The organism is Rhizobium sp. SJZ105 (assembly GCF_007828365.1).
Classification (GTDB): domain Bacteria; phylum Pseudomonadota; class Alphaproteobacteria; order Rhizobiales; family Rhizobiaceae; genus Agrobacterium; species Agrobacterium tumefaciens.
The window spans coordinates 1-379,764 of the sequence record NZ_VIUP01000004.1 but is presented as its reverse complement, the minus strand read 5'-3'; the positions used below and the strand labels follow the sequence as shown (position 1 = coordinate 379,764).

The 379,764-nt window shown below is 58.6% G+C and carries 332 protein-coding genes, 2 pseudogenes and 4 riboswitches; of the genes and pseudogenes, 144 read left to right on the top strand and 190 right to left on the bottom strand.

From position 1 onward, the window contains the following. The 6 genes from FB593_RS27710 to FB593_RS16595 all read left to right on the top strand — a co-directional run. A partial coding sequence (locus FB593_RS27710; protein ID WP_210246038.1) for a hypothetical protein occupies positions 1–237 on the top strand: 237 nt, incomplete at its 5' end. Next, positions 221–1,171 carry a phosphoribosylaminoimidazolesuccinocarboxamide synthase gene (locus tag FB593_RS16615; RefSeq protein WP_065703452.1) on the top strand — a complete coding sequence of 317 codons (951 nt, stop codon included), beginning with the start codon at positions 221–223 and terminating at the stop codon, positions 1,169–1,171. The genes FB593_RS27710 and FB593_RS16615, both read left to right, overlap by 17 nt. Before the next feature lie 2 nt (positions 1,172–1,173). Then, complete coding sequence (locus tag FB593_RS16610; protein WP_013636828.1) at positions 1,174–1,833, top strand: TetR family transcriptional regulator; 660 nt, start codon at positions 1,174–1,176, stop codon at positions 1,831–1,833. A 198-nt stretch (positions 1,834–2,031) separates the two neighbouring features. Next, complete coding sequence (locus tag FB593_RS16605; RefSeq protein WP_113473866.1) at positions 2,032–3,234, top strand: efflux RND transporter periplasmic adaptor subunit; 1,203 nt, start codon at positions 2,032–2,034, stop codon at positions 3,232–3,234. Positions 3,235–3,287: 53 nt separating this feature from the next. Continuing rightward, a complete protein-coding gene (locus FB593_RS16600) occupies positions 3,288–6,377 on the top strand; it encodes an efflux RND transporter permease subunit (RefSeq protein WP_111796509.1) in 3,090 nt (1,029 codons plus the stop codon). Between the two features lie 149 nt (positions 6,378–6,526). Then, entirely contained in the window at positions 6,527–7,969 is a 1,443-nt protein-coding gene (locus FB593_RS16595; protein WP_019566102.1) for an efflux transporter outer membrane subunit, read from the top strand. A 113-nt stretch (positions 7,970–8,082) separates the two neighbouring features. Here FB593_RS16595 and efp read toward each other — a convergent pair whose 3' ends face one another. Next, positions 8,083–8,652 carry an elongation factor P gene (efp, locus tag FB593_RS16590; protein ID WP_065663025.1) on the bottom strand — a complete coding sequence of 190 codons (570 nt, stop codon included), beginning with the start codon at positions 8,650–8,652 and terminating at the stop codon, positions 8,083–8,085. A gap of 250 nt (positions 8,653–8,902) precedes the next feature. On the opposite strand from efp, the gene epmA reads away from it, so the two are divergent. The 3 genes from epmA (at position 8,903) to FB593_RS16575 (ending at position 11,595) form a co-directional block, all read left to right on the top strand. Beyond that, positions 8,903–9,967 (top strand): EF-P lysine aminoacylase EpmA, encoded by a 1,065-nt coding sequence (gene epmA, locus FB593_RS16585; protein ID WP_111799095.1) that lies wholly within the window; start codon positions 8,903–8,905, stop codon positions 9,965–9,967. Further along, on the top strand, positions 9,964–11,028 hold the full coding sequence (locus FB593_RS16580; protein WP_111799096.1) for a lysine-2,3-aminomutase-like protein: 1,065 nt from the start codon (positions 9,964–9,966) through the stop codon (positions 11,026–11,028). Before epmA ends, FB593_RS16580 begins: the two co-directional genes overlap by 4 nt. Before the next feature lie 378 nt (positions 11,029–11,406). Further along, positions 11,407–11,595 (top strand): hypothetical protein, encoded by a 189-nt coding sequence (locus FB593_RS16575; protein WP_003516843.1) that lies wholly within the window; start codon positions 11,407–11,409, stop codon positions 11,593–11,595. 309 nt (positions 11,596–11,904) lie between these two features. Here the strand turns inward: FB593_RS16575 and FB593_RS16570 are convergent, their stop codons facing one another. Beyond that, on the bottom strand, positions 11,905–12,141 hold the full coding sequence (locus FB593_RS16570) for an Lrp/AsnC ligand binding domain-containing protein (RefSeq protein WP_003516842.1): 237 nt from the start codon (positions 12,139–12,141) through the stop codon (positions 11,905–11,907). 116 nt (positions 12,142–12,257) lie between these two features. Beyond that, complete coding sequence (locus FB593_RS16565; protein ID WP_112290030.1) at positions 12,258–13,169, bottom strand: LysR family transcriptional regulator; 912 nt, start codon at positions 13,167–13,169, stop codon at positions 12,258–12,260. Positions 13,170–13,299: 130 nt separating this feature from the next. Between FB593_RS16565 and FB593_RS16560 the strand changes: the two genes are divergently transcribed. From FB593_RS16560 to modC, 4 genes are all read left to right on the top strand, one after another. Further along, positions 13,300–14,583, top strand: coding sequence for an NAD(P)/FAD-dependent oxidoreductase (locus tag FB593_RS16560; RefSeq protein ID WP_112290032.1), 1,284 nt, complete (start codon positions 13,300–13,302; stop codon positions 14,581–14,583). Between the two features lie 130 nt (positions 14,584–14,713). Further along, positions 14,714–15,505, top strand: a complete 792-nt coding sequence (modA, locus tag FB593_RS16555) for a molybdate ABC transporter substrate-binding protein (RefSeq protein ID WP_112290034.1) — start codon at positions 14,714–14,716, stop codon at positions 15,503–15,505. Positions 15,506–15,561: 56 nt separating this feature from the next. After that, positions 15,562–16,269 (top strand): molybdate ABC transporter permease subunit, encoded by a 708-nt coding sequence (gene modB, locus FB593_RS16550; protein WP_025594485.1) that lies wholly within the window; start codon positions 15,562–15,564, stop codon positions 16,267–16,269. After that, entirely contained in the window at positions 16,266–17,342 is a 1,077-nt protein-coding gene (gene modC / locus FB593_RS16545; protein WP_113473868.1) for a molybdenum ABC transporter ATP-binding protein, read from the top strand. Before modB ends, modC begins: the two co-directional genes overlap by 4 nt. On the opposite strand, the gene FB593_RS16540 is transcribed toward modC, so the two are convergent. From FB593_RS16540 to thiC, 6 genes are all read right to left on the bottom strand, one after another. Next, the gene (locus FB593_RS16540; RefSeq protein WP_112290039.1) at positions 17,311–17,709 is read right to left on the bottom strand and encodes a winged helix-turn-helix domain-containing protein; all 399 of its coding nucleotides are present in this window, start codon (positions 17,707–17,709) and stop codon (positions 17,311–17,313) included. The two genes, modC and FB593_RS16540, sit on opposite strands and share 32 nt — an antisense overlap. Positions 17,710–17,712: 3 nt before the next feature. After that, complete coding sequence (locus FB593_RS16535; RefSeq protein WP_112290042.1) at positions 17,713–18,717, bottom strand: P1 family peptidase; 1,005 nt, start codon at positions 18,715–18,717, stop codon at positions 17,713–17,715. A gap of 61 nt (positions 18,718–18,778) precedes the next feature. Further along, positions 18,779–19,552: a thiazole synthase gene (locus tag FB593_RS16530; RefSeq protein ID WP_145166754.1), complete on the bottom strand. Its 774-nt coding sequence runs from the start codon at positions 19,550–19,552 to the stop codon at positions 18,779–18,781. Between the two features lie 4 nt (positions 19,553–19,556). Then, a complete protein-coding gene (gene thiS / locus FB593_RS16525; protein ID WP_003516823.1) occupies positions 19,557–19,754 on the bottom strand; it encodes a sulfur carrier protein ThiS in 198 nt (65 codons plus the stop codon). Further along, on the bottom strand, positions 19,723–20,727 hold the full coding sequence (gene thiO / locus FB593_RS16520) for a glycine oxidase ThiO (protein WP_145166753.1): 1,005 nt from the start codon (positions 20,725–20,727) through the stop codon (positions 19,723–19,725). Before thiO ends, thiS begins: the two co-directional genes overlap by 32 nt. A 1-nt stretch (position 20,728) precedes the next feature. Next, on the bottom strand, positions 20,729–22,552 hold the full coding sequence (gene thiC, locus FB593_RS16515; RefSeq protein ID WP_112290218.1) for a phosphomethylpyrimidine synthase ThiC: 1,824 nt from the start codon (positions 22,550–22,552) through the stop codon (positions 20,729–20,731). 94 nt (positions 22,553–22,646) lie between these two features. Continuing rightward, positions 22,647–22,758, bottom strand: a riboswitch (TPP riboswitch). A 180-nt stretch (positions 22,759–22,938) separates the two neighbouring features. On the opposite strand from thiC, the gene FB593_RS16510 reads away from it, so the two are divergent. Genes FB593_RS16510 through FB593_RS16490 form a run of 5 tightly spaced genes read left to right on the top strand, consistent with a single transcriptional unit; the run spans position 22,939 to position 28,727 of the window. Then, on the top strand, positions 22,939–23,190 hold the full coding sequence (locus FB593_RS16510; RefSeq protein ID WP_003492279.1) for an acyl carrier protein: 252 nt from the start codon (positions 22,939–22,941) through the stop codon (positions 23,188–23,190). Further along, a complete protein-coding gene (locus FB593_RS16505) occupies positions 23,190–24,371 on the top strand; it encodes an acyl-CoA dehydrogenase family protein (RefSeq protein WP_112290047.1) in 1,182 nt (393 codons plus the stop codon). The genes FB593_RS16510 and FB593_RS16505 overlap by 1 nt, the downstream gene beginning before the upstream one ends. Before the next feature lie 4 nt (positions 24,372–24,375). Beyond that, positions 24,376–25,284, top strand: a complete 909-nt coding sequence (locus tag FB593_RS16500; RefSeq protein WP_013636844.1) for an amino acid--[acyl-carrier-protein] ligase — start codon at positions 24,376–24,378, stop codon at positions 25,282–25,284. Positions 25,285–25,290: 6 nt separating this feature from the next. Further along, positions 25,291–26,274 carry a DUF1839 family protein gene (locus FB593_RS16495; RefSeq protein ID WP_112290050.1) on the top strand — a complete coding sequence of 328 codons (984 nt, stop codon included), beginning with the start codon at positions 25,291–25,293 and terminating at the stop codon, positions 26,272–26,274. Then, positions 26,271–28,727, top strand: a complete 2,457-nt coding sequence (locus tag FB593_RS16490) for a glycoside hydrolase family 2 protein (RefSeq protein WP_112290052.1) — start codon at positions 26,271–26,273, stop codon at positions 28,725–28,727. Before FB593_RS16495 ends, FB593_RS16490 begins: the two co-directional genes overlap by 4 nt. On the opposite strand, the gene FB593_RS16485 is transcribed toward FB593_RS16490, so the two are convergent. Then, positions 28,698–30,515 (bottom strand): serine aminopeptidase domain-containing protein, encoded by a 1,818-nt coding sequence (locus tag FB593_RS16485; protein WP_113473871.1) that lies wholly within the window; start codon positions 30,513–30,515, stop codon positions 28,698–28,700. The two genes, FB593_RS16490 and FB593_RS16485, sit on opposite strands and share 30 nt — an antisense overlap. A gap of 346 nt (positions 30,516–30,861) precedes the next feature. Between FB593_RS16485 and FB593_RS16480 the strand changes: the two genes are divergently transcribed. The 4 genes from FB593_RS16480 (at position 30,862) to FB593_RS16465 (ending at position 37,031) form a co-directional block, all read left to right on the top strand. Next, a complete protein-coding gene (locus FB593_RS16480) occupies positions 30,862–33,579 on the top strand; it encodes an ABC transporter ATP-binding protein (RefSeq protein WP_003516808.1) in 2,718 nt (905 codons plus the stop codon). A 43-nt stretch (positions 33,580–33,622) separates the two neighbouring features. Further along, positions 33,623–34,078, top strand: a complete 456-nt coding sequence (locus tag FB593_RS16475) for a cyclic nucleotide-binding domain-containing protein (protein ID WP_003516807.1) — start codon at positions 33,623–33,625, stop codon at positions 34,076–34,078. A 188-nt stretch (positions 34,079–34,266) separates the two neighbouring features. Continuing rightward, entirely contained in the window at positions 34,267–35,127 is an 861-nt protein-coding gene (locus FB593_RS16470; RefSeq protein WP_065688652.1) for an MBL fold metallo-hydrolase, read from the top strand. Between the two features lie 209 nt (positions 35,128–35,336). Then, positions 35,337–37,031: an adenylate/guanylate cyclase domain-containing protein gene (locus tag FB593_RS16465; RefSeq protein WP_003516805.1), complete on the top strand. Its 1,695-nt coding sequence runs from the start codon at positions 35,337–35,339 to the stop codon at positions 37,029–37,031. A 37-nt stretch (positions 37,032–37,068) separates the two neighbouring features. Here the strand turns inward: FB593_RS16465 and FB593_RS16460 are convergent, their stop codons facing one another. Both FB593_RS16460 and FB593_RS16455 read right to left on the bottom strand, forming a co-directional pair. Further along, positions 37,069–37,551: a class I SAM-dependent methyltransferase gene (locus tag FB593_RS16460; RefSeq protein ID WP_025594502.1), complete on the bottom strand. Its 483-nt coding sequence runs from the start codon at positions 37,549–37,551 to the stop codon at positions 37,069–37,071. A gap of 79 nt (positions 37,552–37,630) precedes the next feature. Continuing rightward, positions 37,631–38,971: a nucleotide sugar dehydrogenase gene (locus FB593_RS16455; protein ID WP_186447932.1), complete on the bottom strand. Its 1,341-nt coding sequence runs from the start codon at positions 38,969–38,971 to the stop codon at positions 37,631–37,633. Between the two features lie 127 nt (positions 38,972–39,098). Here FB593_RS16455 and FB593_RS16450 point away from each other — a divergent pair. Beyond that, positions 39,099–40,195, top strand: a pseudogene (locus FB593_RS16450) (glycosyltransferase family 4 protein). Next, on the top strand, positions 40,192–40,935 hold the full coding sequence (locus FB593_RS16445; protein WP_145166752.1) for a polysaccharide deacetylase family protein: 744 nt from the start codon (positions 40,192–40,194) through the stop codon (positions 40,933–40,935). The pseudogene FB593_RS16450 and the gene FB593_RS16445 overlap by 4 nt, the downstream one beginning before the upstream one ends. Here the strand turns inward: FB593_RS16445 and FB593_RS16440 are convergent. Beyond that, positions 40,927–41,889 carry a glycosyltransferase family 32 protein gene (locus FB593_RS16440; protein ID WP_162696129.1) on the bottom strand — a complete coding sequence of 321 codons (963 nt, stop codon included), beginning with the start codon at positions 41,887–41,889 and terminating at the stop codon, positions 40,927–40,929. The two genes, FB593_RS16445 and FB593_RS16440, sit on opposite strands and share 9 nt — an antisense overlap. Before the next feature lie 213 nt (positions 41,890–42,102). Here FB593_RS16440 and FB593_RS16435 point away from each other — a divergent pair, with 213 nt between their 5' ends. The 7 genes from FB593_RS16435 (at position 42,103) to FB593_RS16405 (ending at position 51,785) form a co-directional block, all read left to right on the top strand. After that, positions 42,103–43,995, top strand: a complete 1,893-nt coding sequence (locus tag FB593_RS16435) for an ABC transporter ATP-binding protein (protein WP_025594512.1) — start codon at positions 42,103–42,105, stop codon at positions 43,993–43,995. Continuing rightward, on the top strand, positions 43,992–45,893 hold the full coding sequence (locus FB593_RS16430) for an ABC transporter substrate-binding protein (protein ID WP_019566081.1): 1,902 nt from the start codon (positions 43,992–43,994) through the stop codon (positions 45,891–45,893). Before FB593_RS16435 ends, FB593_RS16430 begins: the two co-directional genes overlap by 4 nt. 1 nt (position 45,894) lies before the next feature. Continuing rightward, positions 45,895–46,893, top strand: coding sequence for an ABC transporter permease (locus FB593_RS16425; RefSeq protein ID WP_003516797.1), 999 nt, complete (start codon positions 45,895–45,897; stop codon positions 46,891–46,893). Next, positions 46,890–48,065, top strand: coding sequence for an ABC transporter permease (locus FB593_RS16420; protein WP_003516796.1), 1,176 nt, complete (start codon positions 46,890–46,892; stop codon positions 48,063–48,065). The genes FB593_RS16425 and FB593_RS16420 overlap by 4 nt, the downstream gene beginning before the upstream one ends. Before the next feature lie 72 nt (positions 48,066–48,137). Continuing rightward, positions 48,138–49,346 carry a glycosyltransferase family protein gene (locus FB593_RS16415; protein ID WP_003516795.1) on the top strand — a complete coding sequence of 403 codons (1,209 nt, stop codon included), beginning with the start codon at positions 48,138–48,140 and terminating at the stop codon, positions 49,344–49,346. 43 nt (positions 49,347–49,389) lie between these two features. Beyond that, on the top strand, positions 49,390–50,637 hold the full coding sequence (locus FB593_RS16410) for a glycosyltransferase family 4 protein (protein ID WP_013636859.1): 1,248 nt from the start codon (positions 49,390–49,392) through the stop codon (positions 50,635–50,637). Further along, positions 50,634–51,785 (top strand): glycosyltransferase family protein, encoded by a 1,152-nt coding sequence (locus FB593_RS16405; RefSeq protein ID WP_111782602.1) that lies wholly within the window; start codon positions 50,634–50,636, stop codon positions 51,783–51,785. The genes FB593_RS16410 and FB593_RS16405 overlap by 4 nt, the downstream gene beginning before the upstream one ends. Here the strand turns inward: FB593_RS16405 and FB593_RS16400 are convergent. From FB593_RS16400 to FB593_RS16375, 6 genes are all read right to left on the bottom strand, one after another. Continuing rightward, complete coding sequence (locus FB593_RS16400) at positions 51,751–52,491, bottom strand: copper homeostasis protein CutC (RefSeq protein WP_111782601.1); 741 nt, start codon at positions 52,489–52,491, stop codon at positions 51,751–51,753. The two genes, FB593_RS16405 and FB593_RS16400, sit on opposite strands and share 35 nt — an antisense overlap. A 79-nt stretch (positions 52,492–52,570) precedes the next feature. Then, positions 52,571–53,776 (bottom strand): MFS transporter, encoded by a 1,206-nt coding sequence (locus tag FB593_RS16395; protein WP_113473873.1) that lies wholly within the window; start codon positions 53,774–53,776, stop codon positions 52,571–52,573. Positions 53,777–53,842: 66 nt separating this feature from the next. Then, positions 53,843–55,273, bottom strand: a complete 1,431-nt coding sequence (locus FB593_RS16390) for a M81 family metallopeptidase (RefSeq protein ID WP_065659916.1) — start codon at positions 55,271–55,273, stop codon at positions 53,843–53,845. Positions 55,274–55,285: 12 nt separating this feature from the next. Next, positions 55,286–57,205, bottom strand: coding sequence for a beta-N-acetylhexosaminidase (locus FB593_RS16385; RefSeq protein ID WP_145166751.1), 1,920 nt, complete (start codon positions 57,203–57,205; stop codon positions 55,286–55,288). Between the two features lie 42 nt (positions 57,206–57,247). After that, positions 57,248–58,030 (bottom strand): SDR family oxidoreductase, encoded by a 783-nt coding sequence (locus FB593_RS16380; RefSeq protein ID WP_003516784.1) that lies wholly within the window; start codon positions 58,028–58,030, stop codon positions 57,248–57,250. 115 nt (positions 58,031–58,145) lie between these two features. Continuing rightward, entirely contained in the window at positions 58,146–59,009 is an 864-nt protein-coding gene (locus tag FB593_RS16375; RefSeq protein WP_003516783.1) for a MurR/RpiR family transcriptional regulator, read from the bottom strand. Positions 59,010–59,252: 243 nt separating this feature from the next. On the opposite strand from FB593_RS16375, the gene FB593_RS16370 reads away from it, so the two are divergent. Continuing rightward, a complete protein-coding gene (locus FB593_RS16370) occupies positions 59,253–59,738 on the top strand; it encodes a hypothetical protein (RefSeq protein WP_013636865.1) in 486 nt (161 codons plus the stop codon). A gap of 146 nt (positions 59,739–59,884) precedes the next feature. Here the strand turns inward: FB593_RS16370 and FB593_RS16365 are convergent, their stop codons facing one another. The 5 genes from FB593_RS16365 to FB593_RS16345 form a co-directional block, all read right to left on the bottom strand. Then, a complete protein-coding gene (locus tag FB593_RS16365; RefSeq protein ID WP_145166750.1) occupies positions 59,885–60,997 on the bottom strand; it encodes an ABC transporter ATP-binding protein in 1,113 nt (370 codons plus the stop codon). A gap of 185 nt (positions 60,998–61,182) precedes the next feature. Continuing rightward, positions 61,183–62,415: an extracellular solute-binding protein gene (locus FB593_RS16360; protein ID WP_003516773.1), complete on the bottom strand. Its 1,233-nt coding sequence runs from the start codon at positions 62,413–62,415 to the stop codon at positions 61,183–61,185. 40 nt (positions 62,416–62,455) lie between these two features. Continuing rightward, positions 62,456–63,313, bottom strand: a complete 858-nt coding sequence (locus tag FB593_RS16355; RefSeq protein ID WP_003516772.1) for a carbohydrate ABC transporter permease — start codon at positions 63,311–63,313, stop codon at positions 62,456–62,458. Beyond that, complete coding sequence (locus FB593_RS16350) at positions 63,310–64,194, bottom strand: carbohydrate ABC transporter permease (protein ID WP_003516771.1); 885 nt, start codon at positions 64,192–64,194, stop codon at positions 63,310–63,312. The genes FB593_RS16355 and FB593_RS16350 overlap by 4 nt, the downstream gene beginning before the upstream one ends. A gap of 12 nt (positions 64,195–64,206) precedes the next feature. Continuing rightward, positions 64,207–65,388, bottom strand: coding sequence for a Gfo/Idh/MocA family protein (locus tag FB593_RS16345; protein WP_003516769.1), 1,182 nt, complete (start codon positions 65,386–65,388; stop codon positions 64,207–64,209). A gap of 439 nt (positions 65,389–65,827) precedes the next feature. Here FB593_RS16345 and FB593_RS16335 point away from each other — a divergent pair, with 439 nt between their 5' ends. Genes FB593_RS16335 through FB593_RS16320 form a run of 4 tightly spaced genes read left to right on the top strand, consistent with a single transcriptional unit; the run spans position 65,828 to position 69,725 of the window. Further along, a complete protein-coding gene (locus FB593_RS16335) occupies positions 65,828–66,583 on the top strand; it encodes a GntR family transcriptional regulator (RefSeq protein ID WP_013636867.1) in 756 nt (251 codons plus the stop codon). A 26-nt stretch (positions 66,584–66,609) separates the two neighbouring features. Continuing rightward, on the top strand, positions 66,610–67,632 hold the full coding sequence (locus FB593_RS16330) for an SIS domain-containing protein (RefSeq protein WP_003516766.1): 1,023 nt from the start codon (positions 66,610–66,612) through the stop codon (positions 67,630–67,632). Next, positions 67,629–68,795 carry an N-acetylglucosamine-6-phosphate deacetylase gene (nagA, locus tag FB593_RS16325; RefSeq protein WP_112290069.1) on the top strand — a complete coding sequence of 389 codons (1,167 nt, stop codon included), beginning with the start codon at positions 67,629–67,631 and terminating at the stop codon, positions 68,793–68,795. The genes FB593_RS16330 and nagA overlap by 4 nt, the downstream gene beginning before the upstream one ends. A 3-nt stretch (positions 68,796–68,798) precedes the next feature. Further along, positions 68,799–69,725, top strand: coding sequence for an ROK family protein (locus FB593_RS16320; RefSeq protein WP_019566071.1), 927 nt, complete (start codon positions 68,799–68,801; stop codon positions 69,723–69,725). Positions 69,726–69,731: 6 nt separating this feature from the next. Here FB593_RS16320 and FB593_RS16315 read toward each other — a convergent pair whose 3' ends face one another. Beyond that, positions 69,732–70,988, bottom strand: coding sequence for an FAD-dependent oxidoreductase (locus FB593_RS16315; protein WP_019566070.1), 1,257 nt, complete (start codon positions 70,986–70,988; stop codon positions 69,732–69,734). Between the two features lie 28 nt (positions 70,989–71,016). Further along, positions 71,017–71,718 carry a phosphatase PAP2 family protein gene (locus FB593_RS16310; protein WP_019566069.1) on the bottom strand — a complete coding sequence of 234 codons (702 nt, stop codon included), beginning with the start codon at positions 71,716–71,718 and terminating at the stop codon, positions 71,017–71,019. 163 nt (positions 71,719–71,881) lie between these two features. Here FB593_RS16310 and dxr point away from each other — a divergent pair, with 163 nt between their 5' ends. Beyond that, complete coding sequence (dxr, locus tag FB593_RS16305; protein WP_026330906.1) at positions 71,882–73,075, top strand: 1-deoxy-D-xylulose-5-phosphate reductoisomerase; 1,194 nt, start codon at positions 71,882–71,884, stop codon at positions 73,073–73,075. A gap of 35 nt (positions 73,076–73,110) precedes the next feature. Here dxr and hemA read toward each other — a convergent pair whose 3' ends face one another. Next, positions 73,111–74,328: a 5-aminolevulinate synthase gene (hemA, locus tag FB593_RS16300; protein ID WP_019566067.1), complete on the bottom strand. Its 1,218-nt coding sequence runs from the start codon at positions 74,326–74,328 to the stop codon at positions 73,111–73,113. 371 nt (positions 74,329–74,699) lie between these two features. On the opposite strand from hemA, the gene FB593_RS16295 reads away from it, so the two are divergent. The 5 genes from FB593_RS16295 to FB593_RS16275 all read left to right on the top strand — a co-directional run bounded on the left by FB593_RS16295 (position 74,700) and on the right by FB593_RS16275 (position 84,047). Next, complete coding sequence (locus tag FB593_RS16295; protein ID WP_003492347.1) at positions 74,700–74,951, top strand: YMGG-like glycine zipper-containing protein; 252 nt, start codon at positions 74,700–74,702, stop codon at positions 74,949–74,951. Between the two features lie 175 nt (positions 74,952–75,126). Next, entirely contained in the window at positions 75,127–77,052 is a 1,926-nt protein-coding gene (locus FB593_RS16290; protein WP_019566066.1) for an autotransporter assembly complex protein TamA, read from the top strand. Positions 77,053–77,097: 45 nt separating this feature from the next. Continuing rightward, a complete protein-coding gene (locus FB593_RS16285; RefSeq protein WP_145166749.1) occupies positions 77,098–81,258 on the top strand; it encodes a translocation/assembly module TamB domain-containing protein in 4,161 nt (1,386 codons plus the stop codon). A gap of 167 nt (positions 81,259–81,425) precedes the next feature. Further along, positions 81,426–81,902 (top strand): chemotaxis protein CheW, encoded by a 477-nt coding sequence (locus tag FB593_RS16280; RefSeq protein ID WP_003504949.1) that lies wholly within the window; start codon positions 81,426–81,428, stop codon positions 81,900–81,902. A gap of 372 nt (positions 81,903–82,274) precedes the next feature. Beyond that, positions 82,275–84,047, top strand: a complete 1,773-nt coding sequence (locus tag FB593_RS16275) for a methyl-accepting chemotaxis protein (RefSeq protein WP_038492338.1) — start codon at positions 82,275–82,277, stop codon at positions 84,045–84,047. Positions 84,048–84,090: 43 nt separating this feature from the next. Here the strand turns inward: FB593_RS16275 and fdhD are convergent, their stop codons facing one another. The 8 genes from fdhD to FB593_RS16235 form a co-directional block, all read right to left on the bottom strand. Next, on the bottom strand, positions 84,091–84,906 hold the full coding sequence (gene fdhD / locus FB593_RS16270; protein WP_080800154.1) for a formate dehydrogenase accessory sulfurtransferase FdhD: 816 nt from the start codon (positions 84,904–84,906) through the stop codon (positions 84,091–84,093). A 277-nt stretch (positions 84,907–85,183) separates the two neighbouring features. Continuing rightward, positions 85,184–85,594 carry a F0F1 ATP synthase subunit epsilon gene (locus FB593_RS16265; protein WP_003516751.1) on the bottom strand — a complete coding sequence of 137 codons (411 nt, stop codon included), beginning with the start codon at positions 85,592–85,594 and terminating at the stop codon, positions 85,184–85,186. Between the two features lie 129 nt (positions 85,595–85,723). Then, positions 85,724–87,178 (bottom strand): F0F1 ATP synthase subunit beta, encoded by a 1,455-nt coding sequence (atpD, locus tag FB593_RS16260; protein WP_003516750.1) that lies wholly within the window; start codon positions 87,176–87,178, stop codon positions 85,724–85,726. Between the two features lie 23 nt (positions 87,179–87,201). Then, entirely contained in the window at positions 87,202–88,080 is an 879-nt protein-coding gene (locus FB593_RS16255) for a F0F1 ATP synthase subunit gamma (RefSeq protein WP_003516748.1), read from the bottom strand. Between the two features lie 30 nt (positions 88,081–88,110). Next, entirely contained in the window at positions 88,111–89,640 is a 1,530-nt protein-coding gene (gene atpA / locus FB593_RS16250) for a F0F1 ATP synthase subunit alpha (protein WP_003516747.1), read from the bottom strand. Next, positions 89,640–90,206, bottom strand: a complete 567-nt coding sequence (locus FB593_RS16245) for a F0F1 ATP synthase subunit delta (RefSeq protein WP_173739219.1) — start codon at positions 90,204–90,206, stop codon at positions 89,640–89,642. Before FB593_RS16245 ends, atpA begins: the two co-directional genes overlap by 1 nt. A 261-nt stretch (positions 90,207–90,467) precedes the next feature. After that, positions 90,468–90,854 carry a phage infection protein gene (locus tag FB593_RS16240; protein WP_003516743.1) on the bottom strand — a complete coding sequence of 129 codons (387 nt, stop codon included), beginning with the start codon at positions 90,852–90,854 and terminating at the stop codon, positions 90,468–90,470. 77 nt (positions 90,855–90,931) lie between these two features. After that, positions 90,932–93,148, bottom strand: coding sequence for a primosomal protein N' (locus FB593_RS16235; RefSeq protein WP_003516742.1), 2,217 nt, complete (start codon positions 93,146–93,148; stop codon positions 90,932–90,934). A gap of 144 nt (positions 93,149–93,292) precedes the next feature. On the opposite strand from FB593_RS16235, the gene FB593_RS16230 reads away from it, so the two are divergent. Together FB593_RS16230 and FB593_RS16225 are read left to right on the top strand one after the other, a co-directional pair. Then, the gene (locus FB593_RS16230) at positions 93,293–94,240 is read left to right on the top strand and encodes a tyrosine recombinase XerC (protein WP_019566058.1); all 948 of its coding nucleotides are present in this window, start codon (positions 93,293–93,295) and stop codon (positions 94,238–94,240) included. A gap of 80 nt (positions 94,241–94,320) precedes the next feature. Continuing rightward, a complete protein-coding gene (locus tag FB593_RS16225; protein WP_019566057.1) occupies positions 94,321–95,415 on the top strand; it encodes a TraB/GumN family protein in 1,095 nt (364 codons plus the stop codon). Here FB593_RS16225 and FB593_RS16220 read toward each other — a convergent pair. The 16 genes from FB593_RS16220 to sdhC all read right to left on the bottom strand — a co-directional run bounded on the left by FB593_RS16220 (position 95,399) and on the right by sdhC (position 112,552). Continuing rightward, the gene (locus FB593_RS16220; protein ID WP_026330903.1) at positions 95,399–95,887 is read right to left on the bottom strand and encodes a DUF2867 domain-containing protein; all 489 of its coding nucleotides are present in this window, start codon (positions 95,885–95,887) and stop codon (positions 95,399–95,401) included. The two genes, FB593_RS16225 and FB593_RS16220, sit on opposite strands and share 17 nt — an antisense overlap. Before the next feature lie 166 nt (positions 95,888–96,053). Beyond that, entirely contained in the window at positions 96,054–96,554 is a 501-nt protein-coding gene (locus tag FB593_RS16215; protein ID WP_019566055.1) for a cytochrome b, read from the bottom strand. 112 nt (positions 96,555–96,666) lie between these two features. Continuing rightward, on the bottom strand, positions 96,667–98,073 hold the full coding sequence (gene lpdA / locus FB593_RS16210; RefSeq protein WP_019566054.1) for a dihydrolipoyl dehydrogenase: 1,407 nt from the start codon (positions 98,071–98,073) through the stop codon (positions 96,667–96,669). Positions 98,074–98,137: 64 nt separating this feature from the next. After that, positions 98,138–98,782, bottom strand: a complete 645-nt coding sequence (locus FB593_RS16205) for a LysE family translocator (RefSeq protein ID WP_019566053.1) — start codon at positions 98,780–98,782, stop codon at positions 98,138–98,140. Positions 98,783–98,796: 14 nt separating this feature from the next. Next, complete coding sequence (locus FB593_RS16200; protein ID WP_003516731.1) at positions 98,797–99,210, bottom strand: MAPEG family protein; 414 nt, start codon at positions 99,208–99,210, stop codon at positions 98,797–98,799. A 68-nt stretch (positions 99,211–99,278) separates the two neighbouring features. Further along, on the bottom strand, positions 99,279–100,511 hold the full coding sequence (gene odhB / locus FB593_RS16195; protein WP_019566052.1) for a 2-oxoglutarate dehydrogenase complex dihydrolipoyllysine-residue succinyltransferase: 1,233 nt from the start codon (positions 100,509–100,511) through the stop codon (positions 99,279–99,281). Positions 100,512–100,564: 53 nt separating this feature from the next. After that, positions 100,565–103,561 (bottom strand): 2-oxoglutarate dehydrogenase E1 component, encoded by a 2,997-nt coding sequence (locus FB593_RS16190; RefSeq protein WP_003516728.1) that lies wholly within the window; start codon positions 103,559–103,561, stop codon positions 100,565–100,567. Between the two features lie 176 nt (positions 103,562–103,737). Beyond that, positions 103,738–104,640, bottom strand: coding sequence for a succinate--CoA ligase subunit alpha (gene sucD / locus FB593_RS16185; RefSeq protein WP_025594552.1), 903 nt, complete (start codon positions 104,638–104,640; stop codon positions 103,738–103,740). A 17-nt stretch (positions 104,641–104,657) separates the two neighbouring features. Further along, positions 104,658–105,851 (bottom strand): ADP-forming succinate--CoA ligase subunit beta, encoded by a 1,194-nt coding sequence (gene sucC, locus FB593_RS16180; protein WP_003516725.1) that lies wholly within the window; start codon positions 105,849–105,851, stop codon positions 104,658–104,660. A gap of 131 nt (positions 105,852–105,982) precedes the next feature. After that, positions 105,983–106,945 carry a malate dehydrogenase gene (mdh, locus tag FB593_RS16175; RefSeq protein ID WP_003516723.1) on the bottom strand — a complete coding sequence of 321 codons (963 nt, stop codon included), beginning with the start codon at positions 106,943–106,945 and terminating at the stop codon, positions 105,983–105,985. Between the two features lie 176 nt (positions 106,946–107,121). Further along, entirely contained in the window at positions 107,122–108,285 is a 1,164-nt protein-coding gene (gene zapE, locus FB593_RS16170; RefSeq protein ID WP_145166748.1) for a cell division protein ZapE, read from the bottom strand. 87 nt (positions 108,286–108,372) lie between these two features. Further along, the gene (locus FB593_RS16165) at positions 108,373–108,915 is read right to left on the bottom strand and encodes a protease inhibitor Inh/omp19 family protein (protein ID WP_003516719.1); all 543 of its coding nucleotides are present in this window, start codon (positions 108,913–108,915) and stop codon (positions 108,373–108,375) included. 205 nt (positions 108,916–109,120) lie between these two features. Further along, complete coding sequence (locus tag FB593_RS16160; protein ID WP_003516718.1) at positions 109,121–109,900, bottom strand: succinate dehydrogenase iron-sulfur subunit; 780 nt, start codon at positions 109,898–109,900, stop codon at positions 109,121–109,123. 15 nt (positions 109,901–109,915) lie between these two features. Further along, the gene (gene sdhA / locus FB593_RS16155; RefSeq protein ID WP_013636888.1) at positions 109,916–111,757 is read right to left on the bottom strand and encodes a succinate dehydrogenase flavoprotein subunit; all 1,842 of its coding nucleotides are present in this window, start codon (positions 111,755–111,757) and stop codon (positions 109,916–109,918) included. Positions 111,758–111,764: 7 nt separating this feature from the next. Further along, complete coding sequence (gene sdhD / locus FB593_RS16150; RefSeq protein WP_003516716.1) at positions 111,765–112,145, bottom strand: succinate dehydrogenase, hydrophobic membrane anchor protein; 381 nt, start codon at positions 112,143–112,145, stop codon at positions 111,765–111,767. 14 nt (positions 112,146–112,159) lie between these two features. Beyond that, positions 112,160–112,552 carry a succinate dehydrogenase, cytochrome b556 subunit gene (sdhC, locus tag FB593_RS16145; RefSeq protein ID WP_013636889.1) on the bottom strand — a complete coding sequence of 131 codons (393 nt, stop codon included), beginning with the start codon at positions 112,550–112,552 and terminating at the stop codon, positions 112,160–112,162. A 306-nt stretch (positions 112,553–112,858) separates the two neighbouring features. On the opposite strand from sdhC, the gene FB593_RS16140 reads away from it, so the two are divergent. Next, entirely contained in the window at positions 112,859–113,227 is a 369-nt protein-coding gene (locus tag FB593_RS16140) for a hypothetical protein (protein ID WP_019566047.1), read from the top strand. A 5-nt stretch (positions 113,228–113,232) separates the two neighbouring features. Here FB593_RS16140 and FB593_RS16135 read toward each other — a convergent pair whose 3' ends face one another. The 5 genes from FB593_RS16135 to tsaD form a co-directional block, all read right to left on the bottom strand. Beyond that, positions 113,233–113,877, bottom strand: a complete 645-nt coding sequence (locus tag FB593_RS16135) for a class I SAM-dependent methyltransferase (protein ID WP_003516713.1) — start codon at positions 113,875–113,877, stop codon at positions 113,233–113,235. Positions 113,878–113,884: 7 nt separating this feature from the next. Beyond that, on the bottom strand, positions 113,885–114,328 hold the full coding sequence (locus FB593_RS16130) for an EVE domain-containing protein (RefSeq protein ID WP_003516712.1): 444 nt from the start codon (positions 114,326–114,328) through the stop codon (positions 113,885–113,887). A gap of 6 nt (positions 114,329–114,334) precedes the next feature. Further along, positions 114,335–114,628 carry a YciI-like protein gene (locus FB593_RS16125; protein WP_003516711.1) on the bottom strand — a complete coding sequence of 98 codons (294 nt, stop codon included), beginning with the start codon at positions 114,626–114,628 and terminating at the stop codon, positions 114,335–114,337. 86 nt (positions 114,629–114,714) lie between these two features. Then, positions 114,715–115,698: an NAD(P)H-dependent glycerol-3-phosphate dehydrogenase gene (locus FB593_RS16120; RefSeq protein ID WP_065688672.1), complete on the bottom strand. Its 984-nt coding sequence runs from the start codon at positions 115,696–115,698 to the stop codon at positions 114,715–114,717. Beyond that, positions 115,698–116,795, bottom strand: a complete 1,098-nt coding sequence (tsaD, locus tag FB593_RS16115; protein ID WP_065688673.1) for a tRNA (adenosine(37)-N6)-threonylcarbamoyltransferase complex transferase subunit TsaD — start codon at positions 116,793–116,795, stop codon at positions 115,698–115,700. Before tsaD ends, FB593_RS16120 begins: the two co-directional genes overlap by 1 nt. 73 nt (positions 116,796–116,868) lie before the next feature. On the opposite strand from tsaD, the gene hemC reads away from it, so the two are divergent. From hemC to FB593_RS16085, 6 genes are all read left to right on the top strand, one after another. Next, entirely contained in the window at positions 116,869–117,798 is a 930-nt protein-coding gene (gene hemC, locus FB593_RS16110) for a hydroxymethylbilane synthase (RefSeq protein WP_019566045.1), read from the top strand. Between the two features lie 4 nt (positions 117,799–117,802). Continuing rightward, on the top strand, positions 117,803–118,543 hold the full coding sequence (locus FB593_RS16105; RefSeq protein WP_111799122.1) for a uroporphyrinogen-III synthase: 741 nt from the start codon (positions 117,803–117,805) through the stop codon (positions 118,541–118,543). 73 nt (positions 118,544–118,616) lie between these two features. Beyond that, on the top strand, positions 118,617–120,059 hold the full coding sequence (locus FB593_RS16100) for a COG4223 family protein (protein WP_112751780.1): 1,443 nt from the start codon (positions 118,617–118,619) through the stop codon (positions 120,057–120,059). Between the two features lie 3 nt (positions 120,060–120,062). Then, positions 120,063–121,670, top strand: a complete 1,608-nt coding sequence (locus FB593_RS16095; protein ID WP_112751781.1) for a heme biosynthesis protein HemY — start codon at positions 120,063–120,065, stop codon at positions 121,668–121,670. Between the two features lie 10 nt (positions 121,671–121,680). Then, a complete protein-coding gene (locus FB593_RS16090; RefSeq protein ID WP_003516699.1) occupies positions 121,681–122,169 on the top strand; it encodes a TerB family tellurite resistance protein in 489 nt (162 codons plus the stop codon). Beyond that, entirely contained in the window at positions 122,159–122,890 is a 732-nt protein-coding gene (locus FB593_RS16085) for a glutamine amidotransferase (RefSeq protein ID WP_003516697.1), read from the top strand. Before FB593_RS16090 ends, FB593_RS16085 begins: the two co-directional genes overlap by 11 nt. Before the next feature lie 12 nt (positions 122,891–122,902). Here the strand turns inward: FB593_RS16085 and FB593_RS16080 are convergent, their stop codons facing one another. Further along, positions 122,903–124,135, bottom strand: a complete 1,233-nt coding sequence (locus FB593_RS16080; protein ID WP_145166747.1) for an MFS transporter — start codon at positions 124,133–124,135, stop codon at positions 122,903–122,905. Positions 124,136–124,272: 137 nt separating this feature from the next. On the opposite strand from FB593_RS16080, the gene FB593_RS16075 reads away from it, so the two are divergent. Both FB593_RS16075 and FB593_RS16070 read left to right on the top strand, forming a co-directional pair. Next, positions 124,273–124,563, top strand: a complete 291-nt coding sequence (locus FB593_RS16075) for a YggT family protein (RefSeq protein WP_003516688.1) — start codon at positions 124,273–124,275, stop codon at positions 124,561–124,563. Further along, positions 124,560–124,871: a DUF167 domain-containing protein gene (locus FB593_RS16070; RefSeq protein WP_003516687.1), complete on the top strand. Its 312-nt coding sequence runs from the start codon at positions 124,560–124,562 to the stop codon at positions 124,869–124,871. The genes FB593_RS16075 and FB593_RS16070 overlap by 4 nt, the downstream gene beginning before the upstream one ends. Before the next feature lie 15 nt (positions 124,872–124,886). On the opposite strand, the gene ppa is transcribed toward FB593_RS16070, so the two are convergent. From ppa to FB593_RS16050, 4 genes are all read right to left on the bottom strand, one after another. Further along, the gene (gene ppa, locus FB593_RS16065; RefSeq protein ID WP_003516686.1) at positions 124,887–125,420 is read right to left on the bottom strand and encodes an inorganic diphosphatase; all 534 of its coding nucleotides are present in this window, start codon (positions 125,418–125,420) and stop codon (positions 124,887–124,889) included. Positions 125,421–125,589: 169 nt separating this feature from the next. After that, on the bottom strand, positions 125,590–126,096 hold the full coding sequence (locus tag FB593_RS16060; RefSeq protein WP_003516685.1) for a GNAT family N-acetyltransferase: 507 nt from the start codon (positions 126,094–126,096) through the stop codon (positions 125,590–125,592). 215 nt (positions 126,097–126,311) lie between these two features. Beyond that, on the bottom strand, positions 126,312–128,132 hold the full coding sequence (gene typA / locus FB593_RS16055; protein ID WP_003516684.1) for a translational GTPase TypA: 1,821 nt from the start codon (positions 128,130–128,132) through the stop codon (positions 126,312–126,314). A gap of 149 nt (positions 128,133–128,281) precedes the next feature. Then, on the bottom strand, positions 128,282–130,342 hold the full coding sequence (locus tag FB593_RS16050) for a M3 family metallopeptidase (RefSeq protein WP_145166746.1): 2,061 nt from the start codon (positions 130,340–130,342) through the stop codon (positions 128,282–128,284). Between the two features lie 176 nt (positions 130,343–130,518). Here FB593_RS16050 and FB593_RS16045 point away from each other — a divergent pair, with 176 nt between their 5' ends. From FB593_RS16045 to FB593_RS16035, 3 genes are all read left to right on the top strand, one after another. Then, positions 130,519–130,944, top strand: a complete 426-nt coding sequence (locus tag FB593_RS16045; protein ID WP_145166745.1) for a hypothetical protein — start codon at positions 130,519–130,521, stop codon at positions 130,942–130,944. Between the two features lie 133 nt (positions 130,945–131,077). Next, positions 131,078–131,533, top strand: coding sequence for a MarR family winged helix-turn-helix transcriptional regulator (locus tag FB593_RS16040; protein WP_003516681.1), 456 nt, complete (start codon positions 131,078–131,080; stop codon positions 131,531–131,533). 20 nt (positions 131,534–131,553) lie between these two features. After that, positions 131,554–132,732: a multidrug effflux MFS transporter gene (locus tag FB593_RS16035; RefSeq protein WP_145166744.1), complete on the top strand. Its 1,179-nt coding sequence runs from the start codon at positions 131,554–131,556 to the stop codon at positions 132,730–132,732. Positions 132,733–132,786: 54 nt separating this feature from the next. Here the strand turns inward: FB593_RS16035 and FB593_RS16030 are convergent, their stop codons facing one another. Continuing rightward, on the bottom strand, positions 132,787–134,010 hold the full coding sequence (locus FB593_RS16030) for an argininosuccinate synthase (RefSeq protein ID WP_003516677.1): 1,224 nt from the start codon (positions 134,008–134,010) through the stop codon (positions 132,787–132,789). A gap of 339 nt (positions 134,011–134,349) precedes the next feature. On the opposite strand from FB593_RS16030, the gene FB593_RS16025 reads away from it, so the two are divergent. Together FB593_RS16025 and FB593_RS16020 are read left to right on the top strand one after the other, a co-directional pair. Further along, entirely contained in the window at positions 134,350–135,204 is an 855-nt protein-coding gene (locus FB593_RS16025) for an SDR family NAD(P)-dependent oxidoreductase (RefSeq protein WP_003516675.1), read from the top strand. A 151-nt stretch (positions 135,205–135,355) separates the two neighbouring features. After that, positions 135,356–136,003, top strand: a complete 648-nt coding sequence (locus tag FB593_RS16020) for a LysE family translocator (RefSeq protein ID WP_065662987.1) — start codon at positions 135,356–135,358, stop codon at positions 136,001–136,003. A 45-nt stretch (positions 136,004–136,048) separates the two neighbouring features. Here the strand turns inward: FB593_RS16020 and FB593_RS16015 are convergent, their stop codons facing one another. The 7 genes from FB593_RS16015 to FB593_RS15985 form a co-directional block, all read right to left on the bottom strand. Then, positions 136,049–136,843, bottom strand: coding sequence for an ABC transporter ATP-binding protein (locus FB593_RS16015; protein ID WP_019566037.1), 795 nt, complete (start codon positions 136,841–136,843; stop codon positions 136,049–136,051). Continuing rightward, on the bottom strand, positions 136,840–137,721 hold the full coding sequence (locus tag FB593_RS16010) for an ABC transporter permease (protein ID WP_003516669.1): 882 nt from the start codon (positions 137,719–137,721) through the stop codon (positions 136,840–136,842). Before FB593_RS16010 ends, FB593_RS16015 begins: the two co-directional genes overlap by 4 nt. Before the next feature lie 96 nt (positions 137,722–137,817). Then, positions 137,818–138,771, bottom strand: a complete 954-nt coding sequence (locus FB593_RS16005) for an ABC transporter substrate-binding protein (protein ID WP_003516666.1) — start codon at positions 138,769–138,771, stop codon at positions 137,818–137,820. A 108-nt stretch (positions 138,772–138,879) separates the two neighbouring features. Then, the gene (gene rlmN, locus FB593_RS16000) at positions 138,880–140,052 is read right to left on the bottom strand and encodes a 23S rRNA (adenine(2503)-C(2))-methyltransferase RlmN (protein ID WP_075807724.1); all 1,173 of its coding nucleotides are present in this window, start codon (positions 140,050–140,052) and stop codon (positions 138,880–138,882) included. Positions 140,053–140,318: 266 nt separating this feature from the next. Next, positions 140,319–140,822, bottom strand: a complete 504-nt coding sequence (locus FB593_RS15995; RefSeq protein ID WP_003516662.1) for an invasion associated locus B family protein — start codon at positions 140,820–140,822, stop codon at positions 140,319–140,321. 298 nt (positions 140,823–141,120) lie between these two features. After that, a complete protein-coding gene (locus tag FB593_RS15990; RefSeq protein ID WP_013636907.1) occupies positions 141,121–141,501 on the bottom strand; it encodes a YkvA family protein in 381 nt (126 codons plus the stop codon). A gap of 51 nt (positions 141,502–141,552) precedes the next feature. Further along, complete coding sequence (locus FB593_RS15985; protein WP_013636908.1) at positions 141,553–141,858, bottom strand: 4a-hydroxytetrahydrobiopterin dehydratase; 306 nt, start codon at positions 141,856–141,858, stop codon at positions 141,553–141,555. Positions 141,859–141,938: 80 nt separating this feature from the next. On the opposite strand from FB593_RS15985, the gene FB593_RS15980 reads away from it, so the two are divergent. Continuing rightward, positions 141,939–142,418 carry a low molecular weight protein-tyrosine-phosphatase gene (locus FB593_RS15980; RefSeq protein ID WP_145166743.1) on the top strand — a complete coding sequence of 160 codons (480 nt, stop codon included), beginning with the start codon at positions 141,939–141,941 and terminating at the stop codon, positions 142,416–142,418. Here FB593_RS15980 and thpR read toward each other — a convergent pair. Continuing rightward, a complete protein-coding gene (thpR, locus tag FB593_RS15975) occupies positions 142,352–142,945 on the bottom strand; it encodes an RNA 2',3'-cyclic phosphodiesterase (RefSeq protein ID WP_003516655.1) in 594 nt (197 codons plus the stop codon). The two genes, FB593_RS15980 and thpR, sit on opposite strands and share 67 nt — an antisense overlap. 68 nt (positions 142,946–143,013) lie before the next feature. After that, the gene (locus FB593_RS15970) at positions 143,014–143,664 is read right to left on the bottom strand and encodes an arylesterase (protein WP_145166742.1); all 651 of its coding nucleotides are present in this window, start codon (positions 143,662–143,664) and stop codon (positions 143,014–143,016) included. Positions 143,665–143,754: 90 nt separating this feature from the next. Between FB593_RS15970 and FB593_RS15965 the strand changes: the two genes are divergently transcribed. The 3 genes from FB593_RS15965 to FB593_RS15955 all read left to right on the top strand — a co-directional run bounded on the left by FB593_RS15965 (position 143,755) and on the right by FB593_RS15955 (position 147,979). Continuing rightward, positions 143,755–144,465 (top strand): ABC transporter ATP-binding protein, encoded by a 711-nt coding sequence (locus FB593_RS15965; protein WP_112496288.1) that lies wholly within the window; start codon positions 143,755–143,757, stop codon positions 144,463–144,465. Continuing rightward, positions 144,462–147,023 (top strand): ABC transporter permease, encoded by a 2,562-nt coding sequence (locus tag FB593_RS15960; protein WP_013636911.1) that lies wholly within the window; start codon positions 144,462–144,464, stop codon positions 147,021–147,023. Before FB593_RS15965 ends, FB593_RS15960 begins: the two co-directional genes overlap by 4 nt. A gap of 218 nt (positions 147,024–147,241) precedes the next feature. Further along, the gene (locus FB593_RS15955; protein ID WP_013636912.1) at positions 147,242–147,979 is read left to right on the top strand and encodes a Bax inhibitor-1 family protein; all 738 of its coding nucleotides are present in this window, start codon (positions 147,242–147,244) and stop codon (positions 147,977–147,979) included. Between the two features lie 135 nt (positions 147,980–148,114). Here FB593_RS15955 and FB593_RS15950 read toward each other — a convergent pair whose 3' ends face one another. The 3 genes from FB593_RS15950 to acnA all read right to left on the bottom strand — a co-directional run bounded on the left by FB593_RS15950 (position 148,115) and on the right by acnA (position 152,534). Continuing rightward, positions 148,115–148,507, bottom strand: coding sequence for a DUF2794 domain-containing protein (locus tag FB593_RS15950; protein WP_003516645.1), 393 nt, complete (start codon positions 148,505–148,507; stop codon positions 148,115–148,117). 397 nt (positions 148,508–148,904) lie between these two features. After that, positions 148,905–149,645, bottom strand: a complete 741-nt coding sequence (locus tag FB593_RS15945) for a DUF1223 domain-containing protein (protein WP_003516643.1) — start codon at positions 149,643–149,645, stop codon at positions 148,905–148,907. Positions 149,646–149,840: 195 nt separating this feature from the next. Further along, positions 149,841–152,534 carry an aconitate hydratase AcnA gene (acnA, locus tag FB593_RS15940; protein WP_003516634.1) on the bottom strand — a complete coding sequence of 898 codons (2,694 nt, stop codon included), beginning with the start codon at positions 152,532–152,534 and terminating at the stop codon, positions 149,841–149,843. Between the two features lie 272 nt (positions 152,535–152,806). Between acnA and ccmA the strand changes: the two genes are divergently transcribed. The 5 genes from ccmA (at position 152,807) to FB593_RS15915 (ending at position 155,767) form a co-directional block, all read left to right on the top strand. Further along, positions 152,807–153,448, top strand: coding sequence for a heme ABC exporter ATP-binding protein CcmA (gene ccmA, locus FB593_RS15935; protein WP_145166741.1), 642 nt, complete (start codon positions 152,807–152,809; stop codon positions 153,446–153,448). A gap of 43 nt (positions 153,449–153,491) precedes the next feature. Next, positions 153,492–154,151, top strand: coding sequence for a heme exporter protein CcmB (gene ccmB, locus FB593_RS15930; protein WP_003516632.1), 660 nt, complete (start codon positions 153,492–153,494; stop codon positions 154,149–154,151). Between the two features lie 74 nt (positions 154,152–154,225). Then, positions 154,226–154,987 carry a heme ABC transporter permease gene (locus FB593_RS15925; protein WP_019566029.1) on the top strand — a complete coding sequence of 254 codons (762 nt, stop codon included), beginning with the start codon at positions 154,226–154,228 and terminating at the stop codon, positions 154,985–154,987. A gap of 4 nt (positions 154,988–154,991) precedes the next feature. Further along, complete coding sequence (gene ccmD / locus FB593_RS15920; protein ID WP_003516630.1) at positions 154,992–155,165, top strand: heme exporter protein CcmD; 174 nt, start codon at positions 154,992–154,994, stop codon at positions 155,163–155,165. After that, positions 155,162–155,767 (top strand): DsbE family thiol:disulfide interchange protein, encoded by a 606-nt coding sequence (locus tag FB593_RS15915; RefSeq protein WP_013636917.1) that lies wholly within the window; start codon positions 155,162–155,164, stop codon positions 155,765–155,767. The genes ccmD and FB593_RS15915 overlap by 4 nt, the downstream gene beginning before the upstream one ends. An 18-nt stretch (positions 155,768–155,785) precedes the next feature. Here FB593_RS15915 and FB593_RS15910 read toward each other — a convergent pair whose 3' ends face one another. From FB593_RS15910 to FB593_RS15880, 7 genes are all read right to left on the bottom strand, one after another. Further along, the gene (locus FB593_RS15910; RefSeq protein ID WP_186447931.1) at positions 155,786–156,973 is read right to left on the bottom strand and encodes a GGDEF domain-containing protein; all 1,188 of its coding nucleotides are present in this window, start codon (positions 156,971–156,973) and stop codon (positions 155,786–155,788) included. A 121-nt stretch (positions 156,974–157,094) separates the two neighbouring features. Further along, positions 157,095–157,691 carry a DUF2585 domain-containing protein gene (locus tag FB593_RS15905; RefSeq protein ID WP_112290094.1) on the bottom strand — a complete coding sequence of 199 codons (597 nt, stop codon included), beginning with the start codon at positions 157,689–157,691 and terminating at the stop codon, positions 157,095–157,097. Then, positions 157,688–158,338 (bottom strand): septation protein A, encoded by a 651-nt coding sequence (locus tag FB593_RS15900; RefSeq protein WP_003516625.1) that lies wholly within the window; start codon positions 158,336–158,338, stop codon positions 157,688–157,690. The genes FB593_RS15905 and FB593_RS15900 overlap by 4 nt, the downstream gene beginning before the upstream one ends. Positions 158,339–158,340: 2 nt before the next feature. Continuing rightward, the gene (ftsY, locus tag FB593_RS15895; RefSeq protein WP_065705167.1) at positions 158,341–159,771 is read right to left on the bottom strand and encodes a signal recognition particle-docking protein FtsY; all 1,431 of its coding nucleotides are present in this window, start codon (positions 159,769–159,771) and stop codon (positions 158,341–158,343) included. 30 nt (positions 159,772–159,801) lie between these two features. Beyond that, the gene (gene mtaB / locus FB593_RS15890) at positions 159,802–161,076 is read right to left on the bottom strand and encodes a tRNA (N(6)-L-threonylcarbamoyladenosine(37)-C(2))-methylthiotransferase MtaB (protein WP_038492430.1); all 1,275 of its coding nucleotides are present in this window, start codon (positions 161,074–161,076) and stop codon (positions 159,802–159,804) included. Continuing rightward, positions 161,073–161,975 (bottom strand): diaminopimelate epimerase, encoded by a 903-nt coding sequence (gene dapF, locus FB593_RS15885; protein WP_112497315.1) that lies wholly within the window; start codon positions 161,973–161,975, stop codon positions 161,073–161,075. The genes mtaB and dapF overlap by 4 nt, the downstream gene beginning before the upstream one ends. A 121-nt stretch (positions 161,976–162,096) precedes the next feature. After that, complete coding sequence (locus FB593_RS15880; RefSeq protein WP_162705269.1) at positions 162,097–163,212, bottom strand: MBL fold metallo-hydrolase; 1,116 nt, start codon at positions 163,210–163,212, stop codon at positions 162,097–162,099. A 282-nt stretch (positions 163,213–163,494) separates the two neighbouring features. Between FB593_RS15880 and ffh the strand changes: the two genes are divergently transcribed. The 5 genes from ffh (at position 163,495) to trmD (ending at position 167,271) form a co-directional block, all read left to right on the top strand. Continuing rightward, positions 163,495–165,066, top strand: coding sequence for a signal recognition particle protein (gene ffh, locus FB593_RS15870; protein ID WP_003516616.1), 1,572 nt, complete (start codon positions 163,495–163,497; stop codon positions 165,064–165,066). Positions 165,067–165,077: 11 nt separating this feature from the next. Continuing rightward, positions 165,078–165,395 (top strand): chorismate mutase, encoded by a 318-nt coding sequence (locus tag FB593_RS15865; RefSeq protein ID WP_013636924.1) that lies wholly within the window; start codon positions 165,078–165,080, stop codon positions 165,393–165,395. A gap of 33 nt (positions 165,396–165,428) precedes the next feature. Beyond that, positions 165,429–165,806: a 30S ribosomal protein S16 gene (rpsP, locus tag FB593_RS15860; protein ID WP_003516612.1), complete on the top strand. Its 378-nt coding sequence runs from the start codon at positions 165,429–165,431 to the stop codon at positions 165,804–165,806. Positions 165,807–166,010: 204 nt separating this feature from the next. Further along, positions 166,011–166,577 carry a ribosome maturation factor RimM gene (gene rimM, locus FB593_RS15855; protein ID WP_003516610.1) on the top strand — a complete coding sequence of 189 codons (567 nt, stop codon included), beginning with the start codon at positions 166,011–166,013 and terminating at the stop codon, positions 166,575–166,577. A gap of 4 nt (positions 166,578–166,581) precedes the next feature. Then, on the top strand, positions 166,582–167,271 hold the full coding sequence (trmD, locus tag FB593_RS15850; protein WP_038492438.1) for a tRNA (guanosine(37)-N1)-methyltransferase TrmD: 690 nt from the start codon (positions 166,582–166,584) through the stop codon (positions 167,269–167,271). Here the strand turns inward: trmD and FB593_RS15845 are convergent. Further along, the gene (locus FB593_RS15845; RefSeq protein WP_003516607.1) at positions 167,268–168,014 is read right to left on the bottom strand and encodes a sulfite exporter TauE/SafE family protein; all 747 of its coding nucleotides are present in this window, start codon (positions 168,012–168,014) and stop codon (positions 167,268–167,270) included. The two genes, trmD and FB593_RS15845, sit on opposite strands and share 4 nt — an antisense overlap. 267 nt (positions 168,015–168,281) lie before the next feature. On the opposite strand from FB593_RS15845, the gene rplS reads away from it, so the two are divergent. The 4 genes from rplS to FB593_RS15825 all read left to right on the top strand — a co-directional run bounded on the left by rplS (position 168,282) and on the right by FB593_RS15825 (position 173,256). Beyond that, positions 168,282–168,821 (top strand): 50S ribosomal protein L19, encoded by a 540-nt coding sequence (rplS, locus tag FB593_RS15840; protein WP_003492508.1) that lies wholly within the window; start codon positions 168,282–168,284, stop codon positions 168,819–168,821. Between the two features lie 249 nt (positions 168,822–169,070). Further along, positions 169,071–170,807: a type I secretion system permease/ATPase gene (locus FB593_RS15835; RefSeq protein WP_145166740.1), complete on the top strand. Its 1,737-nt coding sequence runs from the start codon at positions 169,071–169,073 to the stop codon at positions 170,805–170,807. Continuing rightward, positions 170,800–172,113, top strand: coding sequence for an HlyD family type I secretion periplasmic adaptor subunit (locus FB593_RS15830; protein ID WP_112497313.1), 1,314 nt, complete (start codon positions 170,800–170,802; stop codon positions 172,111–172,113). The genes FB593_RS15835 and FB593_RS15830 overlap by 8 nt, the downstream gene beginning before the upstream one ends. A 180-nt stretch (positions 172,114–172,293) precedes the next feature. Then, a complete protein-coding gene (locus FB593_RS15825; RefSeq protein ID WP_003516601.1) occupies positions 172,294–173,256 on the top strand; it encodes a hypothetical protein in 963 nt (320 codons plus the stop codon). Positions 173,257–173,379: 123 nt separating this feature from the next. Here the strand turns inward: FB593_RS15825 and FB593_RS15820 are convergent, their stop codons facing one another. Then, entirely contained in the window at positions 173,380–174,657 is a 1,278-nt protein-coding gene (locus FB593_RS15820; RefSeq protein ID WP_003516599.1) for an MFS transporter, read from the bottom strand. A gap of 428 nt (positions 174,658–175,085) precedes the next feature. On the opposite strand from FB593_RS15820, the gene leuC reads away from it, so the two are divergent. Further along, the gene (leuC, locus tag FB593_RS15810; RefSeq protein ID WP_145166739.1) at positions 175,086–176,495 is read left to right on the top strand and encodes a 3-isopropylmalate dehydratase large subunit; all 1,410 of its coding nucleotides are present in this window, start codon (positions 175,086–175,088) and stop codon (positions 176,493–176,495) included. A gap of 61 nt (positions 176,496–176,556) precedes the next feature. Here leuC and FB593_RS15805 read toward each other — a convergent pair whose 3' ends face one another. The 7 genes from FB593_RS15805 to FB593_RS15770 form a co-directional block, all read right to left on the bottom strand. Beyond that, positions 176,557–178,017: a M48 family metalloprotease gene (locus tag FB593_RS15805; RefSeq protein ID WP_321186280.1), complete on the bottom strand. Its 1,461-nt coding sequence runs from the start codon at positions 178,015–178,017 to the stop codon at positions 176,557–176,559. 308 nt (positions 178,018–178,325) lie between these two features. Continuing rightward, the gene (locus tag FB593_RS15795; RefSeq protein ID WP_112290108.1) at positions 178,326–179,042 is read right to left on the bottom strand and encodes a thiamine ABC transporter ATP-binding protein; all 717 of its coding nucleotides are present in this window, start codon (positions 179,040–179,042) and stop codon (positions 178,326–178,328) included. Next, positions 179,039–180,664, bottom strand: a complete 1,626-nt coding sequence (gene thiP, locus FB593_RS15790; RefSeq protein WP_112290110.1) for a thiamine/thiamine pyrophosphate ABC transporter permease ThiP — start codon at positions 180,662–180,664, stop codon at positions 179,039–179,041. Before thiP ends, FB593_RS15795 begins: the two co-directional genes overlap by 4 nt. A gap of 19 nt (positions 180,665–180,683) precedes the next feature. Further along, positions 180,684–181,697 carry a thiamine ABC transporter substrate binding subunit gene (gene thiB / locus FB593_RS15785; protein ID WP_065659959.1) on the bottom strand — a complete coding sequence of 338 codons (1,014 nt, stop codon included), beginning with the start codon at positions 181,695–181,697 and terminating at the stop codon, positions 180,684–180,686. Between the two features lie 38 nt (positions 181,698–181,735). Further along, positions 181,736–181,846, bottom strand: a riboswitch (TPP riboswitch). Positions 181,847–181,891: 45 nt separating this feature from the next. Continuing rightward, positions 181,892–182,284, bottom strand: a complete 393-nt coding sequence (locus FB593_RS15780; protein WP_065659960.1) for a VOC family protein — start codon at positions 182,282–182,284, stop codon at positions 181,892–181,894. A gap of 91 nt (positions 182,285–182,375) precedes the next feature. Continuing rightward, a complete protein-coding gene (locus tag FB593_RS15775) occupies positions 182,376–184,202 on the bottom strand; it encodes an ABC-F family ATP-binding cassette domain-containing protein (protein WP_065659961.1) in 1,827 nt (608 codons plus the stop codon). A 4-nt stretch (positions 184,203–184,206) separates the two neighbouring features. After that, complete coding sequence (locus FB593_RS15770) at positions 184,207–184,860, bottom strand: thiamine diphosphokinase (RefSeq protein WP_025594605.1); 654 nt, start codon at positions 184,858–184,860, stop codon at positions 184,207–184,209. A gap of 90 nt (positions 184,861–184,950) precedes the next feature. After that, positions 184,951–185,027: riboswitch (SAM riboswitch) on the top strand. A gap of 82 nt (positions 185,028–185,109) precedes the next feature. Here FB593_RS15770 and metA point away from each other — a divergent pair. Together metA and FB593_RS15760 are read left to right on the top strand one after the other, a co-directional pair. Next, the gene (gene metA, locus FB593_RS15765; RefSeq protein ID WP_003516567.1) at positions 185,110–186,036 is read left to right on the top strand and encodes a homoserine O-acetyltransferase MetA; all 927 of its coding nucleotides are present in this window, start codon (positions 185,110–185,112) and stop codon (positions 186,034–186,036) included. A 74-nt stretch (positions 186,037–186,110) separates the two neighbouring features. Continuing rightward, positions 186,111–187,130: an aldose epimerase family protein gene (locus FB593_RS15760; protein ID WP_112290114.1), complete on the top strand. Its 1,020-nt coding sequence runs from the start codon at positions 186,111–186,113 to the stop codon at positions 187,128–187,130. Between the two features lie 15 nt (positions 187,131–187,145). Here the strand turns inward: FB593_RS15760 and mtgA are convergent, their stop codons facing one another. Then, positions 187,146–187,892 (bottom strand): monofunctional biosynthetic peptidoglycan transglycosylase, encoded by a 747-nt coding sequence (gene mtgA, locus FB593_RS15755; RefSeq protein WP_003516563.1) that lies wholly within the window; start codon positions 187,890–187,892, stop codon positions 187,146–187,148. A 135-nt stretch (positions 187,893–188,027) separates the two neighbouring features. Here mtgA and FB593_RS15750 point away from each other — a divergent pair, with 135 nt between their 5' ends. Further along, on the top strand, positions 188,028–188,942 hold the full coding sequence (locus FB593_RS15750) for a polyprenyl synthetase family protein (RefSeq protein WP_112497308.1): 915 nt from the start codon (positions 188,028–188,030) through the stop codon (positions 188,940–188,942). Between the two features lie 32 nt (positions 188,943–188,974). Here the strand turns inward: FB593_RS15750 and FB593_RS15745 are convergent, their stop codons facing one another. From FB593_RS15745 to FB593_RS15720, 6 genes are all read right to left on the bottom strand, one after another. Then, positions 188,975–189,637 carry an OmpA family protein gene (locus FB593_RS15745; protein ID WP_019566011.1) on the bottom strand — a complete coding sequence of 221 codons (663 nt, stop codon included), beginning with the start codon at positions 189,635–189,637 and terminating at the stop codon, positions 188,975–188,977. A gap of 66 nt (positions 189,638–189,703) precedes the next feature. Then, on the bottom strand, positions 189,704–190,954 hold the full coding sequence (gene ispG / locus FB593_RS15740; RefSeq protein ID WP_038492469.1) for a flavodoxin-dependent (E)-4-hydroxy-3-methylbut-2-enyl-diphosphate synthase: 1,251 nt from the start codon (positions 190,952–190,954) through the stop codon (positions 189,704–189,706). 120 nt (positions 190,955–191,074) lie between these two features. After that, entirely contained in the window at positions 191,075–192,265 is a 1,191-nt protein-coding gene (locus tag FB593_RS15735; RefSeq protein WP_003516553.1) for an MFS transporter, read from the bottom strand. A gap of 12 nt (positions 192,266–192,277) precedes the next feature. Next, on the bottom strand, positions 192,278–193,078 hold the full coding sequence (locus FB593_RS15730; protein WP_113473326.1) for a DeoR/GlpR family DNA-binding transcription regulator: 801 nt from the start codon (positions 193,076–193,078) through the stop codon (positions 192,278–192,280). Positions 193,079–193,222: 144 nt separating this feature from the next. Then, positions 193,223–196,684 carry a pyruvate carboxylase gene (gene pyc, locus FB593_RS15725; protein ID WP_038492474.1) on the bottom strand — a complete coding sequence of 1,154 codons (3,462 nt, stop codon included), beginning with the start codon at positions 196,682–196,684 and terminating at the stop codon, positions 193,223–193,225. A 106-nt stretch (positions 196,685–196,790) separates the two neighbouring features. Continuing rightward, on the bottom strand, positions 196,791–197,528 hold the full coding sequence (locus FB593_RS15720; RefSeq protein WP_003516548.1) for a LuxR family transcriptional regulator: 738 nt from the start codon (positions 197,526–197,528) through the stop codon (positions 196,791–196,793). 337 nt (positions 197,529–197,865) lie between these two features. On the opposite strand from FB593_RS15720, the gene FB593_RS15715 reads away from it, so the two are divergent. Then, positions 197,866–199,629 (top strand): glucan ABC transporter ATP-binding protein/ permease, encoded by a 1,764-nt coding sequence (locus tag FB593_RS15715; protein WP_013636948.1) that lies wholly within the window; start codon positions 197,866–197,868, stop codon positions 199,627–199,629. A gap of 462 nt (positions 199,630–200,091) precedes the next feature. On the opposite strand, the gene FB593_RS15710 is transcribed toward FB593_RS15715, so the two are convergent. Then, on the bottom strand, positions 200,092–208,587 hold the full coding sequence (locus FB593_RS15710) for a GH36-type glycosyl hydrolase domain-containing protein (RefSeq protein WP_145166737.1): 8,496 nt from the start codon (positions 208,585–208,587) through the stop codon (positions 200,092–200,094). Between the two features lie 567 nt (positions 208,588–209,154). Here FB593_RS15710 and FB593_RS15705 point away from each other — a divergent pair. Then, complete coding sequence (locus FB593_RS15705) at positions 209,155–210,333, top strand: M20 aminoacylase family protein (RefSeq protein WP_003516543.1); 1,179 nt, start codon at positions 209,155–209,157, stop codon at positions 210,331–210,333. A 76-nt stretch (positions 210,334–210,409) separates the two neighbouring features. Here FB593_RS15705 and FB593_RS27705 read toward each other — a convergent pair whose 3' ends face one another. Further along, complete coding sequence (locus tag FB593_RS27705) at positions 210,410–210,553, bottom strand: hypothetical protein (RefSeq protein WP_034502258.1); 144 nt, start codon at positions 210,551–210,553, stop codon at positions 210,410–210,412. 232 nt (positions 210,554–210,785) lie between these two features. On the opposite strand from FB593_RS27705, the gene FB593_RS15695 reads away from it, so the two are divergent. Beyond that, positions 210,786–211,889: an NAD(P)/FAD-dependent oxidoreductase gene (locus tag FB593_RS15695; protein ID WP_145166736.1), complete on the top strand. Its 1,104-nt coding sequence runs from the start codon at positions 210,786–210,788 to the stop codon at positions 211,887–211,889. Positions 211,890–211,901: 12 nt separating this feature from the next. On the opposite strand, the gene FB593_RS15690 is transcribed toward FB593_RS15695, so the two are convergent. The 4 genes from FB593_RS15690 to denD all read right to left on the bottom strand — a co-directional run bounded on the left by FB593_RS15690 (position 211,902) and on the right by denD (position 216,683). Continuing rightward, a complete protein-coding gene (locus FB593_RS15690) occupies positions 211,902–212,876 on the bottom strand; it encodes a threonine/serine dehydratase (protein WP_145166735.1) in 975 nt (324 codons plus the stop codon). 127 nt (positions 212,877–213,003) lie between these two features. Then, positions 213,004–214,788: an IlvD/Edd family dehydratase gene (locus tag FB593_RS15685; protein ID WP_003516539.1), complete on the bottom strand. Its 1,785-nt coding sequence runs from the start codon at positions 214,786–214,788 to the stop codon at positions 213,004–213,006. A 9-nt stretch (positions 214,789–214,797) separates the two neighbouring features. Continuing rightward, a complete protein-coding gene (locus FB593_RS15680; RefSeq protein WP_065662961.1) occupies positions 214,798–215,700 on the bottom strand; it encodes an NAD(P)-dependent oxidoreductase in 903 nt (300 codons plus the stop codon). After that, entirely contained in the window at positions 215,697–216,683 is a 987-nt protein-coding gene (gene denD, locus FB593_RS15675; RefSeq protein WP_003516536.1) for a D-erythronate dehydrogenase, read from the bottom strand. The genes FB593_RS15680 and denD overlap by 4 nt, the downstream gene beginning before the upstream one ends. Before the next feature lie 200 nt (positions 216,684–216,883). On the opposite strand from denD, the gene FB593_RS15670 reads away from it, so the two are divergent. From FB593_RS15670 to FB593_RS15645, 6 genes are all read left to right on the top strand, one after another. Further along, positions 216,884–218,329 (top strand): FAD-binding oxidoreductase, encoded by a 1,446-nt coding sequence (locus FB593_RS15670; RefSeq protein WP_112290133.1) that lies wholly within the window; start codon positions 216,884–216,886, stop codon positions 218,327–218,329. Between the two features lie 118 nt (positions 218,330–218,447). Then, the gene (locus FB593_RS15665; RefSeq protein ID WP_003516533.1) at positions 218,448–219,164 is read left to right on the top strand and encodes a FadR/GntR family transcriptional regulator; all 717 of its coding nucleotides are present in this window, start codon (positions 218,448–218,450) and stop codon (positions 219,162–219,164) included. A gap of 206 nt (positions 219,165–219,370) precedes the next feature. Further along, entirely contained in the window at positions 219,371–220,531 is a 1,161-nt protein-coding gene (locus tag FB593_RS15660; RefSeq protein ID WP_112290137.1) for a fumarylacetoacetate hydrolase family protein, read from the top strand. Positions 220,532–220,647: 116 nt separating this feature from the next. Further along, positions 220,648–221,178: a TRAP transporter small permease gene (locus FB593_RS15655; RefSeq protein WP_112290139.1), complete on the top strand. Its 531-nt coding sequence runs from the start codon at positions 220,648–220,650 to the stop codon at positions 221,176–221,178. Between the two features lie 4 nt (positions 221,179–221,182). Continuing rightward, positions 221,183–222,460, top strand: a complete 1,278-nt coding sequence (locus tag FB593_RS15650; protein WP_019566002.1) for a TRAP transporter large permease — start codon at positions 221,183–221,185, stop codon at positions 222,458–222,460. A 36-nt stretch (positions 222,461–222,496) separates the two neighbouring features. Then, positions 222,497–223,504, top strand: a complete 1,008-nt coding sequence (locus tag FB593_RS15645) for a TRAP transporter substrate-binding protein (protein ID WP_003516523.1) — start codon at positions 222,497–222,499, stop codon at positions 223,502–223,504. Positions 223,505–223,609: 105 nt separating this feature from the next. On the opposite strand, the gene acs is transcribed toward FB593_RS15645, so the two are convergent. Beyond that, positions 223,610–225,565, bottom strand: coding sequence for an acetate--CoA ligase (gene acs, locus FB593_RS15640; protein ID WP_003516521.1), 1,956 nt, complete (start codon positions 225,563–225,565; stop codon positions 223,610–223,612). Between the two features lie 232 nt (positions 225,566–225,797). Here acs and FB593_RS15635 point away from each other — a divergent pair, with 232 nt between their 5' ends. Then, complete coding sequence (locus tag FB593_RS15635; protein ID WP_003516519.1) at positions 225,798–226,502, top strand: DUF1013 domain-containing protein; 705 nt, start codon at positions 225,798–225,800, stop codon at positions 226,500–226,502. Positions 226,503–226,610: 108 nt separating this feature from the next. On the opposite strand, the gene FB593_RS15630 is transcribed toward FB593_RS15635, so the two are convergent. Then, complete coding sequence (locus FB593_RS15630) at positions 226,611–227,270, bottom strand: YggS family pyridoxal phosphate-dependent enzyme (protein WP_112751800.1); 660 nt, start codon at positions 227,268–227,270, stop codon at positions 226,611–226,613. Between the two features lie 193 nt (positions 227,271–227,463). Here FB593_RS15630 and leuS point away from each other — a divergent pair, with 193 nt between their 5' ends. From leuS to holA, 3 genes are read left to right on the top strand one after another with little or no spacing between them, the layout of a single operon-like run. After that, on the top strand, positions 227,464–230,094 hold the full coding sequence (leuS, locus tag FB593_RS15625; protein WP_003516514.1) for a leucine--tRNA ligase: 2,631 nt from the start codon (positions 227,464–227,466) through the stop codon (positions 230,092–230,094). A 46-nt stretch (positions 230,095–230,140) separates the two neighbouring features. After that, positions 230,141–230,632 (top strand): LPS assembly lipoprotein LptE, encoded by a 492-nt coding sequence (lptE, locus tag FB593_RS15620; RefSeq protein WP_003516512.1) that lies wholly within the window; start codon positions 230,141–230,143, stop codon positions 230,630–230,632. 11 nt (positions 230,633–230,643) lie between these two features. Beyond that, positions 230,644–231,681, top strand: a complete 1,038-nt coding sequence (holA, locus tag FB593_RS15615; RefSeq protein ID WP_111799147.1) for a DNA polymerase III subunit delta — start codon at positions 230,644–230,646, stop codon at positions 231,679–231,681. Between the two features lie 86 nt (positions 231,682–231,767). Here holA and fdxA read toward each other — a convergent pair whose 3' ends face one another. The 4 genes from fdxA to FB593_RS15590 form a co-directional block, all read right to left on the bottom strand. Then, positions 231,768–232,106: a ferredoxin FdxA gene (gene fdxA / locus FB593_RS15610; RefSeq protein ID WP_003516508.1), complete on the bottom strand. Its 339-nt coding sequence runs from the start codon at positions 232,104–232,106 to the stop codon at positions 231,768–231,770. Between the two features lie 158 nt (positions 232,107–232,264). Continuing rightward, a complete protein-coding gene (locus tag FB593_RS15605) occupies positions 232,265–232,681 on the bottom strand; it encodes an RNA-binding S4 domain-containing protein (RefSeq protein WP_003516506.1) in 417 nt (138 codons plus the stop codon). A 3-nt stretch (positions 232,682–232,684) separates the two neighbouring features. Further along, a complete protein-coding gene (locus tag FB593_RS15600) occupies positions 232,685–235,771 on the bottom strand; it encodes a helicase-related protein (RefSeq protein ID WP_065662956.1) in 3,087 nt (1,028 codons plus the stop codon). Positions 235,772–236,231: 460 nt separating this feature from the next. Next, a complete protein-coding gene (locus tag FB593_RS15590; RefSeq protein WP_414896261.1) occupies positions 236,232–237,584 on the bottom strand; it encodes a ubiquinone biosynthesis hydroxylase in 1,353 nt (450 codons plus the stop codon). On the opposite strand from FB593_RS15590, the gene tesB reads away from it, so the two are divergent. The 6 genes from tesB to FB593_RS15560 all read left to right on the top strand — a co-directional run bounded on the left by tesB (position 237,533) and on the right by FB593_RS15560 (position 245,048). Next, positions 237,533–238,417 (top strand): acyl-CoA thioesterase II, encoded by an 885-nt coding sequence (gene tesB / locus FB593_RS15585; RefSeq protein ID WP_112290141.1) that lies wholly within the window; start codon positions 237,533–237,535, stop codon positions 238,415–238,417. The two genes, FB593_RS15590 and tesB, sit on opposite strands and share 52 nt — an antisense overlap. 211 nt (positions 238,418–238,628) lie before the next feature. Then, on the top strand, positions 238,629–238,979 hold the full coding sequence (locus tag FB593_RS15580) for a P-II family nitrogen regulator (RefSeq protein WP_019565993.1): 351 nt from the start codon (positions 238,629–238,631) through the stop codon (positions 238,977–238,979). Positions 238,980–239,007: 28 nt separating this feature from the next. Further along, a complete protein-coding gene (locus FB593_RS15575; protein ID WP_003516494.1) occupies positions 239,008–240,357 on the top strand; it encodes an ammonium transporter in 1,350 nt (449 codons plus the stop codon). Between the two features lie 217 nt (positions 240,358–240,574). Beyond that, the gene (locus FB593_RS15570; protein WP_162696495.1) at positions 240,575–243,250 is read left to right on the top strand and encodes a DNA translocase FtsK; all 2,676 of its coding nucleotides are present in this window, start codon (positions 240,575–240,577) and stop codon (positions 243,248–243,250) included. 155 nt (positions 243,251–243,405) lie between these two features. Next, complete coding sequence (locus FB593_RS15565) at positions 243,406–244,080, top strand: outer membrane lipoprotein carrier protein LolA (protein ID WP_013636963.1); 675 nt, start codon at positions 243,406–243,408, stop codon at positions 244,078–244,080. A gap of 164 nt (positions 244,081–244,244) precedes the next feature. Continuing rightward, positions 244,245–245,048, top strand: a complete 804-nt coding sequence (locus FB593_RS15560; protein WP_013636964.1) for an exodeoxyribonuclease III — start codon at positions 244,245–244,247, stop codon at positions 245,046–245,048. A gap of 18 nt (positions 245,049–245,066) precedes the next feature. On the opposite strand, the gene FB593_RS15555 is transcribed toward FB593_RS15560, so the two are convergent. Then, positions 245,067–245,522, bottom strand: coding sequence for a cyclic nucleotide-binding domain-containing protein (locus FB593_RS15555; RefSeq protein ID WP_003516486.1), 456 nt, complete (start codon positions 245,520–245,522; stop codon positions 245,067–245,069). A gap of 117 nt (positions 245,523–245,639) precedes the next feature. After that, on the bottom strand, positions 245,640–246,323 hold the full coding sequence (locus tag FB593_RS15550; RefSeq protein ID WP_003492637.1) for a response regulator transcription factor: 684 nt from the start codon (positions 246,321–246,323) through the stop codon (positions 245,640–245,642). Positions 246,324–246,609: 286 nt separating this feature from the next. On the opposite strand from FB593_RS15550, the gene FB593_RS15545 reads away from it, so the two are divergent. After that, positions 246,610–247,113, top strand: a complete 504-nt coding sequence (locus FB593_RS15545) for a L,D-transpeptidase family protein (protein ID WP_041694570.1) — start codon at positions 246,610–246,612, stop codon at positions 247,111–247,113. Positions 247,114–247,175: 62 nt separating this feature from the next. Here the strand turns inward: FB593_RS15545 and FB593_RS15540 are convergent, their stop codons facing one another. Then, positions 247,176–247,745, bottom strand: a complete 570-nt coding sequence (locus FB593_RS15540) for a CarD family transcriptional regulator (protein ID WP_003492641.1) — start codon at positions 247,743–247,745, stop codon at positions 247,176–247,178. A gap of 541 nt (positions 247,746–248,286) precedes the next feature. On the opposite strand from FB593_RS15540, the gene FB593_RS15535 reads away from it, so the two are divergent. Beyond that, a complete protein-coding gene (locus FB593_RS15535; RefSeq protein ID WP_145166734.1) occupies positions 248,287–253,047 on the top strand; it encodes an NAD-glutamate dehydrogenase in 4,761 nt (1,586 codons plus the stop codon). 106 nt (positions 253,048–253,153) lie between these two features. Beyond that, positions 253,154–254,530, top strand: coding sequence for an MFS transporter (locus tag FB593_RS15530; protein WP_113473332.1), 1,377 nt, complete (start codon positions 253,154–253,156; stop codon positions 254,528–254,530). Between the two features lie 51 nt (positions 254,531–254,581). Here the strand turns inward: FB593_RS15530 and phaR are convergent, their stop codons facing one another. Then, positions 254,582–255,157: a polyhydroxyalkanoate synthesis repressor PhaR gene (phaR, locus tag FB593_RS15525; protein WP_003516476.1), complete on the bottom strand. Its 576-nt coding sequence runs from the start codon at positions 255,155–255,157 to the stop codon at positions 254,582–254,584. Between the two features lie 241 nt (positions 255,158–255,398). Between phaR and FB593_RS15520 the strand changes: the two genes are divergently transcribed. The 4 genes from FB593_RS15520 to bfr all read left to right on the top strand — a co-directional run bounded on the left by FB593_RS15520 (position 255,399) and on the right by bfr (position 258,455). Beyond that, the gene (locus tag FB593_RS15520; RefSeq protein ID WP_113473333.1) at positions 255,399–256,577 is read left to right on the top strand and encodes an acetyl-CoA C-acetyltransferase; all 1,179 of its coding nucleotides are present in this window, start codon (positions 255,399–255,401) and stop codon (positions 256,575–256,577) included. Positions 256,578–256,704: 127 nt separating this feature from the next. Next, positions 256,705–257,430, top strand: a complete 726-nt coding sequence (phbB, locus tag FB593_RS15515) for an acetoacetyl-CoA reductase (protein ID WP_003516474.1) — start codon at positions 256,705–256,707, stop codon at positions 257,428–257,430. A gap of 262 nt (positions 257,431–257,692) precedes the next feature. Next, the gene (locus FB593_RS15510) at positions 257,693–258,004 is read left to right on the top strand and encodes a bacterioferritin-associated ferredoxin (RefSeq protein WP_013636971.1); all 312 of its coding nucleotides are present in this window, start codon (positions 257,693–257,695) and stop codon (positions 258,002–258,004) included. Next, on the top strand, positions 257,970–258,455 hold the full coding sequence (bfr, locus tag FB593_RS15505) for a bacterioferritin (RefSeq protein ID WP_003516472.1): 486 nt from the start codon (positions 257,970–257,972) through the stop codon (positions 258,453–258,455). Before FB593_RS15510 ends, bfr begins: the two co-directional genes overlap by 35 nt. A gap of 48 nt (positions 258,456–258,503) precedes the next feature. On the opposite strand, the gene FB593_RS15500 is transcribed toward bfr, so the two are convergent. The 14 genes and pseudogenes from FB593_RS15500 to rplU all read right to left on the bottom strand — a co-directional run bounded on the left by FB593_RS15500 (position 258,504) and on the right by rplU (position 270,682). Continuing rightward, positions 258,504–259,016, bottom strand: coding sequence for an RNA pyrophosphohydrolase (locus FB593_RS15500; RefSeq protein WP_013636972.1), 513 nt, complete (start codon positions 259,014–259,016; stop codon positions 258,504–258,506). Between the two features lie 58 nt (positions 259,017–259,074). Next, the gene (locus tag FB593_RS15495) at positions 259,075–260,274 is read right to left on the bottom strand and encodes a divergent polysaccharide deacetylase family protein (RefSeq protein WP_025594653.1); all 1,200 of its coding nucleotides are present in this window, start codon (positions 260,272–260,274) and stop codon (positions 259,075–259,077) included. A 63-nt stretch (positions 260,275–260,337) separates the two neighbouring features. Then, positions 260,338–261,663, bottom strand: coding sequence for a S41 family peptidase (locus FB593_RS15490; RefSeq protein ID WP_003516467.1), 1,326 nt, complete (start codon positions 261,661–261,663; stop codon positions 260,338–260,340). After that, a complete protein-coding gene (locus FB593_RS15485) occupies positions 261,653–263,059 on the bottom strand; it encodes a murein hydrolase activator EnvC family protein (RefSeq protein WP_065660031.1) in 1,407 nt (468 codons plus the stop codon). The genes FB593_RS15490 and FB593_RS15485 overlap by 11 nt, the downstream gene beginning before the upstream one ends. A gap of 159 nt (positions 263,060–263,218) precedes the next feature. Next, positions 263,219–263,701, bottom strand: a complete 483-nt coding sequence (rlmH, locus tag FB593_RS15480) for a 23S rRNA (pseudouridine(1915)-N(3))-methyltransferase RlmH (protein ID WP_003516464.1) — start codon at positions 263,699–263,701, stop codon at positions 263,219–263,221. Positions 263,702–263,859: 158 nt separating this feature from the next. Beyond that, positions 263,860–264,304 (bottom strand): annotated as a pseudogene (rsfS, locus tag FB593_RS15475) (ribosome silencing factor). Positions 264,305–264,398: 94 nt separating this feature from the next. Next, positions 264,399–264,983 (bottom strand): nicotinate-nucleotide adenylyltransferase, encoded by a 585-nt coding sequence (locus FB593_RS15470; RefSeq protein WP_075807713.1) that lies wholly within the window; start codon positions 264,981–264,983, stop codon positions 264,399–264,401. A gap of 42 nt (positions 264,984–265,025) precedes the next feature. Beyond that, positions 265,026–266,312, bottom strand: coding sequence for a glutamate-5-semialdehyde dehydrogenase (locus tag FB593_RS15465; RefSeq protein ID WP_065662946.1), 1,287 nt, complete (start codon positions 266,310–266,312; stop codon positions 265,026–265,028). Beyond that, positions 266,305–267,474 (bottom strand): glutamate 5-kinase, encoded by a 1,170-nt coding sequence (proB, locus tag FB593_RS15460; protein ID WP_112751807.1) that lies wholly within the window; start codon positions 267,472–267,474, stop codon positions 266,305–266,307. Before proB ends, FB593_RS15465 begins: the two co-directional genes overlap by 8 nt. Beyond that, a complete protein-coding gene (gene obgE, locus FB593_RS15455; protein ID WP_003516456.1) occupies positions 267,471–268,538 on the bottom strand; it encodes a GTPase ObgE in 1,068 nt (355 codons plus the stop codon). The genes proB and obgE overlap by 4 nt, the downstream gene beginning before the upstream one ends. Positions 268,539–268,706: 168 nt before the next feature. Next, positions 268,707–269,297 (bottom strand): GNAT family N-acetyltransferase, encoded by a 591-nt coding sequence (locus tag FB593_RS15450; RefSeq protein WP_025594658.1) that lies wholly within the window; start codon positions 269,295–269,297, stop codon positions 268,707–268,709. Continuing rightward, on the bottom strand, positions 269,294–269,926 hold the full coding sequence (locus FB593_RS15445; protein WP_003516453.1) for a GNAT family N-acetyltransferase: 633 nt from the start codon (positions 269,924–269,926) through the stop codon (positions 269,294–269,296). The genes FB593_RS15450 and FB593_RS15445 overlap by 4 nt, the downstream gene beginning before the upstream one ends. 131 nt (positions 269,927–270,057) lie before the next feature. Next, positions 270,058–270,327, bottom strand: a complete 270-nt coding sequence (gene rpmA / locus FB593_RS15440; protein ID WP_003492686.1) for a 50S ribosomal protein L27 — start codon at positions 270,325–270,327, stop codon at positions 270,058–270,060. Between the two features lie 40 nt (positions 270,328–270,367). Next, positions 270,368–270,682, bottom strand: a complete 315-nt coding sequence (rplU, locus tag FB593_RS15435; protein ID WP_003516451.1) for a 50S ribosomal protein L21 — start codon at positions 270,680–270,682, stop codon at positions 270,368–270,370. Positions 270,683–271,009: 327 nt separating this feature from the next. On the opposite strand from rplU, the gene FB593_RS15430 reads away from it, so the two are divergent. Further along, complete coding sequence (locus FB593_RS15430) at positions 271,010–271,450, top strand: metallopeptidase family protein (protein ID WP_003516449.1); 441 nt, start codon at positions 271,010–271,012, stop codon at positions 271,448–271,450. Positions 271,451–271,471: 21 nt separating this feature from the next. On the opposite strand, the gene FB593_RS15425 is transcribed toward FB593_RS15430, so the two are convergent. Then, entirely contained in the window at positions 271,472–271,678 is a 207-nt protein-coding gene (locus FB593_RS15425; protein ID WP_003505258.1) for a DUF1737 domain-containing protein, read from the bottom strand. Continuing rightward, positions 271,675–272,586: an HpcH/HpaI aldolase/citrate lyase family protein gene (locus FB593_RS15420; RefSeq protein ID WP_186447929.1), complete on the bottom strand. Its 912-nt coding sequence runs from the start codon at positions 272,584–272,586 to the stop codon at positions 271,675–271,677. Before FB593_RS15420 ends, FB593_RS15425 begins: the two co-directional genes overlap by 4 nt. 109 nt (positions 272,587–272,695) lie before the next feature. Between FB593_RS15420 and FB593_RS15415 the strand changes: the two genes are divergently transcribed. The 3 genes from FB593_RS15415 (at position 272,696) to leuB (ending at position 275,035) form a co-directional block, all read left to right on the top strand. After that, a complete protein-coding gene (locus tag FB593_RS15415) occupies positions 272,696–272,926 on the top strand; it encodes a hypothetical protein (RefSeq protein WP_003516445.1) in 231 nt (76 codons plus the stop codon). Between the two features lie 165 nt (positions 272,927–273,091). Continuing rightward, complete coding sequence (leuD, locus tag FB593_RS15410; protein ID WP_025594665.1) at positions 273,092–273,697, top strand: 3-isopropylmalate dehydratase small subunit; 606 nt, start codon at positions 273,092–273,094, stop codon at positions 273,695–273,697. Positions 273,698–273,922: 225 nt separating this feature from the next. Then, the gene (gene leuB, locus FB593_RS15405) at positions 273,923–275,035 is read left to right on the top strand and encodes a 3-isopropylmalate dehydrogenase (RefSeq protein ID WP_003516442.1); all 1,113 of its coding nucleotides are present in this window, start codon (positions 273,923–273,925) and stop codon (positions 275,033–275,035) included. Here the strand turns inward: leuB and FB593_RS15400 are convergent. From FB593_RS15400 to cobA, 3 genes are all read right to left on the bottom strand, one after another. After that, entirely contained in the window at positions 275,016–276,266 is a 1,251-nt protein-coding gene (locus FB593_RS15400; protein WP_112290156.1) for a cytochrome-c peroxidase, read from the bottom strand. The two genes, leuB and FB593_RS15400, sit on opposite strands and share 20 nt — an antisense overlap. A gap of 123 nt (positions 276,267–276,389) precedes the next feature. Next, positions 276,390–277,706, bottom strand: coding sequence for a cobyrinate a,c-diamide synthase (locus tag FB593_RS15395; RefSeq protein ID WP_111795586.1), 1,317 nt, complete (start codon positions 277,704–277,706; stop codon positions 276,390–276,392). Next, positions 277,703–278,491 carry a uroporphyrinogen-III C-methyltransferase gene (gene cobA / locus FB593_RS15390; RefSeq protein WP_019565976.1) on the bottom strand — a complete coding sequence of 263 codons (789 nt, stop codon included), beginning with the start codon at positions 278,489–278,491 and terminating at the stop codon, positions 277,703–277,705. The genes FB593_RS15395 and cobA overlap by 4 nt, the downstream gene beginning before the upstream one ends. A gap of 59 nt (positions 278,492–278,550) precedes the next feature. Here cobA and FB593_RS15385 point away from each other — a divergent pair, with 59 nt between their 5' ends. Beyond that, the gene (locus tag FB593_RS15385; RefSeq protein WP_019565975.1) at positions 278,551–279,681 is read left to right on the top strand and encodes a cobalt-precorrin-5B (C(1))-methyltransferase; all 1,131 of its coding nucleotides are present in this window, start codon (positions 278,551–278,553) and stop codon (positions 279,679–279,681) included. On the opposite strand, the gene cobM is transcribed toward FB593_RS15385, so the two are convergent. From cobM to cbiE, 3 genes are read right to left on the bottom strand one after another with little or no spacing between them, the layout of a single operon-like run. Beyond that, the gene (cobM, locus tag FB593_RS15380) at positions 279,636–280,409 is read right to left on the bottom strand and encodes a precorrin-4 C(11)-methyltransferase (protein WP_038492561.1); all 774 of its coding nucleotides are present in this window, start codon (positions 280,407–280,409) and stop codon (positions 279,636–279,638) included. The two genes, FB593_RS15385 and cobM, sit on opposite strands and share 46 nt — an antisense overlap. Next, a complete protein-coding gene (locus tag FB593_RS15375) occupies positions 280,406–280,819 on the bottom strand; it encodes a cobalamin biosynthesis protein (protein WP_162633740.1) in 414 nt (137 codons plus the stop codon). Before FB593_RS15375 ends, cobM begins: the two co-directional genes overlap by 4 nt. After that, positions 280,813–282,090 (bottom strand): precorrin-6y C5,15-methyltransferase (decarboxylating) subunit CbiE, encoded by a 1,278-nt coding sequence (cbiE, locus tag FB593_RS15370; protein WP_111795584.1) that lies wholly within the window; start codon positions 282,088–282,090, stop codon positions 280,813–280,815. Before cbiE ends, FB593_RS15375 begins: the two co-directional genes overlap by 7 nt. Here cbiE and FB593_RS15365 point away from each other — a divergent pair. Further along, positions 282,089–282,871, top strand: coding sequence for a cobalt-precorrin-6A reductase (locus tag FB593_RS15365; RefSeq protein WP_111795583.1), 783 nt, complete (start codon positions 282,089–282,091; stop codon positions 282,869–282,871). The genes cbiE and FB593_RS15365 overlap by 2 nt on opposite strands. On the opposite strand, the gene FB593_RS15360 is transcribed toward FB593_RS15365, so the two are convergent. Genes FB593_RS15360 through FB593_RS15330 form a run of 7 tightly spaced genes read right to left on the bottom strand, consistent with a single transcriptional unit; the run spans position 282,838 to position 291,120 of the window. Then, positions 282,838–283,599, bottom strand: a complete 762-nt coding sequence (locus FB593_RS15360) for a precorrin-3B C(17)-methyltransferase (protein ID WP_097101011.1) — start codon at positions 283,597–283,599, stop codon at positions 282,838–282,840. The genes FB593_RS15365 and FB593_RS15360 overlap by 34 nt on opposite strands. Then, positions 283,596–284,363: a precorrin-2 C(20)-methyltransferase gene (locus FB593_RS15355; RefSeq protein ID WP_111795581.1), complete on the bottom strand. Its 768-nt coding sequence runs from the start codon at positions 284,361–284,363 to the stop codon at positions 283,596–283,598. Before FB593_RS15355 ends, FB593_RS15360 begins: the two co-directional genes overlap by 4 nt. Next, entirely contained in the window at positions 284,360–284,992 is a 633-nt protein-coding gene (locus FB593_RS15350; protein ID WP_003516424.1) for a precorrin-8X methylmutase, read from the bottom strand. The genes FB593_RS15355 and FB593_RS15350 overlap by 4 nt, the downstream gene beginning before the upstream one ends. Beyond that, positions 284,989–286,347 carry a precorrin-3B synthase gene (gene cobG, locus FB593_RS15345; RefSeq protein ID WP_112290161.1) on the bottom strand — a complete coding sequence of 453 codons (1,359 nt, stop codon included), beginning with the start codon at positions 286,345–286,347 and terminating at the stop codon, positions 284,989–284,991. The genes FB593_RS15350 and cobG overlap by 4 nt, the downstream gene beginning before the upstream one ends. Then, complete coding sequence (gene cobN / locus FB593_RS15340; protein ID WP_113473337.1) at positions 286,344–289,694, bottom strand: cobaltochelatase subunit CobN; 3,351 nt, start codon at positions 289,692–289,694, stop codon at positions 286,344–286,346. The genes cobG and cobN overlap by 4 nt, the downstream gene beginning before the upstream one ends. 5 nt (positions 289,695–289,699) lie before the next feature. Next, entirely contained in the window at positions 289,700–290,737 is a 1,038-nt protein-coding gene (cobW, locus tag FB593_RS15335; RefSeq protein WP_111799167.1) for a cobalamin biosynthesis protein CobW, read from the bottom strand. Next, a complete protein-coding gene (locus FB593_RS15330; protein WP_162760831.1) occupies positions 290,734–291,120 on the bottom strand; it encodes a DUF1636 family protein in 387 nt (128 codons plus the stop codon). The genes cobW and FB593_RS15330 overlap by 4 nt, the downstream gene beginning before the upstream one ends. A 154-nt stretch (positions 291,121–291,274) precedes the next feature. After that, positions 291,275–291,490: riboswitch (cobalamin riboswitch) on the bottom strand. 126 nt (positions 291,491–291,616) lie between these two features. On the opposite strand from FB593_RS15330, the gene cobO reads away from it, so the two are divergent. Beyond that, positions 291,617–292,234, top strand: a complete 618-nt coding sequence (gene cobO / locus FB593_RS15325; RefSeq protein ID WP_113473339.1) for a cob(I)yrinic acid a,c-diamide adenosyltransferase — start codon at positions 291,617–291,619, stop codon at positions 292,232–292,234. Between the two features lies 1 nt (position 292,235). After that, positions 292,236–293,693 (top strand): cobyric acid synthase, encoded by a 1,458-nt coding sequence (locus tag FB593_RS15320; RefSeq protein WP_113473340.1) that lies wholly within the window; start codon positions 292,236–292,238, stop codon positions 293,691–293,693. Here the strand turns inward: FB593_RS15320 and cbiB are convergent. Further along, positions 293,680–294,645 carry an adenosylcobinamide-phosphate synthase CbiB gene (gene cbiB / locus FB593_RS15315; RefSeq protein ID WP_111782527.1) on the bottom strand — a complete coding sequence of 322 codons (966 nt, stop codon included), beginning with the start codon at positions 294,643–294,645 and terminating at the stop codon, positions 293,680–293,682. The two genes, FB593_RS15320 and cbiB, sit on opposite strands and share 14 nt — an antisense overlap. Here cbiB and cobD point away from each other — a divergent pair. After that, complete coding sequence (cobD, locus tag FB593_RS15310) at positions 294,644–295,690, top strand: threonine-phosphate decarboxylase CobD (RefSeq protein ID WP_111782526.1); 1,047 nt, start codon at positions 294,644–294,646, stop codon at positions 295,688–295,690. The genes cbiB and cobD overlap by 2 nt on opposite strands. Here the strand turns inward: cobD and FB593_RS15305 are convergent. From FB593_RS15305 to FB593_RS15265, 9 genes are all read right to left on the bottom strand, one after another. Then, positions 295,672–296,949 carry an L-fuconate dehydratase gene (locus FB593_RS15305; protein WP_003516405.1) on the bottom strand — a complete coding sequence of 426 codons (1,278 nt, stop codon included), beginning with the start codon at positions 296,947–296,949 and terminating at the stop codon, positions 295,672–295,674. The two genes, cobD and FB593_RS15305, sit on opposite strands and share 19 nt — an antisense overlap. 36 nt (positions 296,950–296,985) lie before the next feature. Beyond that, complete coding sequence (locus FB593_RS15300) at positions 296,986–297,315, bottom strand: L-rhamnose mutarotase (RefSeq protein ID WP_145166733.1); 330 nt, start codon at positions 297,313–297,315, stop codon at positions 296,986–296,988. Between the two features lie 11 nt (positions 297,316–297,326). Further along, positions 297,327–298,460, bottom strand: coding sequence for a mannitol dehydrogenase family protein (locus tag FB593_RS15295; RefSeq protein ID WP_145166732.1), 1,134 nt, complete (start codon positions 298,458–298,460; stop codon positions 297,327–297,329). After that, positions 298,457–299,467, bottom strand: a complete 1,011-nt coding sequence (locus tag FB593_RS15290) for a zinc-binding alcohol dehydrogenase family protein (protein WP_019565963.1) — start codon at positions 299,465–299,467, stop codon at positions 298,457–298,459. Before FB593_RS15290 ends, FB593_RS15295 begins: the two co-directional genes overlap by 4 nt. 3 nt (positions 299,468–299,470) lie before the next feature. Next, positions 299,471–300,292 carry an amidohydrolase family protein gene (locus tag FB593_RS15285; protein WP_145166731.1) on the bottom strand — a complete coding sequence of 274 codons (822 nt, stop codon included), beginning with the start codon at positions 300,290–300,292 and terminating at the stop codon, positions 299,471–299,473. Between the two features lie 4 nt (positions 300,293–300,296). Continuing rightward, entirely contained in the window at positions 300,297–301,310 is a 1,014-nt protein-coding gene (locus FB593_RS15280) for an aldo/keto reductase (protein WP_038492598.1), read from the bottom strand. A gap of 121 nt (positions 301,311–301,431) precedes the next feature. Continuing rightward, positions 301,432–302,373 (bottom strand): ABC transporter substrate-binding protein, encoded by a 942-nt coding sequence (locus tag FB593_RS15275; RefSeq protein WP_003516397.1) that lies wholly within the window; start codon positions 302,371–302,373, stop codon positions 301,432–301,434. 74 nt (positions 302,374–302,447) lie between these two features. Next, positions 302,448–303,470, bottom strand: coding sequence for an ABC transporter permease (locus FB593_RS15270; RefSeq protein WP_003516396.1), 1,023 nt, complete (start codon positions 303,468–303,470; stop codon positions 302,448–302,450). A gap of 8 nt (positions 303,471–303,478) precedes the next feature. Further along, complete coding sequence (locus tag FB593_RS15265; protein ID WP_013637002.1) at positions 303,479–305,044, bottom strand: sugar ABC transporter ATP-binding protein; 1,566 nt, start codon at positions 305,042–305,044, stop codon at positions 303,479–303,481. A gap of 254 nt (positions 305,045–305,298) precedes the next feature. On the opposite strand from FB593_RS15265, the gene FB593_RS15260 reads away from it, so the two are divergent. Further along, the gene (locus FB593_RS15260) at positions 305,299–305,991 is read left to right on the top strand and encodes a FadR/GntR family transcriptional regulator (protein WP_013637003.1); all 693 of its coding nucleotides are present in this window, start codon (positions 305,299–305,301) and stop codon (positions 305,989–305,991) included. Between the two features lie 43 nt (positions 305,992–306,034). Further along, a complete protein-coding gene (locus FB593_RS15255) occupies positions 306,035–307,567 on the top strand; it encodes a UxaA family hydrolase (protein ID WP_112497285.1) in 1,533 nt (510 codons plus the stop codon). Positions 307,568–307,661: 94 nt separating this feature from the next. Here FB593_RS15255 and purH read toward each other — a convergent pair whose 3' ends face one another. The 4 genes from purH to htpX all read right to left on the bottom strand — a co-directional run bounded on the left by purH (position 307,662) and on the right by htpX (position 313,571). Beyond that, the gene (gene purH, locus FB593_RS15250) at positions 307,662–309,278 is read right to left on the bottom strand and encodes a bifunctional phosphoribosylaminoimidazolecarboxamide formyltransferase/IMP cyclohydrolase (RefSeq protein ID WP_013637005.1); all 1,617 of its coding nucleotides are present in this window, start codon (positions 309,276–309,278) and stop codon (positions 307,662–307,664) included. A gap of 153 nt (positions 309,279–309,431) precedes the next feature. Then, complete coding sequence (locus tag FB593_RS15245) at positions 309,432–311,072, bottom strand: heparinase II/III domain-containing protein (protein ID WP_080581008.1); 1,641 nt, start codon at positions 311,070–311,072, stop codon at positions 309,432–309,434. 151 nt (positions 311,073–311,223) lie between these two features. Next, the gene (locus FB593_RS15240) at positions 311,224–312,609 is read right to left on the bottom strand and encodes an RsmB/NOP family class I SAM-dependent RNA methyltransferase (RefSeq protein WP_113473342.1); all 1,386 of its coding nucleotides are present in this window, start codon (positions 312,607–312,609) and stop codon (positions 311,224–311,226) included. Then, a complete protein-coding gene (htpX, locus tag FB593_RS15235; protein ID WP_113473343.1) occupies positions 312,606–313,571 on the bottom strand; it encodes a zinc metalloprotease HtpX in 966 nt (321 codons plus the stop codon). The genes FB593_RS15240 and htpX overlap by 4 nt, the downstream gene beginning before the upstream one ends. A gap of 119 nt (positions 313,572–313,690) precedes the next feature. On the opposite strand from htpX, the gene FB593_RS15230 reads away from it, so the two are divergent. Further along, positions 313,691–313,891 (top strand): DUF1674 domain-containing protein, encoded by a 201-nt coding sequence (locus tag FB593_RS15230; protein ID WP_003516384.1) that lies wholly within the window; start codon positions 313,691–313,693, stop codon positions 313,889–313,891. Positions 313,892–313,953: 62 nt separating this feature from the next. Here the strand turns inward: FB593_RS15230 and FB593_RS15225 are convergent, their stop codons facing one another. The 8 genes from FB593_RS15225 to hemE form a co-directional block, all read right to left on the bottom strand. Further along, a complete protein-coding gene (locus tag FB593_RS15225) occupies positions 313,954–314,835 on the bottom strand; it encodes a ParB/RepB/Spo0J family partition protein (protein WP_013637009.1) in 882 nt (293 codons plus the stop codon). 31 nt (positions 314,836–314,866) lie between these two features. Continuing rightward, entirely contained in the window at positions 314,867–315,661 is a 795-nt protein-coding gene (locus FB593_RS15220) for a ParA family protein (RefSeq protein WP_111790443.1), read from the bottom strand. A 19-nt stretch (positions 315,662–315,680) separates the two neighbouring features. Beyond that, entirely contained in the window at positions 315,681–316,298 is a 618-nt protein-coding gene (gene rsmG, locus FB593_RS15215; protein ID WP_065662924.1) for a 16S rRNA (guanine(527)-N(7))-methyltransferase RsmG, read from the bottom strand. Between the two features lie 11 nt (positions 316,299–316,309). After that, positions 316,310–318,193, bottom strand: coding sequence for a tRNA uridine-5-carboxymethylaminomethyl(34) synthesis enzyme MnmG (gene mnmG / locus FB593_RS15210; protein WP_112391995.1), 1,884 nt, complete (start codon positions 318,191–318,193; stop codon positions 316,310–316,312). 62 nt (positions 318,194–318,255) lie between these two features. Continuing rightward, complete coding sequence (gene mnmE, locus FB593_RS15205; RefSeq protein WP_186447928.1) at positions 318,256–319,587, bottom strand: tRNA uridine-5-carboxymethylaminomethyl(34) synthesis GTPase MnmE; 1,332 nt, start codon at positions 319,585–319,587, stop codon at positions 318,256–318,258. A gap of 85 nt (positions 319,588–319,672) precedes the next feature. Continuing rightward, positions 319,673–320,938: a transcription termination factor Rho gene (rho, locus tag FB593_RS15200; protein WP_013637014.1), complete on the bottom strand. Its 1,266-nt coding sequence runs from the start codon at positions 320,936–320,938 to the stop codon at positions 319,673–319,675. A gap of 185 nt (positions 320,939–321,123) precedes the next feature. Beyond that, positions 321,124–321,669: a protoporphyrinogen oxidase HemJ gene (gene hemJ, locus FB593_RS15195; RefSeq protein WP_111803846.1), complete on the bottom strand. Its 546-nt coding sequence runs from the start codon at positions 321,667–321,669 to the stop codon at positions 321,124–321,126. After that, positions 321,666–322,700, bottom strand: a complete 1,035-nt coding sequence (gene hemE / locus FB593_RS15190; protein ID WP_111803845.1) for a uroporphyrinogen decarboxylase — start codon at positions 322,698–322,700, stop codon at positions 321,666–321,668. The genes hemJ and hemE overlap by 4 nt, the downstream gene beginning before the upstream one ends. Positions 322,701–323,107: 407 nt before the next feature. Between hemE and FB593_RS15185 the strand changes: the two genes are divergently transcribed. From FB593_RS15185 to dnaQ, 5 genes are read left to right on the top strand one after another with little or no spacing between them, the layout of a single operon-like run. After that, positions 323,108–323,929 carry a pyruvate, water dikinase regulatory protein gene (locus FB593_RS15185; protein ID WP_003516369.1) on the top strand — a complete coding sequence of 274 codons (822 nt, stop codon included), beginning with the start codon at positions 323,108–323,110 and terminating at the stop codon, positions 323,927–323,929. Between the two features lie 31 nt (positions 323,930–323,960). Then, the gene (locus tag FB593_RS15180; RefSeq protein ID WP_145166729.1) at positions 323,961–324,560 is read left to right on the top strand and encodes a Maf-like protein; all 600 of its coding nucleotides are present in this window, start codon (positions 323,961–323,963) and stop codon (positions 324,558–324,560) included. Then, entirely contained in the window at positions 324,553–325,413 is an 861-nt protein-coding gene (locus FB593_RS15175; RefSeq protein WP_111796794.1) for a shikimate dehydrogenase, read from the top strand. The genes FB593_RS15180 and FB593_RS15175 overlap by 8 nt, the downstream gene beginning before the upstream one ends. Beyond that, positions 325,413–326,021, top strand: a complete 609-nt coding sequence (coaE, locus tag FB593_RS15170; RefSeq protein ID WP_111796795.1) for a dephospho-CoA kinase — start codon at positions 325,413–325,415, stop codon at positions 326,019–326,021. The genes FB593_RS15175 and coaE overlap by 1 nt, the downstream gene beginning before the upstream one ends. Next, positions 326,014–326,715 carry a DNA polymerase III subunit epsilon gene (gene dnaQ / locus FB593_RS15165; protein ID WP_003516361.1) on the top strand — a complete coding sequence of 234 codons (702 nt, stop codon included), beginning with the start codon at positions 326,014–326,016 and terminating at the stop codon, positions 326,713–326,715. The genes coaE and dnaQ overlap by 8 nt, the downstream gene beginning before the upstream one ends. A 120-nt stretch (positions 326,716–326,835) precedes the next feature. Here dnaQ and secB read toward each other — a convergent pair whose 3' ends face one another. Both secB and FB593_RS15155 read right to left on the bottom strand, forming a co-directional pair. Further along, complete coding sequence (gene secB / locus FB593_RS15160; protein WP_003516359.1) at positions 326,836–327,318, bottom strand: protein-export chaperone SecB; 483 nt, start codon at positions 327,316–327,318, stop codon at positions 326,836–326,838. Positions 327,319–327,417: 99 nt separating this feature from the next. Continuing rightward, complete coding sequence (locus FB593_RS15155; protein ID WP_003516350.1) at positions 327,418–327,975, bottom strand: FxsA family protein; 558 nt, start codon at positions 327,973–327,975, stop codon at positions 327,418–327,420. Positions 327,976–328,116: 141 nt separating this feature from the next. On the opposite strand from FB593_RS15155, the gene FB593_RS15150 reads away from it, so the two are divergent. From FB593_RS15150 to gyrB, 5 genes are all read left to right on the top strand, one after another. Continuing rightward, complete coding sequence (locus tag FB593_RS15150; protein WP_003516349.1) at positions 328,117–328,815, top strand: Tim44/TimA family putative adaptor protein; 699 nt, start codon at positions 328,117–328,119, stop codon at positions 328,813–328,815. Next, the gene (locus FB593_RS15145) at positions 328,812–329,924 is read left to right on the top strand and encodes a murein transglycosylase A (protein WP_038489214.1); all 1,113 of its coding nucleotides are present in this window, start codon (positions 328,812–328,814) and stop codon (positions 329,922–329,924) included. Before FB593_RS15150 ends, FB593_RS15145 begins: the two co-directional genes overlap by 4 nt. Then, on the top strand, positions 329,921–330,490 hold the full coding sequence (locus FB593_RS15140; protein WP_013635178.1) for a Smr/MutS family protein: 570 nt from the start codon (positions 329,921–329,923) through the stop codon (positions 330,488–330,490). The genes FB593_RS15145 and FB593_RS15140 overlap by 4 nt, the downstream gene beginning before the upstream one ends. Then, positions 330,487–330,852 carry a helix-turn-helix domain-containing protein gene (locus FB593_RS15135; RefSeq protein WP_003516346.1) on the top strand — a complete coding sequence of 122 codons (366 nt, stop codon included), beginning with the start codon at positions 330,487–330,489 and terminating at the stop codon, positions 330,850–330,852. Before FB593_RS15140 ends, FB593_RS15135 begins: the two co-directional genes overlap by 4 nt. A 155-nt stretch (positions 330,853–331,007) precedes the next feature. Next, a complete protein-coding gene (gyrB, locus tag FB593_RS15130) occupies positions 331,008–333,443 on the top strand; it encodes a DNA topoisomerase (ATP-hydrolyzing) subunit B (protein ID WP_003516345.1) in 2,436 nt (811 codons plus the stop codon). A 103-nt stretch (positions 333,444–333,546) separates the two neighbouring features. Here the strand turns inward: gyrB and FB593_RS15125 are convergent, their stop codons facing one another. After that, positions 333,547–334,149 (bottom strand): nitroreductase family protein, encoded by a 603-nt coding sequence (locus FB593_RS15125; protein ID WP_145166728.1) that lies wholly within the window; start codon positions 334,147–334,149, stop codon positions 333,547–333,549. A 127-nt stretch (positions 334,150–334,276) separates the two neighbouring features. Here FB593_RS15125 and FB593_RS15120 point away from each other — a divergent pair, with 127 nt between their 5' ends. From FB593_RS15120 to FB593_RS15085, 8 genes are all read left to right on the top strand, one after another. Then, on the top strand, positions 334,277–335,119 hold the full coding sequence (locus FB593_RS15120; protein WP_145166727.1) for a fumarylacetoacetate hydrolase family protein: 843 nt from the start codon (positions 334,277–334,279) through the stop codon (positions 335,117–335,119). 125 nt (positions 335,120–335,244) lie between these two features. Next, positions 335,245–336,477 (top strand): polyhydroxyalkanoate depolymerase, encoded by a 1,233-nt coding sequence (locus FB593_RS15115; protein ID WP_145166726.1) that lies wholly within the window; start codon positions 335,245–335,247, stop codon positions 336,475–336,477. A 68-nt stretch (positions 336,478–336,545) separates the two neighbouring features. Beyond that, on the top strand, positions 336,546–337,313 hold the full coding sequence (locus tag FB593_RS15110; RefSeq protein WP_013635183.1) for a M48 family metallopeptidase: 768 nt from the start codon (positions 336,546–336,548) through the stop codon (positions 337,311–337,313). Between the two features lie 102 nt (positions 337,314–337,415). Beyond that, positions 337,416–338,078, top strand: coding sequence for a phosphoribosylanthranilate isomerase (locus FB593_RS15105; RefSeq protein ID WP_145166725.1), 663 nt, complete (start codon positions 337,416–337,418; stop codon positions 338,076–338,078). Between the two features lies 1 nt (position 338,079). After that, complete coding sequence (gene trpB / locus FB593_RS15100; protein WP_038489230.1) at positions 338,080–339,300, top strand: tryptophan synthase subunit beta; 1,221 nt, start codon at positions 338,080–338,082, stop codon at positions 339,298–339,300. A 4-nt stretch (positions 339,301–339,304) separates the two neighbouring features. Continuing rightward, positions 339,305–340,144, top strand: a complete 840-nt coding sequence (trpA, locus tag FB593_RS15095; protein WP_003516338.1) for a tryptophan synthase subunit alpha — start codon at positions 339,305–339,307, stop codon at positions 340,142–340,144. A 27-nt stretch (positions 340,145–340,171) separates the two neighbouring features. Next, complete coding sequence (gene accD / locus FB593_RS15090) at positions 340,172–341,065, top strand: acetyl-CoA carboxylase, carboxyltransferase subunit beta (protein WP_013635186.1); 894 nt, start codon at positions 340,172–340,174, stop codon at positions 341,063–341,065. 85 nt (positions 341,066–341,150) lie between these two features. Then, a complete protein-coding gene (locus FB593_RS15085) occupies positions 341,151–342,530 on the top strand; it encodes a bifunctional folylpolyglutamate synthase/dihydrofolate synthase (protein ID WP_174002930.1) in 1,380 nt (459 codons plus the stop codon). Positions 342,531–342,579: 49 nt separating this feature from the next. On the opposite strand, the gene trxA is transcribed toward FB593_RS15085, so the two are convergent. The 12 genes from trxA to chvI all read right to left on the bottom strand — a co-directional run bounded on the left by trxA (position 342,580) and on the right by chvI (position 360,131). After that, positions 342,580–342,900 carry a thioredoxin gene (trxA, locus tag FB593_RS15080; RefSeq protein ID WP_003516334.1) on the bottom strand — a complete coding sequence of 107 codons (321 nt, stop codon included), beginning with the start codon at positions 342,898–342,900 and terminating at the stop codon, positions 342,580–342,582. A gap of 77 nt (positions 342,901–342,977) precedes the next feature. Beyond that, complete coding sequence (addA, locus tag FB593_RS15075; protein ID WP_145166724.1) at positions 342,978–346,535, bottom strand: double-strand break repair helicase AddA; 3,558 nt, start codon at positions 346,533–346,535, stop codon at positions 342,978–342,980. Then, the gene (gene addB / locus FB593_RS15070) at positions 346,525–349,710 is read right to left on the bottom strand and encodes a double-strand break repair protein AddB (protein ID WP_112751827.1); all 3,186 of its coding nucleotides are present in this window, start codon (positions 349,708–349,710) and stop codon (positions 346,525–346,527) included. The genes addA and addB overlap by 11 nt, the downstream gene beginning before the upstream one ends. Beyond that, complete coding sequence (locus FB593_RS15065) at positions 349,707–350,444, bottom strand: nucleotidyltransferase family protein (protein ID WP_065660019.1); 738 nt, start codon at positions 350,442–350,444, stop codon at positions 349,707–349,709. The genes addB and FB593_RS15065 overlap by 4 nt, the downstream gene beginning before the upstream one ends. Before the next feature lie 23 nt (positions 350,445–350,467). Beyond that, entirely contained in the window at positions 350,468–351,973 is a 1,506-nt protein-coding gene (tsaE, locus tag FB593_RS15060) for a tRNA (adenosine(37)-N6)-threonylcarbamoyltransferase complex ATPase subunit type 1 TsaE (protein WP_112751829.1), read from the bottom strand. After that, entirely contained in the window at positions 351,970–354,552 is a 2,583-nt protein-coding gene (locus FB593_RS15055; RefSeq protein ID WP_019565934.1) for a sensor histidine kinase, read from the bottom strand. Before FB593_RS15055 ends, tsaE begins: the two co-directional genes overlap by 4 nt. A 208-nt stretch (positions 354,553–354,760) precedes the next feature. Beyond that, positions 354,761–356,161: an adenosylhomocysteinase gene (gene ahcY, locus FB593_RS15045; RefSeq protein WP_003516323.1), complete on the bottom strand. Its 1,401-nt coding sequence runs from the start codon at positions 356,159–356,161 to the stop codon at positions 354,761–354,763. Positions 356,162–356,290: 129 nt separating this feature from the next. After that, entirely contained in the window at positions 356,291–356,566 is a 276-nt protein-coding gene (locus FB593_RS15040) for an HPr family phosphocarrier protein (protein ID WP_003516321.1), read from the bottom strand. Between the two features lie 12 nt (positions 356,567–356,578). Next, positions 356,579–356,980 carry a PTS sugar transporter subunit IIA gene (locus tag FB593_RS15035; protein ID WP_003516318.1) on the bottom strand — a complete coding sequence of 134 codons (402 nt, stop codon included), beginning with the start codon at positions 356,978–356,980 and terminating at the stop codon, positions 356,579–356,581. Positions 356,981–357,105: 125 nt separating this feature from the next. Further along, positions 357,106–357,570 (bottom strand): HPr kinase/phosphorylase, encoded by a 465-nt coding sequence (locus FB593_RS15030; RefSeq protein ID WP_145166723.1) that lies wholly within the window; start codon positions 357,568–357,570, stop codon positions 357,106–357,108. After that, positions 357,560–359,350, bottom strand: a complete 1,791-nt coding sequence (gene chvG / locus FB593_RS15025) for a two-component system sensor histidine kinase ChvG (RefSeq protein WP_013635194.1) — start codon at positions 359,348–359,350, stop codon at positions 357,560–357,562. Before chvG ends, FB593_RS15030 begins: the two co-directional genes overlap by 11 nt. Before the next feature lie 52 nt (positions 359,351–359,402). Beyond that, positions 359,403–360,131 (bottom strand): two-component system response regulator ChvI, encoded by a 729-nt coding sequence (gene chvI, locus FB593_RS15020; protein WP_003516307.1) that lies wholly within the window; start codon positions 360,129–360,131, stop codon positions 359,403–359,405. A 339-nt stretch (positions 360,132–360,470) separates the two neighbouring features. Between chvI and FB593_RS15015 the strand changes: the two genes are divergently transcribed. From FB593_RS15015 to lysM, 3 genes are all read left to right on the top strand, one after another. Next, complete coding sequence (locus FB593_RS15015) at positions 360,471–362,081, top strand: phosphoenolpyruvate carboxykinase (protein ID WP_003516305.1); 1,611 nt, start codon at positions 360,471–360,473, stop codon at positions 362,079–362,081. Positions 362,082–362,193: 112 nt separating this feature from the next. Further along, positions 362,194–362,628 (top strand): alternative ribosome rescue aminoacyl-tRNA hydrolase ArfB, encoded by a 435-nt coding sequence (gene arfB / locus FB593_RS15010; protein ID WP_003516303.1) that lies wholly within the window; start codon positions 362,194–362,196, stop codon positions 362,626–362,628. An 86-nt stretch (positions 362,629–362,714) separates the two neighbouring features. Next, positions 362,715–363,164 (top strand): peptidoglycan-binding protein LysM, encoded by a 450-nt coding sequence (gene lysM, locus FB593_RS15005; protein ID WP_003516300.1) that lies wholly within the window; start codon positions 362,715–362,717, stop codon positions 363,162–363,164. 48 nt (positions 363,165–363,212) lie between these two features. Here the strand turns inward: lysM and coaA are convergent, their stop codons facing one another. From coaA to hisB, 7 genes are read right to left on the bottom strand one after another with little or no spacing between them, the layout of a single operon-like run. Continuing rightward, a complete protein-coding gene (gene coaA, locus FB593_RS15000; RefSeq protein WP_019565929.1) occupies positions 363,213–364,214 on the bottom strand; it encodes a type I pantothenate kinase in 1,002 nt (333 codons plus the stop codon). Continuing rightward, entirely contained in the window at positions 364,211–364,534 is a 324-nt protein-coding gene (locus FB593_RS14995; protein WP_003516295.1) for a phosphoribosyl-ATP diphosphatase, read from the bottom strand. Before FB593_RS14995 ends, coaA begins: the two co-directional genes overlap by 4 nt. Positions 364,535–364,550: 16 nt before the next feature. Beyond that, positions 364,551–365,327, bottom strand: a complete 777-nt coding sequence (hisF, locus tag FB593_RS14990; RefSeq protein WP_003516294.1) for an imidazole glycerol phosphate synthase subunit HisF — start codon at positions 365,325–365,327, stop codon at positions 364,551–364,553. Next, on the bottom strand, positions 365,324–366,067 hold the full coding sequence (gene hisA, locus FB593_RS14985; RefSeq protein ID WP_080799926.1) for a 1-(5-phosphoribosyl)-5-[(5-phosphoribosylamino)methylideneamino]imidazole-4-carboxamide isomerase: 744 nt from the start codon (positions 366,065–366,067) through the stop codon (positions 365,324–365,326). Before hisA ends, hisF begins: the two co-directional genes overlap by 4 nt. Before the next feature lies 1 nt (position 366,068). Further along, positions 366,069–366,719 (bottom strand): imidazole glycerol phosphate synthase subunit HisH, encoded by a 651-nt coding sequence (gene hisH, locus FB593_RS14980; protein ID WP_003516289.1) that lies wholly within the window; start codon positions 366,717–366,719, stop codon positions 366,069–366,071. Between the two features lies 1 nt (position 366,720). Further along, on the bottom strand, positions 366,721–367,215 hold the full coding sequence (locus FB593_RS14975; protein ID WP_145166722.1) for a DUF2628 domain-containing protein: 495 nt from the start codon (positions 367,213–367,215) through the stop codon (positions 366,721–366,723). A gap of 23 nt (positions 367,216–367,238) precedes the next feature. Next, on the bottom strand, positions 367,239–367,835 hold the full coding sequence (gene hisB, locus FB593_RS14970; protein WP_145166721.1) for an imidazoleglycerol-phosphate dehydratase HisB: 597 nt from the start codon (positions 367,833–367,835) through the stop codon (positions 367,239–367,241). Between the two features lie 203 nt (positions 367,836–368,038). Here hisB and hslV point away from each other — a divergent pair, with 203 nt between their 5' ends. The 4 genes from hslV to FB593_RS14950 all read left to right on the top strand — a co-directional run bounded on the left by hslV (position 368,039) and on the right by FB593_RS14950 (position 373,402). Beyond that, complete coding sequence (gene hslV, locus FB593_RS14965; RefSeq protein WP_003516283.1) at positions 368,039–368,563, top strand: ATP-dependent protease subunit HslV; 525 nt, start codon at positions 368,039–368,041, stop codon at positions 368,561–368,563. An 87-nt stretch (positions 368,564–368,650) separates the two neighbouring features. Further along, the gene (gene hslU, locus FB593_RS14960) at positions 368,651–369,958 is read left to right on the top strand and encodes an ATP-dependent protease ATPase subunit HslU (protein WP_145166720.1); all 1,308 of its coding nucleotides are present in this window, start codon (positions 368,651–368,653) and stop codon (positions 369,956–369,958) included. Positions 369,959–370,146: 188 nt separating this feature from the next. Continuing rightward, positions 370,147–371,112 (top strand): DUF1402 family protein, encoded by a 966-nt coding sequence (locus FB593_RS14955; RefSeq protein WP_003516272.1) that lies wholly within the window; start codon positions 370,147–370,149, stop codon positions 371,110–371,112. A gap of 121 nt (positions 371,113–371,233) precedes the next feature. Beyond that, positions 371,234–373,402 (top strand): malate synthase G, encoded by a 2,169-nt coding sequence (locus FB593_RS14950; protein WP_065705021.1) that lies wholly within the window; start codon positions 371,234–371,236, stop codon positions 373,400–373,402. Positions 373,403–373,554: 152 nt separating this feature from the next. Here the strand turns inward: FB593_RS14950 and FB593_RS14945 are convergent, their stop codons facing one another. Further along, the gene (locus FB593_RS14945) at positions 373,555–374,256 is read right to left on the bottom strand and encodes a L,D-transpeptidase (RefSeq protein WP_003516268.1); all 702 of its coding nucleotides are present in this window, start codon (positions 374,254–374,256) and stop codon (positions 373,555–373,557) included. A gap of 183 nt (positions 374,257–374,439) precedes the next feature. Here FB593_RS14945 and FB593_RS14940 point away from each other — a divergent pair, with 183 nt between their 5' ends. Then, positions 374,440–374,925, top strand: coding sequence for an MmcB family DNA repair protein (locus tag FB593_RS14940; RefSeq protein ID WP_013635204.1), 486 nt, complete (start codon positions 374,440–374,442; stop codon positions 374,923–374,925). A gap of 59 nt (positions 374,926–374,984) precedes the next feature. Here the strand turns inward: FB593_RS14940 and FB593_RS14935 are convergent, their stop codons facing one another. From FB593_RS14935 to hrpB, 3 genes are all read right to left on the bottom strand, one after another. Continuing rightward, positions 374,985–375,569, bottom strand: a complete 585-nt coding sequence (locus FB593_RS14935; RefSeq protein WP_003516258.1) for an ActR/PrrA/RegA family redox response regulator transcription factor — start codon at positions 375,567–375,569, stop codon at positions 374,985–374,987. Between the two features lie 67 nt (positions 375,570–375,636). Beyond that, the gene (locus tag FB593_RS14930; RefSeq protein ID WP_080581007.1) at positions 375,637–376,944 is read right to left on the bottom strand and encodes an ActS/PrrB/RegB family redox-sensitive histidine kinase; all 1,308 of its coding nucleotides are present in this window, start codon (positions 376,942–376,944) and stop codon (positions 375,637–375,639) included. Positions 376,945–376,973: 29 nt separating this feature from the next. Further along, positions 376,974–379,460, bottom strand: a complete 2,487-nt coding sequence (gene hrpB, locus FB593_RS14925) for an ATP-dependent helicase HrpB (RefSeq protein ID WP_113473353.1) — start codon at positions 379,458–379,460, stop codon at positions 376,974–376,976. Positions 379,461–379,764: the final 304 nt, after the last annotated feature.

Sequence of the window (379,764 nt, the reverse complement as noted above, 5' to 3'; positions counted from 1 at the left end):
CCTCAAACAAGTCAACACACCTATCGTCAAAAAACTGACATTTTTGCTAACCGTATGAAAATAAAAGATAGTTTCAAGGTGGACCGCAAGGGAGGGCAAGAGGAGCCTCCTGTATGTGCCGACTGGTTCTGTTTCGGGAAACATGCAATAGGAACGGATAAGAGTTTCAGCCAGACTGGGGCGTCCAACGCCCCTTATAGCCTTAAGAATTGGAGAGCCCGTGCGCATTCTCGATGAAGCCGTCATTCCCGAGCTGCCGAATTACTACCGTGGCAAGGTGCGTGAAAATTACGATCTGCCCGACGGCAACCGCATTATCATATCAACCGATCGCCTCAGCGCATTCGACCGCATCCTCACCTGTGTTCCTTATAAGGGGCAGGTATTGACCCAGACGGCACGCTACTGGTTCGAGCAGACGAAGGATATCTGCCCCAACCACGTGGTCAGCTATCCCGATCCTAATGTCGTCATCGGCAAGAGGCTTGAAATATTGCCGGTCGAAGTGGTGGTTCGCGGTTATCTGGCCGGCACCACCGGCACATCGATCCTGACCCTTTATAAGAAAGGCCAGAGACAGATGTACGGCATGAGCCTGCCGGACGGGATGAAGGACAACCAGATCTTGCCCGAGCCGGTGATCACGCCGACGAGCAAGGCCTTCGATGGTGGTCACGACGAGCCGTTGACGCCGGCCGAGATAGTGGAGAAGAAACTTCTGACGCAGGAGCAATGGGACACGCTTTCCCGTTACGCGCTCGCACTGTTCAAGCGCGGACAGGAGATTGCCGCAAAGCAGGGCCTCATCCTCGTCGATACGAAATACGAATTCGGCACGGATGAAAACGGCACGATCATTCTGGCCGACGAAATCCACACGCCTGACAGCAGCCGCTACTGGATGGCTGAAACCTATGAAGAGAGCTTCCGCAACGGCGCACGGCCGGCAAGCTTCGACAAGGATTTCGTGAGAGCCTGGGTTGCCGAACGCTGCGATCCCTATAAGGACGACGTTCCGGAAATTCCGCGGGAACTCGTATTGCAGACGTCAAGGGTATATATTGATGCATACGAACGCATCACCGGACAAAGCTTCGTTCCCGACGATAGCGGTGAGACGCCGCTGGCAAGAGTACGCCGGAACCTGGAGCAATTTTTCCCCGGAGTCTGACCTTGAGCAAAACGATCGAACAGGCGAGAAAGGGTGACAGGAAGAACGACGTTCCTGTCAAGCGCCGGCCTCGCCGTTCCGCCGAAGAGACGCGGCGGGACATTCTTGCCAAAGCCGAAGAACTTTTTCGCGAGCGTGGGTTCAATGCAGTGGCGATTGCCGATATCGCCGCAGCACTCGGCATGTCGCCCGCGAACGTCTTCAAGAACTTCAATTCGAAGAATGCGCTCGTCGATGCCATCGGGTTTGAGCAGATCGGTGCATTCGAGCGGGAAATCCACCCGCTCGATAAAAGTCATGCACCAGTTTCAAGGCTGCGCCATCTCGCCCGCACCCTGATGGAACAACACCATCAGAACCTCAACGACAATCCCTATATATTCGAAATGATCCTGATGACGGCCAAGCAGGACATGAAGTGCGGTGACTATTACAAATCCGTCATAGCAAACCTGGTGGCTGACATTATTCGCGATGGCGTAGATAAGGGAATTTACGCCCCCGCCGACATCCCGCCTCTGGCGGAAACCGTCCTCCACGCACTCGCGAGCGTCATCCATCCCGTCCTCATCGCACGGGAAGATATCGGCAATTTAGCAACACGTTGCGATCAACTGGTTGATTTAATCGAGGCAGGATTGCGCAATCCGCTTGCTAAGTGACGATTCTCAACTTACGTCACCTTCTCGCAATTGCTTGCGAAGCGTGAAAGCCTGCGCTTCTATGCGAATGGCGGTCCGAGCAGATTGAACGAAGAAGGTCCCCATAGGGCCTTTAGCCATCGTACCTGCACCCGGACCAGCATCCGCCGAGCGACACTGCGCTTATAGTTGAATGCGACCGATACGCAGGGAAGAACAATGAGCCGACGTATTTTACCCCTATTTGCTTCTCTGTGCATGACCGCAGTTCTCGCGGGATGCAGCGATGGCGGCGAAAGCAGCCAGACCGCCGGCCAGGGCGCCGCGCGTCCCCCGTCTCCGGTCAGCATCATTGTGATGAAGACGAGCGAATATCCCCTGACCACCGTTCTTCCCGGCCGCGCAAGCGCGTTCCAGACGGCGGAAATCCGCCCGCGCGTCACCGGCATCATCCGCGACATTCCCTTCAAGGAAGGCAGCGAGGTCAAGCAGGGTGACATTCTCTACCAGATTGAAGACAACACCTATCTGGCAGAAGTGGCACAGGCCAAGGCAAGCGTAGCGAAAGCCGAAGCAAGCGTTCCGAGCGCCCAGGCGAACCTTGCCCGCTACGAGCGGCTGGTCAACAGCGGCGCAACGCAGATAGAATATGAAAACGCCAAGGTGACGCTGCTTCAGGCCGAAGCCGACGTGGCCCAGACCAAGGCTGCGCTGGAAACGGCTGAGATCAATCTCGATCTCACCAAGGTCCGCGCGCCTTTCGACGGCATCACCAGCGCTACCGCTTTCAGCATCGGCAACGTGGTGACGGCAAACCAGACGACGGCTTTGACGACGCTGCGCCGCATCGATCCGATCTACATCGATCTGATGGAATCCAGCATCAATCTTCTGCGTCTGAAAAAGGCGATCTCGTCGGGCCAGCTCGGCGGCGATACCAAGGAAACCGGCATTCACCTGACGCTGGAAGACGGCACCGAATACAAGCATGACGGCAAGATCGACATGTCGGACATGGCGGTGAGCGAAACCACGGGCACCTTCTCCATCCGTGCTCTCTTCGATAACCCGGACGATCTTCTGCTTCCCGGCACCTATGTTCGCGCAACGCTGACCATCGGTAAGGAAACGGGTTTCCGCATCCCGCAGCGCGCAGCGAGCCGGAACGCCAATGGCGAACTGACCGCAAAATTTGTCACCGGGGAAAACAAGGTGGAAACGCGCACCTTCCCGTCCAGCCAGCAGTCGGGCAATGCCTGGCTGGTGACGGAAAACGTCAAGGATGGCGACAAGCTCATCGTTGACGGTTTCCAGTGGATTGCCGACGGCGCGACGGTCGCGCCCGTGGAAGTGACCATCGACGATCGCGGTATCGTCGTTCTGCCGCAGCAAGCTCCGCCTGCCGCCGCCCCCTCGAAATAAACATGAGCACGAAACCCTCGGTCGAAGCTCGTAAAAGGTAAGGCAGGACTGCCATGGCCCATTTCTTTATCAGGCGCCCCGTTTTTGCATGGGTTATCGCCATCGTCATCATGCTGGGCGGCGCTCTGGCAATTGTGACGCTCTCCATCTCGCAATATCCCGATATTGCCCCGACGACGGTCCGCGTCAGCGCAACCTATAATGGCGCTAGCGCGGAGACGGTCGAAAAATCGGTGACGACCATCATTGAGGACGGCATGACCGGCCTCGACGATCTCACCTATATGACCTCGTCTTCCTCGACCGGCAGCGCCGAAGTGACACTGACCTTCGGCAACAGCATCCTGCCTGACATCGCGCAGGTTCAGGTGCAGAACAAGCTGCAGCTCGTGCAGTCGCAATTGCCCGACACCGTGCAGCAGCGCGGTATTCAGGTCAGCCGCTCCACATCGAGCATTCTGATGGTGGGTGCGCTGATCTCGACGGACGGCAAGCGCAATTCGGCAGATCTCGGCGACGTGTTCTCCTCGCGCGTTGAAGACCAGATCAAGCGCCTTGAAGGCGTGGGCAGCATCAACGTCTTCGGTTCCGAATATGCGATGCGCATCTGGCTCGACCCGTTCAAGCTCAACAAATACCAGCTGACCACGGCTGACGTCACCGGCGCCATCGAAAGCCAGAACACCCAGGTTTCGGTCGGCTCCCTCGGTGCCGTTCCCGCCGTCCAGGGCCAGCAGCTCAATGTGACGGTGACGGCGCAGAGCCAGCTCACCACCGTCGCCGATTTCGAATCGGTCATCTTGAAGGTTGAGAAGGACGGCGCAACCGTTCGCCTGAGCGACGTGGCCCGCATCGAAATCGGCCAGGAAACCTATGGCGGTGATTCCCGCTCCAACGGCCGTCCTTCCGCCGGTTTCGCGGTCAACCTCGCCACGGGCGCCAACGCGCTCGATACTGCAGCACGTGTCAAGTCCGCACTTACCGCCGTTGAGGGTTCGCTGCCTGCAGGCGTCTCGATCGAATATCCCTACGACACGACACCCTTCGTGAAGCTGTCGATCGAGAAAGTGGTGCATACGCTGATCGAGGCGATCATTCTCGTCTTCGTCGTGCTGCTGGTCTTCCTGCAAAACCTGCGCGCCACCTTCATTCCGATGATCGCCGTGCCCGTCGTGCTCCTCGGCACGTTCGGCATCCTCGCAGTCACCGGATATTCTATCAATACGCTGACCATGTTCGCTATGGTTCTGGCGATCGGCCTTCTCGTGGATGACGCCATCGTCGTTGTTGAAAACGTCGAGCGCATCATGTCGGAAGAGGGCCTGTCGCCGGTCGAGGCGACGGAAAAATCGATGGGCGAGATAACTGGCGCCATCATCGGCATCGCGCTCGTCCTGACCGCCGTGTTTATTCCCATGGCCTTCTTTGGCGGATCGACTGGTATCATCTATCGCCAGTTCTCGATCACGATCGTTTCGGCCATGCTGCTTTCGGCGGTGGTCGCCATCGTTCTGACGCCGGCGCTGTGCGCCACAATGCTGAAGCCCATCGACCATACCAAAAAGCAGCGTGGACCGGGTGCCTGGTTCAACCGCGGCTTCGGCAAGACGACGGACGGCTATGTTTCGTCGATCGGCTATCTGCTGAAGCGGCCCCTGCGCGTGACGATTCTTTTCCTGATCGTCGTCGGCGGCTGCGCCTGGTTCTTCACCAAACTGCCAAGCTCCTTCCTCCCACAGGAAGATCAGGGCGTGCTGCTGACGATCATCCAGACACCGACCGGTTCGAACATCGAACGCACCAACGAGGTGGTAAAACAGGTCGAAAGCTACTTCCGTGAAAAAGAAGCAGCCAATGTCGAATCGGTTTTCGGCGTGCTTGGATTCAGCTTCAGCGGTTCGGGTCAGAACAACGCGATCGTCTTCACCAAGCTCAAGGACTTTTCCGAGCGAACCGCACCCGATCAACACGCCGCCGCCATTGTGCAGCGGGCAATGGGTACGTTCTTCGGCTTCCGCGATGCACAGGTATTCCCGCTTTTGCCGCCGGCAATTCAGGGGATGGGCACGTCGAGCGGTTTCTCCATGTATCTCGTGGATAGCGGCCGCAACGGCACCGACGCTCTGACCGCAACCTCCAAGGACCTGATTGCGCTTGCAACAAGCAATCCAAAGATCAGCTCTCTGCGAAGCGACAGCCAGGACAACGAAACGCAGATGAAGATCATTCTCGATCAGGAAAAGATGGGGGCCATGGGCGTCGATCTTTCCTCCGTGAACCTGATGCTGTCGACGATCTTTGCCGGCCGGGATGTCAACGACTTCACCCTGAACGGTGAGCTCAAGCCGGTCTATGTTCAGGGCGATGCACCCTATCGCATGCAGCCGGACGACCTGAAGTTCTGGTATGCCCGCAACACCAGCGGCGAAATGGTACCTTTCTCCTCCTTCAGCGAGGTGAAGTGGATCAACGCGCCGCCGTCACTGGCACGCTACAACGGTACGGGCGCGATTTCGCTTGAAGGCACCGCCGGCGCAGGCGTTGCTTCCGGCGAAGCCATGGACGAGATGGAACGTCTGACGGCAAGCATGCCTGGCGGTTACACCGTGGCATGGCAGGGCATCTCCTATCAGGAACGCCTTTCCGGCTCGCAGGCGCCCATGCTGTACGCGCTGTCGGTTCTCATCGTGTTCCTTTGCCTGGCTGCCCTTTATGAAAGCTGGTCGATCCCGTTCTCGGTCATTCTGGCTGTCCCGGTGGGTGTCCTCGGCGCTTTGACTGCGGCCCATTTCTTCGGCCAGACGAACGACGTCTACTTCAAGGTGGGCCTGCTGACGACCATCGGCCTTGCCGCGAAAAACGCGATCCTGATCGTTGAATTCGCCAAGGAGAGGCAGGAGCACGGGTTAAGTCTGGTGGAGGCGGCACTGGAGGCGGCGAAGCTGCGCCTGCGTCCGATCGTCATGACGTCGCTCGCCTTCATCCTCGGCGTCGTGCCTCTCGCGATCGCAACCGGAGCGGGTTCCGCTGCGCAAAATGCAATCGGTATAGGGGTGCTGGGTGGTATGCTTTCTGCAACACTGCTCGGAATTTTCTTCGTTCCGTCCTTTTTCGTCATCATTCGTCGCCTTTCAAGGCGTTAACAAAACAAAAATGGGCTGTGCCAACCGTTAATACGCTGCTAGAAATATGGCCGATTTGGCAAACGCACGTTTCTAGGGCATATCGACCGCGCAGCCCATTTGTCAGCAAGCCGCGCTTGGTAAGCCAACCAGAGAATTGGGAAAATTATATGCTGTCTATTCGCGCTACTATTCCCCTGACAATGCTACTGCTTTCGGGCTGCGTTGTCGGACCCGACCACAAGACGCCGGAAATTCAATTGCCGGGAAAGTTCGCGGAAGCCGGAAAAACCAGTAATGGCGACATCAGCAGCGTTGCATGGTGGACGGCCTTTAACGACAACCGCCTGAACGGTTACGTCTCCACTGGCCTTGCGCAGAACCTCACCGTGATGCAGGCAATCGAGCGCATCAATCAGGCGCAGGCCCAGGTGATCGTGGACGGCGCCGGCGGCCTGCCGAGCCTGACTGGCAGTGGCAGCCACACGACCAGCGAGACCAAGGGCAGCTACCGTGACGTTCCCGTCACCAACGTGTCCAACGGCAGCCTTAGCATTTCCTGGTTCCTCGACCTTTTCGGTCGCTATCGCCGGGCAACGGAAAGCGCCGATGCTTCGCTAGACGCCGCGTACTCCACCGTCGACGTTCAGCGCCTGACGCTGATTTCCTCAGTCGCCGCGGCCTATATCGACGTGCGCTATTATCAGGAGCGCCTGGCGATTGCCCGCCAGAACCTGAGTTCACGCCGCGAAACGCTTGATCTGACGAAGCTGCAGCTCGAAGCGGGTGCGGCCTCGCGTCTCGATGTCGTCCAGTCCGAAGGTCTGGTCAATTCAACGCTGTCGCAGATACCCGGCCTCGAAACCAGCTTCCGCAAGTCAGCCCACCGCATCGCGACCCTGCTCGGCATGCCGGCCTCGTCGCTCATCGCCGAGCTGCAGAAGGGCGCACGCCAGCCTGTTGCGCGCGCTGTTCCCCGCACCGGCATCCCGGCCGACCTGATCCGCAACCGTCCCGACATCCGCGTCGCGGAACGCAATCTCGCCGCTGCGGTCGCCACGATCGGTGTAACCGAGGCACAGCTTTATCCAAGCATCGAGCTTGGTGGCGCGATCACCCCGAGCTACAATTTCCTGAGTGGCGGCGGCAGGGGAACGGCCAATAGCTGGTCCTTCGGTCCGAGCCTAACTCTCCCGATCCTCGATGGTGGCAGACTGCGCGCCAATGTCGACATCGCGAACTCGCAAGCACGCGAGCAATATCTCGTCTGGAAGGCAACCGTTCTCAACGCGGTTGAAGAAGTCGAAAACGCCCTGGCCGCTATCAATCGCGACCAGCGTACCGTCGACGCGCTGAGAAAGACTGTCTCATCCTACCAGGAAGCGCTGCAGCTCTCGACAGCCAGCTATCGTGACGGTGCTTCGTCTCTGCTCGACGTTCTGGATGCCCAGCGGTCGGTCTCCGATGCGCAGGCAAACCTTGCAACGGCGATCCAGACGACCGCGCAGGATTATGTCTCGCTCAACGTGGCTCTCGGTGGCGGTTATGCCGTTGGCCAGCCTGCCCCGAAGAAGTCCGCCGGCCCAACCGTGGCCGCTGCAAAGGGCATGTAAGAAACGCCTCAAGGCAAATGAAAAGCCCGCGTCGAGACGCGGGCTTTTTTTGTATTCCAGATACAAAAAAAGCACCGGTCGCCCGGTGCTTTTTGTTTAACCTGCCGTCAGGCTCAGCTCTTGGCGCGCTCGACGTAGGAATTGTCTTCCGTCGCGATGACCACGCGGATACCGGCGTCGATGTGCGGCGGCACCATGGTGCGGATGCCGTTGGAAAGAATTGCCGGCTTGTAGGAAGAGGAAGCCGTCTGGCCCTTCACAACCGGTTCCGTTTCGACGATTTCCAGCGTGACGTGGCGCGGCAGTTCGACAGCCAGCGGATTGCCTTCGTGAATGGAAAGAACGCAGGTCATGCCTTCCTGCAGATAGGCCTTCTGGTCGCCCATCGTCTCGACATCGACAACGACCTGGTCGTAGTTTGCCGGGTTCATGAAGTGAAAGCCTTCGCCGTCTTCATAAAGGAACTGGAAGTTCAGGTCTTCGACGAAAGCACGCTCCACCTGTTCGGTCGTGCGCCAGCGCTCGGAAACCTTCACGCCGTCAACGATGCGGCGCATGTCAACCTGCGTGACCGGCGTGCCCTTGCCCGGGTGAAAGTTCTGCGCGGTGAGAACAACGTAGAGCTTGCCGTCCACGTCGAGAACATTGCCCTTGCGGACGGATGAGGCGATAACCTTGACCATATGACTTCCTTGTAACTCGATGAAATGCGTCGTAAAGGACTGCGCGATAGCACCGGCCCGGCAGACGTTTTGTCTTTTTTCTGGGGCGCAACTACCTTAAATCCGCGCGAATTGCCAGCCTTCTACAGCAATTCGCGGAAGAGTGCCTAGCGGTTTTCCGCCCGGAATTGCTTTAAATGATGCGATCAGGCGTTTTGCGGGCCGTTTATCCGTAACAAGGCCAGCAGGTAAGACGGAAAAGAAAAAAGAGATGGGCTCAAGCAACGAGACAATGTCGCCCTGGTGGACGCCCGACGTCCATGCCGACCGCCGCGCCTTTCTGCTTGGACGCAACGCGATCCAGTCGGAATTTCGCAGCTATTTCGCGCGTGCGGACTTTCTAGAGGTCGACACCGCCACATTGCAGATTTCTCCTGGCAACGAGGCACATCTGCATGCCTTCGCTACCCAGGGACTGACGCCGGCCGGCGACGCCGCTCCGCTCTATCTCCACACCTCGCCCGAATTCGCCTGCAAGAAATTGCTCGCGGCCGGTGAAGAACGCATTTTCTGTTTCGCCCATGTTTATCGAAACCGGGAAAGAGGCCCCCTGCACCACCCAGAATTCACGATGCTGGAATGGTATAGGGTAGGAGAAACCTACGAGATCCTGATGAAGGACAGCGCCAATCTTCTGGCGCTGGCGGCAGAAACCGCCAAAACAAACAATTTCACCTATCGTGGCCGCAGCGTCGATCCGTTCCTCGAACCGGAACGTCTGAGCGTCGCGGAAGCCTTCGATCGCTATGCGGGAATTGATCTTCTGGCGACGATTGACCGAAACGGCGAGACGGATAGCCGGCACCTTGCCGCAAGCCTCACCAATGCCGGAATTCGTGTGGCTAAGGACGATACCTGGGCGGATATGTTCAGCCGCGTTATCGTAGAGCGGGTGGAACCAGAACTGGGCTTCGGCCGCGCCACCATTCTCGATGAATATCCCACAAGCGAGGCTGCGCTTGCCCGCAAATCGCCTGGGGATGCGCGGGTGGCGGAACGGTTCGAGCTTTATGCGTGTGGCGTGGAACTTGCCAATGCCTTTGGCGAATTGACAGACGCTGCTGAGCAGAGACGGCGTTTCGAAATGGAGATGGTTGAGAAGCAGCGGGTTTACGGCGAGACCTATCCTTTGGACGAGGATTTTCTGGCTGCGCTGGCGATCATGCCGCCGGCAAGCGGCATAGCACTCGGTTTCGACCGACTGGTGATGCTGGCAACCGGCGCGCCCCGAATCGATCTGGTCATGTGGGCACCCGTCGCGGAATACGGACGATGACAAGGCTTGAAACCATCAAGACACCCGAAGCACTTGTTGAGGCAGGGTTGATCAAGACCGAGGCGCTCGAGGACGTGCGCGCGGTGACGCAGCGTTACGCGTTAGCCATCACAGCGACAATGGCCGATCTGATGGACAGCGGCGATCCGCAGGACCCCATCGCGCGGCAATTCTTGCCGGACCTAGCCGAACTCGTCCACCTTCCCGAAGAACGGGACGATCCGATCGGCGACGCTGCACATAGTCCCGTCCATGGCATCGTCCACCGTTACCCGGACCGGGTGCTCTTGAAGGCGGTGCATGTCTGCCCCGTCTATTGCCGTTTCTGTTTCCGCCGCGAAATGGTCGGGCCGCAGGGCAACGGCATGATGAGCCCGGAAGAGCTGGACGCCGCATTCGACTATATAAAAGCCAACCCGGCCATCTGGGAGGTCATCCTCACCGGCGGCGATCCTCTGGTACTCTCGGCGCGGCGATTGTCCGACCTGATGACGCGGCTGAAAGACGTACCGCACGTCAAGATCGTTCGCTTCCACACCCGTGTGCCGGTCGTCGATCCCGAACGAATCGACGGGCCGCTGATCGAGGCATTGAAGGCCAGCGGCAAAACCACCTATGTGGCCCTGCACGCCAACCACGCACGCGAACTTGGGCAAGCAGCTAGAAGTGCTTGCGCGCGGCTGATCGATGCCGGCATCGCCATGGTCAGCCAGACCGTGCTTTTGAAGGGCATCAACGATGATTCGGCAATTCTCGCCGAACTGATGCGCGCCTTTGTCGAGAACCGTATCAAGCCTTACTACCTGCACCACCCCGACCTTGCGCCCGGCACCAGCCATTTCCGGCTGACGATAGAAGAAGGTCAGCGAATCGTTTCCGCCTTGCGCGGGCATGTCTCCGGTCTTTGCCAGCCGACCTACGTCCTCGACATTCCGGGCGGTCACGGCAAGGCCACGATCGGCCCGAATGCGGCCGAAAAAACCCGCGATGGCTGCTACTCCGTCTCGGACTTCAACGGAAACGATCATATTTACCCACCGCCTGCATCCGGCGACGATTAAAAAAAGCATAAAAAGCCCGCCGTGCCGGGCTTTTCAAAGCGGCGTCGAACGAAAACAAAAATTTCACATTTCCGCCCCCCTCCTGTCATCATAAAGAAAAATATTCTACCTATAACAATCAGCATTGATTTTAATGGTGGTCTGGATTATCAGTGTGGAACTGGAGAGCGAGTCTCCTGATTCCGGATCAACACCAATACAGGGAGTGTGTCATGTCAAAATATATTCGCATCAACGCAATCCTTGGTCTTGAGTCCTGGAATGCTGGATTTAAATCCACGTGTTCCCGCTGCTGTCGAATGTGACCTGACGGTCTCAATTTTCTGAAAATCAGTTCGACGACATGCTGTGTTAATGAGCCACAGCGGGAGTATACCTATGCAAAAGCAAGTTATTGAATTCGCTGGCGAACCCGTCGGCATCGTCATACCGGACAACGACCGGCTGAAGTTCATCGCGGTGAAGTTCCACGTCCACGACCTGGACGAACAGAAGTTCGACAGCGCCGACGATGTGCGGATTGCAATTCGCAATCTCGTGCGCAGCCGGAACCTGGCCGCGGCCTGATGCGGGAAACCCATCACCCGCTCACGGACCTTTCAAAACCAAAGCGCGCCCAATATCGGATCCCGAATACCGGGTCGATGGCGCGCTTTTCTATTGCCTGACAATTCGTCCACTGGTCTGTCATAAACCACGACGGGGTGTATCAATACGCCCTGCACTAAGGTGAAATAGCTTTTTCAAATCCGGATTAGAGTGCAAAAGCCACGCGCTCTTAGAACTCCCACCGCTCCTCGTTTCTGCGCTTGTCGCAGGAATCCAGCCAGCCCAGATCCTGGGGCTGAAAAGACTCTCTCGCCGCCCAGACGCGCGTCAGAACGCGGTAAAGGTCAGCGTCGTCAACGAGCGGACGATGCCTGGAATATTGACGATGTTCTGGTTGATGAACTTGCCGATATCCTCTTCCTGCGGAAGATAGATCTTCAGCATCAGATCATATTCGCCGCTGGTGGAATAAAGCTCGGAAACCAGCTCCGTTTTGTAGATGGCATCGGCGACATCATAGGTCTTGCCGGGCTCGCATTGAAGCTGGACAAAAATGGGCTTCACGGACATCTCCCGTATTGGAACTTGTGGTGCGTGGCTCTTCGCCATGCGTCATGGCGCACTATTGGCTTAGCCGCGCCGGTCTTGCAAGACCGCCTGCCGGTTTAGGCAGAAAAGTCTCATCCGCTGCTACCAACTCCGATCGCGGCCTGAGAAACGATCCAGCTTCGAAAACTTTCAAGCGGAGCGTAACCGGCGCGATCCGGCATGCAGGCGAGATAATAGGCCTCTTCGCTCTCCACCTCGCCGGTAACCGCCGCGACAAGCCGGCCGCTTCGCAACTCCTCCCCGATCATGAAGGACGGAATGAGCGATGCCCCGACCCCGGCACTCGCCGCCTCGGCAATCGTCGTGAACTGATCAAAAAGCATGCCATGCACATTGTCGAAAACCACATCATGGCTGCGAAACCATTGTTCCCAGGCATCCGGCCGGGTCGTCATGTGCAGCAGCGGCACATGCAGCAGATCGCCCGGCTGTGAAAGCCCGTAGCGCTCCCTGAAAGCGGGACTGCACACTGGAATGACTGTTTCATGCATCAGAAAAACGAGTTCGGTACCCGGCCAATGCGGCAAACCGAAATGTATCGCCGCATCGACTGTATCGGTACGGAAATCAAACAGCGACGAACGCGTAAGAAGATTGACCGAAACGCCCGGATGTCGGGCGATGAAATCGGGAAGACGCGGCACCAGCCAGCGCGTACCAAAGCTTGGCAGAACACCGAGATTGAGCGTGCCGCCATCCGGATTGGCGCGCAGATTGAGCGACGCGGTCGATATTCGCCGCAGGGCCTCCCGGATTTCCCGCGCATAACCCTCCCCCGCCCGGGTGAGCCGGATTGTCTGCCGCTCGCGCAGAAACAGCGCCACGCCAAGCTGCTCCTCAAGCGCGAGGATCTGCCGGCTGACCGCGCCTTGAGTAAGCCCGAGTTCTCTCGCAGCCGCGGTCACGCTGCCGGTGCGCGAGGCGGCTTCAAAGGCCGCAAGAAGTGAAAGCGACGGTAAGAAGCGCCGAGGCGGCAGAACCATATTCCCTCACGGAATGAACTCTTGACGATATGTCGATATTCAACAGGTGAGGCCGCTTGTAAAGTCTCATAAACAAGGGCTTGTCACTCATACGGAAAACAAATGAACTCGCCCGGAAAATGGTGGAACGATGTATAATGATCCCCGCTCGCACGGCCTCTGGGAAAAGACCGCGCCGCAGCCGCCCGCAACGCCTGCTCTGCAAGGCGAGGCGGTTGCCGATGTGGTGATTGTCGGTGGCGGCTTCACCGGACAATCCGCCGCCCTTCATCTTGCTGAAAAGGACATGGATGTCGTTCTTCTCGAAGCCAGGGAAATCGGCTTCGGCGGCGCCGGCCGCAATGTCGGTCTCATCAACGGCGGCATGTGGGTCATGCCGAGGGAGTTGCCCGGCGTGCTGGGCGAAACCTACGGGGAACGGCTTCTCAGCCTTCTGGGTGATGCGCCGTTGCTGGTGCGCGAATTGGTGGAAAAACACGCGATTCCCTGCGAGATCGAAAAGAATGGCACATTGCATTGCGCCGTCGGTGAAAAAGGGCTCGCCGAAATTCGCGAGCGCTGCGAACAATGGGCAGCCAGAGGCGCTCCCGTCCACCTTCTCGATGCCGATGAAACGGCAAGACACACCGGCAGCACCGCCTATTCCGGCGCACTTTTCGATACGCGCGCGGGCACGCTTCAGCCGCTTGCCTATGTTCGTGGTCTGGCTGCCACCGCGCAAAAGGCAGGAGCACGGCTGCACACCGCGAGCCCCGTCGTGTCGACCGAACGTAGCGGCGGAAAATGGGTGGTAAAAACACCGCAGGGATCGGTGACCGCCAACTGGATCGTCGTCGCCACCGAAGCCTACAGCACCGGGCCGTGGCAGATCGTCCGCGACGAACAGACCTACCTGCCCTACTTCAACTTCGCGACCAGACCGCTTAGCGACAATCTGCAAAAGAGTATCCTGCCGAACCGAGAAGGTTGCTGGGATACAAAGGAAATCCTCTCCTCGTTCCGCATGGACAAAGCGGGTCGGCTGGTCTTCGGCAGCGTCGGCGCCTTGCGCAGCACGGGTGCCGCCATTCACCGGGCATGGGCCAAACGATCGCTGAAGCGGCTTTTCCCGCAACTGGGCGAGACGGAATTCGAATGCGAATGGTACGGCCAGATCGGCATGACGGACAATGCCGTGCCGCGTTTCCATAAATTCGCGGAAAATGTCGTCGGTTTTTCCGGTTATAATGGCCGCGGCATCGCACCCGGTACTGCCTTCGGCAAGGTGATTGCGCAACATATTCTCGGTGATATCGCCGAAAACGACCTGCCTCTTCCCGCAACCGAACCAAAAGCGCAGGCCTTCCGGGCAGTGAAGGAAGCCTATTACGAGGCGGGCGCACAGATCGCTCATTTCGCCGGTGAACGCTTCTGATCAACAGGCCGAAAGCCGCCGATCGTGGCGGCTTTTTCAAACGGCATCGATATATTCTTGAAAATATAATGATTGCCCTATAGGCCTATCGATATATTCATCAGGATATCTCGAGCCGGGGGAACACACCATGAGACTCTTACGCCGCACCTTCTTCAAAACCATCGCCGCAGCAACATCCTTCTGGGTGGCTGCATCCTTTGCTGTGGTTCCCGCCCATGCCGCCGAAAAAGTCACGGTGTTTGCTGCCGCGAGCATGAAAAACGCACTTGATGCGATCAATGCCGAATGGGCGAAGGAAAGCGGCAATGAAGCGACCGTGTCCTACGCCGCAAGCTCCGCACTCGCCAAACAGATCGAGCAGGGTGCACCGGCGGATATCTTCATTTCCGCCGACCTCGCCTGGATGGATTATGTTGCCGAAAAGAAGCTGATCAACGTCGAAAGCCGCTCCAATCTTCTTGGCAACCGCATCGTTCTCGTCGCCCCGGCCGACAAGGCCAAGCCGGTCGATATCAAAAAGGACTTCGATCTCGCCGGACTGGTGGGCGATGGCCGACTGGCCATGGGCGCGGTCGATTCCGTTCCGGCGGGTAAATACGGCAAGGCTGCGCTGGAAAAACTCGGCGTCTGGTCATCCGTGGAAAAGAAAGTCGCCGGCGCGGAAAGCGTGCGCGCAGCGCTGCTGCTCGTGTCGCGCGGCGAAGCGCCCTATGGCATCGTCTACCAGACCGATGCGGCCGCCGATCCGGGCGTGAAGATCGTCGGCACCTTCCCGGAAGACAGCCATCCGCCGATCATCTACCCCGTCGCCATTCTCTCGGAAGCAAAATCTCCGGCGGCAAAATCCTATCTGGATTTCCTGAAGTCCGCCAAGGCTACGCCCTTCTTCGAAAAGCAAGGCTTTACCGTTTTGAAATAAACTGCGTTTCGCGGTCCCATGCCGTATGGGACCGCGAGAGATGACGATTGTAGGATATGGCTTTGCATTGGTGGACACTCAGCCCTGAAGAATGGACGGCGATCAGGCTCAGCCTGTGGGTGTCCTCCATCGCCATGTTCGCCAGCCTGCCCTTCGGCATTGCGGTTGCCGTCGCGCTGGCGCGCGGGCGCTTCTGGGGCAAGTCGCTGCTCAATGGCATTGTCCACCTGCCGCTCATTCTGCCGCCCGTCGTCACCGGCTTTCTGCTGCTCGTCCTCTTCGGCCGCAGAGGCGCCATCGGCCAGTTTCTCGACAGCTGGTTCGGCATCGTCTTTTCCTTTCGCTGGACGGGGGCGGCGCTCGCATGCGCCGTCATGGCGTTTCCGCTGATGGTGCGCTCCATCCGCCTCTCTATCGAAGCGGTGGACAGCAAGCTGGAAGAGGCGGCCGGAACCCTGGGTGCAAGCCCCCTATGGGTGTTCCTCACCGTCACGCTTCCCCTGATCCTGCCCGGCATCATCGCGGGCATGATCCTCGCTTTCGCCAAGGCCATGGGCGAATTCGGCGCGACCATCACCTTCGTTTCCAATATTCCCGGCGAAACCCAGACGCTGTCCGCCGCCATCTACACTTTCACGCAGGTTCCGGGCGGCGATGCAGGCGCATTGCGGCTGACCATCGTTTCCGTCGTGATTTCCATGTCGGCCTTGCTCGTCTCGGAGTTTCTGGCCCGCATCATCGGCAAACGGGTGAGCATGGAATGACGCTTTCTGTCTCCACCCGCCACCGCCTCGGCTCCTTCGAACTCAACGCGTCATTCACCTCTGATGGCGGCGTTACAGCGCTTTTCGGACGCTCTGGCTCCGGTAAGACGTCGATGATCCGCATCATCGCAGGTCTGCTGCGGCCAGATAGTGGTCAGGTATCGCTCGATGGCGAAGTGCTGGCCGATAGCGGAAAGCGCCTGTTCCTGCCGGCGCACAGGCGCCATTTTGGTTATGTTTTTCAGGAAGCGCGGCTGTTTCCTCATCTCAGCGTTGCCCAGAACCTGAACTACGGCAAATGGTTCGCTACGGAAAAAGCTGAGCAGGCGAATGAAAACCGCATTATCGACATGCTTGGCATCGGCCATCTTCTCCAGCGTCGTCCGAACAAGCTTTCCGGCGGTGAAAAACAACGGGTCGCCATCGGCCGCGCACTCCTGTCATCGCCCAGACTACTGTTGATGGACGAACCTCTCGCCTCACTGGACGAGGAACGAAAGGCCGAGATCATCCCTTATCTGGAACGGCTACGCGACGAGACGAAAATCCCGATCTTCTATGTCAGCCACTCCATCCAGGAAGTCGCCCGCCTTGCCGACCGCATAGTTGTTATGAAGGACGGCAAGGTGGAGGCACAGGGAAAAGCGGCCGACGTGCTGTCACGGTCGGATTTCAGCGCACATCTTGAGCGACGAGAAGCGGGCAGCATCCTTTCGGGACACATCGAAAGCTTCGATGAAAGGCACGGGCTTGCTGCCGTAAGGCTCTGCTCGTCGCTCCTGCAGGTTCCAGCAAAAGGAGGAACACCCCGCACCCCGGCACGCGTGCTGATACCGGCGCGTGACGTCATGCTTGCCACGGCAAAACCCGAAGGCCTGAGCGCCCTTAACATCCTCGAAGGCCATATTGCTGGCATCTCCGCCAGCGAAGATGGCATGGTAACCGTTCAGGTGGATTGCGGCGGCGATATTATCCAGTCGCGTATCACCGATCTGTCGCGCGAACGTCTCCAGCTGGAACCCGGGAAACCGGTACATGCGATCATAAAGTCGGCGGCTCTCGATCCGTATTAATGATGGCGGCATCTGGATTGCGGTTGGCCTCAAGCCAGTCGATATCCTTGCGCAGGGCCTCATTCATCCGCTTTTCCATGCTGCGATACCGTTCAAGCAATTCGGCACCGAATGCGGTCAGCGCGGCCCCACCACCCTGCTTGCCGCCCCGCTGGGATTCGATCACCGGCTGCCTGAACATATGGTTCAGCGCATCCACAAGCAGCCATGCACGGCGATAGGACATGTCCATCGCTCGCCCGGCGGCCGAGATCGAACCGGTCTCGACAATCAGCTCCATCAACTCGATCTTACCGTGGCCGAGACGATCTCCGGGCGGAAAATCGATGCGGAGAACGGGCTTCAGTGGCTGATGTATCTTGCTCATCGGCTAGAAACCCCGGCCATGAAGATCGTGATAGGCTTGCTGCGCACCGTGCTGCGGCAGAGCCTTCGCCTCGTAAACACCGCGCGCCACCGCGCGCGCCATAACGATGGTAGCGAGATGGCAGAGTTCCGCGAAATGAGCGCCGCCCTCAAGCGGCTTCTCACCGGTCGCAGCCGAAAACATGGTGTCGCCGTCGCTCGGCAGATGGGCGGGCAGCACGGCGCGCGCCAGCCCGTCATGCGCCATGATGGAAAGGCGGTGCGCCTGCGCTTTGGTAAGGACGGCATCGGTGACCACGGCGCCGATGGTCGTCGCGGTGAGGTTGACGCCCTTGAGACGAAGCGCGGTATGATCCGGTTCGAAACGATCAGGAAAACCGCAGTCGCCGAACTCGCCCTGCTCTTCAAAAGGCGCAGACCAGAAATGGCGGCTGGTGCCAACGGTTGCCGAGCCAAGCGCATTGACGGCGACGATGGCCGCCACCTTGTAACCGCCGGAACTGATAGCGCTTGCCGAACCAAGTCCGCCCTTGAAGGTGGCGGTGGTCGCCCCCGTTCCCGCGCCGACTGTTCCAAGCCCGAAGGGCTCCGCACGCGCCGCCCTGAAAGCCGCATAGCCCATCTCGCGATAGGGCGAATGCAGCCCCCACTCCTTGTTGCCACCATTCAGCAGATCCATGAGGATCGCCTGCGGCACAATGGGAACACGGGTGGAACCGACTTGCAGGCCACGCCCGATCTCGCGCAGACCGGCCTGAACACCACCCGCCGCATCCAGCCCGAAGGCCGAACCGCCTGAAAGTACGAAGGCATCCACGGTTTCCACCGTCATCGCCGGGTCGAGCAGGCCGGTATCACGACCACCGGGCGCCCCGCCAAGAACCGAACCGGAGGCGATTACGGGTTTTTCGAAAACGATTGCGGTGACGCCGGAGCCGAGTGCAAGATCGGTGACATTGCCGACCAAAATCCCATTGATATCCGTCAGAAGATTATTGCGTGCCGCCATGCCGTTCCCCTTTTCTCCCGGTATCCCGCCGCCACGGGGCACTGTCAACGCAAAAGGTGAATCAGGAAAATACCGCCGTGCCAATCACCGGTGTCGAGGGAATGGCCATATCTCTCGGCTCCAGCGGCCCCGCCACAAAAGCCTGATGCCCGGCCTCAATGGCGCGGGCGAAAGCTTCCGCCATTGAGGCCGGGTCACCCGCCCCCGCGACCGCCGTGTTGAGCAGAACAGCATCGTAACCAAGCTCCATCACCGTCACCGCATGTGACGGCCGGCCGATACCGGCATCGACGATCAGCGGCACATCCGGAAAACGCGCCCGCATGGATTTCAGCCCCATCAGATTAAGCGGGCCCATGGCGCTGCCGATCGGCGCGCACCAGGGCATCAGCACCTTGCAACCCGCATCCAGGAGCTTTTCCGCCACGACAAGATCATCAGTCGTATACGGAAAGACTTCGAAACCATCGTCGCAGAGAATTTTCGCCGCTTCGACGAGCGCAAAGACATCGGGCTGCAAGGTGTCGTGATGGCCGATGACCTCCAGCTTGATCCAGTTGGTGTGAAAAACCTCACGCGCCATCTTCGCCGTCAGCACCGCTTCCTTCACGGTATGGCAGCCAGCCGTATTGGGCAGAATGTAACGATCCAGCTCGCGGATCAGCTCAAAAAACTGGCCACCCTTCTTGCCGCCTGCCGTTTCCCGACGCAGCGAAATCGTCAGAATATCCGTGTTGCTGGCCCGCACTGCATCGGCAAGCACGGCGGGAGACGGATAACGCGCCGTGCCGAGCAGGAGGCGCGACGAGACCTCACGGCCATAAAGCGTCAGCATGGCCTCAACCTCCCTGCATCGGCGAGAGGATTTCGACACGGTCGAACGCCTTCAATCGATAATCAGCGCGCTCTTCCGAATGCACCAGATCGCCATTGACCGCCGTCGCCAGCCACTCGCCTTCATAATCGAGGCTGGTGAGTAACCCGGCCAGCGTCTCGGTGGCGAGATCAAGCTCGTCGCCATTCACCAAAAGTTTCATGATCCTGTTCCTTTCCAGAGATATCTTGGCAGATGATTTCAGCCGCCTGCCGCGCCATCGCCGGCGACAGCAGGAAGCCATGCCGGTGGGCGCCGTTGATGAAGACGGTCCGGCCGTCCTGCGTAACTTTCGGCAGATTGTTGGGATAGGCGGGGCGCACGCCCGTTCCGGTCTCGATGATTTCCGCTTCGCCGAAGGCCGGATGTACGGCATAGGCGGCGTTCAGAAACTCCATCATCGAGCGCGCTGAAATGGCTCCGGCATCCTCTGTCTCGATCATCGTCGCCCCCACCATGAAGCGACCCGGCTCACGCGGCACGATGTAAAGCGGAATGCGCGGATGTAAGAGCCGGACGGCGCGCGACAGGGAAACCTCTGACGTGACGAGATAGAGCATTTCTCCCCGCACGCCGCGAAGATTGGCAATCTCGCCCACCGCCGCAGCGCCGGTGCAATCCACCACCCGATCGAACGGCTGCTCATCCACCGGAATACCCATATGAAACCGCACGCCCAAGCCGCAAAGCCGCGTATGCAGCGATTTGAGCGCAAGGCGCGGATCGAGATGCCCCTCGCCCGGGAAATAAAGCCCGGAGCGGAACCGCCCGGCAAGGTCAGGCTCCAGAGCGGCGATGTCACCCTCATCCACCCACTGGTATCCAGTTGTTCTGGATGCGAAACGCGAAAGCTCGGCTTTGTCGCGGGCGGGCGCGACGACCAGCGTGCCGTGTCTGATGACAAGGCCGGGGGTCGCCTCATCCCACCAGTCGAGAGCCGCCTGACCGAGCGTTAGTACCGCCTCGTCCGCACTTTCACGCTCGCACCAGGGCGCCAGCATTCCGCCCGCATAAAAGGATGCGCCGCGCGAGGCTTCAGCATTGCGCTCCGAAACCTCCACGGTTGCGCCGCGCCGCGCCAGTTCGAAGGCCGCCGTCAGACCGGCGACCCCCGTTCCTTTAACAAGGACACGCATGCTACTGGCCGTCTGCCGGGGTCGCGAGCGGCATGTAAAGCTCGCCACCTTCCTTGAAGCGCGCGGCCATGGCCTCCAGCCCTTCCTTCTGCGCCTCGGCGCGGATGTCGTGGGAAATCCGCATCGAGCAGAATTTCGGCCCGCACATGGAGCAGAAATGTGCGACCTTGTGCGCCTCCTTCGGCAGGGTCTCGTCATGGAAGGAGCGCGCCGTGTCCGGATCCAGCGACAGGTTGAACTGGTCTTCCCAACGGAACTCGAACCTTGCACGCGACAGCGCATCGTCCCGCACCTGTGCCGCCGGATGCCCCTTGGCGAGATCGGCCGCGTGAGCCGCGATCTTGTAGGTGATGACACCGACCTTCACGTCGTTACGATCAGGCAGACCCAGATGTTCCTTCGGCGTGACATAGCAGAGCATCGCCGTGCCAAACCAGCCGATCATCGCTGCCCCGATGCCGGAAGTGATGTGGTCGTAACCGGGGGCGATATCGGTCGTTAGCGGCCCAAGCGTATAAAAGGGCGCCTCACCGCAGGTCTTCAACTGCTTGTCCATGTTCTCCTTGATCTTGTGCATCGGCACATGGCCGGGGCCCTCGATCATGACCTGGCAATCCTTCGCCCATGCGATCTGTGTCAGCTCACCGAGCGTCTCCAGCTCGGCAAATTGCGCGGCGTCGTTGGCGTCGGCAATCGAACCGGGCCGCAACCCGTCACCCAGCGAGAAGGAAACGTCATAGGCACGGCAGATGTCGCAGATCTCGTCGAAATGCTCGTAGAGGAAGCTTTCCTTGTGATGATGCAGACACCACTTGGCCATAATCGACCCGCCGCGTGAGACGATACCGGTGACACGGTTGACGGTAAGCGGAATGTAATGCAGCCGAACACCGGCATGGATGGTGAAATAATCCACGCCTTGCTCCGCCTGTTCGATCAACGTGTCGCGGAACACTTCCCAGTTCAGGTCCTCGGCAATGCCGTTGACCTTCTCCAGCGCCTGATAAAGCGGCACCGTGCCGATCGGCACCGGCGAATTGCGGATGATCCATTCGCGGATATTGTGGATGTTGCGCCCGGTCGAAAGGTCCATGACGGTATCGGCACCCCAGCGGATCGCCCAGACCATCTTCTCCACCTCTTCGGCCATGGAGGAGGTGACGGCGGAATTGCCGATATTGGCGTTGATCTTGACCAGAAAATTACGGCCGATGATCATCGGCTCAAGCTCGAGGTGATTGATGTTGGCCGGGATGATGGCGCGACCCGATGCGACTTCCTGACGGACGAACTCTGGCGTCACATAATCGGGTATCTGCGCGCCAAAACTCTCCCCATCACGAGCCAGCTTCTCCTTCGCCGCTTCGCGCCCCAGATTTTCGCGGATGGCGATGAACTCCATTTCCGGCGTGATGATGCCTGCCCGTGCATAGGCAAGCTGCGTTACGGCTTTTCCTTCCGTGGCCCTCAGCGGCTGGTGGCGCACGGCAAATTCAGGCGTCAGCCGCTCGCCGGTGGCAAAGCCGTTATCCTCCGGTTTGACGTGCCGACCGTCGTAAGCCGCGACATCGCCGCGCGCTACAACCCAGTCGTGACGCAGGCGCGGCAGACCCTTTTCGATCAGAACGTTATGCAATGGATCGGTATAGGGGCCTGAGGAATCATAGACCGTGACCGGCGGTTCTCCCGCCGTCGGGTGGACGGTGATTTCGCGCATCGGCACGCGAATATGCGGATGCAAAATTCCGGTTTTGTGGATTTTCGTGGAGGCGGGATGCGGCCCGGTTGTGACGACAAGCGGGATATTCTTGGCAACGATATTCATCATGAGGCTCCAAAGTTTGACAGTGGAGACCCAGTTCGAGCCGGAATGATGGAAAATACCGACGCGTCGGCAGCGCAAGTTACACGCATTCCGACCTTCGGTCTTTGCACCGTCCCTACGCCAGTATGAACTGGATCAGGTTCAACGGGTCACTGCGCATAAAAGCAGAATCTCAGCCCCTTGACGGGACACCCCTGGTGAATGGACACAAGAGAAAACACCGCCCGACATTTGTCAAGGGTGCTGCTGATGGCTGGCAAAGGTGGACGAACAACAAAAGCGCCGTTAGTGGTAATTAACCTAACGGTTTAGGCGAATATTATCGTTTTCAAATTAACGATAAGCACAAACCATCCTGATGTTAAATTCATGGGAGATAAGTCGGAATGAATGCGACTATTCGTGAAATACTGGCAAAATTCGGCCAGCTTCCTACCCCCGTCGATACGATTGAAAACGAAGCAGATCTTTATGCAGCAGGTCTTTCTTCCTTTGCCTCGGTGCAATTGATGCTGGGTATCGAGGAAGCTTTCGATATCGAATTCCCCGACAACCTCTTGAACCGCAAGTCCTTTGCCAGCATCAAGGCCATTGAAGACACCGTTAAGCTCATTCTGGATGGTAAAGAGGCAGCCTGATGAATGTGACCGTTGCGCCGCAGGATGAAACGCTGTCCGCGCGCGCAAGCCGCGTCGCAGCAATTGCCGCCAAACACGCGGACGAGGTGGACGTCACCGGTCGCTTCCCGGAGGAAGCCGTCAACGCGCTGAGACAAGAGCGCCTTCTCGGCATTCAGGTCCCGTCCTCTCTTGGTGGCGAAGGCGCATCCATACAGCAAATCGCCGATATCTGCGCCCGGCTTGGCCAAGCCTGTTCGGCAACCGCGATGATTTTCGCCATGCACCACATCAAGGCATCGAGCCTTGTGGAACACGGCGAGACAAGCCCATGGCATGCGGGCTTCATGAGCCGCATCGCAAGCGAACAGCTTCTGCTCGCATCGGCCACGACCGAAGGCGGAATCGGCGGCAATCTGCGCAATTCCATCTGCGCGATTGAGGTCGAAGGAGACATCTGCCGGCTGGAGAAGGACGCCACCGTCATTTCCTACGGCAGCAATGCGGATGCCATCCTCATCACCTCGCGCGCCCACAAGGATGCCGCCCCGGCCGATCAGGTGATGACCGTCTTCCTGAAAGATCAGTACAAACTCGAGAAGACCCATGTCTGGGACACACTCGGCATGCGCGGCACCTGTTCGGACGGTTTCCTGTTCCGCGGCGAGGCGCCGGCGGTGCAGATATTCCCAAAACCCTTTGCGGAAATCGCCGCGCAATCCATGCTTGCAAGCTCGCATCTTCTGTGGAGTGCCGTTTGGTATGGCATCGCGTCGGATGCGGTGCTGCGCGCGCAATCCTTCGTCAGGACGGCTGCACGCAAGTCGCCCGGTGTCACACCGCCAGGCGCTATCCACATTGCCGAAATTTCCACGAAATTGCAGGTGGTCAAATCCAACGTCATTGCGGGCGTAAAGGCTTACGAAGACACCAAGAGCGACCCGGACAAGCTGATGTCCATGGCGTTCGCGGTTGCCATGAACAATGTGAAGATCTGTTCTTCGGAAACCATTCTGGAGATCATCGACCAAGCGATGCTGGTCTGCGGCATCATGGGTTACAAGAACGGTACGCCCTACAGCCTTGGCCGACACCTGCGCGACGCGCATTCCGCGCGCCTGATGATTTCCAACGACCGTATTCTCGGCAATTCCGCCAATCTCCTGCTGGTTCACAAGCAGGACACCAGCCTCTTGGGATAAGACCATGGATATGCAAACATCGTTTCTCGATCGACTGTTCGAAGAAGGCCTGCTGATTGAAACGGGTGTCGATGGTCTTTACGGACGCAGCGGCCAGTTCGAGGACGTCATTGCCGCATTCGAACGCCTGATCGACCGCACCGGCGGCCCGGACAGTGCAGAGGCGATCCGCTTCCCGCCCGGCATCAACCGCGCCTATTTCGAAAAGAGCGGTTACATGAAAAGCTTCCCGCAGCTTGCGGGCACGGTGCATTCCTTCTGCGGTTGCGAACTTGACCATGTCAGCCTTCTCAAATCCATGGATGAGGGCGGCGACTGGACAAAGGACCAGAAAGCAACCGATATCGTGCTGACGCCGGCCGCTTGCTACCCTCTTTATCCGACCATCGCCAAGCGCGGCGCATTGCCTTCCGGCGGCGGTCTCTACGACATCCAGTCCTATTGTTTCCGCCATGAACCCTCGAAGGACCCGGCACGTCAGCAGCTTTTCCGCATGCGGGAATATGTGCGCATGGGCACGGAGAGTGATGTGACCGAATTCCGCCAGACATGGATGGATCGCGGCGTGGCGATGATGGAAGCCGTGGGCCTTGAAGTGACCATCGACGTGGCCAACGATCCCTTCTTCGGCCGCGCCGGCAAAATGCTCGCCAACAACCAGCGCGACCAGAACCTGAAATTCGAACTGTTGATCCCCGTCACATCCGCCACCAACCCGACGGCCTGCATGAGCTTCAATTACCATCAGGACGCCTTTGGCCAGAAATGGGGATTGAACCTCGACAATGGTGATGTGGCTCACACTGCCTGCGTCGGTTTCGGCCTTGAGCGCATAGCGCTGGCACTTTTTGCGCATCACGGACTGGATGTAAAAACATGGCCCGAAAAGGCCTTGAAAACACTCTGGGGCTAACCATTCATGCGGCAGATTTTCCCCGATCTCGATCCCAAAAATTATGTGCAGCACCCGCTTCATTCTTCGGAAAGAATGTGGCCGGAGACCAATTGCTACATCGACTTGTGGATCGAGGTGCTGGCCTCAAAAAGGTTGCCGCCTGAGGCCATGTTCGGCTTCACACTGACGCAGGATTTCGAAGGCGACCAGTTCACCTTCTTCAAAGTGCCGCTGGAAGATCTGGAAGCACTTTATGGCGTTCGCGCCACCGAACTTGCGATCTTCGACCGGGTGGAAAACCATATCGAAGCGCAGCTGGAGCGCGGTCGCATCTGCCTGATCGAGATGGACAGCTTCTATATGCCCGATACCCACGGGGTGGGCTACCGGAAGGAACATGGCAAGACCACCATCGCCATCAACCGGCTGGACCTCGCAAACCGGGAACTCGATTATTTTCATAATGCCGGCTTTTTCCACCTGTCGGGCGAAGATTTCGACGGCCTTTTCCAGCATCACCTGTCAGAGAGCGAGCCGCCCTTTCTGCCTTATACGGAATTTGCGAAATTCGCAGACAGCAACCCTTCGCCGGCGCATATCCGCAAAACGGCCGAACGGCTGCTGAAGTTTCATTTTTCACGGCGACCATCCGACAATCCGGTCAGGTCTTTTGCAGCCGTGTTTCCGGCTCAGGTCGAGAAGGTGGCAGACCGTCCGTTCGGCTTTTTCCACAAATATGCCTTCAATACGCTGCGCCAGCTCGGCGCCAATTTCGAACTGGCGGCGAGCCACCTCGAATGGCTGGACAAGAGCAAATTTGCTGAAGCGAGAGACCACGCGCTGCGCATATCCGAGGTCGCCAAGACCGTGCAGTTCCAGCTAGCTCGCGCCGTCACACGCCGTAAATTCGACGCGCTCGCCTCGGTGCTCGATCCGGCTGCGGAAGCATGGGATGGTGTGATGGAAGCCCTTGCGGCAAAATTGTCGAACACCAGCGAGGCCGCGTGAGGACTTATCTTCCGCGCGAAAGCGAAAAATTGCTGAGTGAAGGCTGGACGCTGACACTGACGTCCGCCAATGCCTGCGAAACGCCCTCGGAAATTCCCGCAACCCTTGAAAGCCTTCACGTGTCCGTTCCCGGAACAGTGGCGCAAGCTCTGGAACTGGCCGGAAAATTTGACCGTTTCAATCCGACACCATTGAACGACAGGGATGCCTGGTACCGTCTGACGATGATTTCCGACGTTCGGGAGCGGGCGATCCTGCGCTTCGACGGCCTGTCGACGATTGCAGAAATCTTCCTCAACGGCGAACTGATCGCCGCCAGCCAGAGCATGTTCGAAAGGCTGGAAGTGCCGGTTGAATTGACAGGCGCGGACGAACTGTCCATCTGCTTCCGGGCACTTTCGCCAAGGCTCGAAAAAACCGGTCCCCGCGCCCGCTGGCGGCCGCAGATGATGAACACCCAAGGTCTGCGGCTTATCCGCACCACGGCGCTCGGATATATGCCGGGCTGGTGCCCGGAAATCCATGCCGCCGGCCCATGGCGACCGATCAGCCTTATAAGACAGTCAGGCGTGCTTTGCACAGTCCGGTCCTCGCTCGACGAAACCGGGACGGGAACGGTCAACATCGCCCTGGAGGCGAACCACGACATTCCATCCGCACGGCTCACCTGCGCCGGTTACAGCACCGATCTTTCCAGAGGTGAAAACGGCGAATTCTTGGGCGAACTCCGGATACCCGATGTCGAGACTTGGTGGCCGCATACCCACGGCAGACCGGCGCTTCATGAAGTCGTTCTGGAACTGGATGGTAAGCAACACAGGCTCGGGCGCACCGGCTTCAGGCGCGTGGAGGTGGATTACGGCGAAGACGGAAACGGTTTCGGCATCCAGATAAACGGGCACCCCGTTTTCTGCCGGGGCGCAGTCTGGACGACCGCCGACATCGTGCGCCTGCCGGGAACAAGACCGGACTATGAGCCTTGGCTTCGAAAAGCTGCCGAAGCCGGTATGAACATGATCCGCATCGGCGGCACGATGGCCTATGAAACGCCGGAGTTCTTCACGCTGTGCGATGAACTCGGCATCATGGTTTGGCAGGACGCCATGCTTGCCAATTTTGATTATCCAGCAAAGGATGAGGCGCTCAGCCAGCATATCGTTACGGAAATCTCGCAGTTCCTCGAGGCGACCGCCCTTTCCCCTTCGCTGATCGTTTTTTGCGGTGGTAGCGAAATGTACCAGCAGGGCGCGATGCTCGGTCTGCCGGAACAGATATGGAAGGGAACGCTCACCGAGGCAATTTTGCCCAACGTCCTGGCCGAAAAACGGCCAGACGCGGCCTATGTGGCGAATTCCCCTTCAGGCGGCGCCTTGCCCTTCTTCCCCAATGTCGGGGTTGGTCATTATTACGGTGTGGGCGCCTATTGCCGTCCGCTGGAAGATGCCCGCCGGGCCAATCTCCGCTTTGCCGCTGAGTGCCTGGCCTTCGCCAATATTCCCGAACAGGAAACGCTGGACAGACATCTTCCCGCACTGGCGGTGCATGATCCGCGCTGGAAGGCGCGCACGCCACGCGATCGCGGCGCTTCCTGGGATTTCGAGGATATTCGCGACCATTATCTGAAACTGCTTTACGACGTTGAGCCGGACGTGCTGCGTCGGGAGGATGGCGGCCTCTATCTCGACATGTCTCGTGCCGTCACTGCCGAGGTCATGGAAGCAACCTTCGCCGAATGGCGTCGCGACGCGTCCCCTTGCCGGGGCGCCCTGGTCTGGACCTTGCAGGATCTCGTTCCCGGCGCTGGCTGGGGTATCATCGATGCCACCGGCAGACCCAAATCCGTCTGGCATGCGCTGAAAAGAGCGTTTCGTCCCATCCAGGTCAGCCTTTCCGATGAAGGCACCAACGGGCTGGACATTCATGTCATCAACGAAACCGGCGACAACCTTGACGCCATGCTGGAACTGACCTGCCTGCGCGATGGCACGCAACCTGTCGTCCATGCCAAACGGCCGCTCACGCTCTCGCCGCGACAGAGCCAGACCATCGCCGCAACCGATTTGTTCGGCGCCTTTTTCGATACGACCTATGCCTATCGCTTCGGCCCGCCCTCCCATGATGTGACGGTAGCCCGGCTCCGCGATGTCGCGACCGGATCTGTCATCGCAGACGCGTTCCATTTTCCTCTCGGTCGGAAAAAAGCACTGCACGCCGCCAACCTTCAGGTGGGGGTGAGCGAGGCGAACGGCATCTGGTCGCTCGAGATCGGCACGGACCGGCTGGCGCAATCCGTCCATATTACGGCGCAAGATTACCGCGCCTCGGAAAGCTGGTTCCATCTCGCACCCGGTGAAACCAGAAAAATCGACCTTTTGCCGGAGACAGCAACATCCGAAACGCCCCCTTCCGGCGATGTCGTCTCGCTAGGCTCCAGCCGGCGATTTTCCTTTTAGAGCCATCAGCTTCACCGCATCGATGTAGGCTTTTCTGGCCTCCGGCGTTGAAAGATTATGGTCGGCGTCAGGAATAATCGTCAGCGACACATTCCGATAGGCCGACAGGCCCCTGCCATCGGCGTTGAAATAATACCGGAAATGCTCAAGCCCGTCGTCATTGTCGCTGTAAAGCAGGCTGATGGACACATCCCTTGTCTTGAGCTTGTCGAAAGCACCGTAGACGGCACGCCCTTCCTCGCTCCCCCGGCGGGAAAGCCTTGCCGTTTTTATCGAAAGCTTCTTGAGCGTCGCCTTGGCGATATTGCGACCGGCGCTCACCACATCGACATTGCCGCTGACGAGACGCTTGAACGTAGCGCCCTGGCGAAAACGCTGGCTGTATTCCCCAAAGGACCGTGGCGGTTTGTGCAGCGCTTCATCGACCGAGCGGCCTTTCCGCCAGTGGAACACAACCGGATTAACCGCAACCACCCCGCTGATCCGGTCATCGGCAAGCGCGCCATTGAAGGCGAGGTAGGCGCCACTGCAGCGCCCAGCAGCAACGACGGGTCCTTTGTCACGCCGACTGAGAAAATCGAGCGCGGCGGCCACGTCGTCATTCTGCGCCACGTCGTAAAGAACCTGATCGGGCGCGTTTTTGACCGGGGGGCTGTCGGCAATATTGGCCGCGTCGAACCGCAGCGAAGCGATACCCTCCCGTGCGAGCAAACGGGCCGTTTGCACGGAAAGCCTGCCCCAACCCGCATGCCGGTCGTAGGCTGCGCCCAGCAGAAGGACCGAGGAGACCGCCGGCCGATCGTCAGGCTCGCAAAAAACACCGAAAAGCCGGCCGGCTTCGCCAAATTGCACCGGCTGTTCCAGAAAACCGCGACCGCGCTGCGGAGCGTTGACGATGAAATCCTCCTGCGGACCCGCCGCATCCGCGGCATGAGTTTGGGACAGGACCCAATCCCGAATCCGCTTCACCACATCGCCGGGTATTTTCGAGAGTGTGGGACTGGATACGAGATCGTCATATCCCTCAAATTCCGCCTCCCCCACCTCGGCACCAATCGCCGCGAGTTGTTTGGCAAAATCGCTGTCGCTCGCCCGGCCCGGTCTCGACAGCACCAGAATGCTCCGCGCAGGAGCAGTATCAAGCTTTGCAAGATTGACCTTCTTGATAGCATCAGCAACACCCACCGGCATGGCCATGCCCGCAATTGCCCCCGCCTCCGCCATGCGCTGCCCGGGACGAAGACCAAGGCCATCGTCGATCATGGACGACCACATCGCCAGTTCGCGAAGATAGCTCCGACCGGAGACGACGGGCGCCAGAAGCGCCATGGAACCGACGGCCGCCGCATCGGCGAGCGCCTGTATGGCGATCAGACAGCCGAGACCCTGAGCGATGACGACCACCCTGGAACAGCCGGAAAGACGTTTTAGATAATCGAGCGCCGCTCGCGTGTCCGAAAGCCAATCCGCCGCACGGCCGACATCCTCCGGATCGAGCGCATCCCCAGCGCCATGATAGTCGAACCGCAGGCTGGCGACGCCGGCCGCCGCCAGCCGTTCAGCCACAACCCGCTGAAACTTGCGAGTGCACAGTTCCTCCATGCCCCAGGGGCTGACGAAAAGAACCGCATGATCCTGTTTGACCTCTTTGCGCGCCGGGTGAAAAACACCCGTGCATCCTTGAAAAGAAACCGGATGTGCGATCGACCCATCGGATGCAATGCCCGAAAGCGACAACATGTCAGGGGACGGTTCACCGCTTGCACGCTCTGAAATATCTATCGCCATCGACCTTGCAATCACTACGCCTGTGTCGGCTCAACCATTTGCGGGATAACTATACCGGAGCGTCCTAACGTCCTGTTCTACAGTAAAACCAATAACATTAGGGAAGTCTAAAAATGTAGTCGTCTCAATATCGAATGTGGAATGCACGTTACAAAAACAAATATCGGGGATCGTGGGCCAGCCTCGGCACGGGCGCTATTTTGCTCGAAACCGCTTGAATATACTGATAAATAGCGAGTCACATACCTATTTGCAGGAGGGGATCCCGCCACCCGGCAGCCTGACCGTCTTGACACCGCGCAAACCAACACGCCGGGCCCTGCCCGACAGGTCATAGAAGTTTTATATGGAACAAAGCCTTACGCGTTATATCTGGTCGCATACGAAGCGGCAGCAGCTTTTCATTCTGCTGATCGTCGCCCTGTCCATGATCCCCTATTTCCTCGCCTTCGATCTGCCCAAACAGATCGTCAACGGGCCCATTCAGGGAGACGGCTTCGAAGGGGCAAACGCGACACAGCTTTTCATGCATCTCACGGTCGATATTCCCTATTGGGGCACCGTGACGCTCTTCCCCGGGCTCGAACTCAACCGCATGTCGATGCTGATGGCGCTCAGCCTCACCTTCCTTGCGCTTGTCGTCATCAACGGGCTTTTCAAATATTATATCAACACCTTCAAGGGCCGCCTCGGCGAGCGGCTTCTCAGGCGTATCCGTTTCGAACTTATTGATCGGATCCTGCGGTTCCCGCCCACGCATTTCAAGCGGGTCAAGGGTGCTGAAATCTCCAGCATGGTGAAGGACGAGGTCGAACCGCTGGGCGGATTTACCGGCGACGCCTTTGTGCAGCCGGCGCTTCTCGGCGGTCAGGCGCTCTCGGCACTCTTCTTCATTCTCGTGCAGAATTTCTGGCTGGGTCTGATTGCGGCTTTCATGGCCGCCATCCAGGTCGGCATCATCCCCAAAATGCGCCGTCGCCTCATCGAACTCGGGCGCCAGCGGCAGCTAAGCGCACGCCAGCTTGCCGGGCGCATCGGCGAAATGGTCGACGGCATCGGCACCATCCACGCCTATGACACCTCCAATTTCGAGCGTGCCGACGCCTCGCACCGGCTCGGCGACATCTTCAGGATCCGCTACGATCTCTACCAGTGGAAGTTTCTGGTCAAATTCATCAATAACTTCCTCGCGCAGCTCACCCCTTTCTTCTTTTATGCACTGGGCGGTTATCTCACGCTCAAGGGCAGCCTCGATGTCGGGCAGTTGGTTGCCGTCATCAACGCTTATAAGGAACTGCCAGGACCGCTGAAGGAGCTGATCGACTGGGATCAGGCGCGTCAGGATGTTCAGGTAAAATACGAGCAGGTCTTCGAGCAGTTCGATGCGTCGAACATGATCGATGACAAGGTGCAAAAACTGTCACCGGGAGCAGTCGCGGCAATTGCCGCACCGATCGTCGTCAGCAATCTGACGCTGGAAGACGATAGCGGCAGCCGGCTTCTGGAACAGGCATCGTTGAAGATCGAGGCAGGCGAGGTGATCGCCATCGTCGGTGGATCGGGAGCAGAGGCGCTCGCGGATGCTATCGGCCGCACGCTCTGGCCGACCTCCGGCAAGGTGAGCATCAACGACGTCGACATATTGGAATTGCCTGAATCGCTGACGGGCCGGCGCATCTCCTATGTGTCCTCGGACAGCTATTTTTTCCACGCCAGCCTGAAGGACAATCTGCTTTACGGTCTCAAGCATGCACCGCTTGTCGAAAAGCAATACGAAGGTGCAGCGCTGGAACACCGCAAATGGGAGATCCGCGAAGCCAAGCTTGCGGGCAATCCGACGATCGACATCAACAGCGAATGGATCGACTACGCTTCAAGCCCGGCCGGTGACGGCAAGCCGGAAAACCTCATCCAGGCCGTTCTGGCTGTGCTCGACAGCGTGGAACTTTCACAGGATATTCTGGAATTCGCGTTGCGCTCGACGATCGACCCTTTGACCGACCTGCATCTTGCGGCCCGCATTGTGGAACTGCGACATGTCCTGCGCGCCGAACTGGAAAAGGAGAACCTGAGCGGCCTCATTGCTCCGTTTGAGCTGGAGAGCTACAACAGTGAGGCCACCGTGGGCGAGAACCTGTTGTTCGGTACCATGCGCGACTCATCACAGTCGATCAGGACCGTCATAGAAAGCGAATATTTCCGTTCGCTGATGCGCGAAACAGGCCTCGTCAAAACCCTGTTCGAAATGGGGTATACGATTGCCGAAAACATCGTGGAAATCTTCGCCGACCTGCCGGGTGACCACCCCTTCTTCCAGCAGCTCACATTCATGACACCCGACGATGTTCCGGTCTATCAGCAAATGCTGCAGCGTCTTCAGAGCCGGAGTTTCGACGAGGCCAATGAAAGCGAAAGACGCGCGATGCTGCGGCTGAGCTTCTTCTACATTGAGCCCCGGCAGCGTTTTGGCCTTCTGTCACCGGAAATCATGAACCGGATCGTTGAAGTCCGGCACATGTTCCATGAAAACCTGCCGGACAGCTTGAAGAACGTGATCGAAATCTACGATCCGACGAAATACATGAGTGCCACCAGCCTTCTGGACAATATTCTCTTCGGCAAGGTCAGCCATCGTTATACCGACGCATCACGGCGCATCACCCACATCGTGGCCGAGGTCATGCGCAAGCAGGGCGTCTATGAGCGTGTGCTTGCGGTGGGTCTGGATTTCAACCTCGGCGCCGGCGGCAAGCGGCTCGGGCCACTCCAGCGGCAGAAGCTCAATCTCGCAAGGGCGCTCATCCGCAAGTCCGACTATTACGTCTTCAATCGCCCCCTTCCCGGCCTAGATCCGCGGCAACAGGAGGAAATTGTCGAACGGGTCATCACATTCCTGAAACAGAACAATAATAACCCGGCGATCGTGTGGGTTCTGTCGAATGCGACGCTCTCGCGCATGTTCGACCGGGTCATCGTCGTCCATCAGGGCCTTATCAGCGCTGATGGAAGTTACGAGACTCTTGCGCAGGAAAACGGTACATTCAAGGATATGGTCGCAACATAAATCCAAGAAAGTGACCGAGGTGGAACAAGAACAGGGTAAGGCAATGCTTTTCAAAGACGAAATTCAAATGCTGAAACGCGTCCCGTTTTTTTCGGAAATGGAACCGTCGAAGCTCAAACTTCTCGCATTCGCATCCGACCGCGTGTCCTATCACACCGGCGACATGCTGTTCCGGCAGGGAGATGTCGGCGATGCGGCCTACGTCCTTTTGACCGGCAAAGTGGATGTTCTGGTCGATTCTCCGTCGGGCACGTTAAAAGTGGCCGAAATGACCGGCAATGCGATCGTCGGTGAAATCGCCATTCTCTGCGACAGCGTCAGAACAGCAACCGTGCGCGCCTCCACCAACGTGGAAGCCCTGCGTATCGGCAAGGAACAGTTCTTCAAGCTCATGTCCGATTTCCCTGACATTACCATCAAGGTCATGCGCGTTCTTGCCGAACGTCTCACCCAGACGACGACGGAGCTTAGCAAAGCGCGTGCAAACGCGAGAACATGAGCCGCAATTTCTTGCTACCGTGGATGGCGATGTTGGAAAAATAAATGTCGCACCATTGCAATATAAATGAAATGCTGACTGAATAAGGGTAAGGGCCTCCGCCAAAAGAGAGCGGATATAATAATCTGTAGAGACAACGGGCTTCATGGGAGGAAGCGTGCAAGATTCCGTTGTAATCGGGGTGTGTCATGGCGTTCGATTCCGACATCGTAAGTCGGGAAGGTAATAAAGATTTTCGGGTAAAGATCTGGGGTGCGCGGGGAACGCTTCCTGTTTCAGGTGAAAACTTCCGAAAATATGGCGGGAATACCATCTGCATCGAGGTACGATGCGGAGATCATGTTCTTTTGTTCGACGCGGGCTCGGGGTTACACCCTGCTGGTCTGGCGTTGCGGGCGGAAGGTATTACCGACGTCAACCTGTTCTTCTCTCACTGCCATTACGACCACATCGTCGGCTTTCCCTATTTCAAGCCGTTCTACAATAGCTCCAACGATGTCGCCATCTGGTCGGGTCATCTTGCCGGCACCATGACAACGCGGGAAATGCTCAAGGACTTCATGAGCCCGCCATGGTTCCCCGTACCGCTGGAAGTCTGCTGCGCAAAAATGGCAACCCGTGACTTTATGCCGGGCGACGTCCTGAATGTTCATCCGGGCCTCTCGATCCGAACTGGAATGCTCAATCATCCGGGCAACGCCATCGGGTATCGCCTGGACTGGGCGGGAAAGTCATTCGCCATCATCACAGATACGGAACATGAACCGGGCAATATCGACAAGAACGTGCTTGATCTGATCAAGGACGTCGATCTCTTCCTCTACGACGCCATGTTTACCGATGAGGAGATGGGCCTTTATCGCGGTTATGGCCATTCGTCCTGGCAGGAGGCGATCCGCCTTGCCAAACTGGCAGGCGCAAAAAATGTCGGCTTCATCCACCACGCCCCAAGCCGCAGCGACGATGAGCTGGACGATATCGAAAAACAGGCAAAAGCCCAGTTCAGCGGTGCATTCGCGACAATGGACGGCCAGATCATCGACCTCTGATCGCGGTCACCAATCTCGTGTTGCTGGCGTGCGTTTGACGCTTTTTTGAAGCCTGATTTGTATCATGCGGCGAACAGACGTTCGAACACGCACAATTGACCATCGCCGGCCCATTGCTCCACGATATTGCCACGAGATACCCTGCATTAAAGACACCTGAGCACACTTAATGATGATTCTGCGCCAAATGACCGCATGATGGGATTTGCATGATCCGTTTCTTTTCGGAGACCAATTTGAGACGCGCCCGGATCTTGTCCGGCCTCATCATTTTTGCCTTTGTATTTTCCCATCTTTTCAACCATTCGCTCGCTCTCATCTCCATCGATACCGCCGAGCGGGCGCGAAAATGGTTCAGCCTGATCTGGCTCAATCCCGTCAGCAGCCTGCTGTTTTATGGGTCGGTTGTGGTGCACGTCTGTCTTGTCCTGCGCTCGCTTTATCAGCGCCGGACATTGCGCATGCCCCTTCGCGAAGCGCTGCAAGCCATACTTGGCCTGTCGATCCCGTTTTTGATCATCAGCCACGCCGTCAATATTCGCGTGTCGCACATGATCTACAACATCGACGTGGGATATTACTCGGTCGTTCGCCGGCTCTGGATCAACAACCCGATGGCAGGCGCGTGGCAAAGCCTCGCATTGATCGTGATCTGGACCCACGGGTGTATCGGCCTGTTTTTCTGGTTGCGTTATCGGGACTGGTATCCCAAAATTGCCGGGATATTCATGACTGTGGCGGTGATGCTGCCTTTGTTGGCGCTTCTGGGCTTCAGCGATGCCGGCCGCTGGCTGGAGGAGGTGGACAGAAAATACTCACTTCCTCCCGGGCTTGCAGATACCACCGTTCAAAGAGACGACATACCGTTGCAACGGGAGATGGAGACGCGTATCCGTTTCGTTACCGACGCAACGGAAGCGATTTTTGTCGGCGCGGTCATGCTGGTGTTCGTCTTGCGCGGCGTGCGCAGCTGGCGACAGAGATCGACGGCTATCGAAATCCGATATGAGCATGGCGCGCAAGCGCGCGTCCCTGCCGGGCTCAGCATTCTGGAGGCCAGCAGACTGGCGGGCGTACCGCATTATTCCGTATGCGGCGGCAAAGGACGCTGTTCGACCTGCCGGGTCAGGATTGTCGAAAGCAAAGGCCCGCTTCCGCCTCCTGGAGATATCGAACAAACCACTTTGAGGCGCATCCATGCCGATTCAGATGTGCGGCTCGGCTGCCAGTTGCGGCCCACCCAGGATATTGGAATAGCGCTTCTGGTATCGCCGCCCCAACAGAGCGACCTGCCAGCGGATGCGCAACCGGCACGGCCGGGCAAGGAAGAGGAGATCGCCATCCTCTTTTGTGATATCCGCAATTTCACCGCGCTTTCCGAGGCGAAACTGCCATATGACGTCGTGTTTCTTCTAAACCGCTACTTCACCATCGTCGGGCAGGCCGTAGAACAGGCCGGAGGACATCTCGACAAATTCATCGGTGATGGCGCCATGGCTCTTTTCGGACTTGGTGACGATGCAGAAAATGCCTGCCGCAACGCCATGAAGGCCGCCGCTATCATATTGCGGGAGCTTTCAATCCTGAATGAAGGACTGGAAAAACAATTTGCCGTCCGGCTGGAAGTGGTAGTAGGCATCCACGCTGGCCCGACGATAGTCGGCGTCATGGGCTATGGCGCAGCGAAAACCCTGACCGCCATCGGTGACACCGTGAATGTGGCGAGCAGGCTGGAATCCAAGGCCAAGGAATTCGGCGCCGCCATTGTCGTTTCCGAACCCGCCATCATTCAGGCGGGACAGGAGATTGCCGATCTGCGAAGCGAAAAAATCGCCATTCGCGGGAGAAACTCGCAAATGAAAGTTTTCCTGCTCTCGAAAGAAGAGAGCGAGCGTTACCTATAGGGCAATACCGGCGCTCTCGCTGACGGGCCATCCGGCCTCAAATCTTGCGATAGAGAAAATAACGGTCGGTCGGCACGCTTTCCGGCACCGGCAGAGGCTTCAGCATGGGATGATCCAGAGGCAGACCGCTGACCGCAACGCCGCCTTTTGCCAGCATGCCCGCGGCAAGGTTCGGCAGCCATGTCAGGGTAATGGCATCCTTTTCGGGGTAGCCCGTGCCGATATCGGCATGCACCATGGCCGCCTCCACACCGATGAAGGCGGGAGCGGTTTCCGATATTTCACCGATGACGAGATCTTCCTGCGCCGGAACAGAAGAGGCGTGCGCGCCCATGGCCCTGTCGAAGGCAACGATGCGGCGTTGCGGAAACAGTTCGCGCAAATGATTGAACGTGCGCCCGTTTCCGAGGCCTATTTCCATGATCGCACCTTCGTCAGGCAGATCAAGATCGGCCTTGACGTGGTTGAGGATATCGCGCTGCGCGGTCAACCGGCGAATGAAACTGTCCAATCTGCTCATAGTCCGTCCGTTCATGAATTCCGGGCATTTTCAGTAAAAGCGTATGGCGATTTTGCCGGAAATGCCCGGGAGAAGGCGATCAGGCCTTGATGATGTGTTTTGCGGCGATATCCCGACGTGCGAAGACGTTTCGCGTATCGATAATCAGCGGCGACCATTCGCAAAGAGCGGCATAGTCCACACTGTCGTGATCGGTCGCGACCAGAACAGCGTCAAAGGCGCTGACGGTCTGCTTGTCCCAAGCCACGGATTTCATGCCCATCAGGTGGCTATATTCCCGGGTTTTCGGGATTTCTGCCACGTGCGGATCATAATAGGCCGCTTCGCCGCCGCGCTCCTGAATAAGTTCTATGAGTTTCAGCGAAGGACTTTCACGAATATCGGGTACATTCTTCTTGTAGGCGAGACCGACCACCAGCACCTTGGAGCGGCTGAGCGCCTTGCCGGAACGGATGTCGAGGGCTTCCGCAACCCGTCCGATGACATGACGCGGCATGCCGGTGTTGATTTCGCCGGCGAGCTCGATGAACCTCGTCGGCAACTCAAATTCCCGCGATTTCCAGGTGAGATAGAAAGGATCGATCGGTATGCAGTGGCCACCAAGACCCGGGCCGGGATAAAACGGCATGAAACCGAACGGCTTGGTTTTCGCCGCGTCGATCACTTCCCAGATGTCGATGCCCATGGCCTCGTAGACGACCTTGAGTTCATTGACGAGCGCGATATTGACAGCGCGGAAGACGTTTTCGGTGATTTTCACCGCCTCGGCCGTGGCGTTTGTCGAGACCGGAACGATCTTCTTGACCACTGAGCCGTAGAATGCCGCCATCAGTTTTCCGGCAGCCTCACCATCGCCTGCAACGACCTTTGGAATGGTCGAGGTCTCGAAATCGCGATTGCCGGGATCTTCCCGCTCGGGCGAAAAACCGATGAAGAAGTCGACGCCGGAGACAAGTCCGGTACCTTCCAGAATGGTCTTCACAACCCCGTCAGTCGTGCCGGGATAGGTGGTCGATTCCAGCACCACAAGCTGCCCCTTGCGCAGATGCGCGGCAATGTCCCGGCAGGTCTTTTCGACATAGGAGAGGTCCGGCTCGCGATATTTCGTCAGGGGCGTCGGCACGCAAATGGCAATCACATCGCATTCAGCCAGTCTGGAAAAATCAGACGTTGCGATGAAGCCATCATCGCGCCTGACGCTTGCCAGCACCTCGTCCGAAACCGCCTCGATATAGCTGCGACCGGCATCGATCGCGACCATTTTACCGGGATCGATATCGAAACCGACGACCTTGAAACCGGCCTTGGCGATCGTGATGGCTAGCGGCAGACCGACATAGCCAAGGCCGATCACCGCCGCTTTGGCGCTTTTGTTTTCGATGCTGGAAAGCAGGTTCTGGGAAACGACTGGGGAAGTCAAAGCGTGTCACGCTCCGCGCATGTGCAAAAGATGCCTTTCAGTTGGGCAAGAATGGTCAGGCTGTCAAGGCTCGGTCCTCTCAAATTCCAGTTGACGCCAGAGCCATGGGCGACGCACAACCATCCGGATGAGGATCGCTTTTTATTCACCGCTCAAATCGCCCAACCATCCCGTTCCCTCCGGAGACCGGCTGATGGCCCGCCTGCTGATGAAGGCGATGGCGATGGGCGGCCACGATGTTTCCGTCGCTTCCGAGCTGCGCAGCTTTCTCAAACAGGCTGACGATCCGGCGCGGTCCTTACTTGCCGATGCGGCGACGCGCGAAATCGAGACCATCACGGAGCGCTGGCAGCGGGAAGGCGCGCCGGATCTGTGGTTTTGTTATCACCCCTATTACAAGGCCCCGGACTTGCTCGGGCCGGAACTGGGCACACGTTTCGATATTCCCTACGTCACCGCCGAGGCCTCCTATTCCCCAAAGCGCAATGGCATGGGCTGGCAGGCGGTTCAGGACGAGTTACTGGCCGCATTGAACGCTGCCGCCATCAATATCTGCTTCACCGCGCGTGATCGCGACGGGCTTGTCCGCGCCTCTCCCGCACTCCGCTCGGCGATGTTGGCGCCCTTTATCGATGCCAGTAATTTTCTTGAAATTGCTCCGCGCCTCACACCGGGAAAACTCATCACCGTCGCCATGATGCGGGCGGGCGACAAGTTTGACAGCTATCGCGCGCTTCGCGAAGCGCTTGCGCTGTTGCCGCAGGACTTGAACTGGACATTGGATATCATCGGCGACGGGCCGGAACGCGCTGCCGTGCAAGCCATGTTCAGCTCTTTCCCCGATCGCCGTCTTGTCTGGCACGGAGAAAAAACGCAAACGAAATCGCAGAACTTCTTTCAAAAGCATCCGTTTACGTCTGGCCGGGGCATGGCGAAGCCTACGGTCTCGCCTATCTCGAGGCACAGGCTGCGGGCCTGCCCGTTATCGCCGAAGCGGTGGCCGGCGTCCCCGAAGTGGTAAAATCCGGAACCACCGGATTACTGACACCGGAAAATGATACAGCCGCCTATGCTGGAGCAATCGAAACTCTGCTCGGCGATGACAAGCGGCGGGAGGAATTGGCAAGGGCAGCCCGCCAGTTCGTAAAAAATGAACGATCTCTGGAAAACGCCGCAAGAGAACTGAACGATATCCTGTTGCGAGCAAAGGCACGAACATCATGAGTCTGGAAACACTCGTAGCGGCACTGGATGAATGTGGACGACGCGGCATAACGGCCGATCTCTGGCTCAGGGACGACGATGCGGTGGAACCGACACCGGCGCTCGACACGCTGCTCGATCTTTGCAGCAGCTTTTCCGCGCCGGTCACGCTTGCGGTTATCCCCGAGATGACGACGGACAAGCTCGCGCGGCACCTGGATACGACTGACATTGCCCATGTCGCCGTGCATGGCTGGTCCCATACGAACTATGCCACCGAGAAAGAAAAGAAACAGGAACTCGGATCACACCGTGACCTGTCCATCATTCTCGACGAGTTGCAATCCGGGCTGGAAAAACTGAACGATCTGCATGGCAGGCGTTTCGTGCCTATGCTCGTTCCGCCGTGGAACCGCATAGATGCCAATGTGGTGCAGGGACTGGCAGACCTCGGATATCGAGCGCTTTCGGTTTTCGGCCCGGAGAAAGACGCCGTGCCACCTTGCCTGAACACCCATGTCGACGTGATTGACTGGCACGGCAGCCGCGGTGGGCGCGAAGACGACATCCTTTTCGCCGAGACCGCCGCCCGCATCCTGCAGACTGCGGAGCACGGCGGCACGACCGGCATCCTCACCCATCATCTCGTGCATGATGACAACGTCTGGCGTTTTCTGAAACGGCTGTTCGAAATTACCGGCAAACATCCTGCCGCGCGCTGGCGTTCCTCGGCGGAACTCATCAACCAGATATCACCATGACTTCCAGGCAATCAGCAAACCACCCGTCTTGGTGGCAAGTTCGCGCCTGACAGCTTCAACCTCCTGCAACGCGGCGCGATCGGCAAGAGAAGCGGCAACAAACCCCGCCGGCGCAAGGCTGATGCTCCCAGCCCGAGCGATGACGGTAAAGATCAGCGGACCCGTCGACCACCAGGCTGGCGCACGCGGCATTTCCTCAAGAATCCTCGGAAACGCCTCCAGCATCCTGCGGAAGACCGGATGGCCAGCAGGTGTCGCAATGAAAGAGTTGGCAAGAAGCATGCTGCCCTGCCCGGTATCGCGCGGCGTTTCTTCATCGAACGCCGTCAGCCCTACCAGTGGCAGGAAAGCATCGAAACTCGCATCATCCCGCGCCGGATACCAGTCGCAATCAAGATAGATGCCACCAAAACGCTCCAGCACGACATAGCGGGCCACATCGACAGCGCCGGGATAATCGCCGTCTTCCAGCATCGTCCTGAAGACGTTATTCGAAAACACGCCTTCCCGCTCAAGATCGGCCTCCCGCCAGAGGTGATATTCGTAACCATGCGAGGCGGCATGGGCAGCCCAGGCCTTGACCGATACGGGCGGGGCCTTGTCTCCGATCCAAATCTGGTGGATGCGCCTCGGCACGTCCTCCCTGCTTTTCAGATTGATAGCGCGGTGTTCCTCCAGGGAAAAATGCGCATATTTTGCAAGCACCTGCGGCGGCGGAACCAGCGTATATTGATAGCCGATCCTCGCGACCACATCGCCTTCAGCCTTGGCAAGACGCAGCCGTGCCGCATGCAGTCGGCGCGGCAGACCGAGCACTGTCCGTTCACCCATCAGGTGCCCGTCCTTTACTGCAACCAGCGATAAGAGAAGCGCGTGCGCTTCCGCATATTGTCCTTGGTTTTGCAACTGCCGGGCTCTATCCAGCTGGGCATCGTAATATTTCTTGTCGGACATGGATCCTCACCCGGAAACGTTCGTTAACATATCGCCAAACACAAGCCATCAGGCAAGCCATTGCAATTTGGAAGCCGGCTTTGAATTCGCTAAACAATTCGATGTTTCAGAGGCATAGACAGACAACAAACCCTACGATAACGTGCCTTTAAGCCCTCCTGAGCAAATTGTCACAAGACAACGATAAAGAGAGACGGCAAGGAACCCTTTAGCATGAGCGCAGGCGCAGATTTGCTCCGTATTGAAAATCTGCGGGTCTCGTTTTCTCTTATGGGTGGCACGATTGACGCCGTGAGGGGTGCCAGCCTTCGCATTCTTCCGGGAAAAGTGACCGCGCTTGTCGGAGAATCCGGCTCCGGAAAATCCGTCATCGGCCAGACGATCATGGGCATCCACCCCAAGACGGCGCGCGTGAACGGACGCGTGCTGTTTACCGATCCCGCAAATGCCGCAGCCGGCCCCGTCGATCTGCTGCAACTGCCGAAGGACGGCAGGGAAATCCGCGCTATACGCGGAAATCGCATCGGGTTGATTTTTCAGGAACCCATGACGTCTTTTTCGCCGCTGCACACGATCGGCAACCAGATTGACGAAGCGCTGAGAATCCACAGCATCCTGTCGCCGGCCGAGCGCGCGGAAAAAATGTATGAGACGCTCGACCTTGTAGGGTTTTCCAACCCGAAGAAGGTCGTGAACATGTATCCCTTCGAATTGTCGGGCGGCATGCGCCAGCGCGCCATGATCGCCATGGCACTGATCTGTCGCCCCGCGCTTCTGATCGCCGACGAACCGACGACGGCTCTTGATGTAACCATACAGGCGCAAATCCTCAAACTCCTGCGCGATCTCCAGAGCCGGCTGAACATGAGCATGCTGCTCATCACCCACGATCTCGGCGTGGTGGCAAACATCGCCGACGAGGTTGCCGTGATCTATCAGGGCGAGATCATGGAAGCCGGAACGGTCGACGATATTTTCAAGGCACCGAGCCACCCCTATCTCAAGGGCCTGATGGCCGCCGTGCCGCATTTCGACATGAAGCCGGGTGAGAGGCTGAAGGCGCTTCGTGAGATCACCGTCGACCACGAAAGCCTTGTCGGCAAGAAGACCGCCGCAGTGAACAAGACCCCCGGCCCGCTCTTGACCGTGGAGAATATCAGCAAGACCTTCACGACCCGGAAGTCCAGCTGGTTCAGCCGCCGCGATGCCAATGCCACCAAGGCGGTGAACAGCGTCAGTTTTGAAATCCGCCGGGGAGAATGCCTTGGCCTCGTCGGCGAAAGCGGCAGCGGCAAGACAACCGTCAGCAAAATCCTCATGCGCGCCGTTCGCCCGGATGAAGGCTCCGTGACATTTCACCGGCCGCAGGGCGATATCGACGTCCTCAATGCTAGGGACGGCGATCTAAAGGAATTGCGGTCGAAGATACAGATGGTCTTCCAGGACCCGATCTCATCGCTTTCACCGCGCATGACCGTGCGCAATATTTTGAGCGAGCCACTTGAAATCCATGGACGGGGCGATGCGAAATACCGCGCGGAAAAAGTCCGTAATCTCGTCAAGGCAATCGGCCTTGGAGAAAGCGCGCTGAACCGTTATCCGCACAGTTTCTCAGGCGGCCAGAGGCAGCGTATCGGCATTGCCAGAGCCCTGGCGTTGGGTCCCGAACTGCTGATCTGCGACGAACCCGTTTCTGCCCTAGATGTCTCGGTGCAGGCGCAAATCCTCAACCTGCTCAAGGATTTGCAGAAGGACCTCGGACTTACCTACCTCTTCATCTCGCACAATCTGGCGGTGGTGGATTACATGGCGGACCGCGTGGCGGTGATGTGCGAGGGCCGCATCGTCGAGCTGGCGCCGCGGGAAATCATGATGCGCTCTCCGGTTCACCCCTATACAAAATCGTTGCTGGCGGCCGTGCCTTTTCCCGATCTCGACCGTCCGCTCGATTTCCGCACCATCGGCAAGATCAGCGCGACGGGCAAGTTCGACTGGGGCAAGCAATTCCGCGACGAGGGTGACGGCGAAATGATCTCTGCCGATCTTGGCGATGGCCATTTCGTTCTCGCAAATGGCAATGCCGACATCAGGGAGCTTCGCTCGTGATTACGCGCCGCACCACCCTTGCCTTGATGGCCTCCGTCTTTTTGCCGACCTATGCGCGCGCTGCCTATACCGACCCCGCCTACTTCAAGGAAAAGAGGGAAAAAGGTGAGCTGCCTGATATTGCCGAGCGCTTGCCGAAAAACCCGCGCGTCATCGATATGAAGGCGCTCGGCCGGGAGCCCGGAAAACACGGCGGTTCCGTGCGCATGCTGATCGGCGGCCAGCGCGATATCCGGCTTATGCCCATCAGCAACTATGCCCGCCTGGTTGGTTACGACGAAAAATTCGAGCTTCATCCCGACATTCTGGAAAGCTACGACGTTCAGGACGAACGCATCTTCACCTTCAAGCTGCGAGAAGGCCACAAATGGTCCGACGGCAGCGATTTAACCTCCGAGGATTTCCGGTATTTCTGGGAGGATGTTGCTCTCAACAAGGAAATTCACAAGGGCGGCCCGCCAATCGAACTGCTGGTCAACAACAATCCTCCCCAGATCGAAGTCATTGACCGGCTGACGGTGCGCTATACCTGGGAAGGTCCGAACCCCGATTTTCTGGCAAAGCTCGCAGCAGCATCGCCCGCGCGGCTTTTCCTGCCCGCCGCCTATATGAAGCAGTTCCACATCAAATATCAGACCGCGGAAAACCTCGCCAAGCTCATCAAGAAGAACAAGGCGGATGACTGGAGCGGTCTGCATATCAAGATGTCGCGGCAGGTCCGTCCAGAAAATCCCGCTCTGCCGACGCTGGACGCCTGGCGCAATACGACTTCGCCACCGGCCGAACAGTTCGTTTTCGAACGCAATCCCTATTATCACCGTGTCGACGAAAACGGCCTTCAACTGCCCTATCTCGACCGGTTCCTGCTGAACGTCACCTCCTCCGACATCATCTCGGCCAAGACGGCGTCGGGTGACAGCGATCTGCAATATTTCGGCCTCGATTTCGCCGACTACACCTTCCTGAAGGATGCCGAAAAGCGCTTTCCTCTGAAGGTGAACCTCTACAAACGCTCTCAAGGGTCGCGCATTGCGCTTCTGCCCAATCTGAACTGCGCCGATCCTGTATGGCGGAGCTGTTTCCAGGACGTGCGCGTGCGCCGCGCAATGTCGCTCGCTATAAACCGGCACGAAATCAACATGGTCTGCTTTTACGGGCTGGCCAAGGAAAGCGCCGACACCGTCTTGCCGGAAAGCCCGCTTTACCGACCGGAATTTGCCGAGGCCTGGAGTGCCTTCGACCGGGCGATGGCCAACAGGTTGCTTGACGAAGCAGGTCTCGATAAGCGCGACAGCGCCGGCTACCGGCTTCTGCCGGACGGCCGTCCAGCCTATATCATCGTCGAGACCACAGGCGAAAGCACGCTCGAAACGGACGTGATGGAACTGGTCACGGACCACTGGCGGCATATCGGCATTGCGGTTTCGGTCCGCCCGACCCAGCGCGATGTCTTCCGCAAGCGTGCCATGGGCGGCGAGGTGCTGATGTCGGTGTGGATGGGCATGGACAATGGCGTGCCGACCCCCGACATGTTGCCTTCGGGCCTTGCGCCCACCGGCGACGACCAGTTGCAATGGCCGGTCTGGGGCATCCACTATCTGTCCGGCGGGCGCGAGGGCAAGGAGCCTGACCTGCCGGAAGCAGCGCATCTGCTCGATCTCCTGAAAAAATGGCGCCGAAGCGTCACCGAGGAAGAGCGCGAGGCAATCTGGCTGGAAATGCTTGGTATCTACACGCAGCAGGTATTTTCCATCGGCATCGTCAACGGCGCGCTGCAACCCGTCGTCCATGTCAAACGCATGCGAAACGTGCCGGAAAAGGCGCTTTTCGGCTTTGAACCCACATCGTATCTCGGCATCTACATGCCGGATGCCTTCTGGTATGACGGAGACGCCTGATATGCTGCGGTATATTCTCAAGCGCATCCTCGTCATGATCCCAACGCTGATCCTGATCTCGATGCTGGTCTTCACCATCATCGAATTGCCGCCGGGCGATTATTTCGAAAGCTACGTCGCCGAACTGCGCGCCATGGGCGAGACCGCAAACCTTGCCGAAATCGAGGAGTTGCGCGTCCGCTATGGCTTCGACCAGCCGGCGCCGATCCGTTACTTCCGCTGGGCAACCGGCATGCTGGTTGGCGATTTCGGTTATTCTTTCGAATATCAGCTCCCGGTAAACGAGGTTGTGGGAGACCGTCTGTGGTTGACGGTTCTGGTGTCCTTCGTCACCATCATCGTCACCTGGATTCTTGCCTTCCCGATCGGCATCTACTCCGCCACGCACAAATATAGCTGGGGCGACTACGGCCTGACCTTCCTCGGTCTGCTTGGCATCGCCATCCCCAACTTCATGCTGGCGCTGATCCTGATGTATTTCGCCAATATCTGGTTCGGTATCTCCATCGGCCATCTGATGGATCGGGAATATCTGAACCAGGCGATGAGCTGGCCAAAGTTCAAATCGATTCTCGAACATATCTGGATACCCGTCCTCATCATCGGAACGGCGGGCACGGCCGGCATGATCCGCCGCCTGCGCGCCAACCTCTTGGACGAGTTGCAGAAACAATATGTCGTAACCGCCCGTGCCAAGGGGCTTCACCCTTTCAAAGTGCTGATCAAATATCCGCTGCGCATGGCGCTGAATTTCTTCATCTCGGACATCGGCTCGATCCTGCCCGCCATCATATCAGGCGCGGAAATCACCGCCGTCGTGCTGTCACTCGAAACAACCGGTCCGATGCTCATCCGGGCGCTGCAAAGCCAGGACATGTACCTGGCCGGCTCCTTCCTGATGTTCCTTGCTTTCCTCACGGTGATCGGCGTTCTTGTGTCGGATATCGCCCTTGCCATACTTGACCCGAGAATCCGCTTCGGAGGTGGTAACGTCAAATGACTTCATCCATCCCGACATCCGGCGAAGCGCTGCCCCACTACGTTTCGACGGCGCCGTTCGACCCGTCGCTCATCGAACCCAATACGTCCGGAATGGCGGCCTTCAGCAAGGCGTCGCAGCTGCGGCTCATGTGGTGGCAGTTCCGCCAGCACAAGATCGCCGTCTGGTCCGGCGCCTTTCTGGTGGTGCTTTATCTTTCGATCCTGATCAGCGAGTTCCTCGCGCCTTACAATCTTCACACCCGCAATATCGAGCATATCTACGCCCCACCCCAGGCCATTCACCTTTTCAATGACGGAAAATTTGTCGGGCCTTTCGTCTATGGTCGGGAAATGACGCTCGACATGGACAATCTGCGGCGCGTCTACCGGGATGTGCCGACGGATATCCAGCCGCTGCGTTTCTTCTGCAAGGGCGATACCTATCATTTCTGGGGCATGATCGAGGCTAGAACCCACCTCGTATGTCCGGCCGAAGGTGGTGAAATGTTCCTGCTCGGCACCGACCGGCTTGGACGAGACGTGCTGTCGCGAATCATCTACGGCGCGCGCATCTCTCTGACGATCGGCCTTCTCGGTGTCGCCATGAGCTTCGTTCTCGGCATTGTGATCGGCGGACTTGCAGGTTATCGCGGCGGCACTTTCGATCTCATCGTCCAGCGTATCATCGAAGTCCTGCAATCCATTCCGAGCATTCCGCTGTGGCTCGCACTCGCAGCAATCATGCCGGTGACCTGGAGTCCGATCCTCGTCTATCTCGGCATCACCATCATTCTCGGCATGCTGGACTGGACGGGACTGGCGCGCGCCGTGCGCTCCAAATTGCTGGCATTGCGCGAGGAAGACTATGTTTTGGCTGCACAACTGATGGGCGCCGGCACACCGCGCATCATCGGCAGGCACCTTATCCCCGGCTTCATGTCACATCTGATCGCCTCGGCGACGCTGACGATACCGGGCATGATTCTCGGCGAAACCGCGCTGAGCTTCCTTGGTCTCGGCCTCAGGCCGCCGATCACAAGTTGGGGAATTCTGCTCACGGAGGCGCGCAGCGTCAGCGTCATTGCGCTATATCCGTGGCTTCTCATCCCGACGATTCCGGTTGTTCTCGTCATTCTGGCCTTTAATTTCTTCGGTGACGGACTACGTGATGCTGCGGATCCCTTCAGATAAAATGGAACACGCCTTGATAAACTGCTCTTCCGCCATCGCCTTTTTTGGGAAAGGCAAAAAGAGGTGTGGCCGATGACCTCCCGTCTGAACGACGCACGCATCCTCATGTACAGCCACGATTCCTTCGGCCTCGGACATTTGCGGCGCTGTCGCACGATCGCTCACGCGCTGGTGGAGGATTATCGCGGCCTCAACGTGCTTATCATTTCGGGCGCGACTATCGCCGGCGCCTTCGATTATCGCGCTCGTGTCGATTTCGTGAAAATCCCGAGCGTCATCAAGCTGCGCAACGGCGAATACACCTCCATGGACCGGCATATCGATCTTCAGGAAACACTGAAGATGCGCCGCTCCATCATCTATCACACTGCCGAAAGCTTCCAGCCGGATATCTTCATCGTCGACAAGGAGCCCATGGGTCTTCGTGGCGAGGTGGAGGAAACGCTTGCGTATCTCAAGGGACAGGGAACCAAGCTTGTCATCGGCCTGCGTGACGTCATGGATGCACCGCAGCTGCTTGAAGCGGAGTGGAAGCGCAATGACGTGATGACCAAGATCGGCAAGTTCTATGACCACGTCTGGATTTATGGCCCGCCGGATTTCCACGACCCCTTGACGGGGCTCGACGTTCCCCAGACCGTTCGCGACAAGATGGATTTCGTCGGCTTCCTGCAACGCTCCAAAACGCAGGCGGAAACCGTGGCGCACCGGCCGGAGGGCGACTATCTTCTCATCACCACTGGCGGCGGCGGTGACGGCAGCGAATTGATCGATGACGTCATCAACGCCTACCGTCATGATAGCGAACTGACGCACAAGGCGCTCGTGGTGCTCGGCCCTTACATGCCGGCAGACCAGCGCCAGCGATTCATGAGCAGTGTTGCCGATATTCCGTACATCGAGATCATCGAATTCGACAACCGCATGGAAGACCTCGTTGCCGGCGCTCAGGCCGTCGTGTCGATGGGCGGCTACAACACAGTCTGCGAGATATTGTCGTTCGACAAGCCTGCCCTCGTCGTGCCGCGCACGGTGCCGAGGGAGGAGCAGCTTATCCGCGCAAGCCGCGCGTCGGAGCTCGGCCTTTTCGACATGCTTTTACCTGAGGATGCCGAGAATCCGGCAAAAATGGCGGCAGCTCTTAAAGCGCTGCCGAATCGCGCGCCGCCTTCCGTCAATTCGCAGGACTTGAAGCTCGATGGTCTGGAAAACATTTCGAAACGGATAGCCGAATGGCTGCCGCCCGAGGGCGACAAGGTGCCAATAACGCTGACAGCGTAACCGGCTCCCCGACAACCACCGCTTCAAAAGAGACACGCGCAACGTGACCGACACAAAAAAAATCGTGGTGCTCCTCAAGGGCTATCCGCGCCTGTCCGAGACTTTCATCGCCCAGGAACTTCTGGGGCTTGAAAAGGCTGGCCTTAAGCTGGAACTCATGTCCATGCGCCGCCCGACGGATAAAAAACGCCACCCCGTTCACGATGAAATCCGCGCACCCGTGACCTACCTGCCGGAATATCTGCATGACGAGCCCATCCGCGTGCTGAAGGCCCTGTGGGCATGCCGCAAAAAGCCAGGCTTCACCAAGGCGCTGCGTCGGTTTTTCAGCGATCTGCCGCATGATCTCAGCCGCAACCGCTTCCGCCGTTTCGGGCAGGCGGCCGTGCTGGCGCACGAATGGCCTGTAGATGCCGGGTGGCTGCATGTCCACTTCATCCACACACCCGCGTCGGTCGCCGCCTATACACATCTTATCACCGGCACGCCCTGGACGATTTCGGCTCACGCCAAGGATATCTGGACCTCCAGCGACCGGGACCTTGCCGCAAAGCTGGAAAGCGCCCGCTGGGCCGTGACCTGCACCGCAAGCGGCTTTCAGCATCTTCGCACCCTTTCCGGCGTCAAACAGAATGTGCATTTGAGCTATCACGGTCTTGATCTCACCCGCTTCCCGCATTTCGACACGCCGCGTCCGCAAAGAGATGGATCGGACGCTCATGATCCGGTCAGGATTTTGAGTGTTGGACGGGCCGTCAAGAAAAAGGGCATAGATATTCTGTTGCAGGCTTTGGCCTCGCTTCCACAGGACATCCATTGGCGTTTCACCCATATCGGTGGCGGAGACGAACTTGCCGGGTTGAAAAAACTCGCCGACGAGCTTGGCATCGCCGACAGGATCGTCTGGACCGGCGCCATGGACCAGAAACAGGTGCTGGAGAATTACCGCGAGGCCGACCTCTTCGCCCTTGCCTGCCGCATCACCAGCGATGGTGACCGAGACGGTCTTCCCAATGTGCTGGTCGAGGCCGCCAGCCAGGCGCTGACCTGCATTTCCACCAATATATCAGGCATTCCGGAATTCTTCGTGGACGGTGAAAACGGCCTGCTGACGGAGCCCGAAAATCCGGTTGCCTTCGCCGAGGCTCTGCGCACGGCGATTACCGATCCACAATTGCGTGAGCGTCTGGGTAGTGCGGCGGAAAACCGTGTGCGAACCGCCTTCGACAACCGCACCAGCATTGCCGAGTTGAAGACGCTGTTCGAAACCGAGTGGGAAAAAACGCCATGACCGATACGGAAAAGCGCCCTTCCGTTTTCTTCTACGTCCAACACCTTCTGGGTATCGGCCATATCGCCCGCGCCAGCCGCGTTGCCAATGCCCTTCAGGCAGATGGTTTCGATGTCGTTCTGGTGACAGGTGGCACCCCGGTTCCCGGCTTTCCGGGCGAAGGCATCCGCCATGTCGAATTGCCGCCGATCGCCGTCAGCGACGGCAGCTTTTCCGGCCTTGTCGATAGTTCCGGCAAACCGGTCGATGACGACTTCAAGAAGCTTCGAACGGATATGCTGATCGGCGCCTATCACGGCGCAAAGCCGGATATCGTCATCATAGAGGCCTTCCCCTTCGGCCGCAGGCAGGTGCGTTTCGAATTGCTGCCGCTTCTGCACGAGATCGAGGACAGTGAACCACGCCCGCTCGTCATGACGTCGCTGCGCGATATTCTGCAGGAAAAAACCAAACCCGGCCGGGACGAAGAAACCGTGTCGCTGGTGAAGAAACATTTCGACGCGGTGCTGGTCCACGGAGATCCGGATTTCGTCCGGCTGGAGGAGACCTTTCCCCTTGCCGGCGAAATCAGCCAGCGCGTTGTCTATACCGGCCTCGTCGCGCCGCTGCCACCGCCGGAACCGGCGGAAAAATTCGATATCGTCGTTTCCGCTGGCGGAGGTGCCGTTGGTGCAGCCCTTATCCGGGCCGCACTTGAGGCATCGCCTCTGCTGGAAGAGATCAAAAGCTGGTGCCTCATAACCGGCCCCAACATGCCGCAGGCAGATTTCGATGCGATCTCGGCGCAGGCGCCCGAAAATGTGTCCATCTTCCGCTTCCGCAAGGATTTCGCAAGCCTGCTTGCCGGCGCGCGGCTTTCGGTTTCGCAGGCCGGTTACAACACCGTCTGCGATATTCTACAGGCAAAATGCCGCTCGCTTCTGATCCCGTTTGCGGCCGATGGCGAAACGGAACAGAGCGCCCGCGCCGAACGGCTGGCGCGGCTGGGACTGGCACAGGTTCTGGAAGAGAAGGAAATCTCTGCGCAATCCATGGCCGATGCCATCAGGGCGGCATTGGCCCTGCCGGGACCGGACGTGATCCACCTCGATCTCGATGGCGCCGCAGGAACGGCTAGAGCTTTGCGCCGCCTTTTTGATGAGCGGTGAGGATCGCCTTTAACTCTCGAACGGCCTCTTCATCCGTGCCCTTGCGCCCTGCGCCGGTGAAACCGAGTTTCGCCACCCGGCTTTCCGGATCGTAAAACGGAATGGCGGAACAGGATGCGTGGATCTCCGTAATGGGAAAGCGGTCCAGCAATGTCTGCACGACTGGTGGACGCACCCCGGCCCCCGGCATGATGACAATTCGTCCGGCGGCAAGCTCGGATAATCGGGCCAAGGTCTCGATGCCCTCAAGCGCCGAACGCGCGCCCCCGGAGGTCAGAATTCTCGGGAAACCCAGCGCGATAGCGGCCTCCAAGGCTTCATCCATGTCGGGAACAACGTCGATCGCCCGGTGCAGCGTCATATCGAGCCCGTTGGCGTGGCGGCACAGCTCTTCGAGCAGGGGAATATCGAGCGAGCCATCGCCAAGCGAGGCACCGAGCACCACGCCGGAAAGCCCCGCCGCGCGCGCCGCATCGATATCGCGTTTCATCACATCGGCTTCGTCGCGCGTGAACACGAAATCCCCGGCGCGCGGCCTGATCATCACGCTCACCGGCAGGGCGTAGGCCGCCGCCCGGTGCATGAAACCCGCAGACGGCGTCACACCGCCACCGGACAATGCCGCGCAAAGTTCTATTCGGTCGGCCCCACCCCTGACCGCCGCTTCCAGACCGGCCACGTCGTCCACGCAAATCTCGAGAATCATCGTAACCTCTTTCTTTTGAATGTGCCGTGTTTTCGCGCCGGCTAATCCGAAAACCGCCCACACTTTTCGGTCCGACGCTCTACCTGCGGCGGCCCTTCCCATCAAGCGCGTAGAGCATGTAAACGCCGCCGAGACCTACAACCGCTCCCAGGATTGAAGTGCCTGAATAGCTCGTGACGAGCGTGCCGACGGCAAAAATCAGCGCACCCAAACCCGCGCCGAGGAAGATGTTGACGGCAATCAGCGAGCTTCCAAGCCCCGGCCGATCCGCAATCAGTTCCTGCAGATAGGTGATCGGGATACTGATGATGGCGGCTGCGCCGAGCGCGCTGATCAAGGTCTGCGCATAGATATGCCAAGGTGCCGTCGCGAGACCCTGCAGGATGAGGTAGATGGCATAAAGCCCCGCTCCCGCCGCAAGGGTCAGCGTTTGCCGCACCTTCTTTTCGATCCAGCCCCACAGCAGAATGAAGACGATTTCCAGCGCGGCAACGATGCCAGCGACGATACCGATATCCGCGACCGTTCCCTTTGCCTGACCCGTTATGATGAGCGAGCGGATGGAATCATTGAGATGCAGCATCGAGCAGATGAGCGCGATGGCGATGATCCGCAGCAGCACCCGTCGCTCCCCGATTTCCGCAAGTGAAGCGCGGACGCCGAAACGTGCTTGCGTGTTCACCGATGTCGGCGTCGCCGTGCGCGGCAGGCAGAAGGCGACAAGCAGAAAGCAGATAAGCGCGCAAATGCCTGAGAACAGGAAAGCCATCAGCATATTGCCGGAGTTTACCAGAAAAATACCGACGATACCCGGCACCAGCACCCATGAAAGCGAAATCGTGGCCCGCATGATCGAATTCACCGCGATCATGTCGCCCGTCGAAAGATTGCGGGCATCGGCGCGCACATGCGCGAAAATCAGAGAGTTCATCGCCCCGAAAATCGGCAGGAGCAGCAGCTTTGCGGTCACGAAGGCGGTGGCATTACCAACGAGATAAACCAGCAGATAGCCGCTGACGCCGAAAAGCGCGATCAGCAGCATGGGTTTGCGATATTCGCCGAGCCGGTCTGCAACGATGCCCATCAGCACGCTGGCGCTGACATTGATGATGGCGGCAAACAGCATCAGCAGGGAATAGACGGTGTTGCTGAGCCCGATTTCGCGAATGCCGATCACCGCCTGATAGGGGGCGGTGGCGGCATTCGAAAATCCGAAGAACAGGATGGCGAGCGCCCCGATGCGGATCGACGGATTGTTGAAAACGATGGAAAGAGCCGACGGCATGAAGGTTCGCCTGAGATGATCCGGCACGGCCGGATCGCTGAATGAAATGCTATCGAACCGCTGTCATCACCAGCGGGCCGAAAGGATGGGTTTCGGGATATAGTTGAAATGCGGTTTCCATGGGTAAAAATCGCCATCCCGGCGGCGATTGGGGAGGTTTTCGATATCCTGATTGATAACCCCCTCCGTCAACGCCATGAGATTGGGATTGGCGATGGGCGCAAGCTCCGGCGAAAGATAACCTGACTTGACGACCAGCAGCCTTACCGCCTTCGGATCGAAGCCCAGACGGGTGAAATCCGCGATCATGTGATAAGGCCTGCGCCTTGCAGCCAGAATGACGGTAATGCCATCGATGACGACTACCGCCTGCCGCTGATCGGAAGCACCTGGATCGTCCAGTTTCAGGACCTTGGCTTCGACAGTGATGGAAGGGCTTTCGGGATCGAGACTGCCGCCGATCTTCAGGGAAAGCGCCGCGCCCTCGCCCGCCGCAAAACAGGCCTCGACCGCCGGCTTGTCGGTGATGCCGCCGATCAACGCGCCCTGCCAATTGCGCGAAATCAACGCCGCCAGAACATCGGCCCGATCGCCCACCCCGCCGCCGGTCGGATTGTCGCCGGAATCCGCCAGAATGATCGGCCCGGTTGTTGTTTTTTCCGCAATATCCATGATGACCTCGAGCGGTTCGGTCACGGGACCGAAACGGAAATCCTGTCGGGCATTCCAGTAGGATTGCGCAATCTCCGAGGCGACCGCCTGCGCGGCATCTTTGTCCGTCCCGGTCACGACAGCGCAGGCCGTCGCCCTTGGTTCATCGGCCCAGACGTAGCCGATCATGAAATTCGCATCCCAAATGCCGGGCCGCGCGTCGTAGTCCGGCAAGACGGCATAGAGGCTTTTGGCCGGTTCATCTTCCGTGGAGGTTTTTTCACCCGGCAGGAGAACGGGGATTTTCGCCCATGCCACACCGGGCTTCTCGCCAGTTTTCAGAGCCTTGATGAGCATCGTCCACGCCCGCACCATCGTCTCGCGCACATCGATATGCGGCGCAGTTCGGTAGCCGGCGAAAATATCCAATTGGTCGATGATCGACTGGCTGACATTGCCGTGCAGGTCGTAGCTGGCGGAAATGATCACATCCGGTCCGACTACGGCGCGGGCGCTGGAAATCCAGTCCCCTTCCGCATCGTCCATTCCCTCGACATTCATCGCGCCATGCATGGCGAGATAAAGCCCGTCGAGCGGCAGGCAAGCCTTGAGACGCTCCAAGAATTCCTGCTTGAACGCATCATAGGCCGCGCGCGACACCGGGCCACCCGGCACCGCCCGCGCATGCAGAAGCGGCAACACTTCCGCTCCACCTTCGCCGAGGAAATTGAAATACTCTGCTTCCAGCAACTCCGCGCCGCGAAAGACGCGAAAATCTTCCTGACGCATCAGCACCGGCGAATAGGTGCTGCATTCGGTATGAATTCCACCAACGGCAATACGCATCTCGCCTTCCTCTCAATAGACCGGGCTCAAGCGGACGATGGCGGAGAAACGCAGCCAGTCCTTCTGCGCTTTCGGCGTCCACGCCGCCTCGGCAATGGCGGGCAGTCTCGGGAAAACCAGATGGTTGAAATAGGCGCGATTGAGGAAATGCTCGGACCAGATGCAGGCCTGAACGCCTTTCATTCGCTCCTTCAATTCCTCGGGGAACTCACCGACTGCCTCGTAAGCATATGTATGCGACGGCGGAACGGTGCCGGCCCAGCTTGCGCCCGGCTCCTGCCAGGCTTCATCCTGCACCATGTCGAGATAATAGGCCTGTCCCGGCGTCATCACGACGTCATAGCCCTGCTTTGCAAGCTCCAGGCCAACTTCCGGCTTCTGCCAGGCCATCAGCAATGTTCCCGAGGGATCGACGCCGCCGCCATGCGAAACTTCATCCCAGCCGGCAAGCTGGCGGCCGCGCTCATGCAGCATCCCCTGAATACGTTTCATGAAATAGGACTGGATACCGAATGTGCCGTCGAGGCCTTCCTTTTCCATCAACGACTTGGCAAGCGGCGAGGCAAGCCAGGAGCCATCTGCTACCTCGTCGCCGCCGATATGAATCAGCCGCGAGGGGAAAAGCTCCACCATCTCGTCGAATATCTTGCCAAGGAATTCATAGGTCGGCTCGATGGCGGGATTGAGCGCATTGTTGGGATAGCCCTGTACGGAGCGATAGCTGTCCGGCGCTTCCTGCCCATCCGTCAGCTCCGGATAGGCAACGAGAGCTGCCGTGCTGTGGCCGGGAATATCGACCTCCGGCACGATTTCGATGTTCAGTGCCGCCGCATGCGCGACGACCATGCGAACATCATCCTGCGAGTAATAACCGGAAACCGGCTCAGCCCCATTGCCGAGCTGCGGCAGAAGCGGCGCATCCGGGCCGCGCGTCGCGCCGACTGTCGTCAGCAGCGGGTAAGCCTTGATTTCGAGACGCCAAGCCTCGTCATCCGTCAGGTGCCAATGGAACCGGTTCATGCGCAGCCATGCAAGAATGTCTATCAGCCGCACGACATCACCGGTCGGATAGAATTGTCGCGAGACATCCAGATGGCAACCGCGCCAGCTGTAACGCGGCGCATCGGCGATGGTGCCGGAAACCGGGAAACGGAATTTGGTATCGGTGCGCGCGCCGTGCAGCAATTGCGCAAGCACAGTCAGGCCGTATTGCAGACCTGCAGTGGCCGAATATTCCACGACGACGGCGTCATCAGAGAAAGACAGGCGATAACCCTCAGCTTCCAGACCGCTATGTTGCTTGAAACGAAGCGGCTTGCCCTCATGAACAGGCGCGAGGCTGAAAGGCACGTGACCAACGGCAAAAAGCCTGCGGAACAGCGACGAAACAGTTTCCACCGCAAGCACTTCTTCCTTGCCTGCCTCCTCCGTCGGGAAGAGCGCGACGGGGAAATCTTCGCCCGGCGCGGCATCGATTTCTGCAGGCCAGGGCTGGATGGCGAAGGGCAGATCGAGCTTTCCTTCGGGAAGCAGGGCTGGCGCCGGCTCGCTATGGCGCCCGTCAAGCATCAGGTCAGCGACATCAACCGCGCGATGTGTGCCGTCGGCAAGGCTGATATAGGCGGATTTCGCACCGTCTGTGCGATGGCGGGCAGGCCTGAGCAGGCCGTCAACGGTAAAACGCCACGATTTCCCGGCTTCGAGCACGAAACCCGTTGGCGGCGCAAATTCATGGAAATTGGCATTGCGGCGCAGATAGACGGCGTTGCCGCAAACGGGCTTGTCGATGGTCCGCGTCAGCGACGTATAGACGATCCGGAAATCCTTCACCGCCTCGCTGGAAAGATTGAACAGGGTGAAGGTGAAGCCACCCGATGCGGAATCTTCGAGCGGATGCCATGAGTTTTCGAGACGAAATTGTGCGAGCGCCATGATGCTCCCCTTTATTGTGCTTCAAGCCCGAGAGGACTTCGGTCAGTAGTGTTCGGATTGTGAGAAAGTGCGGGCGAGCGGCGCCTGCCCTGCCGTCAGGCCGCAATCCACCGGCAGGCACACGCCGCTGATGGCCGCTGCCTGTGGCCCGGCTAGAAAAGCGACGGCGTTGGCGACATCCTCGGGCCTCACGATGCGCTGCAACGGATACCAGTGCTTCGCTTCCTCGAAGACCTGAGGATTGACTGCCGCCCGCGCTTCCCAAGCCTGCGTGCGCACGGTTCCTGGAGCAACAGCATTGGAACGGATGCCGAATTTTCCATATTCGACAGCGATCAGCTTCGTCAGATGGATCAAGCCTGCCTTTGCCGCGCTATAGGCGGGATGGCCGAACACAGCCATGCCGTTGACGGAGGTGATATTGATGACAGACCCTTGCGTGCGCTTAAGCGCGTCCTCGAAAGCCCTGAAGCAGAGAAACGGTGCTTCCAAGTTAAGGGCATTGTCCTTGCGCCATATCTCTGCGGTCGTGTCGTGCAGGCTGACGGCCCTTGCAGCACCAGCATTGTTGACGAGGGTCGCGACATCACCCAGCTCCGCAACCTCCAAGGCCAGCCTTGCAAGATCCTGCGGATCGGTGACGTCGCAGGTTTTCGAAACGAAGGCGGAACCGGAAAGCAGGGAAAGCGCATTGGAAAGGGCGTCGGGATCGATATCCACCAACACCACCTTCGCGTGGCTTTCAGAAAGCGCCGCGGCAATTGCCCGGCCGATGTCGCCCGCCGCGCCCGTTACGACGGCGACCTGGTCTTTCCTGTCCTGCATGTCATGCTACTCCTTCGAAGCTTTCCAGAGCGGGTTTTGAGGTCAAGCCGCTCTACATCTTTGTTTTTATGCATTTTCCGGGCGTGAAACCGCTACGCGGCTCACTGGAAATGCTCTAGTCACCCAGCAATTGCCGGTCGTCCGGATCACGATGCTCCACAAGCTGCTGCTTGATGTGCCGCAGGGTCACCATCGACCGCTGCCGGTGGTGATAGGCAGCTAGCGTCGCCAGAACATCAACCGCCGCCAGATAGGCATAACGCGATGATGTTGGGCGGAAGATATTGTTTCCCTCAGGCACGTTGACGGCCACCACCATATCGGCGGCCAAGGCGACGGGCGTATCGCTCTGGGTCAGCGCGATGGTGGTAACCCCCATTTCCCGCGCCAGCCTGAAGCACTTCACCAATTCCATGTTGCGGCCGGAAAAGGAGGATCCGATGATGACGTCTTCCTTCCGCGCAGCGGCAGTCATCATCAATTGCATGCTGTGATCGGCGCTGGTCGAAACGCGCAGGCCAAGGCGAAACAGCCGGTTCTGAATTTCCGAGGCGATCATCGAGGAATTACCACCGGCTCCAAACGCGTAGATCATGCCGCTATTGGCAATCCGGACGGCCGCTTCGTCGGCCAGGGCGGGATCGAGCGTCTTGTGCAGCAGGAAAAGCGCCTCCTGCGCCTTGGCAAGCACTTCCTCGGCGACGTCCGACGGGCCCGTGCTTGTCGGTTCCGAGGTGAGGTAGCGGATGCCGACATAAGCGGTCTTGGCAAGGCTGACCTTGAAATCCGAAAAGCTCTGGCACCCCAGACGGCGGCAGAACCGCGTCACAGTTGGCGGGGAAACCTCGGCGCGGGCGGCAAGCTCGATGATCGATGCATTGACCGCAAACTCGAAGTCCGAAACCAGAATATCGGCGATCCGCCGCTCCGATTGCGAGAACTGTCCCCTGTCGTCTTGAATCTTTGCGAAAATATCCATGCTCACCGGTCTCCGTTCCGCCAAAACTTAAGGCTTGGCCCCGTTTCCGATGCACCCTAATCCGAGACGCCCGTCAACCGTACACACCCATGAATCGACCATGTTTCGCCCCGTTGACGACACGCCGGACACCTTTGATTTGAAAATTATTTTCTCTGTTGATTGCGAGATGAGCATATGCCAACAATCTTCGCCAGAGAAATATCCAAATCTTGAAAATAATTTCAACAACGGACCTAAATCATGCGCGACCCATTCAAAAACCCTTTTCCCGAAACAGACGTCGCCCGCCACTCCATCTGGGACATGCTGGTAACGCGGGATATCGACGCCTTCCTCACTGCCGACTGGTCGAAAGTCGCGGATGATTTCGTAAAGGACGGCTTTCTCGGCATCAACGCCAACCGGGATGCAAACCCGGACAACTGGCGCCTGTCCTTCCCCTCGCTTGACGCCTATCGCGACGAATGGCTGCGACAGGCGCAGGATTTCCAGACCCAGCAATTCGCTGAAGACCCGCGCAATGCGATCTTCACCACCACCACGCTGGAAGAAATCGAAGTGGAAGGTGAGACCGCGCTGGTTCGCAAGAAGTTCGACGGCGGGCTTCGCAAGGCCGATGGCAGCTTCGACGTCATGAAATGGCAGACGCTCTATTATTGCCGACTGCATGAGGGCCGCTGGAAAATCAGCGGTTTCACCGGATACATGCCCAATCCCATGCCGTGATCCAGCGGACCTGCCAGACCGTTTTGAACGCCGGGCCGAAAGCCCGGCGTTGCTTTTTCGTCTGCAGGACGAAGACCGCTGAAAACCGATAGCGTCGCAGAAAACCGGGCATGGCGAGACAGATTTCATGGCCCGGTTCCCGCCCTTTATTGTATCAGTTTGAGGACAGAAAGGTCGACACGCCGTTCGAGCGATGTGCCGCTTTCATCAAACAGATGGCAATCCGACGCCTTGATACCGGTGACGATGGTTTCATCGACGACAACAGGCGCAGAACCGGAAAGAAGCGCGCAATAATTTTCACCCGTGGGCGCGACGCCATAAGCGATCGTATTCACACCCAGCCGCTCGATAACGCTGGGCGCGACCTTGATATTCAGGTCGGCCGTTTCGAGACTGGTGTGTTCCGGGCGAATGCCGAGCGTCAGTTGCGTGCCTTCAAGACCGGCGCGCGGCTCCACCGGCACGGTGATTGTCTGGCCCTCATACTCCACGGTCACACCATCGGCGCTGACGGATTTGCAGGTGACCTTCAGGAAATTCATTTTCGGATTGCCGATGAAACCGGCGACGAACAGGTTTGCGGGCTTGTGGTAAAGTTCCAGCGGCGCGCCGACCTGGGAGATTTCGCCCGCATTCAGCACCACGATGCGGTCGGCCATGGTCATGGCTTCCACCTGGTCATGCGTCACGTAGATCATCGTCGCCTTCAGCGTCCGATGCAGATTGGTGAGCTCGATACGCATGTCGGCGCGAAGTGCGGCGTCAAGGTTGGAAAGCGGCTCGTCGAACAGGAATATCTTCGGCTCGCGAACGATGGCGCGGCCGATCGCTACACGCTGGCGCTGGCCGCCGGACAACATGCCGGGACGCTGCTGCAGGCGCTGGTCGAGTTGCAGGATCTTCGCGACGGCCTCGACCTTTTCCTTGATCTTGCCCTCTTCCATCTTTTCGACACGGAGGGGAAAAGCGATGTTTTCAAAAACTGTCATATGCGGATAGAGCGCATAGGACTGGAACACCATGGCGATGCCGCGTCTAACCGGCGGCAAGTCATTGACCTTCACGCCGTTGATGACGATGTCGCCGGCGGAAATATCCTCAAGGCCGGCGATCATGCGCAGCAATGTGGATTTACCGCATCCCGAGGGACCGACAAAAACGACGAACTCGCCATCCCTGATGTCGAGCTGAACGCCCTTGATGACTTCGAAATGTCCATAGTTCTTGCGGACGTTGTTGAGATAAAGCTGACCCAAAACTTGCCTCTCCCGTCACCAGCCGACATCAGGCTGCGTTCAGAGACGTTCCGCGACACGGAAAAATCGCGCCTTATCGGAACCGTTAAAACACACGAGAAGCTCCTGCCGTCATAGCGGCGGGTATTCTCGCAACGAATTATGAGGTTGCGGGCGACCTGCGCCCGCAACCGTATAAATGTGGATTACTTGTACTGCTCGAGAGCGGCAGAGGCCTTCTTTGCGGCATCTTCCGGTGTCGCCTTGCCGGTAACGACAGACTGCACCATCTCAATCATCGTGTCCTGGAAGCCCTTGTAGTCAGTGAAGAGCGGCTCGGGACCGCCATAGGCGATACCGTCGATCAGCGGCTTCCAGAAGGGGTCCTTGGCGATGAACTCATCAACCTTCGGCGACGGACGAAGCGGGGTCAGGCCAGCGCCGCCCTGCAGTTCGTATTCGCCCTGCGGGCCGGGAGAGGTGATGAACTTGGCGAATTCGGTCGCCTTTTCTTCGACACCGGTTCCCTTGAAGATTGCGAGGCTGTCGGTGATGAGCAGCGTGCCGGGACCCTTGGCTTCAGGGCCGAGCGGCAGGGTTGCGATACCCCAGTTGATCTTGGTTTCCTGCAGGCGGGTTGCAGCACCCGATCCCGCCTGGATCATGCCAACCTTGCCATCGAGGAAGATGGCGCGGATTTCGTTCTGCTCGTAGGCCGTCGGACCCTCGACGGAGTAAGGCGTGATGTCCTTGTAGGCCTTCAGAGCTGCAAGAACCTGCGGGCTGTCGACGGTGATCTTGTCGCCGTCGATGACCTTGCCGTTATTGGTGTAAACCCAGTGCATGAACTGGTGCATGGTGTTGTCGAAGGTCTTGGCGGGCAGACCATAACCGGCGACGCCGGTCTTTTCCTTGATCTGCTTGGCAAAGGCGATCTCTTCAGCCCAGGTCTTCGGCGGCACTTCCGGATCGAGACCGGCCTGCTTGAAGAGGTCCTTGTTCCAATAGAGCGCCTTGGTCGAGAAGGCGACGGGCACGCCCCACTGCGTATCCTCGAAGGTAACCGTGTCGACGATGTTAGGATAATAGGTCTTCTTTTCGTCTTCGGTCATCGGCACCGGAACGATGAGGTCGTTCTGTGCGAACTGCTTCAGCGTGCGCGAACCGACATAGGCCATGGCGACCGGAGTGCCGGCGGCTGCGAGCGTGGTTGCCTTGTCCTGGCACTGCGCCCAGCCGACGACTTCAGGAACGACCTTCCAGCCGGCATTCTTGCCTTCCCATTCCTTGATGTATTTTTCATGGATGGGGTCCATCTTGTCGCCGCAATAGATCCAGCTGATCTCCTTGTCGGCGGCGTGTGCCGCCACCGTGCCAAGGGCAGTGGAACCGGCAAATGCGAAGGCGCAAAGCGCCAATCCGTAATGTTTCAGTGCCATAGATAGTCTCCCGTTTTCTGGTGGTCGTTCCTATTGTTGATTATTTCACCGCGCCGGCGGTAAGCCCGCTGACGAGATAGCGTTGCATGAAGAAGATGACGACCATGGCCGGCGCAATGCCGACGAAGCTGGCCGCCATCAACTCATTCCAGACGACTTCCTGACGACCGAAATAGGCAAACAGGCCGATGGGCAGCGGCATATATTCGGTCTTGGAATTGAAGGTGAGCGCGAAGATGAACTGCTGCGCATAAGCACCGATGAAGGTGGTGATGGACACGACGGCGATGCCAGGCATCGCAAGCGGCAGGATCACCCGGCGGAAGGTATAGAAATAGCTCGCGCCGTCCACATAGGCCGCCTCTTCCAGTTCGCGCGGAATACGCAGCATGTAGGTTCGCAAAAGCCAGATGGCAGTGGGGATCAAAAAGGCGGCGCCGGGAATGATCATCGCCAGATAGGTGTTCAGGACGCCCATATTGCGCATCAGCCGGTAAAGCGGGATCAGAAGCACCGCACCGGAGAACATGTTGATCGCCAGAAACGCGCCGAGCAATTGCCCGCGACCGCGAAACTGGAACCGCGCGAAAGCATAGGACGCCGGCACCACCAGAAGCAGAACGATGATCGTCGATATCGTCGAGATGAAGAAGGAGTTGAAGACGTAGCGGGCAAAGCCGGGAACGCTGACCCACATGGTCCGGTAAGCTTCGAAGGAGCCGTTTTCCGGCCAAAACTTATACGGTGACGAAAAAAGCAGGCTGAGCGGTTTCAGCGAAACCAGAAACCCTTCGACAAACGGCGCCAGCACGAAGGTCAGGAATACGGCGATGCCGCAATAAATCCCGACGATCTCATACCATCTGTAACGGTTGATCATCGCATTTTTGTCGGTCATCGGCTGGTCTCCTGCGAGATACGGCTGGTGATGCGGAAGTAGAAGTAGGTGAATATGGACAGGAAGATGCAGATCAGCACTGCACGCGCTGCGCCCTCACCGTATTTGTAGGAACCGATCGCCGTCTTGTAGGTGTCGATGATCATGGTCGTCGTCTGGCCCGTCGGTCCGCCCTGTGTCAGGATCCAGATGATGTCGAAGGAATTGAAGGTCGAAATCAGCGAGATCATCGACATGGTAATCATGGCCGGCAGCATCAGCGGCAACGTGATGCGGCGGAAGCGGTAAGTGCGGCTGGCGCCGTCGGTCCAGGCTGCCTCGTAAAGATCCTGCGGAATGGCCTGAATTGCCGCCAGCAGATAAAGCGTCACCATCGGCACGCCGATCCATACGTCGGTGATGATGGTCGCCCAGAAAGCCGTGCTGCCATAGGCGAGGAAGGCGACTGGACCGTCCACCAGGCCAAGGTTCTGGAGAACACCGGAAATCATGCCGAACTGGCCGTTATACATCCAGCCCCACATGAAGATGCCGATAGCCATCGGCACGATCCATGGCGGCATCGTCAGGATGCGAAACAGGGCCCGACCGGGAACGGCCGAATTCAGCAACACCGCACCGAAGGTGCCGATGATCATCTTTATCGAGACGGAAAAGAACGTCCAGATAAAGGTCCGCGTGATGACCCCGGCGAAAGTCTCGTTGAAGATCTTCTCGTAATTGATGAAACCCACCCAGTTCGTCGTCTTTTTCAACGACGCGTCCGTGAAGGACAGGATGAAGGTATCGACGAGCGGATAAGCAACAATAACAGTGATGTATAAAAGCGCCGGCAAAAGAAGAAGCCAGGCAAAGATGACCGCGCTGCGTTTCGCATCCATCGCAGCGCCCCCTTAAGCCGATTTCACGGCGGGCGACTTCAACTGCCCGTGGAGTGCCAGATCATATTCCTCCCACACCGGCTTGAGATCGACCACCTTGCGGCCATGGCGCGCCTCGTCCATGGCGAGCGCCAGAATACCGGCCTCGATCGCATCGAGCGCGGAAACCGGCAGGGGCGTCCCCTTGACGACATGGTTGATCACGTCCTCGGCCATCTGCTCATCAGCGCCATAATGCTGGGAGAGCACGGTTGCCGCCGAATAGGTCTTGGCAACGGTCTTTTCGTTGGTGCGGGCATTGTGCACGTTCAGGAAGCCGCGCACGAAATCGCCCTCGGCCATGCCCTTGGCGCCGATGACGCAGAAACGGCGGAAATCGTCGGGAACGTTCAGATTGGTATGGAAGGCGAGCGATGCGCCATTTTCATATTCGACGATCGCGGTCTGGTAGTCGATGATATCGCCGTCGCTGTCGAAAACCTTGTCGGAACCCATCCAGCCGCTCGGCTTGCGATGGTAGACTTCCATGTCGTTGATGCCGTCATTTTGCGGAGCATTTGCAGGCGTAAAGCTCTTGCGCCCGCCAAAGCTCGACACGAAACGCGGCCGGGCACCCACCACGCCGTTATAGAGATCGAGGTCGTGGCAGCATTTTTCCAGCATGAAGGAGCCGGAATAGTTCTCGTAACGCCGCCAGTCGCGCATGAAGAACGCGCCATGATAGGGCGGGATATGTTCCGAAGCCTCGATGGAGACGACGTCACCCAGCTTGCCTTCGGCCTGCGCGGCGCGCAGATCGCGGTAAAGCGGCGAGTAACGCAGGACCAGACCGACCAGCAGCCGCTCATGTCCATGCTTGTTGAGCAACCGGGCGAGTTCGAGGCTTTCCTCGATGCTGACGACGATGGGTTTTTCCGAGAAAATGGTGCAACCGGCTTCAAGCCCGATGCGGATATGCTCCAGATGCATATGGTTCGGTGAGCCGATCATCAAAAGGTCGAATGTCTCGCCGGCAATCAGCGCCTCGGGGCTGTCATAGGCCTTGCCAGCCGAAATGCCCTTTTCCTCAAGACCCGGCAGACCGGCCGGGGCAGGATCGACATAACCGACGATCTCGAAATCCTTGTCGATCTCGTGAAAAACGTAGCCCAGATAACCGAGACGGAATCCGAGTCCGATAATTCCCACCTTCATGAACTTTGTTCCCTGTTCATTCGTAATTCATTTTCGCAGAAGCAACCATTTCTTTGCTGGTTATCCTGATATCTGCGATAATTTTCCGCCACGATGAAATTAATTTTCATAACGGTCAAGTTAAATTCGATCTCGCAAATCCTAGTGAGGACCGGAGACCGATTTCCCCAGCGGAGACAGGCGCAAGATAGAGCGCCGTCAGCCACTGATACAAAAACAATACCAAAAAAATGCCAATCGTCTATAGCAATTCCAATTGCCGGAAATTTTTTTTGGTTAATGCGGAAATTTCAAGCAAGAGGCCTTATTATTCGGCAAATGATCGAAAAAACCACCGATTAATCGTACAAATCCACTAATGGTTCTATTTTGGTATTGCCGATTGTGACGCATATGGTATAGCCGGAATTCGCCACATCGATTGTGACAGAGGTTATGGATGAACGGGGCAGTGCTTAATCTGGACGACCTGCAATCGGGAGGCGGCGGCCCGCTTTACCTGAAACTGCGTCAGACGATTGAAGACGCCATCAATGGCGGCCGCCTCAAACATGGCGATGCCCTGCCGCCCGAGCGCGACATTGCCGAAAGCGCCTGCGTCAGCCGCGTCACGGTGCGCAAGGCTGTGGACGATCTCGTTCGCGACGGACTTCTCGTCCGCAGGCATGGGTCGGGCACCTTTGTCGTCAAACCCATCACCCGTATGCAGCAGCCGTTGACCAAGCTTACCTCGTTTACAGAGGATATGCGCCGCCGGGGAATGGTGGCGAGCACGCGCTGGCTTGAAAGAGGCCTGTTTTACCCGACCGGTGACGAGATGATGGCTCTCGGCCTTTCCCAATCCGCCATGGTTGCCCGGTTGACGCGACTGCGCCTTGCCAACGACCAGCCGATCGCGCTAGAAGTCACGAGCCTGCCGGGCGATATTCTGCCGGACCCACAGCTGGTGGAAAACTCGCTTTATCAGGAGCTTGCGAAAAGCGATATTCGCCCCGTCCGCGCCATCCAGCGCATCTCTGCGCGCAACCTTACGGATGAGGAAACGATGCTGCTTGGAGTTCCCCCCGGGTCTGCTGCACTTTCCGTCCAGCGCATGGCCTATCTCGAAAGCGGCCGCCTCATGGAAATATCGCGCGCCCTTTATCGCAGCGACGCCTACGACCTCGTCGCCGAACTGACGATGACCTCCGACTGAAACACATCGACCAAGGACAGAAAACGATGACAACCCTGATGCGCCAGGAAATCAACGAGATTCCCGATGCCGTCGCCCGTCTGCTGGACAATACCAGTGCCGACTTCCGGCAGGCCGGAGACAAGCTGAAAGCCCGTGACCCGGCCGTTATCGTCACCATTGCCCGCGGATCGTCCGATCACGCCGCGCATTTCCTGAAATATGCGATCGAGTTACAGACAGGGCTTCCAGTCGCCTCGCTCGGCCCTTCGCTCGCCTCGATCTACCAGACGAAACTGCGGCTGGAACGGGCGGCAGCCTTCGCCGTATCGCAATCGGGCAAAAGCCCTGACATCGTCGCTTTGGCGGAAAGTGCCCGCAAGGGCGGAGCGCTTACCTTCTCCCTCGTGAACACCCTGCCCTCCCCCCTTGGAGACGCAGCCAATCACGCCATCGACATCCAGGCGGGACCGGAAAAGGCAGTTGCCGCAACCAAGTCCTTCGTCAACTCCATTGTCGCCGGTCTGGCCATCCTTGCCGAATGGACGGAAGACAGCCTGCTCGCGAAGGCCGTCAGCACCCTGCCGCAGAATTTCGCCAAGGCGATCGCGCTTGACTGGAGCCATATTGGCGAGGCTGTGAAGGGTGAGGATTCACTTTATATGCTGGGCCGCGGCCCCGCCCTTGCGATTGCCGCGGAAGCCGCGCTGAAATGCAAGGAAACCTGCGAGCTGCACGCGGAAGCCTATTCGTCGGCAGAAGTCATGCACGGCCCGGTTTCGCTGGTCGCACCGAAATTTCCGGTAATCGCCTTTGCCGCGCGCGACCGCGCCGAGACCTCCGTTACGGATATTGCCGCAAGCCTTGCCCACAAAGGCGCCAATGTTTTCGTCACATCCGCCAAGGGTAGCCCGGCCAAGCCCTTGCCCTTCGTGGAAACCAACCATCCCCTGACCGATGCATTGCTGCTTATCGCACCGTTTTACGGCTTCATCGAGCAATTGTCGCGCGCAAGAGGCTTCAACCCGGATGCTCCCGTGGCATTGAAGAAGGTGACTGAAACCCAATGAGCGGCATAAAGGCATTTGTCGGCGCCCGCATTTTCGATGGCGCCGAATGGCATGATGACAAGGTGCTCCTGATCCGCGAAGGGCGCGTTGCCGCTGTCCTGGACAGCGTGCCTGCCGACGCCGAAGTGATCGATACAGATGGGCTGTTGATCGCGCCGGGCTTCATCGACCTTCAGATCAATGGCGGTGGCGGCGTCATGTTCAACAACCAGCCGGATGTGGCTGGCATTGCCCGCATCTGCTCCGCCCACGCCCAGTTCGGCACGACGGCTTTGATGGTGACGCTCATCACCGACCGGTCGGACGTGACTTTCAGGGCGGCGCAGGCGGGGATTGCCGCGGGCAAGGAGCATGTGCCCGGTTTCCTCGGCCTGCATTTCGAGGGGCCGCATCTTTCTGTCGCGCGCAAGGGCACGCATGATCCGGCGTTGATCCGCAAGATGGAGACGGACGACCTCGCGGTCCTGACCGGCTGCAAGGCGGAACTCCCATTCGTGCTGACAACTATTGCCCCGGAAAATGTTACTGTCGAGCAGGTTGCAGCACTCAGCGACGCCGGCATCGTCGTCAGCCTCGGCCATACCGACACCGGTCTCGATGTTGCGACGGCCTATGCTGATGCAGGCGCATCCATGGTAACGCATCTCTTCAATGCCATGAGCCCGCTTGGCCACCGCGAGCCGGGGCTGGTCGGGGCCGCACTTTCGAACGGCAAGTTGCATTGCGGGCTTATAGCCGACGGATTCCATGTCGATCCGGCCGCAATCGGCATTGCGCTGCGCGCCAAGAATGGCCCGGCCCGCATCTTCCTTGTCACCGACGCCATGTCCACCATCGGCACGGATGATGACGGTTTCGAACTGAACGGCCGGCGCGTCTATCGCAACGGTGGACGGCTAACATTGGCCGACGGCACGCTGGCGGGAGCGGATATAGATATGCTCTCCTGCATCCGCTTCATGCGTGAGAAGATGGAAATGCCGCTGGAAGAAGCTTTGCGAATGGCATCCGCCTATCCGGCGCAGGCAATCGGCGCCTCCGGCAAGGGAAAACTCCTGGCCGGTTTCGATGCTGATTTCGTGATGCTGACACCAGACCTCCAGATGCATTCAACATGGATTGGCGGAGAAAAAATCTACGATGCCACACGTTCCGGAGTCTGAACCATGATCGTTTGTTTCGATATCGGCGGAACGACCATCAAGGGCGCGATTGCCCATGCCCCGGACGATATTCGCCCCGTACCGCGTATACCAACGCCCAAAACCAGCTTCGAAGACTTCGCTGCCGGCTTGAAATCCGTCATCGACAACAGCGGCGGCACACCCGACTGCGTATCACTGTCGATCGCAGGCGTCATCGATCTTGATACGGGAAAGGCGACAGTCGCCAATATTCCCAGCATTCACCGCAGAACGTTAAAAGACGATCTGGAAAAAGCCCTGAACCTTCCCGTTATCGTTTCGAACGATGCGGATTGTTTCGTGATCGCCGAATCGGAAATTGGCTCCGGACAAGGACATCGCGTCGTCTTCGGCGTTATCCTTGGAACAGGTGTCGGCGGCGGGCTGGTGATTGACGGCAAGCTCATCAACAGCGACGGCGGCTTCGCTGGCGAGTGGGGACATGGGCCAGTGGCCGCGACATTGGCCGGCAATCCACCGGTATCGCTGCCGCGATTCGAATGCGGTTGCGGCCTTACCGGCTGTGTCGACGCGATCGGCAGCGCGCGCGGCATGGAAAAGCTGCATCTGCATCTTCACGGGCAGGATATGACCAGTGAGGATATTATTGCCGCCTGGCAGGCAGGCGATGCGCAAGCCGCAAGAACCATCGATGTACTCATTGATATTCTCGCCTCGCCGCTGGCGATGGTGATCAATGTCACCGGCGCAACCATCGTGCCCGTCGGCGGCGGGCTTTCGAATTCAAGGGAACTCGTGACAGCTCTGGACGAAGCCGTCAGGGGCCGCATTCTCAGGCGCTTCGACAGGCCGCTCGTCGTGCCTGCCATTTGCCGGATCGAGCCGGGGCTGATTGGTTCCGCCGTTATCGGGCTGAAATATGCGAAGGAAATCGTGAACGCGGTTTAAGCCGCGTCACACCGTCTCGATCTTTTCCCGACGAAAGCCCAACCCCACCAGCCTGCCGGTCAGATGGGCAAAAAGTGGAAACCGCATGATCGCCCGCACGATGGCGGGTGGGCCTTTCGGCTTTTCCGCCGTTTCCGTCTGCTCTTTCTTGCGACCGACACGCATCATCCGCTGCAAGAATTGCGTGGCCTTGGTTGGAAAGGATCGCCGTTTCTCTATGGCGGCGAGGTCATCATCGGCAATGGTCCGGCCGGATGTGAATACCGGCACCAGAACATTGGCCGCAGCAACCGCATCCTGAATGGCAAGATTGATGCCGACACCGCCGACGGGCGACATGGCATGGGCCGCATCGCCGATGCAGATCAGGCCGGGCTTCCACCAGCGCTTCAACCGATCGATACGGACGGTGAGCAGATGCACGTCATCCCAGCTCGTAATTTCGTCGAGCCTCTCGCGCGGGAAAGGGCAGATTTCCGCAACCCGGTTCCTGAAGGCTTCAAGTCCCTCAATCTTCATGTCAGCGAAAAAGCCCTTGCGCACCACGTACCCGCATTGCCAGTAGTCACCGCGGTTGATCATCACGAAACCCTGCCGCGAACCCGCATGGCCCATGGTGTCGGCCGGATCACCCGGCTGTCTCGAAAGGCGCATCCAAAGCACCTCGGTCGGGATGCCGAAGTGCTGTACTTCAAGTCCCGCCGCCTCGCGGACGATGGAGTTGCGGCCATCCGCGCCCACCACCAGATCAGCGGCGATCTCGATTGGGCCTTCCGGCGTATTGACCATGAGGCCACCAACACGCCCGTCGCTCTCGATCAGGCCGGTTACCGGCGCATTCATCAGCAGCCGGAAATTCTCATATTGCCCGGCCTTGCCGACGATAAAATTGAGAAAATCCCATTGCGGCATGAAGGCAATAAAACGATGATGGACCGGCAGCCGCGAAAAATCTGCGATCGTGATACGCTCGCCGCCGATGACTGCGTTCAGCCGTGGCGCACGCGTATGCGGGAAGCTCAGGAACTCCTCGGCGAAACCCAGCTGCTCCATCAGTTCAAGCGTGGAGGGGTGAATGGTGTCGCCGCGAAAATCGCGCAGAAAATCTCCATGTTTCTCGACAACCGTTACGTCTATACCGCTGCGGGCAAGCAAAAGGCCAAGCATCAGGCCGGCCGGCCCGCCACCGGCCACGACAACGGACGTGCGGATGTGCTGAACGGCCCTGCCGTCATTCTTCGGCACGACTTTCGCTTCTTCCATCACCGCCCCCCCTGTCCGTTAAACGTCTCTATCGTGCATCCGCCGGCGGCAGGTTTGCATTTTTCGGCTGTGGCCAACCATTTGCATCGAAACGGAAAAGCATTTCGGACCGGGCAAAGATAAAGGCGAAGGCCATGGCCGTCCACATGCCAAGCAACAGCCCGGCGGCCACATCGCTTGGATAATGCGCGCCGACGATGACGCGTGAAACACCAATGACAAGCGCAAGCAGCAGGAACGCCCAGCGGAAGCGCGGCATCAGCATGGCGAAAACACCGAAAAACGCTCCGGCAGCCGTCGAATGGCCTGACGGGAAGCTCTCATAAAGATTGTCACCGGTAAAAGGCGTGAGGCTATAGGCACCCATTTCCAGAAAAAGCTCCGGCCGCGCCCGCCCGATCAGGAATTTCAGCGTGTGGACCAATATGCTCGCCGTTCCGATCGTCAGGAAGAAGTAAGCGAGAAGCCGCCATGCCGTTCTCAGCCGCCCGGCGTAGGTCCGCGCCTGCAGGACCCGCGCGCCGACATAGGCGAGGATGGCAAGAGCGCCGGTGGAATAAAGCATCCAGCTGAAAGTACCGAAATCGGTAATGGAGCGATTGAAGGAAACTATCCTTCCCGGCAGGGCTTGAGCATGTTCCGAAAGGCGTGGGTCGAAAGGAATAAAGACCAGAACCAGCACAAGGCTTGCCGCAAAAATCCAACCGCTGGAAACCAGAAAACGTCGCATCAATATTCTCTCATCGTTTTTCTTGCATATGGCTTTGCCATCCGCAAAAACAATAGCCCGGCTGTGTCCTTGTTATGACGGGTTTTCACGAGTAGAGGCTAGTGCATGTCGCCAGAAACTATGCATCGGTTTCGGGCAACCGGAAACGACCGACGGACGGAAGATGACAGATACCAGTGAAATGCCACGCAGGCTGACGATATTGGGTTCGACGGGTTCGATCGGTACGAACACACTGGATGTCGTCCGTCAGCTGGGTGGTCGCAGACAATTCGAGATTACGGCGCTCACCGGCGCCGGAAACATCGATCTTCTGGCGCAACAGGCGCGTGAATTCGGCGCGCAGCTTGCGGTAACCGCCGAGGATGGCAAATACGAAGCGCTGAAAGCGGCCCTTGCCGGCACCGGCATTGAGGTTGCGGCGGGCAAATCCGGCCTCGAAGAAGCGGCCTCGATGGAGGCCGGCTGGGTAATGGCAGCGATTGCCGGAACACCTGGTCTTGCCCCGACATTGACAGCCGCACGGCGCGGCGCAGACATAGCGCTTGCCAACAAGGAATGCCTCGTTTCCGCAGGCGATGTTTTCCTGCGCACGGTCAAACAGGGCGGCGGCAGGTTGATCCCGGTCGATAGCGAACACAGCGCGATCTTCCAGTGCCTGACGGGCGATCACAAACAGGCCGTGGAGCGCATCGTACTCACCGCGTCCGGCGGACCGTTCCGCACCTGGTCGCGTGAGCAGATGGCCAATGTCACGGCAGATATCGCCCGCGCACATCCCAACTGGTCGATGGGGTTGAAGGTATCGATCGGCAGCGCCTCGATGTTCAATAAGGGGCTGGAAATGATCGAGGCGAAATATCTCTTCGATCTCAGGCCCGAGCAGGTGGAGGTGATCGTTCATCCGCAGTCGATCATACATTCGATGGTGGGTTATACGGATGGCTCCTATATCGCCCAGCTCGGCTCGCCCGATATGCGCACCGCCATCTCTTATGCCCTCACCTATCCTGAGCGCGGCAATCTCAATGTCGAGCGCCTGGATTTTGCCAAGCTGGCGCGGCTCGATTTCGAAGCGCCTGATGAAACCCGGTTTCCAGCACTCCGACTGGCGCGCACGGCGCTGGAGCGCGGAGGCTTGCAGGGCGCGGCCCTGAATGCCGCCGAAGAAACCGCCTTTCACGCCTTCGTCGAAGGCGGCATCGGTTTTCTCGATATGGCCGAAATCGTCGAAACGGTCATGGACCGCATGCATGACGGCCGATCAGCCAACAGCATTGAAGACGTATTTTCGGCGGACGGGGAAGCCCGCAATCATGCGCGGGAACTGATCGCCAGCAAAGAAAAGGCCGCGTAAACGCGGCCCGATTTTCTCTTGTTTGAACTGAGGCCTTAAGCCACCGCCCGCGCCAGCGCACAATGCGACCAGAGCTGGTGCAACGCGCCGACCAACTGTTCGATGTCGGCATCGGTGTGCAGCGGTGTCGGCGTGATACGCAGACGCTCGGTCTTGCGCGGCACGGTCGGATAGTTGATCGGCTGGACATAGACGCCGTGATTGTCGAGCAGGATATCCGAAATCCATTTGCACTTGGCGGCATCGCCCACCATGACCGGTACGATATGGCTGGGATTGTCCATATGCGGAATGCCGCGTGCATCCAGAAGCCCCCGCAGCTTGCGCACCCGGTCCTGATGGCGGGCGCGCTCAAAGGGGCTTGCCTTCAGATGCTGGATCGAGGCGATTGCGCCGGCAGCGAGCGACGGCGGCAGGGCCGTCGTGAAGATGAAACCGGAGGCGAAAGAACGGATAAAATCACAGACCGCCGTGGACCCGGCAATATAACCGCCCATCACGCCGAAAGCCTTGCCGAGCGTTCCCTCGATGATCGTCAGGCGATCCATCAGGCCTTCGCGCTCGGCAATGCCGCCGCCGCGCGGTCCGTACATGCCAACGGCATGGACTTCGTCGAGATAGGTCATGGCGCCATAACGATCGGCAAGATCGCAGATTTCCTTGATCGGGGCGATATCGCCATCCATCGAATAGACGGATTCAAAGGCGATGAGCTTCGGCGCGCTTGGATCGGCTGCCTTAAGCTTTGCCTCGAGATCTTCGAGATCATTATGTTTCCAGATCACCCGCTCGCAACGGCCGTAACGGATGCCTTCGATCATCGAGGCATGGTTGAGCGCATCGGAGAAAATGACGAGGCCCGGAATTTTCTGGCCAAGTGTGCCGAGTGTCGCCCAGTTGGAAACGTAACCCGACGTGAAGATCAGCGCCGATTCCTTGCCGTGCAGATCGGCAAGTTCCTGTTCCAGCAGGACGTGATGATGGTTGGTCCCAGAAATGTTGCGGGTGCCTCCCGCACCCGCGCCACAGTGATCGATGGCGGCTTTCATGGCTTCGATGACTTTGGGGTTCTGGCCCATGCCCAGATAATCGTTGGAACACCAGACGGTTACGTCCTTGCGCTCGCCATTGGCGTTGTACCGTGTCGCGCGGGGAAAATTCCCCTGCTGGCGTTCGATATCCGCAAAAACGCGATAGCGTCCCTCAGAATGCAGGCTCTGCAGTTCCGTCGTAAAAAATGCCTCGAAGTCCATGCCATGCTCCAGAATTGACCAGATCGTTTTCTGCCTCGACACCGGGACCGTCAACCCTTGCGAGCTGCTTTAACCACGTCTGCGTCAATTCGCCGTTGTTTTGAACCATTCCAATAAACCGTTTATAGACGCCGATGAAAAGTACAAAATTGATTCACATCAAAAAACCCGGAAATTTGGAACCTTTTTCAAACGGCGCCGTTGTTTGGGACGCAATCGATTTACGCGCGGAAGAACGCCTGAAAGAGGAGGCTTCCCTAAACGGTATCGAATTGTTAGTTATCTGTGGCGGTCGGAGGTAGCAGTCGCCGCAGATAAATATGGGACGCCTACCGAGCCGAAGAGCTCATTGTAACGTTGGAGAGAGTTTCATGAAAAAGGCAATCATATTTGCGCTGGTCGGCCTGTCGCTTGCAAGCTGCACGCAGACTGAAAAGGGTGCTTCGATCGGTGCCGTTTCCGGTGCGGTCCTGGGCGGCGCTATCACGGGCAACGTTCGTGGCGCGGCAGTGGGCGCGGCGATCGGTGGCGTTGGCGGCGCGTTGATCGGCAATGCATCCGAACCGGGCTATTGCTATTATCGCGACCAGTACGGTCAGCGTTACACGGCGCGTTGCCGTTAATAGCTGCACGAGATACCGTTGCACAGAAGCCCCGGTCATCCGGGGCTTTTTGCGTTAAGGCGGGCAAAACACAGTCCGAAGGGTCCTCAACGCCGTTTATTTATGATTAAACTGCACTGTTAACGGACAGGAAACGGGTCAGAGCCATAATAAATGCTCAACCATAAAGCAGCTTATGCGAAGAACACGGACTAACCCGAAGACAGGTATTGCGTATCGGAAAGCTGGCACCGCTCTTGCGGTTGCCGTTACGTTCGCCCTGTACCCGGCGTTTACTCGCGATGCTTTTGCTTTCAAGCTGTTCGGCGTGCGTCTCTGGGGTTCGGAAGAACCGGAGATCGAAGTTATAAATCCGGTCAAATATGCCGTGACGCTGAATGCTGCCGATGCAGACAAATCTCTCAAAGGCAGCCTGGAAAACAGCTCGCTTCTTCTGGCCGACAAGGACAAACCGGCCTCCGGCGATCTCGGCCTTCTGATCAAGGCGCGTGATGACAGGGACAGGCTGATCGCAGCGCTTTACGAAAACGCCCGATATGGCGGCATCGTCAAGGTCACGGTCGCCGGCAAGGATGTGGACGATCTGCCACCCAATCCGGTGTTCGATCACTCCGCTCCGGTGCCCGTTGTCATAACCGTCACCCCCGGCCCGGTCTTCACGCTCGGCAATATCAGGCTCGAGGGCGATGTGACGGGCCGCAACCTTGAAGAATACGGTCTCGTCACCGGCGGCGATGCCGGATCTCTGGCAATCATCCGCGCCGGCAACAAGCTGATCGATGATCTGAAAGCCGAAGGCCGCCCGCTTGCGAAGCTGACGAAACGCGAGGCCGTTGCAAACCACGCGACGAACACGGTCGATATTACCATGGCTGCCGAAGGTGGCCCCGTGGCACCCCTCGGCGCGGTTACCGTCACCGGCGAAAAAACCGTCGACGGCGACTTCATCCGCCGTTATTCGCGCCTCAATGGCGGCGAACCCTACTCGCCGGAAAAACTGCGCAAGGCCGCAGACCGGCTACGCCAGCTCGGCGTCTTTTCCAGCCTGACAATCAAGGAAGCAGGAACGCTGTCGCGCGATGGCTCCATTCCGCTCACCATCGAGGTGTCAGAGGGCAAGCACCGTTATTTCGGCGTCGGCGCACAATATTCCACCACGGAAGGCATTGGCCTCCAGGGGTATTGGGGCCACAGGAACCTGTTCGGGCAGGCGGAATCGCTGCGGATCGAGGGTTCGGTTTCACGCATCGCCGAAGCATCGAGCGTTGAAGGCATGGACTATTCGGCGGGCATCACCTTCACAAAGCCCGGCATGTTCAACCCGCGCACCACATTCAAGACCAGCCTGATCGCCAAGACCGAACATCCCGATACCTATGAGGCCAAGACCATAACTGGAGCCGCCGGTTTCAGTTATGAGCTGAACGACACCGATACCGCAGCCGCCGGTCTCGAGGTGCAGTGGGCAGATACCGAAGACGCATTCGGCAAGAACAAATATCTGACCACCTCCATACCGCTGGAATTCGTTCGCGATACGCGCGACGACAAGCTCAACCCCACTGAAGGCTTTCGTGCATCGGTGGCCGCCAAGCCCAGCTACGAAGCGCTGAACGGCACTTTCTTTTCCTCCTTTGAAGGCTCTATTTCGGGTTATAAGGGACTCGGCGCCGAAGATCGCTTGATCATGGCCGGAAAGCTTTCCGGCGGCGTGCTCGTCGGCGGCAGCAATCTGCAGGACATACCGACCACAAGGCGCTTTTATGCCGGCGGCGGTGGATCCGTCCGCGGCTATAGCTACCAGGAAATATCGCCCTATAATGCAGCCGGTGATGCAACTGGCGGCCGCTCTTACGTGGTTGGCTCCATCGAAGCCCGTATCAAGGTCACCGATACGATCGGAATCGTGCCCTTCATCGATGCGGGTGTGGTATCCGACAGCGTGACCCCTGATTTCTCCGATATCCGGGCTGGCGCCGGTATTGGTTTGCGTTACGCAACGCCCTTTGGGCCTTTGCGTCTTGATGTCGCCATGCCGCTTGAAAAATATGATGGTGGCAACAATTTCGGCATTTATGCTGGCATCGGCCAGTCTTTTTAAACGCCGCCATCGAACACCCTAGCAACAAAGTGTAGATTACGCTTGATGACAACGTTGATTCGATTGCTGAAATGGCTGGGCTACGCTGCTCTTTGCGGCGTGGTGCTGGTGTTGCTTGCGGTTCTGTTCGTCGGTCTTACCCCGATGGGTGCAAGAATTGCCGCAAAGCAGATTTCATCGCTCGTTTCCACGCCCGACCAGACAATCGAAATCTCTCCACCCAGCGGTCTTTTGACCGGTCGCCTGCGGCTCGACAATGTCACCCTTTCGGATCGGCAGGGACCTTACGCCCGCGTGAACCAGATCGCCGTTGACTGGTCGCCGCTCTCGCTTCTTGCCGGAACCTTCCACGCCGACCGGGTGTCGGCCGGATCGATTGATGTCGATCGCAAACCGCTTCCCGCTGAGCAAACATCGACCAAAAGCTCCGGCAGTTCGTCCCTGCCGATTGAAATCGACATCGACAGTTTCGATTTCCCCGATATTAGCCTCGGACAATCCCTTCTTGGCCGCGACTTCGAGCTGACCGCCGAGGGCAATCTCAAGGCCGCGCAGGACGATATCAGGCTATCGCTCACCGCCCACCGGCAGAGCACGCCGGACGCTGCCATCAATGCGGACATCGCGTTTCTGCCGAATGAAAATGTCTTGAAGTTGAAAGCGGAGATGAAGGAGCCCGAGGGCGGGCTTCTGGCCACGCTGCTCTCGCTTCCGGGCACACCCGCCGTGGCGATCGATGTGAACGGTGAAGGTCCGCTTTCTGACTGGACCGGCACTCTGCGCGGCAACGTCGCCGGCAACCCCGTGCTCAACGTCACCGGCCACCATCTACTTGGAGACGACGGCACGCGGCGTATCGAGGTCGCAGGCGGCGGCCAGCCCGATCTGCTTCTGCCCCCCGCTTTCCGGCAGCTTTTTGCCGGCGAGACGAAACTTGATGCAAACGCCACGCTCTCACCACAGGGGCGCATCGAAATCGGCAGCAGCACGCTGGAAACCGGTACATTGCTGCTGACGGCCTCGGGCACCGTGGATCGGAACGGCCAGAACGATCTTAGTGCCAACCTCATCGGCACCGCCGGGCCAGTGGATTTCCGCTGGCCGCTAAACAATGGCGAGATCCAGGCCCTCATCAATGGCATTGATCTTTCCCTGAAGGGCAACGCTGATGCCGCTCATCTCAACACCACGGCATCGTTGCGCAGCCTTTCCCTGCCACAGGGTAGGCTTGATGATGTCAAGCTGACGGCCAGGAGCGGCAATCTCAACATTGCCGATCGCAGCGGCACCATCGACACCATTCTCTCCGTGGCACAATCGTCCTTCGTCAGCCCGGATATCGACCGGCTGGTGCGTGCGCCGGTCACCATCAAGGCGCCGGTCAGCCTCACCTCGTCGACCATCGGCTTTGACGGCGCGACGCTGGAGAGCGCCAGTGTCGGCGGAACGCTGAACGGCAGTTTCGACCTCGCCAACAATCGCCTGACATCCAGCGTGCAGCTCTTCGCGTTGCCCGCCACCCTGCCGCCAGCGCTGGCGAAAAAATTCGATACCACCATAGCTTTGCAGGGCGATATCGACCTGATCATTGGCGGGCGCACAAGCGTTCAGAACCTCGTGGTCAAATCCGGAACAATTGAAGCGACAGGTGATGTCAGTCTCGAAGACGACGCGTTGAGCGCCAATCTGACGGGCAAGTTTCCCGCTCTCGAAAAACTGACGCCACAGGCAAAGGGCGTTGCCGATTTTGCAATTGAAGCCAGCGGCGCGCTTGCCGCGCCCGACTTCAATGTCACCTTAAGCTCCGAAAGTGCCACTCTTGCCGGACGGAAGCTTGAAGCCCTGAAGGTCAATGCCGCAGGCAAGGCCGATCCGGCCGCACCGCAGGCAAAACTGACCGCCAGCGGCAGCCTCGACCGGCAGAAGATCGACGCCAACGCCAATGTGGTGCAGACAGAAAACGGCACGGCAATACCCGAGCTTCATGTGGCAGTGGGTCGCAACATCTTGAACGGCAAGCTGCAATTCTCGCAACAGTTCCTGCCATCTGGCAATCTGTCGTTCAATTTCCCGGACTTGGCCCTGCTGGCGGCACTTGCCGCGCAACAGGCAGATGGCGATATTGCCGGCGACATCGTACTCAGTAACTATAACGGCCGGATTGCCGCGACGATAAAGGCGAATGGCGGCAGTATCCGCCAGGGCACAACGGTTATTTCGAAGCTCGCTGCCGATATCTCCATCGACGACCTTCAGGCGCTCGCCATCAACGGCAAGGTCAGCGCCGACAGCGTCAATGCTGGCACCGCGGCGATTTCGGCGCTGAATGCGACCATTGGCCATTCCGGCACGACCACCAACTTCGATGTCAACGGACGCTACGACAATGCGCCGCTCGTGGTAAAGGGCAGTGCCAATACCGCCGGATCGCCTATGACGGTGCGGCTCGATGCCTTCTCGGCCGCCCCCAAGGGCATTGCCGTACGGCTCGAAGAGCCGAGTACAATTGCGATCGAGAACGGCACGGCCCGCATCTCCGGTCTGACTATCATCACCGGCGACGGCCGCGTCGAGGTAAACGGCACGGCGGGTTCGACACTCGACATCAACGCCAATATCCGCTCGCTTCCCGCGAACCTCGCAAATGCCTTCGCCACCGGGCTGGATGCGGCGGGGAGTATATCCGGGACAGTCAGCGCCAAGGGCACGGCTTCAGACCCAGCGGTCGATTATAATCTGAACTGGACGAATGCCGAGGTTGCCCAGACGCGTGCGGCAGGGCTTGCAGCGCTCGGCATCAAGGCAAACGGCCGTTTCGCCGGCGGCACCCTGCAGATCGATACGAATGTAACCGGTCAGGGCGGTATGTCGCTTTCGGGCGGCGGTTCCCTCGGCATTGCCGGTAACCGTCCACTTTCCATGGCCTTTTCCGGGAGGTTGCCCTTCTCCGCCGTTGCCGCACAAACCGCAGCACAGGGCCTCGATGTGGACGGCACCGCCGCCATCGATGTGAAGATTTCCGGCAGCGCTTCCGCGCCTGTCGTTACCGGCAGCATCACCACCGATGGTACACGACTGACCGACGTGCGCCGTAACCTCACGGTCAACGGGCTGGCAGCAACGGTCACCTTCGATCGTGATCGCGCCGTCATCTCCCGGCTGACGGGAAAGCTTGCCGGCGGTGGAACGATCTCGGGAACGGGTAGCGTCGGTATAACGGGCGGTTCGGGCTTTCCAGCCGACATCACGATCACGTTGGACCGCGCCGGTTACAATGATGGCACGCTGGTGACGACCATCGTGAGCGGCACGCTGACGCTGAAGGGTCCGCTTCTGAATTCGCCCGTGCTTGGCGGCAAGCTGACGCTGGACAGAAGCGCCATCACCATCCCGGAGAAACTTCCAGCCTCGCTGACGGAAATCGACGTCAAGCACAAGAACGCCCCGCCGCAGGTGCGGGCGCAGGTAAAGGCACTCGGCAACGATCAGGGCGGCAGTGGTAGTTCATCGACCATCAATCTCGATCTGCAGGTGAGCGCACCGAGCGGCATTTTCGTGCGTGGGCGGGGCGTCGACGCAGAACTGACCGGCAATCTGACCATTCGCGGTACGGCAGCTGTTCCCGTCATCTCCGGCGGTTTTGAAATGCGCCGTGGACGGCTCGAAATTCTCACCCGCCGTCTCGATTTCAATACGGGCAAGATAACCTTCGGCGGCGGCCTCGTGCCGGTTCTGGATATGGAGGCGCAGTCCACCGCTGGTTCCGCCACCATCACCGTTGCGGTTTCCGGCAATGCCAACGACCCGACATTCGCCTTCTCCTCAACCCCGGCTCTGCCGCAGGATGAGGTTATGGCACAGCTGATCTTCGGCCAATCCATGTCCAAGCTCTCGGCCTTGCAGATCGCGCGGCTGGCGGATGCGGCAGCCCAGCTTGCCGGTGGGCGCTCCACCTCGTTGTTCGACAAGCTGCGAAGCAATCTCGGTGTCGACGATCTCGACATCTCGACGGATTCGGAAGGCCAGGCCCGCGTTTCCGCCGGCAAATATCTCAACGAGCGAACCTATCTCGAACTGCAGCAAAGCGGCGATTCCGGCGCAAAGGCCATCATCAACCTCGATGTCGGGCGCGGCGTGAAGCTGCGCGGTGAAGCGGGCGGTAATGGCGAAGGTGCAGCCGGTATATTTTACGAGAAAGAATATTGAAGTCTTCGCATTTAGGTTTGCGAAACCATCTCATGCTACGAATCTTCCATTGAAGGCGGAAAATATTGTTTCCGGCTGTTCAGGCACCAGGCAGAACGCCAAATTCGCATATGCAAGTGTCGGTGCACTTGCGCTGGCCTCCACAGCGAGCATTGGGAAGAATTCTGATGGCAATGATAAACTCTACCAACTTTGGCGGCGAGACGCTCGAAATCATCGCATTCCGCCTGCATGATCAGGAATTCTGCGTGAAGACGACGACTATCCGCGAAATTCGCGGCTGGGCGCCTTCAACGCCCATTCCCCACGCGCCGAAAGACGTCATCGGCGTCATGAACCTGCGCGGTTCGGTTATTCCGATCATCGATCTCGCACACAAACTCGGAATGAAAAGCACCGTCGCAAATGAAAGAAGCGCCATCGTGGTGGCCGAAGTGCACAACATGGTCATCGGCATGCTCGTCGATCGCGTTTCGGACATTCTGACGATCCCGGCAAATCAGGTCCAGCCGGTTCCGGAAATCTCGGCCTCTTTCGACAAGTCCTACTCCGAAGGCATCATTGCCAACGAACATGGCATGATCTGCTTCCTGAACCTTGCAAAGATGTTCAAGGGAACCGAAGCGGAAGATCTCGCCGCCTGATCGTTGCAATTCCTTTGCATGACGGCCGGTTCGCGTTCTTAGGCAACCTAAGAACAAAGGCTCAAATACGAGACTATTGACCATTGAACCAAACCGCCGGAGCACCTGCCCGGCGGTTTTTGTTTTCATGACCGCCTCTTTTATTAAATAAGAACATTTTAATATTATAGATGTCTAATATTAAAAGCCGACGAACAGTATCGCGCCTACATCACATCACGCGGGGTCCGATACCTGACCGAGGCTGACAAATCGCAAGTGCCTGCATTGCTGCCTTTGGCGGCAGAACCTGTTCGTTGTTCAACATGATACGGCGCCGACCACACCTCCTGTGCGGCAGCGCGCGCCGAGGCCGCTATTTGGGGGACGCTAATGCTGGGGTTAGGGAAAAGCGCAGACAATCGAAATATGCTCGATGCGATATCCAGATCGCAGGCAGTCATAGAATTCGATCTTAAAGGCAATATTCTTACGGCAAACAGCAATTTCTGTGTGACGCTGGGCTATGATCTCGCAGAGATCGTCGGCAAGCATCATCGTATCTTCTGCGACCGGGAATTTGTCGCATCGCACGCATACCAAGAATTCTGGGAATCTCTTGCGCGCGGCGAATTTCAGGGCAAGGAATATCGCCGCATACGCAAGGATGGATCGACCATATGGATCGAGGCCTCCTACAACCCCGTCTTCAGGTCAGGCAAACCCTATAAGGTTGTCAAGATAGCGACCGACATCACAGCCAAGAAGATCAAGGCTGTAGAAGATGCTGGCAAACTCGAAGCGCTTTCACGCTCCCAGGCCACCATCGAATTTTTGCCGGATGGCACGATCATTACCGCCAATCCGAATTTCTGCGCCACTGTAAACTACGACCTCAAGGAAATCGAAGGCCGGCACCACCGTATGTTCTGCGATCCGGCCTATGCAGCATCGCCAGCCTATGCCAATTTCTGGCCGCGGCTGGCATCCGGAGAATTCATCTCGGACGAATTTGTTCGTTATGGAAAGAACGGCAAGGAGATATGGATCCAGGCCGCTTACAACCCGGTATTGGATGAGACAGGCAAGGTGGTGAAGGTTGTGAAATTCGCAACCGACGTGACGCCGCGTATGAGCGCCATCACCCTTCTCGCCGATGCCTTGCAGGCACTGGCCGAGGGTGACCTGGTGCAGCGCCTCGATAGCAGCTTCGTGCCCAGCATGGAGAAATTGCGCCAGGACTTCAACGACGTGGTCGGCAAGCTTCAGTCCACCATGCAGACGATCGCTCACAATGCTTCGACAATCGCATCCGGCTCGGGTGAAATCCGCATAGCCGCCGATCAGCTGTCGCAGCGAACCGAACAGCAGGCGGCCTCGCTGGAAGAAACCGCAGCGGCGCTGGAGCAAATCACCACTACCGTGACCGATGCCAGCCAGCGCGCCGGCGAGGCCGGGAAACTGGTGTTGCGCACGAGAGAACATGCCGAACATTCCGGTGAAGTCGTTCAGCAGGCAATTTCCGCCATGGACGCGATTTCGCGCTCCTCCGGTGAAATCACCAACATCATCGGCGTCATTGACGACATCGCATTCCAGACCAATCTACTGGCGCTGAATGCGGGCGTCGAAGCTGCCCGTGCCGGTGAAGCGGGCAAGGGTTTCGCGGTGGTCGCCCAAGAGGTACGGGAACTCGCGCAACGATCCGCAGTTGCTGCCAAGGAAATCAAGTCCCTCATCAACACCTCCCGCGAACAGGTCGCCAATGGCGTCGATCTGGTTGGCAGAACCGGCGGTGCGCTGCGGGATATTCAATCGCAAATGGGCGAAATCGATGCCAACGTCTCGGCCATCGTCGAGGCCTCGCGCGAACAGGCCAACGGTCTGAGAGAAATCAACCAGGCCGTCAACGTTATGGATCAGGCGACCCAGAAAAACGCCGCCATGGTGGAAGAAACCACTGCCGCCAGCCACGGCCTCGCCAATGAAGCGGACAACCTGCACGAATTGCTGCGGCAGTTCAGAATATCGCGCGAAGGACAGGTATCATCCGCCCAGCCGATCAATAAAAGACCCGCTGCAATAACGAGGCTGACAGCACCACAGCCGCGATACACAACGGCAAGGTCTCACGGAAATGCTGCGCCCGAATGGGCGGAGTTTTAGTATGCTTCGAAGCCCGGATGCCAATGCCGGCCGGCAACTGGCATTATAAAATGACGCGGTCCGCACGGGTGAAGATTTCGAAGTCTTCACCCCGCACCAGCGCAACAAGCGTGATGCCCGCACTCTCGGCGGTTTCGATGGCAAGCGCGGTAGGAGCCGAAATTGCTGCCATAACCGGACTACCAAGGATCGCTGTCTTCTGAACCATCTCCACCGACAGGCGACTGGTGACGGCAACAATGCCTGTCTTGGCGGAAATACCGGCATTCACGACAGCACCGGCCAACTTGTCCAGCGCATTGTGGCGACCGACATCTTCGCGCACCGCAAGCAAACCATCTTGAGGACTATAAAAACCCGCACCGTGAACGGCTCTCGTTTCGCGGTTGAGGCTTTGTGCGTCGCTCAGTGCTTTCACCGCGGCAACGATATCATCACCGTGGATCGACATTCTCGCGCCGCTGAGATCGGGGACCACGCGAACCGCCTGTTCTATGGATTCGATCCCGCACAGACCGCAACCAACCGGACCCGCCATATGCCGCCGTCTCGCCCGCAGGGCATCAGCCTCGGCATCCATCAGATCCACCTGGACATCATAGCCCTGCCCGGCTTCAATGACCTCTATCGCCCGGATTTCGGTGCGTGCCGATATGATGCCCTCCGTCAGGCTGAAGCCGACGGCGAAATCGACAAGATCAGCGGGACTAGCCATCATCACGGCATGGGTGCTGCCGCCGTAAGAAAAGGCAACCGGCACCTCCTCCGGCACGGCGCGCTCCCCCGTGCTGAGGGCGCCCTGTCGCAGCGCGGATCTTGCGACCCTTCGATAACTGGCTTCTATCGACACGGCGATCATCCCTCCATGACAAGAAACATGACTTCTCGTCTGCTCTCGATCGACAACAGCGATGTTACTTTTCACCCTCATGTCTAGCCTATCGCCCTGAAAATCGGAATCGATTTCCGCAAACGTAATGAGCGGACCGAGACGCTTTTACTGGAACGAGAACTCAGATTTTTCTGCCTGCTTAAGAAAACAGGCAGTGGCCGAAAACAAAAAAGCGACCGAAACGGCCGCTTTTTTGTTTTCGGTATTGTGTGGACAGTCATTCTTTCGAACCCGCCCGGTGCTTTCAAGCGGCGACGAGAACCTCATGCAGGTTCGTCAGTTCGTAGAGATGCTTTTCAAGCTTGGTCAGATGTTCGTGGTGATGATTGCCTTCCTGGATTTCGGCCTTGGCCAAATCGATGCGCTTCTGCAGCGTGTCAGGGGACATATCGTCAGCCGAAACAGCGGATTCGGCGAGAAGCGTGCAACCTGTCGGAAGAATATCGGCAAAACCACCGAAAACGACGTATTTATGGGTTTCGCCAGAGGCGAATTTCACCGTCACCAGGCCCGGCTTGATCGTCGTCATGGTGGGCGCGTGATTGGCCAGAACCGTCATCTCACCCAGCGTAGCCGGAATGACGACTTCCGTAACCGTTTCGGAAACCAGCAGACGTTCCGGGGAAACGAGATCGAATTTGAAACTGTCAGCCATGGCTATTCACTTCTTTTCAATTACGCGGGCGTCACGGACTTGTTTATTAAAACGCCGGCAAAGCCGTTCCGGTTTCACCGTCATCGTCGGCGAGGCGCGTGGTCGAACCACGCGCCCGCCAATTCATAATCAGGCAGCTTCAGCAGTCAGCTTCTTTGCCTTTTCGATGGCTTCTTCCATCGAACCGACCATGTAGAAAGCTGCTTCCGGCAGGCTGTCGTATTCGCCGTTGACCAGGCCCTTGAAGCCCTTGATCGTGTCTTCGAGTGCGACGAGCTTGCCCGGAGAACCGGTGAAGACTTCGGCGACGAAGAACGGCTGCGACAGGAAGCGCTCGATCTTACGGGCGCGGGCAACCGTCAGCTTGTCTTCTTCCGACAGTTCGTCCATGCCGAGGATGGCGATGATGTCCTGAAGGGACTTGTAGCGCTGCAGGGTCGACTGAACCTTACGGGCAACCTCGTAGTGTTCTTCACCGACGATCATCGGGTCGAGCATGCGCGAGGTGGAGTCGAGCGGGTCAACAGCCGGGTAAATACCCTTTTCTGCGATCGAACGCGACAGAACCGTCGTTGCGTCAAGGTGCGCGAACGAAGTGGCCGGCGCAGGGTCGGTCAAGTCGTCGGCGGGAACGTAAATCGCCTGAACAGAGGTGATCGAACCCTTGTTCGTGGTGGTGATGCGTTCCTGCATCTGGCCCATGTCGGTTGCGAGCGTTGGCTGATAGCCCACAGCCGAAGGAATACGGCCGAGAAGAGCCGACACTTCCGAACCAGCCTGCGTGAAGCGGAAGATGTTGTCCACGAAGAACAGAACGTCCTGGCCTTCGTCGCGGAAGTTTTCAGCGATCGTCAGACCGGTCAGAGCGACGCGAGCGCGGGCGCCCGGCGGTTCATTCATCTGGCCGTAAACGAGAGCTGCCTTGGAACCTTCGCCGCCGCCAAGCTTGTTGACGTTCGACTCGATCATTTCGTGATAGAGGTCGTTACCTTCGCGGGTACGCTCACCCACGCCGGCGAATACCGAGTAACCACCGTGCGCCTTGGCGACGTTGTTGATCAGTTCCATGATGAGAACCGTCTTGCCAACGCCAGCGCCGCCGAACAGGCCGATCTTGCCGCCCTTGGCGTAAGGAGCCAGAAGGTCAACGACCTTGATGCCGGTAACGAGGATCTGGCCTTCAGTCGACTGCTCGACGTAAGACGGTGCGTCTTGGTGGATGGCGCGCTTCTTGGCCGTTACGATCGGACCCGCTTCGTCAACCGGCTCACCGATGACGTTCATGATGCGGCCGAGCGTTTCCAGACCGACAGGAACCTCGATCGGGGCGCCCGTATCAGCGACGACCTGACCGCGGACGAGACCTTCGGTCGAGTCCATGGCGATCGTGCGTACGACGTTTTCGCCGAGATGCTGAGCGACTTCCAGAACGAGGCGGTTGCCGTTGTTATCGGTTTCGAGCGCGTTGAGGATCGGAGGCAGTTCGCCTTCGAACGCCACGTCGACAACAGCGCCGATAACCTGGGTAACCTTGCCCGCGCCGTTCACCGCTGCGGTTTTCTTGGGGGTAGCTGCCTTAGCCATTATCCTTACCCTCTTTCCTTACCTCAGAGCGCTTCCGCGCCCGAAATGATTTCAATGAGTTCCTTGGTGATCTGAGCCTGACGCTGACGGTTGTAGGAAAGCGTCAGCTTGTTGATCATATCACCGGCATTGCGCGTTGCGTTGTCCATCGCGCTCATCTTGGCGCCCATTTCACCGGCAACGTTTTCGAGCAGAGCCCGGAAAACCTGAACCGAAATGTTGCGCGGAATAAGGTCTTCCAGAATAGAAGCCGCATCAGGCTCATATTCGTAGACGGCGCTCTGCGTTGCCTCAACCTCTTCCACAACAGGGACTGCGGCAGGAATAAGCTGCAGACCGGTCGGGATCTGGCTGATGACGGACTTGAATTCCGAGTAGATCAGCGTGCAGACGTCAAATTCACCCGCATTGAACAGGGAGATCACCTTCTTGGCGATCTGGTCGGCGTTTTCGAAACCGACCTTCTTCACTTCGCGCAGTTCGATGCGCTCGATGATATTAGCTGCGAATTCGCGACGAAGGCTGTCGTAACCCTTCTTGCCGACCGTGATGATCTTGACCGTTTTGCCTTCGGAAATCAGCTTGCGGGCTTGATCGCGGGCAAAACGGGAAATCTGCGAGTTGAAACCGCCGCAAAGACCACGTTCAGCCGTGCAGACAACGAGCAGATGCACGTTGTCCTTGCCGGTGCCGGTCATCAGCGCCGGAGCGACGTCCGCCTCTACCGCCTTGGCGATGTTGGCAAGAACGGCGCCCATGCGCTGAGAATAAGGCCGGGCGGCCTCCGCAGCTTCCTGGGCGCGCCGAAGCTTCGCCGCGGCGACCATTTTCATCGCCTTGGTAATCTTCTGCGTCGCCTTTACGGAGGCAATGCGGTTTTTCAGATCCTTTAGTGAAGGCATCCGTTATCCGTCCGAGTAAAAGAGCCCTAATTACGAGAAAGACTTCGCGAAGCTATCGAGAGCGCCCTTGAGCTTGCTCTTGGTATCGTCGCTGATTGCCTTTTCCGTGCGGATGGTGTCGAGGATCGCCTTGCCTTCCGAGCGGAGGTAGGAGAGCAGACCCTGCTCGAACTTGCCGACCTGCGCGACCGGGATCTTGTCGAGATAACCGTTGACACCGGCGAAGATCACCGCGACCTGCTCTTCCGTCTTGAGCGGAGAGAACTGCGGCTGCTTCAGAAGCTCGGTCAGGCGGGCACCGCGGTTAAGCAGGCGCTGCGTGGAAGCGTCAAGGTCCGAGCCGAACTGGGCGAAGGCGGCCATTTCGCGATACTGGGCAAGTTCACCCTTGATCGAACCGGCGACCTGCTTCATCGCCTTGATCTGGGCGGCAGAGCCAACGCGCGAAACCGACAGGCCGACGTTAACGGCCGGACGGATACCCTGGTAGAACAGGTCGGTTTCAAGGAAGATCTGGCCGTCGGTGATCGAGATCACGTTGGTCGGAATGAAGGCCGAAACGTCGTTGCCCTGGGTTTCGATGACAGGCAGAGCCGTCAAAGAGCCAGCACCCATTTCGTCGGAGAGCTTTGCAGCGCGCTCCAGAAGACGGGAGTGAAGGTAGAACACGTCGCCCGGATAAGCTTCGCGGCCCGGAGGACGGCGCAGCAGAAGCGACATCTGACGGTAAGCAACGGCCTGCTTGGAAAGGTCGTCATAACCGATGAGGGCGTGCTTGCCGTTATCACGGAAGTATTCGCCCATGGCGCAACCGGCAAACGGTGCCAGATACTGCATCGGAGCCGGGTCGGAAGCCGTGGCAGCAATGATGATCGAATACTGCAGGGCGCCGCGCTCTTCCAGAACCTTTACGAACTGGGCAACGGTCGAACGCTTCTGACCGATAGCGACGTAGACGCAATAAAGCTTGTCGCCTTCCGGACCATTGTCGTGAATGGCCTTCTGGTTCAGGATCGCGTCGAGAATGATCGCGGTCTTGCCGGTCTGGCGGTCGCCGATGACGAGCTCGCGCTGGCCGCGGCCAACCGGGATGAGGGCGTCGATAGCCTTGAGGCCGGTCGACATCGGCTCATGAACCGACTTACGCGGAATGATGCCGGGAGCCTTGACGTCAACGCGCGAACGCTTGGCGGCGTTGATCGGGCCTTTCCCGTCGATCGGGTTGCCAAGGGCGTCAACGACGCGGCCGAGCAGCTCCGGGCCAACCGGAACGTCAACGATAGCGCCAGTCCGCTTTACGGTGTCGCCTTCCTTGATGGCACGGTCGGAACCGAAGATAACCACACCGACGTTGTCGGCTTCGAGGTTGAGCGCCATGCCGCGAACGCCGCCAGGAAACTCGACCATTTCGCCGGCCTGAACATTGTCGAGACCATAGACGCGGGCGATACCGTCACCGACGGAAAGCACCTGACCGACTTCCGAGACTTCCGCCTCGTTGCCGAAATTTTTGATTTGATCTTTCAGAATTGCGGAAATTTCCGCGGCGCGGATATCCATCAGCCAACCTCTTTCAGTGCAAGCTTAAGGGTGGAAAGTTTGGTGCGAAGAGACGTATCGATCTGGCGAGAACCAACCTTGACGATCAGGCCACCGAGGATCGAAGGATCAACGGTAACGGAAACCGTCACATCCTTGCCGGTAACGCTCTTCAGCGCCGCCTTCAGTTCAGTTTCTTGCGCTTCGTCGAGCGCATGTGCCGAGGTGACCTCGGCGGTAATTTCGCCGCGATGGGCAGCAGCAATGGAGCGATAGGCGCGGATCATGCCGGGAACGGCAAACAGACGGCGGTTATTCGCAACGACCTTGAGGAAATTGACAGCAAGACCGGCAAGACCGGCCTTCTCGCAGATTGCGGTGATTGCCTTGAACTGATCCTCGGCGGAAAACACCGGGCTCGCAACCAGACGCTTCAAATCGTCACTTCCATCGAGAAGTGCGCCGAACCTGTCCAGATCGGCTCCAACTGCCTCGACCGCACCCGCTTCCAAAGCAAGCTCGAAAAGCGACGATGCATACCTTTCGGCTACACCGGATGTTCCATGGGAGGTATCTGCCACGGGCACTTTTTCCCTGCTAATCGTCCAAGAACATCAGCGAGGGGGATCCTCCGCATCAAATTCTTGAAATCGTTTCAATTTCCCCGAAAAAGACCGGAATTCCCCCCTGCCTTTTCCCAATTTCGCGGTCCGTCTAGCATAGGACGCCGGGACTCGCAACACGCGTAATAGCGGAAAGCGCCGTTTGGGCAAGGGGGAATGCGTTTAAATTTTCCGATTCCGCCCAGGATGCGCCGCAGGTGCGGCACAAAAGCCAAAAAGCCCGTCTCAGACCAGTCCGAACACGTAGCTCAACGACAGTGCAGACAACAGAAGGTGTACAACCAGAAGTATGAAATTCCGCACTGTTGCGCCTCCATCCGAGAGAATGGAGAGAATGCCGCCGAACACGCTTAGACCGAAAGCCGCACCGAAGGCGAGATAGACCATGGGCTGCGCCAGAAGCAGGGCGGAAGCACCGAGGCCGAGATAAAAACCGGCAAGCGACGAGCGCACAAGCGCGTAACCATCCCGGCGCTCGCCGATCGCCTGCAGACCGAAGGCACGCAGAGTAGCGCCTGGTGCAAACATGAAAAAGAGGCCGATCACGACCGACACCACCGCAGCGCCGAAGGCCAGCTGCTCGCCGAATTCGGCGGGAAAATAAAACTCCATCTCGTTCCCCAAATCATTTTTGCCTGCTGCGTTATGACACGGTCATGACAGCGGGAAAACGTCCCCATTGATAAAGTTCAAAGGAAACTTTGCGGATCGATATCGAGCTGCACATGCACGCTGCCCCGTTCCTTCGGGCCATTGGCCAGAAGCGTTCGAAGGAAGGATTGCATGTCGGAATTGCGCCGCCCATGCACCAGCAGGCGAAAACGATGCCGGCCACGGATAAGCGCCAGCGGCGCTTCCGCCGGGCCGAGCAGCATGATGCCCGTAACCTGCGGTGCTGCCGCCCTTAAACCCCGCGCATGGGTTTCGGCCTCCGCACGCGTATCGGCGGAAACGATGATTGAGGCAAGCCGTCCGAAAGGCGGAAGAACGGCTTTTTCCCGCTCCACGATCTCCCTTTCGTAAAAGGCAGATGCATCGCCGGACACGATTGCCTGCATGACAGGGTGTTGCGGCTGGTAGGTTTGCAACAGGCCGTGGCTTTTCAGCCCGGTTCGCCCGGCGCGACCGGTCACCTGCGAGAGCAGTTGGAACGTTCGCTCCGCTGCGCGCGGATCGCCATTGGCAAGCCCGAGATCGGCGTCGACAATACCGACAAGCGTCATAAGGGGGAAGTTGTGCCCCTTGGCAACCAGCTGCGTGCCGATGACGATGTCCGCCTCTCCCTTGACGATCGCCTCCAGCTCCAGACGCAGCCGCTTGACGCCCATCAGGTCAGAGGAGAGCACGATGGTGCGGGCCTCGGGAAAATGTTTCTCCACCTCCTCGGCGATCCGCTCTACCCCCGGCCCGCAGGCCACCAGATGATCGAAGGTGCCGCATTCCGGGCAATGGTCCGGCGTCGGCTCGTTGTGACCGCACTGGTGGCATTGCAGTTGATTGCGGAACCGGTGCTCCACCAGCCAGCTCGAACATTGCGGGCACTGGAAACGGTGACCGCAGACCCGGCAGAGCGTCAGCGGCGCGTAACCGCGACGATTGAGAAAGAGCAGGGACTGCTCGCCCTTTTCGATGGTTTTGCCGATGCCGCGCAGGAGAACCGGCGAAAGAAACCCTCCCCTTTCCGGCGGATGGCGACGCATATCGATCAGATGCAGATCGGGCATCGCCGCATCGCCGAAGCGCGTATGCAGATGGATGGTGTTATAGCGGCCAGAACTGCCGTTGACCTGGCTTTCCACTGACGGCGTGGCGGAGACCAGCACCACCGGGAAATCCCCGATCCGGGCTCTGACGACCGCCATGTCGCGGGCATTGTAAAAGACGCGGTCTTCCTGCTTGTAGGCCGGGTCATGCTCCTCATCGACGATAATGAGGCCGAGATTGTCGAAGGGAAGGAACAGCGCCGAGCGCGCGCCGGCCACCACCTTCACCTCACCCGTCACCGCCTGTCGCCAGACCTTTTCGCGCATGCGCGGCGACAGGTCAGAATGCCATTCCGCCGGCTTGGCGCCGAAGCGGTCGTGAAAGCGATCCAGGAAGGCCGCCGTCAGCGCGATTTCCGGCAACAGGATGAGGACCTGCTTGCCTTGTCGCAGCGTTTCCGCCACCGCCTCGAAATAGACCTCGGTTTTGCCGGAGCCGGTCACACCATCAATCAGTGAAACATGGAAACCACCCTTGCGCACATCCTCGAGAATTTCCGATGCCGCCTGTTTCTGCGGGCCTTCCAGTCGCGGCTCGGCATAGTCGGGATCAGGCTCGGCCACAACGGGCGGCGCGGGCAGAAAAACCGTCTCGAATACGCCCTGCTTGACCAGACCATCGACAACGCTGGTAGAAACGCCGGCGGCATGGGCAAGGCCACTCTTCGTCCAGCCATGGCCCTCGGCCGCCAGTTCCATCACTCTCTCGCGGGCGGGAGTAAGCCGCTCCGGCCTGCCTTCGGTCAGCCGCAGCCCCTCGATCATAGGCTCGGGATCGAAGGCGGCGGGCGCGCGTAGGGCCATGCGCGCCACAAGGCCGGGCGGAGAAAGCGTGTAGGCGGCAACCCAGTCGATGAAGCGCCGCATTTCCGCTTTCAGCGGCGGGCACTCGAAACTCTTGGTGATGGGCCGCAGCTTTTTCGGATCGACGCTCTTCTCTCCTGCATCGTCCCACACCACGCCGAAGACCTGCCGTGGTCCAAGCGGCACCTGAACGATGGAGCCGGTCTCCACCACCATATCGTCAGGCACGGCATAACTGTAGGGTCCCGGCGCCGGCATCGGCACGAGAACGGGCACCGTGCGCGTGAGCGACGGCGGGTCGAACAGAGCCCCAAACAGATCGGACGAATCTTTTGCCATGATGTGGCGAACATGCCCCGGCGGAATGAAAAAGGAAACCGCCCGGATGTAATGGCTGACCCCGGTAAAGTCCACGCCAGATGCGAAGCCCAGGCGCAAGCCTTAACCAAATACTGACCATAAGGGCATAGCGTTGGGAGAGGAATGGAGCGCCCCGTGACCGAAATTCTGACTTTTGCCACACCCGATCTCTTGAACGAGCGCCAATCCTGGCTTGCCGCGATTGCCGGTGAACGCCGCCTTGCGGACAATACCGTCGAGGCCTACGAGCGCGACACTCGCCAGTTTTTGACATTCCTCACCGGTTACATCGGCAAGTCAGCTTCAATCGCCGATATCGCCGATCTGCGCCCGGTCGATCTTCGCGCCTTTCTGGCCAGTCGTCGCAGGGAAGGCGCCGGCGCACGCTCGCTGGGGCGGCATCTGGCGGGCCTGCGTTCCTTTCTCCACTATCTGCAAAAGAAAGGTCTGGTGAATGCGGCCGGGGCCACCGCCATGCGCTCGCCGAAACAGCCGAAATCTCTGCCGAAACCGCTGACGGACCGGCAGGCGCTGAAAATAACCACCACCGAGGCGCAATTGAATGAAGAGCCGTGGATTGCCGCCCGTAACGCTGCGGTTCTCTCGCTTCTTTATGGCTGCGGTCTTCGCATCTCCGAGGCGCTCGGGCTGGCTCCGGCCGATTTCACGCCCGACGCCCGCAGCCTTCGCATCACCGGCAAAGGCAACAAGACCCGGGTGGTGCCTTTGCTGGCGGTGGTAACGGAAGCGGTTGAGGCCTACAAAAAGCTCTGCCCCTATCATCTGGCTGCCGACCAGCCGCTATTCCTCGGCGCGCGCGGCGGCAAGCTGCAACCTGCCATCATCCAGCGCGAGATGCAGAAGTTGCGTGGCGCTTTCGGCCTGCCGGAAAACGCCACACCGCATGCGCTGCGCCACTCCTTCGCCACCCATCTACTGGCCGGCGGCGGCGACCTGCGCACCATTCAGGAACTGCTCGGCCATGCCAGCCTCTCCACCACGCAGATCTATACCGGCGTCGATACCGCAAGATTGCTGGAAATCTACGATAATGCCCACCCGCGCGCATGAAGCAGGAAATGCTTAACCATAGTCATTAATCAGACGTCCAAGCCGCCGTTCTATAAGTGGACTAGAACCGGATAGTACCTATGCAAAGCCTGATAAAGCCACAAAATCTCACCGCCACCCTGATGGGCAAGACCGGCGACACCCTGCTCTGGTTGCTCGCCGCGCTGCACGTCACTGCTGTCGCAATCCTCTTCGCAACGTTGCTATCGTTGGGTGAGGCGCAAGCCGCCGAACAGGAGATAAGCTGCACGGGCAGCGATATTCTCGTGGAGATGCGCAAGAGCGACCCGCAGGGCTTCGCGAAGATCGAACAGGAAGCGGCAGCTATCCCGAACGGCAAGGGCAACTTCTGGCGCATCGAAAAAGCTGGAACGGCGCCGTCCTTTCTTCTCGGCACCATGCACGTCACCGATCCACGCGTTCTTGGCATGCCAGCCGCCGCAACACCCGCGTTTGAAAAAGCCGCGACGGTCATCGTGGAATCGGACGAAATCGTCGATGACAAGAAAATTGCGGCATCGCTGCTGACAAGACCCGACCTCACCATGTTTATGGACGGCAAGTCGATCACCGACATCCTGTCACCCGAAAATGTCGCACGCCTTGAAAAGGGTCTTAAGGAGCGCGGCATTCCGCTGAGTGCCGTTTCGCGCATGAAGCCATGGATGCTGTCGAGTTTCGTCGCCCTTCCCGCCTGCGAATTTGCCCGCAAGGCCACTGGCCTGTCTTTCCTGGATAAGAAGCTCGCTGAAGATGCAGTCGCGGACGGAAAGCATCTTGTCGGGCTGGAGACCATGGTGGAGCAGCTTGCGGCCATGTCTGAGCTGCCAATGGAATTTCATCTGCAGGCGCTGATCGAAACGCTCGAATTGGGCGACCGCATGGACGACATTATGACGACCATGACCGATCTTTATGTCAGCGGTGATATCGGCATGACCATGCCCATGCTGAAGAGCATCGATCCCAAGAAAGCGTCTGAAAATGACCAGGGCTACGCCGCCTTCGAGCAACGCATCATCACCGATCGCAACCACGTCATGGCGGAGCGATCGGCCCCTGAGCTTGCCAAAGGCAATGTCTTCATGGCCGTCGGCGCTTTGCACCTGCCGGGCGAAGAAGGCGTAATTGAACTCCTGCGTGCGCAGGGCTTTACCCTCACACGGGTCGACTGATAAACTCGTCTCCGGTCTTGACGGGGCGGACATTGGCGCAAAACGGCCGCATCGTCGCCGGCACGATGCGACGATGAAACGGCCCGACGACGAAAAGATAGAGACGCCCGAACAGGTTCTTGCGCCGGACGATAGTCGTGACCTTCACGATCTGCCGACCAAGCTCCTGTTCCACATCGACGACGATACGGAAATCGAGATGGTTGTCGTCAAAGCCGAGCACGGTCCGGTCCGAAGTAGACGACAGCACGGGAAATCCGCCCGCCGAAGTACCCGCCGCCAGCTCGACCGTTCTGAGACCAAAAAGCGATACGAGACGGTTTCGAAGCGCCATAAGGCCGCTGATCCATGCCGGAGGATGATCGAGGAGAAGTCTGCTCACGTCGAGTGAACTCGATGCGGCCGTCACCATCTCTCCTTCAAAGCAATCCCGCCAGTCCGCGCCCGGCAATATGTCTTCGCTATCCCGCATCCCATAACCTCATTGCCGCCTTGTGTGGCGAGGCTCATCATCACTATTTCCGATCATCCGGGAACGTGACAAACCGCCGCTAATGGCAATTCGAGCGGGTTTAGCTTCAGAAAATACGAAGAGACAGAGAGATAGAGCGTTTTCGCTTTTGGAAAAGCGTAGTGCTTTAGCCGTGCGTCATACGCTTCAAAACATTGGTGCGCCAATAGAACTGGTGAACCAGAACTGCGGCGACGTGGCCGGCGATCAACACCCACATCAGCCCCTTGAACGGCCCGGAATGCAATTCTCCTGCTACTCGCGCGCCGAAATAATAGGCCGCAATGCCCGACAATGGCAGGGCAAAAAACAGCGCGTAAAAGGTGAAATGCGCGACCTTCGCGGCGATTTGAGAAGCGCGCGGTTCATTGGCGGGATGCGGCGGCACCCCCTGGAAAAACCGCAGACAGAGGCGCAGAACCGCAAGGGACAGGACGGCAAAGCCGACATACGCGTGAATATTGGCCGAGGAGATCTGTTCCGGCGTCAGCGTTTCACCCCGCCGCATCAACCGATACGCATGGGCCATGCCATCTGGAAACAGAAGGTTGAAAAAGATCAGAAGCGCCATCGTCCAGTGAAGGATACGCTGCGGAACGGAGAAGGAAAATTGAGTGGAGGACGCCATTTTATTGCCTTTTATCAAAAGGTTAGACAGGCTATGGCGCAAATATGCTGAACCCCGGCCTGCATTGCAAGCCGGGGTTCGCTTTATGGCTGAAATTTAATATTGGCTAAAATCACATATGGATCGGCTTGAAGAAAGTTGCCAGCGCCGCTTCCTTCACCGCTTCCGACATGGTCGGATGCGCATGGCAGGTACGGCCGAGATCTTCCGAGGAACCACCGAATTCCATTAGCACGGTGATCTCGTGGATCATTTCGCCAGCGCCGAAACCAACGATATGGCCGCCGAGAACCCGGTCGGTTTCCTTGTCAGCGAGGATCTTCACGAACCCATCAGTCACCTGCATGGCGCGGGCGCGACCATTGGCGGTGAAGGGGAACTTGCCGACCTTGTAGGCGACACCAGCGGCCTTCAGTTCTTCTTCCGTCTTGCCGACGGAAGCGACTTCCGGCTGCGTATAGACCACGGCCGGAATGACATCGTAGTTCACATGGCCGCGCTGGCCGGCGAGAATTTCCGCAAGAGCGACGCCCTCGTCTTCCGCCTTATGTGCCAGCATCGGGCCCTTCACCACGTCGCCGATGGCGTAGATGCCATCCACATTGGTCTTGAAGTGGCCGTCGATTTCGACACGGCCGCGGCTGTCCAGCACGACACCGGCTTCCGCAAGACCGAGACCCTCGGTGTAGGGCTTGCGACCGGTGGAGATCAGCACAACGTTGGCTTCCAGCGTTTCAGCCGCGCCACCCTTGACCGGCTCGAACACCACCTTTGCGCCGGTTCCCGTCTTTTCAACGCCCGTCACCTTGGCACCGAGCTTGAAATCGAGACCCTGCTTGGCGAGCAGACGCTGAGCCTGCTTGGAGACTTCGCTATCCATGCCGCCGAGAATGGTGTCGAGATATTCGACGACGGTGACCTTCGCGCCAAGACGCGACCAGACCGAACCAAGCTCGAGGCCGATGACACCGCCGCCCACCACGATGAGCTTTTCCGGAACCTTGGAGAGCGCAATCGCGCCGGTGGAGGAAACGATGACGCTTTCATCGATATCCACCTGGACGCCGGGAATACCAGCAACATCAGAACCGGTGGCGATGACGATGTTCTTGGCTTCGATTTCCTGGCTCTCGCCCTTGTCGTTGGTGACGGAGACCTTGCCGGCGGATACAACCTTGCCCGTGCCCTGGAAGGCATCGATCTTGTTCTTCTTGAACAGGAAGGCAACGCCGTCGACATTGGCTTTCACCACGCTGTCCTTGTGCCCCATCATCTTCTCGAGGTTCAGCTTCGGAGCGGCGACTTCGATACCAAGCGTATCAACGCCATGGGCCACATGCGCGAAGGTTTCGGAAGCGTGCAGCAATGCCTTGGAAGGAATGCAGCCGACATTGAGGCAGGTGCCGCCATAGGTCGCGCGCTTTTCGATCACTGCGACCTTCAAGCCAAGCTGTGCCGCCTTGACCGCGCAAACATAACCGCCGGGACCCGTACCGATTACCACTACATCATATGCCATGTTTCTGTTCCTGATTGATTGCGGGCAGGATTTTTAACCGCCCTGCTTCCGTTTGACCTGAAACTCAGGCCGCTTTTTCCGTTGCGAGTTTTATACCGAGAGCGATGAAGACCACGCCACTGGTGCGGTCGATCCATTGGCTGGCGCGCTGAAAAGCTGCGCGCATGCGAGGCGTCGTCATGAACAGGCTGACGCCGACGAACCACAGGATAAGGCAGCTTGCCATGACGAGCCCATATCCGAACTTGATGCCAACAGGCGTATGCGCGTGAACCACCGTCGAAAAGATCGACAGGAAGAAAAACACCGGTTTGGGGTTGAGCGCGTTGGCGGCAAAACCGAGCGTGAACGCCTTCAATGCAGTCTGGCCGCTTCTTGCCCGAACACCATCTTCGCCTTCCGCAGCCGGCAATTCGGTCTTGCCTGCGCGCAGCGCCCTGATGCCGATATAGATCAGATAGGCAACACCCAACCACTTGACGATGTTGAAGAGATAGATCGACTGGGAAATGATGAGACCAAGTCCAAGGATCGTATAGGTGACGTGGAACATCAGGGATGTGCCAACACCGAAGCTGGTGATGATGGCCTGCTTGCGCCCATGCACCATGGCCTGACGCATGACCATCGCCAGATCGGCGCCGGGAGAAACGATCGCGAAAAAGAAGATCGCCATCAGGGATGCAAGTTCGATCAGATACTGATGCATGGGAAAATCAACCTCTAAAACATCAACACGAAAAGCATCAGCCCAAGACCGAGCATCGAACCGAGCCAGACCAGCGAGCGGATATAGGGCACACCAGCGAGATAAAGTGGAATATAGACCACCCGGCAGATCAGCCAGATCAAAGCGCCGGTGAAGGCCAGCCCGGACGGATCGCCAGCCATGATGACACCGAAGGCGAGCGCGATGAAAGCGGGATAGGTCTCGCGAAAATTCGCCGAGGCACGCGCGGCGCGTCCGGCAACCCTGCCCTCCGGCTTCTTTTCAGCATCCCGCGGACCGGCATTCCAGTCCAGCCCGAATTCACGCGTTGCCGTCATTCCCTGCAGCGCAATGTGGGCGGCCAGCAGCAGGACGCTGAGCCCGATCAGCGGCAAAAAGGGTGACGCGGCAAGAAATGTCGGCTGCACTTTCGCTCTCCTGATGGCATTTCAGCGGGATCGACTTGAAACCCCGCTGAAACGAAAAGCAAGACCGATCAGAGATCGAGAACCAGACGTTCCGGATCTTCGAGGCTTTCCTTGACGCGAACGAGGAAGGTCACGGCTTCCTTGCCGTCAACGATACGGTGATCGTAGGAGAGCGCAAGATACATCATCGGACGGATGACAACCTGACCGCCGATGGCGACCGGACGCTCCTGGATCTTGTGCATGCCGAGGATGCCCGACTGCGGCGCATTGAGGATCGGCGAGGACATCAGCGAGCCGTAGACGCCGCCATTGGTGATGGTGAAGGTGCCGCCCTGCATGTCGGCCATGCCGAGCGAACCGTCGCGCGCTGCCTTGGCGAGACGGCCGAGTTCCTTTTCGACACCAGCGATGGAGAGCTGGTCGGCATCGCGAATGACCGGAACGACGAGACCCTTGTCGGTGCCGACAGCCATGCCGACGTGACAATAGTTCTTGTAGATGATGTCCGTGCCGTCGATTTCAGCGTTGACGGCGGGCAGTTCCTTCAGCGCGTGGGTCACGGCCTTGGTGAAGAAGCCCATAAAGCCGAGTTTGACGCCGTGCTTCTTCTCGAAAACGTCCTTGTAGCGGTTGCGCAGATCCATGACGGCGCTCATGTCCACCTCGTTATAGGTGGTCAGCATGGCGGCCGTGTTCTGTGCATCCTTGAGGCGACGTGCGATCGTCTGGCGCAGGCGGGTCATCTTGACGCGCTCTTCGCGAACCTGATCCTGCTCGGCCGAAACCGGACGGGGAGCAGCAGCAGCGACCGGAGCGGCGGCAGGTGCCGAAACACCCTTGGCAACAGCGGCGAGAACGTCGCCCTTCAGAACCTGGCCACGCTTGCCCGAACCGTCGACCTGATCGGCGGAAAGGTTGTTTTCAGCGAGCAGCTTGCCGGCGGCAGGTGCCGGCGGCATGGCGCTGCCAGCCGGAGCGGCGGCCACGGCTGCGGCAGGTGCCGGTGCAGCAGCAGGCGCAGCAGGCTTTGCTGCGGGTGCAGAAGTTGCAGCGCCGGCAGCACCTTCGGCGATCTGGCCGAGAAGGGCGTCGAGACCGACGGTTTCGCCGTTCTGCACGACGATTTCGGTCAGCACGCCGGAGGCGGGCGCCGGAACTTCGACGGTAACCTTGTCGGTTTCGAGTTCAACGAGAGGTTCGTCGGCCTTGACGGTATCGCCGACCTTCTTGAACCAGGTGCCGACGGTCGCTTCGCTGACGGATTCGCCGAGGGTTGGTACGCGGATTTCAGTGGCCATGATCTAGTTCCGTTATTCGGGTGTCTTTTTTGCGGGGCGATGCGGGAGAGTTCTCACTCTCCCAGCGCGTCTTCCAGGAACGCAGCAAGCTGCGCCAGATGCTTGGACATCAGGCCGGTCGCCGGAGAGGCGGCAGCCGGACGGCCCGTGTAACGGACCTTCTGGTACTTGGCGTCGATATGCGCCAGAACCCATTCAAGGTAAGGATCGATGAACGACCACGCACCCATGTTCTTCGGCTCTTCCTGGCACCAGACCATTTCCGCGTTACGGAAACGGGAAAGCTCGTTGATGAGCGCCTTGGCCGGGAACGGATAGAGCTGTTCGACACGCAGCAGGTAGATGTCGTCGATACCGCGCTTTTCACGCTCCTCGAGCAGATCGTAATAGACCTTGCCTGTGCACATGACGACGCGGCGGATCTTCGAATCCTTCTGCAGCTTGATCGGACCATCCTTGATGACCTCCGCATCGTCCCACAGGAGACGGTGGAAGGAGGACTCTCCTGCAAGCTCCGCAAGCGACGAGGTGGCGCGCTTGTGACGCAGCAGGGACTTCGGCGTCATCAGGATGAGCGGCTTGCGGAAGTCACGCTTCATCTGGCGGCGCAGGATATGGAAGTAGTTAGCCGGCGTCGTGACGTTGGCAACCTGCATGTTGTCTTCGGCGCACATCTGCAACCACCGTTCCAGACGGGCTGACGAATGTTCCGGACCCTGACCTTCATAACCATGCGGCAGGAGGCAGACGAGACCGGACATGCGCAGCCACTTGCGTTCACCCGAAGAGATGAACTGGTCGAACACCACCTGGGCGCCGTTGGCGAAGTCGCCGAACTGGGCTTCCCAGAGCGTCAGTGCGTTCGGGCGGGCAAGCGAATAGCCATATTCGAAACCGAGAACCGCTTCTTCCGAAAGCATCGAGTTGATGACTTCGTAACGGGCCTGCGTCGGCGAAAGATTGGCAAGCGGGATGTAACGCTCTTCTGTCTCCTGATCATAGAGAACCGAGTGGCGCTGCGAGAAGGTGCCGCGTTCGCAATCCTGACCGGACAGACGGATCTTGTGGCCGTCTACGACCAGCGAACCGAAGGCCAGAGCCTCAGCCATCGCCCAGTCCAGCCCCTCGCCGGTCTCGACCATCTGAGCACGGTTTTCCATGAAGCGCTGGATCGTGCGGTGTGCGCTGAAGCCTTCCGGAATGGTCGACAGCTTCTTGCCGATTTCCTTCAGCTGCTTCATCGGCACGCCGGTCTTGCCACGACGCTGCTCATCGGCATTGTCGGCGGCGCGCAGGCCGGACCACTGACCATCCAGCCAGTCGGCCTTGTTCGGCTTGTAGGACTGGCCTGCCTCGAACTCCTGCTCGAGATGGGCGCGCCAATCGGCCTTGATCTTCTCGAAATCGCCTTCGGTGATCAGGCCTTCCGCAATCAGGCGGTCAGCATAGATGCGGGCGACAGTCTTGTGGCCACGGATGACCTTATACATCTTCGGCTGCGTGAACGCAGGCTCGTCGCCTTCGTTATGGCCGAAGCGACGGTAACAGAACATGTCGATGACGACAGGCTTATGGAACTTCATGCGGTATTCGGTTGCAACCTTTGCCGCATAAACCACCGCTTCCGGATCATCACCGTTAACGTGGAAGATCGGCGCCTCGATCATCTTGGCAACGTCGGACGGATAGGGCGACGAGCGCGAGAAGGCCGGGTTCGTCGTGAAGCCGATCTGGTTGTTGATGATGAAGTGCATGGTACCGGCAACGCGGTGACCGCGCAGGCCGGAGAGGCCGAGAATTTCGGCAACCACGCCCTGACCCGCAAAAGCGGCATCGCCGTGCAACAGGAGCGGCAGCACCTTGGCGCGTTCCGACAGCGGAATGATGTCGCCGTCCCATGTCTTGGCAAGCTGGTCCTGCTTGGCGCGGGCCTTGCCCATGACGACAGGGTTGACGATTTCAAGGTGCGACGGGTTTGCCGTCAGCGAGAGGTGAACCTTGTTGCCGTCGAATTCGCGGTCTGAGGAGGCACCGAGATGGTACTTCACGTCACCGGAACCTTCGACGTCATCAGGCTTGAACGAACCGCCCTTGAACTCGTGGAACACGGCGCGGTGCGGCTTGCCCATCACGTTGGTCAGAACGTTCAGGCGGCCGCGGTGAGCCATGCCGAGCACGACTTCTTCCAGACCGTCCTGGCCGCCGCGCTTGATGATCTGCTCAAGTGCCGGGATCAGCGATTCACCACCATCGAGGCCGAAACGCTTGGTGCCCTTGAAACGCACGTCGAGGAACTGCTCGTAGCCTTCGGCTTCGACGAGCTTGGACAGAATGGCCTTCTTGCCTTCCGGCGTGAAGTCCACACCCTTGTCCGGACCTTCGATGCGTTCCTGGATCCAGCCCTTTTCTTCCGGGTTGGACATATGCATGAATTCGACGCCGAGCGTCGAGCAATAGGTGCGCTCGAGAATATCGACCATTTCGCGCACGGTCGCGTATTCGAGACCGAGGACGTTATCGATGAAAATCTTGCGGTCGTAGTCGCTTTCCTCGAAGCCATAGGACTTCGGCGAAAGCTCGTTATAGTCCTCAACGGCGCTGGCGATGCCGAGCGGGTCGAGCTTGGCGTGCAGATGGCCACGCATGCGGTAGGCGCGGATCATCATGATGGCGCGGACGCTGTCACGGGTCGCCTGAAGCACTTCGGCTGGGCTGACGGCCTTGCCGGTATCGGCGCTCTTGGCCTCGGCCTTCGCCTGAACCTTCTTCTCGATGGCCTTCTCGACCGTAGCCCAGTTGCCATCAAGCGCGGATACCAGGTCGCCGTTTGCCGGGATCGGCCAGTTGGCGCGCTTCCAGGAGGCGCCCTTGGCTGCCTTCTTCACGTCTTCCGGATTGTCGGACAACGCCTTGAAGAAGCTCTGCCACTCCGGCGACACGGAAGAGGGATCCTCTTCGTACCGGGCATAGAGCTGCTCGATATAGGCTGCATTCGCGCCGTCCAGAAACGACGTGATCTGAAACTGCTCGTTCGCTTCTTGCCTTGCCATTGTGTTCTTGCGGACTTGTCCGTCCGCCTCCTCGATGCCGTTAGGGCCGTTTATCGGCCTGCCGCTTGATTATTGCTGTCTGCCGCCGGAGCGGTATGCCGTCTGTCTGTCGTTCTTTGCGGCTTCGGGCAGCGTGGCGTTAAAGCCGCACCGCCCGTTACCGGTCTCATGTGGTCTCAGCCCTTGAGGACTTCAACCAGCGTCTTGCCGAGGCGCGCCGGGGAAGGCGATACCTTGATGCCTGCAGCTTCCATTGCCGCGATCTTCGATTCCGCATCGCCCTTGCCGCCGGAAACGACAGCGCCGGCGTGGCCCATGGTGCGGCCCTTCGGAGCCGTACGGCCCGCGATAAAGCCAGCCATCGGCTTCTTGCGGCCCTTCTTGGCTTCGTCGATCAGGAACTGTGCCGCATCTTCTTCAGCCGAACCGCCGATTTCGCCGATCATGATGATCGACTGCGTGTCTTCGTCGGCCAGGAACATTTCCAGCACGTCGATGAACTCGGTGCCCTTGACCGGGTCGCCGCCGATGCCGACAGCCGTCGTCTGGCCGAGGCCTTCGTTGGATGTCTGGAATACGGCTTCATAGGTCAGCGTGCCGGAGCGCGAAACGATACCGACCGAACCCTTGCGGAAAATCGAGCCCGGCATGATGCCGATCTTGCATTCTTCAGGCGTCATGATGCCCGGGCAGTTGGGGCCGAGCAGGCGCGAGTTAGAACGGTCGAGGCGAGCCTTGACGCGCACCATGTCCATCACCGGAATACCTTCGGTGATGCAGGTGATGAAGGGGATCTCAGCCTCGATGGCTTCGATGATGGCGTCGGCTGCACCTGCCGGCGGAACATAGATCACGGATGCGTCTGCACCGGTCTTTTCCTTGGCTTCGGCGACCGTTGCGAAGATCGGCAGGCTTTCGCCCTTGGAGCCGGTCCAGGTTTCGCCACCCTTCTTCGGGTGAATACCACCGACCATCTGCGTGCCGTAATAAGCAAGCGCCTGTTCGGTGTGGAAGGTACCGGTCTTGCCGGTCAGACCCTGAACGAGGATCTTGGTGTCTTTATTAACAAGAATAGACATTATTTCCGGTCCCTCAATTAGCCGTTGATCGCCGCGACGATCTTCTTGGCTGCGTCGTCCAGGTCGTCAGCAGCCGTAATCGCAAGGCCCGATTCGTTCAGGAGCTTCTTGCCAAGTTCGACGTTGGTGCCTTCGAGGCGAACAACGAGCGGAACCTGCAAACCGACTTCCTTCACCGCGGCGATAACACCTTCGGCGATGACGTCGCACTTCATGATGCCGCCGAAGATGTTGACGAGGATACCCTCGACCTTCGGGTCAGCAGTGATGATCTTGAAAGCTGCAGCAACCTTCTCCTTGCCGGCGCCGCCGCCGACGTCACAGAAGTTTGCCGGCTCCTTGCCGTAAAGCTTGATGATGTCCATCGTCGCCATGGCGAGACCGGCACCATTGACCATGCAGCCGATGTTGCCATCGAGCGCAACGTAAGCGAGGTCCCACTTGGAGGCTTCGATTTCCTTGGCGTCTTCTTCGGTCTCATCGCGCAGCGCCTTGACGTCGTCATGGCGGAACAGCGCGTTGCCGTCGAAGGACATCTTGGCGTCGAGAACGCGCAGATGACCGTTTTCCATGACGATCAGCGGGTTAACCTCGAGGAGAGCCATGTCCTTCTCGTTGAAGGCCTTGTAGAGGATCGGGAACAGCGCCTTGGCGTCTTCCGCAGCAACACCCTCAAGCTCGAGCGCCTTGGAGATCGCAGCAACGTCAGCGTCGCTCACACCCTTTTCCGGGTCGATGGCGATGGTGTGGATCTTCTCTGGCGTGTCGTGGGCAACAGCTTCGATATCCATGCCGCCTTCGGTGGAAACCACGAAAGCAACGCGACCGACCGAGCGATCGACCAGCAGCGAGCAGTAAAGCTCGCGAGCGATATCCGCACCGTCTTCGATGTAAAGGCGGTTGACCTGCTTGCCGGCATCGCCCGTCTGCGCCGTTACCAGCGTGTTGCCCAGCATATCCTTCGAGTGGGAAACGACTTCTTCGATCGTCTTTGCGAGACGAACGCCACCCTTGGCGTCGGGGCCGAGTTCCTTGAACTTGCCCTTGCCGCGGCCGCCAGCGTGAATCTGGCTCTTGACGACGTAGAGCGGGCCGGGAAGCTGCTTTGCGGCAGCTTCGGCTTCTTCGACCTTGAGGATGGCGACGCCTTCAGCGACCGGCGCACCATAGCCCTTCAGAAGAGCCTTGGCCTGATATTCGTGAATATTCATGGAATAATCCCTGTTTGGAGCCGCTTGAAGCGCCCTGCATCCTTATCTGACGCAGGGCGCTTCAAGCTGTTGAATCTACGCATCGTGCCTTGCAAAAATCCAATCCGGTTTTGCGCCGATGCGTCAGGCTATTACTTCAGCGACGGAGCGATGTTGATGCAGGCTTCGCAAAGACCGGCAACAGCGCCGACGGACTTCTGGAAGGCGGCTTCTTCATCCTTGTTCAGCTCGATCTCGATGATGCGCTCGATACCACCGGCGCCGATGATGGTGGGCACGCCGACATACATATCGTCCACGCCGTACTGGCCCGACAGATGGGCAGCGGCGGGCAGAACGCGCTTCTTGTCCTTGAGGTAGGATTCAGCCATTTCGATCGCCGAAGCGGCGGGCGCGTAATAGGCCGAGCCGGTCTTCAGCAGGCCGACGATTTCCGCACCGCCGTCGCGGGTGCGCTGGATGATCTCTTCGAGACGCTCGGCGGTGAGCCAGCCCATCTTGACGAGATCGGTCAGCGGAATGCCGCCAACGGTGGAGTAACGCGCCAAAGGCACCATCGTATCGCCGTGGCCGCCGAGAACGAATGCCGTTACGTCCTGAACCGAAACGTTGAACTCTTCGGCGAGGAACAGGCGGAAGCGAGCGCTGTCGAGAACGCCGGCCATGCCGACGACCTTGTTCTTCGGAAGACCGGAGAACTTCTGAAGCGCCCAGACCATGGCGTCCAGCGGGTTGGTGATGCAGATGACGAAAGCGTTCGGGGCATATTTCTTGATGCCGGCGCCGACCTGCTCCATGACCTTGAGATTGATGCCGAGAAGATCGTCGCGGCTCATGCCGGGCTTGCGGGCGACGCCTGCGGTGACGATGCAGACATCAGCGCCTTCGATGGCAGCGTAGTCGGACGCGCCAGTGAGCTTGGCATTGAAACCTTCAACCGGTCCGGACTGGGCAATATCCAGACCTTTGCCCTGCGGGATGCCGTCGGCAATATCGAAGAGGACGATATCGCCCAGTTCCTTCAGGCTGGCGAGATGCGCCAGCGTGCCGCCGATCATGCCAGAACCAATAAGTGCAATCTTTTTGCGAGCCATCGAATGCTTCCTCTAGAGCTTCAATTCAATTTCACCACGCCACCGGCAGCCAAATTGTCGCACTTCGATTAGCCCCATTGACCAAAATTGGCAACAGATTCTTTTGGCATGAATATTTTCAATCGTTTAGATCATTATTTTCTTACGTAAACGTAAGAGAATGCGTCACGAAAGTGTCAAACTTTCTGCCGTTTTTCATGGTGGAGCACCAGATAATCTGCACTGCGCATCTCAAACAGGCGCGAGGCGGTGCGATCGAACTCGAAACCTTCGGTGCCCTTGCGCTTGCCGAGCAGGTCTTCGGGCATGGCCGCAGCGGAGGCGAAGAGGCGGACGCTGTGATCGTACAGCGCGTCTATGAGAATGATAAAACGCTTGGTTTCGTTCCGTTTGTCGGCATTGAGAAACGGGATGTGGTCGATGAAGACTGTATCGAAACGATTGGCTATCGCGAGAAAATCAGAAGCGCCGAGCGGCTTTTCGCAAAGGTCGGAGAAGGAAAAGCGGGCCACACGGCCGCTGGCGCGCGGCACCAGAATGGAGCGGCCCTTCATCGGTATTTCAGTCGGCGCGACAAGATGGCCGCCGGTCATGTGCCGCCAGGCCATATCCATCGCCTGATCCGCCGCACCATCGAGTGGCGTGACATAGACCGGCAGGCTTTCCAGCTTTTCCATGCGGTAATCGGTGGGACTGTCCAGCGTCACCACTTCCACATGCTTCTTCAGCAAATCGATGAAGGGCAGAAACAGGCCGCGATTAAGACCGTCCTTGTAAAGATTGTCGGGCACAACATTGGACGTTGTTACCAATGTGCAGCCATTGGCAAAAAGCTCGCTGAACAGCCGGGCGAGGATCATCGCATCGGCAATATCTGTGACGGTGAACTCATCGAAGCAAAGAAGCTCCGCTTCCGCCAGAAGCTGGGCTGCCACTGGAGGAATGGGATCGGCCTGCTTGGTTTCGCCATTCTTGAGCTTCTGCCGATGCGCGTGCACGCGATTATGGACATCAGCCATGAATTCGTGAAAATGGCAGCGCCGTTTGGAAGAGACGGGCGCCATCTCGTAGAACATGTCCATCAGCATCGTCTTGCCGCGGCCAACGCTGCCATGGACATACAGTCCCTTGACGAAGGCGGCCGGGCCAGCCTTGCGAGCAAACATCCAGCCGAGTGCGCTTTTTTTCCTGGCGGGTTTGCGCGCTTTCAAATCGGCAAGGATACGGTCGAGGTGGGCCGCAACGCCGCGTTGTGCGGCATCCGCCTGCAAGGTGCCAGCTGCCGTCAATGCGTTGAGTTGTTCAACGACACTATGGTTGTAGTCAGGCAATGGCTTCATGGAAAAGCGCCCCGGTCGCGGACGGACGCCCGCGACGAATGGAATGGCTTGAAACAGGCGAGGCGATCCGGATGCACCGGAGATGCTCTATCGGCTGAGGCTCAGCGGCTGGCCGCTATTCGTCGTGCCGTCAAAACGCGCATCGGCGCTCTTGTAGACGCGGCCGATCGTATCGCCGGAACGGTTCTTGAAGAGGACCATCTTGCCGGACACTTCCCATGACCCCATCGCCGTGAGTTCGCCGGAGCAGCCACGCGTGCCGCCACGAGAACCGCTGCCGAGATTGGTAAGCGTCAGGAACATGTCGCAATTGGCGCCGCCATTGGAAACGCGCCAGTTGCCAACCATGGATTCCTTGGTGACATCAAGCGCCGTTGTCGGCGGAGCGGCAGACGCCATATCAGTGCCGCCAGGCGTCGCAGAAGCGGGTGCTGACGGGAACTGACTGCCGGAAGCACCACCGGGTGGCGGCAGGGCGCCAGACTGAACGGAGGGAACCGGCTGTGCCTGCAACGGCGGCGTATAACCGGGATTGTTGCTGGTGTTGTTGTTGTAATCGTAGGAGGTACGTTGGCAACCGGCCAGGCTCATTACAACCGCAAGACCCGTCACCACATATCTGAATTGCATATCAAGCTCCCGATTCTCTCGCTTCCGGAAAGACCATGATCAAACAAGAAGGCTGAATTATTACCAAAGCCTTATCTTGCGCAAGCGATGGCTGGGATAATTACCATTTCGGTCGATTTTTACCGAAATTTCCCGCGCCCGGTTGTAAAAAAGGGCCGCGGTCCAAACCGCGGCCCGATAGATTTTCTGTCCAAACGAATCGTCTTCAGACGCGACGCTCGACCATCATCTTCTTGATTTCCGCGATCGCCTTGGCCGGGTTGAGACCCTTCGGGCAAGCCTGCGCGCAGTTCATGATGGTGTGGCAGCGATAAAGACGGAACGGATCTTCGAGATCATCAAGACGTTCGCCGGTCGCTTCGTCGCGGCTGTCGATCAGCCAGCGATAGGCTTGCAGCAGAACGGCGGGGCCGAGGTAACGGTCGCCGTTCCACCAGTAGCTGGGACAGGAAGTGGAGCAGCAGGCGCACAGAATGCACTCGTAGAGACCGTCGAGCTTCAGGCGGTCCTCATGGCTCTGCTTCCATTCCTTGGCAGGCGTCGGCGAAACCGTCTTCAGCCACGGCTCGATGGAGCGGTGCTGCGCGTAGAAGTTCGACAGGTCCGGAACGAGATCCTTCACCACTGGCATATGCGGCAGCGGATAGACCTTCACCGTTCCCTTGATCTCTTCCATGCCCTTGGTGCAGGCGAGCGTGTTGGTGCCGTCGATGTTCATAGCGCAGGAACCGCAAATGCCTTCACGGCAGGAGCGGCGCAGCGTCAGCGTCGGGTCGATATTGTTCTTGATGTACAGCAGCGCATCGAGAACCATCGGCCCGCAATCGTCGATATCGATATAATAGGTATCGATGCGCGGGTTCTGGCCATCATCCGGGTTCCAGCGATAGATCCGGTATTCGCGAACGTTCTTGGCACCATCCGGCTTCGGCCAGACTTTGCCTTCGCTGATCTGGGAATTCTTGGGGAGAGCGAGTTCAACCATATCCAGTTCCTCAAATCAGTAGACGCGAGCCTTCGGCTCGATCTTTTTCGGATCGATGCCGTCGGCGATCAGGTCGGTGTGAACAGGGCGGTAGTCGAGCTTGACATCACCTTCAGGGCTGACCCAGGCAAGCGTGTGCTTGCGCCAGTTCACGTCGTCGCGACCGCCGAACGGACCATCGACGAAATCCTCGCGGGCATGCGAACCGCGGCTTTCCTTGCGCGCTTCCGCGCCATAGACCGTGGTGATCGCGTTGGCCATCAGATTGTGCAGCTCGAGCGTTTCCACCAGATCGGAGTTCCAGACCATCGACCGGTCGGTAACCTTGACGTCAGGCAGTTCCTTCCAGATGGCGGAAATGCGCTGGCAACCGCTTTCCAGCGATTCCTGTGTGCGGAATACGGCGGCATCGTCCTGCATGGCGCGCTGCATCTTGTCACGCAGCACCGCCGTCGGCGTCGAGCCGTTGGCATAACGCAGGCTGTCGAAGCGATCCATGATCTTGTCGCAGGCAGCCGTGTCGAGAGCCGGAACCGGCGCATCGCGGTCGATGACCTGGGCTGCACGGATGGCGGCAGCGCGGCCGAAGACCACAAGGTCGATCAGCGAGTTGGAGCCGAGACGGTTCGCGCCGTGAACCGAGGCGCAACCGGCTTCGCCAACGGCCATCAGGCCGGGAGCGATGCGTTCCGGGTTCTCGGCGTTGGCGTTCAGCACTTCGCCCCAATAGTTGGTCGGAATGCCGCCCATATTGTAGTGAACGGTCGGCAGGACCGGGATCGGCTCGCGCGTCACGTCAACGCCGGCGAAAATCTTGGCGCTTTCGGAAATGCCCGGAAGACGCTCGTGCAGGATCGCCGGATCAAGGTGATCGAGATGCAGGAAGATGTGGTCCTTGTTCTTGCCGACGCCACGACCCTCGCGGATTTCCATGGTCATGCAGCGAGACACCACGTCACGCGAAGCAAGGTCCTTCGCCGAAGGAGCATAACGCTCCATGAAGCGCTCGCCTTCGGAGTTGACGAGATAACCGCCCTCGCCGCGCGCGCCTTCGGTGATCAGGCAGCCCGCGCCGTAAATGCCGGTCGGGTGGAACTGAACGAATTCCATATCCTGAAGCGGCAGGCCGGCACGTGCAATCATACCGCCGCCGTCGCCGGTGCAGGTATGGGCAGACGTTGCCGAGAAATAGGCGCGGCCGTAACCACCGGTCGCCAGCACCACCATCTTGGCGGAGAAGCGATGGATCGTGCCGTCATCGAGGTTCCACGCCACGACGCCCGTGCAGCGACCATCGGGCGCCATAATGAGGTCGAGCGCGAAATATTCGATGAAGAATTCCGCATTGTTGCGCAGCGACTGGCCGTAAAGCGTGTGCAGAATGGCGTGGCCGGTACGGTCGGCAGCGGCACAGGTGCGCTGCACCGGCGGGCCTTCGCCATAGTTCTGCATATGGCCGCCAAACGGGCGCTGGTAGATCTTGCCTTCGGCATTACGCGAGAAGGGCACGCCGTAATGCTCCAGCTCATAGACCGCCTTTGGCGCTTCCATGGCGAGATATTGCATCGCGTCGACGTCGCCCAGCCAGTCGGAGCCTTTTACGGTGTCGTAAAGGTGCCACTGCCAACAGTCGGGCGTCATGTTGGTGAGAGAAGCGGCGATACCGCCCTGCGCCGCGACCGTGTGGGAGCGCGTCGGGAAAACCTTGGTGATGCAGGCCGTGCGGAACCCCTGTTCCGCCATGCCGAGCGTTGCGCGCAGACCCGCGCCGCCGGCGCCCACCACGATCACGTCATAGGAGTGATCGACGTAGGTGTAAGCCTTGCCATTCTGGGAAGGTGAACTGATCGATGCCATGGCCGATTTATCCTGCGAATGCGATTTTCAGAATGGCGAAGATGCAAAGACCGCCAATGAGAACCGCGAAAAACGTATTGAGCATCAGAAGAACGAGCTTCGAAACCTCGCCGTGAACGTAGTCTTCGATGATGACCTGCATGCCGAGCTTCATGTGAATGAGGCCGGAAACCAGCACCAGACCCATGATGACCGCAACGAGAGGGTTGGAAAGCGCCGCCGCAACTTCCGGATAGGGAGCGCCGGCATATTTGATGAGAAAGACCACGAAGAAGATCAGCAAGGGCACGTTGGCGACGGCCGTAAGGCGCTGGCGCCAGAAATGGTCGGTGCCTTCCTTGGCGGAGCCGAGGCCACGAACCTTTCCGAGAGGTGTACGCATATCCATGACAGGCTATCTCCTTAGCGCACGATCAGGGCGATGACCCAGATCAGCGCGGTCAGACAGATCGACGCTACAAAGGTCGCCTTGGCGAGTTTCGTGTTGAAATTCTTCTCGAAGCCATGGCCGAGATCCCACATGAAGTGGCGAAGGCCGCCCAGCATGTGGTGAACGAGAGCCCAGGTATATCCGATCAGGATAAGCTTGCCGATGATCGTACCCATTGCCCAGCTGACCCAGTCGTAATAGGCAGGGCCGGAAGCAAGTGCAATAAGCCACCAGGCGACAAGAAGCGTTCCGAAATAAAGCGCCGCACCCGTGATGCGGTGCACGATGGATGCGACCATCGTCGGAATCGGCTTGTAAATTTGAAGATGCGGCGACAGAGGCCGGTTATTTGTCACGTTCGCCATCAGAACCTCGCGGCGTTTTCCCGTGCACCCGTCAGATCGGGCGCCCCCAAGCAACAGCACATGACGAAAGAATGTGCATTGCACCAACCGCGACGTTTAATCACATGGGAGCATCACGACAAGCACATTTCATGACCGATTCCAATTTAATCGATTGGTTCACGAATTTTTTTTGGAATTTTTTTGCTCGAAAATAAAAAAACGAGCATTTCCAAGATTTACGCCTTCAAAATATTTACCTTTACGTAATTTCGAAATCATGTAATTTACTATTCGTTAACCAAAAAAATCCGGAGAATGAGGCTCATGTTACAGCGTCGAATCGCAGCTCTGGCGGTGATGACTGCAGGGATTATTTTCACGGCACTGCCTCCTGCTGCGGCAGGTGATTTTTATAGTCGCCACCATTATCAGCATCGTCAGTCACAATTGAGCTTCTCCACGGACGGACTGCCCTCCACGCTTTCCGGCGGCACTTATGTGGGTGGAATATCCGCCTTGAGAGTCCGTGGGAACGGCAATTATTTCGCGATCAATGGTGGGCTTTCGCGACAAGGCGCAACCGTCAATATGGGCGCGCAGCTGGCACCGAAGGCGAAAATCATCAACGTCCGCGCCGAAACGACAGGCGACGCCTGCGATTACCAGCACGGCGTCTGCATCATCAGGCCCTGATATAATCAGACAAAACGCCAGACGGTGGTTTTTTTGACTTCACTGTCTTCCAGAGCCCGCGTCACCGGCACCTGATAGGTTGCCTCGGCGTAAAGGCGCTGTTTGGGCAGGTAGGCCCGCCCCGGATCGCCGACGAGCACGGTCACGCCTCTATCCGCCAGTTCCAGAAACCAAGGCACGAGGAGATCGGCAAAGGCGCGATCATAAAACACGTCGCCGGCCAGCAGAACATCCGCCTCAACCGGCGTCCCAACCAGATTGCGGCCGGTAAAATCGATGGCCACACCATTGAGAGCCGCATTCAGCCGAATGGCCGTTTCCGTCCACGGATCGATATCGGCGGCGACAACAGCCGCGGCGCCCGCCTTTACGGCGGCAATGGCGACCAGTCCGGAACCGCTGGCGAAATCCAGCACACGCTTGCCGGAGACACTTTCAGGATGATCGAGAACGTAGCGGGCAAGTCCCTGTCCACCAGCCCAGGCGAAAGCCCAGAATGGCGGCGGCAGGCCGATCTCCTCCAACTCCTCCTCCGTCTTCAGCCACAGCTCATGCGCTTCGGTCGCAAGATGAAGGCGCAATTCCGGCACATGTGGTGGATGCATGATGCCGGTATTGTCGAGAATGAAGCGTTCGGGATCGGTCCTCACCGAAAGCTCAGTCCGGAGATTTCGGTGGATTGGAAAGGCCACCCATGCGGCAGACTTCGAGATATTCCTCTTCCGTCACCGGCTGCACCGAAAGCCGCATGGAGGTGACCAGCGACATCTTTTCGAGTTTCGGATTGGCCTTCACATCCTTCAGCGAAACAGGTTTCGGCATGTCGCAAACGGCGCGGATATCCACGCAATCCCACTTCAGATCGCCCTCTGCGGTCGAATCCGGGTGTGAAAGGGCGCAGACTTCCACGATGCCGACGACATCAAGCCCTTCATTCGAGTGGTAGAAAAAACCCTTGTCGCCGATTTTCATGGCGCGCATGTTGTTGCGGGCCTGATAATTGCGCACGCCGGTCCATTCTTCGCCGGCCTCGCCCTTGGCCTTCTGCATTTCCCAGGACCATTTGAACGGCTCAGACTTGTAAAGCCAGTAATTCGCCATGGCCGGTCACGCCCCCGGATTGTTGAAGACCCAGTTATAGGGCTTCACATCCACGCTTTCGAACAGGCCGGCCTTTGCATAGGGATCGGCATCGGCAAGGGCCTTGGCCGCATCGATGTCGGCAGCTTCCACGATGACAAGGCTGCCATTCGGCTTGCCTTCGGCATCCAGAAACGGTCCGGCAATCTTCAGCGTGCCTTCGGCGTTCAATTTGTTCAGGTGCTCCAGATGAGCCGGGCGCGTGTCCATGCGCACGTTCAGATGGCCGGGCTTGTCCTTGCAGATAAAGGCAAACAGCATTTTCGTCTCCTCGCTGGCGCATGTCTCCCAAAAGTGTAAGCGGTTTTGGGACCAAGACATGCGTAAAAACTATTCGAAGGCCACACTCATTCAGTGGTGATGGGCCTTGTCATCAATTGTTGCATGGCGCTCGCCACGTCCAGATTGCCGTCGATGATGGCCGCAACCGCCTCGGTCACCGGCATGTCGACAGCGTGATGTTCGCCGAGCCGGGCAGCAACGGCTGCCGCAAAGGCGCCCTCCACCAGCCCGCCGGACATGTCCTTGCCTTCGCCCCGGCCAAGCGCGATGCCGAAACGCAGGTTTCGCGACTGGTGGCTTGTGGCGGTCAGCACGAGATCGCCAAGGCCGGAAAGACCGCGCACGGTATCGGCCTTGCCGCCCATGGCAACGACCAGACGCGACATCTCGGCAAGCCCCCGCGAAATCAACGCCGCCCGTGCGGAATCGCCGAGGCCCGCACCTTCAACGATGCCGGCGGCAATGGCGAGCACATTCTTCAGTGCGCCGCCAAGCTGCACGCCCGTGCGGTCGGTCGAGGCATAAAGCCTGAACGTTCTGCCGGAAATCGTGGTCGCCAGCCGCTCGGCGATGACAGCGTCTTCCGCCGCTATCGCCATCGCCGTCGGCAGTCCGCGCGCGATATCGGCCGCAAACCCCGGACCGGAGAGAGCGGCGATTGGATGATGCGGCAGTTCCGCTTCCAGAAGTTCCGTCAGCAGCCGGCCGGACACCCGGTCGATGCCCTTGGCGCAGGTAACGATGACACAATCATTAGCCAGATAAGGACCGTAATGGCGCGCCGCATCGGCATGGGCCTGAGAGGGCATGGCAAACAACACGATGCCTGCATCGGCCAGCACATCCGGCTCAACGGAAAATTCCAGCGCATCCGGCAGGTCTACACCCGGCAGGACAGCCTCGTGAATACGATCAGCCCTAAGATCGGCCATCAGGGACGCATCACGGCCGAGCAGGGTCACGTCATGCCGGTTCTCCAGCGCGATGACGACGGCGAGCGCGGTTCCGAAGGCGCCAGCGCCGATGACGACGATTTTCTCCCGCTGCATCAGGCCTTGGCTCCCCTTTTGCCGAAACCGATCAATGTCTCCGCGCTGCCATCAAGCGGCCAGCGCGAGCGCGGCGCGATCTCCAGCGCATCGGGTTCTCGGCCGCATGCCATCCGCTCCAGCCCGGCCCAGGCAATCATCGCGGCATTGTCGGTGCAGAGCCGGTGCGGCGGTGCGACAAAGCGGAACCCGTGGACATCACAAAGCGCCTGGAGGGTCTGGCGGATTTCCGTATTGGCGGCAACGCCGCCGGCCACGACCAAAGCGGGCTCCGTCTCGAGATGCGGAAACTCTTCCTTAAAGCGGGCAAGGCCACGACCGATACGGTCCTTGAGCGTGCGTGACACCGCCTTCTGGAAGGAGGCGCAGATATCGGCAATATCCTGATCCGAAAGCGGAGCGATCGCGGTTGCCGCCTGCCGCACCGCTGTCTTCAGACCGGAGAAGGAAAAATCGAGTCTCGTCTCGCCGACCATCGGGCGCGGCAGTGCAAAACGGTCAGGGTTGCCTTTCGCTGCTGCCTTTTCAACCGCAGGCCCGCCGGGATAGGGCAACCCCAGAAGCTTCGCAGTCTTGTCGAAGGCTTCCCCAAGCGCGTCATCAATGGTCGTACCCCAGCGCTCGTATTCACCCACACCGCGAACCAGCACGAGCTGGGTGTGGCCGCCGGAGACCAGCAGCATCAGATAGGGGAAGGAAAGACCGTCGGTCAGACGCGCCGTCAGCGCATGGCCTTCGAGATGGTTGATGGCGTAAAGCGGCTTGTCTGCAGCCTTCGCAATCGCCTTGCCGGTCATCAGGCCCACCAGCAGACCGCCAATGAGGCCGGGGCCGGATGTGGCCGCGATGGCATCGACATCGGCAAGGGTGACACCCGCCTGTTCCAGCGCTTCTTCCACCAGCGTGTCCAGCGCCTCGACATGGGCGCGGGCAGCAATTTCGGGCACCACGCCGCCATAGGCGCTGTGTTCCTCAAGCTGCGACAAAACGACGTCGGACACGATCTCGCCACGTCCGTCCGCATGCCGAACCACAATGGATGCAGCGGTTTCGTCACAGCTTGTCTCTATGCCGAGGATACGAAGAAAGGGGGTCATCAATTCTGTTCGTTCATTGCGATCATGCGCTGAGTTGGTCTAAGACAACTCCGGTAACAATGGATAGACGCGGATGCAAACAAAACCTTTCCGAATCGGCACGCGCGGCAGCCCTCTGGCGCTCGCACAGGCTTACGAGACCCGTAACCGGCTGATGTCGGCACACGGTCTGCCGGAAGATATGTTCGAAATCGTCGTGCTTTCCACCAAGGGTGACCGGATAACCGACCGCGCTTTGTCGGAGATCGGCGGCAAGGGCCTGTTCACGGAAGAACTGGAGAGCCAGCTTCTTTCCGGCGAGCTCGATATTGCCGTGCATTCCTCCAAGGACATGCCGACCGTTTTGCCGAAGGGCCTTTATCTTTCCGCTTTCCTGCCGCGCGAGGATATGCGCGACGCCTTCATTGGTCGCACCGCACCGAAGCTTCTGGAACTACCGCAGGGCGCCGTTGTCGGCTCCGCATCCTTGCGCCGCCAAGCGCTGATCCGCCGCCTGCGTCCCGACCTGAGCGTCATCATCTTTCGCGGCCAGGTCGAAACCCGCCTGCGCAAACTGGAGGAAGGCCAGGCGGATGCTACGCTTCTCGCCTTTGCCGGCCTGAAACGGCTGGGCATGGAGAATGTCCCGACGGACATTCTCGACCCGAAGGAATTTCCACCAGCCCCCGCGCAGGGCGCGATCTGCGTCGAGAGCCGTATTGGCGACACACGCATGGACGAGTTGCTTTCACCTATCAACGACATACCCACCTACGATGCCGTTACCTGCGAGCGCGCCTTTCTGGCCGCCCTCGATGGTTCCTGTCGCACCCCGATTGCAGGCTTTGCTACCTGCCACGGCGAGGAACTTCATTTCTCCGGCCTGATCCTCACACCGGATGGGCAGACGAGCCACAGCGTCGAGATTTCCGGTGCTCGCAAGGATGCCGAGGACTTGGGTCGAAAGGCCGGTGAAGACGTGCGCGCCAGGGCAGGCAGCAACTTCTTCGACGGCTGGAGCTGAGCCGATGCGGATCGTCGTCACCCGGCCGCTTCGTTCGGGCGAAAAGACGGCCGCAAAGCTTGAAGCCCTCGGTCACGAGCCGGTGCTTCTTCCGCTGTTTCATCCCGTCCACCAGGGCCAGCGCGCCATACTAGCGCTATCGGAGCCGCTGTCGGCCATCGCCGTGACCAGCGCCGAGGCCTTGCGGGCGCTTAGAGACTTCCGCCACCGACTTGCGCCCCATCTTTCGAAACCGCTTTTCGCCGTCGGCGAGGCGACGGCGGAAGCGGCGAGGGAAGTTGGCTTCCAAAACGTCCTCACCGGATCTGGCGATGCGGTGGCTCTCGCCGGGCTTGTCACGGAGCATCGCCCCCTAACGGAGAGCACAGATCCATTGCTCTATCTTGCCGGCACGCCGCGAGGCGCCGTGTTCGAGGACGGAATTGCCGCTGCGGGAATTTCCTTCCGGACCGTCGATTGTTACGAAATGCAGCCGTCAGATCTTTCAGACGATATGCTCGAAACAGCACTTGTGAAGACAGCTGCCGATGTAGTCCTGCTCTATTCGTCGGAAGCCGCACGGGCCTTTTTCCGCCACGCATCGTCGGAAAAATATGTGGCGGCGCTGACCACCACACAATTCGTCTGCATCAGCCGCAATGTGCTTTCACTGGTTCCGGAAATCTTCCGCGCGAACGCCGCAGCCGCCGAAGGGGCAAACGAGGCAGCCATGTTTGAACTTCTCCACCGAAAGTCTGGAACCTAATTCAGGCTCGCCTCTTTCCTTTGCCGCCGTCACTGACTAGGTTTAGACTATTGCAGGCAGAAATGAGGTTGTCATGGTATCGGGAAAGCCGCCACGCCACTCCAAGTCAAACGCCGAACCGGTCACCATCGACCTGGACGCAAAAGACGTGAAAGCAATTTCCGCCGACGTGGATGCTGCAAAGACTGATGACAAGACCGGCGAGACGACACCGGCAGCAGCTCAGCCAAACGTTCCTCCCAAGCCAGAAGCAGCCGAAACGTCCAGCCCTGCTCCCGTCTGGGAACAGACGCATAAAACACCCATGGAGCCTGCACCGAACGTTCACAAGGCGGAACCGGCAACCGGCAAGCCCCAGGTGGAAAAACCTGCCGGCAACCAGCCCGAGACAGCTTCGCCGAAACCCGAAGCGAAACCGGTGACCAGCGCGACTGACGCAAGCGCTGCTTCCGCTTCCGCGGCGGGCGCAAAGCCTGCGACTTTTGCTTCCACATCGTCGTCCGCAGCATCCGGAAGCGCGACTACTGGTGCAAAGCAATCGACAGGCGCGTCATCCTCCGGACCTGCCAAGCCATCCACGCCACAGCAACCCGAGCGCAAACAGGCGGCAACCTCCGGTGTGATCGCGGCGGGTATCGTGGGTGGCCTTGTGGCGCTCGCAGCTGCCGGCAGCATGCAATATGCCGGCATTCTGCCCTCGTTTAATGTGAGCAAGACCGGAAGCGATGAGATTGCCGCATTGAGAACCGAGCTAGGGAGCCTGCGTCAGCAGCTCGCCAATGTTCCCGCGGCAGGAGGGGATACCTCGGCGCTGGAACAGCGCATCGCCGCTCTTGAGGGCGCAAAGGGCGAAGCCCCGCAGGTGGACGCACTTTCGGAAAAAATAACCGCGCTGGAATCGGCGCTCACGTCAGAGCGTTCCGCGCAGGCCTCGGCAACGGCGGAGCTGACACGCCGCCTGACTGACGCGGAAACCAAGATCAATGAACCGCGCGACGATATAGAAGTCGCCCGCGCCATTGCCTCGGCCGCACTGAAAGCCGCGATCGATCGCGGTGGGCCGTTCCTCACTGAACTCGACACATTGTCCAAGGTAACCCCGGACGATCCGGCAATCGCATCCTTGCAGTCTTTCGCCGCAACCGGCGTGCCATCGCGCTCGGAGCTGATGCAGAAATTCCCCGACGTTGCGAATGCGATGCTTTCGGCGATCAATCGGCCCGACCCCAATCAGGGCATCATGGAACGTCTGACGGAAAGCGCCTTTTCGCTGGTTAAGGTCCGCCCCGTCGGAAACATCGAAGGCGAGACCCCCGACGCCATGATCGCGCGCATGGAAAACAAGTTGCGCAACGGAGATCTGCAGGGTGCGGCACTTGAATGGAATGGGCTTCCGGAGGCCGCCAAGACAGCATCCGCCGACTATAAAAAATCTCTGGATGCGCGCATCGAGGTCGAAAACCTGGTGGGAGGCACGTTAAACCGCGCCATCACCAGCACCGGCAAGCAGGGGTAAGGCATGACCAGAATTCTGACTTTCGTCCTCATCGTTCTGGCGCTCGGTTTCGGTTTCTCCTGGCTGGCGGACAGGCCCGGTGTCCTCTCAATCGTCTGGCAGGGCCAGCTGATCGAAATGAGCCTGATGGTCGCCGCCTCCATCGTTGCTGCATTCGTTGCGGCCGTCATGCTGGTCTGGTGGGTCGTCAATGCCATATGGACATCGCCGAACGCGGCACGACGCTATTTTCGCGCCCGCAAGCGCGACCGTGGTTATCAGGCGCTCTCCACCGGCCTCATCGCCGCCGGCGCCGGCAACGCCATTCTGGCCCGCAAGATGACGGCCCGCACGCAGGGGCTTCTCAGTGCTGATCAGGAGCCGCTGATCCACCTGCTTGATGCGCAGGCCGACCTCATCGAAGGCAAATATGACGAGGCGCGGCGCAAATTCGAGGCGATGGCCCGCGATCCTGAAACCCGCGAACTTGGCCTTCGCGGCCTTTACATCGAGGCGCGCCGACAGGGAGCCCATGAAGCAGCCCAGCAATATGCCGAGGACGCAGCCGAAAAAGCCCCTTACCTGCCCTGGGCAGCACAGGCGACGCTAGAAACCCGCTGCCGCAACGGCGAGTGGGATGACGCGATCCGCCTGCTCGACCAGCAAAAAGCAGCAGGCGTCATCCAACGCGGCGAGGCTGAGCGGCTGAAAGCTGTGCTTCTTACCGCAAAGGCCGGTGAAAAACTGGAGAGCGACCCAGTGGGTGCACGCGAAGACGCAAAACAAGCCCTGAAGCTTGCAAAAAGCCTTGTGCCCGCAGCATTGATCGCAGCAAAATCCTATCTGCGCGAAGACAATCTACGCAAGGCCGCAGCGGTTCTGGAACCGGTATGGAAGAACGATCCCCACTCGCAGATTGCCGATCTCTATGTTCGGGCGCGCAGCGGCGATACGGCCATTGATCGCCTTAAACGTGCCGAACGGCTTGAGAGCCTGAAACCCAACAACATCGAATCCCTGTTTGCCGTGGCGCAGGCAGCTCTCGACGCCAAGGAATTTGCCAAGGCGCGTGCCAAAGCGGAAGCCGCCGCCCGGATCGAGCCGCGCGAAAGCATCTTCCTGCTGATGGCCGACATCGAGGAAGCCGAAACCGGCGATCAGGGGCGGGTGCGTTACTGGATGGCGCAGGCTCTGCGCGCACCGCGTGATCCCGTCTGGGTGGCAGATGGTGTCACTTCGGAAAAATGGCTTCCGGTTTCGCCCGTGACAGGCCGTCTCGACGCCTTCGAGTGGAAGGCGCCTTTTGGCCAGCTTGAAGGACCTGTCGAAGACCTGACAATCGAAAATGCGATTGCAGCAGCACCGGCAAGGACCGAACAGGCTCCGACCCCGATCGTTGTTGAAGTGGCACCTCAGCCCATTGTTGTGACGAAACCCGCACCCATCGAGGTCAAGCAGGACGTATCTGCCCCGAAGGAGAAAAAGCCGGCAACAAATGAAGTTCCGGTGGAAGCCAGGCCAGCGGATGCGAAGACAGAACCAGTGCCATTTTTCGGTGGTGCACCGGATGATCCCGGCGTCAAGAAACCCGGCGTGGAAGCCGAACCCAAAACCCGGCTAAAACTCTTCTGACAGGCTATCGATGTTCAACCAGATCCAGTCGTTTATTCAAAACCTCGTTGGCCAGCATGCGGATGAATTCAGCCCCGATGATCTGAGGGTCGCGGTGGCCGCCCTCTGTTTTCAGGTGATGGAAGCGGACGGCACGGTCTCCAAAAGCGAGCGTGATCGCCTTCGTGAGATCCTCCACGACTATTATCATCTCGATGCCGGCAAGCTGGACGCGCTTCTTGCCGCCGGCCAGGAGGCAGGCAAGGAAGCGGTAGACTATTATCGCTTCACCACCGATATCCGCCGCCATCTCGATGAAGAGCAGCGCGTGGAGCTTATTGGCATCCTCTGGGATATTGTTTACGCTGACGGCGAACGAAGCGAGATGGAAGATCATGTGATCTGGCGCGTGGCCGATCTACTCGGTGTTTCCGTGCGCGACAGGGTTCTGCAACGTCAGCAGGCCGCCACCAGGTCCGGACCCGCTGAAGAAAGCGAAAACGAAGACGATGCTGTTTGACCCCTCCAGGCAACAGAGAAAACAACCTTCGCTGCTCGTCATCCTGCATCAGGAACGTTCCACGCCCGGCCGCGTCGGCCAGATGCTGGTGGAAAAAGGCTATCGGCTGGATATAAGGCGCCCCGCGCTTGGAGACGATCTGCCGCAAACGCTGGAGAAACATGCGGGCGCCATTATCTTCGGCGGCCCGATGAGCGCCAACGACCCGCATGACTATATCAAAGCCGAAATTGACTGGCTGAAAGTGCCGCTGAAGGAAAACAAACCCTTTCTCGGTATCTGCCTCGGCGCACAAATGCTGTCCAAACATCTGGGTGGTAAGGTAGAGGCCGACCGTGAAGGCAAGGTGGAAATCGGCTGGTATCCGCTTCATGCGACCGAACACGGGCGATTGCTGATGCCGCATTGGCCGAAGATGGTTTATCATTTCCACCGCGAAGGGTTCGATTTGCCGCGGGGAGCGGAGCTTCTGGCATCGGGCGAAACCTATCCCAACCAGGCTTACCGATACGGAAAAAACGCCTGGGGCCTTCAGTTTCACGCAGAACTGACCCGCGCGATGATGCACAGCTGGGTGGTGCGTGGCGCACAGCGTTTCGGCATGCCCAATGCACAGGTCGGCAGCCAGCATCTGGAGGGGCGCATGTTGTTCGACACACCGCTCCGGTCCTGGCTTGGCAATTTCCTTGATCTGGTTTTCGAAGGCAAACCGCAACGCTGAGGCGCGTCAGCTTCAGCGTGGTGCGTCGAGATTATCGATCCTGCGCAGCTTCGAAAAGCCGAGTGCCCAGATGACCGCAACCGCAAGCGTGCCCGCCCCGCCGATGACGACGGCTGGCACGGCCCCGACGACATGGGCCATGGTGCCGGCGCGGAACTCACCCAGCTCGTTGGACGCCCCGACAAACACCATGTTCACCGCATTCACGCGCCCGCGCACCTCATCCGGCGTCCAGAGCGCAATCAACGTTTCCCGCACATAAACCGACACCATGTCCGATGCGCCCATGACCACCAATGCGGCAATGGACACCCATGCGGTTTGAGAAAGTCCGAACACCACGGTGGAAATGCCGAAAAACCCGACACCGACGAACATCAGCAGGCCGGCATGGTGGCGGATGGGCCTGAACGCCAGAATGACCGCGACGGTTATGGCGCCGATACCGGGTGCCGCGCGCAGAAGCCCAAGCCCCCAAGGCCCGAGTGTCAGCACTTCCTTGGCGAAAATCGGCATCAGGGCGACAGCGCCGCCGAGCAACACGGCAAAAAGATCGAGCGAGATGGCGCCGAGAACCACTTTTTCCTGCGAGATGAATTTGAACCCGGCCAGCATGGTCTCGAGGCTGATCGCTTTCGCCGGACCCCGTTGCTCCGGTTTGCGGATCGTCACCGCCAGCACAGCGGACACGATGAACAGCACGAGCGCCACGCTATAGGCCACGGAAGCGCCGAGACCATAAAGCAGGCCACCGGCGACAGGGCCAAGAATGGACGCCATCTGCCATGAAGAGGAGTTCCAGGCGATGGCGTTCGGCAAATCCTCGACAGGCACAAGATTGGGAGCCAGCGATTGCACCGCCGGCCCCATGAAAGCCCGCTCTATGCCGAACACGACGAGAATGGCAAAGACCGGCCAGGGAGAAAAGCTGTGTGCCAGCGTCAGGCCAAGCAGAGCCGCCGCGCAACCGGCCGCGATCAGAAGGCATACGGCCATAATGCGCCTGCGATTGTGCCTGTCCGCCACCGTTCCAGTGACAAGGATCAAAAGCAGCGATGGCAAAAACTGGAAAAGACCGATCAAGCCGAGATAAAAGGCATTGCCGGTAACCTCATACATCTGCCAGCCCACGGAAACGCTGACGATCTGGATTGCGAAGGCCGAAAAAAACCGGGCGCTGAAAAAACGGCGATAGGAACTATGCCGGAATGCACCGAAGCGGTTTTCGGCAGAAGGCAGGGACATCGGCTGGGTGCTCTCGAGACAATATGAGAAGTCTGCAATAGAGCGATACGACAAGAATCGCCAGCCCTATAGGCGCAACACTTGCCGGTTCACGAGCGAATGTCTAAATGTCTTGCAATCAAGATACGGAGATATTGATGCTTGCCCTGTTTCAGACCATCGATCTGGCTTTGAACCTCTATACGTGGGTGCTGATCGCCAGCGCCATTTTTTCCTGGCTTTACGCCTTCAACGTCATCAACTCCCGCAACCAATTCGTGAATGCCATCGGCAGCTTTCTGGTCAACGTCACCGAGCCGGTTCTGCGCCCAATCCGTAGCATTCTGCCTAATCTCGGCGGCATCGATATTTCGCCGATCATCCTGCTGCTGATCATCTTCTTCATCCGCTCCTTCATGTGGAATACGCTCTATCCCATGGTCGCTTGAGCGACCTCTGGCAAAAACACGGCGATCACATACGCCTGTCCGTTCGCCTCACCCCGAACGGGGGACGCGATGCCATTGACGGCGTGGAGCAGGATGCTGACGGAAATGCCCATCTGAAGGCCCGCGTCAGTGCAGTGCCTGAGGGCGGCAAGGCGAACAAGGCCCTGGTTATTTTGCTGGCGAAAAAATTCGGCCTGCCCAAATCGTCCATCACCTTCATTTCAGGTGAAACAGCGCGTAAAAAAATCCTCCGGATCGATACCGACCCGGAGGATTTCGAAACGCTTTTTAGAAAGCTGGAAGTCTAAGGCAACGGGCTGAAATCAGCCCTGCGTCTTGTAGCGCTCGATGGCTTCGACGATCAGCTTCTTGGCAACGTCGACATCCTGCCAACCGCCCATCTTCACCCACTTGCCGGGCTCCAGATCCTTGTAGTGCTCGAAGAAGTGCTCGATCTGCTTCAGCGTGATTTCCGGCAGGTCGGTGTAGTTGTGGACCTTGTCGTAACGGCGCGTCAGCTTCGGAACCGGAACGGCGAGGATCTTCTCGTCCTTGCCGCCGTCGTCTTCCATGATCATGACGCCGATGGGGCGCACATTGATCACGCAGCCAGGAACCAGCGGGCGGGTATTGCAGATAAGAACGTCGATCGGGTCGCCATCGTCGGAAAGCGTGTGCGGCACGAAGCCATAGTTACCCGGATAGGTCATCGGCGTGTAGAGGAAGCGATCGACGATCAGCGCACCGGCGTCCTTGTCCATCTCGTACTTGATCGGCTGGCCGCCAACCGGCACCTCGACAATAACATTCACGTCTTCCGGCGGATTCTTGCCAATGGAAATTGCATCGATACGCATTCGCTTCCCTCATTCGACGGGGTTGGATTTGGTTTTCGATACTGGGAAAGTCGCCGTATTGCAACATGGCTTTAGGCGGATAAGGCAGAATGCCGAATTTGAGGGCATCGGGATTGTGAATGGCCGACCGGAAAAAATGAAACCGGCGTGAAATCACCCGGCTGCGTACTTAGTTCCAGACGAAACCGATCTTGCGCAGCGACCTGCCGCCGAAATCTTCCATGCCCTCGGCGATGTCCCGGCCGCCATGCGAACGGAAAAACCGATTGGCGACCTCGCTATCTTCGAGGCACCAGACCACAACACCGTTGCAGCCGAGCGAGGTCAGCAGCCGGCGAGCTTCCGTGAACAGCAGCGAGCCAAGCCCGATGCCCTGATATTCCGGCCGCAGATAAAGCTCGTAGATCTCGCCGTCATGCGGCAGCCCACGCGCACGGCTTAAGCCCAGCGTGGCATATCCGGCAACCACGCCCTTCACTTCCACCACCAGCATGGTTGCGGAACCCCGGGTCGCCTTCTTCCACCAGATTTCGCCGCGGCGCTCCAGCATCTGCGTCAGCGGTCGGTGCGGGATCAGCCCGGCATAGGCCTGTTGCCATGACAGACGGTGCGCTTCGGCTATTGCGCGCGCATCTTGCGGTTCGGCTCGGCGAACATCTATGGATAACGTTTTCATAACGCGATTCTGGCCCCGACCATGAAAACTTGCCAGCCATAAAGGTTAACGACAGCAAGCTTACCCACAGCCTATTCATGTGGACGACCGAGAAAAATTAACGCATCCTTAACCTTTGACACAAGGGTCTTTCGACTCATGCACAAATAAAACATGCGCATAAAAAAACCCGGCTCGCGGCCGGGTTTTTTCAAATTCTTTACGGGAAGCCGCAATCAAACTGCGAGCTTCGCCTTTTCGAAACGCTTGCGATCGTTGGCGTCGAGGAACATCTTGCGCAGACGGATGGACTTCGGCGTCACTTCCATCAGCTCGTCGTCCTGGATCCAGGAAAGCGCGCGGTCGAGCGTCATGCGGATCGGCGGCGTCAGCTTTACGGCTTCATCCTTGCCGGCGGCGCGGATGTTGGTCAGCTGCTTGCCCTTCAGCACGTTCACTTCGAGATCGTTATCGCGCGAGTGAATGCCGATAATCATGCCGGCATAAACCTTCTCACCCGGCTCGATGATCATCGGGCCACGATCTTCCAAGTTGAACATGGCGTAGGCGACAGCTTCGCCCGAACCGTTCGACAAAAGAACGCCGTTAACGCGACCAGCAATCGCACCCTTGTACGGCTGATAGTCGTGGAACAGACGGTTCATGATCGCCGTGCCGCGCGTGTCGGTCAAAAGTTCCGACTGGTAGCCGATCAGGCCGCGGGTCGGAGCGTAGAACTTCAGACGAACGCGATTACCGCCGGATGGACGGAGCTCAGCCATTTCAGCCTTGCGCTCGGACATCTTCTGAACGACGACGCCGGAATGCTCTTCATCGACGTCGATCACGACTTCTTCGATCGGCTCCATCATGGCGCCGTTCTCATCCTTGTGCATGACAACGCGCGGACGCGAAACTGCAAGCTCGAAGCCTTCGCGACGCATCGTTTCGATGAGAACTGCCAGCTGCAATTCGCCACGCCCGGAAACGAAGAACGAGTCCTTGCCTTCAGCCTCTTCAATCTTCAGCGCGACGTTGCCTTCGGCTTCCTTGAACAGGCGGTCGCGGATGACGCGGCTCGTGACCTTGTCGCCTTCGGTGCCGGCAAGCGGGCTGTCGTTGACGATGAAGGACATGGTAACGGTCGGCGGATCGATCGGCTGTGCGGTCATCGCCTCGGTGACGGAAGGGTCACAGAAGGTATCGGCAACAGTGCCCTTGGAAAGACCAGCGATGGCGACGATGTCACCCGCATGGGCTTCATCGATGGACGTGCGCTCAATGCCGCGGAATGCGAGGATCTTGGAAATACGACCGGTTTCGATCGTCTTGCCGTCCTGGCCAAGTACCTTCACGGCCTGGTTCGGCTTGATCGAACCGGAAGCGATACGGCCGGTGATGATACGGCCGAGGAAGGGGTTGGCTTCGAGGATGGTACCGATCAGACGGAACGGACCTTCTTCAACCGTAGGCTCCGGAACATGCTCGAGAACCAGATCGAGCAACGGTGCAAGACCCTGATCCTTCGGACCTTCTGGGTTGACGTTCATCCAGCCGTCACGGCCGGAACCGTAAAGGATCGGGAAGTCGAGCTGCTCGTCGGTAGCATCGAGATTTGCGAAAAGGTCGAAAACTTCGTTGATGACTTCTTCATGGCGGCCATCCGGACGGTCGATCTTGTTGATCGCGACGATCGGACGAAGACCAACCTTCAGCGCCTTGCTGACGACGAATTTCGTCTGCGGCATCGGGCCTTCGGAACTATCGACCAGAACGATCGCGCCATCCACCATCGACAGGATACGCTCAACTTCGCCGCCGAAATCGGCGTGGCCGGGGGTGTCGACGATGTTGATGCGAACACCCTTCCACTCCACCGAAGTCGCCTTGGCAAGAATGGTGATGCCGCGTTCCTTTTCGAGATCGTTGCTATCCATCACGCGTTCCGCAACGCGCTGGTTGTCGCGGAACGAGCCGGACTGCTTCAGAAGCTCGTCAACGAGCGTCGTTTTTCCATGGTCAACGTGCGCGATAATCGCGATGTTGCGAATTGCCATTGTTCAAAATCTCTGAGGTTGGGCGCTACCGTCGTGAGATGCGCCAATTTAGTTTGGCGCGCTCATAACCTTTTTTTTGCAAATGCGAAAGGGGGGCATTGTCATATGCCCCCTGCGCTCAGGTTCTAGCTCAAGAATATGACAGTCTTTTATACGAGACCGCGCTTCAAAAGCATGGCATCGGGACTTGGCATCTTGCCACGAAAAGCGAGATAGGCCTCCTCCGGATCGATCGAGCCACCGACTGAATAGATATTCTCTTTCAGCTTGCGCGCCATTTCACCATCGAAGGCATTGCCGGTTTCCTCGAAGGCAGAAAACGCGTCGGCGTCCAGCACCTCCGACCACATGTAGGAATAATAACCGGCCGAATAACCATCACCGGAAAACACATGCTGGAAATGTGGCGTCGCATGCCGCATGACAATGGACTTGGGCATGTTCAGGGCGGAAAGCACCTCACCTTGCACGACCATGGGATCGCCGACGCTGTCACGGGTATGGAACGCCATATCGACGATAGCCGAAGAAGTGAATTCCACCGTGCTGAAACCGGCATTGAAGGTCTGTGCTGCCAGAACCTTGTCCAGCAGCGCCTTTGGCATCGGTGCCCCGGTTTCATAATGCAGGGCATATTTCTCCAGAATTTCCGGCACGGTCAGCCAGTGTTCGTAAAGCTGCGACGGCAACTCAACGAAATCGCGCGACACACCCGTTCCGGAAACGGAAGGATAAGTGACATCAGATAACATGCCGTGCAGGGCGTGGCCGAATTCGTGAAACAGCGTGCGCGCATCATCGAGCGAAAGCAGCGCAGGCTTCCCCTCTGCCGGTTTTGCAAAATTGCAGACATTGTAGATGATCGGTATTTCACCGACAGTGCCGTTCTTCAAAGGCAGCTTGTGCTGCGACTGGAACGAACTCATCCACGCGCCGGAACGCTTGGACGGGCGGGCGAAATAATCGCCGAGGAACATGGCCTTCAGGTCGCCCTTGTCGTCGCGGATTTCAAAAACCCGCACATCGGGATGATAGGCGGCGACACCCTTGATCTCGACGGCACGAATTGCAAAGAGCCGGTTGGCCACATCGAAACACGCATCGATGATCTTTTCCAATTGCAGATACGGCTTCAATTCAGTCTCGGAGAAGCTGAATTTCTGTGCCCGCAGCTTTTCGGCGTAATGGCGCCAGTCCCAGGGCATCACCTCGTGGTTCTTGCCCTCCGCGGCGATGATGGCGGCAAGTTCAGCCTCCTCCTCACCCGCGCGCAGCACGGCCTTTTCCCAGACCTGGCCCAGAAGACCGTTCACGGCATCCGGCGTTTTTGCCATCGTGTCGTCCAGCTTGTAGGCAGCAAAATTCTTGTAGCCGAGAAGCTGTGCCTTTTCCTCACGCAGTTCCAGCGTACGGCGGACGGTTGCGCGGTTGTCGGTATCGCCACCATTTTCGCCGCGAGCCACCCAGGCCTTGAAGGCTTGCTCGCGCAAGTCGCGGCGTTCGGAGAAGGTCAGGAATGGCTCGATGATGGAGCGGGAAAGGGTAACGGCAAATTTGCCTTCTTCGCCATGTTCGCGCGCGGCGCCTGCCATGGCATCACGCAGAAAACCGGGAATGCCGGAAAGCTCGTCGTCGGTAGAAAGCAGAAGTTTCCAGCTCTTTTCATCCGCCAGAACATTCTGCCCGAATTTGGCACCGAGACCGGCAAGCTCTTCATTGATGGCCGCCAGACGCTCCTGACGGTCCTTCTGCAACTTTGCGCCGGAGCGCACGAAACCCTTCCAGTGCCGTTCGAGAACGCGTTTTTCCTCGCCGGTCAGGGAAAGCGAATCGCGCGTTTCCCATAGCGTGTCGATGCGTCTGAACAGCGCCTCGTTCATGCCGATCTTGGAATAGTGCCGTGACATTTTCGGCGCGATTTCCCGCTCCAGTGCCTGAATGACGCTGTTGGTGTGGGCACCCGCCTTGTTCCAGAACAGCGCCGAAATGCGCGAGAGTTCGTCGCCTGCGATTTCAAGCGCGGTCACGGTGTTTTCGAAGGTCGGCGCCTGCGGATTGCCGGCAATCGCATCGATTTCCTGTTCATGGGACAAAAGGGCGGCTTCAAAGGCCGGAGCAAAATCCTCATCCTTGACCGCATCGAATTTCGGCAGACCGTTCTGACCGTTCCAGGTAACGAGTGCGGGATAGGGCGCGGTCGTGGATGGCATTTCATCTTCCTTGTACAATTCCGGTTTACGCCCATATGGGCATGCCTCCACCGCCAATTCAATATGCCGGAATTTGGTGTGGAAGACATGATCGTCAACACCGCCAAGTATTGACCGGCATGGCGACGGCATGTTTTGATTTCTCGCAATAATATCCCATGATGGAGATATGTATTATGGAGATTTATTCTTTAAGGTCTGCCAATAGTTTCCTTTTCAGGGACAATCCCAAAAACAGCAGACCCGTGGGAAGCCCCGATTTCGGCAAGGCAGCCCCATCCGACGCGGCCACCGGCTTTGAAGAAACGATAGACCGCATCGATTTCACCCGTGTTAGCCCCCGGCAATTGCGGGAAATCGCGCAGGAATATTACTTTACCGGAAAAATCAGCCACGATACCTGGCTTGAGCTTTCGTCCGAACTTCCGGCACAGACGCTGAATGCCAATGGCGAGGTGATTGACATTGCCGACGTGACCGACGACACGGATTTCGACTTTGTGACGTATTTTTCTGACCGGATCGAGATTGCCCGTTCCATTGGCACGACGGATGAAGTGGAAAAAATGCAGGGTGTATTGTCTTTTTTTGCTTCGACGTGACGATGACAGGCAATGTTGTTGGACGTCCCGCAATCAAACTGACGAATACTTTAGGCAATTTTCGATAATATGATTTATGCGCCATTGCTTATCGCCCGAAACTTAGTAAGGCTGACTTACCAAAAGGCGAAGCATGGGCACACGCGAAAAAGATTCATTGGCATTTTTGCTGAACAGCGGCGCACGCCTGCTGAACAGTGCATTTGAGCGCCGTATCTCGGAAGCCGGACTGGGCCTTACCCCCGGCGAAGCAAGAGCATTGCTGACAGTTGCGGTTATCGATGGCAGCAAGCAGGCTGACATCGCCGCCCGTCTCGGCATCGAACCCATGACGATCTGCGCCTATCTCGACAAGTTGCAGTCACTCAATCTGATAGAACGCCAGCAGGACCCGCAGGACAGGCGTTCCAAACGTATCGTCCTGACGAAAACCTCCGCCGACATGCTGGAAGCTGTCGGTCATGAAATCGACCAGCTCGTTCTTCAGGCCACACAGGGACTGAACGAAGAGGAAGTCGCGCTTTTCCGTAGCTTCCTGCAGACGCTTCGCAACAATCTGCAACCGGAACAGCAGGGCCAGAACGGCTGATCGCAATGTCGAAAACGATCATGTCCAGAAAGCGCACGGCTTTGCTCGGAGCATTGCTGACAGCGCTGGCGCCCATTTCCATGTCGATTTACACGCCGGCCATGCCGGAACTGACACGGGTTTTCGCAACCACCGAGTCCGCCATAAAACTCAGCCTGTCGCTCTATTTTGCCGGTTTTGCCTTAGCCCAATTGCTTGCCGGGCCGGCATCCGATGCCTTCGGGCGGCGCAAGGCGAGCCTCGTCTTCCTGTCGATCTTTCTGGGCGGTGGTGTGCTCGCCCTCTTGGCCCCAACCATCGAAGTGCTGCTGTTCGCGCGCCTCGTTCAGGGCATCGGCGCTTCCGTTGGCATGACTGTTGCGCGCGCCGTGGTGCGCGATCAGTTCACCGGCCCGGAAGCCTCCAGCATCATGAACCTCATCGGCATCATGCTGGCGATCGGCCCTGCGATGGGGCCGACGATAGGTGGTCTGTCACTTGCGGCTTTTGGCTGGCAATCGGTGTTTTTCCTCATGGCCGGTCTCGGAGCTATCGCCATCCTTTCGGTGGTGCTTTTTCTGCGTGAAACGACGTTGCCTGACAAAACCAGGATCCGACCCCGACACCTTCTGTCGGCCTATGCCACATTGCTGAAGCAGCCGCGTTTTCTTCTGGCCGCCCTCGTGCTCGGCGGCTCCATCGGCGCGCTTTATGCGCAAGCCACCATGCTGACCTTCATCCTCATCAACGAAGTCGGCATGTCCCCCACGGCCTTCGGTGTCGGCATGCTGATGCAAACAGGCGCCTATTTCTTCGGGTCGATTGCGTTGCGTTACATCGCGCCGAGACTGGGCGACCGGCGTTCCGTCGTGCTTGGCCTTTGTTTTTCCGGCACGGGCGGTCTTCTCATCATGCTGTCGGTTTTCCTCGTGCCGCCATCCTTCCTCTCCATCATGGGGCCCGTCGCAGTGGCGACCGTCGGGATCGCGCTGTTGACGCCTTCGATGGTCACGGCGGCCCTCGCCCCCTTCCCGCATATCGCCGGCTCGGCATCAGCCATGATGGGTTTCATCCAGATGGGATCTGGTTTTGCGGGTGGGGCAATGGCCTCGCTCATCGGTTCCCCGCTGACCAGCTTCGGCATCATCATTCCGGTTATGGAATTCGTGGCCGTTGCCAGCTACATCGGCTTTCGCGCCGTTTCCAGAAGAGAGACATGAAAAACCCGCAGGCGTTGCCACCTGCGGGTTTTTCCAATTCATACTTAAGCAGAATTACTTGCCGAGATTACGCTTCGCCAGGGTGCGCAGGCGCAGGGCATTGAGCTTGATGAAGCCAGCTGCGTCCTTCTGGTCATAAGCACCGTGGTCGTCCTCGAACGTCACCAGCGCGTCGGAATAGAGCGACTTCGCGCTCTCGCGGCCGGTCACCATGACATTGCCCTTGTAGAGCTTCAGCGTCACTTCACCTTCCACATGCTCCTGGCTCTTGTCGATCAGGGCCTGCAGCATCTCGCGCTCGGGCGAGAACCAGAAGCCGTAATAGATGAGTTCGGCGTAACGCGGCATCAGATCGTCCTTCAGATGCGCGGCACCCCGGTCGAGCGTGATGGATTCGATCGCGCGATGCGCAGCCAGCAGGATGGTGCCACCGGGCGTTTCGTAGACGCCACGCGACTTCATGCCGACGAAGCGGTTCTCGACCAGATCGAGACGGCCGATGCCGTTTTCGCGACCATAATTGTTGAGCGTCGCCAGAAGCGTGGCAGGCGACATTTCCACACCGTTGATGGAGCAGGCATCACCCTTGCGGAAACCGACCTTGATAACGGTTGCCTTGTCAGGCGCCGCTTCCGGGGAAATGGTGCGCATGTGCACATATTCTGGGGCTTCCTTAGCCGGGTCTTCCAGAACCTTGCCCTCGGACGAGGAGTGCAGCAGGTTGGCGTCGACGGAGAACGGAGCTTCGCCCTTCTTGTCCTTGGCCACGGGAATCTGGTTCTTTTCGGCAAATTCCAGAAGGTCGGTCCGGCTCTTGAAAGTCCAATCGCGCCATGGGGCGATGATCTTGATATCCGGGTTCAGCGCATAGGCCGAAAGCTCGAAACGGACCTGGTCGTTGCCCTTGCCGGTGGCGCCATGCGCAATGGCATCGGCACCGGTCTTCTTGGCGATCTCGATCAGGTGCTTGGAAATCAGCGGGCGGGCGATGGAGGTACCGAGCAGATAGACACCTTCATAAACGGCGTTGGCACGGAACATCGGAAAAACGAAATCACGCACGAACTCTTCGCGGACGTCCTCGACGAAGATTTCCTTGATGCCCAGCAACTCGGCCTTCTTGCGCGCCGGCTCAAGCTCTTCGCCCTGGCCGAGATCGGCGGTAAAGGTCACGACCTCAGCGCCGAGTTCCGTCTGAAGCCACTTCAGGATGATCGAGGTGTCGAGGCCGCCGGAATAGGCGAGAACGACTTTCTTAACGTCTTTCGGGAGTGCCATTATGATGTCCATCTGCATGATGACGGCATCGGGGTACCGCCATTTCCTTGGGATTTCGGCACTTTTACAGTGCAACCCGAAAACTGTGAAGCGATTTTCGGAAAAGATGCCCGACAAAACAACGAATAGGACGAAAGGGCAATAGGCATTTGCGAAAGGTCAGATCCCCGCAACAGCGCGTCATGACTGGAACGAACGAATTGTCACATGCATTATGCGATTTCGCGCTTTAACATGAAGCGGCGCGATCAACTTGAAGACCGTGAATGAAGCCACTCAGGGTTCAGGCAACGTTGCAAACGGCTGGAAACAGCACAAAACGACGCGAAAGGAAAACCTATGACGACCATCCACCCCGCATTCAAGGAAGATAATGTCGCCGTCATCACCGGCGCGGCCTCCGGTATCGGACTTGCCGCGGCCCGGAAATTTGCCGGTTTCGGCATGAGCGTCGTCCTCGTCGATCTCGACGGTGACAGGCTTGCCGCAGCGCATGCTGATATTCTGACCATCGCAAAGGACGGCGAAGCACAGATCGTCGCAATACCGACCGACGTGTCGAAACTCGATGAGCTTGAGGCGCTGGAACGCGCTGTCATCCAGCGTTTCGGGCGGGTTCATGTGTTGATGAACAATGCCGGCATCCAGCCGGGCAGCGCCATCTTCGGCGCTCAGGCCAACTGGGAAAAAGTCATCAACGTCAACCTGATGGGTGTCGTGAACGGCAGCCGGGTGTTTGGGCAGGGCATGGTCGCCCATGGCGAGGCCGCGCTCATCATCAATACCGGTTCGAAACAGGGCATCACCACCCCGCCGGGCGATCCGGCCTATAATGTCTCGAAGGCCGGCGTCAAAGCCTTCACGGAAGCGCTACAGCACGAGCTGCGCAATATTCCGAACAGCGCGGTTTCCGCCCATCTCCTGATCCCCGGTTTCGTCTTTACCGGCCTCACGGCAAATGGCAGGACGGAAAAACCAGCAGGAGCCTGGACCGGCGAGCAAACCGTTGATTTCATGATCGAGAGCATCGCCAGGGGCGATTTCTACATTCTCTGCCCGGATGGCGAAGTGGATCGCCCGACGGACGAGAAACGCATTCTGTGGGCAGCTCAAGACATCGTCCAAAATCGTCCGCCACTGTCGCGCTGGCACACCGAATATTCCGCCGCCTTCACCAGCTTCCTCAAAAACTGATCGCCCGACGCCGCCGCACTTTGAAAGTTGCGGCGGCTATCCACTTTTGATCATCCCCGGTTTTCGTATCAATGTCCCGGCGCGCAAAAACATTGGCAGAAACGCGAATTCGCGTTAAGCAACGGCAGTCTCCAGCTTTACGGGTGCCGCGATGGATTTCGTTCCGAGCCTGCCAACACTTGCCGCCTTCACCGTCGCCATCCTGCTGCTGGCGGTAACGCCCGGTCCTGACATGACGCTATGGATCAGCCGGTCAATACGCGAGGGCCGGGCAGCGGGTTTCATGACCCTTGTGGGCACCAATCTCGGTATTACCGTGCATACGATGCTGGTTGCCTTCGGCGTCGCGGCCCTCATCGTCGCATCGCCGACAGCCTTCCTCATCCTGAAGACCGGCGGGGCCGCCTATCTTGTCTGGCTCGCCATTCAGGCGATCCGCAAGGGCTCGGATTTCGTGATGGTCAAGACCACGGGCGAAAAACAGCAATCTTCACTGAAATCCGCCTTGCTGAACGGTATTTGGGTCAATCTGCTCAATCCAAAGGTCATCATCTTTTTCATGACCTTCCTGCCGCAATTCGTCAGCGCATCCGATCCGTATGTCACCGGCAAGCTTATTTTCCTTGGGCTCTGGTCAATCATCGTGGCGCTGCCGATCGGCATCGGCATCGTCGTTGCCGCCGATGTGCTGTCGGCCTGGCTCCAGCGCAACAAGAAGGTTCTGCGCGGGCTGGATTATACGATCGCCGGTGTATTTTCGCTTTTCGCCGTCAAGATTTTCCTCACCCAGACGCGATGACGCACAAATAGAAAAGGCGCCCGCAGGCGCCTTTCGGATAACTCATCAGCCAATCAATAGCTCATCGTCATCAAGCGTCTGGCCTCGTATCTTGCGGAACATGTCGATAAGATCTTCGACCTGAAGACCCTTGCGGCTTTCGCCGGACACATCGAGCACGATTTCACCGGCGTGCAGCATGATCGTGCGGTCGCCATAGTCCAGCGCCTGACGCATGGAATGGGTAACCATCAGCGTCGTCAGCTTGCGCTCGGAAACCACCTTGCGGGTCAGCTCCATCACGAACTCCGCCATGCCGGGATCGAGTGCTGCCGTATGTTCGTCAAGCAGCAACACGTCCGAACCGGAAAGCGTTGCCATGACAAGCGAGACCGCCTGCCTTTGCCCGCCGGACAACAGATCCATGCGGTCCTTCAAACGATTTTCCAGACCGAGATTGAGCGAAGCGATACGCTCCCGGAAGAAATCCCGCCTGCCGCGCCCAAGCGCCGGCAACAAGCCGCGACGCTCTCCGCGAGACGCCGCAAGCGCAAGGTTCTCCTCAATTGTGAGCGCGCCACAGCTGCCAGCCAATGGGTCCTGAAACACGCGCGCCACCCGCCCAGCCCGGCTGGCGGTCGTTTTGCGTGTGACATCGGCGCCACCAACCATCACCTTTCCGGCCGTCGGCAGGACATCGCCCGCGAGAACGCCGAGAAGCGTGGATTTGCCGGCACCGTTGGAGCCGATCACGGTAACGAAGGAACCATCCTCGATGGTAAGATCGATCTTGGCCAGCGCCTGCTTTTGCAGCGGTGTGCCACGCCCGAAGATGACCTGAATGTCGGAAAGGGAAATCACGATGTTGCTCCCCCGCGGCGCAGTCGAGGCAGGATCAATGCAATGGCTACCAGTACCGCCGTAACGAAATTGAGATCGGAGGCCTTGAGACCCAGCACATCGCTCGACAAAGCGAGCTGGATGGCAAGGCGGTAGGCGATGGAGCCGAAAACACAGCCGATGAGCGCAATCAGAATGCCCCGCGAGCCGAACAGCGTTTCGCCGATGATGACGGCCGCAAGCCCGACGACGATGGTGCCGACACCGGCAGTCACATCGGCAAAGCCATTGGTCTGCGCAAAAAGCGCGCCGCCGAGCGCGACCAGTGCATTCGAAAGCGCCATGCCAAGATAGATCTGGTTGCCGGTCTTCACCCCTTGGGCGCGCGCCATCCGCGCATTCGCGCCCGTCGCCCGCATGGCAAGGCCCGCGTCGCTCTCAAGGAAACGCCAGACGAGAATGACAGCGAGCAATACCAGAACGCCGATAAAGAGTGGCCGCACGAGATATTCGGAAAGACCGAGACCGTAGAACGGCGAGATCATCGTATCCTGATTGAGCAGCGCCACATTCGGTTTTCCCATCACCCGAAGGTTCACCGAAAACAGCGCGATCATCGTCAGGATTGACGCAAGCAGGTTGAGTATCTTGAACCGAACGTTGAGCGTGGCCGTAACGATGCCAGCACCGGCGCCGGCAACCATCGCAATCGCCGTCGCGACCCACGCATTGAGGCCGGCGATGATCATCACGGCCGCAACGGCTGCGCCGAGCGGAAAGGAACCGTCAACGGTCAGATCAGGAAAATCAAGTACCCGGAAAGCGAGATAGACGCCGATCGCCACGAAGGCGAAGACCAGTCCCAGTTCCACGGCACCCCAGAAAGCGATTTGGCTCACGGTAATGTCCTTGTTATTGCCGCCGCGTCGGCGGATACGGGCACCGTTGCGTGCCGCGCAAAGCGGGCGGCGAGTGACCGCCGCCCGAAGTCCGGTTTAGTCGATGACCTTGGTGGCGCGCTTCGTCACGCTTTCGGGGAAGGTGACGCCAGCTTTTTCAGCAGCCTTCTTGTTGATCACCAGATCGGTGCCGACGGCAACGGTTGCCGGAATGTCGCCGGGCTTCTCACCCTTAAGAATGCGAACAACGACAGCGCCGGTCTGCTTGCCAACGTCGAAATAATTGAAGCCGAGAGCCGCAACCGCACCGCGCGCAACGGAATCCGTATCGGCGGCATAAAGCGGAATTTTCGCCTCACTCGCAACGCCAGCTGCCGCCTCGAAAGCGGAAACGATGGTATTGTCGGTCGGCACGTAGATCACGTCGGCCTTGCCGACCAGTGCGCGCGTCGCGCCCTGCACTTCGGCGGATTTTGTGGCGACAGATTCAACGACCTTCAGGCCGGCCTTTTCGGCCTCAGCCTTCAGCGCTGCAAGCGTCGAGACGGAGTTGGCCTCGGCGGAGTTGTAGATAAAGCCGATGGACTTGGCGTTGGGTGAAATTTCCTTGATCAGCGCCAGATGCTCGGCAACCGGCAGCATGTCGGAAAGTCCGGTCACGTTGCGGCCGGGCTTTTGCATGTCCTTGACGAGCTGTGCGCCAACCGGATCGGAAACAGCCGTGAAGACAACCGGAATGTCGCGCGTCGCCGCAACGACAGCTTGAGCGGACGGTGTGGAGATCGGCACGATGACATTGGGGGCTTCGCCCACGAACTGACGCGCAATCTGCGCTGCGGTGCCTGGATTGCCCTGCGCGGACTCGTAGAGGAACTTGAGGTTCTCGCCTTCCTTGTAACCGGCTTCGGCAAGCGCCGCCTTGACGCCGTCACGTGCGGCGTCAAGCGCCGGATGTTCGACAATGGCGGTGACGGCAACGGTGACGTTTTCAGCCTTGGCCGGCAGAACGAGGGCGCTCGCGGCTGCGAGCGCCAGAATGAATGCACGCATAGGTATCCTCCAGTTGGTTTCTTATTGCCGTCTTATTAGAAACAAGACCGCCCGAAATCAATCAAAGAACCGTAACGAACCAAGCTTTCTGCCGCGATTGGCGTCGATTCAGTCGTCCGCACCGTGGTTGGCAATCATCATCGCCTCGAAAGCCAGCCTTTCGGTTTTGCGCATGCGCTCGGATTCCGATTTCAGCTGGCCGCAGGCAGCGAGAATATCGCGGCCGCGCGGCGTGCGGATCGGCGAAGCGTAACCCGCCTGATTGATGAAATCCGCGAACTTCTCGATCTGCGCCCATTCGGAGCACTGGTAATTCGTGCCTGGCCACGGATTGAAAGGAATGAGATTGATCTTGGCTGGAACGCCCCTCAGAAGCTGCACCAGCATCTTGGCGTCTTCCAGACTGTCGTTCACATCCTTCAGCATCACATATTCGAAGGTAATGCGGCGGGCGTTGGAGACACCCGGATAATTGCGGCAAGCCTCGATCAGCTCCTTCAGCGGGTACTTCTTGTTGATCGGCACCAGCATGTCGCGCAGATCGTCGCGCACCGCATGCAGTGAAATCGCCAGCATGACGCCGATCTCATCGCCCGTGCGGAAGATTTCCGGCACGACGCCCGAGGTGGAAAGGGTCACGCGACGCTTGGAGAGCGACAGGCCGTCACCATCGGTGGCGATCAGAAGTGCGGTCTTCACATGCTCGAAATTGTAGAGCGGTTCGCCCATGCCCATCATCACGATGTTGGAGACCTTGCGGCCTTCGCTCGGCACATAGGCGCCGACCGGCGTCGAACCGTCAGGAAAATCGCCGAGCCGGTCGCGGGCGAGCAGAAGCTGGGAGAGAATTTCCTCGGCCGTCAGGTTCCGCACCAGACGCTGCGTGCCGGTGTGACAGAAGGAACACGTCAGCGAACAGCCCACCTGGCTCGAAATGCAAAGCGTGCCGCGTCCTTCTTCGGGAATATAGACCGTCTCGATCTCGACAGGACGTCCCGCACCGCGCGGCGGAAAACGCATCAGCCATTTGCGGGTGCCGTCGTTGGAAATCTGCTCCTCGACGATTTCCGGGCGGGCAATGGTGAAGGCTGCTTTTAGCTTTTCCCTGAGTTCCTTGGCAACATTGGTCATGTTGTCGAAATCCGAGACGCCGCGCACATACAGCCAGTTCCACAACTGGCTGACACGCATCTTCACCTGCTTCTGCGGCACGCCGATCTCGGCCAGCGCCTCGCCCATTTCCTCCCGCGTCATGCCGATCAGCGACGGCTTGCCGGACATGAGATCGCTATTGGCGATCAGGGGAGTTTTGACTGCCAGACCGGCAGGGGCATGCAATACGGACATCACGCTATCCCATCATCCAATGCATCGCACGACCGGCCTTTAGGAAAGGCGGAAAATCGTCTGCATGTCGAGAAAATCAAAGGCGGAGCACTTTTCGCGCATCCGCCTGTCAATGTTGCCGCGCCTTTAGCATCAAACAAGCAAAAACGCAAATGGCCGGTCGATGACCGGCCAATCACAAAGCTGACGAAGCGTCAGGATTACTTGCAGCTTTCGATCTGCTTGAAAGCAGCCGAAATGCCAGAAAGCGAATAGGAATAGGAAGTCGCAGTGCCGCGGCCGGACACCGCCTTCACCGTCATCGACTTGCCGCCCTTCATAGCGGCAACGAGAGCGGGTTCTTCGGCAGCATTTTCAACCCAGGCAGCCTTGTCCTTGGTGAACATCACGAAGTTCTTGTTGTCGATCGTGACATTGACCTTGGAGCCCTGCTTCAGCGGATAACCCACCATGGCCTGCGGCTCGTAGGAAATATTCTGGCCCGGACGCTGCGACACGATGAAGAAGATATCGCCGTGATCGACGCTCGCCGGTTCCTTGGAAGTGGGGATGGAAAGAACGTAGCAGACGGTGCTGTTGCCCGATTTGTACGAATAGGCGCCCCATGCATTGAACTGCTGGATGCGCGTGGGCGACTGTGCAGATGCTACGCCGACGCTGGTCAGCAAAATGGCCACTGCGGTTGCTACACTTCTTACAAACATAGAATTTCCTGCCGGGTTATTGTCTTCCATTGGCCCGAAGCAGCGGCGGGCTCCATGTTTATGGATCGGCCACGTTCAGGTGCGGATCGTCTTTTCTCATTGTGGTCAGGAAGCGGTTACCAAACCGTCAACAACACGTATAAAATGCCGAAAACGTCTTGAAGTGTTACAGATCGGCTACGCCCGCACCCTGAGAAGAAAGGCGTGGCACGCCCTCCCCGTCATGTCTATGACACACAAATTCAGGCAACAATTTGTCACCTGCCCGGCTCCGAGGAGCCTCGTCATCACAGACGTGTTATTCGGCCTCCTGCTGCCGTTTCAGCATGGCATCCGCTGCATCGTAGTGCTCCATCTTGATGTGGGCGCGGATCATCGCAAGCGCGGCCGTAATGACCGCGATGTCGTCGGTAAAACCAACGACCGCCAGCATGTCCGGTATGGCATCAAACGGCATGATGAAATAGGCAAGCGCGGCCAGAATAATGCCCTTGGCACGCAGCGGAGTATCCCGGTCGATCGCGCAGTAATAGGCTGCTGCCGCATCGCGCGCGAAGGGCACCTTGGTCATCACACGCTTCAGCTTCGGCCAGAATTTGGCGCGCACGACGCGTTCGCGTTCGCCATCGCTGCCCGTTTCCCCGGGCAAAAGAATTTCACCGATTTTCACATCATCCATGATCGACGGTCCTCCGGTCACGGTTATTATATGGGAGTTAAAGCCCGCCGTTCAATTCCCACGGCCCGTTGCCGCCTTCTGCATGGCCTCCGCGAGCAGGAAATCCCGCTCGGTAACGCCTTGCGAATCGTGTGTGGTGAGGCAGACCCTGACGCGCGAATAGACGTTGGACCATTCTGGATGATGATTGAGCTTTTCTGCCACGAGTGCGGACTCCGCCATGAAACCAAAAGCCTCCGCAAAACTCGCAAACTTGAACGACCGGACGATTGCCGCCCCGTCCTCGCGCAAGGACCAGCCTTCGAGTTTTAAAAGCGCCTGCCGGATGGCTTCCGGCTCAAGTCTGGGATATTTCATGCATCTTGCCTCCGCTTGACATGCGATCCGCTGTTTCGGACAAACATTAACGCCTCAACGACCGGATCGACGCATATTCAATGAAACATACAGCCGTTCTTTTTGTCTGCATGGGCAATATCTGCCGCTCACCGCTTGCCGAAGGCATTTTGACAAACCTTGCCGAAACCGGAGGCCTGTCTCGCCAACTCACTGTCGATTCCGCCGGCACCGGCGGTTGGCACACCGGTACCGCCCCGGATCGCAGATCCATCGCAATCGCCCGCAAGCACGGCATCGATATTTCCCTGCAGCGTGCACGGCAGGTCAGCCAGGCCGATTTCGAGACCTTCGATCTCATCCTTGCCATGGACGGAGGAAATCTCGCGAAACTGCTCCGAAAGGCGCCCGAAAACCGGAAGCACAAAATCCACCTGTTCCTGGACTACGCTTCGAGACGCCACGAAAACGTCCCCGATCCCTACTTCGGTGGCGACGACGGATTTCTGGCCGTCTACAACATGCTTTTTGCAGGATGCAGCTCGTTGCTCGAGAAGATGGCGCTGGACCGCGCTTCGTGAAGCGGGAACACCTCTTCCACGATGTAGGGTCCGCCACCCACCGATTCCTTGGACGACATCAGCACGAAACGACCGACCGTGAAGGCGGATGTGCGAAAATTGCCGCGTCCGGAAAGATACTGCACCACATCGTCCAGCCGTGAAGAGCGCAACCGCGCCAGCGTCACATGCGGCATGAACTTGCGCGGATCCGGCGGCAGGCCGATCCTCTGACAGATCCTCTCGACCTCCGCCTGAAGCGCATTCATTTCCGGCGAGGGGGAAACCCCCGCCCAGATCGAATGCGGTTTCTTGGAGCCGAAGGAACCCATCCCGTTAAGACTGAGCTGGAATTCCGGCCTGTCGATCCGGTCCAGCCTGTCAACGACCTCATCGGCGGTTCTCCCGTCGATATCGCCGATAAAACGCAGGGTTATGTGATAATTCTCCACATCGATCCACCGGGCTCCCGGCAGACCACCGCGCAACAATGACAGGCTCATAGCCGCATTGCGCGGAATTTCGAGGGCGATAAACAGTCTCGGCATGGCGAGCTCCCCGAATCTCTTGGCAGAACAAGCATAGCGAATCATGCAATGCAGGCGGGCGCAAGTGCTTATTTTTTTTGCGCACCGATTGTCTTGATGAAGCTTTCAACAGCCGGCAAAGATTTCTCCACCATCATCGCCACACCCTGCGTATTGGGATGCATCTTGTCCTCCAGCTTCAACTTATCATCCGTCACCACGCCATCCAGAAAAAACGGATAAAGCGGCAGGTTGTATTTTTCTGCAAGCTTCGGATAGATCGGATTGAAGCGCTTGGCGTAATCGTCACCCATGTTCGGCGGTGCCATAATGCCGACCAGCAGCACCGCTATGTTGCGTTTCTGAAAGCCGGAAATGATGGCGTCGAGGTTCTTTTCCGTCTGTTCCGGCGCAATACCGCGCAACGCATCATTGGCGCCGAGTTCCAGAATGACCCCGTCCGAGCCATCGGGAACCGACCACTCCGCCCGAGCCAGACCGCCTGAAGAGGTATCGCCGGACACACCGGCATTGGTGACGGTAACATTGATGCCCTTGGCCTTTAATGCAGCTTCAAGCTGTGCCGTATAGCCATCGGTGGGGGGTAACTGGTAACCCGCCATGAGACTGTCGCCCAGGCCAACCAGTTGCAATGTCCGCTCCTGCGCCATGGCCGCCGAGGCGGAAAAGGCGGCGGTGAAAATGACGATGAAGTGAAACAGGGCAGCTTTAAATCTCATCACGGCTTTCCTAACTTGGTTTGCATTGTCTGAAATACCGTCCGCATCGACACCGCCAGACTGTTTTCATCATATATAGGAACGAGAATTGTGACGAAAAGCATCATAGAGCTTAAGAAGGCCGACCTCACGCTCGGCAACGCCGCCGCCTCCGTTCACGTTCTCAAGAGCATCGATCTTGCCATTGGCGAAAGCGAGGCGGTGGGCATCGTCGGCCCTTCCGGTTCGGGAAAATCGACCCTTCTGATGGTGCTTGCCGGTCTCGAAAGGCTGGATAGCGGCGAGATTGTCATAGCGGGCACGGAATTGCATAAGCTCGGCGAGGATGTTCTCGCGGATTTCCGCGGCAAGAATATCGGCATCGTTTTCCAGTCTTTCCACCTCATCGCCAATATGACGGCGCTGGAAAACGTAGCCGTTCCGCTGGAACTGGCCAACGTGCCGAACCCCTTCGAGATCGCCAAACGGGAACTCGTTGCTGTCGGTCTCGGCGAACGCCTCAACCATTATCCCGGCCAGCTCTCCGGTGGCGAACAGCAGCGTGTTGCGATCGCCCGCGCGCTTGCACCCTCCCCCGCCGTGTTGATCGCAGACGAACCGACCGGCAATCTGGATGCGGATACGGGCCAGCAGATCGCCGATCTTCTTTTCTCAAAACAGGCCGAACGCGGCATGACGATGATCCTTGTCACCCATGATCCGTCACTGGCCGCCCGTTGCTCAAGGCAGATCAAGGTGCGCTCCGGCGAGATAGAGGGTGACAGCGCCACTGCCCATATGGCCCGGGCGGTATCGGCATGATCGGCTCCATTCTCCCGTCTGTTGCCAACATCAAAAACGCATTCAGGCTCGCGCGGCGCGAAATTCGCGGCGGCCTTCGTGGCTTCTATATTTTCCTCGCCTGCATCGCGCTCGGAACCGGCGCCATTGCCGCTGTCAACTCCGTGTCACGCGCCGTCACCAGCGCGATTGCGACGGAAGGCCAATCGATACTGGCTGGCGATGTGCGCTTCGAGCTGCGCAACAGGGAGGCAACCGCAGAGGAACGGGCCTACCTCGATGGCCTCGGCAAAATTGCGGTTTCCACCGGGCTGCGCTCCATGGCGCGCCTTGCAGATGGTTCCGAACAGACGCTGACGGAAGTCAAGGCCGTAGACGGCGCCTATCCGCTCTATGGCGCGTTCGTGGCAGATCCAAACCGGCCTCTGAGCGAGCTTCTGGCTGCGAACGGCGATACCTATGGCGCCGTGGCCGCGCCGCTTCTCCTGGAGCGGCTGGGCATCAAGGTCGGCGACGACATCCTTCTCGGTAATGTGAAGCTGAAACTGACCGGCACGGTTGTCGACGAGCCGGATGCCCTGTCCGACGGCTTCGGTTTTGCCCCAAGGCTGATGGTCAGCCGCGATGCGCTTTTCGCCTCAGGCCTCGTTCAGAACGGAAGTCTGGTCGAACACGCCTACAAGATCATGCTGAACGATCCTGCAGCGCGGGCAAAGATGACCGATGCGGCCAACAAGACGTTTCCCGATGCCGGCTGGTCCATCCGCACGAGTGACCGGGCAGCGCCATCGCTTACCGAAAACGTCAACCGCTTCTCGCAATTCCTGACGCTGGTGGGCCTGACCGCCCTCATCGTTGGCGGCGTCGGCGTTGCGAACGCCGTTCGCGCGTTCCTCGATTCCAAGCGCACCACGATCGCCTCGCTGAAATGCCTCGGCGCGCCGGCTTCCGTGGTCACCATGACCTATCTCTTCCAGATCGTGTTCATTGCCGCCGTTGGCATCATCATCGGCCTCGCTGTGGGCGCCATCGCCCCGCTGATCGCCATGCGGTTTCTGGAGGGTGTGCTTCCGGTGCCGAAAGAGCTTGCCTTCTATCCGGCAGCACTTGGTCTTGCCGCCCTGTTCGGCATCTTGACGACACTTGCCTTCGCCATCGTACCACTCGGCCAGGCGCGCGAAGTTCCCGCGACCGCCCTTTTTCGAGAGCAGGGGTTCGAGGAGGGCAGCTGGCCGTCCTGGCCTTATCTCGCAGTGACGGGCTTGTTGTTGGCTGCGCTGGCCATACTTGCCATTTTTTCGGCAGAAGAACGTTTCATCGCCTCGGTTTTCCTTGCTGCCATCGCCTTCGCGTTTGTGGTGCTGCGACTGGTGGCGTCAGGCGTCAAGGCCATCGCCAAACGCAGCCCGCGCGTTCATTCCGCCGCCCTTCGCCTGGCGATCGGCAATATTCACCGGCCGGGTGCGCTCACCCCCTCCGTCGTTCTCTCCCTCGGCCTCGGGCTGACGTTGCTGGTGACCCTGACGCTTATCGACGGCAATCTGCGCCGCGAACTGACCGACAGCCTGCCGGAACGAGCGCCGAATTTCTTCTTCGTGGATATTCAGGGCACCGAGTTGCAGGGCTTCCGCGATCTTCTCAGGCAAGAAGCGCCTCAGGGCACGCTGACCGAGGTGCCGATGCTGCGCGGCCGCATTCTTGCTCTTAATGGCGAGGACGTGACGAAGATAGACGTGCCGCCATCCGGGCGCTGGCTGCTGCGCGGTGATCGGGGCATAACCTATTCGCAGGATGCTCCCGAAAACGCCAAGCTGACCGAAGGAACATGGTGGGGACCGGATTATAGCGGCGAGCCGCTGGTCTCTTTTGCGGCGAAAGAGGCGCAGGAACTGGGCCTCAAGATCGGCGACACCGTTACCGTCAACGTGCTCGGCCGCAGCATCACGGCAAAGATCGCCAATCTGCGCAATGTCGAATGGGAATCGCTGTCGATCAATTTCGTCATGGTGTTTTCACCCAATACCTTCCGTGGCGCACCACATGCCTGGCTTGCCACACTCGCCGACCCCTCCGCATCCGCAAGCGAGGAGGGCCAGATATTGCGCGCCGTTACCAATGCCTACCCGACGATAACAAGCGTACGCGTGAAGGACGCGCTCGATGTGGTCAACCGGCTGGTCGGCCAGCTTGCCACCGCAATTCGCGCCGCAGCGGCCGTTGCGCTCATAGCCTCCGTCCTCGTCCTCGCCGGCGCTCTTGCCGCCGGAAACCGTGCCCGCACCCATGATGCGGTCATCCTGAAAACACTGGGCGGTACACGCAGCCTGCTGATCCGCGCCTTCTCCTATGAATATATGATGCTCGGTCTCGCCACCGCCGTTTTTGCGCTTTTCGCCGGCGGCGTCTCCGCCTGGTTCGTCATTTCCCGCATCATGAAGCTGCCCTCCAGCTTCCTGCCGGATGTGGCGATCGGCACGGTCGTCGTCGCCCTCGTCATGACGGTAGGCATCGGCCTCATGGGCACATGGCGAATTCTCGGGCAGAAGGCCGCTCCGGTTTTGCGGCAGGCGGGTGAATAATCTTCGGTTGTGCGCTGCTTAACTTTAACGATTAATTCTTTGTAATGATCGCTGAAACGTGAGCGCTTTTCGCGCATATGGTGTCTTTTCGACTGTGAAAGGCCTTGTATCGGACACGTTCTGCCATCATATTCTTGGGCAGGCTTGCTGAAGCTCCGCAGCGGCGCCCGGGAGGTATCCCGACACCGTAGCAATTACGGAGCTCAAAAGAGGAAACAATGGCTGACTTCAATAACTACCAGAACCGCATGGCCCAGACCCGTGCACAGACTGGTGCGATGATCGATGAAGGTCTTCGTGCCTACATGCTCAAGGTTTACAACCTTATGGCACTGGCTCTGGTCATCACCGGTGTTGCGGCGTTCGCTACCTTCACGCTCGCGACCACCAATCCGGCTTTCGCCCAGTTGCTCTATGCATCGCCGTTGCGCTGGGTTGTGATGCTCGCACCGCTCGGACTGGTGTTCTTTCTTAGCTTCCGTATCCAGAACATGAGCGTTTCTGCCGCCCAGATGACCTTCTGGGTCTATGCGGCGCTGATGGGCGTGTCCCTGTCTTCGATCTTCCTGGTCTATACCGGCCAGAGCGTCGTACAGACGTTCTTCGTGACCGCTGCCTCGTTTGGCGCGCTCTCGCTTTACGGTTACACCACGAAGAAAGACCTTTCGGGCATGGGTTCGTTCCTGATCATGGGTCTGTTCGGCCTGATCATCGCGTCCATCGTCAACATTTTCCTCGCCTCTTCCGCGCTGCAGTTCGCGATCTCCGCGATTGGTGTGCTGATCTTCGCTGGCCTCACCGCCTATGACACGCAGAAGATCAAGGAAATGTATTTCGATGGCGACGAAGTTGCCGTGGCTGGCCGCAAGGCGATCATGGGTGCGCTGACGCTCTATCTCGACTTCATCAACCTGTTCATGTTCCTCCTGCAGTTCATGGGCAACCGTGACAAGTAAGGGCAGGAACCCAACTGGCAAACATGCAAAAGGCGGCCATTCGGCCGCCTTTTTATTTTCCGAAATTCGAGACTTGATCGCCTCTCCCCGCGTGCCCGCATGAAGCTGCGGCAGGGTAGCTCGTCCCGTCTCATCTCACTCGATGAGCTTCAGGACCTTGTCGAAAACCTTGAGAACCTGCGGCAGCTCGTGGCCACGTTTGAGAATGCGGCCATCCGTATTCACAACGCAATAGGCCCCCTGTTTCGCCGCCAGCTTGGGGTTCTTCTCGATCCTGTAGAGCGGCATTTCACCCGAGCGTTTAAACACTGAAAATACCGCCTTTTCCCTCAAGTGGTCGATGGCATAGTCACGCCACTCGCCCTCTCCCACCATGCGGCCATAGATGCGCAGGATCGCATCCAGCTCACGCCGGTGGAATGTAATTGGCAGAGGGTCTTTGTCTTTTTTGTACTCGCGGAGATCGACAACGGTGGAACTGTCGCGTGAAGCGGTCTGAACCTGCTGCACATCCGGTTGATCGGTCATCCAATACCTCCGATTCCACCCAAGTCGTCCGATTAATGTGAGCCGGAGAAGACAAAATTGCAAGTCTCGAACAGCCATTGAACATGAGATCGCAACTTTGGAGGAGGGTTTTACGGTGTTAGGACGGCAGCGAAACCCGGCGTCTGGGACGCAGAAAGACGCCCTCCGATGCCCATAAGGACGCTGCCTTAGAAAAAAGCAGGGGTAAAAAAGGTAACCATTTAGGCAGCCATTTTAGCATGGCCTGCCGTATTTCGGTCAAACCATGGCCCGAATTGAATGGAATAGTCCTATTGTCAATTGATGCCTAGGCACCAAGATGACCCGATCCGGTGCATTGACCCTTTACCCCCAGCCCCCAATGCCCGGATCGGATCTTCCATCGCCAGACAGGCGATCAGGGTGTTTCATTCCCCAGTAAAATACTTGCACCGACGATTGCCGCCGGATCGCCGCTGGCATTTGCTGTTTGCAACAGCACGGCGCAGCCGCCCTTTTTCACCTTTGCCACCACGCTTGCCGGAAGCTTCACCGTCATCGGTGAACCATCCCACATGCCGACGGTCTGCACGTCATAGACGCTGTGCCAGTAGGACATTTTCTTCCCCTGGTTTTCGCCTTTCTGCACATCCACCGTCTGTTCGCGCGTGAAATAGGCGACCACGACATCGGCCTTGCCGCTACCGGCGCCAATATCGATCTCCACCTCATCACCGGCAAATTTAGATGCGACCGGCACGTTCAGCCCCTGGCCCTCGCGCTTGAAAGCATCCAGCCTGTCGTAAATCCCGCGGACATCCGCACCCTTGACGTGGTCGCGACCGTTCAGGATGGCCTGCGGCGTATAGACACCGTTGCGGCCGAGAGCGCGCATGTAGCCATATTGCCGCTCTGTATTTTCCTTCGATGCCAGGGAATCTGTCCAGCCAAGATAATTCCAGTAGTCGACATGGTAGGAGAGGCCGACCACATCACCCTTCTGGATCATCTTGCGCAACGCTTCGTCCGCCGGCGGGCAGGACGCGCATCCCTGCGATGTAAACAACTCGACAACGCCCTTCACAGCCTCCTGCGCATGCGCGGATGTGACGAGGAACGTGCCGAGAAGACATATCGACAGGGGCAATTTCAGCGGCATTACAAGAACCTTTGTCCGGAGCAGATATCCAGACGAATTGATGCGATCAACCCAACCGGATGCAAACCGGAAAATAGCGTCTATTCCACTTCAATAGAAAGTCACGAAGGGGTGAGTGGCAATCACAAAAAAAGAGATGATGAAACGCAAAGACGCCGGGAAAAATCCCGGCGTCCTTTGTTGGTCTGAGCTTTGTCAGGCAACCAGATCGCGAAGAACCGTCTGCAGAATGCCGCCATTGTTCATGTAGATCACTTCATCCAGCGTATCGATGCGGCATAGAAGCGGAACTTCCTTCACCGAACCGTCGCTGTAGGTGATCTTGGCGATCTTCTTTTCACGCGGCTTGATTTCACCTTCGAGACCATCGATCTCGACGACTTCATCACCCTTGAGATCAAGGCTTGCCCAGGTCGTGCCTTCCTCGAAGACGAACGGAACGACGCCCATGCCGACGAGATTGGAGCGGTGGATACGCTCGAAGGACTGTGCGATGACCGCCTTGACGCCGAGCAGGTTGGTGCCCTTCGCCGCCCAGTCGCGGGAAGACCCGTTGCCATATTCGACACCGGCGAAGATGACGAGCGGAACGCCCTCCGCCTTGTACTTCATGGCAGCGTCGTAGATCGACATCTCTTCCTTCGACGGATAGTGGATGGTGTAGCCACCTTCCTTGCCGTTCGGGCCTAGCATGTGGTTGCGGATGCGGATATTGGCGAAGGTGCCGCGCATCATGACTTCATGGTTGCCGCGACGCGTACCGTACTGGTTGAAGTCGGCAACGCCCACGCCGTGCTCCGTCAGATAGGCGCCGGCGGGCGAAGCAGCCTTGATCGAACCGGCCGGGGAAATGTGGTCGGTTGTGATCTTGTCGCCGAAGAGACCGAGAACGCGGGCGCCCTTGATGTTCGTAAGGCCTGTACCGGTCTTACCCATGCCCACGAAGTAAGGCGGGTTCTGAACATAGGTCGACTTGTCGTCCCAGGCATAGGTCTGGCCCGGGGGAACCTGAACGGCCTGCCAGTTCGCGTCACCCTTGAAGACATCAGCGTACTTCGATTCGTAAAGTTCGCGAGTGACGTATTTCAGGATGAATTCCTGGATTTCCTGCGAGGTCGGCCAGATATCCTTGAGATAGACCGGATTGCCGTTCTGGTCGTCGCCGATCGGCTCCTTCGTCAGGTCCTTCTGGACCGTACCGGCAAGCGCGTAGGCCACGACGAGCGGCGGCGAGGCCAGATAGTTCGCCTGAACATCGGGCGAGATACGACCTTCGAAGTTGCGGTTGCCGGAAAGAACGCCGGCCGTGATCAGGCCCTTGTCGTTGATCGTCTTGGAGATCGGTGCGGGCAGCGGGCCGGAGTTGCCGATGCAGGTGGTGCAGCCGAAACCGACGAGGTTGAAGCCAATCGCATCGAGATCCTTCTGCAGACCCGACTTGTCGAGATATTCGGCAACGACCTGCGACCCCGGCGCCAGCGAGGTCTTCACCCACGGCTGGGACTTCAGACCCTTGGCAACCGCGTTGCGGGCGAGAAGGCCGGCAGCGATGAGAACGGAGGGGTTAGACGTGTTGGTGCAGGAGGTGATGGCAGCAATCGCCACATCGCCATGGCCGAGATCGAACTCCTCGCCCTCAACCGCATAGCGGCTGTGGAGCTGACCGGGCTTCTTGTAGTCGTTCTCGAGAGCCGTCGCGAAATTCGGTGCAATGGTTTCGAGCGGCAGACGGCCTTCCGGACGCTTCGGACCGGCCATGGATGGCACGACGTCGCCGAGGTCGAGTTCAAGGGTGTCGGTGAAGACGAGGTCGGAACCGTCGCCGGTCCGCCACATGTCCTGCGCCTTCGAATAGGCTTCGACAAGCGCGATACGGTCCTTGGTGCGACCGGACATGGTCAGATAGTTGATGGTCTCGCCGTCAACCGGGAAGAAGCCGCAGGTAGCGCCATATTCCGGACCCATATTGCCGATGGTGGCACGGTCGGCCAGCGTCATCGAATCGAGGCCGGGGCCGAAGAATTCGACGAATTTGGAAACCACGCCCTTCTTGCGCAGCATCTGCACGACGGTCAGCACGAGGTCGGTCGCAGTCACGCCTTCCTTCACCTTGCCGGTCAGCTTGAAGCCGATGACCTCAGGCAGGAGCATGGAGACAGGCTGGCCGAGCATCGCTGCTTCAGCCTCGATACCGCCAACGCCCCAGCCGAGAACGCCAAGACCATTGATCATGGTGGTGTGGCTGTCGGTGCCGACGCAGGTATCCGGGTAAGCGATCGTTTCGCCGTCCTCTTCCTTGGTCCAGACGGTCTGGCCGAGATATTCGAGGTTTACCTGGTGACAGATGCCGGTACCGGGCGGAACCACGCGGAAGTTCTTGAATGCCTGCTGGCCCCACTTCAGGAAGCGGTAACGCTCGCCATTGCGCTCATATTCAAGCTCGACGTTTCGGGCAAACGCAGTCGGCGTGCCGAATTCGTCAACGATAACAGAGTGGTCGATCACGAGGTCGACGGGAACGAGCGGATTGATCTTTTCCGGGTCGCCACCGAGCGACACCATGGCATCGCGCATAGCGGCGAGATCGACCACAGCCGGAACGCCGGTGAAGTCCTGCATGAGAACGCGGGCGGGACGATAAGCGATTTCGTTTTCGGTCAGGCCCTTATTGTTCAGCCACTCTGCAACGGCCAGAATATGCTCCTTGGTGACGGACTGGCCGTCCTCGAAACGAAGCAGGTTTTCCAGAAGAACTTTCATGGAATAGGGGAGCTTGGAAACGCCCTTCAGGCCGTTTGCCTCAGCCTTGGGAAGGCTGAAATAGACGTAGTCCTTACCATCAACGGTAAGGACGGAACGACAATGAAAACTGTCGAGTGATTTGGGCATGGATAAAAAACCCCGCTTACTCTGATAGCCAACACGTGCGTGCGGACACCTATGCACTCATGCACATCAGGATGCGGGTACGACCATTTCCGCTGTCCGCACGTGAAAATTGCTCCTCGCAATCGTCAAGTCCGGCGCAAGATGATGTTCACGCCGGCCGCTGGCGTGGTTGACACCCATATAGATAATTTCTCAGAAACGTGCCAGACCATTCAGGAAATCAAATCGATTTTTTTATGTGAGACGATGAAAATCTTATACGGAAACGCAGCATGGATTTGACGGCGGAAAATCTTGGCGTGCGGCGCGGCGAAGATTTCATATTCATGAACATTTCCTTCAAGTTAAGTGACGGCGAAGCGCTGGTGCTGACCGGCCGCAACGGCTCGGGAAAATCCACGCTTCTGCGCACTGTGGCCGGCCTGCTGCGCCCCGAGCAGGGCTGGGTAAAGATAGCCGGCAAAGGAATAGAAACGGACATGCGCCCATCGGAGGCCTGCCATTATCTCGGCCATCGCAACGCAATGAAAACGGAACTGACGGTTTCGGAGAATCTGTGGTTCTGGAAAGACTTTCTCGGTGACTTCGCCGGCGGCGCCGGTGTCGATATTGATGAGGCGGCAGACATCGTCGGCCTTGCGGGCATCACCCACCTGCCCTTCGGTTACCTGTCCGCGGGTCAGCAGCGACGTTTTGCCATGGCAAAGCTTTTGGTCGCGTGGCGGCCGGTGTGGATTCTCGACGAGCCGACAGCGGCGCTCGACAAAGCAGCGGACGGCATGTTTACGGATCTGGTCAAGAGCCACCTGAGGAGAGGCGGCATCGTCATGGCTGCGACCCATCAGCCGCTTGGGCTCGAAAATGCGCGGGAATTGCAGATGACGGGCTTTGCAGGTGTGGAGGCTTGGGCGTGATGGGTGCGTGTGCGGGGTATGCCCGCCTACCGAGGCGCCTCCAATGACCGCCCTCTTCCTCCGCGACCTGAAACTCTCCATCCGCGCCGGCGGTGGCGCGCTGATCGGCGTCTTGTTCTTCATGACCGTTGTCGCCGTCATCCCCTTCGGTGTCGGGCCTGATCTCAATCTGCTTGCGCGCATTGGCCCGGCCATCGTCTGGATCGGCGCGCTGCTCTCCACCCTCCTCGGCCTCGACAGGCTGTTTCAGGCAGAGCGGGATGACGGCTCGCTAGACCTCATACTCATGCAGGAAAACCCGCTTGTGCTGACCGTGCTCGTCAAATGCCTGGCACATTGGGTGGGAACGGGTCTGCCACTGGTCATCGCCTCGCCGCTCATCGGCCTGTTCATGAACATGGACGAAGTGGCGATCGGCGCGGTGATGCTCACACTCCTTGTCGGATCGCCCGCCATTACCTTCATCGGCGCGGTGGGTGCCGCTGTCGCCGTTGCCTTGCCGCGCGGCGGCCTTCTGGTCTCCATCCTTGTGCTGCCATTGGCCATTCCGGTACTGATCTTCGGCGTCAGCGCGTCCTATGCGGCGGTGCAGGATCCGGCACCCTTTCTGCCGCCCTTCCTCATTCTCTGCGCGATCACGTTATTTTCAGCCGTGACCGGTCCTTTCTTTGCCGCTTTGGCATTGCGCAATGTTATGGATTGATGAAACCGCAATTGCCGATCTACGATTGACGGCGATCAATTGCGGGGCAGCCATTCTCGGGTTACACAAACGGCATGAACGAGCAGACTTTCACCATCACCAAATTCAGTGATCTCGCCAATCCCACGCGGTTTCTGGCGCTCTCGGCACGCATTCTGCCCTGGCTTGCGGTCCTGACGGCACTGGTGCTGGCCGCCGGTCTCTATCTGTCTTTCACGACAGAGGGCGACTACCAGCAGGGTTATACCGTGCGCATCATGTATGTGCATGTCCCCTCCGCCTGGCTTTCGATGATGTGTTATACCGTCATGGCGGTCTCAGCGATCGGCACGCTCGTCTGGCGTCATCCGGTTGCGGATGTCAGCCACAAGGCGGCCGCACCCATAGGCGCTGCCTTCACGCTGATTGCGCTTGTTACCGGCTCGCTCTGGGGTAAACCCATGTGGGGAACCTGGTGGGTATGGGACGCGCGGCTGACGTCCGTCTTCGTGCTTTTTCTGATGTATCTTGGCCTGATAGCGCTCAACCGCGCCATGGACGACCCTTCCAGAGCCGCCCGTGTCAGCGCCGTGCTCATCCTCGTTGGTTTTGTGAATATTCCCATCATCAAGTTTTCAGTTGAATGGTGGAACACGCTTCACCAGCCGGCAAGCGTCATCCGCATGGGCGGCTCGGCAATCGATTCGGAGTTTCTCTGGCCGCTTCTGACCATGGCGATCGGCTTCACGCTACTGTTCTTCACGTTGCACATCGCCGCAATGCGTAACGAAATCTGGCGCCGGCGCGTGGCAGCCCAACGGCGGCTTGCCGCCCGCATGGCAAACCGGGAGGCATGAGGCCATGACACACGCCTTTTATATCGGCATGTCCTATGCGGCGACCGGCCTTGTCGTCCTCTGTCTCATCGCCTGGGTCATTCTGGATGGTCAGGCGCGCAAACGGGAACTGAAAGAACTGGAAGCATCCGGCGTGCGCCGCAGGGCAAAAGCCGCTTCTGCGGGTGAAACCCGATGACGCAGGCCAGCCAGGACCAGAACACCAAAGCCAAAAGCACGGGGCGCACACGATATGCCCTGGCGCTTCTGCCGCTTCTGCTTTTCGGCGGTTTTGCCATTATCGCCGGCAAGATGCTCTACGATCAGGACGTCAACGGGCTGGATATCAGCGCCATTCCATCGGCGCTCATCGGAACCAAGGCGCCCGCACTGTCGCTGCCGCCGCTGGAAGGCTCAAACCTGCCGGCCCTCAACGATGCCGCCGTCAAGGGTAAGCTGACGCTGGTCAACGTCTTCGCCTCCTGGTGCATTCCGTGCCGTCAGGAGCATCCCATCCTTCAGGAATTGGCGAAAGACAAACGCATCACCGTCGTCGGCATCAACTATAAGGACAAACCGGACAACGCGCTTCGTTTTCTCGGCGAACTCGGCAATCCCTTTGCCGCGATAGGCGTCGACCCGAACGGCAAGGCCGCGATCGACTGGGGTGTCTATGGTATCCCTGAAAGCTATCTGGTCGGCGCCGACGGCACGATCCTCTACAAAAAGGTCGGCCCCTTCGATGCCCGCAGCGTCGAGCGGGATTTATTGCCGGCGATCACCGCTGCGGCCGGAAAGTAGCCCGCGCGCCGAACGGTATTATACCTTGGAAATCACCCTTAGCGACGGCCCTTCGGCTGTCGCCTGCAAACCCATTCCTTCAAGCACGACCTGATTGCGGCCACCACGCTTTGCCGCATACAGGCTGTCGTCAGCGCGTTTGATCGCATCGTGAATTGAATGATCTCCCCTCGCGACAGCTGAAACGCCGAAGCTTGCCGTGACCTTGGTGGCCACGCCACGGCTACGCCAATCCAGCGACAGAAGGTTCAAACGCATGGCATTGGCAAGGTGACCGGCCGCGGCGGCGGTGTGGCCGGGCAGGAAAACCACGAATTCCTCGCCACCGAAACGCGCCACCAGAGCGTCGCTACGCGCGCTTTTCCTGAGAAGGTCTGAAAGGCCGATGAGAACGATATCGCCGGCGGCGTGGCCATAGTCATCGTTGATACGCTTAAAATGGTCTATGTCGCACGCAATTACTGCGCCTATTGGTGTCCCGCTGCGAAAATCGGGAACGCGCCGGTCGAACCCACGGCGGTTCAGCACATCCGTCAGCGGATCGTGCTCAGCCGCTTGCAGGTGCCGGTTGACAGTCACGGAAATCTGGCTCGCGAGTACGGATAGCGCAAGCAGAAAGCCGAATATGCTCGCGGCAAGCTGCATGTAGAAAGCATAATCGGATTCGAAGAATTCACTGAGTTCGATCATCGAACCGTTCGGCGTCATCACCAGCAACATGCCGATGCGCACCAGCGTTTCGAGCACCACGAGTGACGCAATCGCCACCATCAGCCTGTCTGCAAGCGCCAGGGGCCGCTTCCGCACGATCCAGACCGGGATGGCGAGCAGCAGGGCGCAGACAAGATCACCGATGACCAGCTCACGTTTCAGATCCGGTGTGACGAAGACATGGAACGAGACCAGCAAAACCGCCGCAGCAACGATCGACAGTCGCGCCGTCGTATAAAGCGGCCGTCCGAAATGGGTAAGCAGCGCATGGCCGTAGAGAAAAAAGGCAGAGAAAAACAACAGGTTCGAGACGATCGCCTGTACTTCGAAGGGCAAGCCGCCAAGCACCAGAGGTGCGGCAAAACCAAACGCCGCCGAAAGATATCCGAAACCCCAATATCGCGCCGAAGCGTGGCCGGTCCTCTGCAGGAACAGGAATACCACACCGAATGTCAGCATGATGAAGGGGAGAAGGTAGGCGAAATTATCTTGCACAGTGTTCTGCCGGACGGAAAGACGAGCCTTTGAGCCCGGACACTACCGCAATGCCCTTAAGAAAACTTGCATATAACGCAGGGTTTTCGTGCCTTTCCGACGCACGTACGGGCAGATATCTTCACATTGGCGGGAGCGCGTTCTGCCATTGCTTGATCGCTTCGACGGGCCAGACAAGCATCACTACGTTCAGCGTCAGATTATCGCGGATCAGCCAGCCGGTGAAGATTTCAAAGAAGATGGCGATCACAACCGTCAGCCACACCGGCACGCGGGCGGCGAGGAGGAAACCCAGCGCCATGAAAACGGTGTCCATCGCGGAGTTCAGGATGCTGTCGCCGGTATAACCCAGCGCCATGGTCGCCGTGCGGTAACGATCGATGATGAGCGGCGAGTTTTCGAGAATTTCCCACGCTGCCTCTATCAAAACCGCAAAAGAAAGCCGCATGGAAAGGGGTTTCTTGCGAAACAGCAGCCAGGCGAGCCCGTAAAACAAGAAGCCGTGGATAATGTGTGAGGGCGTGTACCAGTCGGCAAGATGCTGGGAATTGCCCGGCGTGTTCACACCGGGTTCGAACAGCTTCACATAACCGCATTCGCAAATGGGAATGCGGCCCATGGCATAGAGGATGACGATCTGTAGGAGAAGAAGTCCGCCGGCGACACCGAACCATTTGAACGAGCGCGGACGGGAAGCCGGCATCTCTGCAACTGTCATTTTTCGTCCTTGTTCAGCGGTTCGAGCGAATGACGCATGACGAGCGGCATTTGCGCCATGGTGAAGATGATCGTGATCGGCATCGTGCCCCACACCTTGAACGCAACCCATGCGTCGGTTGAGAACATGCGCCAGACCACCTCGTTCAGCACGGCGAGAAAGAGGAAGAACACGCCCCAGCGCAGCGTCAGCTTGCGCCAGCCCTCATCGTTTAGCCTGAAGGCCGAATTGAAGACATAGCCAAGCAGCGACTGGCCGAAAAACAGGCCTCCCAGCAAAATGACGCCGAACAGCGCATTGACGATGGTTGGCTTCATCTTGATGAAGGTATCGTTCTGCAGCCACAGCGTCAGCGCACCGAACACGAGAACCACAATGCCTGATATCAGCGGCATGATCGGCAGCTTGCGCGTCAGCATCCATGAGACGGAAAGCGCAATTGCGGTTGCGATCATGAACAGGCCGGTGGCGATGAAGATCGGCCCGCCGAACTCCGTCAGTACCGGAAAAGTGGAGGCCAGCCATTCGCCGCGGGAATTGGCGAAAAAGAACACCATAAGCGGGCCAAGCTCGAGCACGAATTTCAGGAGCGGGCTGATTTCCGCCACCATCTTTTCGCTTTCCTTGGAATTGCTTTCAATATCCATACTCAAACTCCCGCAATGGCCTTGGCGAAATCTTCCGCCTCGAAGGGCTCCAGATCGTCCACGCCTTCACCCACACCGATAAAATACACCGGCAGCTTGTGTTTGGCGGCAATGGCCACGAGGATACCGCCCCGCGCCGTGCCATCCAATTTTGTCATAATCAGGCCCGAAACACCCGCAACATTGCGGAATATCTCCACCTGGTTCAAGGCGTTCTGCCCGGTCGTGGCGTCCAGTGTCTGAAGCACGGTATGCGGCGCATCGGGATCGAGCTTGCCGAGCACGCGTACGATCTTTTCCAGCTCCGCCATCAGCTCCGTCTTGTTCTGCAAACGGCCGGCAGTATCAATGATGAGCACATCGCTTTTTTGCGCACGCGCCTGCTCATAGGCGTCGTAAGCGAGACCCGAGGCATCCGCACCGAGTTTGGTGCCAATGAATTGCGAGCCGGTGCGATCCGCCCAGATCTTGAGCTGCTCGATTGCCGCCGCACGGAACGTATCGCCGGCCGCGAGCATAACCTTGAGGCCAGAGCCCGAGAGCTTGGAGGCGAGCTTGCCGATGGTCGTGGTTTTGCCCGTACCGTTCACGCCGACGACGAGAATGACATGCGGCTTGTGTGAAAGATCGAGTTCCAGCGGCTTGGCGACTGGTTTCAGGACCTTGGTGATCTCACCTGCCATGATGCGCGCCACGTCCTCGCCGCTGACATCCTTGCCGTAACGTTCCGAAGACAGGGCGCCGGTGATGCGCATGGCGGTCTCGACACCCAGATCCGACTGGATGAGAAGGTCTTCCAGTTCGTCGAGCGTATCCTCATCCAGCTTGCGCTTGGTGAACAGCGCCGAAATCTGGGTGGTAAGTTGCGAGGAGGTGCGCGCAAGCCCGGCCCGCAGGCGCTGGAACCAGCTGAGCTTCGGCTGCGGCGCTTCGGCGACAGGCTCTTCGCGCTCGCTTGCCGCCGCAAAACCTTTCGGCAAAATCGGCGAAACGGCAGAGGGCTCGACGGCACCGGCAGCCTCCGCCTCATCGAGCAGCGCATCCATCGCATCCGCATCGAGCACGGCATCGGCAGCTTCGGGCAAAACCTCGGCCTGTTCTTCGGCAGCAGCTTCGGCCTGCAACAGCGACAGCGGAACAACGCCGATGTCTCCGGCCTGCTCGGCGCCGGGCAGAAGCGGCGCGTCCTCTTCCTCCTGGTCGTCGGAAAGGGCCGCATCGGCATCCGGAGCAGGCCCACCGGCCGTCTCGATCTCCAGTTCGGAAACCGGGTCTTTCTCGACAATGGGATGTGCTTCGGCTTCGCTCAGTGCCTCATCGAAAGAGACATTTTCTCTGGCGCGCTCAAGCGCGGAATCCTCTTGCGGCTTGCCGTCCGTCCCGGCCTTGTCCTTGCCGAAAGAAAAGACTTTTTTGATGAAGCCGAGGGCCATGGTCGTTCCCGTGTCTTTTCCTGTGCCGCTTCAGGCCGCGTCCGCTGCGAGAAGCTTCATGTTCAGATGTTTGCCGTTGTGGCCGGTAATCTCAACCTGCGCAAGAGTGCGCGGGAGAAGATCGGGCGCCGCCACCAGCGTGAAATTGTCGGTATGCGCAAAACCGGTGTTTTCAACGAGGATCGTTTGCGTCGAACCAACCATATTTTGCAGATGCACGAGCCTGAGTGCCTCGCCACGTTCGCGAAGCCTCGCCGCCCGCTCCTTCACCAGCGCACGGTCGAGCTGCGGCATACGCGCCGCCGGCGTGCCGGCACGCGGGCTGTAGGGAAATACGTGGAGGCTGGAAATGCCGCATTCTTCCGCAAGCGTGGCGGCGTTTTCGAACATCTCTTCGCTCTCTGTTGGAAAACCGGCGATCATATCAGCACCGAATGCGATATCCGGCCGGAGCGACCGCACCTCGTGACAGAAACGGATGGCATCGGCCCGCAAATGACGGCGTTTCATGCGTTTCAGGATCATGTCGTCGCCATGCTGGAGGGACAGGTGAAGATGCGGCATGAAACGCGCCTCACCTGCAATCAGATCCATCAGATGGTGGTCGGCCTCGATGCTGTCGATCGAGGATAGCCGAAGTCTCAAGATTTCCGGCACCTGCTTCAGCAATGTTTTGGCAAGAAGCCCTAGCGAAGGTTCGCCCGGCAGGTCGGCACCGTAGCTGGTAGCATCCACCCCGGTCAGCACGATTTCGCAATAACCGCTTTCCACCAGCCTGCGCGCCTGCTCGACCACAGCGCCCATCGGCACGGAGCGGGAATTGCCACGCCCATAGGGAATGATGCAGAAGGTACAGCGATGATCGCAGCCGTTCTGCACCTGAATGAAGGCACGGACATGCCCGTCAATGTGCTTGACCATCTGCGGCGCCGTCGCCTTGATGCTCATGATGTCGTTGACGCGCAGCTTTTCTTCCGCCGAAACGCCGAAATCCGGCAGTGCGCGATAGGAGGCGCTTTTCAGCTTTTCCTCATTGCCCAGCACCGCATCCACTTCGGGCATCTCGGCAAAGGTCTGTTTTTCAGTCTGGGCAGCACAGCCGGTCACGATGATGCGCGCATGCGGATTGTCGCGCCTTGCGCGACGGATGGCCTGGCGCGCCTGGCGCACCGCCTCGCCGGTCACCGCGCAGGTATTGACCAAGACGGCATTGTTGAGCCCGGCCTTTTCGGCCTCCGCCCGCATCACTTCCGATTCATAGGTATTGAGACGGCAGCCGAAGGTTATGACCTCGACGCCGCTCATATGGCCCCCTGCTCAGCCACGGCATCGCGCGACCAGGCGCCGCTGATGGGATCGACCATGCCGGACCATTCCCATTCGGCCGGCCCCGTCATGATGACGTGGTTGTCCTCGCGCCATTCAATTGTCAGCGGCACACGCACAGGGCTGGAGGCGACATCGATAGTGACCTTCCTGCCCGTGCGGCCGGTGCGCGCAGCGGAAACGGCAGCGGCACATGCGGCAGAACCGCAGGCGAGCGTCAGCCCGGCGCCGCGCTCCCAGGTGCGGGTGCGAAGCGCACTGTCGGAAATAACCTGCGCCAGGGTGATATTGGCCTTTTCAGGGAACATCGGGTGGTTTTCCAGAAGCGGGCCGAAGCGCTCCAGATCGAACTCCATCGGATCGCGATCCACCCAGAAAATGGCGTGCGGGTTTCCCATGGACATGACGGCGGGCGAATGCAGGATTGGCGCGTCGATCGGCCCGATCTGCAACTCGATGCGGCTCGTATCGTGGAACTCTTCGGAAAGCGGAATGTCGCTCCAGCGAAAACGCGGCAGGCCCATATCAACGGAAATCATGCCGTCTTCATGCTCAACGGCGTTCAGGATGCCCGCCACCGTCTGGAAGGTGAAGCTGGTCTTGCCGGTTTCAGAAGACAGCGCCTGCACCACGCAGCGCGTGCCGTTGCCGCAGGCCTGCGCCTTCGTGCCGTCGCAATTGAGGATATCGATGAATGCATCGGTGCCGCCGACACGCGGATCGTGGATCGCCATGATCTGATCGAACTGCGTGGCGGGATCGGCATTGAGCGCGATGGCCGCCGCAGGCGTCACCATATCCCTGCGGCCGCGCATGTCGACAACGAGGATCTTGTTGCCAAGCCCGTTCATCTTCGCAAATTCGACCGTATCCGCCATCGTACTGAACCTGAAAACTACCTGAAACCGGAATAAAGACGGGCTTTGCCCGCACTTTCGCTCTATATGGCGGAAAGGGCGGCAAATTACCAGACTGTTGCGGCGCAAACCGCTGAGCCGCTCAGGCGGAAGGTACGTCGAAGACTTCGCCGGGCCGCATGGGCTGGAAGCGGCTCTCGTCTATCCCCTGCTCAGCAAGCGCTGACTTCAGCGCGACAAGAGGAGCTTCGACCGCTTCATCGGTCAGTTGCACAGTGCCCCAATGGTGGCCGCAGACATGTGCCGCACCGCAGATCTTCATGCCTTCCACGGCTTCCGCCGGGTTCTGGTGCTGGCCCTTCATGAACCAGCGCGGCTCATAGGCGCCGAAAGGCAGGTTGGCGAGACGGAACTCACCGTGTTTCTTGCGCGCGGCGTGATAATTGAGGCCGTCGTGAAAGCCGGTATCGCCGATATGATAAATCTTGCCATAAGGCGTTTCGATGACGAAGGCCGCCCACAGCGCCATGCGCCGGTCGTTCAGCCCACGCGCCGACCAATGGTGGCACGGCTCGAAATGAATTTTGACCGAACCAATCTCAAGGACATCGCCCCAGTCCCCCACCTTGATGCGCGCTGCCTCGACGCCGGTGCGGATGATGGAGTCATTGCCAAGCGGCGTGATGAAAAGCGGCTTGTGCGCGACATGCAGGCGCTTCAGCGTTTCCATATCCAGATGGTCGTAGTGATTATGCGTCACCAGCACCAGATCGATCGGCGGCAAATCCTCAAAACGGATGCCAGGCGGGTTGACGCGTTTGGGACCGGCGAAGCTGAACGGGCTGGTACGCTGCGACCACACCGGATCGATGAGAATATTCAGCCCTGCCGTCTGGATGAGAAAGGAGGCGTGACCGACGAAGGTGACGCGAATGTCCTTGCCGTCGATGCGGGGCTCCGGCTTTGCGAACGGAAACGGGCTGGGGTAGTTTTCCGGCCACGTGGCGCGCTCGCCGTTGAAGCGCCATTTCAGGAGGCCCATGAAATTGCCGGGCGGCGAACCGCCGGGATTGAAGAAACGCACCCCGTCGAAATGATCGGAGACCGGCCCACTATAATAGGCGCTGGCGTTAGAGCGGCGCGCAAACAGGCCGCCGCCCGCAAGAGCAAGCAGACCAAGTGCGGAAAAACGAAAGAAGTTTCGACGTTTCATGGGAAAGGTATAAGAAGCCAGGCGACGCCGTTCAAGCACCGCCATCGCAGCTTTCGTCTGATCACGTAAAGATGACAAGGCATGCTTTGCCGCATGAAAACCGGCACTGTCTTGACTTTCACGGCACTTTCCTGTTTATCGCGGCCAATCAGCTGGCAGTTTCACGACTCCAAGCCGCCGACCGGGACCCGCAAAGGTATAAAGAGATCCCGGAGGTCAACACCCGACAGCGCGATGCGCCCTCGGGTGCTTTTTGGCTTTGCGTCTTGTTTTTGGCAGCGAAAGCACCGACGTTTCGGAGATCCCGGAACGAAGAAGGAAGAAACGATGTTTGAAAACCTCCAGGACCGCCTTGGTTCCATTCTGAATGGACTGACCGGCCGTGGCGCGCTGACGGAAGCCGATGTTGCCGCCGCCCTGCGCGAGGTTCGCCGTGCGCTTCTGGAAGCGGACGTTGCGCTGGAAGTCGTGCGTTCCTTCACCGACAAGGTGCGTGAAAAGGCTGTCGGCGCAGCCGTTCTGAAATCCATCAAGCCCGGCCAGATGGTCGTCAAGATCGTGCATGACGAACTTGTCGAGATGCTCGGCACCGAAGGCGTCTCGATCGACCTGCATGCGGCCGCCCCCGTCGTCATAATGATGGTGGGTCTGCAGGGTTCGGGCAAGACCACGACCACAGGCAAGATCGCCAAGCGCCTGACCGACCGCGACAAGAAGAAGGTGCTGATGGCATCTCTCGACACGCGCCGTCCGGCCGCACAGGAACAGCTTCGCCAACTGGGCGTGCAGACCGGTGTCGATACGCTGCCGGTCATCGCCGGCCAGTCCCCGACAGATATCGCCGCACGCGCCGTGCAGGCCGCCAAGCTCGGCGGCCATGACGTCGTCATTCTCGACACCGCCGGCCGCACCCATATCGACGAACCCTTGATGCTGGAAATGGCCGACATCAAGAAAAAGTCCAACCCGCATGAAATCCTGCTGGTCGCGGATTCGCTGACCGGTCAGGACGCCGTCAATCTGGCGCGCAATTTCGATGAGCGCGTCGGCATCACCGGTCTCGTGCTCACCCGTATGGATGGCGACGGGCGCGGTGGTGCGGCCCTCTCCATGCGCGCCGTCACCGGCAAGCCGATCAAGCTGATCGGTATCGGCGAGCGCATGAATGAACTCGACGAGTTCCATCCGCGCCGTATCGCCGACCGTATTCTCGGCATGGGCGACATCGTCTCGCTGGTCGAGAAGGCTGCCGAAAACATCGATGCGGAAAAAGCCCGTGCCATGGCCGAGAAGATGGCCAAGGGCAAGTTCGACCTCAACGATCTCTCCGACCAGCTTGCGCAGATGAAGAAGATGGGTGGCATGGGCGGTATCATGGGGCTGATGCCCGGCATGGCCGGCATGAAGGACAAGATGGCTTCCGCAGGCCTCAACGACAAGATGTTCGACCGCCAGATCGCCATCATCTCGTCGATGACCAAGGCCGAACGCGCCAATCCCGATATCCTCAAACACAGCCGCAAAAAGCGCATCGCCGCCGGTTCCGGCACCGATGCCGCCGAAATCAACAAGCTCTTGAAGATGCACCGTGGAATGGCCGACATGATGAAAGCCATGGGCGGCAAGGGCAAGGGCGGCATCATGAAGCAGATGATGGGCGGCCTTGCGGGCAAGATGGGGCTTGGTGGCATGATGGGCGGCGGCATGCCTGATCTGTCGAACATCGACCCGAAGCAGCTCGAAGCGCTTCAAAAACAGGCTGAAGCTGCCGGTCTTGGCAAGCCGGGCGCAATGCCCGGTCTCGGTGGTCTGCCCGGCGGGCTACCCGGTCTGGGCGGGACAAAGCTGCCGGGTCTTGGCGGCATGCCGGGCCTGCCCGGCTTCCCGAAAAAGAAGTGAGGGCGACGCCAGTGAACAACGCAGAAGTGAAAGCCCAGCTTTCCGAATACCGCCAGTCGATCGACAATATCGATGCCGCACTGGTTCACATTCTTGCCGAACGTTTCCGCTGTACCAAGGCGGTGGGCGTGCTGAAGGCAAAATACAATTTGCCGCCGGCGGACCCGGCGCGCGAGGAATACCAGATCGAACGCCTTCGCCGTCTGGCAAAGGATGCCAATCTGGATCCGGATTTCGCCGAGAAGTTTCTAAACTTCGTCATCAAGGAAGTCATCCGGCATCATGAAGCAATAGCCGCCGAACATGGCGGTAATGAAAAGACCGCCTAACCGGCGGACAAGCTATCTCAAGGAGTAAATAACATGGCACTTAAAATTCGTCTCGCACGCGGTGGTTCCAAGAAGCGCCCGTACTACCAGATCGTCGTTGCTGACGCCCGTTCGCCCCGCGACGGCCGTTTCCTCGAGAAGGTCGGTTCCTGGAACCCGATGCTCGCCAAGGACAACCCGCAGCGCATCGAGCTGAAGGCTGACCTCATCAAGGAATGGATCGCCAAGGGCGCACAGCCGACCGACCGCGTTCTGCGCTTCCTCGCAGAGGCAGGCCTTGCCGATCGCGCCGCTCGCAGCAACCCGGAAAAGGCACTGCCGGGCAAGCGCGCTCTGGAACGCGTTGCAGAAAAGAAGCAGAAGGCTGAAGACGCAGCTGCTGCCGCAGCAGAAGCTTCTGCTGCAGAATAATCTGCAATAGAATTTTAGAGAACGGGTGGCGTGGTTTTCCATGCCGCCCGTTTTTTGTTTATTTTGGTATCAACAAACTTTAGAGCGTCAGGAACTATGCTCTAACGCGTTGGATCTGCGCATCGTGCCCTGTGAAAATCGATTCCGATTTTCACGCTGATGCTGTAAACCAGACGCAACCAACACCAGAAGACGGACGGCCCGATGGCAAAGCTGGAAAACCCGATACTCATGGCAAAGATCGGCGGCGCACAGGGATTGCGCGGCGAAGTCCGCGTCAGCACCTATACGGACGAACCGATGGCGCTCGGCGATTACGGCAATCTGGTGAGCGCCGATGGCCGCGTCTTCGAAATTCTGGAAGTCCGCGAGGGCAAGAATGTGGTTGTCGTCCGCTTCAGGGGTATCAACGACCGCAATGCGGCGGAAAGCCTGAACGGGCTCGAACTTTTCATCGAACGCGACAATCTGCCGGATGACGAGCTGGACGACGACGAATTTTATTATGCCGACCTCGAAGGGCTGGAAGCCGTCGATGCCGAAGGCAAAAGCTATGGCGCCGTCAGCGCCGTTTACGATTTCGGCGCAGGCGACCTCCTGGAGCTGAAAGGTGCGGGCCGCCGTCCCGCCCTCATCCCTTTTTCGGAAGCAGCCGTGCTTGAAATCGATCTGGAGGCGAGACGCATTCTCATCGATCCCATGGCTGCCGGCCTGATCGACAATCCGGACGACAAAGACGAAACCGGCGCATCGCCTTTCGGCAAGAAATAAGGCCATGACGTTCAAGGCTACAGTTCTGACGCTCTACCCGGAAATGTTTCCCGGGCATCTCGGATATTCGCTGGCGGGCAAGGCGCTGGAGCGCGAGCAATGGTCACTTGAGGCCGTGCAGATCCGTGAATTCGCCACCGACAGGCACAGAAGCGTGGACGACACCCCGGCAGGCGGCGGCGCCGGCATGGTGCTGAAACCCGACATTCTGGCCGCAGCCATCGACCATGTTTCAGATGGAGATACGCGACCGCGTCTGCTGATGAGCCCGCGCGGCAAGCCACTGTCGCAGGACCGAGTGCGCGAACTGGCGGCAGGCGACGGCGCGATTATCGTGTGTGGCCGCTTCGAAGGCGTCGACCAGCGGGTCATAGAGGCGCGCGGGTTGGAGGAAGTGTCGATCGGCGATTACATTCTCTCCGGCGGCGAGCCGGCCGCCCTGACGCTTCTGGACGCCATTGTCCGCATTCTGCCGGGCGTCATGGGCAACGATCTCTCAGGCGTGCATGAGAGCTTCGAGGGTGGGCTTCTGGAGCATCCGCACTACACCCGTCCGCAGGTCTGGGAAGGCCGCGACATCCCAGCCGTTCTCACCTCTGGCAATCACGCCGTCATCGACAAATGGCGGCACGAGCAGGCGCTGGCGTTGACGAAGGAAAGACGGCCCGACCTGCTGGAAAAGGCCAAGGTTTAAACCGAGACGAAATAATAGGCCGTCAGCACCAGCCCGACGGCAATGACCAGCCAGCGGATGATCCACTGCGGCACCCGCCTTGCCGTGTGCACCCCCACATATCCGCCAAGCGCGGCCGCCGGGAACATGATGAGGGCGGCCCACCAGGAAACCACGCCGCCGCTGACGAAGATCGTAATGGCGATGATCGCGATCACCACCGAGAGCAGGTTCTTCAGGGCATTCAGATGATGATAGCTGCCACCCGAGGTCATTCCGAGGATGGCCAGCATCATGATGCCCATGCCCGCCCCGAAAAAACCACCATAGATGGAGGCGAGCCCCTGAAAGAAGAGGCTCGGCACATTACCGGGTGAACGCTCGGCACTGGCCTTCGGTCGCAGCCACGGGCCAGCGGCGAAAACAACGGTTGCGGCCAGAAGCAACCACGGCACAAGCTGGCGGAAGGAGGGGTTGTCGAGCGACAGGAGCAAAAGCGACCCCGCCAGCCCGCCGACGATGGAGACGGCCGACAGGAGGATCGCCTCGCGCCAGTGGGCGCGGATTTCAGGCCCGTAGGCGATCACGGAGGTGATGTAACCGGGAAACTGCACGATCGCCGACGTGGCATTGGCGACAATCGGCGGCAGGCCTGCAAGCGTCATCGCCCCGAAGGTCAAAAAGGTGCCGCCACCGGCGATCGCATTGACCACGCCAGATAGAAAGCCGGTCGCAAACAGCATCATGATAATAAGTACGGACATGGCCCCTCCCAAGGTTTTCATGCCATAACCGGGGAAACGCACCTTCGCAACAGCCCGTACGTCGCCCACAATTGATAAAATATTGTCATGAAGGGATGACAAATGGCGCTGCCTCGTGTATGTGCCCGCGTGGAATTGGGGTTTTCCCCTTTAACCGCAAGCAAAGAATGGCGAACCCGCTCCTGCCGCACGGCATGGTCTGAAGGCATTGACCGACAGACGAAACGTTGAGCGCTCTGGCTGTTTCAGAAGAAATCAGAGGTTAACATGACCAATATCATTCAGCAGCTGGAAGCCGAACAGGCTGCCAAGATCGAAGCAAAGCGCACCCTGCCTGAGTTTTCTCCGGGCGACACGCTGCGCGTCAACGTGCGCGTTACCGAAGGTAACCGTACCCGCGTTCAGGCTTACGAAGGCGTTTGCATCGCCCGTTCCGGCGGCGGCCTTTCCGAGAGCTTCACCGTTCGCAAGATCTCCTACGGCGAAGGCGTCGAGCGCGTATTCCCGATCTACTCCCCGCTGGTCGAAGGCGTTGAAATCGTTCGCCGCGGTAAGGTTCGCCGCGCGAAGCTCTACTACCTGCGCGATCGTCGCGGCAAGGCTGCCCGTATCGTTGAAAACACCGGTACGCGCGCCCGCAAGCTGAACGAATCCGAGCGCCAGGCAGTCGCCGAAGAAAAGGCACGTCTGGAAGCTGAAAAGGTAGCAGCAGCACAGGCTCTCGCCGCCGAAAAGGCGGCAGCCGAAGCAGCAGAAGCCAAGGCAGCAGAAGAAGCAGCAAAGGCTGCGGAAACTGCAGCGGAATAAGATTTCCATTTTGATGGATTTACGGAGAAGGCGGTCTTTGGACCGCCTTTTTTGTTGCATCGATGCGCCATAACACTCTGGTGGGCGACATAGCGTCACGTCCAGCCTTCGACCCCATCTCCGTATCGACAGATCAAGATCAAAGTCGTATTGCTACTTATCTCTTTGCCTAATTTATTTAGAACATTCTCTAATAGCATTGCCTAGTTTCACTTATTGTGCAATTTTCGCGCAGTTTTAGGTGTTGATATGTTTTTTTTTAATTCTTTTTTAACAAAAAATAAGCGCGCTTTCTTCGCTGTCGGCCTTGCCAGCGCACTCATGAATATTCTCAACCTTTCCGGCTCCCTCTTCATGCTGGAGGTTTATGACCGGATTCTGCCGAGCAAGAGTATTCCTTCTCTGGTCGCTCTCGTTGTTCTGCTGGTTATTCTCTATGCCTTTCTTGTGGGGTTCGATGCTCTGCGCGGCCGGATATTGGCTCGCATCTCGGACAATATGGACGACGATCTCAATCAAAAGCTCTTCAGGGCATCAATCAGCGCACCACTTGCCGCCTACGGCAAGGTAGACGGGCTGCAGATCGTCGGCGATCTCGATCAGATACGTCAATTCCTGTCCGGGCCGGGACCAGCAGCTTTCTTTGATATTCCCTGGCTGCCCATCTATCTGCTGATCTGTTTTGCCTTGCATCCCTGGATCGGTTTTGCCGTGCTTGGCGGCGCCCTGGTCCTTGTCGTGCTGACGCTCATAACCAACTGGCTGACCGAAAGGGCGACCAAACAGGCCTACACCGTGCGCGGACAGAGAAATGCACTCGTCGGCAGCAGCCAGCGCAACATCGAGTCCATAAGAACCATGGGCATGATGAATGCGGTGACGTCGATGTGGGACGATTTGCACTCCAATTACCGCGCCGTCACACTCTCGACGTCGGACACGGCGGGCATGCTCGCCGCGATTTCCCGAACATTCCGTCTTTTGTTACAGTCGGGTGTGATGGCAATCGGCGCCCTGCTGGTTATCGAGGGGCATGCGTCAGCGGGTAGCATCATCGCAGGCTCCATCCTCTCGGCCAAAGCGCTGGGCCCTGTCGAACACGCAATTGCAAACTGGCGCAGCTTCATGACTGGGAGACAGGGCTGGAAACGCATCAACGAGTTTCTCGAACTCGTACCGGAACCCGCACAGCCGCTTTCCCTGCCGCCACCGAAATACACCGTTGCCATCGAGCGCGTGACCGGCGGTCCGCCCAATGGCGCGCGAGATACCGTGGCCGATATTTCCTTCACGTTGAACGCGGGCGATGGCCTTGGCATCATTGGGCCGAGCGCTTCCGGTAAATCCACGCTGGCGCGTTTGATAACCGGTATCTGGCCCTATGAGCGCGGCTCCGTGCGCTTCGATGGGGCCGCACTGAACCAGTGGGATTTCGAGGTTCTCGGTAAATCCATCGGTTACATGCCCCAGCAGGTGGAGCTGATGCCAGGCACGGTCGCGCAAAATATCGCGCGCTTCGACCGTGACGCAACGGCGGAAGCCATCGTTTCGGCAGCCAAGGCCGCTCAGGTTCATGATCTCATCCTGAACCTGCCCAACGGTTACGACACCTATATCGGCGACCGTGGAGAGGCATTGTCAGGCGGGCAAAAACAGCGCATCGGCCTGGCGCGGGCGCTTTTCGGGGAGCCATTCTTTGTCATCCTCGATGAGCCGAACTCCAATCTGGACAGCGAAGGCGAGGCAGCCTTGCGCAACGCCATTGGCGACATAAGGGCGCGAGGCGGCATCGTGGTCGTCATTGCCCATCGTCCGAGCGCCATCGAAAGCGTCAATCTTGTGATGGTGATGAGCAATGGCCGCATGCTTCGCTTCGGCACCAAGGAAGAGGTGCTTGCGCAAATCCTGCGTCAAAATATTCGCCAGGTGCCGGAAACAGAAGAAGAAGTACGTAAGCTGGAAAGCCGGGTGGGTGAAAATGGTTGAGGGAGAAAAAACCGGCGTGACAAAAACATCTATCGTCAAACACTCAACCGCCGTAGTCGTTCTTGCTGCCGGCCTTCTTTTCGGCCTGGGTGGCTGGGCGGCTCTCGCGAAGCTTTCGGGGGCGGTCGTCGCCACGGGCCGGGTCGTTGTCGAAGGCAACTCCAAGAAAATTCAGCACCTTTCCGGCGGTATCGTCAGCCAGATCAATGTTGCGGAAGGTGACACGGTGGAGGCCGGTCAGGTTTTGCTGCGGCTGAGTGGCACGATCGTTCAGGCAAACCTGTCCATTGTCGAAAATACGCTCGCGCAGCTTTATGCACGCCGTGCGCGTCTGCGTGCCGAAATCTCCGACGCCACCTCTTTCACAACGCCGGAAGATCTGGCCGTCTTGACCAATTCGAAAGCTGCCAAAACATTCATCGACAGTGAGCAGAACCTTTTCAACAGCCGTCGCAGTGCACTGATCGGCATGAAGAAGCAATTGGTAACGCGCAAGGATCAGCTAGCCGATGAAGCGCGGGGCATGGACGTGCAAATTGAGGCAACCAACAATGAACTTGCTATCGTAAGGGAAGACGTCTCAAAGACACGGGAGCTATATGCCAAGGGGCTGGTAACGCTTCAGCGCCTCAACCTTCTCAAGCGGCAGCTTTCCAATCTCGAAGGTCAGCAGGGCCAGTATATGGCCGCGCGTGCGCAGACGGTAGGCAAGCTGAGCGAAATGGACTTGCAGTCGCTTCAGCTTGACGAGGACCGCAAGTCCGAGGTCACTAAAGATCTGACGGCTATCGAAGCCACCGTTGCGGAATACGAGGAACGGCTTGCGGCAACACGCGACCAGCTCGACCGCCTCGATATTCGCTCGCCGATTGCGGGGCGTATCTACCAGCTGTCGGTACACAACATAAACGGCGTCATCCAGCCGGGCGAAGTGCTTATGCTGGTGGTGCCGGCAAAGGAAGATCTTGCAATCGACGCCAATGTTCTTCCAAACGACATAGACCAGATCTATGTCGGGCAGCCAGTGACCATTCGGTTCACGGCTTTCAATCAGAGCACGACGCCGGATGTAAGCGCTGAAGTCGCAGTCGTCGCCCCGGACTTGCAGACAGATTCCCGAAGCGGGGCGTCATTTTACGCACTGCGCATCAAGCCGAGCAAAACTGGAATGGACCATATACCAGGTGGACGGTTGTATCCGGGCATGCCGGCCGAAGTCTTCATACAGACAAGCGAAAGAAGCGTTCTTTCCTATTTTGTCAAACCGTTCCAGGACAGGCTTAGAAAGACGTTCCTGCAGGAATAAAAGACTTTCATTACATGTTTTCTTAGAAACGATTCGCAAATACACCAAGAGCGAGAATTTTTCCAAAAAAAACAATTTCTCATATTGTCTTGCCATTTATAATGTACTAATTATCACCCGCAATATTTATTAAATTTAATTTCGATACATCGAATTCTCAAAAATTTATAGGAGAGTAAAATGGCGTTAAAAGTAACTTTTGGTAATGGCGGCGCGGCATCGGTTTCGTCGCTCACCAGCCTGATCGATCAGGAAGCATATAAGCTCCTCACGGAATCCACAGCACAGGTCAAAAACGGCTCTACGCTCGATTCGGGCGCTGTCAGCGTTGGCGCTGTGGCGGTTGCCGGTACCGGTGCTGGTGGCACTGTCGATGTCGGCTACGACCCCAACGCAAACGGCTTCACATTTGACGTTTCCTCGGCATGGAATTCGGTGAAAAACGCTCTCGCCCAGTCTGACACCTCTGAAAACCTTAAGTTCAAGGATTTCGTACAGGTAGACGTTCACCTCGGCGGCACTGGTTCGTCCACCGTTGAAGTTCTCAATGCCAAGCGCGGTAACATCACGACCGGCGCAGGCAACGACACGGTTACCGTATCTGTCGTTTCGAACGAAAAGACCTGGGTCAACAATTTCAACATCGACACCGGCGCAGGCAACGACACGATCACCGTCAAGGCAGGCGCTGCCTTCAATGACACGTCGGCTGCGGGCACGGGCGGTCTTGCCGCCAATACCGGCGCTGTGAATGGTGGTGCTGGTGTCACCGACGGCAGCTACACCTCCGTCAAAATCGATGCCGGTGCGGGTAACGACTCTATCGACCTGAGCGGTGTAAAGCTCGCTTCGTCGCTGGTCACCGGTGGCAAGGGCATCGACCACATCATCGCAAGCGGTGGCGCCGATACCTTCGTCTTCAATCTGGGTGACATGGCGAAGAGCTTTGCCACAGATACCATCGAAGGCTTCAACGCCTCCATGGACAAGCTCAAGCTGGTCGGTACAGTGATCGATAACTGGGCGGTTTCGACCTTTGATAACGATACCGTCCTCAGCTACAACGTTACTGGCGAGCACAAGGGTGAGAAGATCATTCTCTCCGGCGTTCACCTGACCGGCAGCGATTGGTTCACGGCGTAATTTCTCTCGAAGATAATTTCATCGGTTACCGTTTAAATGGATCATGGCCCGGACATATCCGGGCCATGATTTTTTACATATGCGGCGGTTCGGAAATTATGCCAGCTGCCGCAATCTTGCAGATCAGGCGGCCTCGGCCTGATTGCCCATTTTTCGCGCCGCGATGATGACGAGGACCCCGGCAAGCGCCAGGCAGAAGGCAAGGAAGAACATCGGCGCAATCGTACTGCCGGTCTGGTCCTTGATCCAGGGCACCACGTTCTGCGCCACGAAACCACCGAGATTGCCGACGGAATTGATGGCGGCGATGCCGGCAGCAGCACCGGCTCCCTTGAGGAAGCGGCCGGGCAGGCTCCAGAACACCGGCTGGCCGGCAAAAATGCCCGCAGCGGCGATGCAAAGGAAGGCGAACTGCAATACCGGATCGCTGAGCAGCGCCGACATCAGCAGGCAAAACGCGCCGACGAAGGCAGGTCCGACGATATAAGGCGTTTTGTTTTTTGCCTTGTCAGCCGCCAGGGGCACGACGAAGAGAGCGACGGCCACGATCACCCAGGGGATGATGTTGATGAAGCCGTTGGCGGTGTTTGAAACGCCGAAGCTCTTTACGATCGTCGGCAGCCAGTAGCTGAGACCATAGGCCGCCAGCGGAAAGCCGACATAGCAAAGCGCCATGAACAGCACGCGCGGATTGATCAGCGCCTTGAAGCCGTCCTCCGCATGCTCTTCCATGCCCTTGTTTTCTTCGGCCAGGCGGTTCTTCAACCAGTCCTTCTCGGCCTGCGTCAGGAACTTCGCCTTTTCCGGCGTATCGTCCAGATAGAAGAAGGTAACGATACCGGCGATCACGGCGGGAATACCCGTCGCCAGGAACACCCATTCCCAGCCGGCATAACCGAGGAAACCATCGAGATCGAGCAACATGCCGCCAAGCGGTGCGCCGATGGCATTGGCAAGCGCACTGAAGATCATGAACAAGCCGATCATGCGGCCGCGATAATCGCGCGGGAACCACAGCGTCATAAGGAACAGCACGCCCGGGAAGAAACCGGCCTCGCAAAGCCCGAGCAGGAAGCGCAGGATGTAGAACATCGTCGCATTCTGCGTGTAGGCAAGCGCGATGGTGACGGCACCCCAGGACACCAGAATGCGGGCGAACCATTTGCTGGCGCCGAAACGGTTGAGGAAAAGGTTGCTCGGAACCTCAAAGAGGAAATAGCCGATGAAGAACAGCGAAGCGCCAAGTCCGTAGGCATATTCGCTGAGGCTCAGCGCATCGACCATCTGCAGCTTGGCATAGCTGACATTCTGCCGGTCGATATAGGCGATGAGATAGAGAAGGCCAAGAAACGGCATCAGCCGCCAGGTGATCTTCGAGATTAGGGATTTTTCCGATACCATGTGCTTTTCCCTCCCTTCGATTGCTCGTCGAAATGCAAATGATAAGGGGACCCATCTATATGTGCGCCGCAAGATACGCAAGTTGCATTGCATCATAACCAATGCCGAAAGGGCTGCGAAACCGGCATTTTAGAGCCCTGAGTGCATGATGCGGCGCACATCAAAGCCGCCAGGTCACCGTTTTACGGTCTGCGTGCATTCATATTGCCGCGAAACCGGCAATCTGCTATGAAGACCGCCATGGGATCTAAATTCGGATGTCTCGCGCAGAATGTTTATGTGCTGCAGGACCACAAGCGTCTGCCGGCACGGTTTTTTGCGCGCATTTCCGGGGCGCTCAACAGCCGACTTAGGCTCGCCTGACAGCATCCGCTGTCCACCGCCTTACTGAACCCTGATTTTACCTTTCCATGACAAGGCATAGAGCCATGAGCGCACCCCGCACCTTATACGACAAGATCTGGGACGACCACGTCGTCAATCGTGACCCGGACGGAACCTGTCTTCTCTATATCGACCGTCACCTGGTCCATGAGGTGACGAGCCCGCAGGCCTTTGAAGGCCTGCGCATCGCCGGCCGTCCGGTCCATTCGCCCACCCGCACGCTTGCCGTCGTCGATCATAACGTGCCAACCACAGCCGACCGGCTGGAAGGCATCAAGAACGAGGAAAGCCGTATCCAGGTGGAAGCGCTTGCGCAGAATGCCAAGGATTTCGGTGTCGAATATTATTCCGAGCGCGACAAGCGTCAGGGCATCGTCCACATCGTTGGCCCGGAACAGGGCTTCACCCTGCCGGGCATGACGATTGTTTGCGGCGACAGCCACACCTCCACCCATGGTGCTTTCGGCGCGCTGGCGCACGGCATCGGCACGTCGGAAGTGGAGCATGTGCTGGCGACCCAAACGCTGATCCAGAAAAAGGCCAAGAACATGCTGGTGCGTGTCGATGGCAAGGTTCCGGAAGGCGTCACCGCCAAGGACATCATCCTCGCCATTATCGGCGTGATTGGCACAGCGGGCGGCACCGGCCATGTGATTGAATTTGCCGGTGAGGCAATCCGCTCGCTCTCCATGGAAGGCCGCATGACGGTTTGCAACATGACCATCGAGGGCGGCGCCCGTGCAGGTCTGATCGCGCCTGATGAGACCACCTTTGACTACATCAAGGACAAGCCGCGCGCACCAAAGGGCGTGACGTTGGAACAGGCCATCGCCTACTGGAAAACGCTGAAATCCGATGAGGGCGCCCATTACGACAAGATCGTGGTGCTGGACGCCGCCAATCTGCCGCCGATCGTCTCCTGGGGCTCATCGCCTGAGGACGTGACGTCCGTCGAGGGCATCGTTCCCAATCCGGATGATATCGAGGAAGAAAACAAGCGTACTTCCAAGTGGCGTGCGCTGGATTATATGGGCTTGAAACCCGGTACGCGCATCACCGATATCGCCATCGACCGCGTTTTCATCGGCTCCTGCACCAATGGCCGTATCGAGGATTTGCGCGCAGCGGCAAAGATCGTCGACGGCCGCAAGGTCGCGCCCACCGTCTCGGCCATGATCGTGCCCGGCTCCGGTCTCGTGAAAGAGCAGGCGGAAAAGGAAGGTCTGGACAAGATTTTCCTCGAAGCCGGTTTCGAATGGCGCGAACCGGGCTGCTCCATGTGCCTTGCCATGAATGACGACCGCCTGAAGCCTGGCGAACGTTGCGCCTCCACCTCGAACCGCAACTTCGAGGGCCGCCAGGGCTACAAGAGCCGCACCCACCTCGTCTCCCCCGCCATGGCAGCGGCGGCGGCCATCGCCGGCCATTTCGTCGATGTTCGCGAGTGGCGGTAATTATCGATAACGTCTGAAACAAAAAACCCCGGATCACAATCCGGGGTTTTTTGTTAGCATCTCATTCCGCAATGATCTTCACCCGCTGGCCGGGCTGAAGCGTGGCGGTGGCGCTCATCGCATTCATCATGCGGAACATGTCGAGCTTGCGGTCGGTCCCCATCATCCGTGCGGCAATCGTTGCCACGGTTTCACCGGGCTTGACCGTCACCACGCGCACGCGCAGAGGTTTTAACGATGCGATCTCCTGCGGCGTCATCTTGCGGAAACTCGTGCGCAACACGTTGGCGATGGAATCGAGCTGCGTGTTACCCTTCGGCACGGCCGTCAGGAAGCGGAATATCTGCTGACCGACACGGATGACGGTAACGTCAAAGTCCCATTTGTCCGCCGTCGCACGGGCTGTCGCAGCCTCCAGACCGTTGATCTGCGTTTCCTTCACGGTTTCCGGCATCAGGCCGGCAACCCAGCCGCTGGTCAGGTAATTGGCAAGAGTGGTCTGTTTCGGATCGGCCACGCCGTCGAAACGGATCGCCACATCGCCCGGACCCGTCGCAAGAACGGCCTCGACCTTGTTGTCGATGACGAAACCTTCCGGCACATCGAAACGGATACCGAGCGTTCCGTGCAGGAAGGTCTGGCCCCGGACATAACCCTCCTGCGGGCTGTCGCCGTAAAGCAGGCCGTCTATGCCATCCAGAAACCAGTCGCGACCCCGATCCCCGACCTGACCGTCCTGGCCGAAGGCGCGGGCATGCCGGCGTGCAAGCTCGATGCGCTGCGGCGTGTTGGGGTGGCTGGAAAGAAAGTCGAGGCTCTGGTCATTTTCGGGATCAGCCGAGGAGAAACGCGCATAGGCTGCCATGGAATCCAGAAACCTCGGCGATGCGAAGGGGTCGTAGTCGGCCTCACCCAACATGCGCACGCCAATCACGTCCGCTTGCAACTCCTGCTGGCGCGAAAAAGCCGCAAGCCGCAGCTTGCCGCGCGCAAGCGCCTGCTTGCCGGCGAGATCGCTCGACAGAACCTCGGCGACCACACGGCTTGCAATCACCTCCGCCTCTTCCCGGCGCTGGCGCTCGATGCCGTGGTTTGCGGTAACGTGGCCCATCTCATGCGAAAGCACGGCGGCCACTTCCGAGGCATCGTTGGCGAGAGCCAGAAGCCCGCGCGTCACGTAAAGATACCCACCCGGCAGCGCAAAAGCGTTGATAGCAGGCGAGTTGAGGATGGTGATGCGATAGGATTGCTGCGGATTTTCCGAAACAGCCGTCAGCGCGCCGGCGATACGGGCGACAAGCCGCTCCGTCTTGGCATCACGATATTCGCCACCATAACTCGCCACAATACGCGGATGTTCGCGCGCGCCCATCTGCGCACGGGGATCGTTCTTCTGCACCTCTTCCACGGTCTGCGGATTGTCCGAGGGCCGCAAGGTGGACTGGTAGGCCGGGCTGAAAAGAGACTGACACGATGACAGGAATACGGCAGACGCCGTCAGCACGGAACACACGGCAGCCATCCTGCCCGAACGGCGAAGGCCTGAACGGGAGAAAAGTCTCCACTGCGCAGTCATGCTATTTCTCATTCTCTATGCCTGCCCCTAACGTTCCTGATCATCCGTTAATTGCAGACCAGAATAACAGATTCGCCCCAACGAGCCATGAAATGTCGAAACGGTAAAAACGATCCATCAAGTCCGGAATATTCCTGAAGAACGCAATAATTCTCGTCTTTTCTCGGGCAACGACTTGAAACTGGCAAGTGCAAATTAACGCCATTGAAGTTATCTAAAGCGATTGCCAGCGGCACGCGTCGAAAATAAGGCGATCAGCCGTTCAGAAAACTGTCGACCGCCTTCACATTTTGTGTGGCGAAGAAATCTATGGTCGAGCCCGCATAGACAACGCGGCCACGATCAAGAAAAACCACCCGCTGCGCCAGCTTTTTTATGTCGTCTGGATGGTGCGTAACAATAATCGCCGTATTTTTTGTTTCGGCATGCAAGTCGAGAAGCAGGGAGGTCATTCCCGCCCGCAGCCCCGGATCTAGGGCCGCGAAAGGCTCGTCCAGCAGCATGACCGGTTTTTTCCGGACCAGCGCACGCGCCAGCGCCGCCCTTTGCCTTTCCCCGCCGGAAAGCGTGCCCGGCAAACGTTTGTCAAAACCCGCAAGACCAACGCGTGTGAGCGCCACGTCGATCCTCTGCCTGTCTTCCTCCCCCAGCTTCAGCCCGGGGCTGATGCCGAGCGCGACATTGGTGAAGATATCGAGATGGGCGAAAAGATTATTATCCTGGAAGATCGAGGAGACCGGTCGTTCGGAGGGATCGAGCGCCTTCATGTCCCGCCCGCCGATCAGGACGCGCCCGGAATCGGGCAATTCAAAACCGGCGATGAGATTGAGGAGCGTCGACTTGCCAGAACCGGATGCACCGACAACGGCGGTCATCTGGCCTTGCGGGAATGTACAATCGAGATCGAAATCCTGCGTTCCGAGCCGCAGCCTGACCTTGTCCAGCCCCACGGCAAATTCGTCACCCGTCATATGCTCGCCCTTGCTGATTGGGATTGCCGTGAAACGCCGCCCGCGGCAAGCAGCAGGCAGACGACGCCAAGGATGAACGCGTATCCGGCGGCATCATTGGTGCGGTAGCTGCCCATATTGCTATAGACCAGCCATGGCAAGGTGATGAAATTTTCCGATCCGAACAGGGCAACCGCCCCAAGATCACCGAGCGACAGGGCCATGGCAAAGGAAAATGCCATCAGCAGCGGCCGCCGCAGAACCGGCAGATCGGCGAACCGCAGCCGCGTCAATCCCTGAAGCCCAAGGCTGGCGGAGAGCCGGGACGTGCGTAAAAAATGGCTGGTGAAGGCTGGCTCCAGCACCCGCATGGCAAGCGGCAACGCCATCAGCATGTTGATGAGTGCCACGAGAACGGGAGCATAAAAACTGACATCTCCAAAGGGCCGCAGCAACAGGAACCACCCGCTTCCCAGCACGACGGGCGGCACCAGCAGCACCAGCGATGACCCCGCCCCGAGCGTGGCGGACAAAAGGCGCAAGGGTTGAGCCGCGTGCCGTTTGGAACCCACGGCCCGTCGCGCACAGATGATCGCAAAGCAGCAGAGCACGACGAGAGTTGCGGAGAGCGCAGCGATTGCAAGGCTGGTCGCCGCCGCACGCAGGAAGATCGGCGCTGACAAAAGACGCGGCAGATCGGCCCCCAAACCCGAGACGGTTATGGCAACAAGCGGCAGGCCGACCAGCAGAACCGCAAAAATGATTGCCGCTCCGTCCCACAGGCGCACGCCAACACGCTTGCCGTCGAAACGGCGAACAGGGCGGCCAAGTGAAGCAATTTCCGCCTCGGGCGATGGCAAAAAGGCAAGAAGGCCGAGCAGAACTGCTGTGACTGCAATCTGCAAAACCGAAAGCGCGATTGCCCGTTGCGGATCGAAATCAAACCGCAGCGCCTGATAGATTGCGACCTCAAGTGTCGTCGCCGCCGGTCCACCGCCCAGCAGAAGCACTAGCGTGAAGCTGGTGGCGCACAGCATGAAGACAAGCCCGGCAATACCGGGAACAAGCCGCGAGACGGCCGGCCACTCGATGAAGCGGAAAACCGAAACCGGCCCCATGCCAAGACTTGCCGCCATCCGCCAATATTCGCCCGGAATCCGCTCCAGCCCGGCCAGCATCAGCCGCACCGCAAGCGGCAGATTGAAAAACACATGGGCGATGAGAATGCCGGAGAGGCCGTAAATACTGAAGGGCTGCTCCGCACCGGCAAAAACAAGGGCAGTATTCAAAACACCCTGCCTGCCCCAGATCGTGATGATGCCGAAGGCACCAACGATGACCGGCAGCCCCATCGGCACAGCCATCAACCTGATAATCCAAATCCGCCCGGGAAAATCCTGTCTGCGGGAGAGCGCAAGCGCCACCGGCAGGCCGAGAACAATAGAAAGAACAGTGGACAACGTTGCCTGATAGAGCGTGAAGCGCAGGATTCGCAGCGTGTAGGCATCCACGATTCCGGCGGCGGATGTACCGGCATCGAACGACAGTAGTGCTGAGACAGCAAGCGCCATGAACAGGAAAACGGCGGCAAACGCCGCCGTTCCGCCAATGATCGACCATCTGTAGTCGCGACGCAGCATCATGCGCGGGCGTGCCTCTTGCTCAGTTCATGCTCATGGCCGCAAGCCATTCGTCGATCCAGGCCTTGCGGTTCTTCGCCACCTCTTCCGGGTCCATCAGGAAGGTCTTCTGCGGTACGACGAGTTTGGAAAATGCCTCGGGCAGGGGCGTGGACGTTGCCGCGACCGGCATCATCCAGTTGTTTTCCGGAATGGCATCCTGAAATCCTGATGTGAGCGTGAAAGCGAGGAACTGCTTCGCCAGTTCCTTGTGCGGCGCGTTTTTGAGAAGGCCGGAAACCTCGATCTGGATGTAGTGCCCCTCGGAAAAACCCGCGGCCTGATAGCGATCCGTCTTTTCCGAGACCATGTGATAGGCAGGCGACGTGGTGTAGGAGAGCACCATCGGCACCTCACCCTTGGTGAAAAGGCCATAGGATTCCGACCAGCCCGGCGTGACGGTGAGAATGCGCTTCCGGAGCTTCGCCCAGGCTTCCGGTGCCTTGTCGCCGTAAACGGACTTCACCCAGAGCAGCAGGCCAAGCCCCGGCGTGGAGGTGCGCGGGTCCTGAATGGCGATTTTCTGTGAAGGATCGCCGTCCACCAGATCTTTCAGGCTCGTCGGCGGATTTTTTATCGTCTGCGTGTCATAGACAACGGCGAAATGACCGTAGTCGTAAGGGACGAAAATATCGTCCTTGTAACCGCCAGGCACCTTGGCCGCCGATGCATCGATACCGCTGATATCGAAGAGGCCGGTCTGTTTCGCTTCCGCGACCAGATTGGTGTCGAGACCAACAACGACATCCGCCTTCGACGCCGCCCCTTCAAGCTTCAGGCGGTTAAGCAGCGCCACGCCATCCGCCACACCGACGAAATTGACCGTGCAATTGCACACCTTCTCGAAGGCCTCTTTCACCTTGGGGCCGGGACCCCATTCGGAAACGAAGCTTTCATAGGTATAGACGGTCAGTTCCTGTCTGTCCTGAGCAGTGGCAATACCGGGCAGAAACAACGAAACGGCAACGAGGGAATTCAGGAAAAGACGACGGCGCACGGGTATCTCCTCAAAAAACGAAAAGGGAAATAGCCGCTTGCCTTAAGCCGTCTAATCCCTCCGCCGGTATGAACCGGATCAGGTTCTTCGGGTTGGCAAGCCTCTCAGCCTTTTGCACGCAAGCACAAAAGACACCCCGTTAGATCAAGATGATGATGTAGTCCCGCTGTCTCTGATTGGCAAGATGGCTGCCGTCAGGCCTGCTGCACCATGTGCACCAGTTCCCAGACATGGCCGTCGGGATCCTGAAAACTACCGGCATACATGAAACCGTGATCCTGAACCGGTTTCCAGCTGCTGCCACCCGAGGCGAGCGCCGTTTCGATCATCCGGTCGATTTCCTCACGGCTTCCCGCTGTGAGACAGGTCAGGACCTCGGTGCTGCGTTTGGCGTCGGCGATATCGCCATTGATGAAATCGCGAAAACGCTCCTCCTGAAGAAGCATCACGAAAATGTTCTCCTCAACGATCATGCAGAGCGTGCGGTCATCCGAATATTCCGGATTGAAGGTGAAACCGAGAGCCGTGAAGAAGCTTCTCGATGTCTCGATATTCTTGACCGGCAGATTGACGAAGATCATGCGCATTTTCTGAACTCCTCCGAACCCGCACAGGAAACGGCAATTCCGCCTCCCTGTCAAAGGTGGATGAGACCTCAGTCAAGAAATCGCAACCAAGTCACCCTTCAATTTCCTCGCGCAGCATCTCCAGCTCCAGCCATTCCTCTTCCATGGCTTCGAGCTTTTCGCGCAGCTTCGTCATTTCCTGCGCCAGCGTATTGAAGGTAGCCGGGTCCTTGGTGAACAGATTGGGATCGGCCATGCGCTGCTCACGCTTGGCGATTTCGCCCTGCGCCTTCTCCATCTCCTTTGGAAGGTTTTCGAGCGCAAATTTTTGCTTGAAGGAAAGCTTGCCCTTGGCCTTTGAAGGCTCCTGCGACGCGGAGGCGGAAGGGGCGGTCTTTGCCTTTTCCTGCTTCTCCGCCTTGCGCTTTTCTTCCGCAGCACCCTTGCGTTGCGCCATCATGTCCGAATAGCCGCCGGCATATTCGATCCAGCGTCCGTCCGGCTGGTCCGGATTGGCGGGCGCGATTGTGGAGGTGACGGTACGGTCGAGGAAATCGCGGTCGTGGCTGACGAGAATGACCGTGCCGGAAAAGCCCGCAACGATCTCCTGCAACAGATCGAGCGTTTCGATATCGAGATCGTTGGTCGGCTCGTCAAGGATCAGCAGGTTGGTAGGCCGCGCCAGAATGCGCGCAAGAATAAGACGGGCGCGCTCACCACCGGAGAGGTTGCGGATGGGCGTGCGGGCCTGTTCCGGCTGGAACAGGAAGTCCTTCATGTAACCCGTCACATGTTTCAACTCGCCATTGACCAGCAAATTGTCGCCGCGACCGTCGGTGAGGTAATGAGCGAGCGTATCGTTTGGATTGAGATCTTCACGCTTCTGGTCAAGTGTCGCGATTTCCAGATTGGTGCCGAGCTTTACCGTGCCGCTATCGGGCTGAAGCTGGCCGGTCAGCATCTTCAAAAGCGTTGTCTTGCCGGCACCGTTCGGCCCGACGAGACCGATGCAATCACCGCGATGCACCCGCAGCGAAAACGGCGCGATGATCACGCGCTCGCCGTAAGACTTGGTGATTGCGTCTGCCTCGATGACCAGTTTGCCGGATTCCCGCACCTCCGCAGCCGTCGCCTGCACGCTGCCCGGCGGTCCCTTGTGGCCGCGATAGTCCGCACGCATTGCCTGAAGCTCGCCCACGCGGCGCATGTTGCGCTTTCGTCTCGCGGTCACGCCGTAACGCATCCAGTGTTCTTCACGCTCGATGGCCTTGCCGAGCTTGTGCTGCTCCAGCTCTTCCTCTTCCAGCACCTTGTCGCGCCATTCCTCGAAATGCGCAAAACCGCGATTGAGACGACGGGACTGGCCGCGATCCAGCCACACGGTCGAGGTCGAAACCTTCTCCAGAAAACGCCTGTCGTGCGAGATCAGCACCAGCGCGCTACGCGTCTGCTGCAACTCGCCTTCAAGCCATTCGATGGTGGGCAAGTCCAGATGGTTGGTCGGCTCGTCCAGCATCAGAATATCGGGTTCAGGGGCCATGACGCGGGCAAGGGCCGCACGCCGCGCTTCGCCGCCGGACAGGCTATCCGGATGTTCCTGTCCCGTCAGGCCCAGATGCTCGAGAATATAGGTAACGCGATAGGGATCGTCGCCAGGTCCCAGTCCCGCCTCGGCATAGGCCTGCACGGTGTCGTAACCGGCAAAATCCGGCGCCTGTTCCAGATAACGGATGGTGGCGGAGGGGTGACGGAAAACCTCGCCCGACTGCGCCTCGACCAGACCGGCGGCGATCTTCATCAGGGTCGACTTGCCCGAACCGTTGCGTCCGACAAGGCAGATGCGGTCGCCCGGCTCCACCTGAAGATTGGCGCCGTCGAGCAGCGGGGTCACGCCGAAGGTCAGTTTGATGTCATCGAGTTTCAAAATTGGGGGTGCCAAGGCGTCAGGCTCCGGTCAGATCATAAGGGCGGGCGAGCACGATGGCTTTTCCGCTTTTCAGCGAGAAATGCACAGGGCCGCCATTCGCGACATTGGAAATAGTGCGGGAAGAGCCGAAAGCAAGCGGGAAATCCTTGAGAGGATAACGCACATTGCCGATATCGAGCCCCACAAGGTCGGTAAACCCGGCAACGGAAAACAGCGCACCGGGTGGCAGATCAAGATCGAACGAACCTGCCAGCAGCGGGCGGGCCTCCTCTTCGCCGGAGGTCAGCGTAACGTTGAGACCACGCTCAGTAAGCGCCACCGCGTAAAGGAGGTGCTGAAGTGCGTGGTCGCTTCTCGCTCCACCAAGCGCACCGGCAAGCACCAGAGAACGCGCGCCGCGGGCAAGGGCCTCCGACACCGCAATTTCACCATCGGTCACAGCCTTTGCAGCGGGATAGGGCTGTCGCACCACATCGGGCCAGGCGTCCAGCAGGTCCTTGTCGGTGGAATCGAAATCCCCCACCCAGAGCTCGGGTGTGAGCCCGAGCGGTGCGGCATGGCGCATGCCGCCATCGGCCGCAATCACACGGCTACCCTCAACCGCCGCTTTGAGGCGGTCGGTAACGGTGACATCGCCGCCAAGCAGAATGGTGAAGCGTTCTCTATCCATGCCCTGCCTTATCGCACCTCAGGCAAAAATGGAAAGGCAGAAACCCGATGAAATCAGCCGATATTGATTTTCGTCGGCTTCGGGATTATGAAACGCCTCAGTGGTGATTTGCCGACCGGCTTGCAGCCACTTTAAAGAAGTCGCTAAAGGGTCGAGGAAAAGGGTAATTTCCTGGGACCGGCTGCGATTTCGCTGCCGGTTTTTTTGTTTTCGCAACGTTCTTTACGTCATCCGAAAAGAGAGTTCGACATGCCGATCAAGATTCCCGATACGCTTCCCGCCTTCGACACCCTCGTTCATGAGGGCGTGCGGGTCATGACAGAAACGGCGGCCATCCGGCAGGATATCCGCCCGCTCCAGATCGGGCTTCTCAATCTCATGCCGAACAAGATCAAGACGGAAGTGCAGATGGCGCGCCTCGTCGGCGCATCGCCGCTGCAGGTGGAGTTTTCGCTGATCCGCATTGGCGGCCATCGTGCCAAGAATACGCCGGAAGAGCACCTTCTGTCCTTCTATGAGACATGGGAGGAAGTGCGCCACCGCAAGTTCGACGGTTTCATCATCACAGGCGCGCCCATCGAGATGCTTGACTATGAAGACGTGACCTACTGGAACGAGATGCAAAAGATTTTCGACTGGACGCAAACCAACGTCCATTCGACGCTGAACGTCTGCTGGGGCGCGATGGCCGCCATCTACCATTTCCATGGTGTGCCGAAATACGAACTGAAGGAAAAGGCTTTCGGTGTCTATCGTCACCGCAATCTCTGCCCCTCGTCGATATATCTCAACGGTTTTTCCGACGACTTTCAGGTTCCGGTCTCACGCTGGACGGAAGTGCGCCGCGCCGACATCGAAAAACACCCGGAACTCGAAATCCTGATGGAGTCAGAGGAAATGGGCGTATGTCTGGTGCATGAAAAAGAGGGCAACCGCCTCTATATGTTCAACCACGTCGAATATGATTCAACCTCGCTTTCGGATGAATATTTCCGCGATGTGAACTCGGGCGTCCCAATCAAGCTGCCGCATGATTATTTTCCGCACAATGATCCGGAGCTTGCCCCGCTCAACCGCTGGCGCAGCCATGCCCATCTGTTTTTCGGCAACTGGATCAACGAGATATATCAGACGACGCCTTATGACCTCGAAGCAATCGGCAAACTAGCGGCGTAAATTGCGGGATTGCGAATTGCCGGAAAATGACGCAACGTCCGCCGGCAATTCAAAGATATCGGGAGAATGACGCAATGAGCGACGCGGCGGCACGGGAGAATTTCGGTTTCACGGCAACCGGCGAAAAGGTTGAGCGCGTCACCATCTCGAAGGGCGGGCTGACGGCCAAGGTTATCACCTGGGGCGCCGTCATTCAGGACCTGCGCCTCGATGGGCACCAGCCGCCGCTCGTTCTCGGCTTCGATACATTCGAGGACTACAAATATTCATCCTATTTCGGCGCGACACCCGGCCGCAACGCCAACCGTATCGGTGACGGAAAATTCTCGATCGACGGGCACGAATACCAGCTGGAACTGAACGAAAAAGGCGTCAGCCACCTGCATGGCGGCAGCGACGGGATGGGCAAACGTAACTGGATGTTGATGGAACACGGCGAATGCCATGCAGTTCTGCAGATCATCGATCCCGACGGCCGCGCCGGTTATCCCGGCAATTGCACGGTGACCGCGACCTATACGATCCGCGACGGCGGCGTGCTTTCGGTGGTCTATGAAACGGTGACCGACCAACCGACCATCGCCAATATCTGCCAGCATTCCTATTTCAACCTCGACGGTGCTGATACCGCACTTGGACATGAGATCAGCATCGCCGCTGACTTTTATCTGCCAACCAACGACAAACAGATCCCGACAGGCGAAATCCGCTCCGTCGAAGGCACCGTCTTCGACCTGCGCCACCCGACGCCGATGCGGCGAACGGAGGATGGCGAGCAGGTGCTCTACGACCATAATTTCTGCCTTTCGCCCGAGCGTCGCGCCAAGCGCAAGGTTGCCCGCGCCTATTCGCCCGCCTCCGACATTGCCCTTGAGGTTCACACCACCGAACCCGGCGTGCAATTTTATTCAGCCTTCAAGCTGAATGTTCCCGTTCCGGGCCTCGATGGCCGCCACTATGGCCCCTTTGCAGGTTTTTGCCTGGAAACGCAGATATGGCCGGATGCCGTCAATCATCCCGATTTCCCCTACGCGATCCTGCGTCCCGGCGAGACCCTGCGTCAGGAAACCGACTATATTTTCAAGAAGGGTTGAGGCGGCGGGCTGGGCTCAGTCCAGCACGCATCCCACATAACCGCCCGATGCTCGGGCACGCCGTTCGATAAGGCCGGCAAGCCGTTGCAAACCACGCCCCGGCTTGCTGGCAACGCGATCGATGGGATTGGGTAGGGAAACGGCAAGCAGTGCCGCTTGGCGGGAGCTGAGCTTTGCCGCCGGTACCTTGAAATGGTGCTGTGCTGCGGCCTCGATGCCGTAAATGCCGGGTCCCCATTCGGCAACGTTGAGATAAATCTCCATCATCCGTTTTTTGGACCAGACGAAATCGGCAGCAATCGCCAGCGGCAACTCCAGCCCCTTGCGCAAAAACGAGCGGCCGTTCCAGAGGAACAGGTTCTTGGCCGTCTGCATGGGAATGGTGCTGGCGCCACGGGTGGACGCGCCTTCGAGCGCATTGTTGACGACGGACTGCATCTGGTTCCAGTCAACGCCGCCGTGGAAACAGAATTGTCCGTCCTCGGACATCATTACGGATTGCACAAGGCGCGGCGAAATATCCTCGAGCGGCACCCAGCGCCGGTCATAACCCTGAAGTGTCACCAGATCGGCAAGCATCAGCGTCGAGACCGGCCGCATGAAAGGCAGGGCATAAACCGGGATCAGCAGATAAGGCAGGATCAGCAACGCCAGCAAGGTCATGATGATACGCTTTGCCAACGTGCGAAAATCCACCTTCGGACTGCTCCGGTCTTCCGCCAGCACGGCGTAATCTGCGTCGCTTTCAGGCGTACTGCTCAATATTCGTCAAAGCCCCGCACCAATCGAAGCCTTTCATATTCCATTGCCGCCTTCAAGGCGAGTCCGGTCAAACAGTTGACCTCAGGAATCACGAAAAGGTTGCCTGGCCCCGCGCGCCATGCCAAAGAGCGCGGCATGGACGCTCAGATGACGAATTTCGAAACGAAGCTGCGCGATAACGCGGCACAGACCGAATCCCTGCTTGGTCGCCTGCTTTCCGCAGAGGCGTGTGCGGATGAGATTACGCGCCCGCAAAACCTGCTCGACGCCATGCGTCATGGTGTGCTGAACGGCGGCAAACGCCTGCGGCCCTTCCTCGTCATAGAAAGCACGGCCTTGCTCGGCGGAAATGCCGAAGCAGCCCATTATGTCGGCGCCGCGCTGGAATGCCTGCATTGTTACTCGCTGGTGCACGACGATCTGCCAGCGATGGATGACGACGACCTGCGCCGCGGCCAGCCGACAGTGCACCGCAAATTCGACGAGGCGACCGCCATTCTCGCAGGCGACAGCCTGCTGACACTCGCCTTCGATATTATCGCATCGGACGAAAATCCTCTTGAGGCAGACCGCAAGGCGGCTCTCGTGCTCTCGCTCGCCCGCGCCGCAGGCGTCGGCGGCATGGCGGGCGGTCAGGCGCTCGATCTGGCTGCGGAAAAGAACGCACCTGATGAGGCCGGCATTATTACATTGCAGGCTATGAAAACCGGTGCACTGCTGCGCTTCGCCTGCGAGGCAGGCGCGATCATCGCCGGCAGCGATGTTTCCGAAAGACAAAGACTGCGCCTCTTCGGTGAAAAGATCGGCCTTGCCTTCCAGCTTGCCGACGATCTCCTGGATCTGACCGCCGATGCCGCCACCATGGGCAAGGCAACCGGCAAGGATGCCGCACGCGGCAAGGGAACGCTGGTGGCACTACGCGGTGAAGACTGGGCGCGCCTCAAGCTTCAGGAACAGGTGGCGGAAGCCTCCGAACTTCTGGCCCCCTACGGCGAAAATGCCGCGATACTCATCGCGGCCGCCAGATTCATCGCCGAACGGAAAAGCTGAGCCGGTTTCCCGGCTCACCGTTTTTCAGCCAATCAGCCCTTGAGCGGCGAAATCAGCACTTCGACACGACGGTTCTGGGCGCGGCCATCCGGCGTTGCGTTCGAAGCGATCGGCTGCGAGGGGCCGAAGCCGAGCGTCGAAATACGGCGCTGGTCGACGCCGCGTGCGCCGAGATAGTTTGCAACAGACGCCGCACGACGCTCGGAAAGCGCCTGGTTGTGCTGCTGGCTGCCGGTGGAGTCGGTATGGCCGTTGATGTCGATGAGCGTGCGGTTGAACTTGTTCAGCACGATGGCGACGGAATCGAGTGTCTGATAGAAGGGCGGGATGACCTGATCCTGATCCGTCGCGAAGGTGATGTTCGACGGCATGTTGAGAACGATGCTGTCGCCACGGCGGCTAACGGAAACGCCAGTGCCCTGAAGCTGGGCGCGAAGCTCGGATTCCTGACCATCCATGTAATTGCCGATTGCGCCACCGGCGAGTGCACCGATGCCGGCGCCGATTAGGGCCGCGTTGCGGCGACCGACCGGCGAACCGCCGACAGCCAGACCACCGAGAGCACCGACGACAGCGCCGATACCAGCGCCGCCCGCCGTGTTCGACATCTTCTGCTCACCCGTATAGGGATCGGTGGTGGTGCACGCGGAAAGATAGGTCCCGCAAAGGGCAACGATCGCGATTTTTTTGATCATGTGTTTTGATGCTCCGAAGGGTTCAGGCGGTATGACAGTGGAATTTCGGCATTTTCACGGTAGTTTTTACTCCGCCGCATCTTTCCGGCCAAAACGCTTTTCGATGTAATCGATCACAAGCGCTTCAAAATCCGCGGCGATGTTGGGACCGCGCAGGGTGAGCGCCTTCTCGCCATCGATGAAGATCGGTGCAGCGGGGCTTTCGCCGGTTCCGGGCAGTGAAATGCCGATATCGGCATGTTTGCTTTCGCCGGGGCCATTAACGATGCAGCCCATGACAGCAACATTGAGCGCTTCCACACCGGGATACTTTTCACGCCAGATCGGCATGTTCTTGCGAATGTCATTCTGGATATTCTGGGCAAGTTCCTGAAAGACGGTAGAGGTGGTGCGCCCGCAGCCGGGACATGCCGCAACCACCGGAATGAACTGGCGGAAACCCATGACCTGCAGCAATTCCTGCGCCACCTGCACCTCGCGGGTGCGGTCGCCGTTCGGCTCCGGCGTCAGCGAGACGCGGATCGTGTCGCCAATACCGTGCTGCAGCACATAACCCATGGCGGCAGACGAGGCGACGATGCCCTTGGAACCCATGCCGGCTTCGGTAAGACCGAGATGCAGTGCATGGTTGGAGCGTTCCGACAGCATCGAATAAACGGCAATCAGGTCCTGTACCTGGCTGACCTTGGCAGACAGTATGATGCGGTTGCGCGGCAGGCCGATTTCTTCGGCAAGCTCTGCGGAAATGAGTGCCGACTGGACGATGGCTTCGCGGGTGACCTGACGGGCAGAGAGCGGAAAACCCTGCTCCTTGTTCTTGTCCATCAGCGTCGTCAGCAATTCCTGATCGAGCGACCCCCAGTTTACACCGATGCGAACCGGCTTGTCATAACGGATCGCCATTTCGACGATTTCGCCGAACTGCTTGTCCTTCTTGTCCTTGAAGCCGACATTGCCGGGATTGATGCGGTATTTCGCCAGTGCTTCGGCGCAGGCCGGATGATCGGCCAGAAGCTTGTGGCCGATATAGTGGAAATCGCCAATCAGCGGCACGTCCATGCCAAGGCGCAGCAGCCGCTCGCGGATTTTCGGCACAGCGGCAGCGCTCTCATCGCGATCGACGGTGATGCGCACCATTTCAGAACCAGCCTGGAAAAGTGCCGCCACCTGCTGCACGGTGGCGTCGATATCCGCCGTGTCGGTATTGGTCATGGATTGTACGACGACAGGCGCACCGCCACCCACGATGACGCCCCCTACGTCGACGGCAACGGATGCACGGCGGGGCTTTGGATCGTAATCGGCGTGTGACGTCATGGCGGTCTCTGGAGCTTGCGGCAAGGTCTGGCAATTGAGGTGAAACAAGGGGGCCTGCTTGTCAACACCCAACGCATAAGAGCTTCTACTTTACCGCAATCATGGCAAAATTCGAGACGCCTATTCCTTGCCCGCACCATCCGCATGCCGGGCGAGCCGCGAAAGCAGCAAAACCACCACATGCAACAACGGCAGAGCGAGAAATACGCTGGCAAGGCCGGTATGTTCGGCAATGAAGCCGATGGCCGAGGGTGCTACCAGAATCCCGGAATAACCCATGGTGGTGACGACCGACAGGCCGATGCCGGGTGCCAGTCCCGGCATGTTCCCCGCCGCCGAAAAGGCGATCGGCACCATGTTGGAAATACCGATGCCGGCAATCGCGAAGCCGATGATCACAAACGTGGAATTTCCCGCAAGACCCGCAATCAGAAGGCCCGCAATCGACATGACCGAGCAGAACCGCAGGGTATTGACCGCGCCGAACCGGTCGCGCACCAGATCGCCGGCAAAACGCATGGCCGCCATGGTCATGGAAAAGGCCGCGAATGCGAAACCGGACTGGGACACGGAAGCGCCGAGTTCATTGCGCAGATAAAGGGCACCCCAATCGAGGATCGCGCCTTCCGGAATCATCGAAAACAGCGCCATCAGACCGATAATCCACGGCAAGGGCGTCAGCGGCAAGCGACCTTTCGGACGCTCCTCCTCGGCATGCGGGCGATCCGCAAGAACGCGCGGCCAAGCGACGACGAGCAAAACAAGGGCGATGACCGTCAACGCGATCGCATGCCCCTGCACGCCAATGGCCGTGATGAGATAGCCGCCAAGACCGGCGCCGATCAGGCCGCCCAGGCTCCAAAAAGCATGGCACGACGACATGATGGCGCGGCGCATGTCACGCTCGACCGCCACCGCATTGGCGTTCATGGCGACATCCATCGCCCCTGTCAGCCCACCGAACAGGAAAACCGCAATCACACCTGCCCAGATCGTGTCTGCCCAGGAGATGAAAAGCAGTGTCGGCAAGAAAATAGCCGCACTCGCAAGGCTGACCGTTCGCGATCCGAAACGGGCGATCTGGGAACCGGCGATCGGCATGAAAACCAGCGAGCCGACGCCGAAAACCAGAATGATCAGGCCAAGCGCACTTTCACTGAGGGATAAGCGCGCCGCAAATTCCGGTATTTTGGGCGCCCACGATCCCATCATGAAACCGTTCATCAAAAACAGCAGGGATACACCGAGCCTGTGCCGCGTCAGATAGGACGAGCGCTTGACCGTCGGCGAAAATGTCGTGGGGCCGTTCATCGGTAATATCCTTCAGACTTGACCGTGAGAGAGTTGGACGGCGTCATCGCCGCCGAAATGAACTTGTACGCCTTTAGCCGATAGCGCCTCGACCAATGTGCGGTCGGCGTCATGTTCCAGCACCAGGGAAAGAGGCGGAGAAAAGTCGTGCACGTGAAACGCCGCCTTGTGGCCCAGCTTTTCCGTGGTGATGGCGGCAACAATCCGCTGGCTGGCGCTGCAGGCAAGCCGCTTGAACACGGCATCCTCGAAAATATCCGCCGACAGGCCGGTCTCCGCCGCAACACCGCAAACGCCAAGAATACACAGCTCGGGCCGCATCAGCTCAAGTTGCCGCAACGCCATGGCGTCGATGGCCGCACCGACGGCCGGATCGACCTTGCCGCCGATCATGATCAAATCGATATCGGCCCGCCCCGTTAGTTCAGCGGCAATAGCAGGCGTATTCGTTACCACCGTTAATTTGAGATCGGCGGGGATAGCCCTTGCAATGGCCAGATTGGTGGAGCCAGCATCGATGAAGACGACCATTCCCGGCTCAAAAAGCGGAATTGCTGCGCGCGCCAACGAAGCCTTGCGATCGGCATCCTCGGCGATCCGTGTCTTCAGCGGCACCGTCTTGTTATCGGAAAGCAACGCCCCGCCATAGACGCGCAGACACTCCCCGCGCGCCGCCATATCCCGCAGATCCCGGCGGACCGTATCTTCCGAAACGCCGAAATTCTGGGCCAGATCCTGCGCAAGCACTCGGCCGCTTTGCCGCAACTGTGCAAGGATGAGCGCCTGCCGCTCGCTGACAAAATGATCGCTCATCGGGACTCATGCATAAACAGGAACAAACGTGCACGAACATGCATATTTGAGTTTCAGCGAAGGTGCAACAGCAAAACGCCCGCCGGGAGGGCGGGCGTTTATAATGAAAGACAAAATATCGCGGCTAGCGATGCCGTGTGGGCATCATTCCGCGTAAGCGATCAGCAGATCCTTTGCGTCGATCTGGTCACCCGGGCGCACGAGAACCTCGGCGACCTTGCCATCGCGTTCGGCGTGAAGCGCGGTTTCCATCTTCATGGCCTCGATGGAGAGCAGCACGTCGCCGGCCTTGACCTCCTGACCCTGATTGATGAAGACGCGGCTGATGACACCCGGCATCGGCGCACCAATATGTGTGCCATTGCCGAGTTCCGCTTTGCGGCGCACCGCAGAGCCGGATGCGCCATGAGCGCGATCCGGCACCTTGATGCGGCGCGGCTGGCCGTTGATCTCGAAGAACACCGTCACCATGCCCTTATCGTCAGTGCCGGAAGAGGCTTGATTGACGATGACCAGCGTTTTGCCGCGCTCGATATCGGCAAACAGCTCTTCACCGTCCTCCATGCCGTAGAAATACGCATGGGTGGGAAGCACGGAAACCGGACCGTAGGTCTCGGATGTCAGCGCGAAATCGGTAAACACCTTCGGATACATCAGATAGGATGCGAATTCGAAGTCGTTCACGGAACGCTCGAGTTTGGTCTCGATCGCCTTTCTCTCCGCATCGAGATCGGCATCCGGCAGCAAAGAGCCTGGACGAACCGTATAGGGCGCGTCACCCTTCAGCGCCTTTTTCTGCAGGGCTTCCGGCCAGCCGCCTGGCGACTGCCCAAGATCGCCCTTCAGCATCGAAACCACCGAGTCCGGGAAGGACACTTCGCGATCAGGATTTTCCACGTCGGCGACCGTCAGATCCTGGCTCACCATCATCAGCGCCATATCGCCGACAACCTTGGAGGACGGCGTGACCTTGACGATATCGCCGAACATCCGGTTGGCGTCGGCGTAAGCCTGCGCGACCTCGTGCCAGCGGCTCTCAAGACCGAGCGAGCGCGCCTGCTCCTTGAGATTGGTGAATTGCCCACCGGGCATTTCATGCAGATAGACTTCCGAGGCAGGGCCCTTCAGATCGCTTTCGAAAGCCGCATACTGGTTGCGCGCCGACTCCCAGTAGAACGAGATGCGGCGGATCCATTCCGTATCGAGACCCGTATCGCGTTCCGATCCGGCCAGCGCTTCCACGATGGAACCGAGGCAGGGCTGGGACGTGTTGCCCGAAAGCGCATCCATGGCGGCATCCACCGCATCCACGCCCGCATCGACGGCGGCAAGCACGGTCGCAGCCGCAATACCGGATGTATCATGCGTGTGGAAATGGATAGGCAGGCTGGTCGCCTCCCTCAGCGCCTTGAACAGCACCTTGGCAGCGGCAGGCTTCAGAAGTCCCGCCATATCCTTGACGGCGATGATGTGCGCGCCTGCACGCTCCAGCTCGGCGGCGAGGTTGGTATAATATTTCAGGTCGTATTTTGGACGCGCAGAATTGAGGATATCGCCCGTGTAGCAGATGGCCGCTTCGCAGAGCTTGTTCTCCTCGGCGATCGCATCCATCGATACGCGCATATTCTCCACCCAGTTCAGGCAGTCGAACACGCGGAACAGGTCGATACCGCCCTTCGCAGCCTGACGGACGAAATATTTCACGACATTGTCTGGATAGTTCTTGTACCCGACGCCGTTCGCACCGCGCAGGAGCATTTGCAGCAGCAGGTTCGGCGCACCCTCCCGGATCAGCGCCAGGCGCTCCCACGGGTCTTCCGTCAGGAAGCGCATGGAAACGTCGAAAGTGGCGCCGCCCCAGCACTCCAGAGACAGAAGCTGCGGCAAGGCCTTGGCATAGACACTTGCGACGCCGGCAATGTCATGGGTACGCATGCGCGTGGCCAGCAGCGACTGATGGCCGTCGCGCATCGTCGTGTCCGTTACCAGCACCCGCTTTTCGTTGCGCATCCAGTCGGCAAAGCCCTTCGGCCCCAGCCGGTCGAGCAATTGCTTGGTGCCATCAGGCGTCGGCGCATCGATGTAGGGAACCACCGGCTGTGCCGCATTTGCCGGTGGCTTAACGCGGCCCTTGGTTTCCGGATGCCCGTTCACCGTCACATCGGCAAGATAGGTGAGCAGCTTCGTAGCGCGGTCCTGACGCTTGACCTGTGCAAACAGCTCCGGCGTCGAATCGATGAAGCGGGTCGTATAGGTGTTGTTGCGGAAACTCGCATGGCCAATGATGGCCTCGAGGAAGGTGAGGTTGGTCGCAACACCGCGAATTCGGAATTCGCGCAGCGCGCGGTCCATGCGGCTGATCGCTTCATCCGGCTGCGGCGCCCAGGCCGTTACCTTCACCAAAAGCGGATCGTAATAACGGGTGATGATCGCCCCCGAATAGGACGTCCCGCCATCCAGACGAATGCCGAAGCCGGACGCCGAGCGGTACGCCGTTATACGGCCGTAGTCGGGAATGAAATTGTGCTCCGGGTCTTCCGTGGTGATACGGCACTGCAGCGCATGGCCGTTGAGGCGGATATCCTCCTGTTTCGGCACACCCGATTCCGGCGTGCCGATGGCGGCCCCTTCCAGAATATGGATTTGCGCCTTGACGATATCGATGCCGGTCACGACTTCGGTGACGGTATGCTCCACCTGAATGCGCGGATTGACCTCGATGAAGTAGAATTTGCCGGTATCGACATCCATCAGATATTCGACCGTGCCGGCGCCGATATAATTGGTCGCAGCCGCGATCTTCAAGGAATAGGCGGCCAGTTCCTGACGCTGCGCTTCGCTGAGATAGGGTGCCGGCGCGCGCTCAACCACTTTTTGATTGCGGCGCTGGATCGAACAATCGCGCTCGAACAGATGCACGACATTGCCGTGGGTATCACCGAGAACCTGGCTCTCGACGTGGCGGGCGCGCTCGAGCAGCTTTTCGAGATAGACCTCGTCCTTGCCGAAAGCGGCCTTCGCCTCGCGCTTGGCCTCGGTGACCTCGCGTGCCAGATCCTCCTTTTTGCGGATGGCGCGCATGCCGCGACCGCCGCCGCCCCAGGAGGCCTTCAACATCACGGGATAACCGATCTCTTCGGCCAGCCGCTCCACCTCGGCCATATCGTCCGGCAGCGGCTTGGTTGCAGGAACAACGGGAACATTGACCGAGATCGCCAGATTGCGGGCGGCAACCTTGTTGCCGAGCTGGCGCATCGTATCCGCCGTCGGTCCGATGAAGGTGATGCCAGCCTTGTTACAGGCCTCAACGAATTCGGGGCTTTCGGACAAAAGGCCGTAACCGGGATGGATCGCGTCCGCGCCGGAAAGTCTGGCCACGCGGATGACCTCCTCAATCGAGAGGTAGCTCTCGATCGGTCCCATATCCTTGGCGAGATGCGGACCCCTGCCGACCTGATAACTTTCATCCGCCTTGAAGCGGTGCAAAGACAGCTTGTCCTCTTCCGCCCAAATGGCGACGGTTTTTATCCCCAGCTCGTTCGCTGCCCGGAAAACTCGGATCGCAATTTCGGATCGGTTGGCAACAAGTATTTTCGATATTTTCAAGACGGTCTCCCCACACGCCAAAACAGAATTTCTGCTGCACTGCGGAATTAAGCAGCAAAACCCGGTCTTGAAAAGGGCAATTCGGGAGAGAAGCGTACTGTCGTAACTAGCTCAGCAAGCCGTTACGAAAGGCGAGTGCTACAGTATGCTGCCTGTTCTTGGCGCTGAACCGACGCTGGATTCCATTGATATACCAGTCGACCGTGTGATTGGAGATCGATAGCTGGCGTCCAATTTCGGTTGAGGTCATGCCATCAGCCATCAGCGTCAGCACTTCCATTTCCCGCCTTGTAAGTTCAAGAGCGGAAACATTCGGCGCGTTGTTGAGGTTATGGACCTGACCTGAAAGATCGAGCAGACGCCAGAACACCGCGCGCGTGGCCGCATCCAGCAGCTCAACGTGCAACGAGGGCAATTGCCGGTCCTCGCCGCCAAGGAACACCGCGCCGATGAATCCCGCGCGCCCGTGCACCGGAAAGGCATACCCACCCTGCAGACCGTAACGGCCGGCATCGTGAAAAAACACATTCGCCCTTTTTCGATGCATCGCGCGGGGCAGGCCCTCAAGCGCCTCTTTCCACTGAAACGGCTTGTGCACCATGCCGATCACCTTACGGACGGGATCGACGAGATTATATTTCTTGGCGCGGTAGACCTCGATCCACCCTTCCGGGAGATGTTGTGCGAGAATCTGGCCGGTGGAAGCAAGCTCCCCGGTCATCCGCCGGCTGACGAGGAAATATTCGAAACCATATTCGCGAATAAGTGTTACAAATTCGGAGCGAACACGATCAGCGTTTCCCGCCTGGTAGCACGCAGAGATGAAGTGAAGAATATCATGCATAAAGACACATGCCCGGAGCTTGGCTGGAAGGGATGACATGAAGGACATGGTCCCGCGAGGACGTCATGTTACTCGGGCGCCGGTCGGTTCAGACTGAACATATCGTCGTTAGCAATCCCTGAAACGAACATGCAAAATCTTGTGACGGCGTCCCCTAGAAACATCGGGTTCAGTTTTTTTTCGGTTCGCACGCGTGCTCGGTTTGTTAAGCCGCCATTCAGACTGAAAGAGCGATAATTACACAAATTTCGCCGTCTCATGCAACCTTGCTAAAACAGCATTGTATTGAGACCGAACAATCAACCGCTCGAAACAGACGCTGGACTGGATTGAAAATTTGACTTTGTTTCAGGTTTACACACGCGCCCTGCGCTATCTGACCGTACATAAATGGCGGGTGTTGATCGTTGTCATCGCCAACATCATTCTTGCAGCGATCACCATTGCCGAACCCGTGCTGTTTGGACGGATCATCGACGCCATCTCCTCCGGCTCCGATGTCACGTCCATCCTCATCCTGTGGGCGGGTTTCGGCGTCTTCAACACCGTGGCTTATGTCGCTGTCGCCCGCGAGGCCGACCGGCTGGCCCACGGTCGCCGCGCGACCCTGCTGACGGAAGCCTTCGGCCGGATCATCTCCATGCCGCTCTCCTGGCACCATCTGCGCGGTACCTCGAACGCGCTGCATACGCTTCTGCGCGCCAGCGAGACGCTGTTCGGCCTGTGGCTCGAATTCATGCGCACGCATCTGGCGACTTTCGTCGCACTCGTACTGCTTATTCCGACAGCCATTGCCATGGACCTGCGCCTCAGCTTCGTCCTGATCGGTCTTGGCATCGTCTACTGGTTCATTGGCAAGTGGGTGATGGGCCGCACCAAGGATGGCCAGGCTTCGGTCGAGGAGCATTATCACAGCGTTTTTGCCCATGTCAGCGATTCCATCAGCAACGTGTCCGTCCTGCACAGCTACAACCGCATCGAGGCTGAAACGAAGGCGCTGAAATCCTTCACCGAAAAACTGCTGAGCGCCCAATATCCGGTGCTCGACTGGTGGGCTTTCGCAAGTGCCTTGAACCGCACTGCGTCCACCGTTTCGATGATGATCATCCTCGTCATCGGCACCGTGCTGGTAAAGAACGGCGAATTGCGCGTCGGTGACGTCATTGCCTTCATCGGTTTCGCCAATCTTCTCATCGGCCGTCTCGATCAGATGCGTCAGTTCGTGACCCAGATTTTCGAGGCGCGCGCAAAGCTCGAGGATTTCTTCGTGCTCGAGGATTCCGTCAAGGAACGGGAAGAACCGGGCGACGCCCGGGAATTGTCCAATGTCTCCGGCACCGTGGAGTTCCGCAACGTCAATTTCGGTTTCGCCAACACCAAGCAGGGCGTCCACGACATCTCGTTTACGGCCAAGGCCGGCCAGACGATTGCCATCGTCGGACCGACGGGTGCGGGCAAGACCACGCTCATCAATCTTCTGCAGCGTGTCTATGATCCAGATTCAGGCCAGATTCTGATCGATGGAACCGACATCTCGACGGTGACGAAGAACTCGCTCAGAAACTCCATCGCCACGGTGTTCCAGGATGCCGGCCTTCTCAACCGCTCCATCCGCGAAAACATCCGCCTTGGTCGCGAATCTGCTACCGATGCGGAGGTCGTGGAAGCAGCAGCAGCTGCTGCTGCGACGGATTTCATCGACAGCCGTATCACCGGCTACCTGACCCAGGTGGGTGAACGCGGCAACCGCCTGTCCGGTGGCGAGCGCCAGCGTATCGCCATTGCGCGTGCTATCCTGAAGAACGCTCCCATCCTGGTCCTTGACGAGGCAACCAGCGCGCTGGACGTGGAAACGGAAGCACGGGTTAAGGCCGCCGTGGACGCGCTGAGAATGAACCGCACGACCTTCATCATCGCCCACCGCCTTTCCACGGTGCGCGATGCCGATCAGGTGCTGTTCCTCGATCAGGGCCGTATCATTGAAAAGGGCACGTTCGACGAGCTCAGCCAGCGTGGCGGACGCTTTACCTCGCTGCTGCGCACCAGCGGCCTGCTGACAGAGGACGAGGGCCAGCCCCGGCCGAAAGCCATCGCCTCCTGACACTCTGGCTTACGGAATATAATAAGGGCGGGCACCGTGGTGTCCGCCCTTTTTCTTTGTCCGTTTTCCAAGGTCTGCGAAGCTGCAGACATGTGCCTTGATAATGCAGGAAAGGGCCAAGCCTTAGCCTTAGCCTTAGCCTTAGCCTTGGCCTTGGCCTTGGCCTTGGCCTTGGCCATCAGCATTCAGCGATCCAACAGCGCAGAAACATGGCTCTGTAAAACTGCTCTGCCTGCGTGCCACGTCGAGAGGAGCACGGCTCACATTCTCGTTGGCCCTTGCAAGACCGTCGCGAGGCTGTGTCATTTCTCTAATTGAGATGATGCTGGAGATACCCGCCAGGACAAAGCTGTTACCGCGCCTCCGTACAGACAAACAATACCAGGGCAGCCACAATAAAAATAAAGGCCCCTGCGTCACCGCAGGAGCCTGATTTTAAAAGCAAACGTAGAGCCGATCGTCTCAGTCGAACGGGATCACCCGATCGTCAGCCGACAGGGGCTTGCCGTCAACGGACACGGAGACCTCCGCCGTGCCGGCCTTACGGCTTACGACGATGTCCTTTGCTTTACCGTCCAGCGTGATCTTCACCGAGAAGCCGCTCCAGTCTTCCGGCAGCGACGGCGCGATGTGAAGCTTGCCTTCGGTTCGGGTGATACCGAGAATGCCCTCGATCGCGGCGCGATAGAGCCAGCCGGCGGAACCCGTGTACCAGCTCCAGCCGCCGCGACCTGCATAAGCGCCCTCACCATAGACATCGGCGGTCACCACGTAGGGTTCGACCCGATAGGTTTCGGACGATGCCGCGTCGAGCGCATGGTTGACGGGGTTGAGCAGCTTGAAGCAGTTCCACGCCTCCTGCGCACGCCCCTGCTTGGCAAGGGCAAGCACTACCCAGGTCGCCGCATGGGTATATTGTCCGCCGTTTTCGCGCACACCCGGCGGATATCCCTTGATATAACCCGGATCATGCGGTGCCCGCGAGAATGGCGGGGTGAACAGACGGATGATACCGGCCTTTTCATCGACCAGATGCTCAATGACGGCGTCCATCGCCTGCCGTGACCGGCCTTCCTCACCCTCGCCGGAAAGAACGCTCCAGCTCTGGCCAAGTGAATCGATCTGGCATTCCTCGCTGGTGGCGGAACCGAGCGGCGTGCCGTCATCGAAATAACCGCGACGGTAGTAGCTGCCGTCCCAACCCGCAGTTTCGAGAGCATTGCGAAGCTTTTCGCGATGCGCCGACCACCTGCCGACACGGTCTGCATCACCGCGCTTTTCGGCGATCGCTATGAAGTCGCGAAGCGCACCGGCCAGGAACCAGCCAAGCCAGACACTGGTGCCCTTGCCGCCGATGCCGACACGGTTCATGCCGTCGTTCCAGTCACCGCCGAGGATCAGCGGCAGACCGTTTTCGCCGGTGCGATGGATCGCGAGATCAAGCGCCAGCGCCGCGTGTTCGTAGAGGCTAGCGGATTTGTCGCTCGTCTCCGGCTGGAAGAAGGCATCGTGCTGCCCCGGCATCAATGCCGGTCCCTTGATGAAGGGGATGCTTTCATCAAGGATGGCCGCATCACCCGTAGCCGAGACATACTGGTTGATCGCATAAGCGAGCCAGACCACGTCATCAGAGATCGTCGTGCGGACACCGGCACCGGTCAAAGGCAGCCACCAATGCTGGACATCGCCTTCAGCAAACTGGCGGCCTGCCGCACGCAGGATCTGCTTGCGAGCGAGATCCGGCTGGTAGAGCAGGAATGCCAGCGTGTCCTGAAGCTGGTCACGGAAGCCGAAGGCGCCGCTCGACTGATAGAAGGCCGTGCGCGCCAGGATGCGGCACGCCAGCGCCTGATAGGGCAACCAGCTATTGACCATGTGGTTGAAGCCGGCATCGGGCGTGGTAACCTGCAACTGGCCGGTAAAGCCAGTCCAGAACGCCTTGCTGCCCTCCAGCACCGACTGGAAATCCGCCGCACGGACTTGTTCGACCAGCGTTGCCGCCTCCTCCGCATTGTCGGCATCGCCGAGAATGAAGGTCATATGCCGTTCTTCACCAGGCTTCAGGTGGATTTCCTGCATCAAGGCGGCGCAGGGATCGCCGTCCACCTCGGTGCTGCCACTGAGTGCCGCACCAGACACAATGCCCTGCGGAGCCTGTGCAGAACCGAAGCGGCCGATGAATTCACGGCGGCTGGTGGTGAAGCCGCTTGCCTCGCTGTCGAGCGTCAGGAAGGCAGTGCGGGTGCTATAGTCGATGCTGTAAGGGTTGGAAGCAAAAATCGCATTGCTGCCGGCATCGTGCCTGCTCAGGATGAACGGCGCAGATTTCTGGCCATTATTGCCCAGCACCCATTCCACATAAGCATAGACTTTCAGGCGGCGGCTTTTCGAACCCTTGTTGCGTACGATGAGCTGCGAGAACTTGACCGGCTTTTCACGGTCTACCGTCTGCGTCACCTCGACTTCAAGCTTATCCGTCTTGCCGGTCATTACGGAGTAACCGAGACCATGACGGGTTTCGAACAGGGCTTCCGGATCACGCGAAAGGGCAGCACAGGGCGTATAGAGCTTTCCTGTTTCCACATCGGCAACATAGAAGGCCTCGCCCGGCCGGTTGATGACCGGATCGTTGCTCCAGGGTGTCAGCTGATAGTCACGGGAATTGCGGCTCCAGGTGAAACCAGCGCCTTCCGCCGACACATGGAAGCCGAAACTTTCGTTCGAGATGACGTTGATCCAAGGATGCGGTGTGGATTGCCCACCATGCAGGCGCACGACATATTCCTCTCCGCTTTTGGCGAAACCGCCAAAACCGTTCCAGAAATCGAGATCGCCCGCATCCTCGACAGCCTCAGCGACGGGGAACGCAGGCACCGGCAGGCGAGCCTGCGCGGCCTCAGTCCCCCCGTCAGGACCGCGATGCGCCGCAAAAAGCGACACGGCGCGGTTGATCTGGTCGACAATCTTGCCATTCCGCACATGCAGCACGACACGGGAGGCCGCCAGAAGCGCGCTCCAGGTCTCTTCGTCCATCAAGTCGCGCCGAACGGAGAACACGTGCGGCCTTCCACCATCGGCGGGATTGATGCGACGCTGTGCCTCGGAAATATGATCCAGCGCATGCTGCATATCCTGTGCATACGACGCGGCTCGTTCGTTGACGATGACGAGATCGAAGATCACGCCACGCGAACGCAGATATTCGTGGGCGCTGAGCGCCTCACGGGCAATATCCATGTCCATATCGTCGTTGATACGCAGGCTGAAGATCGGGAAATCGCCCGAAATGGCAAGCGGCCAAAGCGCCCGCTGCGAAGCGAGGCCCGTTTTCAGCGTTTCCGAATCCGCGCGCAGATGCATGTCCGGATAGGTCAGATAACGGCCAAGATGCTGGAAAGCGGCGGCCTGCTGCGAAGTGACACCCACATGGCGCATCTGCACCTGCGTGCGCGTCCATGCATGCACGAGTTCGTGGGCAAATGCGTCAGGATGGCGATAACGGTCGATCGCCTTGTCGACTTCCTCGCGGCTCGGCGCGGCAATCGTCCAGAAAATCACGCTCACCTTCTTGCCGGCCGGTACGCGCACAGTGCGGCGCAACGACAGGATTGGATCGAGCGTGAAGCCGTCGGTGTTGGAAAGCGTGGCACCCGTATCGAATGCAGCCGCTTCACCGAGCGATCTGCCGCGGCCGATGAACTTGGCACGGTCCGTCTCGAACTCCGTCGGGCGCGATGGGCCGGCGTTATCGGCAGCAAGATGCGCGATGATCGTTCCGGGCTCATTCGGGCTGCGGCGGTTACGCCAGGCGCGGATCACATCGCCGCGCCGGCCGATCTCCGTCTGCACGAACATGCGCGAGAACAGCGGATGGGCGTTGTCGTCGTCTTCCGACGCAATGACCGGCTCCATATAGGAGGTCACTTCAATGTAGCGATCCTCGGAACCGACATTGAGCAGCGTGACGCGGCGGCCGTCGGCATCGTGCTCGGTGGCGACGATGCATTCAACGACGCTCTGCAGATCGCCGACATTCTTGTGGAATTCGGCCTTGTCGTCGGTGAAGATCGTCTTGGTCTTTTCGCCTTCGATGACACGCGGCTCAGCCGTCGCACTCCACCATTGTCCATTGGTGGTATCGCGCAGGAAGATGAAGGTTCCCCAACGATCTTCGGTCGGGTCGGCCTTCCAGCGGGAAATCGCCTGACCGTTCCATTTCGAATATCCAGCACCGGTTGAGGTGAGCATCGTCGAATAATGGCCGTTCGACAGAAACACCACTTCGCGGTCGCGCACGGCCGGGTCGGCGATGGAGCGCACTTCCGCACGCAGCAGGTCTGCCTGTTCCTTGCCTGGGGTTTCCGGCTCGTATTTGGCGCTCATGACAGGCACTTCGCGCGGTGCCTTTTCCTGCAACAGGAGTTCGGCCGCCTCGATTACCGGGTCGGAATGGAAGAGTTCGCGCAACACACCGTCAAAGGCGACGTTGGCGACAGCCGCGATCGACATGCCGTGGTGGTGGGCATAATAGTTGTAGACCACCGCGCAGACCTTGCCGTCAGGCACACGTGTCGGCGTGAAATCCACGGCATCATGGAAGCCGTACTGTCCAAGCGCGCCAAGCTTGCGCAGCTTGTCGAGGTTTTCCAGCGCACCGTCAGGATCGTACTGGCTGGCGAGAATCGACGCATAGGGCGCGATGACAGCATTCTGGCCGAGACCGCGCTTGAGGCCAAGCGTCGGCACACCGAAGTTGGTGTACTGGTAGTTCATGTTGTGATCGCGGGCGTTGAACGCCGCTTCGGAAATGCCCCATGGCGTGCCGAGACGGCGGCCGTGGTTCATCTGTTCCTTGACGATCAGATTGTTGGTCTGGTTGAGAATGCCACCCTGACGCTCCTGCATGACGAGCGGAGGCATCAGATATTCGAACATCGAACCCGACCAGGAGACCAACGCGCCCTGCGCACCGATCGGCACAACCTGGCGGCCGAGACGGTACCAGTGCTCGGTCGGCAGATCGCCCTTGGCGATGGCAAACAGGCTGGTCAGGCGGCATTCGGACGCCAGAAGGTCGTAGCAGGCCTCGTCCAGTTCCTTGCTTTCGACGCGGTAGCCGATCGACAGAAGACGGCGATCCTTGCGATAAAGGAACGTGAAATCCATCGAGAAAGCGAGGTTGCGGCTGCGGTCGCGCAGCGATGCAAGACGCTGGCGTAGCGGCTCCATATTGGTGAGGTCGATGGCGCTGTCTGAAATATGCGCCTCGCAGCAATCCACGAGCAATTGTGCCCAGCGTGTCACTTCCGCGCTCTGCGCAGACTTTACTTCGTGATCGACATTGGTAGCGAGCTTCTGGATGTCGCGCGCGAGTACCGCAAGATTGATGACGCGGATCGATGCGAATTCATGCTCGCGCTTGACCGAGGCAAGAGCGTTCGAAAAACCGATGATGCGTTCTTCGAGGCGGCGATGCAGCGGACGCAGGTTCTTGCGGTCGTCAGGCAGCGCTTTCAGCGTTTCGCGCAGAATACCGGCGAGATCGCCGATACCGTCGAGATTACCCTGAAGATGCGCGGAAGGCGCTTCCGCCCACTGGCGGCAGGCAGACGAAACCGCAATCAGGTGACCGGCGAGATTACCGCTGTCCACCGCCGAAACGTAACGGGGACCAAGCGTCTGCAGCGTGTCCGTATGGTACCAGTTGTAGAGATGGCCGCGATGTTTCTCCATCTTCTCGACGGTCTGGATCGTGTTCTCGATCCGCTCCAGCGTATCGGCAAAGCTGATCCAGCCAAACTGGCGCGCCGAAATGATGGAAAGCAGGTAAACGCCGATATTGGTAGGCGATGTACGCGAGGCAACAATCGGCTCCGGCGTTTCCTGGAAGTTGTCCGGCGGCAGGTGGTTTTCCTGCGGTGTCACGAAGGCTTCGTAATAACGCCACGTGCGACGCGCGATCTTGCGAAGCTCGAAAGAGACGTGTTCCGAAACGAACAGCCGGTCTTCGGTTTCCGCCGACTGGCTGACATACCAGGCAACGGCGGGAGACAGAACCCAGAGCAGTGTGAAGGGAATGCCGATCAGGAAGGCATTGTCACCGGGCAGCGCCGCAAACAACAGGCCGAGCATGGCCACAACAGGCGCATGCCACATCTGGCGGAAATAATAGGTGATGCCGCCCTGGGCGCTAGACTGCATGCTGGCGGCGGTGCGCCATTCCAGCATCAGCTTGTGGCTGACGAGCAGACGGTAGAGCGAACGGACAATTGCATCCGTCATCATGCAGGCAGAATCGGCAATGAAGACGATACGCAGCGCAACCTGCGCATTGGTGGCGCGGATTTCCGACCAGATGGTATGGAAATGCGCCTGAGGCACGATATCAGTGGAGCGCGGCACGAGGCCGGAAAGCAGCGAGAGCGTCGGAGCGACGAACAGCGAGAAGATCAGCAGGATCTGCCAGATCAGCGCACCGAGCGGGTCCATGAAATACCAGCCGAGGATCGAGGCAAAGAACCAGGCAATCGGCGTCAGCGAACGGCGCAGGTTATCGACCATCTTCCACCGGCCGATCGCGGTAACACCACGGGCGCGGTCGAGAATATAGGGAAGCAGCTGCCAGTCGCCACGCGCCCAGCGATGCTGGCGCGAGACTTCCACCTCGTAGCGGGTCGGGAAATCCTCGACCAGTTCCACATCGGTCACCAGCGCGCAGCGCGCAAAGGATCCTTCGAGCAAATCATGGCTGAGGATGGAGTTTTCCTCGATCCGGCCCTTAAGAGCCGCCTCGAAGGCATCCACGTCGTAAAGACCCTTGCCGGTGAAGGTGCCTTCGGAGGTCAGGTCCTGATAAACGTCGGAAACGGTGAAGACGTAAGGGTCGATACCGCGATTGATGGAGAAGACACGCTGGAAGACGGAGGCATCCTTGCCCGTCGTCAGCGAAGGCGTAACGCGCGGCTGCAACAGGCCATAACCTTCAACCACACGTCCCGAGACCGGATCGATGACGGGGCGGTTGATCGGGTGATGCATCTTGCCGACGAGTTTGGTCACCGCATCGCGCATCAGGCGCGTATCGGCATCAAGCGTCATGACGTATTTGACATCGGCCGGCACGATATTGGCGCCACCGAGGAATGTCGTGTCCTTGTCGCCGCGCAGCAGCATGTTCAGTTCATGCAGCTTGCCACGCTTGCGCTCCCAGCCCATCCAGCAGCCTTCGGACGGGTTGTAGATGCGGCGGCGGTGCAACAGGTAAAAACGCGTCTTGCCATCGAAGGCATAACGGCTGTTCAGCGCCGACAGTTCGCGCTTGGCATATTCGAGAATCTCGAGATCGTCGCCGGACTGCTCATATTGGGCATCGCGCCAGTCGCTGACCAGCGCGAAATAAATCTCGCCATGCGGATTGGCGAGATAATGCACCTCGATATTGCGCATCATCTCATCGACGCTGTCGCGGCTGGTCAACATGCAGGGCACGGCAACAAGCGTGCGGGCGTCCTGTGGAATACCGTTCTTGAACTCGTATCCGACCAACCGGAACGGCTTCACGAAGAAAGTGACGAGCGTGTTGAACAGACCGGTCGCGCCTTCCGAAGCAGGCAATGCAAACATCAAGAGGAATGCGGTCACCACATACCAGGGCATGCCAGCTTCGGCCAGGAACCAGCCGACGGCAAGCATGACGAGCGCGGTGATGAGAAACACTGGCGCCGCAATTGCGAGCCAGTTGAACTTGCGCATAGACCGGACGATATGCTGCGAGACCAGCGGCCTGTAAGCGAGCACCTTTTCAAGCTCGAACCGGCGCTCGCCGACGAGTACGGAGCCGACATTGACGCGATGGTTTTCAGACACCTCGGCAGGCTCGCCGGATCTCGCCATTTCCACGGCGGCACGCGCGACCTCTACCTCTGTCTTGGGGGAGCGACGCGCCAGAAGCTCGATCGTGTTGCGATAGGTGTTGCGCGAACCGAAATCGAGAATCTCGTAATCGGTTTCCTCGCGCAGGACCTTGTCGATATGGCTGACTTCCTCGAACCACACCGACCATTCGGTATCGTCGATTTCCCTCAGGCTCTTGACGATATTGCCCATCGTCACATTGCCGGAGGCCAGCCGGTTGTGTTCCGACATCATGACGTTTTCAGCGTCGGTGCCCGCAGCATGCAGGCGTTCTTCAAGCCAGGCCACCGCAAAACCCGAAGTCTGCGAGCCGTTTCTGAGGCGATAGAGGAACTGCGTCGCAAAGGTCGGGTCATCGACCAGCGAATCGACCTGCTTGAGAAGTGCCGCGGAGGCTTCCGCATCGTTCAGGCGAATGATTTCGTCGACGACTTCATTCGCCTTCTGGCGCATGCGGCGCGAGCGTTCCACGCGAATGGAGATGCGGCGAAGATTTTCGATGAGGACAAAACGGATGATGGAGGGCAGCGCCCACAATTCGCCGATCTGCAGCGTCTTCGACGTCTGGTAGCCATCCACCAGCGCCGTCATGTTCTCGCGCGAGACCGTGCTGTGGGTATGGGCGACATAAAGCCAGCCGAGCGCCATGACCCGCGGGATCGTCACGCCGCCCACCGTCATTGTCGGCAGCTGGCGATAGAACTTGCGCGGAAAATCGCGGCGGACTTCCTGGATCGCCTCTTCGATGACGTAGTGGTTGTCGAGCAGCCATTCCGCCGCCGGCGTTATCGTCGCGCCATTTTCCGCGTCGACGGCCGTTGTGCGGTAGACCCGCAGGATTTCCTTCTCGTTCTCACGGTGGCGCTCGAAGAAGTCGAACTCCATGAAGCCGGGAAGGGTATCGGCACCGTCGCGCGAAAGCGCGGCACCGGCATCATGCAGTTCCTCGACCGTCATATAGGACGCGCGGATCGAATCATTGTGATCGATCTGCTTCGTCTCGGAATCACGGGCGGCGGCGGTCGGGGTAATATGAAATGACATCGGCTCGTATTCTGAACTTTATGGAGAATTGTTCGACTTGACCGGCGTTTCGTCCGTGGCGGGAATACGCACGAAATCGGGCCACGCTATATTTATGACTTATCCTGAACCTTCGGTGAACCGGATCAGACGTTGTGTGCAACGCATCGTCAAACGGCGAATATCCGCAAGCACGGCGTTTTGCTGCGCGATCCCTCCGACCATGCAAAGCCGGGGATCTCTGCGGAGAATGGATTTTCGACGACAGGAAAATTTCGCCCTTTGGCCCGGCAATGCCGTTCCAACCGGATTTCGCACCTTCCCCCACGGCGAAAATTGTTCGCGCAACGTCAGATAGTCCCCCTTTGACACCTGAAGGGCAACGCGAGGCCGAGAAGGCCTGCGCCACATCCGAAACGCTAATGCCCCAGGACGTCTATAGTTCCATGCCACCTGTCGCGATACGATGCAAGCGATGAATTTCAAGGCATTGCGGCTCCGGGAACGCCCCTTACATGCCCGCGTATATGCTGCTATGAAATTTGCAAAAAGCGCTGGAAAAAAGCGGCGTAACCAGGGACTTTGAAAATGACCAGACAGACCGCAAACATTGCCTCCTTCGCCAACCATATGCCGGATGTGGTGGCAATCCGCCGCCACCTGCACCGGCATCCCGAAATCGGTCTTTCCGAATTCCAGACCTCGGATTTCATTGCCGGACAGCTGGTGGAAATGGGTTACGAAGTAACGCGCGGACTTGCCGGAACCGGTATCGTCGCCACGCTCCGCAATGGCGACAGTGCCCGCACGCTCGGCATTCGCGCCGATATCGATGCCCTGCCGATCCGTGAGGAAACCGGAGCGGAATATGCAAGCGCCAATGATGGCGTCATGCATGCCTGCGGCCATGACGGACACACGGCCATGCTCCTGGGAGCCGCGAAGATCATCGCCGAACGCAGGAATTTCGATGGGACCCTGCATCTGATCTTCCAGCCGGCGGAGGAGAATTTCGGCGGCGCCCGCATCATGATCGAGGACGGACTGTTCGACCGCTTCCCATGCGATGCGGTTTTTGCCCTCCATAACGATCCCGGCGTGCCCTTCGGACAATTCGTCCTGCGCGACGGCCCGATCCTTGCCGCCGTCGATGAATGCAGGATCACCGTCAACGGATATGGCGGCCACGGCGCAGAACCGCAGGATGCGGCCGACCCCATCGTTGCGGGCGCCAGTATCATCATGGCCTTGCAGACGGTGGTGTCCCGTAACATCCATCCGCAACTGTCGGCGGTCGTCACTGTTGGCGCATTCCATGCTGGTGTTGCGAGCAACGTCATTCCCGAGAAGGCGGAAATGCTGCTCACCATCCGTTCCTTTGACGCGGGTGTGCGCGACGAACTGGAAAAGCGTATCAGGGCGATAGCCGAAGGCCAGGCGGCCAGCTATGGCATGAGTGTCACGCTCGATTACGAGCGCGGCTACAATGCGACAGTCAACCACAAGGCGGAAACGGACTATGTCGCCGGTCTGGCCCGTCGTTTCGCCGGGGCGGAAAAGGTGGTTGAAATGCAGCGCCCGTCCATGGGCGCGGAAGACTTCGCCTACATGCTTGAAAAACGGCCCGGCTGCTACTTCTTCCTCGGCACCGCGCGCACCGAAAACGACCCGCCGCTGCACCATCCGAAATTCGACTTCAACGACGATATCCTGCCAATCGGAACCGCCTTCTGGGTCGATCTGGCGGAGGATTATCTGAAGGCGTGAATGAATATAAAAAGGCCGGTCGGAGGAGCGACCGGCCTTTTTTTCTCAAGTTTCCTGATGAGAAAATCTGGGAGGATCAGGGAACGAGACCGAGTATGACCGCCGCGACAAAAGCCACGCAAACGCCGACAAGAGCCGCGTGAACCGAATCTCTCCAGTTTCGCTGCGACTGGGGCTGCGAGACAAAGTCTTTTGCTTTTCCGGCCTTGGAATAAGACATTGTACAACTCCCTTCCCTGCTCGGCCCGTCAAAGCGGGCACTGCTTATTTCCCGTAAAGAATAGCTTTATTCCCCACTGTTTCAGTAGAGATAAAATTCCATAAGTTCGGCGCATTGGGAAAAATACGGATCGCGACTTGCCGCCGGACAAGCATCAATCTACCCATTGCGCAGGATCAACGTCGCAGACGGCATTTCCGTTCAAAATCATTGGCAGGCTCGGATAAGGACCATGACGGATATCGACGCCATCATCATAGGAGCCGGGGTGATCGGACTGGCGACGGCCCGCGAGCTGGCGATGCGTGGTCTTTCCGTCATCATCCTCGAAGGCGAAAAGGAATTCGGTTCCGCCACCTCTTCGCGCAACAGCGAGGTTATTCACGCCGGGCTTTATTATCCTGAAGGCAGCCTCAAGGCACGCCTTTGCGTTGAAGGCAGGGAGCGGCTTTATACGTTCTGCCAGAGCCATGGCGTTTCGCACCGCCGCTGCGGCAAACTCATCGTGGCAGCGAACGCGGACGAGACGGCTCTCTTGGCGACCCTCAAGGAAAAGGGTAACGCCAATGGCTGCGACGACCTCGAACTGGTCGATGCCACGCAGGCGCTGTCGCTCGAGCCTGCGCTCAACTGCGTAGCGGCCCTGCTTTCACCTTCGACCGGCATCATTGATAGCCATGGTTATATGCTGGCGCTGCTCGGCGACGCGCAAGACCATGGCGCAGCCCTCGCCCTGAATGCACCATTCGAAAGGGCGGAAGCGACCGGCAACGGTTTCCGCGTTCACGTTGGCGGCAAGGAACCTCTCAGCCTGACATGCCGGCTGCTCGTCAACTCCGCCGGCCTTCTGGCACCGCTGGCAGCAAAACAGATCGAGGGATTGCCGAAGCACACGATCCCGGAGGCGCGTTTCGCCAAAGGCAGCTATTTTTCGCTGACCGGCAAGTCGCCTTTTTCACGGCTCATCTACCCCGCTCCGCACACCCACGGCCTTGGCGTGCACCTGACGCTGGATCTTGCCGGCCAGGCCCGTTTCGGACCGGATGTGGAGTGGGTCGACACCATTGATTATGCCGTCGATCCCCGCCGCATGGAGGGTTTTGGCGACGCGATCCGCCGCTATTGGCCGGGCCTACCGGAACACGCGCTGATCCCGGCCTATTCGGGCATCCGGCCGAAGATTTCAGGACCCGACGAACCGGCCATGGATTTTCGCATCGACGGGCCGGAAACCCACGGACTTGCCGGTCTCGTCAATCTTTTCGGCATCGAAAGCCCCGGCCTCACCGCCTCGCTGGCGATGGCCAACGAGGTTGCGGCACGGCTCGAGGCCTGATCCCACCTGATCTCAGCCGAAACGGGACAGGGCGCTCGCCATGATCTCCTTATCGACATTGCCGCCGGAGGCAACCGCAATCACCGTTTCGCTCTCCAGCTCGTTGCCGTGAAACAGCGCCGCCGCCAAGGCCACCGCGCCGCCCGGCTCGACGACGACCTTCAGCCTGTTGAAGGCGAGAACCATGGCCCGCAGTGCTTCATCTTCGGTCACGGCAATGCCTTTTCCGCAAAGCCCAACCATAATCGGGAAGGTGATGTTACCGGGCTGAGGCGTGACGATTGCATCGCAGATCGAACCGGAAGTCGTTGCATTTCGCTCGATCTTGCCCGCTGCGAGTGAGCGCGCCACATCGTCGAACCGCTCGGGTTCTGACGTCCTGACCTTGTAGTTCGGCGCTTTCGCCGCAAGGGCAAGGGAGATGCCGGATGTAAGGCCGCCGCCGCCGCAGGGCACCAGAACCTCGGTCGCATCGATACCGAGTTCCAAGCCTTGTTCGGCGATTTCCAGCCCGACAGTCCCCTGCCCTGCAATCACCAGAGGTTCGTCGTAGGGCCTGATCAGGGTCAGTCCGCGCTCGCTCGACAGGCGGTCGCCAATGGCGTCGCGATCGTCATTCGCCCGGTCGTAGAGCACCACTTCCGCACCATAGTCGCGGGTATTGTCGATTTTGATTTTTGGTGCATCGGACGGCATGATGATGACGGCAGGCACGCCGTGCAGACGAGCAGCAAGCGCGACGCCCTGCGCATGGTTGCCCGAGGAAAAGGCGATCACGCCACGGGCGCGCACATCGGCCGGCAGACCGGATACCGCCGACCAGCCGCCGCGAAATTTGAACGAACCCGTTCTTTGCAGGCACTCGGCCTTCACGAACAGCTTTCGCCCGGCAATCTCATCCAGAAAATGCGACGACAGAAGCGGTGTCCGCACCGCATGTTCGCCGATGCGCTGGCGCGCTGCCTCAATCATCGAAATATCTGTCATGCACTGCCCCTGTAATGCGGATGTTGGGTGTACATTAGGAGGTCGCAATTAATAGTGAAACCGGCTGGACAAGAAAAATCCCCGGTCTTGGCCGGGGATCTTTCGTCATGCGCTTGCAAATGAATGGTCAGTGGTTGTGCCGGGGCATCTTCTCGGCAATCCGGCGGAAATCCGCGGCCCCTTCCAGAACCGCACCGTCCGAAAGCTGGGTCACCGATTGACGATAGATGCGCTGCCAAGGCGTGGCATCCGCAGGCACCGCAGGAATGCCATCGGCCTTGCGGGCAGCAAGCTCTGCATCCGGTACCAACGCGTCGCACTTGCCCTGATTGAAATCGATGCGGATCACATCACCCGTGCGAAGCCATGCCAGTCCTCCACCGGCGGCACTTTCTGGCGAGGCATTGAGGATCGACGGGCTGTCCGCGGTTCCCGATTGCCGGCCGTCGCCGATTGTCGGCAGGCTGGTTATGCCTTTTTTCAACAGCGCGTCCGGCGGCTGCATGTTGACGACCTCAGCCGAACCCGGCCAGCCGAGCGGTCCGGCCCCGCGAATGACGAGAATGGTGCGCTCATCGATATCGAGAGAAGGATCGTTGATACGGGCGTGATAGTCTTCCGAACCATCGAAAACCACACATTTGCCCTCGAAAATCCCCTCACGACCCGGCTCGCTCAGATAACGCTGCCGGAATTCCGCCGAGATCACGCTCGTCTTCATGATGGCGAAATCGAACAGATTGCCCTTGAGGACGAGGAAACCGGCCCGTTCCTTGAGCGGCTTATCGTAAGGCAGTATCACATCGCGGTCGGTCGATTCCCGCCCGTCCAGATTTTCCGCCACGGTCTTGCCGGTCACGGTCGGACAGCTCCCGTCAAGCTTGCCTGCCTTCAGAAGCTCCCACATGATGGCGGGCGTACCGCCGGCACGGTGATATTTCTCGCCCAGCCATTTTCCGGCGGGCTGGACATTGGCGATGAGCGGAATGTCATAACCGTGAACCTGCCAATCTTCCTCGCGAAGTTCGACGCCCGCATGTTTCGCCATCGCCGCCAGATGCGGCTGGGCATTTGTCGAACCGCCGATCGCCGAATTGACGCGGATCGCGTTCAAAAACGCCTCGCGCGTCATGATATCCGAAGGCTTGATATTCTCGACAACCAGTTCGACGGCGCGGCGGCCGGTGCGATAGGCCATCTGGCCGCGTTCGCGGTAAGCGGCCGGGATTGCGCCGCAGCCGGTCAGCGACATGCCGAGCGCTTCGGCAATGGCATTCATGGTAGAGGCCGTGCCCATGGTGTTGCAGTGACCGACCGAAGGAGCGGATTCCAGCGCCGCCTGCAGGAATTCCTCGCGGGTGATTTCGCCGGCGCCATATTTGCGGCGCATGCGCCAGATGACCGTGCCGGAACCAACCAGATCGCCGTCATGGTACCCGTCGAGCATCGGCCCGCCGGATAAGACGATAGCCGGAATATCAACTGTGCTTGCCGCCATCAGCGCCGAAGGCGTGGTCTTGTCGCAGCCCGTGGTCAACACGACGCCATCGAGCGGATAACCGTAAAGCACTTCCACCAGGCTGAGATAGGCAAGATTGCGGTCAAGCGCCGCTGTCGGTCGCTTGCAGTTTTCGAACATCGGATGGGTCGGAAACTCGATGGGGATACCGCCCGCATCACGGATACCATCGCGCACCCGCTTGACCAGCTCGACATGGACGCGGTTGCAGGGCGTCAGGTCGCTGCCGCTCTGCGCGATGCCGATGACCGGCTTACCGGAACGCAACTCTTCCGGCGTCACGCCATAATTCATGAAGCGCTCCAGATAGAGCGCCGTCATGTCGAGATGGTCAGGGTTGTCGAACCAGTCCTGGGATCGCAGCCGCCGCACGGGTGTCTTGTCGTCGCTCATGAGACCGCCTCAGCCCTGTTCCCGGTTGTTGAGTTTTTCGAGGTAAAGCAGGATACCGCTATGGTCGATATCGGCTCCACCATCGCTGACGAAATCATCGAACTCCCGCGTTACCTGCTGGGTCAAAGGCAACGTCAGGGACAAATCCTTCGCCGTCGCCAGCACCCCGTTCAGATCCTTGAGCTGGAACTTGGAGGGTCCGCCTGGCGCGAAATTGCGCTTCACCATGCGTTCGCCGTGCAATTCCAATATCCGGCTTTCGGCAAAACCGCCACGTATGGCGTTACGGAACCCTTCGCGGGATGCCCCGCCCGCTTCCACAAGCATCATCGCCTCGGCAACCGCGCCGATGGTGATGGCGACGATCTGCTGGTTTGCGAGTTTGCAAAGCTGGCCCGCACCGGAGGGGCCGACATAGGTGAGCCTGCCCATCGGCGCGAAGAAATCCGAAAGACCAGAGATCAGCGCCTCATCGCCACCGGCCATGATCGCGAGCGTACCCGCCGTTGCGCCCGGCACACCGCCGGAGACCGGCGCATCGACATGATGAATGCCCATTGCCCGTAGCCGGGAGGAGTGTTCGCGCGCAATAGGCGGCGCAATGGAGCTGCTGTCGATGACAACAGCGCCTTTTTCCAGCGCGTCCGCCACACCCGCCTCGAACAGCACCTCGCCCACGGCTTTGCCGTCGCTCAGCATGGTGATGACGATATCGGCACCCCTGGCGGCTTCGGCCGGCGATGCCGCGAGAACCGCGCCATCGGCAACCAGCGCCTCAGCCTTTTCGACGCTGCGGTTCCACACCGCAACCGAAAAGCCCGCGCCCAGCAGACGCCGGGCCATCGGCCCGCCCATCAGGCCTGTGCCGATAAAGGCAACCGACCGCTTCTTCTCCTCCCCGCCGACACTCATTTCAGTGAACCTCCCAGTTCGTCCTCGATATGAACCTGAATGATCTCTTCGAAGGAGCTTTCAGCCGTAAAGCCAAGTTCACGGGCGCGCTTTGCTTCGAAACCGGGCGCCCAGCCTTCGCACATGCGCATGATCATCTCATTCGGCTCGCGGCGAATGAGGGCAACGGCCTTTTCGCCCGCAACCTTGCGCAGCGCTTCAATCTGTTCGCCAACGGTGGCGCTGAGGCCGGGCATAGACAGGTTGCGGCGCGGACCGACCTTTTCCACGTCGATCGTCGCGCCATGAAGAAGGAAACCAACAGCGGAACGCGGCGAAGCGTGCCAATGGCGAATGCTTTCCGGCACCGGCAGAACCGCTTCCTGACCAACCAGCGGCTCGCGCAGGATATTGGAGAAGAAGCCGGAAGCAGCCGCATTGGGCTTGCCGGGGCGAATGCAGATCGTCGGCAGGCGAATGCCGATACCGTCGAAGAAACCGCGACGGCTATAGTCGGAGAGCAGCAGCTCGCAGATCGCTTTCTGCGTGCCGTAGCTGGTCAGCGGCGTGGTGTGGAACTCATCCGGAATCGGATAAGGGAGCGGCGCACCGAATACGGCGATCGACGAGGTGAAGACCACGCGCGGCTTGTAACCGTCCTTGCCGTTGGCAATGCGGATGGCGTCGAAGAGATAACGCGTGCCATCGAGATTGATACGGTAGCCCTTGTCGAAATCAAGTTCGGCTTCACCGGATACGATGGCAGCAAGATGAAAGATCACATCGGGGCGGGCTTCGACCAGCTTTTCGGCTTCGCCCGGCGCGGACAGATCGGCTGCGCGCGCATCAACCGCACCGGAGAAGCCGGCGGGCGCTTCAGGCTGAAACACGTCTATAAGCGTGAATCTGTCAATCGACTTGCCGCCAAGCGATCCATCCTTGACGAGACGCTGCGTCAGCTTACGGCCAACCATGCCTGCAGCACCGATGATTGCGATATGCATATCTTCCTCCTCTTTGGCCCGGTCATTCTCCCGAGACCGAAAAAACATCATCGGCTCGTGAACCGATAAATTAGCTTGTAAGGTTGTCTGATAACCTTATATGGTTTGATTGAAAATAGTATTTTTTCACAAACCGGCAAAAGCAAGGGCGAAAGACCTTTGCCCGGATATTTTAGGGCGGATTGGACGGAGAGGGTGGAATGACGATCGTGAGCGAACACGATATCGAGGAATTGCGGTTCTCGCTGAAGAACAGGCTGGGCGAGGCGTTGCTGCTGACATCGCAGGAAGACATGCTGCGCTATTGCCGCGACTGGCATGGCGACGTCACCAGTTCGGCGGTAGCCGTCATCCGCCCCCGTTCGACCAAGGAAGTCTCCGATACGGTTCGCGCCTGCGCTGAACTCGGTCTCGCCATCATCCCTCAGGGCGGCAATACCGGGCTGGTGCTCGGCGGCATTCCCGATGAGCCGAAGCGTCAGGTCGTGCTGAGCCTCGAGCGCATGAACGCCATCCGCACCATAGACAGCGACGATTTTTCGGCTGTCGTTGAAGCCGGCTGCATTCTGTCGGAATTCAAGGATGCGGTTCAGGACAAGGGAATGTTCTTTCCGCTGTCGCTCGGCGCGCAGGGCAGCTGCCGCATCGGCGGCAACGTCTCCACCAATGCTGGCGGCATCAACGTTCTGCGTTACGGCATGACCCGTGAACTGGTGCTGGGTCTCGAAGTGGTATTGCCTGATGGCACCATCTGGAATGGCCTGTCGACGCTGCGTAAGGACAATCGTGGCATTGACCTGAAGCAGCTTTTCATCGGCGCGGAAGGAACACTCGGCATCATCACGGCCGTGTCCGTAAAGCTCTACCCCAATCCAGAACATGTCGAGACGGCACTGCTCGGCCTCAATTCGCTGGATGACGCCATCAAGCTTTATCGCCGCGCCCGCCGCGAGTGCTGCGACCTGATGTCCGCCTTCGAATTCATGCCGCCCGTCGCCTTCACGCTTGCAATCGAAGCAATCCCCGACCTTAAAATGCCGATCGCCGGAGATTATCCGGCCTATGTGCTGATGGAAATTTCCGGCTCGGGGCTAGTAGACACTGCCGACCTGATGGGACGGTTCCTCGAGGGCGTCATGGAAGACGGTCTGGTGCTGGACGGCGTCATCGCCTCCTCGCGAGCACAGGCGCAATCGCTGTGGCTTTTCCGCGAGGGCATGAACGAGGGTCAGGCGCTGCGCGGCAGCCATATGCGCACCGATATTTCCGTGCCGCTGTCAAAACTTGCGGCGTTCGTGGCCGAAGCAGAGGCTGAACTGGCGGAAAAACTGCCGGAATGCCTGGCGGTTTCCTATGGCCATGTCGGAGACGGCAACGTCCATCTCAACGTGCTGCCGCCAAACGGAGCAACGCCGCAGGAGCGCGAAGCCTTCATCTACAAATCGAAAACCCTCGTCAACGAAGTCCTTGACCGTTACGTCGGCAGCATCAGCGCCGAGCACGGCATCGGCCGCCTGAAACGCCCCGATTTCGAAAGCCGGCTATCTGATGTGCAGCGCCGGATGATCACGGGTTTGAAAAATGCCTTTGACCCCGATTTGCGGATGAATCCCGGTTGCCAGATAACCCTGCAACCGGATAGCTAATCGAGAAACAGCAAAGGCGGCGGAATACGCCGCCTCTGAAAACCCCGCTGACGGCGAAGGAGGAAGTCGCCTGCCGCGGGAAAAACGGACCAATCGTTTCTGTGGAACGGGAGCAATCATGACGCTGGAGTTCAGTCAGATACATCGCAACGATCATCTGCCCGGCCGGATCGCCGCGGAGATCGCCCGCGAAATCAATGATTCGAAACTCGGGCCGGGCGACAGGCTGCCGACGGAACATGTTCTAGCGAAAACCTTCGGCGTCAGCCGCTCGGTCATCCGTGAAGCGATCGCGCAATTGCGCAACGAAGGTTTTGTCGAAACACGGCAAGGCGTGGGCGCTTTCGTCACCGATCCCCGGCAGAGACTGTCCATTCGCATCGAGCGGTCCCGTCTGAACGATCCGGAAAATTTCCGCGATCTCTTCCAGCTTCGCATGCCGATGGAAATCGAGGCGGCGGGTCTGGCAGCACTCCACCGCAACCCGCAGCAGCTGGCGCGGCTGGCGGCGGCACTGGAAAAGATGCGAACGACCGACGACTGGTCGACGGAGGGCGTTGCGGCCGATCTCGACTTTCACCGTATTCTGGCGGAAGCGACGCAGAACGAATATTTCCTGATGTTTCTCGGCTTTATCGCAGAACGCATCAGCTCGGCTATCAACATCGCCTTCTCCCGTGCTATTTTCGGGGAAATCCTCGAGGTGACGATCGCCGAACACGTGGCAATCTTCGAAGCCGTCGAACGCGCCGATGCGACTGCGGCCAAGGATGCGATGCGCAAACATCTGCTCGGGGCAGCAAGCCGGGTCAATCTGGAACTGGATATCTTCTGAGCCGCAAACAGAAGCTTAAACGGCAAAGCTATAGGACAGGTTTCGCTGCTTTCCGGCAATCCAGAGGCGAAAGACGATAATTTTGTCTGCGGTGCCGCTAGACTCGCTGTAAAAGTCATACTAAGAAGAATGAGATTAGGTTGTCAGACATCCAGACAATATGACCGCAGGAGGCGGCTGTCGGAGGGCTGAAGGGGAGGATATATATGACCGGCTCAAGGTCCATCGACGCTACCGCTATTTTGCCTGAAGACTTTGAAAACGCCCTGCTCGTCGGCCGCGTATGGTCGAAAAGCGAAGGCGGCCCCTGCCCCGTTCTGCTCAACGGCGGCGTGCTTTACGACCTCACCTCTATTTCGCCGACCATGTCGGAACTTCTGGAAAAGACGGATCTGGTGGAGCTGCTTGCAGACACCGACACATTCGTGGCACTTGGCGCGCTCGAGGCCTTTCTGGATGGCTCCGCTGGTGAACTTCTCGCCCCCAACGATATTCAGGCCGTTAAGGCTGCAGGCGTGACCTTCGCCGACAGCATGCTGGAACGCGTGATCGAGGAGCAGGCCAAGGGCGATCCACTTCGCGCGCAGGAAATACGCGGACGGCTGGCGCCGGTTCTCGGCGACAATCTCAAGGGACTTGAGGCCGGTTCGGAAAAAGCAGCCGAAGTGAAGAAACTGCTGCAGGAAATGGGCCTGTGGTCGCAATATCTGGAAGTTGGCATCGGTCCGGATGCGGAGATATTCTCCAAGGCGCAGGCCATGGCCTCCGTCGGCTGCGGCGCGCTGATAGGCGTTCACCCGAAATCGCAGTGGAACAACCCGGAGCCGGAAGTGGTGCTGGCCATTGCCTCCGACGGCCGTATCGTTGGCGCGACGCTTGGCAACGACGTCAACCTGCGTGACTTCGAGGGCCGCTCCGCCCTCCTGCTCAGCAAGGCAAAAGACAACAACGCATCCTGCGCAATCGGTCCCTTCATCCGCCTGTTTGATGGACGCTTTACCATCGAAGACGTGAAGAAGGCGCAGATATCGCTTCTGGTCGAAGGCGAGGACGGCTTCACCATGACCGGTGCAAGCGCAATGCAGGCGATCAGCCGCACGCCGGAAAACCTCGCTTCCCAGCTCTTGAACCGCAACCATCAGTATCCTGACGGCGCCGTCTTTTTCCTTGGTACGATGTTCGCGCCGGTAAAGGACCGCCATGGCCCGGGTCTCGGCTTCACCCACTCCAAGGGCGACCGTGTCGAAATCTCCACGCCCAAGCTCGGCAAGCTGATCAACTGGGTCACGACGACAGACGAATGCCCGGAATGGACATTCGGCACCGCGGCCCTCATGCGCAACCTGGCGAAACGCGGGCTGCTCTAGGCAATCCAGCAAAACTGCATCGCGGTTTTGCGCCCAGAATTGCGAAAACCCATAGGTGGAGCATTGAGGGCGATCCTTCGTCGAAAATGCTCCAGATATTTCTTCGGGAGGGGAAAATGCAAAAGACCATCAATCTCTTTTACCGGATTCTCGAAATCATTCTCGTCCTGCTGCTCGCCGGCATGTCGATCATGGTCTTCGTCAACGTTGTCATGCGTTACACGATGAATTCCGGCATCAATATCTCGGAAGAATTGTCGCGATACTTCTTCGTATGGCTGACCTTCATCGGCGCCGTACTGACCTTCCGTGAAAACAGCCATATGGGCATCGAAACTCTCGTGATGTTCCTGTCGCGCCGCGCCCGTGTCGTGTGCATGGTCTTGTCGAACATTATCATTCTGGGCTGTTCCGCCATCTTCTTCTGGGGAACATGGAAGCAGTCTGCCATCAACGCCAGCATGCATGCGCCTGTCACCAAGCTGTCGATGATCTGGGTCTACGGCATCGGCATGTTCACCGGCGCCCTGATGTTCATCATCGCTCTGGAACGCCTCTACCGTTATGTGACGGGCCGCGTGACAGAGGATGAAATCGCCCAGTTCGCCGGCGAGAACCTCACGATCGAACAGCTTTCGGAGCGCTGATACCATGACACTTTTCGTTTTTGTCGGCTCTCTTCTCGGAGCCATGGCGATTGGCGTTCCCGTCGCTTTCTCGCTGATGTTCTGTGGCGTCGTGCTCATGTGGTACATGGGCATGTTCAACACCGCGATCATCGCCCAGAACATGATTTCGGGCGCGGACACCTTCACGCTGCTCGCCATTCCCTTCTTCATTCTGGCTGGCGAACTGATGAACTCCGGTGGTCTTTCCCGCCGCATCATCGACTTTGCGATTGCGCTTGTGGGCCATATCAGGGGCGGTCTCGGCATCGTGGCGATTGTCGCGGCCATCATCATGGCCAGCATCTCCGGTTCGGCCGCCGCCGACACCGCAGCCCTTGCCGCGATCCTCATCCCGATGATGGCGAAAGCTGGTTACAACATTCCGCGCTCCGGTGGCCTCATCGCTGCAGGCGGCATCATTGCCCCGGTCATTCCGCCTTCCATGGCCTTCATCGTCTTCGGCGTCGCCGCCAACGTTTCGATCACCCAGCTTTTCCTTGCCGGTATCGTACCCGGCATTCTGATGGGCATTTCGCTGATCATCGCCTGGCTGATCGTGGTCCGAAAGGATAACATCAAGCCGCTGCCCAAGACCTCGGGCAAGGAACGTCTGGTTGCCACGGTCCGCGCCGGCTGGGCGCTTGGCATGCCGGTCATCATTCTGGGCGGCATCAAGGCAGGCATCATGACGCCGACGGAAGCCGCCGTTGTCGCTGCCGGCTACGCTCTTTTCGTCGGCATGGTGATCTACCGCGAACTGAAGCCGGCGGATCTGTTCCACGTTCTTCTGCGCGCTGCCAAGAGCACCTCGATCATCATGTTCCTTGTCTGCGCAGCCCTCGTCTCCGCATGGCTAATCACGGCTGCGAACATTCCAAACGAAGTCGCCGGTTATATCGAACCGCTGATCGATCGTCCGATGCTTCTGATGGTTGCCATGATGGTGCTGGTCTTCATCGTAGGAACCGCGCTCGACCTGACACCGACCATCCTGATCCTGACGCCCGTTCTGATGCCCATCGTCAAGCAGGCAGGCATCGACCCGGTCTATTTCGGCGTCCTCTTCATCATCAACAATGCCATCGGCCTGATCACCCCGCCGGTCGGTGTCGTGCTGAACGTCGTCTCAGGCGTCGGACGCATCCCGCTCGGCAAGGTCACGATCGGTGTCTGGCCTTTCCTCGTTGCAGAAACCATCGTTCTGGCGTTGCTCGTGGTTTTCCCGGACATCGTGATGGTTCCGCTGCAGTACCTTCGTTAATCGCCACTTCTCAACCAAAATCCAAGGGAGGATATTATGAGAAAGCTTCTTCTGACCACCACGGCCATCGCTTTTGCGGTGGGCGCCGCAGCCCCGGCAATGGCTGAATTCAACAGCCGCAACATCCGCGTTTCGAACGGCATCAACCAGGACCACCCGGTCGGCAACGGCATCAAGGCCATGCAGGCCTGCCTCGACGACAAGTCGGGCGGCAAGCTGAAGCTGACGGCATTCTGGGGCGGCGCTCTCGGCGGTGACCTTCAGGCGACGCAGGCCCTGCGCTCCGGCGTTCAGGAAGCGGTTGTTACGTCCTCGTCACCGCTCGTCGGCCTGATCCCGTCGCTCGGCGTCTTCGACCTGCCGTTCCTGTTTTCCAACGCCAAGGAAGCCGATGCCGTGATGGACGGCGCCTTCGGCGACATGATGAACAAGAAGCTGGAAGAACAGGGCCTCGTAAACCTGGCCTACTGGGAAAACGGTTTCCGCAACCTCTCGAACTCCAAGCACGCCGTGAACAAGTGGGAAGACTTTTCCGGCCTGAAGGTTCGCGTGATGCAGAACAACATCTTCCTCGACACCTTCCAGAACCTCGGCGCCAATGCAACGCCGATGGCTTTCGGTGAAGTGTTCTCGGCACTTGAAACCAACGCGATCGACGCACAGGAAAACCCCTATGTGACGATCGACACCTCCAAGTTCTACGAGGTGCAGAAGTACATCACCGAGACGAACCACGCCTACACGCCGTTCCTCTTCCTCTTCTCCAAGCCGATCTTCGACAGCTACACGCCCGAAGAACAGACGGCCCTGCGCGAATGCGCAGTCGTCGGCCGTGACGAAGAGCGCAAGGTCATCCGCGAACTGAACCAGAAGTCGCTGGAAAAGATCAAGGCTGCAGGACTTGAAGTGAACTCGCTGTCTGCGGAAGAGCAGGCACGTATCCGCGAAAAGTCGATGGTCGTCTACGAAAAGCACAAGGCTGAAATCGGTGCCGACGTCGTTGACGCCGTTCTGGCGGACCTGAAGAAGATCCGCGGCCAGTAATCCTGTCTGGATAAAATTAAAACACCCGGAGGTCAGCCTCCGGGTGTTTTTGTTTATGCGAATACAGAAAAGAAAAAGGCTGCCCAAGCAGCCTCTTCCAGAAAATCAGGACGCCGTGCGGTTTTGCCGGTTGGCGATGAGATCTTCGACCACCGCGGGATCGGCAAGCGTCGATGTATCCCCAAGCGCGCCGAAATCATCCTCGGCGATCTTGCGCAGAATACGCCGCATGATCTTGCCCGAACGGGTCTTCGGCAGGCCCGGCGCGAACTGGATCTTGTCTGGCGTCGCAACCGGCCCGATCTCGTTGCGGACGTGCTTTACCAGCTCCTCGCGCAGCGCATAGTCGCCGCTCTGGCCCGCCATCAACGTGACATAACAATAAATGCCCTGCCCCTTGATGGCATGCGGGTAACCCACGACCGCCGCTTCCGAAACCTGATGATGCGAAACAAGTGCCGACTCGACTTCGGCGGTGCCGAGGCGGTGGCCGGAGACGTTCAGCACGTCATCGACGCGGCCAGTGATCCAGTAATAACCGTCCTCATCGCGCCGGCAGCCGTCACCGGTGAAGTACTTGCCCTTATAGGTCGAGAAGTAGGTGTCGACGAAGCGCTGGTGATCCCCGTAAACAGATCGCGACTGGCCCGGCCAGCTGTCGATGATGCAGAGATTGCCGTCGGCCGGCCCCTCCAGCACGTTGCCTTCGGCATCGACCAGCTGCGGCTGCACGCCGAAGAACGGCCTTGTCGCCGAACCCGGCTTCAGGTCCGTCGCACCCGGCAGCGGCGAGATGAGAATGCCGCCCGTTTCCGTCTGCCACCAGGTATCGACGATGGGGCTCTTGTCCTCGCCGACCACATGGTAATACCACTCCCACGCTTCGGGATTGATCGGCTCTCCCACCGTGCCGAGAAGCCGCAGGCTTTCGCGCGACGAACGCGTGACGAACTGGTCGCCCGCCCCCATCAGGGATCGGAGCGCCGTCGGTGCGGTGTAGAAGATGTTGACCTTGTGCTTGTCGATGACTTCCCAGAACCGTCCCTGATCCGGGAAGTTGGGAACGCCTTCGAACATCAGCGTCGTCGCACAGTTCGCCAGCGGCCCGTAGACGATGTAGGAATGGCCGGTGACCCAGCCGACATCGGCGGTACACCAGAAGACCTCCCCGTCCTTGTAGTCGAAGACATATTCATGCGTCATCGACGTATAGACGAGATAACCGCCCGTGGTGTGCAGCACGCCCTTCGGCTTGCCGGTGGAGCCTGACGTGTAGAGGATGAACAGCGGATCTTCCGCCCTCATCTTCACCGGCGGGCAATCCGGTTTCACCGTGGCGATTTCCTGATGGTACCAGATGTCGCGGCCGGGCGCCCAGCCGGTTTTGCCGCCGGTGCGGCGCACGACCAGAACCTTGTTGACGATGACATATTGCTTGGCAGCAATATCGATCGCCTTGTCGGTATTTTCCTTGAGCGGGATCGGCTTGCCGCCACGCACCCCTTCATCGCAGGTGATGACGAAGGTGGACTGGCAATCGACGATGCGGCCGGCCAGGGCTTCCGGCGAGAAGCCGCCGAACACGACCGAATGAATGGCGCCGATGCGGGCGCAGGCGAGCATGGCATAGGCCGCCTCGGGTATCATCGGCATATAGATGGTGACCCGGTCGCCCTTCTTGACACCATGCTTCTTCAACACGTTCGCCAGGCGGCAGACATAGTCATAGAGCTGATTGTAGGTGATCTTCTTGTCGATATAGGGATTGTCACCTTCCCAGATGATCGCCGTGCGTTCGCCATGCGTCTTCAGGTGCCGGTCGATACAGTTGTAGGAGACGTTCGTCAGGCCGTCCTCGAACCACTTGATCGGCACTCTTCCCTTGAAGGACGTGTTCTTGACCTTGGTATAGGGCTTGAACCAGTCGATCCGCCGGCCGTGCTTGTCCCAGAACTTCTCGGGATCCTCGACGCTCTCCTGATACCATTTCTGGTATCGCTCATTGTCGATGAGCGTGCGGGCTTTCGCCGATTTGAGCACGGGGTAGATTTTGGCAGACATGAACTCCTCCTGGAACCAGATATGGCTTGATATGCGCGACCTTGAGACTCCCACCTCAGGCATGTGTTGAATTCATAGCAGTTCAAATGCACACGGCAATTAGACAAAGGCATTTGTTTCGCAAAGAATTGCAATTATGATGCAATCCGGTTATAGAGCGCCAATATCCCGGAAATCAGTGGTTGATACCACGCCCGCGACCCCGGCGCGGACGGACAGAAGGACTGTATCTATGGCTCAACAATTGCTCATGCCAAAAGCTACGGCTGTATGGCTGGTAGACAACACCGCGCTGTCGTTCGATCAGATCGCCACGTTCTGCAAACTGCATCCGCTCGAAGTCAAGGCAATCGCCGACGGTGAAGCCGCGCAGGGCATCAAGGGTCTCGACCCGATCGCGACCGGACAGCTTTCCCGCGACGAGATCGCCCGCGCTGAAGGCAACCCGAACCACAAGCTCAAGCTTTCCGAGCCAAAGGTTCGTGTCCCGGAATCCAAGCGCCGTGGCCCGCGCTACACGCCGGTTTCCAAGCGCCAGGATCGTCCTAACGCCATTCTCTGGCTGGTCCGCAATCATCCTGAGCTGAAGGACGCGCAGATTTCGCGTCTTGTTGGCACCACTAAATCCACCATCGAGCAGATCCGCGACCGCACCCACTGGAACTCGGCAAACCTCACCCCGATGGACCCGGTAACGCTTGGTCTCTGCAGCCAGATCGATCTCGATCTTGAAGTTGAACGCGCATCGCGCGGCCGCCCGCTGCCGACAGCAGAAGAGCTTGGCAACACGCTGCAGCCGGCAACGGCGACTGAAGGTCTGGATTACAACTTCCAGCGCGACGAAGAAGAAAAGCAGATCGACGCGGACGCCGTCTTCAAGAAGCTCAGCTCGCTGAAATCGGCTCCGAAGGACGAAGACGAGGACGATCACTACTGATCGAAAGTCTTTCCGTTCATGAAAACCCGGCCGTCGTGCCGGGTTTTTTGTTTTCAGAGCTTCAGGGCATTTCCAGTAAACCGGCTATGCGCTTTTACCGGAAATGCTCTAGCGGGCACCGAAGATTGCCGAGCCGACACGCACGCTGGTGGCGCCGAATTCTATCGCCGTCTCGAAGTCCCCCGACATGCCCATGGAAAGCTTCTCGAGGCCGCATTGTCTGGCAAGCTTCGCCAGAAGCGCAAAATGCGGACCAGGATTTTCATCCGCAGGCGGAATGCACATCAGGCCCTCGACCGACAATTTCAGCTCGTCCCGGCAAAAAGCCACGAAGGCGACCGTCTCGCGTGGATCGATGCCGGCCTTCTGCGGCTCCAGCCCGGTATTGACCTGCACATAAAAACGAAGGCTGCGGCCCTGTTTGACGCATTCCTCGGAAAGCGCACGGGCGATCTTTTCCCGATCAACGCTCTGTACGACGTCGAACAGCGCAACGGCATCCGCCGCCTTGTTGGATTGCAGCGGCCCGATCAGGTGCAGCTCTATACCCGATGTCTTTTCTTTAAGCGCAGGCCACTTGCCCTGCGCTTCCTGTACGCGGTTCTCGCCGAACACGCGCTGGCCGCTATCGATCACCGGCTGGATCTCTTGCGCATCGAACGTCTTCGAGACGGCCACGAGAGAAACATCCGTCGCCTTGCGGCTGGACTTTTCCGCTGTCTCCGCTATGCGTTGCCTGACATCCTCAAGACGTGCTTCGATTTCCATCACAGGACCTCTATTTGAAACATTCTGAACGCTAACTAGACGCCGATTGCCTTGATGCCAAGCGGGTTTAGCACCATTTGAGGCACGCTGGCCAAGATTGAACGCCCGGAGGCCCCGCCAAACTTGACGCCCCGGTCGTTTCATGGTGAAGGTCAGCGCAAATTTTTCCCCTCGATACCCGGAATTCTAAACAATGGCCATCGAACGTTACAATCCTCGCGACGCCGAGCCGCGCTGGCAGCAGAAATGGAACGAAGACAAGGTTTTCGTGACCGACAACAGCGATCCGCGCGAGAAGTATTACGTTCTAGAGATGTTTCCCTACCCGTCGGGACGCATTCACATGGGCCACGTCCGCAACTACGCGATGGGCGATGTCGTTGCGCGCTACAAGCGCGCGCGCGGCTTCAACGTTCTGCACCCCATGGGCTGGGACGCCTTCGGCATGCCTGCCGAAAACGCGGCTATGCAGAACAAGGTTCACCCGAAGGACTGGACCTATCAGAACATCGCCACCATGCGTGGCCAGCTGAAATCCATGGGCCTGTCGCTGGACTGGACCCGCGAATTTGCGACCTGCGATGTGGAATATTACCACCGCCAGCAGGCGCTGTTCGTCGATTTCATGGAAAAGGGTCTGGTCTACCGCAAGCAGTCCAAGGTCAACTGGGATCCGGTCGACCATACAGTTCTGGCCAATGAGCAGGTCATCGACGGCCGCGGCTGGCGTTCCGGCGCGCTGGTCGAACAGCGCGAATTGACGCAGTGGTTCTTCCGAATCACCGATTTCAGCCAGGATCTGCTGGACGAGCTGGACACGCTGGATCAGTGGCCGGAAAAAGTACGCCTGATGCAGAAGAACTGGATCGGCCGCTCCGAAGGCCTGTCGCTGCGCTGGCAGACCGTTGCTGGCACAGTGCCGGAAGGCTTTGCCGACATAACCGTTTATACCACGCGTCCCGACACCCTGTTCGGCGCATCCTTCCTGGCAATCGCCGCCGACCATCCGCTGGCAAGAGAGCTGTCGGAGAAGAACCCTGATATTGCCGAGTTCTGCGACGAATGCCGCCGCCATGGCACATCTCTCGCAGCGCTGGAAACAGCGGAAAAGAAGGGTATCGATACCGGCGTCAAGGTCGTGCATCCGCTGGACCCGACGTGGGAACTGCCGGTCTATGTCGCCAACTTCGTGCTGATGGACTACGGCACCGGCGCGATATTCGGCTGCCCTTCGGGTGACCAGCGCGATCTGGATTTCGCCCGTAAATACGATTTGCCGGTGGTGGCCGTCGTTGCGCCGGAAGGCCCCGACGCTGCCAGCTTCACCATTGAAGACGTCGCCTTCACCGATGATGGCGTGATGATCAACTCCGGCTTCCTGAACGGCATGAACACGACTGACGCCTTTGAGGCGGTCGTGCAGAAGCTCTCTGCCCAGACGCTGGGCAACACGCCGCAGGCCGAGCGCAAGGTCAATTTCCGCCTGCGCGACTGGGGCATTTCCCGCCAGCGTTACTGGGGTTGCCCGATACCCGTCATCCATTGCGAAGTCTGCGGCGTAGTTCCGGTTCCGAAGAAGGACCTGCCGGTCAAGCTGCCCGACGACGTGACCTTCGACGTGCCCGGCAACCCACTGGATCGCCACCCCACATGGCGTCACGTTGCCTGCCCGCAATGCGGCCACGACGCACGCCGTGAAACCGACACGATGGACACATTCGTCGATTCCAGCTGGTACTACACGCGCTTCACCGCGCCTTGGGAAGATGAGCCGACGGATCCGAAGGCCGCAAACCACTGGCTGCCGGTGGACCAGTATATCGGCGGCATCGAGCATGCTATTCTGCACTTGCTCTATTCGCGCTTCTTCACCCGCGCCATGCGCGAGACCGGCCATGTCGGCGTCAAGGAGCCCTTCAAGGGCCTGTTTACGCAGGGCATGGTTGTGCACGAGACCTACAGCCACGGTGAAGGCCTGACCCGTGAATGGGTAGCGCCCGCCGACCTGCGCATCGAAGAGACTGACGGTGCCCGCCGGGCATTCCTCTTGTCCTCCGGTGCGGAAGTGAAGATCGGCTCGATCGAGAAGATGTCGAAGTCGAAGAAGAACGTGGTTGACCCGGATGACATCATCGCATCCTACGGTGCGGATACCGCCCGCTTCTTCGTCCTGTCGGATTCCCCGCCCGACCGCGACGTCATCTGGTCCGAAGCCGGTGTGGAAGGCTCAAACCGCTTCGTACAGCGCGTCTGGCGCATCATCGGCGAAGTTGCGACCGAGCTGAAGAGCGTCACGCCGAAGCCCGCGAGCGAGGGCGAGGGCCTGGCAGTATCCAAGGCGGCCCACAAGACGCTGAAGGCCGTTCAGGAGGATCTGGACAAGCTTGCCTTCAACAAGGCGATCGCCCGCATCTACGAACTGGTCAACGCGCTCGCAGCTCCGCTGGCGGATGTCGCGGCTGGTGGCAAGCCTGATGACGTCAAGGCGGCGGCGCGTGATGCCGTCGAAATCCTCATTCGCATCATTGCCCCCATGACGCCGCATCTGGCCGAAGAATGCTGGTCGGCGCTGGGCAACGAGGGTCTCGTCGCCCAGACGCCGTGGCCAACTTTTGTACCCTCGCTGGTCGAGGAAAACGATGTGGTCATGCCTGTTCAGGTCAACGGCAAGAAGCGCGGCGAATTGACAATCGCGCGCGATGCGGATCAAGATGCGGTCCGAGCGGCTGCCCTTGCGCTGGATGCCGTCAAATCCATTCTTGCCGGTGGCGAGCCCAAAAAAGTCATCGTGGTTCCGCAGAGGATTGTGAACATTGTTGTCTGACGTTTTTTCGAGATGGAGCCGCGTTGCGGCAGCAGTTTCCGTCGTGATGATGGCCGGTCTTCTGGCAGGCTGCCAGGTCCGCCCGCTTTACGGCGAGGCTTCCGGAACCAAGGAGAGACTGGCGGCTGTCAGCATCTCGAATGCCGGCGACCGGATAACGCAGGAAGTGCGCAATCAGCTGATCTTCCTGGTGTCCGGCGGTGCGGGTGAACCGGCTACGGCTCAGTACAACGTCAAGTTATCCGTAAGCTCGAGCGCCACGTCCACGGAAGTCGAGAACTACGATCTGACGACCCGTACCAACAGCAATTATAACGGCCCTTACCCAGGCCGTGTTGTGATGAACGGTAATTACGTCCTGACGCGTATTTCCGACGGCCAGATCCTGCGCTCCGCGCGGCGTAGCGTAACGGCGCAGGTGGATCTACCACAGCAGGAATTCGCCAAGATCAGGGCGATCCGCGACGCAGAAAACCGTGCGGCCCGGGAACTGGCTGAAATCATCCGTACCGATATCGCTGCCACCCTTGGCCGCTGAGAGCGGCGGCCGTGGCAGAGATAAAATCGCATGAATTTGAGCGCTTCGCCGAAAATCCGGCGGAGCGCTTTCGCATTTTCGTGCTCTACGGCCCGGATCGCGGCCTCGTGTCGGAGCGGGCCAACCTCATCGCCAAAAAGACCGGCATTGACCCGGATGACGCCTTTGCATCGTTGAAGCTGAGCGCATCCGACCTGCAGGGCGATCCCGGCCGCCTTCTCGACGAAGTGAACGCCATCGGCCTTTTCGGTGGCGAAAAACTCGTCTGGATCAAAAGTGCCTCGGCTGAAAAGGCGCTGGTGGATGCTCTCCAGATTCTGGCTGAGACGCCGCCCGAAGCTAGCTTTCTCATCATCGAGGCCGGCGACATTAAAAAAGGCACGGGCCTGCGCAAGATCGCAGAACCCGCTCGCTCTATCGCAGCAATCCCGTGTTATGCGGATGACGCCCGTTCGTTGAATGCGTTGATCGATCAGGAACTGTCTGCCGACAATCTGCGCATTGCCCCGGCCGCACGGCAGAGGCTGATCGAGCAGTTGGGCGGCGACCGGATTGCCTCGCGCAACGAGATCCGCAAGCTTGCGCTCTATTGCCGTGGCGCAGAGGTGATCGAGGAAGATGATGTGCTGGCAATCATCGGCGATGCCAGCACGGTTTCGGCTGACGACGCCGTCGATGCCATCCTGAAGGGCGACAGAAACGCCTTTTTCCACGCCACCCAGAAGATCGTCTCGTCGAAGACGCCGATCTTTCTCGTGCTTCAGGGATGCCTCAAGCAATTTCAGTTGCTGGATCAGATGCGCGCCGAAATGGATGAGAAAAAGCAGCAGGCCGGGCAGGTCATGCAAACGCTTGGACGCCACATCCATTTTCGCAGGAAACCGGTTATCGAAAGGGCGTTGCGAACCTGGCAGCCAGCGGCGATCGCCCGTGAGATGAACCGCCTGCAAGCGGCCATATTGCAAAGCCGCCAGCGCCAAAGCCTGGAAGACAGCGTGGCGCTTTTGACCCTGCTATCGACCACATTGCAATCAGGCCGCGGCGGATAACTCGCTGAACGTCGGCAAAAAGCCCTCACGCTGACGCTGCGAGGGCTTTTAAAATCATGATACCAAGGACACCAGTCGTTGAGAACTCAGTCGCCCTTACCCGGCTCGGCAGAGAAATAAAGCTCGAGCTTGCCTGTCACGCCATCCATTTCCTTGGCTTCCGGCAAGGGGTCGCGCTTGATGGTGATATTCGGCCAGATCGCCGCATATTCCGTATTCAGCTTCAGCCACTTGTCGAGACCCGGCTCAGTGTCGGGCTTGATCGCTTCGGCAGGACATTCCGGTTCGCACACACCACAATCGATGCATTCGTCAGGATTGATAGCGAGGAAATTTTCACCCTCGTAAAAGCAGTCGACAGGGCAGACTTCAACGCAATCGGTGTATTTGCAGCGGATGCAATTGTCGGTCACGACATATGTCATGATGAACTCCAGAATATGCAGGCCGGGTCTGTGGGCTTCGGAACACAAGCCGTCGCCCGGAATTCAGACAGGGCAATTTTGCAAGTGAGGTAATGCCTTTGCCTTCAGATAGCAAGGATAAACAATTCTGAAAAACCGCTAAGACTTGAAGGTTTATTCTATTCTTTGTTTCCGTCGCTGTCCGACAGGAACCTGTCGAGCGCCCTGCGCTCTTTTTTGGTGGGGCGACCGCTTCCCGGCTGACGTATCGCCTGCTCCAGCGGGCTCAGCCTGTCGGAAGGCTCGCGCGGCGGCGTCAGATCGTCGTAGAGAAGTTTGGCCTCTTCATAGGGTCCGCGCCGCTCGCCCCCGGATTTGACGACAAGCACCTTGTCCATGCGCTCGAAACCGATATCGAGCCTGTCACCGGCCTTTACCAGATGGCTGGGCTGGCGAATGGAGACACCGTTGACCTTGACCTTGCCCGACTGAATGTAACTCTGGGCAAGTGAACGGGATTTGGCCATGCGGGCAAAGAACAGCCACTTGTCCAGACGCTGACGCGTGCTTTCGAGTGGCTGTTCGTTGCTCCCCATAGCTTACTTCTTCAGCTGCTCCTTGAGAGCAGCAAGCTTGGCGAAGGGCGAGTCCGGATCGATCGGCTTTTCCTTACGCGGCGGCTTGGCTTCGAAACGCTGCTGACCCTGCGGTTTCCCGCCACGGTCGTTGCGGTCCGGCCTGTCCTTGCGCTCCCCGCGGTCCTGACGATCATTATTGCGGTTGTTGCCACGGTCGGGACGTCCGCCATCACGCTTGCGCTCGCCGTCACCGCCACGATTGGCAGCCTCGCGATTTGCTCCGTCACGATTATCGCGACGGCCTTCGCCACGACGTTCACCCGGTTCGCGTGGCGCCTGATCGCGACCCTCGCCACGGCCTTGACCGCGGTTGCCGGGACGACGGTTTTCACCACGCTGGTTTTCGTTGCGACCACCCGGACGCCAAAGAAGAACAGGCTTCGGCTCGGCAGCCTCGGCGCTTTCCGTCGGCGCAGCCTCGCTAACAGCAGCCTCTTGGCCCACAGCTTCCGCAACCGGCGCTTCTCCAGCAGCTTCGACAGTCGTCGTCTCGGAAACCTGCTCTTCCGAAGTCGGTTCCTCGTGTTCGGTCTCTGCGCTCTCGTCTTCCGTCACCGCTTCAGAAGCGGCCGGAGCGGCAGCACCGGTCTGGTTGGCGAGGAAGGCCTGCGCCTCTTCCGCCGTTACCTGATCGGCACGATAACCGAGACCCTTGAGGATTTCTTCCATGTCGTCGAGCGTTGCGCCGAGAATGGAAAGCATCGCGGTCGTCGTCGTGAAACGGCGGCCGTCATAAGCGCCTTCCGGACGCGGCTGCTGACCGGGCTTCCACTGCAACAGCGGACGGATGAGATCGGCCAGACGCTCGAGAATGTCGATACGCACGGCGCGCTTTCCGAGGAAACGGAAACCGGCGAGCTTGTAGAACATCCGCTCGAAGGTCGGGTCCGTCACGACAGAGGTGCGACCGGCGGCCAGCACCGGAATGAGATCGCCGTAACCCGGCTTGCCGAGACCATCGTTCTTCAGCGCCCAGAGCAGCGTGACAAGCTCCGCCGGAGCTGGCTTGAGAAGCGCGGGCAGGAAGACGTGATAGGCGCCGAAACGCACGCCGTAGCGGCGCATGGAGGCACGCGCATCCTGATCCAGCGACTTCACGTCTTCGGTGACGTCACGGCGGAACAGGACACCGAGATTTTCGACCAGCTGGAACGCCAGCCCCTTCGCCAGACCCTGAAGGTCTTCGGCGCGCGAAATATCGTCCAGCGGCTTCAGCACGGTCGCAATCTGATGATTGACGAAACGTTCGACGCGCGCCAGCGCATGATCGCGGGCATTGCCGCTCAACTGCTCGTCGGCAAAGAGGATCACGCGCGGCTTCATGATATTGTCGCCTGCCGAAAGGCGGGCCACCGGTTCGCCCAACCAGCGAACCAGACCATCGGAGCTCAAAGCGAGATCACCGTTTCCGCTGGCGTGCAGACGCGCGGCACGCGCCTCGTATTCGAGCGCGAGCGCCTTCTGCGCAGCAGCCTGCACGGCCTTCTGATCCGGCCCTTCCATTCCCGGCACCGGCGTGAACCGGAACCCGGCCAACTGGCCGACGTGATGTCCTTCTACGAAGACATCACCATTTACACTGATTTCAGCTTCAAGCATCGCATTCTCTCTCAGGCGCCTCATGAGCACAGATGTCCTGCGATCAACAAAGCGTTTCGTCAACCTTTCATGTAGAGCATCGGACAATCGATCTTCGATTTCCCGCGTCTTTTCTTGCCAGTGTGTCGGATCGGCAAGCCATCCTGGGCGGTTCGATACATAAGTCCATGTTCTGATCTGCGCAATCCTTGCAGACAAGGTATCGATCTCTCCATCGGTACGATCGGCGCGGCGCACCTGTTCGCCCATGAAATCTTCGTTCACCGTGCCACGTTTTACCAGATCGAAATAGAGCGTTGAGATCAGATCAGCATGTTGAGCGGGCGCAATGCGGCGATAATCCGGAAGCGCGCAGGCCTCCCAGAGTTTTTCCACCCGCGCCTCCGTCGTCGCCACGTCTATGATTTCAGGGTAGCGCGACAGATATTCGAGCGCCTGCTGGTCGATCGCCGGCAAGGCCCGTGACAGTCCCTGGATCGCCGGGGCGGCTTCGAGGCTCAGACGCAGATTGGTGATGGAGGAAAAATCGAAATTTTTCGTCCGCCATTGCAGCACCTTCACCGAGTCGAACTGATGGGTTTCGATACGCTCCACCAACTCGTCGTCAAATGGATCGACACGCCCCGTCACGCCAAAGGTGCCATCGCGAAGATGGCGGCCGGCGCGGCCGGCGATCTGGCCGATCTCGCCCGGATTGAGATTGCGGAACTGATAGCCGTCGAACTTGCGGTCCTGCGCAAAGGCGACATGATCGACATCAAGGTTGAGACCCATGCCGATGGCATCCGTCGCCACGAGATATTCGACGTCGCCGGACTGGTAGAGCCCCACCTGGGCGTTGCGCGTACGCGGCGAAAGCGCGCCCATCACAACGGCTGCGCCACCACGCTGGCGACGCACCAGCTCGGCAATGGCATAGACCTCTTCCGCCGAAAAGGCGACGATTGCCGTGCGTTGCGGCAGGCGGGTTATCTTCTTCTGGCCCGCATAAAAAAGCTGCGACAGGCGCGGACGTTCGACCACGGTAATTCCCGGCAGCAGCTTTTCGAGGATCGGGCGCATCGTGCCCGCGCCCAGAAGCAGCGTTTCCTCCCGCCCGCGCAGATGCAGCACGCGGTCGGTAAAGATATGCCCGCGCTCCAGATCACCGGCCAGCTGCACTTCATCGATGGCGACGAATGCGGCCGTTGTCTCGCGCGGCATGGCTTCCACCGTGCAGACGGAATATTTGGCTTTAGGAGGGGCGATCTTTTCTTCGCCGGTTATCAGCGCCACATTCGGCGCGCCCACCTTTTCGACAAGACGGGTATAGACCTCACGCGCCAGAAGGCGCAGCGGAAGGCCGATGACACCGTTGCCATGTGCCACCATGCGCTCGATGGCGTAATGGGTCTTGCCGGTATTGGTGGGGCCGAGAACGGCCGTGACACCGCGGCCGCTCAGGATCATGGGGCGAAAATTCAACGTACTATCCGTGAATCGACTTCATCTGCTTGCTGTACCGCCCGCCATTCACTGATACGGGCCGCACACGCAACACACATGGCAACGCCCGCCGACAAAGGCAATAGGCCTTGTCCGCAAAGTGGTAACAGGTCCTTCCCCGCCGGAATTTTCCTTTTTGATTCAGATACTTGAAATATTAAAAAGAATCCGGCGAAACCGGAATTGATTCGGATACGGAACAGTCTGCGAACGAATCGAATACGAATCGCTGACTCCAATGGATTCAGCTTTTGTTCTCCGCAACATCTGGTTGGCAGATGCCTGCCCTATACCAGATTGTGAATCCGGGTAAGCCTTGTCCGGATTCAGCTTTGCGGCACCGGCTTCCGGCGGAAAATACCGCAATCGACTGTCAAGCGGCAATCGCTGGAAAGCCGCTCCGGCACAGGCGGGAACGGCAGTATCAGAGCGCCTCGCCGGCAAGCAGGCGCGGCGCGCCCGCATCTGTCGTACCGGCAGCCTGACCGATGAAATAGGATTTCAGACCCGGCAAACGATCGACTACACCCAGACCGAAATCACGCATGACGCGAATGGGACCGACATCATTGGAGAAAAGCCGGTTCAGCACATCCGTCGTCACACCCATCCGCAACGTGTCGAAACGCCGCCAGGACTGGTAACGATCGAGAACGTTGAGAGAGCCGATATCAAGGCCGAGACGGTCGGCCTCGACCACGGTTTCGGCCAGTGCCGCAACATCCTTGAAGCCGAGATTGAGGCCCTGACCGGAAATCGGGTGAATTCCATGCGCCGCATCGCCGGCAAGTGCAAAACGTGGCGCGACGAAGGAACGCGCCAGCGTCAAGCCCAGCGGAAAGGCGCGACGGGGACCGACGGGACGGACCGGACCGAGCTTGTGGCCGAACCGGCGTTCAAGTTCCTCCTCGAACACCAGATCGTCGGCAGCAACCAGCCTGTCGGCATCGGCCGTACGTTCGGTCCAGACAAGCGAGGAGCGGTTCCCTTTCAAGGGAAGCACGGCGAAAGGCCCCGACGGTAAAAAATGTTCCTCCGCGCAGCCCTCATGCGGCCGCTCGTGTTCAACGGTGGTGACGATCCCGGACTGATCGTAATTCCAGTGCACGGTTTTTATTCCTGCCATATCCCGCAAAGCCGAGCGGACCCCATCGCAGGCTATGAGCAGTCGCGCCTCAAGCGACGAGCCGTCGGAAAGTGAAATAGCCGTCGATTGCGGGCCGGCGGAAAAGCCGGAAACACTGAGACCATGGCGGATTTCGACGCCGAGGCGCTCACACAGGCCTCGCAGCGCACCCACCATCGCGACATTCGGGACCATATGAGCGAAGGGCCTGCCCTCGTCCACCGCGCCATCAAATGTCAAAAACACCGGGCGAACCGGATCGGCGGTCTTCGAATCGGTGACGATCATCTTGTGGATCGGCTGGGCCTCCGGCTCGATCTCGTTCCATATGCCGAAAACGTCGAGCATACGCGTGGCCGCCGCGATAATGGCGGAGGCGCGGACGTCCTTCTTCCAGACATCCTCGGGAGCGGCTTCAACCACCTGCACATTAAGATGTCCGGCTGCCTGCTTAATTGCGACAGCAACGGAAAGGCCGACATAACCGCCGCCTGCCACCACCACGTCCAGCATCGCGCTTCTCCTCAAATCTTGTGCACGCATCATCGGCGCACTATAGACCATGTGACGTCTTCCTACAGCCGGAGCAGGCCGAAAAAATGTCGCATCCCTCGCAAACGTCAGATCCGATGGCCAATCTGATCTCCACACTCGATCTCGAGAAGCTGGAAGAAAACCTGTTTCGGGGTGAAAGCCCGCAAATCGGCTGGCAGCGCGTTTTCGGCGGCCAGGTCATCGCGCAGGCATTGATCGCAGCTCAACGAACCGTGGATGACGACCGTTTCGTTCATTCACTGCATTCCTATTTCATGCGCCCCGGCGACCCGCTGGTGCCCATCCTCTACCAGGTGGAACGCATTCGCGACGGTGCAAGCTTCTGCACACGGCGCGTGGTCGCCATCCAGCATGGCAAGGCGATTTTCTCCATGTCGGCGTCGTTCCAGATCGTCGAGGACGGCTTCGATCATCAGATAAGAATGCCGGATGTGACGCCGCCCGAAAGGCTGATGAGTGAAGATGAGATGCAGGCGGCCTTCCTCGCCAACGCACCCGCTTCGATCCGCAAATACTGGAGCAACAAGCGCCCGATAGAGATCAGGCCGGTTTCGCTGACCCACTATATTTCGAAGGAAAAGCTGGAACCGCAGCAGGATATCTGGGTTCGCGCTGTCGGCAATGTGCCTGACGATCCACGTTTCCAGTCGGCCATTCTCGCTTATCTCTCGGATATGACATTGCTCGACACGTCGCTCTATGCCCACGGAACGACGATCTTCGATCCGGCCATTCAGGTGGCGAGCCTCGATCACGCCATGTGGTTCCACCGTCCCTGCCGGCTGGACGACTGGCTGCTCTACACGCAGGACAGCCCCAGCGCCTCGGGAGCACGCGGTTTGACCCGTGGCAATATTTTCACCAGACAGGGTGAACTGATCGCCTCCGTCGCACAGGAAGGTTTGATCCGCAAAAGGGCAAATGCTTAAATAATGCGCTTTTTTAAAAAATCGCACATTTAATAGACGAAAATTGCGCCACCCAATGCCCGTTTTTCAGACGCCTGTCATATAATTTTTATATTTCAATAACTTAGAGGCCGCATCAAAACTGGCACGCCCCTTGAATGTATGTCCGTAGTCGCTGTTACTGATCTGCCAGCGCGAGGAGAGTCGGCTCCGTGCCGAGGACAAACAAAGGATGGGAAACCAGATGAAAATTGTGATGGCCATTATCAAGCCGTTCAAGCTGGATGAAGTGCGCGAAGCGCTCACCGGCGTCGGCATCCAAGGCCTGACCGTGACCGAGGTAAAGGGTTACGGACGCCAGAAGGGACATACCGAGATTTATCGCGGCACGGAATATGCGGTGAGCTTTCTTCCCAAACTGAAGATCGAGATCGCGGTTGCATCAGACGTCGTAGACAAGGCTGTCGAGGCAATCGCGTCGGCTGCAAAAACCGGGCAGATCGGCGACGGCAAGATCTTCGTCTACTCTATCGAACAGGCCGTGCGCATCCGTACCGGCGAAACCAACACAGAAGCGCTTTGAAGCACGGCTGACAGGGAGTTTTCTAGCTATGCAACTCAACAAGTTTTCAACGCTCGGCAAACTGGGTGCCGGTGTGGCAGCCCTGATGGCCCCGGCAATCGCCTTTGCGCAGGATGCCGCGCCGGCAGTAGCAGCGGCGGCCCCCGTTCCGGAAAAAGCCGATACCGCATTCATGTATGTCGCGACGATCCTCGTGCTTTTCATGATCATTCCGGGTCTCGCCCTGTTTTATGGCGGCCTCGTGCGCACCAAGAACATGCTCTCCGTTCTCATGCAGTGCACGGTCATCGGCGCGGTCATGATGCTCGTCTGGGTAATCTACGGTTACTCCTTCGCCTTCGGCGGCGGCACCGGCCCGTATTTCGGTGGTTTCGGCAAGCTGTTCCTGTCCGGCGTTTCGCTTGACAGCACCTCGGCAACCTTCTCCCAGGGCGTCGTGATCTACGAATACACCTTCATCGCCTTCCAGATGACCTTTGCGGCCATCACGCCCGCGCTGATCATCGGTGCATTCGCGGAACGCGTGAAGTTCTCGGCAGTCATCCTGTTCACCATCCTGTGGGCCACCTTCGTCTACTTCCCGATCGCTCACATGGTCTGGGACGCGAATGGCCTGATCTTCGGCATGGGCGCTCTCGACTTCGCCGGCGGCACCGTCGTCCACATCAATGCCGGTATCGCCGGTCTGATCGGCGCGATCATGGTCGGCAAGCGTACTGGCTTCGGCAAGGACATGATGGCCCCGCACTCCATGACGCTGACGCTGGTTGGCGCAGCCATGCTGTGGTTCGGCTGGTTCGGCTTCAACGCCGGCTCCAACCTCGAAGCATCTGGCGGTGCGGTTCTTGCAACCATGAACACCTTCCTCGCCACTGCAGCAGCCATCGTTTCCTGGTCGCTGGTTGAGAGCTTCACCCGCGGCAAGGCTTCCATGCTGGGCGCAGCTTCGGGCATGATCGCCGGCCTCGTCGCCGTAACGCCTGCGGCCGGTTCTGTTGGACCCATGGGCGCTATCGTTCTCGGCCTCATCGTCTCGCCGATCTGCTACTTCTTCGTCTCGGTTGTGAAGAACAAGTTCGGCTACGACGACACAGCTGACGTCTTCGGTGTCCACGGCATCGGCGGCATCATCGGCGCCCTCGGCACCGGCATCTTCACGTCTCCGCTGCTTGGCGGCACGGGCAAGGCGGACTTCTCCATCTCCTCGCAGCTTTGGACGCAGTTCGTTGCCGTCGCCATCACCATCGTATGGTGCGCAGTCGTCTCGGCAATCCTCTACAAGATCGTCGACGTGATCGTTGGTCTGCGGGTTCCGGTCGAAGCGGAACGCGAAGGTCTCGACCTTGCGACCCACGGCGAAGCCGCCTACCACTCCTGATATCCGGGAAAAGGGGTTCTCCATCCCCTCTCCCAAAAGAAGGCCCGCTTCGGCGGGCCTTTTCTTTGCCGCAAATCCGGAAGCGGCTTTTAAAAAACCGCATGGTTAACACGACATTAACCAGCAAGCTGTTAGTTTTCCCTGTCAATCCGGGATCTGGTCAACTGCCGGATCTTGCCGAAACCACAAAAACTACGGGTTCAGGGACATGGGCAGAATGAATTCTCCGACATTCGACGGTCGTCACACGCGTTTCGTGCTGACGGCGTTTTTCGTGCGGCAGGTCATGGCTCTTGCCGGTTTTGCCTTGCTTGCCACGATTGCGCTGGGGATTACCGCACTTGCCACATGGAACGTGGCGGACCCGAGCCTGTCCTATGCAACAGGCAACCAACCCACCAATCTTCTCGGTTACGGCGGCGCAATCTTCGCCGATATCGTGATGCAGTTCCTGGGCCTTTCCGCAATCATCGCGCTTTTGCCGGTGATTGCCTGGGCGATCGCCCTGATCGCCGGTCGCAAGTTCAACCGGATACCCGCCCGCCTCGTCGCCTGGATCGCCGGCGCCATCGTCTGCGCCGCCTCGCTCGGCTGTTTTCCCGCGCCCGTGACATGGCCGCTGCCGAACGGCATCGGTGGCGTCATCGGCGATATGATCCTGCGCTTCCCTGCTCTCTTCATCGGCGCTTACCCCACCGGCACGATTGCGACGGTGCTGGGCGCTATATTCGCTGCTCCCGCCGCCTTGATGATGCTGTTTGCCGCCGGTCTCGTGGGACGCCCGGAAGATGACCTGGAACAGGAGGAACGCGCGCCGGTCGCAAACAAGGCCCGTGCCACCCGTCAGGTCGAGGAAGAAGACGATGACGAGGGCGAAGGTTTCTTCGCCAATATTCTCGCCTTCGGCGCAATCGCACATTATTGGTACATCTCGCAGGCCCGCCTTCGCCGCCTGTTCGGCCTGAAGTCGAAATCCCTGCACGGCGAATTCGAACACCCTTACGATTTCAACGAATATGAATTCGGCACGCTGAACGAACCCTCCCGCCTCAAGACGGCGATCAACCGCCTCGACCAGCGCGCGGAACCGTCTTTCGAAGAACGCGCCGCATCCCGTCGCCAGATGTCGCCTCCCTCGATCGCGCCCGATCATGGTGCGGACGGGGACGACGAACCGTCGTTGGACGCAGACGGTCGGCGATTGCCCAACGGCATTCTCTCGGACGACCACAGCCTGGACGAGAACGACCCGAAATTCGTGGCAAGACAGGCACCTGGGCGCGGCCAACCCAGAATAACCGCCCCTTCCGCACGCCCGAAGCCCAGCGAGCGCGTGGCAAGGGAAGCGCAGGCCTCCTTTATTGCCGCAGACGGTTTCCAGCTGCCCACCGTGCATCTTCTGGCGGAACCCAAGAACGTCGTTCGCGACCATACGCTGAACGAGGAAGTGCTGGAGCAGAATGCCCGCCTTCTGGAAGGGGTTCTCGAGGATTTCGGCGTCAAGGGTGAAATCATTCACGTCCGCCCCGGCCCGGTCGTCACGCTCTACGAACTGGAACCAGCACCCGGCATCAAATCTTCGCGCGTCATTGGCCTTGCCGATGACATCGCCCGCTCCATGAGCGCGATCGCCGCGCGCGTTGCCGTCGTGCCTGGCCGCAACGCCATTGGCATCGAGCTTCCAAACCAGACGCGTGAAACCGTGTTCCTGCGTGAACTGGTCGGCAGCCGCGACTTTGAAAACAGCAAGGCCAAGCTCGCCATGGCGCTCGGCAAGACCATCGGCGGCGAACCCGTCATCGCCGATCTTGCCAAAATGCCGCATCTTCTCGTTGCCGGTACCACGGGTTCGGGCAAGTCGGTCGCCATCAACACCATGATCCTGTCGCTGCTTTACCGCATGTCGCCGGAGCAATGCCGCCTGATCATGATCGACCCGAAAATGCTCGAACTATCGATCTATGACGGTATTCCGCATCTGCTCTCGCCCGTCGTTACCGATCCGAAAAAAGCTGTCGTGGCGCTGAAGTGGACGGTGCGCGAGATGGAGGAGCGCTACAAGAAGATGTCGAAGATCGGTGTGCGCAACATCGATGGCTTCAACAGCCGTGTGCAGCAGGCGATCGACAAGGGCGAAATCCTCACCCGCACGGTGCAGACCGGCTTCGACCGCCAGACCGGCGAGGCAATGTACGAGACGGAAGAATTCGACCTGAAGCCCCTGCCCTATATCGTCGTCATTATCGACGAAATGGCGGATCTTATGATGGTGGCAGGCAAGGATATCGAAGGTGCCGTACAGCGCCTCGCTCAGATGGCGCGTGCCGCTGGCATCCATGTCATCATGGCAACCCAGCGCCCGTCCGTCGACGTCATCACCGGAACCATCAAGGCGAACTTCCCGACCCGCATCTCCTTCCAGGTAACGTCGAAGATCGACAGCCGCACCATTTTGGGCGAACAGGGCGCCGAACAGCTGCTCGGCATGGGCGATATGCTCTATATGGCCGGTGGCGGCCGCATTCAGCGCGTGCACGGTCCCTTCGTTTCCGACAATGAAGTGGAAGAGATCGTCGCCTATCTCAAGACGCAAGGCACGCCGGAATATCTGGAAGCGATCACCGAGGAAGACGATGAGGAAGGCAATGGCGGCGGCCCGGCCGGCGCCGGCAATTTCTCCGATTCGGAAGACCCCTATGATCAGGCCGTGGCTGTCGTGCTGAGGGACGGCAAGGCCTCCACTTCCTACGTCCAGCGGCGTCTCGGCATCGGCTACAACCGCGCCGCCTCGCTGATCGAACGCATGGAGCAGGAAGGCATCATCGGCCCCGCCAATCATGCCGGAAAACGCGAAATACTCGTACCAACGGAAGCAGACATCATCGAGCGGTAATGCCCGTCGCCCAAAAGGCTGTCGTGGTTTCGGGATAACGACATGCGTGAGGCGAAGACGGCAACCAAGCGGGGCGAAGAAGCGTTAATACACGCTTTCAACGTCATGAAGCCGCCGCCTTTATGCGGAAAATCGCTGCGATGAAGGAGAACAGAATGAACGACCTCACCACCGGCGAGATTGCCACCGCAAACACACCAGAGAACGGCGTGACGCGACGTGGCGTGCTGACGGCGTTTTCCATGGCTGCGGTCATGGCCGGCCTGTCGCCGCTCAACGCATTTGCTCAGGCTGCCGGTAACAGCGCGACCGCGCAGAAAATTGCCAATCACTTCTCGTCGGTCAAAACGATGATGGGAGAGTTTGTCCAGTTTGGCCCGCGCGGTGAACAGACCGGCGGCAAATTTTACATCGAACGGCCCGGCAAGCTTCGCTTCAATTATGAAGACCCCTCGCCCATGCGGGTCATCTCCGACGGCAAGAATGTCGTCATCGGCAACATGAAGCTGAAGACATGGGATTTGTATCCATTGTCAAAGACCCCGCTCAGCCTGCTTTTGTCCGACAAGATCGATCTGAGCAACCAGAAGGTCCGGAACGTGAAGGAAGAGTCGGACCTGACTACCATCGTACTGGGTGACAAGAGCGTGTTCGGCGATTCCACCATTACCCTGATGTTTGACCCGAAAACCTTCGATCTGAGGCAATGGACGACGACCGATGCCCAGAACAAGGACACGACTGTCATGATCTTCAACGTGCAGACGGGCGTTAACCTCGACGAACGCGTTTTCAACATCAACTACGAAGAAGTCCGCAAACGCGGCTAAAGGCCGGGCGGTCCACGGCGACAGTTCAAAAGGCGGCCCTGCGGTCGCCTTTTTTATTTTGCCGCTAAAATGCATTCCCGTTTTCATCGCGATGTTATAAGCCTGCGCCCCGGAAACATGTCTCGGAACAATCGGCTTCGAGGCTATAGAAGCGGAGCACATGCATGTCGTTTTCGATAACCACCTGGAACATCAACTCGGTCAGGCTCAGAATGCCGATTGTGGAGCAGTTTCTGGTGCGTTACAAACCCGACATTCTCTGCCTGCAGGAAACGAAATGCCCGAATGGCGAGTTTCCGATGAAGCCGCTGAAGGCGCTCGGTTACGAGCACGTCATCATCCATGGCCAGAAGGGCTACCACGGTGTGGCGATCGCTTCGAAAATTCCGCTGACAGAAGATCATCGTCAGGACTATTGCGGTATAGGCGATGCACGACACATTTCCGCGATTTTTCAGGTTGGATCGCGCCGCATACGGCTGCATAATTTCTATGTTCCGGCTGGCGGTGACGAACCCGACCGGTCGATAAACCCGAAATTCGGCCACAAGCTGGATTTTATCGAAGAGATGAAGGCGCTTCGCGCCGACGGCGTGCCCGGCACCTCGTCCATTCTCGTAGGCGATCTCAACATCGCGCCGCTTGAAAATGACGTCTGGTCGCACAAGCAACTGCTGAAGATCGTTAGCCATACACCGGTGGAAACCGACGGCATGCTCGATATCATGAAGAAGGGCAACTGGCTCGACCTGATGCGGCTGAACGTGCCTGATAGTGAAAAGATTTATACCTGGTGGAGCTACCGCGCCAAGGATTGGGAAGCCGCAGACCGTGGCCGCCGTCTCGACCATATCTGGTCGTCGCAGGATCTCGGCCCCTCGCTTGAAAAGATCGATATCTTGCGCGAAGCACGCGGTTGGAACCGGCCATCCGACCACGTTCCGGTTACGGCCCATTTCCGTTTCTGAAGCGCTGGCTCTTTAAAATCAGGAGAAACGGTTCTGCAAACGGGCCGCGCCCGCCGCGAGTGCGGCGATATTATCTCGAATGCGTGCCGACACGATATCGGCAACCTCCGGAAACTCCTCCACCAGCCGGTGAAAGAGAATGCGCGTTATCCGGATGACCTCGGAATCCTCCGCGGCAATGGCGGTAAATTTCCTCTCACAGAGCGTGAAAAGCGCCAGCTCCGAAAGAAGCGCCCCCTTGCCCGGTGTCGCCTGCAACGCGGGTTTTCCATCCCGCCCGGCCGTAAATAGCTCGAAATGGCCTGACGTCACCGCAAAGGCGCACTCGGCCGGGGAATGTTCCCGGAACAAAGTCTGACCCGCCGCCACGCGGCGGCGTTCCGCGCCGAAGGCGATCAGCCGCAACTGATCGTCGCTGAAGCCCGCAAACAACGGCACTTGCCCCAGAAGCATGATGTCATCCGTCAAGGCCATGTCGATTGCTACTCCAGAAAACCGCCTGCACCACTATAGCGGTTTTCGGATATCGGCCTTCAAAATACAAGATGTTAGAATATTCTGCGTCCTCTCGGACGCAGAAAGGGCGTTCGTTCAGGGAACGATCTTGTATCCGCCGTTCTCGGTCACCAGAATTTCGGCATTGGAGGGGTCTCGCTCGATCTTCTGGCGCAGACGATACACATGCGTTTCGAGCGTATGCGTCGTCACTCCGGAATTATAACCCCAGACCTCTTCCAGCAAGACGTCGCGGGTAACGACGGCGCTCCCGGCGCGGTACAGATAACGGATGATCGCCGCTTCCTTTTCCGTCAGCCGGATTTTTTTGCCGTCTTCAGTCGTCAGCAGCTTCTGGCTGGGTTTGAACTGATAAGGGCCAACGGTGAAAACCGCATCCTCGCTCTGCTCGTATTGACGCAGCTGCGCCCGGATGCGGGCCAGAAGGACGGCGAAGCGGAATGGCTTCGTCACATAATCATTGGCGCCCGCTTCGAGACCGAGGATAGTGTCGGAATCGGTATCGTGCCCGGTCAGCATGATGATCGGTGCCTTGAAGCCACCCTTGCGCAGCAGTTTCACCGCCTCGCGGCCATCCATGTCAGGAAGACCGACATCCATGATCAGAAGATCGACCTGGGCAGTCTTTGCGGTCTGCATCGCCTGCGCAGCGTTTGCGCCGCTCAGAAGCGAGAATTCCTCATAGGGAGATAGTTGCTCAGTCAGCGTCTCCCGAAGATCGTCGTCGTCGTCCACCAAAAGGATAGTGCGAGCCGTCATTCGGATTCTCAGCCTTTCTTACTTTAGCGCATCGGCCCAAAAATCGCCGTTGATTTTCGGAAAGCGCAATGCGTAGTTTAAAAGAGTTAGAGCATCCATTGTGCCTCCGAAATAAGGCACGGCGCTCTAATTGTCAGCCAATTCAGCGGTTTGCCGATAAAAGGTCAACCCATTGCCATGATATTACGAAGTGCTATGACTTCACGTTAGATAACCTGCAAAGCAAAATCTCGTGAAAAACATGAGCAGACAGCCCGTAAAGCAACATAAACGCGCATCGACGCTCATGGTTCGGCCGGCGCCTTTGAAAATAAGCCGGGCCATCGTTCAGCTCGGGCATCTCACCTTTCCCGCAGCGATCGGGCGCAACGGCCGTACCGTGCTCAAACGCGAGGGAGATGGAAAGTCACCGATTTCCGTCACGCGCCTGCTGCACGGATTTTATCGCGGCGACCGTAACCCCGCCATCGCCACGACATTGCCGATGCAACGGACGCAGCAATCCATGCTTTGGTGCGACGAGCCACGCAGCGCCAGTTACAACAGGTTGGTCAAGTCCCCTTTCGCACTGAGCCACGAGGAGATGATGCGAAAGGACGGCCTTTATGACGTTTGCCTCGTGCTCGATTGGAACATCACGTCGAGAAGTCGGAACCGCGGTTCGGCAATCTTCATGCATATGATCCGCCCGGGATATGAGCCGACCGCCGGCTGCGTCGCTCTCCATCCCCGCGACATGAGGCGCATTCTGCCTCATATGCGCAAGGGTACGAAAATTCGCATCCTGTAGATCAGGCACAAAAAAACCCGCCATTCTTGGCGGGTTTTTTTAAAAAAAGAGAAAGCCGGTGATTACGCGGCTTCTTCCTGAGAATCGTCCTCTTCGACGGCCTTGCCGCGCTTCGGACCCTTGGCAAGGTTGACTTCCACCAGGCGGACAGCCTCGGTTTCAGACATCTTGTTGACAGCAGCAATTTCGCGCGCCATGCGATCAAGAGCAGCTTCGTAAAGCTGACGCTCGGAATAGGACTGCTCCGGCTGGTTTTCCGCACGGTAAAGATCGCGAACAACTTCAGCAATCGCGATAAGATCGCCGGAATTGATTTTCGCATCATATTCCTGGGCGCGGCGCGACCACATGGTACGCTTCACACGCGCCTTGCCCTGCACCACTTTCAGCGCCCGCTCGACAAAATCGCCTTCGGAAAGCTTGCGCATGCCGATGCTCACGGCTTTAGCGACGGGAACTTTAAGACGCATCTTGTCTTTTTCGAAATCGATGACAAAAAGCTCAAGCTTCATGCCGGCAACTTCTTGTTCCTCGATGGCAGAAATGGTACCGACACCATGAGCGGGATACACAATCGCTTCACCGGTTTTGAAACCGTGATGTGCTGGAGATTTCTTCTGCTGGGTCGTCATTCGTTCTAAAAACTCCCTGTTACATACCCGGCAACGCCGGGGTTGGGTCGGTCAGGCCCTGATGAGACGGGGGAACCGTCAGGTGACTCCGCACTGGTCCAGCCGTGCACGCAAAAACACACCTTCCCGCATTGCGGGCTTCGATAACGTAAACGCTCGATATGTCACGGAAACCGCGTGCAAAAGAGGTGTTGCTTTCGTGGTGTTTTTGGGCACACAAATGCCACGCTGTGGATCAGTATCGTTGGTGTACCACAAAAATAGGCACAAATCAATAATTTGCTTCGACCGTGGCCGCAACATCACATGGCGGCCAAAGAACCACCTATAAATGGGCTACCGGAATACTGTCAAATGCTTCGTAACCGGTCCCTACCGTATAAGAAGCAAAAAAATTTCACTTCCCAACTGAAGAAACACGAAAGCCTCTTAAACTCTTCGTAATTACACGCCAATATCCGATTCGAATGAAAAGGCAAAATCCGCAAATTGACGGTGCTTTTTTACGTTAAAGTGTGATTTTTGGAGGAATCCACATCAAATGGGCTACAGAAATAATCCAAAACGCGAAAAACAGATCGAAAAAGCACGACAGCAGGCAATTGCCGAAAACGCGCCATTTCTTGATCCGGGTATACTCTATGGAAGAGCAAGCGCCGACGACATAGAATATTATTCCGCCGAAATGCTGGCCGCAAGCGCGGCGCACAGTTTCGAGGCTCTTTCGCGCTGGACTGGAGACGCGCCCCATATCAGCATCGCCCAGGTGGAGGGCGTCACCCCGCGAGATATTCCGGTAACGGTTCTGACGATTATCGGCCGCAATATGCCCTTCCTCTACGATTCCGTCATGGGTGAGGTCACAAGCAGCTATCGCGGCCTCTATCTCGCGGTCCACCCCATTCTGGTGCCGGATGAAACGGCGCAGGCGGGTTATCGCCTTGCGGAGCCTGATGACGATCCCGCCGGGAATATCAGCCTCATCCAGCTGCACATCGCCCCACTGACCCAGCAGGCCGCAACGGCGCTGGAAGAAAGATTGCGTTTCGTGCTGGCGCAGGTTCAGTCCGCCTACAGAGACTGGCGGCCCATGCTGTCGAAACTCGACGAAGCCCTAGACGAATTGTCAAAACGCGGCTCCTCGCGGCGCAGGACCGAGCGCGCGGAAGCCGTCGAGTTTCTCAACTGGCTTCGCAACGACAATTTCACCTTCCTCGGCATGCGCGATTACACCTATTCCGGAACGGGAAAGAACGCGAAAATCGAGCGCGGTGACGGCGTCGGCCTCGGCAGTTTGAGCGATCCGGATGTGCGGGTGCTGCGCCTTGGCAAGGACGCCGTGACGACGACGCCTGAAATCCTCGCCTTCCTCGACGGTCCGGATTTCCTCATCGTCACCAAGGCAAATGTGAAGTCCATCGTGCATCGCCGCGCTTATATGGATTATATCGGCATCAAGCGCTTCGACGAGGATGGGAATGTCATCGGTGAATTGCGCATCGTCGGCCTTTTCACCGCCACCGCCTATACGCGTTCGGTAAAGCACATCCCGCTGCTGCGTGCCAAAATTGCGGATGTCGAGCGGCATTTCGGTTTTGATCCGAACAGCCACTCCGGCCGCATTCTGCAGAACACGCTGGAAGCCTATCCGCGCGACGATCTCTTCCAGATCGAAACGGATCTTCTGATCCGCTTCATCGAGCAAATCATGGAACTGAGCGACCGCCCACGCGTGCGCGTCCTCGCACGTATCGACCGTTTCGACCGCTTCGTCTCGGCCATCATCTTCGTGCCGCGCGAGGAATACAATTCCTATGTGCGCGAGAAGATCGGCGACTATCTGAGCAAGGTCTATGACGGGCATATTTCCGCCTATTACCCGGCCTTCCCCGAAGGCGCTGTCGCCCGCGTCCATTTCATCGTCGGCCGCACGGAAGGCAAGACGCCGCGTATCGCGCAGGACAAGCTGGAGGATGCCGTCAGCGATATCGCAGCACGCTGGATAGACCATTTCGTTGCCCTTTCCGAACCGGGTGCACCGGTGCTGGAGGTGGATCAGGCCTATCAGGAAGCCTTCACGCCGGAAGAGGCGATTGGCGACATGGCGGATATTCTGGCCACCGTGAAGGGTGAGCCGGTCCGCATCGAGTTTTACCAGCAGGAAGGCCAGTCAGCTGAGACGCTGTCGCTGAAGATCTTCCATCGGGATGGCCATCTGCCACTGTCGCGCCGTGTGCCGCTGCTGGAAAACCTCGGTTTCAACGTCATCAGTGAGCGCACCTTCGACATCGGCGTCATCTCGGATGGCGAAAAGCGCGACATCGTGCTGCATGATATGGAACTCGCCGTCGCCAAGGGCGTGACGCTGGATCTGCCGCAATACGGACAGAAACTCGAAGAAGCATTCCTTGCTGCCTTCTCGGGCAAGGTCGATAATGACAACTTCAACCGGCTGATCCTCGCCTGCGGCCTAACCGTGCGCGAAGTGTCCGTCCTGCGCGCCTATGCGCGTTATCTGCGCCAGACCGGAATCGTTTATTCCCAGGAGCATATTTCCGAAACGCTCTTTAAATATCCGGCCATTTCACGGAATATTTTCGCGCTGTTCAAGGCTGGCTTCGATCCGTCCATCGACGAGAAGAAGCGGCTGAAGAAACTGGCAGAGATGCACAAGACGATCGAAGCGGCATTGAGCGGTGTTCCCAATCTCGACGAAGACCGCACCTTGCGGCGTTATGTCAACGCCATCGACGCCACGCTTCGTACCAACTACTTCCAGAAAAACACCGATGGCACGCCGCGTGACCTGTTGGCGTTCAAGTTCGATCCCAAACATCTGGACGGCCTGCCCGATCCGCGTCCCTTCCGCGAAATCTTCGTCTACGGAACCGAAGTAGAAGGCGTGCATCTGCGCTTTGGCAAAGTGGCGCGCGGCGGTCTGCGCTGGTCGGATCGCGGCCAGGATTACCGCACGGAAGTGCTCGGTCTCGTCAAGGCGCAGCAGGTCAAGAATGCGGTGATCGTTCCCGTTGGCGCCAAGGGCGGCTTTTTCCCGAAGAACCTGCCTGTTGGCGGCTCCCGCGACGAGGTCTTCAATGCAGGCCGTGAAGCCTACAAGACCTATATCCGCACTCTTCTGTCCATCACCGACAATATCGTCGACGACGCCGTCGTACCGCCGGCCGATACGTTGCGGCTTGATGGGGACGATCCCTACTTCGTCGTCGCCGCCGATAAGGGGACAGCGACATTCTCCGATACGGCAAACGGCCTCGCCCACGACGCCGGCTTCTGGCTGGACGATGCCTTCGCATCGGGTGGTTCCGCCGGTTACGACCACAAGAAGATGGGAATCACCGCACGCGGTGCCTGGGAAACGGTAAAGCGTCATTTCCGCGAAATGGACACCGACATCCAGACCACGCCCTTCACAGTGGCAGGTGTCGGCGACATGTCCGGCGACGTTTTCGGTAACGGCATGTTGCTGTCGGAAAAGATCAGGCTGATCGCAGCCTTCGATCATCGCGACATCTTCATCGATCCGGATCCCAATACCGACAAATCCTTCGCTGAGCGCAAGCGGCTTTTCGAATTGCCACGCTCAAGCTGGCAGGATTACGACCGTTCAACGCTCTCTAAAGGCGCAATGATCATCTCGCGTTCCGAAAAATCGGTGACGCTGACGCCGGAAGCCGTCGCTGCCATCGGCATCGACAAATCCGTCGCTACACCCTTCGAGATCATGACCGCCATTCTGAAGGCGCCAACCGATCTTCTGTGGTTCGGCGGCATCGGCACCTATATCAAGGCGGCGGTGGAAACCAACGCCGAGGTGGGTGACAGGGCGAACGACCCCATCCGCGTCAACGCCACCGAGCTGCGCGCCAAGGTCATCGGCGAAGGCGCCAATCTCGGCATTACCCAGAAGGGCCGTATCGCCTATGCGCTGGCGGGTGGGCGTTGCAATTCCGACGCCATCGACAACTCGGCCGGCGTGAACTCCTCCGACGTCGAGGTCAATATCAAGATCGCCCTCGCCTCCGCGGTCAATAGCGGTCGCCTGACGATGCCGAAGCGCAACCAGCTTCTTGCCTCCATGACGCCGGAAGTGGCGCAGCTGGTGCTGCGCAACAACTACCTGCAATCGCTGGCAATCTCGCTGACGGAGCGGCTTGGGCTTGCAAACCGGGAAGAACTCGGCCGCCTGATGAGCGCGCTGGAGGCAACCGGCCAACTGAACCGCAAGGTCGAAACCTTGCCGAGCAATGCCGAGCTCAGCGAAAGATATGCCACCGGCAAGCCGCTGACCCGGCCGGAAATCGGCGTGTTGCTTTCCTATGCCAAGCTGACACTGTTCGACGCTCTGGTGGCAAGCCCGCTGCCCGACGAACCCTATCTCCAGCATCTGCTCGCAGACTATTTCCCGGCCAAGATGCAGAAGAACTATGCAGACGATATCAAGGCGCATCGCCTGCACCGCGAAATCGTTGCGACAGCGCTCGCCAATGCCGTGGTAAACCGCGGCGGCCCTGGCTTCGTGCAGAAACTCGCCGATGCGAGCGGCCTCCTGTCGGCGGATGTCGTCAAGGCAGCGGTGATCGTGGAGGACGGTTTCGGCCTCAAACGTCTTTGGAGCGAGGTCGACGCGCTTGACGGAAAGATCGGCGGAGAAGTCCAGAACGGACTTTATGCCACGATCACCCGCATCTACTCCGATGCAAGCAGGCTTTATTTGCAAACCGGGAGCGTGGGCGCTGGAACGAGCGACATGGCAACCGAAATCGAGCGCCTGAAAACTGCCATCAAGACGCTATCGCCGGCAGCGGCGAAATATCGCCGCGAGCTTGGGGTCACGGAAATCGACGGTGTTCCCTCTGGCCTTCTGGAAGAGCTGGATACGCTTTCCCTGCTGGTCTATGTGCCAGAGATCATGCGTATCGCCGAAAATGCGGGCACGACGCTTGCCCGCGCCGCCGAAAGCTACGCCACGGTCTCCTCGACCTTCCGTGTCGCGCGGCTGCTGGATGCCAGCCAGCGCATCACGCCGGCCGATCACTACGAGAGCCTGGCTCTTCTGCGCAGCCAGGACCAGATCGCCTTGTCGAGACGCCGGATCGTCATCTCGGCCCTCACCGAGTATGCGAAGGAAAAGGACCCGGTTCAGGCCTGGTATGCGGCCGACCGCGTGCGCGTCAATCGCATCGTCTCGGAACTCGGTGCACTGAGCGAAAGCGGCGATACCAATCTCGCCCGCCTGACAGTGGCGGCAGGGCTGCTTGGTGATATCGTTCAGACGCGCTGATCGACCATTCGACAAACGCCATCCGGGTGACTGGCCCGGATGGCCATAAATGAAGCGTTTGCGCCGGCATCACGCATTTTATCCCCCATATCCGATAGGACGATGAATGACTGTCCCCTCCCCAAATGCGGAAACAGTGGTTGCCAAACGCGGCATCTGGGGCTGGGTCATGTTCGATTGGGCGGCACAGCCCTTTTTCACGATCGTTACGACCTTCGTTTTCGGACCCTACTTTGTCGCCCGCCTCACCGATGATCCTATTTCGGCGCAGGCGACATGGAGCAATATGGCGACGGTCTCCTCGATCATCATCGCCCTCTTCTCGCCCATCCTCGGCTCCATTGCCGACCAGTCCGGCGCGCGCAAACCGTGGATCGCCTTTTTTGCCGCCATCAAGATCGTCAGTCTTTTATTCCTCTGGTTTGCAGCACCGGGTTCGCCGATCATCCTGCCCATCGTCTGCATGATATTCGCATCCATCGCGGCGGAGTTTTCGATCGTCTTCAACGATTCCATGATGCCGCGACTGACCAATCCGCAGAATGTCGGACGCATTTCCAATCTCGCCTGGGGGCTCGGTTATCTCGGCGGCATGGTGGTGCTGATTGCCGTGGTGACGCTTCTGGCCGCAAATCCACAGACAGGGCTGACTATCGCCGGTATCAAGCCGCTTTTCGGTCTCGATCCCGCAACCGGCGAGGACGCCAGAATAACCGGCCCGATAGCTGCAATCTGGTATTTGCTCTTCATTCTGCCGATGTTTCTGCTGACCCCGGATGCGGACAGGGGCCTACCCTTCGGAGCGGCGATCCGCTCTGGTCTTGCGGAGCTCAAGACAACCCTGCGCGAACTTCGAGACAGACCCGTCCTGTTGCGGTTCCTGATTGCACGTATGCTTTATCAGGACGGCGTCAACGGCGTGCTCATTCTGGGTGGCGTATTTGCGGCGGGAATGTTCGGTTGGGCGACGATGGAAATCGGCCTCTTCGGCATCCTGCTCAACGTTGTCGCCATCGTGGGCTGCTTTGCGGCCGGGCGCGTCGATCAGAAACTTGGCTCGCGGATCACCATCCTCATCAGCCTGGTTCTTCTGCTCATCGCGACGGTCGGCATCGTCTCGACAGAAAAGGGCTCGACACTGTTTGGCTGGATCCAATTGCCGACAGCGGACAATGGCGGCATCTTCGCAACCGGCGCTGAAAAGGCCTATCTGCTCTATGGCATATTGATTGGCCTCGCCTTCGGTCCCGTTCAGGCCTCGTCGCGTTCCTATCTGGCGCGCAACATCACCATTGCCGAGGCGGGACGCTATTTCGGCATCTATGCGCTATCGGGCCGCGCCACCAGTTTCATGGCGACGCTGTCCTTTTCAATAGCAACCTACCTCAGTGGCTCCGCACACATCGGCATGGCCACCCTCATCGTGTTTCTGGGGTTGGGGTTTGTTCTGTTGTTGCGCGTCCCGGAACGGGCAGCAAACTGAAGAACCGGAGAGAGCATTTGAGGGGTCTCACCCGAAATGCTCCAGCCTCCTTCAGAGCTGATCGAGTTTTTGCTGCAATGCGCGCAGCTGCGACTTCAGCTCATCTATTTCGGATGCATTCGGCTTGCGCGTTTCCTTGGGCGCCTGCGGCATTGCAAAAGGTGTGAACCCCTGCATTGCCTGCCGGAACAGTTCCGTATTGCGGCGGATCTGCTCTTCCATCATTTGCAATGGAGCTTGGAAATTCCGGGCAAGCGACCCGTCACCGAACGCCTTGGCCATATGCTCCTGCATCTGGCTCTGCTGATCGGAGAAGGTTTTCATCGAATGTTCGAGAAATGTCGGAACGACCATCTGCATCTGGTCACCGTAGTAGGAGATCAATTGCCGCAGAAACGCCGTTGGCAAAAGCGTATTGCCGGTTTTGGCTTCCTGTTCAACAATGATCTGCGTCAGAACCGCATGAGTGATGTCTTCGGATGATTTGGCGTCCTGAACCTTGAAGTCCTCGCCGCGTTTAACCATCTGCGCCAGATCATCCAGCGTCACATAGGTGCTGGTTCCGGTGTTGTAGAGCCGCCGGTTGGCATATTTTTTAATGATTGTTTCGCCGTCGTGTTTTGCCATGCCCGCCTCCTCGCGATGATGGTATTTTCTTGTTTTTTGGTGTTATTGCTCTTCCCGCGCGAAGTGTATGCGCAAAACAAGCCTCGTGACAAATGTTTTGTGCATCGCAACAGTTTGTTTTTTGCGCAGCAATTTTCCGCAAGATTCCGGCTTGATTTAGCAACATCTTTTAAAGCAACTTTCGGCATTTGACTTGTATTCAAAGCTTTGCCAGTCTCCGCCCGCAAGTGAGGAGAAACAGATGACGCCTTCAATCGTGATTGCCAGCGCTGCGCGCACTGCCGTCGGTTCTTTCAATGGTGGCTTTGCCAATACGCCCGCCCACGAGCTTGGGGCAACCGTCATCAACGCCGTCTTGGAGCGCGCCGGTGTCGCAGCCCGTGAAATCGATGAGGTCATCCTCGGTCAGGTGTTGACGGCAGGCGAAGGGCAGAACCCGGCGCGCCAGGCGGCGATGAAAGCCGGCATTCCGCAGGAGGCAACCGCCTTCGGCATCAATCAGCTATGCGGTTCCGGCCTGCGCGCCGTCGCACTCGGCATGCAGCAGATCGTTACCGGCGACGCGGCCATCATCATTGCCGGCGGGCAGGAATCCATGTCCATGGCGCCCCATTGCGCCCATTTGCGTGGCGGCGTGAAGATGGGCGATTTCAAGATGATCGACACCATGCTGAAAGACGGCCTGACGGATGCCTTTTACGGCTACCACATGGGCATAACCGCCGAGAACATCGCCCGGCAATGGCAGCTTTCCCGTGATGAACAGGACCAGTTCGCTGTCGCATCGCAAAACAAGGCCGAAGCCGCGCAGAGCGCCGGCCGTTTTGCAGATGAGATCGTGGCTTTCTCGGTCAAGGGCCGCAAGGCAGATATTATCATCGATGCTGACGAACATATCCGTACCGGCGTCTCGCTGGAAACCATGGCAAAGCTGCGCCCCGCCTTCGACAAGGAGGGCACGGTAACGGCCGGCAACGCCTCCGGCCTCAATGATGGCGCGGCTGCCACACTTCTGATGTCGGAACAGGAAGCGGCAAAGCGCGGTATCAAACCGCTGGCGCGCATCGCCTCCTGGGCGACGGCGGGTGTCGATCCGCAGATCATGGGAACCGGCCCCATCCCCGCCTCACGCAAGGCGCTGGCCAAGGCAGGCTGGTCGATCGGCGATATCGGCCTCGTTGAGGCCAACGAAGCCTTTGCCGCCCAGTCCTGCGCTGTCGTGCGTGAGCTTGGTCTTGATCCTGATATCGTCAACGTCAATGGCGGTGCGATTGCCATCGGCCATCCGATTGGCGCATCCGGCGCCCGTGTGCTGAACACGCTGATTTTCGAGATGCGCCGCCGCAACGTATCGAAGGGGCTCGTAACGCTCTGCATCGGCGGCGGCATGGGTGTTGCCATGTGCATCGAGGCGCTCTGAAAACCGCCGTGCGGCTTTCCAAAAAGCAATTCCGGTTAAGCGGCCAATAGGGTAGAAGCGGTCTCCCATTGGCCGCATTTCTGTGGCCCTTGAGCACGGCTAAAACAGTTCAGGAAATGGAGGCCATATGAGCCGGGTTGCGTTGATTTCGGGCGGGACAAGCGGCATAGGCGCAGCAATAGCCCGCGCCTTGCAGGCAGCCGGCTACCAGGTGGCCGTCAACTACGCCTTCACGACCGATAGGGCAGAGGCCTTCCAGAAAGAAACCGGCATCCCCGCGTTTCAATGGGACGTGCGAGACTATGATGCCTGCGTGAAAGGCATAGCCCAGGTGGAAGAGGCCTTCGGCCCCGTCGAGGTTCTCGTCAACAATGCCGGCATCACCCGCGATGCGATGTTTCACAAGATGACACCGCAGCAATGGCGCGAGGTGATCGACACCAACCTCACCGGCGTCTTCAACATGACGCATCCCGTCTGGTCGGGTATGCGCGACCGCGGCTTCGGTCGCATCGTCAATATTTCCTCCATCAATGGCCAGAAGGGCCAGGCTGGCCAAGTCAACTATTCCGCCTCAAAGGCTGGCGATATCGGCTTCACCAAGGCGCTCGCCCAGGAAGGCGCAAGCCGCAACATTACCGTCAACGCCATCTGCCCCGGTTACATCGGCACGGAGATGGTGAGGGCTATACCGGAGAAAGTGCTGGCCGAGCGGATCGTGCCGCAAATCCCGGTCGGGCGCCTGGGCGAACCGGAAGAAATCGCGCGCTGCGTTCTGTTTCTCGTGTCGGACGAGGCTGGTTTCATAACCGGCTCCACGATGACCGCAAATGGCGGGCAATATTTCGCCTGAGATCGGGACCCCTTCTAACGGGAAGGAAGCAGGTAAACTTTTCGTGATATCCGCCCTGGTAATATCGCCACGCACAAAAACTTGATCGAAAAATACCGCAATATAGGAACTGCTAAACTAATGAAAATACGACAGTTTTCGTATAGTTTAGAATGAATCCAGAGTTCACTTTCGGATATCCTCGGAGGTTTTTCTTGACAGTGGGTGTCCTGTTTTGGTTTAAGAACGAAAACAACGTGTTGCGTCATACAGGCAGTCGATCATGCTGGTTTGCAGCTGCAATTACATCACCGACCACGATATCCGGGACGTCATTAACGAGCTCCTTGATGAGGACTGTTGGCAGCTTATCGTTCCGGCAAAAGTGTATCATGCCATGGAAAAACGTGGCCGCTGCTGCGGCTGTTTCCCGACTGTCGTCGACCTGATCATACAGACAACCGAAGAATATCACGCCCGTCGCCACTCGACGGAAGCAGATGTTTTTGATTTTATGTCCCGCTTGAAGCGATTCCATGAAGAGAACAGGAGAGCGGACATTGAAAGGCGACACAAGAGTCATCGAGCGGCTTAACGAAGCCCTTTTTCTAGAACTCGGTGCGGTAAACCAGTATTGGCTTCACTACCGACTTCTGAATGACTGGGGCTACACCAAGCTTGCAAAGAAGGAGCGTGCGGAATCCATCGAAGAGATGCAGCACGCCGACAAGATCATCGATCGTATCATTTTCCTGGAAGGTCATCCCAACCTCCAGACCCTGGCTCCCCTGCGCATCGGTCAGAACGTCAAGGAAGTGCTCGAAGCCGATCTGGCGGGCGAATATGACGCACGGACGTCCTACAAGAAATCGCGCGACATCTGTTCCGAGGCCGGAGACTATGTCTCGATGAAGCTCTTCGAAGCACTGCTGATCGACGAGGAAGGTCACATCGACTTCCTTGAGACCCAGCTCGAACTGCTCGGCAAGATCGGTGCGGAAAAATACGGCCAACTCAACGCCGATTCCGCCAACGAAGCAGAATAAGCTTTCGCAATCGACCAAAGAAAAGGCGGCCAGTGGCCGCCTTTTTTATTACTTGCCGGCAAGGTGCCGGAATTCCGCAACCACTTTCTCGTAGACCGCGCGCTTGAAGGGCACGATGAGCTCTGGCAGGCTTTCCATCGGCTTCCAGTCCCAGGCGTCGAATTCAGCCGTATGCCCTGTTGGAGGTGGGTCGATCTGGATTTCGCTTTCGTCGCCATCGAAACGGAAGGCAAACCAGCGTTGCGCCTGCCCGCGATACTTGCCTCTCAGGCCGATGCCGATCAGTTCGGGCGGCAGATCATAATGGATCCAGTCGCTCGCTTCCGCCAGCAACGTCACCGTTTTCATCCCCGTCTCTTCGTAAAGTTCGCGAATGGCGGCCGTCAAAGGCCGTTCACCGTCATCGATGCCGCCCTGCGGCATCTGCCACAATTGCGGTGAACCGTCATATTCCGAATTGCCTTCCCTGATGCGCCGGCCGGCCCAGACAAGGCCTTCGGCGTTCAGAACCATAATCCCCGCACAGGGACGGTAAGGCAAATCTTCTGCTTTGATTGTCATTGGAAACCCGCACTGTCTGCGCGCCGAAAAGGCGCTAAGGAATGGCCGCGCAGAAGGTTTACTGCCCCGCCTGCTGCGAAACAAGCGCAGAAACACCAACGATCTCGATACCGCGGCCGCCCGCCTCCCGCGACCACTTCGAGATTGCAGCGATGCTTTCGTCAAAAGCCGAGGCAACGCCGATCGCCTGACCGTTACGTCGCGCGATCCGCTCCAATTCGTCCAGCTTGCGCAGGATAGTGGCTTCGGTGACCTCACCGTCAAGCAGAACATCGGCAAAGCCCTGCGGCGCGGAAATGGCTTTGGCAATCCCGCCGCTCAGCGACTGCGCCGAAGAGGCATCGTCCAGAAAAAGCAGCCCGCGCTTGCCGATATCGCGCATGACCGGCTCCAGCGCCGCCTGCTCGGAAAGGAAACGCCCGCCGAGATAATTCATGATGCCAGTATAATTGGTAATTTTCGCCATGGAGCGATGCAGCCGGTCGATATTGACCTTCGCGGGATCGCCCGCCAGCAGCGTGTCCGGGCCGGGATTGGTGCCGGGATACCCGAAGGGCTCCAGCGGTATCTGGAGAAGGATTTCATGCCCCTCACGGCGCGCTTCCTGCATCCAGCGCTGCAGGCTGTTGCCGCTTGCAGCAAAACCGAGCGTCACCTCCGGCGGCAGTTCCCGGATCGCCTTTTGCGAACCCGTCTGGCTGAGGCCGAGACCACCGACCACGATCGCCACCCGGGTGCCGCGTGCGCCGGACCATGGCCGGGCATATTGCTCCATCGGCCGCAAACCATCGGCACCGACGACCGGCAATCTGCCGAATGCGGTTTCTTCCAGCAATGCATCATTCGGCCGCGTGGCCATGCGCGGATCCTGACCGTAGGTCTGGCCGCTCATCAGCACCGGTCCGTCGCTGTCACGGGGGCGAGGAGAATAGACCGATACCACATTGCCATCCGGCATCGTCGCCCGATTTATATTGGCGCCGGAGCGGCCGCTTTCCGGCTTCAGACCAGCCGTGTCGTTGGGATCCGCCACATCGGCTGCTGCTGTTTTCGGAGCATCTTCGGGGAGCTGGGGCTGGGTGTCCGGCCCGGAAGCCGTCTTCTGCAGATTGCCGGGCGACAGGGCCGTATAGACGGAAAGCCCGCCGATCGTCAGAACTGCAAGCGCGGACAGAACCATAATGACGGAAAAGCGCCGGTTGATACCGGCGCTTTTTTTCTGTCGACCCAGAAGCGGTTTTCGCAGGTCAGAAGGCAATGAACGATCCGTCCAAACGGTTAGGCAATCGAGAAAATGCGCCGGCTGGCCGGCGCATCCATCTTACTGCTTGTTGACCACAGCCTTGTCCGGGTTCGGCGGGAACGACGGATCGGTCTTGGCACCGCGCAACAGGTCCAGCGCATAATTCAGCTGGATATCGTCCTTGGCTTCCGGCGGAACGTAAGCGGAAGAACCTGAACCTTCGTCAGTTTCGCTCTGGCCCTTTATATGGCCGGTCAGGCTGGATTCACCTTCGGTCGTGACACGACCCTGCAATTCCGGCGGCAGCGGCTGTTCGACCTTGATATCAGGCGTAATGCCCGTGCCCTGGATCGATTTGCCAGACGGCGTGTAATAAAGCGCCGTGGTCAGACGCAGCGCGCCGGCCTCGCCGAGCGGGATGATCGTCTGGACCGAACCCTTGCCGAAGGAGCGCGTGCCGACCACAGTCGCGCGACGCAGATCCTGCAGCGCACCGGCGACGATTTCAGACGCCGAAGCAGAGCCACCGTTGATGAGCACGATAACCGGCTTGCCATCGGTCAGATCGCCAGCCGTTGCATTGAAGCGACGGGTCTCGTCCGGGTTACGGCCACGGGTCGAAACGACTTCGCCACGCTGGAGGAAGGCGTCGGAAACATTGATCGCCTGATCGAGCAGACCACCGGGGTTGAGACGCAGATCGAGCACGTAGCCCTTCAGCTTGTCAGCCGGCACATCCGTCTTGATCTTCTTGATCGCCTTTTCGAGATCGTCATAGGTCTTCTCGGTAAATGAGATGACGCGGAGATAACCGACATCGCCCTCGACACGGGACTTAACCGCGCGTACGGCAATGACATCACGCATGACGGTGAATTCGAGCGGTTTGTCGGCGCCCTGGCGGATGATCGTCAGCTTGATCGGCGTCTTGACCGCGCCGCGCATCTTCTCGACCGCCTGCTCCAGCTTCAGACCGCGAACCGGCGTACCGTCGATTTCCGAAATATAGTCGCCGGCAAGAATGCCTGCGCGCGAAGCCGGCGTGTCGTCCATCGGCGAGATGACTTTGACCAGTTCATTTTCCATGGTCACTTCGATGCCGAGACCGCCGAACTCACCCTTGGTCTGGGTGCGCATGTCGTTGGCGTCCTTGGCATTCATGAAGCTCGAATGCGGATCAAGCGAGCTGAGCATGCCGTTGATGGCATTTTCGACCAGCTTCTCGTCATCCGGCGGCGTCACATATTGCGCACGCACACGTTCGAACACGTCGCCAAAGATTGACAGTTCCTTATAGGTCGAAGGCCCGGCCGCCTGTGCCGGCATGCTCGCCGAATAAATCACACTCATCGCCGTGGCGCCCATAAGCCCACCGATAAGGAGAAGCGAAACCTTACGAATCATTGTGCGCCCTTCCGGTATTTTTTGCGGTCCACCAAGGTTGGGAATCAACCGGCACACCATCTTTCCTGAACTCAATGTAGAGCGTTGGCCGGTCGGTTTCCAGCGCCAATGCTGCTGCACTCGCTACTCTTTTTGCACCCATGGAGGCGATTGGCTCTCCGGAGAACACAAACATTCCCTGTCGTGTCCTCACATTGTCCATTCCCGTCATGACCACATGGTATCCGTCACCCGTATTGAGGATGATCATTCGGCCGTAACTGCGAAAATCTCCGGCAAATACAACAAAGCCGTCTGCGGGTGCCGTCACGATGGCCTCAGGTCCGGTCGCGACGACAATTCCCTTGGAAAAGTGGCCCGTACCATCCGCATCGCCGAACCGGCGCAACACATCTCCAGCCACCGGCAGGTCCAGCTTTGCCTTCAAACTCGCGAAGGGATATGCGGGCGCAATACGGTTTTTATCGGGCATTCCCGCCTCGGCTGCGGCACGCTCCTTCTCACGTTCCGCTTCGGAAAGACGGGCCACGCGCTGCTCTTCCGCACGCGCCCTTTCCATGGCTTCCCGCACCGAACTGATCTCACTTTCAAGCGAACCGACCAGACCCTCGAGGCTGGTCGCCTTGCTTGCAAGCTCCTCGGATCGCTTGCGTTCCGCCTCCAGCGCCGCGGCGGTCTGCGAATTTCTGCGGTCGTTTTCAGCAAGCAGCAGGTCGAGGCGTTTTTCCTCTTCCAGACTTGCCGTCATCATACCCGTAAGATCGTCCTTTTCGCGAGCGATTGCCTGCCTGACGTCGGTCAATTCTTTGAGAGCAGAAACCAGCTTGTCGGTCTCACCGCGAATGCCGGGCACGACGGCGCCGAGAAGAATGGCGCTGCGCACCGAGGCCAGCGCATCATCAGGCGAAACGAGAAGGGCGGGGGGAGGGTTTCTGCCCATACGCTGCAGCGCCGCCAGAACCTCCGCCAGCACGCCACGCCTCTCGCGCAGGGATGCCTTGACGCCATCTTCGCGGACCGAAAGCTTGGCCAGACGATCCTCGCCATCGCTGATCTTGGTTTCCAGTGCCTTGCGGCGCGCAGCCGACGCTATCAGCTCGTCGCGGATACGGGCGCTATCCTGATTAAGGGAAGCAATGCTTTCCTCGAGATTTCGGGTCTTGTCTTCCGAAAGTCCGATGCTGTCGACCAGCTCTTCCAAATCCTGGCGGTTCTGATCACGGCGCTTTTCCAGCGTCTGAAGCGCCTCCGGCGACGAATCACCCTCACCAGCAGGCGCAGCACCCGCATCATCGCGCGAAAAGGCGCGTTCAACGGGGGAAATCCCCAGGACAAGGACAGCGAAAACCGCGCCCGCAAGGGCAGCGTGGCGTTTTCGTTGAGACCTCTTGTCCATTTGAACTTTCTTTGATGCCGAAGCAGGAGCGCCGATATTAGGGATTTTGCCCCAATCTTCCAAGAGGCCAGAAACAGGCTGGCTTCAAAGCCTTCACGCCTTTCCGTCTCGCGAAGCTTCATGTTGAAATTGAGACAATTTTCCACATGAAGATCACGCTCAAACGCGATGATAGGGATGACCGGAGAGGATGGTGACGGCGCGGTAAAGCTGTTCGGCGATCAGAATACGAACGATCTGGTGCGGCCATGTGAGCTTGCCGAGATTAAGAACGGCCGCCGCTCTGTCGTAAAGTGCAGGATCTAGCCCGTCGGCGCCACCAATCGCGATCACGAGGTCGCGCTTGCCGCTATCACGCAGATCGCCAAAAAATGAGGCAAAGGCCGGACTATCCAGCGCCTTGCCGCGCTCGTCCAGCAGCACGAGCACGGTACCATCAGCCAGATGTTTTTCCAGCATCGCCGCTTCTTCGCGCTTGCGCGTCTCCGCGTTCGATGCCCGGCTTTCCGCGACCTCAATCACGCGCGAAAACTCCAGCCCGATCGCCGGGCCGGTCTTGGCAAGGCGTTCGATATAACGGGTCGCAAGATCCTTTTCCGGGCCGGATTTCAGCCGTCCCACCGCAAAAATCGAAATCCGCATCGCAAACCTGCATCCATCGTGACCCAACAGGGTCACGCTCTTAACAGCATAGCCTACGGATTCCTATGCGGCCGGCTTGCTTTCCGACCACACACATCGACCCGAAATCAAAAATGATATTCGGGAGGCCCGATGTGCGACGTCAAAGGCTCACCGCATCAATGCAGCGTGTCTTCCGGCATTTCCGGCGTCGCCCACATTTTTTCAATGTTGTAGAAGACACGGATTTCCGGACGGAACACATGAACGATGATATCGCCGGTATCGATCAGCACCCAATCTCCGGTCTCGAGACCTTCGACGCGGGCGCTTCCAAACCCTTCATCCTTCATATCCTTGAGAAGATGCTCGCAGATCGCCGAGACATGCCTGTTCGATCGCCCGGAGACCACCACCATGTAGTCCGCAAGCGCCGATTTTCCGGCAATGTCGAGAGATACGATATCTTCAGCCTTGGAGTCCTCGAGGCTCGCGAGGACGGTTTCGAGGGCGTGGTCGGCGGCATCGGCGCCACTGTCCTGACCCTTCGGGATAGCAACAAATGCTCTTCCCTTGGCGTGTACTGTTGTCAGAGGTTTTCCCTTTCCAAGAATGACAAAACAGGCACTGGCGACGCGAATCTGTGCGTCACCAGATTAAGGTGGCACCAAAGCATTAACTTTTCAAGATATGGAGCCTTCAACGGCTGTCGCATACATCATTTGTGATTATTGCGGAGCGCCGTCGAACTGAGCGTCGAACGCGGACCATGGATAAAGACCCAGGCAGGCGCCTTTTTTTTCCACAAAACACCCGCATCATCCTCATCGATCCGCGCCTGGCTATAGGCCTGCGCCATGGTGGAGGAGAGGTAGGAGAGGGTGGAACCCGGCCGGTCGATCACCGCAATCGGAAAGGTCTCGGCGATCCTTCGCCATTGTTGCCAGCGATGGAAGCTTTTCAGATTGTCGGCTCCCATGATCCAGATGAAGCGAACATGCGGATTTTTTGCTTTCACCTTGGCAAGCGTATTGGCCGTGTAGCTGATCCCCAGCGATTTTTCAAAAGCCGTCACCTTGATGCGGGGATCGCTGACCAGCCTTTCGCAGGCGGCGATACGATCCTCCAGAGATGCCAGCTCCGAGCGGCTTTTCAGCGGATTGCCTGGCGTCACCATCCACCAGAGCTGGTCTAGACCCAGCCTGCGAAGCGCTATTTCGGCAACAAGGGCATGGCCGGCATGCGGCGGATTGAAGGAGCCGCCAAACAGCCCGACGACCATGCCGCGCTCCGCATGCGGCATGGTGAGATAACGTCTGTCGAGGCGTGTTTCGACCAGCAACTATCAGGTCCGCGTCTGACCGGTGCCATGCACGCGGTATTTGAACGACGTGAGCTGCTCGACACCAACCGGGCCGCGTGCATGCATCTTGCCCGTGGCGATGCCGATTTCCGCACCCATGCCAAATTCACCGCCATCGGCAAATTGCGTGGAAGCATTATGCAGCAGAATGGCCGAATCGAGTTCGTTGAAGAAACGCTCGACCACCGCTGGGTCCTCGGCGATCACCGCCTCCGTGTGGTTGGACGAATAGGTGCTGATATGGTCGATCGCGCCGGAAATACCGTCCACGACAGCAACCGAAATGATCGCATCGAGATATTCGGTGCGCCAGTCATCTTCCGTTGCGGCTTTCAAGCCCTCGACAACATTACGCACGGCCTGCGAACCGCGCACTTCACAACCGGCCTCGATCAGCCCCTTGACGAGCGGTTCAAGATGCGTGGCAACAACAGCGGCATCCACCAGCAGCGTTTCCGCCGCGCCGCAAATGCCGGTGCGGCGCATCTTGGCATTCACGACGATGCGTTTCGCCATGTCGAGATCGGCCGATCCGTCGACATAGATATGGCAAATACCTTCCAGATGCGCAAAGACCGGAACCCGCGCCTCAGACTGCACCCGCGCAACCAGGCTTTTGCCGCCGCGCGGCACAATCACGTCAACCGCCCCATTCAATCCACCAAGAAGCGCGCCCACGGCAGCGCGGTCGGTGACCGGCACCAGCTGAATGGCATGCTCGGGAAGACCGGCGATCTTCAGGCCCTCCACAAGGCAGGCATGGATAGCACGCGATGAATGTTGCGAATCCGAGCCGCCGCGCAGGATGACCGCATTGCCCGCCTTGAGGCAGAGCGCGCCGGCATCTGCCGTCACATTCGGGCGGCTTTCGTAAATCACGCCGATGACGCCAAGCGGCGTGCGCACGCGCTCGATCTTCAGACCGTTCGGGCGATCCCAGGCGGCAATGACTTCGCCGACCGGATCAGGCAGCGCGGCAACCGAGCGGATGCCTTCGGCGATACCGGCGATCCGCGCATCGTCAAGCGTAAGCCTGTCGATGAAGGAAGCGGCAAGGCCGCTATTATCCGCCGCCGCCAGATCTTTCCTGTTGGCGGCAAGGATCGTTTCCCTCGACGCCTCGATGGCGGACGCCATGGCGAGAAGCGCACGGTTTTTCTGATCCGTACCTGCGATGGACAACGGTCGCGAAGCAGCTTTTGCCTGTGCGCCGATGGTCATCATCAGTGCATCAATATCATGGCTCTGCTTCACGGCCTGTTCAGGCATGGACCTTATCCTTTTCAGTATTTTTAACTTTCACGGCGGCACCCGTCATCACCAGATCGTCGCGATGGATCATCGCCGCACGCCCGACATAGCCAAGTATCGCCTCGATCTCGTTGGACTTGTGACCGATGATAAGACGCGCCTCTTCCGCATCGTAGCCTGCAAGGCCGCGCGCGACCTCTCGGCCTTCAACGCCGATAATGGCAATCGCATCGCCGCGTCCAAAATTGCCCTTCACCACCCGCACGCCCGCGGGAAGCAGGCTTTTACCGGCATAGAGCGCTTTTTCCGCACCCGCATCCACATGAATCTCACCTGCCGGCTGCAACTGACCGGCAATCCAGGTCTTTCGCGCCGTCACCGGTGTGCCTGATGGCGCAAACCACGAGGAGCGGGCGCCGTTTTCGATGGCCTTCAACGGATTGAGCGTCTTGCCGGAAGCGATGATCATGCCGCAGCCGGCAGCGGTCGCGATCTTGCCGGCATCGATCTTGGTACGCATGCCGCCGCGTGAAAGCTCGGAAGCCGCACCGCCTGCCATGGCCTCAATCTCGGGCGTAATATCTGCAATCGTCTCAAGGAACTTCGCATCCGGATCAAGATGCGGCGGAGCCGTGTAAAGCCCGTCAATATCAGACAGCAATACCAGAAGATCGGCACCGGTCATGGTGGCCACGCGGGCGGCCAGACGGTCATTGTCGCCGTAGCGGATTTCGGTGGTTGCCACCGTGTCGTTTTCATTGATGATCGGAATCGCACCGATCTTCAGCAGCTGGTTGATGGTGGCGCGCGCATTGAGGTAACGGCGGCGCTCCTCGGTGTCGGACAGCGTCAGCAGAATCTGGCCAGCAACGATCTCATGCCGCGACAGGCTTTCCGACCATGCCCGCGCCAGAGCGATCTGGCCAACGGCCGCCGCTGCCTGGCTTTCCTCCAGCTTTAATGCGCCGGAGGGCAGACCGAGCACCGTGCGGCCGAGCGCGATGGCGCCAGAAGACACCACCTGAACATCTGCGCCGTTTTTCTTCAGCGCAACGATGTCCTCGCAAATGGCGTCGAGCCAATCTTTCTTCAGCCCGCTTTTCCGGTCCACCAGAAGTGCCGAACCGATCTTGATAACGATCCGGTGGTGGCTACCCAGCGGTTTGCGGGTGAGGCTCATAGGCGATCGTCCTCTTCCTCGGCCTCGCTATCCACAGGCATTGAGCGGTCGGGAAGGGCGGTCTCGCCGCCATTGCTTGCCGACACGATGATATCGCGAAGGGCGCGCAGCGCCTCCGTCATACCGATGTGGGCAGCGGCAGACAGAAGGAGCGGAGGACGGCCGCAGGCCTTCTCCAGTTCCTTTGCCTTCTTTTTCAGTTCTTTTTCGTCCAGCACGTCGATCTGCGAAAGCGCCACGATTTCCGGCTTGTCGGTCAAGCCGCCGCCATAGGCATCCAGCTCGGCTTTAACAGTCTTATAGGCCTGCCCGACCTTTTCTTCCTGCGCGGAGACGAGATGCAGAAGCACACGGGTGCGCTCAACGTGGCCGAGGAAACGGTCGCCGATGCCCACACCCTCATGCGCGCCTTCGATCAGGCCGGGAATATCGGCCAGCACGAATTCACGGCCGTCGATGGTCGCAACGCCGAGGTTCGGATGCAGGGTCGTGAAAGGATAATTGGCGATCTTCGGCCGCGCGCGCGTCACGGTCGCGAGGAATGTCGACTTACCTGCATTCGGCAGACCTACGAGACCGGCGTCAGCGATCAGCTTCAGGCGAAGCCAGAGCGTCTTTTCTTCGCCCGCAAGGCCCGGATTGGCATGGGTCGGCGCCTGATTGGTCGAAGACTTGAAATAGGCGTTGCCGAAACCGCCGTTACCGCCAGCGGCAAGACGAAAACGCTGGCCTTCCTTTGTCAGGTCGACGATCAGCGTCTCGTTGTCTTCCTCGAAAATCTGCGTGCCGACAGGCACTTTCAGAACCACGTCGGAACCCTTGGCGCCGGTGCGGGTCTTACCCATGCCGTGCTGTCCGATCGAGGCCTTGAAATGCTGCTGGAAGCGGAAGTCGATCAGCGTGTTGAGACCGTTGACCACCTCGATCCAGACATCGCCGCCGCGTCCGCCATCGCCGCCATCAGGGCCACCGAACTCGATGAATTTTTCGCGCCGGAAGGAAACGGCGCCCGCGCCGCCATCACCGGACTTGATATAGATTTTTGCTTCATCAAGAAATTTCATCGGACTGCCGTTCTGTCGGTTTGCGGGCACATCAGCTCAAGGCGTTGTGCCAAACAAAAATATCGTCGTTTCGAATACAAGCGCTTCTCCACAAGGTCAAAGACTATCGTGCGGGAAGCGCCTGCGTGAGACAAGGCCGGTTTGCGGCAACCGGCCTTGTTTTGATTGTCAGCGGTGCTGCGGAACGAAATCCTCAGCCGTGATTGCCGTATCGATATGCGCCACCATCGCAGCACGCGCCGTGGCGTAAATCTGGTGGCAGCCGGTCACCCGGAAGCCCAGTTTTTCCTGCACGCGCAGCGAAGCCGGATTATCCGCAAACACACCGGAATGGAGAACCACACCGGGCATGCGGCGGAAGAACCGCTCGACCACGGCGGCCACCGCCTCGGTCATGTAACCCTTGCCCCAGTAGAACCGGTTCAGCCAGTAGCCGAGATGCCACTCGCCGTGCCGTAATTCGACCGAGACGACGCCGATGAGTGTATCGTCACCGCTTGTGATGGCGAAATCCCAATCGGGCAGGGTGCCTGAAGTACGCAGGACCAGCCATTCCAGCGCATCCTGTCGATGATACGGCGCGGGAACACGGGCCAGCATCCTGGTCACGGCAAAATCGCCAAGCGACTCCGCAATGCTGCCAGCATCGGAAAGCCGCTGCGGACGCAGCACCAGACGCGACGTCTCGATGACCGGGCAGGGGCCGGGCGGCGCCACCGTCGCAGTTGCACGGTGACGGGTAAGCTCGATCGTGCTCATCCCATGTCCCCCCAGCTCTTCAGCGAAACCCAGGTCTTGCGGTCCAGCCTGTACCATTCTACCGGTACCATACCACCCAATGCCAGCGAACCGACCATGCCGGAGCCCTGGAACTGGAAACCGCACTTCTGGATGACCCGGCGCGAGGGGATGTTGGTGACCCGGCAGCGGGCATCGATCTGGTCGATTTCACGCGTGCGGAAGGCCATGTCGATCAGCGCATGCGTGGCTTCGGTCATGTAGCCCCGGTTCCAGTAGGGTTCCCCCAGCCAGTAACCGATTTCCAGCGTCTTTTCGTCTTCCTGCGGTTCAAGCGCGCAGCAACCCAGAAACTCGCCATTGTCCATGCGGGTAATCGCATAGACGCACTTGCCGATCTCGCCAGCATTGGTGCGTCGCACGAAGTCCGCGGCGTCTTTGGCCGTGTACGGGTGCGGCATACGCGACACCATGGTCGCGATATTGGCATTGTTGGCAAGATGGGCAAGGGCGTCGATGTCTTCTTCGTGAGGCTTACGTAAAACCAGCCTCTGCGACAGTAAAACGGGGCAATCGCTCCTCGACCGATCGGGCCTCGGCCGCTCTTCGGGTGACCGTGATTGGTCAACCCTCAACAATTCAGCTTGCATGGTTCAGTCCCTCCTGGGGGTTAAAGAAAAAGGGGAGTTGGGTGGTACCCCATCTCCCCTGTTTTCTTGACTGAACCTGATACGTCTCAGCCGGGTCGATGGGACACCGGCTGCATATGACGCTTACCGGCTTATTCTGCGGCTTCCGCTTTCGGGGCCACGGATACGAATACGCGGCCGTTGGCCTTCGTACGGAAGTTCACGTTACCTGCGGTCAGTGCGAAAATCGTGTGGTCCTTGCCGATGCCAACGTTGGCGCCCGGATGCCACTGGGTTCCGCGCTGACGCAGAATAATGTTGCCTGGAATGACAGCTTCGCCGCCGAACTTCTTTACGCCAAGGCGCTTGGATTCGGAATCGCGACCGTTACGCGATGAACCGCCAGCTTTTTTGTGTGCCATTGGAGTTCTCCTTTAAACCTTGTTTCCCGTGTCGCGCCGATCAGGCAGCAACGATGTCCGTGATGCGGACGACAGTGTGATGCTGACGATGGCCGCGCGAACGCTTGGAGTTCTGACGACGACGCTTCTTGAAGGCGATGACCTTCTTGCCGCGATTGTGCTCGACAACTTCAGCCTTGACGATGGCACCCTTCACAAAGGGAGCACCGAACTGAGCGTCGGCGCCTTCGCCGATCACGAGAACTTCGGTGAATTCTACGGTTGCGCCTGCCTCTGCTTCCAGCTTTTCGATGGTCAGCACGGCATCGGCCGCTACGCGGTACTGCTTACCGCCGGTCTTGATGACTGCGAACATTTGTTATCCTTTCATGTTCGTTCCGGCTCTGCCCGCCAAAGCAAGCTGGCCGTCTTTTTATCAGTCGGAGTAGCGGAAATCCGTCAGGACTGAATGCCCTTTTGAAAGTCTGCCGGTGAAGCCGCCTTTGAGGGCGGAATAAACAGAAGGCGCAATACGCCATCAATTTGGGTGCGAATTACGCGAGACGTCAGTTTATGTCAAGATGACGGATGTTTGAAAAGTAACTCTAACGCCAAGAATTTCATGCTTTTTTGGCAAGCGAAGCAGTCAGGTCTCGAAATTTGCGCAGCAAGTGTTTATATGGGCCTTCAACAAGGAGCAGAAATGGCCCGCATAGACCAGACCGACGATTGGCGGGACCGCCATGCGCCGACACTTTCCGCCTTCGAGTCGCTTGCGATCGAGGCATATGGCCACCTGCCAGAAGAATTCCGTGCGTTGACCAAGGATCTCGTCATCGAGATCTCGGATTTCCCGACAGACGAAGTGTTCGAGGACATGGCGCTCGAAACACCGTTCGACTTGCTGGGATTGTTCGAGGGGCGCGGTATCTCCGAACGTTTCACCATGGAAACCGGCGAGATGGTGAACCGCATCACGCTTTATCGCCGCCCCATTCTCGACTATTGGGCCGAGAATGAGGAAACGCTGGGCGACATCATCACCCATGTCCTCATCCACGAGATCGGCCATCACTTCGGCCTGTCGGATGACGACATGGAGCGGATCGAGGAAAGCGCCGACGAGGCCGCGGCGGAGCGCTGAGCCCGCCGGCAGCCACGCCTGTTATTGCTCGCCGAGCTTCATATCCGGGTGGTATTCCTTGCCCTCGACCACCTTGGTCACGGCCTGGCCGCAATGCATGACGCCGCTTGCGGCGTTGAAGGCGTAGCTGGGTGAACCGGCAAGCTCCCACCCCTTGTTCAGAGCTTCGGTGACCCGGTGACAGAACTTCGCGTCATCGGGACCTGTAATGAAACGATAGACCTTCACGTCTTTTGCGCCTTTCGTTGTGCGATGATATCGGCCATGGCGACCAGCCTTTCGGCTTGGCTTACATGTAGCCGTTCGATCATCCGCCCGTTCATGTTGATGACGTTCAATTCCACAGATTCGGGTTTTGCGAAAGCGTCAATAATCGCCCTGGCTTCAGCAACAGCGGCCTCAACGGGGCCGAAGTGGCGATTGGCGGGCTCGATCTGGGCCGGGTGGATCAGCATCTTGCCATCGAAGCCCATGGCGTGGCCCTGCTCGCACTCGGTGCCAAAAGCCGCGATATCGCGAAAATCATTCGACACGCTATCGATGACATCAAGCCCATAGGCGCGGGCGGCAAGCACCACCTGCATCATCCATGGCACGAGGTAGGTTCGCCCGGGCACGGAAGGAACCCGTGTCTCCTTGCGCAGATCGTTCAGCCCGAGGACGAAAGCGGCAAGCCGTCCATCAGGCGTATGGGCAGCGTCAGCAATGGACGCTGCGTTCAACACACCGAGCGGCGTCTCGATCATCGCCCAGATTTTCAAGCCCTGGGGCGCATCGGCCTCCGCCAGAAGGTCGGCCACATCGTGAATATCGGCGGGCTGCTCTACCTTCGGTAATAATACCGCATCCGGCCGGCAGGAAAGCACGAGCTTTAAATCCTCCATACCATCCGGCGTTGACAGCGGATTGATACGGATAATGATCTCGCGTCCCACAAAGGGCGCATCCGAAAACAGCCTGCCCAGATTCTCTCGCGCCGCGCCCTTCACATCGGGTGCAACGGAATCCTCCAGATCGAGAATAACCCCATCGCAATCGAGATCGCGGATTTTTTCGAGCGCCCTGACATTGATGGCCGGAACCGATAGCAGCGAACGGCGCGGTCTCACAGGAATATTTTCGAAAAAATTAGTCATGCCGCACTTGTGTCAAGCTTTTGTGACATCTGCAACACGACAATCCACTGAATCCTCTTGCAAGCCGGAAGAAGAAGGCCCACATTCGTCTGGAAAGAAAGGTTGAATCATGCAAGGCATCCGTTCATTTTTCATTGCCGCATCCGGCATCGCACTTCTGGCTTTGGTGGCTCTTTTTACCGCCTCGCTTACGGTCGCTTTTATCGGCGTGCTCGCCGTTCTCAGCGCTGCCCGTCTGCTTTCGGCGCGTATGAAGCCGGCACCCATTCCGGTCAAGCCCCGCAACCAGCGCGATATGCGCGTCTGGAACGACGGCAAAGGCACGATCATCGATCTCTGAGATCGTTAATCCTGTCAAAATGCGAGAACGCTGCACGCGGCGTACCGAAGAATGCGGGTTTGCGCTTCTAAAGCGATCCGTTTTGCAGTATTTCCCGACAGAAAATATCCGGCGGGCGTCAGTCCACGCCGGATTTTGTGACCAGGGAAACACGGGAAGCGACAGATGGAAAAATTCACCAAGCTGACGGGCGTTGCTGCGCCCATGCCGGTCGTCAATATCGACACCGATATGATAATTCCCAAAGACTATCTGAAGACCATCAAGCGCACGGGTCTTGGAACCGGCCTTTTTGCCGAGTCGCGTTATCTCGAAGATGGCTCGCCCAATCCCGATTTTGTGCTGAACAAGCCCGCTTACCAAAACGCCCAGATCCTCGTCGCGGGCGATAATTTTGGCTGCGGCTCCTCGCGCGAACATGCACCATGGGCGCTTCTCGATTTCGGCATCCGCTGCGTGATCTCCACCAGCTTCGCCGATATCTTTTATAACAACTGTTTCAAGAACGGCATTCTGCCTGTCGTCGTCAGCCCCGAGAATCTCGAAAAGCTGCTGGACGACGCCTCGCGCGGCTCGAACGCCGTTCTGTCCATCGATCTGGAACGTCAGGAAATCAGCGGCCCTGATGGCGGCACGATCACCTTCGAGATCGATGAATTCAAGCGCCATTGCATGCTGAACGGCCTCGACGACATCGGCCTGACACTGGAGCATTCCGGCGCCATCGACACGTTCGAAAAGGCAAATGCCTCGGTCCGCCCCTGGGCCTGACCGCACTTCTATCCTCTTTTAAAAGCCGATCCCGTACAAAACCGTACCGGATCGGCTTTTGCTTTGCTTGAAAAGCCGTTGAGGCGGGGATAAGAAGCCCCCGATCCCGTTCGGCTGGCGATATGACTTGTGAGGCGGCAGGACGGAAACGAGTTTGACGCCGCGCTCGCCGCAATCGAAAACCCTTCATGATGGTTTCCGGCGCGCCGCCCAAGGAGGGTTCTCATGACAGTCCGCACGCTTTTCCTTCTGCCCGGTGACGGTATCGGCCCCGAGGCCATGGCCGAAGTCCGCAAGTTGATCGACTATATGAACAGCGCGAAAAATGCCGGCTTCACCACGCAGGAAGGTCTGGTCGGCGGCTCCGCTTATGATGCCCATGGCGTCGCGATTTCCGACGCAGATATGGAAAAGGCCCTTGCCGCCGATGCGATCCTGTTTGGCGCCGTGGGCGGCCCGAAGTGGGATGGCGTTCCCTACGAACACCGCCCGGAAGCCGGCCTGCTTCGCCTGCGCAAGGATCTCGAACTTTTCGCCAACCTTCGCCCCGCCATCTGCTACCCGGCACTTGCCGAAGCCTCCTCACTGAAGCCGGAGTTGGTAGAGGGTCTCGATATCCTCATCGTCCGTGAACTGACGGGCGGTGTCTATTTCGGCGAGCCCAAGCAGATCATCGACCTCGGCAACGGCCAGAAGCGCGGTATCGACACGCAGATCTACGACACCTTCGAGATCGAGCGCATCGCCAGCGTCGCCTTCGAACTGGCACGCACGCGCGATAACCGCGTCTGCTCCATGGAGAAGCGCAACGTCATGAAATCTGGCGTTTTGTGGAACCAGGTCGTCACCGAAACCCACGCTGCGAAATACAAGGACGTTCAGCTGGAGCATATGCTGGCCGACGCCGGCGGCATGCAGCTGGTGCGCAAGCCCAAGCAGTTCGACGTGATCGTGACCGACAACCTCTTCGGCGACATGCTTTCCGACGTCGCTGCCATGCTGACGGGCTCGCTCGGCATGCTGCCGTCGGCATCGCTTGGTGCGCCGGATGCCAAGACCGGCAAGCGCAAGGCCATGTACGAGCCGGTGCACGGTTCGGCACCTGACATTGCCGGCAAGGGCATCGCCAACCCCATTGCCATGATCGCGTCCTTCGCCATGTGCCTGCGCTATTCGTTCAATATGGTTGATGAGGCAACGAAGCTCGAAACTGCAATTGCGAACGTGCTCGACAAAGGCATCCGCACCGCCGACATCATGTCCGACGGTTCCCGTCAGGTCAGCACCTCCGAAATGGGTGACGCGGTTCTCGCAGAATTCAAGGCGCTTTCGGCGTAACACTCACCGAAACCGGTTGGGCAGGCGGCACGGTCGCTTGCCCATCTTCCTTTGGCAAAAGATGTTCATATCTTTTGTCAGTCAGCGTCTTCAAAAAGGCGACGATGGCGTCCACACGCTTGTCGTCCAGCGCCGGTGCGGAAGTCAGCTCTGTCATGGCGATATTATCAGGCACTTCCGGCGCATCCCAGGTTTTACCCGTTTCAGGGTTGATCTGCCGGCTGGGTTTCTTGCTTTTGTATTTCACGTAAAACAGCACCACCGTGCGCAGATCCTTAAACACGCCATTGTGCATGTAGGGACCAGTGACAGCGACGTTGCGAAGGGTAGGCACCTTGAACTTGCCGCGCTGAGCCGGATCGCCGGCCACGGCGGGATTTTGCGCCAATCCGAGATCGACCGCATCCGGCTTGGAGCCGTTGGCTGCCCTGACCGACGTGTTGGCCGGAACACCGATGTTGAAATATTTGTGGTTGGTGAAGAGGCCGTCTTCCAAACCCTTGGCGCCACGGATTTCATGGCAGGTATTGCAATTGGTGAACTGCGTCGAGGAGATCAGAACCCGGCCCAGCTCCTCCTGATCGGTCAGCTTTTCTTCGCCGCGCAGGAAACGGTCATACCTGGAATCGAAGGTGGAGAATTCATCGGAACGCTCGAAGCTCGCCAGCGCCTTGGTCATCGCAGCAAAGGCGCCTTCGTCACTCTGGAAAACATCGTTGCCGAACTGGGTGCCGAACGCCGCAACATAATCAGGGTTTTCCTTGAGCCGTTTGACGACAGAGGCTTTATCCGGCATGCCCATTTCGATCGGGTTGAGCGGTGGTCCACCCGCCTGGTCTTCCAGCAGGGAGGCACGACCATCCCAGAATTGCCCACCAACATACTCTCCCGCAGCGTTCCTGCCGAAAGGCGGCGTGAACCGGGCATAGGCTGCAGTCGGCACATTGCGGTCGCCCAGCGAAATCCCGTCATCGCCGAGAGAGACGTCCCGGCCGACCTTGTCGCTTTCGCGCGCATCTGAAAAACCGGCCGCCTGCATATGGCAGGTGGAACACGCCATCGTGCGGTTCATGGAGAGATTGGCATCATCGAACAGCGCCGCGCCGAGTTTTTCAAGCGTTGCATAATCTTCGCCGCCGTGAGCCTGCATTTGACCAGCACCGATCTCGAGCGGAACCGGTATCATGGCAACGGCAAGGGCGGCAGAAATGAATAGGCGCAGTCTTTTCATTGAAATAGCGTTTCGGAAACTCGGGACGACAGTGGTTATATAGCACTTACCTATCGCACCAGACTACAAACTTTCTCAGCCCGCTCCACTTTGACGCAACCCCGCATCCGGACGCCAAATTGCTTACCCGGCTTTGGCTATCGCGTGGAAGAAAGTGCCTGAAACAAGACCCCGCCTGCCACCGGAGGGGCCGAGCGGACGCCCCTGTCCGTCAGCGATCTGAGCGAAAGGCTCATCGTGACCCGGATCGATGACACGCGCATAGTGAAACTCGTGGCCGCGCAGAACTTCGCCCGCCTTGCCCAGCGGCCCATCTGCCACGATTGCAGCCTGCCGGTAACCTAGGTTCATCTTGCGCGTGGCAAAACTGGTGGCATGTGACAGAAGCCCGGTCATGGCATGGGTGACGCCATCGGCATCTTCCAGCGCCGCTCCCAAAACCATATAGCCGCCGCACTCACCATGCACCGGCTTCGTCTCGGCAAAATGGACAATCCCCGCTTTAAACCAGGCAGCATCGGCAAGCCTTCCAGCGTAAAGTTCGGGATAACCACCTGGCAGCCAGCAAATGTCGCAGGTCTCATCGGGTGCCTCGTCGGCCAGCGGTGAGAAGGGTACGATCTCTGCCCCCGCTGCATGCCAGTGGTTCTTGAGATGCGGATAAAGAAAGGTGAAAGCCGCGTCGTCTGCAAGCGCGATGCGCTGGCCGGGCGGCGCAATCGCTGCCTCCACCGAGCCGGAGGGCACATCCACAGGCGCAGCGAGCGAAAGCAAGGCATCGAGATCAATGGACCTTTCCATCGCATCCGCCAGCCGTTCTATATGCGCGTCGATTTCCGGATGTTCGCTGGCCTGCACCAGGCCCAGATGCCGTTCCGGCAGGATGAGTGACGGATCACGCAGGACGCATCCTGCGACAGGCAGACCGATTTTTTCGATGGCCTCCGTGCACAGCGTCCGGTGTCTTTCGCTGCCGGCGCGGTTCAGCACCACCGCCGCCATGGTCACAACAGGATCATAGTGAGCAAAACCATAGGCAACAGCAGCGGCTGTCTGCGATTGACCCGACACATCCAGCACCAGCAGCACGGGAATGCCGAACAGCCGGGCCAGATCCGCCGCAGAACCAGTGCGGTTTTCCGCCACGGGGATACCGTCGAACAGGCCCATGGCGCTTTCGATCAAAACGAGGTCGGCACCATCAGCCTGTTGCAACAAAAGGTGTCGAAGCAATTCCGGCTGCATGGCCCAGCTGTCGAGATTGAGGCCGGATGTGCCGGTGGCGAAGGCATGGAAGCCGGGGTCGATATAATCCGGCCCCGTCTTGATGCCGCGCACCTTGATGCCGCGCCGGGCAAAGGCCCTGAGCAAGCCGATTGTTACGCTGGTCTTGCCGGAACCAGAGCGCGGTGCGCCGATGATGATCGCCCGTGTGGTCATAAGGTCGGCACCCCAAGTCGGTCGCGCATCGAAACGATCTCGCCAATAACGATCAGCGCCGGCGCCTCGAATTTTTCCCGTTTTGCATCGTCAGCTATGCTTTCCAGTGTGCCGATGAAAATCCGTTCCTGCGCGGTCGTTGCCGACATGATGACGGCGACCGGCGTCTTGCCCGAACGACCGCCCTGCATCAGAAGACCGGCGATCGAGCCTATGTTCTTAAGCCCCATATAAACGACGATGGGTTCCTGTGTCTTCGCCAGTGCCAGCCAATCCAGATCCTCTTCGGTCCCGGCGGCATGGCCGGTGGCAAGCGTGACAGCGCGGCTGATACCGCGCATGGTGGCGGGAATGCGCGCTGAAGCAAGGGCTGCAAGCGACGAGGTCATGCCCGGCAAGATACGAAATGGGATGCCGGCGCGGACAAGCGCCTCCGCCTCTTCGCCGCCACGCCCGAAAATAAACGGATCGCCACCCTTAAGCCGCAACACCTTCTTACCCTGTCGGGCGAGATCAATCAGCGAGGCAGTGATGTCGTCCTGCGTTGCCGACGGCTTGCCGCCGCGCTTGCCGGCAAACACGATTTCAGCCTGGGGCCCGAGGGAAACGACATCGTCGCTCACCAGCGCGTCGCGCACGATCACATCGGCCTGCGAAAGCGCGAGCGCCACTTCGAGCGTCAGATAACGCACATCGCCCGGACCCGCGCCTGCGAGCCAGACATGCCCGGCCTCAAAGACCGGACCTTTTGCGGCGATGCTGTTCAAAACCTGCGCTATCGACATTCTTCTCGGCTGCTTTTTTAACGATGACGGAAATAGCCGTCCCGGCTATAGGAATTCATATGGAAACGGATGGAAAGACCCTTCGCCGCGGCTGGACCACGGGCACTTGCGCGGCAGCCGCCACAAAGGCGGCCTGCGCTGCCCTTCTGACCGGCGAGTTTCCTTACCCTGTCGAAGTCGAACTTCCAAGCGGCGCGAGGCCGGCATTTTCTCTCGCCACCGAGGAAAAAGGCGAAAACTTTGCAAGAGCCGGCGTCGTCAAGGATGCTGGCGACGATCCCGACGTGACTCATGGTGCGCTGATCGAAAGCACCGTGCGACGGGGAAAGCCCGGCAGCGGCATAACCTTCAAGGCCGGAAAAGGCGTCGGCACCATCACCCGGCCTGGATTGCCCCTGCCGCCGGGCGAACCCGCGATCAACCCCGTACCGCGCAAGATGATCGAAACCGCCATTCGCGAAGTAGCCGGAGACGGTGCAGATTTCGAAGTCGAGATTTCCGTTCGGGACGGCGAGAAAATCGCGGAAAAGACCCTGAATGGCAGGCTCGGTATTGTCGGCGGCATTTCCATCCTTGGCACCACCGGCATCGTCATCCCGTTTTCCTGCTCGGCATGGATCCATTCCATCTGGCGCGGCATCGATGTGGCGCGCGCCACCGGCTGCACCCATCTGCTCGGCGCGACCGGCAACACCTCCGAAAAGGCGGGGCAGGCAGTTTACGGCCTGCCAGAGACCGCACTGATCGATATGGGCGATTTTATCGGCGGGATGCTGAAATATCTCCGCAGCCACCCTGTCGAGCGGGTCACGATTGCTGGCGGCGTCGCCAAGATGACCAAGCTCGCCCAGGGCATGCTGGACGTGCATTCCAAGAAAGGCCTGGCCGATCTTGATGCGCTGGCGGTACTCGCAACCGAGGCTGGCGGAGATGAAAATCTTGCCCTCGCCATTCGTCAGGCCAACATGGTTGCGCACGCCTTTGAGCTGGCCGAACGCGCGGGGATAGACCTCGGTGCGATCGTTGCGGAAAAAGCCTGGGTAACAGCGGCTGCCGCTTTGAAGGTGCCCGGCATCGAGCTTGATATTCTGGTGTTCGATCGTCAGGGCACGCTCAAGGGACGCACCGCCTCCACGCCGTCGCATCAGCCCTTCGCATCTTCCTTCGGGGAGCGGAACCGCCGGACATAATCGGTACTATAAAGTGCGCTCTCGCGAAAATCCGTCGAGGCAAGCCCATGCCCGACGAAGATCAGCGCTGTCCGCTCCACCGGTTCGGCCGCCAGTTTTCCTTCGATGTCGAACAACGTGCCGCGAATGACCCGCTCATCCGGCCAGGAGGCGCGGACGACTATGGCGACTGGGCAATCGGAACCATAAAGCGGCGTCAGTTCTTCCACCACCTGGCCGATGGCATGGATGGCGAGATGGATGGCAAGTGTCGCCCCCGTCGCACCGAAGGCTTTCAGCGTCTCGCCCTCGGGCATTTTCGAAGCGCGGCCCGAAATACGTGTCAGAACAAGACTTTGCGCCACTTCCGGCACCGTCAATTCCCGCTGCAGGGTGGCAGCGGCAGCAGCGAAAGAGGGCACACCTGGAGTCACGGTATAATCGAGACCCAGCCGTTCCAGCCGGCGGATCTGTTCACCCATGGCGCTCCAGACGGACAGATCACCGGAATGCAGCCGTGCCACATCCTTGCCGGCCTTTGCCGCCGCAACGAATTCCGCCTCGATCTCATCAAGCGACAGTGCTGCCGTATCGACAATGCGTGCATCCGTCGGGCAATACTCGATCAGCGCCTTCGGCACCAGCGAGCCCGCATAAAGGCAGACCGGGCAGGCAGCGATAAGATCGCGCCCGCGCACCGTGATGAGATCGGCGGCGCCCGGACCGGCGCCGATGAAATGAACCGTCATTGTTGTTCTCCATGTTCGATGGCGCGGTCATTTCGCGCGTCGCTCGTCGTGGCGATGGCTACCGTCACATCGCCAACCACGAGACGCGCCGCGACCAGCCGCGCATTTTCTCCGGCGGCAGCAAGTGCCGCCGCTTCACTGACGCTGGGCGTCCCGGCATGATCAAGGCTTGCCTGTGAAAATGTCATTGTTTTCGAAGCAGCCGCCTCGAGCTGTTCCTTCGATACGATTTCAAGCGGCAGCGCCAGACGTTTCGCCGCTTCCGCAAGACCAGCTTCTTTTGCCTTGAGCGGCGCAGTCGCCAAGCATTCAACGGTCATGCCAAAAGCAAGCTCCGCAGCGTGCACGGCTGCTATAATTGCATCCGAACCCGTGCCTTTGCGACAGCCTATGCCAGCGACAGTCACCACGGCTTGACCCAGCTCCATTGTGTTACCGGCATCGCCGGACGCCAGCCCGACATGGAGCCGACAGCAACAACGCGCGAGACATCGAGACGGATCATCGAACCACCGAACCTGGCGTGGGCCGCAAGCAGCACCGCTTCCATTTCAAGCGTCACCGCATTGGCAACCAGCCGCCCGCCTGGCTTCAAGGCCTCCATAGCAGCCTCAAACACGCCCGTTTCGCTGCCGCCACCACCAATGAAGATCGCATCCGGTTGAGGCAGGCCTTCAAAAGCCGCAGGTGCTGCACCGATCATGACTTCAAGCCCCGGAACGCCAAATGCCTCGGCATTGCGGGCGATACGTTCGGCTCTTTCCGGATGCTGCTCTATGGCGATGGCACGGAGCGAGGGGTGCGACAGCATCCATTCAATACCAATCGAACCCGAACCGGCACCGATATCCCACAGCAGCTCGCCCCGGCGCGGAGCCAGCGATGAAAGCGTCACGGCACGGATTTCACGCTTGGTGATCTGCCCGTCATGTTCGAACAGGCTGTCATCCAGCCCCTGCACAAAAGGCAGGACGCGTGCGCCCTCAGCAGCAACGACATCGATAGCCACGACGTTCAAAGGATTGATGTCGTCAAAGGTAAAATCGACCGCCCTGATTTGCCGCCGCCTCTCCCGCTTTCCGCCCAAAGCTTCGAGCAGGACAAATTCCGACTGGCCGAAACCGGATTGAGACAGCAATTCCGCGATGAGAGCGGGCGCGCGCTCATCCGAAGTAAGCGCGATGATCCTCGCTCCGGGATGCAGATGCGGTCGCAAAAGATCGATGGAACGCCCGTGCAACGACACGCATTCGGTCGACTGCAAGGCCCAGCCAAGCCGCGCCGCAGCCTGGGAGAAGGCTGAAGGTGAGGGATAGCAGACTGTCTCCTCCGACGGTATCCGCCGCAGAAGTGTGACGCCGGCGCCATAAAAGAACGGATCGCCGGAGACGAGCACGCAGACCCGTCTACCGCGCAACGCCACGACATCGCTCATCTCCGCATCGAACGGCACCGGCCAAGGGCGCGCCTCACCACGAATGGCTGCAGCCGCCAGTTCCAGATGGCGTTTGCCACCGAAAACAATCTCGGCCGCCTCTATTGCCGCCACGGCATTGCGACCGAGCCCATCCAGCCCATCTTCGCCTATGCCGACGATGAAAAGCCATGGCTTGCCTTTCTTTTCAGTGGAAGCTTTCTTTTGAGTGGAAGCGTTGCCCGTTCCGGAATATTCAGACGTCATGACACGCTCCATACTCATCCTTGGCGGCACGGCGGATGCCCGCATTCTGGCCGGCAAGCTGGCGGTGGACTCCGGCTACCGAATCCTGCTCTCCATGGCCGGTCGTACGCTTTCGCCAGTGGAACAGCCTGTGCCGATGCGCAGTGGCGGGTTTGGCGGTGCTGCGGGTTTGGCGGATTTCATCCGCACCGGGAATTTCGATATTCTGGTCGACGCCACCCATCCCTATGCGGCGAGGATTTCCGCCAATGCCATCGAGGCGGCACGACTTGCCAAAGTTCCGCTGATCATGCTTTCGCGCCCCGCCTGGGAGCGCCAACCGAATGACAAATGGCAGAGGGTCGATACCGTCGAACAGGCTGTTATTGCGCTCGGCGCTGAAGGCAAGCGGGTGTTTCTGGCGCTCGGCCGGCAGGAACTTCTTCCTTTCGAGGCCGCACCCCAACACAGCTATCTCATTCGCAGCGTTGATCCGGTAGAGCCGCCGCTGAAGGTGCCGGATGCTCGCTATATTACAGCGCGCGGCCCCTTTGCGCTGGATGAAGAGATCCGCATGCTGGAGGAAAAACGTATCGGCACTGTGGTTTCCAAGAACTCCGGCGGCAACGCCAGTTACGGCAAGATCGAAGCGGCGAGGCGGCTTGGCCTGCCGGTTATCATGATCGAGCGGCCGCCAAAGCTGAACGCCGCAATCCTCGACGGCGCGAACGTGCCGGATATAGCGACTGCGCTCACCGCCATCCGCCATCAGCTTTCTCTTCTCGAAAAACGCGGCGAGTAAACCAGCGGATCTTTGTCCGAACGCTCGATAAGACGGGTTTCCACCGAACCGACGATGATGCAGGTGGCCATATCCGCCATGTCGCTCGATGCTTCCGACAAAGGCACGACCCGGATGCGCTCATCCGCACGGCCTGCCGCACGGCCAAAGATCACCGGCACCGAGCCGGGCAAATGTGCGCGCAAAAGATCGAAGGCGGTGCCAAGCTGGTGCGGGCGCGCCTTGCTGACGGGATTATAGAAAGCCATCACGAATCCGGCTTCCGCAGCCGCGATCAGCCGCTTTTCAATAATGCCCCAGGGCTTCAAATTGTCCGACAGCGAGATGGCGCAGAAATCATGCCCGAGCGGCGCGCCGGCTCGTGCAGCAACCGCAAGCATGGCCGTCACGCCCGGCACGACCGAGAAGTCTATTTCGCGCCATTCGCGCGGGCCATTTTCAATCGCCTCGCAAACAGCCGCCGCCATGGCAAAAACGCCGGGATCGCCGCCCGAAACCACGCAGACCTTGCCGCCCCCGGCTGCAAGCCGCAGAGCCTGTTCGGCACGGGAGATTTCCTCGCGATTGTCAGAGGCATGGCGACGTTGGTCGGGTCTGAGCGACAGCCGATCGAGATAGGGAATGTAACCGAAGAAATCCTCCGACGCCTCAACGGCGGCGAGCGCCTCCGGTGTCACCTGCGCAGAACTGCCAGGGCCGAGGCCGACAACGACCAGCCTGCCGGTCATGGCGCTTCACCGCCAGCGGGTCTGGTTTTCCAGCCAGGTACCAGAACCAGAGAAAAATAGGGGGCGGGCGATGCGTCCCGCTCGATCAGCGGCACCGCATGGCTGTTCACCATGGTGCCGCGCTCGACATACAGCGCTTCATTAAGCTTGCCGGCCTTTTCCAGCGCCCGGCGGATCTTCGGCAGGTTGCGCCCGACCTTCATGATCACGGCGCCATCCGTGCCGGACAGACGCTCTGTCAGCACATCTTCGGCAAGCGTGCCGGGAAGCACGCTCAAGATATCGTCACCCTGCACCAGCGGTAGACCGGCCATCGACCAGCAGCCGGACATGGCGGTAATGCCGGCAACGACCTCCGCCTCATAGGAAGGCGCAAGCCGCAGATGAAGATGCATATAGGAACCGTAAAACAGCGGATCGCCTTCCGACAGCACAGCGACATTGCGCCCGGCATCGAGATGGGCAGCAATATCCATTGCCGACTGATCGAAAAATGCGGCGATCGCACCGCGATAATCCTCGCCGTTTTTATCGCTCTCGACGGTTACCGGATAGACCAGCGGCATTTCCAGTGTGCCCGGACGAATGAAGGCCTCAACGATACCGCGACCATTGCCGCTGCTGCCTTTCTTGCAGAAGAAGGCGAGGACATCGGCATTTTCGATGGCGCGCACGGCTTTCAGCGTCAGAAGCTCTGGATCGCCGGGGCCGGTGCCGACGCCCACGAGTTTACCCCTGGAATTTTCGAAAAGAGCCGCGCTCACAGACCTGCCCTCGCAACGGCGTTGACGGCAGCGGCCGTCATGGCCGATCCACCCATACGTCCCTTGACGATGGCATAGGGAATGCCGAGCAAACTAGCCTCCAGCGCATCCTTCGATTCCGCCGCACCGACAAAACCGACCGGCATGCCGATGATGGCAGCTGGGCGTGGAGCGCCTTTTTCAAGCATCTCCAGAAGATAGAACAGCGCTGTCGGCGCGTTGCCGATAGCAACGAGAGCACCGTCCAGCTTTTCCGCCCAGAGATCGAGTGCGGCGGCGGAACGGGTATTGCCAATCGTTTTCGCAAGCTCAGGGGTGCGCGGATCGCGAAGGGTGCAGATCACGTCATTATTGGCCGGAAGGCGGGCACGGGTCACGCCGTGGGCGACCATTTCCGCATCGCACAGAACGGGCTTGCCCGCCAGCAAAGCACCACGTGCAGCGACAACGAAATCCGGAGAAAAACGGAAATGGCTGGCCGCTTCTACCAGCCCGCAGGCATGGATCATGCGAATGGCGATATCCGCCTGATCTTCGGTAAAGGCGGACAAATCCGCTTCCTCGCGAATGATGGCGAAGGAGCGCTCGTAAATCGCATTGCCGTCGCGAATATAGTCATGGTCGGTCATCGGTCATCCTGTCGAAGCGCCGCAACGATTGCCTCCTTACCCAGACGGGCAAGCAGGTCGGCAGCGTTTTCCCCGGGCTTATGTTCTTTTTCGCAAAGACGGGCAAGCCGCGAAAGCGCCGTCCTCTGTTGCTCGAAAGGTAAAATACCGTCCTGCGGGTCGCAGGCGCGGCCCGAAAACGAAAAGGCCAGACCATCGGCGGTGCCGGAAAAGGCCAGAAGCGACGGGGCGGGATGCGCGCAACCCTTTCCGCAGCCGGAGAGATGCAGTGTGAAGGAGCCATCGAGCATGGAGGCTAATTCCCGCGATGCAAAGGCCGCCAGATCATGTGTGGGAAAGAAAGCCGAAGCGCATCCCGGCGTGCCGGGACAGACAGCGATGGAAGACCGCGCATCACCTGCCCTTGTGATGAAACCGGCACTGTCCGCAGTCTGCATCAGCGCATCGCAAGCATCCCGCGACCCGAAAAATAGCAGGCTATGATTGAGCGACGGCCGCAATGTTTCGATATCAAATCCGTGCGCCAGTCCACAGAGCCGCGACAGATCGGAAGCACGAACTTGCGCGAAAGCAGGAGTGATACCGGCAGCAAAGGTACCATCACCGGCCGCCATCAGCCCCAGGGGCGAAGAAGGCGCAGGCGTTTCGCCTTCGCTCTCGCTATCTACCAGGCGGTCTCCGCAAATCGCCTTTATCGTCCGCAAATCCAGATCGCGGCCACGGGCAAGCGGTCCTTTGCCCGCCAGATGGACGAGCAGCAACAGGACCACATCGGTTGCCTTGTCGGCCTCAACAAATCCCGCGCGCAACGCCTTGCTCTCCGGACCTCCGACAAGCAATTGCCAGAAAACTCGATGATCGAGCCGCACCGCCTTCAGACGGATATCGGCCAGCAAATCGCCCATGGAAAGACGGCCGCCCCCATCGATGATGACGGACATTTTTGCGGCGAGGTTGTCATGCAACGCCAGCGCGGCAGCCTCTCTGCGAATCTCATCCGCAATGGCACTGCCATCGGCGATTTCCCGATCGTCCCGGCCGGAAAGAGGTGAGGTCTCGACTGCCAGTCCGTCGCGAAGCGGCAAACCGAGCGCCAGAACATCATTCTCCAGGTCGCAGGCGCTTTCCCGCGTCAGGCCGCGAAATTGCATGCTGCCGCGTGCCGTGATGTCTATCAGCCCGTTGCCGTGCTGCTCGGCAAGTTCGCAAAGCGCGATCATATCATGGGGCGCAATATCCGCCTCGAATGCGATGCGCGACAGGTAGCCGTCACCGGTCAGCATTGGGGTCGATAAGGCCGGACACGTCCCACGGCGGCCAAACGGCTGGACCGGATCGGAAGGGGCCGTCCTCATGCACCGACCCTTTCAGAACGGGGCAGGATCAGCATTTCAAGTTCCGCATCCACCGCATTGCGGCGGCTGTGCCACAACCCGCGACGACGGGCGGATAAAAAGCGCGTCGCCATGACCTCCGCCGCTTTCGGATTTTCCCGCAGGATGAAATCGCGCACATCCTCATTGCCGAAATAGGCGTCGTAAAGCGCCTCGATCAGCGAGGAAGATACCGCATGGGTGGTTTCCGCAAAACCGATCAGCCGGTCAACCGTCTCGGCAAATTCCGCCGCTCCGCGCGGGCCGTGCCGCATCTGGCCGGCAATGAAGCGCGGATTGACGGCGCGGGCCCGAACAACGCGCGTCAGCGCCTGCGAAATAGATCGCGCGCGCGGACGCGCGGGATCGGTCGTATCCAGCGCCACAATATCGGCAACGCCGCCAAGGAGTGCTTTTGCGGCGGAAAAACCACCGATAAAGGCGACATCTGACGAGCCGTCGAGAAGATCGCGGCCCGGATCGTCACCGGTGTGAACGAGAAGATCGGCACGGCGCACCAGCTCGACAAAACCGGCATCCTCGAAAATCTCAAGCCCATCCGCACCGCCAAAGGCATGGCTTGCCGCATCCAGATACGCCTGGCCCAGTTCCTCGCGTTCTTCCCATTTTCCGCTGGCGAGTTTTTCCTCTGTGCCCGCACCATAGGTGCCGGGTGCCGAACCGAAGATGCGTGCCGGTATATGCCCGAGTGCCGCCGCTTCTTCCGCCAGCGGATTGTCACCCGGCGCTTCCTCCCGCCGCGCGACGGCCTTGGCGGCGGCGTCTAGAAGAGCGATCAACGCCGGAAACATGTCGCGGAACAGGCCGGAAATCCGGAATGTGACGTCGACACGCGGCCGCCCGATACTCGCCGGCGGTAGAACCTCGATGCCTGTGACGCGGCCCGTCGCCAGGTCATGGATCGGTCTCGCTCCCATCAGATGCAGCGCCTGCGCCACATCCTCGCCGCCATTGCGCAGGCTGGCGCTGCCCCAGAGATCAAAAACCAGATGTTTCGGCCAGTCGCCATGGGATTGCAGATGGTGCCGAAGCACTTCTTCGCCCGCCATGCGGCCCAGCTCGAAAGCCGTCGGCGTCGGCATGGTGCGCGGATCGGCAGCATAAAGATTGCGGCCCGTCGGCAGGACATCGAGACGCCCGCGCGCGGGTGCGCCGGAAGGACCGGGGACAATATGGCGGCCATCGAGCGCGGCAAGCAGCGCCGTTTTTTCCGCCGCAGCACTTTCAAGCCTCAGAAGATCGGTCTCGCCTTCGGGGCTGCGACCAAAAACATGCTGGCCATCCTTGATGGCGAAGTCCTTCAGATCGCAGAGGAAGGCGTCGATGCGCGACAGCGCCGCATCGGCATCGTCCTTTGCACCGACACCAGCATCCGCCGCAAGACCGGTTTCCAGCGCCTTCTCTACGATCAGTTTCGCCAGCCGGTCACGGCGGCGGCGGTCGAGCCCGTCCGCCTGCGCATATTCGTCGACGAGCTGTTCCAGAGCCGATTGTTCCGGCGAAAGCCCGGCATCTACCAGCACAGGCGGAACATGGCCGATCGTGACAGCAGCGATCCGCCGTTTGGCAACCGCCGCTTCACCCGGATTGGAAACGATGAACGGATAGACCACCGGCAAAGACCCGGTGACGATTTCAGGAAAACAATCGCGGGAAAGCGCAACTGTCTTGCCGGGCAGCCATTCCAGCGTGCCATGCGCACCGACATGCACAATGGCATGCGCCCCTGCGACACGCTGCATCCAGGCGCCGAAAGCGACCAACGCATGACGTGGCGGCAGGGCAGGGTCATGGTAATCCACCCGCCGATCCTCATTTCGCCCACGATCCGGTGCCAGGGCCACGAATATCTGGCCGAAACGGGCGACGCGAAAACGGAATGCGCCGTCGGCTAGTGCGTCGTCCTGTTCGACCGAACCCCACGTGCTATCCACGAAGGCGGCAACCCCTTCAGGCAAACCCAAAAGAAAATCACGATAGTCTGAAAGTCCGACAGCCGCTTCCTGCTGCTCGACACAATCCAGCAAAGCCCGCGCCGTTTCGGGAATATCCGAAACCACATATCCTGCCGCGGCCAGATCGCGCAGCATTTCAAGCACGCTTTGCGGCACATCGAGACCAACGGCATAACCCGTGCGCCCCGGCGCAGCACCGGGATAATCCGGCATAAGAATGACGATCCGCCGTTCCTGTGGCGTGGACTGTTTTAATTGCAGAAAGGCAGCGATTCTGTTTGCCACCTGTTCGACGCGATCAGCCTCCGGTACATTGATGAGGCTGATGCCGCCATCAGTCCGCACCTGCTTGAATGAGATTGCGCCAGCAAGAATCCGGCCATCGAGTTCCGGCAGAACCACATGCATGGCAAGATCGGAAGGGTTGAGACCGCGCGCATTTTCCGCCCAGCCTTCCCGTCGCGTCGTCGCCATAACCACCTGAAACACCGGCACGCCGAGGCGGTCAAACAGGGTTTTACCGCTGTCGTCCATCTGACTGGCAAAAGCCGTGGCGGCGACGATGGCGGCGGGCTGGAGTTCGGGCAGTACGGTTTCGAGAAAGCGGATCGCCTCCCCATCCTTGAGGCCGCTGACGAAAATCGGCAATGGCGCAAAACCGCGCTGAGAGAGCGCGTTAAAAAGCGCATCCACGGGCGCCGCATCGGCCGCAAGAAGCATGGAGCGGTAAAAGAGAATGGGAAGGACAGCTGCACCGGCGGGAAAACCGGCGCAGGCTTCCGCCTGATCCACGACGCCTTTACCCGGCCGGTAAAAGCCGGCTTTCGGCAGCGGTTGAGCCTCGATATCTGGCCATGCGCCACCACTTACAAGGGCAGCAAGACCAATGGCAAGCCGGTCCATATTTTCCCGCCCACCCTCGCGGAAGAAGGCGAGGACGGACGCCAACGTCTGGCGATCAACAGTCGAGGCTGCTTCGAGCTTTTCGTCTCTCTCACTGCATTCACCCGGCAGGAGCATAAGTTTTATGCCACGTCGCCGCGCCATCGTGCTGAGCTGATCGACGCCATAGCGCCAGCGTTCCGCGCCGCCGAGAATCCGGATAAGGATGACACGGGCATGTTCGGCCGTCTTTTCGATCCACAGATCGACCGACATCGGATGCCGAAGCTCGGAGAGGTTGGCGGCGGACAGGGACGGAAGCGCGCCCTCTGCCTGCCGCCATGCCTGTTCCAGCCCGGCAAGATCGCTTGCCGAAAAAGACAGCATCACCACATCCGATCGCGGCTGGTTGAGATCAACCGGCTCGATCAGGTCGTCCAGAGACGAAGATGTGGTGGCGAGAATGTGCATTTCTATCAGGCGGCCAGCATCTGTTCGATCTTTTCGCGGTTGAGGCCCTTTTCGCCTATGACGACGAGGCGGCTGCGGCGCTCTTCACCGGCCGCCCAGGGACGGTCATAATAATGGTTGACGCGGCTACCGACTGCCTGCACCTGCAGGCGCATCGGCTTGGTGGATACTTCGACGAAACCTTTGATGCGCAGAACATTTTCCGCAGCCGCCGTCTCGGCGATACGAGCCGCCAGCGCTTCCGGATCGGTCACGGCCGGCAGGTCGATGACGAAGCTGTCGAAATCGTCATGTTCGTGGTCGAGTTCACCATCGTGATGGGTGCGGCGGTTTTCGATATCCTCTTCAACCGCAAGACCGAGGCCGATCAGCACGGCCGGATCGATGACGCCATTCGAGGCGACGACGATCTTTGCGGCCCGCGGCAAATGCTCGAGAATATGAGCCTTCGCCTTTTCCAGACCGGCGCTATCGAGCAGATCCGCCTTGGTCAGCACGATAAGATCGGCACAGGCGATCTGGTCCTCAAAAACCTCTTCGACCGGATCGTCGTGATCTAGGGCTTCGTCATTTGCGCGCTGGGCGGCAAGGGCTTCCATGTCATGCGCCACCTGACCCTCGGAAAGGGCAGCGCCATCCACAACAGCCACAACAGCGTCAACCGTCACGCGGCTCTTGATGGCCGGCCATTGAAATGCCTGCACAAGCGGCTTGGGCAGGGCAAGGCCGGAGGTCTCGATGAGGATATGCTCCACCTTCGGCTGGCGGCTCAGAATCTGCTCGATGGCCGGCTGGAAATCATCCGCCACCGTGCAGCAGATGCAGCCATTGGCCAGCTCAACGATGTTTTCCTCCGGGCAGCTCTCAATGCCGCATCCCTTTAGGATATCCCCATCGATGCCGATATCACCGAATTCGTTGACGATGATGGCAAGCCGCTTGCCATCAAGCTTTTCGAGGAGACCGCGCAGCAGCGTGGTTTTTCCAGCCCCCAGAAAGCCAGTGACGATGGTGCAGGGAACGCGGTCCAGAAGGGTGCTCATGATCTCTCCTCGGTAAAATCGAATGGGGGAATGCGCGCCACCATGCCGCGCTTCAATGTGTCGGGGCGGCCGCGCCAGGGCATCAGGCCATCTGGGGAGGCGGCCAGCATTTGCGCGCCCGTGAGCAGGTCTTCCGCGTCGTTGGGCGTCAGCCCGCCGAATACATAGGACCAGCCATCGGCACCGCGCAGCACGGCACTGAGGCCGCGTTTGCAATTGGCAAGGCAATTGACGGAGCGAACATCGATGCCGGAGTCACGCGCTTTTGCGATGGCAGCTTCCGCAAGGATGGTGCCGGGGCGCGGCTCCGCATTGGGATCGGTGTCGTCGCGACAGCTTCGGCAGACAAAAACGACCACGCCAGAAGCTGTGTTGGCTTCCATTGTCCCGTCCGCACAAGAAGATGTTGTGGTAATATCCAAACCGTTCCGCTTTCCGCGCCTTTAAACTCATCGGGGTGCGGATGTCGAAAACAGCGCACTGAAAAGCGCGGCTGCAAATCAATTCGACCGGCTGACCGGAGCACCCCGCCCGGGAGACGTTTTTTCCTGAAACGGCAGGTCTCCTGGCTTGCGGCTTTAAAACACCCTGCACCACCTTCCCGGGCCAATTTTATGGTCCAGTGGCTTCATAGTGCGGGCTTACCGCTTACAGTTGCGGGGGCAGCCACGGAATGACCCGTTATGGGGTGGAACCGTGTTCCCTCTTAGCTTTTCCCGTTGCCGGGAAAAGACCGTCAGTGCCTTACCCTTAGGCTGAACGGGCGTGACGGTCAATGCTGCCGGCTTGTCGATTGCCGGGTGCGGCAAATTGAGTATAGTCGCCGCTCCGAATGGCGGGGCATACGGTCCCGCGCCGCTGGACGAGAAGGAAAACGCGATGACACGCGATATCAGCGACAGCGAAGCCGAACGCCACCGGCAGAAAATGGTCAACCGCAAGACGGTTCAGGATGCCGAAGTCGCGGAAAAGACGATCGAAAAAGGTCTGCTGATGATCAATACCGGCCCTGGCAAAGGCAAATCCACGGCCGCTTTCGGCCTTGCTTTGCGCATGCTCGGCACCGGGCGGCGGGTCGGCGTCGTGCAATTCATCAAGGGCGCATGGTCGACGGGTGAACAGCAGGCCCTGACTTTGTTCGGCGACAGGGTGGAATGCCGCACCATGGGCGAGGGGTTTACCTGGGACACGCAGGACCTGAAGCGCGATGTCGCGGCAGCTACAAAGGCCTGGGAGGAAGCGAAAGCACTGATGGCCGACGAAACGATCGGATTGCTGGTTCTCGACGAACTGAACATTGCGCTCCGCTATGATTACCTGCCGCTGGAAGAGGTCGTCGAAACGCTTTCCAACCGTAGATCCGATCTGCATGTCATCGTTACCGGCCGCAACGCCAAACAGCCGTTGATCGACGCTGCCGACATGGTGACGGAAATGACCCTCGTCAAACATCACTTCAAGGCGGGCGTAAAGGCGCAGGCCGGGATAGAATACTGACATGACTGCACGTGTGCTGATGTTTCAGGGAACCGGCTCGGATGTCGGCAAATCGCTGATGGTTGCTGGCCTTGCCCGCGCCTTCGTCAGGCGTGGCCTGTCCGTCATGCCGTTCAAGCCGCAGAACATGTCGAACAATGCGGCGGTCACTGCCGATGGCGGCGAGATCGGTCGCGCGCAGGCGATGCAGGCGCGGGCAGCAGGCGTTCCGCTGTCGGTTCACATGAACCCGGTGCTTTTAAAGCCGCAGAGCGAAACCGGCGCACAGGTCGTCGTACAGGGTAAAATTGTCGGCAATGCCAAGGCTGCCGATTATCAGCACATGAAAGCCGGGCTGATGCCGCGTGTGCTGGAGAGCTTCGAGCACCTGAAACAACAGGCCGATCTGGTGCTGGTGGAAGGGGCGGGAAGTGCTTCCGAAATCAACCTCCGCGCTAACGACATCGCCAATATGGGTTTTGCCCGCGCCGCAGATGCTCCCGTGATCCTGATCGGCGATATCGACCGGGGCGGGGTCATCGCCAGCCTCGTGGGCACAAAAACTGTTCTCGAACGTGATGATGCCGCGATGATAGAGGGCTTCATCGTGAACCGCTTTCGCGGTGACCCTACGCTGTTTTCAGACGGCATGCGGATGATCGCGGAAAAGACCGGCTGGGCGTCCATCGGGCTATTGCCGCATTTTTCCGATGCTGCGAAATTGCCAGCGGAGGACGCCCTTGGGCTTACCGGCCCGGCGCAACAAAAGCCCGGCGCGAAAATCCGCATTGCCGTGCCGATCCTGCCGCATATCTCCAATTTCGACGATCTGGATCCGCTCGACATGGAGCCGGATGTGGAACTGATCCGAGTGCGGCAGGGCGAGACCATTCCCGCCGATTGCCGGCTGGTTCTGCTCTGCGGTTCGAAATCCACCATAGCTGATCTCGCCGTGCTGAAAAATGCAGGCCTCGACATCGACATCAAGGCACATGTGCGCCGCGGCGGTTATGTTCTCGGTCTCTGCGGCGGATACCAGATGCTTGGAAAAACCGTTGCCGACCCTGACGGCATCGAAGGACCACCAATGACGGTCGAGGGGTTGGGCCTGCTGGATGTGACGACGGTTTTGACGGGCGACAAGAGGCTCGTTTCCGTGCAGGGACAGAGTTTCGACGGAATTCCATTATCCGGCTATGAAATGCATGTTGGCGAGACGACGGGTGCTGCGTGCAACCTGCCATTTTCGACCATTGACGGGCATGCCGATGGCGCAATTTCGCCCGATGGCCGCATCTTAGGCACCTATATCCACGGCCTGTTTGCGGATGACCGCCAACGCGGGGCGTGGCTTGAGCGGCTTGGTGGGCAGGGCACTGAATTGAACTATGATGCGCAGGTGGATGCCGTTCTTGATCGCCTGGCGGCCCATATGGAGAACCACCTCGATCTCGACAGACTGCTTTCTATAGCGCGATAAGGATTGCCAGCAATCCGAACAGCGCGATCAGCAAGAAGTCTGCGATCCTCGCCAGCCTGAGCGCTGTGCGAATATCGCCAGCAACCAGTGTCGCTCTTCCGCCTTCGCCCATGAAACGAGCCTCGATCATCTGCCCGCCATAGGAGCGCGGCCCGGCCAGCGCAAAGCCCAGTGCCCCGGCCAATGCCGCCTCCGGCCAGCCGGCATTGGGAGAGCGGTGATGCCGCGCATCGCGGCGTATCGCGGCAATTGCCCCTTTCGGTGATGCACCCTTCACGAAAAACGCGGCGACCACGAAAAGACCGCCGCTCAGTCTCGATGCCGGCAAATTGACCAGATCGTCCAGCCGGGCCGACGCCCAACCAAAGGCCTCATGGCGTGGCGAGCGATGACCGATCATGCTGTCGGCCGTGTTGATTGCCTTATAACCCGCACCGCCTGGCAGCCCCAGAAGACCAAGCCAGAGGGAAGGGGCGACAATGCCGTCAGAGAAATTTTCAGCCAGGCTTTCAATCGCCGCCCGGCAGATTGCCGCCTCATCCAGCGCCTGCGGATCGCGCCCGACGATCATGGAGACAGCTTTGCGCCCACCGTCAATCCCCTCGCGTTCCAGCGCAATGGCGACGGCCTCCACATGCTGTTCCAGACTTTTTTGGGCCGGAAGTGACGCCCCAAGCACCGCAACAAGCAACAGACCAAGGGGCAATAAAAGCAGAATAGATTGCACTAACCATGCAACAAGCACCGTCAGCGCCAGAAAAACGGAAAGCGCCACGATGCCTGCCGCCTTGCGCTGTGAAAATGAAGCACTCTCCCGGTTCCATTTTTTGTCCAGCAGCGCGATAAGCGAACCGATCCAGGTGACGGGATGACCGATGCGTTTGAACAGCCAGTCCGGATATCCAGTCAGGCGTTCGATCAAGAGCGACAGAAAAGCGAGAGCGAAGAACATGGGCGATAAGGTACCGGAAAAAGCGCAGGCTGCGATCCGTCACGGCGGCAATCTCGGCAAGGCGCGCCTGATGTTTCCTGAAGCGCCGGAACCGTGGATCGACCTGTCGACCGGGATCAATCCGCACTCCTACCCGCATTCTCCCGTTCCCGCCAGCGCATTTGCCCGCCTGCCGGAGCCTGACGCGGCCGAAGAATTGAAAAGGCTGGCCGTCGCCTCTTTCGGCGCACCATCAGCCGGGCATGTGGCTCTGTCCCCCGGCACCCAGATGCTGATGCCATTGCTGGCTCAGCTGGCACTCGAACGCGGAGCGAAAAGCGGAGCCGTGCTCTCCCCCGCTTATGCCGAACATGCCCGAACCGCGCGCATGGCCGGACTGACCGTGACCGAGGTAGACCATATCAGTGATCTGTCAGCGTACGACTATGCGGTGGTGGTCAATCCCAACAACCCCGATGGTCGCATCACGGATCGAGAAGCTTTGTTGTCGCTGGCCGAGGCGATGCGCCGCAAAGGCGGCCTGCTCGTCGTAGACGAGGCCTTTATCGAGACAGGACATACGGAAAGTCTTGCAAATGTCGCAGGGCGCGACGCGCTGGTGGTACTGCGATCCTTCGGCAAGTTCTATGGCATGGCAGGGGTCCGGCTCGGTTTTGCGCTTGCGCATCCCGACATCGCTGCGGAACTGGAGGCAAGGCTTGGCCCCTGGGCAGTATCCGGGCCGGCGCTCAATATCGCGACGCAGGCTTTGGCGGATAGGGAATGGCAATCAGCCATGCGCCTCCGGCTTGCGGCAGAAGCACAGCGTATGAGTGAATTGCTGGAAAAAGTGGGCCTGAAGATTGCCGGCGGTACGCCCCTGTTTACCCTGGTGCGGGACCACCGGGCCAAAGAACTGTTCGATCACCTTGGCCGGCACGGCATTCTGGTGCGCATTTTTGATGAAAGGCCGAACGACATGCGTTTCGGCCTTCCCGGCAGCGAAGCGGAGTGGCAGCGCCTCACGGAAGCGCTGTTATCCTTCAATCATCCCTTGAACGTGTAGGTCGCAATCGAATCCGGCTTCATTTCAATGGAGAAACCGGGCAGCTTTGGCGGCATGTACGCGGCATTGCGAATATCGCAGGGTTCGATGAAATGCTCGTGCAGATGGTCGACATATTCGATCACGCGGCCTTCCTTGGTGCCGGAAACCACGAGATAGTCGATCATCGACAGATGCTGCACATATTCGCAAAGGCCGACGCCACCGGCATGCGGCCAGACCGGCAAATTGTATTTGGCAGCAATCAACAAAACCGCCAGCACCTCGTTAAGACCACCCATGCGGCAGCTGTCGATCTGCACGACGTCGATTGCACCTTCGGCGATGAACTGCTTGAACATGATACGGTTCTGGCACATTTCGCCGGTTGCCACCTTCACGGAGCCGATGGCTGCACGGATCTTGCGATGGCCGGCGACATCGTCCGGGCTGGTCGGCTCTTCAATGAAGAAGGGCTTGGCGAAGGCAAGTTGCTTGACCCATTCAATCGCCTGATCCACTTCCCACACCTGGTTGGCGTCGATCATCAGATAACGGTCGGGGCCGATCACCTCGCGGGCGATGGTGAGGCGGCGGATATCGTCTTCGAGATCACGGCCAACCTTCATCTTTACATGGTTGAAACCGGCATCGATCGCTTCCTGGCAAAGGCGGCGCAGCTTGGCGTCGTCATAACCGAGCCAGCCGGCTGATGTGGTGTAGCAGGCGTAGCCTTCGTTCTTCAGCGTCTCGATACGTTCCTTTTTGCCGCTTTCGGCTTTTTTGAGGATCGCAAGCGCATCGTCCTTCGTCAGCACGTCAGTCAGATAGCGGTAATCGACGATATCGGCGATTTCTTCCGGGCTCATGTCGGCAACAAGCTGCCAGACGGGTTTGCCCGCCTTTTTGGCCAGCAAATCCCAGACAGCATTGACGACAGCGCCGGTAGCGAGATGCATCGCGCCCTTGTCCGGGCCGATCCAGCGCAGCTGGCTATCACCAGTCAGGTGGCGCCAGTATTTGCCGGGGTTCTCGGTGACCGTCGCCAGATCGGTTCCCACCACCAGATGGCGCATCGCCTTGATGGCCATGCAGCAAATCTCATTGCCGCGGCCAATGGTGAAGGTCAGCCCGTGGCCTTTCAGTTCCGGTTCATCGGTGTCGAGAATGACGTAAGCCGCCGAATAATCCGGGTCGGGGTTCATCGCATCCGAACCATCAAGGCTCTGGGAGGTCGGAAAACGCAGGTCGAAAACTCGCAGATCAGTAATTTTGGTCATGGCCGTTCACTCGCGGTCAGTGTCAAAGGAAATCGTTCAGTCGTGGTGGAAGGTTTCTTCCATCATTGCCCACCACTCGCCTTCCTTGCGGCTTTCGAGTGGTTGCTGGCAGGGAATGGTGAAAGACCACCATTCCTGGTTCTTTGGGCTTGCCGCCATCTTCGCCATATCGGCGCTGAAATCGGTGCCGTTATATTCCCAATATCCGAACAGCAGATTTTCCGGTTCGCGCAGGAAGATCGTGTAGTTGCGGATGTTGCAATCGCTGATGAGCGCCAGAATTTCGGGCCAGACGGCGGCGTGCAGTCTTCTATATTCCGCAATCATGTCCGGTTTGACGCCGATGACCATTCCCATGCGCTGCATACAAAACTCCGTTATTGCTTGATGGTGGCGAGCGCCGCACGCAGTTTCTGCTGCGGCACGTTTAACCCCAAACGTTCCGCCGCAGCGATGACCGGGACAAAACGACGGCGTTTCTTTTCATCGTGATTGCCTGAAATGTCCGCGAGCCGGTGGGCGAGAAAGGGGTTCAGGAAACGCTCCCGCACCGCACGGATATAGGATTGCGCTTCTTCTCCCATGCCTTCTGCGGCAAAGACCGGCAGAACCTCGTCCCGCCAGAGCGTTTCCAGATCTCCCGAAAGCGCATCGTCGGCCATTGCCTGCCGCACGGTCTCGTTTTTCGCACGGGCATCCCGCAACCATCGCTCCGCCAGATAGGAATGGCCAAGATTGAGCAGGAACAGCTTCAGCTTTTCATAGTGGTCGAGATCATCAGTCAGCACCACCGCAGGGTGGGTGCAGGGCAGAACAAGGCCCTCCTGCTTCTCGATTGCCCAAAGCGCATAGGGCTCGGCAACTGCGCCAACCGGATCGATCGGCTCGGAAACGATGCGGTCTACAAGGCTGTTGGCAAAACGGCATTTCTCATTCAGGTAGAAGCCGAAACCCGCCGGCAGCTGCCATTCGTCGGCAAGCTGGCGAACAACCTCTTTCAACCGGTCGCCGTTGCGCGGAACAAGCTCGCAAGGAAAGATCGATACAGGGGCTTCCGGATTGGTCTGAAAACGTTCCAGCAGCAACAGGCAGAGCTTTGCCGGAAAACTCTTTGGTACAAGCGTGAAGTCGTCGGCAAGACCCGGCCCGTCGAACGAATCCAGCTCATAACCGCGGTCACCCGTATTGGACAGAATGACCCTTGCCCCGCAGGCGATGCTCCGCACCTCGGCCCAGTCGGCCGCCGCCGTCAGCGCGCGCGCGACAGCCTTACCTGGAATTTCCTCATCCACCTCTTGCCCGTCGCGAATGCCGCGAATGCGCACCGGATAGGGCGCGCCATCGTTCAATGCTGCCACACGCTTCAGGCTCTCCGCATTGCCGGTCGTCTGGACGATTGCGATGCGCCCGAGAGCCTCGCCTTTTTCCAGCGCCTGCGAAATGAACAAATCCGCATGGGCCAGAAGAAAGCGGCTGGTACCGAATTGCAGGATGGGTGTGTCGGTCGTCATGCGACCTCCACCATGCCCTTGATGACTCCGGCTTTCGGATCAGTCAGCCCGGCGAATTTGGAAGGCACCTCGGCAAGTGTCATGCGGTGAGTGATGAGTGCCTCCGGTACCTTGCCTTCCCGCAGCGCCTGCAACACCCGCTCGAAATCCTCCGGCGTGGCATTGCGGCTGCCGAGCAGCGTGGTTTCGCGCTTGTGAAACTCCGGATCGTTGAAGGAGATATCGCTGGCAACGATGGAAACCAGCACATAGGAACCACCGTGGCCGACGAAGGAAAAGCCGCGCTCCATGGCTTTAGGATTACCGGTCGCATCAAAAACGGCATCGAAGAAATCGCCGCCGGTGATATCCGACAGGCGATCCTTGTCGCCCTCGCCAAGCGTCACCGTATGGGCAACGCCGAGATGGTCCTTGCAGAAATCCAGCCGGTCGGTGCGCCCGTCAATCATCGTCACCTCACCGCCATCGAGAACGGCGAAAACCGCAACCGCCATGCCGATCGGACCGGCACCGACGATCAGGACCTTCTGACCCTTTTCCACCGACCCACGACGCACGGCATGCGCGCCAATCGCCAGAAATTCGGTCATTGCCGCCTGATCGAGGCTCAAGCCCTCCGCCTTCAGCACGAATTGCTGCGGAACGCTCAGATATTCGACCATGCCGCCATCGCGATGAACGCCAAGCACACCGATGTTGCGGCAGCAATTGCTCTTTCCTTTACGGCAGGCGCTGCACTCACCACAGGAAATATAGGGTATGACGGTAACGACATCGCCCGCCGAAAGATGGCTGCCTTCCGGCGCCTCTTCCACCGTGCCGGAAAGCTCGTGGCCCATGATGCGCGGATAGGAAAGATAGGGCTGATTACCGGTGAAAATATGCAGGTCCGTGCCGCAGACACCAATGCGACGAATACGCACCAGCACTTCACCTTCGCCACGGGCCGGCTTTGGTAGTTCCTTGGGGACAAGTTGACCGGGGGTCTCGCAGAAAATCGCCAGCATGCATCACCTGTTGGGAAGGGAATAAAAACGAACGGCGTTGCCGCCAAAGACGGCCGCATGCTCGTGCTCAGGCACGATTTCGCGGCAGAAGTCCAGCCATTCCTGATAGTCGCCAGCCAGCCGCAATACCGGCCAGTCGCTGCCGAAGATCACGCGTTCGCCGCCGAACAGTTCCAGAATGGTTTCGGCATAGGGCCTGACGGCTTCCGGTCTCTGCTCGCCACGCTCGGTCAAAAGGCCGGACAGCTTGCAATGGAGGTTGGGAAGGGTCGCCAAAGCTGCCATGTCCCTGCGCCAGTCGCGATATTGGCCCGTGGCGATAAGCGGCTTCGCGCCGTGATCGATGACAACAGGCAATTGCGGATGGCGGCGCGCGAAGGCGAGAAGATGCGACAGATGCGGCGGCAGGACCAGCGCATCGAACACCAGTGCATGTTTCACCAGCGCATCCACAGCGGCATCGAGCGCGGGATCGTCGATCCAGGTCACATCATCCATGCCTTGCAGCATCGGCCGTACGCCCTTGAAGGCCGGATGTTTTGCCCGCCGAGCGATTTCCGCCGCAGCATCCGCGGACTTCATGTCCACCCAGCCGACAACGCCCTTGATGAAATCGGTGCTTCCAGCCAGATCGAGCATGAAATCCGTATCGGCCGCACTTTCCATCGTCTGCACCAGCACCGTTCCGGAAACTCCGGCCTTTGCCAGCAGAGGAGACAGATCCTGCGGAAGAAAATCCCGGTAGATGGCAGCCAGAGACGGTGGCGGCCATTGCCCGGCACGATCCTTCATCAGCCAGAAATGCTGGTGGGCATCGATGATCATCGCTTCAGGCCTTTGTGCCAGGCACAGGTGCGCCTTCGGAAATCAGGCCACGCTTTTGCAGCTCCGACCAGAATTCGTCCGGAACAACCTGTTCGAACCATTCGATGTTTGCGGCAAGTTGCTGCGCATTGCGCGCGCCGGATACGACCGTGACCGAAGCCGGATGCCCGAGCGGAAACTGCAGCGCAGCCGCCTGCAAAGAAACACCAACGTCGTCACAAACGCCCTGAAGCGCATCCACCCGCGTGATGATGTCGGCAGGCGCATCGGCATAGTTGAATTTGCGGTTGCCTGCCAGAATGCCTGAATTGAAAGCACCGGCGACCACGATCGCAACGCCGGTTTCCGCGCAGCGGTTCATGAAGGCAAGGCTCTGCTGCTCCAGAAGCGTATAACGGCCGGCAAGCATGGCAACGTCGATGTCGAAAACATCCATGGCGTCGCCGACGATTTCCCACTCGTTGACGCCGAGGCCGATAGCACCCGTCGACCCTTCCTCGCGCAGCTTGCCAAGTGCCCGGAAGCCGCCGCCGGTGGTCAGCTGCTCCCAGTAGTGCTGGTGCTTTTCGCCATGCGTGAAAGAGCCGATATCGTGCACATAGAGAATATCCGGCTTCAGAACGCCGAGCCGCTGCTGGCTCGCTTCGAAGGAGCGTAGAATACCGTCATAGGAATAATCATAGACCGGCCGGAAAGGCAGCGGCGCAATATAGGCGTCCTCTTCCGGGCCCACAGTTTCATCGGGAACCATGACGCGACCGACCTTGGTGGAGAGGGTGTATTCGCTTCGGTCATGCTCCGTCACCATGGTTCCAAGACGACGCTCCGAACGCGTGTAACCGTAAAAAGGTGCGGTATCGAAATAGCGAATGCCGCTTTCCCATGCCTTGTCAAACGCGCCTTTGGATTCCTCGTAGGGCGTAACGCGGTAGAGATTACCCATCTGCGCGCAACCAAGGCCCATGACCGTGACTTCAACGGCACGGCGCGGCAATTTACGTGTATCGGAGACTTTCATCGCAAGGGCTTCCTGAATTTTTCGGTAGAGCGGATGTTGAAAACCGTATGCGGTATTGACTGAAATCCCGCTTCTGAAATTTGTGAGGCGCGCCGCTCAAAGAGCGGCGCGCCGTCATGCCTTAATAAAGAACGTTCTTGGCTTCCGGCTTCTCGATATTGTCCTTGGTGACAACAACAACGCCGGTGTCGACGAACTTTTCGACCTTTTCCTTGCTGATGAGCTTGGAAACGGTCTGGATGCCCTTTTCGCCCATCTGATACGAACCCTGAACGACGATGCCGGCCAGCGTGCCGTCCTTGACGAAGCCCTGAAGGTCCTGGTTACCGTCAAAGCCGATGCCGACAACCTTGCCTGCCTTACCGGCCTGGGCGAGCGCGCGGCCTACGCCGATTGCGGTGGGTTCGTTGGCGCCGAAGATGCCCTTGAGATCGGAATTGGCGGCCAGAACGTCGGTTGTCTGGTTCAGCGCCGTCGCCATCTGCGACTGCGAATAGAACGGACCTACGATCTTAAGGTTGGAATGCATCTGGATATAGTCGGTGAAACCGCCAACGCGTCCGATTTCCGAACCGGCACCGGCGACGTAGGACATCACGGCGATCTTGCCTTCCTTGCCAACCTTGTCGATCAGCGCCTGAGCAGCCAGTTCGCCGGCTTTCTTGTTATCGGTCGCCAGGAAGGACTGATAATATTGCTCGGAACCCTTGGCGAGCTGTGAGTCGATCAGAACCACGGGAATGCGGGCTTCCCAGGCTTTCTTGACAGCCGGAACCAGCGCATCAGGATCGGAAGGAGCAAGAACGATACCCGAAACCTTACGGTTTACAGCGTTTTCAACCATGTTGACCTGATCGGCGATGGCCGATTCAGAAGCCGGACCCTGGAAGGTCATGGTGTTGCCGGCAGAGTCCTTCATCGCCGCATCGGCGCCCTTCTGAACGTTCTGCCAGAAGGTGGAGTTGACGGTCTTGACGATGACGGCGATTTCGCCGGCCTGCACGGTGGAGACGCTCCACAGCGCGATTGCGGATGTCAGAAGGGCGGTCGTAAGCTTGTTCATTTCTTCCTCCGTGATGTCGGCATACCGGGCCTCCCGTGCCGATCTTGTTTGCGGATAGGGTCCGCAGCCCTGTATCAGCGGCGGTTGCGCAGCTGGTCGATCCAGACGGTGACCAGAATGACAAGACCGATGATGATCTGTTGCGTGAAGGCGGACACGCCATTCATATTGAGCCCGTTGCGCAGGATGCCGATGACGAAGGCGCCGATTGCCGTGCCTGAAATCGTGCCCACGCCGCCGATGAGCGATGTGCCGCCGATAACGGCGCTGGCAATGGCGTCCAGCTCATACATCACGCCCTCATTCGGCTGGGCTGTGACGAGGCGCGACATCAGCACGCAACCGGTCAACCCGGCGAGCGTACCGGACAGGATGTAGGTGAAATTGGTGACGCGTGCGACGTTTACGCCGGACAGACGCGCAGCATCCGCATTCGAACCGACGGCATAGATGTGACGGCCAAGGATGGAGCGGTTGAGCATGAAGGAAACAGCCAGCGCAATCACCACCATGAGGATGACGGGGTAGGGAATGCCCGGAAACACCACGTTCGGAAAACCGTCATCCCCAATATTGACGATGCGGAAGAGGGCGCCGTTGCCGAGTTCACCGAAGGATTCGCCGAGGCCGGAAACCGCTCGCGCGCCGGTGATCTGCAGTGCCACACCACGGGCGATCAGCATCATGCCGAGTGTCGCGATAAACGGTGGCAGCTTGAAGCGCGTGACCATGAGGCCATTGATGAGACCGCAAAGCGACCCCGTCAGAATGCCAAGCAGCATGCCGACCGGCACCGGCATACCCAACTCCTTCACCGCAAGCGCGGCAACGACGCCGGCCAGAGCAAGCACCGAACCAACGGAAAGATCAATGCCGCCGGTGATGATGACGCAGGTCGCACCAATGCCGAGAAGGGCAATGGAGGTCACCTGAAGCGCAATGGTCATGGCATTGTTGACGGAGAAGAAGGCGCTGCTGGTGGCGGAAAACACCATAACCAGCACAACGAGACTGCCAAGAGCCGCAAACTTCTGGATGATGTCCTTCTGGCGGTCGCTGAAAGCGAAGCTCTTCTTGGGTTCTGCAATATTAGCCATGTCGTTCCTCACTGCGCGGCCCGGCCGTAACCGGACGCGTACCGCATGATTTCTTCCTGATTGGTCTTGGCGGTCTCAAGCACGCCCGTGATCCGGCCCTGGTGGAAAACGGCGATACGATCCGTCAGTCCCAGAATTTCCGGCAGTTCCGAACTGATGAGAATGACGCCGATGCCCTGTGCAGCCAGCTCGTCCATGATCTTGTAGATCGCGAATTTTGCGCCGACATCGATGCCGCGCGTCGGCTCGTCGAAAAACAGCACGCGCGACTGCCGGAACAGCCATTTGCCAATGATGATTTTCTGCTGATTGCCACCTGAAAGCAGCCGCACCGTCTGTTCGATCGAAGGGGTACGGATGTTAAGGAGATCGACGTAACGTCTGGCGACATCGTCGTGCTTCTTGAAGTCGATCAGCCCGAAGCGGTTGGAGACCTCGCCGATATTGGCAAGCGTCGTATTGGCCGCAACCGACATCTTGATCGCAAGACCATCGCTTTTGCGGTCTTCGGACAGATAGGCGATACCCTCTTCGATGGCATCTCGCGGGGAACTGATGGAAAGCTCCCGCCCGTTGAAAACGACCTTGCCAGCATCCAGAGGATCGGCACCGAAGATAGCCCGTGCGACTTCCGTGCGACCCGCACCCATCAGTCCGGCAAAGCCGAGAATCTCACCGCGCCGCAGCGAGAAACCGACATCGTGGAACACACCCTTACGCGTCAGCCCTTCCACAGAGAAAATAACATCATCCGTAGGGCGCGACGTGCGTTCCGGGAACTTCTCCTCCAGCGAACGCCCGACCATGCGCGTGACGATATCGTCAACGGTGATCGATGCAAAATCGTCGGTGGAAATATAACGCCCGTCCCGCAAAACCGTCACGCGGTCGACGATTTCGGCCATTTCATCGAGCCGGTGGGAAATATAGACGATGCCGACGCCAGAAGCCTTGAGATCGCGGATCACCTTGAACAATAGCCGCGTTTCCTGCTCGGTCAGCGAGGAGGTTGGCTCATCCATGATGAGGACTTCAGCATCCAGGGAAAGCGCCTTGGCAATTTCCACCATCTGACATTGAGCGACCGAGAGGCCTCGGACAATCTGGTCAGGGTCGATATCGACGCCCAGCCTATCGAGACAGCGCTTTGCATCAAGCCGCAGTTTCTTGCGGTCGACGAGGAAACCACGGCGCGGCTCGCGGGCGAGATAGATGTTCTCGGCAACGGAAAGATGCGGAACGAGGTTGAGTTCCTGATGGATGATGGCGATGCCGGCGGCTTCGGATTCCAGCGGCGATGCATATTGCACTTTGACGCCCTTGTGCAGGATGGTTCCGTCGCTTGGCTGGTAAACGCCGCTGATGATTTTCATCAGGGTGGATTTTCCGGCACCGTTTTCGCCGCAAACAGCGTGAACCTCGCCGCTGCGCAAGTCGAAATGCACATTCGACAACGCTTTGACGCCCGGAAATTCCTTGCTGATGTTTTCGAGACGCAGGAGGCCTGAACCAAGGCCGCGCGCCGTCTCCTCAGGCGAAAAATCGCCTCGAATTGTCGATGCGCCCTGCGACATCAAGAAACCTCCACCCGCGCTCCCCGCTCCACCGGGGGCAATAATGAGCCAAATGGTTAGGCCGCTTTTTTAAAATGGTCAAGCCAATTAGCCCAAAATTTGAATCCCGCGTCTGGTACACGCAAAATCATCTCAAAAGAATTATTGAAATAATATCGTAAATTCATGTATTTAAGTAATTTCTTGCGTATTGATGCGCTTGGCGCTACGGTAAGGCCAAATTCAGATAACAGACAAGGTTCGTCAGAAAACACATGAATGGTCAGGCCAAAATAGCGGAACCACGCAGGCTTTATCAGCAGATTGCGGACCAGATACGCGAGCTGATCGATCTGGGAGAGTTTCTGCCTGGAACACGACTTCCCGCCGAACGGGAACTGGCACAGAAGCTCGGGGTTTCAAGACCATCACTGCGCGAGGCACTGATTGCGCTTGAAATCGACAACACAGTCGAAATCCGCATGGGTTCCGGTGTCTATGTGTCCACCGAGGCCCTTCAGACAACCCACAACACCAAATCCTTGGGCGACAGCCCCTCCGAATTGATGCAGGCGCGCGCAGCGCTGGAAGGCGCGACAATCGTACTGGCAGCGAGCCGCATGACCGATGAAACGATTGCAAACCTTCGCCAGATTCTCAACACGATGCAGCAGGAAATCGAGGCCGCGCGCAAACCTCTCGATCAGGACCGGCTTTTCCACGTCACCATTGCCGAACAATCCGGTAACAGCGTTCTGGCCCGGCTGGTGGCAAACCTCTTCGATGAGCGCCACAGCCCGATTTCGGCACAATTGCGTGTGAAATTTGAGGATCGCGATACCTGGACCCACGCCCTGCAGGAGCACGAAGCGATTCTGGCGGCCCTGGAGTTGAAAGATCCGCTGCTGGCGCAGGCGGCCATGCATACCCATCTGGAAGGTTCCAAGCGACGCTGGGTAGACGGCTGAATTCAAAACATAGCAGGCAATGTACCGGGGAGGAGAAAAACCCGTGAGTGAGAATTCCGAGGCAACCATTTTGCTGAACGCCAACGACAATGTCGCGGTGGCACGCCGGTCGATACCGGCCGGTGGTGCGACGGGCAGAGGCGATCTGACAGCCCGGGAGCTGATCGGACGCGGCCACAAGGTGGCCCTGACGTTTATCAGATCCGGAGACGAGGTCCTGAAATACGGACAGGTGATCGGCATCGCGACACAGGATATCGAGCCTGGCCGGCATGTGCATCTGCACAATCTCGCCATGGTGCCTTCCGAACACACGCATCAGTTCAGTGTCGATATCGAGGAAAAAGGCATGCTGCCCGAGGGCGAGCGCCGGACCTTCAAGGGTTTTGACCGGGGTCTCGGTGGCGTTGGCACACGCAACTACATCGGCGTCATCGCATCCGTGAACTGTTCCGCCACCGTGTCGCGGTACATCGCCGATTATTTCAACAAGCAGGGTGGCCTTGAAGGGTTCGACAATGTCGACGGCGTTGTGGCACTGACCCATGGCGGCGGCTGCGCGCTCAATACGAAATCGGAAGGTTATCGTCTTCTGATCCGCACCATTCAGGGTTATGCCCGCCACCCGAATTTCGGCGGTATTCTGCTGATCGGCCTCGGCTGTGAGACCAACCAGATCGCCCCCATCCTCGAACATTACAAGATGGAGGAGGGCGAACGGCTGCGCACCATGACGATCCAGCAGCACGGCGGCACACGAAAAACGATCGATGCCGCCATTGCCGAGATTAAGGCGATGCTGCCAATGGTCAATGCTGCCCAGCGCACTGAACACCCGCTTTCGAAACTGAAGGTGGCGCTGGAATGTGGCGGTTCGGATGGTTACTCCGGAATATCGGCAAACCCGGCCCTGGGATATGCATCAGACCTCATCGTCCGCAACGGTGGCACAACGGTTCTTGCCGAAACGCCGGAGATTTACGGCGCTGAACACCTGCTGACGAAGCGTGCCGTCACGCCTGCGGTTGCCGAAAAGCTGTTGCAGCGCATCGACTGGTGGCGGGATTATACCGCTCGCAACGGCGATGAGCTGAACAACAACCCATCCCACGGCAACAAGCTTGGTGGACTAACCACCATTCTGGAAAAATCGCTGGGCGCAGTGGCCAAGGGTGGCTCCATGCCACTGAAGGCGGTCTACGAATTCGCGGAAACCGTTACTGAACAGGGCTTCGTCTTCATGGATACGCCCGGTTACGATCCTGTTGCCGTCACCGGCCAGGTCGCCGGCGGCTGTAACGTCATCTGTTTCACCACCGGCCGCGGCTCCGTGTCGGGATTCAAGCCGGCACCCTGCATCAAGATCGCCACCAATTCCGAAATGTACGAGCACATGAAGGAAGACATGGACCTCAACTGCGGCGAGATCGTTACCGGCGCGGAAACCATCGAGGAATCCGGCAAACGAATTTTCGAGCACATTCTTGCAGTCGCTTCGGGAGACAAGACCGTCAGCGAGATTTACGACTACGGCGACAATGAATTTGTGCCGTGGCAGGTGGGCGCGGTTACCTGACCCGCTTCCAATATGTGCATCGGACTGTCCCACGTGAAACAAAAGGCCCGGAAATCACTTTCCGGGCCTTTTAAATTCTCTGCGCCGTTTTTGCTTAATGGCGGAAGTGACGCATGCCGGTAAAGACCATCGCCACATTATGCTCATTGGCCGCATCGATCACGTCCTGGTCGCGCATGGAACCACCAGGTTGAATGACTGCGGTGGCACCTGCTGCAATAGCTGCAAGCAAACCATCGGCGAAGGGATAAAACGCTTCAGAAGCCACAGCAGAGCCACGCGTCAGCGGCTCAGCAAGGCCGAGTGCCTTGGCCGCATCTTCCGCCTTCTGGGCGGCGATACGGGCGGAATCCACCCGGCTCATCTGTCCGGCGCCGATACCTGCCGTCTGGCCGTCCTTGGCATAGATCACCGCGTTGGACTTCACGTGCTTGGCAATCTTGAAGGCGAACTTCATGTCTTCAAGTTCCTGAGGTGTCGGCACACGCTTGGTGACCACCTTCAGTTCCAGATCCTCCACCATGCCGTTGTCACGGCTTTGAACCAGAAGACCGCCGGAAACCGTCTTGGCCGTAATGCCAGCAGCGCGCGGATCTGGCAGGCCACCAGCTGCCAGCAGTCGCAGATTGGGCTTGCGGGCGATAATGGATTTTGCCTCTTCCGTCACATCGGGTGCGATGATGACCTCGGTGAAGAGCTTAACGATCTCTTCTGCCGTTTCCGCATCGAGCGTGCGGTTCAAGGCGATGACGCCGCCGAAGGCCGAAACGGAATCGCATGCCAGCGCGCGCCGGTAGGCTTCTGCAAGTGTGGGACCCGTCGCAACACCACAGGGGTTGGCGTGTTTGATGATCGCTACAGCCGGCGCATTTTCCGGCAGGAATTCCGCTACCAGCTCGTAGGCTGCATCCGTATCATTGATGTTGTTATAGGAAAGCTGCTTGCCTTGAAGAAGCGTCGCCGTGGAAACACCGGGGCGCTTTTCGCCGGTCAGGTAAAAACCGGCGCTCTGGTGCGGGTTCTCGCCGTAACGCATTTTTTCCTTCAGCGCGCCGCCGATGGCGCGGTAATCCGGCGTCTCGATAGCCAGCGCCTCAGCAAACCAGTTGGAAATCACCGCATCATAAGCCGCAGTGCGGGCATATGCCTTGGCGGCGAAGGTCTGGCGCAGCGCGTAGGAGGTTTGACCGTCATCGGCCTGCAGGGCTTCCACCAGCGCAGGATAGTCGGACGGATCGGTGACAACAGTGACATAGGCGTGGTTCTTGGCCGAAGCGCGGATCATTGCCGGGCCGCCAATATCGATATTCTCGACCGTCGTGGGGTAGTCGCCACCCTTGGCGCGAACCTCCTCGAAGGGATAGAGATTGATGACGGAGAGATCGATCGCCTCGATACCGTGAGCCTTCATTGCCTCGACGTGATCAGCATCATCCCGGATAGCCAGAAGTCCACCATGCACGTTGGGATGCAGGGTCTTGACGCGACCATCCATGATTTCCGGGAAATTGGTCACATCAGAAACATCCGTTACCGGCAGTCCCGCGTCAGCGATGGCCTTTGCCGTGCCACCCGTCGACAGCAGCTTGACGCCAAGTTTGGACAGGACAGTCGCCAGCTCGATAATGTCCGTCTTGTCAGAAACGGAAAGAAGGGCTGTACGGATTTTGACTTTATCGGGAGCGGGGATTTTTTTGGAAACGACAGCCATCGGGCATACTCCGTTTAACGGGGAGGACAGGCTGGACTGGGATTGATCCAGCAATTGCCGCCGCGTTAACACAGCTTGCCATATTAATAAACAGCGGGGACGCGGAACGGCGAAAACTATGGCGGTTTTTGCTTGAAACTCGCCAGGAATCCTCTACGCCTTGCGTTCGATGATCCAGCGGATTTCCCGAGTATTCGCCAGATTGAATGGCAGCTCGATCTGCTGCGAAGGCCGCATGCCGGATGCATCCGCCATAAAAACATCCTCGGTCACGAAAAGCTCCAGTCCAGGCGCCGAAAACAGCCAAGTGGTTCCATCCGCTGCCTCCAGATAAACCGACTCTTCGTCCTGTTGATAAAGCTGGATGTGGGGATGGATATGGAACCGCGATACCGCCGATATGGATTGCAATTGCGCCTTCACCACATTCTCGTCGGCCCGAAGCAGATCACGGCCCTTTATCTTCGTACCGGCGACATTCAGCTCGATTTCCCGATCGTGATAGCAACCGAAATTCTGCAAATAACCGTCATGCGACGCCCACAGGACATCATTGCCATTTGCATCCGTTCCGCGGCGGCTCTCCACCTGACTGACACCGGAAATCATGATCGGCCCGAGCAGTCTCGAGCGGGATAGTCTGCAAGACGACGTGTCGGCGAGCGTGACCGTTGAATGGGCCGCCGTCGAGCGGCTCGCTCGCTGATATTCGGGTGCTGCGTTTTTCGGGAAGCCCGAATTGACGATGAACCGGCTCTTGCCACAGGACATCTCAAAGGACAGGCAGCCCGAATGGGCGTTACGCGAAAGCTCCGCCGAGCCTGGATGACCAGTATCGACGATGATGACCGTCTCATCGGTTGCAAGACGATGATAATTGACATCCGGCAGCATTTTGGACGGCCGGCCGGCTGTCTCATCATAACGAAGTACCGACACAAGTTCATTGGCAAGCGTGGCGGTGGCACCATTGAACAGCGCCAGATCGCCGCCCTGATGGCGGAAAAACCGGATGGCCGGAAACATCCTGTCAATCGCCGGCACCAGCCCCGAGGGCAGATCGTGACCGAGATTGATGTAGCTTTGCCTAAGCGGCAAAAGATCGAGCAGCAAATCCAGCATGACCCGCGGATTGCGGGAAACATGCCCGCCATCTGGAAGAATCTGGCGTTCCATTTCCTGCGCCAGCTTCATTCCGTGCCGAGTAATATGGGAAAGGCGGGTCGGCATGGCGATGGACGCGACGGCCAGCGCAATCCTGATCCGCAGCCTCGCTTCGCCATCCGGCGCATGTTTGACGATCCTGTCGAGATAACGCACGTGAAACGCAAGACTTTTCAGGAAACGACGATAAAAACCCGCATCGGCCTCATGTAAAACGACGGGAGAATGGGACAGCCAGGCAATCAGCCTCTGTGCCGCGATTTCCGGAGACCAGGCAATCCCCGCAACCCGCTTGCCGTGAATAGTCATCCATTCGGCGACGATACGGCGCGCCCGCTTGCTGGCCTCACTCGATCTGTCGGAACGGATATGCCGCAGCCAGCCGAATGCATGCAGCCGCTCTTCAAAAACCAGCGAGGGATAGTCCACCTGAAATGGCGATAGACCCCCGGTTTCGACGACGCGGCCGGCGAGCGCAATCCGGCCCCGCAGCAATTCCTCGGCAAAATACGGATCGATTGCCCTCAGATCAGTCGGCGCCGCCACCAGACCATCGGGAACGCGATTGGCAAACCGGGATATGCGCAGGCGCAAAGGAGCGAGGCCCACACACAGATGACGATACGCCATCCGCGAGAGAAGACCGGCGGCATTGATGCTGCCTGCAAAGGACCCTGACAAGCTGTGTTTCCCGTTTCACATGTTTTGTTTTTATGAGTGAACCGTGATGATCGGAACGTATCGGCAATTATCCAATGATTCGCGGAAGCTTGGCTTTTTTCTACTTCTTACGCAAGACACTGCTAAAAAACCCGTCGATGCCGCCGAACATATCCGGCGTTGTACGAAGCTCGCCTTCGGCAGTGACGGCGGCTTCCATTCCCGGCCAATCGTCCTTGCGAACGGCAACACGCTCGAAGTCCGGGTTTTCCGCCAGGACCTTTGCAATCATCGCTTCCCCTTCAGAGGGATCGAGCGAGCAATTGGAAAACACCACAATGCCGCCGGCTCCCACCAGCGTGAGCGCGTGTCGCAACATCTGGCCCTGAAGAGCGGCAAGCTTGGCAATATCATTCTCGTCCTTCGTCCAGCAGACATCGGGATGTTTACGCAACGTGCCGGTAGACGAGCAGGGGGCATCCAGAAGAACGGCGTCGAAAAGCTGTTCCGGCTGGTACTTCAGCATATTGGCTTCAACGGTTTCGGCGTGAAGACCAAGCCGGTCGAGATTTTCCCTGAGGCGGCGAAGACGATTGCCGGACTGGTCCAGGGCAGTCACCTTCGCGCCGGCAAGCGCGAGCTGGGCGGTCTTGCCGCCCGGAGCTGCACAGAGATCGGCAACACGTTTGCCGGAAATATCGCCCATCAGCTTCACAGGCATGCTGGCCGCGAGATCCTGAACCCACCAGGCACCCTCGGCAAAGCCTTCAAGCGCCGGAATCTGGCCTTCGAATTCACCCAGACGGACACTGCCATTCGGCAAAACCGTACCGCCCAGCTTTTCCGCCCAGACAGCCGGATCCTTCTTCACCGTGAGATCGATGGAAGAGGGCGTCAGCTGCGCTTCGGAAATCCTTCTGGCAACCTCATCTCCGTAAGCCGAAACAAGCCGAGCGTAGAACCAGTCCGGCAGCACGGGCACATCCGCGATCGCCTTTTCGATTTCTGCTTTTTCCCGGCCCAATCGCCTGAGAACGGCATTCACCAGCTTGGCAAAACGCCTGTTGCGCGGATCGCGGTGTGCCTGTTCCACGGCAAGATCGACCGCAGAATGATCGGGGACATCAAGGTAAAGCACTTGCGCTGCGCCAACGACAAGGACGTGATGAAGCGACCGGGCGCCCTGCGGCAACGGTCCGTCAAGCAGCATCGACAAGGCGGCTTCGATACGCGGAAGGTGGCGAAGCGCGCTGTTGACGATCGCTCTCACCAGCGCCCGGTCCGCGAGGGATAGCGCGCGATAGACGGGATTGCCGTTTTCGCTGTCCAGCATACCGTCCAGCGAAGTTTTCTTTTCCAGAACGGCCGCCAGAATGCGGGTTGCGGCAACGCGTGCAGCAAGGCCGGGTTTATCCTGGAAAGACGAAGGGCCGTCTTCGCGGCCCCTTGCATGGTCCTGTCCCGGTTTTTTAGACCGCGACGGCTTATTTTGAGTATCGGATGTCAAGACCACGGTCCCTTGCGCTCGTTTTCTTTGCCTCGTCCCCAGCCCGTATTGGGAACGGAGCCTGATTTGCGCTGAGGTCTATCACCCGATGGCGCTGGCGTCGATCCTCGCGGGGAAAACTCCTGTGCCATGGCGTGAAGCGCCGCCACCCGGTTTTCCGTATTCGGATGCGTAGAAAACAGGTTGTCCATGCGCTCACCGGACAGGGGATTGATGATGAACATATGCGCCGTCGCCGGGTTACGCTCCGCATCCTCATTATGAATGCTCTGCGCCATGCCCGAAATTTTCTGCAGTGCCGAAGCGAGCCAGAGCGGATTGCCGCAAATTTCCGCTCCCCGCCGGTCGGCAGAATATTCCCGCGTACGGCTAATGGCCATCTGCACCAGCATCGCGGCAAGCGGCGCCACGATCATTGCAACAAGTACGCCGATAAAGCCCAGCGGATTATTGTTGTTTTCACGATTGCCACCAAAGAAAAACGCGAAGTTGCCGAGCATGGAGATGGCGCCTGCCAGCGTCGCGGTCACAGTCATCGTCAGCGTATCGCGGTTCTGCACATGGGCCAGCTCATGCGCCATGACACCAGCCACTTCTTCAGGGGTGAGGCGCTCCAGCAGGCCCGTCGAGGCGGCGACAGCGGCATTCTGCGGGTTTCTTCCCGTCGCGAAGGCGTTCGGCTGCGGGCTGTCATAAATATAAACCTTGGGCATCGGAAGATCGGCATTATGCGAGAGATCGCGGATCATGTGGAAAAATTCAGGCGCATTCGCCTGATCGATCTCGCGTGCACGATAGGCCGACAGGACCATCTTGTCCGAATTCCAGTAGGAGAAAAGATTCATACCAGCGGCAACAAGCAAGGCAATCATCATGCCGCCCTTACCGCCGATCAGAAAACCGACACCCATGAACAATGCCGTCATGAAGGCCAGAAGCATTGCCGTGCGCATCATGTTCATATGTCAAATTCTCCTTGTTACCACTCAGGAAATATTCCGGGGTTTATAAAGCCCATCTGTTTATATAATCTGGTGAACGGCAAACATATTTCAATATCCCGTCATAGGGAGGATTACTCATGCAGGATGCGGATAATGACAACGGCGCGGAAATGCTCAAGCGGCTTTCGCCGGCGGCGGAACGTGCGTTGAAGGAAGCGGAAGAACGGCGCAAACAACAGGCGGATCTTCAATTGCCGCAGGAAACCGGCGGTCGCGGCGGCGCGGAACCTGTTCGTTTCGGTGACTACGAAATAAACGGCCGCGCTATCGACTTTTGAGCACCACGGCGTAAAAATACCCGCTAAACGCGGGTATTTTATCAATTAAAACAAATACTTGCTTATTTTTGCTCCAGAAGGCGGCAAACGGCTTCCAGCTGCTCTAGCGTGCGGTATCCGATGCGGATTTGTCCCGATCCGCCTTTGTGGCTAATCTTCACGTCCAGACCAAGAGCATCCGACAGGCTGCGTTCAAGCGCGACCGTATCGGAATCCTTCTCAGCCGAAGGCCGCTTCTCCAAGACGTCACCCTGCGACTTGATGTCGTTTTGCGCCAGGCGCTCGGCATCACGCACCGAAAGACCCTTGGAAACGATAGTCCGAGCCAGACCCGACGGATCGGAAGTGGAAACAAGCGCGCGCGCATGGCCAGCGGAAAGCGAACCGTCCGCCAACATGTCCCGAACCGGATCGGGAAGTTTCAGAAGACGAAGGCTGTTTGCAACATGGCTTCGGCTCTTGCCGATGATTTCACCGAGGTCGTTCTGAGTGTAGCCATGTTCGGCGATCAACTGCTCATAGCCCATCGCTTCTTCAAGCGGATTGAGATCGGAACGCTGGACGTTTTCGACGATAGCCAGCTCCAGAGCCGTGCGGTCGTCTACATCCCGAACGATGACAGGAACGTCCGTAAAACCGGCCAGCTGTGCCGCGCGCCAGCGCCGTTCACCAGCGATTATCTCGTAACGGTTGACGCCAATCGTTCGCACGACCACAGGCTGAACAATCCCGTGCTGACGAATGGATGAGGCAAGATCCTGCAACTCATTTTCGTCAAAGTGTCGACGTGGGTTTCTCTGGCTGCGAGCGATGAACTCGATCGGGATGGCGCGATCCGCACTAACGGCGCGCTGCGGTTCACCCACCGGCACAGGCTGATCCATTTCGCCGATCAACGCCGCAAGACCGCGTCCGAGTCGACGCTTGGAAAGATCATCACTCATAAGATATTACTCCATATAGTCCGGCAAAACGTCAGGCCGCCTTGCGCAGACGCTCTCTCTGGATCACTTCGGACGCCAATTGCAAATAAGCCTGACTGCCAGCGCATTTCAGATCATAAAGAATTGCCGGTTTACCATAAGACGGCGCTTCGGAAACCCGAACATTGCGCGGAATGAGAGTGTGGTAAACCTTTTCTCCCAGATGCATCCGCACATCGGAAACCACCTGCTGGGCAAGATTGTTGCGCGCATCGAACATCGTGAGAACGATACCCTGAATATCAAGCTGCGGATTGACGGAGCCGCGTATCTGGCTAACCGTATCCAGCAGCTGGCTGAGGCCTTCCAGCGCAAAGAACTCGCACTGCAACGGTACCAGCACCGAATGGGCGGCGGTCATGGCATTCATCGTCAAAAGATTAAAAGAGGGCGGGCAATCTACCAAAATATAGGAATAGTCTCTGGCTTCCTGCGTCTCCATGGCGGTACGCAACAGAAAGACGCGGTTGGCAACATTCGCAACCTGCATCTCAAAGCCCAGAAGATCCATCGTTGACGGGACGATATCGAGGTTCGGAACTGCTGTCGGAACCGCAACTTCGGAAACGGTATGATCACCCACCAGAAGATCATAGGAAGAAAGCTTGCGCTCTTTGCGGTCGATTCCTAAACCTGTGCTAGCATTACCCTGCGGATCAAGATCAATGATCAGCACCCGCTCACCAATAGCCGCCAATGCAGTAGCCAGATTGATGGCCGTCGTTGTTTTTCCAACGCCACCCTTCTGGTTTGCGACTGCGATAATCCGGTTTTTTTCAGAAGTCATACCGCACCTGACCAGCTCGTCAGTGCCTCTTAGTGAGGTTACTGATTTCAAGAACAACAGAATCTGCCTCAATGGCACTCTGGTGTTTTATCAGATCAAACTGCCAGCGGCCATGCGCTTTCTGCAGTTCGGATTCATAATCCCTGCCTTTATTGAAATATGCCCTGAGATTTGGATTATTCTGCGCCCACGGGTGAATATATTCGAAAAGTAAATTCATCTCGGCGAGGGCTCTCGCCGAAATCGCATCGCAATTTTCAACGGTTTCAGGCGCTTTTTCAATTCTGACTGGATGAACCGCGCCTCTTGCGCCGGTTTCCTTCAGCGCAATTCGCAAAAACGCAGCCTTTTTATTGTTGCTCTCTACCAGATCGACCCAACCATCACCCAGTTCCGCGAGAAAAATCGCTGTAATGACGCCCGGAAAACCGCCGCCGCTTCCCAGATCAATCCATTTTTGCGGTTGAGGGGCGAGCTGAAATATCTGTGCACTGTCCGCGACATGCCGGCTCCAGAGCTCAGTGAGAGTCGAAGGCGCAACCAGATTTGTGGTTTTGTTCCACTTCTTGAAAAGCTCGACGAAATGCTCGAGCCTCTCCTGTGTTTCACGTGAAACACTCTGGCCGTTTATCTTCATGGTCCGACTCGCTATTGGTGCATGCGCAATTTTTCACTTCCCGATGCGGAGCCTTTCCGCAGAAGTGCGAGAAGCAGCGATATCGCAGCAGGTGTCATACCGTCAACACGCGCAGCCTGGGCAATGTTCTCTGGACGTGCCTTTTCCAGCTTTTGTTTCAGTTCGTTGGAGAGACCGGACAAAGACTGAAAATCGAAATCATTGGGGATTTTTCTCTCTTCATCTCGCTTGATATCGACAATATCCGCGCTTTGGCGCTGCATATAGACAGCGTAACTCGCTTCGATTTCCAAAACCTCAGCGACCTTGGTATTAAGCGCCCGTAGCTCCGGCCAATGAGTGGTAAGAGTTTCCATCGTGATATCGGGGTAGGCGAGCATTTCATAAACCGAACGACGTTGACCGTCCTGGTTGAGTTTCAATCCCTGTTTAGCAGCCTGGGAGGGACTGATGGAAATGCTCTTCATCAGCTCGCGACCCCGATCCAGATCTGAGATAAAATCTGCGAAGCGTTTTTGGCGGTCATGCCCGATAATGCCGGCCATCTGACCGACAGGCGTAAGTCGCAGATCAGCGTTGTCAACGCGAAGTGAAAGCCGATATTCGGCTCTCGACGTAAACATTCGATAGGGTTCGCTGACACCCTTGGAGGTGAGATCGTCGATCATCACACCGATATAGGATTCGGTACGACTGAAATGAATAGGGTCTGCATTGCCTGCATATAGCGACGCATTCAACCCGGCAACCAGACCCTGGGCGCCCGCCTCTTCATAACCCGTCGTGCCATTGATCTGCCCTGCCAGGAATAATCCCGGAATTTTCCGGCATTCCAGAGAAGGCTTCAGCTCACGCGGATCGACATAGTCATATTCAATCGCGTAGCCGGGCTGAATGATGTTGACTTGCTCAAGGCCGGGGATGGTGCGGATAAACTGCTCCTGAACTGAGGCAGGAAGCGACGTCGAAATTCCATTTGGATAAATTGTGTGGTCATCAAGGCCTTCTGGCTCCAGGAATATCTGGTGACCGTCCCGTTCACCGAAGCGTGTAATCTTGTCTTCGATCGACGGACAATAGCGCGGGCCAACACCCTCGATCTGTCCCGAATACATCGCTGACAGATGAATATTATCCTGAATGATCTTGTGTCCCGCCGGCGTCGTCCGGGTTACGCCGCATTCGATCTGTGGATTGACAATGCGATCCGTCATAAAGGAGAACGGAACGGGATCTTCATCGGCCGCTTGCCGATCCACAGCGTTCCAATCGATCGTGCGACCATCAAGCCGGGCAGGGGTGCCAGTCTTCAATCGCCCCATGGCAAGGCCGAGGCGGGCAAGTGTTTCGGAAAGACCGACAGACGGTTTTTCACCAACCCGGCCTGCGGGAATCTTTTCGGAGCCGATATGAATAAGGCCGCGTAGAAAAGTGCCGCTCGTCAACACAACAGCACCACAAGGAATCCGGCTACCGTTCGCCATTATAACGGCAGATACCCGATCATTGGTCATGTCAATATCGAAAGCATCACCTTCAATAATGCTAAGGTTTTCAATCGCATTGATTTCCCGCTGCATCGCCTCGCGATAAAGCCGCCGATCAGCCTGCGTGCGCGGCCCGCGGACGGCGGGGCCTTTTTTGCGATTGAGCATACGGAATTGAATTCCCGCTGCATCAGCAACCCGGCCCATCAAACCGTCCAGCGCATCAATTTCGCGAACCAGGTGTCCTTTACCGAGACCACCGATTGCCGGGTTACAGGACATCACCCCGATCGTCTCTCGCTTATGGGTAACGAGAGCGGTTTTAGCGCCATGTCGTGCAGCGGCAGCCGCAGCTTCGCTGCCGGCATGTCCACCACCGATAACAACGACATCAAATGACTGGTGCATATCTCTGCGCCTTATCCCAAATCATCGGCTTTGCCGTATTGGCCACCAATGTTTCACGTGAATCATTTTCCAATGCAGAATTCCGAGAAGATCACGCCCAGCAAATCTTCCACATCGACGCGGCCAGTAATGCGTCCAAGCGATGTTGCTGCGAGTCTCAAATATTCCGACCTTATCGCAAGGTCCATGGTCTCGGAATTGAGCGCATCACTAACATAGTTCAGCGTCTCTTCAAGTCGTTTTTTGTGCCGGGCGCGGGCAGGAACCAATGTCTGTGCAACACCAACCCTGCTTTCAATCTCTCGCTTGATCAATAAACGCAATTCGTCGAGACCGACGCCTTCCCTGGCGGAGATGGCGAGATCAAAAACAGCGTCAACTGTAGAAGAGGAAATCGCGGTTTTTGTCCGTAGATGCAAATGGCGAGCATTTTCCAGCGAAATGATGGATTGTTTCGGAGGCGAATCGTTATCTTGCAATATCAAAATAAGATCCGCGGTTTCCGCCGTCAGAACGGCCCGCCTTACACCTTCCTTTTCGACCACGTCCTGCGTCTCCCGAATTCCGGCCGTATCGAATATGCGGACCAGGTAACCGTCGAGATTAATATCGACGCTCAGCACGTCTCTGGTCGTGCCAGCAATGTCAGTGACAATAGCAACGTCACGGCCGCTCAGAGCATTAAGAAGCGTGGACTTGCCAGCGTTAGGCTCTCCCACCAGCGCCACCTTGAACCCGTCACGAATGATCTCGCTGCTTCCGCCGTTCTGGAGATGGCTGGTGATTTCACTATGAAGTTGCATCATCGCGTCCCACACCTGCGCGGCAACTGAATCCGGCACATCTTCCTCGTCGGCGAAATCCAGCTCTGCCTCGATCAGGGCGCGAGCACGCGTCAACCGGCCTGCCCAGCCATCGTAGAGCGCTGACAGCTTACCAGTGCTCTGCTCAACCGCTAGCCGCCGCTGCATCTCCGTTTCAGCCTGCAGCAGATCCGCCAGACCTTCGATCTCGAGAAGATCCATCTTGCTGTTTTCAAACGCTCGGCGGGAGAACTCGCCGGCATCCGCCGGCCGAAATCCTTCGAGCAGTTCGAGCTCGGCAAAAATTGATGCGACAACCGCGCGGCTTCCGTGGCTGTGGATTTCGATGCAGTTCTCACCCGTGAAGGAATTTGGTGCAGGGAAAACGATCATCAGCGCCTGATCGATGATCTCATTGTTTCGGTTTCGAATCGAACATAGAACCGCCTGCCGCGGTGCGGGAAGGTCACGACCGGTCAACGTCACAAAGGCTTCGAACGCTGCGGGCCCACTTATCCTGATAATAGCGACGCCGGCCGGCAATGCTCCACTGGAGAGCGCATAAATGGTATCGGCGGAAGCTGGCATCATTCACCTCGGTTAAAACAGTCAAGCCGCATCCGAATGAACGGATGCGGCTTTAAAGCTTTGTCGATGGAACCGGTAAAACTCCGGATCAGGTATTCATCGATTCGAAGAAATCCGAATTTGTCTTGGTCTGCTTCAACTTGTCGATCAGGAACTCGATGGCATCCATCGTTCCCATCGGCGCGAGAATGCGGCGAAGCACGAAAATCTTCTGGAGATCCTGACGCGGCACGAGCAGGTCTTCCTTACGTGTACCGGACTTGAGAATATCGAGTGCCGGGAAGATACGCTTGTCAGCGACCTTACGGTCAAGCACGATTTCCGAGTTACCCGTACCCTTGAATTCTTCAAAGATGACTTCGTCCATGCGGCTGCCGGTGTCGATCAGCGCGGTCGCGATAATCGTCAGCGAACCACCTTCTTCGATGTTACGTGCGGCACCGAAGAAACGCTTCGGCCGCTGCAACGCGTTGGCATCCACACCACCGGTCAGGACCTTGCCGGAAGACGGAACGACCGTGTTATAAGCTCGGCCGAGGCGGGTGATGGAATCGAGCAGGATAACGACGTCGCGGCCATGTTCGACAAGGCGCTTCGCTTTTTCGATGACCATTTCGGCCACCTGGACGTGGCGTACAGCCGGTTCGTCGAAGGTTGACGACACCACCTCACCCTTGACCGAGCGCTGCATGTCTGTGACTTCTTCCGGACGTTCGTCGATCAGAAGAACGATCAGGTAACATTCCGGATGGTTAGCCGTGATGGAATGCGCGATGTTCTGCAAGAGAACAGTTTTACCGGTACGCGGCGGGGCGACGATCAATCCACGTTGGCCCTTGCCAAGTGGCGCGACCAGATCGATCACACGCGACGACAGATCCTTCGATGTCGGAAGCTCCAGCTCCATCTTGAACCGCTCATTCGGATAAAGCGGCGTCAGGTTATCGAAGTGAACCTTGTGACGGATCTTTTCAGGATCGTCAAAATTGATCGTGTTGACTTTGAGAAGCGCGAAATAACGTTCGCCTTCCTTGGGTCCACGGATCGGCCCCTCGACAGTATCGCCGGTCTTCAGAGAGAAACGGCGAATTTGCGAGGGCGAAATGTAGATATCGTCCGGACCCGGCAGATAATTTGCATTTGCGGACCGTAGAAAACCGAAACCGTCCTGCAGGACTTCAACGACGCCTTCGCCGATAATTTCGATGTCCTGGCTCGCGAGAACCTTGAGGATTGCGAACATAAGCTCCTGCTTGCGCATGGTGCTCGCATTTTCAACTTCCAGGGATTCAGCAAAAGTTAGCAAGTCGGTAGGCGATTTGCTCTTAAGTTCCTGAAGCTTCATTTCAGCCATGAAGGAAAGACCGTTTGATAATGTAATGTCGGGGGAGGGCGTGTTCGCGAATCAGATGCTGAGGGAGAAGCCGCAGATGACTGAATAATTCACATGCCACGAGATGAGTGGTCCGAAAATAGCGATTGAATAGGGCTACTGCAAGAGGAAAGCACGAATTCCGCGAAATTTATCGTTGCGACCTCTTAACCGAAGGGTTTCACAACCACAAGTATGACTATGAGGATCATCAGTACCGTCGGAACCTCGTTCATCAACCGCCAGTGACGGGCAGGCTTGATATTTTCATCCCGGGCGAACCGTTTGGCACTGCGGGTGAAATAGACGTGGGCGATGGTTAGAAGCACCACCAGTGCGATTTTCGCATGTAGCCAGCCGCCGGAAAAACCATAAACCGACCATGCGAGATAGAGCCCTAGTATCCAGCTGATCATCATCGCCGGGTTCATGATGACCTTGATCAACCGCTGTTCCATCACCTTGAAGGTTTCGGATTGCTGCGAACCGGTGGGTGCATCGGTGTGGTAAATGAACAGGCGCGGCAGGTAAAAAATCGCCGCCATCCAGGAAATCACCGCGATGATATGAAGCGCCTTGATCCACAGATAGAGATCGGCCGGATCGGCGTAAAACAACAAAGCGACAAAAGCGGCAAAGACACCGAGCGCCATACCTGCGCGAAGGGCAGCCCTGTTTCCCGAGCGGGCGGAGGTCTGCTTCTCGCCGCTCATGCCCCGGCTCCGCCGGCACGCACCCGCTGCACCAGCCTTGCAACGTTTTCCGGATCGGCCTGCGGCGTGATGCCATGGCCGAGATTGAAGATCAGCGGGCCCTGGCCCAGAGCCTGCAGCACAGCGTCGATACCGTCCTCCAGAGCCTTGCCACCCGCCACCATCAGCATGGGGTCCAGATTGCCCTGTACCGGGCCTTCCTTCTGCAAGTCCCTTGCGAAACCGAGTGGCACCGACCAGTCGAGCCCGATGGCGTCTGCGCCCGTTTTGCGGCGATAATCCTTCAAAAGATAACCGGCCCCCTTGGCAAAGGCGATGATCTTCGCGGAGGGGCGGCGAGCGCGCACCGAAGCGATGATACGGGCGACGGGTTTTACCGCATATTCCTCGAATTCCTTCTCGCCGAGCACCCCGGCCCAGGAGTCGAAAATCTGCACCGCATCGGCCCCGGCATCAATCTGCGCCACAAGGTAATCGGCGGAAACCTCAGCCAGCAAGGCAAGAAGCTTTTCCATGGCTGCCGGCTCCCGATAACCGAACAAGCGCGCCGGCGCCTGATCAGGTGTTCCGTGGCCGGCAATCATGTAGGTTGCAACCGTCCAGGGCGCACCACAAAAACCGAGAAGCGTCGTCTCATCCGGTAAGGTCTGGCGCAAGCGTGAGACGGTTTCGAAAACGGGCGAAAGATGCGCAATGACATTGCTCGCATCCAGCCTGTCGATGCCATCCGCGTCGATCGGATCCATGGCCGGACCCTTTCCCTCGCTGAAGGAAACATTGCGATCAAACCCATCCGGTATCACCAGAATATCGGAAAAGAGGATAGCTGCATCAAGACCGAACCGGCGAATGGGCTGAAGGGTCACTTCGGTTGCCAGTTCGGGATTATAACAGAGATCGAGGAAACTGCCGGCGTTCTTTCGCGTTTCCCTGTACTCCGGAAGGTAACGCCCTGCCTGCCGCATCAGCCATATGGGCGGAGGTGTGACCGTCTGCCCGTTCAACACCTTTAAAACCTTACGCTCGCTCATGCCACCCAACTTCCAAAAAATAAAATCTAAGAGATTTAAAAGATTTTCTATTTCTTAGAGTCGGTGAGTAGCAAGGATTAAAATCTTTCCAGTCGATATGCCGCAGTCGGGTGTAAGCGCCAAGACCTGAACACGGCATTTCATCGCTTCATGGCAATAAATTGGATAATAGATATTTATATAATATTTTCAGAGATTTAAGTTATATCCTTTGAAGCCGTTGCCTGTGGATCATCTGTGGACAGTTTTGAACAAGTTCAGAGTTTCCAGACAATTCACAGGCATGCCTGATAGCAAGGACGCCACTTGCGGATTGTGGAAAAAACCCACTTTATCCACGAGGCGGCTCGGCCCGCGGAACAATTCGGAAGTTTGTCCCGGTTTATCAACAGCGAGAGAAAAACAGCGTGGAGAACAAAAAAAGTTTCTTCCATTTGCACCTGATTTCGGACTCAACCGGAGAGACTCTCATGTCGGCCGGTCGTGCCGTCTCGGCGCAGTTCCACGCTTCGATGCCGGTGGAACATGTTTATCCGATGATCAGGAACCAGAAGCAGCTCGCCCAGGTGGTGGATCTGATCGACAAGGAACCGGGCATCGTTCTTTATACGATCGTGGATCAGCAGCTGGCCGAGTTCCTGGATTTGCGCTGTCACGCGATCGGGGTGCCCTGCGTCAACGTCCTGGAGCCGATCATCGGCATTTTCCAGACCTATCTAGGCGCACCTTCGAGACGGCGGGTCGGGGCGCAGCACGCGCTGAACGCGGATTATTTCGCGCGGATCGAAGCGCTCAATTTTGCGATGGACCATGATGACGGGCAAATGCCGGAAAGCTATGACGAAGCCGATATCGTCATCATTGGGATCAGTCGAACGTCGAAAACACCGACAAGTATCTATCTCGCCAACAGAGGCATAAAGACCGCCAATATACCGGTCGTTCCAAACGTGCCGTTGCCGGAAAGCCTTTATGCCGCCACCCGTCCCTTGATCGTTGGTCTCGTCGCGACATCGGACCGCATATCGCAGGTACGTGAAAACCGGGAACTCGGCACGACCGGCGGATTTGACAGCGGGCGCTACACGGATCGCGCTACCATCATGGAAGAGCTGAAATATGCGCGTGCGCTCTGTGCCCGTAACAATTGGCCGCTGATCGATGTTACACGCCGCTCCATAGAGGAAACGGCCGCGGCAATCCTTGCCCTTCGCCCGAGGACACGATAATCCGGATCGCACCATTCGGAGCAGATAGTCAATGAAACAAGAGTTGATCCTCGCCTCGTCCAGCGCATCCCGTCAGATGTTGATGCGCAATGCGGGGCTGACATTTTCGGCGATCCCGGCGGATATTGACGAGCGCGCGCTCGACGAGCAGCTGGAAAAAAATGGCGCAAAGCCGGAAGAGGTTGCGTTGGAACTGGCGAGGGCCAAGGCGCTTGCGGTAAGTGCCCCGCATCCGCAAGCACTCGTTCTTGGATGCGACCAGACGATGGCGCTCGGTGCCCGGGTGTACCACAAGCCAAAAACCATGGCCGAAGCCGAAGCACATCTGCTCTCATTATCCGGCAAGGTTCATCGCCTGAACAGTGCAGCCGTTCTTGCTCGCGACGGTGATGTCGTATGGCAGACGATCTCCAGTGCCGAGCTTTCGGTGCGAACTTTGAGCGCCGAATTCGTCTCCCGCCACCTGCAACGCGTGGGTGAAAAGGCCTTGAGCAGTGTCGGTGCCTATCAGCTCGAGGGCGAAGGAATCCAGCTATTTACTTCGATAGAGGGGGATTATTTCACCATTCTTGGCCTGCCGCTTCTGCCTCTCTTAATGAAACTGCGCGACATGGATGTCATCGATGGCTGATTCACGTGAAACATTAACTATAAATGCCTTCGTTGTCGGTTATCCGATCAAGCACTCGCGCTCGCCGATCATCCATTCCTACTGGCTGAAGAAATTCGGGATACCCGGCTCCTATAAGGCCATTGAGGTTGCCCCCGGTTACTTCCCCGATTTCATCACGGCACTAAAGGAACAGGGTCCTGGTGTAGCGGTGGGTGGCAATGTCACCATTCCGCACAAGGAAGCGGCCTTTAAGTTGGCGGATAGTCCCGACGAGCTGGCGGAGGAACTGGGTGCAGCCAATACCGTCTGGATGGAAGAGGGCAGGCTGCATGCCACCAACACGGATGGCTATGGCTTCGTTTCCAATCTCGATGAGCGCCATCCCGGATGGGAGAAAACCGACCGGGCGGTCGTGTTCGGAGCCGGCGGTGCAAGCAGGGCCGTCGTTCAGTCGCTGCGGGACCGCGGTATTGCCGAAATCCATGTCCTGAACCGCACGGTCGAACGTGCCCGTGAAATGGCCGACCGTTTCGGTGCACGGGTTTTTTCTCATCCTCAGGGCGCGCTTCATGAAGTCATGCAGGACGCCGGGTTGTTTGTGAACACGACATCGCTGGGTATGGACGGAACGGAAGCGCCCGAGATTGATTTTTCGCCGCTCGCTGCAAGTGCTGTTGTAACCGATATCGTCTATGTGCCGTTGAGAACCCCCATCCTCCAGATGGCGCAGACGCAGGGTATTGCGACGGTCGATGGGCTTGGCATGCTTCTTCATCAGGCAAAACCCGGCTTTAAAAAATGGTTCGGCAAAACGCCGGAAGTTGATGACACTCTTCGTTCCCTCATCATTGAGGATATGGAGAAACATTGATGATCGTCATCGGTCTCACCGGCTCGATCGGAATGGGAAAAACGACCACGGCGAAACTGTTTGCCGCGGAAGGGATACCGGTTCTCGATTCTGATGCGGTTGTGCACGACCTCTATTCTGCAGATGCCGTGCCGATGATCGAAGCCGCCTTTCCGGGCACGACCATTTCCGGCAGGGTCGACCGTCTTGAACTCGGTAACATCCTCAGGGAGAATCCGGCTAATTTTAGCAAGCTGGAAGCAATCGTCCATCCGCTTGTTCGTGAAAGACAGGAAGCTTTTCTCCGTAAGGCGAGAGAGGAAAGTCAAAATTTCGCCGTTCTCGATATCCCGCTGCTGTTTGAAACCGGCGCGGAAACGAGGGTCGATAAAATAGTCGTTGTTAGTTGCGCGCCGGAAATACAGCGCCAGCGGGTTTTGTCCCGTCCCGGCATGACGGAAGAGAAATTCGAAATGATATTGGCCCGGCAAATGCCCGATGCCGAAAAGCGCCGGCGGGCCGATTTTATCATCGATAGCGGAAATGGTGTCGAAGCTGCACGGGATCAGGTAAGAGAAATTCTGCAGAGACTAAGTGCCGGTTCGGGCAACGGAGAGAAAAATGCGTGAGATCATTTTCGATACGGAAACCACAGGCCTTGAATCGAAACTGGACCGCGTGATCGAAATCGGCGGAATCGAGCTCAACAACCATTTTCCGACCGGCCGCACATTGCATATTTATATCAACCCGGAAGATCGCAAGGTTCACCCGGACGCGCTTGCGGTGCACGGCATCACCGACGACTTCCTGAAAGACAAGCCGAAATTCGCCGAAGTCGTCGACGAAATCCGCGAGTTTTTTGAAGGTGCCCGCTGGGTGGCGCATAATGCGACATTCGACATGGGTTTCATCAATGCGGAATTTGCCCGCCTCGGCATTGCGCCGGTCTCATCTGAATTGGTGACGGATACGCTTTCGCTTGCACGCCGCAAGCACCCGATGGGTCCGAATTCCCTCGACGCACTTTGCCGGCGTTACGGGATCGACAACTCCCACCGCACCAAACACGGCGCGCTTCTCGACTCCGAACTGCTCGCCGAAGTCTACATAGAAATGATTGGTGGGCGCCAGACAGCGCTCGGTTTCGGTTCCGGCTCCAAACAGCAAGCGGTCACTATCGAGGATGATGATGTCCCGAATGAGCCGTTGCAAAGGCCGCATCCTCTACCATCAAGACTGGATGCGGAGACCATCGCGGCGCACGGCAAGCTCGTTCTCGGTATGGGCGACAAGGCGATCTGGAACCGTTACCAGAATTAAGTGCGCCTGGCGCTTAGATGCGCCGTTGAAAAATGACGAGAACCATCAAATAAAAAACCCGGGCGATGAACCCGGGTTTTGTTTTGTGTGAACTCTAAAAAGAGCGGCGTCGCGTACAATTCAGTTCGGTACGGCCTGAACCTTGGCTCTGGCCTGTTCCTCGGCAACGCGCTGCGAAAACATCTGCGCGAAATCGATCGGATCGATCATCAGCGGCGGGAAGCCACCATTGCGGGTGACATCGGCGATGATCTGGCGTGCGAAGGGGAACAGCAGGCGCGGGCACTCAATGAACAGCACCGGCAGCATATGTTCCTGCGGGAAACCGGCAATGCGGAACACGCCGCCATAAACCAGCTCGGCTGCAAACAGAACCTTGTCGCCATCCTTGGCTTCGGCATTCAGCGTCAGCACAACGTCGAAATCCGAACCCGAAATCGGGTTTGCGTTGACATTGACATTGATGTTGATCGACGGCGCATTGTCACGAGCCTGAAGCGAACGAGGAGCACCCGGATTTTCGAAAGAAAGATCCTTGATGTACTGGGTAAGAATGTTGAGGGAAGGACTAACTGCGCCCTGTGCGCCATTTTCAGCGGTCATTACGTTTCCTCGCGGCGTGATTTCGTGGAAGGCGGTCTATCATTTCGACTTGAGCCTTACAACCCTCGTGCTCTCGCCTCTCTAACCCTTTGCCGTGCTTCAGGGTTTGGGCAGGTTGCGATCATCCGGCTTGTGGGACCAGGGAGAATCCTTGGGCCCTTCGCGGTGAAACTCCTCTTCGTCGAGGTCCACGACCTTGGAGCTACCCTTATTTCCCTGACCATTGCTGAACCCGGAAAAGTCACCGGGTTGCGGCCCGGTCTGGCCGCCGGGTTGACCCGACTGGCGAAATGAACCGGCCACGACGACGCGGGGTCCGAGGATCTTCCAGAAAAAACGTCTCACCGTTTTCGACAAAAGCAGTAGGCCGAGGATATCGGTGATGAAACCCGGGATGAACAGCAGGATGCCCGCCACGACGCGCATGGCGCCATTGACCAGCTCATCGGCAGGCTGGGCGCCGGTGCGGCCTGCGGCCTGGAGATTTCTCACCATGCCGATGCCGCCGAGCCGCAGGATCAGCAAGCCCAGAAACGACGTAAACAGGACAAGCGCCAATGTCAGCCACAGACCGATTGTCTTGCCGACGATGATGAAACCGGCAATTTCCAGGATTGGCATCATCAGGATGACGATGGGGAGAAAGGAAAAACGCATCTTCTAGCCTTGCGTGTGCATCTCTGGCAGATTGCCGGTTCCCGAGAACACCGATGATTGAATCTGCACATTTGAATGATGATAAGATGCAGACTATATGATGTTCAGGTTTTTGAATTTAAATGGCGGTTTTGGTAAAAGATGGGCTTTAGCGACTTTATCACATTGTTTTTTCTCGTTGCAGCGGTGCTGATCTTTCTTCAGCTGCGCAGCGTTCTTGGTCGCCGAACCGGCAATGAGAAGCCGCCATTCGACCCTTACACGCCGCGCGATGTCGCGAAAGGCCCCGTCACGGATGATAACAAGGTCGTGACCCTGCCCAAACGCTCTGAGGCGGAGGACGAAAACCGCTTTGCCGAGGCGGATGCTCTGGCACCCGTCGATACTGCCTTGAATACATCCCTGCGCGAGCTGATGACCAAGGACCCGACCTTCCGCCCCAAGGAATTCCTGAACGGCGCCCGCATGGCCTATGAGATGATCGTCATGGGTTTTGCCGATGGTGACCGCAAGACGTTGAAGAACCTTCTGTCGAAGGAAGTTTTCGACGGGTTCGAGGCGGCCATTTCCGAGCGGGAAAGTCGCGGCGAGGTGGTCAAGTCCACTTTCGTGGGAATAGAGAAGGCTGATATCACCCAGGCCGGTATCCGCGATTCCGAAGAGCAGATCACGCTCAGAATAGTCAGCCAGTTGATTTCGGCCACCTATGACAAGGATGGCAAGCTGGTGGACGGCGATCCCGATGCGGTTGCGGAAGTGGACGACATCTGGACCTTCTCGCGTGATGTCCGCTCGCGCGATCCCAACTGGAAGCTGATCGCCACTGAATCCGAGCAATGAATACGCCCTTTTCGTTCGAAGAAGTTTCTTTCGGTGATCTGCCGGGATGGCAGGAGGACGATCCGCGTAAGCTGTTTCCGGCGATGCGGACAATCCTGTCACATCTTCGGAATTCAAAACCCTACAGGACCGGCGCGCTGGGTCTCACCGCCGGCGAACTGGCCTCGCTTCTGGAACTGGCGGATGAGGAACAAGCGGATAGTCCCCAGCAGGCCCGCCGGTTTTTCGAGACGAATTGTGTACCTTTCAAAATTTCACCACCCGGCGGAAAACGCGGTTTTGTAACTGCCTTTTATGAACCGGAGCTTGAGGTATCGTCAGTCCGCGACGATGTCTGGAAGTATCCGGTCTACCGCCGCCCACCGGAGCTGGTGGATATCGATGACGAAAATCGCCCGAGCGGTTTTGATCCGTCCTATGCTTTTGGCAGAGAGGGCGAGGACGGCATTTCCTATTTTCCCGATCGCCGCGCGATCGACGAAGGATATCTGCAGGGCAGGGGGCTTGAGATTGCCTGGGCGAGATCGAAGGTCGATCTGTTTTTCGTCCACGTTCAGGGTGCTGCCCGTCTTCTGTTTCCTGATGGAGAGGTGAAACGCATCACCTATGCCGCCAAGGCCGGGCATCCGTTCTCGCCGATCGGTCGGTTGCTTCTGGATCGTGGGGAACTGGATCCGAAAACGATCTCGATGCAGACAATTCGCAAATGGCTCGCCGACCATCCGGATGAGGTGGATGGGGTGCTATGGCATAATCGCTCCTATATTTTTTTCCGGGAGGCTGATGTTGCCGGCCTGGATATGGGACCTATCGCCGCCGCCAAGGTGCCGCTGGTCGCCGGGCGGGCGCTTGCGGTGGACAGGCTCATCCACACCTTCGGTTTTCCCTTTTTCATCCATGCGCCGTCATTGACCCACCTGGATAATGGAAAGCCCTTCGCGCGGTTGATGCTGGCGCTCGATACTGGCTCGGCCATCGTTGGCCCGGCACGCGGCGACATTTTCACCGGCTCGGGTTTCGAAGCCGGGGAACTTGCAGGCACAGTGCGCAACGACGCCGATTTCTATATGCTGTTGCCGCATGTTGCTGCGAAAAGGTATCGGCGATGAAGGGCAGTCGAAAGCTTGGCAAGGAAGAACGCATTCTGTGGGGTAAGGTCGCAAGAACAGCCAGACCCATCTCCGGCAGGCTGGAGGATTTGCTGGCTTTCGACGATATCGAGGAAGCCGCGGCGGAACCTGTCGTCCCGCAAACGGCAAACGCCGTCTTCCCAAGGATGCTCGCGGAGCCGGTGGACGTTTCGCCCTTTACGCCGGACAAGAAGCCAAAAATTCATCAACCGATGGAAAAGCCGGTTAAGCGCAAGTTGACGCGCGGGCGGTTGCCGCTGGAAGGCCGTATCGATCTGCATGGCATGTTTCAGAGCGAAGCCCATGCGGTTCTGCTCGACTTTCTATTGCGGGCGCACGAGCGGGGCCTTCGGCATGTGCTCGTCATCACCGGCAAGGGTCGCTCCATCGGCAGCGATGGTGCGCTGAAAAGGGCCGTGCCCATGTGGTTCGCCAAACCGGAATATCGTTACTTGATTTCATCCTATGAGGATGCATCCGCCAATCACGGCGGCGATGGCGCTCTCTATGTCCGGTTGGCGCGCCGCAAGGGTGAAAAATCATGACGCCCTTTGCAGAAGCCGTGCGGCTGCTTCGTGAGCGCAAGGGTGTGACACAGAAGGAGATGGCGGCGGCAATCGGAGTTTCCCCCGCTTATCTCTCAGCACTGGAGCACGGCAAACGCGGCAAACCGAGCTTCGATCTCCTCCAGCGCATCGCCGGATATTTCAACATCATTTGGGATGAGGCGGAGGAATTGTTCTTTCTCGCCGGCTCCTCCGACCCCAAGGTGGCGATCGACACGGTCGGTCTGCCGCCGCAATATACGGCTTTTGCCAATCGGCTGGCGCGGGATATTCGCAAGCTGCCGCTGAGTGTGATAGAGGAACTGTCAGCGGTGCTACAAAAAAGCCGTTCTTGCGATTGAAACCCCTCTATCCCCTGCTTTATGCAGCGTTCTGAGGCATGTGGCCTTTGGGATTGAGTGTAGAATTTCTATAGTCGTATGTCGGATTTGAGTGATTCGCGGGCTTCAGGCCTTCTCACTGAAAACTTGGCCAGGAAATTTTGGAAAGAGTACTTATGACCGAAACATCGTCAAGCGAAGTCGGCGCCAACACTGAATACGGAGCCGATTCGATCAAGGTCCTGAAGGGTCTTGATGCTGTGCGCAAACGGCCCGGCATGTATATCGGCGATACCGATGACGGCTCCGGTCTGCATCACATGGTCTACGAGGTGGTTGACAACGCCATCGACGAGGCGCTTGCGGGTCATGCCGATCTGGTGACGGTGACGCTCAACGCCGATGGTTCGGTGACGGTAACGGACAACGGACGCGGCATTCCGACTGATATCCATTCTTCCGAAGGCGTTTCCGCCGCGGAAGTCATCATGACCCAGCTTCATGCGGGCGGAAAATTCGACCAGAACTCCTACAAGGTTTCCGGCGGTCTGCATGGCGTGGGCGTTTCGGTCGTAAATGCGCTCTCGGTTTGGCTGAAGCTCAGAATCCGCCGCAATGGTAAGCTGCACGAAATCGGCTTCACCCATGGGGTTGCCGATGCTCCGCTCTCGGTCATTGGCGAATATGAAGGCCGCTCCGGCACGGAAGTCACCTTCCTGGCGAGCCCCGACACCTTCACCATGACGGATTATGATTTTGGTACGCTGGAGCATCGCCTGCGCGAACTGGCGTTTTTGAATTCCGGCGTTCGTATCGTGCTCACCGACAAGCGTCATTCTGATATCAAGCAGGAAGAGTTGCTCTACGATGGCGGTCTTGAAGCCTTCGTGCGTTATCTCGACCGTGCCAAGAAACCGCTGGTAGACAAGCCGGTGGCCATTCATGGCGAAAAGGACGGCATCACGGTTGAGGTCGCGCTCTGGTGGAACGACAGCTACCACGAAAATGTGCTCTGCTTCACCAACAACATTCCGCAGCGCGACGGCGGCACCCATATGGCTGGCTTCCGCGCGGCGCTCACGCGTCAGATGACATCCTATGCCGAGACTTCCGGCATCATGAAAAGGGAAAAGGTCAGCTTGCAGGGTGAGGACTGCCGCGAAGGACTGACGGCAATTCTTTCCGTCAAGGTTCCCGACCCCAAGTTTTCTTCGCAGACGAAGGACAAGCTCGTTTCGTCTGAAGTGCGCCCTGTCGTGGAAAGTCTCGTCAATGAGGCCCTGTCCACCTGGCTCGAGGAACATCCGTCCGACGCCAAGATTCTTGTCGGCAAGGTGGTGGAAGCGGCCATTGCCCGTGAAGCCGCCCGCAAGGCGCGCGAACTGACGCGCCGCAAGGGTGCGCTCGATATCGCCTCTCTGCCCGGCAAGCTCGCCGATTGCTCCGAACGCGATCCGGCGAAATCCGAACTCTTCCTCGTCGAGGGTGACTCCGCAGGCGGTTCGGCCAAGCAGGGCCGCTCGCGCGAAACGCAGGCCATCCTGCCACTACGCGGCAAGATCCTGAACGTTGAGCGCGCCCGTTTCGACAAGATGCTGTCCAGCCAGGAAATCGGCACGCTGATCACCGCGCTCGGCACGTCGATCGGCAAGGACGAATTCAACGCAGACAAGCTGCGCTACCACAAGATCATCATCATGACGGATGCTGACGTCGACGGCGCCCACATTCGTACCCTGCTGTTGACCTTTTTCTTCCGCCAGATGCCGGAACTGATCGAGCGTGGCCATCTCTATATCGCCCAGCCGCCGCTTTATAAGGTGACGCGCGGCAAATCCGTGCAGTACCTCAAGGATGAGAAGGCGCTGGAAGAATATCTGATCTCGATGGGCATCGAGGATACGTCGCTGACGCTCGGCTCCGGCGAAGTACGCATCGGCGCTGACCTTCGTGAGGTCATTCTCGATGCGGTGCGCATGCGCACGCTGATCGACGGTCTGCATTCCCGCTACAGTCGCTCCATCGTGGAACAGGCCGCCATTGCCGGCGCCCTGAACCCCGAGCTTTCGGCCGATGCTGCCCGTGCCCAGGAAACCGTTGCCGAAGTGGCCCGGCGTCTGGACATGATCGCGGAAGAAACCGAACGCGGCTGGTCCGGCATGGTGCTGGAAGATGGCGGCTTGCGCTTCGAGCGCATGGTACGCGGTGTCAAGGAAATCTCGACGCTCGATATGGGCCTGATCGGTTCGGTCGATGCCCGTCATATCGATCAGCTCGCGGCCCGCACGCGCGATATTTACGTCACTCCGCCGGTTCTGCAACGCAAGGACGGCACTATGGAACTGGCCGGACCGCGTGCGCTTCTGGATGCTATTTTTGCCGCCGGCCGCAAGGGCCTTTCCATGCAGCGTTACAAGGGTCTCGGTGAAATGAACGCCGAGCAGCTGTGGGAAACCACACTCGACGCCAATGTGCGTTCGCTGCTGCAGGTCAAGGTCAACGATGCGACGGATGCCGACGGCCTGTTTTCGCGCCTGATGGGTGATGAGGTGGAACCGCGCCGCGACTTCATTCAGGAAAATGCGCTCAGCGTTGCCAATCTCGACATTTAATCCTGTGGGACGTCTCGCGTGACGATTCACGTGAAACGAAACTTTAACGAAAGGCCCGGCGGTCAATTTCCGCCGGGCCTTTTGTCATCTGTGTTGTCGGATATCAATCGGCCTTGCCGGTGAACCGCCCCTTGAAAGCTACGTCCGAAAGGGGGAGGCGCTTGCTGGGCACTTCCCGTTCTGCCAGATCGTCAGGAAGAACAGCCTTGTCGGTCAATGTGCCGATGGCAACTGCGGCCTCCACCTTATATCCATCCGGAACATCAAGCTTTTCCACGATCTGGTCTTTAAATATGCCTGCCATGCCATGGGCGTGGTAACCGAGCAGATGCGCCTGCATGGCAAGTGAAAACCATGCCGCACCGGCATCGAAGGAATGGGTCGCTGAAGGCTTTTTCTCACCCTCTCGTGAAATATTGTGGTCGCGGGAAAGGACGAAGAGTAGCACCGAGGCATTTTTTGCCCAGCGCTGGTTTCCTTCCATCAGCAGTTCCACGAAGAGCGGCCAATCCTCGCTATCCTTGTGCGCGTAGACAAACCGCCACGGTTGCTGGTTGGATGCCGATGGCGCCCAATGCGCAGCATCGAGAATGGTCAGCAGATGCTCGTTTGGCATCGCATCTCCATCGAATGCGCGTGGAGACCAGCGATCGAGGAAGAGTGGATCGACGGCATATTCGGATTGCCGGGAATTGCTGTTTGTCACGGGCGTGTCCTTTTGATTGTCGGGAGGGAAAAGGTATTTTTCGAAAGTCGAAGCAGTCAAGGGGTGACAAGTATGAATGTATCGTTCATATATGCATCACCTTGTCTGACAACCGGGAGAGAGTTCCATGAAATTGATGCGCGTTGGCCAGCCTGGCCAAGAAAAACCTGCGATCCTCGACGCGGAAGGAAAAGTCCGCGATCTGTCTGCTCATGTCAAAGACATCGGCGGTGAAGCCATTTCTCCGGAAGGCCTGAAGAAGATTGCCGCCATCGACCTCGGCACTCTTCCCGTGATCTCCGAAGAGCGCATTGGCGCTTGTGTTGCCGGAACCGGAAAATTCATCTGCATCGGCCTCAATTTCTCTGACCACGCCGCTGAAACCGGTGCGACCGTACCGCCGGAACCGGTCATTTTCATGAAGGCGACCTCGGCAATCGTCGGTCCGAACGACGATGTTGTCATTCCGCGCGGTTCTGAGAAGACCGACTGGGAAGTCGAACTCGGCGTCGTCATCGGCAAGACCGCGAAATATGTATCTGAGGCCGATGCTCTCGACTACGTCGCCGGTTATTGCGTTTCGCACGATGTTTCTGAGCGGTCTTTCCAGACGGAGCGTGCCGGACAGTGGACCAAGGGTAAATCCTGCGACACCTTCGGTCCGATCGGCCCCTGGCTGGTCACGAAGGACGAAATCACCGATCCGCAGAACCTCGGAATGTGGCTGAAGGTCAACGGCCAGACAATGCAGGACGGCTCCAGCAAGACCATGGTTTACGGCGTCGCGCATGTCGTTTCCTATCTCAGCCAGTTCATGTCTCTCCATCCCGGCGACGTCATTTCCACCGGCACGCCTCCGGGCGTCGGCATGGGCCAGAAGCCCCCGCGTTACCTCAAGACGGGCGATGTCGTTGAACTCGGCATTGAAGGCCTCGGTTCCCAGAAACAGACCTTCGTTGCCGACATCTGATTATCAACAAACGTTCAACTGAAATTGAGGCGCCGGAGGGAAACCACCGGCGCCTTCGATTTTGTGCAGTTGCGAAAAGCTGCTATGGTCAAAAAAAGAGCTTGATCCGCGAGGAGGCGTAATCAGTGTTCTACCACCTCTATGAAATGAACCATGCGGCGATGGCGCCACTGCGCGCCGGTGCCGATATGATGCGCCAGGCATGCAGCAATCCTTTGAACCCGCTTTCCAGCACCGCCTTCGGGCGAAGCCTCGATGCAGGCTTTGAGGTATTCGAGCGCCTGACGCGCCGTTACATCAAGCCGGAGTTCGGTTTGGCGACTACCACCGTCGATGACCGGACCGTTGCCGTCACTGAAGAGATCATCTGGTCGCGTCCCTTCTGTAATCTCGTTCATTTCAAAAAAGAACTCGATGCGGCCCGCAAACCATATCCGAAGGTGCTGCTGGTGGCGCCTATGTCAGGCCACTACGCCACATTGCTGCGGGGAACGGTCGAGGCGCTGCTGCCATCGGCGGATATCTATATCACCGATTGGATCGATGCCCGCATGGTGCCAGTCACCGAAGGGACATTCGATCTCGACGATTACATCAGCTACGTCATCGATATGCTGCGCGAGATCGGGCCCGGCGCCCATGTGGTCGCTGTTTGTCAGCCCTCGGTTCCGGTTCTGGCCGCAGTGTCCCTGATGGAAGCCGATGGTGACGGTTTCGCGCCTGCATCCATGACGCTGATGGGCGGTCCGATCGATACGCGCATCAATCCCACAGCCGTCAACGGTCTGGCCACGGCCAAGCCAATCGAATGGTTCCGCGACAATGTCGTCATGCAGGTACCGTGGCCGCAGCCGGCTTTTGGCCGGAATGTCTATCCCGGCTTCCTGCAATTATCCGGCTTCATGTCCATGAACCTCGACAAGCACATGACGGCACACAAGGATTTCTACCTGAACCTCGTCAAGAACGACGGCGATTCCGCTGAGAAGCATCGCGATTTTTACGATGAATATCTGGCCGTGATGGATTTGACGGCGGAGTTCTACCTGCAGACGGTGGAAACCGTCTTCATCGAACACGCGCTTCCCAAGGGAAACATGCAGCATAGGGGCAGGGCCGTCGATCCCGCTGCCATTCGTAACGTCGCGCTGTTCACCGTGGAAGGCGAAAACGACGATATTTCCGGTGTGGGCCAGACCAAAGCCGCGCACGATCTTTGCCGGAACATCCCCGATGAAAAGCGTGCGCACTACATGCAGCCCGACGTCGGTCACTACGGCGTTTTCAACGGGTCGCGTTTCCGCAAGGAGATTGTGCCGCGCATGGTGGAATTCATCCGCAAGAACCAGACTGTCTAGCGCTGGAAGCCAGGCGATGCCGCGCATTTGCGTGGCCAAGCCGGTGTCGAATCGGCTATGAACAGTCCATGTTTTCGTTCCTCAGAAAATCCGTGAAGTCGCCGGCGCCGAAAAAGGTAGCGCCCAGCCAGCGCACCGTCGAGGTGGCTGGCCGTCATGTGCCCATTACGGTGAAGGAAAACCCGCGCGCCACGCGCATCACCTTGCGCATCGAACCCGGCGGCCGGGCTCTGAAGCTGACGATCCCGATGGGGCTTCACCATGGCCAGGTGGATGATTTTCTCGAAAGGCATCAGGGCTGGATTGAAGGCAAGCTTTCGAAAATCACCCCAGATGACGGTTTGCGTCATGGTGCGTCGGTTGATATTCGCGGCGTATCCCATCGTATCCATCACACTGGCAGCCTGCGTGGCCTGACTCACATCTCCAAAGACGAGGACGGCACGGCGGTATTGAAAGTCAGTGGAGCGCCCGAACACCTGCGCAGACGGGTGGCCATGTTTTTGAAAAAGGAAGCGAAGGCTGATCTGGAGAGGCTTGTTGCGGTTCACGCGAGCGCGGCCGGAAAGCCTGTGCGATCCATCAGCATGAAGGACACCCGCAGCCGCTGGGGTTCGTGTTCCCATGATGGAAATCTGAGTTTCTCGTGGCGTATCGTCATGGCTCCGGAAAAGGTCATCGATTATCTCGCAGCCCACGAGGTTGCGCATCTGCGGGAAATGAACCACGGCCCGAAATTCTGGGCCCTGTGCGAAAAACTCTGCCCGCATACGCAGGAAGCCAAGGAATGGCTGAAACGTCACGGCTCTAAACTCCACGCCATCGATTTTGATTGAAAGTGGAGACGTGCATCGCCATCTGGATTCACGTGAAACATTCCATGGAAAACGGGTGCGATTTGGCTCGACTCTTGTCGCATTTCGTGTCAGGTCGCGGGTATGAAACCGGATATCAAGATTTGCGGATTGAAGACACCGGAAGCGCTGGAGCGTGCCGTCAGGCGCGGCGCCTCCCATGTCGGCTTTATTTTCTTTGAAAAGAGCCCCCGCAACATCGAGCCCGATATCGCCGGCAGGCTGGCGGAAGCCGCCCGTGGCGCCGCAAAGGTGGTCGCCGTTACCGTCAATGCCGAAAATGATGATCTGGATGAGATCGTTGATCTGCTGAGACCGGATATTCTGCAATTGCACGGCAGTGAAAGCCCGGAGAGGGTGCTGAACATCAAAGCACTCTACGGCCTTCCGGTAATGAAGGCGCTTTCCGTTCGCGACGCCGCTGATCTTGCCAAGATTGATCCCTATATAGGCATAGCCGACCGTTTCCTGCTGGATGCCAAGGCGCCTGCGGGTTCCGATTTGCCGGGCGGCAACGGAGTAACCTTCGACTGGACCATCCTGCGCTCTCTTGACGGAAGTATCGATTACATGCTTTCCGGGGGATTGAACAAGGACAATGTCGCGGAGGCTCTGGCCGAAACCGGAGCTGGCGGACTGGATTTGTCGTCCGGTGTGGAGAGCGCGCCGGGCGTCAAGGATCTTGCGATGATTGATGCATTCTTCGATGTGGTGAATGATTGGTCGAAAGGCCCAAAGGGAGCTTGAAGTGAACGACGCGCCAACACCCAATTCTTTCCGCGCCGGTCCCGATGAGGACGGCCGTTTTGGCATTTACGGAGGCCGCTTCGTTGCCGAAACGCTGATGCCGCTTATTCTGGATTTGCAGGCGGAGTGGGACAAGGCAAAGACCGATCCCGAATTTCAGGCAGAACTCAAATATCTCGGCGCTCATTACACCGGCCGCCCGAGCCCGCTTTATTTCGCGGAACGCCTGACGGCCGAACTGGGCGGCGCCAAGATCTATTTCAAGCGCGAAGAGCTGAATCACACCGGCTCGCATAAGATCAACAATTGCCTTGGCCAGATCCTGCTTGCCAAGCGCATGGGCAAGACCCGTATCATTGCCGAAACCGGCGCCGGCCAGCACGGCGTTGCCTCGGCGACCGTCGCCGCACGCTTCGGCCTGCCCTGCGTCGTTTATATGGGCGCGACGGATGTTGCCCGTCAGGCGCCGAATGTTTTCCGCATGAAGCTTCTGGGCGCTGAGGTAAAGCCGGTAACGGCTGGCCACGGCACTCTGAAAGATGCCATGAACGAGGCGCTGCGCGACTGGGTCACCAATGTCGATGACACCTATTACCTGATCGGCACAGCTGCCGGCCCGCATCCCTATCCGGAAATGGTTCGCGATTTCCAGGCCGTCATCGGTGAGGAAGCAAAGGCACAGATGCTGGAGGCGGAGGGCCGTCTTCCGGATATGGTCATTGCGGCTGTCGGCGGTGGCTCGAATGCCATCGGCATCTTCCATCCTTTCCTTGATGACAAGAGTGTCCGTATCGTCGGCGTCGAGGCTGGCGGCAGGGGTCTTTCGGGTGAGGAGCATTGCGCTTCGATCACGGCCGGTTCGCCGGGGGTTCTGCACGGAAACCGCACCTACCTTCTTCAGGATGCGGATGGCCAGATCAAGGAAGGCCATTCCATCTCCGCAGGTCTCGATTATCCCGGCATCGGCCCTGAGCATTCCTGGCTGAACGATATCGGCCGCGTGGAATATGTACCGATCATGGACCATGAGGCGCTGGACGCCTTCCAGATGCTGACCCGCCTCGAAGGCATCATTCCCGCTCTGGAGCCAAGCCACGCGCTGGCGGAAGTCATCAAGCGCGCACCGAAGATGGGCAAGGATGAGATCATCCTAATGAATCTTTCGGGTCGTGGGGACAAGGATGTCCACACCGTCAGCAAGTTCCTCGGAATGGAAATGTAAGACCATGACTGCACGTATGGACAAGCGCTTTGCCGATCTGCGCGCTGAAAACCGCCCGGCTCTGATTACCTATTTCATGGGCGGCGACCCGGATTTCGAAACCTCGCTCGGCATCATGAAGGCACTGCCGGAAGCAGGCGCCGACGTTATCGAGCTCGGCATGCCGTTTTCCGACCCGATGGCGGATGGCCCGGCGATCCAGCTGGCAGGACAGCGCGCGCTGAAAGGCGGCCAGACGCTGAAAACCACGCTCGATCTCGCCCGCGAGTTCCGCAAGGAAGACGACGCGACCCCGATCGTGATGATGGGATATTACAATCCGATCTACATCTACGGCGTCGACAAATTTCTTGACGATGCGTTGGCGGCTGGCGTCGATGGTCTGATCGTGGTTGATCTGCCGCCTGAAATGGATGATGAGCTCTGCGTGCCCGCCTTGGCGCGCGGCGTGAATTTCATCCGTCTCGCCACGCCGACGACGGATGGCAAGCGCCTGCCGACCGTTCTTAAAAATACCTCAGGTTTCGTTTATTACGTATCGATGAACGGTATTACCGGTTCCGCACTGCCCGATCCCTCGTTGATCTCTGGCGCGGTCGGTCGTATCAAGGCGCATACGGAACTGCCGGTTTGCGTCGGTTTTGGTGTCAAGACGGCCGATCATGCCAAAGCGATCGGTGCCGTGGCGGATGGCGTGGTGGTCGGTTCGGCCATCGTCAACCAGATTGCCGGCAGTCTGACGAAGGACGGGCAGGCAACCGCCGATACCGTGCCATCCGTCACGACGCTGGTAAAAGGACTTTCAACGGGCGTGCGTGCGTCGCGCCTTGCCGCTGCGGAATAAGCGCGCGGCCCAGTCAGGAGTAGTCAGTTGAACTGGATCACCAATTACGTACGGCCCCGGATCAATTCCATGCTTGGCCGCCGCCCGGAGGTTCCTGAGAACCTGTGGATCAAGTGCCCGGAAACGGGCGAGATGGTCTTCCACAAGGATCTGGAAGATAACAAGTGGGTCATTCCGGCTTCCGGTTACCACATGAAGATGCCGGCAAAGGCGCGTCTCGTCGATCTTTTCGATGGTGGCGTCTATGAGGCCTTGCCGCAGCCGAAGGTGGCGCAGGATCCGCTGAAGTTCCGCGATTCAAAGAAATACACCGACCGTCTGCGCGACAGCCGCACGAAGACCGAGCAGGAAGATACTATCCTTGCCGGCGTTGGCCTCCTGAAAGGCCTGAAGATCGTTGCCGTTGTGCATGAATTCCAGTTCATGGGCGGTTCTCTCGGCATCGCGGCCGGCGAAGCCATCGTCAAGGCGTTCGAGCGCGCCATTTCCGAGCGTTGCCCGCTGGTCATGTTCCCGGCCTCCGGTGGCGCCCGCATGCAGGAAGGCATTCTGTCACTGATGCAGCTGCCGCGCACCACGGTTGCTGTCAACATGCTGAAAGAAGCAGGCATGCCCTACATCGTGGTTCTGACGAACCCGACGACGGGTGGTGTCACTGCTTCCTACGCCATGCTGGGCGACGTGCATATCGCCGAGCCGGGCGCCGAAATCTGCTTTGCGGGCAAGCGCGTGATCGAGCAGACCATTCGCGAAAAGCTCCCGGAAGGTTTCCAGACATCGGAATACCTGCTGGAGCATGGCATGGTGGATATGGTGATCGATCGCCGCGAAATTCCCGATACGCTGGCAAGCCTTCTCAAGATCATGACGAAGGCTCCGGCAGAAGCAAACGCGGTCATTCCGCTTGCGGCTTCGGCCTGACGGAAAAATATGTCGCCCGGAGGCGGGAAGCGCCTTCGGGATGACGTTATACGTTGCATGATTTCATCTCGGGTGCGGCGGACAAATGGCCAATACAACGCCTGAAAGGCGAACAGAAGATATGACGAAGCCCGCAATCGGCGAGGCCGAACAGATCATCGAAAAGCTGATGCAGCTTCACCCCAAGGGTTTTGATCTTTCACTGGACAGAATTTCCCGTCTTCTGGAAAAACTAGGCAGCCCTCAGAAAAGGTTGCCGCCGGTTATTCATGTCGCAGGCACCAACGGCAAGGGTTCGGTTACGGCCTTTTGCCGCGCATTACTGGAGGCGGCAGGACTTTCCGTGCACGTTCACACCTCTCCGCATCTCGTGAACTGGCATGAACGTTATCGCATCGGCGTTTCCGGCGAAAAAGGCCGTTATGTCGATGATGCCGTCTTTGCGGATGCGCTGCGCCGCATCGAAGCTGCCAACGGCGGCCAGATGATAACGGTTTTCGAAATTCTGACCGCCGCGATGTTTCTGCTCTTCGCGGAGCATCCGGCAGATGCTGCCGTGGTCGAGGTTGGGCTCGGTGGGCGCTTCGATGCGACAAATGTGATCAACAACCCGGCCGTTTCCGTTATCATGCCGATATCGCTCGATCATCAGGCCTATCTCGGCGACCGGGTGGAACTGATTGCCGCTGAAAAGGCCGGCATCATGAAGTCGGGTTCCCCTGTCGTCATTGGTCATCAGCAGTATGATGCGGCGCTGGATACCCTCGTTTCCACGGCTGAGCGTCTTGGTTGCCCGGCATCAGTCTATGGGCAGGATTTTTCCGCCCATGAAGAATTCGGCCGTATGGTCTACCAGGATGAATTCGGCCTGACCGACGCGCCGCTGCCACGTCTTCCCGGTCGCCACCAGCTTGCCAATGCCGCTGCCGCGATCCGGGCCGTCAAGGCTGCCGGTTTTGAGGTGACGGAGCGGATGATCGAAAAGGCCATGACAACAGTGGAATGGCCCGGCCGTCTTCAGCGTGTCCTAACCGGAAAAATCGCTGAAATCGCTCCGAAGGATGCGGAAATCTGGATCGATGGTGGTCACAACCCAGGCGCGGGCGAAGTCATTGCCGAGGCAATGGCGGGGTTTGAAGAAAAGACACCGCGCCCGCTGTTCATCATTGCCGGCATGATCAACACCAAGGATCCGGTGGGTTATTTCAAGGCTTTCGCCGATATCGCGGAGTATGTCTTCACGGTTCCAATCGGCGGTACAGATGCCGCAATCGATCCCGTCGTGCTTGCCCATGCGGCCTTTGATGCCGGTCTGGTTGCGGCGCCTACATCTTCGCTGACCGAGGCGCTGGACGAGCTATCGCGTCGCTTCGATCCCGAAGGGCCGCCGCCGCGCATCCTGATTGGCGGCTCGCTTTATCTTGCCGGAAACGCGCTTGCATTGAACGGTACGGCTCCCGAATAAAAAAGCCCGGCATCGCTGCCGGGCTTTTCTTTATTCCATGGAAAATTGCTTACGCGGCGCCGGAAATCCAGGCCGAAAGCGCTGTCTTGGGCGCAGCGCCGACCTTGATGTCAGCCACTTCGCCGCTCTTGAAGATGGCAAGAGTCGGGATGGAGCGAACGCCGAACTGGGCAGCCAGTTCCGGGTTTTCGTCGATGTTGAGCTTTGCGACCTTGACCTTGCCGGCAAGCTCGGACGAAATTTCTTCGAGGCTCGGCGCGATCATTTTGCACGGGCCGCACCATTCGGCCCAGAAATCCACTACGACTGGTTCGGAGGATTCGAGGACTTCGGACTGGAAGTTGGCGGCGTCGACTTTTACGGTAGCCATATCTGGCTCTCCTTTCAGTAAATCTTTTCCACTATCGATGTGATGCGGGCGCGTCGAAATTTCAATGCCCCGGTATCTCACTTTGTCTTTATTGCGGCAAGGGCTTGCATCATGGCATCGTCACCAACCGTCATAAAAGCGGCATTTTCCGTATAAATCAGCGCGCAGACAAATTCCTTGCCGGGATAAAGCGGTGACAGAATTTCGCGATAGATGGCAAGCTGTGCCGTGTGGGAGAAGGGTATCTCGTGCGCGTCGCGCGGCGGAACTCGGTTCGTCTTGTAATCGACCAGAATGACGCGGTCGCCATCCACTGCCAGCCGGTCGATACGGCCGGAAACCGCATAATGCTGCCTGCCGATCGTCATGGTCCCCATAATGGAAACTTCTGCGCGGCTATTGGGCGAAAATGCCGGCTGCACCGCTGGTTCGGACATAACCCGCAAAACCGCCCGTATCAGATGTTCGCGCTCGGCAGACGGCCAGAACCGTGCGGCACGTTCGGCATAACGGCGGGCTGCCTCTTCCCGCTCACTCTCGGCAAAATCCGGTAGGGCCTGCAGCATGCGATGCACCAACCGACCGCGTTGCAATGCCAGCGAGGAGACATTGGCTTTTTCGCCAAAAAGCGGCGAACGCACGGCAAGATCGTCCGCACCGTCATCAATGATGGTGCCCGCGCCGGAAGGGCTGAGTGGCCTCGGCAATGATGGCAGGGCGGGCAAGGGGGTAAGAAGCCCCGCCGGGAGAGCATATTCTTCTTGCGTCTGTGGTTCAGGCAGCCTTTGCGGAGCGGGGGTCGAACGAGCATCGGACTTGCGCCAGACAAGCCCCTGCCACTCTTCACCATCGGCCATAAACTGTTGCGGCTGGCAGTGCTTTTCATTGTCGGCAAGTGCTGCCTTGACGATAGCGTGCCAGCATTCGGGATTTTCCTTCTGGCCGCGATAACCGCAAACGACCAGATGATCGGCAGCACGTGTCATCGCCACATAAAGCAGCCGGCGATATTCGTCTTCCGCGGCCGTCTTCAGGCGTTCCTCATCGGCGCGAATGAGATGATTGGAAAAACCGCTGCCAGGCAGCCAGACGGGGAAGGCGTCCCCGTCTGCTTCAACGAAGCGCAGTTTCGGGACATGGCTGTGGTTGAAGGCCTTCGAACCGCCATCGACCACAAAAACAACCGGCGCTTCTAGACCCTTGGAGGCGTGCACGGTCATGATCCGCACTTCACCGCGATCCTTGTCCTGTTCGCGTTTCACCTCCGGCGAATCCGTTTCCAGAACGGATAGGAAGGCTTGCAGGCCGGGCAAGCCGGTCCTTTCATGGTCGAGCGCAAAGGACAGGAACTCGTCCAGGACATCGCTCGCCTCGTTGCCGAGACGACCCAGGAACTTTTTGCGCCCGTCATGCAGGGTCAGAACCGCAGCGAAGAAATCATGCACCGTTGCCGTTTTCGAAAGCGCGATGAAGTTCTTGAGCTTGTTGGCGACTGCGAAGAAGCGGCTGTTCTCGTCTTTCGAAAGCGTCTGCAATCTTTGCCACACGCTCTCCGTATCGGATCGCGTGGCAGCGACGTCGAAAACATCGTCTTCGGAGAGATTGAAAAGCGGGCTTTTCAACAGCGCGGCTAGAGAAAGGTCATCCTCAGGCAGCACGACAAAACGGCCAAGCGCCAGAAGGTCCTGCACGGCGATGTGATCGGTCAGGCGAAGACGGTCGGCACCGGCGACGGGAATGTTCTTGCGCCGTTTCAGCTCACGGGTCAGCGCATTGACGAAAGCATGGCGTTTTCTGACCAACACAAGAATATCGCCGGGCTCAATAGCGCGTTCCACGCCCTTTTCGATGATTGTCTGGTTGCCGATCATGCCGGCAATGCGCGCGGCGATCCGGCGGGCAACGATGGTGGCCGGCGCGCTTTCCCGAAGTGCATCGAAAGGTGCCGTCCAGTCTTCTTCGTCCTCGGCGGTTTCCGGCGCCACCATATCCCAGACTTCCACGGTGCCGGGGTGGCCGGCGCGGTTGGAGCGGTGTTCGACTGGCTCGTTATCGGCGCTGAGGCCGCTGGCATTTTTAGGGTCCGAAAAGACCTGATCGACGGCGGCCAGCACATCTTCCGTGGAACGGAAGGACAGCGGCAGGCGGATGCGGTGAAATGCCTGCTCCACCGAATCGACACGCCTTTTGGTCTCGTCACGCTCCTGCGAAAACCGCTCCGGTCGTGCGCCCTGGAACGAATAGATCGATTGCTTTTCATCACCCACGGCAAAAAGCGTGCGCCGCCCCATGCGGGCGCTCTCGCCGCTGAAGAAGTCCGCCGCCAGCGACTGGATGATCGACCATTGCACAGGGCTGGTATCCTGCGCCTCATCGACGAGGATATGGTCGATACCCTGATCTAGCTTGTAATGTACCCAGGCGCCCGCCGTATCGCGGTTGAGGAGATTGGCGGCGCGCTCGATCAGATCCTCAAAATCGAGCTGGCTTCGCTGCTTTTTCAGATCCTCGAAATCGCCGATCAGTCTCTCAGCCAGAACAAGCGCGCATTTCGTCGCCTCCAGCATTCGCACCAGACGATAGCGGTTACGACAGGCCACGACATGGTCCCGCGCAAGCGTCAGCGCGTCGACGAGATCGGGTGCGGATTTCTGCATGCCCTTGTTGATGACATAGGCATCGGATTTTTTTTCGCCCTTGGCTGTCAAAAGCGCAGCTTCGATGAATTCCATGCGCCGCACGGAATCCGTCTGCCGTTTTGCTTCCCGCAGGGCATAAGCGACATCTATGACGCGCGATCCGCCCACTTCGTCGGCAAGCGTCAGATAGGTATCGAGGGAAAGCCCCGAGAGACCGGGCAAGGGCCAGAATGCCGCCGCTGCCGTTTCTTCGGTTTCACCCGCGTCTATCTGCATTGCCTGCCGCAATTGGGCATCGATGCCATCAGCCTGTTTTGCATCGATCAAAAAGGCACGAAGGGCGCTGCGATTGGCGATGATGGCGGTGAGTAGCGATTCGAGCCCGCTTTCGTCCGCCAAATCAAGCACATAAGCGAGAGACTGCGCGAGATCGGTGTCTCCCTCCGTCGAAACCGCCGTTAAAAGCGACCGACGTGCCTCGGCCAGCAGGGTTGTTGCGGCGCGGTCATCAAGGACGGAGAAGTGGCCGGCGACATTGGCCTCCAGCGGGAACTGATGCAACAAGGCTTCGCAGAAGGCGTGGATCGTCTGGATCTTCAGCCCACCGGGCGTTTCCAGCGCCTTGGCGAACAGCCGCCGCGCTTCGGCCAGCTTGATGCGATCCGGCATCTTTCCTTCGATGGCAGCGACGCGATCCCCAAGATCGTTATCCGGCAACGTAGCCCATTCCGCCAGACGGTCGAAAACGCGGCTCGACATTTCGGACGCCGCTGCCTTGGTATAGGTCAGGCACAGAATTGCGGAGGGTCGGCACCCGGCCAGAAGTAGACGGATGACGCGCTGGGTCAGTACATGGGTCTTGCCGGAACCGGCATTGGCCGAAACCCAGGCGGAACTTGCCGGATCGGAGGCGAGCCGCTGTCGGTCGCTCGTCCAGTCTATCCAGCTTTGCGGGGTGTCCGTGGCAGGCCCGTGATCGATAGGGTCAATCATCATCGCCGTCTCCCGGTTCTGCCGTCGACCATTCCGAAACGCGGGCGAGGTGGTCATATTCCCCACCGTAGGATTGTTGCTCCTCCGGCACCAGCCGCGAGGCAAAGCCGTTTTCGCCATCACGCAGCGAACGCACGAACTTGGCCAGCTGATCGATTGATTCGGTTGCCAGCTCGATTGCCGATTTCGGTGCTTTTTTGCCACCCCGGTTGGAGTGTTCGTTGTTCACCTGGTCGGGAAAGAAACGGTCACCCGGCCGCAGGCGCACATAGATAAGGTTTTCCGGTGTCTGCGAACCCGCCTCGCGGAAGGCGCCCCGCATCAGTGCTGCCGCTTCCAGCGCGAGCTGCGGGTCGAGCAGCGCGCGCGCCTGATTGACTGAAGGCGCAAGCCCCGTTTTGTAGTCGATAATATCCGCCTGACCGCCGGTCTTGATATCTATGCGGTCGGCGATGCCGGTCAGCCTTATGCCTGCCTCGGGGATTTCCTGTCCGGCACGCGCCTCGAAAAAGCTGCGGCGGATGGATGGATGTCGTTCTTTCTCCCAGTCGATAAAGGCGCGTGCCACCGCCTCGAATCGCGGGCGCCAGATGACATCGACATGTGCAGGAAGATCTTCCGCGTCGAAACTTTCATCCAGAATACGCTGCATGGCCTCGAGCGATGCCGGTGTGCCGGGAATATGCCCCTCGCGGGAATAGCGCTCGATGATTGCATGATAGAGCGTGCCACGGTCGGCGGCATTGGGATCGCGGTTGAAGCCATCAAGCGGGTTGAGCTTCAGGATACGCCGCGCATAGATCGAATAGGGGTCGCGGCGCAGCCTGCCCACTTCGCTGAAGGAATAGCTCTTCGGCTGCAAGTCTGCCGGCGGTTTGGGGGCAGGGCGCTTTGCTGCTTCCTGGTCGATGCTTGCATCCATCAGGGCCGCCCAGTGGCGATAGGTCTCGCCGCGCTTCTTCAGCTGGTCGGCAAAATCCTCGCCGCCGAGTGCCAGCAACCGTTGCAGCCAGCGCGATGCGACTGCGGGTGTCGAGCCCTGTCTGAGCGCGCGGCTGTAGAAAATCTGCCGTGTCCCGTTCGCCATCTCGAAATCGTGCGCCAGCTGGCCGATGCGCCGCTCCGGCGGTTCCAGACCGATGGCTGTCTTCATGTTGCGGGACAGAAACGGGTTGTTTGCCGTCTGGCCCGGCCAAAGCCCTTCATTGAGACCGCCGATCACGACAGTGTCGACGCTTTGCAATCGTGCCTCAAGGGCACCGAAAATGAAAATGCGAGGATGGCGCATGGATCGCGGCTTGATCGATTCGCCAGCCACCAGTGCCGCGAAGATATCAGCCCATTGCGGACCATCCGCATCCAGGATTTCGCCGCTTTCCATCAATTCGCCAAACAGGCCCGAAAGCTTGTCGCCTGCCTCGCCGGACCAGAGAGTGGCAAGATCGTTGTTGTCATCCGCGCAGATGGCTTCGATTACCCGGCCCGTCCGCTCGGCCCAATCGGAAAGCGGCAATTTGTCCGTGAAAGACCGGCCCGAGCGGTCGCGACGCACGAATGCGCTGCCAAGCGGCTCTGTCGAAACGGCGATCCGGCGTGCCAGATCGCGCGCGGCGTCTACGCTTCCCTCGGGCAGTGCCAGCCTCCAGGCAGGCGGATGCCGGTCATCACGCTGCGCCGCCAGTTGCGCATCGAGAACCGCCTCCAGATTGCCGATTTCGGTTTCGACGCGGCCGCCTCTAAGTGCGATCAATTCCAGCGCCTTTGATGCTTTTGTAAAAGCCTCCAGCGAAAGCCCGAAACGGCTGAGCGGATGTTTCAGAAGGGAAATGACCGGCACCGGATCTCCGGGCCTGAGGATCGCTTCTAGTGCGAGTTGGGTCAGTCCGGCCTGCGGCGTGGCGGAAAGCGGCGTACCGGCGGAATCGTCGGCTTCGATACCGAAGCGCTGCAATTCCGTCGCCACGCGCCTGGCCAGTCCGCGATCGGGCGTGATCAGCGCGGCCTGAGACGGGCGGCCAGCGCCCGGCGCTTCCAGCGCCAGCCGCAGCGCCACCGCAATTGCGGTTGCCTCTTCGCGCTCGTTGGCAGCTTCTATCAGGGTCGCTGCCGCAAAAGCATCGTCGAAAAATCCGGGTTGCTTGTCCTCACGCCAGCGGTTCCAGTCACTGGTGGATTTGGCAGGAGCAAGTGCTGCCGAAAAAACCGCCGCGCGTTTTTCAAGATCGCTATCGATAGCGCCAATCTGAACGACATCGTCTCGCATGATGTCAAGCTTCTGCAACAGCATGTGGAGGCCGTATTGCGAATGGGTGCGGCTTGAAGGATCGGTAGGGTCCTCGGCAATAGCCTCCCATTGTTCCTCCGGCATCGTAAGATCGAGGCCCGGAAGCACGACGACGCCCTGGGGCAGGGAGGCGACAGAGGCGATAAGGTCTGCTGCTGCCGGAATTGAGCCCGTGGAGCCCGCAACGATGATCGGTCCGGTGTCCGGCAGGTTGGCAAGCCGGTTCGCCTCCGCCCTCAGGATGCCGTTGCGATGTCGGCCTGCGGAAGTTCGATTGAGTTCGGAAAGACGGGCGGGCCAGAACACGCTGGCGATTTTCAGGAAATCCGCCGTCAGCTGCCACCATTGGGCGTGATCGCCGGTATCGAGATGCGCGAGCGCCTCCCATTCCTTTTCTTCCGTATCCATCGCATCGATCACTTCGCCAAGCGCGCGCGCCAGCCATATGGCGTCGGCAGGGCTGGCGGGGGCGACAAGTGGTGAGTCCGAATGGATGGCCCTGATGGCGTCCGGCAGGCTGTTGCGCCATGCCAGAATGAGGCGCGCCAGCTCGATTTGCCGGCCGGTGCCGGAAATCGGGGGCGCCAGATCCATGATCTCAGGATTTTCGATCTCGAAGAAGCCGCTGTCGTCATCGGTTTCGCCGAGCGGCCGGATCAGTGGCAAAATGGCGGAACGACCGCCCAGAAGATCGACAAACTCTGAGCGCAGCACGCGGGCGGAGCGCCGGGTCGGAACATAGATCGTCACCTTGGCAAGCGAAAGCGGATCCGCAGGGTCATATTTATAGCCGGCTGTCAGTGTCCCGTCACATAGCGTTTCCGCGAGCGTTTTGAGGAACGGTGTTCCCGCAGCGATCGTCAGGACGCGCTTTGCGTGATGGGTCAAAGTCATGCAGAGCGCTTTTCCCTGTATTGCCGGATGATACTTTCGGCATCGTCTATCGCATCGGGAGTGCCGACGGTTATCCAGTGGCCATCCAGTGAAAGCCCGAAAAGCCGGTCTTTCTCGATGGCGCTGTCGAAATAGATATTCAGGTTGAAAGCATCCCCCGGCGCATCGTCCAGCAGGTGCGAATCCATGGCTATGGCCCCGGCATAAACCACCGGGTTCGTGTCCCCGTCGCGATACCGCGCCAGTCTACCATCCGAAGAGAGGTTGAAATCCCTCTTGCCGTTATGACCGGTGGTACGGTCCATATCGACGCAGAGCATCGCCATATCCATGCGCGTCGCATCGAAGAATTGCGCAAGCTTGCGCAGGTTGCTGACGGCATTCAGCTGCTCGCCAATCCAGAAAAGATCGGCATTCATCACGAAGACGGGACCTGGCTCCAGAAGTTTCAGGCCCTTGGCAAGTCCGCCACCGGAATTCATCAGCTGCGACCGCTCGTCGGAAATCAGGATTTCGGCGTCGGTACGGGTTTCAAGATGGGCGATCATCTGATCGGCATGGTGATGGACGTTGACGACGATCTTCTCGGCGCCGGCCTCGACAAGGGCGTCGAGCGCGTAGTCGATCATCGGTTTGCCGGCGATCTTGACGAGCGGTTTCGGGATCGTATCCGTGATCGGGCGCATCCGGGTGCCGAGCCCGGCGGCCAGCACCATCGCGTTCTTGATCGTCATTGTGGTCAACCGTCTTTCAGTCTTTAAAATTCCATGCCCATATGGACGCACCAGTCTTTGAGCGGTGCAAGTTCGGGATGCGAAAGCGCTGCGGAAAGATAGCGAAACGTCCTTGGCATATGTTTCATATAACCGGGTTTGCCATCGCGTTCCAACAGCCTTACCCAGATACCGGCCAGTTTGCAGTTGCGCTGCGCCGACATGATGGCGAAAGCCTTGAGAAAGGACGCCTCATCGAAGGATGGCTCGTCTCGTCTAATGTCGAGATAGTGCGAAAGCAGGCGTTCCTGCAGTTCGGGCGAAATGGTAACCCGCGCATCCTGCACGATGGAGGCGAGATCGTAGGCCGTCGGGCCGATCATCGCGTCTTGAAAATCGATCAGTCCGACTTGCCGGATGTCTGCATTATGCTCTTGCCAGAGAATGTTCGGCGAATGGAAATCGCGCAGAAGTAGCCCGCTTTCGCAGCCACTGAGCGCGTCTATCAGGCCGTCCCAAAGAGCATAATAGTCACGCTTCTCGGTATCGGACAGTGATTTGCCGCGTTTGTGGGGCAAATACCATTCCACCAGCAGCGACACCTCGATCTTCATCGCCGGTCGATCGAAAGGAGGCACTTCGTAGGTGCTGCCGTCACCAACTGGCAGCTTGCGCGGTGTCGGAGCTTTATGAAGGGCGGCGAGGCACGCGACGCTTTGCAGATAACGTTCCTCTATCGGCGTTCCATCAGGCGCAAGCACCCCATCCCGCCCGAGGTCCTCCAGGAGGAGAATGCCCTGATCGGTATCCGCCGCCAGTATTTCAGGCGCGCAAAAGCCGCTATTTCGCAGATAATTGCCGATCGCCACGAAGGAACGGGCATCCTGGGCAAGATGGGCGATTTCCGCATAGGTCTTGCCGTCAGCAACGATCGCACCTCTCAAAGGGCGTCGCCAGTCCATCACGATAAGGTCCGGACCATCGGTGGAAATGGTCTCATAGGCCCGCGTGGAGGCATCGCCGCTTAGGAAATGGCGGGTCGCATCGCCCTTGCCATTTTTCGCAAGAAAATCGCGAATGGCAAAAACGCGCTCAAGCCGTGCTTTCTGTTTCGCGGGAGCATCGATTACAGCCCGACGCCCGTCACCGGAGTGTTCCAGCCGCAGGCTGATGGTCTGGTTTGGCGGGAGGATTTCGGCGGCGATATCAGGCCACTCGATCAGGCAGATACCGTCTTCCAGCATCTCGTCGATGCCGAGTTCGTCCAGTTCCGAGACGTCAGACAGTCGGTACAGATCAAGATGGGCAACGGGAATACGTGTTGGATAGGTCTGGATGATCGTGAATGTGGGGCTTGGAACTTCAAGATCAGGTGCATCCGCCATCGCCCGGATGAAGGCGCGGGCGAGGGTGGATTTGCCCGCACCGAGATCTCCGATCAGCGCGAGGCAATCGCCAGCTCCCAAAGCCAGCGCCAGATCTTCGCCTAACCGGATGGTGTCCTTCTCCCCATTGAGGGAAAGGGTGATCGGCAGGATATCGTCACTCATTCTGCGGCGATGGAATGCGGGTGCACGCCCGAAGGAATGCGGCAGGTGACGATGGTGCCGTTGCCGGGCCGGCTGTCGATGCTGACAGTGCCGTGATGCAGGCTGACGAAGCTTTCCACTATAGAAAGGCCAAGGCCAGCGCCGGTCCGCCGTCCGCCGTTGCCGCGCGTCTCGAAGCGGTCAAACACGGCCTTGAGCATGTCTTCGGGGATACCCGGTCCCTTGTCTGCCACCGAGAACAGGAAGTCACCCTCGCTGCGCTGGCATGAAAGCTGAACGGAAGACCCTTCCGGCGCAAAATTGATTGCATTGGTAAGTAGCTTGATGAGGATCTGCTTCAGGCGCTGGTGATCCGCCACCAGACTGCCGAGATGCGCGGGTGCGACGATCTCGAGCGAAATACCGCTTTCCTGTAGCCGGTCGGCAATCTGCACCGAAACGTCATCGAGCAATTCGTTGAGATCGTTTTCCGAGTAGTTCAACTGCATGATGCCCGCGTCGACGGTCGCGAGATCGAGGATGTCGTTGACGATGGTCAGAAGAACCGAGGACGAGGTGGAAATATGGTCGAGATATTCCGCCTGCCGGTCCGTCAATTCTCCAATACCCGGGGTCTTCAGGAGATCGGTAAAGCCAATGATATTGGTCAGCGGCGAGCGCAACTCATAAGAGACGTGCTGTACGAAATCGTTCTTCAGCTCGTCGGCCTTGAGCAGTGCGTCGTTCTTTTCCTTGAGCGCCCGCTCGGCCCGCACGCTGTCAGTCATGTTGACGAATGTCAGCATGGTCTGCGCATCCGGCAGCGGAATAATGGCGTAGTCCAGGACCAGGCCGGAGAGTAGCTCCAGCGTTCCCTGTCTCGACGGGCGTTCGTCGTCAAAGCTTGTGATGAACTGGCTGAAAGAGCGCCAGCCATCCGGCTTGTCGTAGGATTGCGTGCAGGCGGCCTCCACGGCGCGGATGTGGGTTCCAGTTTCCGCCTGCTCGGCGGTAACGCCCCAGAGGGCCCTGAATGCCGGGTTGGAAAGGCGAATACGTCCGTCCGCACCAAACACGGCGACACCTTCGGCCAGATGGTCGATGGTTTCGCCCTGCACCTTCACCAAGGTGTTGTAGCGCATCTGCAGATCGACCTGTTCGGTCAGGTTCTCGAAGACCCATGTCGCGCCACCCTGCGGGTGGGCGGTCGCGATAACCCGCAACGTCTGGCCGTTGGGCAGGTGCCACAGATCGGTCTTGGTATCGAGAGAGCGGTAAACGGAGAGTGCCGTCTCTTTCCAGTTTTTCCAGTTCAGCTGCTCGGGCAATTTGCCGGCGGTGCGCAGCCTGTCGAGAAGCTCGGAATTATCGGGGCCGGATTCCAGGAAAACCAGATCGAATCCCCACAGGCTGGCAAAGGCCTGATTGTAGAATTGCAGCCGCTGCCGGCCGTCGAAAATGGCGACGGGCGTTGCGAGATGATCCAGCGTTTCGGCGTGGCTTTTCAGAACCCGTTTCATTTCCTCGCGGGTGGTTTCCGCTTCGGTAGCATCGATGGCGATGCCTGCAGAACCGCCCGCAGTCTTGATATCGACAACGTCGAAGAAGGTACGGTTTCCGGAAACCACCGTCGAAATGCGATCATGGTAGGGGGAACTCGGAGTAGCGGCCGCACGTATCTTCTGCCGGGTAACGGTGTTCAGAAGCTCGCGTTTCTCCTGAATGGTCTGTTCGGCATCGCGCGCATCCACAGCGTGCGCATAGGCGTGGTTCACCCATATGAGTTCGCCTTCGCCATTGCGCCGCCAGACGGGCTGTTCGATCGAATCGAGAAGTTCCTGAAACGTGGAGACCGAGGCGATCAGGCGCTCGCGCTCCACCTGCAATTCGGCCAGTTCGGCGCGCAGGTTGTTGAGGGCGACGAACCGCGCGAAGGCATTGCCGCCGGAAACCCGGCCTTGAACTTCAATGACTTCGCCGCGCTGCGTCTCGATGGTCAGATCGAAACTCTGTGCGTGGCTGCGAAGTTTTTCGAGGGATTTTTCAAGCTGGCTCGCGGATGATGGCTTCAGCCAGCGCCCGAAGGCCAGAAAATCGTGATCCGCCTGCGGTGCGCCCGTCTCTACGGGCAGTTGCCCCAGGAATTCGGGGCGCTTGTCCACGCCGTCCCAGATGACGATGCGCCGGCTCTTGTCGGAGATAAGCGCCTCGTATTTCGCGATCTTGTGGTGGGATTCTGCCAGCGCCTTGCGGTATTCACCGCTCTCCGCCTCGATATTACCGCGTTGGCGCACCAGCCAGACGACGGAAAACAGCGTGGCCGAAAGCATGCCGACAAAAAGCGAATAGGTGATGGTTTCTCCGGATGAAAACAGCCGCGCGCCGGTCTTTGCGACAAGACCGTCCTGCGCCAGCGCCACATTTGCAGAGCCGGCGAGAACCGTGCCGGACATCAGGACGGGAAGCCGCGAAAAGCTTGTCCGCACAGCACTGATCGCCAGCCGGCAACGCGCCATGGCCGCGCCCAATGCCACGCCAGCATGCGTGTTTTCAACGCGTTGAACTGTCTGCTCGCGCAGATCCGAATTGTGAACCGTCATCCCCGGTCTGTCTCCGTCCTATGTGCCGCATCTTCGACAAGACATCCCATTTCGTCCCCGCCGCCCTTTGGCGTGTCCGAATCAAGTTCGATGACAATACCGTCTTCATAAATCTGCGGAAAGGGAGCGCGCAAAAAAGATGCCGTGCGCTTTGTCAAGCGCACGGCATCTACATATTGTGTAATTTCAGTGGATATTAACTATGAAATTAATATCTGTAGTGTTCTGCCTTGAACGGACCCTGCTTCGAGATGCCGATATAATCAGCCTGAAGGTCGGAAAGTTCGGTCAGGCGCACGCCAAGCTTCTCGAGATGAAGGCGTGCAACCTTTTCGTCGAGGTGCTTCGGCAGCACGTAGACTTCGTTCTTGTATTCACCCGGCTTGGTGAAAAGCTCGATCTGGCCCAGCACCTGGTTGGTGAACGACGCCGACATGACGAACGAAGGGTGACCTGTGGCATTGCCAAGGTTCAGCAGGCGGCCTTCGGACAGCAGGATGATGCGGTTGCCCTTCGGGAACTCGATCATGTCGACCTGTGGCTTGATGTTTGTCCACTTGAGGTTACGCAACGAAGCGACCTGAATTTCATTGTCGAAATGGCCGATATTGCCGACGATGGCCATGTCCTTCATCTCGCGCATGTGCTCAATGCGGATGACGTCCTTATTGCCGGTGGTGGTGATGAAGATGTCAGCGGAAGACACAACGTCTTCCAGGCGAACGACCTCGAAACCGTCCATGGCGGCCTGAAGCGCGCAGATCGGGTCGATTTCCGTGACCTTCACGCGGGCGCCAGCGCCCTGCAGCGAGGCGGCGGAACCCTTGCCGACATCGCCGTAACCGCAGACCACAGCAACCTTGCCAGCCATCATCACGTCGGTTGCGCGGCGAATGCCGTCTACCAGCGATTCCTTGCAGCCGTATTTGTTGTCGAACTTGGACTTGGTGACGCTGTCGTTGACGTTGATGGCCGGGAAGGGCAGGAGGCCCTTCTTGGCAAGATCGTAGAGACGATGAACGCCTGTCGTCGTTTCTTCCGTCACGCCCTTCAGCGCGTCACGCTGCTTGGTGAACCAGCCGGGGGAAGCCTTGAGGCGCTTGTTGATCTGCGCGAAAAGAATTTCCTCTTCTTCCGAACCGGGGTTGGAAAGAACGTCCTCACCGGCTTCGGCGCGCGCGCCGAGCAGAATGTACATGGTGGCATCGCCGCCATCATCGAGGATCATGTTGGAGAGGCCGCCATCGGTCCACTGGAAGATCTTGTCGGTATATTCCCAATATTCCGTCAGGCTCTCACCCTTGACCGCGAAAACAGGAATGCCGGCCGCTGCAATGGCTGCTGCCGCATGGTCCTGCGTCGAGAAAATGTTGCAGGACGCCCAGCGGATGTCCGCGCCCAGTTCCTTCAGCGTCTCGATCAGAACGCCGGTCTGGATCGTCATGTGAAGAGAACCGGTGATACGTGCGCCCTTCAGGGGCTTGCTCTCGCCGAATTCCTTGCGGCAGGACATAAGGCCAGGCATTTCGGTTTCGGCGATGTCCAGTTCCTTGCGGCCGAATGCGGCAAGGTTGATATCGGCGATGATGTAGTCCTTCTCAAGGCTCATGAAGTTCTCCAGATCAGAAATGCCATGCCTATTGGCCCGGCTTTTAAACGTAGCAGCGGTTTAGCAGGCCAAAAACGATCTGGCAATAACGATATAAAGAAGTCTTTATGTCTTTATATGGCGGTGGGGTCAGGCTTCTTCGCCGAAGCGGTCGGCAACAAGTGCCTCAAGTGCGGCGAGCGCCTCTTCCGCCTGGTTGCCGCTCGCCTCGACATAGACACTGCATCCCGGGCTGGCCGCCAGCATCATCAGACCCATGATGGAGGTGCCGCCAACGGTCATTCCGTCCTTCGACACCGTAATCGTCGCGTCGAAACCCTCGACCATCTGCACGAATTTCGCAGATGCCCGGGCGTGGAGACCGCGCTTGTTGATGATCGGCAATTCCCGGGAGTGAGGCGACATGGGGCTGACTTCTTATTTGCCGCTTAAAACGCGGCTGGCGACGTTGATGTATTTGCGACCGGCGTCGGATGCGTCCTGGAGCGCCTTGTCCATGTTGTCTTCGCTGCGAACGCCTGCGAGTTTTATCAGCATGGGAAGATTGACCCCGGCGATGACTTCGACATTGCCGTTGTTCATGACGGAGATGGCGAGATTGGACGGTGTACCACCGAACATATCCGTCAGAATAATGACGCCATTTCCATCATTGACGCGCGTAACGGCGTCGATGATATCCTGCCGGCGCTGATCCATGTCGTCTTCGGGACCGATACAAACCGTCTCGATCAATTTCTGGGGACCGACGACATGCTCCAACGCATGGCGAAACTCCTCAGCCAGCTTGCCATGGGTGACAAGCACTAGTCCGATCATGAAATGCTCCCTTGCACACGCACTCTCATTGCCGACTATCGCAACGCGGCAATCCTGTCCATCGGTGGGATTTCATCTTGATGAGGAAAATGCGAATCGCAAGCCTAAAATCGCCTGAATCATGGTCACTTCACGTTCGTTTTAAAAAGATTTTGAGCAAGTGCAGCAAATTTTCCATAGGGCGTAAGACTGGAAAGCGGAATACGCAGAAGCGGAAGATGCCCGCCGCAGGGCAGCAACAACACCTCGTCATCTTCCGGAAGTCTTGGATTTTCCGGTGAAAGAACTGTCGTAACGGCGAAATTTAGTCCGGCGCTCGGGACGCTGTTGACGTTAACGATGCCGCTGCCGCGCAATTCCAGTAGTCCGGCTATTGCTTTCGGCCGCTCGGCGATAATGTTTTCGCCGTCGCGATACACGAAAATCTGATCATCCGCGATCAGTGCCGCCGGCAATCCGCATCGTTGCGCCTCCGTCAGAAAGCTGAAGGCAAGCTCGCTTTTGCCGCTGCCGGACGGTCCGGTGAAGAGAATGCCGGTGTTGTCGACGACAATGGCAGTTGCGTGCAGGTTGAAGCGTTCAGCGTTCATGGGTTTCGGCCGCCGGCAGCGACAGGGTGAAGCGCGCGCCTGATATCACGCCGTATTTGTCGACGACATTTTCTGCCCTGAGGCTGCCGCCATGGGCTTCGGCGATCTGGCGGCTGATGGAAAGGCCAAGGCCGGAATTCTGGCCGAAACCTTCGCTTGCCGGTCGGTCGGTGTAGAAGCGCTCGAAAATCCGGTCGATATCCTCGGCCTGAATGCCGGGGCCATTGTCTTCCACCTGCACGATGCAGCGGTCCTTGTGACGGGAAAGGCGCACGGTGATGCGGCCGCTTTCCTCGGAAACGAAAGAGCGGGCATTCTCGATCAGGTTGGTGACAATCTGCCCGATGCGAAGATCGTGACCGTTCACGACGAAGGAGGTTTTGGCTCCCGCCTTCCGGTCGGCGACATAGTCGATCGCCACGCTCTTTTTCTTTGTGCTGATCTGGCGGGAGATATCCACCAGACCCTTCATAAGAACGTCGAGATCCAGCGGCGATGCATCGACGCGCGCCAGTTCGGCATCGAGCCGCGAGGCATCCGAAATATCGCTGATCAGGCGGTCGAGGCGGCGGACATCGTGGAAGATGATCTCGGTCAGCCGCTGTTTGGACTCCTCCGTCTTGGCACGCGGCAGTGTTTCCACGGCGCTGCGCAGCGAAGTCAGCGGGTTCTTGAGCTCGTGGCTGACATCGGCGGCGAAACTTTCGATTGCGTCGATACGGTCGTAAAGCGCCGTCGTCATTTCACGAAGCGCTATAGAAAGGTTGCCGATTTCATCCTGACGCGCCGAAAAGTCCGGTATTTCTTCACGGGTTCTGGCCCCGCGACGCACGCGGATCGCAGCCGCCGAAAGCCGCCGGAGCGGCGTGGCGATGGTGGATGACAACAAAAGGGAAAGTACGATGTTGACGAGCGTGGCGATGCCGAACACGCGCATGATGGCAAGGCGCTCCGCATGCACGATCTTGTCGATATCGCCGGCCTGCGTGGACAGGAGCAGAACCCCGAGCACGGCCCGGAAGCGCTGCACCGGCACGGCGACCGAAACGATCAGCTCACCCTTTTCCGTAACGCGAACGACTGCGCCGCGCACGCCGGTCAGCGCATTCATCACCTCCGGATAGATCGAGCCGTCGCCACCTGGCGCTTCCTTGTATTGCGGCAGGCTGCTCGGTTGCAGCATGCGGTTGAACATGCTGGTGAACCATTCACCCCAGGTCTGGGTTTCCGGCGTCACCGGCGGCAGATCGAAGCGCAGGACTTGGCCGCGTGAATAGAGATGGCGGGAATCGAGAAGCAGGTTGGCATCGGCGTCGAAAAGCCGAGCGCGGGTCCGTGTCGGCGAAATCAGCCGGCGCAGCACCGGCGCCACCCGTTCCGGATTGATCGGGAAACTCAAGTCCTCGTCATTGGGGGCGGGCGTGATGCTTTGCCCCGCCTGCAATTCCAGCAGCTTTTCCGGATTGATGGTGATGGAGTTGGTATCCACCGAGGCGGAGGCCGAGATGGCGCCGGCGATGATCTCGCCCTGCGTCAAAAGGCTTTCCACCCGCGCATCGATCAGCCCCTCGCGGAACTGGTTGAGGTAGAGAATGCCACCGACCAGAACGACCGTCGCGGCCACGTTGAAGAAAAGGATGCGGCGCGTGAGGCTGGAAAACACCGCATTGCCAAAAATGCGTCGGACGATCGTCAGCGGATGGATACGATGGCGGCGTTCGCTGCCGCGATCTTCGGCATCGTCACTGTCCGAGACGGTTTCCGGCGTTTTCTTCAACAAGTCTATGTCCTCGCCACCACAATTCCGGTGGTCTCTCCCGATTGCGGCTCGTTCAAGCCGCTTCGCGGAAGCGATATCCTACGCCATAAAGCGTTTCAATCATATCGAAGTCACCATCGACCAGTTTGAACTTCTTGCGAAGGCGCTTGATGTGGCTGTCGATCGTGCGGTCGTCAACATAGACCTGTTCGTCGTAGGCCGCATCCATCAGCGCGTCGCGGCTTTTCACCACGCCTGGCCGCTGTGCAAGCGAATGCAGGATAAGGAATTCGGTAACGGTCAGCGTCACCGGCTCGCCCTTCCAGGTGCAGGTGTGGCGTTCCTGATCCATGGCCAGCTGGCCGCGTTCGAGCGTGCGCGCCTGTTGATCAGCCGTCGGCTTCAGCGTGCTGCCGCCGGTCGCAGCGGAAGCCTCGCGGCTGCTGGCGCGGCGCAGGATGGCCTTGACGCGTTCCACCAGAAGGCGCTGCGAGAAGGGTTTTGTGATGAAATCGTCAGCACCCATCTTCAGGCCGAACAATTCGTCGATCTCTTCATCCTTGGAGGTCAGGAAGATAACCGGAATATCCGATTTCTGGCGAAGACGCCGCAAAAGCTCCATGCCGTCCATGCGCGGCATTTTGATGTCGAAAATGGCGAGCTGCGGCGGACGGGCAATCAGTCCGTCAAGCGCGGAGGCGCCGTCCGTATACGTTTCGACCCGGTAGCCTTCGGCTTCGAGCGCGATCGATACCGAAGTGAGAATATTCCGGTCGTCGTCGACAAGCGCGATCGTCTGCATGTAGTTGGTCTCCATCGTCATTTTCTCGTAACTCCCGACATCCACCCAGCCAAGGTTGCGCGCCGCGAGCCACTCTCATGAGTATAAAGGTGGAACAAATTGTGGCAAAGGAAAACTCACAACCAAATCGCCTGGTGTGACTAGGTCAATTCCGGGAAAACGCCGCAGCTGGATTCTAATGCGTCTTCAACCGATTTAAAAAGAAATAAAATCTTTTAAATCGATTAATATATTGAAATCACTAAGTTATTTAAAGTTTCACTCTTGCGTTTCTAAAAGCCGCCACGTATTTTCCGTGAAAATTTCAACGGCCTTATCGTCATTTACAAGGAACGCGTCATGAACGAGCTTGGGGTTCATAATCCTGCCAATGGAGTTGCGGAACTCGGACTGGGCGAGGCCTCCCGCGTCTTTTATAACCTCAACGAAAGCGAATTGTACGAAGAGGCGATCCGCAACGGCGAAGCTGAGCTGACGGCGGATGGCGCACTTCGTGCCGTTACCGGTCAGCATACGGGCCGTTCTCCGAAGGACAAATTCGTCGTCCGCGACGCTTCCACCGAAGACACTATCTGGTGGGACAACAACAAGCCGCTGTCGCCGGAAAACTTCGAGTTGCTGCGTCAGGACATGCTTGCGCACGCCGCCGGCAAGACGCTCTATGTTCAGGATCTGATCGGCGGTGCCGATGAGGAAAACGCCCTGTCGACCCGTGTCGTCACTGAGCTTGCCTGGCATTCGCTGTTCATCCGGAACCTGCTCATCCGCCCGAAGCGGGAGAAACTGGCAGGCTTCAAACAGAAGCTGACCATCATCAATCTGCCGAGCTTCAAGGCTGATCCGGCGCGTCACGGCGTCCGTTCGGAAACCGTCATCGCCTGCGATCTCACCAATGGTCTCGTCCTCATCGGCGGTACCTCCTATGCCGGTGAAAACAAGAAGTCGGTCTTCACGGTGCTGAACTACCTGCTGCCGGCCAAGGGCGTCATGCCGATGCATTGCTCGGCCAATGTCGGTCCCGAGGGTGATTCCGCCGTGTTCTTCGGCCTGTCCGGCACCGGCAAGACCACGCTGTCGGCTGATCCGTCGCGCACGCTGATCGGCGACGATGAGCACGGCTGGGGCGAACACGGCATCTTCAATTTCGAAGGCGGCTGCTACGCCAAGGCGATCAAGCTGTCGGCCGAAGCTGAGCCGGAAATCTATGCCGCGACCCGCCGTTTCGGCACCGTTCTCGAAAACGTCGTGCTGGACGAAAACCGTGTTCCGGATTTCAACGACAACTCACTGACGGAAAACACCCGCAGTGCCTATCCGCTGCACTTCATTCCGAATGCATCGGAAACGGGCATTGCCGGTCATCCGAAGACCATCATCATGCTGACGGCGGATGCCTTCGGCGTGCTGCCGCCGATTGCCCGGCTGACGCCGGAACAGGCCATGTACCACTTCCTTTCCGGCTACACGGCAAAGGTTGCCGGCACGGAAAAGGGCGTGACTGAGCCGGAAGCGACATTCTCCACCTGCTTCGGCGCACCCTTCATGCCGCGCCACCCGGCGGAATACGGCAACCTGCTGCGTGAGCTGATCGGCAAGCATGGCGTGGACTGCTGGCTGGTCAACACCGGCTGGACCGGCGGTGCTTACGGCATCGGCAAGCGTATGCCCATCAAGGCGACCCGCGCGCTTCTGACGGCAGCCCTCACCGGCGAGCTGAAGGGTGCCGAATTCCGCACCGATGCGAATTTCGGTTTCGCCGTGCCCCTGTCGCTGGAAGGCGTCGATGCCGCTATCCTCGATCCGCGTTCGACCTGGGCCGACGGCGCAGCTTACGACGCGCAGGCGAAGAAGCTTGTGTCGATGTTCGTTACGAACTTCACCAAGTTCGAAGATCACGTCGACAGCAAGGTGCGCGATGCAGCACCGGGACTGCTGCTCGCGGCAGAATGAATAAGCCTCGTTTATGAGGAGGAGGGGAACCCGGCCTTGTGCCGGGTTCTTTCGTTTCGTGCCTTGTTTTCATTTTTCCCGATCTGTGGCATCACCGGCGCGGAGAAAAAACATGGCCAGCGCCCCGCTTTACATCAGCAACCGAATTACCATCGCCGGCTGGGAGCTGACGGAGCAATTCGTGCTGGCCGGCGGGCCGGGTGGCCAGAATGTCAACAAGGTCTCGACGGCGGTTCAGCTGTTTTTCGACATCGCCAATTCTCCCTCCCTGCCGGACCGGGTGAAGGCGAATGCGCTGCGTCTGGGCGGGCGGCGTGTTTCGAAAGAAGGCGTGCTCATGATCGAGGCGAGCCGGTTTCGAAGCCAGGAGCGCAATCGCGAAGACGCGCGTGAACGGCTGAAGGAACTGATCCTTGAAGCGGCAGCGCCGCCGCCGCCGGTGCGCAAGGCTACCAAGCCGACCAAGGGTTCCGTCGAGCGCCGCCTCAAGGCGAAATCCGGCCGGTCGGATGTCAAGAAAATGCGTGGCAAGCCATCAGGCGACTAGGTCGCAGCTGGATGGCAAAATGTTTCGCACTTGTCATAGACCTTCAGATATCGTCTGGTAAATCTCCTACAACCAAGGAGGGTGCTATGGGTCTGTTCAATTTCATCAAGGAAGCGGGAAAGAAGCTTGGTATCGGTGGAGATGATGCCCCCGATGTCGAAGCTGTCAAAAAAGAACTCGCTTCCCACGATCTCGGCACCGACAAGGTTCAGGTCGAGGTGGTGAACGATAAGGTCGTTCTGAAGGGCGAAGTGGCCGACCAGTCAATTTTCGAAAAGGCAGTCATCGCCGTTGGCAATACGCTCGGCATTTCCAAGGTCGAGGCCGGCGAACTGACGGTGGCAGAAGCGCCGGCGAAGGAACCCGTTTTCTACACGGTCAAAAAGGGCGATAATCTCTGGAAGATCGCTGAAGCCCAGTACGGCAAGGCAAATGGCGGCAAGAACAACATCATCTTCGAAGCCAACAAACCGATGCTGACCCATCCCGATAAAATCTATCCCGGTCAGGTTTTGCGCATTCCTGACCTTGCCTAATAACGGATTTTAACCGCTGCGATGGAGATGCCGCTTTTGCGGCATCTTTCACAACTTGCGAAGCGCCACCGTGTCGATCAGGTGGTTTTTGCCCTTGCGCAGGATAAGATCGGCGCGTGGACGCGTGGGCACGATGTTCTGGCGCAGGTTCTTCAGGTTGATGTTCTGCCAGAGGCCCTCGGCAATGCTGAGCGCCGCCTCTTCGCTGATCGACGCATAGCGATTGAAGAATGAATTCGGGTCTCGGAAGGCGGTTTGTCGCAGATTCATGAACCGGTTCACATACCAGTTGTGAATGAAGTCCTCATCCGCATCGATGTAGATCGAGAAATCGAAGAAGTCGGAAACGATCGGCACGATCCGCCCGCCCGCCGGCAGGTCGCGTGATTGCAGCACGTTGATGCCTTCGAAGATGAGGATATCCGGCTGGTCGATGACAGTGAATTCGTTGGGCAGCACGTCATAGGTCAGATGCGAGTAGCGTGGCGCCTTCACATTCGGCTGGCCCGCCTTGATCGCCGAGAGGAAACGCAGCAGCGCACCGATGTCGTAGCTTTCCGGAAAGCCCTTGCGCTCCATAAGGTTCTCGCGCCGCAGCACCTCGTTCGGGTAAAGAAACCCATCGGTGGTGATGAGATCGACCTTCGGGCTGGAAGGCCAGCGGGCCAGAAGCTCCTTCAAAATGCGCGCCGTTGTCGATTTTCCAACCGCCACCGACCCGGCAATGCCGATGACGAAGGGCGTCTTGTTGACATCCGCCATGTTCAGGAAGCGGTTGCGCTGTTCGAACAGCAGCTGCGATGCTTCCACATGCGATGACAGGAGGCGCGACAGCGACAGATAGATACGCCGCACTTCGTCCAGATCGATCGGGTCGTCCAGCGAACGCAGTCTTTTGACCTCGTCGGCGGAAAGGGTGAGTGGTGTGTCGGCGCGAAACTTTGCCCATTCTTCCGAGCTGAAGAAGTGATAGGGCGAATATTCATCCGGGCGGAAATGATCGAGTGTGCTCGGCATGCCTCTCTCCCCGCTGCCTGCCTTGACATTCATGATGTCGGCCTCGCTGCCTTTTCCGCAAGTCCGGTCTGTCCGGTCCGGCGCTCCAGCTCGGCAAAGACGTCGGCAAGGGGAATGTCGGCGATCTTCAACACCACCAGCAGGTGATAAAGCAGATCGGCTGCCTCGTTTTTCAGCCCGTCGCGGTCTTTCGCGATGGCGGCGATCACGGCCTCAACAGCCTCTTCGCCCAGTTTTTTCGCCGCACGTTCCTGGCCCGCCGCAACAAGTTTGGCCGTCCAGGATTCATCGGGGGAGGCGGCGGCGCGTGTCGCGACGATGCGTTCCAGATCGGAAAGGGAAAATGCGCTCATGGAAAGGTTCCTGCAATCAGTCGAGACGCATGGCGATGCCATGCTCGGCCATGTAGCTCTTGGCTTGCCCGATCGAATAGGTGCCGAAGTGGAAGATGGAAGCGGCAAGCACCGCGGTCGCATGGCCATCGCGAACGCCGGCTACCAGATCATCCAGCGTTCCGACGCCACCCGAGGCGATGACGGGCACGCGAACCTGATCGGCAATGCTGCGTGTCAGGCCGATATCGTATCCGCTTTTGGTGCCATCGCGGTCCATCGAGGTGACGAGCAATTCGCCGGCACCGCGTTCGACCATCTTGATGGCAAATTCCACGGCGTCGATTCCGGTTGGCTGACGTCCGCCATGGGTGAAGATTTCCCAGCGGCCGTCTTCCCCGTCCTTCGAAACCCGCTTGGCGTCGATGGAGACGACGATACACTGGTTGCCGAATTTGTCGGCAGCCTGCGCGACGAAATCAGGATCTTTCACCGCTGCGGAATTGATGGAGACCTTGTCTGCACCGCAGAGAAGCAGCTTGCGGATGTCAGCCACGGCGCGGACGCCGCCGCCGACGGTCAGCGGCATGAAGCAATGGTCGGCCGTGCGCGATACCACGTCGAAAATCGTGTCGCGATTGTCGGACGAGGCGGTGATGTCGAGAAAGCAGAGTTCGTCCGCTCCCGCCGCATCATAGGCCTTCGCCGCCTCGACTGGGTCGCCGGCGTCGATAAGATCGACGAAGTTCACACCCTTGACGACGCGGCCGTCTTTTACATCGAGGCAGGGAATAACGCGGGCTTTGAGGGTCATGCGCTTATCTCCTTGGCAGCCTTGATGAGGGCGAGCGCCTCGGCAGGATCGATGCGCCCGTCATAAAGCGCGCGGCCTGAAATTGCGCCCTCTAGCTTTGCGGCATCCGGCTGCAACATGCGCTTGATGTCGTCGATGGAGGCAAGGCCGCCGGAGGCGATGACGGGGATCGACACGGCATCTGCCAGTTCGAGTGTCGAGGCCCAGTTGATGCCAGCCAGAATACCGTCGCGATCGATATCGGTGTAGATGATGGCGGCAACGCCGGCACCTTCGAAACGTTTGGCAAGTTCGATGACGCCGAGTTCTGAGGCTTCCGCCCAGCCCTCAACAGCAACCTTGCCGCCTTTGGCGTCGATGCCGACAGCGACCTGACCGGGGAAACGCTTGCAGGCTTCGATAACCAGGACGGGATCGCGTACCGCCACGGTGCCGAGAATGACGCGGGCAAGCCCACGGCTGAGCCACGCCTCAATATGATCGAGAGTGCGGATGCCGCCGCCAAGCTGCACCGGGTTTGTCGTGGCCTTGAGAATGGCATCGACCGCTTCGCCATTCACCGTCTGGCCAGCGAAGGCGCCGTTAAGATCGACGACATGCAGCCACTCGAAGCCTTGGTCCTCGAAGGACTTCGCCTGCGCGCCGGGGTCCGTATTGTAAACGGTTGCCTGCTCCATATCGCCGAGTTTCAGGCGAACGCACTGGCCGTCTTTAAGATCGATTGCGGGAAAAAGAATCATGTCAGGGCTTCCAGCGCAGGAAATTGGAAATCAGGGCGAGGCCAAGCGTCTGGCTTTTTTCCGGGTGGAACTGCGCGCCAGCCATATTGTCGCGACCAACGAAAGCCGTCATCGCGCCACCGTAATTGGTGGTGGCGATGACATCCGCCGGATGTTTCGCCGCCAGATGATAGGAATGCACGAAATAGGCATGCAAGCCGTCAGCGCCGGTCCTGATACCGTCGAACAGGGGATGCTGATGCCGGATTTCCAGCGTATTCCAGCCAATCTGCGGGATTTTAAGCGTCGGATCGGAGGGCGTCATTTCAATGACATCGCCTTCGATCCAGCCAAGCCCCGTGCTGACAGTCTTTTCGAGACCACGCGAAGACATCAGCTGCATTCCGACGCAGATGCCGAGGAAGGGATGAGCTTTTTTCTCGACGGCTTCGATAAGCGCCTCATGCATGCCGGGCACAGCTTCGAGACCGGCGCGGCAATCGGCATAGGCGCCGACGCCTGGCAGGACGATGCGGTCCGCAGATGCGACGTGATCCGGCTTATCGGTCAGGTCAATGGTTGCATTGATGCCGGCTTCGCGGGCGGCGCGCTCGAAAGCTTTGGTGGCCGAACGCAGGTTGCCAGAACCGTAGTCGATGATCGCGACGCGCATGTCAGCGCCTTCCATTCAAGTCGAAAAGAAACGATCCGGAGGGATCGTTGACGAAGTTTTTGTCACCGCTCTTCTGCGGCGAGGGTGTCCATACCGGCTGCGACAGCTGTCCCAACGGCTCGGTATTTTCGGAAAGATCGGAGAAATATATCTCTTCGGCACTCGAAAGATGAGGGGCGGAAATGACCGAAGTCATCTTCCAGCCCTTGCCTATCAGGTGCCGGACGAGAAAATCGCGCCCCTCCAGTGCAGTGATGAGGGCAATGGCGACGCTGCACAAAATGCCCACCGGTTCGAATCCGGGTAACATTGATGCCCAACCGGCCAGAACGAGAACTGCAAATACGACGATCGCGGCCAGCCACAGCCGGTTTACGGCCAGCCACAGCCAGGGCGCAATAAGTGCCAGCCAGACGAAACGGTCTGCTATGAAGCGGGTCGTCTTGTGGTCCCTGTCCGGCCCGTTGGGGGCTTCCAGAACGAGATAGCTTGTCATGGGCTTCCTGACAGCTTTGGCGGTCAGGCCAGCATGCCCTTTGTCGAGGGAACGCGGCCTGCCTGCCGGGGGTCGATCTCGGTTGCCGCGCGAAGAACGCGGGCAACGGCCTTGAAGCATGTTTCGGCGATATGATGGTTGTTGGCGCCGTAATGGTTCAGGATATGCAGCGTGATGCCGGCATTCTGGGCCAGCGCCTGAAAGAATTCGCGCACAAGCTCGGTGTCGAATGTGCCGATCTTCGGCGCGGAGAAGTTGACATTCCACACAAGGAAGGGACGGCCGGAAATATCCACGGCAGCCTTGGTCATCGTCTCATCCATGGCAAGATCGAGCGAGGCGTAGCGGGTAATGCCGCGCCTGTCACCCAACGCCTTCGCGATGGCCTGGCCGATGGCGATGCCGGTATCTTCGACCGTATGGTGATCATCGATATGCAGGTCACCTTGAACCTCGATATCCATGTCGATCAGCGAATGGCGGCTCAGCTGGTCCAGCATATGATCGAAAAATCCCACCCCGGTGGAAATTGTCGACTTGCCGGTGCCGTTGATATCCACGCGCACCGAAACCGAGGTTTCGTTGGTCTTGCGGATGATCTCGCCTTTACGTTCTGCCATCTGTGGCCGCTCCGTGAAAATGTCGCCGTTCCTTATCAGCACGAGACACAAATATCCAGTTGTTCCATCGTCTTGCATGATCTGCGCAAAACAGTGCAGTGCGGGCAGGATTTGCAATCGTGAAAAGCAAACTTACATAGATGCCGAGAAGGGCCGGATGCCGGCCCGTTAACCGCAGGCCCGGTAGGGCAGACAGGTGTTTGATGACAACGATTATTACAGTCAGGAAGGGCGGCAAGGTCGTCATGGCTGGCGATGGTCAGGTAAGTCTTGGCCAGACCGTCATGAAGGGCAATGCCCGCAAGGTTCGTCGCATTGGCAAGGGTGAAGTGATTGCCGGTTTTGCTGGCGCAACGGCGGATGCCTTCACGCTGCTCGACCGTCTCGAAAAGAAACTCGAGCAATATCCCGGTCAGCTCATGCGCGCGGCCGTAGAGCTTGCAAAGGACTGGCGCACGGATAAATATCTGCGCAACCTCGAAGCCATGATGCTGGTGGCCGACAAATCCACGACACTCGCCATCACCGGGAATGGTGACGTGCTGGAACCCGAACATGGTGCGATCGCCATCGGCTCCGGCGGCAACTACGCCTTTGCGGCTGCCCGCGCCATGATGGATACGGACAAGTCGGCAGAGGAGGTGGCGCGCAAGTCGCTCGATATCGCCGCCGATATCTGTGTTTACACCAACCATAACCTCGTCATCGAAACCCTCGACGCCGAGTAAGCATATTTCTCACCCCCATTTCTCACCCAAGGGTCCTGTGGGCCGGGCCAGAATGGCCGGCCGGAGCAGGAAAGCCGAGAGGACAGAATGACCACTTTTTCTCCCCGGGAAATTGTCTCGGAACTGGACCGCCACATCATCGGCCAGAATGATGCGAAACGTGCGGTCGCGATTGCACTGCGCAACCGTTGGCGTCGCCAGCAGCTCGATGAGAGCCTGCGCGACGAGGTGATGCCGAAAAACATCCTGATGATCGGACCGACCGGTGTCGGCAAGACGGAGATTTCCCGCCGTCTCGCCAAGCTTGCCGGCGCGCCCTTCATCAAGGTCGAAGCGACCAAATTTACCGAAGTCGGTTATGTCGGTCGCGATGTCGAGCAGATCATCCGCGATCTTGTCGAGATCGGCATTGGCCTCTTGCGTGAAAAGAAGCGCGCGGAAGTACAGGCCAAGGCGCATCAGAGCGCCGAAGAGCGGGTGCTCGACGCACTGGTCGGATCGACCGCGTCACCCGCGACACGTGAGAGCTTCCGCAAGAAGCTGCGCGACGGCGAGCTGGACGACAAGGAAATCGACATCGAAGTGGCCGACAGCGGTTCGGGCATGCCCGGCTTTGAAATCCCCGGCATGCCGGGCGCCAATATCGGCGTTCTCAACCTGTCGGAAATGTTTGGCAAGGCGATGGGCGGACGTACCAAGAAGGTGCGCACCACCGTCTCGAAATCCTATACCGATCTCGTTCGCGACGAATCCGACAAGCTGCTCGATAATGACATGATCCAGCGTGAAGCGGTGAAGTCGGTGGAAAATGACGGCATCGTCTTCCTCGATGAGATCGACAAAATTGCCGCGCGCGATGGCGGCATGGGTGCCGGCGTCTCGCGTGAAGGCGTGCAGCGCGATCTTCTGCCGCTCGTTGAAGGCACGACTGTCTCGACCAAATACGGGCCGGTGAAAACCGACCACGTTCTGTTCATCGCTTCCGGCGCGTTCCATGTGGCAAAGCCGTCCGACCTTCTGCCGGAGCTTCAGGGCCGCCTGCCGATCCGTGTCGAGCTGAAGCCGCTGACGAAGGAGGATTTCCGCCGTATCCTGACCGAGACGGAAGCAAGCCTCATCCGCCAGTACAAGGCGCTGATGGCGACGGAAGAACTCGATCTCGACTTCACGGACGATGCGATCGACGCTCTGGCCGACGTGGCTGTTCATCTCAACTCGTCGGTCGAGAATATCGGTGCGCGCCGCCTGCAGACGGTGATGGAGCGTGTTCTCGACGAGATTTCCTTCAACGCACCCGATCGTGGTGGCTCTGCCGTCAAGATCGATCAGGAATATGTCAAAAAGCACGTCGGCGATCTTGCCGCCGATACGGATTTGTCCCGCTATATTCTCTGAATATCTTGGAGAGCAAAGACACGAGAGTGCGGCCACATTTGCCGCACTCTTTTATTTTACGGCCTTGTCTCGCATTCAGCCCCCTTTTTGTTTATGGGAAAGGCTGCATTCCGGTTGGAACCGCTTTATGGAATGGTCCGGTTTTCTCTTGGTTCGGGAGAGGTCGGCTTGAGAAAAGGCATTCGCTCGTGCGCAAAACTCTTCTGGCATTTGCCGCCGCTTTGACGTTCACCGTCGTCTCGTCTTCTTATGCCGAGGCCGCGACGGTCGTCCCGCCTGGCAATCGCAATGCCGAACAGCCGGGCATTCCGGGGGCTTCCGCACGTCGAACCAAGGGTTCCAATACGTCTTTCGAGCGTAAATACCAGAAGGTGATCGACCTCCTGTCTTCCGACAAGGCACTGATCGGCAAGATCAAGTCTACCGCCGGGCGCTACGGTATCGATCCGATCCACATGATCGGGGCGATTGTCGGCGAGCATACCTATAACGTCGACGCCTATGACCGCCTGCAATCCTACTACGTCAAGGCCGCGTCCTATGCCGGCAGCAGCTTCCGTTTCGGCTACAAGGACGAAACCATCGCGCAGTTTCTGACGCATTCGCAATTCGCCAGGTGCCAGTCGAAAAAGGATTCCTATAGCCTTTGGAACTGTCGGGAAGACGTCTGGGACGACAGCTTCCGCGGCAAGACGGTAGATGGCGTTGCCTATCCGAACAATCGTTTCAGCGCTGTATTTTTCCAGCCCTTTTATGCCGGACAGACCTTCGGTCTCGGCCAGATCAATCCGCTCACGGCATTGATGTTGTCCGACATGGTGTCGAAAACCTCAGGTTATGAGAAGCTCGACGAAAACGATGCGACCGCCGTTTATACCGCCATCATGGACCCGGATCGCTCGCTCGCCTTTATGGCAGCCTCCATCCGCAAATCGATCGACGACTACAGGTCGATTGCCGACATGGACGTTTCCAAAAATCCTGGTGTAACGTCCACGCTTTATAATGTCGGCGGATCCGCGCAGCGCGCTGCCGCTCTCGCCCAGAAAAATCGTCAGCGCGCCGCAGGTGGGGAACAGCCGCTTTTGCCGGAAGAAAACTATTACGGCTGGCTGGTGAACGATCGCATCAAGGATTTGCAGGCGCTTTTGTAGAAAAAGACGATTATCGTCGGCATTCTTTCCAAAGCGGAAATAATATTTGGTTGCCTCTCGCAATTGACGAGCGCCTGCCTCAGCGTCCAATCTGCCCCCTTGAGATAAAGAGGAGGCGCATGTGAGCCGCACCAATAAATTCGGTCTTTCCATTGATGACAGGCTTTATGCTTTTTTGACGGATGACGTTCTGCCGGGCACGGGTCTTGATGCAGAAACTTTCTTCGAAGGCTTTTCCGCCATCGTCCACGAGCTTTCCCCCAAGAATCGTGAATTGCTCGCAAAGCGCGACGCCTTGCAGGAAAAACTGGATGGCTGGTACCGGCAGAATGGCGCCCCGACGGATTTTGATGTCTATGAGGGCTTCCTTAAGGAAATCGGCTATCTGCTGCCGGAAGGACCCGGCTTCAAGGTCGAAACCAGCAACGTCGATTCGGAAATTGCCGCTGTCGCAGGCCCGCAGCTTGTCGTGCCGGTCATGAATGCCCGTTATGCGCTGAACGCCGCCAATGCCCGCTGGGGTTCGCTTTACGATGCGCTTTACGGCACGGATGCCATTTCTGACGCCGATGGTGCGGAAAAGGGCAGGGGCTATAATCCGAAACGCGGCGAAAAGGTCATTGCCTGGGCGCGGAACTTCCTCAACGAATCAGCTCCGCTCGAAACGGCAGGCTGGTCGGATGTGACCGGATTCAAGATCGTTGACGGCCTCTTGCAGCTTGCAATCGGTGACAGCAAAACGGGCCTGAAAGATGCCGAGCAATTCAAGGGCTTTACCGGCGATGCGGAAAAGCCGGCAACGATCCTGCTTGGCAAGAATGGTCTGCACACCGAGATCGTCATCGATCCCTCGACGGAAATCGGCAAGGGTGACAAGGCGGGCATCTCTGATGTCATTCTCGAATCGGCGCTGACAACCATCATGGACTGCGAGGATTCCGTTGCCGCTGTTGATGCCGAGGACAAGGTGCTGGTTTATGGCAACTGGCTTGGCCTGATGCGCGGCGACCTGACGGAGAAGGTTTCCAAGGGCGGTAACACCTTCACCCGTAGTCTCAACCCGGATCGTTATTACACCGCCCCCGATGGTGGAGCACTTACTCTGCCGGGGCGTTCCCTGATGCTGGTGCGTAATGTCGGTCACCTCATGACCAATCCGGCGATCCTCGACAAGGATGGCCGCGAGGTGCCGGAAGGTATCATGGACGCCGTCGTCACAGCGCTGATTGCGCTTTACGATGTCGGCCCCTCCGGCCGTCGCCAGAATTCCCGCGCCGGTTCCATGTATGTCGTCAAGCCGAAGATGCACGGGCCGGAGGAAGTCGCCTTCGCCAACGAGATTTTCACGCGGGCCGAAAAGCTTGTCGGCATGGCGCCGAACACCATGAAAATGGGCATCATGGACGAGGAACGCCGCACCACGGTCAACCTCAAGGAAAGCATTCGCGCGGCTAAAGACCGGGTCGTCTTCATCAATACCGGCTTCCTCGACCGCACGGGCGACGAAATTCATACCTCGATGGAAGCGGGTCCGATGATCCGCAAGGGCGATATGAAACAGGCGGCCTGGATTGCGGCTTACGAGAACTGGAACGTCGATATCGGTCTGGAATGCGGCCTTTCCGGCCATGCGCAGATCGGTAAGGGCATGTGGGCCATGCCTGACCTGATGGCCGCCATGCTGGAGCAGAAGATCGCGCATCCGAAGGCAGGCGCCAACACCGCCTGGGTACCTTCACCCACGGCTGCGACGCTACATGCCACGCATTATCACAAGGTCGATGTCGCAGCCGTTCAGGACGACCTGAAAAGCCGGGGCCGGGCAAAACTCTCCGATATTCTATCGGTACCGGTCGTGCCGCGTCCCAATTGGACGCCCGAGGAAATCCAGCGCGAACTCGACAACAACGCGCAGGGCATTCTGGGATATGTCGTGCGCTGGGTCGATCAGGGCGTCGGCTGCTCCAAGGTGCCTGATATCAACAATGTCGGACTGATGGAGGACCGCGCCACGCTGCGCATCTCCGCGCAGCATATGGCCAACTGGCTGCGCCATGGCGTGGTTACGCAAGAGCAGATCGTTGAGACCATGAAACGCATGGCCGCCGTGGTCGATAGCCAAAATGCCGGAGATCCGGCCTATCTGCCGATGGCGTCCAACTTTGAAGGATCGGTCGCTTTTCAGGCCGCCGTCGAACTTGTGCTGAAAGGCCGGGAGCAGCCTAACGGTTATACGGAACCGGTTCTGCACCGCCGTCGCCTCGAACTGAAGGCGAAGCAGGCGGCTTGAGGCCGACAGGAAATCCAGAGCACGTCTTGTCTGAATGCAATGTTCGACGTGCTCTACCTTAAAACTGCTATGCACTTTTACTGGGAATGCTCCAGAAACAAAAAAGCCGCCGGGAATTCCACGGCGGCTTTTTCTTTGTCTGGTATCTGATCTTACTGGATCACGACAACCTTGGTGCTGCGGCCGGGACGGACGCGGCTGTAAAGGTCGATGACGTCCTGGTTGATCATGCGGATGCAGCCGGAAGAGGCGGCGGTGCCGATCGATGCCCATTCAGGCGAACCGTGGATACGGAACAGCGTGTCCTGTCCCTTTTCGTTGAAGAGATACATGGCGCGCGCGCCGAGCGGGTTGGAAAGACCCGGACCCATGCCTGCCTCGACATACTTTGCGACTTCCGGCTTGCGGTCGGCCATTTCCTTCGGCGGATGCCACATCGGCCATTCCTGCTTCCAGGCGACATAGGCTTCGCCGGCCCAGGCAAAACCAGCCTTGCCAACGCCGATGCCGTAACGAACTGCGCGGTTGCCGGGCAGGATATAATAAAGGAAACGCTCACGCGTATTGACGATGATCGTGCCCGGCCGTTCGTTATTCTGGAATTCGACGATCTGACGACGGAACTTCTCGTTCACACGATTGATCGGGATGGCGGGCAGCGCATAGCCCGCGTCGGTCACAGGGCCGTAAACATCGTTGAAGATCTGGACGGTTTCGACCTTTGCCGGAACCGGGTTAGCGACCGGCACTGACGCCGCTACCTGGCCGGATGATTGGGATGTGGTTTCGGCGCAGCCGGCCAGAGCCAGTGCTGCCGTCAGACCGAGTGCAGTCAATGAGGTACGGATGCGCATATCGTTCTCGCGGAAAATTCGCCAAATTGTGCGAAGGAGTAGGCTTAATTGGATAAATCGGTTATTTTCCATTAAGCCGTTCTTGGCAAGCCGATACGCTGCTGCAGGACGAATGTGACTTTAAAATTGCCGGTTGATTGCCTTTTTGCAACAATAGGCCAAACGCCTCAGTAGCCTTTATCCATGACTATTCTTTCGCTTACCAACAATAATCCGTTAATCGACGGTCGCCAGTCGGACAAGGCGATGCTGGTGCGCCGCGGCGTTCAGGTGCTTTTGCACGAGATGCGACATTCGGTTTTGCCGGAACTGCCGCTTGCAAGCGGACGACGGGCCGATCTCATCAGCCTTTCGGCAAAGGGTGAAATCTGGATTATCGAAATCAAATCCTCGATCGAGGACTTCCGTGTCGATCGTAAATGGCCGGAATACCGCCTGCATTGCGACCGGCTGTTTTTTGCCACCCATCCGGAAGTGCCGGTCGAAATCTTTCCGGAAGAATGTGGGCTTATCCTGTCGGATGGCTATGGCGCCCATATGCTTCGCGATGCGCCGGAGCATAAATTACCGCCCGCAACCCGCAAATCGGTGATGCTGGATTTCTCGAGAACCGCTGCAACCCGGCTGATGCTGGCGGAGTGGACGACCGGGCGCAGCTTCGGAGAGTAATGCCCGGTTCCAGACCGTATCCGGATGTAAAACCGCTTCTCACTTGTACTGTAAATGCTCTACTTCGGCGCGCGTTTCGCCAGAATGCGCTGCAGCGTTCGCCGGTGCATGTTAAGCCGGCGGGCGGTTTCCGAGACGTTGCGCTCGCACATTTCATAAACGCGCTGAATATGCTCCCAACGCACCCGGTCGGCCGACATCGGGTTTTCGGGCACTTCAGTCTTTTCACCCTTGCGCTGCGTCAGCGCATTGAAGACATCGTCCGCATCGGCCGGTTTGGCAAGATAATCCAGCGCCCCAAGCTTCACGGCGGTAACGGCGGTTGCGATATTGCCGTAGCCGGTCAGGACGACAATCTGCGTATCGTCCCGGTACTGCCGGATGGCTTCGATGACCTCGAGACCATTGCCATCCGTAAGCCGCAAATCAACGACCGCATATTTGGGCGGCGCAGCCTTGGAACGGGCAATGCCTTCGCTAACCGTCTCGGCGGTATCGACGATAAATCCGCGTGTTTCCATGGCCCGGGCAAGCCGGCGCAGGAAGGGACCGTCGTCATCGACGATCAGCAGCGATCTGTCAGCTCCGATCGGGTCGTCGTCATCCGTTGTCGCGCTGATGGGGGTCTGGTCTTCTGTCGTCATGTCTCAGGCCTTTCGGCAACTTAGTCGGCTTTTTCTTCTTATCGCCGCTTCCACGTGAATGGTAAAGTCAACGGTCTCTTTTATCGTCCATAAGCGCTCGAGGCCAGACGATTGTGACCCGCGCTCCGGTTCCGCTCAAACCGCGATTTTCGAAGGTAACGGTGGCGCCGGAGCGTTCCAGCAATGTCTTTGCAATGAAAAGCCCGAGTCCCAGCCCTCCCGCCCGGGTATCGTTGTGACGTTCGGTCACATAGGGTTCACCAATGCGGGCAAGCACGTCATGGGCATAACCCGGTCCATCATCCTCAATGGTGACGGCGACATTCTGCGAATCGTACTCCACGGTCACGGTCACTTTTTCCCGCGCATAGTCCACGCCGTTTTCGATGAGATTGCCCAGCCCGTAAATAACGCCGGCATTCCGGATGCCAACCGGCTCGTCGATCCGGTTGTTCTTTTCGACGAGATCGAGACGGATTCCGAATTCCCGGTGCGGCGCCATCACCTCCTCAATCAGCGAGGAGAGCGGCAGGCGGCGCATATGCTCCTCATCATCGGTGGAAAGCGATGTAAGGCGGCGCAGAATATCACGGCATCTTTCGCTCTGGCTGCGCAGCAGCGCTATGTCTTCGCCAAACCTTTCATCATTTCCGAGTTCCCGTTCCATTTCCTTGGCGACGACGCTGATTGTCGCCAGCGGCGTGCCCAACTCGTGTGCCGCAGCGGCGGCCAGACCGTCTAGCTGCGAGAGATGTTTTTCCCGCTCCAGCACCAGTTCGGTCGCAGCCAGCGCATCGGCCAGCTGATTGGCCTCGTGTGAAACGCGATAGGCATAAAAGGCCGCGAAAGAGGTCGTGGCAATGATCGCGACCCAGGTGCCCACATGCAGCAGAAGCTGGATCGGCAGCACCTCACCGGGATACCACGGAACTGGAAACGGCGAAAAAGCGATTGCCGTCGAGCAGATGACGGCAAATGCGAGCAGAATAAGCGAGTGCCGAAGGGGCTGCGACGCGAAGGCGATGATGACCTGCACGCAGATCAGCGGTGCGAAAGGATTGGAAAGACCACCGGTGATGTAGATGAGCGCCGTCAATTGCAGCAGGTCGAATGCCAGCAGCAATGTCGCTTCCCACGGCTCCAGACGATAGGTGGAGGGAAAACGCGCAGTGAGAAACAGGTTGGCAAGCGCCAGTGCACCGATCAAAAGGCTGCAAGCCAGAAGTGGCAGGGGGAAGTTCAAGCCGAAAGCAACAAGCAGGATCGTCGCACTTTGCCCGGCCACCGCCAGCCAGCGCAACCATACGATGGTTTGCAGCCTTATCCTGCGGCTGGCGCGGCCAAGCCTTGTTGTTTCGATCGGATGGCCAGCCACCTTCATCTCCTTTGTGCTTTTCATCGTCATCACGTTCCGCGCGGTTTTGCGCGGCTGGTCGGCAATGCCGATGCCGGGTCCTCAGGCCATGGATGGCGCGGATACCTCCCGCGCATGTCCGCCCGTACATCTTTCCACGATCCTGCCCAGAAACCCGGAAGATCGCGTGTCGTCTGTATCGGCCTGTGCGCCGGCGAGGTCAATTCCAGCAGCAGCGGCAACCGCCCCTGCGCGATGGCGGGATGAGCCGTCAGCCCGAAAAGCTCCTGCACACGAATGGAAAGCGTCGGTTCGCTGGCATCGTAACGAATAGGATGCCGCTGGCCCGTCGGCGCTTCGAAATGCGTCGGCGCAAGCCTGCCGAGATCGCGTGCGACCTCATAAGGCACCAGGGCTAAAAGTCCCTCGGAAAGGCTGCCGGGCCGGATATCCTGAAGGCTGCGGGCGCCGTGCTGGAAGGGCACGAACCATTCATCCAGCCGTAAAAGCAATGCAGCATCGCTGACATCCGGCCAGGGGTCGCCGATGCTGGCATTCAGAAAGCCTATCCTGTCGCGCAACTGCTGGGTTTCTTTTGTGAACGGAAGAATTCCTACACCAAATTCCCGAACGCCGTTGGCAAGTGCCTGCGCCGCCTGTTCACCCTCCGGGCGGGGCAGGGGCGTTTCGTCGAGGATGATGGCGCCTAGGCGCGTGACGCGGCGTGCACGCGCCTGGCCGCTTGCCTTGTCAAACAGCAGCTGGTCCTGCTGCACAATAAGATGCGGCATCCGCTCTTCTATATCGGTGCGCTCGATGCTTGCTGCGGAAAGGATGCGCGGCTGTGCCGCACGCCCCGTAATATCGGCAACCACCAGCATCCTACTCGCCGCCAGCCGCTCGGTTTCGGCAAGTTCTGCACCCCGGCCGTTCGCCATCACATAACGACCGCGCGCTCCTCGCTGAAGCGCAATCCGGTCCGGATAGGCGTGCAGCAGCAAGGGGCCAGCCTCGCTTGGCTGTTCATTCATAGTCTGCGCATCGCCGATCGCATCTAGAAGTCTCGAAGCCAGCTTGCGCGCCGCTTGCGCCCTTTCGCTTCTCTCGGAAAGAAAGCGCCGCAATCTTTCATCGAGATCGATGTCGGTTCCGCCCAGTCCTTGTTCCGTAAGCATGACAGCGAGCATTGCCGCCTTTTTTCCCGCACCTTCGCTCGCCGCTGCAATTACCATTGCCGCAAGCCGTGGCGGTAATGAGAGGCTGCGCATCAGGTGGCCGCGTCGCGTCAGCGCGCCGCTTTCATCGAGTGCGCCCAGATTTTTGAGAAGCGCGATCGATTCCTTCAATGCCGCTTCGGGAGGGGCATCCAGAAATGAAAGCGCGGAAGGATCATGAACGCCCCAATGGGCGAGGTCGAGTGCAAGGCCGGAAAGATCACTCGCCAGAATTTGCGGTGGCGTGAAGGCGTTGAGCGCTGCCGTCTGTCCCGGATGCCACAGGCGGATCGCAACGCCGGGTTCCGTTCGTCCGGCTCGGCCCGCCCGCTGGTCGGCGGAGGCGCGCGAAACCCGCACTGTCTCCAGTCTCGTGATGCCCGTCGCCGGTTCGAAAACCGGTAGTCGCTGCAACCCGCTGTCAATCACCACACGCACGCCGTCTATGGTGATCGATGTTTCTGCGATCGATGTGGCAAGCACGATCTTGCGGCGTCCGGCCGGTGCCGGCTTGATCGCCGCATCCTGCTCCTTTTGCGAAAGATTGCCGTAAAGCGGGATTATATCTGTATCGTCGGAAAAACGCCCCTCCAGCCGGTTGGCCGTGCGGGTAATTTCTGCCTGCCCCGGAAGGAAGGCAAGAATGGAGCCTGTTTCCGATGCATGAGCTTCGGTAATCGCCTTTGTGACTTTCTCTTCGACAGGCACACCCTGCCAGCGGTCCTCGTAGCGTGTGTCGATTGGATATGTGCGGCCGAGGCTCTGAATGACAGGGGCATCGCCCATCAGCGCACTGATGCGTTCCACATCAAGGGTGGCGGACATCACGAGGATGCGCAGATCGTCTCTCAGTCCCTCCTGAACGTCGAGCGCAAGTGCCAGTCCGAAATCGCCATCGAGTGAACGTTCGTGAAACTCGTCGAAAATCACCGTCGAAACGCCGGCAAGTTCCGGGTCGTCCAGAACCATCCGGGCAAAGACACCCTCAGTCACCACTTCAATCCGGGTTCTTGAGGAGATGCGATTGTCGAGCCGCATACGATAGCCGACGGTTTCTCCAACATTCTCCTGAAGAAGATCAGCCATGCGTCCAGCCGCGGCCCGGGCGGCAAGCCGACGTGGTTCGAGAAGAATGATCTTGCCGTCGCCCCGCCATTCCTCACGCAGGAGATGAAGCGGCACCAGCGTTGTTTTGCCCGCACCCGGAGGAGCCGACAGAACGGCACGCTTTGACCCGTCCAACGCTTGGGCAATCTCGGCCAGAACGTCGCTGACGGGAAGTACGGGCAGATCGATCTTTATATGGGCTGGCGTTCTGGTCATGCAAACAGGCCTGGGGCAATCGGGTTGATGTCTAAGCGTCTCTTCTGCCGTTTCTAAAGCACGGCCCGGTGCTTTGACAGCCGGCGGAGAGGGTTTCGCAAGAGCTCTTCCGGCAAAATTGCGGTTCTTCGCAAGCTATCTGTCGTGAAGGGTGGGAAGGGGTTCCCGCATGCGCCGCCAAAAGGGACGAGGATTCAGTCCTTTCTATGCCTCCCTTGCGGTCCACCTTGAAACTATCTTTTATTTTCATACGGTTAGCAAAAATGTCAGTTTTTTGACGATAGGTGTGTTGACTTGTTTGAGG

What these genes read in the sequence shown, in the direction of transcription:
- FB593_RS16605 (WP_113473866.1), top strand. Translation starts at nt 2,032, where the DNA reads ATGAGCCGACGTATTTTACCCCTATTTGCTTCTCTGTGCATGACCGCA.
- FB593_RS16600 (WP_111796509.1), top strand. Translation starts at nt 3,288, where the DNA reads ATGGCCCATTTCTTTATCAGGCGCCCCGTTTTTGCATGGGTTATCGCC.
- FB593_RS16595 (WP_019566102.1), top strand. Translation starts at nt 6,527, where the DNA reads ATGCTGTCTATTCGCGCTACTATTCCCCTGACAATGCTACTGCTTTCG.
- efp (WP_065663025.1), bottom strand. Translation starts at nt 8,652, where the DNA reads ATGGTCAAGGTTATCGCCTCATCCGTCCGCAAGGGCAATGTTCTCGAC.
- epmA (WP_111799095.1), top strand. Translation starts at nt 8,903, where the DNA reads ATGGGCTCAAGCAACGAGACAATGTCGCCCTGGTGGACGCCCGACGTC.
- FB593_RS16580 (WP_111799096.1), top strand. Translation starts at nt 9,964, where the DNA reads ATGACAAGGCTTGAAACCATCAAGACACCCGAAGCACTTGTTGAGGCA.
- FB593_RS16575 (WP_003516843.1), top strand. Translation starts at nt 11,407, where the DNA reads ATGCAAAAGCAAGTTATTGAATTCGCTGGCGAACCCGTCGGCATCGTC.
- FB593_RS16565 (WP_112290030.1), bottom strand. Translation starts at nt 13,169, where the DNA reads ATGGTTCTGCCGCCTCGGCGCTTCTTACCGTCGCTTTCACTTCTTGCG.
- FB593_RS16560 (WP_112290032.1), top strand. Translation starts at nt 13,300, where the DNA reads ATGTATAATGATCCCCGCTCGCACGGCCTCTGGGAAAAGACCGCGCCG.
- modA (WP_112290034.1), top strand. Translation starts at nt 14,714, where the DNA reads ATGAGACTCTTACGCCGCACCTTCTTCAAAACCATCGCCGCAGCAACA.
- modB (WP_025594485.1), top strand. Translation starts at nt 15,562, where the DNA reads ATGGCTTTGCATTGGTGGACACTCAGCCCTGAAGAATGGACGGCGATC.
- modC (WP_113473868.1), top strand. Translation starts at nt 16,266, where the DNA reads ATGACGCTTTCTGTCTCCACCCGCCACCGCCTCGGCTCCTTCGAACTC.
- FB593_RS16540 (WP_112290039.1), bottom strand. Translation starts at nt 17,709, where the DNA reads ATGAGCAAGATACATCAGCCACTGAAGCCCGTTCTCCGCATCGATTTT.
- FB593_RS16535 (WP_112290042.1), bottom strand. Translation starts at nt 18,717, where the DNA reads ATGGCGGCACGCAATAATCTTCTGACGGATATCAATGGGATTTTGGTC.
- FB593_RS16530 (WP_145166754.1), bottom strand. Translation starts at nt 19,552, where the DNA reads ATGCTGACGCTTTATGGCCGTGAGGTCTCGTCGCGCCTCCTGCTCGGC.
- thiS (WP_003516823.1), bottom strand. Translation starts at nt 19,754, where the DNA reads ATGAAACTTTTGGTGAATGGCGACGAGCTTGATCTCGCCACCGAGACG.
- thiO (WP_145166753.1), bottom strand. Translation starts at nt 20,727, where the DNA reads ATGCGTGTCCTTGTTAAAGGAACGGGGGTCGCCGGTCTGACGGCGGCC.
- thiC (WP_112290218.1), bottom strand. Translation starts at nt 22,552, where the DNA reads ATGAATATCGTTGCCAAGAATATCCCGCTTGTCGTCACAACCGGGCCG.
- FB593_RS16510 (WP_003492279.1), top strand. Translation starts at nt 22,939, where the DNA reads ATGAATGCGACTATTCGTGAAATACTGGCAAAATTCGGCCAGCTTCCT.
- FB593_RS16505 (WP_112290047.1), top strand. Translation starts at nt 23,190, where the DNA reads ATGAATGTGACCGTTGCGCCGCAGGATGAAACGCTGTCCGCGCGCGCA.
- FB593_RS16500 (WP_013636844.1), top strand. Translation starts at nt 24,376, where the DNA reads ATGGATATGCAAACATCGTTTCTCGATCGACTGTTCGAAGAAGGCCTG.
- FB593_RS16495 (WP_112290050.1), top strand. Translation starts at nt 25,291, where the DNA reads ATGCGGCAGATTTTCCCCGATCTCGATCCCAAAAATTATGTGCAGCAC.
- FB593_RS16485 (WP_113473871.1), bottom strand. Translation starts at nt 30,515, where the DNA reads ATGGCGATAGATATTTCAGAGCGTGCAAGCGGTGAACCGTCCCCTGAC.
- FB593_RS16480 (WP_003516808.1), top strand. Translation starts at nt 30,862, where the DNA reads ATGGAACAAAGCCTTACGCGTTATATCTGGTCGCATACGAAGCGGCAG.
- FB593_RS16475 (WP_003516807.1), top strand. Translation starts at nt 33,623, where the DNA reads ATGCTTTTCAAAGACGAAATTCAAATGCTGAAACGCGTCCCGTTTTTT.
- FB593_RS16470 (WP_065688652.1), top strand. Translation starts at nt 34,267, where the DNA reads ATGGCGTTCGATTCCGACATCGTAAGTCGGGAAGGTAATAAAGATTTT.
- FB593_RS16465 (WP_003516805.1), top strand. Translation starts at nt 35,337, where the DNA reads ATGATCCGTTTCTTTTCGGAGACCAATTTGAGACGCGCCCGGATCTTG.
- FB593_RS16460 (WP_025594502.1), bottom strand. Translation starts at nt 37,551, where the DNA reads ATGAGCAGATTGGACAGTTTCATTCGCCGGTTGACCGCGCAGCGCGAT.
- FB593_RS16445 (WP_145166752.1), top strand. Translation starts at nt 40,192, where the DNA reads ATGAGTCTGGAAACACTCGTAGCGGCACTGGATGAATGTGGACGACGC.
- FB593_RS16440 (WP_162696129.1), bottom strand. Translation starts at nt 41,889, where the DNA reads ATGTCCGACAAGAAATATTACGATGCCCAGCTGGATAGAGCCCGGCAG.
- FB593_RS16435 (WP_025594512.1), top strand. Translation starts at nt 42,103, where the DNA reads ATGAGCGCAGGCGCAGATTTGCTCCGTATTGAAAATCTGCGGGTCTCG.
- FB593_RS16425 (WP_003516797.1), top strand. Translation starts at nt 45,895, where the DNA reads ATGCTGCGGTATATTCTCAAGCGCATCCTCGTCATGATCCCAACGCTG.
- FB593_RS16420 (WP_003516796.1), top strand. Translation starts at nt 46,890, where the DNA reads ATGACTTCATCCATCCCGACATCCGGCGAAGCGCTGCCCCACTACGTT.
- FB593_RS16415 (WP_003516795.1), top strand. Translation starts at nt 48,138, where the DNA reads ATGACCTCCCGTCTGAACGACGCACGCATCCTCATGTACAGCCACGAT.
- FB593_RS16405 (WP_111782602.1), top strand. Translation starts at nt 50,634, where the DNA reads ATGACCGATACGGAAAAGCGCCCTTCCGTTTTCTTCTACGTCCAACAC.
- FB593_RS16400 (WP_111782601.1), bottom strand. Translation starts at nt 52,491, where the DNA reads ATGATTCTCGAGATTTGCGTGGACGACGTGGCCGGTCTGGAAGCGGCG.
- FB593_RS16395 (WP_113473873.1), bottom strand. Translation starts at nt 53,776, where the DNA reads ATGCCGTCGGCTCTTTCCATCGTTTTCAACAATCCGTCGATCCGCATC.
- FB593_RS16390 (WP_065659916.1), bottom strand. Translation starts at nt 55,273, where the DNA reads ATGCGTATTGCCGTTGGTGGAATTCATACCGAATGCAGCACCTATTCG.
- FB593_RS16385 (WP_145166751.1), bottom strand. Translation starts at nt 57,205, where the DNA reads ATGGCGCTCGCACAATTTCGTCTCGAAAACTCATGGCATCCGCTCGAA.
- FB593_RS16380 (WP_003516784.1), bottom strand. Translation starts at nt 58,030, where the DNA reads ATGCAGGACAGGAAAGACCAGGTCGCCGTCGTAACGGGCGCGGCGGGC.
- FB593_RS16375 (WP_003516783.1), bottom strand. Translation starts at nt 59,009, where the DNA reads ATGGATATTTTCGCAAAGATTCAAGACGACAGGGGACAGTTCTCGCAA.
- FB593_RS16370 (WP_013636865.1), top strand. Translation starts at nt 59,253, where the DNA reads ATGCGCGACCCATTCAAAAACCCTTTTCCCGAAACAGACGTCGCCCGC.
- FB593_RS16360 (WP_003516773.1), bottom strand. Translation starts at nt 62,415, where the DNA reads ATGGCACTGAAACATTACGGATTGGCGCTTTGCGCCTTCGCATTTGCC.
- FB593_RS16355 (WP_003516772.1), bottom strand. Translation starts at nt 63,313, where the DNA reads ATGACCGACAAAAATGCGATGATCAACCGTTACAGATGGTATGAGATC.
- FB593_RS16350 (WP_003516771.1), bottom strand. Translation starts at nt 64,194, where the DNA reads ATGGATGCGAAACGCAGCGCGGTCATCTTTGCCTGGCTTCTTCTTTTG.
- FB593_RS16345 (WP_003516769.1), bottom strand. Translation starts at nt 65,388, where the DNA reads ATGAAGGTGGGAATTATCGGACTCGGATTCCGTCTCGGTTATCTGGGC.
- FB593_RS16335 (WP_013636867.1), top strand. Translation starts at nt 65,828, where the DNA reads ATGAACGGGGCAGTGCTTAATCTGGACGACCTGCAATCGGGAGGCGGC.
- FB593_RS16330 (WP_003516766.1), top strand. Translation starts at nt 66,610, where the DNA reads ATGACAACCCTGATGCGCCAGGAAATCAACGAGATTCCCGATGCCGTC.
- nagA (WP_112290069.1), top strand. Translation starts at nt 67,629, where the DNA reads ATGAGCGGCATAAAGGCATTTGTCGGCGCCCGCATTTTCGATGGCGCC.
- FB593_RS16320 (WP_019566071.1), top strand. Translation starts at nt 68,799, where the DNA reads ATGATCGTTTGTTTCGATATCGGCGGAACGACCATCAAGGGCGCGATT.
- FB593_RS16315 (WP_019566070.1), bottom strand. Translation starts at nt 70,988, where the DNA reads ATGGAAGAAGCGAAAGTCGTGCCGAAGAATGACGGCAGGGCCGTTCAG.
- FB593_RS16310 (WP_019566069.1), bottom strand. Translation starts at nt 71,718, where the DNA reads ATGCGACGTTTTCTGGTTTCCAGCGGTTGGATTTTTGCGGCAAGCCTT.
- dxr (WP_026330906.1), top strand. Translation starts at nt 71,882, where the DNA reads ATGACAGATACCAGTGAAATGCCACGCAGGCTGACGATATTGGGTTCG.
- hemA (WP_019566067.1), bottom strand. Translation starts at nt 74,328, where the DNA reads ATGGACTTCGAGGCATTTTTTACGACGGAACTGCAGAGCCTGCATTCT.
- FB593_RS16295 (WP_003492347.1), top strand. Translation starts at nt 74,700, where the DNA reads ATGAAAAAGGCAATCATATTTGCGCTGGTCGGCCTGTCGCTTGCAAGC.
- FB593_RS16290 (WP_019566066.1), top strand. Translation starts at nt 75,127, where the DNA reads ATGCGAAGAACACGGACTAACCCGAAGACAGGTATTGCGTATCGGAAA.
- FB593_RS16285 (WP_145166749.1), top strand. Translation starts at nt 77,098, where the DNA reads ATGACAACGTTGATTCGATTGCTGAAATGGCTGGGCTACGCTGCTCTT.
- FB593_RS16280 (WP_003504949.1), top strand. Translation starts at nt 81,426, where the DNA reads ATGGCAATGATAAACTCTACCAACTTTGGCGGCGAGACGCTCGAAATC.
- FB593_RS16275 (WP_038492338.1), top strand. Translation starts at nt 82,275, where the DNA reads ATGCTGGGGTTAGGGAAAAGCGCAGACAATCGAAATATGCTCGATGCG.
- fdhD (WP_080800154.1), bottom strand. Translation starts at nt 84,906, where the DNA reads ATGATCGCCGTGTCGATAGAAGCCAGTTATCGAAGGGTCGCAAGATCC.
- FB593_RS16265 (WP_003516751.1), bottom strand. Translation starts at nt 85,594, where the DNA reads ATGGCTGACAGTTTCAAATTCGATCTCGTTTCCCCGGAACGTCTGCTG.
- atpD (WP_003516750.1), bottom strand. Translation starts at nt 87,178, where the DNA reads ATGGCTAAGGCAGCTACCCCCAAGAAAACCGCAGCGGTGAACGGCGCG.
- FB593_RS16255 (WP_003516748.1), bottom strand. Translation starts at nt 88,080, where the DNA reads ATGCCTTCACTAAAGGATCTGAAAAACCGCATTGCCTCCGTAAAGGCG.
- atpA (WP_003516747.1), bottom strand. Translation starts at nt 89,640, where the DNA reads ATGGATATCCGCGCCGCGGAAATTTCCGCAATTCTGAAAGATCAAATC.
- FB593_RS16240 (WP_003516743.1), bottom strand. Translation starts at nt 90,854, where the DNA reads ATGGAGTTTTATTTTCCCGCCGAATTCGGCGAGCAGCTGGCCTTCGGC.
- FB593_RS16235 (WP_003516742.1), bottom strand. Translation starts at nt 93,148, where the DNA reads ATGGCAAAAGATTCGTCCGATCTGTTTGGGGCTCTGTTCGACCCGCCG.
- FB593_RS16230 (WP_019566058.1), top strand. Translation starts at nt 93,293, where the DNA reads ATGGAGCGCCCCGTGACCGAAATTCTGACTTTTGCCACACCCGATCTC.
- FB593_RS16225 (WP_019566057.1), top strand. Translation starts at nt 94,321, where the DNA reads ATGCAAAGCCTGATAAAGCCACAAAATCTCACCGCCACCCTGATGGGC.
- FB593_RS16220 (WP_026330903.1), bottom strand. Translation starts at nt 95,887, where the DNA reads ATGCGGGATAGCGAAGACATATTGCCGGGCGCGGACTGGCGGGATTGC.
- FB593_RS16215 (WP_019566055.1), bottom strand. Translation starts at nt 96,554, where the DNA reads ATGGCGTCCTCCACTCAATTTTCCTTCTCCGTTCCGCAGCGTATCCTT.
- lpdA (WP_019566054.1), bottom strand. Translation starts at nt 98,073, where the DNA reads ATGGCATATGATGTAGTGGTAATCGGTACGGGTCCCGGCGGTTATGTT.
- FB593_RS16205 (WP_019566053.1), bottom strand. Translation starts at nt 98,782, where the DNA reads ATGCATCAGTATCTGATCGAACTTGCATCCCTGATGGCGATCTTCTTT.
- odhB (WP_019566052.1), bottom strand. Translation starts at nt 100,511, where the DNA reads ATGGCCACTGAAATCCGCGTACCAACCCTCGGCGAATCCGTCAGCGAA.
- FB593_RS16190 (WP_003516728.1), bottom strand. Translation starts at nt 103,561, where the DNA reads ATGGCAAGGCAAGAAGCGAACGAGCAGTTTCAGATCACGTCGTTTCTG.
- sucD (WP_025594552.1), bottom strand. Translation starts at nt 104,640, where the DNA reads ATGTCTATTCTTGTTAATAAAGACACCAAGATCCTCGTTCAGGGTCTG.
- sucC (WP_003516725.1), bottom strand. Translation starts at nt 105,851, where the DNA reads ATGAATATTCACGAATATCAGGCCAAGGCTCTTCTGAAGGGCTATGGT.
- mdh (WP_003516723.1), bottom strand. Translation starts at nt 106,945, where the DNA reads ATGGCTCGCAAAAAGATTGCACTTATTGGTTCTGGCATGATCGGCGGC.
- zapE (WP_145166748.1), bottom strand. Translation starts at nt 108,285, where the DNA reads ATGAAGCCATTGCCTGACTACAACCATAGTGTCGTTGAACAACTCAAC.
- FB593_RS16165 (WP_003516719.1), bottom strand. Translation starts at nt 108,915, where the DNA reads ATGCAATTCAGATATGTGGTGACGGGTCTTGCGGTTGTAATGAGCCTG.
- FB593_RS16160 (WP_003516718.1), bottom strand. Translation starts at nt 109,900, where the DNA reads ATGGTTGAACTCGCTCTCCCCAAGAATTCCCAGATCAGCGAAGGCAAA.
- sdhA (WP_013636888.1), bottom strand. Translation starts at nt 111,757, where the DNA reads ATGGCATCGATCAGTTCACCTTCCCAGAATGGCAAGGCTTACACCTAC.
- sdhD (WP_003516716.1), bottom strand. Translation starts at nt 112,145, where the DNA reads ATGGATATGCGTACACCTCTCGGAAAGGTTCGTGGCCTCGGCTCCGCC.
- sdhC (WP_013636889.1), bottom strand. Translation starts at nt 112,552, where the DNA reads ATGGCGAACGTGACAAATAACCGGCCTCTGTCGCCGCATCTTCAAATT.
- FB593_RS16140 (WP_019566047.1), top strand. Translation starts at nt 112,859, where the DNA reads ATGTTACAGCGTCGAATCGCAGCTCTGGCGGTGATGACTGCAGGGATT.
- FB593_RS16130 (WP_003516712.1), bottom strand. Translation starts at nt 114,328, where the DNA reads ATGGCGAATTACTGGCTTTACAAGTCTGAGCCGTTCAAATGGTCCTGG.
- FB593_RS16125 (WP_003516711.1), bottom strand. Translation starts at nt 114,628, where the DNA reads ATGCTGTTTGCCTTTATCTGCAAGGACAAGCCCGGCCATCTGAACGTG.
- FB593_RS16120 (WP_065688672.1), bottom strand. Translation starts at nt 115,698, where the DNA reads ATGCAGCGGGAGAAAATCGTCGTCATCGGCGCTGGCGCCTTCGGAACC.
- tsaD (WP_065688673.1), bottom strand. Translation starts at nt 116,795, where the DNA reads ATGACCCCCTTTCTTCGTATCCTCGGCATAGAGACAAGCTGTGACGAA.
- hemC (WP_019566045.1), top strand. Translation starts at nt 116,869, where the DNA reads ATGCAAACAAAACCTTTCCGAATCGGCACGCGCGGCAGCCCTCTGGCG.
- FB593_RS16105 (WP_111799122.1), top strand. Translation starts at nt 117,803, where the DNA reads ATGCGGATCGTCGTCACCCGGCCGCTTCGTTCGGGCGAAAAGACGGCC.
- FB593_RS16100 (WP_112751780.1), top strand. Translation starts at nt 118,617, where the DNA reads ATGGTATCGGGAAAGCCGCCACGCCACTCCAAGTCAAACGCCGAACCG.
- FB593_RS16095 (WP_112751781.1), top strand. Translation starts at nt 120,063, where the DNA reads ATGACCAGAATTCTGACTTTCGTCCTCATCGTTCTGGCGCTCGGTTTC.
- FB593_RS16090 (WP_003516699.1), top strand. Translation starts at nt 121,681, where the DNA reads ATGTTCAACCAGATCCAGTCGTTTATTCAAAACCTCGTTGGCCAGCAT.
- FB593_RS16085 (WP_003516697.1), top strand. Translation starts at nt 122,159, where the DNA reads ATGCTGTTTGACCCCTCCAGGCAACAGAGAAAACAACCTTCGCTGCTC.
- FB593_RS16080 (WP_145166747.1), bottom strand. Translation starts at nt 124,135, where the DNA reads ATGTCCCTGCCTTCTGCCGAAAACCGCTTCGGTGCATTCCGGCATAGT.
- FB593_RS16075 (WP_003516688.1), top strand. Translation starts at nt 124,273, where the DNA reads ATGCTTGCCCTGTTTCAGACCATCGATCTGGCTTTGAACCTCTATACG.
- ppa (WP_003516686.1), bottom strand. Translation starts at nt 125,420, where the DNA reads ATGCGTATCGATGCAATTTCCATTGGCAAGAATCCGCCGGAAGACGTG.
- FB593_RS16060 (WP_003516685.1), bottom strand. Translation starts at nt 126,096, where the DNA reads ATGAAAACGTTATCCATAGATGTTCGCCGAGCCGAACCGCAAGATGCG.
- typA (WP_003516684.1), bottom strand. Translation starts at nt 128,132, where the DNA reads ATGGCAATTCGCAACATCGCGATTATCGCGCACGTTGACCATGGAAAA.
- FB593_RS16050 (WP_145166746.1), bottom strand. Translation starts at nt 130,342, where the DNA reads ATGCCATCCACGACCGCGCCCTATCCCGCACTCGTTACCTGGAACGGT.
- FB593_RS16045 (WP_145166745.1), top strand. Translation starts at nt 130,519, where the DNA reads ATGGAGATTTATTCTTTAAGGTCTGCCAATAGTTTCCTTTTCAGGGAC.
- FB593_RS16040 (WP_003516681.1), top strand. Translation starts at nt 131,078, where the DNA reads ATGGGCACACGCGAAAAAGATTCATTGGCATTTTTGCTGAACAGCGGC.
- FB593_RS16035 (WP_145166744.1), top strand. Translation starts at nt 131,554, where the DNA reads ATGTCCAGAAAGCGCACGGCTTTGCTCGGAGCATTGCTGACAGCGCTG.
- FB593_RS16030 (WP_003516677.1), bottom strand. Translation starts at nt 134,010, where the DNA reads ATGGCACTCCCGAAAGACGTTAAGAAAGTCGTTCTCGCCTATTCCGGC.
- FB593_RS16025 (WP_003516675.1), top strand. Translation starts at nt 134,350, where the DNA reads ATGACGACCATCCACCCCGCATTCAAGGAAGATAATGTCGCCGTCATC.
- FB593_RS16020 (WP_065662987.1), top strand. Translation starts at nt 135,356, where the DNA reads ATGGATTTCGTTCCGAGCCTGCCAACACTTGCCGCCTTCACCGTCGCC.
- FB593_RS16005 (WP_003516666.1), bottom strand. Translation starts at nt 138,771, where the DNA reads ATGCGTGCATTCATTCTGGCGCTCGCAGCCGCGAGCGCCCTCGTTCTG.
- rlmN (WP_075807724.1), bottom strand. Translation starts at nt 140,052, where the DNA reads ATGTCCGGCAAGCCGTCGCTGATCGGCATGACGCGGGAGGAAATGGGC.
- FB593_RS15995 (WP_003516662.1), bottom strand. Translation starts at nt 140,822, where the DNA reads ATGTTTGTAAGAAGTGTAGCAACCGCAGTGGCCATTTTGCTGACCAGC.
- FB593_RS15990 (WP_013636907.1), bottom strand. Translation starts at nt 141,501, where the DNA reads ATGGATGATGTGAAAATCGGTGAAATTCTTTTGCCCGGGGAAACGGGC.
- FB593_RS15985 (WP_013636908.1), bottom strand. Translation starts at nt 141,858, where the DNA reads ATGAAATATCCCAGACTTGAGCCGGAAGCCATCCGGCAGGCGCTTTTA.
- FB593_RS15980 (WP_145166743.1), top strand. Translation starts at nt 141,939, where the DNA reads ATGAAACATACAGCCGTTCTTTTTGTCTGCATGGGCAATATCTGCCGC.
- thpR (WP_003516655.1), bottom strand. Translation starts at nt 142,945, where the DNA reads ATGCCGAGACTGTTTATCGCCCTCGAAATTCCGCGCAATGCGGCTATG.
- FB593_RS15970 (WP_145166742.1), bottom strand. Translation starts at nt 143,664, where the DNA reads ATGAGATTTAAAGCTGCCCTGTTTCACTTCATCGTCATTTTCACCGCC.
- FB593_RS15960 (WP_013636911.1), top strand. Translation starts at nt 144,462, where the DNA reads ATGATCGGCTCCATTCTCCCGTCTGTTGCCAACATCAAAAACGCATTC.
- FB593_RS15955 (WP_013636912.1), top strand. Translation starts at nt 147,242, where the DNA reads ATGGCTGACTTCAATAACTACCAGAACCGCATGGCCCAGACCCGTGCA.
- FB593_RS15950 (WP_003516645.1), bottom strand. Translation starts at nt 148,507, where the DNA reads ATGACCGATCAACCGGATGTGCAGCAGGTTCAGACCGCTTCACGCGAC.
- FB593_RS15945 (WP_003516643.1), bottom strand. Translation starts at nt 149,645, where the DNA reads ATGCCGCTGAAATTGCCCCTGTCGATATGTCTTCTCGGCACGTTCCTC.
- acnA (WP_003516634.1), bottom strand. Translation starts at nt 152,534, where the DNA reads ATGCCCAAATCACTCGACAGTTTTCATTGTCGTTCCGTCCTTACCGTT.
- ccmA (WP_145166741.1), top strand. Translation starts at nt 152,807, where the DNA reads ATGGATTTGACGGCGGAAAATCTTGGCGTGCGGCGCGGCGAAGATTTC.
- ccmB (WP_003516632.1), top strand. Translation starts at nt 153,492, where the DNA reads ATGACCGCCCTCTTCCTCCGCGACCTGAAACTCTCCATCCGCGCCGGC.
- FB593_RS15925 (WP_019566029.1), top strand. Translation starts at nt 154,226, where the DNA reads ATGAACGAGCAGACTTTCACCATCACCAAATTCAGTGATCTCGCCAAT.
- ccmD (WP_003516630.1), top strand. Translation starts at nt 154,992, where the DNA reads ATGACACACGCCTTTTATATCGGCATGTCCTATGCGGCGACCGGCCTT.
- FB593_RS15915 (WP_013636917.1), top strand. Translation starts at nt 155,162, where the DNA reads ATGACGCAGGCCAGCCAGGACCAGAACACCAAAGCCAAAAGCACGGGG.
- FB593_RS15905 (WP_112290094.1), bottom strand. Translation starts at nt 157,691, where the DNA reads ATGACAGTTGCAGAGATGCCGGCTTCCCGTCCGCGCTCGTTCAAATGG.
- FB593_RS15900 (WP_003516625.1), bottom strand. Translation starts at nt 158,338, where the DNA reads ATGGATATTGAAAGCAATTCCAAGGAAAGCGAAAAGATGGTGGCGGAA.
- ftsY (WP_065705167.1), bottom strand. Translation starts at nt 159,771, where the DNA reads ATGGCCCTCGGCTTCATCAAAAAAGTCTTTTCTTTCGGCAAGGACAAG.
- mtaB (WP_038492430.1), bottom strand. Translation starts at nt 161,076, where the DNA reads ATGAGCGGCGTCGAGGTCATAACCTTCGGCTGCCGTCTCAATACCTAT.
- dapF (WP_112497315.1), bottom strand. Translation starts at nt 161,975, where the DNA reads ATGGCGGATACGGTCGAATTTGCGAAGATGAACGGGCTTGGCAACAAG.
- FB593_RS15880 (WP_162705269.1), bottom strand. Translation starts at nt 163,212, where the DNA reads ATGGCGGTGCTTGAACGGCGTCGCCTGGCTTCTTATACCTTTCCCATG.
- ffh (WP_003516616.1), top strand. Translation starts at nt 163,495, where the DNA reads ATGTTTGAAAACCTCCAGGACCGCCTTGGTTCCATTCTGAATGGACTG.
- rpsP (WP_003516612.1), top strand. Translation starts at nt 165,429, where the DNA reads ATGGCACTTAAAATTCGTCTCGCACGCGGTGGTTCCAAGAAGCGCCCG.
- rimM (WP_003516610.1), top strand. Translation starts at nt 166,011, where the DNA reads ATGGCAAAGCTGGAAAACCCGATACTCATGGCAAAGATCGGCGGCGCA.
- trmD (WP_038492438.1), top strand. Translation starts at nt 166,582, where the DNA reads ATGACGTTCAAGGCTACAGTTCTGACGCTCTACCCGGAAATGTTTCCC.
- FB593_RS15845 (WP_003516607.1), bottom strand. Translation starts at nt 168,014, where the DNA reads ATGTCCGTACTTATTATCATGATGCTGTTTGCGACCGGCTTTCTATCT.
- rplS (WP_003492508.1), top strand. Translation starts at nt 168,282, where the DNA reads ATGACCAATATCATTCAGCAGCTGGAAGCCGAACAGGCTGCCAAGATC.
- FB593_RS15835 (WP_145166740.1), top strand. Translation starts at nt 169,071, where the DNA reads ATGTTTTTTTTTAATTCTTTTTTAACAAAAAATAAGCGCGCTTTCTTC.
- FB593_RS15830 (WP_112497313.1), top strand. Translation starts at nt 170,800, where the DNA reads ATGGTTGAGGGAGAAAAAACCGGCGTGACAAAAACATCTATCGTCAAA.
- FB593_RS15825 (WP_003516601.1), top strand. Translation starts at nt 172,294, where the DNA reads ATGGCGTTAAAAGTAACTTTTGGTAATGGCGGCGCGGCATCGGTTTCG.
- FB593_RS15820 (WP_003516599.1), bottom strand. Translation starts at nt 174,657, where the DNA reads ATGGTATCGGAAAAATCCCTAATCTCGAAGATCACCTGGCGGCTGATG.
- leuC (WP_145166739.1), top strand. Translation starts at nt 175,086, where the DNA reads ATGAGCGCACCCCGCACCTTATACGACAAGATCTGGGACGACCACGTC.
- FB593_RS15805 (WP_321186280.1), bottom strand. Translation starts at nt 178,017, where the DNA reads ATGGCTGCCGTGTGTTCCGTGCTGACGGCGTCTGCCGTATTCCTGTCA.
- FB593_RS15795 (WP_112290108.1), bottom strand. Translation starts at nt 179,042, where the DNA reads ATGACGGGTGACGAATTTGCCGTGGGGCTGGACAAGGTCAGGCTGCGG.
- thiP (WP_112290110.1), bottom strand. Translation starts at nt 180,664, where the DNA reads ATGATGCTGCGTCGCGACTACAGATGGTCGATCATTGGCGGAACGGCG.
- FB593_RS15780 (WP_065659960.1), bottom strand. Translation starts at nt 182,284, where the DNA reads ATGCGCATGATCTTCGTCAATCTGCCGGTCAAGAATATCGAGACATCG.
- FB593_RS15770 (WP_025594605.1), bottom strand. Translation starts at nt 184,860, where the DNA reads ATGGATAGAGAACGCTTCACCATTCTGCTTGGCGGCGATGTCACCGTT.
- metA (WP_003516567.1), top strand. Translation starts at nt 185,110, where the DNA reads ATGCCGATCAAGATTCCCGATACGCTTCCCGCCTTCGACACCCTCGTT.
- FB593_RS15760 (WP_112290114.1), top strand. Translation starts at nt 186,111, where the DNA reads ATGAGCGACGCGGCGGCACGGGAGAATTTCGGTTTCACGGCAACCGGC.
- FB593_RS15750 (WP_112497308.1), top strand. Translation starts at nt 188,028, where the DNA reads ATGGACGCTCAGATGACGAATTTCGAAACGAAGCTGCGCGATAACGCG.
- FB593_RS15745 (WP_019566011.1), bottom strand. Translation starts at nt 189,637, where the DNA reads ATGATCAAAAAAATCGCGATCGTTGCCCTTTGCGGGACCTATCTTTCC.
- ispG (WP_038492469.1), bottom strand. Translation starts at nt 190,954, where the DNA reads ATGACGTCACACGCCGATTACGATCCAAAGCCCCGCCGTGCATCCGTT.
- FB593_RS15735 (WP_003516553.1), bottom strand. Translation starts at nt 192,265, where the DNA reads ATGAACGGCCCCACGACATTTTCGCCGACGGTCAAGCGCTCGTCCTAT.
- FB593_RS15730 (WP_113473326.1), bottom strand. Translation starts at nt 193,078, where the DNA reads ATGAGCGATCATTTTGTCAGCGAGCGGCAGGCGCTCATCCTTGCACAG.
- FB593_RS15720 (WP_003516548.1), bottom strand. Translation starts at nt 197,528, where the DNA reads ATGCATGATATTCTTCACTTCATCTCTGCGTGCTACCAGGCGGGAAAC.
- FB593_RS15710 (WP_145166737.1), bottom strand. Translation starts at nt 208,587, where the DNA reads ATGTCATTTCATATTACCCCGACCGCCGCCGCCCGTGATTCCGAGACG.
- FB593_RS15705 (WP_003516543.1), top strand. Translation starts at nt 209,155, where the DNA reads ATGACCAGACAGACCGCAAACATTGCCTCCTTCGCCAACCATATGCCG.
- FB593_RS27705 (WP_034502258.1), bottom strand. Translation starts at nt 210,553, where the DNA reads ATGTCTTATTCCAAGGCCGGAAAAGCAAAAGACTTTGTCTCGCAGCCC.
- FB593_RS15695 (WP_145166736.1), top strand. Translation starts at nt 210,786, where the DNA reads ATGACGGATATCGACGCCATCATCATAGGAGCCGGGGTGATCGGACTG.
- FB593_RS15690 (WP_145166735.1), bottom strand. Translation starts at nt 212,876, where the DNA reads ATGACAGATATTTCGATGATTGAGGCAGCGCGCCAGCGCATCGGCGAA.
- FB593_RS15685 (WP_003516539.1), bottom strand. Translation starts at nt 214,788, where the DNA reads ATGAGCGACGACAAGACACCCGTGCGGCGGCTGCGATCCCAGGACTGG.
- FB593_RS15680 (WP_065662961.1), bottom strand. Translation starts at nt 215,700, where the DNA reads ATGAGTGTCGGCGGGGAGGAGAAGAAGCGGTCGGTTGCCTTTATCGGC.
- denD (WP_003516536.1), bottom strand. Translation starts at nt 216,683, where the DNA reads ATGCATATCGCAATCATCGGTGCTGCAGGCATGGTTGGCCGTAAGCTG.
- FB593_RS15670 (WP_112290133.1), top strand. Translation starts at nt 216,884, where the DNA reads ATGACGATCGTGAGCGAACACGATATCGAGGAATTGCGGTTCTCGCTG.
- FB593_RS15665 (WP_003516533.1), top strand. Translation starts at nt 218,448, where the DNA reads ATGACGCTGGAGTTCAGTCAGATACATCGCAACGATCATCTGCCCGGC.
- FB593_RS15660 (WP_112290137.1), top strand. Translation starts at nt 219,371, where the DNA reads ATGACCGGCTCAAGGTCCATCGACGCTACCGCTATTTTGCCTGAAGAC.
- FB593_RS15655 (WP_112290139.1), top strand. Translation starts at nt 220,648, where the DNA reads ATGCAAAAGACCATCAATCTCTTTTACCGGATTCTCGAAATCATTCTC.
- FB593_RS15650 (WP_019566002.1), top strand. Translation starts at nt 221,183, where the DNA reads ATGACACTTTTCGTTTTTGTCGGCTCTCTTCTCGGAGCCATGGCGATT.
- FB593_RS15645 (WP_003516523.1), top strand. Translation starts at nt 222,497, where the DNA reads ATGAGAAAGCTTCTTCTGACCACCACGGCCATCGCTTTTGCGGTGGGC.
- acs (WP_003516521.1), bottom strand. Translation starts at nt 225,565, where the DNA reads ATGTCTGCCAAAATCTACCCCGTGCTCAAATCGGCGAAAGCCCGCACG.
- FB593_RS15635 (WP_003516519.1), top strand. Translation starts at nt 225,798, where the DNA reads ATGGCTCAACAATTGCTCATGCCAAAAGCTACGGCTGTATGGCTGGTA.
- FB593_RS15630 (WP_112751800.1), bottom strand. Translation starts at nt 227,270, where the DNA reads ATGGAAATCGAAGCACGTCTTGAGGATGTCAGGCAACGCATAGCGGAG.
- leuS (WP_003516514.1), top strand. Translation starts at nt 227,464, where the DNA reads ATGGCCATCGAACGTTACAATCCTCGCGACGCCGAGCCGCGCTGGCAG.
- lptE (WP_003516512.1), top strand. Translation starts at nt 230,141, where the DNA reads ATGATGGCCGGTCTTCTGGCAGGCTGCCAGGTCCGCCCGCTTTACGGC.
- fdxA (WP_003516508.1), bottom strand. Translation starts at nt 232,106, where the DNA reads ATGACATATGTCGTGACCGACAATTGCATCCGCTGCAAATACACCGAT.
- FB593_RS15605 (WP_003516506.1), bottom strand. Translation starts at nt 232,681, where the DNA reads ATGGGGAGCAACGAACAGCCACTCGAAAGCACGCGTCAGCGTCTGGAC.
- FB593_RS15600 (WP_065662956.1), bottom strand. Translation starts at nt 235,771, where the DNA reads ATGATCCTGAGCGGCCGCGGTGTCACGGCCGTTCTCGGCCCCACCAAT.
- tesB (WP_112290141.1), top strand. Translation starts at nt 237,533, where the DNA reads ATGTCGCATCCCTCGCAAACGTCAGATCCGATGGCCAATCTGATCTCC.
- FB593_RS15580 (WP_019565993.1), top strand. Translation starts at nt 238,629, where the DNA reads ATGGGAAACCAGATGAAAATTGTGATGGCCATTATCAAGCCGTTCAAG.
- FB593_RS15575 (WP_003516494.1), top strand. Translation starts at nt 239,008, where the DNA reads ATGCAACTCAACAAGTTTTCAACGCTCGGCAAACTGGGTGCCGGTGTG.
- FB593_RS15570 (WP_162696495.1), top strand. Translation starts at nt 240,575, where the DNA reads ATGAATTCTCCGACATTCGACGGTCGTCACACGCGTTTCGTGCTGACG.
- FB593_RS15565 (WP_013636963.1), top strand. Translation starts at nt 243,406, where the DNA reads ATGAACGACCTCACCACCGGCGAGATTGCCACCGCAAACACACCAGAG.
- FB593_RS15560 (WP_013636964.1), top strand. Translation starts at nt 244,245, where the DNA reads ATGTCGTTTTCGATAACCACCTGGAACATCAACTCGGTCAGGCTCAGA.
- FB593_RS15555 (WP_003516486.1), bottom strand. Translation starts at nt 245,522, where the DNA reads ATGGCCTTGACGGATGACATCATGCTTCTGGGGCAAGTGCCGTTGTTT.
- FB593_RS15550 (WP_003492637.1), bottom strand. Translation starts at nt 246,323, where the DNA reads ATGACGGCTCGCACTATCCTTTTGGTGGACGACGACGACGATCTTCGG.
- FB593_RS15545 (WP_041694570.1), top strand. Translation starts at nt 246,610, where the DNA reads ATGGTTCGGCCGGCGCCTTTGAAAATAAGCCGGGCCATCGTTCAGCTC.
- FB593_RS15540 (WP_003492641.1), bottom strand. Translation starts at nt 247,745, where the DNA reads ATGACGACCCAGCAGAAGAAATCTCCAGCACATCACGGTTTCAAAACC.
- FB593_RS15535 (WP_145166734.1), top strand. Translation starts at nt 248,287, where the DNA reads ATGGGCTACAGAAATAATCCAAAACGCGAAAAACAGATCGAAAAAGCA.
- FB593_RS15530 (WP_113473332.1), top strand. Translation starts at nt 253,154, where the DNA reads ATGACTGTCCCCTCCCCAAATGCGGAAACAGTGGTTGCCAAACGCGGC.
- phaR (WP_003516476.1), bottom strand. Translation starts at nt 255,157, where the DNA reads ATGGCAAAACACGACGGCGAAACAATCATTAAAAAATATGCCAACCGG.
- FB593_RS15520 (WP_113473333.1), top strand. Translation starts at nt 255,399, where the DNA reads ATGACGCCTTCAATCGTGATTGCCAGCGCTGCGCGCACTGCCGTCGGT.
- phbB (WP_003516474.1), top strand. Translation starts at nt 256,705, where the DNA reads ATGAGCCGGGTTGCGTTGATTTCGGGCGGGACAAGCGGCATAGGCGCA.
- FB593_RS15510 (WP_013636971.1), top strand. Translation starts at nt 257,693, where the DNA reads ATGCTGGTTTGCAGCTGCAATTACATCACCGACCACGATATCCGGGAC.
- FB593_RS15500 (WP_013636972.1), bottom strand. Translation starts at nt 259,016, where the DNA reads ATGACAATCAAAGCAGAAGATTTGCCTTACCGTCCCTGTGCGGGGATT.
- FB593_RS15490 (WP_003516467.1), bottom strand. Translation starts at nt 261,663, where the DNA reads ATGATTCGTAAGGTTTCGCTTCTCCTTATCGGTGGGCTTATGGGCGCC.
- FB593_RS15485 (WP_065660031.1), bottom strand. Translation starts at nt 263,059, where the DNA reads ATGGACAAGAGGTCTCAACGAAAACGCCACGCTGCCCTTGCGGGCGCG.
- rlmH (WP_003516464.1), bottom strand. Translation starts at nt 263,701, where the DNA reads ATGCGGATTTCGATTTTTGCGGTGGGACGGCTGAAATCCGGCCCGGAA.
- FB593_RS15470 (WP_075807713.1), bottom strand. Translation starts at nt 264,983, where the DNA reads ATGCCGCATGCGGAGCGCGGCATGGTCGTCGGGCTGTTTGGCGGCTCC.
- FB593_RS15465 (WP_065662946.1), bottom strand. Translation starts at nt 266,312, where the DNA reads ATGCCTGAACAGGCCGTGAAGCAGAGCCATGATATTGATGCACTGATG.
- proB (WP_112751807.1), bottom strand. Translation starts at nt 267,474, where the DNA reads ATGAGCCTCACCCGCAAACCGCTGGGTAGCCACCACCGGATCGTTATC.
- obgE (WP_003516456.1), bottom strand. Translation starts at nt 268,538, where the DNA reads ATGAAATTTCTTGATGAAGCAAAAATCTATATCAAGTCCGGTGATGGC.
- FB593_RS15450 (WP_025594658.1), bottom strand. Translation starts at nt 269,297, where the DNA reads ATGAGCACGATCGAGCTTACCCGTCACCGTGCAACTGCGACGGTGGCG.
- FB593_RS15445 (WP_003516453.1), bottom strand. Translation starts at nt 269,926, where the DNA reads ATGCAAGCTGAATTGTTGAGGGTTGACCAATCACGGTCACCCGAAGAG.
- rpmA (WP_003492686.1), bottom strand. Translation starts at nt 270,327, where the DNA reads ATGGCACACAAAAAAGCTGGCGGTTCATCGCGTAACGGTCGCGATTCC.
- rplU (WP_003516451.1), bottom strand. Translation starts at nt 270,682, where the DNA reads ATGTTCGCAGTCATCAAGACCGGCGGTAAGCAGTACCGCGTAGCGGCC.
- FB593_RS15430 (WP_003516449.1), top strand. Translation starts at nt 271,010, where the DNA reads ATGGCCCGCATAGACCAGACCGACGATTGGCGGGACCGCCATGCGCCG.
- FB593_RS15420 (WP_186447929.1), bottom strand. Translation starts at nt 272,586, where the DNA reads ATGACTAATTTTTTCGAAAATATTCCTGTGAGACCGCGCCGTTCGCTG.
- FB593_RS15415 (WP_003516445.1), top strand. Translation starts at nt 272,696, where the DNA reads ATGCAAGGCATCCGTTCATTTTTCATTGCCGCATCCGGCATCGCACTT.
- leuD (WP_025594665.1), top strand. Translation starts at nt 273,092, where the DNA reads ATGGAAAAATTCACCAAGCTGACGGGCGTTGCTGCGCCCATGCCGGTC.
- leuB (WP_003516442.1), top strand. Translation starts at nt 273,923, where the DNA reads ATGACAGTCCGCACGCTTTTCCTTCTGCCCGGTGACGGTATCGGCCCC.
- FB593_RS15400 (WP_112290156.1), bottom strand. Translation starts at nt 276,266, where the DNA reads ATGAAAAGACTGCGCCTATTCATTTCTGCCGCCCTTGCCGTTGCCATG.
- FB593_RS15395 (WP_111795586.1), bottom strand. Translation starts at nt 277,706, where the DNA reads ATGACCACACGGGCGATCATCATCGGCGCACCGCGCTCTGGTTCCGGC.
- cobA (WP_019565976.1), bottom strand. Translation starts at nt 278,491, where the DNA reads ATGTCGATAGCGCAGGTTTTGAACAGCATCGCCGCAAAAGGTCCGGTC.
- FB593_RS15385 (WP_019565975.1), top strand. Translation starts at nt 278,551, where the DNA reads ATGGAAACGGATGGAAAGACCCTTCGCCGCGGCTGGACCACGGGCACT.
- cobM (WP_038492561.1), bottom strand. Translation starts at nt 280,409, where the DNA reads ATGACGGTTCATTTCATCGGCGCCGGTCCGGGCGCCGCCGATCTCATC.
- FB593_RS15365 (WP_111795583.1), top strand. Translation starts at nt 282,089, where the DNA reads ATGACACGCTCCATACTCATCCTTGGCGGCACGGCGGATGCCCGCATT.
- cbiE (WP_111795584.1), bottom strand. Translation starts at nt 282,090, where the DNA reads ATGACGTCTGAATATTCCGGAACGGGCAACGCTTCCACTCAAAAGAAA.
- FB593_RS15360 (WP_097101011.1), bottom strand. Translation starts at nt 283,599, where the DNA reads ATGACCGGCAGGCTGGTCGTTGTCGGCCTCGGCCCTGGCAGTTCTGCG.
- FB593_RS15350 (WP_003516424.1), bottom strand. Translation starts at nt 284,992, where the DNA reads ATGACCGACCATGACTATATTCGCGACGGCAATGCGATTTACGAGCGC.
- cobG (WP_112290161.1), bottom strand. Translation starts at nt 286,347, where the DNA reads ATGAGGACGGCCCCTTCCGATCCGGTCCAGCCGTTTGGCCGCCGTGGG.
- cobN (WP_113473337.1), bottom strand. Translation starts at nt 289,694, where the DNA reads ATGCACATTCTCGCCACCACATCTTCGTCTCTGGACGACCTGATCGAG.
- cobW (WP_111799167.1), bottom strand. Translation starts at nt 290,737, where the DNA reads ATGAGCACCCTTCTGGACCGCGTTCCCTGCACCATCGTCACTGGCTTT.
- FB593_RS15330 (WP_162760831.1), bottom strand. Translation starts at nt 291,120, where the DNA reads ATGGAAGCCAACACAGCTTCTGGCGTGGTCGTTTTTGTCTGCCGAAGC.
- cobO (WP_113473339.1), top strand. Translation starts at nt 291,617, where the DNA reads ATGACACGCGATATCAGCGACAGCGAAGCCGAACGCCACCGGCAGAAA.
- FB593_RS15320 (WP_113473340.1), top strand. Translation starts at nt 292,236, where the DNA reads ATGACTGCACGTGTGCTGATGTTTCAGGGAACCGGCTCGGATGTCGGC.
- cobD (WP_111782526.1), top strand. Translation starts at nt 294,644, where the DNA reads ATGGGCGATAAGGTACCGGAAAAAGCGCAGGCTGCGATCCGTCACGGC.
- cbiB (WP_111782527.1), bottom strand. Translation starts at nt 294,645, where the DNA reads ATGTTCTTCGCTCTCGCTTTTCTGTCGCTCTTGATCGAACGCCTGACT.
- FB593_RS15305 (WP_003516405.1), bottom strand. Translation starts at nt 296,949, where the DNA reads ATGACCAAAATTACTGATCTGCGAGTTTTCGACCTGCGTTTTCCGACC.
- FB593_RS15300 (WP_145166733.1), bottom strand. Translation starts at nt 297,315, where the DNA reads ATGCAGCGCATGGGAATGGTCATCGGCGTCAAACCGGACATGATTGCG.
- FB593_RS15295 (WP_145166732.1), bottom strand. Translation starts at nt 298,460, where the DNA reads ATGACGACCGACACACCCATCCTGCAATTCGGTACCAGCCGCTTTCTT.
- FB593_RS15290 (WP_019565963.1), bottom strand. Translation starts at nt 299,467, where the DNA reads ATGCTGGCGATTTTCTGCGAGACCCCCGGTCAACTTGTCCCCAAGGAA.
- FB593_RS15285 (WP_145166731.1), bottom strand. Translation starts at nt 300,292, where the DNA reads ATGATCATCGATGCCCACCAGCATTTCTGGCTGATGAAGGATCGTGCC.
- FB593_RS15280 (WP_038492598.1), bottom strand. Translation starts at nt 301,310, where the DNA reads ATGAAAGTCTCCGATACACGTAAATTGCCGCGCCGTGCCGTTGAAGTC.
- FB593_RS15275 (WP_003516397.1), bottom strand. Translation starts at nt 302,373, where the DNA reads ATGAACAAGCTTACGACCGCCCTTCTGACATCCGCAATCGCGCTGTGG.
- FB593_RS15270 (WP_003516396.1), bottom strand. Translation starts at nt 303,470, where the DNA reads ATGGCTAATATTGCAGAACCCAAGAAGAGCTTCGCTTTCAGCGACCGC.
- FB593_RS15265 (WP_013637002.1), bottom strand. Translation starts at nt 305,044, where the DNA reads ATGTCGCAGGGCGCATCGACAATTCGAGGCGATTTTTCGCCTGAGGAG.
- FB593_RS15260 (WP_013637003.1), top strand. Translation starts at nt 305,299, where the DNA reads ATGAATGGTCAGGCCAAAATAGCGGAACCACGCAGGCTTTATCAGCAG.
- purH (WP_013637005.1), bottom strand. Translation starts at nt 309,278, where the DNA reads ATGGCTGTCGTTTCCAAAAAAATCCCCGCTCCCGATAAAGTCAAAATC.
- FB593_RS15245 (WP_080581008.1), bottom strand. Translation starts at nt 311,072, where the DNA reads ATGGCGTATCGTCATCTGTGTGTGGGCCTCGCTCCTTTGCGCCTGCGC.
- htpX (WP_113473343.1), bottom strand. Translation starts at nt 313,571, where the DNA reads ATGAACATGATGCGCACGGCAATGCTTCTGGCCTTCATGACGGCATTG.
- FB593_RS15230 (WP_003516384.1), top strand. Translation starts at nt 313,691, where the DNA reads ATGCAGGATGCGGATAATGACAACGGCGCGGAAATGCTCAAGCGGCTT.
- FB593_RS15225 (WP_013637009.1), bottom strand. Translation starts at nt 314,835, where the DNA reads ATGAGTGATGATCTTTCCAAGCGTCGACTCGGACGCGGTCTTGCGGCG.
- FB593_RS15220 (WP_111790443.1), bottom strand. Translation starts at nt 315,661, where the DNA reads ATGACTTCTGAAAAAAACCGGATTATCGCAGTCGCAAACCAGAAGGGT.
- rsmG (WP_065662924.1), bottom strand. Translation starts at nt 316,298, where the DNA reads ATGAAGATAAACGGCCAGAGTGTTTCACGTGAAACACAGGAGAGGCTC.
- mnmG (WP_112391995.1), bottom strand. Translation starts at nt 318,193, where the DNA reads ATGCACCAGTCATTTGATGTCGTTGTTATCGGTGGTGGACATGCCGGC.
- mnmE (WP_186447928.1), bottom strand. Translation starts at nt 319,587, where the DNA reads ATGATGCCAGCTTCCGCCGATACCATTTATGCGCTCTCCAGTGGAGCA.
- rho (WP_013637014.1), bottom strand. Translation starts at nt 320,938, where the DNA reads ATGGCTGAAATGAAGCTTCAGGAACTTAAGAGCAAATCGCCTACCGAC.
- hemJ (WP_111803846.1), bottom strand. Translation starts at nt 321,669, where the DNA reads ATGAGCGGCGAGAAGCAGACCTCCGCCCGCTCGGGAAACAGGGCTGCC.
- hemE (WP_111803845.1), bottom strand. Translation starts at nt 322,700, where the DNA reads ATGAGCGAGCGTAAGGTTTTAAAGGTGTTGAACGGGCAGACGGTCACA.
- FB593_RS15180 (WP_145166729.1), top strand. Translation starts at nt 323,961, where the DNA reads ATGAAACAAGAGTTGATCCTCGCCTCGTCCAGCGCATCCCGTCAGATG.
- FB593_RS15175 (WP_111796794.1), top strand. Translation starts at nt 324,553, where the DNA reads ATGGCTGATTCACGTGAAACATTAACTATAAATGCCTTCGTTGTCGGT.
- coaE (WP_111796795.1), top strand. Translation starts at nt 325,413, where the DNA reads ATGATCGTCATCGGTCTCACCGGCTCGATCGGAATGGGAAAAACGACC.
- dnaQ (WP_003516361.1), top strand. Translation starts at nt 326,014, where the DNA reads ATGCGTGAGATCATTTTCGATACGGAAACCACAGGCCTTGAATCGAAA.
- secB (WP_003516359.1), bottom strand. Translation starts at nt 327,318, where the DNA reads ATGACCGCTGAAAATGGCGCACAGGGCGCAGTTAGTCCTTCCCTCAAC.
- FB593_RS15155 (WP_003516350.1), bottom strand. Translation starts at nt 327,975, where the DNA reads ATGCGTTTTTCCTTTCTCCCCATCGTCATCCTGATGATGCCAATCCTG.
- FB593_RS15150 (WP_003516349.1), top strand. Translation starts at nt 328,117, where the DNA reads ATGGGCTTTAGCGACTTTATCACATTGTTTTTTCTCGTTGCAGCGGTG.
- FB593_RS15145 (WP_038489214.1), top strand. Translation starts at nt 328,812, where the DNA reads ATGAATACGCCCTTTTCGTTCGAAGAAGTTTCTTTCGGTGATCTGCCG.
- FB593_RS15140 (WP_013635178.1), top strand. Translation starts at nt 329,921, where the DNA reads ATGAAGGGCAGTCGAAAGCTTGGCAAGGAAGAACGCATTCTGTGGGGT.
- FB593_RS15135 (WP_003516346.1), top strand. Translation starts at nt 330,487, where the DNA reads ATGACGCCCTTTGCAGAAGCCGTGCGGCTGCTTCGTGAGCGCAAGGGT.
- gyrB (WP_003516345.1), top strand. Translation starts at nt 331,008, where the DNA reads ATGACCGAAACATCGTCAAGCGAAGTCGGCGCCAACACTGAATACGGA.
- FB593_RS15120 (WP_145166727.1), top strand. Translation starts at nt 334,277, where the DNA reads ATGAAATTGATGCGCGTTGGCCAGCCTGGCCAAGAAAAACCTGCGATC.
- FB593_RS15110 (WP_013635183.1), top strand. Translation starts at nt 336,546, where the DNA reads ATGTTTTCGTTCCTCAGAAAATCCGTGAAGTCGCCGGCGCCGAAAAAG.
- FB593_RS15105 (WP_145166725.1), top strand. Translation starts at nt 337,416, where the DNA reads ATGAAACCGGATATCAAGATTTGCGGATTGAAGACACCGGAAGCGCTG.
- trpA (WP_003516338.1), top strand. Translation starts at nt 339,305, where the DNA reads ATGACTGCACGTATGGACAAGCGCTTTGCCGATCTGCGCGCTGAAAAC.
- FB593_RS15085 (WP_174002930.1), top strand. Translation starts at nt 341,151, where the DNA reads ATGGCCAATACAACGCCTGAAAGGCGAACAGAAGATATGACGAAGCCC.
- trxA (WP_003516334.1), bottom strand. Translation starts at nt 342,900, where the DNA reads ATGGCTACCGTAAAAGTCGACGCCGCCAACTTCCAGTCCGAAGTCCTC.
- addA (WP_145166724.1), bottom strand. Translation starts at nt 346,535, where the DNA reads ATGATGATTGACCCTATCGATCACGGGCCTGCCACGGACACCCCGCAA.
- addB (WP_112751827.1), bottom strand. Translation starts at nt 349,710, where the DNA reads ATGACTTTGACCCATCACGCAAAGCGCGTCCTGACGATCGCTGCGGGA.
- FB593_RS15065 (WP_065660019.1), bottom strand. Translation starts at nt 350,444, where the DNA reads ATGACGATCAAGAACGCGATGGTGCTGGCCGCCGGGCTCGGCACCCGG.
- tsaE (WP_112751829.1), bottom strand. Translation starts at nt 351,973, where the DNA reads ATGAGTGACGATATCCTGCCGATCACCCTTTCCCTCAATGGGGAGAAG.
- FB593_RS15055 (WP_019565934.1), bottom strand. Translation starts at nt 354,552, where the DNA reads ATGACGGTTCACAATTCGGATCTGCGCGAGCAGACAGTTCAACGCGTT.
- ahcY (WP_003516323.1), bottom strand. Translation starts at nt 356,161, where the DNA reads ATGAGCCTTGAGAAGGACTACATCATCGCCGATATCAACCTTGCCGCA.
- FB593_RS15040 (WP_003516321.1), bottom strand. Translation starts at nt 356,566, where the DNA reads ATGTCGCCTCACTCCCGGGAATTGCCGATCATCAACAAGCGCGGTCTC.
- FB593_RS15035 (WP_003516318.1), bottom strand. Translation starts at nt 356,980, where the DNA reads ATGATCGGACTAGTGCTTGTCACCCATGGCAAGCTGGCTGAGGAGTTT.
- FB593_RS15030 (WP_145166723.1), bottom strand. Translation starts at nt 357,570, where the DNA reads ATGAACGCTGAACGCTTCAACCTGCACGCAACTGCCATTGTCGTCGAC.
- chvI (WP_003516307.1), bottom strand. Translation starts at nt 360,131, where the DNA reads ATGCAGACGATCGCGCTTGTCGACGACGACCGGAATATTCTCACTTCG.
- FB593_RS15015 (WP_003516305.1), top strand. Translation starts at nt 360,471, where the DNA reads ATGAACGAGCTTGGGGTTCATAATCCTGCCAATGGAGTTGCGGAACTC.
- arfB (WP_003516303.1), top strand. Translation starts at nt 362,194, where the DNA reads ATGGCCAGCGCCCCGCTTTACATCAGCAACCGAATTACCATCGCCGGC.
- lysM (WP_003516300.1), top strand. Translation starts at nt 362,715, where the DNA reads ATGGGTCTGTTCAATTTCATCAAGGAAGCGGGAAAGAAGCTTGGTATC.
- coaA (WP_019565929.1), bottom strand. Translation starts at nt 364,214, where the DNA reads ATGAATGTCAAGGCAGGCAGCGGGGAGAGAGGCATGCCGAGCACACTC.
- FB593_RS14995 (WP_003516295.1), bottom strand. Translation starts at nt 364,534, where the DNA reads ATGAGCGCATTTTCCCTTTCCGATCTGGAACGCATCGTCGCGACACGC.
- hisF (WP_003516294.1), bottom strand. Translation starts at nt 365,327, where the DNA reads ATGACCCTCAAAGCCCGCGTTATTCCCTGCCTCGATGTAAAAGACGGC.
- hisA (WP_080799926.1), bottom strand. Translation starts at nt 366,067, where the DNA reads ATGATTCTTTTTCCCGCAATCGATCTTAAAGACGGCCAGTGCGTTCGC.
- hisH (WP_003516289.1), bottom strand. Translation starts at nt 366,719, where the DNA reads ATGCGCGTCGCGATCATCGACTACGGTTCTGGCAACCTGCGTTCGGCC.
- FB593_RS14975 (WP_145166722.1), bottom strand. Translation starts at nt 367,215, where the DNA reads ATGACAAGCTATCTCGTTCTGGAAGCCCCCAACGGGCCGGACAGGGAC.
- hisB (WP_145166721.1), bottom strand. Translation starts at nt 367,835, where the DNA reads ATGGCAGAACGTAAAGGCGAGATCATCCGCAAGACCAACGAAACCTCG.
- hslV (WP_003516283.1), top strand. Translation starts at nt 368,039, where the DNA reads ATGACAACGATTATTACAGTCAGGAAGGGCGGCAAGGTCGTCATGGCT.
- hslU (WP_145166720.1), top strand. Translation starts at nt 368,651, where the DNA reads ATGACCACTTTTTCTCCCCGGGAAATTGTCTCGGAACTGGACCGCCAC.
- FB593_RS14945 (WP_003516268.1), bottom strand. Translation starts at nt 374,256, where the DNA reads ATGCGCATCCGTACCTCATTGACTGCACTCGGTCTGACGGCAGCACTG.
- FB593_RS14940 (WP_013635204.1), top strand. Translation starts at nt 374,440, where the DNA reads ATGACTATTCTTTCGCTTACCAACAATAATCCGTTAATCGACGGTCGC.
- FB593_RS14935 (WP_003516258.1), bottom strand. Translation starts at nt 375,569, where the DNA reads ATGACGACAGAAGACCAGACCCCCATCAGCGCGACAACGGATGACGAC.
- hrpB (WP_113473353.1), bottom strand. Translation starts at nt 379,460, where the DNA reads ATGACCAGAACGCCAGCCCATATAAAGATCGATCTGCCCGTACTTCCC.